Origin of the sequence: Pseudomonas wenzhouensis, from assembly GCF_021029445.1 — a bacterium.
In the GTDB taxonomy this organism is placed as follows: domain Bacteria; phylum Pseudomonadota; class Gammaproteobacteria; order Pseudomonadales; family Pseudomonadaceae; genus Aquipseudomonas; species Aquipseudomonas wenzhouensis.
This window is the reverse complement of record NZ_CP072610.1, coordinates 1258390-1718800: the sequence shown is the minus strand read 5'-3', so window position 1 is coordinate 1718800 and position 460411 is coordinate 1258390. Positions and strand designations below refer to the sequence as shown.

Here is a 460411-nt window from a genome sequence, read left to right as displayed (position 1 = left end):
GCATTGATGTCCGGCCCGATGGAAGCAACCTTGAATGCATTAACGTTGGCGAACTCGCTGCCACGCAAACCGGTCGCCGGGTTGCTGGACAGCAGCCCATACAGCGAGTTGTTACCAAAGCCGGGGTTTGGCGTGAGAATACCGGCCAGAGCACCACTTTCGTTGTAAGCGGTGCTGCCGCCATCGGCAAAGAGGTCGGTTTCAGAGAAATAGGTGCCAACCGGGTCGATAGCGCTTTCTTTCCAGTTGAACTGGTAGAAAGCTTCCATAGAGAGATTGTCTGTAAGGCCCACGTTGAAACTCAAAGCCTCGACTGGCACCAGCACCTCTTTCAGCTCCGAACCCGGGAGACGGAACTTGGCCGCGTCCACCGGGTTGGTGGTGTTGATACCCCCACGGTAGAACAGACCCTCGCCCCAGTTGAATACCTGCTTACCGAAGCGGCCGGTGACCGGCATGTTGGCGATATCCCAGTTGCCATAAACATAGGCATCGAGAATCTGTGCATCACGTCCTGCCTTGTGGCGAGTCTCGCGAGTGAAGCTGTTGTCGCGAGGAAAGCTCTGGCTCGGTTGAGCGGGCGAGTTGGCATCGTAATAGTCGTTGCGCTTGTCCATGATCTGGGTGTCATAGAACGCAGTACCACGCACGAATGCGCCGTAATTCTGATAGGACACCTCTAGATCAGAGGTAACCTTGAACACTTCGGAAACCAGGCCGGTATCGAAGTTGCGATTACCGTCATTGGTGTTGATATCGTTGTTGCTCTTGTCCTGACCCTGTACGCGCCACAATTGGCCGTAGGAAACAGTGGTATCGATGGAGCCGGTGATTTCGTTATCGGCGAAGCTGAACTCCACCGCATGAGCCTGGGCGGCGACCAGCAACGGCAGAACGCCAGCGAACGCAAAGCCGGCCTTGGCCGGGGCAAAACGTAGAACGGGCTTGCGGGACTTAATTTCCATCGAGACTCACTCCGTGGACAGATCATTCTTTTGGGCGATCCCGTAGCCGGGCCGCGAATTGCCGTACTGACGACGGCTTATGTTTTTATTTGCTGCAAAAGTGCCAACGACCACGAGCGTTCGCACGCGGTCCAATCCAGTGCGACGCTGCAACCATAGTGCCAATTCAAACACTTGTATCAGCGCAAAAGCGCCTTGCAGAGCGATTGGCGGATTTCTTTTCGTGACTGATCAGCCACTGACCAATGCATCAGGAAAACTGGCGCATCTTGTCCTACGATCCGACGCTTTATGCCACTAGCCACGCGCCCTGCAGCGTAGCAGGCCAATGACGGCCACCTCACTTTCAAGTGCGAAGCCGGAAATCAAGCATGAAAAAGCATAAGGGATCGCACATACATTTCATTGGGTAACAAAAAAGTGTTACCAACCAGAGATCGGTAACACTTTTTTGTAGAGCAAAACCTGTTTCAGGCCCAAAGCCAACCCGTCAAGCGTCGACACGCCGAGCCTGTAGGAGCGGCGCCCCGCCGCGAATCTGGGCGAGACGGACTCAAAAAGCTTCGCCCCGGGGCGGGGCTCCTACGAAACAGAGCTTCCGCAGCCTTACCTAGGCGGCATCAGCCTTAGGCCAGGCTCTTGCTCACCACTTCATAGACATCGCTGGACAGCTCACCGGAGGCGAGGATGCGTTCCAGCTCGGCCTTCATCAGCGCCTGGCGAGCCTCGCCATACTTGCGCCAGCGGGTCAGCGGCGCCAGCAGGCGCGAAGCGATCTGCGGGTTGAGCGCATTGAGGGTGATCACCTGGTCGGCGAGAAAGCGGTAGCCCGCCCCGTCTGCGCGGTGAAAGTTGATCAGGTTCTGATTAGCGAAGGCGCCGATCAGCGCGCGCACCTTGTTCGGATTCTTCAGGGTGAAGGCTTCGTGCTGCATCAACGCATGCACGCGCTCCAGCCCCCCTGGCAGCGGGCAGCCAGCCTGCACGCTGAACCACTGATCCATGACCAGCGGGTTGTCCTTGAAAAAGTCGGCGAACATGGCCAATGCCTTGCCCTGCTCTTCCTGGAATGGCGAATTGACCAGTACGGCCAGGGCCGCCAGACGCTCGGTCATGTTGTCGGCGTTGTCGAACTGGTCGACGCAAGCCGCCAGCACTTCAGGTTTCTCGCTGAGCATCAGGTAGGACAGCGCGATGTTCTGCAGGCTACGACGGGCGAAGTGCGCTGCCTCGGCCACGTAAGGCGTGGCCTTGGAGACTTCGCGGTTGGCCTGGTAGCGCGCCCACAGTGGGGCGAACAGCGCATCGGCCAGCGCCTTGCGGGCGAACTCGCGCGCGACGTGGATGGCTTCGACATCCGCCACCTCACTGATTTCGGTGAGGTAGGCCTCACCCGGCAGCGAAAGCATTTCCGCGACCATGGCCTGATCCAGCGACTCGTCTTCAAGCAATGTGCGCAGCGCAGCGACCAGGCGCTGATCCAGCACCAGGGCTTCGCCACGCTGGTGCTGGCCAATCAGTTCCTGCAGCACTTGTACACAAAGCTGCTGGCCGGCCTCCCAGCGGTTGAAGCCGTCGCTGTCGTGCTGCATGAGGAACATCAGTTGGTCACGGCTGTAGGGGAAGTGCAGCTTGACCGGCGCACTGAAGCCGCGCAGCAAGGAGGGCAGCGGCTTCTCGGCGACGTCTTCAAAGGTAAAGGTCTGCTCGGCTTCGATCACCGACAGTACGCGACTGGTGGCCTGTGCGGCGCTTTCGTCCAGCAGGCGCAGCGGCAGCTCGTTGCCTTGCGCATCGAGCAGGCCGAGCGCCACGGGGATCACGAACGGTAGCTTCTCGCTCTGTCCCGGTGTGGCCGGGCAGCTCTGGCGGAAGGTCAGGCTGTAGGTCTGGGAGGCGGCGTCATAAGCCTCGCTGACCTCCAGGCGCGGCGTGCCGGCCTGGGTGTACCAGCGCTTGAACTGGGTCAGGTCGATGCCACTGGCATCTTCCATGGCCTTGACGAAATCGTCGCAGGTCACGGCCTGGCCGTCGTGACGCTCGAAGTACAGGTCCGAGCCCTTGCGGAATAGCTCCGGCCCGAGCAGGGTGTGGATCATGCGCAGCACTTCGGCACCCTTCTCGTAGATGGTCAGGGTGTAAAAGTTGGAGATTTCCATATACGCGTCCGGGCGCACCGGATGGGCCATGGGCCCAGCGTCCTCGGCGAACTGGTGGGTGCGCAGGTAGGCCACGTCTTCGATGCGCTTGACGGTGCGCGAGTGGGTATCGGCGGAGAACTCGCTGTCGCGGAACACGGTGAAGCCTTCCTTGAGCGACAGCTGGAACCAGTCGCGGCAGGTCACGCGGTTGCCCGACCAGTTATGGAAGTACTCGTGCGCCACCACGGCTTCAACGCGCTGGTGGGCTGCGTCGGTGGCGGTCTCGGCCTTGGCCAGCACGCAGCTGGAGTTGAAGATGTTGAGGCCCTTGTTCTCCATGGCGCCCATGTTGAAGTCGTTGACCGCGACGATCATGAAGATGTCCAGGTCGTACTCACGGCCGTAGACCTCCTCGTCCCACTTCATCGAGCGCTTGAGGCTGTCCATGGCGTGCTGCACCTTGTCGATGTTCTCCGGCTCGACGTAGATGCGCAGCGCCACTTCGCGGTTGCTCATGGTGGTGAAGCTGTCTTCCACGCACCAGAGATCACCGGCAACCAGGGCGAACAGGTAGGCCGGTTTCTTGAACGGGTCTTCCCAGGTGGCCCAATGACGACCGCCCTCTTCGCTGCCGCTGGCAATCGGGTTGCCGTTGGACAGCAGCACCGGATAGGCATGCTGCTCGGCGCTGACCGTGGTGGTGAATTTGCTCATCACATCCGGGCGGTCGAGGTAGAAAGTGATCTTACGGAAACCCTCGGCCTCGCACTGGGTGCAGAACATGCTGCCGGACTTGTACAGACCTTCCAGCGCGGTGTTGCTCTCCGGATGGATGCGCACGCTGCTGTCGACCACGAAGCGTTCCTGCGTCGGTTGCAGGGTCAGGTGGCTGTCGGTGAGGCTGTAATCGCCCTCGCCCAGCTCACGGTCGTCGAGCTTGAGGTGCAGCAGTTCAAGCTGCTGACCGTCGAGCACCAGCTTCGGCAAGCCGGCACCAGCCTCCGGGTTGCGCCGCATGACCAGTTGCGCATGCACCAGACTGTGATCCTCGAACAGCTCGAAGGTCAGGTGGGTCTCGTCGATCAGGTAATCGGGAACCTGATAGTCCTTCAGATAGATGGTCTTGGATTGTTCGGTGCGCATGGCTCTTGGCCTCTCGTCTGCGGCGCCTCGGGCGCCGGTGGCAATGGGGTGTCAGGCGGCGATCTCGTGGATGGCCAGCTGATAGGCGGTGTACTTGCGGATATTGATCACGCCAGTGTCGAACATCAGGTACTGGCCCTTGATACCGAGCAGGGTACCTTCGGCCAGCGGCTGCTTGTCCAGGTTGAAGCTGGTGATCTTGGCCGGATAAGCCTCGATGGGATAGCGAATTTCCAGCACCTCGGCAGCGGACAGCGGCTGAATGGCCTGCAGGCCGAAGCGCTGCTGCAGCTCGGTGATGCCCGCGCCACAGCTATCGAACAACTGCTCGCGAATAGCCAGCAGATCGACCGGCGCCGCATCGCCCTTGAGCAGCGCGCGCCAGTTGGTCTTGTCCGCCACCTGGGTACGCAGCAAGTCTTCGACGAAGCCGGACTGCTGCCGGGTAGCCACGCGCAGGATGGGCAAGGCCTGGGTCGCGCCCTGGTCGATCCAGCGCGTCGGCACCTGAGTCGCGCGGGTGATGCCGACCTTCACGCCGCTGGAGTTGGCCAGGTAGACGATATGGTCGGTCATGCAGAACTGCTCGCCCCAGCTCGGCTCGCGGCAGGTGCCGGCGTCGTAGTGACACTTCTCTGGGCTCATGATGCAGATGTCGCACTGCGCCAGTTTCTGCATGCAGGGGTAGCAATAACCCTGGCTGAAGCTGGTCTTGGTCTTGCGCCCGCAGTGGCTGCAATGGATGGCGCCGAGGTATTCGAGGCGCAGGTGCTTACCCACCAGCGGGTTGACCGGCACCTCCTCGTCACCGAGGCGAAAGGCGTACTGCACCGGCGCATCCAGATGCGCCTTCATCTTGCTCAGCGAGCCACGTCCCAACTCGCTCATCAGTGCAGGGTATCCGAGGACTTGAACAACAGATTGGGGACCGGCTCGGATTTGCTGCTGCATTCCTGCGGGCCCATGTAACCGGTGCGCTGCTCTTCCGGCAGGTTCTGCATTTCCCAGGCGATCATTGCCTGCAGGCTCAGCTCTTTCTGCTCCTGAGTCAGCTTGCGGCCGTCCGGCCATTTGCCGATTTCCACGGCCAGCTTGAGGCTCTCGTAGATTTCCGGGGTGATGTTTTCAATCGCATCGAGAAAGGACGACATACAGGTCTCCAAATAAATCGTAGGGCCGGCCGGGCGGCGTTCCGCTTCAGCCCGGCAAATACATCAGCGCCTTGCCAGCATACCGCCAAGCAGCCCGGTCAGGCAGCCGATGAGCAGGCCACCCACATGTGCCGCATTGGCAATGGCGCCAATACCCAGCGTTTCGAAGATGCCGGTCATGCAGACCACCAGCCAGATCAACATCATCACCAGCACGCCAGGTGGCAGGCGATAAACCGGGTTCGGCACCAGACGCTGGTAAATCCAGCAATGCCCGAGCAGGCCGTAGAGCACACCGGACAAGCCGCCAAACAGTGACGGCCCAGCCCACCAGTATTGAGCGAAATTGGAAGCGAAGCCGAACAGCAGCGTCAGCCCCAGGAGGCCGATGGCCCCTTGGCGAAATTCGATGCGCCGCCCCAGCTCCCAGTACCACAGGCTGTTCATCGCCAGGTGCAGCCAGCCGAAGTGGATCAGCATGGGCGTGATCAGGCGCCACCACTGGCCGCTATCGAGCGTGGCCTCAAGATAAGTCAGATAGATGCGCTCGCCGTCGATTCGAAAATCAACGAAGCTCAGCCAGCGGATTGCCGAGAAATTCTCGCCCGCCCAGGTCACGGCGAAGACGATAAAGGTCGCCAGCAGCATCAGGGCCGTCACCGGGCTGCGCCGCAGCTGGGCAACAAAACCCTCGCGCACCGGCGCCGGCCTGGTGGGCAATTCGGCACCCGCGTCGCCCTGCGGATGGCGCACGTAAAGCTCGCGCACCTGCTCGGCAAGCGCCTCACCGGGCACCCAGAGCACCTGCTCACCGCCCTCTTCGGCTACCCGGTGCGGCACGTTCAAACGCTGCAGCAACCCCACAAAACCGCTCAGGTCGGTATCCAGTGGCAAGCGCAGCACTTCTACTGCCGTCATCGCGGCGCCTCCTGCGGGTCGACATCGACCCAGACGAATTTATCGGCATCCAGGCGCATTTCCTGGTCCAGACGATAAGCCACCAGGCGGCCACCGACCACGGCGCTGTAATCCAGGCAGGCCAGGTTGGGCCGAATCGGCGCCGGCTTGCCACGCCGCCAGTAGTGCCCAACGAACAGCAGCGGCTCGTGCGCGCCATAGCGCAGCAGTTCGTCCTTCTGCAGCTCGCTCAGTGGCGTCTGCGCCGCCAGCTCCGGCAGAGCATCAGGCTGGAAGACGATATCGCCATAGGTCTGCGGATTTTCTTCCCAGAACTTGGTACGGAAATAGGAACGGGTAAAACCGTCACCACCGGTCAGGGTCAGGCCATGCGGCAGGCGCATGTCGGTGCCACGCAGCAGGCGGTCGAGCGCCATGTTGGCGAAACTGCCCGGTACGGCTGCGGCCTGGAGGAAATGCTCGTCGATGCAGCCATCGGGGAACTGTGCCTTGAGCGGAGTGATCAGGTCGTCGTCCCAGCAGGCATGCACCACGCGGAAGCGCCCGGCGTCGATGAACAGTGGCATCTCGTAGAACCAGCGCAGAAATTCGCGCCACTCCTGCGGATGATCCTCGAACTGCGCCAGGGTTTCGCGCATCAGGCGCTGATGCCGTGGGCTGTGATCACGCACGTACTGTCGGCCACTGCCTGGCGGTGCCGGCGTGCTCCAGCCCAGCGCGTTGAACTCGTGATTGCCCATGATGCACAGCGCCTGACCGGCACGCACCATGTCATGCACCAGATGCAGGGTTTCACGAATACCCGGGCCACGGTCGACCAGATCACCGAGGAAGATCGCCATGCGCGTCGGATGGCGCCACACGCCGCTCTGCTGGCTGTAACCCAGGCGTTCGAGCAGACGTTCGAGGGTACGCGCACAACCGTGGATATCACCGATCAGGTCATAGCCACGATGGGGGTCGAGGGACATTCAGTCCTGCCCTCCCAGGCGGCTGCCCCAACCCAGTTTGGTCCGGCAGACCTCGTAGTAGTTGTGATCCAGCGGATGGATCAGGCGCAGCTTCTGCGCCTTCTTGGCCACATGCAGGGTATCGCCCGGCGCGCAGGTGAAATGATTCTGGCCGTCACAGGAGACCTGCGGATAAATGGTCATATCCGGCGACACCACCACCTTCAGCTCACTGTGCCCGTCAACCACGATGGGCCGGCTGGACAGGGTATGCGGGTACATCGGCACGACCACGATGGCATCGAGTTTGGGATGCATGATCGGCCCGCCAGCTGACAGCGCGTAAGCGGTAGACCCCGTGGGCGTGGCGACGATCAGGCCGTCGGCCTTCTGGCTGCAGACGAACTGGCCATCGATGTACAGCTCGAACTCGATCATCCGCGTCGACTTGCCGGGGTGCAGCACCACGTCATTGAGCGCATCGCCCTGGCCGATGGCCTCGCCCTGGCGGCGCACTTCGGCCTCGAGCAGAAAGCGGTTCTCGGTCAGGTACTGCCCTTCGAGCACCTGCGCCACTTTCAGCTCCAGCTCATCGGGGCGGATATCGGTGAGAAAGCCCAGGCTGCCACGGTTGATCCCCAGCACCGGAACCTTGTGTCGCGCCAGGGCACGTGCCGCGCCGAGCATGCTGCCGTCACCGCCGACCACGATCACCAGGTCGCAGACCTCACCCAGCATCTTGCGCGAGGAGGTCTGCAGACCGTGCCCAGGCAGCACATCGGCGATGGTGTCTTCGAGAATCACATGCAGGTGGCGGTCGAGCAGAAAGCGCTTGAGCCGACGCACGGTCTCCAGCACCCGTGTACTGCCCAGGCGCCCGATGATGCCAACATTGCGAAATTGCTCCATGGGACTCCCGCCAGACAGATAAGAAACGATGAGGGATTATCGGCCAAAGCTCTGGCCGGCAGCAAACCGCCTCTGTTACTGCGCTATGCTCGGGGCCATGAGCAATCCCGAACTGCTGCATGACCTGCTGCTCGAGCTGCGCACCCCGGCGGTGCGCGATCTGGCCTGGGCACTGCTCTCGCCCGCCTTGCTGGCCAACACCACACCAGCCCAGCGTCATCCGCTGCAGGCCAGTTGCTGGATGCAGCAACCACCACAACTGGCCGACTGGCTTGCGCAGCATGACCAGGATGCCGGCCCCCTGCACGCCTGGCTGACGGCAAAACCGCTGCGCCGTCTCGGCCTCTATTACGAGCGCCTGTGGCAATACGCTTTGCACGCCGCACCGGACATAGACGTAGTCGCGGCCAATCTGCCGATTCGCCAGAACGGTCAGACCCTGGGCGAACTGGATCTGTTGCTGCGCGATGACGAAGGCGAGCACCACCTGGAGCTGGCGGTGAAATTCTATCTGGGTACGGGTGGCGGCGACGCCGCTGACTGGCTGGGCCCGGGCAGCCAGGATCGGCTCGATCTGAAACTGGGCCACCTCACGCAACACCAATTGCCCCTGTCTGCGCGCCGCGAGGCACGGGGAGCCCTGAACGACCTGCAACTGGGCGAACCCCGATCCGCCTTCTGGCTCGGCGGCTATCTGTTCTATCCCTGGCCCGACGACTGCACACCGCCGCGAGGCGCCAACCGCGAACACTGCCGGGGGCGCTGGCTGCATCGACGTCACTGGCATGACTTCGCCGCGACGGCGCCTGGCGCGCACTGGCAGCCACTGCCGAGACTGGCCTGGCTGGCGCCTGCGCGGCTAAGTGCCGATGAATGCGGGTCGGCCGACATGTTCCAGCAATGGCTGAACAGCCTGCGCCCCGATGCCCAGGCGCAGCTACTGGTACGTCTGGAGGACGATCACACCGGGGACTGGCGGGAAGTGGAACGGATCTTTCTGGTCAACGACCAATGGCCGGTGCACTCGTAGCCCGGATGCAATCAGCGACGCATGCGTCAACGACCCCCGGATTTCATCCGGGCTACGGCCTTCGATGAGCTGCGGCAGCGTCGGTGCCGCTCAGCGGCTGCGCTCGGTACGACCACCGGAACGGGCCAGATAGCCGGCGCCGTTTTCACACAGCAACGCATCGCGCTGCACCGCTGGCAAGGCCTCCAGCCCCCCACGCAGGGCGTAAACGCTGTAGCCCAGTTGCGAGAGCAGAAACACCGCACTGCTGCTGCGCTTGCCGCTGTCGCAGTAACACAGATAGGTACGCGAGCGATCCAGCAGGCGCGCCTTGAGGCGTAATAGCTGCAACGGCATATGCAGCGCCTGCAGCGCATGCGCCTGCTCGTATTCTTCCTGCAGCCGTACATCCAGCCATTGCGCGCCCTGAGTCAACAGTCTGGCCGCCTCACCCAGGGAAACTTCCGCCACCACCGGCGCCTTGAGCAGGGCGAAGAAATCCTGACGATCCAGGCGCAGCACGCTGCCAGCCTCGACCATGGTTACCGTGGCATTGCGCGGCCGGTCGGCCAGCAGCGCTTCTTCACCGAAGCAGGCGCCGACTTCCAGCTCGGCCAGCACCTGACGGTCGCTGCCGGCACTGCGAATCACCTCGGCGCGGCCACTTTCCAGGAAATAACAACAATCGCCAGTGGCACCCTCTTCGATAATCTGGCTGCCGGCTGCCAGCTCGACCTTGTGCAGCCGGCCCAGCATGCTCTGCACGTTGGCCGGCGGCACCTTGGCGAACAGCGGATTCTCCAGCAGGCGCTCCAGCCACTCGATATCGGCGCCGCCCTGTTGCAGCGCCAGCAACAGATCCTGATGCGCCAGGCGCCAGGTCAGCAGGCGATCGAGCGTGGCACTGTCGATCATCAGCACGCTGACATCACTCAGGGCACGGGCATCATGCAAACGCGGCAAACCCGGCGACAACGGGTGACAACTGATCTCGCTGCCGGCCTGCACCCTCTGCGTACGCCCGCTGGCATCCTGCAATTGCAGCTCGCCGGCCAGCAGGTAGCAGGTCAGTCGCGCCTGGTCGCCCTGGCGAAACAGCAACTGCCCGGCCAACAGCGGTTGTGGCACCAACTGGCTGCGCAACTCGCGCCACTGCTGCGCGGAAAGCGCATTGAGCGGCGTCAGGCTGCGCAGTTGTTCCGGGGTTAGGGGTTCGCTCATGAGGGTTCCAGGCTCCGCTGGTCAAACCTGAGTGTAGTCGGCATCTGCGCCCATCAGCGCCCGCCGCCCTTGCAAGCCGCCAGTATGAATGAAGATCAGCCGGCTGCCGCGTGCCAGTTGCGCACTTTCGCAGAAATCACACAGCGCCATCAGTGCCTTGCCGGTATACACAGGCTCCAGTGGTACAGCGCAGGCCTGCTCGGTGTCGCGAATGAACTGGTGTAGAGATGCGTCGAGACGCGCAAAACCGCCACGCGCCGCTTCGATCAACTGGTAACGCCGCCCTGCCACCCCGGCCTCATCGAGCAGCGCGGCGACCTGAGTAGCGACACCGTGGCTGCCCGGCACGGCCATGGCGCCAAACAGCATGCGCCGTTGCTCGGCCAGGGCCACGCCGGCCAACGTCGTGCCCGTACCGGCCGCCAGCCACCAGGCATCGAAATCCGGCCAGCCGATATCGGCCAATTGCGCTTCAGCCATCGCCACCAGAGCACTGCAGCCCTGAGCGCCCATAAGCCCCAGACCACCCTCGCCGACCACCTGGAAATTCGGGTAACGCGCCAGCCAGGGCATCCAGAAATCCGCCTGATGACGCGCACGATAACCGCCATAACCCAACCAGTGCAGGTGCATGCCCATGCGCTGCAGATCATCGATAGTCGGAGTCTGCTGTGGCTCACCGCGCAACAGCCCAACGCAGGCGAAGCCGAAACGCTGCCCCGCCGCCGCCAGGGCATGAAGGTGATTGGAATGCGCACCACCCAGACTGATCACGCCCGGTGCGCCAGCAGCCATGGCCTGCTGAAGATGGGGTTCGAGCTTGAACCATTTGTTGCCGGACAGCAGCGGATCGACAAGATCGAGCCGCAGGCAGGCGAGCTCGACACCCGCGGCCTCGAGCCAGGGCAGACTCACGCGCTGCAGCGGCGCCGTCGGGCGCCAGTGGGGAATACGTAACGCCAACGTCAGCTGACAGTACGCAGGCGGCTACTGGCCTTGTGCCGCGAGCAGCAGTTGGACTCACCCAGACTGAAGCGACTGGGCGTATCGACGCGATCGATGGGAATGGCGCAGCGCTCGCCACTGGGCAGGGTCGCGTCACAGCTGGGCTGCTGATAGTGCGCCAGCCAATGGCGGTACTGCTCTTCGGATACGAAGCATTTGCTAGCGGCGTAGGCCATGGGATTGTCCTGATAACGGGCGATATCCTGCAAGGCAATGGTCAGGTGCCCGGCACCGGGATGGTACACCACGAATACGACGCCCAACTTGGCCAGGCGTTCGAGTATCTGCTCGCTGCCCTGGCTGGCAAAGGCGTCGCGCTCTCGCTTGAGGCGCTCAATGTCGGCCTGCAACTGGGCATCGAGTTCATTGCGATAGGCCAGCTCGACGTCACGCACGGCGATCTGCTCCTTGTACTGCGCCACGGCTGCCGCGACTTTCGCCCGCATTTCGTGATCGAACTGCTCGCGCAGGATATCGCCCTCGGTACGGCCATGACGCTCGAGGGCGCGCAACTGCTGCGTCATCTCCTCACGGCTGCTCTGGAAGCTTTCCGCCTGCGCCGCCAGTTGCGCCTTGAGGCTGGCGTTGAGTTCTTCCTGTTGACGCAGCGCCTGATGCAGCCCATGAATCTGCGCCTGCAGATGCTTGTTCTGCTCTTCGCTGGCCAGCTTGAGCTTGGCCAGTTCCTCTTCGTGCTGCTGGGTCAGGCTGGTGATGCGCAGACGCTGCTGCTGAATCAGTTGCGCGGTCTTGGCGCGGTGTTCCTGATCCATTTTCTGCGCCAACTGATCGGCCACTTCCTTGGCCGGATCCGGTGCATACCATTTGTCTTCGGAGGCCACCTGCAAGCGCTCGGCGACCACCACCTGGGCGCTGTCGTCCTCGATCAGCAAGCCGAGCTGATTGCGCTTGACCGCATCACGCAGCAAGACCAGATCGTTTTGTCCCGGTGCCAAGCTGGGATCCCACAGGTGCATCTGGTGCCATGACACCGGGCACTGACTGCGACAGGCCAGACGAATCGGCCCGGCGCCGAGATCCGGGCCACGCCCGGCACGCTCGGCCAGGTGCTGCAGAGGGATGTTCCAGCCCTTGTCCGGGCGGCCATCCTCATCGAAATCCAGAAAGAAGAACACCGCCGCCCTGACCAGCAGACGCGGGTTGATCACCACGAACACCGCGCGCATCTGCTCGTCGGCGAATTCGGGCATGTTCACCACACCGTCGAGCAAGGCTTCGAACTCAGGGAACATCATCTGTTTGCAGATACCGCGTTCACTGAAGAACAGCACGGCTTCCACCATCTGCGGCTTGTTCTGCATGCTCATTGAAGACCCTCTGGACCAACCGGGGAATATACGCGCACGGCGTCGGCAACCAGAGCGGCGGCCGCTCCGGCACACAATCTTCCCTGACAGGTCAGCCAAGTCTAGGGGAAAACCGCCCCCCGGCAATGTGACTGGGTTGGCACTGGGCCTGTGCACCGACGCGGAAAGACAGGCGCTGGCGCGAAAATGTGACGAGAGCGGAAACTAACGAAGCGTTGATCGGCCAACAATCGCCGCAAACGTTTTGTCTGCCGGCGGGACAGTGGTGCCGCACCTCGCCAGCGCGGTCTGGCCGTCAAACACCCTGTGCAGCCGGCAAATCAGCCCCTGGCAGCGGCGAGCAAGGGGGCCAGGCGCTGCGCCATTTCGGCACCCAGCGCCTGCAGGCCACTCATTGGCCGCACCATGACCTCGAACTCGAGGATGCGCCCCGACTCGTCAAAGCGAATCAGGTCGATGCCCTTCAACTCGCGTCCAGCGACCTTCGCGGAAAACTCCAGTACCACACTGAGGCCGTCGGCACTGACCAACTCGCGGTGATAGGTGAAATCCTCGAAGACCTTGATCACGGTATTGAGAATCAGATTGACCGCCTGCGCCCCCGGATATGGGCTGTGCGCCATGGGCGAGCGAAACACCGCCTGCGGGTGCAGCAGCTCGGGCAGAGCGCTCAGATCCCTGGCGGCAACGAACTGGTGCCAGCGCGCGAGGCTGGCTGCAACGAGCGGATGCAACTGGGCATCGAGCGACATCGGTTTCTCCTTTTTCAGGCCTGAAAGCAAACGCCCCGCTCAAGGCGGGGCGTCGGTTCGATCAGAGCCCGGCGGCCAGGCGCGAACCCTGATCGATTGCGCGCTTGGCGTCGAGTTCGGCAGCAACATCCGCACCACCGACCAGGTGTACGCGCTGGCCGGCACTCTCCAGGCCTTGCTGCAACTCGCGCAGCGGATCCTGACCGGCGCAGACGATCACCGTATCGACCGGCAACACCTGCTCCTCGCCGCCAGCGATGCGGATATGCAGGCCGGCATCGTCGACCTTCACGTACTCGACCGAGTTGAGCATCTGCACATTCTTGTTCTTCAGCCCGGTACGGTGAATCCAGCCGGTGGTCTTGCCCAGGCCGTCGCCGACCTTGGTTTTCTTGCGCTGCAGCAGGAATACCTGACGCGCCGCCGGATGTGGCTGCGCCTGCACGCCGGCCACACCACCACGGGCCTCCAGCGCAGTATCGATACCCCACTCCTGCCAGAACGCCTCACGGTCGAGGCTGGTGGCCTTGCCCTGGTGCGTGATGAACTCCGATACATCGAAGCCGATACCGCCAGCGCCGATCACCGCCACTTTCTGCCCAACCGGCTTGCGCTCGAGAATCGCATCCAGATAGCTGATCACCTTGGCATGCTCGATACCGGGAATCTCCGGCGTACGCGGAGCGATGCCGGTGGCCAGGATGATCTCGTCGAAACCGCCCTTGACCAGATCGTCCACCGATACACGGGTATTGAGGCGCACATCGACGCCAGTCGTTTCCAGCTTGCGCTTGAAGTAGCGCAGGGTCTCGTAGAACTCTTCCTTGCCCGGCACCCGCTTGGCCACGTTGAACTGGCCGCCGATCTCGCTGGCTGCATCGAACAGGGTCACGCTGTGGCCACGCTCGGCGGAGACGGTGGAAGCGGCCAACCCGGCAGGGCCGGCACCGACCACGGCGATCTTCTTCACCTGAGTAGTAGGGATGTAGTTCAGCTCGGTTTCATGGCAGGCACGCGGGTTGACCAGGCAACTGGTCAGCTTGCCGCCAAAGGTGTGATCCAGGCAGGCCTGGTTGCAGCCGATGCAGGTGTTGATCTCGTCCGCACGGCCCTGGGCCGCCTTGTTGACGAACTCCGGGTCGGCGAGGAACGGGCGCGCCATCGACACCATGTCGGCATCGCCCTCGGCCAGCACCTGCTCGGCCACTTCCGGGGTGTTGATGCGGTTGGTGGTGATCAGCGGAATCGACACCTCGCCCTTGAGCTTGGCGGTGACCTTGGTGAAGGCCGCGCGCGGCACCTTGGTGGCGATGGTGGGGATGCGCGCCTCATGCCAGCCGATGCCGGTGTTGATGATCGTCGCACCAGCCTTTTCGATGGCCTTGGCCAGCAGCACGATCTCGTCCCAGCTGCTGCCGCCTTCGACCAGATCGAGCATCGACAGGCGATAGATGATGATGAAGTTCGGCCCCACTGCCTCACGCACGCGACGGACGATCTCCACCGGCAGGCGCATGCGGTTCTCAAAGCTGCCGCCCCAGCGGTCGGTACGATGGTTGGTGTGGGTCACCAGGAACTGGTTGATGAAGTAACCTTCCGAACCCATCACCTCGACGCCGTCGTAGCCGGCCTGCTGCGCCAGCGCGGCGCAATTGACGAAATCGGCGATCTGCTTCTCGATGCCCTCCTCGTCCAGCTCACGCGGCTTGAACGGGTTGATCGGCGCCTGGATGGCGCTCGGCGCCACGGACTTCGGGCTATAGGCATAGCGGCCAGCATGCAGGATCTGCATGCAGATCTTGCCGCCGGCCTCATGTACGGCACGGGTGACGATCTTGTGCTTCTCGGCCTCTTCCACCGTACTCAGCTTGGCCGCACCGGAATAGACGCCACCCTCTTCGTTCGGGCCAATACCGCCAGTCACCATCAGGCCAACACCGCCTCGGGCGCGCTCGGCAAAATAGGCGGCCATGCGCTCGAAGCCGCCCGACCTCTCTTCCAGGCCAGTGTGCATGGAGCCCATCAGGGTACGGTTCTTCAGCGTGGTGAAGCCCAGATCGAGCGGGGCCAGCAGGTGTGGGTAACGAGCAGTCATGAAAATCTCCACATCACGGTGCAGTTCACGGATTGCCGCGCTCTCATGGGCACGCGGTCGGTTATGGAGCCAGACGATAAAGAGCCTGCCAGCCAGGCTCAATGATCAAAACTGACAAGATAATGATCAAAAATTGCAACCTCGCTTGGCAGCACGACTCCATCGTCCTACCCTGCAACGCAATCAAGCCGAAAATCTGACATGCGCCTACTGATCACCCTCGTGCTATCGCTCGTCCTGCTGACCGCCCTCGGCAGCTACGCCCACTGGATCGAGCAACGCCCCGGCAGCCATTACCTGTCCGACCTGCGTAGCCAGGTGGCGCTGAATATTGGTCAGCCCGGCACGCGCGGCAACCTGCTGGGCATCCAGCCGGAGCTGTTCGCCGCCGACTACCAGAGCCTGGCGCGCCTGCGCCTGAAACTGGCGGCCTATCTGGATCACGCCCGCGAACAAGGCCTGCTCAGCGAACGCACCGTCGTCGTGCTGCCCGAACATATCGGCACCTGGCTGCTGGCTGTTGATGAGAAGGATGCGCTGTACCGCGCCGACGAGCGCCACCAGGCGCTGCGTTGGCTGGCGGCGCGCAACCCGGTGGATTTTCTCGGCGCCTGGCTCAACGCTGACGGCGACGCACGCCTGGACGATGCTCTGCTGCGCACCAAGGCCAAGCGCATGGCGCATGACTATCAGCCACTGTTCGGCGACCTGGCCCGCGATTACCGGATCACCCTGGTGGCCGGCTCCATCGTCCTGCCCGAGCCTCGCCTGCATCAGGGTCGCCTCGATGTCGGCCGTGGGCCGCTGTACAACGTCAGCCTGGTATTCGACCGCACCGGCCAACCACTGGGACAACCGCAGCGCCATGCCTTCGAGGCCGGCACACTGACCACCGCAGCAGCCGACACCCTGCAGGTGCTGGAGACTCCGGCCGGTCGACTTGGCGTGCTCCTCGGCAGCGACACCCGCCACCTTGCCCGGGCTCAGACGCCGCACGATGAAGCCATCGAGCTGCTGGCCATACCCAGCGACCTCGACGGCCATACGGACGACACGCCGCTCATCGCACACCTGCAGGCCCACGGCATTCGCGCCGGGCTGAAAGTCCATCTGCGCGGCAGATTGTGGGAGCGCAGCGGCCAGCCCACCGCGCTCGCCTTCGACGCTGGCCGCAGCACTCACAGCGCCAGCGACCGGGGCGCACAACTGGTCAATATCTGGCTATGAAGAGCTCTCGCGTTCGCCTTGGCGACCTCTCCGTCGGTTTCACCCAACCACTGGCCGCCGCACTGCGCGCCAAGGGGCACGATCCACAGCCCCTGCTGCAACAATTCGGCCTCGACACCGCCCGCCTGAGCGAGCCACGCGCGCGCCTGTCGATCCCTCGTTTCATGCGCCTGGGCCACAGCGCCATCGCCCTCTGCGCTGATCCTGCACTCGGGCTGGAGATGGGCAGGCACAGCCACCCAAGCCAGGTTGGCCTGGCCGGCATCTGCGCCGCGCAGGCACCGAACCTGCGCGAGGCAGCGCGCACCCTGACGCGCTTCGAGCCACTGTATGCCGCCAACTATCGCGGCCGCTCGAGCTTCGATGAAGACCCGCGCGGCGCCTGGCTGCAGTTCTATTCCATCAGCCCCTACAACGCCTACAACCGCTTCGTGGTGGATTCGGTGCTGGCCGGCTGGCAGGCCAACCTGGCCCAGGTGGTCGGCCATGACATCAGCCCGGAAAGAGTCGAGATCGAATTTCCCGAACCGGAGTACGCCGAGCGCTATGCAGCGCTGTTCGGCTGCCCGCTGGAGTTTTCCGCCAACGCCAACCGCTTGCGCCTGAGCAACGACAGCCTGGCCCTGCGCAACCCGCAGCACTGCCCCGGCACCTGGCGCCATCTCGTGGAGTTGTGCGAGCGCGAGCTGGAGCAGCTGACCCGCACGCGCAGCCTGCGTGAACGGGTGATCCAGCTACTCGGGCCGCTGCTGCACGGCCACGAACCGGATCTGGAGGAAGTAGCCAGGCGCCTGCACCTGCCGAGCTGGACACTGCGGCGCAAACTGGCCGAAGAAGGCACGCAGTTCCGCGCCATTCTCAACGATACCCGCCGTGACCTGGCCACGGCCTATATCCGCGATACCGAGCTGGCCTTCGGTGAGATCGCCTACCTGCTCGGCTTCGCCTCGGCCGAGGCTTTTCAGCGCGCTTTCAAGCGCTGGCTCGGACAGACGCCCGGCGACTATCGACGCGCACAACGCCGGGCCGACAGCGCATCTCAGAGCTCGGTGGCGTCGTCGGCCTCGGTTACGTCCTGATCGAAGGCATCGCGCTCGAGCAATTCTTCCTGGTAATCGTCCATCTGCTGCTCTCCCGTCATTTCAACTGATCGATAGCAAGCTACGCTGGCAACATGAAGACAAGATGACTGAAAGTCGCAGGAATCGGGTAGGAGGCGGGGTCACCCCCGCCGTCCTCCCACACCACCGTACGTACGGTTCCGTATACGGCGGTTCCTGCCTACTGACCAACAGCGTCAGCGAGCTTGGTTCCGTTGATGTGTCGCCCGTGGTAACTAAGCGCCCAGACCGGCCCTCGGAGTTTCCGACTCCTACCTCCTGATGGTCTCGACCGCCGCTGTTCACGACGCTTCTGCTTTACGCTCCAACAGAGAGCACACCTGACTATCCACTCATGACAGGTTCAGCCCTTCATTGCTCCGGTTGCGAGCAACTACTACGGCCTCTGCTGACTTCTGTTCGCCCATCCCGTCACCTCGCGGCTCCGGTAGCACATGGCAGGTCAAACAGATCTCCCAGGGTAATTCGCGCGACTTTCCTGCTTATGCCTGTCGGATCTACGTCACAGCGTTCCGTGCAAGTATTGGGCTTTGGCAATTTTGGCTACCTTACCCCGCTGCACCGCCTAATCCGCTTCCTGTTCGTCAGGCCAGCATTTTGCCTCGGGCTTCCTTCAGATTCGCAGTCACCCACGACACCCTTGCCTCTGGCTAACACTTCCCCTTGCCGGGTGTGTAGAGGACTTTCACCTCCTAGTCGTCCAGCTCACCACCACAGTGAACCGAACAGCGCCAGTCACGGCGCTACGCGCCATGCCTGGCGCACCAATAAAAAACCCGCTGATCTTGCGATCAGCGGGTTTCCTATATGGCGCAGCGGACGGGACTCGAACCCGCGACCCCCGGCGTGACAGGCCGGTATTCTAACCGACTGAACTACCGCTGCGTGTCGGTTGGACTTTCGTCCAGAGAACTCTTTAAAACGTCTTGCATCGGATGGCGCCCTTGCGGGCTTTGCCATCTCAAACCGACTAATCGTCGATCTGGGAAATAATGGCGCAGCGGACGGGACTCGAACCCGCGACCCCCGGCGTGACAGGCCGGTATTCTAACCGACTGAACTACCGCTGCGCGTCGGTGGACTTTCGTCCTTCTCACTAGGGCTATGGTGGGTGATGACGGGATCGAACCGCCGACCCTCTGCTTGTAAGGCAGATGCTCTCCCGGCTGAGCTAATCACCCATGTGCCTTAGCGAGGCGCGCACTTTATGCAGGTGGCGATGCTAAGTCAACACCCTGCTTGAATTTTTTCTGAAAAGGCGGGGTCACCGCCTGATGCCTGGCAGTTACACGTCGCCGCTGCGAATGCGTAGGAGCGGCGCCCCGCCGCGAACCGGGGCGCTGCGCCATTGACAAGCTTCGCCCCGGGGCGGGAGTCCTACGAAAGGCCGGTTTGGCAACCTAGGGTCATCGCCCAGCTCATTCCATCTCGCCGCACAGCTCGGCCGCTCTCAATAGCGCCGCCGTCAGGCTGTGGCGCTCCCAGTCGGCCAGCGCAGCGAAACGCTGGTTGAATTCCGGAGGCATCAACGAAGGTGCCTGCTGGATCAGCTCACGGCCGGCAGCGCTGATCAACAGCCACTGGCGCCGGCGATCCTGATCATCGCGCTGGCGCTGCAACAGGCCACGCTCTTCCAGGCGATCGAGCATGCCGGACAGCGTCGCCGCCGTCAGGCTGACGCGGCTGCTGAGCACGCTGGCGGTCAGGCGCGCTTCACTGGCCAGCACCTGCAGGATCATCAACTGCATGGGGGTCAGCCCACCGAAGCGGGCCAGGCGCTTGGCGTGCACCTCCCCCGCCTGCTGCAAGCGCCGCAGCGCCTGAAACAGGGGCATCTCGAAGGCCATGACAGATGACAAATCTATTTCAACAGGAACTTTTTTATCGCTCATAAGCACCAATCAATGACAACCAAAACTTTGACATGAAAGCATTATTTTGTTTTGGTGTAAAAGGCTCGACCACGAGCCACTCCCCAACGGCAACACCGGTAAGGAACTATGTGCGGAATAGCTGGAGAACTTCGTTTTGATCGACGCCCCGCGGACCTGGCGGCAGTCGAACGCATCACCCACCACCTCGCCCCTCGCGGCCCCGATGCCCACGGCTTCCACAGCCAGGGCCCCATCGCCCTCGGCCATCGCCGCCTGAAGATCATGGATCTGGCCGAAGCCTCGGGCCAGCCGATGATCGACAGTGATCTCGGCCTGTCGATGGTGTTCAACGGCGCCATCTACAACTACCCCGAATTGCGCGCCGAGCTGGAAACGCTGGGTTATCGCTTCTTCTCCGGCGGCGACACCGAGGTGCTGCTCAAGGGCTACCACGCCTGGGGCGAAAAGCTGCTGCCCAAGCTCAACGGCATGTTCGCCTTCGCCGTCTGGGAGCGTGACACGCAAAACCTGTTCATCGCCCGCGACCGTCTCGGCGTCAAACCCCTTTACCTGTCGCGCACTGGCGAGCGCCTGCGCTTCGCCTCGTCGCTGCCGGCCCTGCTGCAGGGCGGCGATATCGCCAAGACGCTGGATGCCGTCGCCCTCAACCACTATCTGAATTTCCATGCCGTGGTGCCGGCGCCGCGCACCCTCCTGGCGGGCGTGGAGAAGCTGCCGCCTGCCACCTGGATGCGCGTCGACGCCGACGGCAAGGTCGAACAGAAAACCTGGTGGACGCTGCAGTTCGGCCCGCAGGGCGAGGAAGTGAATTACGGCTTTGAAGAATGGCGCGACCGCACGCTGCACGCCATGCGCGAGGCGGTGGAGATTCGTCAGCGCGCTGCCGTGGATGTTGGCGTGCTGCTCTCCGGTGGCGTCGATTCGAGCATGCTGGTCGGCCTGCTGCGCGAAGCCGGGGTGGACAACCTGCTGACCTTCTCCATCGGCTTTCAGGACGCCGGTGGCGAGCGCGGTGACGAATTCCAGTATTCGGATCTGATCGCCCAGCGCTTTGCCACCCAGCACCACCAGTTGCGCATCGGCGAGCACGAGATTCTAGAGCAACTGCCGCAGGCCTTCCGCGCCATGAGCGAGCCGATGGTCAGCCACGACTGCATCGCCTTCTACCTGCTCTCGCGGGAAGTGGCCAAGCACTGCAAGGTGGTGCAGAGCGGCCAGGGCGCCGATGAACTGTTCGCCGGCTACCACTGGTACCCGCAGGTCGATGGCGCCAAGGATGCTTTCGCCGCCTACCGCGCGGCTTTCTTCGACCGCGAGCACGACGAATACGCGGCCTGCGTGCAGCCCGCCTGGCTGACCGGCGACATGGCCGGCGAGTTCGTTCGCGAGCATTTCGCCATGCCTGGCGCAGACGCCGCCGTGGACAAGGCGCTGCGCCTGGACAGCACGGTGATGCTGGTCGACGACCCGGTCAAGCGCGTGGACAACATGACCATGGCCTGGGGCCTGGAGGCGCGCACGCCGTTCCTCGACTACCGCGTGGCCGAACTGTCGGCGCGCATTCCGGCGCAGTTCAAGCTGCCTGAGGGCGGCAAGTACGTGCTCAAGGAAGCGGCGCGCAAGGTCATCCCCAGCGAGGTGATCGACCGACCCAAGGGCTACTTCCCGGTGCCAGGCCTCAAGCATCTGGAAGGCGCCACCCTGGGTTGGGTGCGCGATCTGCTGCTCGACCCCAGCCAGGATCGCGGCCTGTTCAACCCGAGCATGCTCGATCAGTTGCTGACTAACCCGCAGGGCCAGCTCACGCCGCTGCGCGGCTCCAAGCTGTGGCAGTTGGCAGCGCTCAACCTGTGGCTGAGCGAACAGGGTCTGTAACGACGCAGGAGCGGCTGCAGCGCCATGTCGCCCAGCCGCTCCTGTGAGCTGCCAAGGAACGGTCGTAGCCCGGATGCCATTCGGGATCGACACGACTCAACATTCGATCCGGCTCAGACCGGCGAAGGACAACTCATGCGCTCCCCTGCCTTCAAACAACGCCTGATCCGTGGCCAAACGCCCTCCTACGAACGCCTGCAGGCGCGCCTGGCCGAAGATCACAGCAGCCAACCCAGCCAGCCGCAGGCCATCCACTGCGGCTGGGGGCGCCTGCTGATCGGCCATACCTACCCGGACGCCTCAACGCTGGCCGAATCCCTGCTCGATGAACAACCCGGCGAGCGCGATATCGCCCTGTATGTCGCCGCGCCGCATCAGGTGCTGGCGCATGCGCCGCAGCAACTGTTCCTCGACCCCTCCGACACCCTGCGCCTGTGGTTCACCGACTACCGTCCGGCGCGCCGCAGCTTTCGCGGCTTTCGCATTCGCAGGGCGCAGAACGAGGCGGACTGGCAGGCCATCAACTGCCTGTACCAGACCCGCAACATGCTGCCCATCGATCCGGCCAGGCTCACGCCCTACCACGACGGTGGGCCGACCTACTGGCTGGCCGAGGACGAAGACAGCGGCGCGGTGATCGGCAGCGTCATGGGCCTCAACCACCAGCGCGCCTTCCGCGATCCGGAAAACGGCAGCAGCCTCTGGTGCCTGGCGGTCGACCCGCAGTGCAGCCGCCCGGGTGTCGGCGAAGTGCTGGTGCGCCATCTGATCGAACACGGCATGAGCCGAGGGTTGAGCTACCTCGACCTGTCGGTGCTGCACGACAACCAGCAGGCCAAGAAGCTCTACGCCAAGCTCGGTTTTCGCGAGCTGCAGACCTTCAGCCTCAAGCGCAAGAACGGCATCAACCAACCGCTGTTCCTCGGCCCCGGGCCACAGGCCGAACTCAACCCCTACGCCCGCATCATCGTCGACGAGGCGCTGCGCCGGGGTATCGAAGTGACGGTGGACGATGCCGAAGCCGGGCTGTTCACCCTCAGCCACGGCGGCCGGCGCATCCGCTGTCGCGAGTCGCTGTGCGACCTGACCAGCGCGGTGAGCATGACCCTGTGCCAGGACAAGCGCCTGACCCATCGCACCCTGTCGCGGGCCGGTCTCGGCGTGCCGGCACAATGCCTGGCCGGCAGCGCCGAGGACAACGCCGCCTTCCTGGCCGAACACGGTTCGGTGGTGGTCAAACCGGTGGATGGCGAACAGGGCCAGGGCGTGGCGGTGGATTTGCGCACACCGGGCGAGGTGCAGGAGGCCATCGAACGCGCCCGTGTTTTCGACCAGCGCGTGCTGCTGGAGAGCTATCACGCCGGCCATGACCTGCGCGTGCTGGTGATTGGCTATGAAGTGGTGGCTGCAGCCATCCGCCGCCCAGCCGAGATCATCGGCGACGGCCGCCACAGCATCGGTGAGCTGATCGACGCACAGAGCCGCCGTCGCCAGGCCGCCACCGGTGGTGAAAGCCGCATCCCCAAGGACGCCGAAACCCTGCGCACCCTGCACGGCGCCGGCCTCGACTACGACAGCGTACTGCCTGCCGGGCAGCGTCTGGCCGTGCGCAAGACCGCCAACCTGCACACCGGCGGCACCCTGGAGGACGTCACCGCGATCCTCCACCCGACCCTGCGCGACGCCGCGATCAAGGCCGCACGCGCGTTGGAAATCCCGTTGGTCGGCCTCGACCTGCTGGTGCCTGCCGCCGATCAAGCCGAGTACGTATTCATCGAAGCCAACGAACGCGCCGGCCTGGCCAACCACGAACCGCAGCCAACCGCCGAACGCTTCGTCGACCTGCTCTTTCCGCTAAGCCAGGCGACTATCTGATCGCTGCGGGCGACGAACCAGACAGCCCCAGGAGACTCCATGCAGACACTCCCCGAACCCGACCTCGACTATATGCAGAAAGTGCTGCTGGAGATGCTTGCCATCCCCAGCCCCACCGGTTTTACCGACACCATCGTGCGCTACGTCGCCGAGCGTCTCGAAGAGCTGGAAATCCCCTTCGAGCTGACCCGCCGTGGCACCATCCGCGCCACCCTACGCGGGCGTCAGAGCGAGTACGAACGTTTCGATCGCGCCGTATCCGTGCATCTGGACACCATTGGCGCCATCGTCCGCGAAATCAAGGACAACGGCCGCCTGGGCCTGGCGCCGGTGGGTTGCTGGTCGAGCCGCTTCGCCGAGGGCAGCCGCGTCAGCCTGTTCACCGACAACGGCGTGATTCGCGGCAGCGTGCTGCCACTGCTGGCATCGGGGCACGCCTTCAACACCGCCGTCGACAGCATGCCGGTGAGCTGGGATCACGTCGAACTGCGCCTGGACGCCTACTGCGCCACGCGCGCCGACTGCGACATGCTGGGCATTGCGGTGGGTGACTTCGTCGCCTTCGACCCGTTGCCGGAGTTCTCCGAAAGCGGCCATATCAGCGCCCGTCACCTCGATGACAAGGCCGGCGCAGCGGCGCTGCTGGCCTCGCTCAAGGCCATTCGCGATCAAGGTCTGCAACCGATGATCGACTGCCATCCGCTGTTCACCATCACCGAGGAGGTGGGTTCCGGCGCCGCCGCCGCCCTGCCCTGGGACGTCAGCGAGTTTGTCGGTATCGACATCGCCCCAGTCGCGCCGGGCCAACAGTCCAGCGAGCATGCGGTCAGCGTGGCCATGCAGGATTCCGGCGGTCCCTACGACTATCACCTGTCGCGCCAGTTGCTGCGCCTGGCAGCCGAACATGAGGTACCGGTTCGCCGCGACCTGTTCCGTTACTACCACAGCGATGCGCAATCGGCGGTCACCGCCGGCCATGACATCCGCACCGCGCTGCTGGCCTTCGGCTGCGACGCCACCCATGGCTACGAGCGTACCCATATCGACAGCCTCAAGGCCTTAAGCCGCCTGCTCACCGCCTACATGATGAGCCCGCCGGTATTCGCCAGCGATGCACAACCGGCGCAGGGTTCTCTGGAGCGCTTCAGCCATCAACTGGAGCACGATGCGCAAATGGAAAGCGACACCCGTGTACCACCAGTGGATAGCCTGCTCGGGCAACGCGAACAGGACGCTTGAAGGCCATCGGCCATAAAGGCAAAGTGACACACAGGACAGGGGGGAACACAGGTTCCCCCCTGACGTGTTCTGCCCCTTGCGGCAGCCACCCGGCACGCTAAAAGCACCCGCCCACGCGCAGGGTCACCAGAGGTTCACGGATGCCTCGTTTCTGTCTGGCTTTTCTGCTTTTCTGCCTGATCGGCCCAAGCTGGGCGTTACAGCCCGTGGCGCTGGACAGTCAGGAGCGGCGCCTGTCGCTGACACCCTACCTGGGCTACTACGAAGACCAGAGCGGGCAGATGAACCCTGACCAGGTGCGCGCGCTGGATGCTGCGGCCTTCCGGCCGATCCAGGCCGCACACCCCAACCTGGGCAAGAATGCCTCGGTCTGGTGGTTCAGAATCGACCTGGACAATCTTCTCGAGCAGCCACAGGGCGGTTATCTGGAAGTCAACTACCCGCTACTCGACCATGTGCAGGTGCATCTGTTCGACCCGCAAGGCCAGCACCTGCAACAGGAAAGCGGCGACCGCTTCGCCTTCGCCCAACGCCCGTTGCAGGTGCGCAATTTCTGGTTTCCGCTGCAGCTGGAACCCGGCAACAGCACGTTGCTGGTCAGGGTGGAAACCACCAGCACGGTATTCGTGCCGATGTTCTTCGCCACCTACGGCGCCAGTGCGGCGGCGCAGGAAAACCTCATGGGCTTCAACGGCGCGTTCTACGGCGTGCTGTTCGCCATGTTCTGCTACAACCTGTTCCTCTACCTGTCGCTGCGTGAATCAGCTTATCTCTGGTACCTGGCCTACAACCTCAACGTCGGCCTGCTGGCCGCCTGCTTCGATGGCATGCTGTTCAAGCTGCTGCCCGAACACGTAGCCCTGCAGTCGGTGGCGATCTACGTGCTGATGTACCTGCACTGCCTCACGGCCATCCAGTTCAGCCGCCATTTCCTGCATGCACCGCAGTATTTCCCGGGCCTGGACACTGCCCTGCGCCTGCTCATGCTGGCCTGTGCCGGCTGTCTGTTGTCGATGCCACTGATCGGCTTCGCCGCCTGGAACATCCTCGCCAGCCTGACCGTTTCGCTGGTGTCGCTGATCCTCCTGCTGACCGGTCTTTACGTCTGGCGCCAAGGCGTACGTTATGGCTCCTACTACACCCTGGCCTGGGCCGTGCTGCTGTTCGCCTTCATCCAGGCCACGACCGGTTCGCTGGGGCTGGAGCTGTTCGGCGTATTCGGCGGCACGGCCGTGAAGATCGGCGTGACCATCGAGCTGATCACCCTGTCCATCGGCCTGGCCGACCGCATCAACCTGCTCAAGGAAGAAGGCTTCCAGTCGCGCCGTGCCGCCGAGCAGGCGGAGTTCGAGAATCAGGCCAAGAGCCGCTTCCTGGCCAAGATGAGCCACGAGATCCGCACGCCCCTCAATGGCGTACTGGGTATGCTGCAACTGCTGCGCGAGACGCCACTGGACCGCAGCCAGCGCTTCTATGTCGACACCATTTCCAGTTCCGGCAGCTCGCTGATGGCGGTGATCAACGACATCCTCGATTACGCCCGCATCGAATCGGGCAAGCTCAGCCTGGAGCAGATCGAGTTCGATCTCGAAGATATGCTTTCCGACACCCTCAGTCTGTTCACCGGCCAGGCCCTGGAAAAACGCCTGCGCCTCTATGTCAGCCTGGAAAATGGCGTGCCCCGGCGCGTTCAGGGTGATCCGACACGCCTCAAGCAGGTACTGATGAACCTGCTCAGCAACGCCCTGAAGTTCACCGCCGAGGGCCATGTGGCCCTCAGCATCAGCCGTCGCAGTGACAGCCAGGGCCGCGCGCACCTGATATTTGCCGTCAGCGACAGCGGTATCGGCATCACCGAGCAGGCGCTGGCGCAATTGTTCGAATCCTTCGCCCAGGGCGACTCCAGCACCACCCGCCGTTATGGCGGCAGCGGCCTGGGGCTGGCCATCAGCAAGGAACTGGTTGAGATGATGGGCGGGCGTATCGAGGTGCAGAGCACGCCGGGCCAGGGCACGCGCTTCGCCTTCGACATACCGCTGCAGGATGAAACGGATATCCCCGACGACCTCAGCCGCCTGCTGGCCGGCCGCACCGCCCTGCTCGCCTCGCTCGACGGGCTTGGCCTGGATGCCATGAGTCGCCTGCTTGGCCGCTGGGGCATGCGCACCGAACGCTGCCAGACACCAGAGCGCCTGCAGGATTATCTGGAAGACTTCACCACGCCGCCGTTGCTGCTGTTGATGGCGCCCTGGCCAGGAAGTGTCAGGCACTGGCTCGACTCGCTCAGCCCCAAGCTGCAACCGCAACAACGCATACTGCTGATCTGCCCGCCCGAAGCGTGCCAGCAACTGCCCATCAGCCATGGCCTGCGTCTGCAACACCTGTCACAGCCGGTGGCGATCAACGCGCTGCGCCAGGCGCTCACCGGGCTCTACGAGGACCCTCAGGCACAGGTACATCCGTTGATCCGAGAACGACCCGGCGACACCCTCGAGGCGCCCTGCATTCTGGTGGCAGAAGACAACCCGGTGAACCAGTTGGTGGTGCAGGGCTTTCTGAAAAAACGCGGCTATCGCGTGCGCCTGGTCACCGATGGCCAGGCCGCTGTGGCTGAATACGAGCGCGACCCGACAGCCGTGCACCTGATCCTGATGGATTGTGAAATGCCGGTGATGGACGGTTTCGAAGCCACACGACAGATCCGGCGCCTGGAGCGTAACCGGCAACTGGCCGCCGTACCGGTGATCGCATTGACCGCGCATATCCTCGAAGAGCACCGCCAGCATGGCCTGGACGCTGGCATGGACGATTTCCTTGGCAAGCCGCTCGACAGCGGGCTGCTGTATCGGACCCTGGAACGCTACCTGAAGCCTGCCGAACCCTGAGCAAGCTCGCCGTGCGACGGCTCCGGCTCTATCATGAGCGCCTGTTACCGGAGTCTTAGCCGTGCTGATCCCTGCTCACCTGCTGCAAGCCGACACCCTGACCGCCCTGATCGAAGACTTCGTCACCCGCGACGGCACCGATAACGGTGACGAAACCCCGCTGGAGACCCGCGTGCAACGCGTACGCCGCGCCCTGGACAAGGGCGAGGCGGTGATCGTGTTCGACCCGGACAGCCAGCAGTGCCAACTGGCGATGAAGCGCGATGTGCCCAGGGAGTGGCTGGATGCCCTGAACGACAGCCTCAGTGATTGACCGTATGGGCCAGCATCACCGATAGCTGACACAGCGGCCGGCCACTTTCGGCCTGCCATTGGTTGAACACAGCCTGCACGGCAGCCAGGTCTTTCAGGCTGGTCGGCGCCTTGTCGATCACGCCCTGCGCCTTGAGCGCAGCCACCACGTCATCGGTGGGGACGAAGGTGTCCTTGCCCACCATGCGCAGAAAACGTGGCGCCGACAGACCGCCAAGCTGGTTGCCGTGCTTGGCCAGGTATTTCCATAGACCGACGATGTCGGTCACCGGCCAGTCGGCGATCAGGGTGCCAAAACTGCCCTTCTCATGGCGCACATCGAGTATGAACTGAGCGTTACGCGGCACGCTCTTGAGCTTGCCCAGGTGGCGGATCAGCCGCGTGTCCTGCATCAGGTTTTCCAGGCGCTCGGCGCCCATCAGCACTACTTTCTCCGGGTCGAAGCCGAAGAAGGCCTGCTCGAATGCCGGCCACTTGGCATCCACCAGGCTGTGCTTGAGCCCGGCGCGGAAGATGCGCAGGCTGATCAACGACAGGTAGCGGTCATCGCTCAGCGCGCGCAGTTCGGCATCGCTGCGCGGTTGCGGCAGCCTGGCCTCCAGCGCCCTGGCCGAGCCGAAACGGTTGAGGCAGAACGCGTGCAGCCACTTGTAATCACGCATGAATCGAATCCTTCATGAAACGGACGACGAAGCCTGCACGGAGTGAGCGTCACAGTTCAAGTCCTGTGGGAGCCCCGCCCCGGGGCGAAGCGTTTTGCCTCTGCGCCTGGGGCCTGAGCACGTTCGCCGCGAGGTGCGGCGCCTACAGTAAAGCGCCGCCCGCTTACTCTCATCCACGCAACCGCTCGGCAGCCTGGCGCAAAGCTGCCTCGGTGCCACTCCAGCCAAGGCAGCCATCGGTGACTGATACGCCGTAGCGCAACTCGCCGGACAGCGCCTGGCAACCGTCGAACAGGTGACTCTCCAGCATCACCCCGCGCAAGCTGGTATCCCCGGCCAGACGCTGCTCAATCACATTATCCAGCACCGCTGGCTGGCGCAGCGGATCCTTGCCGCTGTTGGCGTGGCTGCAGTCGACCATGATGCGCGGGGCGATGCCCTGACGTTCGAGCGCCTGCCGCGCGGTGGCGACGCTGGCAGCATCATGATTCGGTGCGCCGTGGCCACCACGCAGCACCAGATGGGTGTCCGGGTTGCCGGCGGTGTGCAGCAACGCCGGATGGCCGAGGTCGTCGATGCCGAAGTGCTGGTGCGGATGCGCTGCCGAGCGCATGGCATCACAGGCGATGCCGACGCTGCCATCGGTGCCATTCTTGAACCCCACCGGCAGATCAAGGCCACTGACCATCTCGCGGTGCACCTGCGATTCGCTGGTACGCGCACCGATGGCGGCCCAACCGAGCAGGTCGTCGAAGTAACCGGCGGCCATCGGTTGCAGCAATTCGGTGGCCAGCGGCAGACCACGCTCAAGGATATCCAGCATTAGCTGTCGCGACAGGCGCAGGCCTTCAGCCATGTCGCCACTGCCATCGAGGTGCGGATCGTACAGCAGCCCTTTCCAGCCCACCGTGGTGCGCGGTTTTTCCACGTAGGCGCGCATCACCAGCAGCAGTTGGTCATCGACCTGTGGCGCCAGCTCAGCCAGGCGCTCGGCGTATTCGAGCGCCGAGGCGCGGTCATGCAGGGAGCAGGGGCCAACCACCACCAGCAGGCGCGAATCACGGCCATCGAGCACGGCGCGGATGGCGTCGCGGTCGGCGGCAATACGTTCGGCAAGGGCGTTGGGCAACGGCAGGCGCTGGCGCAATACGGCGGGGCTGGGCAGCGGCTGGGCGCTGCGGCGGGCGATAGCGGTAACGGTAGAAGCGAGTTGAGTGGAGCTGTTCATGATCTGGCGGTTCCTTGGCCGGCGCGGTCGATACCGCGGCGGCGCTAACTGAGTGTTCGTGGCAAAGGTGTCAGGGCGGTGGTGACGCTGCTAAATCGCCAGTCGTAGCGGTAGTTGCGGTAATAACGGTTCATCTGTGAGTCCTCGATCTGTGGCCGTTTTTCGGCCGGAAAAAACAAAACCCCCGGTCGGGTTGCCGACCGGGGGTTTTCTGGAAAACGTCTCTGGTGGCGACCCTGGTGTCTCAGGCCGCCTGTGGGGTATCAGGCGCGCCTGTGGCTAAACCAATACCCAAAGAAGTAATACACCGCCGCCACGACCAACTGCGCACGCGCCAACGCGGCGCGCGAGGCACCGGCTTGCAGCATGGACAGAAGGTTGAGGCTGGCAGACATGAGATTCTCCAAAGCGATGGCCGAACCATACTCCAGGTCTTTGCGGCCTGGCAAGCGGCGCGGCTAAAGCCCCTCCCACGGATTCGAGTCACATGTGGGAGGGGCTTCAGCCGCGATGGCTTACAGGCTCATCACATCAAGAAAGCGCGGCGTGGCGCTGTCGTCGATCTTCAGGCTCTTGAAGTCGAACAGGTTGCGGTCGGCCAGTTGCGAGGGATGCACGTTCTGCAGCGCGCGGAACATGATCTCGACGCGGCCCGGGCTCTTGCGCTCCCACTCCTGCAGCATCTCCTTGACCACCTGGCGCTGCAGGTTCTCCTGCGAGCCGCAGAGGTTGCACGGGATGATGGGAAATTCCTTGAGCTGGCTGTAGGCCTCGATATCGGCCTCGGCGCAATAGGCCAGCGGGCGGATCACTACGTTGCGGCCATCGTCGGAGAGCAGCTTGGGCGGCATGGCCTTGAGCGTGCCGCCGTAGAACATGTTGAGGAAGAAGGTTTCCAGAATGTCGTCGCGGTGGTGCCCCAGCGCCATCTTGGTCGCGCCAATCTCGTCGGCGTAGGTGTACAGGGTGCCGCGACGCAGGCGCGAGCATAGCGAGCAGGTGGTCTTGCCCTCGGGGATCTTCTCTTTCACCACCGAGTAGGTGTCCTTCTCGATGATGTGGTACTGCACACCGATGGATTCCAGATAGGCCGGCAGCACATGCTCGGGGAAGCCGGGCTGCTTCTGATCCATGTTCACCGCGACGATCTCGAACTTGATCGGCGCCACCTTCTGCAGGTACAGCAGCACGTCGAGCATGGTGTAGCTGTCCTTGCCACCGGACAGGCAGACCATCACCTTGTCGCCATCCTCGATCATGTTGAAGTCGGTGATGGCTTCGCCGGCCAGGCGGCGAATGCGCTTCTGCAGTTTGTTCTGGTTGACCGAAAGGGTGCCCATGGTGCGTCGAAATCCGAGGGGTGAGAACGAAAGCGCGACATTTTACGCACAAAGGCGCCGCGCCCCTACCCCATCGGCGGTTAAATGCTAGGCTCGGCCGATGAATGACGACCTCGACCCCAGCCAGGATCTCGCCGACCAGGTACTGCAACTGCTGCAGGCAGCTCCGGACGGGCTGGCCGAATACGCCCTGATCCAGCAGCTCAAGGCCCGCCATAGCGGCCACCTGCCCAACCTGCCGCTGACCGACAAACTGGTGCTGTTTCGCACCCACTTTCTGCTGTTCAACGCCCTTTACCGCCTGCGCGATCAGCTCCGACAAGCGCAGACGCACCTGCTCGAGATCAGCCCGCTGTGCATTCGCCTGCTGCCCTATCAGCCCGGCAGCGTAGCACTGAGCGAACGTGACGAGCTGCGTGATTACTACCTGGATATGAGCCAACTGCGCGACACCGACGAACGCGACGTCGAGCGCCTGCTCACCAGTTTCTGGACACGCATGCAGGGCGGTGACGAAAAACAGGCCGCGCTGGAGCTGTTCGAGCTGAACCACGAACAAACCCTCGACTTACCACGCATCAAGCAGCGCTACCGACAAATGGTCAGCCTGCATCACCCGGACAGAGGCGGCAGCACAGAGCGACTGCAGTCGATCAACCTGGCCATGGAAATTCTAGAGCGCTATTACCGCTGACCGGCACAGAGCAATTTGCTCTAAAGCCAGGCATCACGCCGGCTCCAGGCTCTGCCTATACTGCGACATAAGGTCGCAACGATTTGGCCTGATACCCGGTAACGCTGTCCATGCGCGCCGGGCCTCCGCCGGGGGGCGACTGTCATAAGAAAAGGAGGTGTCTGGCATGATCCACCACGTTTGGGGGCTCTTCACCCATCCCGACCAAGAATGGCAAGAAATTCGTGGCGAGGAAGAAACCATCAGCCACATGTACCTGACCCACGTACTGATTCTCGCGGCGATTCCTGCTGTCTCGGCTTACATCGGCACCACCCAGGTCGGCTGGGCCATCGGCGACCGAGCGCCGGTGATGCTGACCGAAGGCAGTGCGATGGTGATGACCATCATGTCCTACCTGGCGATGCTCGCAGGGGTAGCCGTGATGGGCGCTTTCATCCACTGGATGGCACGCACCTACGATGCCAACCCGAGTCTGACCCAGTGCGTCGTGTTCGCCGCCTACACCGCCACCCCGCTGTTCATCGGAGGTCTTGCAGCGCTGTACCCCCACCTGTGGCTGGGCATGATCGTCGGCACGATCGCCATCTGCTACACGGTTTACCTGCTCTACGTCGGCATACCGACCTTCATGAACATTCCCGAGGACGAAGGCTTCATGTTCTCCAGTTCAGTGCTGGCGGTAGGCCTGGTGGTGCTGGTGGCAATGATTGCCAGCTCGGTGATTCTCTGGGGCATGGGCATCGGCCCGGTCTACACCAGCTAAGTGCTTGAGGCATCGACATGGCCGCCCTCGGGCGGCCTTTTCATTGGCAGCGGCACGGGCTGCCGGCTTACGGCATAATCAGCGCTCAGCCAGCCCCTGCTCTCCCCCGCTTATGCCCGAACAGATTCACGCCCGCGTCGAAGCCTGCTACCAGCAGGCCGAAGCCTTCTTCAAGCAACGCTTTGCCCGCCCCGAGATCAGCTTCAAGCTGCGCGGACAGAAGGCGGGGGTCGCGCATCTGACGGAAAACAAGCTGCGCTTTAATCTGCAGTTGTACCGGGCCAACCAGGAAGACTTCCTGCGCCAGACAGTGCCGCACGAAGTCGCCCACATGGTCGCCCATCAGTTATTCGGCCCACGCATTCAGCCGCATGGCGAGGAATGGCAATTGATCATGCGCGGCGTCTACGAGCTGCAGCCGCATCGCTGCCACAGCTATGAAGTCGAACGCCGCAAGGTCAACCGCTTCATCTACCGCTGCAGTTGCGTGGATGGCGAGTTCCCCTTCTCCGCCCAGCGTCATGCGCTAGTGGCCAAGGGGCGGCGCTACTACTGCCGACGCTGTAAAGCGACGCTGACCTTCAGTGGCGAACAGCGCCGGGAGTGACGGGGCAACGCCATAACGCCTCGGTGCGCGCGGCGCACCCTACGCCCGTATCGAAGCCTCCTAGGATGGCCTGTGCGCAGCGACGTTGCCAGACAGTGAGCCTTGCGACTCAACCCAGCGCCCCAGCCCTCCTCAACGCCGTGATCTGTTCGGCGTCATAACCCAGCTCCGTCAACACTTCGGCGGTATGCGCGCCAACCGCCGCTCCGACATGCCGGGGTGGCGGCAAGCCCTCGGAGAACTTCAGCGGGCAGGCCAGTTGCGGCTGCGCGGGCAAGCCTTCGCGCGGCACCTCGACAACCAGCCCACGCGCCTTGATCTGCGGATGCTCGGCCGCCTCGGACAGTGGCAGCATGGGCTCGACGCAGGCGTCGATGCCGGCGAACACTTCGCACCACTGGGCGAAATCACGCTTCTCGAACTCGATTTCGATCTCGCGCTTGAGCGCTTGCTGATCTTCAGGCTTGAGCGACAGGCCGCGCGCCGCCAGTTCAGGCCGGCCAATGGCGGCGCAGAACTGCTGCATGAACTGCGGCTCCAGACTGCCGACGGAGAACCAGCGCCCATCACGGGTGCGGTAGTAATCATAAAAACTGCCGCCGTTGAGCGCCTGGTTTTCCATGCCCGGCTCGACGCCGGCGCCGAGGTAACCGGCCCCCGCCATGCCGTGCAGGCTGAACGCGCAGTCGGTCATGCTCACGTCGACCTGCTGCCCCTGGCCTGTGACCTGGCGCTGCACCACGGCCGCGAGCAGGCCGATCACGCCATGCAGCGAGCCGCCGGCCAGGTCGGCCAGTTGCACGCCAAGCGGCAATGGCCCGCTGTCGCGCCGCCCGGTGTAGCTGGCGATCCCGGCCAGCGCCAGGTAGTTGATGTCATGCCCGGCGCGGTCACGGTATGGCCCGCTCTGTCCGTAACCCGTGATCGACACATAGATCAGCCGTGGGTTGATCGCCTTGAGCGCGGCATAGCCGACGCCCAGCTTGTCCATCACACCGGGGCGAAACTGTTCGAGCACGATGTCGTACTCACTGACCAGGCGCTTGACCACCTCGACCGCCTCAGGGCGTTTGAGATCGAGGGCGATGCTGCGCTTGTTGCGGTTGAGGTAGGCGTGGCTGGTGGAAGCGCCGCCATCGTGCGGCGGCAGCACGCGCACCAGATCCATGCGCGTGGGCGATTCCACCCGCAACACCTCGGCGCCCATATCGGCCAGCAGCAGCGAGGCGAACGGCCCCGGCAGCAGGGTGGAGAAATCGAGAATCTTCAGCGATGACAACGGGCCAGACATGGTGACTCCCAGATGGCGTGTTCGAGTTGGCCAGGGTGCAAGTGGGCATGACGCTGCCGGCTTGCACCCGGACGATGAATCAATCTTCCCAGACAATGACCTGCTCGCCTGGCAGGCCGGCAATGACCTCGGCATAGCGCATTTCCAGCACGTTGCGGCGAATCTTCATGGTCGGCGTCATGCTGCCGTTATCCACTGTCCAGGCCGCGCTGACCAGATAGAAATGACTGACGCGCTCATGCGCTGCCAGCCGTTGGTTGAGCGCGCACAAGTGCTCGGCAAGTGACTGGGTCAGCAGCTCACGCGGCTGCTGGCGGGCGACTGGCGAGAGTTCGATCAGTGCCAGCGGCTGATCGAGGTTGCTGCCCATCAGGCACACCTGTTCGACCCAGTGACTCTTGGCGATCTCGCCCTCGATGGGAGCCGGCGCCACATATTTACCCTTGCTGGTCTTGAAGATGTCCTTCACCCGCCCGGTAATGCGCAGGTAGCCCGCATCGTCCAACTGGCCGCGATCACCGGTGTGCAGCCAGCCGTCCTTGAGGGTTTGCGCCGTTTTTTCCGGCTCACGGTAATACCCCTGCATCAGCGTTTCGCTGCGCAGCAGAATCTCGCCGCTGGCATCGATACGCACCTCAAGATGCGGCATCGGCCTGCCCACGGTGCCGAAGCGCACCTGCCCCGGTCGATTGAAGCAGCCATAGGCGAAGTGCTCGGTCATGCCGTAGCCCTCGCAAATGGTCATGCCCAGGCGCTGGTACCACTCCAGCAGGCCGGTGGAAATCGCCGCTGCCCCCGACACCAGCACACGCGCACGATCGAGCCCAAGCCCGGCGCGCACCTTGCGTGCCAACAGCCGCCCCAGCAGCGGGATGCGCAGCAGGCGCTCGAGGCGCTGCGCTGGCAGCTTCTCCAACACACCCTGCTGAAAGCGTGTCCACAGCCGTGGCACCGAAAAGAACACGGTCGGACGCACCTGGCGCAGGTCGCTGGCGAAGGTCTCCAGCGACTCGACGAAGGCCACCGGCGCGCCGCAATACAGGCTGTTGAACTCCACCAGAAAACGCTCGGCGGCATGCGACAACGGCAGGTAGGAGAAGAATTGATCCTGCGGCGTCATGTTCAGCTCGGCCGTGGCATTGGCGGCGGAAAATGCCATGGCGTGCGCCGACAGCATCACCCCCTTGGGCTGCCCGGTGGTGCCGGAGGTGTAGAGAATCGACAGCAGATCATCACCACGCTGCAGGTGCCCCCCGGGCAGGGGCTCGTGCGCGGCCAGCAAGGCCTGCCACTGGTAGTCGGCCGGCATGGTCGGGTAAGGCATGGCGATGCGGGTGATATGCGCGGCGATCCCCGTGGCCAGTTTCTCCGGTTCGTCCAGTTTGCCAACCAGGATGACCTTGCAGCCGGCATGTTCGAGCACATAGGCGATCTGCTCCGGCGCCTGCAGCGGATACAGTGGCACGCTGACCAGCCCGGCCTGCTGAATGGCCAGATCGCTGATGAACCACTCGGCGCAGTTCTTCGCCAGCAGGGCGACGCGCTCACCCGGTACGCAGCCCAGCGCCAGCAGCGCACTGGCCAGGCGCCGCGCCTGTTCATCGACCTGACGCCAGGTGAAGTCATGCCACACACCCTCGACGGGCTGACGCAACCAGACGGCATCGGGCTGGCGATCCAGCCAGTGATTGAAGCGTTGCAGTGGCAGTTGCAGGGTCATGGGCGGTTACCTTCTTCTTATCCTGGGGTTCACCTGCTCATCGCACGGCGAGCGCTACTGACGATAGACCACCACCCCTGGCACGGCAGGTACGATCCATCACAGGCCACTCGTGGCGGGTTGTCCCGCCCTACAGCGCTACAGCTTCATACCGCGACTGATGATCTCCTTCATGATCTCCGACGTACCGGCGAAGATGCGCTGGATGCGCGCATTCGCGTACATCTTGCAGATCGGATACTCCCACATGTAGCCCCAGCCGCCGTGAAGTTGCACGCCCTCGTCCACCACCTTGCCGAGCAGTTCGGTGGTGAACAGCTTGGCCTCGGCGGCCACTTCCGGGGTGAGTTTCTTCTGGTTGTGGTCCATCACGCAGCGGTCGGTGAACACCTGCGCCACATCGATCTGCGTGCGCATTTCCGCCAGCTTGAAGCGGGTGTTCTGAAAGTGCGCCACCGGGCGGCCAAAGGCCTGGCGCTCCTTGACGTAGTCGATGGTGGTCTGCAACGCCGCCTCGGCGCCGGCCACCGCGCCACAGGCGTTGGTCAGGCGCTCCTGAGCGAGCATGTTCATCAGGTAGAAGAAGCCGCCCTTGGCATCGCCCAGCAGATTCTCCTTGGGTACCTTGACGTCATTGAAGAACAGCTCGGCGGTGTCCTGGCTGTGCATGCCGAGTTTTTTCAGCTTCTTGCCACGCTCGAAGCCGGGCATGCCGCGCTCCACCAGAAACAGGCCCATGGCGTGCTTGTTGGCCGGGTCGGTCTTGGCCGCGACGATCACCACATCGGCCAGGTAACCGTTGGAGATGAACACCTTGGAGCCGTTGAGCAGCCAGTAGTCGCCCTTGTCCACCGCCGTGGTACGCATGCCGGCCAGATCCGAGCCGGCAGACGGCTCGGTCATCGCCACCGCGAGGATGGTTTCACCGCTGATGATCCCCGGCATCAACCGCGCCTTCTGCTCGGCACTGCCGTACTCGGCGATGTAAGGGCCGCACAACGCCGAGTGCAGCGGGATCATGAAACCGGGCTCGTTGATGCGCGCCAACTCCTCGCACATGATCTGCTCGTAGCGAAAATCCTTGAGCCCGGCACCGCCGTACTCCTCGTCCGCCCAGGGCAGCAGAAAGCCCATCGCGCCGGCTTTGCGCCACACACTGCGATCCACCACGCCCGCCTCTTCCCAGGCCTCCTGATGCGGCAGCACCTCCTTGTCCAGAAATGCCGCGAAGGCGTCGCGGAACAGGTTGTGCTCAGTGTCGAAATGGTTGCGTTGCATGGGGCGGGTCCTCCGCTGTTGTTATGCCCTTGAGGTTAAGGGCCGCCCCGCCCCCCCTCAATGACCCATGCGCTCAGCCTCGGTTGACCCATTCGCTCGGTTGGCTTGCCCTGGCTGGGAGCAACTGCCTACCATCGACCACCCTCGATTTCGGAAACCCAGCATGCGCGAACGCACCATTGCCAGCCACTTCGTCCGCGCCGCCCTGCGCGGTGCGGATCGCCACGGCCTGGCCTGCGAGCTGATACTGCGTCAGGCCGGCATCCAGAGCGCCGTGCTGGTCGAGCCGCGCGCACGCATCGCCCCGGAACAATTCTCCCGGCTGATGCAACTGCTGTGGGAAGCGCTGGACGACGAGTACCTCGGGTTCGGCCGCCAGCCGAGCAAACGCGGCACCTTCGCCATGATGGGCCACGCCATCATCCACTGCCGCAGCCTGGAAAAAGCCCTGAGCCGTGGCGCGATGTTCTACGGCCTGTTTCCCGACGCGCCAGGCATCAGCCTGCAACGCGAAGGTGACTGGGCGCGGCTGAGCGTCGACGACAGCACGCTGTGGGATCCGGATCATTTTCTGGTCGAAAGCCTGCTGGTGATCTGGCATCGCCTGGGTAGCTGGCTGATCGGCCAACGCATCCGCCTGGAAGAAGCCACCTTCGCCTACCCCGAGCCCGCACATGCCGCCGAGTACGAACTGCTGTTCCCCTGCAGCCGGCGCTTTGCCGCCGGACAAACCAGCCTGCTGTTCCACGCCCGCTACCTGGCCATGCCGCTGCTGCAGGACGAACGCACGCTCAAGCAATTCCTCCAGCACTCCCCCGCCGACCTGCTGGCCCGGCCAGACGGCGGCGACAGCCTGATCAGCCAGATCCGCCGCCTGCTCGGCCGCGACTGCCGCACCTGGCCGGACCTGGAACAGGTCGCCCAGCACCTGCACACCAGCCCACAAACCCTGCGCCGCCACCTACGCGAAGAAGGCACCAGCTTCCAGGAACTCAAGGACCACCTGCGCCGCGACCTCGCCATCTACCACCTGGGCCGCGACGAACTGGCGATTCAGGACATCGCCGAACAGCTCGGCTTCTCCGAACCCTCGGCCTTTCACCGCGCGTTCAAGAAATGGACCGGGCTGACACCGGGGGCGTATCGGGCGCAGGAGGGGTAAGGCAGCATGGCTGCCTGTGCATCGGGCTTCGTGGATGGACAGGTCAGGCGGATATGCACTAGCTTCTGACCCAAGCCTGCTGGCAATGCGCCACAGGCGATAGGCTTGCCGTTTTCCCTGTCGCTTTTTCTCCCGAGTGCTGTCGCGTTTTCAGCGAGCATTTTCAGGCCAGAGAAGGACTTGCAAGACGACAAGGAAGGTTATGCGACAGGTGTCGTGTGGAAACGCGACATGTATGTCGTCTAATTAATAGTTAGCAGAAATCAACCATGAGGAAATAGCATGTAAAATAAAATAAGCCTGCCGAACAACTGGGTCTGTAATGGTGCAGAATTGAAGCCAAAAACTGGGGCATCTTCATCTAATACGTGGGTATTTTCTGGAAAAGAAATTAAGCCGAAGGTTAGTGCTTCGTCGTCAAATACCTGGGTTTGGGATGGCAAAGAGCTGAAACCGAAGGTCAGTGCCAGCTCGTCAAACACATGGGTGATTGAAGGAAATAAAGCAAAACCTAAAGTCAGCGCGAGTTCATCTAATACCTATGACACCAACGGACAACCAATATTGGTCATTGCAGCTCAGCTAGTTCTTCGCCTCTGGTAATACCCCCTAAAGTGGGCAGATGAATGCCGGAGATTGATAGATGAGTATTGCAAAGAGATTTGAAAATTGGGCGCTGGGTTATTCTGGGTGTGATGGCGGCGAACTCGGAAATCCATCAAATCCCAGCACTTGGGTATGTGGTATAGAGTGGGGTGGCGGTCACACGCCAGAGGCGTTATTGGCTCACATAGAAGAGGATGTGAGCCACCCGCCAAGAGGTTATACGGATTGGGCAGAAAATCTTGCCTACATCTTTAATTGGCAAGTAATGAAGTTACTTTCAGTCATCAATGGCGGCTCCGTTTCAGACTATAAAAAATTCGCAGAGACAGTTAAGCCATTTGTAGAAGGCAGCTCCGGCTACTTCAAAATGAACCTCTACCCTATAGGCTTTAAAGACACTAGCTATGCTCGGTGGCACGATAACTTTTCAAGTATCACTGGTTTCCAGAGTAAGGCTGATTATCTTCGTTGGTGTTCGGCGTGTCGGTTCCCTGAAATTCGAAAATGGGCAAAGTCGGCGGCTCCGGAATTGATATTGTGCCTCGGAAAGACATACATCCAAGACTTTAGGGCTGCTTTCCATAACGAGAACAGCAGTTTTTCTCACGAAATTATCGATGGCCGTGATCTATTCTGGTGCATCAATGATCAGGGATCAGTCGTTGCGGTAATTCCATTTATGGTTAATCGAAATGGCTTGGTTAAAAATGTTTCAATACAGAAGTTCGGTGAGCGAATATCGCAACTGCTAACAATTCAAAGCACGCGGACGCAGCAAAGATGCGCCGGTGTTTGAAGCGTTAGCGAAATACTCATGCACATCGCACAAAAATATCTCCTCACAGTATCTATTGCCGTATATGCCATTTCACTGGTACTACCAGCATTCAATACTGAATATTTCCACTGGCAAGAATTGGACATACGCCATGCAGAACAAGGGCCAACCTGGTATGGGGCTGAGGTATTAGCTATAGGTTGGTTCGGTGCCTTTTTCTCAACAAAAAGTATGACCTTAGCCTAGTTCGCCAACCCAGCTTTTTTGTTCGCAGCAGTACTATACTACCGTAAAAACGCAATCGCCCTTCCAGTAGCGGCCTTAAGTATTTTCTTAGCAACCACATCTGCCTGAGCAAGAAAGCTATGGAATGACAAAGAGCCTCCAAGTTATCAAATAACAGAATTAGGCATAGGCTTTTACATCTGGCTCTTAGCGATCAGTATATTGTTAGTTGGAGCATGACTGCAAAAAAGGCGTCATCAGTAAGTCAACTCGCTAACAAATGTATATGGACTCTCCCCACAAGCAGTGAGCAAAGCTTTGCTTTTGCACCTGTCGTCAGCGCGGTTGCATTCGTATATCCGGCCTGTTGTGGACGTTCACACCCTGGCCATTCTGTAGTTCGCACAGCGGGGGCCAAGCGTTCAATCGATCACGGGGATCATCATTGTTATCGGCCTTGCTCCGCTGCAGGACTCGCCTGCTCCGACAGTGCTGCTATTCACCACAACCACCAGAAAACCATCACACCGTGCTGATTACACCCGCCGTCAGACGTGCTCTACGCTCTGCCAATTGCCATTGAGTCGCCGCTCGTGGCACCACTCCGCCCAAGTTTGTTGGCCAGGGCCAAAGCGTTTGTGCACTCTCGCGCCGAGCCTGCTTGCCCGCACGAATACTGTGTAATACATTGCATTCAACAGTATGGAGGGCATATCCATGAGCGTCACAACCGTCCGGCTTCAACCGGAACTCGAAGAAAATCTTGGCGCTATGGCCGAGAAGCTTCAGAGAAGTAAAAGTTGGCTTATTAATCAAGCACTTAGAGAGTTCTTTGAGCGCCAGGAGCTAGAGCAGAACCGCTGGCAAGAAACACTGCAAGCGATGGAGTCAGTGGCGCAGGGCCGAGTTGTATCCGGCGAAGCTGTGACTGCCTGGCTGCAAAGCTGGGGCACCGACAATGAGCTATCCCCACCAAAGGCTGGTCAGTGAGACTGGCCTACTCAGAAAACGCGGTGGCAGACCTCGTTCGCCTGCGCGAATTCATAGCAGAGAACGATCCTCTTGCTGCTGCACGCATTGCAGCAGAGCTCCTTTCCCGCATCGAGAATCTTTGCCTATACCCAGAAATGGGCCGCGCTGTTGAGCTTGCTCCAAGCCCAAAAGCCATTCGAGACGCAGTTTTCGGAAAATATATAGTTCGCTATTCAGCCTACACAGAAACTATCGTCATCCTTCGTATATGGCACCACAACGAAGACCGTACACCAAGCACCTAACAGCTGACATGGACTCTCCCCACAAGTAGTGAGCAAAGCTTCGCTTTGGCACCTATCACCAGCGCGATGGCATGCGTATATCCGGCCTGTTCTGGGCCTTTGCGCCCTGGCCATTCCGTAGTTCGCGCCGCGAGGGCGAAGTGTTCAATCGATCAGGGCTCACATTTGGTATCGACCTTGTTCCGCTGCAGGACTCGCCTGGTCCGGCAGCGGATCGGTTCCATACAAGAATCGGAAGAACGTGCCTGACAGCAAGGCTCAGTCGTACAACCGCACCCTGAAACAGGCGCCGCCCAGTTCCGAATCTTCCAGGCTCAGCTCGCCGTCGTAGCTGTCGACGATATCTTCCACCACCGCCAGGCCGATGCCCTGCCCCGGGTTCTGTGCATCCAGTCGTTCACCGCGCTGCAGTACCCGCTCACGCTGGTGCGGGGGCACGCCGGGGCCATCGTCTTCGATGGTCAGCAGGCAGCCGTCGGTCAGGGGTTGCAGCCTCACACGCACCTGTTGCAGGCACAGGCGGTAGGCGTTTTCCAGCAGGTTGCCAAGCAGTTCCATCAGCGCACCACGTTCCATGGTGATCTGGCTGTGCGCGGGCACGTCCAGGGTCGCTTCGACGCGCTTGTCGCGGTAGACCTTGTCCAGCGAGCGGCACAAGCCATCGAGCAGCGGCCAGACCTGTTCGCGATGGCGCACCAGGCCGCTGCGGCGCAGGCTGGCGCGTTGCAGTTGATAGCCGATCTGCTGGCTCATGCGTTCGATCTGCGCCTGCATCAGTTGCGCCTGCTCGCGATTGTCGGGCTGCACAGCCAGGCTTTCGCCAATGCCCTGCAGCACGCTGAGCGGGGTTTTCAGGCTGTGGGCGAGGTCTTCCAGGGAGTCGCGGTAGCGCTCGCGCTGACGCCGTTCGCTGTCGAGCAGGCGGTTGAGGGAGTTGGTCAGGCGCAGCAGTTCGCGCGGGTGTTCGTCACTCAGGCGCTGGCGGGTGCCGGCCTCTACGCCGTCGAGCTCGTCGCTGAGGCCACGCAGGCTGCGAAAGCCCCAGGTCAGGCCGAACCAGAGCAGCCCCAGCAGCACCAGCAGGGCGATGCCCAGCCACAGGCGCAACTGCCAGGCGAAACCATTGAACAGCCCCTGGTATTCGCGGGTCGGTTGCATGGTAACGATGCTCAGGGCGGTGCTGTCGCCACGCAGCAGGTCCACTTCAACGTCATAGACAAAATATTCCTCACCATTTTCGTCATGGATGCGCATGAATTCGTGACCGCGCCCGTCGTAGCGCGGCAGGTAACGCACCTGTTCGTCGGTGGAGGAGCGTGAGCGCCAGAGCATCTGGCCGTCCCGGTCGAAGATGAAGCCCAGCAGGTGGGAATCGAGGTTGTCGAATTCTTCGTCCGGCATCTTCTCCGGCATGCTCAAGCGGCCGCCATCGATGCGCGCGGCGGATATCAGCGCAGCCGCGTCGGAGGCCAGACGCTTTTCGATGGTCTGCTCCAGGGCCATAAGAAACACGCCCTGCAGCACTGGCATCAACAGCAGCATGAACAGCATCGCCAGCGCCGCGCTGGCGAGCATCAGGCGCAGCCGCAGGGATGCGAAGCGCGTGCGCAGTTTGCGCCACACAACGCGCGCGCGCCTCACTTGCAGCGCTCGTTGAACATGTAGCCCTGGCCACGCACGGTTTCTATCGGTTTGCCGTCGAGCACGGACTCCAGCTTGCGCCGCAGACGCCCGACCAGTACCTCGATGACGTTGGGATCGCGCTCGTCATCGCCCGGATAGAGCTGCTCCATCAGGCGCTCCTTGGCCACCACCTGCTGGTGATGCAGCATCAGGTATTCAAGGATGCGGTACTCGTAGGCGGTCAGTTGCAGCGATTGCTCATCCACCGTGGCCTGCTTGCGGTTGAGGTCCAGCACCAGGGAGCCGGCCTCGATGGTCGATTTGGTGAAGCCGGATGAGCGGCGCAGCAGCGCGTTGAGGCGCGCCTCCAGCTCTTCGAACTGGAAGGGTTTGACCACGTAGTCGTCAGCGCCGCAGGACAGCCCTTCGACCTTGTCCTGCCAGTTGCCGCGCGCGGTGAGGATCAGGATCGGAAAGTTCTTGTCCTGGCTGCGCAGCTCGCGGATCAGGTCGATACCGCTCATGCCGGGCAGGCCGAGGTCGACCAGGGCCAGGTCATGATTGAAGGACTCAGCGCGGTACAGGGCTTCTTCGGCGGTGCGCACGGCATCCACCACATGCCCGTTTTCACTGAGGCGAGTGAACAGATGGTGACGTAGCAGCGCCTCATCCTCCACCACCAGCAATTTCATCAGACTTCCCCTTTTTCAGTCATACAAAGGCCGGGCAGATGCCCGGCCCGGTCACGCTAGCCACCTTTAGAAGGCGAAGTTGGCACCCAGGTAGAGCTGCGAACTGCTATGCAGATCCAGCGATCCGGCCTTGCCTGCACCATGCGGCGCCATTTCCGTGCTGGCATTGGTACGCAGGTAACGATAGCCGGCTTCTATCGAGGTGTTGCTGTTCAGTTCCTGCAGAATACCGGTCTGCAGGCCTGCGGCAAAACCGATGTCACTGTCACGGGAGAAGCCACGGCTCTCCTGTTCGAGCTTGACCAGGCCGGCCGTCACACCACCGAACAGCTTGGTGTTGTTGCTGCCCAGCGGTACGAACATGTCGTAGCTGCCGAGCAGATTCTGCTGACGCAGCTTGTAGCCATTGTGACTGTCGGAGACATTCTCGTAGGTCGCGTAGTAGCGGCCGTCAGCGGTCGTCTGGCCGGCACGAATACCCCAGGTGCCTTCGCCATCGATCACTTTGTCCAACTTGGGGTTGCCGAGGTTGGCATTCAGCGCGTTGGATTTCTGGATGTTGTTGTCAGTCTGACCCCAGGTCAGGCCGACGAAATTGTCGTTGGCCTGGGCAGCGGTTGCGCCCAGGGCCAGGCAGGTAGCGAATGCGATACGGTTCAGGGTGATTTTCATTGAATCGTTCCTCTCGTTGCAGTTTTGATCAACTCGGCAACAAGTCTGCGGGAAGACTACTGAATCCCTCCTGAACCCTCCTTGAACCTGCACTGAACGAGCGGCAAACAGCCTAGATACGCCGTACCAGAGCGCTGGCGAGGATAAATAACGAGGCCAGAACGCCGAGTAACGCCAGCCAGCCGGCGTGCTCCCAGACATAACCACCAACGTAGCCCACCAGGCTGGAACCGAGGTAATAGGCACACAGGTACAACGCCGAGGCCTGCGCTTTGGCCCCCTGCGCATGGATACCGACCTGCCCGCTGGCAACCGCATGAGCCGCGAAGAAACCCAAGGTGAACAGTGCCAGCCCCACCACCGCAGCGCTCAGCCAGGGCGCAGCGCACAGGGCTACCCCCAACAGCATCAGGCCGATGCCGCCATGCAACACCTGGCGTGCGCCGAAGCGTGGCACCAGGCGCCCGGCCCAGCCAGCACTGAGAATGCCGAGCAGATAGACGGTGAACAGCAGGCCGATGACCGTCGCAGACAGGTTGAATGGCGCACCCGCCAGGCGAAAGCCAACATAGTTGAACAGCGCAACGAAGCCGCCCATGAGCAGGAAGGCCAGAGCGAACAGCACGCGCAAGCGCGGGTTGCTCAGGTGCAGGGCGAAGTTGCGCAACAGGCCGCGCAAGGACAACGGCTGGGCGGTGAAATGCCGCGACGGCGGCAGCAGCCAGAGAAACAGCCCCAACGCCAACAGGCCGAGCCCGGCAATGCCGCCAAGGGCCCAGGGCCAACCGCCCAGGTCACTGAGCAGGCCGGCCAGCAAGCGCCCGAGCAGACCGCCCAGCGCCGTACCGCCGATATACAGCCCCATCGCCGCCGGTAGCGCTTCAGGGTCGAACTCCTCACCGACATAGGCCATGGCCAGCGCCGGCAAACCGCTCAGCGCCAGCCCCAGCAGCGCACGCAAAATCAGCAGGCTGCTCCACTGCTCCACCAGCGCGCAGGCGATCCCCAGTAGCGCGGCCAGGCCCAGCGCCGCGACCATCACCGGCTTGCGCCCCCAGCTCTCGGCCAGTGCACCGGATACCAGCAGGCACAGGGCCAGGCTCAGGGTAGTCAGCGAAAGCGCCAGGCTGCTGCTGGCCGCAGACACGCGAAAGTGCGCGGCCAACAACGGCAGCAGAGGTTGCACGCAGTAAAGCATGGCGAAGGTGGCGAAACCGGCGCAGAACAGCGCCAGGGTGGCACGCCGATAACCGGCGCTGCCACGGCTCAGATGAGTCACGGACATGGGTGGACTGGCTCACGAAGCTGGATGCAAGCGATAGCCGGAACATGCCGCAAGACCGAACCGGGTGACGCCTGCAGGTGAATGAAACCAGACGAAATATTAGCACGCTATCGATAATCGCGAGCGCGTGCCATTAGCGCTCGTGCAATTCCTTTTCCTTGATCCAGCTCAACAGACTTTGCCCTTACTAACGTTAGGGTCTAGACTCTATTACGAACGCAACGGAGAAGAGCGAATGGCTACCCCGCCCGAGCGCAGCGCCATGAAAGGCAAGGAAACTCGCCTGTTCGTCTTTCTCGTGGTCTGCCTGTTCCCCATCCTTTCGGTCGCGCTGGTCGGCGGCTACGGATTCATCATCTGGTTCATGCAGATGCTGCTGGGCCCACCTGGTCCACCCACCTGATCCTTCCTCACCTACGGAGCCACGGAACATGGCCGCCTCTATGCATATTTCCAGTCTGCTGGTGCACGTACGGCCCGAATGGCTGGCTGCGGTGAAAGCCAACCTGCGCCAGCTGGAAGGCCTCGAACTGCATCAGGAAAGCCCGCAAGGCAAGCTGGTGGTGGTGCTGGAAACCGAACACGAGCGCCACATCCTCGCCCGCCTCGAACAGATCAACGCGTTGCCAGGCGTGCTCAATGCCGCTCTGGTTTACCACGAACTCCTCGACACAGAAGGAGACTCAGAATGAAGCTTTCCCGCCGTGAATTTGCCAAGGCCAACGCTGCTGCCATTGCCGCCGCTGCCGCCGGTCTGCCGTTGGTGACGACCGCCAGCAACCTGATCACCGAAGCGGACATGACCCGCCTGGACTGGAACAAGGCGCCCTGCCGCTTCTGCGGCACCGGCTGCAGCGTGATGGTCGCCACCCGCGACAACCGCGTGGTGGCCACCCACGGCGACGTCAAGGCCGAGGTCAATCGCGGCCTGAACTGCGTCAAGGGCTACTTCCTGTCGAAAATCATGTACGGCGTCGACCGCCTCAACCAACCGCTGCTGCGCATGAAGAATGGCGTGTACGACAAGCAGGGTGAATTCCAGCCGGTGAGCTGGGAGCAGGCCTTCGACATCATGGAACAGAAGACCAAGGAGGCGCTGCGCGAGCATGGCCCCGAGGCCGTCGGCATGTTCGGTTCAGGGCAATGGACGGTGTGGGAAGGCTACGCCGCCAACAAGCTGATGAAGGCCGGTTTCCGCTCCAACAACATCGATCCCAACGCGCGCCACTGCATGGCTTCGGCGGTGATGGGCTTCATGCGCACCTTCGGCATGGACGAGCCAATGGGCTGCTACGACGACATCGAGGCCGCCGACGCCTTCGTGCTGTGGGGCTCGAACATGGCCGAAATGCACCCCATCCTCTGGAGCCGGGTCACTGATCGTCGCCTCAGCCATCCGAACACCAAGGTCGCCGTGCTGTCCACCTTCGAACACCGCAGCTTCGACCTGGCCGATATCCCGCTGGTGTTCAAACCGCAGACCGACCTGCTGATCCTCAACTACATCGCCAACCACATCATCGAAAGCGGCGCGGTGAACAAGGACTTCGTCGGCAAACACACCAAGTTCGCCCGCGGCGCCGACGACATCGGCTACGGCCTGCGCGCCGACAACCCGCTGGAGATGCAGGCCAAGAACGCGGCCAAGGCCAATACCTGGGAGGACATGTCCTTCGAGCAGTTCGCCGCCTTCGTCAAACCCTACACCCTGGAGCGCACCGCCAAGGAAAGCGGCGTGGCGGCCGAGCGCCTCAAGGCCTTGGCCGAGCTGTACGCCGATCCCAAGCGCAAGGTCATGTCGTTCTGGACCATGGGCTTCAACCAGCACACCCGTGGCGTCTGGGCCAACAACCTGATCTACAACCTGCACCTGCTCACCGGCAAGATCAGCGAACCGGGCAACAGCCCCTTCTCCCTCACCGGCCAGCCATCGGCCTGTGGCACCGCGCGCGAGGTGGGTACTTTCTCCCATCGCCTACCGGCCGACATGCTGGTAGCCAACCCCAAGCACCGTGCAACCGCCGAGAAGATCTGGAAACTGCCGGCCGGCACCATCCAGGAAAAGCCCGGCTTTCATGCCGTGGAACAGAGCCGCAAGCTCAAGGACGGCGTGCTCAAGGTCTACTGGACCCAGGTCAGCAACAACATGCAGGCCGGCCCCAACGTGATGCAGGAGATCCTCCCCGGTTGGCGCAATCCGCAGGCCTTCGTCATCGTCTCCGATGTCTACCCCACCGTCTCGGCCCAGGCTGCCGACCTGATCCTGCCCAGCGCCATGTGGGTGGAGAAGGAAGGCGCCTACGGCAATGCTGAGCGCCGCACGCAGTTCTGGCACCAACTGGTCAAGGCACCGGGCGAGGCCAAGTCCGACCTGTGGCAACTGGTGGAATTTTCCAAGCGCTTTACCACCGACGAAGTCTGGCCTGCCGAACTGCTGGCCAAGGCCCCGGAATACAAGGGCAAGACGCTCTACCAGGTGCTGTTCGCCAACGGCCAGGTCGACCAGTTCCCCCGCGAACAGATCGAGGCCGGCTATGCCAACGACGAGGCCGGGGCCTTTGGCTTTTACCTGCAGAAGGGCTTGTTCGAGGAATATGCCCAGTTCGGTCGCGGCCATGCCCATGACCTGGCGCCCTTCGACAGCTATCACGCCGAGCGTGGCCTGCGCTGGCCAGTGGTTGACGGCAAGGAAACGCGCTGGCGCTATCGCGAAGGCCTCGACCCCTACGTGGAAAAAGGCAGCGGCGTGCAGTTCTACGGCTACCCGGACAAACGTGCGCTGATCTTCGCCCTGCCCTATGAGCCGCCAGCGGAGTCACCGGATGACGACTTCCCGTTCTGGCTCAGCACTGGCCGCGTGCTCGAACACTGGCACACCGGCAGCATGACCCAGCGCGTCGAAGAACTGCACGGCGCCGTGCCCGATGCCCTGGTGTACATGCACCCGGACGATGCCAAGGCACTCAAGGCGCGACGCGGCAGCGAGGTCAAGGTGATCAGCCGACGCGGGGAAATCCGCGCGCGCATCGAAACCCGTGGTCGTAACAAGCCGCCGCGTGGCCTGGTGTTCGTGCCCTTCTTCGACGCCAACAAACTGATCAACAAGGTCACCCTGGACGCCACCGACCCGATCTCCAAGCAGACCGACTACAAGAAGTGTGCGGTGAAGATCGAACTGGTCAGCCTGGCCTGAGGAGAACCGTCATGACTCTGCGCTTTCTGCCTCTGTTACTGCTCGCCGCCTTTGGCTTGGCCATCGCCGGCGAGCTCAACTACCCACTCGACGCTCCGGCACCGGACGGTCGCCGCCCTGGCGGCACCCTGAGCCAGAGCCTACCGGCGCCCGTGCTCGGCAATGAAGAGAACAAGGATATCAAGCGCGAGCGCAATTACCCCGAGCAGCCGCCGACCATCCCGCACAGCATTCGCGGCTATCAGGTCGACGCCAACGGCAACAAGTGCCTGACCTGCCACAGCCGCGCCGGCAGCGCCCGCAGCCAGGCGCCGATGATCAGCATCACTCATTACATGGATCGCGACGGTCAGGCCCTGGCGGCTGTTTCACCACGGCGCTACTTCTGTACCCAGTGCCACGTCACCCAGCAGGAGGTCAAACCTCTGGTCGGCAACGCCTTCCACAATATCGACCAGTTGCTCGGCGACGAAGCAGCCGGCACGGCAAAACCCTGAGGAGGCCTTTCATGAAGTCGTTAATGGCCCTGCTCAAGGAGTACTGGGGCATCCTGCGCCGCCCAAGCGTGCATTACAGCCTGGGTTTTCTCACGCTTGGCGGCTTCATCGCCGGGATCATTTTCTGGGGCGGTTTCAACACCGCGCTGGAGGCCACCAATACCGAGCAGTTCTGCATCTCCTGCCATGAAATGCGTGACAACGTGTACGTCGAGCTCCAGGACACCATTCACTACAGCAACCGCTCCGGGGTGCGCGCCACCTGCCCGGACTGCCACGTACCGCACCAGTGGACGGACAAGATCGCGCGCAAGATGCAGGCGTCCAAGGAAGTCTGGGGCAAGATCTTCGGCACCATCAGCACCCGCGAGAAGTTTCTGGAAAAGCGTCGCGAACTGGCCGAACACGAATGGGCACGGCTCAAGGCCAACGATTCGCTGGAATGCCGCAACTGCCACAACTTCGACTACATGGACTTCACCAAACAGAGCCCACGCGCCCGCCAGATGCACTCCAACGCCCTGGCCAGCGGCGCAGCCACCTGCATCGATTGCCACAAGGGCATCGCCCACCAGCTACCGGACATGAGCGGGGTGCCGGGTTGGTGAACGGCTGAAACCCGGGTGCGCAGCAACTCCATTTGGAACGGTGCAGTACGTGCCCGTCCCAAGGTGCATTGCTGGGCACGCTCCCCGTGACACTCACCTCACGCCGTAGACCCGGCGTCCGGCCTACTCCCCGCGCAGCGTTCGAAGATGCGTCAGCAGGCCGGCTGCCGTCTGCTCGCCGACCAGGCGCTCACGCAGTTTGCCCTCGGCATCGACAATGTAAGTGACCGGCAAGACATCGGTGCGTGGCAGTTCGAAGCGTGCCGCCGGATCCAGCGCCAGCACGGTGAAGCGGATGTCGAAACTGTCCGCCGCACGCTTGAGGTCATCGCCCTGCAAGGCGTCGAAGTTGACGCCAATCACCCGCGCCGACTGGTTTTTCAGCGTTTCTTCCAGCGCGTTGAGCTCGGGAATCTCGGTGCGGCACGGCGCGCACCATTCGGCCCAATAATTGATGATCAGCCACTGGCCATCGAGGCTGTCAGCCGTTACCTTTCGTCCATGCTGGTCAGGGCCGAAATCTTCGGCGCAAGCCGTTAGCAGCAAACCGGTGCAGATAACCAAGACAGCCTTGCCGACCTTGCGGAGCCCTAAGCCCATGTACTCGTTCCTCGTCCACTCGGGGTTGATATGACGCCAGATGCCCTGCGCCTGGAGGTTCCGGAAATCCGCGAGGACAACCGCGTAACACCGGCGGAGGTCGCCCAGCAACTCGCGGCGGCCCGCCTGCTGGAACCGGAGCATGGCCTGCAGCACGTACTGAGCCTGTTGTTTTCGCTCAATCGCAGCCATCTGACCTTACTGGAAAGGCAGCGTGCGCTGCAAAGCTTCAGTGACGAGTATCGGCATTACGCCAGCTTCGCCAATCCCCATCCACCCAGCACACTGTTCGTGCGCCTGTGCAGCGAGCTGGCCAGCGGTTTCAAGCGCCTGCTGCTGCAGATCCTGCAGGGCCGCCAGCCATCGCTGCCGCATCTGGCCTGGTGCCTGTACATGGCCCAGCATTTCCTTGCCCAGCAGTTGCTGCGGCACTACCACCTTTATCAGGAACCCCCGCCAGCACTGTGGCGCGAAAGCCATTTGCTGTACTGGATCGGCGAACACCAGCAGTGCCTGGATGAGCCCGTGGCTGCTGCGTTCGAGCCGAAACCGGCGAATGATCTGCGCGGCCTTTACCAGCAGATGCTGCTGATGGCCCTGAGCAATCCCTTTCATCTCGACGCAGGCGAATGCCTGACCCTGTTCAATACGCTCGCCCCCCTGGCGTCGTTGGCCAGGCTGCAACCCTGGGACGAGGAAGACGACAGTGAAGGCCCGCTGGTCGACCTGAGCCAGGCGCAGGCCTGCCTTAACGTCGAACAACGCCCCGAAGGCGAACACGCCTACCTGCGTCGCTTCGAGCTGGGCGCACTGCTGATCGCCCTGCATGAGCCCGCGCCGCTGCAAAGCCAGCAGGAACGCCAGTTGCTCGAGCGAATACGCCAGCACTGGCTGGGACGCCAACAGCGTCGTCATGAACGTGCCGAACTCGCCGGCCAGTGCAGCCTGCTGGTCGGCCTGGCCGCCATCCATGCACAGTTGCTGGATAAACTGCCGCAGCGTACCGAGGCGCAGATTCTCGATGCCAGCCCCGGCGGCGCGCGACTGCTGTGCAACGCCAACGAAAGCGCGCAGCTGCAGGTCGGACAACTGGTGTTGCTGCTCACCACGGGTACGCCGGCGCTGGCGCTGGTGCGCTGGCGCCATCAGGGCGCAGAAGGTCTGCACCTGGGGCTGCGCTATCTCAAGGGTTTGCCACGCCCCGTATGGCTACGTCGCGCACCCAACGCGCAGACCCATCCTGGCGTGCTGCAAAGCACCCCCGACCCCGGCAACGGCTGGCATCACGGCCTGTGGTTGCCCACCGCCCAGTTCAGCCCCGGAGAGCACCTTTGGCTGCAACTGGCCAACGCGCACAATCAGGCCATCGTGGCGCTACCGGAAAGCAACCTGCAGACCTCATCGGTATCCCGTCACCCCTTGCGCCTGGCCTGATGGGCGAAACTGCGATCCGAGTCACGCGGCCTGTCTGCCAAGTGCACAGTTTCACCCACAGCTGGCTGCTTATAATTCCCGGCACACCTGTTTCAACCCGCCAGGAATTTCACCATGTCTCAAGCGCAAGACAAGCTGATCGGCTCTGTGCCAGCGCGCATCGTCGACGGCGCCCGCCTGCTGGTCACCGCCTATGAGGGGCGCGTGGCGGAATACAACGTTGCCACCTGGCTGCATATCCCCGGCCTGGCCAACCTGCCGGTCTCGCTGCTGGTGAGCTATCGCGACGGCGACAAACATCGTGAGGTCAATGTCGACCATGGCAAGGTCAGCGCCACCGGCAAGATTCTGCTGTCCGGCATTGCCCGCCTGCCGGTGCGGCAAAGGATCGAGGAGATGCAGGTGCGCCTGCGTTCGGCAGTGCCGACACCGAGCCTGGTGGTCGAGGAATTTTTCGTACAGGCCGTCGAGCCAGCCAACAGCGATGGCCTTCAGGCCATGGCCTGAACCCCGCTCAAGCAAAGACCCGCACACTGTCGCGGGGTTTTGCTTTCAGGCGGAGGACACCTCCGCACGACGCAGCGGCTGCGCTTCCTGCACGTCAGCCTCGGCATGCGGGTCTTCACTGACCGCGAACTCGAGCAGCGACTCAGGCCAACGGGCAAAGCGCAATCCGGTCACGCGATTGAGCCGCGTCAGCGCCTGCTGCGGATCGCGCCGATGAAGAGGGATGACCTTGTCTTTAGCCGTCATGACTGCCTGTATCCTCGCGATCCCTGCCCTCTCGGCAGTCCGATTACCACTACCCTGATGTTTGCCAGAACCGTGCCAGCCCTGTCGGCACGGAATCACTGACATCCGTGAGCCTGGAACACGAGCGAAGGCTGGCATGACGCTGCAAACTGACATTTTTTGTCACCCCTTGCCCGGCAACCACTGCGCCAGGCTGACACCGAAGCGCTCCTCACGTTCCGCCTGCAGGTGCTCCAGCCCTTCGCGCAATGCCGGATACCAGGGTTCATCGAGCTGGGCAGGCAACTGCGACAGACTCGGCAACGGCCAGGGGCTGCACTCGAGCAACTGGTGCAGGGAAACCTGATGCAGATCGCGGCACAACACCCAGCCGCCGCGACTGGCCTTGCATGCCAGGTGCTCGCGCTCGAGAAAATCCATCACCTGGCTCCACTCGTCTTCGGGCAGACGCCAGCCGGCACGCTGCATGTCGCCATAGTGCAAGGCCTCACCCTGCTGCTGACGTTTGAGCAACAGGCGCAGCACCACCAGCAGAATCAGCCCCCTGGCGATGGGCTCGCGGCGCCAGTGGCGGGGCTGTGACAGACCGTAGACCAGCTCGGCGCCCAGCAGCACGATCAGCCAGGACAGGTAAATCCACAGCAAAAACAGCGGCACCGTGGCAAAGGCGCCATAAATCAGGTGATAGCCCGGAAACAGGCTGACATACAGGCCGAACAGCGCCTTGGCCACCTCGAACAGCACCGCACTGAACAGGCCGCCCAACAGCGCATGACGCAGGGGTACGCGGGTATTGGGCACGGCCGCATAGAGCAGGGTGAACGCGGCGATGCTCGACAGCAGCGGCGCGAAGCCGAGCAGCGTCTTGGCACCGACGACGGCATCGGGCCCGGAAATCAGCGACAGAGAGGCAATGTAGGTACTGACCGCGAACCCGGCCCCCAGCAGCAGCGGCCCGAGACTGAGAATCGCCCAGTACAGCAGAAAGCTGGACATGCCACGCCGCGGCTGGCGTACCCGCCAGATCACGTTGAAGGTCTTCTCGATGGCCACCAGCATGAGAAACGCAGTGACCGCCAGCAGCCCCACACCGAACCAGGTCAGTTGTCGCGCCTGGGTGGTGAACTCACGCAGGTAGCCCTGCACGGCCTCACCGGTCGAGGGGACGAAGTTGTGGAAGATGAAACCCTGAATATCCTCGCCAACGCCCTTGAATGCCGGAATGGCCGAGAGCATGGCAAAAGTCACGGTCATCATCGGCACCACCGCGAACAAGGTGGTATAGGTCAACGCCGCCGCGTTGCCGGCACCTCGGTTCTCGACGAAGCGCTGGTAAAGACTCAGCCAGAATCCCAGCCAGTCCTTGAGACGAACCTGCATGACCACTCCTTAGCCTTCAAACATCGATAGACAGTGCACCGCGTGAAAAGGTCGCACGAAGCAGCCTCTCGCTTCGCGTGCATCCGCGTATCAGGCGGTTAGAATAGCCGCCAATTCAAGCCGGATACGAGCCACCATGACCGACCTGACGCTCTACCACAACCCACGCTGCTCCAAATCCCGAGGCGCGCTGGAGTTGCTCGAAGCACGCGGCCTGCAACCGACAGTCGTGCGCTACCTGGAAACGCCACCCAGCGCCGCCGAACTCGAGCGCCTGCTCGGCAAGCTGGGCATCGGCGCCCGCGAACTGCTGCGCAGCGGTGAAGACGAGTACAAGGCATTGGGCCTGAGTGATAGCAGCCTGAGCGAAGCGCAACTGATCGAGGCCATGGTCGAGCATCCCAAACTGATCGAGCGGCCGATTCTGGTCGCCGGCGACAAGGCCGTGATCGGCCGTCCACCGGAAAAGGTACTGGAGCTATTGGCATGAGCGCGCCCTATATCCTCGTGCTCTACTACAGCCGCCATGGCGCCACCGCCGCAATGGCCAGGCAGATTGCCCGTGGTGTCGAAATGGCCGGCCTGGAGGCACGTCTGCGCACGGTGCCGGCCGTCTCCAGCGAATGCGAGGCCGTCGCGCCGGGCGTGCCGGAAGAAGGCGCCATGTACGCCACTCTGGACGATCTGAAAAACTGCGCAGGCCTGGCCCTGGGCAGCCCGACCCGTTTCGGCAACATGGCCGCGCCACTGAAATACTTCCTCGATGGCACCAGCAACCTGTGGCTGACCGGCGAGCTGGTCGGCAAACCGGCTGGCGTGTTCACCTCCACCGCCAGCCTGCATGGCGGCCAGGAAAGCACGCTGCTGTCGATGATGCTGCCGCTGCTGCACCACGGCATGCTGCTTTGCGGCCTGCCCTACAGCGAGTCGGCCCTGCTCGAAACCCGTGGCGGCGGCACGCCCTACGGCGCCAGTCACCATGCCGGCAGCGACGGCAAGCGCGCGCTGGATGAACATGAAATCGCCCTGTGCCGCGCACTGGGTCAACGCCTGGCGCAGATCGCCGGCAAACTGGAGCAGTGATCGTGGCCCGAGCGAAGAAACCCCTGCCCAGCCTCGAATGGCTGGAGCCGCGCGTCAAACTCAGCCGGGCGCTGAGCCTGTTCAGCTTCATCGCCCTGCTCACCCTGCTGCTGGTATGGAACCTGGCCTTCGCCGACCTGCATGGCGCACGCATCGGCGTGGTACTGACCATTCAGTTGCTGCCGCTGGCCCTGCTCGCCCCCGGCATGCTGATGGGCAACGCCCGCGCCCATGCCTGGACCTGCTTCGTGGTCAACATCTACTTCATCCAGGGGGTACTGGCCGCCATCGATCCGGCGCGCGCCCTGTTCGGCGTTCTGGAGGCAGTGATCAGCTTCGGCCTGTTCTGCACAGCACTGCTCTACACCCGCTGGCGCTTTCAGTACGATCGCAAGCTGGCCGGCGAATAAACGTCCTGATGTAAGAGCGAGTTCTGCTTGCGATGCGCTTGTGCAGCCAAGAGCTCGCCCCCTACACAGGAGTTCCCAAAGCCATTACCAGCCCAGGGTTTCCTTGAGAAAGGGAATGGTCAGCTTGCGCTGGGCCTGTAGTGAGGCCTGATCCAGGCGTTCCAGCAGCTCGAACAGCGCGCTCATGCTGCGTTCGCCACGGGTGAGGATAAAGCGGCCGACCTCGTCGCTCATCTGCAGGCCGCGACGCGAGGCACGAAGCTGCAAGGCGCGCAACTTGTCCTCATCGGACAGTTCATGCAGTTGAAAGACCAGTGCCAGGGTCAACCGCGACTTCAAGTCCGGCAACTGAATCGGCAGCTCACGCGGCGACATGGTGCCGGCCAGCAATAAACGCCGACCACTGTCGCGCAGACGATTGAACAGGTGGAATAGGCCTTCTTCCCAGTCGCTGCGTCCGGCTACGGCATCGAGATCATCGAGGCAGACCAGCTCGCATTGCTCCAGATTGTCGAGCAACTCCGGGCCGTGCTGCACCACTTCGCTGAGCGGCAGATAGACCACTGCCTCGCCACGCTGCTCGAAACGCAGGCAGGCCGCCTGCAGCAAATGGCTGCGCCCGACACCGTCGGCGCCCCACAGGTAGATCAGGCTTTCCGTCCAGCCGGCATCGGCTTCGCACAGACGCTCGACATAGCCGAGCGCAGCGGCATTGGCGCCGGGGTAGTAGTTGGCGAAGGTGGCGTCATCACGCAGACGCACCCCCAGAGGCAGCTGGATTGGTTTCATGCAAGGGGCTCGTCGGAACCGCTGGACTCTCCGTAAAGGCCGGAAAGTTTATACAAATCATGGGCATGGCGCAGCAGAACCATGATCACCGCTGCTACCGGCAAGGCCAACAGCACGCCGGTGAAGCCAAACAGCTGGCCGCCCGCGAGGATGGCGAAGATCACCGCGACCGGGTGCAGACCGATGCGATCGCCCACCAACATGGGCGTCAGCACCATGCCCTCGAGCATCTGGCCGATCATGAACACCACAGCGATGCCGATCAGGGGATAGGGTTCGAGGCCGAACTGGAACAGCGCGGCGGTCAACGCCGCACCGATGCCGACGATAAAGCCCATATAGGGCACGATGCTCGCCAACCCCGCCAGCACGCCAATCAGCAATCCCAGCTCCAGCCCCACCAGCATCAGGCCCGAGGCATAAATGATGCTCAGCGCCAGCATCACCAGTAGCTGGCCACGCAGGAAGGCGCCGAGCACCTCATGGCATTCGCCTGCCAGCTTGACCACCAACCCCTCGCGTTGACGCGGCAGCAGGCGCCGCACCTGCTCGACCAGCACATCCCAGTCGCGCATCAGGTAGAAGCTCACCACCGGAATCAGCAGCAGATTACCCAGCCAGGCCAGCAGCGCCAGGCCCGAAGAGGTCGCCTGAGCCAGCACCGCCTTGAGCACATCGGTGGTCTTGCCGATGTTGTCGGCGAACACCTGCTTGAGCTGGTCGACCTGCAACAGGTCGTCCTGCAAGCCCAGGTGCGATTGCGACCAGGGCAGTGCCGTGCCCTGCAGCCAGTCGATCATCTCCGGCGCCAGTTGATACAAGCGCACCAGTTGCCGTCCCAGCATCGGCACCAGCACCAGCACGAGAACCAGCAGCACCAGCGCAAACAGGGTGAACACCACCACCACACCGCCGGTACGCGACAAGCGATGCCGCTCGAGGCGGTCGACCAGCGGATCGCCCAGGTAGGCCAACAGGATGCCGATCAGGAAGGGGGAAAGTATCGGGTGCAGCAGGTACAGCAACCAGCCGAGCAGAAACAGCCCAGCCATCCATAGCCAGCGGGTGGAATCGGTCATGCTCGCGTCCTCGTTGCGTAACGGCGCCAGGAGGGCGCCGCGTGACTGGGCTGTGATTTATCCGCCGGCAAGCTTACCAGCGAAAACGCAGCTGATCGGTGCGCGGCTTCACCTGTGGCGCCTCGGTGGCCCCCTCCTGGGGATTCTCCGGCGGTGCAGCGGCATCGAGCGGCTCGCTGACTTCCTGCAGTTGCCCCAACGCCAACTGTGCACGCAGTTGCTCCGGGCTGGCGCTGACCTGATAGACCAGGCGCTGGCCGTCGATCTCCTGCAAGCGTGCAGCGAAGGGTTCGAGCAAGCGCTCCAGCGCCGCGAAACGGCCCAGGTCAGCCCCTTCGATCACCAGCGTCAGGCTTTGCGCCGCGCCCGGCTTGACCACGAAGCGCGGCGCCAGGCGCTCGGCCACGGCCAGCAGCACGGCATCGGCCAGCGCAGCCTGGTCGGCGCCCTCGGCCTTGCCCTGCTCGCGCTCATCGCCCAGCCACAGGCGCCAGGTCGCCTGCCAGGTGCCGCCGCTTTCGGCGGCCCGCACGGCCAGCAAAGCATCGGCGCCATAGCGTTCGGAGGCTTCGCGTAACGCCTGCGGATCATTGGCCAGCAGCGCATCGGCACTGCCCAGCGCCTGCTCGCTCAAATCAGCCAGAGGCAAACGTAGCGGCAGGCCGCGGTGCTGAGCCGCCTCGCGCAGCAGCGCCGACGCACTCTGACTCTCGCCGACCAGTTGGCTGCCTTCCGGCGCTTCGTTGAGCCACCAGGTGAGAATCGCCGGTCGATTGGCGCCCCACAGGGCCAGGCCAGCCTGGCGCAGCTGTTGATCCGTGCTGGCCGGGTCGAATTCGACCAGCAACGCATCGCCCTCGAAACCAAACTGGCTGACGATCTGCTGCGGTTCCTTGCGCAGGCCTTCCAGCGCCGGGTTCTGCAACGCCTTGGCGTCGCCGGTCAGGCGCAGCACCAGAGTTTGCAGGGCTTTTTGCATGGCAGCATCGCGACTTTCCGGCTGTTGGTCAGCCACAGGCTCACGCACCTGGTACAGACCGGCCACCGGCGCGGCCAATGCCGGCAGGCTCAGAAGCGACAGACAGACGAACAACAGGCGGATGGAAAAACGCATCGGGGGGACTCTCGCAAGGGATGGCTGCACGGCGGCGGGGCACAAAGACCTATACCTTAAACAGCCGCCCCCGCCCCGGCAACCAGCGCCAGCGACGAAGCGCATGCACGCGAGTGGCCGCTACCGGGCAAGCCTGATAAAATCGCGCGCCTTCGCCAGCCGGTACGCGCGCCAGGTTCCCTGAATGAGCCTGCGCCACGTCGGCGCCTACACGAACTCCCCATTCAAAGGCCCGGATCTATGAGCAAGCAACCCTCCATCAGCTACAAGGACGCAGGCGTCGACATCGATGCCGGCGAAGCCCTGGTCGAACGCATCAAAGGCGTCGCCAAGCGCACTGCGCGTCCGGAAGTCATGGGTGGCCTGGGCGGCTTCGGCGCCCTGTGCGAGATCCCGGCCGGCTACAAGCAACCGGTACTGGTGTCCGGCACCGACGGCGTCGGCACCAAGCTGCGCCTGGCGCTGAACCTGAACAAACACGACAGCATCGGCCAGGACCTGGTCGCCATGTGCGTCAACGACCTGGTGGTCTGTGGCGCCGAGCCGCTGTTCTTCCTCGACTACTACGCCACCGGCAAGCTCAACGTCGACGTCGCTGCCACCGTGGTCACCGGCATCGGCGCCGGCTGTGAGCTGGCTGGCTGCTCCCTGGTCGGCGGCGAAACCGCCGAGATGCCGGGCATGTACGAAGGCGAAGACTACGATCTGGCCGGTTTCTGCGTCGGCGTGGTGGAAAAGAGCGAAATCATCGACAGCTCCAAGGTCGTTACCGGCGACGCGCTGATCGCCCTGCCCTCCTCCGGCCCGCACTCCAACGGCTACTCGCTGATCCGCAAGATCATCGAAGTCTCCGGCGCCGACATCGAGCAGGTGCAACTGGATGGCAAGGCCCTGGCCGACCTGCTGATGGCACCGACCCGTATCTACGTCAAGCCGCTGCTCAAGCTGATCAAGGACACTGGCGCCGTCAAGGCCATGGCCCACATCACCGGCGGCGGCCTGCTGGACAACATCCCGCGCGTGCTGCCACAAGGCGCCCAGGCGGTGATCGACGTGGCCAGCTGGAAGCGTCCGGCGGTATTCGACTGGCTGCAGGCACAAGGCAACGTCGACGAGCATGAAATGCACCGCGTGCTGAACTGCGGCGTCGGCATGGTCATCTGCGTCGCTCAGGATCAGGTCGAAACCGCCCTGGCCAGCCTGCGCGCCAGCGGCGAGCAACCCTGGGTCATCGGCCAGATCACCGAAGCGGCAGAAGGTGCAGCCCAAGTTCAGCTGAACAACCTGAAAGCCCACTGATGCCCTGCAATGTCGTCGTCCTGATCTCCGGGTCAGGCAGCAATCTGCAAGCGCTGATCGACAGCGTCGCCCACGACGGCAATCCGGCCCGCATCGCCGCGGTTATCTGCAACCGCGCCGGTGCCTACGGCCTGGAGCGGGCGAAACAGGCCGGGATCACCACCGAACTGCTTGATCACAAGCAGTTCGACGGCCGTGAGGCATTCGATGCTGCCCTGATCCAGGCCATCGATGCCCACCAGCCTGACCTGGTGGTGCTGGCCGGTTTCATGCGCATCCTCACGCCGGGCTTCGTACAGCACTATGCCGGACGCCTGCTGAATATCCATCCGTCGCTACTGCCCAAACACAAGGGGCTACACACTCACCAGCGCGCGCTGGAAGCCGGGGACAGCGAGCATGGCTGCAGCGTGCACTTCGTCACCGAGGAACTCGATGGTGGCCCCCTGGTCGTACAAGCAGTGCTGCCCGTGATGGCCGATGACACGGCCGAAAGCCTGGCCAGCCGCGTGCACCAGCAGGAACACCTGATTTATCCGCTGGCGGTGCGCTGGTTTGCCGAAGGCCGCTTGCGTCTTGGCGCCCAAGGCGCAATGCTGGATGACCAGCCGCTGCCTGCCAGCGGCCACCTGATTCGAACCTAGGAGACCCTATGCGTCGCGCCCTGCTGTTCGCCCTGACCCTGTTCGCCCTGCCAGCCCTTGCCGAGGATCTGCAGCCTTTCTCCGCCAGCTACACGGCGGACTGGAAGCAACTGCCGGTCAGCGGCAGCGCCGAACGCAGCCTCAAGCGTGAGGACGACGGCCGCTGGGCCCTCAACTTCGAAGCTTCGATGCTGGTTGCCAGCCTTACCGAAGAAAGCACCTTCCGCGTCGACAACGGTGCCCTGCTGCCCTTGACCTACCGCCTCAACCGCAGCGGCCTGGGCAAAGGCAAGAAGGTCGAACAGGACTTCGACTGGGAGCAGAAACAAGTCATCGGCAACGACCGTGGCGATGCCGTGACCTTTCCGCTCAACCGTGGCCTGCTGGACAAGTCGACCTATCAGGTCGCCCTGCAGCAGGATGTCGCGGCGGGCAAAAAGAGCGTGAGTTACCAGGTGGTCGACGGTGACGAAATCGAAACCTACGACTTCCGTGTACTGGGCGAAGAAGTGGTACGCACCAAGGCTGGCCTGATCGATGCGATCAAGGTCGAGCGGGTGCGTGACCCTACGCAAAGCACCCGCAAGACCGTGCTGTGGTTCGCCAAGGACTGGGGCCACTTGCTGGTACGCCTGCATCAGGTGGAAACCGACGGCAAGGAATACCAGATCATGCTCAAGGAAGGCACCGTCGCCGGCAAGCCGGTCGAAGGCCGCCGCGACTGATCCAAACCGGCAAAACAGTTTTTCGTAGGAGCCCCGCCCTGGGGCGAAGCTTTCGAACCAACGCCGCCTGGTTCGCGGCGGGGCGCCGCTCCTACAGTTCGCAGCATCCTTGCCTGCTCCAGGCGCTGCCTGACAGCGCCTGGCATGTATCTCAGTCCTGACTCACCGCGCCGATCTTGTGAATCGACAGATCAGCGCCGTTGTATTCCTCTTCCTGACTCAGGCGAATGCCCAGCGACGCCTTGAGCAGGCCATACACCGCAAAGCCACCGACCAGCGCGACCACCACGCCCAGCACAGTGCCGATCACCTGGCTAGCCAGGCTGACGCCGCCCAGACCACCGAAGGCTTCAAGACCGAAGATGCCGCAGGCGATGCCACCCCAGACGCCACACAACCCGTGCAGCGGCCAGACGCCGAGCACGTCATCGATCTTCCACTTCACCTGTGTTGCGGTGAATGCCCAGACGAACAGCGCACCGGCAATCGCACCCGTGACCAGGGCGCCAATCGGATGCATCAGATCCGAGCCGGCGCAGATCGCCACCAGACCTGCCAGCGGGCCGTTGTGCAGGAAGCCCGGATCGTTTCGGCCGACCAGCAAGGCTGCGACGGTGCCACCAACCATGGCCATCAGCGAGTTGACCGCCACCAGGCCACTGACGCCTTCGAGTGTCTGCGCGCTCATCACATTGAAGCCGAACCAGCCGATGATCAGGATCCATGAGCCCAGCGCCAGGAACGGAATGTTCGACGGTGCCATGGCCACCAGTTTGCCGTCGCGATAACGACCATTGCGACGACCGAGCAGCAACACGGCACCGAACGCCAGCCAGCCGCCCATGGCATGTACCACCACGGAACCGGCGAAATCATGGAAGCCGGCGCCGAAACGCGTTTCGAGCCAGGCCTGCAAGCCGTAGTTGCCGTTCCAGATCATGCCTTCGAAGAAGGGATAGACGAACGCCACGATCAACGCCGTGGCGCATAGCTGCGGGCCGAATTTGGCGCGCTCGGCAATGCCACCGGAGATGATCGCCGGAATCGCCGCGGCAAAGGTCAGCAGGAAGAAGAACTTCACCAGCCCATAACCGTGGTTCTCGGTAAGCACCGCAGCCGGTTCGAGGAAGTTGATGCCGTAGGCGATCCAGTAGCCGATGAAGAAATAGGCCAGGGCCGAGATGGCAAAGTCGGAAAGAATCTTTGACAAGGCGTTGACCTGGTTCTTCTGCCGCACCGTGCCGACCTCGAGAAAGGCGAAGCCCGCGTGCATGGCCAGCACCATGATCGCACCCAGCAGGATGAACAGGGTATTGGAGCCGTGGATCAGCGTGGCCACGGCGCTGTTGATGTTTTCCATCCAGGAAGGAAACTCCGGCAGTGAAGAAAAAGCACCAAACTAAGGCATATCGAAGATCTTCTGCACCGCAATGCAGCAAACTCTTGAAGAGCGCCCTCGAACGCACCGGCCGGAAGCTCCAGAATGGCGCACCCAGAAACCGGAAATCTGGCATTTATTTCTTATAAATTAATGGGTTATTTGTCGTTCATGCCATCCTTGGCCTATCTCGAAAGGCACCACCACAGAGCACCCGACGAGTCTTACGCACCCGCAAAATGCAAGCGCTGTACCACACGCCAACCCAGTCACTTTCAGACTATTCTTGCGGAACCCCTACACAGCAGAGCACTCGTAAACAGTACGTACCCAACGCAGAGGACTGCTCACATGCCCCGCAAAGCCGCCACACCAAGCACCAAGGACGCCCTGCTGGATGAGTTCCAGGCTCTGGTCAGCGACACCGAGAAGCTCCTGCAGCATTCCGCCAGCCTTGCCGGTGAACAGGCCGAAGCGTTGCGCGAGGACATTCGCAGCAGCTTGAGCCGCGCCCGTGAAACCCTGCACAACGCCGAGTCGGGTTTGCGCGAGCAGGGCAAGATGGCCGTCGATGCCACCGAAGACTACGTGCACAAGCACCCCTGGCAGGCGTTGGGTCTGTCGGCCGCCATCGGCCTGGTGCTCGGCCTGCTGATCAGCCGCCGTTGACAGCGCCCATGTCCAACGGACCCTCGCCACGACGTCTGGGCGCAGCTTTTCTGGGCTTGCTCCAGGGTCATGTGGCGTTGCTGGCCCACGAACTGGAAGACCAGCGCAACCAGGCACTGCGCGCGCTGCTGCTCGGCGGCCTGTGCCTGGCCTTCGCCCTGCTTCTGCTGATGGGCCTTTCCGCTGTGCTGCTGATTCTCTACTGGGAGTCGCACCGCCTGACAGTCGCCATAGGCCTGTGCCTGTTCTACGGATCCGGCCTGCTCGCTTGCGGCGCCTGGCTGCTGACCAGCCTGCGCAATGCCGAGCCACCGTTCAGCGCCAGCCTGGAAGAACTGCAACGCGACCGCGAGCAACTGCTGCCATGACGCCCATTCTGCCCCCAGGCGCCTCGCGCCGAGAGCTGCGCAAAGCTGTGCTGCGCATGCGCCTGGAGATGCATCGCCAGGAACTGCGCCATGAAATGCTGCAGATCAGCCAACCACTCAAGCAGGCACGCGAATACGGGCAGCGCCTGCGCCAGGGCAATGCACCTTTTTTGCTCACCGGCGGTGTTCTGGCACTGGCCGGCCTGCTCGGCGGCAAGCGCGGTTGGCGGCGCTGGCTACGCCTGGCCTTGATCATTGCGCCACTGCTGCGCCGTCGACAAGGCAGCCACGACTGAAGCAGACATTGATCCGGGGCTGCACTGGCCGCGTTCTTGCTAGGTTGAGCCTCCCAACCGCCATTTGGCGGCTCAACCGCTGAACGCTAAGGACGCCCCAGGTGATCGACGGACTGCCTTTCGCCGTCTTCCAACCCTTTATCGATACCGCCACCGGCCGCATCGCCGGTGTCGAAGCGCTGGCACGGCTGCGCGATGACGACGGCCTGGCCCATTCGGCCGGGCCACTGTTCGCCGATCCGAAGACTCCGCCCACCGCTCTGCGTCGCCTCGACCGACAGGTCCGCGAAGATGCCCTGCGCCGCTTTCATCAGGCGCCGGCGGACTGGTTCCTCAGCCTCAACATCTCGCCACGCTGGATCAGCCGCCTGCGCCCGGCGCAACCGCTGCCCAGCCTGATCCAGCTGCAGCGCAGCGGTATCGAGCCGACGCGCATCGTCTTCGAGATCACCGAGCTGGGCGGCGCCAGCCAGCGCCTGCCTGACGTGGTCGCGCGCTACCGCGAGGCTGGCGCGCGCATCGCCATCGACGATTTCGGCGCCGGCTACTCGCAGCTCGATCGCGTGCTGGCGCTGCAACCCGACATCCTCAAACTGGACATGCGCCTGTTCCAGGAGGCCGCGCGTGGCGGCCCCAGCGGCGAAGTGGTCAAGGCACTGGCGCAGATGGCCGAGAAAACCGGCTGCTGGATCATCGCCGAAGGGGTGGAAACCGAAGCCGAGCTGAACTTCGCCCTGGAATGCGGCGCGCGCTATGTGCAGGGCTTTCTGTTCGCCAGGCCGGAAGAAGAACTCTTCGCCAGCGACGCCTTCGTCGGCCGCTTCGCCCGCCTGCGCGACAGCTACGTACAGCAGAAACTCGCCGAGCGCGCACGTCTGGTCAATCTGCGTCAGCAACTGGCCGAGTTGATGGCAGAACTCATGTTCTGGGCCGAAAGTGGCGCACCGACCACCAGCCTCAGAGCACCAGACAACTACCCCTGGTTGCTGCGTACCTATCAGTGTGATCGCCATGGCACCCAGCTGACACCTAACCTGGAATGGCGCCATCAGGCCTGGCACACCGATGATCGCTACCTCGGGCACAACTGGTCCTGGCGCCCGTACTTCTATCAACTGCTGGCCGAAGGCTGGGAAGAGCGGCGCCTGACCCTCTCCACCACCTACCGCGATGCCACCACCAACCAGTACTGCCTCACGGCTGGCCAGTTCATCGACAACGGTCGCCGCCTACTGCTGGTGGACATCGACGCTGCCGGTCTGTAACCAAGCCGGGGTTGCAGGCAGCGGCACGAACACCCAAGCTAGGGGCCTGGATCAACCTGGCGAGGATCGGCCTTGGATTGGCACACCCTGCTCACCCGTGAACGTCTCGGCAAACCCGCACCCAGCTCGGCAGAGCTGGGCCGCAGTCCCTTCCACAAGGATCATGACCGCATCATCTTCTCCGGTGCGTTCCGTCGTCTCGGGCGCAAGACGCAAGTGCATCCGGTTTCCAGTAACGACCATATCCATACGCGCCTGACCCACTCACTGGAGGTCAGCTGCGTCGGCCGCTCGCTGGCCATGCGCGTCGGCGAGATCTTGCGTGATGAGTTGCCGGACTGGTGCACACCGAGCGACCTGGGCATGGTCGTGCAGTCCGCCTGTCTGGCTCACGATATCGGCAACCCGCCATTCGGCCACTCCGGTGAAGACGCCATCCGTCACTGGTTCCAGCAAGCCGCCGGGCGCGGCTGGCTGGATGCGATGAGCGATGCCGAGCGCGGCGACTTTCTCAATTTCGAAGGCAATGCCCAGGGTTTTCGTGTGCTCACCCAACTGGAATACCACCAGTTCGATGGTGGCACGCGGCTGACCTACGCCACCCTCGGCACGTACCTGAAGTACCCCTGGACGGCCCGTCACGCCAATGCCCAGGGTTACAAGAAGCACAAGTTCGGCTGCTACCAGAGCGAGCTGCCGCTGCTCGAGCAGATCGCCGCCAAGCTCGAACTGCCGCCACTGGAGAAGCAGCGCTGGGCGCGCCACCCGCTGGTCTATCTGATGGAGGCAGCGGACGATATCTGCTACGGCCTGATCGACCTGGAAGACGGCGTGGAGATGGAGCTGCTCGACTACACCGAGGTCGAGGCGCTGCTGCTCGATCTGGTCGGCGACGACCTGCCGGAGACCTATCGCCAACTCGGCCCCAAGGACTCGCGCCGACGCAAGCTGGCGATTCTGCGCGGCAAGGCCATCGAACACCTGACCAACGCGGCGGCCAGCGCCTTCGTCGAACAGCAACAGACCCTGCTCGGCGGCGGCCTGCAGGGCGATCTGGTGGAACACATGCACGGCGCAGCCAAACGCTGCGTACAGAGTGCAAAGTCCCTGGCGCGCGAGAAGATCTTCCACGACAAGCGCAAGACGCTGCACGAGATAGGCGCCTACACCACGCTGGAAATTCTCCTCAACGCCTTCTGCGGCGCGGCATTGGAGCTGCATAGTGGTCGTCCGCTGTCATTCAAGCACAGGCGTATTCTCGATCTGCTCAGTTACTATGCGCCAGAACCCGGCTGGCCGCTGTATCGCTCGTTCATGCGGGTGATCGACTTCATCGCCGGCATGACGGACAGCTACGCGACGGAAATGGCGCGGGAGATGACTGGCCGTTCGAGCCCGATCTGACGAAAACAGCGCATGAAGAATCTGATTCGCAACAGTTTCACCTGGCATGCCGGCCCGCCGGCCTGGGGCCCTGCCGTGGTCGCGGTGCTGGGCTGCGCTCTGCCGTTGGTGCTGGGCCTGTTCACCGCGCACAGCGGATTTCTCTGGGCCTCTGCCGGTGCCTTTCAGGCCGCCCAGGCCAACCCGCTGCACCGCTTCGGCATGCTGCGCATGCTGCTGCTCACCGGCCTGGGCGCCTGCAGTGCCGGCCTCGGTTTCTGGGCCGGTGGCCACCCACTGGTGAGCCTGGGTATCTTCGCCGCCTTCGGCCTGCTGCTGGCCTGGCTGCAGCGCTTCGGCAGCGAAGCTGGCAAGCTGGGTATCGGCCTGTGCATCTGCCTGTGTCTCGGCCAGGGGCAGTTTGGTATCGGCAACCTGCACAATCCCTATGCAGTGACCATGCTGTTCATTCTCGGCGGGTTGTGGGTGATGCTACTGGCCTTCGGCCTGCGCGGCCTGCATGGTCTGCGCATGTGGCCGTACATGCCGCGTTTTCTCGCGATCCTCAAGGTACTCAGGCGTCATGCGCAGCGCCTTCCCCGTCAGCAATGGCGCCTGCACGCCCTGGCCTGCATGCTGGCGTTCTCCGCGTCAGGGTTGATCGTCAATCTGGCCGGGTTGTCACGCGGTTACTGGCTGACGCTGACGGTCATCAGCACGCTGCAGTTGGAGTTTCAGGGCAGCCTGGTTCGCGCCCTGCAAGCCAGCCTGGCCAGCCTGAGCGCGGCCGGTCTGCTGATTTTCTTCGGCCACAGCCTGCAAAGCCCACCCATGATGGTGATGATCCTGCTGGCACTGGTATTTCTCAGCCGCGCGCTGCAAGCCAATCACTACGGCCTGTTCGTGCTGCAGACCAGCCTGTGCTTCGTGCTCCTGGCCGAGAGCCTGTCGCAGGACTGGCACCTGGCCGAGGTACGCCTGCTCAATGCGCTGATCGGCATCGCCCTGACCCTGACGGTCGCCCTGCTGGTGCATGGTCTGCGCCTGCATCTGAACAAGCCGGCGCAGCCCGAGCGCACCCCGTAACGGCCTTTATAACGTTTCGGCAGATTCGCTCACTCTTCACTATGCTGTTCTAGCCAGCAGCGCTTGCAAGGAGTGATATGCGATGCCCCCCCCCGCACGAACGTCGTTTCCCTCTGCATGTTCATATCAGCGTTCTGTTCACGCTGTTACTGCTGCTGACTGGCGTGGTGCTGGGCCTGTTCAACTATCAGCAAACCAGCCGAATGATCTTCTCCAGCAGCGCGACCCTGTTCGAGCGCATTCAACAGGACGTGCAAAGGGACCTGGACAGCACCTATCGACCCATCCGCCATCTGCTCAGCCTGTTGGCGTTGCAGCCTGCCACACAGGCCGACACACTGGACGAACGCCTGCAGTTGCTGCCGCTATTCGTTCAGGCCCTGCGCGACAACCCCAAGCTGGCGTCGATTTACCTCGGCTACGAGGATGGCGACTTCTTCATGGTCAGGCCGCTGCGCAGCGACATGCTCAAGCAGCGTTTCAATGCCCCCGAGAAAGCCGCTTACCAGGTCTGGAGCATCGACCGCAGCAGCGCTACGACCGACAGCGACTACCTGTTCTTCGACGGTTCACTGAACCCGCTCAGCCGCCGCCAGAAACTCAACGAGCCCTACGATCCCCGCCAGCGCGAGTGGTTCAAGCGTGCCCACAGCGATGGCGGACAGATCACGACTGCGCCTTATCTGTTTTTCTCCAGCCAGGATATCGGCACCACGCTGGCCAGACGCAGTGGCCTGACGACCGTGATCGGCGCCGACCTTACCCTGGCCGATCTCTCGGCCACACTGGCCAACCACCGTGTTACCGCCAACACCCAGATCGTGCTGGCCGATGGTGAAGGCAACGCCGTGGCCTACCCTGACAGCAGCCGCCTGTTCAAGGCGCTCGACGGCAAGGTATCGCTGGTCAAGGTCAGTGAGCTCAACCCTGCCCTGGGTGAGCTGCTGGCCGGACAGTTGAACGAACAGGACGCAGGTGTCATCGAGCTGGCCAAGCAGCGCTGGGCCATGGCCCAGCGGCACATTCAGGAGGGTGGCCCGCAGGGCTTGCATCTGGCCCTGCTGGTACCCGAGCAGGAGTTGCTGGCCGATGCCTATCGCATCCGCTGGCAGGGCGCCCTGATTACCCTCACGACCCTGCTGCTGTGCCTGCCACTGGGCTGGCTGACGTCACGCCTGGTGGTCAAACCGTTACGCAGCCTGGTGCAGGAAGCGCAGGCCATCCGCCGTTTCGACTTCAGCTATCCGGCCAGCGGCCGCTCGCCGATTCTCGAGGTCGACCAGTTGGCGGTGTCAATGAGCCGCATGAAGGACACCCTGTCGAGTTTTCTCGATATTGCTGCCAGCCTCTCGGCAGAAACCCAGTTCGACGCGCTGATCAAGCGCGTAATGGATGCCACCGTCTCCATCAGTGCGGCCCAGGGTGGCCTGTTGTATCTGCTGGACAACGACAGCGGCCGCCTGGAACCACAGGGGCTGGTGCTCGACGGCCAAAGCAGGAGCCTGACCGAACTGGGTATTGAGCCGCTGGCCCATGATGCGCCCAGCCTGCCCGCCTGGCTGCAGGGCCCGGCCAGCGGTGGCGCGAGCATTGCCACGTCCATCGGCTTCGATCAGGCGGGGCAATTCCAGGGGCTGCTGTCGGCCATGGACAGCCCGCGCCTGCATCTGATCGCGGCCGGTCTGCACAACCGCCAGGGTGACACCGTGGGTGTACTGGTACTGCTGCAACGCGATAGCGGTGAGAACAGCGAAAGTATGCTCAATGCCGACCGCGTTGCCTTCGTCGATGCCGTATCGGGCAGCGCCGCCCTATGTATCGAGAGCCAGCACCTGCTGGCCAGGCAGCGGCAATTGCTCGATGCCTTCATCCAGCTGATCGCCGGCGCCATCGATGCCAAGAGCCCTTATACCGGCGGTCATTGTCAGCGCGTGCCGGAAATCACCCTGATGCTGGCCCGCGCCGCTGCCGAGAGCGACGCCCCCGAGTTTCGTGACTACAACCCCAGCGACGAAGAATGGGAAGCGCTGCACATCGCCGCCTGGCTGCACGATTGCGGCAAGGTCACCACCCCCGAGTACGTGGTGGACAAGGCGACCAAGCTGGAAACCCTGTATGACCGCATCCATGAAATACGCATGCGCTTCGAAGTGCTCAAGCGTGATGCCTGGATCGCCTATTGGCGGGGTCGTGCCGAGGGCGGTGACGACACGGCACTGGCCGCCCTGCGTGACCAGTTGCTGAGCGACCTGGACGACGAGTTCGCCTTCATCGCACGTATCAATCTTGGTGGCGAAGCCATGGCCGATGAGGATCAGACCCGTCTCGGACGCATCGCCGAGCGCCGCTGGTTACGCACCCTGGACAATCGCCTGGGGGTTTCCTGGGAAGAAGCCAAGCGCATGGAGCGCACACCGGCGCCGCCACTGCCAGTGGAAGAGCCGCTGCTGGCTGATCGCCCTGAGCACCTGATCGCACGTGCCGAGCAGGACGTGATTGCAGCGGACAATCGCTGGGGCTTCAAACTGGACGTGCCAGCCTACAAGTTCAACCGTGGTGAGCTGCACAACCTGGGCATCGCCCGGGGCACATTGACGGCTGAAGAGCGCTACATCATCAACCACCATATCGTGCAGACCATTCTCATGCTCGACCGTCTGCCCTTCCCCAAACACCTGCAGAACGTTACCGAAATAGCCGGTGGGCACCATGAGAAAATGGACGGCACCGGTTATCCCAAGCGCCTGACGCGCGAGCAGATGAGCCTGCCGGCACGCATGATGGCAATCGCCGATATCTTCGAAGCCCTGACGGCCGTAGATCGTCCCTACAAGAAGGGCAAGAAGCTGTCGGAGGCGCTGAACATCATGGTCGGCATGTGCAAGGGCGCGCACATCGACCCGCAACTGTTCGCCCTGTTCATTCGTGCCGGCATCTACCGGCGTTACGCCGAACGATTCATGCTGGCCGAACAGATCGACGCGGTGGATGAACAGGCGTTGCTGGAAAAGGCGGGAGCGCTGTAGGAGCGCTCCGCACAATCAACGCTGGCATCGGGCAGGCTGCCTGATGACGGGCGCCAGAGAATCCGGCGCCGAGCCGCGATCACGCCTGGTTGATCGGGTTTTCCGGGTACCAGACGTCCTGCAGCGGGCTGAGCTCGAATTTCTCCAGCTCGTTGCGGCCCTTGAGCCAGGCTTCAACGGCAGCACGTTGCTCCTCGTTGACCGAGCCACGCTTGGCCAGGCAGACCAGACCGAAGTCCTCGCCACCCACGTAATCCAGACCATTGCCGGCGATGGCCTGGTCGAGGAACTGATCGACGAAATCGTCGAGGGTCTTGTCGCTCAAGTCGGCCTTGAAGTTCAGGGTCAGCTCGAAGCCCAGCTCCTGAAATTCATCGACACAGAGCTTCTTGCGCAGACGGCGGGAACGGTTGGTCGCCATGAAACAATCCTCAGAGGTGATAACGCGCCGCACTCTAGCAGTTTCCCCGGCAGAGCGCCCGCTTTGTCTCGCCTGATCACCCTGTCCGGGGTCTGCACGGCAGCTGTTGGCCGCATTGTTTTTCACCTGCCAACCCCGACTGCAGAGCGTCTCTTGCGGCATAATGTCGGCAACTTTTACCGGAGTCGGACGGTCGTCTGTCCGACTTCTCATTGCCGCCTAGCTGCGCAAGGTTTCTGCCGATGATCCAGCGGTTTCGCCAACTGGCGCTATGCGCCCTGCTTCTGCCTCTCGCCCTGTCCAGCCATGCCGCCAGCACCACGCTGCCGGCCAAGGTCGAGCAGGCCCTGAAGGCCAACAAGATTTCCAACAACGCGCTGTCGGTGGTGACCGTCCCACTGAACGGCCAGAACGGTGGCCTGCAGTTCAATGCCGATGTCTCGGTCAACCCGGCCTCTACCATGAAACTGGTGACCACCTTTGCAGCCCTGGAACTGCTTGGCCCCAACCATCAGTGGAAGACCGAGTTCTATGCCGACGGCCCGCTGAAGGATGGCGTGCTGCATGGCAACCTCTACCTCAGGGGAGGTGGCGACCCGAAACTGAACATGGAAAGACTCTGGCTGCTGCTGCGCGATTTGCGCATCAACGGCGTGCGTCAGGTACAGGGTGACCTGGTGCTCGATCGCAGCTTCTTCGTCGCCCCGCAATTGCCGGCCTTCAACGACGACGGTGGCGACGCCAACAAACCCTTCCTGGTCAAGCCCGACTCCCTGCTGGTCAACCTCAAGGCGCAGCGCTTCATCACCCGCGCCGAAGGCGGCAAGGTGCAAATTGCCATGGATCCGCCCATCGCCGCCGTGCGCATCGACAATCAGGTGCGCCTGCTCAAGGCAGGCAAATGCCCGGCCTGGCCGGACATCCGCTACAACGCGGTTGAGCAGTACGACGGCACCACCCTGATCGTCAGCGGCCAACTGGCCGAAGGCTGCAGCGCGCAAACCTACCTGTCGCTGCTCGACCACCCCAGCTATGCCGCCGGAGCGGTACGCGGCATCTGGCAGGAGCTGGGCGGCAAGATTCTCGGCAAGGACCGCCAGGGCTCCGTACCGGAAAATGCCCGCATGCTGGTACGCGCCTTCTCCCCCGATGTGGTGGAGATCGTCCGCGACATCAACAAGTACAGCAACAACACCATGGCCCGGCAGTTGTTTCTCAGCATTGGCGCGCAGTTCCGTACCGACGCCGATCAGGACGATGCCATGGCCGCGCAGCGGGTGATCCGCAACTGGCTGGCGCGCAAGGGCATCACCGCGCCGCATCTGGTCATAGAGAATGGCTCCGGACTGTCACGCGCCGAACGCATCAGCGCACGCGAAATGGCGCTGATCCTCCAGGCGGCCTGGCGCAGCCCTTATGCCGCCGAATTCCGCAGCTCGATGCCGCTGGTGGCAATGGACGGCACCATGCGCCGCCGCCTGCAGCGCACCCCGCTGGTGGGTGAAGCGCATATCAAGACCGGCACTCTGAACAACGTACGCGCCATCGCTGGCTACAGCCGCGACAGCAATGGTCAGGACTGGGCCGTGGTCGCCATTCTCAACGACCCGAAACCCTGGGGCGCCACCTCGATTCTCGATCAGGTGTTGCTGGAAACCTACAAACAGCCCAAGCGCTGAACCAATCGTAGCCCGGATGCAGTCCGGGCTCTTTTGAACCTGAGCCCCGGATTGCCTCCGGGCTACGCTGTCAGCGTGCGGTGAAACGCCAGGCGCGGTGGATCTTCGGGTTGCGGGCGAAATCCGCATCCAGGGTCTGCGCACTGATCTCCTCGACCTGATAGCGCGCCATCAGGTTTTCATCCAACTGGAACTTGCGGAAGTTGTTGGAAAAGTACAGCACGCCGCCACGGGCCAGACGCGCCATGGCCAGATCGAGCAGCTCGACGTGGTCACGCTGCACATCGAACACGCCCTCCATGCGCTTGGAATTGGAGAAGGTCGGCGGGTCGATGAAGATCAGGTCGTATTCGCCGCGATCGTCACCCAGCCAAGCCATCACATCGCCCTGCTCCAGGCGATGCTTATCGGAAAAACCGTTGAGCGAGAGATTGCGCCGCGCCCAGTCCAGGTAGGTTTTCGACAGATCGACGCTGGTGGTGCTGCGCGCCCCGCCCTTGGCCGCATGCACGGTGGCCGTGGCGGTGTAGCAGAACAGGTTGAGGAAACGCTTGCCGGCCGCCTCATGCTGAATGCGCAGACGCAGCGGACGATGATCGAGGAACAGGCCGGTATCCAGGTAATCGGTAAGATTGACCAGCAGCTTGACGCCGCCTTCGCTCACCTCCATGAACTCGCCCTGCGCCGCCTGACGCTGATACTGCTTGGTGCCGGTCTGGCGCTCGCGGCGCTTGATCACCACGCGATTCTGCGCCACGCCCAGCGCCTGTGGGATTGCGGCCAAGGCGTCGAGCAGCCGCGCCTGAGCCTTGTCCGGGTCGACCGAACGTGGTGCGGCATATTCCTGTACGTGCACCCAGTCGCGGTACAGATCGACCGCCACGGCATACTCGGGCATATCGGCATCGTACAGACGGTAGCATTCGACCCCCTCACGACGCGCCCATTTGCCCAGTTGCTTGAGGTTCTTCTGCAGGCGGTTGGCGAACATCTGCCCGCCTTCGGACAGACGCGCCTGCTGCGGCGCCTCGTTCGCTGGCTGCTGATCATCCTCGCGCGCACGCCGCTCACTGGTGACGAACTGCTCGACCTGCACCTTGATCAGCAACAACTTGCACGGCAGTGCACCGTTCCAGAACGCGTATTGCTTGTGACTGCGCAGGCCCATGCGTTTGCCCAGTTCCGGCGCGCCGGTGAATACCGCTGCCTCCCAGCCCAGGCAGGCCTGGCGCAGGCGCTCGCCGAGGTTCTGGTAGAGGTACAGCAAGCTGGCTTCGTCGCCCAGGCGTTCTCCGTAGGGCGGATTGCTGATCACCAGACCTTTCTGATTCTGATCCGGGCGCGGCTCGAAACTGCCCAGTTCGCCCTGATAGATCTTCACCCAGTCGGACAACCCGGCGCGCTCGACGTTGTTGCGCCCTGGCTGAATCAGACGCGGGTCGGCCTCATAACCACGAATCCACAGCGGTGGTTTGGCCAGGCCGGCTGCGGCCCGTTGTTCGGCCTCGGCATGCAGTTTTTTCCAGATGGCCGGCACATGGCCGAGCCAGTTGGAAAACCCCCAACGCTCACGCCTGAGATTGGGGGCGATATCGGCAGCCATCAGCGCCGCCTCCACCAGGAACGTGCCTACACCGCACATCGGGTCGGCCAATGCACCGCCCTCGGCAGCGATACGCGGCCAACCGGCGCGAATCAGGATCGCGGCCGCCAGGTTTTCCTTCAGCGGTGCAGCCCCCTGCTGCAGACGGTAACCGCGCTGGTGCAGGCTGTGCCCGGAAAGATCGAGGGAAAGCACCGCCTCACCACGATCCAGACGCAAATGCACGCGCAGGTCCGGGTTGAGCTTGTCGATACTGGGCCGCTCGCCACCAGCCGTACGCAGCCGGTCGACGATCGCATCCTTGACCTTGAGTGCACCGAAGTGGGTGTTATCGATACCCGAGCCGTTACCGCTGAACTCCACCGCCAGACTGCCGGCCGGCAGCAGATGATCCCGCCAGTCCACTGCCTGCACGCCGTCGTACAGCTCGTCGGCGTTGTTCATGGCAAAGCGCGACAGCACCAGCAGCACGCGGTTGGCCAGGCGCGACCACAGACACAGGCGATAAGCCACTTCGATCTCGGCATGACCACGTACTGCAGCAGTCTGCTCGCGCACCTCCTCCAGGCCCAGCGCCTTGGCCTCTTCCAGCAACAGGCCTTCGAGCCCTTTGGGGCAGGTCAGTACGATTTCGTAACGTTCAGACATGGATCTTCCACTGCCTATGGCAATCAGGGAGGTGCAGCAATGCACCTCGACTCAAAATAAGTGACAAAAGGTCACAGCGCGACCCTTCGCCGGAATAAGTAAGCACTCTCATTTGCACTCGCAAAATGACGGCATCGCTGCGCACAGCCAGATATCACGGTGTTTGGCTGTAAGAGACTGGATGTATTTCCAGCCTCCTTATGGCTTCACCTGCATTTAGGTTACGCCCTTATGACAAATCGATCATTCACAGGCCTCGGTGCATTCGTTAGAACACTACCTAGGGCTTTCGCTGCAACGGTGAAGGCACAGAAAGTTCGCCACGCCGGCAGCGAACTTTCGTTGGCAGATAGAACGTCTGCCCGGCCTTGCTACAAGGCCAACGGGACATAACAGTCAACAGTGAGGGCAACACCCTATGAGAAGACTTAAGCGTGATCCGTTAGAAAGAGCTTTTTTGCGCGGCTATCAGTACGGCATCAATGGTAAATCCCGCGAACTCTGCCCCTTTACCCTACCTTCGGTTCGTCAGGCCTGGCTCAATGGCTGGCGTGAGGGCCGTGGTGACAACTGGGATGGGCTGACCGGCACGGCCGGTATTCATCGACTCAACGAACTTCACGCTGTCGGCTGATCAGGATCACACCCGACTTCACCATGCCGACCCCCTCCGGGCGGCGGGCGCAAGCCCAGGGGCTCCTTCGGGAGCCCTATTCATTTAAGCGGCTCATTTACGCAGCGCGGCAATCGCATCCACCGCCTCGCGAATCAGCGCCGGCCCCTTGTAGATGAATCCCGAATAGATCTGCACCAGGCTCGCACCTGCAGCGATTTTCTCCGCTGCGTGTTTGCCCTCGGTAATACCGCCGACCGCGATGATCGGCAAACGACCCGACAGTTCACCGGCCAGCACCTTGACGATATGCGTGCTCTTGTCACGGACCGGCGCCCCCGACAGACCACCGGCTTCATCGCCATGAGCCAGCCCCTCGACACCTTCGCGGCTGAGCGTGGTGTTGGTGGCGATCACCGCGTCCATATCTGCCCCCAGCAGGGCGGCAGCGACCAACGCAGTCTCTTCATCGCTCATGTCCGGGGCGATCTTGATCGCCAGCGGTACGCGCTTGCCGTACTCCTGAGCCAGGTCTTCCTGACGGCGACGCAGTGCCTCGAGCAGCTCCTTCAGCGAGTCACCGAACTGCAGGCTGCGCAGCCCAGGCGTATTGGGCGAGCTGACATTGACCGTGACATAGCTGGCATGGGCGTACACCTTGTCCAGGCAGGTCAGGTAATCATCCACCGCCCGCTCGACCGGCGTATCGAAGTTCTTGCCGATATTGATCCCCAGTACACCCTTGAACTTCGCCGCTTGAACGCGCGCCAGCAGATGGTCGACCCCATGGTTGTTGAAACCCATGCGATTGATCACCGCCTCGGCCTCCGGCAGGCGGAACAGGCGCGGCTTGGGATTGCCGGGCTGCGGGCGCGGGGTCACGGTGCCGATCTCGACGAAACCGAAACCAAGCTGAGCGAAGCCGTCGATGGCATCACCGTTCTTATCCAGGCCTGCCGCCAGACCAACCGGATTGGCGAACTGCAGCCCCATAACATTGACCGGCAGGTTGGCCGGTGCCTTGGTCAGCAGAGCATTGAGCCCCAGCCGGCCACCGGCACCGATCAGATCGATGGACAGCTCGTGAGAGGTTTCCGGGGACAGTTTGAACAGCAGCTCGCGGGCCAGTGAGTACATGGGCAGGCTTAGCTCGATAGATGGTGAAATTGGCAAGTCGTCGATTATAGCCGCGCAGGCACTGCTGGCGCGAGGCAGGCCGCCAGAATCAGTCCAGAGGGCGTAAGCTGAGCAACTCGCCGGTGCTGCTGAACTCCAGCACGAAGGAACCATAGATCCCGGCATGAGTCAGATAGGGCCGCAGGTGATGGGCCGGCAAACTGACGCGACGCCCATCGCGGCTTTGCGCCATAATCCGGTTGGCAGTCCCGCGATAGACGGCCTGCAACCGTTCGGCCGATAACGCAATATCCAGCACCAAGCTGGGCATGGAGGCACCCTCGCAAATGAATGCGGCTATTTTGCCACAGCCCCTCACAGCAGCAGATACATACCTGCCATACCAAGCCGTATGGGCAATAGGCGTGCGTGTCTGCCACACTGCAGCGAATGCCTCGGGAATGATCTGTCGGCTATGAGCCTGTCCGAATCCTCAACGTTGAGTGGCCGCCTGGCAGCCCTGGCGCAACGCCTGGGCCTGCTTGGCCGTGGCTCACGACAGATTTTCGCCAAGGCCAGTGCCTTGCGCCTGCCATTCAAGGCACTGCCTGCACCAGTCGAGAGCATTGGCTGGCATGAAGGCCCACAACTGCAGTTGCTGCTCAACCTGTCTCGCGGCGCACTCTCGGGGCCCGTACAGGAAGACAAGGCCCAGGCCCACCACGCACTGACTCAGGTTGTGGAAGCACAAACGCAGCACCTGCAGTCTTTCGATCTACGCCTGATCGACGGTTTCGCCTGCCCCTGCCCGGCCCCCGGCTACTCAAGTTTCGAAGACTATGCAGCCAGCGAACACTGCAGGCACGTGCGCATCATCAGCTACAGGGATTTCGTCAAAACCATCGGCCAACCTTTGCCACGCTTTTTGGCCGGCGAGCCAGTCGAACTGCGCCAGGCCAACTGGCGAGGCGCGCGTGTCTTCTGGTCAGGGGAAACACAAGGCGAAGCCTTTGCAGGCGCCATTGCCTATGCACGCAGACGCGAACTGGAAGCGCAGCTACCGGCCAATCTGCTGCGCTATCGACTTAATGAAGCCGGCCTGAACAATCTGCAAAATCGCTATCACGTCCTGGCCATGCCGGAAGCAGCCTGGAGTGACCCTGGGTTCATGGGCTTGCTGCTGGACAACGGCATACCCTATGCGCGCCTGTCACTGCTGAAAAAAGCCGATACCCCGGAGTTTCTTCTGCTGCCTAAAGCTCACCCGCAAGCCACTGCCCTGGGCGAAGGGCTGCGCCTGGCGGGCGCACCGGATGTTCCCAACCACCTACGCCAACTTACAGTTCAGCCTGCCTGAGCCGACTTCCGCGCTATTCATCGCAACCGCGCAACAGACGCCCGATCATCTCCAACGAATAACCCCGGTACGCCAGAAACCGGCCCTGCTGGGCCCGCTCGCGGGCATCGACGGGCAGCCGGCCAGCAAACTTGCGTTGCCAGGTTTCACGCAATTGCTCGAACCAGTCGATACCACTGTCACGCAAAGCCTGATCGATATCGCCACGCGCCAGCCCGCGCTGCCCCAGCTCTTCACGGATACGTTGCGGCCCATAACCGGCGCGCGCCTTGTAGGCAACGAAACTTTCCAGATAGCGCGCCTCGGACAGCAAGCCCTCTTCTGCAAGACGCTGCAAAGCAGCCTCGACCAGCGCCTCGGGAGCGCCGCGCTTGCGCAGCTTGCGCATCAACTCGACACGCCCATGCTCACGTCGCGCCAGCAGATCCATGGCCGCTCGCCGAACGGCGAGCGGGTTATCCAGTACAACGCTCATGCGCTGATAACTTAGAAGTCGACTTCTGCGTCAGCCAGATCGTCAGCGGCAGCCTTTGCTGGTGCATTGCTGACCAGCAGTTTCTGACGAATCTGGTCTTCGATCTCACGGGCCACTGCCGGATTGTCTTCCAGGAACTTGGCAGCATTGGCCTTGCCCTGGCCGATCTTGTTGCCCTGATAGCTGTACCAGGCGCCAGATTTCTCGACCAGCCCCTGCTGCACGCCCAGATCGATGATCTCGCCGTTACGGTAGATACCCTTGCCGTAGAGGATCTGGAACTCGGCCTGGCGGAAAGGCGGCGCGACCTTGTTCTTGACGATTTTCACACGGGTTTCACTACCGACCACTTCCTCGCCTTCCTTGACCGCGCCAGTGCGGCGGATATCCAGACGAACCGAGGAGTAGAACTTCAGCGCGTTACCACCGGTGGTGGTTTCCGGGCTGCCGAACATCACGCCGATCTTCATGCGAATCTGGTTGATGAAGATCACCAGGCAGTTGGCGTTCTTGATGTTACCGGTGATCTTGCGCAGTGCCTGACTCATGAGACGCGCCTGCAGACCGACGTGCATGTCACCCATCTCACCTTCGATTTCCGCCTTGGGCACCAGAGCCGCCACGGAGTCGACGATGATCACGTCGATGGCATTGGAGCGCACCAGCATGTCGGTGATTTCCAGCGCCTGCTCGCCGGTATCCGGCTGCGACACCAGCAGGTCATCGACATTGACGCCAAGCTTGCCGGCGTAGTCGGGATCCAGCGCGTGCTCGGCGTCGACGAAGGCACAGGTAGCGCCATGCTTCTGCGCCTCGGCGATCACCGACAGGGTCAGGGTCGTCTTACCAGAGGATTCCGGGCCGTAGATTTCGACGATCCGGCCCTTCGGCAGACCGCCGATACCAAGGGCGATGTCCAAACCCAGCGAACCCGTGGAGATGGCCGGAATGGCCTGACGCTCATGGTCGCCCATGCGCATCACCGCGCCCTTGCCGAACTGCTTCTCGATCTGGCCCAGGGCAGCCGCCAAGGCGCGCTTCTTGTTCTCGTCCATTACCATCCTCACGTATTAACAAGGGCCTTACAGGCCGCCAACAACTGTATAAGTAGCCAGTATTATTCCACAGGGCAAGTCGCCCGCCTACCCCGCAGACGGATTTTCCTCTGCAAGCAGGCGCGAAAGCCCTGCCAGAGCGGCCTCGACCGTTTGTCGGCGCACCTCGTCGCGGTTTCCGGAGAACTGCCTGCGCACGCTGTAAAGACGCTCGCCATCGCCCCAGGCCAGCCAGACGGTTCCGACCGGTTTTTCCTCGGAACCCCCACCGGGGCCGGCCACACCACTGACGGCAACCGCGTAGCGTGCACCGCTATGGGCCTGGGCACCACGCACCATGGCCTCCACCACTTCACGACTGACGGCCCCAACGCTGGCGAACAACTCGGCCGGCACCCCCAGTTGCCTGGTTTTCTGTGCATTGGAGTAAGTGACGTAACCAGCTTCGAACCAGGCCGAACTGCCGGCAATCCGCGTAATCGCCTCGGCGATGCCTCCGCCGGTACAGGACTCGGCCGTGGTGACCTGGGCGCCGGCATCCTGCAGTTGCCGGCCGAGCTGCGCGGCCAGTTGGCTGATGCAATCCATATCTTCTCCGGGGTGAAACGAGTAAGCCCGATACCCTACACTAGGCGCTTTTGCGATTTAAACCGGACAGTCGAGACCATGACGGATCTTTCAGCACACACCCCGATGATGCAGCAGTACTGGAAGCTGAAGAACCAGCACCCGGATCAGCTGATGTTCTATCGCATGGGTGACTTCTACGAGATTTTCTACGAAGACGCGAAGAAAGCCGCAAAACTGCTGGACATCACCCTGACGGCCCGCGGTCAGTCGGCCGGCCAGTCGATCCCCATGTGTGGCATCCCCTTCCATTCGGTGGAAGGCTACCTGGCCAAGCTGGTCAAGCTTGGCGAGTCGGTGGTGATCTGCGAACAGATCGGCGATCCGACCACCAGCAAGGGCCCGGTGGAGCGCCAGGTGGTGCGCATCATCACCCCCGGTACCATCAGCGACGAAGCCCTGCTCGACGAGCACCGCGACAACCTGTTGGCTGCCGTACTCGGTGATGAACGCCTGTTTGGTCTGGCCGTGCTGGACATCACCAGCGGCCGTTTCAGCGTGCAGGAGATCAAGGGCTGGGAGAACCTGCTGGCCGAGCTGGAGCGCCTCAACCCCGCCGAACTGCTGATCCCGGACGACTGGCCGCAGGGCCTGCCGGCGGAAAAGCGCAAGGGTTCGCGCCGCCGCGCGCCCTGGGACTTCGACCGCGACAGTGCCTTCAAGAGCCTGTGCCAGCAGTTCGGCACCCAGGACCTGAAAGGCTTCGGCTGCGAGAACCTGACCCTGGCCATCGGCGCCGCCGGTTGCCTGCTGGCTTATGCCAAGGAAACCCAGCGCACCGCCCTGCCCCACCTGCGCAGCCTGCGTCATGAGCGTCTGGACGACACCGTGATCCTCGATGGCGCCAGTCGCCGTAACCTGGAGCTGGACATCAACCTCGCCGGCGGCCGCGACAACACCCTGCAATCGGTCATGGATCGCTGCCAGACTGCCATGGCCAGCCGCCTGCTCGGTCGCTGGCTGAACCGCCCGCTGCGTGATCGCATGGTGCTCGAGGCGCGCCAGGACGCCATCGCCTGCCTGCTCGACGGTTATCGCTTCGAGTCGCTGCAACCGCAGCTCAAGGAGATCGGCGACCTGGAGCGCATTCTCGCCCGTATCGGCCTGCGCAACGCGCGCCCGCGCGACCTCGCTCGCCTGCGCGATGCCCTGGCCGCCTTGCCCGAACTGCAACGGGCGATGACCACGCTGGACACCCCGCACCTGCAGCAACTAGCCAATAGCATCGCCACCTACCCGGAGCTGGCCGATCTGCTGGCCCGCGCCATCATCGACAACCCGCCGGCGGTGATCCGTGATGGTGGTGTCCTCAAGACCGGCTATGACGCCGAGCTGGACGAGCTGCAGGCCATGAGCGAGAACGCCGGCCAGTTCCTCATGGATCTGGAGGCGCGCGAGAAAGCCCGTACCGGCCTGGCCAACCTCAAGGTCGGCTACAACCGCGTACACGGTTACTTCATCGAACTGCCGACCAAGCAGGCCGAATCGGCACCCGCTGATTACATCCGCCGGCAGACGCTCAAGGGCGCCGAGCGCTTTATCACCCCCGAGCTCAAGGATTTCGAAGACAAGGCGCTGTCGGCCAAGAGCCGCGCCCTGGCGCGTGAGAAGATGCTCTACGACGAACTGCTGGAACGCCTGATCGGCCACCTGGCACCGCTGCAGGACAGTGCGGCGGCACTGGCTGAACTGGACGTACTGAGCAACCTGGCCGAGCGTGCGCTGAACCTCGACCTGAACCGTCCGCGCTTCGTCGATGAGCCGTGCATGCGTATCGATCAGGGCCGTCATCCGGTGGTCGAACAGGTGCTGACCACGCCCTTCGTGGCCAACGACCTGGATCTCGACGACAACCGCCGCATGCTCATCATCACCGGGCCGAACATGGGTGGTAAATCCACCTACATGCGCCAGACCGCGCTGATCGTGCTGCTCGCCCATATCGGCAGCTTCGTCCCGGCGGCGGCCTGCGAGCTGTCGCTGGTGGATCGCATCTTCACTCGCATCGGCTCCTCCGACGATCTGGCCGGCGGTCGTTCGACCTTCATGGTGGAGATGAGCGAAACCGCCAATATCCTGCACAACGCCAGCGAGCGCAGCCTGGTGCTGATGGACGAGGTTGGCCGCGGCACCAGCACCTTCGATGGCTTGTCGCTGGCCTGGTCGGCAGCCGAACACCTGGCGCACCTGCGCGCCTTCACCCTCTTCGCCACCCACTACTTCGAGCTGACCGTCCTGCCGGACAGCGAACCGGTAGTGGCCAACGTGCACCTTTCGGCCACCGAGCACAACGAACGCATCGTCTTCCTCCACCATGTCCAGCCTGGGCCGGCGAGCCAGAGCTACGGCCTGGCGGTGGCGCAACTGGCCGGCGTACCCGGCACGGTCATCAGCCGCGCCCGTGAACACCTGGCGCGCCTGGAAGCCACCAGCCTGGCGCACGATATGCCCCGCCAGCAAGCTGGCCAACCGCAGGTGCCGATGCAGAGCGACCTGTTCGCCAGCGTGCCACACCCGCTGTTGGAGCAATTGGGCAAGATCAATCCGGATGATCTGACCCCACGCAAGGCACTGGAACTGTTATATACATGGAAGACGCAGATCTAACGCTCGATAGAACAAACTGCTAGAATCGCGCGCAATTTTACGACTGCCCGGTTTACAGCCTGAGCCGCGGCCACAGACAGAGCGCCTACAGCCCTTCGCAGAAAGGGCGCAGGCCGCCGCCCGAGGAGAGAATCAGACATGACCTTCGTCGTCACCGACAACTGCGTCAAATGCAAATACACCGACTGCGTGGAAGTCTGCCCGGTTGACTGCTTCTATGAAGGCCCGAATTTCCTGGTCATCCACCCGGACGAGTGCATCGACTGCGCCCTGTGCGAACCCGAGTGTCCGGCTCAGGCGATCTTCTCCGAGGACGAAGTGCCCGAGGACATGCAGGAATATATCGAGCTGAACGCAGACCTGGCCGAAGTCTGGCCGAACATTACCGAGAAGAAGGATTCGCTGCCGGACGCCGAAGAGTGGGATGGCGTGAAGGACAAGCTGCAGTACCTGGAGCGCTAAGCCCAGCCGCTGATGCCAAGACCCGCCAAGTGCGGGTCTTTTCCTTTCTACACTGACGATGCTCAGGGTTGAGCGCAACCTGCAGACAAAAAAAGGGGCGACTCGCGCCGCCCTCTTTCATTCCCTGATCCCTTGATTTCCCAACTCATCATCCTGATGGATCGCGTCTTGCGATAGTCCTGATCATCATCCTGATGACCTGTGCTTATCCCTGTGCACGGTTGCGATAGTACCTGCACCAGACTCACGCACAACCCGGCACAAAGCCCGGCAAGCTTTCTCAAGAAATAAGAAATCGCTTTTAAAACAAAAACTTAAAAAATAATTCTCACAGACGCACAGCCGTTTCTGCATAAAGACTGACAGCATATGTGAGCAATCACTTACATGATCGCGCATAAAAAACCCGGCCGAAGCCGGGTTTACAATCGACGCCAGGCGCTACTGAAACAAAGAGTCGCTGGACAGACCGTTCTTCTCCAGGATTTCGCGCAGGCGCTTGAGCGCCTCGACCTGAATCTGCCTGACCCGCTCACGCGTCAGGCCAATTTCCTGCCCGACCTCTTCCAGCGTACTGCTCTCATGGCCACGCAAACCAAAGCGGCGCACCACCACCTCACGCTGTTTGTCGGTGAGGTCCGATAGCCACTGATCGATGCTCTGCGACAGATCATCGTCCTGCAGCAATTCGCAAGGATCGGTCGGGCGATCATCCGTCAGGGTGTCGAGCAGTGTCTTGTCAGAGTCCGGCCCGAGCGAGACATCCACCGAGGACACCCGCTCGTTGAGACCCAGCATACGCTTGACTTCCCCTACCGGTTTTTCCAGCAGGTTGGCGATTTCTTCCGCAGAGGGCTCGTGGTCGAGCTTCTGGGTCAATTCACGCGCTGCACGCAGGTAAACGTTGAGCTCCTTGACCACATGAATCGGCAGACGGATGGTTCGCGTCTGGTTCATGATGGCACGTTCGATGGTCTGGCGGATCCACCAGGTGGCGTAGGTCGAGAAACGGAACCCCCGCTCCGGATCGAACTTCTCCACGGCGCGGATCAGGCCGAGATTTCCCTCTTCGATCAGATCGAGCAGGGAAAGGCCACGATTGACGTAACGTCGGGCGATCTTCACGACCAGCCGCAGGTTGCTCTCGATCATGCGTTTGCGCCCGGCCGGATCGCCCTTCTGCGCCAGACGCGCGAAGTGCACTTCCTCTTCGGGAGTGAGCAGGGGAGAGAAACCGATTTCGTTGAGGTAAAGCTGAGTGGCGTCGAGCGCCCGGGTGTAGTCGATGTGCTTATGCTGTTTGGAGGGTGTTGCGGCCTTGGTCTTCGTACGTGCGACCGGTGCTTCCACCTCATCGCCTTGGATCTCGCCGAATACGCTGCCCGGCTCCAGGAGGAGCAGTTCATCGTCGACGTCAAACTCCGGCGCTTCTTTTTTTATGAGAGCCATGGTTGTTGCCCCTAGCTGAGTTCGACAACAGGCTCTGGCAGAAACGTCCTGGCCACCCCCGAGCCCGTCCCTCCTACGTGATGGAACGGGTCAGCTAGGGGTCAACGACGTGGCAGGTATTGCAGTGGATCGACAGGCTTACCTTGGCGGCGAATCTCGAAGTGCAGCTTCACCCGGTCGGCCCCTGTGGACCCCATTTCAGCAATGCTTTGCCCGGCTTTGACCTGCTGCCCCTCCCGTACCAACAACCTGCGGTTATGACCGTAAGCACTTACGTAGGTGTCGCTGTGCTTGATGATGATCAACTCGCCGTAGCCCCGCAAACCACTCCCGGCATATACAACCGACCCATCAGACGCAGCTAAAACAGGCTGTCCTAATTCCCCTGCGATATCAATGCCTTTATTCAAACTACCGTTTGAGGAGAAGCGACTGATCACAGTGCCCTGCGTCGGCCAGGACCAGCCACTGGCAGAACGGCTTACCGGAGTCACCGGTGTGGTGGCAGGCGTATTGGCCACAGGCGGGCGGGCAGGCTGTGCGGCAGGCGGTGCCGTGACAGCCGGCGGACGGCTCTGCGCAGGCGGAGTAACGACGGTGGCTGCAGGCGCCCGCGCAACGACCGGCTGACTGCTGCCTACAGGGCGGTTATCGAAGCGAATAGTCTGGCCAACACGGATCAGGTACGGATCACGCAGACCATTGTGTGCGGCCAGCGCCTTCCAGTCCCAACCGAAGCGAAACGCAATGGAATACAAGGTATCGCCGCGCTGCACGACATAGTGCCCATTGCGTACGGGCTGACGCTGCACTACCGGAGCCGCCCCCTGGTTATGCCCGCGATCGACAACCTGCACGCCACCCGGAGGCGAACTGACACAACCGGCCAACGCTGAGGCGGCAAGCAACGCGAGCGGCAGTCGGAAGACTGCAGCTGCACGCACTGGCACGAGAAGGACGGTCCAACTCACCCAACTACTCCCTGAATGACGGTAAGAACGAAAAACTGTGTCTGGCTTATTGATCACGGGCACTGTCGGCTGACAGACGGCTGGCCAACCACTCCAGCCCCAGCACCAGTGCGATACCGCCGACAGCCAGTACCACGGCCAACAAAAGCTGCGGATCCTGGCCACTGATGTCGGCAAACTGGCCCGGCAACAGATTACTCTCCAGAAGCGGCACCTGTTCGCCCTTGCTGTCGAGACGCCAGCTCACGACCTCCTTCCAGGGCCAGACCTTGTTCAGAGAACCCAACATCAGCCCCGTCAGAAACGCCAGGCTCAGATCACGCCAGCGCGACAACAGCCAACTGAGCAGACGTGCGAAGCTGAGAATACCAACCAGACAGCCACTGGCAAAAACCGCCAGAACCAGTAGATCGAGCTCCTTCACCGCCCCAAGCACCACCGAATAGAGGCCGAGCAGCAGCAGGATGAAACTGCCCGAGATACCCGGCAGGATCATGGCACAGATGGCGATGGCCCCGGCCAGGAACAGGGTTGGCAGGTCACTGCCCCACTGCATGGGCGCTGCTACGGTTATCCAGTAGGCGAATGCCAGCCCAAGGACAAAGCTCAGCACCCGGGTCCAGTTCCAGCGACCGATTTCCCGCCCTACCACGTAAGTGGACACCAGAATCAAGCCGAAGAAGAACGACCACAGGGGGATCGGATGCTGCGCCATCAGGTAGGTAATCAGGCGTGCAAACGAAAGAATGCTGGTCATGATGCCGCAGAGCAGCACCAGCAGGAAGGTTGCATTGGCCATCTGCCAGGCATCCTTGATACGCCCCTGCAGCAATGACAGCGTCGCCTCAGGAACACGGGCAATGGAACGCAACAACTCGTCGTAGATACCGCTGATGAAAGCGATGGTACCGCCGGAGACACCCGGCACGACATCAGCAGCGCCCATGGCCAGGCCCTTGGCATAGAGCAGGAAATATTTCTTCATGGATCCTTCCGGAGCGAAACAGCGGTCAGGCCAATGGCCCATTGAGTAAGGGTACGAAGCGCACCGCATCGAGCACATGACGGGAGAAACCGTCGTCCTCACGCACGATCAGCAACAACTGCTGTACATCACCACTGCCGACCGGGATGACCAGGCGCCCGCCAGGCGCCAGTTGATCGAGCAAGGCCTGCGGTACCTGCGCGGCAGCAGCGGTGACGATGATGCCGTTGTACGGACCGAGCGCATTCCAGCCCTCCCAGCCATCACCCCAGCGAAAGACCACGTTGCGCAGATTGAGTTCGGCCAAACGCTCCTTGGCACGCTCCTGCAGCACCTGAATGCGCTCGACCGAGAACACCCGCTCCACCAGTTGTGCCAGCACGGCCGTCTGGTAGCCGGAGCCGGTGCCGATTTCCAGTACCTTGTCCAGCGGGCCGGCTGCCAGCAGCAGCTCGGTCATGCGCCCGACCATATAAGGCTGGGAGATGGTCTGGTTATGGCCGATGGGCAGCGCGGTGTCTTCATAGGCCCGGTGCGCCAGCGCCTCATCGACGAACAGATGGCGCGGCGTACGGCGGATCACTTCCAGTACCCGCGCGTTGGACAGCCCTTCCTCATAGAGGCGCTGGATCAAGCGTTCACGGGTGCGCTGCGAGGTCATACCGATCCCGCTGCGCTGCATGTCGTCCTGGCCACGCATCAGAAGATGCCCTCCAACCAGCCATCCATAGTGTCGAGCGCCTCATTGAACGTGCGATCGAGCCGTAATGGCGTGATCGATACATAACCTTGCATCACGGCATGAAAATCGGTGCCCTGGCTGCCATCCTCGACATCACCGGCTGCTGCGATCCAGTAGCCTTCCTTGCCACGCGGGTTGACCACCTTGACCGGCGCCGCCGCGCGCGCGCGGTGACCGAGACGGGTCAGCTGCACGCCACGGATATGCTCCAGCGGCAGATTCGGTACGTTGACATTGAGCACGGTACGCGGCGGCAGTTCGAGGCGCTCATGTGCCTCCACCAACTTGCGGGCGAAATAGGCCGCAGTCGGCAGATTGTCGGGCAGACGCGAGAGCAGCGAAAAGGCGAACGCCGGCTTGCTCAGAAAACGCCCTTCCAGCGCGGCGGCAACGGTGCCGGAATAGAGCACGTCATCGCCGAGGTTGGCGCCCAGGTTGATACCGGAGACGACCATGTCCGGCGTTTGCTCGAACAGACCGTTTAGCCCCAGGTGCACGCAATCGGTTGGCGTGCCATTGAGGCTGATATAGCCATTGGCCAGGACCATGGGATGCAGCGGACGATCGAGCGTCAGCGCACTGCTGGCACCGCTCTTGTCTTCGCCAGGGGCGATCACCACGCACTCGGCATAGTCAGCCAGCGCCTGGTGCAACGCAGCGATGCCGGGTGCGTTCACCCCGTCATCGTTGGAAATCAGAATTCGCATGGAGTATCCGTCTGCCCTGCTGGCACCAGATCGAGCACTTCGCGCACCACTACGGTGGCGAAACACCCGGCCGGCAGGACGAATGCAAGTTGCAGAATATCGGGCTCGGGATAATGCCACGTAAGGCTCTGAATGGGGAGGCGCAGAATGCGCCGTTCGTGCGCCATGTCCGCCCTGATCAGCCATTGCACCAGTTGCGCGGCCTCATCGGCTACTTCCTGCTCCAGCTGTCGGGTCACACCAGCAGTCGGCAAAGGCCCGTCACCCCACAGCGGGCCGGTTGGATGCAGGTCAAGAATGGCCAGGCGCGGGTCAATGCACTCGGCCTCGCCAGCCATGAAGAAACTGCGGCTGCTGGTGAAGGCCAGCAAGTCACCGATCTGCGCCTGGTTCCAGGTGCCCGCCGCCACGCGCTTGGCCAGCACCTGATTGAACAGGTAGCTGCGTGCCGAAGAGAGCAGGCGCGAACGCAGGTTGCGCTGTACCGGCAACTCCAGGCGCGAGGCGAAATCGCACGCCTGCAGCACGTTACCGCCGTCGAAGCCGAAACGCTGCAAGCCGAAGTAATTGGGCACGCCTTGCCCGGCGATACGCTGCAGGCGCTGTTCCAGAGCATCGCGCTCTGCTTCCAGAGCGGTCAGGCGCAGGGTGAAACCATTGGCCGAATGCGCACCGCGCTGCAGCTTGCGGTTGTGCCGCTGGCTGCGCAGGATGAGCAGATCATCACTCTGCGCGGCTGCCAGGTCGGGATCGGCCTTGCCCGGCAAGTGCAGGCTGAACCACTGACGAGTCAGCGCCTGGCGATCCTTGAGCCCCGCATAACTGACCGCCTTGAGCGGCAAGCCGGCAGCACGGGCAATACGTCGTGCCGCCTCTTCGGTATTCAGGCCACGTTTCTCCACCCACAGCCAGAGGTGCTCGCCCTGCCCCGTGAGTGGAATATCGAGCACCTCATCGACCTGGAAATCTTCGGCCGTGGCCTTGAGCACGGCGCGTCCACAGGCTTCGCCATGGGCACGCGGCCCCAGCAGTTGCAGCTCGTTCATGCCTTGACCAGCAAGGCGACGGCGTGCACCGCGATACCTTCCTCACGCCCGGTGAAGCCGAGCTTCTCGGTGGTGGTGGCCTTGACGTTGACCTGATCCAGTTCAACACCGAGATCCTCGGCGATGCGCTCGCGCATCGTGTCGATATGCGGCGCCATCTTCGGCGCCTGAGCGATGATGGTGGCGTCGACATTGCCCACCGCGTAGCCCTTGCCCCGCACCAGGCCCATCACATGGCGCAGCAGCGCACGACTGTCAGCGCCCTTGAAGGTCGGATCGGTATCAGGAAAGTGCTTGCCGATATCACCCAGCGCCACCGCGCCGAGCAGGGCATCGCTCAGCGCGTGCAACAGCACGTCACCGTCGGAGTGAGCAACAAGACCGAATTTATGGGAAATACGCACGCCGCCGAGGATGATGAAATCGCCTTCGCCGAAGCGGTGTACGTCATAGCCATGACCGATACGCATAAAGAACAACGCCCTGAAAAAGTCAGGGCGTGATTCTAACCGCATTGCCCGTAGCCCGGACGAAATCCGGGAAAATCACGCCCCGGATTCAATCCGCTTTACGCCGGGCGCAAAGCGGCAGCGTGATGCCGCAGGTGATCATCGATGAAGCTGGCGATGAAGTAGTAGCTGTGGTCATAGCCCGGCTGCATGCGCAGCGTCAGCGGATGAGCGGCCGCCTTGGCTGCTGCCTGCAACGCCTGCGGCTTGAGCTGGCCTTCGAGGAAGTCGTCACGATCGCCCTGATCGACCAGGATCGGCAACTTCTCCTCAGCCTCGGCGATCAGCACGCTGGCATCCCACTCACGCCAGCGCGAACGCTCCTCACCCAGGTACAGCGAAAACGCCTTCTCGCCCCAGGGACAGTTCATCGGGTTGCTGATCGGCGAGAACGCCGATACCGACTGGTAACGCCCCGGATTCTTCAACGCACAGATCAGCGCACCGTGGCCGCCCATGGAATGGCCGGCGATACCGCGCCTGTCCGAAACCGGGAAATTGGCCTCGATCAGCCCCGGCAGCTCCTGCACCACGTAGTCGTACATGCGGTAGTGACGAGCGAACGGCTCTTGAGTGGCATTGACGTAGAAGCCGGCGCCGAGGCCGAAGTCATAGGCGCCATTGGCATCGTCGGCCACGCCCTCGCCGCGCGGGCTGGTGTCCGGGGCGACGATGATCAACCCCAGTTCAGCCGCCATGCGCTGCGCGCCGGCTTTCTGCATGAAGTTCTCGTCGGTACAGGTCAGCCCGCTCAACCAGTACAGCACGGGCAACCTGGCGCCCTGCTCGGCCTGCGGCGGCAGGTAGACGGCGAACACCATGTCGCAATTGAGGCTGCTGGAGCGATGGCGGTAGCGCTTGTGCCAGCCGCCAAAGCTCTTGTTGCTGGAAACGATTTCGAGGGTCATGGGCCGCTCCGTAGGGTGCGCCATGCGCACCAGGGGGTTGCGGTGCGCACGGCGCACCCCGCGAGAATCCGTGCAGCCATGAGGCCGCACGGCGTGTCATCAGAAATGGATGACGGTACGGATGCTCTTGCCTTCATGCATCAGCTCGAACGCCTCGTTGATCTCGTCCAGCCCCATGTTGTGGGTGATGAAGGTGTCCAGCGGGATTTCGCCCTTCTGCGACTTCTCGACGTAGCTCGGCAGCTCGGTACGGCCCTTGACGCCTCCGAAGGCGCTGCCGCGCCAGACGCGGCCGGTGACCAGCTGGAACGGACGGGTGCTGATCTCGGTACCGGCGGGCGCCACGCCGATGATGGTCGACTCGCCCCAGCCCTTGTGGCAGCACTCCAGCGCGGCACGCATCAACTGCACGTTGCCGACGCACTCGAAGCTGTAGTCCACGCCGCCATCGGTCATCTCGACGATAACGTCCTGGATCGGCTTGTCATGCTCCTTCGGATTGACGAAATCGGTCGCACCCAGCTCACGGGCCACATCGAACTTGGCCGGGTTGATGTCGATGGCGATGATGCGCGAGGCCTTGGCCATCTTGGCGCCGATGATCGCCGCCAGGCCGATGCCACCCAGGCCGAAGATGGCCACAGTGGAGCCTTCACTGACCTTGGCGGTATTGAGCACGGCACCGATACCAGTGGTCACACCACACCCGAGCAGGCACACCTTGTCCAGCGGCGCTTCCTTGGGGATCACCGCCACCGAGACTTCCGGCAACACGGTGTATTCGGAGAAGGTCGAGCAGCCCATGTAGTGATAGACCGGCTCACCGTTGTAGCTGAAACGCGTGGTGCCGTCCGGCATCAGGCCCTTGCCCTGGGTGGCACGTACCGAGCTGCACAGGTTGGTCTTGCCGGATTTGCAGAATTTGCACTCACGGCATTCAGCGGTGTACAGCGGAATCACATGATCACCGACCTTCACCGAGGTCACCCCCTCGCCCACTGCTTCGACGATGCCACCGCCCTCGTGACCCAGTACACAGGGAAACACGCCCTCTGAATCCTGAGCGGACAGGGTGTAGGCGTCAGTATGGCAAACACCGGTGGCAACGATGCGCACCAGCACCTCGCCGGCCTTCGGCGGCTCGACATCGATCTCGACGATCTTCAGCGGCTCATTGGGCGCAAAGGCGACGGCAGCACGGGACTTGATCATGGAAGCTCTCCTGAGCGTTGCGAAAGTGCCGGGCAGTCTAGAACAACGCACTGAAGAGATAATTCGCTGATCATCAAAACATTATTGCTGTACAGGGATAATATGCTCGGTCATCACCGACACAGGGGGGGGCACGCCATGAATCGCTGGGAAGGGCTCGACGAGTTCGTCGCCGTGGCTGAATGCGGCCAGTTCGTTGCGGCCGCCGAACGCCTGGGCCTGTCTACCTCACAAGTCAGTCGCCAGGTGGCGCGCCTGGAGGATCGCCTGCAAAGTCGCCTGTTCTACCGCAGTACCCGGCGCGTGGCGCTGACTGAGGCCGGGCAGTTGTTTCTGCAGCATTGCCAGCGCCTGCAGGATGCGCGCGAAGAGGCACTGCGCGCAGTCGGCGACCTCGGCGCGGAGCCCAAGGGGCTGCTGCGCATGACCTGCGCGGTGGCCTACGGTGAACGCTTCATCGTGCCACTGGTGAATGACTTCATGGCCCGACACCCGCAGTTGCGGGTCGAGATCGAGCTGAGCAACCGTCAACTGGACCTGCTGCACGATGGCCTGGATCTGGCCATTCGCCTCGGCCGCCTGCAGGACTCGCGATTGATGGCGGCACGCCTGGCGCCCCGGGAAATGTACCTGTGCGCCGCGCCTGACTACCTGCAGCGCTATGGCCGCCCACATTCGCTGTCGGAGCTGGCCCGTCACAACTGCCTGATCGGCAGCAGCGATCACTGGAGCTTCGCCGAAAACGGCCGGGAAACCCAGGTGCGCGTGCAAGGCAACTGGCGCTGCAACAGCGGCCAGGCCGTACTCGATGCCGCGCTGCGTGGTTTTGGCCTGTGCCAGCTACCGGACTACTACGTCCTCGAACACTTGCGCAGTGGGCGGCTGATTTCCCTGCTGGAACAGCATCGGCCACCCAACACCGCAGTCTGGGCGTTGTATCCGCAGCAGCGCCATCTCTCGCCCAAGGTGCGTCAGTTGATCGACTGGCTACGCCTGGGATTGAGCCAGCGCCGCGAGTACAGCGAGCCAGCCTGACGCGCGGCAACCACGCTGTCGCTCCGCTGAACCGCAATGCATTGTCACAAGCCAGTTTGAAACTTGCACCCTGGCTGCCGCGTCACACGTGATGCTCCCATAGACACGCGGGGCTCACCCACTCAGCAGCATGAGGACATGGTTATGCAGGTTCTGGTCAATAGCGGTAAACACGTTACCTCGTCGATGGCCTTCACGGACGACATCAGTAATCGCGTGCGCAGCAAACTGCAACGCTACGAGGACCACCTCACCCGGATCGAAGTCCACCTCTCCGACGAGAACGCGCTAAAGAGCGGCCCGCAGGATAAACGCTGCAAGGTCGAGGCGCGGATGAAAGGTCGCGACCCGCTGACGGTATCCCACGATGCCGAAGAACTGCAGCAAGCCATCGATGGCGCCATGAACAAGCTGACCAATGCGCTGGATCGCAACCTGGGCAAAGAAGCCAAGCCCTGGACCCACTGACATGTCACCTGCCGTTCAACGCTCCGGCGACCATATGCACTGCAGGTAATGCAAATCTTCCGGGCGGGTGACCTTGAGGTTATCTGCCCGGCCTTCGATCAGACGCGGGGCTTGCCCTGACCACTCCATGGCCGAGGCCTCATCGGTCACTGCGACGCCTTCGGCCAGCGCCTGCGCCAGAGCCCCTTGCAGCGCCCCCAGGCGGAACATCTGCGGTGTGTAGGCCTGCCAGATCACGCTGCGATCGACCGTCTGCGCCACCCGACCTTCGGCACTGGCACGCTTGAGCGTATCGCGCGCCGGCACGGCCAGCAGGCCGCCCACCGGATCATCGGCCAGGCTTACCAAAAGACGATCCAGGTCCTGCCTGGCGAGATTGGGCCGCGCGGCGTCATGCACCAGCACCCAGTCCTCGGCGCCTGCGCCCTCAGCAAGCAGCGCCTGCAACCCGGCCAGTACTGAATCGGCCCGCTCGCGCCCACCGGGCGCGCGGCGTAGACGCGGGTCTCTGGCAACCGGGAGCTGCGGCCAGAACGGATCGTCCGCCGCCACGCAGACCATGGCGCCCAATAAGCCGGGATGATCGAGAAAGCAATGCAGGCTGTGTTCGAGGATGCAGCGACCGGCGATCTGCAGGTACTGCTTGGGGCGGTCAGCGGCCATCCGCGCCCCAACGCCCGCCGCCGGGATCACCAGCCAGAACTGGACGCTCATTCGGTCAGCAGGTAGAGGGTTTCACCCTCTTTGAGCATGCCCAGCTCCTGTCGCGCACGCTCTTCGACGGTCTCCATGCCGCGCTTGAGCTCCATCACCTCGGCCTCGAGGATACGGTTGCGCTCCAGCAGGCGCTCGTTCTCGCCTTGCTGCTCGGCGATCTGCTGCTGCAGACGGCTGACCTGGGCAAGACTGCCCTCGCCAACCCACAGACGATACTGCAGACCGGCAAGCAGCAGGATCAGCACGATGAACAGCCAGTACGGACTACGCATGGAGCGGCTCGCAGATTGAGTCATCGGCATGGTAGGGGCTGCGTTCATGCTTGAAAAGAAGCCGACTGATGAGTGACATGGGGTTTAAGGTTCTGCATCCGTGCAAGGGTTCCCGGAAATCGACGAAACGCCGACGAAAAAGGTCATATCAGCAATGGCACAGCCCTTGTAGGAGCGGCTTCAGCCGCGAAAATTCGCGGATAAATCCGCTCCTACATGCCGCACCAGCGCTAGGCCGCCACAAAAAAGGGCGACTTGCGTCGCCCTTTTCTACCACGCAGTAATCAGCCGCGGAACTCGGCACGGCCTTTGTAGGGTGCCTTGGCGCCGAGCTGCTCTTCGATGCGCAGCAGCTGGTTGTACTTGGATACACGGTCGGAACGGCACAGCGAACCGGTCTTGATCTGACCAGCAGCAGTACCCACGGCCAGGTCGGCGATGGTGCTGTCTTCGGTTTCGCCGCTGCGGTGCGAGATCACTGCGGTGAAGCCGGCGGCCTTGGCCATCTGGATGGCTTCCAGGGTTTCGGTCAGCGAGCCGATCTGGTTGAACTTGATCAGGATCGAGTTGCCGATCTTCTCGTCGATGCCGCGCTTGAGGATCTTGGTATTGGTGACGAACAGATCGTCGCCAACCAGCTGTACCTTCTCGCCGATCTTGTCGGTCAGCACCTTCCAACCCGCCCAGTCGGACTCGTCCATGCCGTCTTCGATGGAGATGATCGGGTAGCGCTGGGTCAGGCCTGCCAGATAGTCGGCGAAACCTTCGGCGCTGAACACCTTGCCTTCGCCAGCCAGATCGTACTGACCGTCCTTGAAGAACTCGCTGGAGGCGCAGTCCAGAGCCAGGGTCACGTCGTCACCCAGTTTGTAGCCAGCGTTGGCCACGGCTTCGGCGATGGCAGCCAGAGCGTCTTCGTTGGAGGCCAGGTTCGGCGCAAAACCGCCTTCGTCACCGACAGCAGTGCTCAGGCCACGAGCCTTCAGTACAGCCTTGAGGTGGTGGAAGATCTCGGCGCCCATGCGCAGTGCATCAGCGAAGTTCTTGGCGCCAACCGGCTGCACCATGAATTCCTGGATGTCGACGTTGTTATCGGCGTGCTCGCCGCCGTTGATGATGTTCATCATCGGCACGGGCATGGAGTAGACGCCCGGGGTGCCATTGAGGTCGGCGATGTGCGCGTACAGCGGCACACCCTTGGCCTGGGCAGCCGCCTTGGCGGCAGCCAGGGATACAGCGAGGATGGCGTTGGCGCCGAGCTTGGCCTTGTTCTCGGTAGCGTCGAGTTCGATCATCGCGCGGTCCAGCGCCTGCTGATCGGTCGCATCCTTGCCCAGCAGCAGATCACGGATCGGGCCGTTGATATTGGCGACGGCTTTCAGCACGCCCTTGCCCAGGTAACGGCTCTTGTCGCCGTCACGCAGCTCCAGCGCTTCGCGCGAGCCGGTGGAGGCACCGGACGGCGCACAGGCGCTACCGACAATGCCCCCTTCCAGAATTACATCCGCTTCCACAGTGGGGTTGCCACGGGAGTCGAGAACCTCACGACCCTTGATGTCGACGATCTTTGCCATTCTTGATAACGCTCCAAAGGTTGACGATAAGACGGCAGCAGCAGGCTGCACTGGGCCGTCGCTGCCCAAGGGCAGATCGACGGCTCGCACTGACTCACGGGTCAGGGTGATTTTGCTCGGGCGGCACTTTACCGGATTGCGTCCGGTTCAGGCAGTCTCGATGGGCGGAAAACTCTTGATCAAGTCATCCAACTGCTTGAGCTGAGTGAGGAAAGGCTCCAGCTTGTTCAGGCGCAGGGCGCACGGGCCGTCGCACTTGGCGTTATCCGGATCCGGATGCGCCTCCAGGAACAGGCCAGCCAGCCCCTGGCTCATACCGGCCTTGGCCAGGTCGGTCACCTGGGCTCGGCGGCCGCCAGCGGAGTCGGCACGGCCTCCCGGCATTTGCAGGGCATGGGTCACATCGAAGAATACCGGGTACTCGAACTGCTTCATGATGCCGAAGCCGAGCATGTCCACCACCAGGTTGTTGTAACCGAAGCTGGAACCACGCTCGCAGAGGATCAACTGATCGTTACCGGCCTCTTCGCACTTGGTCAGGATGTGCTTCATTTCCTGCGGAGCGAGGAACTGCGCCTTCTTGATGTTGATCACCGCACCGGTCTTGGCCATGGCCACCACCAGGTCAGTCTGCCGCGAGAGGAAGGCCGGTAACTGAATGATGTCGCACACTTCGGCCACGGCGGCGGCCTGATGCGGCTCATGAACATCGGTGATCACCGGCACGCCGAAAGTCTTCTTCACTTCCTCGAAGATCTTCATGCCCTCTTCCAGGCCGGGGCCGCGGAAGGAGGTGACGGAGGAACGGTTGGCCTTGTCGAAGCTGGCCTTGAACACGTAAGGAATGCCGAGCTTCTCGGTCACCCGCACGTATTCTTCGCAGGCCTGCATGGCCAGGTCGCGCGACTCGAGCACGTTGATGCCACCGAACAGCACGAACGGCTTGTCGTTGGCGATCTCGATATCGCGAACTTTGATGATTTTCTGCGCCATGCCTTAAGCCTTCTTCGCTTTCTGAGCCAATGCAGCGTTGACGAAACCGCTGAACAGCGGGTGGCCGTCACGCGGCGTGGAGGTGAATTCCGGGTGGAACTGGCAGGCGACGAACCACGGATGATCAGGTGCCTCGACCACTTCCACCAAGGCGCCGTCGCCGGAACGGCCGGTGACCTTCAGGCCCGCCTCGGTCAGCTTCGGCAGCAGGTTGTTGTTCACTTCATAACGGTGACGATGACGCTCGACGATCACATCCTTGCCATAGCAGTCATGTACCTTGGAGCCGCTCTGCAGTTGGCAATCCTGTGCACCCAGACGCATGGTGCCGCCCAGGTCGGAGTTCTCGCTGCGCTGCTCGACGCTGCCTGCAGCGTCCTGCCATTCGGTGATCAGACCGACCACCGGATGCTGGCTGGCCATGTCGAACTCGGTGGAGTTGGCATCGGCCCAGCCCACCACATTGCGGGCGTACTCGATCACCGCGACCTGCATGCCGAGGCAGATGCCCAGGTAAGGAATCTTGTTCTCACGGGCGTACTGCACGGTCTTGATCTTGCCTTCCACGCCACGCAGACCGAAGCCGCCCGGCACCAGAATGGCATCGACACCTTCGAGCAGACCGGTGCCCTGGTTCTCGATATCTTCGGAGTCGATGTAACGCAGGTTGACCTTGGTACGGTTCTGGATGCCGGCGTGGCTCATCGCTTCGATCAGCGACTTGTACGCATCGAGCAGCTCCATGTACTTGCCGACCATGGCGATGGTGACTTCTTTTTCCGGGTTGAGCTTGGCATCGACCACGCGATCCCACTCGGACAGATCGGCGCCGCCGCACTCCAGACCGAAACGCTCGACGACGAAATCATCCAGACCCTGGGCATGCAGCACGCCCGGGATCTTGTAGATGGTGTCGACGTCTTCCAGGCTGATCACCGCACGCTCTTCGACGTTGGTGAACAGGGCGATCTTGCGACGCGAGGACACGTCGATCGGGTGGTCGGAACGGCACACCAGCACGTCAGGCTGCAGGCCGATGGAACGCAGCTCCTTGACCGAATGCTGGGTCGGCTTGGTCTTGGTCTCGCCAGCGGTGGCGATGTACGGCACCAGGGTCAGGTGCATCAGCATGGCGCGCTTGGCACCCACTTCCACACGCAGTTGGCGGATGGCTTCGAGGAACGGCTGCGACTCGATATCGCCCACGGTGCCGCCGATTTCCACCAGGGCCACGTCGGCATCGCCGGCGCCCTTGATGATGCGGCGCTTGATCTCGTCGGTGATATGCGGAATCACCTGAATGGTCGCGCCCAGGTAGTCACCACGGCGCTCCTTACGCAGTACGTCTTCGTACACACGGCCGGTGGTGAAGTTGTTGCTCTTGCTCATCGTGGTGCGGATGAACCGCTCGTAATGACCAAGATCGAGGTCGGTCTCGGCGCCATCGTGGGTGACGAACACCTCACCGTGCTGGAACGGGCTCATGGTACCCGGATCGACGTTGATGTAAGGGTCCAGCTTGAGCATGGTGACCTTCAGGCCCCGCGCCTCCAGGATGGCCGCCAGTGAAGCCGAGGCGATGCCTTTCCCCAATGAAGAAACAACACCACCCGTGACGAAGATGTAGCGCGTCATGAAAAACCCTAGAAGTCTGCGTTTAAGCGGTCAGTGCCGCCGGGGAAAGCAAAGGATCGCCATCAGTACGAACAATGGCATGCCCGCCAAGCTCCCTGAGGGAGTCGGCAAAAGCTGTATTAAGACGGGAGCGTAGTCTACCCGAAAGGCCTTACCAGCTCAAACCTTGCGCGCCGATAGGCGGCGACCAGTGCAGAGTCGCCCCGCCAGCCTGGATTTCTGACGATTGCGACAGGTTCGCCACCGCCATCAGCTCATCGCCATCGAACAGCAGCGGCAGGCGTGGGCGCACGAATGCCGGCACGCGCAGCTCATTGAGCAGACGCTTGAGATCACGCCGGCCACGCCCCGGCAGCTGCAGCGACTCACCGCCCTGGCGGTAACGCAAATGCCAGTGACCTTGCGGCAACTCGCCCTGTAGATGCACATGACCATTGCCGGGAAGTTCGACCGATTCGGAAAACGAGTCACAGGGTAGATCGAGTGAATCGAGCGGCCGCAGCCACTCACCACTGAGCCACCAAAGCCGCCCATCGGCACGGTGCAACTCGCCATCGGCCAGTTTCCAGATCGGCGCCGCATCCGTGGCCGCATCACGCAGGTCACACCAACCGCCCCAGTGATCGCTATCGGGCATGCGGCTCAAGGGCGCCAGCCAATGCCGCAGCAAATTGCGCTGACGCGCATCGCTCAGCGCGGTAACGGCCGACAAATCCAGAGAAGGCAAAGGCAACCAGGGAAATGCGCAAACGCCACGCGCAGCCAACAGGTCCATCTCGGCAAGCTCTTCCAGCAGTTGCTGGGCCTCGCCCAGATGGCCGGCGCTGCGTGCAAGGCTTGCCGTCACCTGCGGCCAGCGCTCGGCCAGCAGCGGCATCACCTGCCTACGCAGGAAATTGCGACTGAAACGCTCGTCGGCGTTGCTCGGATCCTCGACCCAGGCAAGCCCACGCCTCTGCGCATAGGCCTGCAACTCAGCCCGTGAGCATTCGAGCAGCGGCCGAACCAGGCTGCCCTGCCCCAACGGCCGACTGACCGGCATCGCCGCCAGCCCGCGCACGCCAGCGCCCCGCAACAGACGAAACAACAGGGTTTCGGCCTGGTCATCACGATGCTGGGCGCCAAGCAATACCTCGCCAGAGCCCAGTCGCTCAGCGAACGCTGCATAACGCACCCGCCGCGCGGCCTGCTCCAGACTTGCCCCGGGCGCCACCTGCACCCTGACGACCTCCAAGGGAATATCCAGGCGGGCACAAAACTGCGCGCAATGCTCCGGCCAGGCATCGGCCGCCGGCTGCAGGCCATGATGGACATGAATGGCGGAGAGAGGCGGCAGATCCTCGTGCCGCGCCCAATCGGCGAGCAGATGCAGCAGCACGCTGGAGTCCAGGCCACCGGAGAAGGCAATACGCCAGGCAGGAGCCGTGTGCCACGGCTGCATGGCCTGGCGCAGGCGAATGCTGAGATCGGTCATCGGCCAAGCTTAAACAACAACGGGCCCGAAGGCCCGTGGTGGTGTGCGATAGATATCGTCGGGTGCGCGGTGCGCACCAGGATACCGACGACTACAGCCATTGGTGCGCACAGCGCACCCTACAACAGCCGCTGAGAGCCTCAGGCGATGCCGTAGCTCATCAGGCGATCGTAACGACGCTTGAGCAGCGCGTCGGTATCGTGCTTCTGCAGGCTGGCGAGCTGCTTGGTCAGCTCCTGACGGATAGACTCGGATGCCGCGACCGGATCACGGTGCGCGCCGCCGAGAGGCTCGGCGATCACCTGATCGACGATACCCAGATCCTTCAGGCGTTCGGCGGTGATGCCCATGGCTTCGGCAGCATCCGGCGCCTTCTCGGCAGTGCGCCAGAGGATCGAGGCGCAACCTTCCGGCGAGATCACCGAGTAGGTGGAGTATTGCAGCATGTTCAGCTGGTCGCAGACACCGATGGCCAGCGCACCGCCGGAGCCACCTTCACCGATAACGGTGGCGATGATCGGGGTTTTCAGGCGCGCCATCACCCGCAGGTTCCAGGCGATGGCCTCGCTCTGGCCACGCTCTTCGGCATCAATACCCGGGTAGGCGCCAGGGGTGTCGATGAAGGTGAGGATCGGCATCTTGAAGCGCTCGGCCATTTCCATCAGGCGGCAGGCCTTGCGGTAGCCCTCCGGGCGCGGCATGCCGAAGTTTCGGCGCACCTTCTCGCGTACTTCGCGGCCTTTCTGGTGACCGATGATCATCACCGGCTGATCACCCAGACGCGCCACACCACCGACGATGGCGGCGTCGTCGGAGAAGTGACGATCACCATGCAGCTCGTCGAACTCGGTGAAGATGTGCTGGATGTAATCCAGGGTGTAGGGGCGGCGTGGGTGACGCGCCAGCTGCGCGATCTGCCAGCTGGTCAGGTTGCCGAAGATGCTTTCGGTCAGGGCGCTGCTCTTGTCCTGCAGGCGGGCAATCTCGTCGCCGATATTCAGCGAATTGTCATTACCAACCAGGCGTAGCTCTTCGATCTTGGCTTGCAGGTCGGCGATCGGCTGTTCGAAATCGAGGAAATTCGGGTTCATAGTCATCCGTCTTGCGTCGACGGCCAAGTGGCCGGGGAGCTGTATCCATTAGGCGCCCTACCTTAAGGGATAGGGCGCAGCGGGTCGACACCCTCGGGTGCCTTTGCTGTCACGAAGAGGAATTTTCCTCTCGCATATCAGCGGTAGTGCAAAAAGACGTTGTCGCGCCCGAACTGGTCACGCAATGCCTGTATCAAAGTGTCGGCCGGGTCGATTCGCCAAGCATCGCCAAATTGAAGCAAGGCGCGCGCCTCCTCGCCACTGTAGTCGACGGTCACCGGGCAAGCGCCCTTGTGCTTGCTGCACAGCTCGGCCAGCCAACGCAGACGATCGCCCTTCAATGCCTCACCGGCGACCTTCAGCCGCAGGCTGTCGGCCAGGCCAGTGCGCGCCTCCTCCAGGCTCATCACGCGCTTGGCACGCAGACGCAAACCGCCGGAGAAGTCGTCGTTGCTGACTTCACCTTCGACCACCACCAGTGCATCGTTCTGCAGCAGCGCCTGGTTGCTGGCGAAGGCATCGGCAAACAGTGAGGCCTCGATACGCCCGGAGCGGTCGTCGAGGGTGATGAAACCCATCTTGTCGCCCTTCTTGTTCTTCATCACCCGCAGATTGACGATCATCCCGGCGATGGCCTGGGTGTCGCGCGCCGGCTTGAGTTCGACGATGCGCTGACGGGCGAAGCGGCGAATCTCGCCTTCGTATTCGTCGATGGGGTGGCCGGACAGGTAGATGCCCAGGGTGTCCTTCTCTCCTTTCAGGCGTTCCTTGATCGGCAGCTCGCGGGCCTTGCGGTGGTTGGCGTAGACGTCCGCCTCGGGCTCGGCGAACAGCCCGCCGAACAGATCCATGTGGCCGCTCTCGGCGCTGCGCGCGGTCTGCTCGGCGGACTGCACGGCCTCTTCCATGGACGCCAGCAGCACGGCGCGGTTCTTGTCCACGCTGGCCTGATAAGCCTTGAGCTCGTCCTGATAATAGGGGCCGAGGCGATCCAGTGCGCCGCTGCGGATCAACGCCTCCAGGGTGCGTTTGTTGATGCGTTTGAGGTCGACGCGGTTGCAGAAGTCGAACAGATCCTTGAACGGCCCACCTTCGGCACGGCATTCGACGATGGCCTCCACGGGCCCTTCACCCACACCTTTGACCGCACCGAGACCGTAGACGATACGGCCGTCATCGTTGACCGTGAACTTGAACTCGGAAACGTTCACATCCGGCGGGTCGATGCGCAACTTCATGTTGCGGCACTCTTCGACCAGGATAACCACCTTGTCGGTGTTGTGCATATCCGCCGAGAGCACCGCGGCCATGAACGGCGCCGGGTAATGCGCCTTGAGCCAGGCAGTCTGGTAGGACACCAGACCGTAAGCGGCCGAGTGCGACTTGTTGAAGCCGTAACCGGCGAACTTTTCCACCAGGTCGAAGATGTTACCGGCCAACTCGGCATCGATGCCATTGTTGGCGCAACCTTCGATGAAGCCACCGCGCTGCTTGGCCATCTCCTCGGGCTTCTTCTTACCCATGGCACGACGCAGCATGTCCGCGCCGCCGAGGGTGTAGCCGGCCATCACCTGGGCGATCTGCATCACCTGTTCCTGGTACAGGATGATGCCGTAGGTGGGCTTGAGCACCGGCTCCAGGCCAGCGTACTGGTAGTCCGGGTGCGGGTAGGACAGCTCGGCACGACCGTGCTTACGGTTGATGAAGTCGTCCACCATGCCCGATTGCAGCGGGCCAGGGCGGAACAGCGCCACCAGTGCGATCATGTCTTCCAGGCAGTCGGGCTTGAGCTTCTTGATCAGCTCCTTCATGCCGCGCGATTCAAGCTGGAAGACCGCAGTGGTCTCCGCCTTCTGCAGCATGTCGTAGGTTTTCTTGTCATCCAGCGGGATGAAGTCGATGTTGACCAGATCCTCATCCAGCGCGCCGTCGCGCTTCTGGATACGGTGGATGGTCTCCATCGCCCATTTGATGATGGTCAGCGTACGCAAACCTAGGAAGTCGAACTTGACCAGGCCGGCCTGCTCGACGTCATCCTTGTCGAACTGGGTCACCAGGCCGCCGCCCTCTTCGTCACAGGCGATCGGCGAAAAATCGGTGAGTTTGGTCGGTGCGATAACCACACCACCAGCGTGCTTGCCGGTGCCGCGCACCACGCCTTCGAGCTTGAGCGACATGTCCCAGATTTCCTGGGCTTCCTCGTCGCTCTTGAGGAAGTCGCGCAGCGGCTCCTCCATCTCGTAGGCTTTCTCCAGGGTCATGCCCACTTCGAAGGGGATCATCTTCGACAGACGGTCAGCCAGGCCGTAGGACTTGCCCTGCGCCCGCGCCACATCGCGCACCACCGCCTTGGCCGCCATCGAGCCGAAGGTGATGATCTGACTCACCGCATTACGCCCGTACTTCTCGGCCACGTAGTCGATCACCCGGTCGCGGCCATCCATGCAGAAGTCGACGTCAAAGTCAGGCATGGAAATCCGTTCCGGGTTGAGGAAACGCTCGAACAGCAGGTCATAGGCCAACGGGTCAAGGTCGGTGATCTTCAGCACGTAGGCCACCAGCGAACCGGCACCCGAGCCCCGGCCAGGGCCGACCGGCACGCCGTTGTTCTTGGCCCACTGGATGAAGTCCATAACGATCAGGAAGTAACCGGGGAAACCCATCTGGATGATGATGTCGAGCTCGAAGTTGAGGCGGTCGATGTAGACCTGCCTCTTGGCCTCGTAATCCGGCGTGTCCTTGGGCAGCAATACCTGGAGACGCTCTTCCAGCCCCTCGAAGGAGGCGTGGCGCAGGTAGTCGTCGATGCCCATGCCATTGGGCGTGGGGAAGTCCGGCAGAAAGTATTTGCCAAGCTGCACATCGATGTTGCAGCGCTTGGCGATCTCGACGGTGTTCTCCAGTGCTTCTGGCAGATCGGAGAACAGCTCCCACATTTCTTCGGTGCTTTTCAGGTACTGCTGATCGGAGTAATTGCGCGGCCTACGCGGGTCATCAAGCGTACGACCCTCGCCGATGCAGACGCGTGTTTCGTGCGCCTCGAAGTCGTCCTGCTTGATGAACCGCACGTCGTTGGTGGCCACCAGTGGCGCCTCGACACGATCAGCCAGCGCCACGGCGGCATGCAGGTATTCTTCGTCGCCGACGCGACTGGTGCGTTGCACTTCCAGGTAGAAGCGCTCAGGGAAGGCCGCCATCCACTCGCGCAGGCGCATCTCGGCCAAGGCTTCGTCACCGGCCAGCAACGCCATGCCGACTTCACCCTCACGCGCGCCGGACAGGGCAATCAGGCCTTCGGCGGCCTCCTTGACCCAGTCACGCTGAATGATCACCAGGTCGTTGCTCTGCCCTTCGGCCCAGCCACGAGAGATCAGTTCGGTAAGGTTGCGGTAGCCCTTGGCGTTCATCGCCAACAGGGTCAGGCGCGTCAGCGGGCCGTCTTCCTCGGCGCTGGCCATCCAGATATCGGCGCCGCAGATCGGCTTGACCCCGGCGCCCATGGCCGTCTTGTAGAACTTCACCAGTGAGCACATGTTGCTCATGTCGGTGACCGCCACCGCCGGCATGCCGGCCCCGGCAACGGCCTTGATCAGCGGCTTGACCCGCACCAGGCCATCGACCAGGGAGTATTCGGTGTGCAGACGCAGATGGACGAACGCTTGGGTCATGAGGCGGCCTTGCAAGTGAAAACGACAAAGCGCGAATTGTAGCCTAAGCGGGTCTGGCTGAGGGCCAGTGGCTCAGACTTCGAGCAGTGCGCGCACCGGGCCGAACGAACGCCGATGAATCGGCGTCGGCCCCAGGCGCTTGAGCGCTTCGAGATGAACTGGTGTGGGGTAGCCCTTGTGGCCGGCAATGCCGTAACCGGGATAGAGGCGATCCATCTCCACCATCTCGCGGTCACGGCTGACCTTGGCCAGGATCGAGGCCGCTGCGATGGCCGGCACGCGACTGTCGCCCTTGACCACCGGGGCGCTGGGCACTGCCAGTTTCGGGCAACGGTTGCCGTCGATCAGTGCCAGTTTCGGCGTGACGCTCAAGCCTTCGACGGCACGTTGCATCGCCAGCATGGTGGCGTGCAGGATATTCAGGCGGTCGATCTCCTCGACCTCGGCGCGGGCGATGCACCAGGCCAGAGCCTTCTCGCGAATCTCATCGAACAACACCGTGCGACGCGCCTCGGTGAGCTTCTTCGAATCGTTCAGGCCAAGAATCGGCCGCGCCGGGTCGAGGATCACCGCCGCCGTGACCACCGCCCCACAGAGCGGGCCACGCCCGACTTCATCAACGCCGGCGACCAGTTCCTCAACCAGGGTGAAATCGAGCCCCAGCTGCATCAGTCGCGCCCGGCCAGCTTGAGCACCGCGTCAGCCGCCGATAACGAGGCATCACGGCGCAGCGCACGGTGGATCAGATCAAAGCCCTCGGTCTGCACCTGACCACCATCGATCAGCGGCGCCACGGCCTGAGCCAGCGCCTCGGGCGTGGCCGCATCCTGAATCAGCTCGGGCACCAGCAGACGCTCGGCCAGCAAATTGGGCAGCGAGATATAGGGGCTTTTGACCAGGCGCTTGAGAATCCGGTAGGTCAGCGGCGCCACACGGTAGGCCACCACCATCGGACGCTTGTACAGCAATGCCTCCAGAGTGGCGGTGCCCGAAGCAATCAACACCGCATCACAGGCAGCCAGGGCTTCGTGGGAACGGCCGTTGAGCAGTGTCAGCGGCAAATCGCGCCCAGCCAGCATCTGTTCCAGCTGCTCGCGGCGCTCGAGCGTGGCGCAAGGCAGCAGGAAATGAATCCCCGGACGCAGCGCACGCAGGCGAATCGCGGCATCAAGAAACAGCTCACCGAGGCGCGCAACCTCACCGCCACGGCTCCCCGGCATCAAGGCCACCACCGGCTCGTCCAGCGGCAGGTCCAGCGTCGCCCGCGCAGCAGCACGATCGGCCTGCAACGGAATCGCATCGGCCAGCGGATGACCGACGAAATGCACCGGCACCTGATGTTCGTCGTAGAACTGCGCCTCGAACGGGAACAGGGTCAGCATCAGGTCGCAGGCTTCGCGAATTTTCAGCACGCGCTTCTGCCGCCAGGCCCATACGGACGGGCTAACATAGTGCACGGTCTTGATTCCGGCGCGGCGCAGCTTGAGCTCGAGGCCAAGGTTGAAATCAGGCGCATCGATGCCGATGAACACATCCGGCTGTGCGGCGATCAGGTCACGCGCCAATTGCCGACGACGCCCAAGCAGCTCGAACAGCCGGCCGAGCACCTCGACCAGGCCCATCACGGCCAGGCGCTCCATGGGGAAATAGGAGTTCAGGCCTTCGGCTTCCATGCGCGCGCCACCGACGCCAATGAATTCGGCATTCGGGTGGCGCTGCTTGATGGCCTGCATCAAGCCGCAGCCGAGGATGTCACCGGACGCCTCACCGGCGACCAGTGCGACGCGAAGAGGTCTGCTCATAGGTATCAGCGCGTGATGCCGCGCGTGGAGGCTTGAATCGAATCGCGGAAGATCGCCACTTCCGGGAACTGCGCAGCAGACTCGGCCAGCTCGGCCAGTGCCTGCTCGACGGTCAGACCCTGGCGATAAACAAGCTTGTAGCCCTTGCGCAGCGCGGCGATGGCCTCGGTAGAGAAACCCCGCCGACGCATGCCCTCGAAGTTCATGCTGCGTGCCTCGGCCGGATTACCGAACACGGTAACGAAAGCTGGAACATCCTTGCCAATGGCGGTGCCCATGCCGGAAAAGCTGTGCGCACCGATGCGGCAGAACTGATGCACCAGGGTGTAACCGGACAAGATCGCCCAGTCATCGACCCAGACATGGCCAGCCAGGGCGGTGTTGTTGACCAGAATGCAATGATTGCCGATCACACTGTCATGGCCGATGTGGGCATAGGCCATGATCAGGTTATGGTCACCGATGGTCGTTTCACTGCGATCCTGCACCGTGCCACGGTGAATGGTGACGCCTTCGCGGATAGTGTTGTGATCGCCGATCACCAGGCGCGTCGGCTCACCCTTGTACTTCAGGTCGGGCGTATCTTCACCCACAGAGGAAAACTGGTAGATGCGGTTGTGCTTGCCAATTACGGTCGGCCCCTTGAGTACAACGTGCGGGCCGATGACTGTACCCTCGCCGATTTCCACATCGGGCCCGACAATGCTCCACGGGCCGACGACGACGTCGTCGGCCAGTCTGGCACTGGGGTCGATGATGGCGCGAGGGTCAATCGAACTCATAGTTTGCGTTCCGCACAGATGATTTCAGCGGAGCAGACCTCTTTGCCATCGACAGTGGCACGGCACTCGAATTTCCAGATGCTGCGGCGGTCGCTCAGGTACTTCGCCTCCAGTACAAGCTGATCACCAGGCGTAACGGGAGAGCGGAAGCGCAGCTTGTCAGAGCCGACGAAGTAGTACAGGGTGCCATCGGCGGGTTTAACGCCCATCATCTTGAAGCCGAGAATCCCGGCGGCCTGAGCCATGGCTTCGATGATCAACACGCCCGGCATGATCGGATGCTCGGGAAAATGGCCATTGAAGAACGGCTCGTTGATGCTGACATTCTTGTAGGCGCGAACAGTCTTGCCTTCGACGTCCAGGTCCACGACGCGATCCACCAGCAGGAACGGATAGCGGTGCGGCAAATATTCACGAATTTCGTTGATGTCCATCATGTCCGGTTAAGCCTGTAAGAAAAGAAAAGAGCACGGTCATGCCGTGCTCAGGCATCAGATGAGACGTTCGCCGTCTGGGTCACGGCGGCCAGCTGTTTTTCCAGCTCGCGCAGGCGCTTGGCCATCTCGTCCAACTGACGAATACGGGCCGCGCTCTTCTTCCACTCGCCCGCCGGTTGCATGGCAGTACCCGAAGAATAGGCGCCCGGCTCGGTGATCGAACGGGTCACCATGGTCATCCCGGTGACGAACACGTTGTCGCACACCTCGATATGGCCAACCATGCCGACGCCACCGGCGATCATGCAGTTCTTGCCGATCTTGGTGCTGCCGGAAATACCGCAGCAGCCAGCCATGGCGGTGTTATCACCGATCTGCACGTTGTGCGCGATCATGATCTGGTTATCCAGCTTCACGCCATTGCCGATCAGCGTATCGGACAACGCACCGCGATCCACCGTGGTGTTGGCGCCGATCTCGACGTCATCGCCGATGGTTACGCCGCCAATCTGGGCGATCTTCTGCCAGACGCCCTTCTCGTTGGCGAAACCGAAGCCCTCGCCACCAATCACGGCACCGGACTGGATCACCACACGCTTGCCGATTTTTACGTCGTGATACAGCGTCACACGTGGCGCCAGCCAGCCGCCCTCACCGATCTCGCTACGCGCACCGACCACGCAATGGGCGCCGATACTGACATCGGCAGCGATACGGGCACCGCTCTCGATCACTGCATAAGGGCCGATACTGGCACTCGGATCGACCTGAGCATCACCGGCGACCTGAGCGGTCGCATGGATGCCGGCAGCAGCCCTGGGCTTGGGATCGAACAGGTGCGAAAGCTGGGCGTAAGCCAGATAGGGATTGGCCACGATCAGGGCATCACCGGCGTAGCCTTCGGCATCGTCGGCAGTCAGCAACACGGCACCAGCCTGAGTCTGCGCCAGGTACTTGCGGTACTGGGCATTGGCCAGGAAGCTCAACTGTTCGGGCCTGGCCTCCTGCAAGGTGGCCAGGCCCGTGATGACCTTGCCTTCGGCGCCACGCAGGGTAGCGCCGAGGCGCTCGGCCAACTGGCCGAGGGTAACTGTCAGCGTCATGCTCAGCGCATCTGATTCATGCGCTCGATGACCTGGCGAGTGATGTCGTACTGAGGTTTGACATCAATCACCGCACCGCGCTCGAGCACCAGGTCGAAGTTACCGTTCTTGATCACTTCTTCAACGGCCTTGTCCAGGTTCGGCTTGAGCTTGGCGAGCATCTCACGATCAGCGATGGCCTTGGCTTCGTTCAGCTCCTTGGACTGGAACTGGAAATCACGGGCTTTCTGCTTGAATTCGAGTTCGAGGCGCTCGCGCTCGGCCTGCTGCATCTTCTCGCCATCCTTGACCATACGATCCTGAATGCGCTTGGCGTCGCTTTCAAGGGTCTTGAGCTTGTTCAGCTGCGGGCCGAACTTTTTCTCGGCATCCACGGCGTAACGCTTGGCGGCATCGGATTCGAGCAGCGCCATCTGATAGTTCAGCACGGCCACCTTCATCTCGGCGAACGCCGGAGTGGCGATCAGGGCGGCGGTGAACAGAACCAGTTGAGTCAACTTACGCACAATGCACTCCTGCAACAAAACTGTTGGCTTGCTATGAAACGAAATTAGAAGGTTTGACCCAGGGAGAACTGGAAGACCTGAGTATCGGCTTCATCCGGCTTCTTGATCGGCATGGCCAGGCTGAAACTCAGTGGGCCCAGCGCGGTGATCCAGGTCAGACCAACACCCACGGAGCTGGCCAGGTTGCTGAAATCGATGTCGCAGCTGTCACTGAGTCTCTTCTGGCTGGACGAGCAATTGGTGTCGAAGACGTTACCCACGTCCCAGAACAATGCGGTACGCAGCGAACGCTGATCCTTGACGAACGGCAGCGGGAAGAGCATCTCGACGCCACCCTGCACCAGCACGTTACCACCGAACGGCAGCGCATCCTGATCCGGATCGCGGAGCGTGCCGGGTTTGTTACCGGAGCTCGGCGTACTACGCGGGCCCAGGCTGCTGTCCTCGAAGCCACGTACCGAGTTGAAACCACCGGCATAGTAGTGCTCGTAGAACGGCAGCTCGGCGGTGCTGCCGTAGCTGTCGCCATAACCCAGCTGGGTATGGAAGCGCAGGGTGTAGTTGTCACTGAGCGGGGTGAAGACCTGACCACGGTAGTCGAGCTTGTAGAACGACAGGTCACTACCTGGAATGGTGGTTTCCAGCACCAGGCTCTGCGAATGACCACGATTGGCCAGCACGCCACGGTTCAGGGTCGATTCGGACCAGCCGATGGAACCCTTGAAGTTCAGGTAGCTGTCGCCTTCGGCTTCGATGAAGTCGAAGATTTCGTCGACGGTGTAACGACCTGTATCGATCGTATCCTGCTGCACGGTCAGGCCATAGGTCAGGCGCGAAGTCTCGCTGATCGGATAACCGATATTGACGCCTGCGCCCAGACTGTCTACCGAGTAGCTGGACACATCGACATCGAGCTCGTCGTAGTCGGTGGTGCGGTAGAAGGCGTTGTAACCCAGGCTGACGCCGTCGACGGTCCAGTAGGGGTCAACGAAGCCGAAACTGTAGCGGGTCTGGTATTCACTGCGGGTCAGACCGATGCTGACGCGGTTACCGGTACCCAGGAAGTTGTTCTGGCTGATCGAACCACCGAGAATCAGACCGGCGTTCTGGGCGAAACCGACGCTGGCAGTGATGGAGCCTGACGGCTGCTCTTCGACGCTGTAGTTGACGTCGATCTGGTCATCGGTGCCCGGCACCTGCGGGGTTTCGACGTTGACTTCCTTGAAGAAGCCCAGACGCTCGAGGCGGGTCTTGGACTGATCGATCAGGTAGGTCGAGGCCCAGCCACCTTCCATCTGGCGCATTTCGCGGCGCAGCACTTCGTCTTCGGATTTGGTATTGCCACGGAAGTTGATGCGGTTGACGTAGGCACGCTTGCCCGGATCGACGAAGAAGGTGATCGAAACGGTGTTGTCCTCGTCGTGCGCTTCCGGCACGCCGTTGACGTTGGCGAAGGTGTAACCCTCATTACCCAGACGACGGGTGATCAGCTCGCTGGTGGTGGTCATGATCTTGCGCGAGAACACCTGCCCTTCCTGAACCAGCAGCAGTGCACGCACGTCTTCTTCCGGCACCTTGAGGTCACCGGACAGTTTCACTTCGCGCACGCTGTATTTCTCACCCTCTTCGACGTTGACGGTGATATAGACGTGCTTCTTGTCCGGGGTGATGGATACCTGGGTGGAACTGATATCCATGTTGATGTAGCCGCGATCCAGGTAGTAGGAACGCAGACGCTCAAGGTCACCGGACAGCTTTTCGCGGGCGTACTTGTCGTCGTTGCGGAAGAAGGACAGCCAGTTGGTGGTCTTCAACTCGAACAGATCGGAGAGTTCTTCATCCGTGAAAACCGTGTTGCCGACCACGTTGATGTGAGAGATAGCGGCGACGGTGCCTTCGTTGATGGTGATCTTCAGCGCAACGCGGTTACGCGGCTGCGGAATCACTTCGGCTTCGATCTCGGCCGAATAGCGGCCCTGAGCCACGTATTGGCGCTGCAGTTCGTTACGCACACCTTCGAGGGTGGCGCGCTGGAAGATCTCGCCTTCGGCCAGGCCGGACTGGTTCAGCCCCTTGAGCAGATCTTCGGTACTGATGGCCTTGTTGCCTTCGATCTCGATACCGGAGATGGAGGGACGCTCGACCACGGTAACCACCAGCACGTCGCCATCGCGCCCGAGCTGAATGTCCTGGAAGAAGCCGGTGCGGAACAGCGAGCGAGTAGCGTCGACCAACTGGCGATCATCGACCTGCTCGCCGACATTGAGCGGCAGCGCGCCGAATACGCTGCCGGCGGAAACCCGCTGCAGGCCATTGACGCGTATATCGGAGATGGTGAAGGACTCGGCGTGAACTTCGGCGATCATCAATGCGGACAGTACCGCAGGTAGCAGCAGACGTTTCATGAAGTCCTTTCTTATTCCAACTGACGATAAAAACTGCCGCTTAGGCGACACTTCTTTTAAAACTCAAGAACGTGATTCAGCAATGCTCACAGGCGGCTGAGGTCGTTGACCAGGGCCAGTAGCATGACCCCGATGACCAGACTGATGCCGATCTGCATCCCCCAACCCTGAACCCGCTCAGACAAGGGGCGACCACGCACCCACTCGACCAGATAAAACAGCAGATGCCCACCATCCAGTACAGGAATTGGCAGCAGATTGAGAACCCCCAGGCTAATACTCAGATAGGCAAGGAATTTCAGGAAATCCCCCAGCCCTGACTCAGCTGAAGCGCCAGCCACTTTAGCAATGGTTATCGGCCCACTCAAGTTTTTTACCGAGAGCTCACCGAACAGCATTTTCTTCAGCGAATCGAGGGTCAGCACGCTCATCGCCCAGGTCTGGCGCATACCTTCGACCACACCCTCAAGTGGGCCGTAACGCACCTCGCGAAGCATCTGCGGCGGCCATTCGACACCCTGTACCCCCGCCCCCAGATAACCTGTGCGCGCCTCGCCGTCACCGCGCGAGGCCAGGGTCAGCTGCACGTCCTGCGCCTGCCCGTCGCGCTCGACACGCAAGGTAATCGCCTCGCCCGGCATGGCCCGCACGCGGTCGACCAGTTCCTGCCAGTCGGCCAGTGGCTCATCGTCAAGCGCGAGCAGACGGTCGCCCTCGCGCAAACCTGCCGCATGGGCCGGCCCCTTGGAATCGACTTCAGCCAACACCGGCTCCAGCACGGGACGCCAGGGACGAATACCCAACGAGCCAATCGGATCCGGCTCATCGACGCCGCGCAACCAGTTGTCCAGTTGCACCTGCTTGGCCGTCTCAACCGTCGAGCCGGGCTCGAGCACACGCAGGTCGAGCGCACCACTCTCGCCCAGGCGCCTGACCAGCTGCAGATTGACCGCCGCCCAACCACTGGTGGCCTCACCATTGACCGCGACGATCTCCTGCCCGGCACGCAAGCCGGCCATCTCGGCCAGGCTGTCCGCCTGCACTGCACCAATGACGGGGCGCACCTGCTGACTGCCGAGCATGGCGACGAACCAGAAGAACAGCAGCGCCAACAGGAAATTGGCCAGCGGGCCGGCAGCGACGATAGCGATGCGCTGGCGCACGCTCTTGCGATTGAACGATTGCTCGGCGAGCTCGGCCGGCACATCGCCCTCGCGCTCATCGAGCATCTTCACGTAGCCGCCCAGAGGAATGGCCGCTATGACGAACTCGGTACCCTGGCGGTCATGCCAACGCACCAGTGGCGTACCGAAGCCAACGGAGAAACGCAGTACCTTGACGCCGCAGCGGCGGGCTACCCAGAAGTGCCCGTACTCGTGAAAGGTCACCAGGACACCCAAGGCAATCAGGGTGCCAACCAGCATGTACAACCCACTCATTTCACTTCTCCAGATGCTCAGGCACCGATACGCAACGGCCCTGCATAGCCGCGATCAACGGCGCGCGAGCCACTGCCCGGCCAACTCACGCGCACGCCGGTCAGCGTCGAAAACAGCGTCGAGCGCTTCGACAGCCTGGACAGGCTGCGCGTTCAGTACGGACTCGATCATACCCGCGATATCGCTGAAACGGATGCGCCGCTGCAGGAACGCCTCGACTGCCACCTCATTGGCCGCATTGAGCATCGCCGGTGCACTGCCGCCAGCCTGCGCCGCCTCGCGCGCCAGGCGCAGGCAGGGGAAGCGCTGCTCGTCGGGACGCTCGAAATCCAGGCGACCGACGGTGAACAGATCCAGCGGCGATACGCCTGAGTCGATACGCTCCGGCCAGGCCAAGGCGTGGGCAATCGGCGTGCGCATATCCGGATTGCCCAGCTGGGCCAGCACCGAACCGTCGACGTAATCGACCAGCGAGTGAATCACGCTCTGCCGGTGGATGACCACCTCGATCTGCTCGGGGCGGGCATCGAACAGCCAGCAGGCCTCGATCATCTCCAGCCCCTTGTTCATCATGCTGGCCGAATCGACCGAAATCTTGCGCCCCATCGACCAGTTGGGATGTGCGCAGGCCTGTTCCGGCGTGACATGCTCCAGCTCGGCCAGAGGCGTCTCGCGGAATGGCCCGCCGGAAGCCGTCAACAGCACACGGCGCACGCCGACTGCCTGCAAACCGCGTGCATAGTCGCCGGGCAGACACTGGAAAATGGCGTTGTGCTCGCTGTCGATGGGCAGCAGCACCGCCCCGCTCTGCCTGACGGCCTGCATGAACAGGGCGCCAGACATCACCAACGCTTCCTTGTTGGCCAGCAGCACTTTCTTGCCGGTCTGCACCGCAGCCAGCGTCGGCCTGAGCCCGGCAGCGCCAACAATGGCAGCCATCACGCAGTCGACGGCGGGATCAGCGGACACGGCGCACAGCCCTGCCTCCCCCGCCAGCACTTCGGTCACCAGACCGGCAGCACGCAGAGCGCCCTGCAGTTCACGCGCCGCCTCAGCATCAGGCACCACGGCATAGCGCGGGCGATGTTGCACACACAGCGCCTGCAGTTGCGCCAGCCGGGAAAAACCGCTCAGGGCGAACACCTGATAACGCCCGGGATGACGTGCGATCACATCCAGCGTGCTGAGGCCGATGGAGCCGGTCGCCCCCAGCACCGTGACCTGCTGCACGGCGCTCACAGCGAGCCCCAGCCAGCCAGCCAGAGCAGTGCGGCGAATACCGGAATGGCGGCGGTAAGGCTGTCAATTCGGTCCAGCACACCACCATGGCCCGGCAGCAGATTACTGCTGTCCTTGATGCCCGACTGACGCTTGAACATGCTCTCGGTCAGGTCGCCCACGACGGAGATCAGCACCACTACAGCCGCGCCAAGCAGGGCCAGCACCAACCCGGAGGCCGACCAACCCTGCTGCAGGCCGACCACCAAGGTGATCGACAGACTGGCAGCCAGACCACCATACACGCCTTCCCAGCTCTTGCCCGGGCTGACCCTGGGTGCCAGCTTGCGCTTGCCGAAGGCCTTGCCGGAGAAGTAGGCACCAATATCCGCCCCCCAGACCAGCACCATCACCGCAATGATCAGCGCATTGGCCTGAGGCCATTGCTTCAGCAGCACCAGCCCCTGCCAGGCCGGCAACAGAATCAGCAAGCCGATCAGCAAGCGCCCCGGCATTGCCCCCCAGTAGCGGCTGCTATCTGGATAGGTCAGCACCAGGAAGGTCGCCGCCAGCCACCACAGCACCGCCACCGCCAACAGCACGGGCGCGAACAGCGGAAACATGTACAGCGCCGCGAGCAACACGACCACTGCAACGGCATAGGCCACCCGCAGCGGCTGCGCCTGGAGCCCCGCCAAACGCGCCCACTCCCAGGCGCCCAGCGTTACCACCAGACCAATGAACCAGGCAAAGGCAGCGCCATCGAGCAGGAAAAAGCCGCCCAGAGCGATAGGCAGCAATACCAGCGCCGTGATGATTCGTTGTTTCAACATTAAGAGCGCGCCTCAGCTTCCACCTGCTCGCTGGTCTTGCCGAAGCGACGCTGGCGGGTAGCGAAATCGGCCAGCGCCTTGCGCATGGCCTCGTGCTTGAAGTCCGGCCAATAGAGGTCGGAAAAGTACAGCTCGCTGTACGCGAGCTGCCACAGCAGGAAATTGCTGATGCGATGCTCGCCACCCGTGCGAATGCACAGGTCGGGCAAAGGCAGATCGCCAGTGGCCAGACAGCCCTGCAGCAGCTGCGGACTGATGTCCTCAGGCTGCAGATGACCTGCCTGTACCTCACGCGCCAGGCGCTGAGCAGCCTGGGCGATATCCCACTGCCCGCCGTAGTTGGCCGCGATCTGCAAGGTGAAACGCCGGTTGCCGGCAGTCAGCTGCTCGGCTTCGCGCATGGCCGCCTGCAGCTCGGGATGAAAGCGCGAACGATCACCGATGATGCGCAGGCTGATGTCGTTGTCCAGCAGCCGCCTGGCTTCGCGCCGCAGCGCACCCAGGAACAGCTCCATCAGCGCACCGACCTCTTCGGCGGGGCGCTGCCAGTTCTCACTGGAGAACGCGAACAGGGTCAGCACCTCGACGCCCGACTCGGCACAGACCTCGATCACCGCGCGAACCGCGCTGACTCCAGCCTTGTGCCCTGCCACACCCGGCAACAGGCGTTTCTTCGCCCAGCGGTTGTTGCCATCCATGATGATGGCGACATGCCGTGGCACCGCCCCCTGCTTGTTCTTGTCCATGTATGGGCGTCCAGCCGTCAAACGGCCATCAGATCCGCTTCTTTCACCTCGAGCGCCTTGTCGACATCAGCGATGAACTTGTCGGTGATCTTCTGCAGCTCGTCTGCGGCACGACGCTCTTCGTCTTCACTGATTTCCTTGGCCTTGGACAGTTTCTTCAGCTCGGCCAGGGCATCACGACGCACGTTGCGCACGGCCACCTTGGCATCTTCGGCCACGCCACGCGCCTGCTTGGTATAGCCCTTGCGGGTTTCCTCGGTCAGCGCCGGCATCGGTACACGAATGGTGGTACCGGCGCTGCTCGGGTTGAGGCCCAGGTCGGACGTCATGATGGCCTTCTCGATGGCAGCACTGAGGTTCTTGTCGTGCGCAACGATCTTCAGAGTACGGGCATCTTCGACAGACACCGCAGCCACCTGATTGAGCGGCATGTCACTGCCCCAGGCCGGCACCTTGACGCTATCGAGAATACTCGGGTGGGCACGACCGGTACGAATGGCAGCCAGGTTGCGGCCCAGCGCTTCCAGGGACTTGCTCATGCGCTCCTGGGCGTCTTTCTTGATGTCGTTGATCATTGTGCATCCTCCTCGATCAGAGTTCCTTCGGCGCCACCTACTACAACGTTCAGCAGGGCACCGGGCTTGTTCATGTTGAAGACCCGCAGCGGCATGTTGTGATCGCGGCACAGGCAGATGGCCGTCAGATCCATCACACCCAGCTTGCGATCAAGCACCTCGTCATAGGTCAGGCGCTCGAATTTCTCGGCATGCGGATCCTTGAACGGGTCGGCAGTGTACACGCCATCGACCTTGGTCGCCTTCAGAACCACGTCGGCATCGATCTCGATGGCGCGCAGGCAGGCAGCCGAATCCGTGGTGAAGAAGGGGTTGCCAGTGCCGGCAGCGAAAATCACCACCTCACCGGTCTTGAGGTGACGCATGGCCTTGCGGCGGTCGTAGTGATCGGTCACACCGACCATGGAAATCGCCGACATGACGATGGCCGGGATGTTCGAGCGCTCCAGCGCATCACGCATGGCCAGCGCGTTCATCACCGTGGCCAGCATCCCCATATGGTCGCCGGTTACACGATCCATGCCCGCTGCGGACAGCGCCGCGCCACGGAACAGGTTGCCACCACCGATCACCAGACCGACCTGCACGCCGATGCCGACCAACTGGCCGACTTCCAGCGCCATGCGATCGAGCACCTTGGGATCGATACCGAAATCTTCCGAGCCCATCAGGGCCTCGCCGCTGAGTTTGAGCAGAATGCGTTTGTAACGAGGTTGGCGACCCGTAGTCTGCTGAGCCATGGCAAGTCTCTCCTGCGGCGATTTGAAATTCTTTAGCAACGCTTAAGCGCTGCAATTATCCGGCACTTCGAACGCACCGACGACCTCGGGTTGCAAGGCCGCTTGAATATTTGTCGCCCCTTATTCGGCAAAGAGGCTGCACGCGCAAGCGGGCAGCCTCTCGGGACAACTGGCCTAACTGCCGATTACTGCTTGCTGGCAGCAACCTGGGCAGCCACTTCGGCAGCGAAGTCGGTCTCGGCCTTCTCGATGCCTTCGCCCACTTCGTAACGCACGAAGGACACGACTTCGGCACCGGCTTTCTTCACCAGGTCACCGACCTTGACTTCCGGATCCATGATGAAGGCTTGCTCGACCAGGCTGGCTTCGGCCAGGAACTTGGCGATACGGCCCTTGACCATGTTCTCGACGATATTTTCCGGCTTGCCGGCGATCTTCTCGGCGTTCAGCTGCAGGAAGATTTCCTTTTCCTTGGCAACCAGCTCTTCGGAAACCTGATCCGGGGAAACCACGGCCGGGTTCGAAGCAGCAACGTGCATGGCAACGTGCTTGGCCAGCTCGTCGTTACCGCCTTTCAGGACGACCAGAACACCGATGCGGTGACCGTGCAGGTAAGCACCTACGGTGTCACCGGAAACAGCGGTCAGGCGACGGATGTTGACGTTCTCGCCACACTTGGCCACCAGGGCTTCACGGGCGGATTCGCGCGAGGCGATCAGCGGAGCGGCTTCGGTCAGGTTCTGTTCGAAGGCTTCGTCGAGGCTTTCCTTGACGAAGGCCTTGAAGTCGTCCTGCAGAGCCAGGAAGTCGGTCTGCGAGTTGACTTCGATGATCAGACCACGGCCGCCTTCGACGCGAACGGCGATGGAACCTTCGGCGGCGATGTTGCCAGCCTTCTTGGCAGCCTTGATGGCGCCGGAAGCACGCATGTCATCAATGGCTTTCTCGATGTCGCCACCGGCGGCAACCAGTGCCTTCTTGCATTCCATCATGCCTTGGCCGGTACGCTCGCGCAGTTCTTTAACCAGGGCTGCAGTAATCTCTGCCATCTTGAAAATCCTCTCGGTAGGTCTTCAACCAAATCAAAATCTGTGAGTGGCAAAAAGGGGGCCTAGCCCCCTTTTGCACAGCGCATAACGCTAAATGCTTGGCGTTACCGCTTAGCCTGCAGCGCTCTCGGCCGCGACTTCTTCGACGAACTCTTCGGTGGCGCCGCCAGCGTTGCTGCGACCACGGATCACGGCATCAGCCATGGCACCCATGTACAGCTGGATGGCACGGATGGCGTCATCGTTACCCGGGATGATGTAGTCAACGCCTTCCGGGCTGCTGTTGGTATCGACGATGCCGATGACCGGGATACCCAGCTTGTTGGCTTCGGTGATAGCAATGCGCTCATGATCAACGTCGATCACGAACAGCGCGTCCGGCAGACCGCCCATGTCCTTGATACCACCCAGGCTGCGATCCAGTTTTTCCAGATCACGAGTACGCATCAGCGCTTCTTTCTTGGTCAGTTTGTCGAAAGTACCGTCCTGGGACTGGGTTTCCAGCTCGCGCAGGCGCTTGATCGAAGCACGGATGGTTTTGAAGTTGGTCAGCATGCCGCCCAACCAGCGATGATCGACGAACGGCGAGCCGCAACGAGCCGCTTCTTCGCGAACGATCTTGCCAGCGGAACGCTTGGTGCCGACGAACAGGATCTTGTTCTTGCCAGCAGCCAGCTTTTCAACGAACGACAGGGCGTCGTTGAACATCGGCAGGGTTTTTTCCAGGTTGATGATATGAACTTTATTACGCGCGCCGAAAATGAACGGTTTCATTTTTGGGTTCCAGTAACGAGTCTGGTGGCCGAAGTGCACACCGGCCTTCAGCATATCGCGCATATTGACTTGGGACATGATAGTTCCTTGATAAGTCGGGTTAGGCCTCCACGTATCCCAGCTTCCAACCCTCGAACTTGTCGTAAGGCACCCAGGAAACCGTGTCGATACGTGTGTGGGTTTAGGCTTTCGGGCGCAGTACCCGTAAAGCGGCGCATTTTATACCACACAAAGCGGCCACACGCTACAGCCCCCGAGCTGCAAGCGGAGGCAAAGCCAACCGCGCCCAGGCACATGCGCTTCATCTTGCGGCTTGTAGCTTGAGGCTCGCAGCTACCTTTGGGGCTTGCGCCGCGCAGCTGTTAATATAGGCGCCTTTTCCGCGTGCATCCGAGAGCCCGATATGACCGTCACCATCAAATCCGCCGAAGAAATCGAGAAAATGCGCGTCGCCGGCCGCCTGGCCGCCGAAGTGCTGGAGATGATCGGCGAACACGTCAAGCCCGGGGTCACCACCGATGAACTGGATCGCATCTGCCATGACTATATCGTCAATGTGCAGCAGGCCATTCCAGCCCCGCTCAACTACAAGGGCTTTCCCAAGTCGATCTGCACCTCGATCAACCATGTGGTCTGCCACGGCATCCCCAATGACAAGCCACTGAAAGACGGCGACGTGCTGAATATCGACGTGACCGTGATCAAGGACGGCTACCACGGCGACACCAGCAAGATGTTCATGGTCGGCAAGGTGGCCGAGTGGGCCGAGCGCCTGGCCAAGGTCACCCAGGAATGCATGTACAAAGGTATCGAGCTGGTCAAACCTGGCACGCGCCTGGGCGATATTGGCGAGGTGATCCAGAAGCATGCCGAGAAGAACGGTTTCTCCGTGGTGCGCGAATACTGTGGGCACGGCATCGGCGCCGTATTCCATGAAGAGCCGCAGGTGCTGCACTACGGTAAGGCCGGCACCGGCATGGAGCTCAAGGAAGGCATGACCTTCACCATCGAACCGATGATCAACCAGGGTCGCCCGGAAACCCGCCTGCTCGGCGATGGCTGGACCGCGATCACCAAGGACCGCAAGCTTTCCGCGCAATGGGAGCACACCGTGCTGGTCACCGCTGACGGCTACGAGATCCTCACCCTGCGCAGCGACGATACCTTGCCGCGCACATCAGCCTGAGTGCGATCCGTGCACGGCATTGAAACGTGCGCAGCGCAGCACACGCTCCACTTCATATAAGGAAGGCGACCGCATGCCGCAGATGGACCCCGAACTGTTTGACCGTGGTCAGTTCCAGGCCGAGCTGGCCCTTAAATCCAGCCCCATCGCCGCATTCAAGAAGGCCATTCGCCACGCGCATGAGGTACTGGACTCACGCTTTCGCGACGGACGCGACATTCGCCGCCTGGTCGAAGATCGCGCCTGGTTCGTCGATCAGATCCTGCAGGAAGCCTGGAAGCGCTTCACCTGGAACGCGGGAGGCGATATCGCCCTGCTCGCCGTAGGCGGCTACGGCCGCGGCGAGCTGCACCCCTACTCGGACATCGACCTGCTGATCCTGCTGGGTAGCAATGACCACGAAACCTTCCGCGAACCCATCGAAGGTTTTCTCACCCTGCTCTGGGATATCGGCCTGGAAGTCGGCCAGAGCGTGCGCTCGGTGAATGAGTGCGCGGAAGAAGCCCGCGCCGATCTGACGGTCATCACCAACCTGATGGAAAGCCGCACCATCGCCGGCCCGGAGCACCTGCGCCAGCGCATGCAGCAGGTGACCAGCACCGACGTCATGTGGCCGAGCAAGCACTTCTATCTGGCCAAGCGCGAGGAGCGCAAGGCGCGCCACGGCAAGTACAACGACACCGAGTACAACCTCGAACCCAACGTCAAGGGCTCGCCAGGTGGGCTGCGTGACATCCAGACCGTGCTCTGGGTCGCCCGCCGCCAGTTCGGCACGCTCAATCTGCAGGCGCTGGTCGGCCAGGGCTTTTTGCTGGAAAGTGAATACGCCCTGCTCTCCTCCAGCCAGGAATTCCTGTGGAAGGTGCGCTACGCCCTGCACATGCTCGCCGGCCGCGCCGAAGACCGCCTGCTGTTCGATCACCAGGCCAGGATCGCCGCCCTGTTCGGTTACAAGGATGGCGACGGCAAACGCAGCATCGAACACTTCATGCAGAAGTACTACCGCGTGGTGATGGGGATTTCCGAGCTGTCGGACCTGATCAACCAGCACTTCGAGGAAGTGATCCTGCGCGCTGGCGAGAGTGGCCCGGCGACACCGCTCAACAGCCGCTTCCAGATGCGTGACGGCTACATCGAAGTGACCCACCCGAACGTCTTCAAGCGTACGCCCTTCGCCATCATCGAGGTGTTCGTGCTGATGGCGCAGAACCCCGAAATCAAGGGCGTGCGCGCCGACAGCATTCGCCTGCTGCGGGAAAACCGCCACCTGATCGACGATGAGTTCCGCAAGGACATTCGCAACACCAGCCTGTTCATCGAGCTGTTCAAGTGCAAGGAGGGCATTCACCGCAACCTGCGGCGGATGAACCGTTACGGCATTCTCGGCCGCTACCTCCCGGAGTTCGGCCATATCGTCGGGCAGATGCAGCATGACCTGTTCCACATCTATACGGTCGATGCGCACACGCTCAACCTGATCAAGCACCTGCGCAAGTTTCGCTGGCCGGAGCTGGCGGAGAAATTCCCGCTGGCCAGCAAGCTGATCGACAAGCTGCCCAAACCGGAGCTGATCTACCTCGCCGGCCTGTATCACGATATCGGTAAGGGCCGTGGCGGCGATCACTCGGAGCTGGGCGCGGTGGACGCCGACGCCTTCGCCCGCCGTCATCATCTGCCGGCCTGGGACAGCGCGCTGATCGTCTGGCTGGTACAGCACCACCTGGTGATGTCCACCACCGCGCAGCGCAAGGATCTTTCCGACCCGCAGGTGATTCACGATTTCGCCCAGTTCGTCGGTGACCAGACCCACCTGGACTACCTCTACGTGCTGACCGTGGCCGATATCAACGCCACCAACCCCAGCCTGTGGAACTCCTGGCGCGCCAGCCTGCTGCGCCAGCTCTACACCGAGACCAAGCGTGCCCTGCGTCGTGGCCTGGAAAATCCGCTGGACCGCGAAGAGCAGATTCGGCAGACGCAGAGTGCCGCCCTGGACACCCTGGTACGCGGCGGCACCGACCCGGACGATGCCGAACAGCTATGGAGCCAACTGGGCGACGACTACTTCCTGCGCCACACGGCCACCGACGTGGCCTGGCATACCGACGCCATTCTCCAGCACCCGGACGATGGCGGCCCGCTGGTACTGGTGAAGGAAACCACCCAGCGCGAATTCGAGGGTGGCACGCAGATCTTCATCTACGCACCGGATCAGCATGACTTCTTCGCCGTGACCGTAGCGGCGATGAGCCAGCTCAACCTGAACATTCACGACGCGCGGATCATCACCTCCACCAGCCAGTTCACCCTCGACACCTACGTGGTGCTGGATGCCGATGGCGGCTCGATCGGCGATAACCCGGCGCGTATCAAACAGATTCGCCAAGGCCTGATCGAAGCCCTGAAGAACCCGGACGACTACCCGACCATCATCCAGCGCCGGGTACCGCGCCAGCTCAAGCACTTCGCCTTCGCCCCGCAGGTGACCATCCACAACGACGCGCAGCGCCCGGTGACCATCCTCGAACTGACCGCACCGGACCGCCCCGGCCTGCTGGCGCGGATCGGACGCATTTTCCTCGAATACGACCTGTCGCTGCAGAACGCCAAGATCGCCACCCTTGGCGAGCGGGTCGAGGACGTGTTCTTCATCACCGACGCCAACAACCAGCCGCTGTCGGACCCGGAGTTCTGCATGCGCCTGCAGCAAGCCATCATCAGCAAGCTGTCCGAGCCGAGCACGCCACCGCCGCAGAGCATCACCATCTGAGGCCACAGCCGATGAGCCGGCCCACTGGCCGGCTCATTTCCTTCAGATCCTGAAGCTGTCCACCAGCTGCTTGAGTCGCCCAACCTGCTGATCCAGCTCGGTACAGGCGCTCAAGCTGGCCTGCAGGTTGCGCACGCCATCCTGGTTCAGCGTGTTGATCTCGGTGATGTCCATGTTCAGGCTTTCGATCACCGAGGTCTGCTCCTCGGTCGCGGTCGCCACGGACTGGTTCATGCCATCGATCTCACCGATGCGCCGCGTCACATCACGCAGGTTTTCTCCGGCCTGACCACCGATGCGTACGCTGTCATCGCTGAAACGACGGCTTTCGCCCATGGTCTCGACCGCGTCACGGGCACCACTTTGCAGTTGCTCGATCATCTGCTGGATTTCCTGCGCCGAACTCTGCGTGCGCTGCGCCAGGTTACGCACCTCATCCGCCACCACGGCGAAACCACGCCCAGCCTCGCCCGCACGCGCGGCCTCGATCGCGGCATTGAGTGCCAGCAGGTTGGTCTGCTCGGAAATGCCCTTGATCACATCGAGAATCTGGCCGATATCGTTGCTCTTGTCGCTGAGCAGTTCGATATGGCTACCGGAGGCCTGAATCTTCTCCGACAGCTCGCCCATCGAACCCAGCGTACGCTCGACCATACTCTGCCCTTGCTCGGCATTGCGCCGCGCCTCGCTGGCCTGTTGCGAGGCATCGGCAGCATTGCGCGCAATCTCCTGAGCCGCAGCGCCCAGCTCGTTGATGGCCGCCGCGACACTGTCGGTACGCGCCGCCTGCTCGCTGGAATTACCCATCGAGGCATTGGACGCCTGCACCACGGTGCTGACCCGCGCATGCACCTCGCGGGTTGCCGAAGCCACCTCACGGATCGACTCATGAATGCGCTCGACGAAGCGGTTGAACGCCCCGGCCAACTGACCGAACTCGTCGCCGGAAGCGATGTTCAGGCGCTGGGTCAAATCCCCCTCGCCATCGGCGATACCGCTCATGGCATGTCCCATGACATGCAGCGGGCGCAGCAGGATGCGAATCAGCACGCCCAGCAACAAGAGAGTGGTCACGACCCCGATGGTGGTCGCCATCAACGCGGAAAGGCGTGTCTCACGCAGCGCCGCGAACGCCTTGCTCTCGTCCACCGACAGGCCGACATACCAGCGCACCCCGGCCAACCCCTGAACGGGCAGGAAGGTGACGATGCGGGCGCTGCCATCGACAGCCATGGCATTCTGCAGGTCAGACTCCAGGCGCGGAGTTGAGCCGGGGTAGAGATCCGCCAGCGTCTTCAGCACCAGGCTCTTGTCCGGGTGCACCAGCACCGAACCCTGATCATCGACCAGGAAGGCGTAGCCCATGCCTCCCAGATCGAAGGAATTGAGAATATCGTCGACCGTCTGCAACTTGAGGTCGCCACCGACCACCCCACGCAAGGTGCCGCCGACACTGACCGGACGGGTAATGGTGATCAGCAGGCCATCACGCGGGTCTGCCGCCAGATAAGGCGCGGTCAGACCCGGCCCGCTGCTGCCCACGGCACTCTTGTACCAGGGACGCTGGCGTGGGTCATAGCCCGCCGGCAGCTCGCTCGGCGGAAACTGGGTGAACGTGCCATCAGCCTGGCCGTAATAGGCATAGAGGAAGGCCGAAGCAATGCTGCGATGCTGCAGATTGCGCGCCAACGGTTCGGGCGAGCTGTCGTCCTGCACCGACTCGGCAAGGTTATCCAGCAACTGCATGCGCCCATCGAGCCAATGCTGGATGTTGCCGGTGGAAACCAGGCCAACATCCAGCAGGTAGTTGGCCAGGCTGTTACGAATCGAGGTGCGCTGCAGGTAGTCGTTGAACAGCGAAAATGAGGCAAACGCCGCAATGACCACCAGAGATGCAGCCAACATGATCTTGTGGCTGAACTTGAGCGTACGCATAGAAAGGGAATCTCTTCGAAGGATTACTCTCAGTCTATTGGCCTCCTGACAGGCCCCTTGAGCCCCATTTGGGTCAGGAGTGCGACCTTAATAAATGGAAAACGGACAGCCTCGGGAATTTTCCTCCACGCCCGTCACATGCTAGTGTCGGCAGCTTTGTCGCCGCCCTACAAAGGACCCGTCGGATCACGATGAACCACGCCCTCGCCCAGTTGCAGCCCTACCCGTTCGAGAAACTCCGCGCTCTGCTCGCAGGTGCCCAGCCAGCTGCCGACCGCTCGCACATCGCCCTGTCCATTGGTGAACCCAAGCACCGCTCGCCAGACTTCGTCGGCCAGGCGCTGACCGCCAATCTCGACAAGCTGGCGGTGTATCCGACGACGCTCGGCCTGCCGGAGCTGCGCCAGAGCATCGTCAACTGGTGCGAACGCCGCTTTGGCGTACCGAATGGCTGGCTGGATGCCGCACGCCATGTACTACCGGTCAATGGCACGCGCGAAGCGCTGTTCGCCTTCACCCAGGCGGTGGTGGATCGCAACGCCAAGGGCCTGGTGGTCAGCCCTAACCCCTTCTATCAGATCTACGAAGGCGCGGCCTTTCTCGCCGGCGCCGAGCCGCACTATCTGCCGTGCCTGGAAGCCCATGGCTTCAACCCGGACTTCGACGCAGTGCCGAGCGAAATCTGGCAGCGCTGCCAGATTCTCTTCCTCTGCTCGCCAGGCAACCCCACCGGCGCGCTGATCCCGCTGGACACCCTGAAGAAGCTGATCGCCCTGGCTGACGAGCATGACTTCGTCATCGCCGCCGACGAGTGCTACAGCGAGCTGTACTTCGACGAAAACGCACCGCCGCCGGGCCTGCTCAGCGCCTGCGCCGAGCTGGGGCGCAACGATTTCAAACGCTGCGTGGTGTTCCACAGCCTGTCCAAGCGCTCCAACCTGCCGGGCCTGCGTTCGGGCTTCGTCGCCGGCGACGCCGAAATCCTCAAGCACTTTCTGCTCTATCGCACCTACCACGGCTGCGCCATGCCGGTACAAACCCAGCTGGCCAGCGTCGCCGCCTGGAACGACGAAACGCACGTCCGCACCAACCGCGACCTGTATCGCGAGAAATTCGACGCGGTACTGAAAATCCTCGCCCCGGTGATGGACGTGCAACGCCCAGACGGCGGCTTTTACCTGTGGGCACGCACGCCCGGTGACGACACCGTCTTCACCCGCGAACTGTTCACCGCCGAGCACGTAACCGTGGTACCGGGCTCGTACCTGTCGCGTGAGGTCAATGGCGTCAATCCGGGCGCCGGGCGCGTGCGCATGGCGCTGGTAGCACCCCTTGCCGAATGCATCGAAGCCGCAGAGCGCATTGCCCGCTTCATCCGCAGCGCCTGAAGCCCGACCCGGGCTGGAGGCTTTGGCCACCAGCTCACCGTAGCCCGGATGCAACCCGGGGATAGCCGTTCATGGCGTCCCGGATTGCATCCGGGCTACACGCCGGCGCTGTAACACATAGCAGCGACAGCCGCCGCCACCTCGGGATACGACGTGGCATAATGGCCCGCTGTGTTTCCCGGACCTTCCGGCACGCCACTCATCAGAGGAAGATCAATGAGTTACGTCCTGTATGGCATCAAGGCCTGTGACACCATGAAAAAGGCCAGAACCTGGCTCGATGAACACCAGGTCGACTATGCCTTTCACGACTACAAGAGCGTCGGAATCGACCGGGCAAACCTGGAAAAGTGGTGCAACGAGCATGGCTGGCAGACCATCCTGAATCGCGCCGGCACCACCTTCCGCAAGCTCGATGATGCGCAGAAAGCCGATCTCGACCAGGCCAAGGCCATCGACCTGATGCTGGCCCAACCGTCGATGATCAAGCGCCCGGTACTCGACCTGGGCGACAAGACCCTGGTCGGCTTCAAACCGGACAATTACCAAGCCGCGCTGGCCTGATCACTCTCCTCCGATTTCGTTGCAAGGAACCCTGTTATGAGCACCTCCCTCTTCAGCATCGCCTTTGGCGTCGGCACCCAGAACCGCCAGGGCAACTGGCTGGAAGTCTTCTACGCCCAACCGCTGCTCAACCCTGCCGCCGAGCTGGTGGCCAAGGCTGCCGACATCCTCGGTTATCAGGGTGGCAACCAGGCCATCGCCTTCACCACCGCGCAAGCAGGTGACCTGGCCGAAGCCCTGAAAGGCGTGGACGCCGCGCAAGCCGCGCTGCTGACCCGTCTGGCCGAAAGCCACAACCCGCTGGTCGCCACCTTCCTCGCTGAGGATGCCGCGCTGACCAGCACCCCCGAGGCCTACCTCAAGCTGCACCTGCTGTCGCACCGCCTGGTCAAACCGCATGGTCTGAGCCTGGCTGGCATCTTCCCGCTGCTACCCAACGTGGCCTGGACCAGCCAGGGCGCCGTCGACCTCGGCGAACTGGCCGAGCGCCAGCTGGAAGCGCGCCTGAAGGGCGAGCTGCTGGAAGTATTCTCGGTGGACAAGTTCCCGAAAATGACCGACTACGTGGTGCCGGCCGGCGTGCGTATCGCCGACAGCGCCCGTGTGCGCCTGGGTGCCTATATCGGCGAAGGCACCACGGTGATGCACGAAGGTTTCGTCAACTTCAACGGCGGCACCGAAGGCCCGGGCATGATCGAAGGCCGCGTTTCCGCTGGCGTATTCGTCGGCAAGGGTTCGGACCTGGGCGGCGGCTGCTCGACCATGGGCACCCTGTCCGGTGGCGGCAACATCATCATCAGCGTCGGTGAAGGCTGCCTGATCGGCGCCAACGCCGGTATCGGCATCCCGCTGGGCGACCGCAACACCGTCGAAGCCGGCCTGTACATCACCGCCGGTACCAAGGTGAACCTGCTCGACGAAAAGGGTGCCCTGGTTAAGGTGATCAAGGCGCGCGAACTGGCCGGCCAGCCTGACCTGCTGTTCCGTCGCAACTCGCTGACCGGCGCCGTGGAGTGCAAGACCCACAAGTCGGCGATTGAGCTGAACGAAGCCCTGCACGCCCACAATTGATCGTCATGCCTCCCCTCTCCCTCCGGGAGAGGGGTCGGGGGTGAGGGCAAACCCACGCGGATCTGACACAGCATGTCACTGACTTCCCCCTGGCGCGCCGATTTCCCCGGCATGCTCGCTCTCGAAGCCGAAGGCCAGACCTATCTGGACAGCGCCGCCACCGCACAGAAACCGCAGGCGGTGCTCGATGCCCTGCTCGGCTACCTCAGCGGCGGCGTAGCCAATGTGCACCGCGCCCAGCACCTGCCGGGCGAGCGCGCCACCCGCGCCTTCGAGGCGACACGCAGCAAGGCCGCGCAATGGCTCAATGCAGCCAGCAGCGAAGAGATCATCTTCACCCGTGGCAGTACCGAATCGCTCAACCTGCTGGCCTATGGCCTGGAGCACTTGCTGCAGCCGGGCGAGCAGATCGTCATCAGTGCGCTGGAGCACCACGCCAACCTGCTGCCCTGGCAGCAACTGGCCAAACGGCGCAATCTCGAGTTGCGGGTAGTGCCACTGGATAGCAGCGGCAGCATCGATCTGGATGCCGCCACCCGCCTGATCGGCCCGCGCACGCGCCTGCTGGCGCTGTCGCAGCTGTCCAATGTCCTCGGCCGCTGGCAGCCGCTCGCCGAGCTGCTGGCCATGGCCCGCGTGCACGGCGCCATCAGCGTGATCGACGGGGCGCAGGGCGCGGTGCATGCACGCCCTGATCTGCAGGCGCTGGGCTGCGACTTCTACGTCTGCTCAGCGCACAAGCTCTACGGCCCGGATGGTGTCGGTCTGCTGTATGGCCGCCGCGAAGCACTGAGCCAATTGCAGCACTGGCAATTCGGCGGCGAGATGGTGCTCGATGCCGACTACCACGAGGCGCGTTTTCGCCCTGCACCGCTGGGTTTCGAGGCCGGCACACCGGCTGTTTCTGCGGTTATCGGGCTGGGCGCGGCGCTGGATTGGCTAAGCGGGCTGGATCAAGCCGCAGTGGCACGCCATGAAGCAGCGCTGCATGCCGAATTGCTGGCAGGCCTGCAAAGCCGCAAGGGCGTGCGCCTGCTCGGCGAACCACAACTGGCGCTGGCCTGTTTTCATGTCGAAGCTGTGCACAACGCCGACCTGGCCCACCTGCTCAGCGAACAGGGCATCGCCGTGCGTGCCGGACACCACTGCGCCATGCCGCTGATGAAAAGCCTGGGCCTCAGTGGCGCGACTCGTGTTTCGCTCGGCCTCTACAATAACGGCGCAGACCTGCAGCGCTTCTTCGCCGCCCTGGATAACGCCCTGGAACTGTTGCGATGACGATGTGCCTGCCCACCTCCGCTGAAGAGGCTCTGAGCGCATTCAGTGCCTGCCCTGGCTGGGAACAACGCGCGCGCCTGCTGATGCAATGGGGCGAACGCCTGCAGCCACTAAGCGATGCCGAACGCGTCGACGCGCACCGCGTGCATGGCTGTGAGAGCCTGGTCTGGCTGATCGCCGAACACCACGGCGAACATCTGCACTTTCGCGCCAGCAGCGACGCTCGTCTGCTGCGCGGCTTGCTGGCTGTGTTGCTGGCACGGGTCGAAGGCCTGTCTCGCGCCGAGCTGGCCCGTGTCGATCTGGTCGACTGGTTCAACCAGTTGGGGCTGCAGCGGCAGCTATCGCCCTCGCGCAGCAATGGTCTCAACGCGGTGCTGCAGCGTATGCGCGAGTTGGCGGGGCGCTCCACCTAAAAACCATTCGTCGCAGGGCGCTTGCCGCCACTCCATCGCGTAGGAGCCCCCCCCCTGGGGCGAAGCTTTCAGTCGCTCTTGCCCCGCTCGCGAATCGTCAGCCCACGCAGGAAATTGCGCAGCACCTGATCACCACACTCACGGTAGTGCTTGTGCTCCGGCGCGCGGAACAATGCACTGAGCTCGCTCTTGGTCATCGGCAGGTCAGCCGCCTGCAGGATCGCCTGGAGGTCGTCATCGCGCAGTTCGAAGGCCACACGCAGCTTCTTCAGCACGATGTTGTTGGTCAGCCGTTTGGGCACCGGCAGAGGGGCGCGGCTGTCATCCTTGCCGCGCTTGTGAAACACCAGGCCTTCGAGCACGTGAGCCAGCAGTACATCGCTGCAGGCGCGATAACCGGGCTCGTCCTCACGCAGCAGGCAGGCCGAAATCAGCCCCGGCTCCACCGGGTAATCCGCCAACTGGCAGAGTGCCTCCAGCTTGGCGTCGCTGACATCCAGCAGATAGCGCAGGCTGCGCAGTACATCGTTATTGAGCATGTTCATGACTCCAGATAAGGCTTAGGCAGCTCAATCACGCAGCGCCTGAGAAGGGATAGTGGGCTGCCAGTCATCGGCATTGCCGGTATTGAGCGCCTGCTGCAGGCGCTCAAGGTCGCCGTTCTCGACGAAGCGGCGCAGCCCCGCATTGAACTGACGTAACAGCTGCGCGTTTTGCCGATCATCCTTGCGAAACAGCAAACGCAGCGGCTCCCGGTTTAGGCGGCGAGGGTGATGAGTGATCTCGCCACCGGGAAACTGGCGACGCAGCATGGCATAACCGACGGCACGATCCTGCGGGTGCAGATCGATTCGTTTCAACTCCAGCAGGCGGAAGCTGACGTCCTCCCGGCTGCTTTGCTCGACCTGCAAACGCTCCAACTGCATGGCTTCATCGAACACCGAGCCGTAGGAATAGCCCAGCGTCGTACCGATTCGGTACGGCTGCAGGTCATCGATGTCCTGCCAGTCGAAGGCCAGGTCACGGTGATGGAAAAACACCACCTCACCGCGTACCAGCGGGTCGCTGCACACCCCATAGTCGAGCCGGCTGGGGCTACAGTTGTACGGCATGATCGCGTGCAGAGCGCCGCGCTGCAGCATCAGCACATTGCGATCCCAGGGGTAGAAAACGAACTCGACCGCATAACCTGATTCGGCGAACACCGCGCGCACCAGACGCGCCAACGCCCCGCCATCAGTACGCCCCTGTTCGACGTAAGGCGCCCAGTCCCCCGTACCGATACGCAGCGTTTTGAGCTCGGCCTGCGCAGGCGGCCAACACAAGGCCAGAAACAGCGCAACAACAGCGCTGCATAGTCCCCTGGCATGACGGGCCCGGCCAGAACGCAACAAACAGTACGGCACCGCTCACCTCGACGCGTGCAATGGTCGATCTTCTCCAGACCATCGATACATCAGTGCATACCGTTGCACTGAACCGGCTGGCATTGCCGCCAGCCGTGACTCACTCACCGCGCTGACGTTCGGCAGGCCGGCGTGCTCCGGCCACCAGCTTGTCCACCATCTTGGCGGTGGCAGCCATGGCGAAGGTGGCGGTGACCATCATCACCGCACCGAAACCACCGGCACAATCGAGACGTACCCCCTCACCGACGAAGCCCTTGGCCTGGCACACGCTGCCATCGGGCTTGGGGTAACGCAATTGCTCGGTGGAAAACACGCAGGGCACGCTGTAGTTGCGCCCCGGCGTGCGGGAAAAACCATAGTCGCGGCGCAGCAGGGAGCGTACCTTGGCGGCCAATGGGTCGTTGACGGTCTTGTTCAGATCGGCGACCTGCACCTGGGTCGGATCGATCTGCCCACCTGCACCGCCGGTGGTGACGATCTGGATCTTGCGCCGCTTGCACCAGGCGATCAGCGCCGCCTTGGCCGGCACGCTGTCGATGCAGTCGATCACCCCGTCGAGCTGTTCGGTGATGTACTCGGCCATGGTCTCGCGGGTGACGAAATCGGCCACCGCATGCACCACGCAGGCCGGGTTGATGGCGCGGATACGTTCGGCCATGACCTCGACCTTGGCCTTGCCCACGGCGCCGTCGAGCGCCTGGATCTGCCGGTTGGTGTTGGTGATGCAGACGTCATCGAGGTCGAACATGGAAATCTCGCCAACCCCGGAACGCGCCAGCGCCTCGGCCACCCAGGAACCGACACCGCCGATACCGACCACCGCCACATGCGCAGCCGCCAGGTGCTGATAGCCCTCCTGGCCGTAGAGCCGGGCAATGCCGCCGAAACGCTGATCGTCTGTGTTCATCTAACCACCTTCAGGAAGGCGCGCATTATAGGGACAGCGCCCCGCCCACCCAAGCCCGCCGTGCAGGTCAGCCGTCGGCCTGCCCTGTCACGCGGCATTGACCGCGGATACGCCGTGCGGCCGTCCCTCATCCGGCGCTTCGCGCCACCTTCTCCCAGAGGGAGAAGGGCATCAAGGATGGCGTCGCCACGCGACTTTCACGGTAATATGGCCAGCTTTCACGCCAGCCGCTGTACCGGAGCCGCCATGACCGTCCCCCTCACCCCGACCCTGGAACTCGCCTTCGACCTGATTCGCCGCCCGTCCGTGACCCCGGTGGACGAAGGTTGCCAGGAACTGATGATGCGTCGCCTGGCTGCCTGCGGCTTCGAGATCGAACGCATGCGCATCGAAGAGGTGGAGAACTTCTGGGCCAAACGCGGTGGCGACGGCCCCGTGCTGTGCTTCGCCGGCCACACCGACGTGGTGCCCACCGGCCCGTTGGACGCCTGGCAATACCAGCCATTCGACGTGCGCGTCGATGAAGACGGCATGCTCTGCGGCCGTGGCGCAGCGGACATGAAGGGCAGCCTGGCGAGCATGATCATCGCCGTGGAGCGCTTCGTCGCCGATTACCCGCAGCACAAGGGCGCCATCAGCTTCCTCATCACCAGCGACGAGGAAGGCCCGGCCCAGCACGGTACCAAGGCAGTGGTCGAGCGCCTGCGCGAGCGCAACGAGCGCCTGGACTGGTGCATCGTCGGCGAACCGTCGAGCACCACCCTGCTCGGCGACGTAGTCAAGAACGGCCGTCGTGGCTCGCTCGGCTGCACCCTGACCGTGTACGGCAAGCAGGGCCACGTCGCCTACCCGCACCTGGCGAAGAACCCGATTCATCTCGCGGCCCCGGCGCTGGCCGAGCTGGCCGCCGAGCATTGGGATCACGGCAACGACTACTTCCCGCCGACCAGCTTCCAGGTGTCCAACCTCAACTCCGGCACCGGCGCCACCAACGTCATCCCCGGTGAGCTGAAGGCGGTGTTCAACTTCCGCTTCTCCACCGAATCCACCGTCGAGGGCCTGCAGCAGCGCGTCACCGCCATCCTCGACAAACACGGCCTGGACTATCACCTGGAGTGGGCGCTGTCCGGTCTGCCCTTCCTCACCCAGCCGGGCGACCTGCTCGACGCCGTGGCCGCCAGCATCAAAAACGTCACCGGTCGCGACACCACACCGTCGACCAGCGGCGGCACCTCGGACGGGCGCTTTATCGCCACGCTGGGTACTCAGGTAGTCGAACTCGGCCCGGTCAACGCCACCATCCACCAGATCAACGAGCGCGTACTGGCCAGCGATCTGGACCTGCTCACCGAGGTGTATTACCAGACCATGGTCAAGCTACTCGCATGATGGGCGAAGCATATCCAATGTCAGCGATCCGCCCATTGCCCTCATCCGCCGCTGCGCGCCACCTTCTCCCCGAGGGAGAAGGGCTCAGGGAGAACGTCGCTGAGCGACGTGCATGCCCATGCTGATCTGCCCCATCTGCCAGACGCCGCTTGAGCCCAGTGACAGCGGCCTGGCCTGCGAAAACCGCCACAGCTTCGACCGCGCGCGGCAGGGTTACTACAACCTGCTGCCGGTACAGCACAAGAACAGCCGCGACCCTGGCGACAACGCCGCCATGGTCGAGGCACGGCGGCGCTTTCTCGACGGTGGCCATTACGCCCCCCTGGCCGCACGCCTGGCCGCACTGGCGGCCGAGTACGCACCCGCACGCTGGCTGGATATCGGCTGCGGCGAGGGCTATTACACCGAACAAATCGCCCGTGCCCTGCCGCACGCTGACGGCTACGCCCTGGACATCTCCCGCGAAGCAGTCAAGCGTGCGTGCAAGCGCGCGCCACAGCTGAGCTGGCTAGTGGCGAGCATGGCCCGTGTGCCCCTGGCCGATGCCAGTTGTAATCTGCTGGCCAGCGTCTTCAGCCCGCTCGACTGGGCCGAGGCCAAGCGCCTGCTTGCCCCCGGCGGCGGCCTGCTGCGCATGGGCCCGACTCGCGTGCACCTGATGGAACTGCGGCAGAAGCTGTACGACGAAGTACGCGACTATGACGACGAAAAGCACCTGGCGCTGATCCCAACCGGCATGCACCTGGCGCACAGTGAAACCCTGGAGTTCACCCTGCATCTGGCCGACGCCCAGGCCCGCGCCGACCTGCTGGCCATGACCCCACACGGCTGGCGCGCCAGTGCCGAACGCCGTGAAGCGGTGATCGCCGCGCCCTTCGATGTCACCGTTTCCATCCGCTACGATTGGATCGTCAACACTCAGGAATGAACCCAATGCGCCAACCCGACATCGAAATCTACCTCAAAGACGCCGAACGCGACGCCGTGGCGCAGTGGCTGGGTGAGGCACTCGGCCCGTGCAGCGACTGGCAACAGAAAGGCCAGACCTTCAAGTGCAGGGCCGGCGACGTGCCGGTGACCTGGCTGCCGAAAGCCGTGGGCAAATGGCACAGCCTGTATCTGGAAAGCGACACCACGCCCTGGGCCGACGACCTCGCCTGCGCCCGCGCCGCCTATGCCGCGCTCGGCGTGCAGGTACGCTGCGCACCGGGTACCTGGGTAGAAGACGAGAGCGATGAAGAAGCCGACCGCTGGATCAAGGTCGATGCCGATGGCGAAACCGAGATCATCTGGCGTACAGAATAAAAGCGGCCGCTTGGCGCAAGCGCCAAATCTGTAGGAGCGGCGCTCCGCCGCGAATCAGGACGGCACCGCCTTACAAAGCTTCGCCCCGAGGCGGGGCTCCTACGCCAAGCTGCGTGGGGTCATTACCTTCGCCCGTAGCCCGGATGAAATCCGGGGATCAGCGCATGTTCCGGATTTCATCCGCGCTACAGTGTTCTTCACCTTCACGGCCCAAACGCCAGAAACAACAAGGCCCGTCATCGACGGGCCTTGTGGCATTACGAGCGTGGCGGTCAGAACGCGGAGACGTCTTCCGCCTGCAGGCCTTTCTGGCCCTGGGTCACGCCGAACTCGACCTTCTGGCCTTCGACCAGGGTGCGGTGCCCTTCGCCACGGATGGCGCGAAAGTGAACGAACACATCCGGGCCGCTTTCGCGCTGGATAAACCCGTAGCCCTTGGAATCATTGAACCATTTGACGGTTCCGGTCTCACGATCTGCCATTACCCACTTCTCCAAACTCGCTGTGTTTTTATTGTCACGAAGGCACATTACGGCTCGGTAAAAACGTTCTTCCCAGTGCTCGTCTACCCCGGCAACCGCGCCGGGAACAGGCAAGCAGTTCGCGTTCTTGCTGCAGCCGAAGGGCGAGTATAAAGCATGAATTGTGACTGAAAAGCACTTTTTAAAAACCGCAGAGAACTCGGAAGATATGCGGCTTACAGCTTTTTTTATGGGTTTTTGGCCAATAGATCGCGTAACTTCTTCGCCAGCCGCTGAACCTGTTCAGACTCCAGCCGATAGGCCCAGTCACTGCGCGCTGTCACCTCTGCGGCCTCGAAACCTTCAGCTTCGCCAAGCACCAGCCAATAGTGCTCGGCTTGTTTGTATAACGCACCCTCAAGCCTCTGTTCGTTGAAACCGGTGAGGCTGAATTGCAGCACCGGCGCCTGCTTGAAGCTGATCTGCGCAAGCGGAGCGGCATCGGCGAACTGCAGGTTGGAGAACACCAGGGCAACACTGTTGGCCGCGCCCTCGAAGCTGAGCGTCTGCTCCTTGCGCAGTTCGGCGATAGCAAAGTTGTATTGCTGGGCATCGTCTCGCGTCAGCGTAAGTACCTCGCCGTCGGCATAGCGCAACTGTAGACGCGCGATGCTGGTGAAGGGAATATCGCTGACACGTCGATCCAGCCAGTCCAGCTCACGCGTCGGTACCTGCAGTTGCCGATCGATCAGCCACACCTGATCTTCACCGGCACGGCGCACCAGTTGCCCGCGGCCTTGCTGAGAGAGATTACCCAGGCGCAGGCCCAGCTCGGGATGGCCGTCGAAGTGCAGCTTCAGACGCAGCGCCTGCTCATCAGGCGCGCCCTCCTCGGCCAACCCCAGACGGGCATGCCATTGCGGGTTGGCGGTTTTGGCCTCCAGCGTGCGCGCCTCACGCAAGGCCCGCAGCAACTCGGCCAGCGCTTGCGGCGCAGCCGGATAATCCGCCTTGGCCGGCACCACCCAGGTGTCCCCACGTCGCTCGATACGCACCGGCGGCTGCCCTGCCTGCTCGATCTCCATTGCCTGCAGCGTATTCAGATAGCCCTGCTCGGCTGCCAGCCAGGGCGCTGACTCGATTTGCGCCGTGCTCTGCTGCTGGCCGCGCTGCACGGCCAAGTAGCCCAGCACGCACAGCAGCACGATGACGATCAATGCGATCAGACCTTTACGCCCCATGATCTCCTCACTATTGAGAATGACTAACCTCGTGGATGTCGCTTTACATCCACTGCCGCGGCGCAGGGTGGATCACGCTTCAGCGATCCAGCGTTGCGGTGGGTACAAAAGCGACAGCCACCCTACGCCCGGTTCGTGGGAGACGCTTTAGCCGCGACTGTCGCCGCTGACGCGCCTTCCACAGCTGATAAACGTCACCCGCGGCGACGGCGCCGCCACAGCCACAACGCCAATACGCCCAGGGTCAGCAACGCCGGCATCAGGGCAATGTTGATCACCTTCAGCGTGCGACCCAACGCCTCGATTTCCGCGTTGAGCTGGTAACGCACGTCGCGCAGCTCCTTGCGAATCTCCAGCTTCTGCTGGATGAAGCGCTGCAGCGCGCCCTGCTGCTCCGGCGTCAGCTCAAGATTCGGATCGTCGCTTTGCTGCAGCGCCGCCAGTTGCTGCTCGGTCTCGGCCAGCCGTGCCTGCAAGGCCTGCTCCTTGTCACGGAAGCGCTGTTCGGCAGCACGTTGCAGTTCCTCGACCACCACGAACGGGCGGCTGAAGCGGCCACGCGAACGCACGCTAATCAGCGCCTCGGAGCCGGTCAGGTTGTCCAGCGCGTTGATAGTGAAGCTGCCGTTGTCGGCCCAGGGCTGTGGCATGCGCTGGCCGAAAAACTCCTGCACCTGCACCCACATGCGGTCGGTGAGCATGTCGGTATCGGCCACGGCGATGACGTTAATGGTGTCCGCCTGCTTGAGGCCGTCCTTGCGCCCTTCGATACCGTCGGGGAAGGCCGTCTGCGCCGGGCCGTCGATGCGTGCAGCGATGGTGTAGCGCTCGCCGGTCGGCTCCAGTTCACGGATCAGCTCTTCGGGATTGCTGAGCATGGCGAAACGCTGGGCGTCGAAGGGCATGGCGTATTCGGAACTCTGCATCAGCGGCGTGAAGCGCGTTTTCGCGCCTTCCAGCGGCTCGAGGATGCCGGCGGTGGCGACGGTGACGCTCTCCAGCCCGGTGGTGGCGATATCGGTCTGATCCAGCGCCTTGCGCGGCAAGCTCAGCCAGGCGGCGTGGCGGACCGGACGCTGGCCCTGCCCCATGTTCACCGACATGGCGTAGGAGCCATCGCCCAGCACCTTGTCCGGCACCAGGCGCAGCCCCCAGGCCTTGAACAGCGACTCGATGTTCGAGGCCTTGTCCACCGCCACTTCACCCGGCATATCACCGGTATCGGCCTCGGCATAGGGATCGACGAACACCATCAGCTTGCCGCCGCGCAGCACGAACTGGTCGATGGCGTACAGAGTCTGCTCGGGCAGATTCTTCGGATGCACCAGCCAGAGCACCGAGACGCTATCGGGAATCTGGTCGACATCGGCCTTGAGCTGCTTGATCTGGAACAACTGGCGCACCTGCTCCAGCACCATCCACGGCGGTGTCGGCTGCCGCGCCATCATGTCGAAACCGCCGGTCATCGACAGCCCGGAGAGCACGCCAACCACGGGCAGCTCCGGCTTGGCCAGGGTCTGCACCAGGCGGCTCAGCTCGTATTCCAGGTGCTCCTCCTGATCCAGGGCGAAGAACGGGATCACCTGGGTGTCATCCAGGCCATTGGTGCCGGCCAGGCCGAAGTAGATCGCGTCGCCGCCCTGCTGCAGCGGGATGCCCTGCAGGCCAAACTCGGCGGCCTTGTCCTCGTCCTCGGAGAACGGCTCGGGGTCGATGATGTGCAGGCGGATCTTATCGTTCGCCTGCGCCTGGTAGGCCTTGAGCATCTCCTCCACGCGCTGGGCGTAGGTGCGCAACGCCGGCAAGTCCTTGGCCACCTTGTCCGAGTAGAAGAAGTACAGGTTGATCGGCTCGTCCAGCTCAGAAAGGATCTGCTTGGTGCCGTCGGAGATGGTGTAGAGCTTCTGCTCGGTCAGATCCAGGCGCGCACCGCCCAGGCCCAGGCCAGCCAGCAGGTTGAAGGCGAGAAAGGCCACCGCAATCAGCAGCAGCCCGGCGCCGGAATAAATCAGCTTTTTCATGGGCGCATTCCTTCAGTCGGCTTTCTTCAGGTCGATGACCACGGCGGTGGCGGTCAGCCAGGCGGCGATCAGCGAGAGGAAATACAGCAGGTCGCGCAGATCGATCACGCCCTTACTGATGGCATCGAAGCGCACCAGAAAGCTCAGCGAGGCGATGGCGTCCACCAGCCACTGCGGCGCCCAGGCGAAGGCGTCGAGCACCATCGGAAAGCCGCTGACGATAAACAAAAAGCAGGCGCTGACCGCGAGGATGAAGGCGATCACCTGATTCTTGCTCAGAGCCGACATGCACGAGCCGATGGCCAGATAAGCACCCGCCAGCAGCCAGCTGCCGATATAGCCGGTGACGATGGCGCCGTTGTCCGGCTCGCCCAGGTAGTTGACGGTGATGATCATCGGGAAGGTCAGCAGCAGCGCGATGCCGGCGAACACCCAGGCCGCCAGGAACTTGCCGGTGACCGCTTCGAAGCGGGTGATCGGCAGGGTCATCAGCAGCTCGATGGAACCGGACTTGCGCTCCTCCGCCCACAGTCGCATGGCAATCGCCGGCACCAGGAACAGATAGAGCCAGGGGTGGAAATTGAAAAAGGCCGAGAGATTGGCCTGGCCGCCTTCGAAGAAGCCGCCCAGGTAGAAGGTGAACACCCCGGACAGCACCAGAAAGATGACGATGAACACATAAGCCAGCGGCGTGGCGAAATAGCTCGCCAGCTCGCGTTTGAAGATCACGGGCAACTGGATCATGGCTGCTCTCCCCGGGTCAGCGTGCGGAACACTTCATCGAGCCGACCGCGTTCCACGTTGAGTTCGCGCACCTTCCAGCCGCGCTCGGCGATCAGTGCATTGACCTGCGGGAAGATCACCTCGCCCGGCTGCGCCAGCACGCTCAGGCTGTGCTCACGGGCGTTTTCCTCGACACCGGCAACACCCGGCAGCGCCGCGAGGGCCGCCTGATCCAACGCCTCATCAGCCAGCAGCGTCACCGCCTGGTGATAGCGCGAGCGGCTTTCCAGCTCCAGCGGCGTGCCATCGGCCAGCAGCCGGCCCTGGGCGATCACCACCGCACGAGTACACAGCGCCGTGACCTCTTCGAGGATATGGGTAGAAATGATCACGATCTTGTCGCGCGCCAGCCCCTGAATGAGCTGACGCACCTGATGTTTCTGGTTGGGGTCGAGGCCGTCGGTGGGCTCGTCGAGGATCAGCACACGCGGATCATGCAAAATCGCCTGGGCCAGACCAACGCGGCGCTTGAAGCCCTTGGAGAGCGTCTCGATGCTCTGCTCCAGCACCTTTTCCAGCTCCACCTGCTCCACAGCGCGCTGCACGCGCTGCTTCTTCTCGGTACCGCGAAAGCCACGCACCTCGGCGATAAATTCGAGAAAACCACGCACCGTCATGTCGCCGTAGCACGGCGCGCCTTCGGGCAGATAACCGATCTGCCGCTGGGCCTTGAGCGTCTGGGTCTGGATATCGAAACCGAGGATGCTCGCCGTACCGGAAGTCGGCGCAAGAAAGCCGGTGAGCATCTTCATGGTGGTGGATTTACCGGCCCCGTTGGGACCGAGAAAGCCCAGCACTTCCCCCGGCTGGACCTGGAACGACAAGTCATCGACTGCCGTGTGCTGTGCAAAACGCTTGGTCAGGTTTCTTATTTCGATCATGGCCTCTCACCAGTGCGGTCAAAGCCTGGCGCGCCGCTCGTGGGCACGAGCCAAGCCTGCAAAAATGCCGACGGAACTATAAGAACAGCGCCCCAACGAATGCAATCGTCCCCAGGCCGAACAAGGGTAACCAGACGTAAATCGGCCGCTTGCAGGTGCCGCCTTGACGCTCAGGCCGACGCCCGCCGCGCCAGGGTCTCCGGCTGATGGATCACCAGCCGGCGCTGTACCACGCTGAGCACGCCTTCGGCGGCATACCGATTGAGCACGCGGTTCACCGTTTGCCGCGACGAGCCGACCATCTGTGCCAGCTCCTGATGCGTCAGGCGCAGCTCGAACGCCAGTCCTTCCGGCTTCTGCGTGGCGCACTGACAGGCCAGGCGCAGCAGCATGCGCGCCAGGCGCTGCTCGGGGTTGCAGGAAATGCTTTCCACCAGCGCGTCGGTTGCCAGGCGCATACGTCCACTGACCAGGCGGATGGTGTTCAGTGCCAGCTCCGGGTACGCCTTGAGAACCTGTTCGAAATCGCTGCGTTTCATCGACCAGATGACGCAGTGCCCCACGGCCTGGGCGAAGACCGACTGCGGCCCGACCCCGGCGATCCCACCGGCACCGAACGGCTCCTGCGCCCCGCAAAACCACAGGGTCACCATTTCCCCCTGCGGGGTCAGGCTGAACACCTTGATCAGCCCCTGCTCCACCAGATACACGCGCTCCGGCGGGTCGTCGGCGCGAAACACCATCTGCTTGGCATGCAGCACCTGCTGCTCGGCGATGGCCAGCAGCGCCTGGCGCGCCGCCGCCTCGCAATTGTCGAACAGGGTCAAGCGCTGCCAATACCAGGGTTGATTAGTCATAACGCTTTGTTAGGCCATTGAGTTATAAAAATCTAAAAAGTGTCGCCACCGCGACAGAAGTGTGGCTCGCGGCCACCGCACAATGCCCCCCAGCCCGGTGACCTGCTCGGTAATCCGTTCCAGCCCCTGACCTGCTCCAGACCGCGTCCTGTATGCGAAGGCAGCGTTACGCCTGGATACGCTTATTACCCAAAAACGTCAAACGTAATATTTATATAACTTTTAACAATTAGAGAGCCTTCCATGTCCCAAGCCCACGAGCAACCAGTCGTCGCCCCCGCGGCAGCGGCGCGCCGCCCAGGTGCCGGCGTGCCCTGGCTCAAACCACTGCTCTGGCGCGTACTGCCCTGGCTGCTGCTACTGACGATCTGGAGCGGCGTGCGCCTGCTCAGCGACAAGTACGCAAGCCTGGTGCCGGCGCCCTCGGCGGTTCTGGCGCAGGCGCAGGCGCTGATGCTCGACGGCAGCCTGCCGGCGCACTGGCTGGCCTCCACCCTGCGCGTCAGCCTCGGCGTGCTGATTGGCGTGGCGCTGGCCATTCCGGTGGGCTTTGCCCTGGGCTGGTTCGCCGCCGCGCGCAAAACCCTGACCCCGGTGCTCAATTTCTTCCGCGCCCTGCCGCCGATTGCCCTGATTCCGCTGATGATCATCTACGTCGGCATTGGCGATCCGGCCAAGCTGCTGGTGCTGGTGTACGCCTCTTTCTTCACCGCCGTGGTGGTGATGTACGAAGGCATCTCGCGCACCCCGCCGATCTACATCCAGGTCGCCCGCACCCTGGGCGCCAGCGAAGTCGAGCTGTTTCGCAAGGTGATCCTGCCGCTGGCGCTGCCGCACGCCCTGACCGCCACCCGCGTGGCCCTGGGCGTGGGCTGGATGACCCTGGTGGCCTCGGAGCTGATCTCGGCGGAAAACGGCCTGGGCTCGATGATCCAGATCGCCTCCTCGTATTTCCAGCTGGACGTGATCTATCTCGGTCTGATCTGCATCGGCGCCACCGCCATGCTGATGGATTTTCTTCTGGTGACCCTGAGCGGTCGCCTGGTGGGCTGGCAGGAGAAGGTAAAAGCATGAGCACGGCACGCGAACTGGAATTCAACAACGTCTCGGTGCACTACGCCAACGCTCCCGGCGATGGCTGGGTGGTCAGGGACGCTTCGCTGAAGATCGAGGCCGGCGACTTCGTCTCGCTGGTCGGCCCTTCCGGCTGCGGCAAAACCACCCTGCTGAAACTGGCCGCCGGCATGTCCAGGCCGACCCGTGGCGAGGTGCTGTTCGGCGGCGCGCCGATCACCGGCCCGGATCGGGAGCGCGGCGTGGTGTTTCAGGAATACGGCGTGTTCCCGTGGCTGAGCGTGCGCGAGAACGTCGAGTTCGGCCTGACCCTCAATGCCAACAAGGCTCTGGCGGCGCAGCGCCATGAAATCGCCGAGCGTTACCTGCAGATCATGGGCCTGAGCGACTTTGCCGGCAGCCTGCCGTCGGTGCTGTCCGGCGGCATGCGCCAGCGCCTGGCCCTGGCCCGCGCCTATGCGGTGGATCCGGCCTGCCTGCTGATGGATGAGCCGTTCGCCGCCCTCGATGCGCAGACCCGCCAGGTGATGCACGACCTGCTGCTCAAGCTGCAACAGGAAGAAGCCAAGACCGCCCTGCTGATCACCCACTCGGTGGAAGAGGCGCTGTACCTGTCGAACAAGATCGTGCTGGTCAGCGCGCGCCCGGCGCGCATTACCGAAGTGATCGAAGTGCCCTTCGGCTACCCACGTAACCAGGCGCTGATGTCGCGCCCGGATTTCGTCGAACTGCGCGCCTACCTGCGCGAGAAAGTGATGCAAGCCTACCAACAGCAACAACAAATCAGCCGTGCCACGGCCTGACGAGGATCGAACATGCAACGTCGTGACTTCTTGAAATCGGCCGCCCTCTTCGGCGCCGTCGCCGCCCTTCCCGGCAGCGTGTTTGCCAGCAAGCGCGAGACCCTGCGCGTGGGTTACCTGCCGACGCTGTCCTGCGATAGCCACCTGTGGCTCGGCCTTGAGCACAAGGCCTGGGAAGCCCAGGGCATCGACATCAAGCCGACCAAGTTCATCACCGGCCTCGAGGCCTATCAGGCCCTGGCCGGCGGCAGCATCGACCTGGTCAGCACCGGCGCGGTGATCGCCAACTTCCCGGCGCGGGGCCAGGGCAAGGTATTTCTGGTCAATGCGCTGGAAACCGCTATGACGCAGATCTATGTCAGCGCCGAATCGGGCATCAAAACCCTGGCCGACCTCAAAGGCCAGCGCATCGCCACCACCCGCGGCACCAGCGCCCACTACCTGCTGCACGAGGCCCTGAAAAGCGTCGGCCTGGACAGCAGCCGCGACGTCGAAATCATCCACCAGCGCATGGATCAGGCGGTGACCAGCTTCGTCGCCGGCTCGGTGCCGGTGGTGGCGCTGTGGACGCCGTTCGACAGCATCGTGCGGCAACACCGCGCCAGCGCCGTACGCCTGACCTCCGCGGCCGATCACCCCAACGCGGTGGTGGTGGATGGCTGGTCGGCGCGCAACGAATTGCATGCCGGCAATCCGGAACTGCTGCAACGCTTCATCAAAGGCTGGGAAGTGGCCAACGACCAGTTGCTCAACCACACCAGCGATGCCCTGGCACTGCTGGCCGCCGGCCCTTACAAGCAGTTCAGCGTCGACGAACTCAGAGAACAGTACGAAGTGGTGCGCTGGGACACGCCACAAGGCTGGCTGCCCGACTACCAGAGCGGCAAGGTCACCGAGTACCTCAACGCCATCACCCGTTTCAACCAGGAAGTCGGCGCGCTCGACAACCCCATCTGGGCAGACGACTACTTCGACCCCAGCCTGTACATCAAAACCTTCGGCTAAGGACTCTTCCCATGAGCGACTACAAAAAGGCTAAATCGGTGGCCCAGGCCATCGACATCGAATCGCGTTACCAGCACATCCGCCCGCGCCCGCAGATGCCGGACTTCGCCGCGGTGATCGACGGCGTCGACCTGACCAAGCCGATCTCCTCGGCCGTGCAGGAAGAGCTGTACCGCGCCCTGCTGGATTTCGAAGTGCTGTTCTTCGAACCGCAGCAGATCAGCGAAGAGCAGCATCTGGCCCTGGCCAGCGCCTTTGGTGAAGTGGCGCAGGGTGCCTATTTCCCGCGCAAGGACGGCCACCCGCAGATCGAAGTGCTGGCCAACGACGAAGCGCGGCCGGCCTCGGTCGACCATTGGCACACCGACCTGTCCTGGCTGGAAACGCCGCCGACCGGTACCGTGATCCAGATCACCGAACTGCCGGAGGTCGGCGGCAATACCGCCTGGATGAGCCTGTCCAAGGCCTTCAAGGCGCTGTCGCCAGGCCTGCAGGAATACCTGCGCGGCCTGACCGCCAGCCATACCTGGGAAGTCAGCCAGTGGCGCAACTACCTGGCCAATCTGGGCGAAGACGTGCTGATCAACTCGATCAGGCAGTACAAACCGGTGCAACACCCGGTCGTGCTCACCCACCCGGAATCGGGCAAGGAGATCCTCTTCGTCAACGAGACCTTCACCCGCAACATCGAAGGCGTTTCCGGCTTTGAAAGCCGCCAGGTGCTGCAACTGCTGGCCAACTGGATCAAGCAGCCGGAATTCACCTACAGCCACAAATGGCAGAAGAACGGCCTGGCCGTGTGGGATAACCGCAGCACCCAGCACTATGCCCTGGCCGATTACTGGCCGCGGCGCCGGGTCAACCAGCGCGTGACCTTCAACGCCCGTGGCACGCAAAGCGCGCAAGCCAATACCCTGGACGCCGTAGGCGCCCTGGGTCGCACCTCGAAAGTAGCTTACGGACTATGACCTGGAGCCGTTTCGACGCCCGCGAGCTGCGCCTGCATTACCTCGATGAAGGCCATGCCGGGCAGCCGGCGGTCATTGCCCTGCACGGCTGGCCCGATGCGCCGCAGACCTGGCGGCACCTGCTGCCGGCGCTGCGCGCAGCCGGTTACCGGGTAATCACCCCTTACCTGCGCGGCTTCGGCCCCAACCGTTTTCACGACCCGGCACGGCGCAGCGGGCAACTGAGCGCCATCGCCGATGACATCCGCCAGTTGGCCGACCACCTGGGGCTTGAGCGCTTCTCGGTAGTCGGCCACGACTGGGGCGCGCGCTGCGCCTACATCCTCAGCGCCCTGTACCCGCAGCGCGTGGTGCGCGCCGTGGCCATGTCGGCGCCCTATGCACCGGGCGTGCCCTTGAGCTGGGAGCAGACGCAGGCGTACTGGTACCAGTGGTACATGAGTACGCGCCAAGGGCGTCAGGCCGTGGAAGCCCAGCGCGAGGTTTTCTGCCGGGAACTGTGGCGGCGCTGGTCGCCGCAATGGGCGTTTGCCGACGAAGACTTCGCCCCGGCTCTGGCGGCCATGGACAATCCGGACTGGGCGCAGGTCACCCTGCACTCCTATACCCAGCGCTGGGGCAATGCCGAGGCCGACCCGGGCTGCGCCGAGCTGGAAACGCGGCTCGCCGCCTCGCCGCAGGTGAAAGTGCCCTGCCTGATCATCCACGGCCAGGCCGACCGCTGTAACCTGGCCGAAGGCTTCCACGACCTGCACGCCTTCACCGGCGGCGTGGAGCGCCTGGAGTTGCCAGGCGTGGGGCACTTTCCCCAGCACGAGGCGCGCGAGACGGTAAACCAGGCGATTGAACGGTGGCTGGGCCAAGCCTGACGGTCGCGGCACCATGATAGAAGCGGCTACCGGCGCCTTTCGACCGACCACTTGGACAAGCCTTCGTCCTCGACCTGAACGCCTCCAGCAAACGCAAGCCCGAGCCATACAGCAGATTGGCGACGACCCACTGCACACCCTGCAGATGCGTCAGCAGCTCCGCCACCTCGTCACGGCTCAACACCAAAAGCCCGGGTTTCTTCGCCCTCACGATGCCCTGCAACTAGGGCAGGTTCAGCTTGAGCACCTCCTTATAAAGGGCGGTTGCAGGAGCTGAGTGCAACACGGTCATTGAATTGAAGCTGGAGCATCATGCCGCATAGCCATGGCCTTCTGCATCACCTCACCCATAACTTCGATGGGGCACTTGAAGTCGAAGCGCTTACGCGGTCGCATATTCAGTTGCAGCGCAATGGCGTCGAGTTCTTCTTGGCTATATACCGACAAGTCCGTGCCCTTGGGCAGATACTGGCGGATCAGGCCATTTATGTTTTCGTTGCTGCCGCGTTGCCAAGGGCTATGCGGGTCGCAAAAGTAAATTGCCACCCCGGTCTGCTGGGTGATTTCAGCATGCCGCGCCATTTCTCGGCCCTGGTCGTAGGTCATGCTCTTGCGCATCGCCAGCGGCATGCCATTGAGCGCTGCACTGAAGCCTTCCATCGCCGAGGTCGCCGTCGCGTCGTTCATCCTTACCAGCATCAGGTAGCCACTGGTGCGCTCCACCAGCGTGCCTACAGACGAGGCGTTGGCCTTGCCCTTGATCAGATCGCCTTCCCAATGCCCTGGCATCAGCCGGTCTTCGATCTCCGGTGGGCGCACATGAATGCTGACCATCTCGGGGATCTGTCCGCGTCGATCCACGCCGCCAGAACGCGGTCTGCGTGTCGTCTTGCTTTGGCGCAGGCAGATGATCAGCTCCTTACGCAGCTCGCCGACCGGCAAGGCATAGATCGCGTTATAGATCGTCTCGCGACAGACGTAGGCATCTCTGAGGCTTGGAATGTTCATGCTGCGCAGCTTGCCGGCAATCTGCTCGGGAGACAAACGCTCGCGCAGCATATGGACCACCAGCTGGAAGCGCTCACTACCTGGCAACAGCTTTCGTTTCGGTCGACAGCGTTGGCGGCGGGCCTGCATCTGCTGCTGGGCCATGCGGGCCGAGTAGCCACCACTGGCAGCTCGATTGCGGCGCAGCTCCCGGCTGATGGTCGAAGGGGATCGGGTGATCAAGCAAGCAATCTTGCGCAGGCTGAGCCCTTGGGCACGGCCGATTTGAATGGTGGCACGTTCTTCAACGCTGAGTTCGGAATAAGACATAGGGGCAGCACCGTACCGGAAAGGTCAGGTGTTGCACTCAGTTTTTGCCGCCGCCCTTTGCAATAATCTTTCCGTGCCAACCAAAAAGCAGTTGCAAAATTACGGCCACAACATTTCAGAGCTTTATGATAGCTGCGAGAAAATTGCCATCAAAAGGGGAGCCACACTACCGAGTCGTTTACAGTTAGGTGAAATAGATCAAGAGTTAATATCTCTACTCAGTGATTTCGCTCGCTCAACGCGATACCACAATCTTGACACATTGAGCTCATCGCAAAGTGGCAATGACCCCCTAACCCATTGGGGGCAAATTATAATTTCCATTCTCGCCAAAGATGTAAGCCCTAGCCAGAAGCAAAAAATATTCACTCGGGCAAACATTGTAGCTTCTGCAATTGATGACATTACTATCACGCTAATGCACGGCCTAGATCAGCGCCCATTAACCACACTCGAAGCCCTTTCTTTGCCTGGGCTTCATGATCAAGCTGTTAAATTCGCAGTTCTTCGCATTGTTAATATACTTAGCCCAATTCGGGAATTAATCTCCCTCATCAGCCACGAGGCTTATCACCTCGGGTTATCAGCCCCGCCATTTCCGCAAATGCAAGAATTTCTAGAGTAGCTTTGGAATGACCGCCAATATGTACTTAGAAAAAAGAAATGGCCTTAATAAAAAGCAGCCATATTTTTTCAACCCTGGCCTCTGCGTTATGGCCTAACAAATGTATATGGACTCTCCCCACAAGTAGTGAGTAAAGCTTTGCTTTTGCACCTGTCGTCAGCGCGGTTGCATTCGTATATCCGGCCTGTGATGGGCGCTTGGCCCTGGCCATTCTGTAGTTCGCGCAGCGGGGGCCAAGCGTTCAATCGATCACGGGGATCATCATTGTTATCGGCCTTGCTCCGCTGCAGGACTCGCCTGTTCCGACAGCGCTGCTGCTCACCACAACCACAAGAAAACCATCACGCCTTGCTGATTACCCACGCCGTCAGACGAGTCTTGGGCTGGTGGATAGTTAAGTAGCGCTTCCCGATTCGCAAAGGGCTGCGCTGGCTACCGACATGGTTACTGGGTAGCCATGAATTCCCAATCTTGACTACGCCCGACGCCTTCGCTTTGACGCTATGCTCTCCCCCGCTCATATCAACAAGGACGTAAACATTGATGGACTTCATTGCACGCAATTTCAGATGGCTGATGCTGCTATCCGGCGTTCTCACGGCGACCATGTTCTACGGCCTGTTCGCCCCGCAGGAGGCGCTGCAGTCGATGTTTGGCGCATCCTTCGATGGGCAGTTGCAATCCTTGGTCGTGCGCAGTTGGTCGGCGCTGGTCGGGTTGATGGGCGTGCTGCTGATCTATGGCGCGTTGAGCCCGAGGCATCGGGTTCTCTGCGCCGTCATTGCCGCGCTGAGCAAGGCCATCTTCGTGTCGCTGCTGCTGATCCATGGCCAGGATTACCTGAGCAAGGCCGCGCCCGCCATCGCCCTGGATCTGCTGGTGATCGCCTTTACCCTGCTGTTCCTGCTGGCCGTGCAAAAGCGGCGTAGCGCTTGAGGCGAAACTCATGGGAATGATCAGGCATATCCTCTGGCTGGACTGCATGGCCGCTGCGAGCGCGGGCGTTGTGGTTCTGTTGCTGGCCCCCTGGTTGAGCGGCTGGTATGCCCTGCCCCGCGAGCTGCTGAGCTTCATCGGCGCGGTCAATATCGCCTATGCCTGCTTCTCCTTTTCGCTGGCGATTCGTGTGCGGCGCGCCGAAGCGCTGATCAAGCTGCTGGCAGTGGCCAACGGATTCTGGGCGCTGGCATGCCTTGGTATCGCTGCGACCTTTGCCCCGGTGATGACGCTACCGGGGCTTTGCCATGTGCTCGGCGAGGCTGCGTTCGTGGGAGGTCTGGGCATGCTGGAGTGGAAATGGCGCAGGCAGCTGCTGGTGGCTGGCGAACAGGGCGTTTCGACTCAGCCTGTCGCGGACCAGTAGCCGTCACAGGTATTCAGGCGAAGATCCGGCGATGGCTGCTCAGGCCATCATCAGCCCTATCCGTCAGCGCGGTGAAAACGGTTCTTGCCCGCGTGCTTGGCCGCGTACATGGCCTGGTCCGCACGTTTCAGCAGGTCCTGGCCGCCTTCAGCGTGCAGCGGAAACAGAGCGGCGCCCACGCTCGCCGATATCCGCACCATGCAGCCGTCCAGATCGAACGGCTTGGCCAGCACATCCAGCACCTTGAGCGCCACCGTCTCGCAATCCTGACTGCCGTGCAGATTGCCGAGGACGATGCCGAACTCATCACCGCCGAAGCGTGCGACCGTGTCCGTGCTGCGCACACATCCTTCCAGCCGCCTGGCGGCCATCTGCAGCAGGCTATCGCCAGCCGTATGGCCGTGGCGGTCGTTGATTTCCTTGAATCCATCCAGGTCGATATAGAGCACGGCGCACAGCTGTTGCTGGTCGCGCACGGACTCCAGCGCCTGGTCGAGGCGCTGGTGGAACCTGACGCGGTTGGCCAGCCCGGTGAGGGCGTCATGCTCGGCGTCATGACAAAGGCGCGCTTCCAGGTGCTTGCGCTCGGTGATGTCCTGCGTAACCAGCACCAGAAACTCCGGGTGACCATGGCGATTGCGGACGACGCTCGAGGCCTCGCATACCCAGATCAGCGAGCCATCCTCACGCCGATAGGTTTTCTCGATTTCCGGGGAAAGCGCACGTGCCTCGCTGAGCAGTTGCTCGCTCAGGAAGCTGCGGGCGGCGGCAGCTACTTCAGCGTCGCTCAGGTCGAAAATGTTGGCGCCTTGCAGCGCCTCGGGCGGGCGCCCCAGCATGCGCGCGAACTTCTCGTTGACCCGCAGTATCCGACCCTCGGGGCTGATGTGGGCGATACCCATGGCCGCCTGGTGAAAGGTGGCGCGAAACAGCGCTTCGCTGCCTTGCAGGGCATCGGTGGCCGCACGTTGGCGAACCAGCATCAGCGCCAGCAGGCCAACGAACAGCATGACCACCAGGGTGACGCCGACTGCGGCCATCAGGTAGGTAGAGCGCCGCTGCAAGGTCGTCGCCATCTCCTCGTCGTAGGCGGTGGCCACGGTAATCATCAGGGGATAACCGCTCATGGTGCGGTAACTGACGATACGGGCGACGCCATCGAGCCCCTCGCCACTGTCGTGGAAATCATCGGCGTCATGCAGCTTTTGCCGCTGGAACCAGGCCAGCGACTCGGCACCCAGGCCAAATTCGCTGCGTGCGCCGATCTTGCGCGCACGTATCACGCCGTCGAGGCCGGCGAGCTCCAATAGCCCCTGTGGGCCCAGATCGACCTGCTGGAAGAAACGCGTGACGTCCTCTGGACGCACGGCCATCACCACGACGCCGGCGAAGCTACCATCATCGCGCTCGATACGCAGCGACATGGGGATCAGCCAACGCCCGGAAACCCGCCCGAGTACCGGCTGATTGATGAACAGGTGATCGATACGGGCATCGCGCTGCGCCGTGAAGAACTCGCGGTCGGCGTAGTTGACCGGGCCGGTGTTCTGGCTGCTGCTGACGATATCGCCCTGCTCGTCCACCACGCTGACGATGGTGAACATCTCCTCGCGGATCACGCCCTCCTCGACCCAGCGGCGCAGGTCGATGGCCTTGCCCTGCCGGCGGTACTGCTCGCGCACGAAAGCCGCCACCTGCTCGGCCGCCTTCAGCGCGCGGAACACCTGCTGCTCGAAAGCGATGGCCAGGCTGGAGTTGGCTTCCATTTCCGCAGCCAGCGCCTGCTCACGTTCGAAGGCGATGCGTTGCAGGGTGATCAGCCAGACAATGGCAACGAACACGCTCGCCAGAACGATCAGCAGGTTCAAGGGTGTTGCGATTCGAGGGCGTCGAGCGACGGCGTCATGCGCGTCAATCGGCGTGCTGGGCGGGGTCATCGCCTTGTTCTCCAAGCCTTTCACGGGCGGGCTGTTTTCTAGCTGTTGGGGCCAGGGTCTGTTGCCCTTGGGTTCAGCGTCGCGGGGCGTGATCCATCGCCTTGCGTTGAATCATAGGCATTGTTGCGCCACTGTGCTGCCATCATGCGGTAATGGGTTTTGCCCGAAAATCGAGCTTGCGGCAGACTGACGACCGACGCTGCACCTCAGCCACATCACTTCGAGCCGAGCGGTACCTGCACTGCTCCTGCTCAATTTCTTCGACAACCGCCTGCCTTCGAGGCCTGCCTTGGAAACCACGGTCTTTCTCGCCGTCATCGCCGCCGCTGCCCTGCATGCCGGCTGGAACGCCCTGCTCAAGATTGGTCTGGATCGCTTCCTTACCGCCACGCTGATCCAGATTGGTGCCGGCCTGGTAGCGCTTTGCGCCCTGCCGCTGGTGGCGCTACCACAAGCCTCGGCCTGGCCGTGGATCGCGTTGTCGGCGTTGCTGCATATTGGCTACAACTTTTTCCTCGCCCGCGCCTACCAGTACGGCGACCTGGGCCAGGTCTACCCCATTGCGCGGGGCAGCTCGCCGCTGATGGTCGCCCTGCTCTCGCTGCTGCTGTTGCATGACGGGCTCGGTGCCCTGCAGTTGCTGGGTTTGCTGGTTCTGGTACTGGGCATCTGGCTGATGGCGCTGCGCGGCGGCCATCACAAGGCGCCACAGGGGGCGATGCTGGGCTGTGCATTGATGACGGCGCTGTTCATCGCCGGCTACACCCTCAGCGATGCCATTGGTGCGCGTAGCAATGGCGATGCGCTGAGTTATTCGCTGTGGCTGTTCACCGTCAACGGCGTGGTGATGGCGGCGGTATTGGCCATCAGCCGCGGGCCGCGCGCCTTCCTGCAGTTGGGCCCGCACTGGCGTGGCGGGCTGGCTGGCGGGGCGATGTCGATGGCGGCCTACACCATCGTCATCTGGGCCATGACCCAGGCGCCGGTAGCATTGGTTTCGGCCCTGCGTGAGACCAGCGTGGTGTTCGCCGTGCTGCTGGGAGTGGTGTTGCTCAAGGAAAGGTTGCGACCGATTCGTCTGCTGGCGTGCGCGGTGATCGCGGCTGGCGTGGTGGTGATGAAGCTGGCGTAGGGGGTTCGCGGTGCAGCAAGTGGATTGCAAAATCACAACTTGGTGGGCTGAAGCCCACCCTACAACGCTGAAGCGGATCGCCGCCCGGCCACCCTACAAGGACATCTGTAGGAGCGAGCTCTGCTCGCGAATCCTCAAGCACAAAAGCTTCGCGAGCAGAGCTCGCTCCTACCCAGGACCCGGGCGCAACCAGCGTCAGGAGGCGAGCCGCACCATCGGGTCGAGCTGACTCAGCATTCTGATCGGGAACCCGAGACCCGCTTTGCAGTTCTGTTGATCAACGGGTGCTGAGTCATCGACCGTTTTTTCGTCATACGCTGCCTGCATGCTGGCCGGGCTGACTGCCTGGACGCACGAGTTTTTTGTGTCCTGCCATCCATGGCGGCCACCTCAAGGGCCGTAGCGGAGCGACGTCAAAAACTTCTCCCGGAAGTTTTTTGCCGGCCAGGCGGGCTTGCGGCACACTAGCGCCCTTCCCGAGCCACCGCTCGTTTTGCCATACAAGCAGAGTCCGTATGACCCGTTCCCCCTTCCGCCGCCTCGTCTTCGGATCGTTGCGCCGCCTGCTGTACCTCTGGGTACGCTCGGAAACCATCAACCAGTCCGCCTTCACCCTCAAGCTAGACCGCAGCAAGCCGGTGTTCTACGTGCTGCAGCAGCCGTCGGTGAGCGACCTGGCGGTGGTCGACCGCGAGTGCACCAAGGCCGGCCTGCCGCGCCCGGTGTTGCCGGTAGCGGTCGGGGAACACATCGAGCCCGCCGCCTTCTTTTACCTGACACCGGAGCCGGACTGGTTCGGTCGCCAGGACAAGCGCGGCATCTCGCCGACCCTGGATCGCGTGGTCACCGCCCTCAGCCAGCATGCCGTGGACGACGCACAGATCGTCCCGGTCAGCGTGTTCTGGGGGCAGTCGCCGGACCGCGAAACCAGCCCATGGAAACTGCTGTTCGCCGACAGCTGGGCGGTGACCGGGCGCTTGCGCCGGCTGGTCAGCATCCTGATTCTCGGGCGCAAGACCCGCGTGCAGTTCTCCACGCCGATTCACCTGCGCGAGCTGGTTGAGCAGGACAAGGGCAAGGAGCGCACCCTGCGCATGGTGCACCGCATCCTGCGTGTGCACTTCCGCAACCAGAAGGCCGCGGTGATCGGCCCGGACGTGTCGCACCGACGCAACCTGGTCAAGGGCCTGGCGCACGACCCGATGGTGCGCCAGGCGATTGCCGAGGAAGCCGAACGCGAGAAGATCAGCCTGGAAAAGGCCGAAGCTCAGGCGCTGCGCTACGGCAACGAGATCGCCTCGGACTACACCTACACGGTGATCCGCTTCCTCGAACTGGTGCTTTCCTGGTTCTGGAACAAGATCTACGACGGTATCAAGGTGCACAACGTCGAAGGCGTGCGCGACATCGCCCAGGGCCACGAGGTGATCTACGTGCCCTGCCACCGCAGCCACATCGACTACCTGCTACTGTCCTACCTGCTGTTCCGCAATGGCCTGACGCCGCCGCACATCGCCGCCGGCATCAACCTCAACATGCCGGTGATCGGCGGCCTGCTGCGCCGTGGCGGCGCCTTCTTCATGCGCCGCACCTTCAAGGGCAACCCGCTGTATACGGCGGTGTTCAACGAATACCTGCACACCCTGTTCAGCAAGGGTTTCCCGGTCGAATACTTCGTCGAGGGCGGCCGCTCGCGCACCGGACGCATGCTGCGGCCGAAGACCGGCATGCTGGCCATCACCCTGCGCAGCTTCCTGCGCAGCAATCGCCTGCCGATCGTCTTCGTGCCGGTGTACATCGGCTACGAGCGCGTGCTGGAAGGCCGCACCTACCTGGGCGAACTGCGTGGCGCGAGCAAGAAGAAGGAGTCGATCTTCGACCTGTTCAAGGTGCTCGGCGCGCTCAAGCAGCGTTTCGGCCAGGTCTCGGTGAACTTCGGCGAGCCGATCAAGCTGGCCGAGTTCCTCGACCAGCAGCAGCCCGGCTGGCGTGAGCAGGAGCTGGGCCCGCAGTACCGCCCGGCCTGGCTCAACGACACCACCAACCGCCTCGGCGAGCGCGTGGCGCGCCACCTCAACGAGGCGGCGTCGATCAATCCGGTCAACCTGGTGGCGCTGGCACTGTTGTCCACCAGCAAGCTGGCCCTGGATGACCGCGCCCTGGCCCGCGTGCTCGACCTGTACCTGGCCCTGCTGCGCGCGGTGCCCTACTCGCCGCACACCACCCTGCCTGAGGGTGACGGCGCGGCGCTGATCGAGCACGTCAAGGGCATGGACCTGCTGGCCGAGCAGAAGGATGCACTGGGCAAGATTCTCTATCTGGACGAGCAGAACGCCGTCCTGATGACCTACTACCGTAACAACGTGCTGCACATCTTCGCCTTGCCGGCGCTGCTGGCCAGTTTCTTCCAGAGCAGTGCGCGGATCAGCCGCGAGCAGATCCTGCGCTACGCCGGCGCGCTGTATCCGTATCTGCAATCCGAGCTGTTCATCCGCTGGGAGCAGAGCGAGCTGGAGGGCGTGATCGACCAGTGGCTGACGGCCTTCGTCGAGCAGGGCCTGCTGAAGACCGAAGGCGACGTGTACGTACGCCCGGCGCCCAGCTCGCGCCAGTTCGTGCTGCTGACGCTGCTGTCGCGTTCGGTGGCGCAGACCCTGCAACGCTTCTACATGGCCATCGCCCTGCTGCTCAACGCCGGGCAGAACGCGATCAGCGCCGAAGAGCTGGAAGACCTGTGCACAGTGATGGCCCAGCGCCTGTCGATCCTGCATGGTCTGAATGCGCCGGAGTTCTTCGACAAGAGCCTGTTCCGTCACTTCATCCAGAGCCTGCTGGACCAGGGCGTGCTGCGCCAGGACGAGGCCGGCAAGCTCAGCCATCATCCGCTGCTCAGCGAACTGGCGGAAGGCGCCGCCAAGCGCGTGTTGCCGGCCGAGATTCGCCTGTCGATTCGTCAGGTGGCGCTGGATCGCAATGAGGACGAGCCGGCAAGCCCATGACGTGCATGCGCAAGGTGACGGCCTCGTAGGGTGGATCGGGGCGCGTAGCTGTCGCTTTTTACATCCACCGTGGCGCAGGCTCGATGCAACCAGACGAACCTGTCACGGTTTTGGCAGTCAGTCGATAAGCCACACACCGGCAGGAGGCCCTGGCAATGATCGATTCCCTGATGTTGAGTGCTGCACGCATCACCACGCTGGCGACTGGGCAGATACTGACCAATGCCAGTGGCTTCTTCTTCCGCCGGGATCAACGGCTGTTCCTCGTCACCAGCCGTCACGTGATGCTCGACGAGCCGAGCGGCCATCAGCCGGACAGCCTGCAGATCGAGCTGCATACCGACGCAGACAACCTGGCCAGTACCGTCAGCTTTTCCATTCCGCTGTATGACGGCGACCAGCACCTGTGGCGGCAAGGCATGGATGGCGCGGGCGAGATCGACGTAGCGGTGATCGAGCTGGATCAGACTGCCCTGCCCGACAACGGCGCTTACCAGGCCTTCACCCCGCAGCACCTGCTGCAAGCCGACGAGCATGTGGAAATCGGCTCGACACTGCTGGTGGTGGGCTTCCCGCTGGGTTTTCAGGACACCCTGCACCGCATGCCGGTGGCGCGCCATGCCGGGCTGGCATCGTCCTTCGGTCTGCGTTTCCACGGGCTGGGCTACTTTCTCACCGACGGGCGCACCCATCGCGGCCTGAGCGGCGCGCCAGTGGTCAAACGCGCCAGCGTCGAGGGTGAACTGCCCTGGCATCTGCTCGGCATCCATTCCACGCGCCTGTTGGGCAATCGCGACGAGGATCAGGACGAGGCCCTGGGTCTGAACTGCACCTGGTATGCCGATATATTGATGACGCTGACCGAATAATCGCCCGGCGTCATCGCCAGAGATGACTGCCAGGCTCGCCGGCAAGCCGGCTCCTACAGAACAAACCACGCCCCGTAGGAGCCCGCTTGCGGGCGATAATCAATGAGTAGCCCGGATGAAATCCGGGGAACCACTCAATGTCCAGTCGCGGCTAAAGCCCCTCCCACAGAACGCATCGTACCGGTGGGAGGGGCTTTAGCCGCGACAGCTTTTTCTGGTGCGCGAACTGCCCCCGGATTTCATCCGGGCTACGAAACTGATGACGCTGACGGAGTGAACGTAACCGGATGCAACCCGGGAAAGCCGGCGTAGGGCGGACTCAGGAGCGAAGCGAACAGTCCGCCGGGCCATGCCCTCGTTCGACACCACGGCTCATCATCGGAACGCCAACGGCGTACTGCTTCCGAGCGGCCGGCGTCCCGGTACGCCCTACTCGCTACGAAACGTGGATGCAGGGGCGGACCAGAACATCGCGGCTGAAGCCGCTCCTACAGGTATTCACCCTTCCCGTAATTACATGGACTCGCCCACGCCGAGGCGTCAATGCGCCACGGTGGCAGTCTAAGAAGCCAACGGCAGCGAGGGCGAGTCAATGAAAAAGCATACAGCAACTAATCAATCCCAGGCCTTAAACGATCTATCGGCCTGCACGACAGTGGCAGTCGATCTTGCCAAGCGGGTCTTTCAGGTGGCGGGAGAAGACGTTCTTGGTCAGGTGCGTTACGAGGCGCGGATCAAGTCGCGTGAGGCATTCTACGAGTTTCTGTGCAAGTTGCCGCCGAGTGTCGTCGTGCTGGTTGAAACTGGCCCAGGTGCTCAGGCGTGGGCACGGCAGCTACAGGGGCAAGGCAACCTGGCGCGGATTCTTCCGGCTCGTCTCGTCGAGGGTCACCGCAGCGGTGCGAAGAATGATCGTAACGATGCCCTGTCGATCTTGCGCGCCGGTCGCGATAGCAAGATTTCAGCCGTGCCCATCAAAAGCGCTGCCTCGCTGGCCATGCAGGCGCTGCATCGCGCTCGGCAGGGTTATGTGCGTCGGCGTACGGCGATGAGTAATCAGATGCGCGGTTTGCTGCTGGAGCACGGCGTGGCTCTGGCGCAAGGCGATGCGGCTATCAGCCACGTGATACCGAGGGTGCTGGAAGATGCAACGCAGCCACTGCCGGAGATACTGCGGGAGTTGATCGACGAATTGCTGGGTGAATGGCGGCAATTGGGCGAACGCATCAATGTCTTGAGCGGGCGCTTGGAAGCTGCTGCGAACGCGGACAAGACCGCGAAACGACTGATGACGGTGCGCGGAGTCGGCCCGATCATCGCCACCGCGCTGCTGGCCAAGCAAACCGAACCTGAACGTTTCGCCAATGCCCGCTTATATGCGGCTTACTTCGGCATGGTGCCTGATCAGCACAGCAGCGGAGAAAAGATCCGCCTGGGCAAGATGAGCAAGCGAGGCGATGGCTACATGCGCAGCCTGATGATCCAGGGCGCGCATGCGGTCCTCCGACAACTACGGCCTGATTCGCAGCAACCGGATGATCGCCGCTTGCTGGGCTGGCTGAGTCGCCTGGGGCGCAAAGAGGCGGCGGTGAGGTTAGCCAACCGCAACCTACGGATCGCCTGGGTGCTGCTACAGAATGAACAGACTTATCAACGCCAGCCAGTTAATGACAGGCAGGCGGAAATGAGTCACTGATCCACCGAGTTCTGCCACCGGGGCGCGAAGTCGCTCCAACCTCTGCTAGAAAACATTGACCCCAGGTAAGACCGTTGCGGATTGATGCCTTGGCTCCTACTGGCCTTCGAGGTCTGAATGTAATAGGCATACCGCAAGCTCACACAATGTTGGCCAGAAGCTGATGACAGCTTCCTCGAATAGGCCTGATACATAGATGCAGCCGGGTAGCAGTGTTGAAAAGCAGGTTTGACAGTGGGGGCGAGTCCATACATAGGAGCCCGCTTGCGGGCGATGGCCAGTAGCCGGGTGTAATCCGGGCCCAAGAAAAAACCCGCCCTGCGCATCACGCAGAGCGGGTTCTTTTACAGCGGTTAAAGCCTTACAGAGCCACAGCAGCCGGCTCGGGCTCGGCGGCCATTTCCACGTCCGGGGCGACTTCGATGTGCTGCAGCTCGAGACGCTCGCTGCTCCACTGGCGGATGCGGTTGGTCAGTGCCAGGTCGTCGTTCAGCTTCTGGCCATAGGACGGGATGATCTCCTTCAGGCGCTCCTGCCACTCAGGGGTGGCGACCTTGTCGGCGAAGGCCTTCTCGATCAGGTGCAGCATGATCGGTGCAGCGGTGGAAGCACCCGGCGAGGCGCCCAGCAGTGCGCTGATGCTGCCGTCGGCCGAGGTCACCACTTCGGTGCCGAACTGCAGCACGCCGCCCTTCTCGGCATCCTTCTTGATGATCTGCACGCGCTGGCCGGCATTGATCAGCTCCCAATCGGCGTCCTGCGCCTCCGGGAAGTACTCGCGCAGCGAGGCCATGCGGTCTTCCTGGCTGAGCATCAGCTGGCCCATCAGGTAGGTGCTTAGCGACCAGTTGTCCATGCCGGCGTTGACCATCGGCATGAAGTTGTCTGTGGTCATGCTGCTGAACATATCGAGCAGCGAGCCGTTCTTCAGGTACTTGGTGGAGAAGGTGGCGAACGGGCCGAACAGCAGCACGTTCTCGCCATCGATCACGCGAGTGTCCAGGTGCGGCACGGACATGGGCGGCGAGCCGACCGAAGCCTTGCCGTAGACCTTGGCCAGGTGCTGGGCAACCACGTCCTGATTACGCGTCATCAGGAACTGGCCGCCGACCGGGAAACCGGCGTAGCCCTTGGCTTCTTCGATACCGGATTTCTGCAACAGCTTGAGCGCGCCACCACCGGCGCCGATGAAGACGAAGCGGGCATTGATGGCCTGCTCGGCGCCGTCCTTGGCCAGGTCGGCGACGATCACCTGCCAGGTGCCGTCATCGTTGCGCTTGAGGTCACGGACTTCGTGCTCCAGGTGCAGGCTGGCCTGCTCCTTGCCGATCAGCGAGTCGATCAGTTGACGGGTGATCTCGCCGAAATTGACGTCGGTGCCGATGGCCATACGGGTGGCGGCGACCTTCTGCTGCGGATCGCGACCTTGCATGACCAGCGGTACCCACTGGGCGATCTGCGCGTGATCTTCGGTGAACTCCATGCCACGGAACAGGTTGCTGTGCTGCAGCGCAGCATGGCGCTTGCGCAGGTATTCGACGTTGTCGTCGCCCCAGACGAAGCTCATGTGCGGGGTGATGTTGATGAAGCTCTTGGGCTTGCTCAGCACCTCGCGCTCGACCTGGGTGGCCCAGAATTGCTTGGAGATCTCGAACGACTCGTTGATGGCGATGGCCTTGCTGATGTCGATGCCACCGTCGGCGGTTTCCGGGGTGTAGTTCAGCTCGCAGAAGGCCGAGTGGCCGGTGCCGGCATTGTTCCAGCCGTTGGAGCTTTCGGCGGCTACCTGGTCGAGGCGCTCGTAGATTTCGATGCTCCAGTCCGGCTGCAGCTCGTGGAGGTAAGTGCCGAGGGTGGCGCTCATCACGCCAGCGCCGATCAGCAGCACGTCGACGGTTTTCTCGGGCTCGCGGGGCTTGGAGCAACCGATCACGCTGAGACAAAGCAGCGTCAGCAGGATTTTCTTCATGGGACAGTCCAGTTCATCGCACGACGACAACAGCCGTGCAGGCAAGGTTTCGGGCAGCGGCCGTTTGGGCCGCACATGGGCGATAGCCGCAGATCTGCGGCGCGGCGGGAGGAAGGGTGTTTCCAGGCCTCTTGGCGGGCGTATTCCGATCGCGCCGCGTTATGGAGCAATATGCGTGCCGCTGAAAGGATTCAGCAGTCCCTGTGCGGCTTTCTGCCACACAGCCGGCACGGGGCTGGCGGGAACTCGCCAGATGCTCTCAGGCAAGCCCGCCAGGGTGGCGGGATTCCGCCCGAATCACCCCAGCAGCAATGGCAACAGCAAGGCAGTGGCAATACCCAGCAGGCTCATGGCCAGAGCGGCGAAGGCACCGCACTCCTCGCCCTCCTGCAAGGCATGCGCGGTGCCAATGGCGTGCGCATTGATGCCATAGCTCAGGCCACGGGCCGCCGGGTGATCCACCCCGGCCCAGCGCAGCAGCGCCGGCCCCATGGCCGTGCCGATCACGCCGGTGAGCATCACCATCACCGCAGCCAGCGACGCCACGCCGCCGATCTGCTCGGCCACCGGCATGGCAATCGGCATGGTCACGAACTTCGGCGCCAGGCTCATCACCACGCTCCAGTCGGCGCCCAGCACCCAGCCGATGGCCAGGGTCAGCGCCACCGACAGGACGCCGCCGGCCGTCAGGGTGATCATCACCGGCCAGAACAACTGGCGGATGCGCTTGATGTTGTGCTGCAGCGGCACCGCCAGCGCCACGGTGGCCGGCCCCAGCAGCCAGGCGACGGGCTCGGCGCCAGCGCGGTAGGTGGCGTAGTCCACGCCGCACAGCAGCAAGGTGGTGACGATCAGCGTCACCGATACCAGCACCGGCTGCAGCAGCAGCCAGCCGCTGCGGCGATAGAGCCAGGCGGCGATCAGAAAGGCAGCCAGGGTCAGGGCGATGGCGAACAGTGGGTGGTGAGTCAGCAGCGTCATCCCTTGCGCTCCTGACGGCGGATCAGCGTCTGCAACAGCCAGCCGCAAAACGGCACGGTGACCAGCAGCGACAGCACCAGCGCGGTGGCGATCACCGGCAGTTCACCGAGCAGCAGATCGCTGCTGGTCATGATCCCCGAGGCCGGCACGGCCAGCAGCAGCGGCAGATACGGCAGCAAACCACCGGCAGCCTGCTGCAGCGGCTCGGGCACCGCGCCGCGCCACATCAGCCAGACCGAGAGCAGCAGCAGGCCAATGATCGAGGCTGGCAGCATCGGCAACAGCCAGTGATTGAGCGCCACGCCGAACAACTGCAGTAATACCAGCCAGAACAGGCCACGCACCATCATGATCTCGACTCCTCCTTATGGCGCCCCCGACGAAACAGCGGACGCGGCTCGATAACCGAGCGACCATACAACACACTGAGCCCTTGCAGGCCCTTGAGTGCATCTTCCAGCGATTTGTCAGCGCGCACGGCGAAGGCATCGAAGCCGCACTGGCGCATGTGCGCCAACTGGTCGCGCAGCACATCGCCCACCGCACGCAACTCACCGCGCCAGCCCAGTCGGGTACGCAGCAGGTAGGCCTGGCTGTAGCCACGGCCATCGCGAAAGCTGGGGAAGTCGATGGCGATCAGCGGCAGGCTGGCGAGAAACGGCTGCAGCGCCTCCGGCTCGTCATCCACCTGCAACAGCAGGCCGTCGGCACTCATCGCCCTGCCCTCCAGCACCGCAGCAGGCTGCCGCTCGCGCCAGGCCGTCAGTGGCAGGATCAGTGGCGCGTCCCCTTCAGCGTCGAGCTGCCAGGGATCATCACTGACGATGCAGGCCTGGCCCTCGACCAGGCGAATCAGGTTGTTCATGCCACCTCCTCGCGGCTGTACACGCTCGCCTTGAATGGCTCCAGGCCGATGCGCTGAAAGGTGTCGAGAAAGCCTTCATTGACCTCCCGCTGATCGACATAGGTGCGCACGATGCGCTCGATCACCTCGGGCACCTGCTCGGCAGCGAACGACGGGCCGATCACCTTGCCCAGCGCCGCCTGTTGGCCCTGGCTGCCGCCGAGGGTGAGCTGGTACCACTCACTGCCGTTCTTGTCGACGCCGAGGATGCCGATGTTGCCGATATGGTGGTGGCCGCAGGCGTTCATGCAGCCAGAGATGTTCAGGCTCAGCTCGCCCAGATCATGCAGATAGTCGAGGTCGTCGAAACGCTGCTGGATGGCCTGGGCGATGGGGATCGACTTGGCGTTGGCCAACGAGCAGAAATCACCACCGGGGCAGGCGATGATGTCGGTGAGCAAACCGGCGTTGGCCGTGCCCAACCCCGCCGCTTCGGCTTCCCGCCATAGCGCGAAGAGGTCGGCCTTGCGTACATCGGGTAGCACCAGGTTCTGTTCGTGAGCGACGCGAATCTCGCCGAAGCCGTAGCGCTCGCTCCAGTCCGCCAGCATCTCCATCTGCTCGGCGGTGACGTCGCCGGGCGGTGCACTGATGCCCGGCTTGGTCGACAGCACTACGCTGAGGTAGCCAGGCACCTGATGCGCCATGACGTTGCGCGACACCCAGCGGGCGAAGGCCTCGTCGCGCGCCAGGTGGGTGCCGAAGTCGAGGTCGAGGGCGTCCTGCGGCACGTAGGCCGGTTTGTGGAAGGAGGCGGCGACGCGCTGGTACTCGTCCTCGGTCAGGCGCGCCGGGCCATCCTTGATCGGCTGCCACTCGCGCTCCACCTCGGCCGCGAAGGCGTCGATGCCGAGGGCCTTGACCAGTATCTTGATGCGCGCCTTGTACTTGTTGTCGCGCCGGCCATGGCGGTTGTACACGCGCAGGATGGCCTCGACGTAGGACAGGCAGTCCTGCCAGTGCAGGCCCTCGCGCAGGGTCTGGGCGATGATCGGCGTGCGCCCCAGGCCGCCGCCGACCAGCACACGCAGGCGCAACTCGCCTGCTTCGTCACGGTACAGCTGCAGGCCGATGTCATGCACCTGCACCGCAGCGCGATCCTGCTCGGCGGCGCACAGGGCGATTTTGAACTTGCGCGGCAGGAAGAGGAATTCCGGGTTGACCGTCGACCACTGACGGAGGATCTCGGCCAGCGGACGCGGATCGAGGTACTCGTCGGCGGCGACACCGGCGAAAGCCTCGGTGGTGATGTTGCGCACGCAATTGCCCGAAGTCTGGATAGCATGCATGTCGTGGTCGGCCAGCCAGTCGAGGATGTCCGGCACGCGTTCGAGCTCGACCCAGTTGAACTGGATGTTCTGCCGCGTGGTGAAGTGCCCGTAACCGCGGTCGTACTCGCGGGCGATATGCGCCAGTGCGCGCATCTGCTTGGCCGACAGGGTGCCGTAGGGGATCGCCACGCGCAGCATGTAGGCGTGCTTCTGCAGGTACAGGCCGTTCTGCAGGCGCAGCGGCAGGAACTCCTCTTCGCTCAGCTCGTCGGCCAGGCGCCGCTGTACCTGGTCGCGGAACTGGGCCACGCGCTCGCGCACCAGCGCGCGGTCATAATCGTCGTATTGGTACATGCCGGCAGGCCTCCTGATCACGGGGCGTCGACTATGCCTGCCGGGCGTGCACCGAAAACAGCGCCAGAAAAGCCTTAAAAAACCGGATCAGATAGGTACGACAGTGTCCTGCACAGGACACTGATTGGCGTGGCGCGATGTCGCAGGGCGGTATCTGGATCGCTCGACATGAAGGCTCATGACCTCAGAAATGGCGCGGCCTGGCGGCCTGCGTGGCATTTTTCCCTGCGTTCGACGTAATCATCTGATCCGCTTTTTTATCGAAAACCTGAGTCTGTTTTGTAAACAGCCCCACTCGGATCATGGCGCCAGCCTGAATAAACGCCTGATGAGGGCAACGACATGACCGATCTGATCCCCTTGCGCGCCGTCGAGAGCATCGACCCGGCCAAGCCCATTCGCCTGACCCCGGCCCAGGCCGGCGGCCCGATCCACACACGCAGCTTCACCGGGCGCTTTCGTAACCTGCGCCTGCTCGGTGCCGGCCTGCTGTTCCTGCTGTTCTTCGGCACCGCCTGGATCGATTGGAACGGCCGCCAGGCGGTGCTTTGGGACCTGGAGAATCGCCAGTTCCATATCTTCGGCGCGACCTTCTGGCCACAGGATTTCATCCTGCTCTCGGCGATCCTGATCATCGCCGCCTTCGGCCTGTTCTTCATCACCGTGCTGGCCGGTCGCGTCTGGTGCGGCTACGCCTGCCCGCAGAGCGTGTGGACCTGGGTGTTCATGCGTGTCGAGCAGATCACCGAAGGCGACCGCGGCCAGCGCATCAAACTCGACGCCGCGCCATGGTCGCTGCAGAAACTGGCCCGGCGCAGCGCCAAGCACGGCCTTTGGCTGGCGGTGAGCCTGGTCACCGCACTGGCCTTCGTCGGCTACTTCACCCCGGTGCGCCAGTTGACGGTGGACCTGGCGACCTTTGAAGTCGGCGCCACCACCGCGTTCTGGGTGCTGTTCTTCACTGCCGCCACCTATATCAACGCCGGCTGGCTGCGCGAGAAGGTGTGCCGCGACATGTGTCCCTACTCGCGCTTCCAGAGCGTGATGTTCGACAGCGATACCCTGGTCATCTCCTACGACGCCGCCCGTGGCGAAACCCGTGGCCCGCGGCGCAAGGACGCCGACTATAAGGCCGAGGGCCTGGGCGATTGCATCGACTGCACCATGTGCGTACAGGTCTGCCCCACGGGGATCGACATCCGCGATGGCCTGCAACTGGAATGCATCGGCTGCGGCGCCTGCATCGACGCCTGCGACAGCGTGATGGACAAGCTCGGCTATGCCCGCGGCCTGGTGCGCTACAGCTCGGAAAACGAGCTGGCCGGCGGCAAGACCCACTGGCTGCGCCCGCGTCTGGTTGGCTATGCGGCGATGCTCGCAGTGATGATCGGCGCCTTTGTCTGGGCGCTGGCCGAGCGCCCGCTGATCTCGCTGGACGTGACCCGCGACCGCGGCCTGTTCCGCGAGAACGCTCTGGGCCAGATCGAGAACATCTACAGCCTGAAGATCATCAACAAGACCCAGCAGCCGCGCAGCTATGCCATCAGCCTGGTCGAGCCCGGCGACTTCGAGCTGCATGGCCCACGCACGCTGAACCTGGCGCCGGGTGAGATTCGTGATCTGCCGGTCAGCGTCGCGCTAACGGCCACGCACAACGCTGCCGGCCCGCAAACCCTGCATTTCGAGGTACGCGACCAGGCCGATTCGCAGAGCCATGTGAGCACCAAGAGCACCTTCCTCGCGCCGCTGCGCTAGCGCTTCGCCCCGAGGCGGGGCTCCTACAGTTGCTCTCAAATCCGTGTAGGAGCCGCGCCCCGCGGCGAATGGGCCACCAGAGCCGTAGCCCGGATGCAATCCGGGGCGGTTCGAGGTCCTTCCCCGGATTGCATCCGGGCTACGGGCTCCACGAGCCTTGTAGGAGCGGCTGGGCGGCATTCCGTTTCAGCCGCGAAACCACCGCACTGCATCGATCGCGGATAAATCCGCTCCTACATCCGAAGCCTGCCCACTATTAACGAGGCACTGCCATGTCTGCCGCTCACCCCGTAAAGTGTTCACCCGTACCCTTTGCGGCGGTGAACCAGGACAGGATGAAACGCTACGAAAAATTTGCCGACGAGATCGCCGAGCTGATCCGTACCGGCGTGCTCGGCCCCGGCGAGAAGGTGCCCTCGGTGCGCCATGCCAGCCGCACCTATGGCGTCAGCCCCTCCACCGTGTTCCAGGCCTACTACCTGCTGGAAGATCGCGGCCTGATCCAGGCACGCGCGCGTTCCGGCTACTTCGTGCGCGAACACGCCAAACGCCCGCTGCACGAGCCTGAGCTGACCGCCCACGCCGCGCAGACCACCGAGGTCGACGTCAGCGAGCTGGTGTTCTCGGTACTCGCCTCGCTGAAGGACCCGCACACCGTGCCCTTCGGCTCGGCGTTCCCCAGCCCCGACCTGTTCCCGCTGCCGCGTCTGGCCAAGAGCATGGCGCACGCGCTGCGCATGCTCTCGCCGCACGAGATCATCGCCGACATGACCGCCGGTAACGCCGACCTGCGCCGGCAGATTGCCCTGCGCTACATGGTCAGCGGCGTGATGCTGCCGATGGAGGAACTTGTGATCAGCAACGGCGCCATGGAGGCGCTCAACCTCTGCCTGCAGTGCGTGACTCAACCAGGTGACCTGGTGGCCATCGAGTCGCCGACCTTCTACGCCTGCCTGCAGGTGCTGGAGCGCCTGCAGCTCAAGGCCGTGGAAATCCCCGTGCACCCGCGCGAAGGCATCGACCTGGGCGCCCTGTCGGAGAGTCTGAAGCAACTGCCGATCAAGGCCTGCTGGTTCATGAGCAGCCTGCAGAACCCGCTGGGCGCGAGCATGAGCGAGGAGAAGAAGCAGGCGCTGTATGAGTTGCTGGTCGAACACCAGGTACCGCTGATCGAAGACGACGTGTACGCCGAGCTGTACTTCGGCAGCCACCCGCCCAAGCCGGTGAAGAGCTTCGACCGTGAGGGGCTGGTGATGCATTGCAGCTCCTTCTCCAAGAGCCTGGCGCCGGGCTATCGCATCGGCTGGGTGGCAGGCGGGCGCTATGCCGAGCAGATCGCCCGGCTCAAGCTGATGACCACCATCTCGCCGTCGGTGCCAGCCCAGGCAGCGCTGGCCGACTACCTGCAGCACGGCGGCTACGACCGTCACCTGCGCAAGCTGCGCCATGCCCTGGAGATGCAGCAGAGCGCCATGCTCGCCTCCGCCGCCCGACACTTCCCCGCCAGCACGCGGGTCACGCGACCTTCGGGTGGCTACTTCCTCTGGTTCGAATTTCCCGAGCGTCTGGATTCGCTGCAACTGCTGCGCCTGGCGCTGGCCCAGGGCATAAGCCTGGCGCCGGGGCCGATCTTCTCCGCCAGCCAAGGCTTTCGCCACTGCGCGCGACTGAACTACGGCCATCCGTGGAACCCGCGCAGCGAGCAGGCCATGGAAGTGTTCGGGCGCCTGGTTGCGGGATTGCTCTGACGCCCGGTGCGCACAGCGCACCTTACGCGCTGTTGTAGCCCGGATGAAATCCGGGGCAGGTGCAGCAATCGCCCCGGATTGCATCCGGGCTACGGTCTTGGTGCGCACGGCGACGCACCCTACCTTCAGACTACTTCCACCAATACTCCACCTGCACGCCGAAGTTCGAGCCGTTGCGTGCGCTGCCGAAGGCGCCGTTCTCGGATAAGGCCGAGCCGTCGGCCAGCAGGTTGGCGGCCTGCTGCGCGGCTCGGTTCCAGCTGGCGTAGGTGTAGTACAGGCGGATTTCCGGGCGCTCCCAGAAGCCGGGGCCGGCGGGCGACCAGGTCGGGGCAACGGTGAACTTGGTCAGCTTACGTGTACCGCCGGGCGCCTCGACCTGATCGCGGCCGATCTCGCCGACCAGCTTGAACTGCTCGGTAAAGGCGTAGCTGGTGCGGCCACCGATGGACAGCCAGTTCTGGTCCGCACCGTCCGGGCGCTTGTCCTTCTGGTAGACCAGCTGCACCTGGCCGCCAAGACGCGGAGTCATCTGGAAGTCGAAGAACTCCACCAGACGCCAGCTGCTACTGCTGCTGTCCAGGGTCGGATCACCGGTGTAACCCAGCGCGGTGCCCGGCCCGCGCCCGTATTGCAGAGCGATGGTATTGACGCCGCCGAGGAAGCCCTGCTGTTTGTGCTGCGCAGTCACCGCCCAGCCGCTGTTGGCGTCGGTGCTGTCCGGCTTGTCGATGTAACTGACGCCCACTTCCAGCTCGCCGCCGGGGTTGACCTGGAAGCCGCCGACGTTGAAATCGTGGCGGTTGATGTAGGGCTCCTGGTCGTAGTTGTCCTTGCGCGAGAACACGTAGCTGTACTTGAGGTCGCCGATCTTCATCTCGTCGATACCGAAACCGGTAGCGCTCTGGTTCCAGTAGTAGAAGTCGGAGATATGGATGTCGTTACGTTTGTAGAAACGCCGCCCGGCCCACAGCGAACCGCCATTGAGCGCCGGCATGTTGCTCCACTCGGCGTACATCTGGTTCATCCGCGCGAAGCCGTAGTCGCCGGTGAACTTGGGCGTATGGCCGTACTGGTTGTAGAGCTGGGCCATGCCCTCGACGCTGATTACCGAGCCGTCGTCCAGGCGAAACAAGTCCTGGCGCAAATCCAGCTCGACGTACTGTTCGCACTCGTTACCCAGGCGATATTTGGACTGTGCGCCCGGCAACTGGAAACACTGCTGCGTGCCGCCGGTATCCGCGCCGCCGATACCGCTGCGCACATAGCCGCTGAACTCGACAGCCTGTGCCTGCGGCGTGGCCAACGCCAGTGCCAGCAGGCAGGGAACGCCGACAGAACAGGTGAGGGTTTGCTGTGTGGTCTTCATCGTTGCTCCTGATTGTTTTTATTGAGCGATGCTGCGGATCACCGCCGCAGCGACGGTTTTTTCGTTGCCTTGATGCACCCTGTAGCCCGGATGCAATCCGGGGAGGTTGGTTGGGCAGACCCCGGATTTCATCCGGGCTACATGGCTAACCGAGCTTGAACTGGGCCACCTTGTTGTCAGTGGCCTGGCGCTTTCCCGGGCGCAGGCGCTCGCCGCTGGTGGCGTCGAACAGCAGCACGCGCGCCGGATCGAACTGCAGGTCGAGGCTGCTGCCAGCCTGCGGCGCGGCGTCCGGGGCCAGGCGGCAGCACACCTTGGTCTGGTTGAGGCTGACGAACACCAGGGTGTCCGGGCCGGTGGGCTCGACCACCTCGACCTCGGCACGCAGGCTCGGCAGCGTCAAGCCGGCGCCGGCCAGCTGGATCTGCTCGGGACGCACGCCGAGGATCAGCTCACGCCCTTCCAGCTCCGCCGCCGCGCCAAGCGGCAGCTCGCAGCGCGCCTGCCCGGAGTCGAGCAAACCGAAGCACTGGCCATCGCGTACCTGCGTGCGCAGCGGGATGAAGTTCATCGGTGGCGAACCGATGAAGCTGGCGACGAACTGGTTGGCCGGGTCGTTGTAGATCTCTTGCGGGGTGCCGAACTGCTGAATGATGCCGTCCTTCATCACCGCCACCTTGTCGCCCAGGGTCATGGCCTCGATCTGGTCGTGGGTGACGTACACCGTGGTGGTCTTCAGGCGCTGGTGCATCAGCTTGATTTCGGTGCGCATCTCCACGCGCAGCTTGGCGTCGAGGTTCGACAGCGGCTCGTCGAACAGGTAGATCTTCGGTCGCCGCGCCAACGCCCGGCCCATGGCCACGCGCTGCTGCTGGCCGCCGGAGAGCTGGCCGGGCTTGCGCGTCAGCAGATGCTCGATCTGCAGCAGCTTGGCCACCCGCGCCACTTCGGCTTCGATCTCGGCCGGCGGCAACTTGCGCATCTTCAGGCCGAAGGCGATGTTGTCCTTCACCGTCATGGTCGGGTACAGCGCGTAGGACTGAAACACCATGGCGATGTCGCGATCCTTCGGGCTCATGCCGCTGATGTCGGCGCCGTCCACCAGAATCGCTCCGCCGCTGATGTCCTCCAGGCCGGCGATGCAGTTCATCAAAGTGGATTTGCCACAGCCGGAGGGGCCGACCAGGATCAGAAACTCGCCGGAGTCGATGGCCAGTTCGATGTTCTTCAGGGTATCCGCCAGGCCGCTGCCGTAGGATTTGTTGACGTTGCGCAGTTCGAGGGTAGCCATGTCATTTCTCCAATCTTGAAGGCATCAGCCTTTCACCGAGCCGGCAGTGAGACCGCGCAGGAAGTATTTGCCGGCCAGGATGTAGACCAGCAGCGTGGGCAGCCCGGCGATCATCGCGGCGGCCATGTCGACGTTGTATTCCTTGGCTCCGGTGCTGGTATTGACCAGGTTGTTCAGCGCCACGGTGATCGGCTGGGTGTCGCCGCTGGCGAACACCACGCCGAAGAGGAAGTCGTTCCAGATCTGGGTGAACTGCCAGATCAGGCAGACCATGATGATCGGCACCGACATCGGCAGCAGGATGCGTCCGAAGATGGTGAAGAACCCTGCGCCATCCAGACGCGCGGCGCGCACCAGCGCCTCGGGAATGCTCACGTAGAAGTTGCGGAAGAACAGCGTGGTGAAAGCCAGGCCGTAGACCACGTGCACCAGCACCAGGCCCTCGGTGGTATTGGCCAGGCCGAGCTGGCCGAGGGTGAAGGACGCCGGCAACAGGATCACCTGGAACGGCAGGAAGCAGCCGAACAGCAGCAGGCCGAAGAACAGCTGCGAACCGCGAAAGCGCCACATGGCCAGCACGTAGCCGTTCAGCGCGCCGAGCAGCGTGGAGATCAGCACCGCCGGGATGGTGATCTTTACCGAGTTCCAGAAGTAGCCGCCGACACCGTCCCAGGCCTTGACCCAGCCGATGACGGTGAACACGTCCGGGATCGACAGCAGGTTGCCGCTGCGGATGTCGTCGGGGGTCTTGAAGCTGGTCAGCAGCATCACCAGCAGCGGCACCAGGTATACCGCGCAGGCCAGGATCAGAGTGGTGTGGATGGCTATACGGCTGAAGCTGAATGCCCTTATCCGGCGCTTCGCGCCACCTTCTCCCGGGGGGAGAAGGACATCAGAAGATCGTCGCTGCGCGACGCTCACATCATTCATGGCGTTTGCCTCGCAATTCGGAATACAGATACGGCACCAAAATCGCCAGCACCGCGCCGAGCATCAGCATCGCGCTGGCGGCGCCGAGGCCCATCTGGCCGCGGGTGAAGGTGTGGGCGTACATGAACATCGCCGGCAGGTCGGAGGCGTAGCCGGGGCCGCCAGCGGTCATCGAGGCGACCAGGTCGAAGCTCTTGATGGCGATATGGGCGAGGATCATCAGCGCGCTGAAGAACACCGGGCCCAGGCTCGGCAGGACGATGCGCAGGTAGACGCTCGGCAGGCTGGCGCCGTCGACCTGGGCGGCGCGGATGATCGATTGATCGACGCTGCGCAGTCCGGCGAGAAACAGCGCCATGACGAACCCCGAGGACTGCCACACCGCGGCCATCACCAGGCAGTAGACGACGCGATCCGGGTCCACCAGCCAATCGAAGCGAAAGCCCTCCCAGCCCCAGTCACGCAGCAGCTTGTCCAGGCCCAGGCCGGGGTTGAGCAGCCACTTCCAGGCGGTGCCGGTGACGATCATCGACAGTGCCATGGGGTAGAGAAAGATGGTGCGGATAAAGCCTTCGCGGCGGATGCGCTGATCCAGCAGCACCGCCAGGAACACGCCAATGATCAGGCTGATGGCGATGAACAGGCCGCCGAAGACCAGCAGGTTCTGGCTCGCCACCCACCAGCGATCGTTGTCCCACAGCCGCGCGTACTGCTGCAGCCCGACGAAGTTGTAGCTGGGCATGAAGCGCGAGTTGGTGAACGACAGCAGGAAGGTCCAGCCGATGTAGCCGTAGAAGCCCACCAGCACGATGACCATGCTCGGCGCCAGCACCAGCTTGGGCAGCCAGCGCTGCAGGACGTCCAGCGGTGAGGCTTTGGTGATGACTGCGTTTGAACTCATGGTTGACTCCGTTGCGTGCTGCGTTGATGCGTAAAACATCCGTAGCGAACCCGTAGGGCGTACTCGCGAAGCAGTACGCCGGCGATTACAGACAGCGCGCATAGCCGGCGGACTGTTTGCTGCGCTCCTGAGTCCGCCCTACCGACTGCGAGCTGCCCTGCCCCGACACCTGAATCTCGGCACGGCCGATCCCGTGACGCGTGCCTGTGGGCATGCGCCAGGGATAGAAGGCTTGAAACAGGCGGGTTACACCCGCCCTACGGCAAGGGCCGGCTACGCGGCCCCGTCACTCACTGCACCGCCTGGATCGCCGCCGCCAGTTGCTGGGCGGCGCGCTTCGGGTCGGCCTTGGGGTCGTTGAAGAAGTTGGTCACCACATCGAATACCGCGCCCTGCACGTAGCTGGAGGCGGCCATGCCGTGGGCCAGGCTCGGCTGCAGACCGCCATCGGCGGCGGCCTCCTTGAAGTCGGCCATGGACTTCTGCGCGCAGGCGTCGAAGCTGCTCATGTCCTGGTCCATGCGCACCGGGATCGAGCCCTTGTTCTGGTTGAAGAATTCCTGGAACTCGTTGCCCATCACCGTACGCGCCAGGTCTTCCTGGGCCTTGCGGTTGTCGGCGTTGTTCAGCTTGAACATCGCCAGCGAGTCGATATTGAAGGCGAAGCTGCCCTGGGTGCCAGGGAAGGCCAGGCATTCGTAGTCCTTGCCAGCGACCTTGCCGGCGGCGGTCCACTCGCTCTTGGCCCAGTCACCCATGATCTGCATGCCGGCCTTGCCGTCGATCACCAGGCCAGTGGCGCTGTTCCAGTCGCGCCCTGCGGCATCGGCATCGATGTAGCCACGCAGCTTCTGCAGAGCAGCGAAGACTTCGACCATCTTGTCGCCGGTCAGGGTGGCGCGGTCCTGCTCGACGAAGGCCTTGCGAAAGCCCTCGGGGCCAAGAATGCTGAAAGCCAGATCCTCGAACACGGTGCCGTCCTGCCAGGGCTGCCCGCCATGGGCGATGGCGATGAAGCCAGCGGCCTTGAGCTTGTCGGCAGCAGCGAAAAATTCGTCGAGGGTGGTCGGCGGCGTGGCGCCAGCCTTTTCGAACACTTGCGGGTTGATCCACAACCAGTTGACCCGATGCACGTTGACCGGCACCGCCACGTAGTCGCCCTGGTACTTCATCACCTCGATCACCTGCGGTGGCAGCAGCTCGTCCCACTTCTGCTCGGCAGCGACATCGTTGAGGTCAGCAAGCAGGCCCAGCTCGCCCCACTCCTGGATATCCGGGCCCTTGATCTGCGCCGCGGCGGGCGGGTTGCCGGATACGGCGCGGGTCTTCAGCACGGTCATGGCCGCTTCACCACCACCACCGGCCACGGCGAAATCCTTCCATTTGTGGCCCTGGGCTTCGACCAGTTTCTGCAGGGTATCGGCGGCGCGCTTTTCGCCACCGGAGGTCCACCAGTGCAGCACTTCGACTTCACCGGCAGTGGCAGACAGGGGCAGCAGAACAGCGAGGGAGATGGCACGGGACAAGCGAGAGATCGCTTTCATGGGATAAGACACCTTGTTGTTGTTATTCGCGAGCAAGTCGTGGTGCTTGCATTACGAACGAGTCTACCCAGCCCACAGAGCCCTTGGGGTAACAAAGGGTATTGGATAGTCACCAGGTCGTTACAAAGCGCCGCGAGCCGGTGACATGCAGCGCAGCGGCGCGCGCGCTGCAGTTGTGCGGCGCGGCTCACGGCTGCGCTCAACGGCTCTGGCGCGGCAACCAGAGGGTGACGCGCAGCCCTCCATCGCGCAGGTTGCGCAGGCTCAGCTCGCCGCCATGGCTATGTGCCAGGTTGCGCGCAATACCGAGCCCCATGCCGTAGCCCTGTTGCTGGCTGGCCAGACGGAAATGCGGTTCGAACACCTGCTCAAGCTTCTGCTCGGGCACGCCCGGCCCCTCGTCATCGACATGCAGGACGAACGCCTCGGCGTCATCCTCGATGTGCAGGTGCGCGCGCTCGCCGTACTTCAGGGCGTTGTCCAGCAGGTTGCCGATACAGCGGCGCAGCGCCAGCGGCTTGCCGGGATACAGATCACGCGCTGCGCCATCGAGGGTCACCCGGCCCGAGCCGAGGTAGGGTTCGGTCAACCCATGCAGCAGGTGGTTGAGGTCCACCGGCTCGATGTTCTCGTGGATGTCGGTGTCCTTCACGCATTGCAGCGCGCCTTTGACCAGCAGCTCCAGATCGTCCAAGTCGCGGCCGAACTTACTTTGCAGGCTTTCGTCGTCGAGCAGTTCGACACGCAGGCGCAAGCGCGTGATGGGTGTGCGCAGGTCATGGGAAATGGCGCTGAACAACTGGCTGCGCTCGGTCAGGTAGCGGCTGATGCGTTCGCGCATGGCGTTGAACGCGCGGGCCACCTCTACCACCTCGCGACCGCCGCCCTCGGCCACCGGCTCCACCTCGGCGCCCAGCGACAGGTGCCGCGCGGTGCGTGCCAGGCGCTTGAGCGGGCGACTCTGCAGGTGCACCAGCAAGCCGATGAACAGCAGCAGGAAGGCCGTGGTCAGGAGAATGAACCACAGCTGCTGGGTCGGCAGTATGGGTTCCTCCAGGCTGGTGTAGGGCTCAGGCAGCAACGAGGCGATGTACAGCCACTCCCCTGGTGCCAGTTGGATCTGCGTCACCAGCACCGGAGGATTGACCGGCTCCAGGGTCAGCGCGTAATGCGCCCAGGAACGCGGCAGTTCGTCGAGTTTCAGGCCGCCGTTGAAGATGCGCAGATCATCCGGGCTGACGAAGGTCACCGAAATGTCGGCGGCATTGCCCAGCGCCTGGCGCAGCACTTCAGTCACCGATTCGGTCACCGCCTGCTTGCGCGGTGTGGTCGGCAGCACCTTCATCTGCAGCGGCCGGTCGTTGAGGCTGACCACGAAGCGCGTGCCGCCCATGCTGCGCAACTGGTCGAGCACCAGCGGCCGATAATTCACCGGCAGCGAACGGAAGTAACGCACGCTGGCCGACATCGAATGCGCCAGGCTGCGCGCGGTGGTGACCAGGCCTTCGAGCTGGGTGGCACGCAGTTGCGACAGCCAGATGGCGCTGGACAGCGTTTGCGCCGCGAGAATCGCCAGCAGGGTGAGCAGCAGCATGCGCCCGAGCAGCGAGCGCGGCAGCCAGCGCCGCGGATTAACGCCCATCGCCGGCCTGCAGGCTGACCGTGGTCGCCAGTTGGTAGCCGCTGCCACGCACGGTGCGGATCAGCCGTGGCGGCTTGTCGGTGTCACGCAGGCGCTGACGCAGGCGGCTGACAGCCATGTCGACGATGCGCTCCAGCGGCATCACCTCGCGGCCACGGGTGGCATTACCGATGGTGTCGCGGTCGAGAATCTGCTGCGGGTGGTCGAGAAATAATTTGAGCAGGGCGAAGTCGGCGCCGGACAGAATCACCTCCTCGCCGTCGCGGTGGAACAGGCGGTGGCTGACCATATCCAGGCGCCAGTCATCGAAGGCCAGCACCTCGCCGCTGCGCTCCTGAGTGAATTGCGCGCGGCGCAGCAAGGCCTTGATTCGCGCCAGCAATTCGCGCGGGCTGAACGGCTTGCCGAGGTAGTCATCGGCGCCCAGCTCCAGGCCGATCACGCGGTCGGCTTCGTCGGAGCTGGCGGTGAGCATGATCACCGGCACCTGGGCGAAGCGTTGGTGTTCACGCACCCAGCGACACAGGCTGAAACCGTCCTCGTCGGGCAGCATCACGTCGAGGATGACCAGGTCGGCCGACTCCGCACACAAGCTCTGGCGGAAGGCGGCGCCGTCGGCCACGGCGCGCACCTGAAAGCCGACGCGGCTCAGGTAGGTATCGAGCAGTTCGCGAATTTCCTGGTCGTCATCGACCAGCAGAATCGATTTGCCGGGCTGGCTCATGGTCCGCCACCTTTGTTGTTATGGCTGTGTAAATCCGGGGGTCTATCAAGGGTTGTCCCGGATTGCATCCGGGCTACGCTCCGACGCCTGTTGCAAAGCCACGCCGGCGCCGATCAGGCCGGGGTACTCGGCCGTCACCAGCCACACCGGAATGCCGTCAAGGTAATGGCTCATGCAACCCTTGTCGCGGAAACTCTTGGCAAAACCGCTGGCAAGAAAACGCTCGGCGAAACGCGGCACCACGCCGCCGACGATATACACCCCACCGCGCGCGCCCAGGGTCAGCACGTTGTTGCCAGCAGCGCGGCCGAGCCAGCAACTGAACTGCTCCAGCACCGCAGCGGCGACGGGCTCGCCCGCCAGGCCTGCGCTAGTGATGGCCGCTGGCGTCGCGTGCTGCAAGGGCTGACCGTCCAGCTCACAGATGGCCCGATACAGCACCAGCAGGCCATTGCCACTGAGCACGTCTTCGGCGCGCACGTGGCCCAGTTGCCGATAAAGAATTTGCCAGAGTTCGGCCTCACGCGGGCTGCCGATGGGTAGATCAACGTGACCACCCTCGCCCGGCAGCACCAGCCAGCGGCCATCGGCCTGCTCCAGCAGCGTCCCGACGCCCAGACCGGTGCCGGCGCCGATCACCAAGGCCGGACGGTCTGCCTGCGGCTCGCCCGGGCACACCTGCACACGCTCATGCTCGGCGATGCGGGTCATACCCAGGGCCATGGCGGAGAAGTCGTTGATCATCAGCAAGCGGTCGATCTGCAACGCCTCGCAGAACGCCGTACGGTCGATACGCCAGTGATTGTTGGTGAAGCGGAACAGGTTGCCGCTGACCGGTCCGGCGCAGGCCAGGCACACCGAGCCGATAGCCCCCAGCGGCAGCCCCTGGGCGTGCAGATAGGCGACGATGGCCTGTTCCGGCCCTGCGAAATCGGCGGTCGGCAGAACCTGCACCGCCTCCAGTTGCTCGTCACGCCACAGGGCAAAGCGTGCGTTGGTACCACCGATATCGCCGACCAGAGCCAGTTTCACGAGAATGTCTCCTGAGCGAAGGCCGTTCGCTGATCGGCAACTGCAGAAAAGTGAGGATGCATGGCATCGACTCCAAACCCGAATTATTTTTGTAGTTCAGACAACGCGCACCACAATAAACCCGAAAATAACGCCTATCAAGCCAGCCAAAGTTGTAATAACAACAATATTTTGTACCCCACCGCCGCCATCATCCAGCCCCTCGCATTCAGCTTCAGGCATGACCCCGGACAATATCTGCGTCTTTGCTGCGACCTAGACTGGCATTTTGCATCGGCGCATGGCGGGTTGCACCCGCCCTACTGGCCATCCGCTTGGAGAGCTGCAGCATGTCACCCGATATCGTCATCGTTGGCGCCGGCCCGGCCGGTCTTTGCCTGGCCCGCGCCCTGTCAGGGCATGGTCTGTCCATCATCGTACTGGAACGCCAGGCCGAGCAGGCGCTGGCCGAACCGGCCTTCGACGGCCGTGAGATCGCGCTTACCCATGGCTCGCAGGCGCTGCTCGAACGCCTCGGCCTGTGGGCACGCCTGCCCGACGAAGACATCGCCGTGCTGCGCGACGCCCAGGTGTTCAACGGCCCCTCGCTGTTCGCCCTGAAGATTCGCGCCGAACAGGCCGGTGCCGAGCGCCTCGGCCATCTGGTGGCCAACCAGGCCATTCGCCGCGCCGCCTATCAGGCGGTCAGCGACTGCGCCGATGTGCAATTGCTGTGCGAAACCAGCGTGCGCGCCATCGAGCAACGCCAGAACGAGGTGAAACTGGTGCTGCAGGACGGTCAGGTGCTGCAACCACGCCTGCTGGTCGCTGCCGACAGCCGCTTCTCGGAGACGCGCCGCCAGCTCGGCATCGGCGCGCAACTCAAGGACTTCGGCAAGACCATGCTGGTGTGCCGCATGCAGCACGAACAGGATCATCAACAGATAGCCTGGGAATGGTTCGGCTATGGCCAGACGCTGGCCCTGCTACCGCTCAATGGTAGGCAATCGTCGATGGTGCTGACCCTGCCGCCGCGCGAAATAGAACGCCTGCAGAAACTCGACGAAGCGATCTTCACCCGCGAAATGGAAAAGCGCTTCGACCGCCGCCTGGGCGCCATGCAACTGGTCAGCAGCCGCCACGCCTATCCGCTGGTGGGCGCCTACGCACGACGCATGGTCGGCAACCGCTGCGCCCTGCTCGGCGATGCCGCCGTGGGCATGCACCCGGTCACCGCACACGGCTTCAACTTCGGCCTGATCGGCGTGCAATTGCTCAGCGATGCGCTACTCACCGCTCATGGCAAACGCCAGGACATCGGTGCGCCTGCGCCATTGGCGCGCTACGAGCGCCAGTTGCGCCTAGCCACCTGGCCGCTGTATCAGTCCACCAACCTGCTGGTGGAGCTGTACACCAACGACCGCCTGCCCGCCCGCCTGCTACGCGGCGCCGGTCTGCGCGTGGCACAGGGTCTGCTGCCGCTGAAGAAAGGCATTGCCCGGCATCTGACGGCACGCACCGGATGAATCACACCCACTGATCGTTACGCTTGCGCTTGACCCGCAGCATGGTCGGCAGAATCAACCCAAGCAGCAACCCGGCACCGGCGATGCTGCCGCCATAGGCCATGTAGCGCATCAGCACCTGCTGCTGTTCTTCACCCAGTTGCGCCTGGGCATCGCGCAGCTGCGAGCGGGTCGTGGTCAGTTCGGCATCCAGCGCGCCACGCGCGGCCTGCAGTTCATCGATAAGCTTCTTGCGGGTTTCGAGGGTTTCCTGCATGCCTTGCACACGCGCCTTCCAGGCATCGTCGATGCCTTTGAGTTCAGCCGTGAGGTCGGCGACCTTCTGCTCCAGTTGCGGCAGTCGCTCGGCCTGGCCGGGTACCGATTGCAGGTCGCGACTGGGAATCCATACCGTACTGCCGCTGGCGCTGCGTACCTGGCTGTAGTCGCCCTGGGTGCGCAACAGCTCGACTTTTTCCCCGGACACCAGAGTGCCGACAATCCGGTATCCATCGGTAGGGCCGCTGCGCACGTAGGTATTGAGGCTGTCACTGACCCAGCGCTGGTTGCTGGCAGCCTCTACAGCAAGGGTCGGTTGTGCGCCGCCGAGCAGGCCACCGAGCAGCAGGCAGGCGCCGAGAAAGCGGGATTGAAGTGGAGCGTAAGGAGATAAGAACATGGGGCGATCTTCACATGGCAGTCAGACGAACCCGGCGAACGGGATGAACGATGACGGCCCCATGCACGAGCATGATCCAGACAGGTTCAGCGACGAAGGCGCCACTGTAGCGGCCAATAGCCATCTATTCCTGTCGGTACGGGCCGACAGCAGACAGACATTGCGCCATTGTCCGGAGTTCACTCGAAGCAATGGCGCTGGATGGACGGAGGATCGATTCAGCCGTTGTGGCGCTGCACGAAGGCGCAGAAATCCGTCACCGGCATCGGCCGACCGAGCAGGTAACCCTGAAACTGGCTGCAGCCGTTGTTCGCCAGAAAGCGCCGTTGCGCCTCGGTTTCCACGCCTTCGGCGATCACCGTCATGCCCATGCTCTGACCCAGAGCGATGACCGTACGCACGATGGTTTCACTGTTGGCATCGCTGAGTACGTCACAGATGAACGAGCGGTCGATCTTCAACTTGCTCAATGGCAGGCGCTTGAGGTGACTGAGGGAAGAAAAGCCTGTGCCGAAGTCATCCAGCGAGAAACGCACACCCTGCTCGACCAGGGCACTCATCTTGCGCGTCAGGTCTTCCATATCGCGCACGATCAGCGTCTCGGTCAGCTCCAGCTCCAGCCGCCGCGCATCGATGCCGTGGCGCGCGATCAGCCCAAGAATCTCGGCGACGAAACTGCCTTGTGAAAACTGCCGCTGACTGATGTTCACCGCCAGCCCCAGCTGGCCGAGGAGCGGATCACCCTGCCACTGGCGCAACCGCGCGGCTGTCTGCTCCAGCACCCATTGACCAATGGCAATGATCAGCCCGGTGTTCTCGGCATGGTCAATGAACTCGCCTGGCGCCAGCAGCCCACGCTGCGGGTGCTGCCAGCGAATCAGCACCTCGGCTCCCACCACTCGCCCTGCATCGTTGAGTTGCGGCTGGTAGTGCAGCACGAACTGCCCCTCGCGGATGGCCGCGCGCAGGTCGCGATCCAGTTCGGAGCGCTCGGCGGTATCGGTCTGCAGAATGTGCAGGAGCAAGAAGAACAGCAGCATGGCCACGCCTGCCTGCAGCCAGGAGCCGACACGCCGCACATCGTCGGGCAGTGCGTAGAGGTCGGTGGGTCGCCAGTTGGATGCCGCCAGGGCGACGAACAGCAGCAAACAGAACAGCGAGACGCCATAACGCAGCCACAGTGGATCGTCACGAAAGGCCATCAGGGCACCGACAGCCATCGGCAGCAGATACAGATGCGTGGCACGCGGCGCCACGCGCGTCGATGGATCGAGCAGCAGGGTCGAGGCGACGACAACGACAATCAGCGCGCTGAACAGAATCAGGTTGGCACTGCGTGCCCTGTCGCGCAGGGTCAGGACGAAGACCGCAAGACCACTGAAGATGATCGCCACATCCATGATGACGATGGCCCAGTAACCACGAGTGCTGAAGAATACCCCCCACAACACGCCCATCGCGATCATCACCAGACTGGCCAGCATGCGCATGCGCCGCTCCCGGCGCTGGCCGACCAGGGCCAGATCCGCCCCCTGCCAAAGTTGGCGAAAGCGTCTGCCGAAGCTCGAAAGTGATGGCATGCTGAAATCCTGATCCGATCACTTCATTCTTGAAGCTGCTCAGCCGAATGCAAGTTTCTAGCAATGTTTAATCCTGCCAGTGCGCCTCACTGGCCAGTCGTTCGGCAAGGAAATCGAGCAGCAGCCGCATTGCCGGCAACATTTGCCGACGCGTGCCGTACAGCGCATGAATGCCCAGCTGCGGCGGTCGGTAATCGGCCAGCAGTTGCACCAGGCGCCCTTCGCGCAGCAACGCCTCCACCGAATAGCGCGGCTGCAGACTGATGCCGGCACCCGCCAGCGCCGCTTCCAGCAGCACCATCGACTCGTTGGCGCTGAGGCTGCCGGACACCGAAACGGCGCTGACTTCGCCCCCGTGTTCGAACTCCCACAGACTGCGGCCGAAGTAGGCATAGGCCAAGCAGTTGTGCCGGGGCAGATCCTCCGGGCGCTGCGGAGTGCCATGCCGCGCCAGATAATCCGGACTGGCGCAAACCACCGAGCGGCACACCGCCAGGCGCCGGGCGATCAGATTCGGATCGAGCTGATTGGTGATGCGCAGTGCCAGGTCGATGCGTGTCTCGACCAGATTGACCGCCTCGCTGCCCACCAGCAAATCGATGCTTACCTGCGGATAACGTGCGGTGAAATCCTGCAGCGCATGCACCAGCCAGGCCTGGGCGAAGGACTGACTGCAGGTGATACGCAGGGTGCCACGCGGCGCGTCATTCGCCCCCTGACCGATGGCCTGCATGCGCTCGGCCAACACCAGCATCTCGCGGCACTGCGGCAGCATCTGCTCGCCTGCCGCCGTCAGGCTCAAGCGCCGCGTGCTGCGGTGCAGCAAGCGCACACCGGCCCAACCCTCCAGCTCGGCGAGATAACGCGAAACCATCGCCCGCGACATGCCCAAGGCCTCGGCAGCGGCGGTCTGGCTACCACGCTCGAGCACCTCGACGAAGACCTGCGCAGCAGTCAGTCGATCCATTATTCGCTCACTCTACGCAACAAAGAAGCCCAGCTTACGGGACTTTTCGCTTGATCGATAGTGCATAAGATGCGCCACACTTTCATTCATGCGGAGTTCGCCATGCACCTCCTTACCCGTCTCATCAGCAGCGTTGGCCTGTTCGCCAGCGCCTTAAGCGCCCTCGCTCAGCCACTGACGCTGGATACCTATAACCCACGCGAAGCGGCAGTCTTTCCGGTCAGCTCAACGCTGATCAGCGGTGAAAGGGACGCCATCCTGGTGGATGCGCAGTTCTCCAACACGGAGGCGCAGGCACTGGTCGAGCGCATCCGCGCCAGCGGCAAGCGCCTGACCAGCATTTTCATCAGCCATGGCGACCCGGACTTCTATTTCGGCCTCGATGTACTCACCCGTGCCTACCCTGAAGCCAGGGTGCTGGCCACACCGGCCACCGTCGCCTACATCGAGAAGACCCGCGCGCCCAAGCTCGATTACTGGGGGCCGATTCTCAAGGACAACGCGCCGGCACGCACCCTGGTGCCCAAGGCGCTGCCGGGCAATGTGCTGGAGCTGGAAGGCCAGCGCATCGAGGTAATCGGCCATGACCCGCAACACACCAGCCTGTGGATTCCGGCCAACAAGGCCGTGGTCGGCGGCGTGCTGACCAGCGCCAACATCCACCTGTGGGTCGCCGACGCGCAGAGCGCTGAGGCCCGCCAGCGCTGGCTGAAGTCGCTGGACGAACTCGAAGCCCTGCAGCCGGCCACCCTGGTACCGGGCCACTACCTCGGTGAGCCGGCGATGAACCTGGCCGATCTGCGCTGCACCCGTGATTACCTGCTGGCGCTGGAGCTGGAACTGCCGCAAACCAGGGACAGCCAGGCGTTGATTGCGGCGATGACGGCGCGCTTTCCTGAACTGCAGGATGACAGCAGCCTGGAGCTGAGCGCCAAGGTACTCAAGGGCGAGATGCAGTGGCCATGACACTGCGCCGCCGGGGTCGCCCCCGTCACGATCAGCGCCCCCGAGGATCGTCCCGGTGATATGCATGCCCGACAGCGTCTGCGACCTGTCGGGCATTGTCGTTTCAGGGCCGACAAAACCTGTACAGCCCGCACAACCCAGGCGTGACGCAGCAGTCATTGCACGAACGTGCTCGAAAGGGCTTGCAAAGGAAGCCAAACAGCTATACAAAAACTGTACACGACAAATCCTTGTACAGCTTTAGGTATACCGCCATGCCGTCCTACCGTGCTCCGCTGCGTGACATGCGCTTCGTGTTCGAAGAACTGCTCGACGCCTACACCCTGCTGCAAAACCTGCCCGAACACCGCGAGTTCAGTGCCGATCTTGGTGGTGCGATTCTCGAAGAAGCCGCCAAGTTGGCCGAGAATGTGCTGGCGCCGCTCAACGGTCCGGGTGACAAGCAAGGCTGCCAGTACGACCCGCAGAGCCGCAGCGTACGCACCCCGGATGGCTTCAAGGCCGCCTATAAGCAGTTCGCCGAAGGTGGCTGGACGGCCCTGGCCTGCACACCCGAGTTTGGTGGCCAGGGGTTGCCGCATGTGCTGAACATGCTGGTCGAGGAAATGACCTGTTCGGCCAACCTGTCACTGGGCATGTACCCGGGCCTGACCCACGGCGCCATCAACGCACTGACCAGCCACGGCACCCCTGAACAGCAGGCGCAATACCTGCCGCGCCTGATCAGCGGCGAGTGGACCGGCACCATGTGCCTGACCGAACCGCAATGCGGTACCGATCTCGGCCTGATCCGCACCCGCGCCGTGCCGCAGGCCGACGGCAGCTACGCCATCACCGGCACCAAGATCTGGATCACCGGCGGTGAACACGACCTGGTCGACAACATCGTCCACCTGGTGCTGGCCAAGCTGCCGGACGCACCGGACAGCGTCAAAGGTATCTCCCTGTTCCTCGTGCCCAAGGTGCTGGAGGACGGCAGCCGCAACCTGGCCTTTTGTGGCGGCCTGGAACACAAGATGGGCATCAAGGGCTCGGCCACCTGCGTGATGAATTTCGAAGGTGCCAAGGGCTGGCTGATCGGCGAGCCGAACAAGGGCCTGAGCTGCATGTTCACCATGATGAACTCGGCGCGCCTGATGGTCGGCATGCAGGGCCTGGGCGTGGCCGAAAGCGCCTACCAGATCGCCCTGGGCTTCGCTCGCGAGCGCCTGCAGAGTCGCTCCATCTCCGGCCCGAAGGCGGCCGACAAGCCGGCTGATCCGATCATGGTGCACCCGGACGTACGGCGCATGTTGCTGCGGCAGAAGGTGATGATCGAAGGCTGCCGCGCCCTAGCCTACTTCGCCGGTCTGCAACAGGACATCGCCCACGGCGCCGAGGATGCCGAGGCCCGCACCCGTGCTGACGATCTGGTGCAACTGCTCACGCCGGTGGTCAAGGCCTTCCTTACCGACGAGGGCTTCACCTGCGCCAACGAAGGTCTGCAGGTGCTGGGCGGCTCGGGCTTCACCGAAGACTGGGGTATCGAGCAACTGGTGCGCGACAGCCGCATTACCCGTATCTACGAAGGCACCAACGGCATCCAGGCGCTGGACCTGGTGGGCCGCAAACTGGCCTTGGGGGGCGGCCGCGCCGTGCGCGCCTATTTCGCCCTGGTCGAAGGCTGGCTCAAGGACAACCCGGCGGCGCCGCATGCAGCGGCCGTCACCCAGGCCTTCAAGCAACTGCAACAAGCCACCCTCTGGCTGGCCAGCGAAGGCAGCAAGGACCCGGAACAAGCTGCCGCCGCCGCAACCCCCTACCTGCGCCTGTTCGGCCTGACCAGCCTGGCCTGGCTGTGGTCGCGGCAGGCGCAACTGGCTCAGCGCCAACTGGATGCCGGCACGTCGGAAACGCATTTCTATGCGGCCAAGGTCAAGTCGGCTGACTTCTTCATGGCGCGCATCCTGCCGGAAAGTGACGCTCTGCTCAGCGAGATCAAAGCCGGCAAGACCACATTGATGGCCTTTACTGATGAGGAGTTCGCTGCCTGATCGCAGGCAGCCGTGACCAGCTGCGCAATCCGGCAACCCACTTCTCCCCTTTTGGTTGTCGGATTTTTTTATTCTTCACCTGCGGCCAATCACTGGCCGCAGTCAACCTCAACTGCGGAGCGATGAGCCATGGCAACCCCGAGATCACGCCTCTGTACAGTCCTGCTGCTGACCCTGACACTGGCCACTGGTGCGGCATACGCCAATACCCCGAGCGGATGGCGCGAGCACATGCCGCAAGCCGAGCTGGTCGGCAGCGGCGACTTCAGCTGGTTCGGTTTTTCCGTATACGACGCCAAGCTGTGGAGCCCGGCGCAGCAGGTGGACTTCTCCCAGCCCTTCGCCCTGGAGCTGACCTACCGCCGCACCATCACCCGGGAAACCCTGGTCGACACCAGCCTCGATGAGATTCGCCGGATCAACGGCGAGCCGCTCGATAGCGCCCAGCAGGTCGAGTGGACGCGGCAGATGAGCCAGGCCTTCGTCGACGTCAAGGACGGCACGCGCATCACCGGCGTGTTCCTGCCGGACGAAGGCTGCCGCTTCTATGTCGATGGCAAGCTGCAGCACGTCATCGATGATCCGGCATTCGCCAGCGCCTTCTTTTCCATCTGGCTCGACCCGCAGACCCGCAGCCCGAAACTGCGCTCGGCATTGCTCGGCCTTAACCCCTGAGGCATCGCATGAAAATCCTCTTGATTGTACTGACCAGCCTGCTGCTGATCAGTTGTGGCCAGGTTCCGGTCGAGCGCTATGCCAACGAGAAACCGGTGCTGGACCTGCCCACCTATTTCTCCGGGCCGGTGCAGGCCTGGGGCATGTTCCAGGATCGCTCCGGTGAAGTGATCAAGCGTTTTCATGTCGATATCCAGCCCCACCGCGAGGGCGAGAAGCTGATACTCGACGAGCGCTTCCTGTACAGCGACGGCACCCGCCAGCGCCGAGTCTGGACGCTGACCCCGGACGGCGAAGGACGCTGGATCGGTACCGCCGATGACGTGGTAGGCGAAGCCATCGGCGAAGTGGCGGGCAACGCCCTGCGCTGGCGCTACCACCTCAACCTGCCGGTGGACGATACGACTTATGTCGTTTACTTCGATGACTGGATGTACCTGATGGATGACGACACCCTGATCAATCGCTCGGTGATGAGCAAGTTCGGCATCGAGCTGGGTCAGGTCACCCTGTTCTTCCGTCGCGGCGCCGCCACACCATGACCCTGAGCAGCCTCGGTAGCGGTTACAAGGCACTGGTCATCGGCGCCAGCGGCACCCTGGGTCAGGCGTTCAGTACATTACTGCGTGCTGACCGCAACTGTGCCAGCGTGCGCGAGCTCAGCCGTAGCAGCTCACCGGCACTCGACCTGGAGGCTCCGGCCAGCATCGTCGAGGCCGCAGCTGCACTGACTGATGAAGGGCCATATCAGTTGATCCTGCACACCGCCGGGCTATTGCACCGCGATGGTATAGCACCGGAGAAAAGCCTGGCCGCCATAGAGGCCGATGCCCTGCAGGCGGTATTCCAGGTCAACGCGTTGGGGCCAGCGCTGGTGCTGCGCCATTTCCTGCCACTGCTCGACAAACAGGGCGCCATGGCCATGCTCTCGGCCAAGGTCGGTAGCATCGGCGACAACCGCCTGGGCGGCTGGTATGCCTACCGCTCCTCCAAGGCGGCGCTGAACATGCTGATCAAGACCGCCGCTATCGAATTGGCACGCAGCAAGCCCAAGGCACGGCTGCTCAGCCTGCATCCCGGTACGGTGATCTCGCCGCTGTCGCAACCCTTTCGCGGTGCCAATGCGGCGCGTCCGGCCGAACAGGCGGCGGCTGACATGCTGCAGGTGATCGACAGCCTGGGGCCGGAGCACAGTGGCAGCTTCCACGCCTACGACGGCCAACCACTGCCCTGGTAGCGCCTACAGGCCGCCGAACAGGTCGAAGGAATCCAGCAGGCGCCAGGCGATTTCCGGCTTTTTCTCCATGGCTCGTCGAATTGCCGCCGGAATGCTCTGCCGGGTCTTGCGGCACAACCCCGGGTGCGCCTCGAAACGCATGTGAATGCCGCGCATGCTGCGCACCTCGCCATGGGCCGGCTCGATGTGCAGGCGAATACCCAGGTTGTCGAACATGCGCTGTTGCATGCGCTCGAGGTCTTCCAGGCTCTGCAGGTTTTCCAGGCGTTCGAGCAGGCGCTGCTCCTCCTGCCGGGTCAACAGCAGCACGCGGGTATCGGCACCCGGCCTGTCCAGCAGCTCATCACGCTGGCAGTCGCAGGCGCCTGGTGGGCAAGGATTTCGGAGCAGCAGCGGCGAATTCATGGCCCTGATCATAGCCATAGCAATGCGCGCTGCCCATCCACGGCTATCGGCCGGCTTGCCAGTGGCGCAGACTCCGTTAAGCTCAGGGCATTTCCCCCCGATGCAAGGATGAACACCATGCTGCGCCTCACCACGTTCGCCGCTGGCCTGCTGCTTTCGGCCAACGTCTTCGCCCTGTCCCTCTCCGACCTCAGCCAGCAGGACGCCAGTGGCGGCCTCAAGGATGCGCTGATCCAGGGTGCACAAGTCGCCGTCAGGCAACTGGGCACGCCCGGTGGCTTCAGCAACAACCCGGACGTGCGTATCGAGCTGCCTGGCAAACTCGGCAAGGCCGCCAAGACCATGAAGATGATGGGCATGGGCGCCCAGGTCGATCAGCTCGAAGCGAGCATGAACAAGGCCGCCGAAGCGGCGGTACCGCAAGCCCAGGCGCTGCTGGTCGACGCCGTGAAAAAGATGACCGTGGCCGATGCCAAGGCGATTCTCAGTGGCCCGCAGGATTCGGCCACGCAGTACCTGAACAAGAGCAGCCGCGAACAGATCCGCGCCAAGTTCCTGCCCATCGTCAAGCAGGCCACCGACCAGGTCGGTCTGGCCCAGCAGTACAACGCCTTCGCCGGCCAGGCAGCCAGCTTTGGCGTGGTCGACGCCAAGAGCAGCACGGTGGAAAGCTACGTGACCGAGCAGGCGCTCGAAGGCCTGTTCGAGATGATCGCCAAGCAGGAAGCCGGCATCCGCCAGAATCCGGCCGGTGCTGCCACCAGCCTGGCGAAGAAGGTCTTCGGGGCGCTCTGAGAAAAATCCCGGACGCAGCCTGAGTAGGAGCCCCTCCGCGGGGCGAAGCCTTTGGCCTTGCGCGGATCTCTCGATTCGCCGCCAGGCGCGGCTTCTACGGGGTGATGTGGCCTGTGGGTTATCCGGTTTCGGCCATTGCACGCCGCCCTGATTCGCGGCAGGGCGCCGCTCACATTCGCGACGTGCGCTTAACGGCCCCCAACAGTGGTGCGTTGGCGTTCAGGGCAGGCAGAGCCTGTCCAGCGCCGGGCGGGCGAAGAAAAAGCCCTGCATATAGCGAATGCCAAGCTCCTTCAGCGCATCGCGCTCACCTGCGCTTTCGATGCCCTCGGCAATGATGCGGATACCCAGACGCTGGGACACCAGGACAATACCGGCAACGATGGCCTGGCGTACCGGGTCCTGGTCGATACCCCGGGTCAGGGCCATATCCAGCTTGAGCACGTGCGGCTGGAATTCAGCCAGCAGATTGAGCCCGGAGTAACCGGCGCCAAAATCATCGATGGCCGTGGTAAAACCCTGCTTGCCGTATTCGGTAAAGATTCGCTTGAGGTGCTCGGCATCGTGAATCTGCTCGCCCTCGGTCACCTCGAACATCAAGCGCTCACGTGGAAAATCGAAGCGATGCGCCGCCTCCAGCGTGGCGCGGATACAGGTTTCGGCGCGATACACCGCATTGGGCAGGAAGTTGATGCTTAGCAGACAGTCCGGGATATCGAGCAAACCGAGTTTGGATGCCTGCTCGATGGCCTTGACCCGGCAGGCCTGGTCGAACCGGTAGCGATTGTTGTCGTTGACCCGGCCCAGCACCTCACCCGCCGACTCACCATTGATGCCCCGCACCAGAGCCTCATAGGCAAACGGCCGTTGCGCCTCGATATCGACGATCAACTGAAACGCCATGGTGAAGTCGAAACCCAGGGCTTCGGCATTTCGACACTCGGCACAGCCCACAGCCCGGAATGGCTGAGGAAAGATGCTCTGGCTGGCAATACCCATCGTGCTTCCTTATAGAACAAGACTTGGTGACACCCTATTGTCAGCCTAGTCAAAAATGGAAGGAAGCCACCTGTTTTTCCAGTGACAGCGCCAATTGTTGCAAACCTTGCGCAGTACGCGAGGTATCGGCTACTGCCTCACTGTTTTCCATGGACATCTGTGCGATGCGCTCGACATTGCGCGCGACATCCTGGCTGGCGACGGTCTGTTCGCGCAGCGCCAGGGAAATCTGATCGACCACGCCAACCACACTGGCAGAGGCCTGACGAATTGCAACGATGGCCTCGCCGGCCTGGCTGGCCTGCTCCACCCCACTGCTGACCTGCTGCACGCCAATTTCCATATTGCTGACCGCGCTGCGCGTGCCCAGCTGAATTTTCTTGATCATCTCGGTGATCTCCTGGGTCGAGTTGGCCGTGCGCTGCGCCAGCAGACGTACCTCGTCGGCCACCACCGCGAAACCACGGCCCTGCTCGCCGGCGCGCGCCGCCTCGATGGCGGCATTGAGCGCCAGCAGGTTGGTCTGGTCAGCGATTTCCTTGATCACGTTGACGATCGAGGAAATCTGGTCCGAGTGCTGGCCCAGTTCGGCGATCTGCACCGCGGCGCCCTGCACGGTATCGGCGATGCGCTGCATGCTGACCAGGGTTTCCTGAATCACGGAACCGCCTTCCGCTGATTGCCGGCCTGAATCGCTGGACAGGCCGTGCGCTTCATTGGCGTTATCGGCCACGTGATTGATGATCACGGTCAGTTGCTCAACCGTCGCCGCCATGCTTGATGCGGCCTGCGACTGCTCCTGGGTGGACACCGACAACTGGGTCGAGGCACTGGAGATGTTCTGCGCAGCGCCGACCAACTGCACGGCTCCAGCGCGGATCTGCCCGATCATCTCGCGCAGCCGCTCCTGCATGGTGGCGAAGGCATCGAGCAGCGTGCCGATCTCGTCACCACCGGCCCGTTCGATGGTCGAATCGAGACGCCCCTGGGCAACATTGCGCGCCACTTCGACCACCTGTTGCAAACGCCCGGCGATACTGCGCGAGAGCATGAAGGCCACACTGATGGCGAGTACCGTAGCGATAAGGCCACCCACCAGCAGGATCGTCAGTGACAAGGATTTGGCTGCGTTCATGGAGGCCGTGCGCTGCTCCAGCAACGCCCGCTCTTCGTTCAGGAGATCGTTGAGGATACGGCGCATGGCATCCATCTTGACCTTGGCGCCGCCTGCCGAAATGCGCTCGATCACGGCATCGAAAGGCTGTGTACCGGCACTGACCTGACGGCGCAGCGCCATGTAGCCATTGATGTCCTCGCTCAACCACTGGTCATGCAATGCCTGTATTTCGGCAAGACGGCGCTGCTGCACGGGATTGTCGCGGGTGAGCTAACGCAGCTGTGCCAGTATCGACTGAAATTCGCGCTCGCCAGCCTCGAAAGGGCCGAGAAACTGGTCGCGCCCGGTGATGACGAACCCCCGCGCCCCGGTTTCGATATTCAGCAGACTGCCCAGTAACTCGGATGATTCGTTGATCACTTCATAGGTGTGGATGTTCAGGCGCACCGAACTGTCGACCTGATCGAAGCCGCGCCAGGTGGAGAGCACCAGCACCAGAATGATCAGCAGAATGACAGCGAACCCCGCATACAACTTTTGCGAAATACTGAGATTGGCAAGCATGGGGAAAACCTCTGATTCGTCAGAAATGAACGGACAGAGGGGCGTCATCCAACCGCACCGACTGGCAGTACGCCATTATGCGCAGCGATACAATAATTGTACAAATAAAATATTATGTACAAACACACCATGCCTGGCAGCCGTGAAAAAGCCCCGCCGGGCTTGTGGCCGGGCGGGGCTTCGGTGGCCTTTGCCGATCAGGCGCAGGCGGCTTGCATCTGACGATGCGTGTCGATGAGGTGCTGCACCACGCCAGGATCGGCCAGCGTGGAGATGTCGCCGAGGGAATCGTATTCGGCGGTAGCGATCTTGCGCAGGATACGGCGCATGATCTTGCCCGAGCGGGTCTTCGGCAGGCCAGGCGCCCACTGAATAACGTCCGGCGTGGCGATCGGGCCGATCTCCTTGCGCACCCAGTTACGCAGTTCCTGACGCAGTTGCTCCGATGCTTCCTCGCCCGCATTCAGGGTGACGTAGACGTAGATGCCCTGCCCTTTGATGTCGTGCGGTACACCGACCACTGCAGCCTCGGCCACTTTCGGGTGGGCGACCATGGCGCTCTCGATCTCGGCGGTGCCCATGCGGTGGCCGGATACGTTGAGCACGTCGTCGACGCGGCCGGTGATCCACCAGTAACCGTCTTCGTCGCGGCGCGCACCGTCACCGGTGAAGTACATGCCACGGAAGGTCTTGAAGTAGGTGTCGACGAAGCGGTCATGGTCGCCGTACAGGGTACGTGCCTGACCCGGCCAGGAATCGATGATCACCAGGTTGCCTTCGGCAGCTCCTTCGATGATGTTGCCCAGGTTGTCCACCAGCGCCGGCTGTACGCCGAAGAACGGACGTGCAGCGGAGCCAGGCTTGAGGCCATGGGCACCCGGCAGCGGGGTCATCAGGCAGGCACCGGTTTCGGTCTGCCACCAGGTGTCGACGATCGGGCAACGGCTCTGACCGACGTTCTCGTAGTACCACTGCCAGGCTTCCGGGTTGATCGGCTCACCGACCGAACCGAGCAGACGCAGGCTGGAACCATCGGCGCCTTCGACTGCAGCCTTGCCCTCGGCCATCATGGCGCGAATGGCAGTCGGTGCGGTGTAGAGGATGTTGACCTTGTGCTTGTCGACGATCTTCGCCACACGGGTAACGTCCGGGTAGTTCGGCACGCCTTCGAACATCACGGTGGTGGCACCGTTGGCCAGCGGCCCGTAGACCAGATAGGTGTGACCGGTGACCCAGCCGATGTCGGCGGTGCACCAGAAGACTTCGCCCGGACGGTAGTCGAACACGCGCTCATGGGTCAGCGAGGCATAGGTCAGGTAGCCGCCGGTGGTGTGCAGCACACCCTTGGGCTTGCCGGTGGAACCGGAGGTGTAGAGGATGAACAGCGCTTCTTCAGCACCCATTTCCTTCGGTGCGCAAACGCTGCCAGCCACTTTCATCAGGTCTTCGTACCAGATGTCGCGATGCTGGTTCCATTTGATGCTGCCACCGGTGCGATTGACCACGATGATCTTCTGCACGCTGTGGGTTTCCGGGTTGGTCAGCGCGTCATCGACGTTGGCTTTGAGCGGCACCTTCTTGCCACCGCGCACGCCTTCGTCGGCGGTGATCACCACCTTGGACTTGCAGTCGATGATGCGGCCGGCCAGCGCCTCGGGGGAGAAGCCGCCGAATACCACGGAATGGATGGCGCCGATGCGTGCACAGGCGAGCATGGCCACCACGGCTTCCGGGATCATCGGCATGTAGATGGTCACCACGTCGCCACGGTGAATGTCCTGGCCGCGCAGGGCGTTGGCGAACTTGCACACTTGCTCGTGCAGCTCGCGGTAGGTGATTTCCTTGTGCTCGGACGGATCGTCACCTTCCCAGATGATCGCAATCTGGTCACCGCGCGTTTCCAGGTGACGGTCGAGGCAGTTGTAGGAGACGTTCAGGGTACCGTCGGCGTACCACTTGATATCGACGTGGTGATCGTCGAACGAGGTTTGCTTGACCTTGGTGTAGGGCTTGATCCAGTCGATCCGCTTGCCCTGCTCGCGCCAGAAACCCTCGGGGTTGACCACGGACTGTTGGTACATGGCCTTGTAGGTGGCCTCGTCAGTGAGGGTCCGCGCGGCCACTTCGGGACGCACGGGGTAAAGAGACGCAGCACTCATGAAATCACCTCGGCGGGTAGTTGTTTTTGTATGGTGCCTTTTGTATCCCCCGACCCTTCGTAAGGCCATTCGACCATGGTCTTACCAGGCTAAGACCTTGGTCGACGCAGCCATTCCCGCTGCATGCGAAGAGCTGCAACGATTGCCGCAGAGGCCGCGCTGCGCCATGCTCGCAGGCTTCACAGTGCAGGGAGAGGGTTCAATGACAGCGTTAAACGCCATGGCACTCGAGGGCCTCAAGGTCATCGAGATGGGCCAGCTCATCGCCGGCCCCTTCGCCAGCAAACTGCTCGGCGAATTTGGCGCCGACGTGATCAAGATCGAGCCGCCAGGCGTCGGTGACCCGCTGCGCAAATGGCGCAAGATCAAGGACGGCACTTCGCTCTGGTGGCACGTGCAGTCACGCAACAAACGCTCGCTGACCCTCGACCTAAAACAGGCCGAAGCGCAGGACATCGTGCGCAAGCTGGTGAGTGAGGCCGACGTGCTGGTGGAGAACTTCCGCCCAGGCACGCTCGAAGGCTGGGGCCTAGGTTATGACGCCCTGAAGGCGATCAACCCGCGCCTGATCATGCTGCGCATCTCCGGTTACGGGCAGACCGGGCCCTACCGCGACCTGCCCGGTTTCGGCGTGATCGGCGAAGCCATGGGCGGCCTGCGCCACCTCTCCGGCTACCCCGGCCAGGCGCCGGTACGGGTCGGTGTGAGCATCGGTGATTCGCTGTCCTCGCTGTACGGTGTGATCGGCGTGCTGCTGGCGCTGCACGAACGCACTCGCAGCGGCGCAGGCCAGGAAATCGACGTGGCGCTGTACGAGTCGGTGTTCGCCATGATGGAAAGCCTGATACCCGAATACGATGCCTTCGGCTACATTCGCGAGCCAGCCGGCAGCGCCCTGCCCGGCATCACCCCGTCCAATTCTTACCCGTGCAAGGACGGCAGCTACGTGCTGATCGCCGGCAATGGCGACAGCATCTACAAACGCCTGATGAGCCTGATCGGCCGCGACGATCTGGGCAACGACCCGCGCCTGGCGCACAACGACGGGCGCAGCCAGCACGCCGAGCTGATCGACGGTGCCATCGCCGCATGGAGCGCCCAGCGCAGCCGCGATGACGTGATCGAAGCGCTCAAGGGCGCGCGCGTGCCGGCGGGCTACCCCTACACCGCCGCCGATATCGTGCAGGACCCGCACTACCTGGCGCGGCAGATGATCGAGCAGGTGCAAACCAGCGTCGGCCCGCTCAAGGTGCCGGGCGTGCTGCCCAAACTCAGCCGCACGCCGGGCCGCATCGGCACGGGTGGCCCGCAACTGGGCGAGCACAACGACGACATCCTCGCCGGCCTTGGCCTGAGCGAGGAACAGGTCGCCGGCCTGCGCGAACGCGGGATCATTTGAAAGAGGCAGCAGGCCAGGGGATCGGCAAGCGAGCGATACGCCGGGGATAAACGCGAACAAAAAAAGGGCGACCAAATTGGTCGCCCGCCCATTCAAGGCATTCCCCGAGAGGAATGCGGAAACGCTTGCACCCAAATCACGCAGGATGATCGGGACGGCTTCAGTGTCGCCGCCGGTGCCTAACCTGCCTATTGTACCAAGGTCGTAGAACGCTACCCCCATCGCAACAAGCCATACTCCGTGATCAATTGCAGGCTCAGGAGACGCACATGCACCCGGAGCACCTCGCCCTATTGCAGCAGGCACCCGCCAGCACCCATGCCGATGACACCTGGGCCAGGCTCTGTTGCGAACAGGCCCTGCTGGCAATCGAAGAAGGCTGTTACGCGGTCGGTGCCTTGTTGGTGGATGAGGCAGGTGAACTGCTGTGCAGCGCTCGTAACCAGGTGTTCGCCTCGACTTACAGCAGCGCCGCTCACGCCGAGATGCAGGTGTTCGACCAACTCGAAGCCGAGTATGCGCAAGTCGACCGCCGAGGTCTGACCCTCTACGTCAGTCTCGAACCCTGCCTGATGTGCTACGGCCGTATCCTGCTCGCCGGCATTACCCGCGTACGCTATCTGGCGCGTGACCGTGACGGCGGCTTTGCCCTGCGCCACGGCCGCCTGCCTCCGGCATGGGCCAATCTCGCTTCCGGCATTGCAGTGATTCAGGCCAAGGCCGATCCCTATTGGCTGGATCTCGCCGAACGGATGATCGATCGCCTGCAGGATCGCCGCGCCATGCGCGAGCGCGTAGTCGCGGCCTGGCACGGCGGTCGTTGAAAACCGTAGGGTGCGCACCAAAAATCGCAGACATCAGCCAGGGCCAGCGGAGCGTGGGTGCGCGCGGCGCACCCTACGTCTACTCCTTGCCCAACCCGTGCTGCCGTAGCTTGTTGGCGATGGTGGTATGGGAAACACCGAGGCGCTTGCCCAACTGGCGGCTGCTCGGATGATCGCGGAACAGCCGCTCCAGCACCGCCTTCTCGAAGCGCCCGAGAATATCGTCGAGGTCGCCTTCCACCGAAAATTCGCCCAACGGCTGTGGCGCACCGTAGTCGGGCAGGCGGATATGCTCGGCCTTCACCGTACCGCCCTCGCACAGCGAAACGGCCTGGAACAGCACGTTCTCCAACTGCCGCACGTTGCCCGGCCAATGATAATGGGCCATGCGCTCGAAGGCCTGTGGCGCCAGCCTGGGCAACGCACAACCGATCTGCCGGCTGGCCGAATCGAGAAAGTGCTCGACCAGCGGCGCCAGCCCGTCGAGGCATTCACGCAGCGGCGGAATGTGCAGGCTGAGTACGTTGAGGCGGTGATAGAGATCCTGACGAAACTCGCCGCGGGCACACAGCTCGGACAGGTCGACCTGGGTGGCGCAGATCACCCGCACATCCAGGTATACCTCCTCGTCGCTGCCGACGCGGCGAAAGCAGCCATCCTGCAGAAAACGCAGCAGCTTGGCCTGCAGGCGCTGGCTCATCTCACCGACGCCATCGAGAAACAGCGTGCCGCCAGCGGTCAACTCCAGCAGGCCGAGCTTGCCTTCCGGGCGTGCGCCCTCGAAGGCGCCGGGGCCGTAGCCGAACAACTCGGTCTCGGCCATGGATTCGGGCAAGCCGGCGCAGTTCAGTGCCATGAACGGCGACTGCCCACGCGGGCTGGCCAGGTGGCAGGCACGCGCCAGCAACTCCTTGCCGGTGCCGGTTTCGCCCTCGATCAGCAGCGGCGCATCCAGCGGCGCCATGCGCCGCGCTTCCCGGACCACCGCCGCCATCACCCTGGAGCTCTGGAAGATCGAGTCGAAACCGCGCAGCTCCTGCTTGCGCACATGGTAGATGCGCTCACCGACGCGGTCGGCGCGGTGCAAGGTCAGCACGGCGCCGGCCAGCGCCTCGCTGTCATCATGTTCGTTCTGCAGCGGGGCGATATCGGCAAGGAACACATCACCCTTGATCTTTACCCGCAGGCCGTTGATCCGCGCCTTGTTGGCACGTACCAGCTCGGGCAGGTCGAAATCCTCGGCATAGCGTGACAGCGCCATGCCCGGCACCTCATCCACACGCACGCCGAGCAACTGCGCAGCACTGCGGTTGGCCGCGACGATGCTGCCGCCCATGTCGATGGACAGCACCGGAAAATCCAGCGCACCGAGCAGGGCATTGAGCTCCAGGTGACGCCGCTCGCTGGGCATCAGGCCCACGCGCTTGACGCCGAATACGCCGGGAATGGCCTCGAACTTCGGCCGCAGCGACTGGAACTGCAGGTTGATCAGATTCGGGCAATGCAGGTAGATGGCATTGCCCTGCTCGCCCCCGACTTCACCACGGGCGACGTTGATGCCGTAGTCGACCAGCAGGTTGAGGATGTCACGCAGGATGCCAACACGGTTTTGGCAGTGGACCTTGATACGCACGGCTCAGGCTCTTGTTGTTGTGGCCACCGGCTCAGAGAAATCGGCGATGGCAGCATAATTGTCGTCAAGAATATGTGACAGTCAGACGCAGCAGCAAGCCGATAAATCGCCATATCGGCCATATCGTAATCAAAATTTTACAGTTTCCCCGGGTAATCCTGGACTGCCCTGCTTATGAGCACCGTTTCAACCCGAGCGATCAGCGGCATGCTCGGGTCAGGACAAGAACAACAGCCCCCTGAAGGAGGCAGCGATGAAGAGTACGCAGTACCTGGCCCGGGAACCGGACGAGAGTGGCTTTATCCATTACCCGGAAAGCGAGCATCAGGTGTGGAATACCCTGATCACCCGCCAGCTGGAGGTGATTCAGAACCGCGCCTGCCAGGAATACCTGGACGGTATCGAGCAACTTGGTCTGCCGCTGGAGCGCATTCCGCAGCTCGACGAGATCAATCGTGTGCTCGAAGCCAACACTGGCTGGCGCGTGGCACGAGTGCCGGCGCTGATCCCTTTTCAGACCTTCTTCGAACTGCTGGCCAGCAAGCAGTTTCCGGTGGCCACCTTCATCCGCACACCCGAGGAGCTGGACTACCTGCAGGAACCGGATATCTTCCACGAGATCTTCGGCCACTGCCCGCTGCTGACCAACCCCTGGTTCGCCGAATTCACCCACACCTACGGCAAGCTCGGCCTCAAGGCCACGAAAGAGCAGCGCGTCTACCTGGCACGGCTGTACTGGCTGACCATCGAGTTTGGTCTGGTCGACACCCCGGCTGGCCGTCGGATCTACGGCGGCGGCATCCTCTCCTCGCCGAAGGAAACCCTCTACGCCCTGTCCGAGGCGCCCGAGCACCAGGCGTTCGATGCGCTGGAGGCGATGCGCACGCCATATCGCATCGATATCCTGCAGCCGGTGTACTTCGTCCTGCCCGAGCTCAAGCGCCTGTTCGAGCTGGCTCAGGAAGACATCATGGCGCTGGTGCAGCAGGCCATGCAGTTGGGTCTGCACGCACCGAAATTTCCGCCGAAAGCCGCGTAGCCCTTCAACTCCCCTCGCCCATTTATGGGAGAGGGGTCGGGGGAGAGGGTAAGTGGTTCAGCTATCTTCCCTTTGACCATTGCGGTGGAAAACGCTTCGCGGTTTTCCACCCTACGAAAATCTATTCAGGGAGTAGACCGGATGAAATCCGGGATCGCTCGCAGACATTGCCCCGGATTTCATCCGGGCTACAAAAAACAGGAGAACCCCATGAGCCTTGCCCAAGCCCAATGCGAAGCCTGCCGCGCCGATGCGCCGAAAGTGTCCGATGAAGAACTGGCCGAGCTGATCCGCGAGATTCCCGACTGGAACATCGAGGTGCGTGGCGACCATATGGAGCTGGAGCGCGTGTACCTGTTCAGGAACTTCCGCCATGCCCTGGCCTTTACCAATGCCGTGGGCGCCATCGCCGAGGAAGTCGGCCACCATCCGGCCCTGCTCACCGAATGGGGCAAGGTCACCGTCACCTGGTGGAGCCACGAGATGCGCGGCCTGCATCGCAACGACTTCATCATGGCCGCACGTACCGATGTGCTGGCCGCCAGCGCCGAGGGTCGCAAGTGAAGCATTTCGCCCAGATCGCCCGCGTCCCGGGTGATCCCATCCTCAGCCTGATGGAAGCCTATCGCCTCGACAGCAACCCGGCGCGCCTGGACCTTGGCGTCGGCGTCTACAAGGACGCCCAGGGGCTGACGCCAATCCCCCACGCGGTGAAGCTGGCCGAGCAGCGCCTGATCGACGTCGAGCAAACCAAGACCTACATCGGCGGCCACGGCGACGCCGCGTTCGGCACGCTCCTGAGCCAGTTGGTGCTGGGCGCTGACTCGGCACTGCTCGCCGAGCAGCGCGCCGGCGCAACGCAAACACCGGGCGGCACCGGCGCCCTGCGTCTGGCGGGTGATTTCATTCGTCACTGCCTGCCGGGGCGTGGTATCTGGCTGAGCGATCCGACCTGGCCGATCCATGAAACCCTGTTCGCCGAAGCCGGGCTCAAGGTCGGTCACTACCCCTACGTCGGCGCCGACAATCGCCTCGACGTGGAAGCCATGATTGCCACCCTCATCCACCTGCCCAAGGGTGACGTGGTGCTGCTGCATGCCTGCTGCCACAACCCCACCGGCTTCGACCTCACTCCGCGCGATTGGAAGCGCGTGCTGGAGGTGGTCAAGGCGCGTGAGCTGCTGCCACTGATCGACTTCGCCTACCAGGGCTTTGGCGATGGCCTGGAAGAGGACGCCTGGGCCGTGCGCCTGTTCGCCGCCGAGCTGCCGGAGCTGCTGATCACCAGTTCCTGCTCGAAGCACTTCGGCCTGTATCGCGAGCGCACCGGTGCCCTGATCGTCTGCGCCGGCGACGCCGAAAAGCTCGTCGACATCCGCAGTCAGCTGGCCTCCATCGCCCGCAACCTGTGGTCGACGCCGCCGGCCCATGGCGCCGCCGTGGTGGCGCAGATTCTCGGCGACGAAGAACTCAAGGCGCTGTGGCTGGACGAGCTGGAAAGCATGCGCCTGCGCGTCACCAGCCTGCGTCACGGCCTGGTCGAGGCGCTGGCACCGCACGGTCTGAGCGAGCGCTTCGCGCATATCGCCGAACAGCGCGGCATGTTCTCCTACACCGGCTTGTCGCCGCTGCAGGTGCAACGCCTGCGTGAGGAGTTCAGCGTGTACATGGTCGGCAGCGGCCGCGCCAACGTCGCCGGGCTGGATGCCAGCCGTCTGGACCAGTTGGCCGACGCCATCGCTCGGGTCAGCCTTTGATGCAACCAACGCGACGGGCCGGAATCGGTGCACGCACAGGTTCCGGCGCACCGGCAGCGCGCAGCGTAGCGACTCAGAAAATACTCAACTACCGTTTATCGATAAAAATAAATCTTATAAATCAATAACTTAAACAAACAACCCGGCAGGCGCTGGCCTGTTTCATGCTTGCCATCAGCGGCATAGTTCCCTAGGGTAGTTTGCATGTTGTCTCTCATTGCCCCCATCAGCTCGTTGCTGAGCGGCGTGGCTCTGCTCCTGCTCGGCAATGGTCTACTCAACACCCTCCTGACCCTGCGTGGCGTCGCCGAAGGCTACTCCACCACGATGCTCGGACTGATCATGTCCGGGTACTTCGTTGGGTTCCTCCTCGGTACCTGGCTGGCGACTCCGCTGGTCAAGCGCATCGGGCATATTCGCGCGTTCGCCTGTTGTGCCGCACTGGCTGCCATCGCTGCCCTGCTCCATCTGCTGCTGATAAATCCCTGGGTCTGGCTGGGCCTGCGGGTGCTCTATGGTCTGGGACTGGTGACGCTGTACATGGTCATCGAAAGCTGGCTCAACGCCAAAGCGCCCAACGAGAAACGCGGCCAGGTGTTCGCCCTGTACATGGCGGTCAACCTCGGCGCCCTGGCCCTGGCTCAGCAACTGCTGCACCTGGCCGACCCGGTGCAATTCACCCTGTTCGCCATCGCTGCCATCCTGATCAGCGCCGCGCTGATGCCCATCACCCTTACCCGTCAGGCACAACCGACGCTGCCCGAATCGCCGCCGACCAACCTGCGCCACCTGTGGAGCATCGCGCCGCTGGCCATCGTCGCTGCCGGTTTGTCCGGCCTCGCGCTCGGCGCCTTCTGGGGCATGGCGCCGGTCTATGCCAGCCTGGCCGGTTTCGATACGCCGGGCGTCGGCCTGCTGATGACCGCGACCATTCTCGGCGGCGCCCTGCTGCAATGGCCCATCGGTATCTATTCGGATCGTCACGACCGCCGCCAGGTACTGCTCTGGGTGGTGATACTGGCGGTCGCCCTGGCGCTGATCATGAGCCTGCTGCCGGCAGGCCCCTGGCTGCTCGGCGCCATCTTCATCTGGGGCGGCCTGGCCTTTGCCATCTACCCCATCGCCGTGGCGCAACTGATCGACCAGTTGCACAGCGACGAGATTCTCTCCGGCTCCGCCAGCCTGCTGATGGTCAACGGCATCGGCTCGGTGTGCGGGCCGCTGCTCGCTGGCGTGCTGATGGAACAACTGGGCGCCAGCGCACTGCCGCTGTATTTCGCCTGCACCCTCGGCCTGCTGGCTGCCTACACCCTCTACCGGCTGCGCCATGTCAGCGACCTGGTCAGCGGCGACGCCGCACATTTCGTGCCGATGCTGCGCACCAGCCCCACGGTGCTGGAGCTGATGCCCGATGCACCAACGCAAGACCACGAACAGATGGAGGACGACCTGAAGCCAGCGTCCTGAAGATGTGAACCGGCTGTTTCGGCAAGGCCCCGAGCCTACCCCAAGCAGCCAGAAACCCGGCCCGTCGGCCGCTCGCAACCGAGCAACGCCGCACCGGCCACTTCTGGAGAAACAACGATGCTATTAGCCACCGACCTGGATGGAACCTTTCTCGCTGGCGATCCCGAAGATCGCCTGAGCCTCTACCAGACCATCGCCGCCCACCCCGAGATCAAGCTCGCCTATGTCACCGGGCGCAGCCTGGAAGCGGTGCTGCCGCTGCTGGCCGACCCGACGCTGCCGCAGCCGGACTACATCATCGCCGACGTCGGCGCGACCCTGGTGCATGGCGACAGCCTGCAGCCGATCCAGCCGCTGCAAAGCACGGTGGATGCCCGCTGGCCCGGCGAAAGCCAGGTGGCCAGCGCCATCGAGGCGTTCGGTCTGGAACGCCAGGACGTGCCGCAGGCGCGGCGCTGCTCCTACTTCTGCACACCCGAGCAGGCGGCCAACCCGGCGCTGCGCGAGATCGCCAACGAGCTGGGCTGCGACCTGCTGTATTCCGCAGAGCTGTACCTGGACTTTCTGCCCAGGGGCGTGAACAAGGGCAGCAGCCTGCAAGCGCTGGCCGACTGGCTCGAACTGGATCACGACCAGGTGCTGGCCGCCGGCGATACGCTCAATGACCTGTCCATGCTCAGCGCCAGCTTCCACGGCGTCTGCGTCGGCCAGTCGGAAAGCGCGCTGCTGGAGGCCACCCGCAGCCATTCGCGCACCCTGCACGCCAACCGTCCGGGCTGCGGCGGCATCCTCGAAGCCTTCGCCCATTTCGGCTTCCTTGGCGAGCACGGTATCGCCGCCGAACGCCGCCAGGCCGCGCAGCCGGGCAAGGCCGAGCTGGTGATGGTCTATCACCGCCTGCCCTATGAGGAATACCGCAACGCCGCCGGCAAGCTGCAGCGTCGCCGCCCCACTTCTCCCAACGGCATCATCCCCACCCTGCTGAGTTTCTTCGGCGATGGTCGCCCCGGCTCCTGGGTGGCCTGGGCTGTGCACGAAGATGACGACGAGCCATTCGACAGCCACACCACGGTGGATGCCGAGCGCTATCCCAAGCTCACCGCCGCACGGGTCAAACTGAGCAAAGAAGAGGTCGACGTCTTCTACAAGCGCTTCTCCAAGGAAGCCTTCTGGCCCACGCTGCACACCTTCTGGGAGCGCGCTACTTTTAACGAGGACGACTGGCAGGTGTTCTGCAAGGTCAACCGCGCCTTCGCCGAACGCACCGCGCTGGAAGCGGCCGAAGGCGCCATCGTCTGGCTGCACGACTACAACCTGTGGATGGTGCCGGCCTACCTGCGCGAGCTGCGTCCTGACTTGCGCATCGCCTTCTTCCACCACACCTACTTCCCCTCGGCCGACGTATTCAACGTGCTGCCCTGGCGCCGGCAGATCGTCGGCAGCCTGCTGCAATGCGACTACATCGGCTTTCACATCCCACGCCAGGTGGAGAACTTCGTCGACGTTGCCCGTGGTGTGTTCCCACTCAAGACCCTGGATCGACAGAACTGTGCGCCGCGCTTCATCACCTACGGTTGCGCCGTGGGCCTGGAGCGCATGACCACCGCGCTGGATACCGGCACGCGCCAGGTCAAGCTCGGCGCGCACCCCGTAGGGCTGGATATCGACCGTGTGCGCAATGCATTGGAGGCATCGAAGATCAAGGAGCTGATGGCGCAGCTACGCGAAGAGATGAAAGGCGTGAAGCTTATCCTCTCAGTGGAACGCCTCGACTACACCAAGGGCATCCTGGAAAAACTCAACGCCTACGAACGCCTGCTGGCCGACAACCCCGAATTGCTTGGCAAGGTCACCCTGGTGACGGTCTGCGTACCAGCCGCGCGCGAGATGACCGTCTACAACGAACTGCAAACGCAGATCGAGCAGGCGGTCGGCCGTATCAACGGCCGCTTCGCACGCATTGGCTGGACACCGCTGCAGTTCTTCTTCCGCAGCCTGCCCTTCGAGGAAGTCAGCGCCTGGTACGCCATGGCTGACGTCATGTGGATCACCCCGCTACGTGACGGCCTCAACCTGGTAGCCAAGGAGTTCGTCGCAGCGCAAGGCCTGCTCGGCGGACGTGGCGTGCTGGTGCTGTCGGAGTTCGCCGGTGCCGCCGCCGAGCTCAAGGGCGCGCTGCTGACCAACCCGCATGATCCGGCCGACCTGGCGCAGACCTGCTACCTGGCGCTGAACCTGCCGAAAAGCGAGGCCCAGGCGCGCCTGCGCGAGCTGTTCGATATCGTCTGCTTCAACGACATTCGCCGCTGGGGCGAGGACGTCCTCGCCGGCGTACACGTGCAGGAAGAGCCAGAACCGCTGACCTTGGCCAGCTAAGTTAAGGCAGGCGGTGCGCGCCGCGCACCCTACGTGACTGATGTAGGGTGCGCGGGTCTGGGTCAGACGCGGAAGCGGCTGACCATGGCCTGCAACTGACCGCCCAGACGGGCCAGTTCGGCACTGGAGGCAGCGGTTTCTTCGCTGGCGCTGGCGGTTTGTTCGGAGATGTCACGCACGCTGATCACGCTGCGGCTGATCTCCTCGGCCACGGCGCTTTGCTCTTCGGCAGCCGCCGCGATCTGCTGGTTCATCGACTGGATGTTGGACACCGCCTGGGTGATGCTGGCCAGCGACACACCGGCCTTGCGGCTCAGCTCGACGCTGCTGTCGGTGATGTCGCGACTGGTGCGCATCGCCGCTGCCACCTGCTGAGTACCACTCTGCAAGCCGGCGATCAGCGCTTCGATTTCCTCAGTGGACTTCTGCGTACGCTGGGCCAGGCCGCGCACTTCATCGGCCACCACGGCAAACCCACGACCGGCCTCACCGGCCCGCGCCGCCTCGATGGCAGCGTTGAGCGCCAGCAGGTTGGTCTGCTCGGCCACCGACTTGATCACGTCCATCACGCTGCCGATCTTGTCGCTTTCCTGCTGCAGGCCAGTCATGGCTTCGGAGGAACGCCCCACTTCGGCAGCCAGACGCTCGATCTGCGACACCACCTGAGCCACCACCTGATCACCCTGACGCGCTTCGGCATCGGCGGCGGTCGCGGCATCGGAGGCCTGCTCGGCATTGCGCGCCACTTCCTGCACGGTGGCGGACATTTCATGCATGGCCGTGGCCACCTGATCGGTTTCCTGGCGCTGATGATTGGCACCCGCGCTGGTCTGCTCGGTCACGGCGGAAAGCTGCTCGGCAGCGCTGGCGATCTGCGCCACGCCATCGCGAATGCCACTGATCAGCTCTCGCAGGGTGCCGGCCATCTGCGCGATGCCCTGCTGCAACATGCCCAGCTCGTCACAACGCGTGATGCGCGCCGACTCGGTCAGGTCGCCATCGGCAATACGCTGCACGGCGCCCAGGGTGTCCTGCAGCGGACGCGTGATCTGGCGCGTGATCAGCCAGGCTGCCAGCACACCAAAGAGCAGCGCCAGCAGCACGGCAACGATCTGCCAGGTACGCGCTTCGGCGCTCTCGATGGCCATACGCTCGATCTGAAACTTGTACAGGGTATCGCTGATGCGAACGATCTCGCCCTGCTGGTCGGTCATTTCCTGACGGGTGCGGGCGATATCGGCCGTGGCGCCCTTGAACGCCTGCACGGTCTGCTCGAACTGCGCCAGGGCCGCCTCGATACGGCGTACGGCTTCTTGCTGGGCGCTACCAAAAATCTGCTCCAGGGTATCCAGGCTGGCACGGGCCATGGCGATACGCTCGGACAGCACCTGTTCGATTTGGGCATCGGGGGCGCTGTCATAACGTTCGAGCAGATAGCGCAGGCGCAACAATTCGCCATGCGTAGCGGTCAGCGCCTGCAGTTGCGGGAAGGGATTGGCGTCGTATTCCGGCAGTAGTTCGATACTGCGCCGCATCGTGGCCAGCAGCTCACTCAATTGCTGGTCTTCGACAGCGACCTGATCACGCACCTTGGCCGCTACTGCGTAGGCGGCGCGCATGCCGGCCAGAGAGCGCTGGTAGTCCTGGTTATAGCGGTCCTGCTCCTGCAGCAGCTTGACGTTCACTGGATTGGTGAAGGTGCCGAGCAATTTTTTCTACTGCTGCAGATAGATGTCGAGGTTGGTCAGCAAACGCTCGGTGCTGGGGGCATCGCCCTTGGCCAGCATGAACTGCAGACGGGCGATCCGCAGATTGGTCAGCGTGGCGTTCAGTTGCGTGATTTCGCTCATCCAGCTGCTGCGCTGGATAACGCTGCCCAGGCCGCTCCAGGCAGTCCAGGCCAGCGCCAGGGTCAACGCCAGCACCAGGCCGAAGCCGAGAGCAAGCTTGCGGGTCACGCTGAGATTAGCGAACCAGGTGTTCATAAAAATTCTCCAACTGCGGATGTTTCGGGTTTAGCTGGAGAATTGTTGTTGTTCACGCCAGCACAATGACATTAACTGACGTAGCAGGCGACCTACGCGGCACAGATTTTAAGTCGATCCGACAATCGGCAGCGACGCGTTTCAGTCCAACAGCTGCAGTGCCTCGGCGCTGCATTGCTGGATGCGCGCCCAATCACTGTTTTGCACCCATTCACGCTGGAACATCCAGGTACCGCCGACACACATGACGTTGGGCTGCGCCATGTAGCGCTGCAGGTTGTCCGGGGTAATACCACCGGTCGGGCAGAAACGCGCACCGCCGAAAGGCCCGGCCAGCGCCTTGAGCGCCGCCACCCCGCCGCAGACTTCAGCCGGGAACAGCTTGAAACGGCGATAACCCAGGGCGTAGCCGATCATGACCTCCGACGCACTACTGATGCCCGGCAGCAATGGCAGCGGATTGTCCAGCGCGGCCAGCAGCAGCTCGCGGGTACTGCCCGGGGTGACGATGAACTGCGCCCCAGCATCCGTGGCGGCGGCCAGCATGTCCTCGTCCAGCACGGTGCCGGCACCGACGCATAGTTCAGGACGCTCGGCGCGCAGACGACGAATCGCCTCCAGGCCGTGCTCCGAGCGCAGGGTCACCTCCAGCACACGCAGGCCGCCGGCGGCCAGGGCGTCGGCCAGCGGCAGGATGTCCGCCTCACGGGCAATGGTGATCACCGGCATGATGCGCGCTTGCGCGCAGATGCGGTCGATCTCGGCGATTTTGTCAGCCATGCGCACGCGCTGGCTCTGGTCGAGGCGGGTCATGTCAGAGGCACCAGTGGATTTCGAGGGGGGAATGCAGGAACGCACGAATCGGCAGTTCGGTGATTTCACCAGGCTGCAAAGCTGCGTTGAGTATGTTCAGTTTTACCTGCCCCTGGATCGCCAGCAGCGGCAGGCGTGCGCTGGCCAGCACGGGCAGGGTCAGGCTCAGGCGTTGCGCCGGCTCACTGGGGGCGAGCATCGGCAGCACGCGACGTGCGCAGCCAGGTTGCAGCGCCTGGCTCAGATTAGGGCTATTGGGGAACAGCGAGGCAGTATGCCCATCGTAGCCCATGCCCAAGACCAGCACGTCGATCGGCGCCAGCTCGGCGACCGCCGCATCGGCCAGCTCGGCCGCCTGTTCGAGATTGCCAGCGACCTGGTAAAGGCTGAGAAAACGCGCTTCAGCGGCTGGGCCACGCAACAGATGACGGCGCACCAGCGCCTCGTTGCTGGCGGCGTGGTTGACCGGCACCCAACGCTCGTCGGCCAGGCTGACCCGCACCTGCGCCCAGGGCAGATCCTGCTGCGCCAGCGCTTCGAAGAACGGCACCGGACTGCGCCCACCGGACACCACCAGGGTCACCTGACCGCGATTGGCGATGGCCTCACGCAAGGCATCAGCCACACGCACGGCCAGCGCCTGAGCCATTGGTCCGGCAGCGTCATGCGGACAGGCCCGGACGCCTGGCGGCAGTTGCAGTTCAGAGATCGCCATACCAGCTCCTGCCATCACGGGTGATCAAGGCAACCGACGCCATGGGGCCCCAACTGCCGGCGGTATAGGGTTTCGGCGCTTCGCCGAGGCGCTGCCAGCCGTCGATCAACTGGTCGCACCACTGCCAGGCGTATTCGATTTCGTCCTTGCGCACGAACAGGTTCTGGTTGCCGCGCATCACTTCCAGCAGCAGACGCTCGTAGGCATCGGGGATGCGCGCACTGCGGTAGGTGTCGGAAAAGCTCAGTTGCAGCGGGCCGCTGCGCAGCTGCATGCCCTTGTCCAGGCCCTGATCCTTGGTCAGCACCTGTAGGGCGATACCCTCGTCCGGCTGCAGGCGGATGATCAGCTTGTTGCCGATCAGTTGGCGCTGCTCCGGAGCGAAGATGTAGTGCGGCGGCGCCTTGAAGTGGATGACGATCTGCGACAGCTTTTGTGGCATGCGCTTGCCAGTGCGCAGGTAGAACGGCACGCCGGCCCAGCGCCAGTTGCGGATATCAGCACGCAGGGCGACGAAGGTTTCGGTGTCGCTCTGGGTATTGGAGTTTTCTTCCTCCAGATAACCCGGCACCGGCCGCCCATCGCTGCTGCCGGCGACATACTGGCCGCGCACCACACGCTGGCCGAGCTGCTCGACGCTGATCGGCTCCAGCGCCTTGAGCACCTTGACCTTCTCGTCGCGGATGCTGTCGGCGGACAGGTCGCTGGGCGGGTCCATGGCGATCAGGCAAAGCAGTTGCAGCAGGTGGTTCTGGATCATGTCGCGCAGTTGCCCGGCCTGATCGAAGTAGCCCCAGCGCCCCTCGATGCCGACCTTCTCGGCCACGGTGATTTCCACGTGGGAGATGTGGTTCTGGTTCCACTGGGTTTCGAACAGGCTGTTGGCGAAACGCAGGGCAATCAGGTTCTGCACCGTCTCTTTGCCCAGGTAATGGTCGATGCGATAGACGCGGTTCTCCGGGAACACCTGGGCCACGGCATCGTTGACCGCCCGCGAGGATGCCAGGTCGTGGCCGATCGGTTTCTCCAGCACCACCCGCGTGCCCGCGGCCAGCCCCACGGCTGCCAGATTGGCGCAGATGCCGCCATACACCGATGCCGGGGTGGCGAAATAGGCGATCAACTGATCCTGCGGGCTGACGTGCTCGAGCAGCGCCGAATAATCCTCGCCCCTGAGAAAGTCCATGCTCAGGTAGCTCAGGCGCGCCATAAAACGCGCCATGTCACTGCCCGTCAGCTCCTTGGCCGGCACATGCACGCGCAGCGTCTGTTCGATGGCGTGCAGGTAACCATCCGGCTCACCCGCTTCACGGGCCAGAGCAAGGATGCGTGTGCCATCGTGCAATAAACCGGCGCGATCGAGCTGGTAAAGCGCGGGAAACAGCTTGCGCAAGGCCAGATCGCCCAGCGCGCCGAACAGGGCGAAGGTGCAGGATTCAAGTTTCATCGCGGGCATGTGTTTGTTCTTTTATCAAGATGCACTAGAAATACCGGGTGATTGTGCTTTTATCAAGAAAAAAATGTTGTCATAGCAACAACATTTTTTAAGAATCCCGATAAGCCAGTGGTGAGCCACAGGCGGCATCAGTAGGATAGGCCGGCTGTATGACCACCCATTGCCCGTCGCCAAGCCCGTTCAACCGCCTGTTAGGAGCCCCTATGGACCGCGTGCGCAACCTGCTGGAACAGATCCAGAGCCGCCTTGACGACCTGAACAAGGCCGAGCGCAAGGTCGCCGAAGTGATCCTGCATGACCCGCAGCAGGCCACACGCTTCAGCATCGCGGCACTGGCGCAGGCGGCGGGTGTCAGCGAGCCGACGGTCAACCGTTTCTGCCGCTCGTTCGGTGCCAACGGTTACCCGGAACTGAAGATGCAACTGGCGCAGAGCCTGGCCAGCGGCGCCGCCTACGTCAGTCGCGCGGTGTCCGCCGACGACGGCCCCGAGGCCTACACGCGGAAGATTTTCGGCAGCACCATCGCCTCGCTGGACAGCGCCTGCCAGAGCCTCGACCCGCAGCATGTCAGCCGCGCCGTCGATCTGCTGATCCAGGCGCGGCAGATCCACTTCTTCGGCCTCGGCGCTTCGGCCTCGGTGGCGCTGGATGCGCAGCACAAGTTCTTTCGCTTCAACCTGGCGGTGTCGGCGCATTCCGATGTGCTGATGCAACGCATGATTGCCTCGGTGGCGCACACCGGCGACCTGTTCGTGATCATTTCCTACACCGGGCGCACCCGCGAGCTGGTGGAAGTGGCGCGCCTGGCCCGCGAGAACGGTGCATCGGTACTTGGCCTCACCGCTGCCGGCTCGCCGCTGGCCAGGGCCAGCACCCTGAGCCTGGATATCCCGCTGCCGGAGGACACCGACATCTACATGCCGATGACCTCGCGCATCATCCAGCTCACCGTACTCGACGTACTCGCCACCGGCGTTACCCTGCGCCGTGGCGTGGACTTCCAGCCGCACCTGCGCAGGATCAAGGAGAGCCTCGGCGCCAGCCGTTATCCGGCGGATGAAGAGCCGCTGTAAGACCATCCTCACGCAGCCCGGCAGCTGCAGTCGCGAACGGCCTGGGCCAGATGCCCCGGTGACGCATACAAGGCCTCGAGCAATCCGGCGCGTCTTGCCCCGAACGCAACAACATGCACAATAATGGCGCACGCGAGGACGACCTCCACACCCTGAGCCCAGGGTGGCGCATCCGGGGACGGCCCCTTCAATTGATGGAGCTGAGCATGTCCTGGATCATTCTGTTTCTCGCCGGCCTGTTCGAGGTCGGCTGGGCCATCGGCCTGAAGTACACCGAAGGCTTCACCCGCCCACTCCCCACGGCGCTGACCGTCTGCGCCATGCTGGTCAGCCTCGGCCTGCTCGGCCTGGCCATGAAGGAGCTACCGTTGGGCACCGCCTACGCCATCTGGACCGGCGTAGGGGCCGTGGGCACGGTGATCGCCGGCATCATCCTGTTCGGCGAATCGATGGCGCTGCTGCGCCTGGCCAGCGTGGCGCTGATCGTCACCGGGCTGATCGGGCTGAAGATAAGTCACTAAAGTTGGTGCGCATGGCGCCCCCTACAGAGCAGCATCATCGCCTTACTGTAGGGTATCGCGGGGCCTACTAGGTCGTGCGCACCTTAATCAACGCCAATCCCCACGCAGTTCGGCCACCTGCGCCTGCAGCGCCTCACGCTTGGCCTGCTCCGGCGCAATCGGCGTTCCCGCCACCAGACACACTCGCGACCACAACCGCCGAAAGAAGCCCTTGTTCGGATCGCGACTGAAGAAGCTGCCCCACAAGCCCTGCAACGCCATGGGAATGACCGGCACCGGGTTTTCTTCGAGAATGCGTTCGACCCCTGCCTTAAACGCATCGATCTCGCCATCCGTGGTCAGCTTGCCCTCGGGAAAAATGCACACCAACTCGCCATTGCGCAGGTATTCGGCGATCTTCCTGAACGCCGCGTCGTAGATCAGCAGATCCTCGTTGCGCCCGGCAATCGGCACGGTGCCGGCGGTGCGGAAGATGAAATTGAGCACCGGCAGGTCGTAGATCCTGTAATACATGACGAAGCGCACCGGCCGGCGAATGGCGCCGCCGATCAACAGCGCATCGACGAACGACACGTGATTGCACACCAGAACCGCCGCGCCCTCGTCGGGAATCGCGTCCAGCCCCTTGTGCTCGACCCGGTACATCGAATGCCCCAGCAGCCAGATGAGAAAGCGCATGCTGAATTCGGGGACGATCTTGAAGATGTAGCTGTTGACCGCGATGTTCATCAGCGAGATGGCCAGGAACAACTGCGGAATCGACAGACCGGCGACGCTCAGGAACAGGATCGCGACGATGGCCGAGGCGACCATGAACAGCGCATTGAGGATGTTGTTGGCGGCGATCACCCGCGCCCGCTCATGCTCGGCGGTGCGCGACTGGATCAGCGCATACAGCGGCACGATATAGAAGCCGCCGAACAGGCCGATGCCGAGAATGCAGCCGAGAATCCACCAGGCCTGGCCGTAGCTCAGCAGCGCCAGCCAGTCATGCGGCGCAGCGCCCTGCGGGAAGCCACCGGAGAACCACCACAGCAGCATGCCGAACAGGGTCAGGCCGATGGAGCCGAATGGCACCAGACCAATCTCCACTTTATGCCCGCTCATGCGCTCGCAGAGCATCGACCCCAGGCCGATACCCAGCGAGAACACCGTGAGAATCAGCGTCACCACACTCTCGTCGCCGTACAGCCACTCCTTGGCGTAGGCAGGAATCTGCGTCAGGTAGATCGCGCCGAGAAACCAGAACCAGGAGTTGCCCACCAGCGAGCGCGACACCGCCGGACGCTGGCCCAGGCCAAGCCTCATGATGGCCCAGGACTGACGGAAGATGTTCCAGTCCAGCGGCAACTCAGGCATCGCCGCCGACGCCCTGGGAATACCCAGACTGGCCAGGTAGCCAAGCAGCGCCACAGCCACCACCGAACCGGCGACGATGGGTGCATAACTGCTGCTGGCCATGATGATCCCGGCGCCGATGGTGCCAGCCAGAATCGCCAGGAAGGTGCCCATCTCCACCAGGGCGTTGCCACCCACCAGCTCCTCTTCCTTCAGGTGCTGCGGCAGAATCGAATACTTCACCGGGCCGAACAGCGCCGACTGCGTGCCAATGGCGAACAACACGACAAGCATCAACGGCAGGTTGTCCAGCAGCACCCCGACGGCACCGGCGAGCATGATCAGGATCTCGGCAAACTTGATCTTGCGAATCAGCGAGTCCTTGGCGAATTTCTCACCGAACTGGCCACCGAGGGCGGAGAACAGAAAGAACGGCAGGATGAACAGCAAGGCGCAGAGGTTGACCAGCAGATCGCGGTCGGCGCCGGTGTTGAGCTTGAAGAGGATGGCGAGAATCAGCGACTGCTTGAAGATGTTGTCGTTGAAGGCGCCGAGCAATTGCGTCAGAAAAAACGGCAAGAAGCGCTTCTTGCCGAGCAAGGCGAATTGCGATTGTTGGGTCATCGTCCATGGTCCTCGCGGGAGTCGGTTTTTGCCCGCACAGGCATTTGACTGCAAATCCCCCCACGAAAGCCACAGGGCAAATGCGAACGCCTTGGCGATCACACGAAGGGCCGCGAGCGTCGCGCAGGGTGCGCCGTGCGCATCACGATGCCGCCGCGTCCTCGGCGTACCGCGTTGCCAAACAAAGGCTGCAGCAGGAGCCGACGACACCTCAGGCGCCGTCCGCTCACCAGCCCCATTGCCACAGCAGCCAATAAAAGACGAAAAAAAACGGCAGCCCAATCGGGCTACCGTTCTCGAACTCGGAGAAAACGTCAGCACTCTCGCGCTGACTACAACCTCACCTGCATTCCCTGGGGAATGCAGGCGCAGTCTGGCAAAAGCCAGAGCCAGCGTCCGTTTAGCTTTGTTACCTGCCTGCAAAGAAATGTAAACGGTGGATGACTGCACAGTCCGCCGCGCGGCACAATCCCGCTCATGAATGCCTATCACCCTGCCTGCTGCAGCCCTCTGGATACGCACAATCCGCTGCCAAACGCGCCTGCCGGTGCGCAGTTGATCAGCACCCGCTTCACCCCCACCCTGCTCGCCGATGAGGATTTCACGCGCTGCGATATCGACCCGGTGCGCGGCGTGGCCAAGCGGCAGGCCGAATACCTGGCCGGGCGGCTCTGCGCGCGCGAGGCGCTGCGCCGGTTGACCGGCCAGGCCAGCGTACCGGCCGTCGGCGAAGACCGTGCACCGCAGTGGCCACGCGGCGTGGTGGGCTCCATCACCCATGGCGACAACTGGGCCGCGGCACTGGTCGCACCGGATCATCAATGGCGCACACTGGGCCTGGATGTGGAGCGCCTGCTGCCTGTCGAACGCGCCCAACGCCTGCAGGGCGAAATTCTCACCCCCGCCGAACTGCAGCGTTTGTCAGGCCTGGATGATGCGGCCCGCGCCGCGCGCATCAGCCTGACTTTCTCGCTCAAGGAAAGCCTGTTCAAGGCACTCTATCCCCTGACGCTGACGCGCTTCTACTTCCATGATGCCGAACTGCTGGAGATCGACCACGCCAGTGCGCGCCTGCGCCTGCTGATCGACCTGCACGCGCACTGGCGCACGGGCGCCGAACTGGATGGCCAGTTCGTGCTGTTCGAGAACAAGGTACTGAGCCTGGTGACCGTGGCGGCATGACCCTGCACCACACCGGCATAGGTGGATAACCCGGTGCGCGCGGCGCACCCTACAAAGCAGGCGGCGGTCGCGGCGTAGCCCGGATTAAATCCGGGAACAGCTGGCCGGCCAGCCCCGGATTGCATCCGGGCTACAGAGCTGAGCCTGGTGGCCGTGGCGATGTGATCAAGCGCCCCGACGTACATGGATAAGCCGGTGCGCGCGGCGCACCCTACAAAGCCGCGATATCCCACGCTTCGCCGGTAGGGTGCGCCGTGCGCACCGGGCCCAACACGCAATAGCGCCCTACTCTCGCTGCTGTCGCGGCCACACCAGACTGAAACGCGCACCGCCCAGGCTGTCGCTGCGGCTGATCTGCGCCCGCCCGCCATGCCAGTAAATGATGCGGCGCACGATGGACAGTCCCAGGCCATGCCCACCAGAGGCCCGCGTGCGGCTGTCATCAAGGCGCAGGAAAGGGCTGAACAGACGCTCCCAGGCCTCCTCCGGCACTCCAGGCCCATCATCTTCGACATCGATACGGCAGCGCTTGTAGCCCACCTCACAACTGATCAGCACCTTGCCCTCGGCGTAGCGCATGGCGTTGCTCACCAGATTCTGCAACGCGCGGTGCAGGTAGCGCGGCTCGGCCTCGACCCAGCAGGCGCCATCCCCCTGCACACTGAGCACCGCGCCACATTCCACGCGCACCTTGTTGCTCAGAGGCGCCAGCTCGTCGATCACCTGATCGATCAGCGCCTTGAGTTCCACCTGCTGGAAGTTCAGCGCCGGCGAACCCTGCTCCAGGCGCGCGTAGGTCAGCATCTCGTCGACCAACTTGTCGAGGTCCTGAATATCGCTGTCCATGCCGTCCATGTACTTGCGCCGGGCACTTTCGTTCGGCGCGTCGGCAATCATCTCCAGGCCGAAACGCAGGCGCGCCACCGGCGTGCGCAGTTCATGGGACACCGCACGCACCAGCTCGCGCTGCGTGCTCAGGGACGTCTGCAGGTGCTCAGCCATGGCATTGAAGCTGCTGGCCAGGCGCCCGACCGAGTCCGCGCCGCGCGTCGGCACGCGGGCATCCAGACGACCGCTGGCGATATGCGTGGCGGCGCTTTCCAGGGCACGCAGGCGCTGCTCCAGCGAACGCACCAGCAGGTAGACGATCAGGCCGATCAGGCTCAACCCCAACGCGCCGATCAGCACCAGCAGTTGCGTCGGATAGGGGTTCATCTGGTACAGCGGGCCGATTTCCAGCACCCAGGGCGTATCGACGATGCCGGAGAACACGTAAATGGAGTCGCCACCCTTGCCCAGCGCCATCACCGTATCGCCCTCGTCGATGCGCCGACGCTGGTCGAGGTCGAGGGTGGCGTCTTCCAGCCGCAGCAGTTGCAGGTTGAAGCCGAACTGCTTGGCCGCCTTCAGCTCAGCCAGGCGTTGTGGCTGCTCATGCACCGGGTAACGCACCAGCTCATCGATCAGCAGGTAGTTGGTCGCCCGCGCCAACTGCTCGCTGATCTGCTGAATCTCGCCGGTCAACAGCAACGGCTGCTTGCCGGCGAGCAGCGCGTAGACCTTGGCCGAATGCGGGCCGGTCTGCTGTACCAGCACATGACCACGCTGCAAGCTGTTGCGCTCGCTGCTGTCCAGTGGCACATCGTTCAGCGCCTGCAGGTCCAGAGGGATGCCGAGCAGGCGCGACCACACCACCAGGGCACGCTTGCGCTCCACCTCGGTCATTGGCAGCAGGTTGTCGGCCATCAGGCGGAAGGTGCCGCGCGCCAGGCCTTCGCGGTATTGATCACCGCGCACCTCGTTGACCAGGTGCAAGGTACCGACGCCCAGCAACGCCACCAGCACCAGCGCGGCGAGCATGCCGCCATAGATACGCAGGAAGATCGAGTTCATGGCCGCCGCATCAACCGCCCAGGCTCGGCGCTGCATCACCCGCCGGCAAGGCTTCGGCGGCTTCGGCGACGAACAGATAGCCCTTGCTGCGCACCGTCTTGATCAGCCGTGGATGCATCGGGTCATCACCGATCTTCGGGCGGATACGCGAGATGCGCACATCGATGGAGCGGTCCTGACCGTCGTATTCGATGCCGCGCAGGGAATTGAAGATCTCCTCGCGCGAGAGGATGCGCCCGGCATTGGCCGCCAGCAGCCACAGCAGGTCGAATTCGGCACTGGTCAGTTCGATGCCCTGCTCACCCAGCCAGGCCTCACGCATGGCGCTGTCGATGACCAGCGGGCCAAATTGCAAGCGACGCGGCTGACCTTCATCGCGCTCGCTTTCGCTGCCCTCACGCCGGCGCAACAATGCACGAATACGCGCCAGCAGCACACGCGGGCGCACCGGCTTGCACACGTAATCATCAGCGCCCATCTCCAGGCCCAGCACCTGATCCATGTCGTCGGTACGCGCGGTGAGCATGAGAATCGGCCCCTTGTAACCGCTGCGCACCTTGCGGCAAATGCTCAGGCCATCCTCGCCCGGCAGCATCAGGTCGAGTATCACCAGATCCGGCTGCTCGGCGAGAATCCGCGCCGCCGCACGGGCACCGTCGGCCTCGATGGCCACACGCAGGCCATTGCCTTCAAGATACTCGCGGGTCAACTGCGCCAGGCGCTGGTCATCCTCGACGATCAGAATCTGCCACCCTTCTTGTTCCACGCCCTCTCCTCTCTGCCTACCGGCAAGCACCGCAAACACGGCCGTCATTCTAGGGGGGACAGGCGCTTGGCGCGAGCAGCAAACCCGTAGCTGCAGCGCACCCGCGGGTCAAGCACAGCACATGCCAAAAGCACTATATATAGTGGTAGTCTGTGCACCGCCAAACAGCTTCGCCAACTCGCGGAAATCCTTCCTCCAGGGGCGACGAACGGTCATTAGCCGCCAGAGCCAGAGACCATGCGGGCTACGCTGTTCACACCCACAAGACGCCCACACCTTATCCACAGGTTGTTCTTCTTCCGGCGCCTTGCAATGCCTCCAACAGCGCACTATCTTGTACCCCCATCGCACGGCACCCACCAGATATTGGGTCAAAGCTAAAAACCGGACACTACCAGAGCCAATCGTGCAAGTCCTTTCCACAGGGTCTTTCAGAGGCTCCGGCCAAAGGTTTCGACCTGATCCAGGCCTGCCTTGGGTCACAACCACGCGGCAACGCCCGACGTTGCGCGTAAGCCGGTCAGACAGCGGTCTTATCCGCCAGTCGACCACTATATGTAGTAGGCGGGGTGTGGTAATGCCCCGCTGTGACTGATGCGCCAGGACGGCACTTGAAGTCGTGCCCACCCTGCCCGCTCTTGCAACACCCCGTACCCGGCGTCGCTGCCGCGCACGGCCCGAGTTGTTGATGGAATGAATGGCGGACAGAGCACGACAAGCACGCGTGTCGTCCCACCTAAAATTACAGAACACGGAGATCTCCATGCACACCGACACTACTCGCGAGAACCCGCAGGCCGTGGCACCGCAGGCCGCTGAATCCGCCCAGGATCTAGCTGCCACCGCCCCCGGCCAACTGCGAGTGATCAAGCGCAACGGCACTGTCGTCCCCTATACCGATGACAAGATCACCGTCGCCATCACCAAGGCCTTCCTCGCAGTAGAAGGCGGCACCGCCGCCGCTTCGTCGCGCATCCACGACACCGTCGCGCGCCTGACCGAGCAGGTCACCGCCACCTTCAAGCGTCGCATGCCGTCCGGCGGCACCATTCATATCGAAGAGATCCAGGACCAGGTCGAACTGGCCCTGATGCGTGCCGGCGAGCAGAAGGTTGCCCGCGACTACGTGATCTACCGTGAAGCCCAGGCCAACAAGCGCAAGGCCAGTGCCGGCAGCGACATCGCCCAGCCGCACCCGAGCATCCGCATCACCACCGCTGGCGGTGAACTGCAGCCGCTGGACATGGGCCGCCTGCAGACCATCATCAAGGAAGCCTGCGAAGGCCTGGCCGAGGTCGACAGCGCCCTGATCGAGCGCGAAACCCTGAAGAACCTCTACGACGGCGTGGCCGAGAAGGACGTCAACACCGCCCTGGTGATGACCGCCCGTACCCTGGTCGAGCGTGAGCCGAACTACAGCTACGTCACCGCCCGCCTGCTGATGGACAACATCCGCGCCGAGGCCCTGAGCTTCCTCAACATCACCGCCAGCGCCACCCACCACGAGATGGCCGAGCTGTACGCCAAGGCCCTGCCCGCCTATGTCGAAAAAGGCGTGGAGTTCGAGCTGCTGGACGCCAAGCTGAAGACCTTCGACCTGGAGAAACTGGGCGCCGCGATCAACCACGAGCGCGACCAGCAGTTCACCTACCTGGGCCTGCAGACCCTGTACGACCGCTACTTCATCCACAAGGACGGCATCCGCTTCGAACTGCCGCAGGTGTTCTTCATGCGCGTGGCCATGGGCCTGGCCATCGAAGAGCCGAAGAACCGCGAAGAGCGCGCCATCGAGTTCTACAACCTGCTGTCCTCGTTCGACTACATGGCGTCCACCCCGACCCTGTTCAACGCCGGCACCCTGCGTCCGCAGCTATCCTCCTGCTACCTGACCACCGTGCCGGACGACCTGTCGGGCATCTACGGCGCCATCCACGACAACGCCATGCTGAGCAAATTCGCCGGCGGTCTGGGCAATGACTGGACCCCGGTGCGCGCGCTGGGCTCCTACATCAAGGGCACCAACGGCAAATCCCAGGGCGTCGTCCCCTTCCTCAAGGTGGTCAACGACACCGCCGTGGCGGTCAACCAGGGCGGCAAGCGCAAGGGCGCGGTCTGCGCCTACCTGGAAACCTGGCACATGGACATCGAGGAATTCCTCGAGCTGCGCAAGAACACCGGTGACGACCGTCGTCGTACCCACGATATGAACACCGCCAACTGGATTCCGGACCTGTTCATGAAGCGCGTCTTCGAAGACGGCAAGTGGACCCTGTTCAGCCCGAGCGAAGTGCCGGATCTGCACGACCTGACCGGCAAGGCCTTCGAAGAGCGCTACGAGTACTACGAAGCCCTGATCGAGTACGGCAAGATCAAGCTGTACAAGACCATCCAGGCCAAAGACCTGTGGCGCAAGATGCTCTCGATGCTGTTCGAGACCGGCCACCCGTGGCTGACCTTCAAGGACCCGTGCAACCTGCGCAGCCCGCAGCAGCACGTGGGCGTGGTTCACAGCTCCAACCTGTGCACCGAGATCACCCTGAACACCAACAAGGACGAGATCGCTGTCTGCAACCTGGGTTCGGTCAACCTAGTCAACCACATCGTCGACGGCAAGCTGGACATCGAGAAACTCGGCCGCACCGTGAAGACCGCTGTGCGCATGCTCGATAACGTCATCGACATCAACTACTACAGCGTGGATCAGGCGCGTAACTCCAACCTCAAGCACCGTCCGGTCGGCCTCGGCCTGATGGGCTTCCAGGACGCCCTGTACCTGCAACACATCGCCTACGGCTCCGACGCCGCCGTCGAGTTCGCCGACAAGTCGATGGAAGCCATCAGCTACTACGCCATCCAGGCCTCCTGTGACCTGGCCGAAGAGCGCGGCAGCTACAGCACCTTCGAAGGCTCGCTGTGGAGCAAGGGCATCCTGCCGCTGGACTCGCAGCAACTGCTGATCGAAGCCCGTGGCCAGAAGTACATCGACGTCGACCTGTCCGAATCGCTGGACTGGGCACCGATCCGCGAGCGCGTGAAAAAAGGTATTCGTAACTCGAACATCATGGCCATCGCGCCAACCGCGACCATCTCCAACATCATTGGCGTGTCGCAGTCCATCGAGCCGACCTACCAGAACCTGTACGTGAAATCGAACCTTTCCGGCGAATTCACCGTGATCAACCCCTACCTGGTGCGCGACCTGAAAAACCGCGGCCTGTGGGACCCGGTCATGGTCAACGACCTGAAGTACTACGACGGTTCCGTGCAGCAGATCGAGCGCATCCCGCAGGACCTGAAAGACCTGTACGCCACCGCGTTCGAAGTGGAAACCAAGTGGATCGTCGACGCCGCCAGCCGTCGCCAGAAGTGGATCGACCAGGCTCAGTCGCTGAACCTGTACATCGCCGGCGCCTCGGGCAAGAAGCTGGACGTGACTTACCGCATGGCCTGGTACCGTGGCCTGAAAACCACCTACTACCTCCGTGCCCTGGCCGCTACCAGCACCGAGAAGTCCACCATCAACACCGGCAAGCTCAATGCTGTATCCGCCGGTGGCGACGAAGGCTTCTCGGCCAAGGCCCAGGCTCCTGCCCAGCAGGCAGCTCCGGTCCCGGCGCCAGTACCAAAGGCCTGTGCAATCGACGAACCCGACTGCGAGGCTTGCCAATAAGGCTTTCGCGTGGATCTGAGCGGCGCCCGCGTCGTTGCCCGGTAGGCCGGCCCCCATCACGTACTGAAGTACGCTCAGGGCCTCCGACCTACCAGGCGCCTAGCGCTCACTCGCTCAGCTGCACGCTCGAAAGTTGGATGAAAAGCTAGAGCAACACGCAGATCAGTCCCCTCTCCCGCTTGCGGGAGACGACTGCAGGGATGCAGGAGGTAGGGTGAAGCAGGAAACCCGAACCGAGGGCTAGGGAGAGGGCAAGGCTTTTCGTAGGAGCGGCTTCAGCCGTGAAATTCGTGGATAAATCCGCTCCTACAGGGCCACCCCTCCCCACCAAATTCCCGCCCCTCCTCCTCCGGGTCGAAGGGCAACGGTCAACCGGCAAACCACCGCCTACTGACCAGCGGTACCCGTTTTACCCTTGCGCGCATTACGCAACGGAACATAATTACTCAAATTATCTGTATATCCATACAGGCCGGTTTATTCACCGGCCCTCACGCAGGAGCCAAGCCATGCTGAGCTGGGATGAATTCGATAAGGAAGACGGTGCAGAAGCAGCCGTCGCACAAAACGCCAACGTACAAAACGCCGGCACCCACTTCGACAAGCTCGACAGCGAAGCTGCCGGCTCGGTCGAGCAGGCGCGCGCCGTCGACGCCAACGACTCCGACGCCGTCGCCCGCGCCAAGAAAGCCCTGAACGACCTCGACATCCAGGAAGGCCTGGACGACCTCGAAGGCGCCGCTGCGCGCGTACAGGTCGGCGACAAGCAGATGATCAACGCCCGCGCCGACCTCAACCAGCTCGTCCCCTTCAAGTACGACTGGGCCTGGCAGAAGTATCTGGATGGTTGCGCCAACCACTGGATGCCGCAGGAAGTGAACATGAACGCCGACATCGCCCTGTGGAAGAGCGCTGACGGCCTCACCGAAGACGAGCGCCGCATCGTCATGCGCAACCTCGGCTTCTTCTCCACCGCCGACAGCCTGGTGGCCAACAACCTGGTGCTGGCCGTGTACCGCCTGATCACCAACCCCGAGTGCCGCCAGTACATCCTGCGCCAGGCCTTCGAGGAAGCGATCCACACCCACGCCTATCAGTACTGCATCGAATCGCTGGGCATGGATGAAGGCGAGATCTTCAACATGTACCACGAGATCCCGAGCGTCGCGAAGAAGGCCTCCTGGGGCCTGAAGTACACCCGCTCGATCTCCGACCCCAAGTTCCAGACCGGCACCCCGGAAACCGACCGCCAGTTCCTGCGCAACCTGATCGCCTACTACTGCGTACTAGAAGGCATCTTCTTCTATTGCGGCTTCACCCAGATCCTCTCCATGGGCCGCCGCAACAAGATGACCGGCACCGCCGAGCAGTTCCAGTACATCCTGCGTGACGAGTCCATGCACCTGAACTTCGGCATCGACGTGATCAACCAGATCAAGATCGAGAACCCGCACCTGTGGGACGCCCAGATGAAGGACGAAGCGACCCAGATGATCCTGCAGGGCACCCAGCTGGAGATCGAATACGCGCGTGACACCATGCCGCGCGGCGTACTGGGCATGAACGCCGCGATGATGGAGGACTACCTCAAATTCATCGCCAACCGCCGCCTGACCCAGATCGGCCTGAAGGAAGAGTACCCGGGCACCACCAACCCCTTCCCATGGATGAGCGAGATCATGGACCTGAAGAAGGAGAAGAACTTCTTCGAGACCCGAGTGATCGAGTATCAGACTGGTGGGGCGTTGAGCTGGGATTGAGTTGGGTTCAACACATTAAAACGTCCACGATGTAGCTGCTCCTCAGAAGGGGGAGCAGCTTGGAGACAGGATGATTGAGTTTCTTGGTCAGGACACTGGCCCATACACTGTCCACAATGTATTTACCCCAACCCAACCAGCCAAGCTTACGTTCATTGACCGGGACATTGTCAATAACGACCTAGTCGATGCTCTAGAGACGCCAGGAACACAGGTAGTTGTGTATGGGCATACTGGTAGCGGAAAAACTACGCTACTCACCAACAAGTTAGGACAGATTTACTCCCACCACATTACAACCAGATGCATGAAGGGAATGACCTTCGAGCAAATCCTTACAGAGGCATTTGATCAATTAGCACCCTTTTATGAGTCTGATCGCTCAAATTCAACAAGCGAAAGCGTGAAGGCAAATATTGCTGCCTCATACTCATCCATTAAATCCTCGCTTGAAGCAGCTAAAACCAAGGCCATCAGCGCTACAGAAAAGAGAGTTCTACCTCCACAACTTACCCCTCAGGCGCTGGGTAGGCTAATCGGAAACTCGGGGCAATGCTGGGTAATAGAAGACTTCCACAAAATCGAAGCAGCAGAAAAGGAAAAGCTTTCTCAGCTTCTGAAAGTATTCATGGATCTAGCATACGAGTATCCAACCGTAAAAATCGTTTGCCTCGGAGCCGTGGACACTGCACGTCAAGTCGTTGACTACGACAAGGAAATGAAAGAGAGAGTGGCAGAAATTGCTGTCCCACTGATGACCGAAGAAGAACTCTTCTCCATCATCACTAAAGGCGAGCAACTTCTTAATATAAGATTCACCCCAAGCGCAAAACGGAAGGTGGTTAAGTACGCATGCGGCATAGCATCAATATGCCACAGACTCTGCCTTAACATGTGCATTAGTGCAAACATAAAATACAAACAAAGCACCCAAACCGCAATAGATGATGAAAACTTCGACAACGCAGTCGAAAAATACATTAGAAGCGCATCAGACTCCTTAAAAAACTCTTTTGACAAAGCATTGAAAATCAGAAGAAGCACAAAGTTTGATAGCTCTACACTTATCATCAAAGCGCTATCACTGGCACCAGAAAGAGGCCTTGCCAGGTTCAACTTACTCAAAAGAATCAAAGAAAATGAACCGACTTACACAGATCAAATCTTAAAGTCTCACCTAGCCAAATTGGTAGACCCAGAGTACGGCTCAATCCTGAGACACGACAGCAACTCCGGACTATATGCATTTACAGACCAATTCCATCGCGCATACGCTCAATCTCTCCAACACACAGATGACAAACAAACTCAGCCACAGTTAATCAGACAAATCTTTATCACTCTCAAGGAAGACTACGCAGTAATCGAGTACGAGAGCTCTGCTGAAAATTAACTGATATTGGAAGCGAGTAGCTCGGACAACCGCCGCAAACGGTGGATGAAAAAGCGTCATCCACCCTACGACGAAATAACCGCCGCCGGGTGGACAACGCGAAGCTTGTCCACCATGGTTCAGGCACCGCCACCGCTCAAGGATGAGCCGCCATGTCCAATTACCGACGCGCCCGGAAGGTAAAGGGAACAAATTTATTTTCTGGACGGTAATCGGGGACACGGAAATCGGGGACAGACCACGATTTACCGGCGTCACTCATGCACCTTTTCGCCCTTACGGCGAGTCACTTGACTCGCTTCGCTCGCCCTTCGGGCCAGCCTGCGGCTGTTACTGCGCTTCGCTCCGTTTCTCTTTACTCGGTAACCGCTCCACAAACCACACCTTCAAGTGAAGTGAAGGCCCACAGATGCTGTGCTCCCGATTTTCCTGGAGCCCAGCCCATGATGCGTCCCGACCCCAAGGTCAAAGCCGTTTACCTTTACCCCAAGCCGGTCGATTTCCGCAAATCCATCAACGGTCTGGCCGCCTTGGTCGAGTTGGATATCAAGGTGGCGGTGTTCGACCCGGCGTTGTTCGTTTTTCTCAACGTAACCGCTCCATAAACCCCACCTTCAACTGACCTGTCCGTTCCCGGATGCTGGGCTCCCCATTTTTTCCCGTGGAGCTCCGTCATGATGCGTCCCGACGCCAAGGTGCAGAAGGTCTATCTCTACCCAAAGCCCGTCGATTTCCGCAAATCCATCAACGGCCTGGCCGCTCTGGTCGAGCTGGACATCAAGGTGGAAGTGTTCAACCCCGTGCTGTTCGTGTTCCTCAACCGCACCCGCAGTCAGGTCAAGATCCTCTACTGGGAGCGCAATGGCTTCTGCCTGTGGCTCAAGCGTTTGGAAGCCGAACGCTTCAAGACCAAGCCCGATGCCGGCGACGAGGCCATCGAGCTGACGGTCGATGAGTTGAACTGGCTGCTCGACGGCATCGACCTGTGGCGCAACCGTCCGCACCAGATACTGACGCCGCGTTTCGTGACCTGAGCCGGTATAATCCACGGCTATGATCGCCGTGCCCGCCCCCCTTCCTGACGACCCAATCCTGCTCAAGCATTTACTGCTGCTGGCCAGTGAACAGGCGGCTGCGAAAGATGCTCGCATAGAACAACTTCAGGAACAGGTCGCCCTGCTGCGCCACAAGTTGTTCTCGCCCAAGTCCGAGCGCAGCCCTGAAGATACCGACTCGCCGCAGTTGGCCATGTTCAACGAGGCCGAAGAGCTGATCGAAGCGCTGTCCGCCGCGCCAAGCGAAGCCGAAGCCGAAGCCGAAGCCGAAGAAATCGTTGCGCCGGTCAAGCGCCGTGGCAAGCGCAAGCCGTTGCCGGCCAACCTGCCGCGTGTCGAGGTCATCCACGACCTGCCCGAGCACGAGCTGACTTGCGCCTGTGGCGCCTGCAAACAAGTCATCGGCGAGGAGACCAGCGAGCAGCTGGAGATCATCCCGATGCAGGTGCGGGTCATCCGCCATATCCGCAAGACCTACGCCTGCAAGGCCTGCGAAGCGGCGCCGATCACTGCCGACAAGCCGGCCCAACTGATCGAGAAGAGCCTGGCCAGCCCCAGTGTGCTGGCGATGCTGCTGACCACCAAATACGCCGACGGCATCCCGCTGTACCGCTTCGAGAAGATGCTCAGCCGCCACGGCGTCGAGATCCCGCGCCAGACCCTGGCGCGCTGGGTGATCCAGAGCGGCGAGCAACTGCAACCGCTGCTCAACCTGCTGCGCGACAAGTTGCTCGAATACCCCGTTTTGCACTGCGACGAAACGCGCTTGCAGGTACTGCATGAACCGGGACGCGATCCCACCGCGCAGTCCTGGATGTGGGTACAAAGCGGTGGACCACCGGATAAGCCGGTGATCCTCTTCGACTACACCGCCAGCCGCGCGCAGGAGGTGCCGCTGCGCTTGCTCGACGGCTATCGCGGCTACCTGATGACCGACGACTACGCCGGCTACAACGCCGTGGCCGCGCAAGAAGGCATCGAACGCCTCGGCTGCTGGGCGCATGCGCGGCGCAAGTTCGTCGAGGCGCAGAAAGTGCAACCCAAGGGCAAAACCGGCCGTGCCGACATGGCGTTGAACCTGATCAACAAGCTCTACGGCATCGAGCGGGACCTGAAGGACGCTTGCGATACCGAGCGCCTGGTCGCCCGTCAGCAACGCAGCCAGCCGCTGCTCGATCAACTCAAGACCTGGCTGGACAAGACCCAGCCGCAGGTCGTCGGGCAGACGGCGCTGGGCAGGGCGATGAACTACCTGGCCAGCAACTGGAGAAAGCTGGTGCGCTACGTCGAAGGTGGACATCTGCCGATCGACAACAACCGCGCGGAGAACGCCATCCGCCCGTTCGTTATCGGGCGCAAGAACTGGCTGTTCAGCGACACGCCCAAGGGGGCCACGGCCAGCGCGCAGATCTACAGCCTGATCGAAACCGCCAAGGCCAATGGCCAGGAGCCTTACGCCTGGCTGCGCCACATCCTCGAACGCCTGCCGGCCGCCAATAGCGTCGAGGATTACGAAGCGCTGCTGCCGTGGAATTGCTCGCCAGTGAGCGCATCCTGACAGACCCGCTCCATCAGCAGTAGGTGGGGTTTATGGAGCGGTTACTTCTCAACCGCACGCGCAACCAAGTGAAAATTCTGTATTGGCATCGTAACGGTTTCTGTTTGTGGCTCAAGCGCTTGGAGGCCGAGCGGTTCAAGACCAAACCGGATGCCGGTGACGAAGCGATCGAGCTGACGGTGCGGGAATTGAATCAGTTGCTGGAGGGCATCGACCTCTGGGGCAATCAACCGCACAAGGTGCTGACACCACGTTTCGTGACTTGAGCCGGTATAATCGTAACCGCTCCATAAACCCCACCTTCAACTGACCTGTCCGTTCCCGGATGCTGGGCTCCCCATTTTTTCCCGTGGAGCTCCGTCATGATGCGTCCCGACGCCAAGGTGCAGAAGGTCTATCTCTACCCAAAGCCCGTCGATTTCCGCAAATCCATCAACGGCCTGGCCGCTCTGGTCGAGCTGGACATCAAGGTGGAAGTGTTCAACCCCGTGCTGTTCGTGTTCCTCAACCGCACCCGCAGTCAGGTCAAGATCCTCTACTGGGAGCGCAATGGCTTCTGCCTGTGGCTCAAGCGTTTGGAAGCCGAACGCTTCAAGACCAAGCCCGATGCCGGCGACGAGGCCATCGAGCTGACGGTCGATGAGTTGAACTGGCTGCTCGACGGCATCGACCTGTGGCGCAACCGTCCGCACCAGATACTGACGCCGCGTTTCGTGACCTGAGCCGGTATAATCCACGGCCATGATCGCCGTGCCCGCCCCCCTTCCTGACGACCCAATCCTGCTCAAGCATTTACTGCTGCTGGCCAGTGAACAGGCGGCTGCGAAAGATGCTCGCATAGAACAACTTCAGGAACAGGTCGCCCTGCTGCGCCACAAGTTGTTCTCGCCCAAGTCCGAGCGCAGCCCTGAAGATACCGACTCGCCGCAGTTGGCCATGTTCAACGAGGCCGAAGAGCTGATCGAAGCGCTGTCCGCCGCGCCAAGCGAAGCCGAAGCCGAAGCCGAAGCCGAAGCCGAAGCCGAAGCCGAAGCCGAAGAAATCGTTGCGCCGGTCAAGCGCCGTGGCAAGCGCAAGCCGTTGCCGGCCAACCTGCCGCGTGTCGAGGTCATCCACGACCTGCCCGAGCACGAGCTGACTTGCGCCTGTGGCGCCTGCAAACAAGTCATCGGCGAGGAGACCAGCGAGCAGCTGGAGATCATCCCGATGCAGGTGCGGGTCATCCGCCATATCCGCAAGACCTACGCCTGCAAGGCCTGCGAAGCGGCGCCGATCACTGCCGACAAGCCGGCCCAACTGATCGAGAAGAGCCTGGCCAGCCCCAGTGTGCTGGCGATGCTGCTGACCACCAAATACGCCGACGGCATCCCGCTGTACCGCTTCGAGAAGATGCTCAGCCGCCACGGCGTCGAGATCCCGCGCCAGACCCTGGCGCGCTGGGTGATCCAGAGAGGCGAGCAACTGCAACCGCTGCTCAACCTGCTGCGCGACAAGTTGCTCGAATACCCCGTTTTGCACTGCGACGAAACGCGCTTGCAGGTACTGCATGAACCGGGACGCGATCCCACCGCGCAGTCCTGGATGTGGGTACAAAGCGGTGGACCACCGGATAAGCCGGTGATCCTCTTCGACTACACCGCCAGCCGCGCGCAGGAGGTGCCGCTGCGCTTGCTCGACGGCTATCGCGGCTACCTGATGACCGACGACTACGCCGGCTACAACGCCGTGGCCGCGCAAGAAGGCATCGAACGCCTCGGCTGCTGGGCGCATGCGCGGCGCAAGTTCGTCGAGGCGCAGAAAGTGCAACCCAAGGGCAAAACCGGCCGTGCCGACATGGCGTTGAACCTGATCAACAAGCTCTACGGCATCGAGCGTGACCTGAAGGACGCTTGCGATACCGAGCGCCTGGTCGCCCGTCAGCAACGCAGCCAGCCGCTGCTCGATCAACTCAAGACCTGGCTGGACAAGACCCAGCCGCAGGTCGTCGGGCAGACGGCGCTGGGCAGGGCGATGAACTACCTGGCCAGCAACTGGAGAAAGCTGGTGCGCTACGTCGAAGGTGGACATCTGCCGATCGACAACAACCGCGCGGAGAACGCCATCCGCCCGTTCGTTATCGGGCGCAAGAACTGGCTGTTCAGCGACACGCCCAAGGGGGCCACGGCCAGCGCGCAGATCTACAGCCTGATCGAAACCGCCAAGGCCAATGGCCAGGAGCCTTACGCCTGGCTGCGCCACATCCTCGAACGCCTGCCGGCCGCCAATAGCGTCGAGGATTACGAAGCGCTGCTGCCGTGGAATTGCTCGCCAGTGAGCGCATCCTGACAGACCCGCTCCATCAGCAGTAGGTGGGGTTTATGGAGCGGTTACGTATAATCCATGGCATGATTTCCGTGCCTGAAACCCTTCCTGACGACCCCGCAGTGCTCAAGCAATTGCTCGCTGAGGTGCTGTCTTCTGCACAGAAATTGGCCAAGGACAAGGACGGGCAGATCGAGCACCTGCGCGAACAAAACGCACTGCTGATCCAACGCCTGTTCGGTCGAAAATCCGAGCAGACGGCCGATCCTGACTCGCCGCAGTTGGAGATTTTCAACGAAGCCGAAAGCCTCACCGAAGCCGCGCCCGAAACTACTGCCGAAGAGATCGAGGAAGACGTCGTCGCGCCGGTCAAACGTCGTGGCAAGCGTAAGCCACTGCCGGCTGAGTTGCCGCGCGTTGAGGTTATCCATGAGCTGCCCGAGCACGAGCTGACCTGTGCCTGCGGTGCTTGCAAGCAAGTGATCGGTGAGGAAACCAGCGAACAGCTGGAAATCATCCCGATGCAGGTGCGGGTCATCCGCCATATCCGTAAGACCTACGCCTGCAAAGCCTGCGAAGCCGCCCCGATCACCGCGGACAAGCCCGCGTAACTGATCGAGAAAAGCCTGGCTACGCCCAGCGTGTTGGCGATGTTGCTGAGCACCAAGTATGTTGACGGCACGCCGCTGTATCGCTTCGAGAAAGTCCTCCATCGCCATGGCATCGACATCCCACGGCAGACCCTGGCTCGCTGGGTGATCCAATGCGGTGACTATCTGCAACCCTTGCTCAACTTGATGCGCGACACGCTGCTGGATTATCCGGTGTTGCACTGCGACGAAACCCGGGTGCAGGTGCTCAAAGAACCGGGGCGCGACCCGAGCAGCCAATCCTGGATGTGGGTGCAAACCGGCGGCCCGCCAGACAGGCCGGTGGTCCTCTTCGACTACACAACCAGTCGTGCGCAGGACGTACCCTTGCGCCTGCTCACCGGCTATTGCGGTTATTTAATGACCGACGACTACTCCGGCTACAACGCCGTGGCCGCGCAAGCGGGCATCGAGCGGCTGGCCTGCTGGGCCCATGCGAGGCGCAAATTTATCGAGGCGCAGAAGGTGCAGCCTAAAGGCAAAACTGGGCGAGCCGACATGGCCCTGAACCTGATCAACAAACTCTACGGTATCGAGCGCGAGCTGAAAGACGCCAGCGACGCTGAACGCCTGAGCGCCCGCCAACAGCGCAGTCAACCCGTGCTCGACCAGCTCAAAGCCTGGCTCGACAAAGCTCAGCCGCAGGTCGCCGGACAGACCTCCCTGGGCAAGGCGGTGAACTACTTGGCCAACAACTGGAGCCGCCTGGAGCGCTACATCGAAGGCGGAAACCTGCCCATCGACAACAACCGCGCCGAGAACGCCATCCGCCCGTTCGTCATCGGCCGCAAAAACTGGCTGTTCAGCGACACACCCAAAGGCGCCACGGCCAGCGCACAGATCTATAGTCTGATCGAAACCGCCAAAGCCAATGGCCAGGAGCCCTACGCCTACCTGCGCCACATCCTTGAGCGCCTGCCTCAGGTCAACAGCGTCGAAGGCTACGAAGCGCTGTTGCCGTGGAACTGCTCGCCAGCGCCAGCTGCTTCCTGAAAACAACCCCGTCCGCTAGGACGGGGTTTATGGAGCGCTTACTTTACTCGCGCAGAAAGTAACCAAAGAGAAAGCGCGCCCGGCATCCGGGTTTCGCTGCGCTCAACTCCCCTCGCTCCGGCGCTGCTCCGAGGGTCGTCACGGTGGGCCATCCCTACCTAGGCGGCCCCGGCCATCGTTCCTCGTTTGGCATCCATGCCAAACGCCCCTCTCCACAGCACCTCCACTACTCGCTGCGCTCGCCCTACGGGCCAGCCTTCGGCTGTTACTCCGCTTCGCTACGTTTCGGCCTCCTGACGGGATTCGGAAACCGAGTCGCCTGGTCTGACTGTGTAGGTAAATCAAAAGAAAAAGCAGAGCCAAGGAAACCCTGAAAAAGTCGTCATTCCCGCGAAGGCGGGAATCCAGAACTTGCGAGCGTCCTGGGCTCCCGCCTTCGCGGGAGTGACGATAAATGACATTTTCAGAACATCCCGAAAGCATCGTGGCGCTGCCGCCATGCTCTAGCTCTTTAGTGCTGGAGCACCAATCTCGCAGACGACGCCAAACGCCCCCGTCAGGAGGCCGAGTAGAATCGTTGTGCAAGGGGTTGAGCGGCATGGATGCCGCGAGAGCCGCGATGGGCCAGGGATGGCCCTTCGCGGCGTGCCCCTGGAGCAATGATGGAGCGAGGGGACCCGACGAAGTCGGGCCGGATGCCAGGGGCAAGCCCTCTTGGTTACTTCTGGGGCGTTTGCCAGAAGTGACCCGCCGTAAGGGCGGAACCGGTATCAGCAACAACGTAGAAGCGGCGGGTTCACGCCGAAGGGAAGTGAGCCGGCTACCATCGCAATGGCGGATGAAAAAGCGTCATCCACACTACTGACCTTTACCTTTCTTCTTGGCAATCGCCTTCATCCGCGCTGCGGCCTTCTGCACGGTTGCCATCTTCTCGGGCCGTTTCATGCCCCGCCATTTGCGGATTTCCTCACGCGTGCGCCCGCAACTGACGCACAGCTCACTGTTGAGCTGGCACAGCGACACGCAGGGGTTCTCAATATCCTTGGCCACGCTTGTCCCTTGCCGGTCGTTCGACCGAGAACGCTACGTGGTCGGCGATGCTGGAAACGCTGATGCCCACCTCATCGAAAGCGGCCTGCGTCAGTTCCAGCATTCGCGCCTTGTCCGAACTGGCGAGTGTGCGTGCCCTGCTCGCCTCGCTGTCGAACATCCAGGTCACGCGCAGGCTCTGCGGAAACCGCTCGTAGTCCACGTCATGGGTCAGCCACTGGAAGCCGACGATTTCGCTTTTCGCCGTTTCACAGGCAAGGGTCAGGGTACGGATCAGCTCGCGCTCCACAGCTGAGTATTTTCGTTTTGGCGACGGCATAAGGTTCTTCTGGGTCTGAGTTCGCTGCGCCGCCATCTTACCCGAGGCGCTCAACGGCCAGAGGCAGCAGATGGCTCGAGGTCGAACAATGCCGCCGCAGGTTACAATCCACGGCCCACGCATTTTCCAGCGGACCCCATATACCGATGTTCACCCTTGCCCACCTCAGCAGCCCGCCGCCCGAGTCACTGAAGAGCCAAGTGCAGCAGATGGTGGTGGACTACTTCGCCGATGTCAGCGCAGTACCGCTGCTGCCAAGCAATCCGCTGTATCAGTTGTACCAGTACGTGATCGGCTATGAGCTGCATCTGCACCTGCAGACCATGAACGGCGAGGCCGATGGCCCGGTGCAGTTGCTACTGGCGCTGGACGCTGAAGACCCGGCCCGCGTGCTGGGGTTTGCCCTGTATCTGCCCAGCCCGGACGATGCTGCCGCCTGCACCCTCGCCTATCTGGCAGTCGATGCCGCACACCGCCGTCAGGGCATCGGCCGCGCACTGCTGCAACGCGTGCTGGAGCTACGCCCGCACCTGGAGCTGGCCTGCGTGGCAGCCAAGGTGCCGCTGTTTGAAGCATTGGGGTTGGGGGTGCTGGCCGCGCAAGGTGCGCTGGTGGTGATGAGCAGCCGTGACTATCGCTCCAGTGGCATGGTCGCGGTCGCCGACCTGGCACCGGTGTTTGCCTCCACGGAGGTCAGGCAGATTCACGCCTACCTGCTCAAGCAGCACGGCCAGCGCGCCATGCAACAGGCGGAAAAACAGCGTGACGCGCACCTCGACGCGCTCGCCCTGCAGGCACAGCAACTGGTCGACGAGCGTCTGCCTTCACGCGCGCTGCATTGAGGCGATGCCCCACACCAGGCGCGGGGCTTCACGAAACGCCGAGCGCCATCACCTGTTGCGGTCAACCGACATCGCGCCTGCACACGCGCAGTGGGCGGACGTTGAACGCCCGCCAACGCTGATAGAGCATTACGACAGGGGCTCTGGCCCGGTCAGAACGAGTAGCTGGCGCTGACCACCAGATTACGCGGGTCTCCCAGGCGGATTTGCCCGGCGCTGGTGGCGGAGCTGTAGTAGGTGCGGTCGGTGATGTTGTTCAGCGCCGCGCGCACGTCCCAGTCCTTGTGGCGGTAGCCGGCCAGCGCGTCCCAGGCGCCATAGCCAGGCAGTACGGTGGTGTTCTGGTTGTCGGCAAAGCGCTGGCCAACCAGGGTCACGCCGGTTTCGGCGTACCAGCCCAGCTCGGGCTTCCAGGTGATGAACAGGCTGCCATTACGCTTGGCAACGTTGCTGACGCGGTTGCCTTCCAGGCCGTTTTTGTCCTTGACGATGCTGGGGTCCTGCAGGCCGATGCCGCCACGCACGTACCAGTTGCCGACCAGTCGGCCGGTGGCAGTCAATTCGATGCCGCGCGAGCGCTGCAGGCCGGTGAGGATGGTCAGGGTCGGGTCGTTCGGGTCAGTGGTGCGGCGGTTGTACAGTTCCAGCTCGTAGATGGCCAGGGTGGTGCTCAGGCGCTCGTCCAGCCAGTCGCTCTTGATACCGACTTCCTTCTGCCGGGTCTGTTCGGGCTCGAGTTCGTTGCCATTGCCCGAGGCGCCCGGGGTGATGCCGATCAGGCCACCGCCGACCGGGGAAAAGGTCTTGCTCCAGGAGGCGTAGAAGGCGTGATGCTGCAGCGGCGTCCAGACGATACCGGCGCGGGGGCTGAGGCCGTAGCTGCTGCGGTCTTCCTTGAGGTTGCGCAGCTTGTTGGTGGTGGCCACCTCGAATTCGTCGTAACGCAGGCCGGCCAGCAGTTGCCATTGGTCATTGATACGCAGTTGATCCTGCACGTAGAGGCCACGGCTTTCGACTTCGGTGTGGTTGTTGCTGGAAAGGGTCATGGCGCCCCGGTGGCTCTGGCTGCGATCCGGGTTGTACAGGTCGAGCGTGGGTACGGCCTGGCCCCCCTGGTTGACGGCGAGCGCGCTGTAAAGTTTCGGGTCACGACGCTGGCTGCCGATTTCCACACCGGTCAGCAGACGATGCTCGAAGCCGAAGGTGTCGACGGTGCCTTCGGCCACTAGGTTGTTGAACAGGTTCTGGGTACGCAGATCTTGCTGCCAGCGCTGCCGGGTCACGCGCTGAGTAGCGGCGTTGAAGCCGGTTAGGTAGGTGTTGTCGAAGTCGCTGTCGAGCTTGAACAGGCTGGCGGTATGGCGTAGTTGCCAGTTGTCACTCAGTTCGTAGGTGAGTCTGGAGCGCAGTGATTGCGTGGTGTCGTCGATGTAGTCGCGGTCATCGCCGTAGGTGGTGCCGCGCTTGACGTCCGCCGGGCGCCCGCCAACACCGGGAATGCCGCGATCCGGGGTGCGGTCGAAGCGGCTGTATTCGTACTGCACAAGCCAGTTCAGCTCAGGCGTCAGTTGCCAGCTCATGTACGGCGCGAACAGTTGGCGATGGCTGGAGACGCCATCACGGAAGCTGTTGCTGTCCTCGTTGCCCATGTTCAGGCGCAGGCTGATGGTGTCGGTGGGGTCGGCGCTGAGGTCGGCATACAGGCTGCGCAGGTCTTCACTGCTGCCTTGCGCCTCGAGCGTGGAGCGGCGCCCGGCTTCGGGCGCCTTGCTGATACGGTTGACGATACCGCCCTGGCTGCCACGCCCGTAGAGCACGGCTGCCGGCCCCTTGAGCACTTCGATGCGCTCGATGTTGTGCAGGTCGCGCACGTACTGGCTGTCGTCACGCACGCCGTCCAGGTAGAAGTCGTTGCTGGCATCGAAGCCACGGATGCGCAGACTGTCGAAACGGGTATCCGCCCCGCTGCTGACGTTGGGCAGGCCGCTGAGCGCCTTGCCCAGATCATTGGTGCCATAGTTCAGCACATTGCTGGTCTTCAGTGCGTCGATGGCCTGCGGCACGTCACGCACCGGGGTAGCCGTGCGGGTGGCGGTACTGACTTCCTTGACCCGTGGACTGTCGGCCTCCTCGTCGGCCTCACCGTAGACCACGGTCTCAGGCAGGTTGGCCGGTGCAGCGCAGGCAAAGCCGGTTGTCAGTAGAACGGAAAAGCCCAGCGTAATAGGGGTCAGTCGCGAAAGGAAGAACATCTCGGCACGCATCCAGTCATTAGCGAGTTATTAGCGGGCGCGCATGATAATTTTTTTCATTTAATATTTAGAAGTATTTATTTGCCCTGCATCGAGGCTCTGCCGGGACGCATGCAAAATGCGAAATATCAGTGCTTGCTGGGTACTGATGCCGACAACCTTGGCCGGCCTAGCGCTTGACGCAGGCCCACAATGCATTGCCCGATTGACCATCCCAGGGCAGTAGCCGCTGGTAGTCGTGCTCCAGCACCTGCACCTCAAAGTACGGCGCCAGCAGGCTTTGCAGCTCGGCGAAGCTCACCGCCACCATCGGGTGCTCGTCGTGCCAAACCTCGGTCTGCTCCGCCACGCTGCGCTCGATACGCAAACGCAGCGCCTGCTGCTCACCCTCCCCCTGGTAGTACCAGCCGGAGCTGAAGCGAAACTGCGCGTGCTCATGTCGTGCGCTGTGAGAGACGAATAAGGCGTTGTCGATGCGCCGCTTGTCCACGGCGTTGAAGCAGAACACCCCGCCAGCGGCCAGGGCGCCGTGCACGCTGGCGATGCAGGCCTTGAGCCGTTCGATGCTGGCGCTGTAGTGGATGGAGTAGAGAAAGCAGGTGATCAGATCCAGCGGTGCGTCGACCTCAAAGGCGCACATGTCCTGCAGGGCAAAATGCGCCTCGGGGCAGCGCTGGGCGGCGCGGTCGAGCATTGGCTGGTTGATGTCCAGGCCGCTGCTGGCATAGCCGGCATCGAGAAAGTGACGCACATGTGGGCCGGTACCGCAGGCCAGGTCGAGATGACGCCTGCCGCCATTGCCGAACAACTGCTGCACACGCTGCACGCAATGGCTTTGCGCGGCGTAGTCGATGTCCGCGCACATCAGGTCGTAATAGCCTGACAGGTCGGTGTAGAGCGCATTGCCAGGCATGTTGAACCGCCGCTGAATCGTGAGGTGCGCATCATATCCCAAGCGCCGCCAAAACGACGCGCAGCCGATGCAGACGCGCACCGGCATGCATGTACAGCGGGTCACGACTCAGCGCATGCAGCACTGCTTGTACTTCTTGCCACTGCCGCAGGTGCAGGGGTCGTTACGCCCGACTTTAGCCTCCTCGCGGCGCACCGGCAGCAGCGGGTCCAGGTTTTCCTGCCAATACTGGAAAAGCTCGACGGCGGCGGGTTCGAGCAGCGCCGTGCTGGCGTCGTATTCGGCATCGGACATGGCCTTGAGCGTCGCGCTGCCGCTTTCATCGCCATGCAGGGTGATCAGCTTCAGCGCTGCCGCCACCGACTCCGGCAGCGATGCATCGAGCCAGCCGGCCACTGCAGCGCCGCGCAGGTAACCCGCGCACCACTCCGAGACGATCAGCTTCTCGCCCTTGCCGTTGTTGTCGGCCAGGAAGATCGCTTCGTAGTCGTCCGGCTCTTCGGCGAGCATGTAGGCGGCCTCGCTCATCAGCTCGACGGCCAGCTTCATAAAACGTTCGCCATCCTTGTCGCTCGGCCATTGTGGCGGCTGATCGGCCCAGATCGCCGAGTACCACACGGCCGGCGCGACCTGGCGCGGCGCGGAGACGATAGCGGCGAAGAAGCCGTCCAGCTCGCTGGCCGAGAGGATCGAGTCATCGTTGCCGTACTTGAGCAGCCACTGATCGAGCTTCTCCAACCCTCTGTTGTCCATCGCCACGCCTCCGCCTGAAAAAGGCCGCTACTGTACCTGCATCGGCGCGTATTGCCAGCCGTCCGGCATCTGGCGAGTGCCCAGCGGGCCACAGCCCGGTACAATGCGCGCCTTGCCCGTGTGCCAGCCTGATAAAAGAAACCACCATGTCCCTGCCCAAACACCACCTGGAACTGCTCAGCCCTGCGCGTGACGTCGAAATCGCCCGCGAGGCCATCCTGCATGGCGCCGACGCCGTCTACATTGGCGGCCCGAGCTTCGGCGCGCGGCACAATGCCTGCAACGACGTGAGCGATATCGCCAGGCTGGTGGAGTTCGCCCGCCACTATCACGCGCGGGTGTTCACCACGATCAACACCATCCTGCACGACGATGAACTGGAGCCGGCGCGCGCGCTGATCCACCAGCTCTACGACGCCGGTGTGGATGCGCTGATCGTGCAGGACATGGGGGTGATGGAGCTGGATATTCCGCCGATCGAGCTGCACGCCAGCACCCAGACCGATATCCGTACGCTGGAGCGCGCCAGGTTTCTCGACCAGGCCGGCTTCTCCCAACTGGTACTGGCGCGCGAGCTGAACCTGCAGGAAATTCGCCAGATTGCCGATGCCACCGACGCGGCCATCGAGTTCTTCATCCACGGCGCGCTGTGCGTGGCCTTCTCCGGCCAGTGCAACATCTCCCACGCGCAGACCGGGCGCAGCGCCAACCGTGGCGACTGCTCGCAGGCCTGCCGCCTGCCCTACACCCTCAAGGATGAAAAAGGCGGCGTGATCGCCTACGAGAAACACCTGCTGTCGATGAAGGACAACAACCAGAGCGCCAACCTGCGTGCCTTGGTCGAGGCCGGCGTGCGCTCGTTCAAGATCGAGGGCCGCTACAAAGATGTGGCCTACGTGAAGAACATCACCGCCCATTACCGCCGCGAACTCGATGCCATTCTCGAAGACCGCCCGGATCTGGCCCGCGCCTCCAGCGGCCGTACCGCGCACTTCTTCGTGCCCGACCCGGACAAGACCTTCCACCGTGGCAGCACCGACTACTTCGTCACCGAGCGCAAGGTGGACATCGGCGCCTTCGACTCGCCGACCTTCACCGGCCTGCCGGTCGGCCATGTCGAGAAGGTCAACAAGCGCGACCTGATCGCCGTCACCGACACTCCGCTGTCCAACGGCGACGGCCTCAACGTGCTGGTCAAGCGCGAGGTGGTGGGTTTCCGCGCCAACATCTGCGAACTCAAGGGCGAGTTCGAAGAGGACGGCGAGAAGCGCTATCGCTACCGCGTAGAACCCAACGAGATGCCTGAAGGCCTGTTCCGCCTGCGCCCAAACCACCCGCTGAGCCGCAACCTCGACCACAACTGGCAACAGGCCCTGCAGCGCACCAGCGCCGAACGCCGTATCGGTGTGAGCTGGAAGGCCGTGCTGCGCGAGGATGCCCTGACGCTCACCGCCACCAGCGAAGAAGGCATCAGTGTCGAGATCGCCCTGCCCGGCCCGTTCGGCGTCGCCAACAAACCGGAACAGGCGCTCGACGGCCTGCGCGACCTGCTCACCCAGCTCGGCACCACCATCTACCACGCCCAGGGCGTGACACTGGATGCGCCGCAGGCGTTCTTCGTGCCCAACTCGCAGCTCAAGGCGCTACGCCGCGACGCCATCGAGTCGCTGACCGCAGCGCGAGTCGCTGCTCACCCACGCGGCAGCCGCAAGGCCGAAACCGATCCGGCGCCGGTGTATCCGGAGTCGCACCTGTCGTTCCTCTACAACGTCTATAACCAGAAGGCCCGCGACTTCTACCATCGCCATGGCGTGCAGCTGATCGACGCCGCCTACGAGGCCCACGAGGAAACCGGCGAAGTGCCGGTGATGATCACCAAGCACTGCCTGCGTTTCTCCTTCAACCTGTGCCCCAAGCAGGCCAAGGGCGTGACCGGCGTGCGCACCAAGGTGGCGCCGATGCAGCTGGTGCATGGCGATGAAGTGCTGACCCTGAAGTTCGACTGCAAGCCGTGCGAGATGCACGTGATCGGCAAGATGAAGGGGCACATCCTCGACCTGCCGCAGCCGGGCAGTGCCGCCACTCAGGTGGTCGGCCACATCAGCCCGGACGACCTGCTCAAGACCATTCGCCAGAAGCCGGGTTACAGCCACTGAGCCGCTGCCGCCCCACCGTGGGGCGGCGCCTGCAGCGCTGTTTGGCACAAACGGTTCGGCCGCAGCTGCCGGGCTGTGACGCGCAGCGGTGGCAAGGCCTGACCGAGCGTCAGATGTCAGCCCGTGGCCTGGCCCATATCGTCATTGCCCACCAAACAGCGCCGTCCAATAAATGCCGGCATCGCTTTGCGGATCGTTGGCATAGGCTGCGCCCAGCTCGCTGAACTCGGGGTTCATGATATTGGCGCAATGCCCGGCGCTGGCCAGCCAACCTTCGACCACCTTGGCGGTGCTATCCAGTGCAGCGGCGATGTTCTCGCCCACCTTGCCGCCCTCATAGCCGGCCAGTTCGGCGCGATCCCCAGGCGTGAGCCCATCTGGCCCCTGGTGGGCGAAGAAATTGCCGTTGGCCATGGCCCGGCTGTGGCTCTCGGCGGCACTGCCCAACTCGGCACTCCACACCAGCGGTGCGGCAGCGGCAAAGGCCTGGCCACCGCACTGACGCGCCTGTGCGCGGGCCGCATTGATCTGTTGCAGAAGACTCTCGCCCTCGGTCTGCCAGGTTTGCAGGCGCCCACTGAGCAGCGGCCGGGCCAGGACGATGCGCCAGTCACGATCCTGCTGGCTGACACCGATGTCGATGAACTGCGGATCGAGCAGCACACGACAGAAGCTCTCGCTCAACGCCTGCATGGCCGCCTCTGCGTTGCGTGGGCCAGAGAGGGTGATGGCCTGCACATTGACCAGGGGATAGCCGGCAGCGCTGAGCGAGTCCTGCAGATCGCCAGTGCCATTGGCCGGCAATATCAGGCGCGGATCGTTGCTCAGTGGCGGCAGCGGCTCGGATACCTGCACGCCACAGCGCTGCATGTCACCCCGATAGGCATTGATCGTTTCGATCAAGGCGAGATCCTCGGATGCCCGAGCAATACCCTGCCCGGCCATCATCATCAGCAGCACCAGCACCAGCACCAGCACCAGCACCAGCAGGCAACGGTAGCCGCCGCGCTTGTTCATCGTTGTCATACCGCCCTCTCCCTTTCCTTACTACCGTCGTCAATCTGACGTAATCTCCGGCACTCGATCATGCCCGGCTTATCACCCTGTCGCAGGCGCGCATGCACGGGCAGTAGCGCCGCCCGGCAGGCTTCCTGCCTGGTTTCATCCATCGCCATCCATGCCCTGCACTTGGCTCAAGCCTCATTCGAGAACACTGATGCCTGGTTACTTCGCAAAGAACGAGCAACACCGTCGCCTGGTCCTCAGGGCCCTGCTTTGGATCACCCTGGGCGGTGGTTTGTTCTTCTCGGCGGTCAATCTGTTGCACGAAAACTGGCTGCTGGCTGGCCTGGAGATCGCCTACGCCGGCGTCTCACTCTATCTGCTGAGCATTCTCGAGCGAACGCGCAACCTGCAGCTATTGACCGCCATTTACCTACTGCCGTTCTTCAGCATCATGATCGTGGCGCTGGCTCAGACCCACACCACCTTTGCCGTGTTCGCCTGGATACAGACAATTCCGATCATTTGATATCTGTTATTGGGGCTGCGCCTGGGCCTGTATGTCTCGGTTTTGTTCGTCAGCATCGGCTTGTTCGCCTTTAGCCGGCGCTACTCTTCCGAGGCGCTGCTGCAGCACGTCGAGATCATCGCCAATATCGGCCTGGCCAGTCTGGCCGTCATGATCTTCGCGCACATCTATGAACACAGCCACCTGCGCAACGAGCAGCGCCTGACCGCACAGGCCACCAGCGATGCCCTGACAGGTTTACCGAACAGACTGAAGCTCGCCGACGTCTTCGAACGTGAGCGCGCCCATGCGTTGCGCAATGGCACGCCGCTAGCGCTGGTCTTCATCGATATCGACCACTTAAAGCAGATCAATGACCGTTTCGGTCACGACGTCGGCGACCACGCCCTGGCGCACTTCGCCACGGTGCTGGCGCAGCGCTTGCGCAGCAATGACCTGTTCTGCCGCCTAGGGGGTGAGGAATTTGCCATCTTGCTGCCCGGCAGCACGGCTGCGCAGGCCTACGCGATTGCCGACAGTTTGCGCGAGCGTCTGGCCGCAGCGCCGCTGCCAGTCGAGGGCGATGCTCTGTGCATGACACTGAGTGCGGGGGTGGCGGGCTTCGGAGCGGACGGCCAGTCGCTGCATGAGCTGATGCAGGCGGCTGACCGGCGCACCTACGCGGCGAAACGGGCCAGACGCAATCAGGTCATCGCCCGGGACGATAAGCCCCAGGCCACTGCTCAGGCGTAAACGCTCAGCCCGCCCTTTTCCTGCAGCCACTGGCGGTAGGTTTCCAGCGAGTCGGTCTGCCTGTCGCCATTGTGGCCAGCGATGCGCATGCTGCCATCGAGCCCGGCGTCGACCATCTTCTGCACCTGCTGCAGCAGCGTGGCGGCATCGTCACGATCGAGCTGTGCCACGTCCGGCAGCTGGATCACCGAAGGCATGGCAGCCGGATCGCTACTGCTGCGCTGCACGGCATTGCTGCTCGCCGTCGCGCCGCCATTCATCGCACGCAACAGCCCGCCCTCACTGCGCGCGACCACCTGCTGGGCAAAACGCCGCAAATCGGCCAGCGGGTCCTGGCTCGCCTGGCTGTCGGCTTCGCCACTGGCGGCGCTGGTGCGATTGTTGAGCTGGCTGCCGTAGTAGCTGAGCATGGCGGGCATGCTGTTGTTAATGTTGGTCATGGCAATCTCCCTGTGCACCTGTACGGCCGTCAATGCAGGTTCCAGGCCAGTTGCCGCAGGCCACCGCACAGGCTCACCTAGCAGGCCGGCATTTGTACCTCTCCCGAACATGCCCGAGCCCAGGCAAGCCTCAGCGTCCGGATCATCTGCCGGCAGAGCGGCGCAAGCGTTGTGCAGCGCTGAAGCAGGTGACCGTCACGCGCCCATGACATCGTTCAGCCCTGTGCTGATAGCAATCACCGGCCCACACAGGCAAAACCTTGCCGCAACGCATCAGTTTGTCTACCGTGTTTTGCATGTCGAGACGATTGCGCTAGGCTCTGCACCTCAATTCGATAGGAGATACTCCCATGGCCCGCGCCACTGCCCGCCACATCCTGGTTGCCAGCGAAGACAAGTGCAACGAACTGAAAGCCGCCATCGAGGGCGGTGCCGATTTCGCCCAACTGGCCCGCGACAACTCCTCCTGCCCGTCCGGCCGTAGCGGCGGTGATCTGGGTTCCTTCGGCCCGGGCCAGATGGTCAAGGAATTCGACACCGTGGTGTTCAGCGCACCGGTCGGCGTGGTGCAAGGCCCGGTCAAGACTCAGTTCGGTTATCACCTGCTGGAAGTCACCAGCCGTCAGGACTGATTCTCTCGCAATGGAAGCCACCCGCCGGTGGTTTTTCCGTTGCACACGCTGTTCAGTCCCACGGCAGGGCTCTGGGTTTATGAAACGCGGTACCCGGCTCACCTTCATCCTGCTGGTATTCATATGCCTGTCGCTGGCATTGCTGACGGCCTGGCAGATCTGGTTTTCCCGCGAGCGTGCCCTGCATGAGCTGAACGTGGCCAATCTCAACCTGGCGCGTGCCCTAGACAATTACAGCGAAGGGGTGATTCGCCAATCCGAGCTGGTATTGGTGGAGCTGGCAGAACGCCTGGAGCAGGAAGGCAAGGGTCGGGCACATCTTGATCGCCTGCAGCAGGTCGTGCAGGAACAGAGCCGGGTGCTCAAACTGGCCAGCACCATCATCATCTACAACGCCAAGGGTGATCGCCTGCTGGTATCGCGGGGCGATATCAATGCGCGCCCGAACGCCGCCGATCGTGCGTTCTTCATCCATCATCGCGACAATCCCTCGCCCGAGACATTCATCGGCCCGACCATCAAGAGCCGCCTGGCGCACGGGTGGATATTCACCGTCAGCCGGCGCCTGAACGATACCGACGGCAATTTCTCCGGCGTGGTGGCCATCACGTTGAGCGTGGAGCATTTCCTCCACCTGTTCGGCAGCCTCGATCTGGGCCAGCAAGGCACGATGAACCTCTCAACCAGCGATGGCACCCTGCTGGTTCGCCAACCTTTCCGTGAACAGGATGTGGGCCTGGATTGGTCGAGCTCGCCGATCTTTCAGACATTACGCGCACAGCAACAGGCCACGACCACACAGGTCTCCCGCATCGATGGCATCGAGCGCCTGTACGCGTTCCGTCATAACAGCAACCTCCCCCTGATCACCGTGGTCGCGCTGGGCCGCGATGAGGCGCTAACGGCCTGGCGCCGTGATGCACGACTGTTCGCCACGGTGGTTCTGATTCTGCTGCTCGCCGTCGCCATCATCGGCCAGCGGCTACTTGTCGACATTCACCGTCGGTCGCGCGCCGAGCGCCAACTGCTCAGCGCCCGGGAAGAACTGCTCGACGCCAATGCCCGCCTGGAAATACTGGCTTCGCAGGACGCCCTGACGGGCCTGGCCAACCGTCGCAGCTTCGACCAGGCGCTGGAAGTGGAAATTCGCCGTGCACAGCGCCAGGGTTCAGACCTTACCCTGATGCTGCTCGATATCGACCTGTTCAAGCGCTACAACGATCACTACGGCCACCTGGCGGGTAACGAATGCCTGCGCAGCGTCGCCGACCTGCTCCAGCGCCACATGCGTCGCCCCGGCGACCTGGCGGCACGCTACGGCGGCGAAGAGCTGGCAGTGATTCTGCCGAACACCAGTAGCGAGGGCGCCGAAGCCATCGCTCTCGCGTTCATGGCAAACCTGCAGCACAGCGCACTGCCGCACGAGAACAGTCCATTCCAGAGAATTACGGTGAGCATCGGCCTGGCCAGCCTGAGCCCCGCTACCCAGGACAGCGCCACAAGCGCCCTGAGCCTGATCGACGCAGCGGACCAGGCGCTGTATCGGGCCAAGGCCAATGGTCGCAACCGCCTGGAAAGTGCAACACGCCAGGATGCAGCGGACAGGTGACAAGTCGGCCGGAGCGATTCAGCATCCCTGCTACTGTCAGCCATAAATGAGCAGTCACGATGAGCAACGACACCTCGCACCCGCTGCAAAAACTCGCCCAGACCCTGCTCGGCAAAGCCCCCCACGAACTGGAGCCGGAAGAAAGCCATGTGCTCGAACGAATCCGCCAGCGCCGCCCCATCAGCCGCGACGCTGCCGATGCGTCGGATGAGCAGTCGAGCTTCGGCGAACGGCTTTCGGACAGGGTCGCTGCCGTCGGCGGTTCTTGGACCTTCATCATCTGTTTTTCGCTGACCATGCTCGGCTGGATGCTGATCAACACCGACGTGCTCTCGCACTTCGGCATGGCCTTCGACCCTTACCCCTACATCTTTCTCAACCTGATGCTGTCGACCCTGGCCGCCATCCAGGCGCCGATCATCATGATGAGCCAGAACCGCCAGGCGGCGAAGGATCGCCTGGCCGCACGCCTGGACTTCGAGGTGAACCTGCGCGCCGAACTGGAAATCATGCGCCTGCACGAAAAGATCGATCAGCGCATCCAGCAACGCCTGGACCAGATCCTCGAACGCCTGCCGCAACAGCCCACGCGAGGCTAATGTTGCCGCCCTCAGCGCCATAAATCCGTAGGAGCCTGCTTGCCGCTGACCGGATCGCCAGCACGCTGGCGCCTACCCACGCCTCAACTCACCGGCAAGCGACAGAATCCGCAACAAGCAGGTCAAACAGCGCCTGTAGCCCGCTGCCGCCAACCATCGAGCAGGCGCCCGCCCCAGACGTTGATCAGCAGACCCACCATGACCAGCGCCGCGCCAGCCATCTCCAGGCTGCCGAGGCGCTCGCCCAGCAGCAGGGCCGAGGAGCTGATACCCACCACCGGCACCAACAGCGAGAACGGTGCCACCTGGCTGGCCGGGTAACGCGACAGCAGGCGGCTCCACAGACCGTAGCCGAGAATCGTGGCGCCGAATGCGAGGTAGGCCAGCACCAGCAGCGAGTCCAGGCCGAGGCTACGAAGCGACTGACTGATCAGCTCCGGCCCTTCCAGCCACAGTGATAACGCCAGAAATGGCAGCGGCGGTATCAGGCTGCCCCAGACCACCAGCCCAACCAGATTGACCTTGCCCAGCTTGCGCGTGACCACGTTGCCCAGCGCCCACATCGACGCCGCCGCGATGGTCAGGGCAAAACCGGCCAGGGTCATCGCCTGCCCGCCCTGCAGTCCGATCAACAGCAGGCCGCTGGCTGCCACCAGCAGGCCAAACAGGTTGCTGCCGCGCAGCCGCTCGCCGAGAAACAGCGCGGCGAAGAACAGGGTGAAGAACGCCTGCGACTGCAGCACCAGCGACGCCAGGCCAGCCGGCATGCCGACATACATGGCGTAGAAGAGAAAGGCGAACTGCCCCACTGAAATGGTCATGCCATAAGCCAGCATCCAGCGCAGCGGCACCTGCGGCCGACGCACGAAGAGAATCGCCGGAAAGGCCGCGAGCATAAAGCGCAACGCGCCCATCAGCATCGGCGGCATACCCTGTAGGCCGACCTTGATCACCACGAAGTTCAGCCCCCAGACGACGATTACCAGCAGCGCCAGCAGCAGATCCTTGGGTGTCATGGACGCAAACCTCAGGTTGAGTGAGCCGGCATTAGAGCAGCCTTCCCCTGACAGCCGACAGACACAGAGGCCGAGGAAAAAAACCACACAGCCACTGGCGGCTGCTAACCTGCGCGCCTTCGTAGCGTTACGCCAAGCCCATGACTCTGCACGATTTCCTTCTGTTCGCCTTGCCGGCAGTGTTTCTCACCGGGCTGTCCAAGGGCGGCTTCGGCGGCGCCCTGGGCGGCATTGCCGTGCCGTTACTGGCACTGGCCACGTCGCCGAAACAGGCCGTGGCGGTGATGCTGCCGATTCTCTGCCTGGCCGACGTGGTCGGGCTGAAGGCCTACTGGGGCAAGTGGGATATAGCCAACCTCAAGGTCATGCTGCCGGGCGCGGTGATCGGTATCGGCATCGGTTCGCTGACCTTCGGCTTCTTCGACGAGCGTGCCATTGGCCTGCTGATCGGCGCCATCGCCATCGTTTTCGTCGGTCTTGGGTTTCTGGCTGGCAACCAGGCACCACGTCCACTGCACAAAGGCCGTGGCACATTGCTGTCGAGCCTGGCCGGCTTCACCAGCTTCGTCGCCCACGCCGGTGGCCCACCGGTGATGATGCACCTGCTGCCGCAGCAACTGGACAAGGTGCGCTTCGTCGCCACCATCAACCTGTTCTTCCTGCTCACCAATGCCGCCAAGCTGCTGCCCTACGCAGCGCTGGGCCAGTTCACCGAGGAGAATCTGCTACTGAGCCTGATGCTCGCGCCCATCGTCCCGCTGGGCGTCTGGAGCGGCTTGTGGCTGCAATCACGCGTCAACCACCTGTGGTTCTACCGCATCGCCCGGCTGGGCATTCTGCTGGCGGGCGTGCAATTGATCTGGCGCTACCTCTGAGCCCACCGGCTGAAATTGCAGGTGCCGATAGCCGCGCAAGGCACTAGAATCCGCAGCCTATCCGATCGTCAGGCGTACCAGAGCCTGACGCCGACTCACTTCTCGGCCAGGAGACCCCAGATGGGCGCCCAGTGGAAAGCCAAACCCAAAGAAGCCGCCGCCAATGCCCGAGGCAAGATCTTCGGCAAGCTGGTGAAGGAAATCATGATCGCCGCGCGCAACGGCGCCGACCCGGACATGAACCCCAAGCTGCGCCTGGCCGTGCACCAGGCCAAGAAAGCCTCGATGCCCAAGGACACCCTCGAGCGCGCCATCAAGAAAGGCGCAGGCCTGTCCGGTGAAGTGATCAACTACGAGCGCACCCTCTACGAAGGCTTTGCCCCGCATCAGGTGCCGGTGATCGTCGAGTGCCTGACCGACAACGTCAACCGCACCGTGGCCGAGATCCGCGTGCTGTTCCGCAAGGGCCAGCTCGGTGCCTCCGGTTCGGTCAGCTGGGATTTCGACCATGTCGGCCTGATCGAGGCCAGCACCGACAGCGATGCCGACCCGGAACTGGCCGCCATCGAAGCCGGCGCCCAGGACTTCGTGCCCGATGACGAAGGCGCCACCCTGTTCATCACCGACCCGACCGACCTCGACGCCGTGTGCAAGGCGCTGCCGGAACAGGGCTTCACCGTCAACTCGGCCAAGCTCGGCTACCGTCCGAAGAATCCGGTGACCAGCCTGACGCCGGAGCAGATGGAAGAAGTCGAAGCCTTCCTCGAAGCCATCGACGGCCACGATGACGTGCAGAACGTTTACGTCGGCCTCGCTGGCTGATGTTCGCTGGGCGCCCTGATCGGGCGCCCGCTGCTTATCCCATGAACAACACCCTACAGATCGCGGCCGCCTGCCTGTTCGACGAACGCGGCCGCCTGCTGCTCGTGCGCAAGCGCAATACCCGTTTCTTCATGCTGCCTGGCGGCAAGCGCGAGCCGGGCGAAGATGCGCTGTCTGCGCTTCAGCGTGAGCTGCTCGAAGAGTTGGAGCTGCAACTGCCAGCCGGCGCACTGCAACCACTCGGCCAGTTCCAGGCGCCCGCCGCCAACGAGGCCGACACCTGGGTGCAGGCAGACATCTTTCACGCCGCCCTGCCCCACGCCGTACAACCGGCTGCCGAGCTGGAGGAACTGCGCTGGATCGATACTTCCCTGCCCCTTCCTGACGACCTGGCGCCACTTCTGCGCGATCAGGTGCTGCCGGCCCTGAAACGGCTGCCGTCTGTGTAAGAGCGTCGCTCACGGCATCAAAACCGCTCGCGGCAGTTTCTTGATCCACGACAACGCGGGTGACAGCACCAGCGATTAGGCTGCGCCGATAAACAAAACCATTCGCCTTGCCTGCAAACCCCACAGGAAACGAGGTTTGCCATGAGTATCACGTCCGCCCAGATCTGCCAGGCCGCCGACCAGTTGCAAGGTTTCGTCGGCTTCAACGCCAAGACCGGCCACTACCTGCTGCGCTTTTCAGAGGACAGCTTCGGCCTCGATGTACCGGCCGAGACCATCACGCCCACCTGCGAATATGTCTGGCAGGCCGATGACGCCGGCCTGATGCGTCTGGATCGCCAGCGCCTGGCCTGGCTGCAGGAGCAGCGCATCGATGACCGGGTCAATCTCAGCGAGCCGCTGCGCGTTTATCTGCGCCGCAGCGACCTGCCGGAAATCCGCGCCGAACGCCGCCAACTGACGCCAGCCTGAGCTGGCGTCAGCGCTGATAACCGCGCGAGAAGCGCCGCTCCAGGCGCGCCTGGATCAGTTCGAGGATGATCGACAGCACCCAGTAGATCACCGCCGCAGTGGTCAGCATCTCCAGGTAGCGATAACTGGAGCGGCCATAGGACTGAGCGAGGAACATCACCTCCCAGACGCCCATCACCGAGATCAGGGACGAGTCCTTGAGCATCGAGATGAACTGGTTGGCCGTGGGCGGGATGATGGTGCGCATGGCCTGCGGCAGGACGATGAAGAGGAAAATCTGCGCCGGTCGCATGCCCATGGCCACGGCGGCCTCGCGCTGCCCGGCCGGCACAGCGAGGATGCCGGCACGGAAAATTTCACTGAGGTAGGCACCGTAATTGAGCGACAGGGCGATGATGCCGGCGCTGATCGCCCCGGGCACCAGACCGATCTGCGGCAGGCCGAGGTAGATCAGCAGAATCTGGATCATCAACGGCGTGCCACGGAAGAACGAGGTGTAGAAGCTGGCAACGCCCACCAGCACCGCGCTGTTCGACAGGCGCGCCAACGCCGCGGCGAAGCCCAGCAGCAGCGACACCACCATCGAGCACAGGCACAGGAACAGCGTCAGCGCCGCGCCCTGCAAGAAGCCATTCGGGCCGAGCTTGAAGCCGGCCAGATAGGGAAACTTCTCCGCGATGATGGCGAACTGCAGATCGAAGCTGAGGAAAAAGCCGACGAACAGGGCGAACAACGCCAGCCAGGTCAGATACAGGCGCGAACGAAAACCGAACAGGCCAAAGCCAGCCCCGTTCTGGGTCTGGCCTTGGGTAACGTGCTGATCACTCATTTACTGATATCAGCACCGATCCACTTCTGCGACAGGCGCGTCAGGGTGCCGTCAGCTTTCAGCTCGGCGAACACTTCGCGCACCTTGGCGTTCCACTCGGCATCGCCCTTCTCGATGGCCACCGAGTTCGGCTCTTCATACAGTGGCGCACCGGCCAACTTGAAGCGGGCATCCTGCTGCAGGCGTGGCTGTGCAGTCACCAGGTTGGTCAGCACGGCATCCAGGCGTACACCGGCGCCCAGAGCCAGATCCTGGAAGGCGACGTTGTCGGTGTCATAGGGGGCAATCTGGACGAAGTCGAACGGATACTCGATCTTGCGCGACTCATCACCCTCGATCACCAGGTTCTTGTTCAGGTAGCTCTCGTAACTGGAAGCACTGGTCAGGCCAACTTTCAGGCCGTTGAGATCCTTGGCCGACTGAATGCGCTGATCCTTGGCATTGACCACGATCACCGCCGGCGAGGCGTAGTATTCCACCGGGAAGTCGAACACCTCGGCGCGCGCCTTGCTCGGCGTCATCGAGCAGATGCAGATGTCGTAACGGCCATTCCAGCGACCCGCCGCGATCACGTCCCAGGACGGCGTCTCGAAACGCACCTTGACCCCAAGCTTTTCGGCTACGGCCTTGGCCACGTCGACATCGAAGCCATCGAGCTGATTCTGCTCATTGAGGAAGGAGAACGGCGGGTAGCTCTCCATCAGGACGTTGACCATTTCCTGCTTCGACTGCACACGATCGAGAATGGCACCCGCGAAGGCTTGAGTGGTGAAGGTGGCGGCAAGCAGGCTGGCGCCGAGCAAGGTTGGCAAACGCATTGAAATACCTGAACAATAGAGAGACGAAAGGATGGCGTATTAAATAGTTATAAACGGCATCCAAGAAGTGAATTCTATTCATATTGATATAAGCGGAACGCATATGCACGACAAGCCTTTGGTTATTCTCGACGGCGGCATGGGCCGGGAACTGCAGCGCCGTGGCGCGCCCTTTCGCCAGCCGGAATGGTCGGCCCTGGCACTGACCGAAGCACCGGAGGCCGTGATTGCTGCTCATACGGCGTTCATCGAGGCTGGTGCACAGGTCATCACCAGTAACAGCTATGCCGTGGTGCCTTTTCATATCGGTGAACAGCGCTTCGCGGCCGAAGGCCAACGCCTGGCTGACACCGCTGGTCGCCTGGCTCGCCAGGCAGCCGATGCCAGCGCTCATCCGGTTCGCGTAGCCGGTTCGCTGCCGCCGCTGTTCGGCTCCTACCGGCCGGATCTGTTCCAACCGCAGCGCGTCAGTGAAATCCTCACACCGCTGCTGCAAGGCCTGGCCCCGCATGTCGACCTGTGGCTGGCCGAGACGCAGAGCTCGATCGCCGAGGTGCGCGCCACCCATGCGCTGCTGCCGCAGGACGGCAAGCCGTTCTGGGTGTCTTTCACCCTGCAGGATGATGGCGTCGACGATACGCCGCGCCTACGCTCCGGCGAGCCGCTGAGCGAAGCCGTAGAAGCCATGGCCAGCCTCGGCGTGCAGCACCTGCTGTTCAACTGCAGCCAGCCGGAAGTCATCGGTGCGGCCATCGACGTGGCACACGACACCTTCGCCCGCCTGGGCGTGGACGCCACCCTCGGCGCCTATGCCAATGCCTTCCCGCCGCAACCCAAGGACGCCAAAGCCAACGATGGCCTGGATGAGCTGCGCGAAGATCTCGATCCACCCGGCTATCTGGCCTGGGCCAGGGATTGGCGCCAGCGTGGCGCCAGCATGCTCGGTGGCTGCTGCGGCATCGGCCCGGAGCATATCGCCGAGCTGAAGCGCCATCTGCAATAGCGGAAAAACTCAGGGCACGCTGACCGCGTGCCCTGCATGCCCCTGAGTATGCCTGCCTACCGCCAACTGCCCAGTGCTTTGCGCCCCCTGGTGGACAAGTTCTACCGCGAGCATCGCTCGTCCATGCGCAGCCAGGCCGGCGATGAACTCTGGGTCGCCCAGCAAGGCAGCACAATCGTCGCCGCATTGTGCCTGCGCCCGGTCGCTGACGGGCAGTGGCTCACCGGCCTTTTCGTGGCCCCGGCGCAGCGCCGCCAGGGGCTGGCCAACGCCCTGCTGGCACACAGTCTGAAGAGCCATCCGCAGCCGATATGGCTGTTCTGTCATCCCGATCTCAGCGTCTTCTATCAACGCCAGGGCTTTCATCCCTGCACGCAGTTACCCGTTGAATTGCAACAACGCCTGGCTCGCTATCAACGCACAAAAAACCTGTTGACACTGCGCGCGCACTGAGCATTCAGACAGCACGACAAATACTGGCCATTTGCTCAAGAATGCGCTTGCCATTAGCAGTCCAAGCTCTGCATGCTTGCGTCACAACAACGAAAAGTAATGCCATGCCGACCCAGACCGCTCGCCTGCTCAAGCGCCTGCGCAATGACTTCCAGCTGTCGATCATCACCCTGATGGGCCTGTTCGGCGTCATCGGCATTTCCCCCTATGCCGTCTACCGTCTGTTGGAAGGCAATTACCTGGTCGGCATCGCCGACAGCATCATCGTCCTGTCCACGCTCTTTGCCGTGCGCTATGCCTGGCTCACCCGGGATACGGTCAAGCCTGGCATTTTCCTGGCAGCCGTGTTCTCTATCGCCGCCACGCTGATCGTCATCAATCTGGGGGTCAATGGCCTGTTCTGGATCTATCCGCTGATCCTGTTCAACTTCTTCATGGTCACCCCTGGCAAGGCCTTGCTCGCCAGCTCGCTGGTTCTGGGCAGCCTGACCAGCCATGCTTTGCTGATACCCGGCAGCGTGTTCGAAAGCCATTACCAGATGGTGTCGTTCCTGGTCACCTGCTCGATGGCAAGCGTGCTCAGCTTCATTTTCGCCTTTCGCACGCGCAACCAGCGCGACCGTCTGCAGGAGATGGTTCTGCATGATCCGCTCACCGGCGCCCGCAACCGCAGGGCCATGAACGAAGAACTGAAGATCGCCATGGCCAGCCACCGCCGCCACAGCGACAGCTACGGATTGCTGGTGATGGACCTGGATCACTTCAAACAGATCAACGACCGCTTTGGCCATCATATCGGCGACCAGGTACTGGTGGCCTTCGTCGAACTGATCATGCGCTGCTCGCGCAAGGAAGACCGCCTGTTTCGCTTCGGTGGTGAAGAATTTCTGCTTTTGCTGCCCAACACCGACACAGAGGGCCTGCGCACGGCCGCGCGGCATCTGCTGGACAGGGTCGCCAGTGAACTGCAGAGCCCGGGCGGCGCGGTCACCGTCTCCATCGGCGGCGCCATTCTGCATAGCGGCGAACATTGGGAAAGCTGGCTGCAGCGCGCCGATGAATGCCTCTACCGAGCCAAAAGCGAAGGACGTAACCGCGCCGTGATCGCCGCCAGCCTGAACCAGGCTGGCGCTGCGTCATGAGGTCTCAGCGGCTGCGTTGTTGCTGATAACTGCCACTGCCTGGCTGACGCTCGATGATCAACCCGCCCGGATACTCGATGCTCTGCCGAATCCCACCGCGCGACTCGACAGACTGGCTGCCATAGCGGCTCTCCTGACGCACAGTACCCTGCGGTAGACGCTGTCCGCCATAAAGGTTGTGCTGCTGGTAGCTCGACGACCCCGAAACGCTGCCACTGGCGCCAGGGCTGACGTACGGCTTGGGAATGACGCGAATGGTCTGCGGCTGATCGGCGAAGGCCGCAGCGGCCAATGCCGTGGCCAGAAACAACACGAGCGAGCGAACGAACATGAGCGACTCCCATCTGGGTCATGATCAGGGATCATTACACCTGCTTCGACAACACTGCGAAAGAATGTTCGGAACAGAAACGACAAAGGGTCAGCCGAAGCTGACCCTTTGATATGCATGGTGCCGGAGACAGGAATCGAACCTGCGACCTTCGCGTTACGAGTGCGCTGCTCTACCGACTGAGCTACACCGGCGGAAAACGCCGGCATTATGCGAGTTACCGCGCTCGCGCTCAAGTCGCTGCGGCGTCAGTCGCCGAGCAGCTCGATGCGGTCGTCGTGAATGCGGATCAACCCCTGCTTGTAGAGGCCGCCGATGGCTTTCTTGAAGTTGCCCTTGCTGACCCGGAAATGCTCGGCGACCAGCTCGGGCGGGCTCTTGTCGCCCAGGGCCAGTACGCCGCCGTGGGCGCGCAGGCGTTCGATGATCTGCTCGGCCAGGCCGCTGGCGGCCTCGTGGCCGATAGGCTGCAGGCTCAGGCTGATCTTGCCGTCGGCGCGCAGCTCTTTGATGTAGCCCTTCTCACGCATGCCGCTGCGGATGAACTTGAACAGCTCGTTCTTGTGGATCAGGCCCCAGTGCTTGCCATCGATGATGGCCTTGAAACCGAGGTCGGTACGCTCGACCACCAGCAGATCGACCTCCTGACCGACCTGGTAGTTGGCCGGCACCTTGTCCAGGTGGCGATCCAGGCGCGCGGTGGCCGTCAGGCGGCGGGTGCGTTTATCCAGATAGAGGTAGACCACGCAGTAATCACCGATCTGCAGCGGTCGCTTCTCTTCGGAGTGCGGCAGCAACAGATCCTTGGGCAGGCCCCAGTCGAAGAACAGGCCAACGCGGTTGATATCCACCACCTTGAGGCTGGCGAACTCGCCGAGCTGGATCTTCGGCTTGAGCGTAGTGGCGATCAGCTTGTCTTCGCTGTCGAGGTAGATGAACACATTGAGCCAGTCCTCGACCTCACTCGGCGTATCCTTGGGGATGTAGCGCTTGGGCAGAAGGATTTCACCGTCGGCACCACCGTCCAGGTACAGACCGAAGTCGGTGTGTTTGACCACCTGCAAAGAATTCATCCGTCCAATAACGGCCATCGTGTTTCACCTCGCCAAAACAGCCGGCCATTCTACCCGAGTTCAGAGGCCACCGGGCCGGCTGACGGGTGAATCGACGACCGGTCGGAAAATGCCTTAAGTATCTGGGAAACCAGGGTTAAATGGCTGCGAAAAGACCTCGGCATGCGGCCAGATCACTGATGACAGCGCGATTAGCCAAGCAGAGCGGGCCTGTTTGAGGCATAATGTCCGGCCGCCCATATGAAAGAGATCATGGTCATGGCCACCCTGCGCGTGAAGTCCTCCTCCAGCAAAGCCAGCAAGCCCGCTCCTGCCGTGGAAACCCGCGAGTCCATCGAGGCGCAGATTGCAGCCTTCCTGCAGAGCGGCGGTGAGATCCAGCAAATCGCCAAGGGCGTCAGCGGCCAGACTTACGGCGGCACTCGCCAGATCACCATCAGCAAGAAGTGATCGTTGCGGGTGCGCCATGCGCACCCGGCCCCCTCAGATGTTATTCGCTGCTCAGCCCCAGACGCAGCAACTGCCCTTTCGGCGTCTCCGTCAGCACGTAAAGATAACCGTCCGGCCCTTGCCGCACATCGCGGATGCGCGCCCGGAGTGATTCCAGCAAACGCTCCTCATGCACGATCTTGTCGCCATCGAGCTGCAGGCGAATCAGCGCCTGGCCGGCCAGCGCGCCAATGAACAGGTTGTGCTGCCAGGCCGGGAAACGCTCGCCATCATAGAACGCCATGCCGCTGATGGCCGGTGACCTCTCCCAGACGTGATAAGGCGCCTCGGTGCCTTCGAGCGTTTTACCCTTGGCCTCGGGGATGGCCAGCATCGAGTAGTTGACGCCATGCGTGGCCAGCGGCCAGCCATAGTTCTTGCCGGCTTCGGGAATGTTGATTTCATCGCCACCGCGAGGGCCATGCTCGTGAGTCCACAAACGGCCGCTCCAGGGATTGAGCGCCGCACCCTGCTGGTTGCGATGGCCGTAGGACCAGATTTCCTCGCGCGCACCGTCGCGGCTGATAAAGGGATTGTCCTCGGGGATGCGCCCGTCCGGGAAGATGCGCACCACCTTGCCCTGTAGCTTGTCGAGATCCTGCGCTGTGGGTCGGTTGTTGTTGTCGCCCAGGGCGATGAACAGGTGGCCCTCGCGGTCGAACACCAGGCGCGAACCGAAGTGCGTACCACTGGACAACTTGGGCTGCTGACGGAAGATCACCTCGAAATCCTCCAGCGCCGTGGTATCGGCCGACAGTTTGCCGCGCCCGACTGCCGTCCCGGCGCCGCCGTCGCCCTCTTCGGAGTAGGACAGATAGACCAGACGATCCTCGGCGAAATCCGGCGACAGCGCGATATCGAGCAGGCCGCCCTGCCCCACGGCGAAAACCTCAGGCACGCCGCTTATTGGCGCGGAGACCTGGCCATCGGCACTCACCCGGCGCAACGTGCCCGGGCGCTCGGTCACCAGATAGCCCTGAGCATCCGGCAAAAAGGCCACGGCCCAGGGGCTGGTCAGCCCGTCGGCGATGGTTTGCAGAGTCACCGGCCCCAACTCGGAGGTCAACTGGCGGTCTTCGGCGAAGCTGTGCTGATAACCGAACAGGGCGATCAGACCAAGGGCTGCGAGAGGTTTCAGGCGCGGCATCGTGGCATCTCCATGGATCAGACAAGCCGCCATGGTGCAATAACGGCCGGGCGCTGACAGCCCTGCAACAGTTTCCTCAGGTTTCAGTCTGAGCGATAACGCTGTTGGATACGCTGGTACTCGCCACTTTCTCTGAGCATGCGCAGCCCTTCATCGAAACGCTGACGCTGGTCGTCGCGCCGAAAGCCTACGCGGTAAGACGTTGGTGCAAAGAGTTCGAACCAGGCCAGCGGCTGGCTGACGTCGACCTGATCGTCCACATCACGATTGAGGTATTGAATGATCCTCTTGTCACCCACCACCAAATCGATGCGCCCGCTATACAGCAGGCGGTTACGGTTGATCTGCAACGCCTCTTCGCGATAACGCGGATTGTTCATGGCCATCTGCTCGAACTCCGGGCCGAGCAGGAAACGGGCACGCTGGAAAGCACTCACGGAGTACTGGCCAAGGTCGGCGACACGCTCGATGCGATAGCCACGCCCGGCCAGTGCCACGACCGCATTGTGGTAGTGGATATAGACGTCGGAGTAAAAGGCCTCTACCCCGCTGCGCTCATGGGTGGTGGCAATCGCATCGATGTCGCCACGCCGCAACATCAGGTGCAGCCGTTCCAGTGGGGCGTAATAGGCAGTCACGGCGAAACCGGCATTACGCGCAGCGCGCTCGACGATGTCGTATTCCAGGCCACGCGGTTCGCCCTCGAACACATAAGGTGGCTTGTGCGTACCGAAACCGACATGCAGCACCTCTGCCACTGCGGTCGCGCTCAAGCATGCCACCATGCATCCCAGCCACCATCTGACCATTGTTTACTCCATTATCGAACCCAGCAGAGCATAGACGCCTGTACGCCTTCATCACCAGAGTGGATGCCGGTCGATTCATTCCGCTTTGCCCTATCGCGGCTAGACTGGCTGCACGCATTTTGCGCCCGACTTCAGGAGATCAGAGCATGCTCAAAGCCGAATATCAGCAACGTGGCCCGGTGCCACAGGACGTGATCAGCGCAGTGCCCCTGCACCTGCCCGAGCCTGCCGCCGGACAGGTACGGGTCAAGGTTCTGGCTGCGCCGATCAACCCCTCCGACGTGCTGACCCTGACCGGCGCCTACGGCATGCTGCCACCGCTACCGGCGGTGGGTGGCAATGAAGGTGTCGGCAAGGTCGAGGCACTCGGCGAAGGTGTCGGCAACTTCAAGGTCGGCCAAACCGTGCTACTGCCAGTCGGCTGCGGCACCTGGGTAAGCGCCATGAACGCGCCGGCAGACAAGCTCATCCCGCTGCCGGACGCCGATCCACAACAGTTGGCCATGCTCACCGTCAACCCGCCGACCGCTTCGCTGCTGCTCAGTGAATTCGTCGACCTCAAGCCGGGCGACTGGGTGATCCAGAACGCCGCCAACTCAGGCGTTGGCAGCTACCTGATCCAACTGGCCAAGCTGCGCGGTTTCAAGACCATCAACGTGGTACGCCGCGAGTCGGCTGTCGCTGCAGTTGAAGCCGAAGGTGGCGACGTGGTGCTGGTGGACGGCCCGGATCTGGCCAAGCGCGTGCGTGCAGCCATTGGCGGCGCCGAAGTGCGCCTGGGTATCGATGCGGTCGGCGGCGTCAGTACCGACAACCTGGCGGCTGTACTGGCCAACGGCGGTGTACTGGTGAACTACGGCATGATGAGCGGCCAGGCCTGCCAGGTGTCGCCGGCCTCCTTCGTGTTCCGTGACGTGACCCTGCGCGGCTTCTGGCTGGCCAAGTGGTTCCAGCAGGCCAGCCCGGCGCAACAGATGAAGGTGTTCGGCGAGCTGGTGCAACTGATCGCCAGTGGCAAGCTCAAGACCCGTGTTGCGGCCACCTATGACCTGGCACACATCAAGGACGCTGTCGCCGCGGCGGCCAGCGGCGAGCGCGACGGCAAGATCCTCCTGGTGCCCTGATCGTCTGCCGCTCACCTTCGCCATCACGCAACCAGCAGGCCTCAACGAGCAAAGCCGAGGCAAGCCGAGAACGTCACTCAATCCATTGGCTCTGGTACCTTCGAGCAATTGCCGTCGGACAGCCACAAAACAAGGCAATTTGCATCATTCCGTGCTAGAACCAGTGGTATTGGCCATCTTATGGCCAGTGGCCAATACCCACTGACTCGCCGGACTGTCGCACATGAAAACTAGAAAAAACGCCGCAGCAACTGCAAAGGAAGCAACCCTGGCAGATATCGCCGACAACCTGCTGGCGCCGCCCGCGCTGCCGGTATTGAGCGAAAGCGGCGAGCAGTATCTGTACTTCACCGAGCGCGATATCGAACGCATCCTCGATAACCTCGATGGCTTGCGCAATATGGTGTTCCCGCTCAGCGATCCACTGGACGAAGGCGAATCGAGCCACATCCAGCAATTCCCTTCGGTGTGCCTGATCGGCCTCGGCCGCTGCGGCTCGAACATCGCTCTGGACGTCGCCTCGCTGGTCTACAACGCACGCCAGTTCTACCTGGAAGAGTTTCACAGCGAAGCCACCGCTGCCATCGAGCAAACCTCGCGCCCCAGCCGCTGGATACGCAGCAATCTGCTACGCACCCCGAGCAAGCGCAGCAAACCGGTATTCCTGATCGAGCCACTGGTGATGCTCGGCGACCTGGACAAGGACATCGCCGGGCGCATCCGCTTCTCGCGCAAGGGCGAGACGAGCGGTTTTCTCGACGACTACAGCAAGATGAAGATCATGGACCTGTCCGAGGTGCATGCCGGTGGCGCCGGCAATGCGCCGATTCTCGGTCAGTACCTGGCCAAGATCATCCTCAACAAGGACACCCAACGCTTCTCCAACGAAGACTGGAAGTTCATCCATAGCTACCTGATCGACTCCTGCGGCATCAAGGCCAACCAGTCACGCCTGTACTTCTATATCTTCAGTGCCGGTGGCGGCACCGGCTCGGGCATGGCCTCCGAATTCGGCCTGGCGCAGCAGTTCGCCTACATGAGCAAGACCTTCGACGACAAGACGCCGGAGGATGGCGAAGCCGAGCGTGGAGGTTTCGTCTTCGAGCCGATCTTCACCAGCGGCATCTGCATTCTGCCGAACATCTCCGACCAGCGCAGCGAGATGTCCGAGGCGCTGCACATCAACGCCGGGCGCCTGCTGTGCAAGTACCTGGCCGAGGAATGGGACTTCTCCTACAACTTCGACAACGAGCAGAACAGCGCCGAAAGCGTGATGCGCCGCATCCGTCCCTGGAACGCGATGATGCTGATCTCCAACGACATCATGCGCTACGCCGAGGAAAGCGGTGACGGCAGCATCCACAACATCGACGTGACCGCCATGGAGCGCCACGCCAACCAGTACATCTCGCAGCAGATCTTCAACATCCTCACCGCCCAGGCGGTGACCAGCGACTACGACCAGAATTACTTCCGCCGCGCCGGCATCGACATCGGCGAGACGATCCGCCTCGACGCCAACGACCTGTTCATGAGCCTGGCCGGCCCGGTGGCCGTGGCCTATGCCGAATCCGTGGTGCCCGACCAGCAGGCCCAGCTTTCGGAGAAATTCCGTGTGCTGGACAAGGAGCAGAGCCAACCACGGCTGAACATCGACGACCTGTTCTTCCGCTCCATCGACCTGCCGCATTTCAACAAGGTCACCCAGGCCATCGAAGGCATCAGCCTGCTGCCGATAGAATCCAAGCGCTATCGCCAGGCGCTGGAACAGTACAAATCCAGTGGCTACGATGCTACGGAGCTGAGCGAACTGCATTTCTTCAAGAACTGCTCATCGGTGGTTTCCATCGTCTCGCTGCCCAAGGACTACAAGCTGTCCTACATGGATCTGAACCGCCTCAAGACCCACCTCAACAACCTGTTCCCCAACACCACGCTGAAACGCTACGCGCTGGTGATTGGCGCTTCGGCCAACCTCTCGCTGACCACCCTGATCGTCAAGAGCCCGTGCCTGTCGGATGATTTCCTGACCCTGATCGTCGCCTACATCAAACGCTGCTTCGCCCGCGACCAGTACCGCTTCGACGAAAGCCTGGATGACGCCATGCTCGAATTCATCGTCTCCGAGCGCTTCAACGAGGCACAACTCGACGCCATGCTCAATGAATACGAAGACCCGGCGAAGATCCTCGACACCAACTGGTACGCGATCAAGCCGATGTACGAGAAGAAGTACCGCGAGCTGATCCACGACACGGAGAAATTCGTGTCGATCAACGACATCCGTCTGTCGCGCGAAAGCGTCAAGCAAGCGATCAAGTACCTGCGCGAAATCTACCGCCACCGTATCGGCAAGACGCGGGTTATCTCGCTCAACGACTACGGAAAGTAGCCGCCCCGCGTGGGCAAGAGCCCGGCACAGCGCCGGCAGGCAGGGCGGGCATAAGCATGCCCGCCCCTGCACGAATGAATCAGGTGCGCTGCTGCCACTGCGCCAACCAGCCTAGGCTGGCCAGCGTGCCCTCCTCTCCAGGCCTGTATTCGGCGCCCAGCCAGCCGCCATAACCGCTATCGCGCAGGATGCCCAGCAACGGCGCGAAAACCAGCTCGCCGCTGCCTGGTGCGCCACGCCCCGGCACATCGGCGAACTGCACATGGCCAATGCGTCCGGCCAGCAGGCGCAGGCCGGCAGCCACGTCCAATCCCTGACGGGCCATGTGGTAGAGGTCGTACTGCGCGGCCAGATTCGGGTGATCCACTGCGCGCAGCAGCGCATCCAGATCCTCCGGCGTATTGATCAGAAAGCCCGGCATGTCGATCGGGTTGATCGCCTCCACCAACACGCGGATGCCCAACGTCGCGAAGGCCTCGGCGCTCTTGCGCAGGTTGGCGGCCAGGCAATCCAGCGCCTGCTCGCGGCTCACGCCTTCGGCCAGGCGGCCGGGCAGCACATTGATGCAGGCCGGGCGCGCCATGGCGGCGTAGGTCAGCGCCTCCTGCAGGGCGGCGTCGAACTCGGCCTGGCGCGCCGGCACGCTGGCCAGGCCGGGGCCGCCGTTCATCAGATCGCCTACCGGCACATTGATCAGCACCAGCGGCAAAGCGGTCAACTCCAGCACTTCTTTCAGGGCTACCGCTGGCAACTCATAGGGGAACTGAATTTCCACGCCATCGAAACCCGCCGTCATCGCCGCCAGCACGCGCTCGCGCAGCGGCAACTCGGTAAACAGCATGGACAGGTTGGCCGCGATCTTCATGGGCATTGCTCCCGCAGCATTTCCACCAGGGTGGCAGGGTCGCGTTCCAGGTTGCCCTGGCTGCCGTGCAGGCGCATCAGCTGCGCGGCCAGGCCGCTCATGGGCGTGGCGCTGCCCTGCTCGCGCGACAGCTTCACTGCCGTATCGAGGTCCTTGAGCAGCGTGCGCACGTGCCACTTGATCGGCTCGAACTGGCTGGCGGCCATCTGCGGCGCGAGAATCTGCAGCGGCTTGGAATCGGCGAAACCGCCGGCCAGCGCCGGGGCGATCAAGCTGGCGTCGACGCCGGAGCGCTCGGCCAGCGCCACCACTTCGGCGATCACCAGCGCGTTGCAGGCCACGAACATCTGGTTGCACACCTTGGTCACCTGCCCGGCGCCCACCTCGCCCATGCGCGTCAGGCGCTGGCCCAGATGCGCCAGCACCGGGCGCACACGCTCCACGTCCTCTTCCCGGCCGCCAGCCATGATCGCCAGCGTGCCGGCCTCGGCACCCGGCGTACCACCGGAAACCGGCGCATCCACCCAGCGCATGCCAGTACGTGACTCCAACTCGGCGGCCATCTCACGGGTGGCCGCCGGCTCCAGGCTGGAAAAGTCCACCAGCAACTGCCCCGGCCGCGCACCCTCGACGATCCCGCCCGGGCCGAACACCACCTCACGCACCACCTCGGTATTGGCCAGGCAGAGCATCACCACATTGGCATCGCGACACAGTTCGGCAGGGTTCTCCACGCGATGCGCGCCCTGCGCCAACAGCGGCGCACACTTGTCCGGCGTGCGGTTCCACAGGGTCAACGGGTAGCCTGCTGCGAGCAGGCGGCGGGTCATCGGCAGGCCCATCAAACCAATCCCGGCGAAGGCCAGGGCGGGAAGCGTTGCGGTCATCGATCAACTCCAGGCAGTTCGTATCCAGCGCGCATCTTAACCCCGGCGTCAGTTGCGTGCTGCCGAGGCTGCATCGGCAGCGTCGGGCCACTATACTCCGCGCGCCTTCACCGCTATTGAACCGGAGAATCCGACATGTTCAAGAACACCCTGGCGCTCGCCGCCGGTATCGCCCTGTCCGTATCTGCTGTATTCGCGCAAGCTGCCGACGTCCTCAAGGTCTCGGCCATCCCTGACGAAGCCCCCACCGAGCTGCTGCGCAAGTTCAAGCCGCTGGGAGCCTACCTGGAGCAGGAACTGGGCATGAAGGTGGAGTTCGTGCCGGTGGCCGACTACTCCGCCGTGGTCGAAGCCCTGGCTGCCGATCGTATCGACATGGCCTGGCTCGGCGGCTTCACCTTCGTCCAGGCACGCCTGAAGACCGGCAATGCCGTGCCGCTGGTGCAGCGCGAGCAGGACGCCGAGTTCACCAGCAAGTTCATCACCTCCGACCCGGCGGTGAAATCGCTGCAGGATCTGCAAGGCAAGACTTTCGCCTTCGGCTCGGTGTCCTCCACCTCCGGCAGCCTGATGCCGCGCTACTTCATGCTGCAGGACGGCATCAAGCCGGAAGACTTCTTCAGCCGCGTGGCCTATTCCGGCGCCCACGACGCCACCGCTGCCTGGGTACAGGCCGGCAAGGCCGACGCCGGTGTGCTCAACGCCTCGGTGTGGCAGAAGCTGGTCGATGGCGGCAAGGTCGACACCGACAAGGTCAAGGTCTTCGCCACCACCCCGACCTACTACGACTACAACTGGACCGTGCGCGGCAACCTCGACGCCGATCTGCAGGCGAAGATCAAGAGCGCCTTCCTCGTCCTCGACCCGGCCAAGCCGGAACAGAAGGCGATTCTCGACCTCCAGGCCGCCAGCCGCTTCATCGAAACCACGCCCGAGAACTACGAAGGCATCGAGGAAGCCGCTCGCGCCGCCGGTCTGTTGAAGTGAGCATCGCCCTGCGTGGCGTGGGCCTGGCCCACGCCAACGGCAAGGTCGCGCTGGAGAACATCGACCTTGAGGTCAGCCCCGGCGAACGGGTAGCCATCATCGGCCCCTCGGGCGCCGGCAAGACCACCCTGCTGCGTCTGCTGGCCACCGGCCTGCAACCTACGCGCGGCGAGATCGACCTGCTGCAGCACAACCCCTGGCGTCTGGCTGCCCGCCAGCGCCAGCGTCTGCGTGCGCGTATCGGGCTGATCCACCAGGCGCCGCCTTTACCGCCGCGTCAGCGCGTGGTCACCGCCGTGCTGGCAGGCAAGCTTGGCCAGTGGTCAGTGGCCAAGGGCCTGCTCAACCTGCTGTATCCGCTGGATGCCAGCGGCGCCCAGGCCGCGCTTGCGCGGCTGGACATCGCCGACAAGCTCTACCAGCGCTGCGACCAGCTCTCAGGTGGCCAGTTGCAGCGCGTCGGCATCGCCCGCGTGCTGTACCAGGCGCCGGAGCTGATCCTCGCCGATGAACCGGTCTCGGCTATGGACCCGGTGCTGGCCGGCCATACCCTGGCCGTGCTCAACCGCGAAGCCGCCGCACGCGGCATGACCCTGCTGGCCAGCCTGCACGCCGTTGACCTGGCGCTGGCGCACTTCCCGCGGGTGATCGGTATTCGCGACGGGCGCATCGCTTTCGACCTGCCGACCGAACAGGTGCAGCCCGAACAGTTGCAGGCGCTGTATGCCAACGAACAGCTGCAGGCCACGCCCAGCTCGCCCGTGCCACCGCAACCGACGCATATCCCGCGATGCTGACCACCGCCCCACGCGACCCCGCCGCCCTGCCGCGCCTGCTGATCAGCGTACTGGCGCTGCTGTTGTTGTGGCCGGGCCTGCGCCTGAGCGAGCTGGATCTGGCCGTGCTGATCGATGGCGACAACACCCGCGCCATGGGCAACTTTCTCGCCGGCTTCTGGCCGCCCGCGCATGACGGCGAGTTCCTCGCCCTGCTCGGCCGCGCCACCCTGGAAACCCTGGCCATCGCCACCGCCGGCATGAGCCTGGCACTGCTCATCGCCATACCCGCCGCACTGCTGGCCAGCCGTGCGCTGTCGCTGTCGGCCGTGCACCGGGGTGGCCGCCCGGCCTGGTGGGCGAACCTGGCGCGCTGGCCGGTGCGCGGCTTGCTGATCTTCCTGCGCAGCGTGCCGGAAATCGTCTGGGCGCTGCTGTTCGTCCGCGCTGTCGGCCTCGGCCCCACCGCCGGAGTACTGGCCATCGCCATCACCTACGCCGGCATGCTCGGCAAGGTGTATGCGGAAATCTTCGAATCGGTCGACGCCCGCCACACCCGCGCATTATTGGGTGCCGGTAGCAGCCGCCTGAGCGCCTTCGCCTACGGCGTGCTGCCCAATGCCGCCGGGGAAATGCTCTCCTACACCGTGTACCGCTGGGAATGCGCCATTCGCGCCTCGGTGGTGATGGGCTTCGTCGGCGCCGGCGGTCTAGGACAGCAGATCGACCTGTCGCTGCGCATGTTCGCCGGCGGTGAAGTGGCGAGCATGCTGCTCACCTTCCTGTTACTGGTACTGCTGGCCGACCAGTTCAGCCGTCTGCTGCGCGCGAGGCTGACATGAGAGCCGGCAACCTGATCCTGCTCGCTGCCATTCTCGCTGCGGTGATCGCCTCGTTCCTCTATCTGGGCATCGACCTAGGCGCTCTGGTCGCCGGCGACAGCCTGGCGCAGATGGGCCAATACGCCAGCGGCTTCCTGCAGCCGGACTTCTCCAGCGCACACCTGCAGGCCATTGGCCGTGGCGCCCTGGAAACCCTGGCCATGTCCGCCCTCGGCACATTGCTCGCCGCCCTGCTCGGCCTGGCCCTGGCACTGCCCGCTGCCGGACGCTTCGGCGGCGCCGCCCTGCACGTCACACGCCTGCTGCTCAACGCCCTGCGTGCCATTCCCGAACTGGTGTGGGCGGCGCTGATGGTGCTGGCCGCAGGGTTAGGCCCCAACGCCGGCACCCTGGCCCTGGCGCTGCACACTGCCGGCGTGCTCGGCCGCCTGTTCGCCGAAGCGCTGGAAAACACCCCGCGCGAACCAGCCGATGCCATCCGCAAAAGCGGCGGTGGCCGTATCGTCGCCTTCTGCTACGGCACCCTGCCCGGCGTCTGGCCGCAACTGCTGGCCTACAGCCTGTACCGCTGGGAGAACAATATCCGCATGGCCAGCGTGCTCGGTTTCGTCGGTGCCGGCGGTCTGGGGCAGATGCTCTACATGAGCCTCAGTCTGTTTCAGGAAGCGCAGGCGGCCACGGTGATCCTGGCCATGCTCCTGCTGGTGCTGGCGGTGGATGCCTTGAGTGGCTGGGCCCGGCAGCGCTGGGTCAGCGGCTGAGCGCAGACGCGCCTGCCAATACGACAGTCAGCACACACCACCCCACTAAACAGGCCCGCAAGCAGCAGCGCGGACACAGCAAGGCAAGCGCAACGACAAACGTATCGGTTCAGCGTTCGTTGCATCGAGGCAACAGTTCTTTGCCCAAACCCCGGTTTAATCAGCTTGCTGACGAGGCGTATAAACGAATAGCGACATATCGCCGCATCGATTATTCGAGGAGATTCGTCATGAACGTGACCGTACATGAGCGTGACAACCAACATCTTTCCCGGGAAGCCCGTGCCATGGGCATCGTGGTCTGGGATGTGATTCAGAATGGCGAACTGGTCGGTATTTTCCCGAGCCGGGATGCAGCCGACGCCTATCGCAAAGAGCTGGAAACCTCGAAACAGCAAGGGTGAGCAGAGGCTGTTGCCGTTTCAGCCGAAACGGCAACAGCTTCGCGGCAATGTTCACCCTGCCAGCCAGCACAGGCCAAGGCTCGCCATCCAGGTTTCCGGGCAACTTACGCCGACCAGGCGCAGCGAAACGCTCACAGATCCAGTACCAACGGCTGCAGGCCATCTGCGCTCCGCGCAGGTACGGCGCAGCAGATCAGCACATCACCCGCATCCGGCAGCTCGAGTGGTGGCTGCGGATAATGCACCTGACCGCTGACCAGGCGTGTCCGGCAGGTGCCGCAGGTGCCGCCCCGGCAACTGAATTCGGGCGTCAGGCCACAACTTTCCGCCAGATGCAGAAGGCTACCGCTACCCGGTTTCCAGCTCGCCTCCTTGCTCGATGCACTGAAATGCACCGCCACCGCCTCGTTCGCGGCAGGCGGCTGCGTCAAGACAGCGCTCTGGCTATCACGGCGACGCGTCAGCGTCGAAGGGCCGAACGCCTCGGCATGGATGCGTTCATCAGCGATATTGAGAGCACGCAGGCCATCGTAGATCGCCTGGGTAAAGGCTGCGGGGCCGCACAGATAGAAGTCGTAATCGTCGAACGGCAGCGCCGCCTTGATCTGAGCCAACTCGATACGCCCGTGATGTTCATAGTCGAGTCTCAACAGCGCGTCCGCTTCCGGGGCGCTGAGAGCGCGGTGAATCTTCAGTAAACCACCTGCACGCTGCACCAACTCGCGCAGCTCGGCCTGGAACGGCAGATCAGCGAGCGTCCGCGCGCCCTGGAAAAAATGCATGCGCTTGCCCTGCCCCAGCGCTACCTGCTCGCGCAGCATCGACAACAACGGCGTAATACCGACACCAGCGCCGATCAGCACCAATGGCCTGTCGCTGTCGCAGTTCAGGGTGAAGCGGCCCAACGGCGCACGCACCTCCAGTACGTCACCGACCCTGACCTGCGCATGCAGATATCGCGAAGCCACACCCTGCGCCTTGACGCTGATGCGCAGATAGCCGTCTGACGGTGCGCTGGAGAGGCTATAGCTGCGCAGCAGGGGTTCACCGGCAGCGCCGCTGATGCGAATGGGCAGATGCTGGCCGGCGGCGAAACTCGGTGCAGCGCCCGTTTCCGGGGCCAGCACGAAGGAGCGGATATCGGCGCTTTCCTGCTGTAAGCTCTGCACACGCCAGCGCTGCCAGGCATTGTGCGGCTCAGGCTCACGCAGGCGGGCATCGGCTTGTGTCCAGGTGCCGGTCATCAGGCTGGTCGGCGCATAGGCCTCGAAGTCCCAGCGCAGCGCAACCGCCGCCGAACGCAGCACCACCTGCTCAACGTCGAAGGTCCTTAGCCGCTCGGCGCCGGCAAAGGCCTCGATGAGCGGGCTGTCGAGGATCACCTCGGCACGGCCGCCCAGTTGCAGCACATCGCCCGTGGCGAAGTCGATGAACAACAGGCCGGCGCGTGGATTGACGCTGAGGTTGCCCAGGGTATTGAAGGCCAGATTGCCGGCGTAGTCGGGAATGGTCAGACGATTGCCCTCCACCCGCACGAAACCAGCACGGCCACCACGGTGGGAAACGTCCACCGCGCGGCGGCCATCGTCATGCTCGACGTAACTGGCGACGAAGAAGGTATCGGCGCGGCGGATCATCTTCGCACTGCGCACATCCAGTTCGCTCGCATCCAGGCGCTCGCCCCCCCGCGCCTGCACGCGGCGGTAGTGGCGCAGCTGGATGTACTGCGGGCAGTTGCCGAAGGAATGCTCCACGGCGATCTCCAGGCGCTGCGCCGAAGCCTGGCGAATCTGCCCATTGATGCGATTGCGCCGCCGCGTGTGCAACTCGATGCCGAGCAGGCCGACGGCATCCCCCGCGCCAAGGCCGGCGATAGCCTGGTCAAGCGGATCGAGGGCCATGGCGGCGAGATCGAATGACAGCTGACGCGGGTCCGGCGAGGTGACGAAGCCTTCTTCGCCTTCGATCAGAGTGGCCCAGGGCTGGCCCGCGCGATCCACGGCCCCAGCGATCATGAACGGCAGGCGCTGAAAGAATTCGCGGTGCTGCTCCGGCATATGGTCACGGATCATCTTCTGTCCAAGTGCTTCCATACGCTCGGCGACGCCGACCTTTTCCTGCAGCTGTCTTTCACCGGCGTGCCAGGGCGAATGCCGGCTGGGGAGCTGTTGCATGCTGCGCCTCCTTCCGAGGGGCTGCCGGTTCACCCGGCAGCGGCTGTGTATCAGGCTTGCAGACCGGCGGCGGTACGCGGCATCGGCACGAAGCCCGGCAACGCTTCGATGCGGGCCAGCTAGGCGCGGATGTTCGGATAGGGCTCCAGCGAAACGTTGCCCTCCGGCGCATGGGCGGTGTAGGAGTAGTTGGCGACATCGGCGATGCTCGGCTTGGCGCCGGCGAGGAACGGGGTGTCGTTCAGCCCCCCCTCCATCACGCTGAACATCGCATGGGCGCGATTGATCACTTCGTCGCTGTTGAACGAGTAACCGAACACCGTAACCAGCCGTGCAGCACAGGCACCAAAGGCCAATGGCCCTGCAGCCGCCGATAGCCAGCGCTGTACCTTGGCCGCGGCGGCTGGCTCCTCAGGCAGCCAGTCCTGATTGCCGTAACGCTTGGCCAGGTAGACCAGAATGGCGTTGGAGTCGGCAACGATGGTGCCGCCATCATCAATTACCGGCACCTGGCCAAAGGGGTTGAGGGCGAGGAACTGCGGTGTCTTGTGCGCGCCCTGGGCTAGATCGACAAAGATCAACTCAGTGGGCAGTTGCAGCAGTGAGAGCATCAGCTCGGCGCGATGGGCATGGCCGGAACGGGGAAAGTTGTACAGCTTGATGGCGGGACGGGACATGGCGATGACTCCTTGGGAGGGGGGTTGGCCAGCGCGAGACGGCTTGTTTTCGCGACGATGGCGCCATGGTCTACCCATTCAAACCAGAGAAGAATCACCACGCAGAGCAATCCACTATTTCACTTTTCGCAATTACTCCTGCGCAAATGCCGGATGGGTACGCAGCCGCGGCACGGCGAAGTCGAGAAAGCTGCGCACCCGCGCCGCCGCCCGGCGCCCTTCGCGGTAGTACAGCTGCACCGGCAAGGGGGGCGGCGCAATGCTCGAGCACGGTCAGCAGTTGCCCTGTCTGCAGCTCGTGATGGGCCTCGTAACTCAGGCAGCGGGTCAGCCCGAAACCGGCGAGTGCTGCACGAATGGACGCCTGCGGTGTGCTGCAGGTCAGCCGTGGCGTGACCTTCACTGTTTCCTGTGCAAAGCGCCACTCACCCACGTGGCCGGTCGACGAGGTGGCGATGGTGCGGTGTTCGAGCAAGGCTTGCGGCATGGCCGGTCGGCCCCAGCGCTGCAGATAGGCCGGCGCCGCGCAGATCAGCGGGCGCACCTGCCCCAGCGGCACGGCGAAACCGGAGGAACTGGGCAGGTGGCCGACCACCACAGCCAGGTCGATCCCCTCCTCCAGCAACCTCGGCAGCTCTTCGCGCACCCGGGTAGTCAGGCTGACCTCAGGAAATGCCGCCAGGTAGGCGACGGCGATAGGCGTCAGCACCTGATGCATCATCAACCGCGGCAGGGCCAGGTTCAGCTCTCCGGCCGGACGGGCATGCAGGCCCGTCACCGATCGCTCGGCCTCGTCCAGCCGCTGCAGAATGCGCTGGCAGCTATCGGCAAAGCGCGCGCCAGCCGGGCTCAGGCTCACGCCACGAGGCCCGCGCAGCAGCAGGGTGCTGTCCAGACGCTGCTCCAGGCGGGTCACGCTGCGCGTCACCGTGGCCTGCGACAGTTGCAGCGCCCTGGAAGCCGCTGCCAAACTGCCCGCCTGCGCCACGGCAAGGAACACCTGCATTTCACGGTGCTGGCTCATGCCGTGGATGGCGTCCCAGCCGCGCGCAGTGCCGGGTCGAGACGAAAGCTCTCGACGCAAAAGTCGACGAAGGTGCGCACCTTGGCCGAAACCTGGCGCCCCCCCTGATAAATGATGTGCACCGGCACAGCCGGTGGCTCGAAAGCTTCGAGCAGCAGTTCAAGCTCGCCGCGCGCCACAGCCTCGGCCACCTGGTAGGACAGCGCGCGGGTGTAGCCCCAGCCCAGGCGTGCGGCGCAGATCGCCGCCTGGTTGGAGCTGACGATGAGGCGTGACGCGGGCATGAAGCCGAAGACACCCTCGGCGCCGACGAACTGCCACTGGCTGAGCAGACCGTTGGCGCTGGACAGGATGATGGGCGCATCGCGCAGCTCATGCGGATGCTGCGGCCGCCCGACGCGGTCGAGGAAGGCCGGTGCAGCACAGACCACCGGACGAATCTGCCCGACCTGCATTGCCTGATGATCACCAGCAGGCAGCGTGCCGATGCGCACGGCCACGTCGACGCCCTCCTCCATCATGTTCACCACGCGGTCGACCAGCAACGCGTTGATCTCCACGTCCGGGTAGCTGTCGAGGTACTGGGTGATGCGCGGAATCAGGAACAACTCGCCGAACATCACCGGCGCCGTCACGCTAAGCCGGCCCCGTGGCCGGACGCTGCCACCAGCGGCCAGTTCCTCGGCCTCTTCCAGTTCCAGCAGGATGCGCCGGCAATCCTCGACATAGCGCTGGCCGGCTTCGGTCAGGCGCAGGCTGCGGGTATTGCGCGCCAGCAGCAGCGTGCCGAGGCGCGCCTCCAGCGCTGCGACGGCGCGGGTCACGCTGGGCGGCGAGATGCCCAGCAGCTTGGCGCCGCCGGCGAAGCTCTCGGCCTCGGTCACGGCCAGCAGCACCTTCATTTCCTGAAACCGATCCATCGTCACCGCCCGTTTCGTTGCCGCGAGGGCACAGGATAACGCCTCAGCGCCTGCTCAATGCCAGGCGCGCGGCGAACAGCAGGAAGATCAGCCCCGTGCTGCGATCCATCCACCTGATCACCGCCTCGCGCCGCAACCAGCGACCGAGCGGCTGGGTGGCGCCGATCAGCAGCGCCGCCCAGACCAGGCTGAGCGTCACGTGGATGCCTACCAGGCCGAAGGTCCAGGCGATCAGCGGCTGCCCCTGCGGGATGAACTGCGGCAGAAAGGACAGGTAGAAAATCCCCACCTTGGGGTTGAGCACGTTGCCCAGCAGGCCGCGCAGGAACCAGTTGGCATCAGGTGTGCCGCTCACCTGCGCGGGCGCCAGCGAGGTACGCGGACGCAGCAGCATATTCAGCCCGAGCCAGGCCAGATAAGCCGCGCCGCAGTACTTGAGCAGGTTGTAGCCGAACTCGGACACCGCCAGCAGCGCGCCCAGGCCGAAGGCCACGGCAGCGCCCCAGATCAGGCAGCCGGCATTGATGCCCAGCGCCGCGCGAAACGCCTGTCGCCGGCCTTCGACCGCTGCGGTGCGCAGTACCAGCGCCGTATCGATGCCAGGCGTGAGGGTCAGCAAGGTGGCGGCCAGGGTGAAGGCGATCAGGTTTTCGGCAAAGGGCATGGATTGGCGCTCCGGACAGGGCAGAGCGCGAGTATAAACAGCGCATCGCTGGCCGTCGTGGGGCCAGCGATGTCGTAGGGTGCGCCATGCGGTGCGTGTTGCCGGTGGCGCCAGCGGTGTTTATCCGCGATACGCCTCGAACAGCCCAGTGGCCCCCATGCCGCCACCGACACACATGGTGACGATGCCGTAGCGCAGCTCGCGGCGCTGCAGCTCACGCACCAGATGGCCGACCTGGCGCGAGCCGGTCATACCGAATGGGTGGCCGATGGAAATGGAGCCGCCGTTGACGTTGTACTTGTCGTTGTCGATCTCGAGTTTGTCGCGGCAGTACAGGCACTGCGAGGCGAATGCTTCGTTGAGCTCCCACAGGTCGATGTCGTCGACGCTCAGGCCCCTGGCCTTGAGCAGCCTGGGTACCGAGAACACCGGGCCGATGCCCATTTCGTCCGGCTCGCAGCCGGCCACGGTAAAGCCACGGAAGTAGGCCTTGGGCTTGAGGCCCTGCGCCAGCGCCTTTTCCAGACTCATCACCAGGGTCATGGAGGCGCCATCGGACAATTGCGAAGCATTGCCGGCGGTGACGCTACCGGCCGGGTCGAACGCCGGCTGCAGCTTGGCCAGCGATTCCAGGGTGGTGTCCGGGCGGTTGCAGTCATCGGCCTCGACCACACCGTCGAGAATCTTCTTCTCGCCGCTGGCCTTGTCTTCGACCTGGTACTTCACCGCCATCGGCACGATCTCGTCGGTGAACAGGCCTTCGGCCTGGGCGCGCGCGGTGCGCTGCTGGCTCTGCAGGGCATAGGCGTCCTGGGCTTCGCGGCTGAGGCCATAGCGGTTGGCGACGATCTCGGCAGTCTTGCCCATAGGGTAATAGATGCCGGGGTTGTCCTGTTGCAGCAGCGGGTTGAACAGGTTGTCCATGTTCATGCTTTTCAGGGTCATGGTGATGGACTCGACGCCGCCGGCGACGATGATGTCGCTGCAACCAGACGCCACCTGGTTGGCGGCGATGGCAATGGCCTGCAGGCCCGAGGAGCAGAAGCGATTGAGGGTCATGCCCGCCACCGGGTTGCCCAAACGCGAGAGCACCGCGACGTTGCGCCCGATGTTCATGCCCTGCGCGCCCTCGTTGGAGCCGGCACCGACGATGCAGTCATCGACCAGCTTCGGGTCGATGCCGTTGCGCACCAGCAGCGCATCGACGCAATGCGCGGCCATGTCGTCTGGCCGGGTCATATTGAACTTGCCGCGGAAGGACTTGGCCAGGCCAGTCCGCACGCTGTCGACGACCACCACTTCACGCATGACGCACCTCGTTGTTATTGGATGGCGAATGGCGTGAAGATAAATCCAGCCGATCCCAGGGTGCGACCATCATTGATCTGGCGTATACGCGGCGATGCTGGGGCAGTGCACGGATGCAATCCGGGGCGAAACAAAAGCATCGCGGCTAAAGCCCCTCCCACGGCTCCCCTGTAACCTGTGGGAGCGGCTTGGCGGCATTCCGCTTTAGCCGCGACAAGACATCAATCCCTGGCGAATGCCGCCTCGATGGCCTCGTTGATGGTGCGCAGCACCTTGACCCGGGCGAAGCGCTTGTCGTTGGCCTCGATCAGCGTCCAGGGCGCGATCTCGGTGCTGGTACGGTCGACCATATCGCCTACCGCATCGGCGTAGTCGTCCCACTTTTCACGGTTGCGCCAATCCTCTTCGGTGATCTTGAAGCGCTTGAACGGGATCTGCTCACGCTCCTTGAAACGCTTCAGCTGGGTCTGCTGATCGATGGCCAGCCAGAACTTCACCAGGATCACTCCGGCATTGGTCAACTGCTCTTCGAAGTCGTTGATCTCGCCATAGGCGCGCAGCCAGTCGGCCTGGCTGCAGAAGCCTTCGACACGCTCGACCAATACGCGGCCGTACCAGCTACGGTCGAAGATGGTGAAATGCCCGCGCGCCGGGATATGCCGCCAGAAGCGCCACAGATAAGGCTGAGCGCGCTCCTCCTCGGAGGGTGCCGCCACCGGCACGATGCGGTACTGGCGCGGATCGAGCGCGCCGGTCACGCGGCGGATGGCACCGCCCTTGCCGGCGGCATCGTTGCCCTCGAATGCAGCGATCAGGGCGTGCTTGCGCATGCGCTTGTCACGCATCAGCCCGGACAGGCGCGCCTGCTCGGTGGCCAGTTGCTCCTTGTAGTCGTCCTTGCTCAGCGCCTGGGTCATGTCCAGGCTGGCCAACAGGCCGCTGCTCTGTCCGGAAACCGGTGCAGCATGTGGTCGCCCCACTGTGCCTTGCTGCCGCGCCAGCGCCGCCTGCAAGCCTTCGAGCAGAATGCGCCCGACGGTGAGGCTGCGGTAATAGTGATCGACGCCCTCGACCACGTACCAGGGCGCGTAGTCGCGGCTGGTGCGGCGCAGGATGCGCTCGCCGTAACGCACGAATTTGTCGTAGGTCTTCGACTGCTGCCAGTCCAGCGGGCTGATGCGCCAACTGTGCAGCGGGTCATCCTTGAGCGCTTCGAGGCGCGTCTTCATCTGTTGCTTGGACAGGTGGAACCAGAACTTGAAGATCAGCGCCCCCTCATCGCAGAGCATGCGCTCCAGATGCTCGGCAGCATCGATGGCCTGATCCAGCACTGCATCCTTGAACTGGCCATGCACCCGCCCCTGCAGCATCTGGCTGTACCAGTTGCCGAAGAAGATGCCCATGCGCCCCTTCGGCGGCAGTTGTCGCCAGTAGCGCCAGGCCGGCGGCCGCGCCAGCTCTTCATCGGTCTGCACATCGAAGGTGCTGACCTGGATCAGCCGCGGATCCATCCACTCGTTGAGCAGCTTCACCGTCTCGCCCTTGCCGGCGCCCTCGACACCGTTGATCAGTACGATCACCGGGAAACGCGCCTGTTGCTTGAGTTCGTACTGCGCCTCCAGCAAGGCCTCGCGCAGCGCCGGCTCTTCGGCTTCGAACGTGGCCTTGTCGATACTGCGGCCGATTTCGGCGGATTCGAACATGCAATGACCTCCCTGGAATGGTCATCAGAGCCTAACGGATAGAACGCGACTTTGCCTGACGGCGGCCAGCAGCGGATTGATCTGCGCCGGGAAAAGCGCCTGCACAGCGGGTAGAATCGCCGCCTGTTATATCTGGAACCGCACCATGTCCGACGCCCACAACGCCCAGCTCGACTGGGACGAACACGGCCAACCACTGTCGCGCAGCTATGGCGACGTGTACTTCTCCCGCGCCAACGGTCTGGAGGAAACCCGTCACGTCTTCCTCGCCCACAACCAGATCATCGAGCGCTGCCAGGCTCTCCCAGCGGGCGGACGACTGGTCATCGGCGAAACCGGCTTCGGCACCGGGCTCAACTTCCTCTGCGCCTGGCAGGCCTTTGCCGAGCATGCCCCGCGCGACGCGCGGCTGCACTTCGTCAGCGTGGAAAAATTCCCGCTGACCCAGGCAGACTTGCAGCGCGCCCTGGCCCTCTGGCCGGAGCTGAAGCCCTACGCCGAGCAACTGCTGGCGCAGTACCGCGCCATCCATCCCGGCTTCCAGCGCCTGCTGCTCGACGGCGGGCGCGTGGTGCTGACGCTGATGATCGGCGATGTGCTCGAGTGCCTGCCGCAGCTGGATGCCCAGGTCGATGCCTGGTTCCTCGACGGTTTCGCCCCCTCGAAGAACCCGGAGATGTGGACGGACGCGCTGTTCGCCGAACTGGCGCGGCTGTCGGCGCCAGGTGCAACCCTGGCCACCTTCACCAGTGCCGGTTTCGTCCGGCGCGGGCTGATCGCGGCGGGCTTTGCCGTGGTGCGGGTCAAAGGCTTCGGCCACAAGCGCGAGATGCTCGCCGGCCCGTTCCAGGCTGAGCCGGCACAGCGCCCGGCGCCCTGGTTCGTCCGCCCGCAGTTGCCACCCGGCGAACGCCAGGCCGTGGTGATCGGCGCCGGCCTGGCCGGTTGCGCCACGGCTGCCAGCCTGGCCGCACGCGGCTGGCGCGTGACCCTGCTGGAACGTCATGACGATGTTGCGCGCGAGGCATCCGGTAATCCCCAGGGCGTGCTCTACCTGAAACTCTCGGCCCACGGCACGGCGCTGTCGCGGCTGATCGTCGCCGGTTTCGGCCATACCCGCCGCTTGCTGGAGCGCCTGCAGCGTGGCGTCGATTGGGATGCCTGCGGCGTGCTGCAACTGGCCTTCGACGCCAAGGAAGCCGAGCGCCAGGCCAAACTAGCCGCAGCCTTCCCCAACGACCTGCTGCACGCGCTGAGCCAGGATGAGGCCGAGCAACGCGCCGGCATCCGCCTGCCAGCCGGCGGCCTGTTCTATCCGGATGCCGGCTGGGTACACCCACCAGCGCTATGCCGGCAACTGCTGCAACACCCACTGATCGAACTGCGCCCCTATCACGAGGCGCTGCGCCTGGGCCGACAGGACGAACGCTGGCGCGTCGAAGGACAGAACGGCGTGCTGGCCGAAGCCCCGGTGCTGGTATTGGCCTGCGCCGCAGAAATTTCCCGCCTGCTGCCGGAGGCGAACCTGCCACTGAAGCGCATTCGCGGGCAAATCAGCCGCCTGCCGGCCAGCGAGTCCAGCCGCGCACTGAACACCGTGGTCTGCGCCGAAGGTTATGTCGCACCACCACGCGCAGGTGAACACACCCTGGGCGCCAGCTTCGACTTCCATAGCGATGACCTCACGCCCAGCGTCGCCGAACATGCCGGCAACCTCGAACTGCTGCGGGAAATTTCCCTCGATCTGGCCGAGCGCCTGGATGCACAAGCACTCGACCCGAGCACACTGCAAGGCCGCGCGGCATTTCGCTGCACCAGCCCGGACTATCTGCCGCTGGTAGGTCCACTGGCCGAGCAGCAGGCCTTCAACGACGCCTACGCCGTGCTGGCCAAGGACGCCCGCCAAGTGCCGGATACGCCCTGCCCCTGGCTGGATGGCCTGTATATCAACAGCGGCCATGGCTCGCGCGGGCTGATCACCGCGCCGCTGTCGGGCGAGCTGATCGCCGCCTGGCTGGATGACGAACCACTGCCAGTGCCACGCGAAGTGGCCGAAGCCTGCCACCCCAATCGCTTTATGCTGCGCAGGTTGATTCGCGGGAGCTGATCTGCACGGTAGAAGGCCGGTACGCACGGCGCACCCTACCGAATTGGCCGCGCAGGGGCAGCAAAAAAGAGCCACCGCACGTGTAATGCTGTTCACATAAGAAATGGTCGAGCGCGATCAGTCCCCTCGTCCCTCTGGGGAGAGGGAAAACTACCAGTTTTGCAGTGCTGTCAGCCCTCTCCCCCAGCCCCTCTCCCATAAATGGGAGAGGGGAGCCAAACGCATGCAACCTTAAGCGAACAGCATTACCGTCGTACGTGGCACTTTCGTAGGGTGCGCCGTGCGCACCGCAGCCAACCAGCGCTTAAGCTCTGGCCTCGGCAGGCACTGGCTTGGGCTTGCGAAACACCAGCACGTTGCCCAGCATCACCAGGCCCAGGCCGAGCAAGGCCGGGGCCGTCCACTGGTAACCCTCGAGGAACACCGAGATATTCAGCGCCACCACCGGGAACAGCACCGTGCAGTAGGCGGCGCGCTCCGGGCCCATGCGCCCGACCAGGGTCAGGTAGGCGGTAAAACCAATCACCGAACCGGGAATCGCCAGGTACAGCAGCGAGCCGACGTAACGCGTGCTCCAGTCGAAGGTGAATGGCGTGCCGCTGACCAGGCAGATGCCCACCAGCATCAGCGCGCCGTAAAGCATGCCCCAGGCGTTGGTGGTCAGCGGCTTGAGCCCGGCCTTCTGCTGCAGGCTGGAGAGCATGTTGCCGGCCGAGAAGCACAGCGTGCCGCACAGCGCCAGGCCAATGCCCAGCAGGCTTTCACGGCTGGCCTCGTGCCCGGCCAGCTCCGGCCAGAACAGCAGACCCAGACCGGCCAACCCCAAGGCGCCGCCGAGCAGCACGTTGGCGGCGATGCGCTGCCTGAAGAACAGCCGCGCATTGATTGCATTCCATAGAGTGGCGGTGGAGAAGATCACCGCGATCAGACCACTGTGGATCCACTGGCTGGCGGTGTAGAAGCACAGGAAATTGAGGCAGAACAGGCACAGCCCCTGCACCAAACAAACGCCCTGAGCACGGCGATCCAGCGGCTGCAGACGGCCACTGAGCCAGAGCATGACGAACAGCACGGCCGAAGCCAGGGCAAAGCGATAGGCGATGGACGCGGCGACGGCCACCTCGCCCATCTGAAATTTAATGGCGATCCAGGTGGTGCCCCAGATCAGTACGGTGAGCAGGTAAAGCGCAAGGTTCATCGACTCTCTCCCAGGACTGATCACAGTCTGGAACCCGTTCGCCTCTCGCGCTTGCACAAAGTTGCGCATTTATCGCTGCGCCATCACTGCCTGCCATCGCGCCGCAGGCTTTATCATGCGGGCTTTATCCGTCAGGTCATTCTCACCGCATGCTTTCCGCCGTCGCGCGCTACAAACAACTGCTGTCCAGCGCCCTCGCCCGCTACTTCCCCCGCACCACCGCCTACCTGCGCGCCGAGCGCGAAGCGGCGCAGCCGCGCAAGCCCGTACGCAAGCAGAGCAAGAAGAAATCCACCGCCAGCAAGAAAGCCAGCGCTCGCAAGAGCGCCAGCGGCAAGCCTGGCCCCGCCGGCATCTACCCTGCCACCCGGCTGAAGATCGACGATGCTCAGGTACAGGCCATGCGCGAGCGCGTGGCGCAGGCGGTGGGCGCCGGGTTGATCGGTGCGCCGTCGGACGAACAGTGGGCGATGATCCTCTGCCGTGCGCCGCTGGCACGCATCTTCGCCGGCGCCGGCTCGGGCAAGTCGAGCACTCTGGTGCTGCGTGTGGTGTTCCTGCTCTGCCACCTGGAGGTCGACCCCAAGCGACTGACGGTGATTTCCTTCACCAACGCCTCCTGCACCGAGTTGCGTGAGCGCCTGCAGCGCCTGCTCGACTTCTGGCACTACCCGCACGATGCGCGCCAGTGCGTACGCACCTTCCACGCGGCCATGGCCACGCTGGCCAAGGAGAGCCTGGGCAATCCGCGCTGGTTCGAGCAACTGGACGAACCCGGCACAGAGCCGGATAACCCGCTGACTGGCGGGCGCCTGCGCCCCGCACAGCAGCGCCTGCTCAAGCAGGCCTACCAAAATGCCTATGCAGGCGATGCGCGCTTTCGCGCCCTGACCCATCGCCTGCTCAAGCTGCCGGCCCCCGAGGAACCGCCACAGGGTAAAGCCAAGGCGCCACTGGATGCCTGCAAGCTACCCGGTGAATTCGCCGCCCTGCCGCTATTCGAGCTGCTGCACGGGCAGATCGACTTCGCCGAGAGCCTGGGCATTCGCCTCGACCGTCTGGAGGTGAAAACTCTGGACTGCGCAGCCCGCGAGCGCGATTTAATCGAGGCCATGCAGCGTTTCCACCAGCACTTCAGCGCTTTGCTAAAGAGTCAGGGGCTGATCAGCTTCAACGGTGCGTTCGCGCAACTCAGCGAGCGCCTGAGCAGCGACGCCGGCAAACCCGGCCCGGCCCTGCTCGCGCTTAGTCATCTGCTGATCGATGAATTTCAGGACATTTCGCCGCAGATCGTGCTGTGGCTGCAGGCTGTGCATCGCCGCCTGCACGCGGCGGGCGAGCGCATCAGCCTGATGGCCATCGGCGATGACTGGCAGTCGATCTACGGCTGGCGCGGCAGTTCGCCGGAGCTGTTCATCGATTTCGACCGGCACTTCCCCAGCCGCGGACGCGGCAAGAGCACCACCCTGCTGCTGGGCACCAACTACCGCAGCATCGAGCCGGTGATCCGCGATGGGGAAAAGGTGCTGGCAGACGTCAGCAACAAGCAGGCCAAGACCTGCATTGCGGCCAAGGCGATGCAACCGGGCGACCATGGCGTGAAACTGATTCAGCACTTCGAGCTGACCAGCGGCCTGCCGCGTCTGCTGGAGGAAATACGCGCGCAGTGCACTCATGTCGCCAGCCGCACGAACGCCGACCGCACCGCCGTAATGCTGCTCAGCCGACGCAACGAGCCGCTGCAACAGGTGCGAGCGCAGCTCGATAAATCGCTGCCGGTGCGCACTATGACCATCCACCGCGCCAAGGGCCTGCAGGCCGAAGTCGCGATCATCCTCGACGACTGCCTGCCGGCAGAGAAACACCCGCTGCGCAACGCACTCTACGCCCAGTGCGGTTTCTTCGCCGGCAGCTACGACCAGGCCATGCAGGATGAAGCCCGGCGCCTGGCCTACGTGGCCATCACCCGAGGCGTGAGTCGGGTGCTGTGGTACACGCGCAAGGCGCAGGGTGCGACGCAGTGCCTGGCCAGCTAGAACGCCCGGCGAATACTCTGCGCCCAGGAGGCTCACAAAGCAGCCTTGTGTAGGAGCCCCGCCCCGGGGCGAAGCTCTTGGCGTCAGCGCCGCGCAGATTCGCGGCGGGGCGCCGCTCCTACGGGTTCGCGGCATGACGTCGGGCTTCGTCCAGTTGACGCACCAAAAGCAGTCTGGCGTAGGAACCCCGCCTCGAGGCGAAGCTTTTCAGGTCAGCGCCACGCCTAAAACGCTGGAGCTAGGCGATTGATCAGGCTCTCGTTATGACCTGGCACTTTTTACAGGATCGAGTAGGGTGAGGGATTACTCCCTCAGCCCTCTCACACCACCGTACGTGCGGTTCCGCATACGGCGGTTCAACCCATACACTGGAGTCGCTGCACAGTGCTGCGCAGCGAGACCAGCCCCATTTGGGCGAAATACAGTGTTGGCACGGCCTGATTCATGTGTTTAGAGGCAGAGTTCCACCAAGGCCCACGCCCGTTGACGCTCGATTTCCATGCTCGCTCAGGCTTGAGCCCAAGCGAAATGAGTCGGCGTTCACGGGTTTTCGGGGTTTTCCACTGCCGCCAAAGCAGGCAACGCAGTCTTCGACGCAGCCACCAGTCGAGTTCGTCCAGCGCTCGCATGTTCGCGGTCAGCCGGAAGTAGTTAGCCCAACCCCGCAGGACGGGATTCAGCGTCTCGATGGTACGCGGCAAGGATCGTCCTCGCCCTTTGCGCAGCAACTCGCGAACTCGATCCATCAGCCTACGCAGGCTTTGCGGTGCAGCTCGCACCCGTGCCTCGTTGCGGTAGATGGTGATCGCGTAACCCAGAAACTTCCGCTTCCAGGGCCGTGCCACTGCACTTTTCTGCTCGTTGATACGCAGTTTCAGATGACCTTCCAGGAAGGCTCTGATGTTCGCCATCGCCCGTTGCCCTGCGCTTTCACTGCCGACGTAGATGTTGCAGTCGTCAGCGTAGCGGCAGAACTTCAACTGCCTCCTTTCCAGCTCCCGATCCAGATCGGTCAGCAGAATGTTCGACAGTAATGGGGACAGCGGCCCACCCTGAGGCGTGCCTTCGTTGCGAGGTTGGATCACACCATCAGCCATCATCCCCGCTTCCAAGAAGCGCCTAATCAGCTTCAGGACGCGACTGTCCTTCACTCGATAGGCGAGTCGAGCCATCAGCACGTCGTGGTTGACCCGGTCGAAGAATTTCTCCAGATCGATGTCCACCACCCAGTGCTTTGCGTCAGCTACGTACTCTTTCGCCTTGGCCACCGCATTGAGTGCACTTCTCTGTGGACGGAAGCCGTAGCTGCCATCGGAGAACGTGGGCTCGAAGATCGGTTGCAGTACTTGATGAAGTGCCTGCTGGATGAGTCGGTCCACCACCGTGGGAACGCCAAGTGTTCTAACCCCGCCATTCGACTTGGGAATGTCCACTCGACGTACTGCCCGTGGCAAATAACGACCTTCCAGCAGTGTCGTCTTCACGCTTGACCAGTGCACCAACAGCCAGTCCTTCAGTTCCTCGACCGTCAGGCGATCAACGCCCGCTGCGCCTCGGTTCTTCAGGACACGTTTGTACGCTCGTCGCATGTTGCTGGGCTCGACCACCTGCTCCATGAGCCGATAGTCCTCCGATTTCGTTCGCCCAGCCGTCGCCGCAACCCCCTCAGCACCTAGCGGGCTTCTGTCCGGATTCCGTCCGGCACTGGCAGGCAGGCCTCCCGTGCCGGGAGCTTCTGCATCATCGTGGGTTGTCGAGATCGGTTGTCCTACTCTCGGTATTGATCGTTCGGGCCTTCAGTCTTGCGACCTACTATGCCTTCTGCTGACTTCTGCGCGGTCATCCCGGCACCTCACGGTGCCGGTGGCCCTGACGGGCAACCGTGCAGATCTCCCCGGGTATTGCGCACCCACTTTCACGCTTATGCCTGTCGGATCTACGTCATGGCGTTCTGTGCAAGTATTGGGCTTCGTAGATTATGGACTGCTTACCCCGCCATGCCGCCTCGTATCCGCTTCCTGTTCGTCAGGCCAGCGCTTTGCCTCGGGCTTCCTTCAGACTCGCAGTCGCCCGCGAAACCCTTGCCTCTAGCTAGCACTTCCCCTTGCCGGGTGTGCGGGGGACTTTCACCCCTGAGTGAGTGCGCCCTGCCGGGCGCACCAACAAAAAACCCGCCGAAGCGGGTTTCTTCTCAACCATCCAACATCCTGTCGGCAGCCTTCCTGGCATGGTCATCTTCCGTAATCCTCAGCGATCCGTCGCTGCAGGGGATGGGTGTAGATTAGTGATCGGCCCGCACAGGCAACAGTGGCGGTTGCCGTCATCGCCTGTAAGACATTCGCCATAGACGGCTGCTTCAGCGACCGATCATTCGCGCCAATACATCCTCACCGCCCTGGCGGCGATGGACAAAGGCCATGGCGGCATGGCCAATCACCATGAACAGCAACAGCCAGCCCAGGTTGCCATGCAGCAGACCGGCTGGAGCGATCATCCACTCGATCTTGCCGTCAAAACCGGGCATGACGGTCATGCCGAATGCCACGAACTCACGGCCCGAGCCGTACTGACGCAGCAGCGCGACAAAAGGAATCACGAACAGCAGTGCATACAGGGCCAGATGCCCAAGGCGCGCCGGGATGCTGACTGCGGCGGGACGGCGGTTGCGTTTGTAAAACGCCCAAAGCAGACGAATCACCACCAGCACCATCAGCAGCAGTCCTGTTGCCTTGTGCGTGCCCCAGGCGAACTTGTCCAGCGCGCTGTCTTCCAGCAGGACATGGGCCAGAACGGTGACGAACTGCCACCCCAGCACAATGGCCATCCCCCAATGCAGCAGGCGTGTAACCGAGCCATAGCGCTGCGCGCAATCATGCAGATTCGACATCGTGCATCCTCTTCAATGTCATCAACGAACACGGTGTTCAGGCCACCAATCGGTGGCAAAGACCCGTTCCAGACGCAATGGTGCCGTGCAGCAGCACGAGACTGCGCCTGCAGATGTTAGCGGATATGTCAGAAAGGCATCACGCCACGCCCCCGACGACTGCGGGCGTGGCGTGCTGATCAGGCATCGCGCAGCGCTTCGCGCCAGGCGTGATATTGCGGTTCTTGCCAGATGCGCGCATGCAGGCGCGCCATGCCGTCGGGGTCGTTGAGCAGGCGCCAACGGGTCGCCTCGACCTTGCCTTGCGGCCCGGCATTGAGGATTTCCTCGATACGCTCATCACGCAGCGCCTCGGCAGCCGGCACCACCTTGGCGTGGCGCGCCCGGGCCATAGCGCAGACCAGGGCGTTGTAAAGCGGGTCGACCACGGCACGCAAAAAGCCCTGGCGCAGCGCCCGCGAGCTGTTCAGTTGCTCATACTCGGCGGTGTTGCTCAGCTCCACGGGCACCTTGTGCTCTTCGGGAATCAGGAACAGCTTGCTACGCCGTGCCGCCAGCCCCGGTGCCGTGCGGCTGGTCAGCACCGAGACCACCGGCGACAGCACCAGCGACACCACGATGGGCGCCAGCCACCAGAGGAAGTCCGGGTTGAGCCAGGCCACCAGTGCCGTCCAGCTGATCCCGATCAGCACCTGGGTGCCGTGACGACGGAAGGCTTCGCTCCATGGCGTCGAATCATCCACACGCTGCGGCGAGTTCCACTGCACCGACCAACCGAGGAAGGCAGCGGTGACGAACAGGCTGTGGAACAGCATGCGCACCGGCGCCAGCAGCACCGAGCAGGACGCCTCCAGCACCATCGACAACAGCACCCGCGTGCGCCCACCGTAGGCCTCGGCGCCCTTGATCCAGATCAGCAGCACGCTGAGCAGCTTGGGCAGGAACAGCAGGGTCATGGTCGCCGAGAACAGCGCCACCGCCTCTTCTGGTTGCCAGCGTGGCCACAGCGGATAGAGCTGGTTGGGCTGCAGGAAATACTCCGGCACCATCAGCGTATGAATCGCCAGCAAACTGGTCGAAAGCAGCAGAAACAGCAGCCACAAAGGAGCCGACAGGTAAGACATGACGCCGGTGAGGAACACCACGCGGTGTACCGCATGCATGCCGCGCACCAGGAACAGGCGGAAGTTCATCAGGTTGCCGTGGCACCAGCGGCGGTCGCGTTTGAGCTCATCGAGCAGGTTCGGCGGCAACTCTTCATAGCTGCCCGGCAGGTCGTAGGCGATCCACACACCCCAGCCAGCGCGGCGCATCAGCGCGGCTTCGACGAAGTCGTGGGAGAGGATCGCGCCAGCGAAGGAACCGGTGCCCGGCAGCGGCGCCAGGGCGCAGTGCTCGATGAAGGGTTTGACCCGGATGATCGCGTTGTGACCCCAGTAGTGCGACTCACCCAGCTGCCAGAAGTTGAGGCCAGCCGTGAACAGCGGCCCATAGACGCTGGTGGCGAACTGTTGCAGGCGCGCATAGAGGGTATCCATCCCGGATGCCTTGGGCGCGGTCTGGATGATGCCAGCACCCGGGTTGGCCTCCATCAGGCGCACCAGGCGGGTCAGGCATTCGCCGCTCATCACGCTGTCGGCGTCGAGCACCACCATGTAGCGGTAGTTGCTGCCCCAGCGCCGGCAGAAGTCATCGATGTTGCCGCTCTTGCGCTTCACCCGGCGCCGGCGGCGGCGGTAGAAAATATGGCCGAAGCCTTCCACCTCGCGGCATAGCTCCATCCAGGCCTGTTGTTCGGCGACGCAGATGTCCGGGTCGTTGCTGTCACTGAGGATGAAGAAATCGAAATGCTCGAGTTGCCCGGTGGCCTTGAGCGATTCGAAGGTCGCGCGCAGACCGGCAAACACCCGAGGGACATGCTCGTTGGCAATCGGCATGAGCAGCGCAGTGCGCGCCCGGGGTGAAATGGGTTCATCACCGCAGCTGCTGGCCGAGATGCTGTAACGATCACGGCCCTTGAGCAACTGGAAGAAGCCCATCAGCGCGGTCCAGAAGCCCATCGACACCCAGCAGAACAACAGGGCGAACAGCGCCAGAATGCTGGTCTGCACCACATAAGGCAGAATCTGCCGCGCCGACTCGTGCAACGGCTGCTCGAATACCAGGCCCAGATCAACCAGCGACCAACCCTGATAGGGCAGTACCGATTTCATGTACCAGGTGGCGACCACGGTCTGCGCGATCATCAGCACCAACAGTGCCGTGCGGCGCACCGCAGCGACATGCCGCCAGCGCTCCTCGGTAAAGTCCTCGCTCTCGCGCGTGCGGGGTCGTGGTGCCGGCTTTTCGCCTTTCAAGCGACGCCAGCCACGATCGAGGATGTTGATCTGCCAGGGCTCCGGCACCATGCGCGTGCGCTTGATCGGCGGCGTCGAATCGATGGTGGGCCGGCCCTGATGATCCCGGACGATGCGGCAGCCACGCTCAAGTGCATCCGGCCAGCCCAGCGCCAGGCGGGCTGGCACCGACTCGAGCATCTCGCGGGTTTCGTCCTGAGGCTCGGCGGCCGCAAGGTCGTCTTCGTGCAGGGCACGATGCAGGGTGGCAAAATCGCCGCCCTGCTCTTCCAGGCGATGAGCCAGTGCTTGCCGGCGCTCATGATCGAGCGGTAGTTCGCCCAGGTAATCCTGGATCTGAGTAGCGTCTAGGCTGTTATTCATGAGAAGGCAGCTGATAGCTCCAGGTTTCCGACACAGGCTTGCCGTCATCGACCAGCGCGGCACGCATCTCCACCGGCTGCGCCGGGTCCTTGATCTTGACCCGCAGCAACAGACGCCAGCCTTTGCTCACCGGGTTGTAACGCAGGTTCTCTTCCAGCAACTCGGCGTTGTCATCGACACTGACCTGTACCTGCGGTGCCGCATCAGGCGGGCGCTTGGCCAGTTCCTTACCGACAAAATCGATCACCAGCGCGGTGCTGCCATCGGCCTGGCGAATCAGGTTGGCCTGCTTGATATCACCCTCCGACAGACGGGTCTGACTGACCATGGCCAGTTGCGGGTCGTGCAGTTTGGCCTCGTCACGACTGAAGTGCAGACGATAGGCCACGTCCAGCGCCTCACCCGGCGCCGGCAGCTTTTCCGGGCGCCACAGGGCGACGATGTTGTCGTTGGTTTCATCCGGGGTGGGAATTTCCACCAGCTCGACATGGCCGGCACCCCAATCACCGACGGTCTCCACCCAGCCGCTCGGCCGCAGCTCGTAGCGATCATCGAGATCCTGATACTGGCTGAAATCACGACTGCGCTGCATCAGGCCGAAACCACGCGGGTTATCGATACGGTAGCTGCTGACATTCAGGCGCTGCGGGTTGTTCAGCGGACGCCAGATCCACTCGCCGTTGCCGGCATGAATCCCCAGGCCCTCGGAATCATGCAGTTGCGGACGGTAGTTGGGGCGTGGCCAGGGTTGGTTGGCACCGAACAGGTACATGCTGGTCAGCGGCGCGATGCCGAGTTTCTCGACGTTTTCGCGCAGGTAGACCTTCGATTGCACGTCGAGCACGCTGTCGCGGCCCGGTTTTATTTCCATGCGGTAGGCGCCGGTGGCCCGTGGCGAGTCAAGCAATGCGTAGATCACCAGGCTGCGGCGGTCGGGCTGCGGCTTTTCGATCCAGAATTCGGTGAAACGCGGAAATTCCTCACCCGATGGCAGCGCCGTGTCGATGGCCAGACCGCGTGCGGAAAGACCGAACACCTGCCCCTTGCCGACGATGCGGAAGTAGCTGGCGCCGAGCACGCTCATCACTTCGTCGTGCGTACCTTTGGCATTGATCTCGTTGATGACCTTGAAGCCGGCAAAACCGAGATCCTTGAGGTCGTCCGGGTTCAGATTGAGGTCGCCGAAGTCGAACATCGACGGGTCGTACTTGATCTCGCGAGTGCCCTCGGCGGTCACCTCATTGATCTTCACCCGCACATCGAAGTGCATGCCCTGGTGAAAGAAGTACAGCCGAAACGGCGTCTTGCCATCCGCCCAGTGTGCCTTCTCTTCGAGGAAGCGCACCTTTTGATAGCCGGCGAACGGCAGCTCACGCAGCGAAGCGGGCAACTGGCTTTGCGGGGCACTGTAGCCTTCTGCAGCCAAAGCCTTGGCCTTGACCGCCACATCATCCAGATCGAAGGCCCAGCTCTGGGCAGCGAACAACAGCGGGAGCACGCAGAGGGCCAGCTTGCCGGCCTTGCCCATACGGGTTCCAGAACAACGACTCATCGACACACAACCTCCAGGGCAACACGTACTGACGGCCAGCGGCCAGCCCATCAGGCGGTCGCTGCGCGAGTTGAAATCAGGTGAATGATGCAAAGACAACGCGAGCGCGATACAGGTAGTCAGCCGGACGGCGACATCCCCGCATGCGAGGATTCTTTCTGCGCATTATTACCAGATCGTGAAGTCCGGCACAGGTACCCACACAAGTAAATTTTCCGCCACCTTGGACCACGCCCTCATTGGCGTGATAACAGTTCGAAACGCGCCTCCTGCACGCTCTGCGAATCCAGCCCGAGCTGAACACGGAAGGCGCCTGGCTCACTGACATGCTGCAGGTTGGCGTTGTAGAAACGCAGCATGGCTTCGTCGATCTCGAAACTCAGCTCACGCGTTTCGCCTGCCTCAAGCTTGACCCTGCGAAAATCCTTGAGTTCCTTCACCGGACGGATCACCGACGCGGCCTCGTCGTGCAGATACAGCTGCACCACGGTGGCGCCAGCCCGTGGCCCGGCGTTCTTCAGGGTGACGCTGACACGGATCTTCTCGCCCGCATGCATGCGTTCGGCAGACAGTTTCGGTGCCGACAGCTGGAAGTCGCTGTAACTCAAACCGTAGCCAAACGGATACAGCGGGCCGTTGGACTCCTCGAAATACTGCGAGGTGTAGTTGCCCGGCGTGCCGGGTGTATACGGACGGCCCAGGCGCAGATGATTGTAGTAGGTGGGAATCTGCCCGACCGAGCGCGGGAAGGTGATCGGCAGCTTACCCGACGGGTTGTGCTCGCCGAACAGTACATCGGCGATGGCATGGCCACCTTCGATACCGCTGTACCAGGTTTCCAGGATCGCGTCGGCGTTGTCCTTCTCCCAGCTCAATGCCAGCGGCCGGCCGTTCATCAGCACCAGCACCAGCGGTTTGCCGGTGGCTTTGAGCGCACGCAGCAGGGCCTGCTGGCTGTCCGGCAGATCCAGACGAGTACGGCTGGACGACTCATGGGACATGCCGCGCGCTTCCCCCACGGCGACAACGATGACGTCGGCCTGGGAAGCCACACGCACGGCCTCGTCCAGAATCGCCTGCGGCGTGCGCTTGTCCAGCACCACTTCCGGGCGATCCCAGTTGAGCTGGTTGAGGTAATTGATCACATGGGCATCGTCGGTGACGTTGGCGCCCAGGGCATAGAGCAGCTTGCCCTGGCCTTCGAGCGCGGCCTGCATGCCCTGGCGCAACGTTACCGCCTGCTCAGCTACACCGACCGCCGACCAACTGCCGAGCATGTCCACCGGCGAATCGGCCAGCGGCCCGATCAGCGCGACGGTGGTGTTCTTGCTCAGCGGCAGGGTGTCGCCATGGTTTTCCAGCAGCACCAGGGAATCACGCGCCATGGCCCGTGCGTCGGCGCGGTGCAGGCGGCTTTCGGCATTGACGTCGACCGGGTCGTCCTCGGCGCGGCCGATGCGGCGGAACGGATCATGGAACAGCCCCAGGTCGTACTTAGTATTCAGCACATGGGTAACGGCTTCATCCAGCACGCGCTGCGGCACCGCGCCGCTGCGCACCAGCGCCGGCAGCTCCTGATCGTAGAGCGTATCGGCCATGCTCATGCCGACACCTGCGGTAACGGCCAGTTTGGCCGCCTCGCGACCATCGGCGGCCACACCATGGCGCAGCAGTTCGGTGATCGCGCCATGGTCGCTGAGCGCCACGCCCTTGAAGCCCCAGTCGCGGCGCAGCAGACCACGCAGCAGCCAGGTATTGGCCGAGGCCGGCACGCCGTTGATTGCGTTGAGCGCGACCATCACCCCGCCGGCGCCGGCATCGATGGCAGCGCGATAGGGCGGCAGGTAATCCTGGTACATGCGCATCGGGCTCATGTCGACCACGTTGTAGTCGCGCCCGCCCTCCACCGCGCCGTACAGGGCGAAGTGCTTGACGCTGGCCATGATGCGCTGCGGGTCGCTGGGGTCTTTCCCCTGGTAACCCCGCACCATGGCTGCGGCGATGCGCGACACCAGGTAGGGATCTTCACCGAAGCCTTCGGACGTGCGCCCCCAGCGCGGATCGCGGGAAATGTCCACCGTCGGCGCGAAGGTCATGTCCAGACCATCGGCACTGGCCTCGAAAGCCGCGACCCGGGCACTGTTTTCGATGGCGGCAATGTCCCAGCTCGAGGCCAACCCCAGCCCGATGGGAAAGGTGGTGCGATGACCATGGATGATGTCGTAAGCGAAGAACACCGGTATGCCCAGGCGGCTGCGCAAGGCAGCCTCCTGCATCGGACGGTTCTCCGGGCGCACCACCGAATTGAAGGTGGCGCCGATGCGCCCCGCGGCCATCTCTTCGCGAATGCGTTCGCGCGGCATGTCGCCGCCGATACTGATCAGGCGCAGTTGGCCGACCTTTTCCTCAAGAGTCATACGCCCTACCAGGTCGGCGATGAAAGCCGACTTGTCATCCATCGATGGCGCAGCGACCAGCAAGTTGGGGGCGAACAGGGCAGAAACGAGAGCGAACTGGCGCAGGTATTTCATCGGGTGCGGCATCCTGGATACAGGTCATTGTCTGAATGGTCGCCACGATACTCCGAGTCCTTGCACCGCGCCTTGGCTCCATGCAAAAAAACGCTGCCATTCAACGGCGTGCCAGGTATTACGACGCCCGCCTTGCGCAAAATTGCGCTTTTTATGGGGCATCACTGGTTTTGCCTGCCAGCAGGCGTAGCATGGCCACATCAGGGAGAAGGTGATGGCGCAATTCGAACGTCTGCAGGTATTCCAGAGCATGAGTCGCTCGCCCAACGCGTGCCTGCACGCCATGGCCGAGCTAGGTAATGGCATGGCCGTGGCGCGCTGGAGCAATGCCCATGATGCGCGCGACTACCTGGCGCCCAGTCATCACACGCTGTCCTGCTACCTGGCCGGCGGCACCGGCACCTTTCGCCGCGAGCAGCCGGGCAACAAGGGCGCACCGGACAAACTGTGCATCCTGCCGGCCGAACACCAGTCGGCCTGGGTCATCAACGGCGAGATTCAACTCGCCCACCTTTACATCGAGCAGGAACAGTTCGCCCTCGGTGCGGTGGCCCTGCTCGACCGCGAACCACGCAGCCTGCAACTGGCAGAAGCGACCTTTCTCGAGGATGCCGAGCAGTCCGCGCGTTTCCGCCAGCTCTGTACCCTCGACTGGCAGGAGCCGGGCGAACGCCTGCTGGCCAGCAGCCTGGCTCAGCAGTTGCTCGACCATGCCCTGCTCAACCAGGTCGGCCTGCGCCAGGGGCTGAACCTGAAAGGAGGCCTGGCTCCGCTGCAACGCAGACGGGTGCGCGAGTTCATCGAACAGCATCTGGAGACGCCACTGCCGCTGAGCCAACTGGCCGCGCTCTGCGCCCTGTCGCAATACCATTTCGCGCGCATGTTCCAGAGCAGTTTCGGCCTGCCGCCGCATCGCTACGTGCTGGCCCGGCGACTGGCTCGCGCCTGTCAGTTGTTGCGCCAACCCCAGCCTTCGCTGAGCGACGTGGCGCTGGCTTGCGGCTTCGCCAGCGCCAGCCATTTCAGTAACCGCTTTCGCCAGGCGCTGGGTGCCACACCCGGGCAGTACCGCGCGGCATTCCGCTAGCCGTGCTGGCGGGTTGTACCCGCCCTGCTGTCGGCAATCTGCTGGCAACGCCTGCTAATCGCCACGCGGCTATGCGAAAATCTGCGGCTTTGCATTGCTACGGCCCAGTCATGCGCCCATTCATTTCTGCCTCGGGGCTTCGTTGATGCCCCTGGATATCCACCAACTCCGCCAGGAAGACTGGCGCTCGGAATTCGGTGCCGGTGACCTGCGTCGCGGTATCGGCTACGCCGAAGAGAAACGCAGCAAGCTGCTCAGCATCAAGGACAACAGCCTGCTCGCCAACTGCCGTGGCTCCGGTGGGCAGACCTACCAGCAGCGCATTACCCTGCACCCCTATGGGCGCAAATGGAGCGTGACCGGGCACTGCACCTGCCCGGTGGGTTTCAACTGCAAGCATGTGGCCGCCGCCCTGCTCACCCTGGAAGCGCAACAGCGCGCAGGCAGCGACCTGTCGGACATCATCGTGGTCAACAAGGAACTGGCGGAAACGCGCCTGGAAGGTATCGCGCCTACCGCCATCCTCAGCCTGGGCAGCCAGGTGCGCGTGCATTTCGATGCGCGCAAGGGGCGCATGCAGGAGCAGACCCAACACCGCGCGGCGCTGGCCTTCGACTATGCCGGACACAAGGTCTTCGGTAAGCCGGCCAAGGACCTGGTCAAGCGCCTGGATGCAGAGACCAACCTGCGCCTGATCCGCGACGGTGCTGCCGAAGCCACCCTGCGCAAGCGCCTGGAAAGCCTCGGCCTGCAGGTTGCCCTGCGCCAGAGCGAAGCGCTGCCGGCCGATGCCGGCGAGGCGTTCGAGTTGGAGCGCGAGCGCGACTGGCTGGATTTCGTCCAGCAGCAGTTGCCGCAGTTGCGCGCCGAAGGCTGGCAGATCCACATGCGCCCGGACTTCCAGTACAACCTCGCCGAGGTCGACGACTGGTACGCCGAGGTCGAGGAAGACCCGCAACAAAACTGGTTCGACCTGGAGCTGGGCATCGAAGTCGAAGGCCAACGCCTGAGCCTGCTGCCGATCCTGCTCCAGGCCATTCGCCGCACGCCCTGGCTGCTGGCGCCCGAAGCGCTGGCCCAGCGCGCCGACGAAGATCGCCTGCTGGTCAGCCTGCCGCAGGGCGGCAAACGCATCGCCCTGCCCTTCGCCCGATTGAAGCCGCTGCTGGCCACGCTCGGCGAGCTGTACTTCCGCGACCCTGGCGACGACCATCTGCCGCTGCGCCTGGGCCGCGCCGACGCCGCACGCCTGGCTGAGCTGGCACAGGGCCCTGAACTGAGCTGGCAAGGCGGCGATGAGCTGCGCGGTTTCGCCCAGCGCCTGCAGAGTCTGGCCGTGCGCGAGATTGCGCCACCCGAGGGTTTGCAGGCCGAACTGCGCAGCTACCAGTTGCAGGGGCTGAACTGGATGCAGACCCTGGCCGAACTGCGCGTCGGCGGCGTGCTGGCCGACGACATGGGCCTGGGCAAGACCCTGCAGACCCTGGCGCATATCCTCTGCGAGAAACAGGCCGGGCGCCTCGACAAGCCCGCGCTGATCGTCATGCCCACCAGCCTGATCCCCAACTGGCAGGACGAGGCGGCGCGCTTCACCCCGCAGTTGCGTGTGCTGGCCCTGCATGGCAACAAGCGCAAGGCACTGTTCGAGGAGATCGCCGAGCACGACCTGATCCTCACCACCTACGCCCTGCTGCCGCGCGACCTCAAGGCGCTGAACCAGCAGCGCTATCGCCTGCTGATTCTCGACGAAGCGCAGAACATCAAGAACCCGCGCAGCAAGGCGGCCACCGCCGCCGCACAAGTGCAGGCCGACCTGCGCCTATGCCTGACCGGCACCCCGCTGGAAAACCACCTGGGCGAGCTGTGGTCGCTGTTCCACTTCCTCATGCCCGGCTGGCTGGGCGATGCCAAGGCCTTCACCCGTGACTACCGCACGCCCATCGAGAAACGTGGCGACGCCCAGCGCCTCGATCACCTGAATGGGCGCATCCGCCCCTTCCTGTTGCGTCGCACCAAGGAGCAGGTGGCCAGCGAGCTGCCGCCGAAGACCGAGATCACCCACTGGGTCGAGCTGACCCAGCTGCAGCGCGACCGCTACGAAACCCTGCGCCTGGCCATGGACCAGAAGGTGCGCGAGGAAATCACCCGTCAGGGACTGGCGCGCAGCCATATCGTCATCCTTGAAGCCCTGCTGCGCCTGCGTCAGAGCTGCTGCGACCTGCGCCTGCTGGGTGACGACAACGGCGAGCTGAGCGCCAGTGATTCGGGCAAGCTCAGCGCCTTGCTGGACATGCTTCAGGAGCTGGTCGACGAAGGCCGTCGCGTGCTGCTGTTCTCCCAGTTCACCTCGATGCTGGCGCTGATCGAGGCAGAACTACAGGCGCGCAAGATCGCCTACGCCAAGCTCACCGGCAGCACCCAGGACCGCCGCACGCCGGTCGCACGCTTCCAGGCCGGCGAATTTCCGGTGTTCCTGATCAGCCTCAAGGCCGGCGGCAGCGGCCTCAACCTGACCGCCGCCGATACCGTGATCCACTTCGATCCCTGGTGGAACCCGGCCGCCGAAGCCCAGGCCAGCGACCGCGCCTACCGCATCGGCCAGGACAAGCCGGTATTCGTCTACAAACTGATCACCCGTGGCAGCGTCGAAGAGAAGATCCAGCAACTGCAGCAGACCAAGGCCAACCTGGCCAAGGGCGTACTCGACGGCGGCAGCCAGGGCCAGTGGCAACTGGATGAAGCCGACCTGGCAGCGCTGTTCGCGCCGCTGGATTGACAGCGCGACGGCGACTCAATCCGAGGTATCGTCGCGCTCGGCCTCGGCATCCTCACGGTTACGCGCCTTGCTGCGGGGGTGCGGGCCGGCCACGGCCGGAAAGCGCGACGAGGCGTAGCGCACCACCAGAATCGCCAGCGCCAGCAGCAGGATCGCCCCGGAAACCATCACCACGCCCCAGCTCGGCTTATGGGTATGGGAGATGTCGGAAATCAGCAAGCGGGTCAGCGCGGTGATCGCCACGTAGATCATGAAGCGGATCGGCATGTGGTTGGTCTTGAAATAGATGCCCACCATCGCTGCCAATTCCAGGTAGATGAACAGCAGCAGAATGTCATCGACCGTGATGTGGCCCTTCTCCAGCATGCCGATGAAGGTCATCACCCCCGCCCAGGCCGTGATCGCCCCGATGGCGAACAGCGCCAGGTAATGGAAGGCCTCCATCAACAGATTGCCCAGCGACTCCGCCAGGCCATGCATGCCCTCACGCAGACGTTCCGCCCAATTCATCGTTCACTTCTCCCCAAACAAGCATGATGCCCGAGCATCCGACATGGATACCCGCTAACGAGCATGCAGGAAAAACACCCACTTGAGGATGATGCAGGGATGTGACGCAAAGACACAGACGCGGATTGCCGCAGGCCTTTCAGATCCACCAAGCAAGCATCCCGCTCGTCAGCAGCGGCACTGCGACCGGTACAACCCAAAGATGGCGCCAGGCCAGCACGACGACCAGCAGCACTGCAGCGAGCATCAGTTGGCACAGCCACAGCACCGCGCCGATCTCGCTACCCAAGCTTAGGCTGCACACCCACAGGGCAAACGCGAAGCAGATCGCCGCAGCCCAGCGCAGCATGCGTTGGCGCAAAAATCCCGGCTCGCCGCCAAGCAAGGCTTTGTGATGACGCGACATGGCCAGGCACAGGGTCAGCATGCCGAGATAGGCCAAGGCGAAAGCGAGCAGCATCAGCGCACCTCCCCGGCTGGCCCGCGCGATACCTGCGCCGAGCTGACCTGCACGGCCGACGGCACCCCCAGACGCCAAACGCACAAGACGCAGAGCAGGCCCGTCAGCAACAGGAACAGATCGATACCGGCCAACGCCCAGTCACCGCGTTCCAGGCTGGCCAGCAGATGGCCGTGCGGCGCCAGCAGCCCGGACAGTAGCGGCAGGCCCAGAGCCAGCAACGCGCCGAGGGTCAGTTGCTGACGCAGCAGGCGCGAGCTGTGCCGACGCAGCACGGCCCACAGCGCCAGCAGCAACCAACTGGCAACGAACACCCAGGCCTCCCAACTGGCCCGCGCAGGCAGGTTCTCTGGCAGCAGGCGATTGCCCCACAGCAGAGCCAGGCTGGCCAGTGGCAGGCCAACGAATACCGCGCCATTGAGCGCACGCACCACACCGATACCACGCCCGCAACGAGTCGCACGCTTGCTCAACCAGACTCGGCTGCCGGCCTCCAGCATGGCGCAGCCGGCCAGCCCCAAAAGCAGATAGATCGCCCGCACCAGCGCACCGCCGAACTGCGCCATATGCAGGCCAGCCAACCACAGGTAAGCGCTGTAGCCGGCTGGTGCACGCTGCTCATGCAGCAACTCGCCGGTACCCGCATCGAAGGTCAGCGTATCGGCCGGGTTGGCGATGCGCGAGCTATCCGCGCGGTGGATCTCCACCACCGCCGAGGCATCGTCCGGGTGATGCACGCTGATCCACCCCGGCTCGCCGCCCTGCCAGTGCGTGCGCGCCTGCTCGACCAGCGTATCGAGGGAAACCGCTGCAGTCGCCGGACGATGCAGCTCCTCGCGGTGATACCCACCCATCACCTCGCTGAAGAAGTGAGTGAGATCGCTCTTGTAAGCCACCTGAACGCCAGCCGGCATGTAGGAGGCGACGAAGATCGCCACGCCGGTGTAGGCCATCAGCAGATGAAAGGGCAAGCCAGCCACGCCGAACAGGTTGTGCGCGTCCAGCCAGGCGCGCTGGCCGTTGGCTGTCGGACGCAGGGTGAAGAAATCCTTGAAGATGCGCCGGTGGATGATCACCCCCGAGATGAGCGCCACCAGCATGAACATCCCGGCCAGCCCCACCAGATAGCGCCCGAGCATGCCGCCGTGCAGTTCATAGTGCAGCGTGAAGAAGAACTCGCCGCCCAGGGTTTCAGCCAAGGGCTGCAGGATGTGCAGAGCGAAGGTGCGACGCTCGATATGTTCACTGCCGTCGACCTCCCAGGCCAGTAACCAGAACGGAGTACGCTCGCTCGGTGGACGCAACCAGAACGCATGCAATTCATCCGCGACATTGGTCTGCAGCCAGCCACGCAACTGCTCGGCGCTCAGCGTCAACGTGGCCTGCTGCGACAGGTGCAGCGCCGGACGCATCCAGCGCTCCAGCTCCTTGTCGAAGCAGGCCACGGTGCCACTGAACAGAATGACGAACAGCAGCCAACTGGGCAGCAGGCCGCCCCAGGTGTGCAAACCGGCCATGGATTGACGCAGGCTCATGGGCGCGCTCCGAATTCGGCGGGCAGGAAGGCTGCCAGGCACGCCAGGACTGTCAGCCCCACCAGCAGCAGCCAGGCACGCAGAGCGCTGCGCGCGGCGAACGCATAGATCGCTGCAGCACTCCATACGGCAAAGCACAGCAGGCTGGCGAACACCACCCGGTCAGCGCGCGCCAGCGGCAGGTAGACGGAGAAGAACGCGGTAAACCCGTAGGCCAGGGCATAGCCACCGAACAGGGCGGCCAGGATCCGCGAAGCGATGCTCCAGGGGGTCAGGGAAGATTGTTTGCTCACGGTTGGCTCGTTGTTCGCTGATCGGGCTTAGATCGGTACCCGCATGGCGGGCGGCGGCCTGGCGCGCCAGGTCTAGAAGCTATAACCCACGGTACCCACCACGGTGCGGCGGCTACCGATGAAACAGTCGCCACGGGACAGGCAGGTGGTGTAGTAGGTTTCGTCCTCGAGGTTGCTGGCGTTGAGGGTGAAATTCCAGTTCTGGTACTGGTAGCCGAGCATGGCATCGAACAGCGTGGTGGACGGTGTTTTCAACTGGTCGAGACCGTCCCAGCTGGCGCCCACGTAGCGCACCCCGGCACCGGCGCTGAAGCCGGGAATGCCGGCGATGCTGAAACGATGCTGGCTCCACAGCGAGGCCATGTCCTCCGGCACGCTGGCCAGGCGCTTGCCCTCTTCGGCTGGCGCCCCCTTGAGCACTTCGGTGTCGGTCTTGCTGTAGGTGGCAATGAGGTTCCAGTTCGGATTGATCTCCACCAGCGCTTCCAGCTCCAGGCCACGGGCACGGGTTTCGCCATTTTGCAGAGTGTTCAGCGGATCGTTCGGGTCAGGCATGCGCCGGTTCTGTTCACGCAGGTCGTAGACCGCCGCAGTGAACAGGCTGTTGCTGCCCAGCGGCTGATACTTGACACCCAGCTCCCACTGCTTGCCCTCGATCGGCTTGTACGGGTCGAGGGTGCGGCTGTTGAGGCCGATGATCGGCTGGAACGACTCGCTATAGCTGATGTAGGGCGCCACGCCGTTGTCAAACAGGTAGGTCAGACCGACCCGCCCGGTGACGTCATCGTCCTTCTGCCCCATGCGCCCCTGGGTCTTGCTCTCGGCCCAGTCCTTGCGCATGCCAAGCGTCAGCAGCCAGTTCTCGTAGCGGATCTGGTCCTGAGCGTAGAGGCCCTTCTGCACCGCCCGTTGCTCCGGGTCTTCTATCAGGGCGATTGCGGAAGGATCGAAGGAGCCGTACACCGGGTCATACAGATCCAGCGGCGTAGCGGCGCCGCTGGCACGTTTGCGCTCGGTCACGGCGTGCTGGTAGTCGCTGCCAAGCAGAAGAGTATGCTGCAGCGGGCCAGTGTCGAAGCGCGCCTCGCCCTGATGGTCAGCCACCCAGACCTTCACTTCGGGTTTGGAGATGGAAAACACCCGATTGACCGTGCGGTTATCGGCCTGCAGCACCGGCGGCCATCCGTACATCGTCTGGTAGCTGACCTTGCTCTTCTGCCAGCGCAGGTTCTGTCGCAACGTCCAGGTGTCATCCAGACGCCAGGCGAACTGCGAGGTCAGCGCCACCTGCTCACTGTCGTACTCATCGAAGCCCGGCTCGCTGACGAAGGTATTGCTGCCAACCTTGCCGTACGGCGCGCCCAGCACAGTGCCACGGTGTGGAAGGAACTGGCTGGTTGAGCCGCTATCGTCCTTCTGTATGTTGGCCAACAGAGTCCACTCGATATCCTCGCTGGGCTTCCAGGTCAACGAAGGCATCAGCACCAGGCGGTTGTCCTTGACGTGGTCGACCTGGGTCTGACTATCGCGCTGCACCGCTATCACGCGATACAGCAAGGTGCACTCCTCATTCAACGGCCCGGTACTGTCCACTGCCAGTTGCTTACGATCGAAGCTGCCGTACTGCGCCTGCAGCTCGGTGCGTTGCTCAGCCTGCGGACGCTTGCTCACAAGGTTGACCAGACCGCCGACCGGTGTCTGCCCATAGAGCATCGAAGACGGCCCCTTGAGCACCTCGATGCGCTCCAGGGTAAATGGATCGGTACGGATATTGGTGTAGCTGCCAAAAGTCTGCTGCAAGCCGTCGAGGAAGATGCTCGGCGCACTGCCGCGGATCATCGACCAGTCACCGCGGCTGTCCAGCCCATAGGTTTCTCCTCGCATGCCGGCGGTATAACGCAGCGCGTCCTGCACGGTCAGTGAGCCCAGATCGCGGATACGGTCGGCTGTAATCACGCTGACCGACTGCGGTGTCTCCAGCAGTGGCGTATCGGTCTTGGTACCGGTGGCACTTCGGCTCGCCACATAGCCGGCCACCGGACCGTTGGCACGCTCGGCTTGCGGAGTCGCTACAACGCTCTGAGCCTCAAGCTCAATGGCCTCTTCGGCCAGTAGTAGCAGCGGGTTCAACGCCAACCCCAAAGTCGCCAGGCGGACTGAGCGAGTCAGGTAACGATGGACAGCAGAGGTAGGCATTACGGCTCCTTGAATAACATGAGGACAGTGTACGGCGGCTGCGTATTAGTGAGAATTGCTTAGATTTGAAATATTAATTATCAAACTTATCCCCCTGCCGGCTGCCTCCGCTCACCAGTTGTAGCTGGCGCTGGCTGTGAGGGTGCGACCGTAGCCGTAGTAGCAGGTCACTTCGCTGCAGGAGGTGTCGTACTCCTTGTCCAGCAGGTTGCTGGCGTTAAGTGCCAGGCGCATGCCATCGAGTTGATAGTGCAGGCTGGCGTCGACCAGGGTGTAGGCCTCGGACTCGACGTTGACGATGGGTTCCAGCGTCGGGTTGAACGCCAGCGCGGCGTTGCGCCCGGTATATCGGCTCTCGCCGACGTAGCGCACGCCGATACCGCCGCCGAAGCCCTTGAGTGCCCCACTGAGCTGGGTGTAGTCGAGCCAGACGCCGGCCGAATCACGTGGGGTACGTGGCAGGCGACTGTCCTTTTCCCAGGCGTTGGGGCTCTTGCTGACGAAAGCGTCGGTGTAGCTGTAGAAGGCACTCAGATCCAGGCCTTCGGCCAGGCTGGCCAAGGCTTCCAGTTCGATGCCGCGCGAGCTGACCTCCCCCACTTGGCGGCGCAGGGTGCGCCCCGGATCACTGCTGCTGTCATTGAGCACGTAGTCCTGCTTGGTCAGGTCGAACAGTGCCAGGCTGACGAAACTGCGCGCGCCCTCAAGCTGGTACTTCACGCCGATTTCGTACTGCTTGCCACGCTCCGGGTCGAACGGCTTGCCCGTGAGGGTATCGCTGCCGCTGACCGGGTTGAACGATTCGCTGTAGCTGACATAGGGCGCCAGGCCGTTGTCGAACACATAGACCAGCCCTGCGCGACCGCTGAAGGCTTCGCTGGTTGTCTTGCTGTCGGCCTGCAGAGCGTCGTCGATCTGGTTCTGCGCCCAGTCGTAGCGACCACCAAGCAACAGCCGCCAGTGGTCGCCGAGCTTGAGTTGGTCCTGCAGGTAGAGGCCGGTCTGGCGAGTCAGCAGGCTCTGCTTGCGATCGATGGCAGGCGATACGAGTGGCCGACCGTACTGCGGTTCGAGCAGATCCAGCGGCGGCACCGTGGCGCCATAATAGGCCGCTTCGTTGGAACGGCTGCGGCGCCAGTCGAGGCCGAGCAACAGGTTGTGCTCGACGCTGCCGGTGGCGAAACTGGCTTCGGCCTGGTTGTCCACGCCCCAACCACTCATGTGTTCGTCCTGCACGCCGGCGCTGCGCAGCAGGGTGCGGCCATCGAACGGCAACACGGCATAGGCGTTGATGTAGCTGTATTCCAGGTTGGTCTCGTCGTAGCGCAGATTCTGCCGCAGGGTCCAGGTGTCATTGAGACGGTGTGACAACTGATAGCCGACGGAATAATAGCTGCGCTGGAAGTCGTTGAAATCCGGCTCGCCATCGAAGAAGTCAGGATCGCGGTCGTAGGGCAGGTTGAAGGTGTCACGCAGGTACGGCGAAAAGTGAGTACTGAAGCCGTAACGCCCGTCATCCTTCTGGTAGGCGGCCTGGACTGTCAGCTCGGTGTCGGCGTTCGGCCGCCAGGTCAGGCTGGGCGCCAGCATCTGCCGCTGCATGCCGGTCTTGTCGACCTGGGCGTTGGCGTCGTTACCGAGCATCACCACCCGATAGAGCAGCGAACCGTCGTCGCTCAACGCCCCGCCGAAGTCGCCGGCCAGCTCCGCCAGATCGTCGCTACCGGCGCGTAAACGCACTTCATTGCGCGCCGTTTCGCTGGGCCGCTTGCTCACCTGGTTGACGATGCCGCCAGGCTCGGCCTGGCCATAGAGCACCGACGCCGGACCACGCAGCACCTCGATGCGCTCCATCGCCCAGCTGTCCAGACGCGGCAGGCCGTAGGTGCTGGTCGGTTGCACCAGGCCGTCGCGAAATACCCGGGTCTTGGCATCGAAACCACGGATGCTGAACCAGTCGTAACGGGTGTCGAAGCCGTAGGGCACGCTGATGCTCGGGGTGTAGCGCAGCGCCTCTTCCAGGGTGGTGACGCCGCGTGCATCCATCTGCTCGCGACTGATCACGCTTATCGCCTGCGGGGTTTCCAGCAGCGGCGTATCGGTCTTGGTAGCGGTAGCGCTGCGGCTAGCGACATAGCTGCCGACCGGGCCGTTGGTGCGCTCAGCCGGCTGGGCAGTCACGGTCTGGCTCTGCAACTCGAGGCGGTCGGCTGCCGCTTGCGGCGCCGGCTCGAGGCGATAGTCGCCCTGCCCGTCCAGCACCACGCGCAGGCCGCTGCCGGCCAGCAAGTGGGCGAAGCCCTGCTCCAGCGAGTAGTGCCCTTGCAGACCGGGGCTGCTGCGCCCACGGGTCAGCGCCGGGTCGAAGCTGAGCAACACACCGGACTGCCGGGCAAATTCGGTGAGTGCCGACTCCAGCGCGCCGGCACTGATCTGGTAAGGCTGCGCGGCCCAGGCCGAGGTCGCCACGGGCAACAACGCCAGTGGCAGGCTGAGGCTCAGCAGTGCGGCGCGTACGGCACGTGCCAGGGGCTGGGAACGACGGACAACGCGAGGCATGACGACTCCTTCGGCATAGCGTTAGGTAACGATTGCCTGGGAAGCCGGACGAACGAGAAAAACCTGCAAAAGAATTTGCGAATTATTTTCATGCAGCCTGCAGACTGACCCAATGGCGGGTGCGATAGACCACCCGCACCGGCATGGTACGTGCCAGCATCGCCAGCACGCGGTCGCTGTCGTCCAGCGGGAAGACCCCGGAAATACGCAACCCGGCCACCTCCGGCGCACAGCGCAGCACGCCCGGTCGCTGACGCCCCAGCTCGGCGAGAAACTCCACCAACGGCATGTCGTGGGCCACCAGCAGGCCATCGACCCAGCGCCCGCGATTAACATCGGCAGTGCCCAACTCGTGCAACGCGCCAGCGCTCAGATGCACCCGCTGGCCAGCCTCGATGCGCTGCGCCACACCGTCTCTGGGCCGTGCCTCGACCGCCCCCTGATAGACCGCCAGCTCACAGCCATGCGCCTGCTGGCGCACCTGGAAACGGGTGCCGAGGGCGCGCAGCAAGCCTTGCTCGGCACTCACCAGAAACGGCCGACCGAGCGGGTCGGCGGCGGTCTGCACGAGAATCTCGCCCTGATACAGCTGGATCAAACGGCGCTCGTTGCTGTAATGGATATCCAGCGCGGTATCGCTGTTGAGGTACAAAGTGCCGCCATCGGCCAACTGCAGGCGGCGCCGCTCACCGGTGCCGGTACGTTGTTGTGCCAGCAACGGCTGCCAGGGCTGCAGGTGCTGGCCCAGCACCCCGGCGACCACCAGGCTGCCGAACAGGCCCAGTTGCTTGAGCGCGCGGCGCCGCTGACGATCCACTTGAGCGCCAGCCAACGCCTGCCTGGCCAGCGGCGCCGAGAGCCCTGCAAACTGCTGGCCCAGGTGCTCCAGGCGCTGCCAGGCCTGTTCGTGCTGCGGATCGGCCGCCCGCCAGTCGGCGCACAAGCGCAACTCGTGCGCCGTGGCAGTACCCGAGGCGAGACGCACGCGCCAGGTAATCGCCTGCTGCACCACTTCATCGAGCGCACTCATGCTTAGGCCACCCGGTAGCAATGGGTGAAGGTCTGTGTCATGTACTGCTGGATGGAGCTGACCGACCGTCCCAGCCGCTCAGCGATCTGCGGGTAGGTCAGGCCATCGAGCTGCGACAGCAGGAAGGCTTCGCGTACCACCGGTTTGAGACCATCGAGCAGGCGGTCGATGGCCACCAGGGTTTCCATGACCAGCGCCTGGCTCTCAGGCGAGGGCACCTCTGGCTCGGGCAACTGCGCCAGAGCCTCCAGGTAGGCACGCTCCAGACTGGCGCGGCGGTAGTGATCGATCAGCAGGCCGCGAGCGACCGTGGCGAGAAAAGCCCGTGGCTCACGCGGAGCCGGCACCTCGCGCTGCACCAGCAGACGCACGAAGGTATCCTGCGCCAGATCGGCCGCCTGCTGCGGACAGGCCAGACGCTGGCGCAACCAACCGATCAGCCAGCCGTGATGACCGCGATAGAGCGTTGCGAGGGAATCGCCTGGAAGAGGTTGGGCCATCGCCGAGAGTGTTCCATGGGACAGAAAAGAAACTAATGCGAATATATTGCATATGCAAAATACTATCACTACGACTCGCCACGCGACCCGCACTTCTGCCAAGCCATACGAAAACCGGGAACTGACGCTCAACCCATCACGGCGAAGGCCGATGAATGCACTACTGGCCAAACGGCAGCGAGTCCTTTATTCTCGCCACCACTGTACAAACAACCAGTTAATTACTGACCGACACGCATGAAGGCAGAAGAGGTGATGAATGGCCGTCGAAGTGGTGTACCGCAGCAGTCGCGACCCGGAGCGCTTGTTTATGGATAAGGCCGAAGCCGATCGTTACGACAAGATGCTGGAGTTGGCCGAGCGCCTCAGCGAAGTGCTGCACAAGGCGGTACCTTCCCTGAGCGAGGAACAGGGCGAGGAGCTGGGTATCTTCATGGCCAAGAACCGCGATGTCTTCGCTAAGGCGTTCAAGAGCCAGCCGGATGCACTCGACGAACTGGACGTCGCAGTCGCCAGTGAATGACCGAGATCGTGGCCCCGCGCCTCCAACGGGGCCACGACCTATGGGTTACTGACGGAATACTGCGCCGCAGCCTGCTCCAGCCAGACCGGCAGTTCCCGCCGTTTTACCCCTTCACGCCGGGCACGCGCCAGTTGCTCCAGCATGTACTGGCGCTTGTGTGCGTCACCTTCAGCGAAGGACAGCGCCAGGTCACGATCGGTCCACTGACGAATACGGCGAAACAGCCACCAGTGAAAGTACAGGCCGGCGGCCGTGGTGACGAAAATGATGAAATAGTCCATGGTGAATCCTCCTTTCACCACGCTAATCGAGCCCGCGGGCGGCGCCAAGTGCGGCATTGCCGCAGGCGATGGAGGCAGGCCCATGATCCAGTGCAAGCGAGTTTATCTCGAGGCCGAGACCAGCGACGGTATACGCGCTCTGGTCGACCGCCTGTGGCCTCGCGGCATCTCCAAAGATGCCCTGGCGCTCGATGAATGGCTACCCGATGTCGCGCCCTCCACTGAACTGCGCAAGTCCTATGCCCATCGCGCCGAGGTCTTCGACGAGTTCCGCACGGCCTACCGTCGAGAACTATGCGCCCACCCCGAGCACTGGCAGCGCCTTTTGCACTGGGCAACGAAAGGCACAGTGACGCTGCTCTACGCCGCGCGCGACGAGGAACACAACAATGCGCGCGTGCTGGCCGAATTTCTCGAAGAGGAACTGCAGCGCCATGACTCGCCCAGCTCGCCGGTGTGCTACCAGGGCAAATTCGATGCTCATTGACCGCGCAAGCCTCGGCTAGCGACTACGCGTCGTACAGCAGGCGCTCGGCGAGGTAGTCGGCAACGCGTGCCGGGGAGCGTTTTTCAGCCTGGGCGTGGGCGTAGATTTCCATGAGCCGCTGACTGATTTGCGCCAGGTGCGCCGTGATCGCCGCCAGCGCCTCACCGCGATGACGCAGCGCCACGTAGATCAGCCCGCCCGCATTGAGCACGTAATCCGGCGCGTAGAGAATACCCCGCGCTTCCAACTGATCGGCCACATCGGGACTGGCCAGCTGATTGTTGGCAGCCCCTGCCACCGCTGCGCAGCGCAGGTGGGCGACCGTCTGCGCATTCAGCACGCCACCCAGACCGCAAGGCGCGAGGATGTCGCATGGCGTGCTGAGCAGTGCATCGCAGGCAACCGGATGTGCTCCCAGTTGCTCGACAGCCAGTTGCATACGCGCGGCATCAAGATCGCTGACCAGCAGTTCGGCCCCGGCAGCATGCAGCGCTTCGGCCAGGGCGAAGCCGACATTGCCCAGCCCCTGTATGGCCACCCGCAACCCTTGCAGATCGTCACTGCCCAAACGTGCCTGAGCCGTGGTGCGAATCCCGGCAAAAACACCCAGCGCCGTGTGCGGCGACGGGTCACCTTCCCGGGTCGTGCTGGTGACATGATTGGTGTACTGGGCGATGCAGTCCATGTCGGCACTGGAGGTGCCGCTGTCGATGGCGGTGATGTAACGTCCATTGAGGGTTTCGATAAAGCGTCCGAAAGCTTCGAACAAAGCGGCACGGCTGGGTACATGCGCAGGACGGATGATCACCGCCTTGCCGCCGCCATGATCGATGCCGGCCAGCGCCGCCTTGTAGCTCATGCCCTGAGCCAGGCGAATGGCATCGGCAATGGCGCTCTGTTCATCGGCATAGGCCAGGTAGCGGCAACCGCCGAGCGCTGGCCCGAAGCGGGTATTGTGAATGGCGATAACGGCCCTGAGGCCGCTGGCCGAATCCTCGGCCAGGTGCAGAGCTTCGAGGTGGGCGGCTTGCATCATGCTGAACATGGCTGCGCTCCGGGTCGGATGTCACGCCTCAGTATAGGAGAGGCCCACTGGACGGCGATCCTGCCAGCGGCTAAAAACAGCACAAGTCAGCGGAGAATGCGATGACCCCACGCCAAGCCTGCCTGCAGTGCCTGCAACGCGATCCACCCGCCCTGTTCGAGGCGGCGCTGTGGATCGCCGCCGAACACGATCCCGAGCTTCAGCCCGCACAGGCGCTGAACGACCTGCAGGGTTTGCAACTGCAGGTCAGCGCTGGCTTGCCCACCCTGCCCGCTCGAGAACTGGCCCAGCCGCTGCTACGCCGGCTGGCCGAACTGGATTTTCAGGAAGACGACGCAGGCATCACCCGCCCACGCCACGCCCTGCTGCATGAAGTGCTGCGCCGCCGACGTGGCCAGCCGCTGACGCTGGCGCTGATCGCCCTGGAGTTGGCACGACGCCTGGAGATCCCTTTGCAGGGGGTGAACTTCCCCGGTCATTTCATGCTGCGCGTCCCCGGCGCCGACCACCTGCTCGACCCCTGCGGCGGGCGCCGTCTGTATACGCGCGATTGCCGTGATCAGCTCTATCGCCAGCTGGGTCCGGGCGTCGAACTCAGTGCCGAGCATCTGCAAACGGCCGACGCCCAGGCCATGCTGCGCCGCCTGTCACGTAATCTACGCATGTTGCACATGCAGCACGATGCCCCGGATGCGGCACTCAAGGACGCCGAGCGCGTCCTGCTGCTTGGCCCAGCGACGCTGGCCGACCATCTGGCCCGCGCCGACGTGTATCGGCAACTCGACTGCCCGCAAGGCGAGCGCTACGACCTGGAGCACGCACTGTTGTTCTGCGACGAAGACGGCCTGCGCCTGAAACTGAGCGAGCGCCTGCGCAAGCTGGCACGCACGCCGGCGGTGCATTGAATCGCAGGGAAGGTCAGGCCGAAGCCGGCAGGCCGTGAAAACTGAAGTAGTAACGCAGGGCGTCGATCATCTCGACGTAATCGGCAGGCGGTGCCACCAGCGCGAAGCCGGAATCGTAGACACCGGGCGTAAGGTCTTCACGGCACCACTGGCAGTTGGCAGAAAAATCGATGAAGTGTATGCCAGGCTGGCCCGGAATCTTCAGACGCATGTCGAAACGCGCCCCCACCAGCATCGGCAACTGGCTGATGAGCATCAGGCCGTCGAGCGAGACGTTGCCGATGAAGCCCATCGGCTTGTCGGTGATGCGGTTGAACACCTTCAGGTAGTAGGGCAACTGGTGGCGTTCGATTCGGCGCTGGCTACGCATGATGGCACATCGCTACAAAGGGATTCGAGTATGGCCCCACTCCGGCCACTAAACCACCCTCAAGCACAGCGTTGGGCTATCCGCTCGCGCAGTTGGCGACGAGCGGCGTCGGTTTCCTCATCACTGTAGTAGATACGCTCGCCGTTGGCGTCCGTGCGGTAATAACTGTACCCCTCGGGTATCTGCGCCAGGCGCCGACGCAGATCACGGCATTCGCTGGCGCGCGCCTCACGTTGCTCAGTCGCGGCTGCTGCCGCCTGCTGCGCCTCTTCACGACGGGCTTCATAGAAACGCTGGCTGCGCGCCTCTCGCTCGAGCGTATGCGCATCGCGCTCGACCACCTGAGGTCTGACCTGTACGGTTTGCGCCCCGGCCACGGGGCGCTGGCCGAAATGCACACGGCCTTGTTCATCCGTCCAGCGATAGATTTCCGCTGCGGCCAGAGTCGGCAGCAGCATCACGATCAACAACCCGTAACGCATGTTCATCCTCCGTGAGAGACACACGCCAGCTTATACCCCGCCGCACTGGCGAGAAATATCCGCGACAAAAGGTTCAGAGCGCGGCCGGGCTGACTTTGACCGCAGGCGCGGGGCTGTGGTGACCCAACTGTTCCAGGGTCTGCAGGCGGGCACGGGCGCGATAGGCATACTCGCTGGCCGGATAGCGCGTGATGATGAACTGATAGGTCTGCGCGGCATCGACGAACAGGCTCTCACGCTCCAGGCACTGGCCACGCAACAGGGAAATCTCCGGCTGCAGATAACTGCGCGAACGGCTCTTGCGTTCGGCCTGCGACAGCTCCAGCGCAACCTGGGCACAATCGCCTTCGTTGTAGGCGCGATAGGCGTTGTTCAGGTGATGGTCGAGCGAGACGCGGGTGCAACCCGTGGCAGCCAGGGCCACGGCCAGAATGATCAGGGTACGCATGGGCAAGTCCTCCAATGAGCAGTGTATCGACAGCACCGGGCAAAACTGAACCCGCTGTTGTGGCCTCGGCAGCAAGGCGGCATGCGCTGACCCATATCAATGACGCCAGGCGCAACAGGGGCTGTAATACGAATACAGATTTCAGACGAGGACGCAGCCATGAGCCTGCAACGACTGCTGGTCGTCATCGACGCCGAGCATCCGCAACAGCCTGCCCTGCACCGTGCAGCCGACGTGGCGCGCAAGACCGGCGCCGAACTGCACCTGCTGCAGATCGACTATCACCCGAGCCTGGACGGCGGCTTGCTGGACAGCCACATGCTCAAGCGTGCCCGTGAAAGCATCCTGCGGCAAAACCACGAAGCGCTGCGCGCCAGCGTCGCTCATCTGAGCGATGAGGGCTTCAGGATCGAGGTGGATGTGCGCTGGGGCAAACGGCGCCACGAAGAGATCCTGGCCCGCGTCGCCGTGCTGCAACCCGACATCCTCTTCACCTCGACGCAGCCCAGCAGTGCCCTGCGCCGCCTGTTGCTGAGCGATACCAGCTGGCAATTGATTCGTCGCTGCCCGGTACCGCTGTGGCTGGTACAGGATGCCGAGCCTCTGGGCCAGAACCTGTGCGCGGCACTCGACCCACTGCACAGTGCCGACAAACCCGCCGCCCTCGATCATCAACTGATACGCACCAGCCAGGTGCTGGAAGCTGCCCTGGACATGCAGGCGCATTATCTGCACGCACAAGCGCCGCTGCCGCGTTCGTTGTTGTTCAGTGCCGAGGTAGCGCAGGAATATGAAGACTACGTGAGCCAATGCAGCCGCGAACATCGCCAGGCTTTCGACCAGTTGATCGCCCAGCACAGCATCGGCCCTGCACAGGCCCACCTGCTGGACGGTTTTGCTGAAGAAGTCATCCCGCGCTTCGTGCGTCAGCACAAAATCGGCCTGTTGCTGATGGGCGTCATCGCCCGTGGCCATCTGGACAGCCTGCTGATCGGTCATACCGCAGAGCGCGTACTGGAACGTATCGAATGCGACCTGCTGGTGATCAAACCCGATGGCAAAGGGTAGTGCACGGGAACAATGACTACAGCGAAAGGCCGTAGTAGCCTGCTCTCCATCGTTGAATAGGGAGTTCGTGCATGACCTTTCGCCGCACCAAAATCGTCGCCACCCTCGGCCCGGCCAGCAGCTCACCGGAAGTGCTGGAGCAACTGATTCTCGCCGGCCTGGATGTGGCCCGTCTGAACTTCTCCCACGGCACGCCGGACGATCACAAGGCGCGTGCCGCCCTGGTTCGTGAGCTGGCCGCAAAGCATGGCCGCCATGTCGCCCTGCTCGGCGACTTGCAAGGCCCGAAGATCCGCATCGCCAAGTTCGAGAACAAGCGCATCGAGCTCAAGGAAGGTGACATGTTCCGCCTCTCCTCCAGCCACTCGCGCACGGCCGGCACCCAGGAGGTGGTCGGCATCGACTACCCGGCACTGATCCAGGACTGCGACGTCGGTGATGAACTGCTGCTCGACGATGGCCGCGTGGTCATGCGCGTCGAACTCAAGGGCGCCGACGAACTGCACTGCCGTGTGATCATTGGCGGCCCGCTGTCGGACAACAAGGGCATCAACCGCCGTGGCGGTGGCCTGACCGCACCGGCACTGACCGAGAAAGACAAGGCCGACATCAAGGTCGCCGCCGAGATGGATCTGGACTACCTGGCCGTGTCCTTCCCGCGCGATGCTGCCGACATGGACTACGCCCGTCGCCTGCTCACCGAGGCCGGCGGCACTGCCTGGCTGGTGGCCAAGATCGAACGCGCCGAAGCCGTGGCCGATGATGAAACCCTCGACGGCCTGATCCGCGCCAGTGACGCGGTGATGGTCGCCCGTGGCGACCTGGCCGTGGAAATCGGCGATGCCGAACTAGTCGGCATCCAGAAGAAGATCATCGCCCACGCCCGTCGCCTGAACAAAGCGGTGATCACCGCCACGCAGATGATGGAATCGATGATCCACAGCCCGATGCCGACCCGCGCCGAAGTCTCCGACGTGGCCAACGCCGCGCTGGACTACACCGACGCGGTGATGCTCTCGGCCGAAAGCGCCGCTGGCGAATACCCGGTCGAAGCCGTGCAGGCCATGGCCCGCGTGTGCCTGGGCGCCGAGAAGCACCCGACCAGCAAGCAGTCCAGCCACCGTCTGGGCCGCACCTTCGAGCGTTGCGACGAAAGCATCGCCCTGGCCACCATGTACACCGCCAACCACTTCCCGGGCGTCAAGGCCATCATCAGTCTTACCGAGAGTGGCTACAGCCCACTGATCATGTCGCGCATCCGCTCGTCGATCCCGATCTTCGCCTTCACCCCGCACCGCGAAGCCCAGGCCCGTGTGGCGCTGTTCCGTGGCGTCTACACCGTGCCGTTCGACCCGGCCTCGCTGCCGGCGAACAAGGTCAGCCAGGCGGCGGTGGACGAGTTGCTCAAGCGTGGCATCGTGGAACCTGGCGACTGGGTCATCCTGACCAAGGGCGACAGCTACCACGGCACCGGCGGCACCAACACCATGAAGATCCTCCACGTCGGCGATCAGATGGTGTGATCCACCCTTGAATGCACAAGGCCGCTCGATGAGCGGCCTTGTGTTTTAGTAGAGTGCGCTGTGCGCACCGACTTTTCACTTACCTGGCAGCCAGCCCCGATATACACGGCCAGGCGGCCCCGCGAGACCCTACGCGAATTTGGAAAAATCCGGCTTTCTGCGCTGCATGAATGCGGTCAACGCCTCGATGGCCTCGGGCGAGCGCAGGCGTTGGCCGAACAGCGCGCCCTCCTCCTCGATCACCTTGCGCAACTCCTCGCGCCCCGGCGCGCGCATCAGACGCTTGCTGTCGACAATTGCCGAGGGCGCCAGGTCGAGAAAACGCTGCGCCATCTCACGCGCCCTGGCCAAGGTCGCCGCACCGTCGTCCAGCGCCTGGTTGGCGATGCCCCAGGCTGCGGCCTGCTCGCCCGTGAACGCCTGCCCCAGCAACAGCAACTCGGCAGCGCGCACGTGCCCGAGCAAGCGCGGCAGGATCAGGCTGGAGCCGTACTCGGGGCACAAGCCGAGGTTGACGAAAGGCATCTTCAACTGCGCATCACGGCTGACGTAGACCAGATCGCAATGCAGCAACAAGGTGGTGCCAATGCCCACCGCCGGGCCAGCCACGGCGGCGATCACCGGTTTACTGAAGTCGAACAGCGCGCGCATGAACTGGAACACTTCGCTGTTCAGCCCGGTCGGCGGTGCCTGGATGAAGTCGGCTACGTCGTTGCCACTGGTGAAGCAGTCTTCGCCACCGGTCAGCAGCACCACACGCACGCTGGAGTCACGCTCGGCCTCGTCGAGTCTGTCGGCCATAGCAGCGTACATGGCGCGGGTCAGTGCATTCTTCTTGTCCGGGCGCTGCATGCGCAGGGTCAACAGACCGCCGTCGCGTTGGCTGTGTATGTGTTCGCTCATGCCTGGGCTCCACTGGGTGCGTCGCATGCACCGTCATCGAGCCTGACCGGCACAGCCTACGCGCGGGTGAGAAAGACGTCGGCCAGCATCTGGCTGCGCGGCAGCCCGGCCATGTACAGACGCCGGGCGAAGCTGTCGACCGTGGAAGAATGGCCGCAGAGTAAGGCGAAGGTCTGCCGGGAAACAAGGCGTAGTTCGGCCAAAGCAGCCGGCAACTGCGCCGCCGTCAGCAGCTCGACCTGCAGGTTGGCGTGCTGCGCCGCCAGGGCCTGAAGCTCGCCGGCCAAGTAGTGCTCGGCAGCTTCAGGCGCCACATGCAGCAGGCGGATAGTGCCCTGGTGCTCCTGTCGCAAGGCTTCACGCAACACTCCGTAGAGCGGCGCCAGCCCGGTGCCGGCAGCCAGCAGCCAGAGTGGCCGAGCCTGCCAGTCCGGGTCGTAGTGCAGAGCGCCACCGCGCAGCTCGCCGAGGCGCAGCGTGTCGCCGACCTGCAGGCGCCGCGCGGCATCGCAGAATGCGCCGGGCTGGCGACAATCGATATGAAACTCCAGGCAGTCATCCACCCCTGGTACGCTGGCCAGCGAATAAGGCCGGGCAACGCCGTGTTCATGCCACAACAGCAGATGCTGGCCGGGGCGATAGCGCAACGACTTGGCCGGCTGCAAACGCAAACGCAGAACCTGCTGGCTGGGCCAACTCACCGCGATCACTCGGGCGGCCAGGCCATCGCGCTGCGGATCAAAGGGTTCGACCCGCAGATCGCCGACCACCTGACACTGACAGGCCAGGCGCCAGCCCTCGGCACGCTTGTCTGCCGCCAGAGCCTCGGGCTGCACCTCCAGCGGCTCGCCAGCGACGCAGCGCACCAGGCAGGCATGACAGCTACCGGCACGACAGCTGTAGGGAATGGCCACGCCGCCATCAAGCAACGCATCGAGCAGGTTGGTGTGCCGGGCGACCTGCAACAGCTGATCGCCGACGCGCAACTCAGGCACCGGCACGCTCCCAACTGGCATCGCAGCGATTACGCCCGCCGCGCTTGGCCTGATAGAGCGCCTGATCGGCACGCTGCAGCGCTTCATCGAGATCGTCCCCGGCGACCAACAGTGTCATGCCGGCGGAGAGGCTCAGATTATCGACCTTTACGCCCACTGGCTCGGCCCTGGCGAAGGCTTCGCGCAAGCGCTCGCAGCAAGCAGTGAACTGATCGGCATCGGTATTGGGCAGTAGCAACACGAACTCCTCACCGCCGTAGCGGGCAATGATGTCGCCGTCGCGCAGACAGGCACGGGCCACGGCAGCGAAGGTCTGCAATACCCGGTCCCCCGCCGCATGGCCATGAGCATCGTTGATTCGCTTGAAATGATCCAGATCGATCAGCGCCAGGCCGTGCTGCCCTCCGGGCGCCGTATGTTCCAGCTCACGCGTGGCCACACGCAGGAAATGACGACGGTTGAATAACCCGGTCAGCTCATCGGTGGCCACCAGATCCTCGAGTTGGCGCATCATCCCGCGCAGCGTGTCCTGATGCGCCTGCAGGGCAAAACGGCGCTGGCGCATGCGTTTGCGCATGGCCTGCACATAACTGGAAAACAGACACGACCAGACCAGCAGGATGAACAGCACCCACACCTGCAGCCAGGCCATGCTCGAGTCCAGCATCGGCATGCGATAAGCCTCGAACAGGAGCATGGCTGCAAAACCGAAGAAAGCGAAAATGGCACAGCGCACGAACACCTTCGGCGTCAGCTGGAAGACGCCGAACAGCAGGATCAGCATGTAGAAGATCATCATCACGCCGCGCGCGCTGTCGAACTGCGCCAGCACCGGTGGCTGCCAGGCCAATGCCACCAGTACCTGGGCTTCGGTCAGGCTGGGGTCGTCATAACGCAGGTTGCGGCCGGACAAGAACAGCCAAAGAAACACCAGTTGGCTGCCAAATACGCCAAGACTGAGCCAGGCAGCGGTGCTGACCGTCCCCAGGGAATGACCGTTGATTACGGCAAACCAGCAGACGAGCGCCATCATCACGTAGGTCGCGACGGCCATGGCGAAGCGTTTGAGCAGAAGGTTCTGCAGACTGCGTTGCGTTCCCCGGCGAGTCATTGAACTCATGGGCTCCGTCCCATACTGGCATCTTGCCGTACTCTACCCGCATGCCCACAAAAAACCTAGGGTATCGATAACCGCCCACTGCCTCTGCCATCGACTTTCGGCTGCTGTGCCCGCTGCGGGCGGGTGCGCTATACTGCCGCGCCTTTTTGGGCGGCTGCGGGAAATATCGCCAAGATGGTTTTGCGCAGACGTCCCAATCGTCATTGCGCCGGGTCGTTGTCCGGCGCTTCCTTGTAGATGTTCCCTGATAGAGGAGCGCGCCAATGACCGTGATCAAGCAGGACGACCTGATTCAGAGCGTCGCCGACGCCCTGCAGTTCATCTCCTATTACCACCCCGTCGACTTCATCCAGGCCATGCACGAGGCCTACCTGAAGGAAGAGTCGCCGGCCGCCAAGGACTCCATGGCGCAGATCCTGATCAACTCGCGCATGTGTGCCACCGGCCACCGCCCGATCTGCCAGGACACCGGCATCGTTACCGTGTTCATCAAGGTCGGCATGGACGTGCGCTGGGACGGCGCCACCATGAGCGTCGACGACATGATCAACGAGGGCGTACGCCGCGCCTACAACCTGCCGGAGAACGTCCTGCGCGCTTCGATCCTGGCCGACCCGGCCGGTGCCCGCAAGAACACCAAGGACAACACCCCGGCGGTGATCCACTATTCCATCGTCCCCGGTGACAAGGTGGAAGTGGACGTCGCAGCCAAGGGCGGCGGCTCCGAGAACAAGTCGAAGATGGCCATGCTCAACCCGTCCGACTCCATCGTCGACTGGGTGCTGAAGACCGTACCGACCATGGGCGCCGGCTGGTGCCCGCCGGGCATGCTCGGCATCGGTATCGGCGGTACTGCCGAGAAGGCGGCCGTGATGGCCAAGGAAGTGCTGATGGAGCACATCGACATCCACGAACTGCAGGCGCGCGGCCCGCAGAACCGCATCGAAGAGCTGCGCCTGGAGCTGTTCGAGAAGGTCAACCAGCTGGGCATCGGCGCCCAGGGTCTGGGCGGCCTGACCACCGTGCTCGACGTGAAGATCATGGATTACCCGACCCACGCGGCTTCGCTGCCGGTGTGCATGATCCCCAACTGCGCCGCCACCCGTCACGCCCACTTCGTACTCGACGGCTCCGGCCCGGCCTCGCTGGAAGCGCCGGATCTGGACGCCTACCCGGAAATCGTCTGGGAAGCCGGCCCGAGCGCGCGCCGCGTCAACCTCGACACCCTCACTCCGGAAGAGGTGCAGAGCTGGAAGCCGGGCGAGACCGTTCTGCTCAACGGCAAGATGCTCACCGGCCGCGACGCTGCGCACAAGCGCATGGTCGACATGCTCAACAAGGGCGAGCAACTGCCGGTGGACCTCAAGGGTCGCTTCATCTATTACGTCGGCCCGGTCGATCCGGTCGGTGACGAAGTGGTAGGTCCAGCCGGCCCGACCACCGCCACCCGTATGGACAAGTTCACCCGGCAGATCCTCGAACAAACCGGCCTGCTGGGCATGATCGGCAAGTCCGAGCGCGGCCCCATCGCCATCGACGCGATCAAGGACAACAAGGCCGTGTACCTGATGGCCGTCGGCGGCGCTGCCTACCTGGTGGCCCAGGCGATCAAGAAGTCCAAGGTGCTGGCCTTCGAAGAACTCGGTATGGAAGCCATCTACGAGTTCGAAGTCAAAGACATGCCGGTGACCGTCGCGGTCGACACCAACGGTGAGTCGGTACACATCACCGGACCTGCGATCTGGAACAAGAAGATCGCCGAAAGCCTGGCGGTGGAAGTGAAGTAAGCGCCCACGTTGTAAAACAGAAGCCTGGCCCAGCGCCGGGCTTCTGCATTTTCAGCCTCCGGCATTGTGCAGGCGCGCGGTTCAGCCAGGCGGAACGATACCTGCCATGCGCGGCCTAACCTGGAAATCGTCAAGGAATTGCCATGACCTTTTCCATCATCGCCCGCTGCCCACGCAGCGGTCAGTTTGGCGTTGCCGCCACCACCGCCATGCCGGCAGTCGGCAAGCTGCTCAGCCATGCCGCAGCCGGTGTAGGGGCGGTTGCCACGCAGGCGCAGGTCAATCCCTATCTCGGCCTGGATGGCCTGGCATTGCTGCGTCAGGGTTTGTCCGCGCACGAAGCGCTGCAGCGACTCAAAAGCACCGATCCCTGCATGGAGCTGCGCCAGTGCGCGCTGATCGACGCGCAGGGCGATAGCCTGTGCTGGACTGGGGCCAAATGCCTGCCCTGGGCCGGCTCGCTGCGTGGCGAGCAGTTTTCCGTGCAGGGTAATCGCCTGGTTGGCCCGCAGGTGCTCGATGCAGTGGCCGAAACCTTCCGCTACACCGAGAAGAAACCGCTGATCGAGCGCCTGATCGAAGCCCTGGCAGCCGGCGACCGCTGCGGCGGCGACCGGCATGGCGAATCCTCGGCAGTGATCTATGTGGTCGATCAGGAGGAGTACCCGCTGTGGGATATCCGCGTCGACCATCACCTCGACCCGATGGCCGAACTGCGCCGTTTGCACAGGGTCTTTGCACGCGCCGTGCTGCCCGAGGTTCTCGCCATGCCGACTCGCGCCAATCCCGCTGGCAAGGCAGCGGAAGACTCGATCTAACGTGCAGCGGTGCCGAAACGCCGCCGATAATCGCCGGGCGACAGCCCTACCAAACGGGTGAATACCTTGCGAAACGCCCCGCTGTCGGCGTAACCCACCTGCCAGGCCACCTGCTCGATACTCTGGCGGCTGAACTCAAGCAGTTCGCGCGCCTTGCTCACACGTAACTGCTGGCAGTATTCAGTGGGCTTCAGCCCGGTGGCGGCGCGAAAGCGGCGCAAAAAGGTGCGCTCGCCCAAGCCGGCGCGGGTGGCCATGTCCGTCAGGCTCGCCTCGACACCACCCTCACCCTGCAACCAGCGCTGCACGCCGAGCACTGCGGCATCGCCATGATCGAGGCTGGGCGCAAAACTGCTGAAATGGCGCTGCGATTCACGGTTCAGATCCACCACCAGAAAGCGCGCGGTCTCGGCAGCGATGGTCGGCCCCAGCAGGCGTGTTACCAGGGCCAGGCCGAGATCGGTCCAGGCCATCAGACCACCTGCGGTGATCAGATCACCGTCGTCGATCACCATACGTTCTGGCTGTACCTGTACTTGCGGAAAACGTGCGGCCATCTGCGCCGCCAGCGCCCAGTGGGTGGTCACGGTGCGGCCATCGAGTAGACCGGCCTCGGCCAGGGCGAAGGCGCCAGCACAGACCGACGCCAGCAACACCCCGGCAGCGTGCTGTTCACGCAGCCAGTCACGGTAGCAGGCCGCAAGCGGCTGCTCGGCAGCATCGTCCAGACAAGGCGGCAGAATCACCACCTGCGGCGCACCGTCAGTCTGCGGCAGGCTGTCGAACGTGCGCTGCAACTGCCCCGCCTCATCGGCCTGCCAGTGACTGACACGCAGCCGGGGCAAGCCTTCACGCCCCTGCCCGGCAGCCATGCGATTGGCCACCTCGAACAGGTCACCCAGGCCATGCACGGCAGCCAACTGGGCGCCGGGATAACGCAACAGACCGATTTCCAGACCGCGCACGCTCATTGTCAGTTTTTCCCCGCAGATTGTCGGCTGCGCCCATCCTCGCAGGCGCGCCAGGGCGATAAGGTTGGCCGCACATCATCCCACGGAGAACACCATGAGCAAACGCGCCCTGATCCTGATCGATATCCAGAACGACTATTTCGCAGACGGCAAGTGGCCGCTCGCCGGCATGCACACTGCCGCCGCCAATGCCGCGCGGGTACTGGCTGCCGCGCGTGCAGCCGGTGACACAGTGATCCATGTGCGTCATGAGTTCGAGGCCGAGGATGCGCCCTTCTTCGCGCCGGGAAGCGACGGCGCGCGCACTCATGCCAGCGTGCTGCCGCAGGCCGATGAAGCCGTGGTGCTCAAGCATCAGGTCAACGCCTTTCTTGGCACCGACCTAAAGGCGCAGCTCGATGCAGCCGGCATCGAGCAGGTCACCCTGGTCGGCGCCATGAGCCACATGTGCATCGCCGCTGCGGCCCGCGCCAGTGCAGATTTCGGTTACGCGACCACGGTCGTTCACGATGCCTGCGCCACTCACGATCAGACGTTCGACGGCATCACCGTCGCCGCTGCTCAGGTGCACGCCGCCAACATGGCCGCCCTGGCCTTCGCCTATGCCCAGGTCGTTTCCACCGAGCAGTATCTGGCAGGTTGAATCAGTTGGCGCCGAAGCGCTGCAGCTGCATCTCGTGCAAACGGCTGAGCGTGCGGCGAAAGGCAAACGCGAGGTAGCCCTGGGTGTACAGCTCATCCAGCGCCACCTCGGCCTCGATATACAGCGGCACGCGGCGGTCGTAGCACTCGTCGACCAGGGCGATGAAGCGCCGCACCGCATCGTCTTTGCGCGCCAGCGCCGGCAGTTGCCGATCCCCGGCATCGACCCGCGCGGCGCCATCTTCAGTACCACGGGCGATGCGCCCCTCGCGTTGCTCGCCACCCAGGCGCGGCACTTCGCCAAGGAGGATGGCCGGGAAGCGCTCGCACAGCTCGATGAAATCCGGCGCAGCCAGCGGCTGCTCGCATAGATCCTTGAAGCGGCACCACAGCGCCGCCTGGCTATGGCCAAGATTGGCGATATGCCGGTGGCTCAGCGCGACCGGCTCACGGCTGACCGACTGGCCCTCGCTCAAGCGGGCGAACAACTCGACCAGCGCCTGCGGCTGCTGCACCCAATAGCGCTGCATTTCGGCGCCAGGATGCAAGCGATGATCCTGCTCACCGTCCACCGCCACCACCTGCATATGCGCTTCGAGCGCAGCGATGGCCGGCAAAAAACGCTCGCGGTTGAAACCATCGGCATACAGCTGATCCGGCGGCTGGTTGGAAGTAGCCACCAGCACCACGCCCTGCTCCACCACCAGGCTGAGTAGACGACCGAGCAACATGGCATCGCCGATGTCGCTGACGAACAGCTCGTCGAAACACAGCACGCGCAGCTCTCGCCCCAGCTCCTCGGCCAGCAGACGCAACGGGTCGGCATTGCCGGTCAACTCGAACTGGCGGCGATGCACCCACTGCATGAAGTGATGAAAATGCTGTCGTCGCGCCGGCACACGCAGGCTGTTGTAGAAGCTGTCCATCAGCCAGGTCTTGCCACGCCCCACTGGCCCCCAGAGGTATACGCCGAACGGGCGCTCACCACGATGCACAGCCTCGAAGCAACTCTGCAACGCCTGCACCGCGCGGCGCTGCGCGGCATCGACGACGAAGCCACCCGCCAGCGCCCGTTCATAAGCCGCCAGCGGCGAATCCGGCAATGCCGCTGGCGCGTTCAACGCAGCACCAGCCGGTTGCCTTCGAACTGCTTTGGCCAGTCGCGCCGGGTGAATACCTGGCCCTGCTCGCGCACGCGGCGCACCTCGGCCAGATCCAGCTCGGCAAACAGCCAGTGGCTGCGTGTGGGGCACAGCTCCGCGCTCTCGGCGATCACACCAGTGGCCGGCATGCCGTAGTCCGATGGCACGTACAGCGCGGCGCGGCCAATGTTCTCGTCCAGCGCTGGCGACCAGGGTGCCAGGCCAACCGTGGGCGACTGCAGCACGGCGATCTGGTTCTCCAGCGCTCGCGCCTGAGCGCCGATGCGCACGCGATAGAAGCCCGCCTCGGTATCGGTGCAACTGGGCGCCAGAATCAGGTCGACCCCGGCCTCGGCCAGGGTGCGCGCCAGCAGCGGAAACTCATTGTCATAGCAGATCAGGATGCCCAGCTTGCCCAGCGCCGTATCGAACACCTTAAGCCCGCTGCCGGCCGCAATCTGCCATTGCTCCAGCTCGAAGCGGGTCATCATCAGCTTGTCCTGGCTGCCCAGGCAGCCGTCCGGGCCGAACAGCCAGGCGCGGTTGCGGTAGAGGCCATCATCATCCAGCACGGCCAGCGAACCGGGCTGCAGGTAGATATTCAACCGCCGCGCCAGGCTCTCGCACAGTTCCAGCCAGCGCGGCAGCAGCGCCTGAATAGCCGCGATAGAAGCGTGCAAATCGCTGCGTTCAGCCTCCGGCAGCTGCCCTGTCAGCACCAGCCCGGCGTATTCCGGCAGCAACAGCAGCTCGGCGCCCTGCCCGGCGGCCTCCTCGCACAGCTCGGTCAGGTGCGCGACATAGGCATCCCAACTCGTCAGCAGGTCGATGTGATATTGGCAGGCGGCAATCTTGATCATGAGGTGAGTTCCTTGAGCCAGAACGACATGGGCTTGGCCGACTCCTCGGCTTCGTCCAGATCGCGCCAATGATACTGGGTGCGCAGTTCGGGATGATGGCGATAGCCCCGGCGCGCCCAGAAGGCGTCCAGCGGCTGGTAGTCGGCGGGCCGGCGCGGGTGATTAGCCGGGCGCTGCACGGCGCAGAAGGCGCACCAGTCAAAGCGACCCAGCCTGCGCGCATGGGCCTCGCGCTCGGCAAAAAAGCGCACGCCCAGGCCATGCCCGCGCCAGGCCGGTAAAACCACCGACTCGGCGCAGTAGAAAATGCGCGCGGCATCCCAGCCAGCCGAAAGGAACGGCTGCTGGAACTCCAGGGTTTCATCGGCCAGCGGCAGCGCCGTCGAGGCACCGACCACTCGCCCCTCATCACGCACCAGCACGCACAGGCTATCGGCGCTGCGCACATAGGTGTCGAGGTACTCGGCCTCGTAATCGAGGCTGCCGTCGTAGAGGTAGGGAAATTCGTGGAAGACCGTGATCCGCAAATGCGCCAGGTCTTCGATATGGGGGGCTATCTGCGGCCCCCGGAGCAATTCGATGTCCATCTGGAGTCGTTCGCCAGCAGCAGGGTGACGCCGGCGGCTATGCCGGCTCGAAGGCGCGAACTTATCATGCGTGCCAACCCACCACTAACCACGCTACGAAAGGAACTTAGCCATGACCGCCACCGAACTGGTACAGGCCTATTACGCCGCCTTCAATGCCGGTGACATGCCCACCTTCCTCGACCTGCTGGCCGAAGACGTGGTGCACGACATCAACCAGGGCGAGCGCCAGGTGGGCAAGGCCACCTTCGCCGCTTTCATGGACAAGATGAACCGCTGCTACCGCGAGCGCCTGGCCGACATCGTGGTCATGCAGAACGCCGCAGGTGACCGCGCCGCCGCCGAATTCGTGGTGCATGGCGAGTACCTGGCCGACGACGAAGGCCTGCCACCGGCCAACGGCCAGACCTACGTCCTGCCGGCCGGCGCCTTCTTCGAGATCAAGAACGGCAAGGTCGCGCGCATCAGCAACTATTACAACCTGAATGACTGGATCGCTCAGGTCGGCTGAGTCACTGCCGCGCAGCCCCTAGTAACTGCGCCCCCACATCATGCTTGAGCAGTTCGTAGAGCACGGTGACGAAGAACTCGCGGCTGGGCTCATCGCTCAGCAAGCGAGTCGCCATGCTGTTATGGCTGCTCATGGCACCGACTATGGCCTCGACGGCACGGATCGGCAGGTCAGCCTTCAGCGCCTGTTCGAGATCATTGTTGTGAATCTGTGCCATCACCACCGGATCGCTGCGCAGCGTCTCGGACACCTGTAGCGCCAACATCACCTGATCGGTGTCGGAAACATCCTTGCCGAAGGCGGCGTTGAGGCGCTCGATCAGCTCGGTCAGATACTTCTTCTCACGGTCGCGAGCTTCGCGCAGGCCGTTGTCGGTGATGCCATACAGGCCGGGGCTTTCCCCCTGAACCGCCACGCCATCCAGGCGCTCGCCAGCTTTGACCCGATAATGGCTGAGCTTGAGATCACCCAGATCCACCTGCTCGGCACCAATGCCCTTGAGGCGTTTGCGCAGCAGGCGGGCGAAACTGGCGAAGGCCTCAAGACTCGGATCGCCCAGGTCCACTAGCTGTGCGATGTACTCGTAGCAACGCACGAACTTGGACAGGCTCTCGCTGAAGATCAGCAACTCATCACGCTGTTTGCAGTATTCCGCGCGCTGCGCATCGGCATAGGCTGCGCCTGCTTCGTCGCCAGCTTCCTCGGCCTTGAGCAAAGCCCGTTCCCACTGTTCGATGGCATCGGTGAGGGTCTTGAGCTTGCCGTTGAATCGGTCTGTAGCCGGCTGGGTCAGCGCATAGAGTTTCTGGTGAGTGACCTTGGGATCGACGATGGCATCACCGAACGCTTCCACCTCGGCGCGCTCGTACAGGTGCATGCCATCCAGGCGCTGACGGATGTCGAAGACGATGTTCGGGTCTTGAATATCGGCCATCCGCGCATCGCGGTAGAAGGTCTGGAAGGCTTCAAGTATCTCCTTGGCCTCGTTGGCGAAGTCGATGACGTAGGTCTTGTCCTTGCCTGGATAGGTACGGTTCAGCCGTGACAGCGTCTGCACCGCCTCCACGCCGGAAATCTTCTTGTCCAGGTACATGGCCACCAGCTTGGGCTGGTCGAAGCCGGTCTGGTATTTGTTGGCAACGATCATCACCTGGTAATGCGGCGTATCGAACAGCGTACGCATGTCCTGGTTGCCCAGTTTGGCGTTGAGGTTCTGCTCGTTGAAGGCATGCTCGTCCGGCAGGCTGGCAGCCAGCGGCGCTTTCAGATCGGGGTCAAGGTAGGGCACATCGCTGGAGAACGCCACCATTGCCCGCACATTGGCATAGCCACGCCGCTGGCAGTAATCCTCCAGCGCCAGGTGGTACTTCACCGCTGCCGCGCGCGAGCTGGTCACCACCATGGCCTTGGCCTGGCCGCCGAGTAGGTGGGCGACGTTCTTGCGAAAGTGCTCGACGATCAGTTCGACTTTCTGCCCGACGTTCACCGGGTTGAGCGACAGCCATTTGGCCAACTTGCGCCGCGCGCTCTTCTCATCCACGCGCTTGTCATCCGGCCAGCCGTTGTATGACGGCCCGCAGCAACTACTCGCGCAAATAGCCTCGCTGGGCTGAGCCAGGGCGCGGCAAGAGGCCATTATCAAAGGCCTGCTGCCATCATATAAGCCACTGAAAAACATGAAGTTTTAACTTCACAAGGCAATCCGTGACGGCTACTCTGCCGCCCCATGATTCGACGCCTATTGCCCCTGCTCTGCTGTTTCATAGCCCTTTCCCTGCACGCCGCACCCGCCACCTTCGCCGAGGCAAAGCGCCTGGCGTGGCCGCTGTATGCCCAGCAAGCCACCGAGTTCTACTGCGGCTGCAAGTACAGCGGCAATCGGGTCGATCTGCGCTCATGCGGCTACACGCCGCGCAAGAACGCCAATCGCGCCCAGCGTATCGAGTGGGAACACATCGTTCCGGCCTGGGTGATCGGCCATCAGCGCCAGTGCTGGCAGAAAGGCGGCCGCAAGAACTGCGCAGCCAACGATGCGCAATTCCGCAAGGCTGAGGCTGACCTGCACAACCTGGTGCCGAGTAGGTGAGGTGAACGGCGACCGCAGCAACTACAGCTTCGCCTGGCTGCCACAGAAGCCGCATCAATATGGTCAGTGCCAGACGGTGGTGGATTTCAAGGCACGCAAGGTGATGCCACGCACCGCCATTCGCGGGATGATCGCGCGCACCTACTTCTATATGGCCGACCGCTACAAACTGCGCCTGTCGAAACAGGATCGCCAGTTGTTCGAGGCCTGGAGCAAGACCTACCCGGCCGAACCCTGGGAGCGCCAGCGTAACCAGCAGGTTGCCTGCGTGATGGGCTGGGGCAACCCCTATGTGGGCAAAGTGGATATGAGCCGCTGTATGCGCAAGCGCGCGTAGGACGTAGTTCGGCAGAGCGGGTCGAAAGTACCTAAAGCTTCTGTAGGAGCCCCGCCCCGGGGCGAAGCTTTTGAGTTCTCTGTCGCCTGAATGATCGCATTCGCTGCGTGGCGCAGCTCCTACAGTTGGTATGCGGCTCGCCGTTCACGCCAGGCGCTGCAACTCGCGGCACACCATGTTGGCGAACTCCGGCGGGCTGAGCAAGTACAGCTCCTGCGCTACCCAGGGCAGCCAGTGCCCCTGCAACTCGGTCTTGCGCGCCAGCAGACGCTGGGCCTCGGCTTCGGCGCGGGCCTGGTGCTCACGGTGGTAGTCGGCGCGGCTCGGTTTTTCTGTGCTCACGGCACTGCCCTTTTCCTCATATCGGGCAGAGCAGGCATAATTGCCGCCTGTTCGCCCATTTCGACCGTCATCAATGCGCATCCACGTCAGTTTCATCGACCGCGTCGGCATCACCCAGGAAGTCCTGGCGCTGCTCGGCGGGCGTAATCTGAACCTCGATGCGGTGGAGATGGTACCGCCAAACGTCTATATCGACGCACCGACCCTGAGCGCCGAGGTGCTCGAAGAGCTGCGCGGCGCCCTGTTGCAGGTTCATGGCGTGCAGAGCGTCGAGGTGGTGGATATTCTGCCCGGTCAACGCCGCCGCCTGCAGCTCGATGCCCTGCTGGCTGCCATGCCCGACCCGGTGCTGGCAGTGGATGATCACGCCATGGTGTTGCTGGCCAACCCGGCGCTGATCGATCTGTATGGCCGCGCCCCGGAAGGGCTGAGCATCGCCGCGCTGTTCGCCGATGAGGCGCTGCAGCAATCGCTGCTCACCGCCGGTTTTCATCAGCCGCTGCGCGAGGTGCATTTCGCCGGCCAGCCGCTGTTGCTCGATGCCCAGCCGATCACCGAAGACGGTCGCCTGACCGGTGGTCTGCTGACGCTCTATGCGCCGAGCCGCATGGGCCAGCGCCTGGCAGCGCTGCACCACGACCATGCCGAGGGTTTCGACTCGCTGCTCGGTGAGTCGGACGCCATCCGTGCACTCAAAGCCCGTGCCTTGCGCGTAGCCTCGCTCGATGCGCCGCTGTTGATCCACGGCGAAACCGGCACCGGCAAGGAGCTGGTGGCGCGCGCCTGCCATACCGCCAGCGTGCGCCGCACCGCGCCCTTCCTGGCGCTTAACTGCGCCGCCCTGCCGGAAAACCTGGCCGAGAGCGAGCTGTTCGGCTACGCCCCCGGCGCCTTCACCGGCGCCCAGCGTGGCGGTAAGCCGGGGCTGCTGGAGTTGGCCAACCAGGGTACGGTGTTTCTCGACGAGATCGGCGAGATGTCGCCCTACCTGCAGGCCAAGCTGCTGCGTTTTTTGAGCGATGGCAGCTTCCGCCGCGTCGGGGGCGACCGTGAGGTGAAGGTGGACGTGCGTATCCTCAGCGCCACCCACCGTGATCTGGAAAAGATGGTCGCCGAAGGCAGCTTCCGCGAGGATCTGTTCTACCGCCTCAACGTGCTCAACCTGGCCGTGCCGCCGCTGCGCGAGCGCGGCCAGGACATTCTGCTGCTGGCCCAGCATTTCATGGCCCAGGCCTGCGCACAGATCCAGCGCCTGCCCTGCCGCCTGGCGCCAGCCACCTTCCCGGCGCTGCTGGCCGGGCGCTGGCCGGGCAACGTGCGCCAGTTGCAGAACGTGATCTTCCGCGCCGCCGCCATCTGCGACAGCAACTGGGTGGAGATGGACGACCTGGACATCGCCGTGACCGAGGTGGCGCCACGGGTACAGGGCGAGGTCGGCAGCCTCGAACAGGCCATGGACGAGTACGAAAAAGCGCTGCTGGAAAAGCTCTACGCCAGCCACCCCTCCAGCCGCCTGCTCGCCACCCGCCTCGGCACCTCGCACACCGCCATCGCCAAGCGCCTGCGCAAATACGGTATCGGCAAGCTCTAATGCCTGCCGCCGCGTAGGGTGGGTTAGGCGCCTGTCATACATCCCAATGAACATAATGGGTTCGCCGCGCCGAAACCCACCATTGGCTCAACACGGAAGATCGCCCGGTGGGTTACGCGGCGCACCACCACCGAGTTGTCAGCACGCCCGCTGCCCAGCGCCACTAACCCACCCGCGCTAGGCACCTCGTTCCTAGGGTGGGCCGGGCGGCGATCCGCTTTAGCCCACCAGCACAGCCACAGAACGTTGGCACAACCTGCAGGATCATCCGGCGGATATCAAAAGCGTCATCCACCCGCTGTGGGAGGGGTTTTAGCCGCAACAGCCTCGACAAATCGCCGCTGAAGCGCCTCCCACACGCCACCCTGCCGAATCCCGGGGCTGCCGGCATGATCTTCCCGGATTACATCCGGGCTACAAGCTAACCCACGCGCCAGGCACCTCGTTCGTAGGGTGGGCCGGGCGGCGATCCGCTTTAGCCCACCAGTTCGTAGGGTGGGCTCTAGCCCACCAGCACAGCCACAGAACGTTGACACAACCTGCAGGATCATCCGGCGGATATCAAAAGCGTCATCCACCCGCTGTGGGAGGGGCTTTAGCCGCGACAGCCTCGACAAAATCGCCGCTGAAGCGCCTCCCACACACCACCCTGCCGAATCCCGGGGCTGCCGGCACGATCTTCCCGGATTACATCCGGGCTACACACCAGGCAGAGCGTGGCTTACAGCCCACCTGTAGCCAAATCATTCCGCCGTAACGATTTCGTAACGACATGAGCAAAGCCCCATTCCCGCTGGTGCGACCTCGACTTTGCCAGAAACGACGCTGACTTTCGGAACGATATCGTTCCACAGAGCTTTTATCATTCACCGATAAAACATATAAGTAATTGATTTTATTGAACTTAATGGCGATGGCACCAAGCTTGCTCTAGCACCTGCAGTCGACCCGCCACGTTGCGGGTTACCCGTTGCCTGCCGCAGAAGCAGGCCACCTTTGCCCTTGAGGAGTTCATATGAGCGAGTTGCGTTTCACCGCCGATCACGAATGGCTGCGTCTGGACAACGATGGTCTGGTTACCGTCGGCATCACCCATTACGCCCAGGACGCGCTCGGCGACGTGGTGTACGTGCAACTGCCGGAAGTGAAGGCCTATGCCCAGGGCGAGGAAGTGGCCGTGCTGGAGTCGGTGAAGGCCGCCAGCAATATCGTCATGCCGCTCGATGGCGAAATCGTCGAGATCAACGGTGATCTGGAAGGCAGCCCGGAGCTGGTCAACGAGTCGCCGCTGGACAAGGCCTGGTTCTTCCGCATGCGCCTGGCCGACAACGCCGTGCTGGCCGACCTGCTGGACAAAGCCGGCTATGACCGCCTGCTGAACGCCAACGCCGACGCCTGAGTGATCGCCATGACCAAGCTCGATACCCAGAACGAATTTATCGCCCGCCACATCGGCCCGCGCGATGCCGACACCGCCGCCATACTCGAACTGCTGGGCTATGACTCGGTCGACGCGCTGACCAACGCGGTGATTCCCGAGAGCATCAAGGGCACCAGCATCCTCGGCGAGCAGCCGGGCCTGTCGGAAGCCGACGCCCTGGCCAAGATCAAGGCCATCGCCGCGAAGAACCAGCAGTTCAAGAACTACATCGGCCAGGGTTACTACGGCACCCACACGCCGAGCCCGATCCTGCGCAACCTGCTGGAAAACCCGGCCTGGTACACCGCCTACACCCCGTACCAGCCGGAGATTTCCCAGGGTCGCCTGGAGTCGCTGCTGAACTTCCAGACGCTGATCAGCGACCTCACCGGCATGCAGATCGCCAACGCATCCTTGCTGGATGAGGCCACTGCTGCCGCCGAAGCCATGACCTTCTGCAAGCGTCTGTCGAAGAACAAGGCCGCCAACACCTTCTTCGTTTCCCAGCACTGCCACCCGCAGACCCTCGACGTGCTGCGCACCCGTGCCGAACCGCTGGGCATCGATATCGAAGTCGGCGACGAAGCCGCCATCACTGACGCCAGCGCCTACTTCGGCGCGCTGCTGCAGTACCCGGCGAGCAACGGTGACATCTTCGACTACCGCGCCCTGGTCGAACGTTTCCACGCCGCCAACGCCCTGGTGGCTGTCGCCGCCGACCTGCTGGCCCTGACCCTGCTCACCCCGCCGGGCGAGTTCGGCGCCGACGTCGCCCTGGGCAGCGCCCAGCGCTTCGGTGTACCGCTGGGCTTCGGTGGCCCGCACGCTGCTTACTTCGCCACCCGCGACGCGTTCAAGCGCGACATGCCGGGCCGCCTGGTCGGCATGTCGGTGGACCGTTTCGGCAAGCCGGCCCTGCGCCTGGCCATGCAGACCCGCGAGCAGCACATCCGCCGCGAGAAGGCCACCAGTAACATCTGTACCGCCCAGGTGCTGCTGGCCAACATCGCCAGCATGTACGCTGTGTACCACGGCCCGAAAGGCCTGACCGAGATCGCGCAGCGCATCCACAGCTTCACCGCCATCCTCGCCCTGGGCCTGACCAAGCTGGGCCACAGCGTCGAGCAGCAGCACTTCTTCGACACCCTGAGTATGAAGACCGGCGCCAAGACCGCCGAACTGCATGCCAAGGCCCGCGCTGCCGGCATCAACCTGCGCGAGATCGACGCCGAGCGTCTGGGCCTGTCGCTGGACGAAACCACTGACGAAGCAGCTGTGACAGCCCTGCTGAACCTGTTCGCCGGTGATCAGGCCGCCCCTGCCGTCAGCGACCTGGCCGCACAAGTCGCCAGCCGCCTGCCTGAGGGGCTGCTGCGCCAATCGGCGATCCTGCAGCACGAAGTGTTCAACCGCTACCACAGCGAAACCGAGCTGATGCGCTACCTGCGCAAGCTGGCCGACAAGGACCTGGCCCTGGATCGCAGCATGATCCCGCTGGGCTCCTGCACCATGAAGCTCAACGCTGCCAGCGAAATGATCCCGGTCACCTGGCCGGAATTCGGCAACCTGCATCCCTTCGCTCCAGTTGAGCAGGTTGCCGGTTACACCCAGCTGACCACTGAGCTGGAAGCCATGCTCTGCGCCGCCACCGGCTACGACGCCGTGTCGCTGCAGCCCAACGCCGGTTCCCAGGGCGAGTACGCCGGCTTGCTGGCCATCCGCGCCTATCACCTGAGCCGTGGCGACGATCAGCGCGACATTTGCCTGATCCCGCAATCGGCCCACGGCACCAACCCGGCGACCGCCTCCATGGCCGGTATGCGCGTGGTGGTGACTGCCTGTGATGCGCGCGGCAACGTCGACATCGCCGATCTGAAGGCCAAGGCCGAAGAGCACAAGGATCGCCTGGCCGCGATCATGATCACCTACCCGTCCACCCACGGTGTGTTCGAGGAAGGCATCCGCGAGATCTGCCAGATCATCCACGACAACGGCGGCCAGGTGTACATCGACGGCGCCAACATGAACGCCATGGTCGGTCTGTGCGCCCCGGGTCAGTTCGGCGGCGACGTCTCCCACCTGAACCTGCACAAGACCTTCTGCATCCCGCACGGCGGTGGCGGCCCGGGCGTCGGCCCGATCGGCGTCAAGTCGCACCTGGCGCCGTTCCTGCCGGGCCACGCCAACATGGCCCGCAAGGAAGGTGCAGTCAGCGCCGCGCCGTTCGGCAGCGCCAGCATCCTGCCGATCACCTGGATGTACATCACCATGATGGGCGGCAACGGCCTCAAGCGCGCGTCGCAGATGGCCATTCTTAACGCCAACTACATCGCCCGTCGTCTGGAAGAGCACTACCCGGTGCTGTACTCCGGCGAAGGCGGCCTGGTGGCGCACGAGTGCATCCTCGACATCCGCCCGCTCAAGGACAGCAGCGGCATCAGTGTCGACGACGTGGCCAAGCGCCTGATCGACTTCGGCTTCCATGCCCCGACCATGTCCTTCCCAGTGGCCGGCACCCTGATGATCGAGCCGACCGAGAGCGAATCCAAGGAAGAGCTGGATCGCTTCTGCGACGCCATGATCGCCATCCGCGAGGAAATTCGCGCGGTCGAGCAGGGCCGTCTGGATAAAGACGACAACCCGCTGAAGAACGCCCCGCACACCGCCCTGGAGCTGGTTGGCGAGTGGCACCACGCCTACAGCCGCGAGCAGGCGGTGTACCCGCTGGCGAGCCTGATCGAGGCCAAGTACTGGCCGCCGGTGGGCCGCGTGGACAACGTCTACGGCGACCGCAACCTGATCTGCGCCTGCCCGTCCATCGAGGCGTATCAGGACGCGTAAGCGCCCCCGTAGCCCGGATGCAATCCAGGGAAGCTGTCAAAAGCTCCCGGATTGCATCCGGGCTACATCCAACCCGTTTCTTTCGGCTCCCCCTTCATCGGGGCGGGCTGACTTCATCCCGAGAAAAACGATAAAGAGGGCCTCACCATGTTCAGCAAGCACGACCAACTCCAGGGTTATGACGATGCCCTGCTCGCGGCGATCCAGGCCGAAGAACAGCGCCAGGAAGACCACATCGAGCTGATCGCCTCGGAGAACTACTGCAGCCAGCGCGTCATGCAGGCGCAGGGCAGCGGCCTGACCAACAAGTACGCCGAAGGCTATCCGGGCAAGCGCTACTACGGTGGCTGCGAGCATGTGGACAAGGTCGAGGCACTGGCCATCGAGCGCGCCAAGCAGCTGTTCGGCGCCGACTACGCCAACGTCCAGCCGCACTCGGGCTCTTCCGCTAACAGTGCCGTGTACCTGGCGCTGCTCAACGCCGGTGACACCATCCTCGGCATGAGCCTGGCCCATGGCGGCCACCTGACTCACGGCGCCAAGGTGTCGTCCTCGGGCAAGCTGTACAACGCCGTGCAGTACGGCATCGACGAGAACGGCCTGATCGACTACGACGAAGTCGAGCGCCTGGCCGTCGAGCACAAGCCGAAGATGATCGTCGCCGGTTTCTCGGCCTACTCGCGCGTGCTGGACTTCCCGCGTTTCCGCGCCATTGCCGACAAGGTTGGTGCCCTGCTGTTCGTCGACATGGCTCACGTTGCCGGCCTGGTCGCGGCCGGTCTGTACCCCAACCCGGTGCCGTTCGCCGATGTCGTCACCACCACCACCCACAAGACCCTGCGCGGCCCACGTGGCGGCCTGATCCTGGCGCGCAAGAACGAGGAGATCGAGAAGAAGCTCAACTCCGCCGTCTTCCCCGGCGCCCAGGGCGGCCCGCTGATGCACGTCATCGCGGCCAAGGCGGTGTGCTTTAAGGAAGCGCTGGAGCCAGGCTTCAAGACCTACCAGCAGCAAGTGATCGACAACGCCCGCGCCATGGCCGCGGTGTTCGTCGAACGCGGCTATGACGTGGTCTCCGGCGGTACCGACAACCACCTGATGCTGATCAGCCTGGTCAAGCAGGGCCTGACCGGCAAGGCGGCCGACGCGGCGCTGGGCGATGCCCACATCACGGTGAACAAGAACGCCGTGCCGAACGATCCGCAATCGCCGTTCGTCACTTCCGGCATCCGTATCGGCACCCCGGCGGTGACCACTCGCGGCTTCAAGGAAGGCGAGTGCCGCACCCTGGCCGGCTGGATCTGCGACATCCTCGATGACCTGGAAAACCCGGCCGTGATCGAGCGCGTGCGCGGCCAGGTTGCCGACCTGTGCGCCACCTTCCCGGTCTACGCTGACTGATACCCAACGTACAACGGGCCGCACAGCGGCCCCAACCGGTGCGCGCGGCGCACCCAACAGGAAACCGACATGACCACTGAAACTCTCGCCAAGACGCCCCTGCACGCCCTGCACATCGAACTCGGTGCACGCATGGTGCCCTTCGCCGGCTATGACATGCCCGTGCAATATCCGCTGGGCGTAATGAAGGAACACCTGCACACCCGTGAGGCCGCCGGCCTGTTCGACGTCTCGCACATGGGCCAGATCCTGCTGCGTGGCGAAAACGCCGCGCGCGCCCTGGAAACCCTGGTGCCGGTGGACATCATCGACCTGCCGCTGGGCATGCAGCGCTACGCCATGTTCACCGATGCCCATGGCGGCATCCTCGACGACCTGATGGTCGCCAATCTGGGTGACGACACCCTGTACCTGGTGGTCAACGCCGCCTGCAAGGATCAGGACCTGGCCCACCTGCAGAAGCACATCGGCGAGCAGTGCCAGATCGAGTGCCTGTTCGAGGAGCGCGCCCTGCTCGCCCTGCAAGGCCCGAAAGCGGCCGACGTACTGGCCCGCCTGGCCCCGGAAGTGAGCAAGATGACCTTCATGCAGGTGGCCCGCGTGCGCCTGCTGGGCAGCGAGTGCATCGTCAGCCGCAGCGGCTACACCGGCGAAGACGGTTTCGAGATTTCCGTCGCCGTGGATCAGGCCGAAGCCCTGGCGCGCAGCCTGCTGGCCGAAGCGGAAGTCGAAGCCATCGGCCTCGGCGCGCGTGACTCGCTGCGCCTGGAAGCCGGCCTGTGCCTCTATGGCCACGACATGAGCAGCGCCACCACACCGATCGAAGCCAGCCTGCTGTGGGCCATCTCCAAGGTGCGCCGCGCCGATGGCGAGCGTGCCGGCAACTTCCCGGGCGCCGAGCGCGTGTTCGAGCAGCAGCAGAAAGGCGTGGCGCGCAAGCGCGTCGGCCTCCTGCCGCAGGAGCGTGTACCGGTGCGTGAAGGCGCGGAAATCGTCGATGCCGACGGCAGCGTGATTGGCCAGGTAAGCAGCGGCGGCTTCGGCCCGACTCTTGGCGCGCCAGTGGCCATGGGTTACGTCAATGCCAGCCATACCGCTATCGACAGCGACGTCTGGGCCGTGGTGCGCGGCAAGCGTATTGCCATGAAGGTCGCCAAGACCCCGTTCGTGCCGCAGCGTTATTATCGCGGCTGATCCTCGGCATGGCGCGGCTACAGCCGCGCCATGCGGCGCATCACTTCAAAGCCAGCCGCCACGGCCACATGAGGCTGGCGGCTTCCACCCGCCTACAGGTTCGCCCCCCGCAACCTGAGTGAAATCCGCGGCGCTGGCCAAAGCGCCCGGATTGCATCCGCTCCGTGGCTCCATGCCCGCAGTCGGATAAACCTGCCCAAGCGCCCGCCTAACGCCCGGCCAATCGTTGAGCGCTGCGCCCTTGGTACACGGGCACCGCAGCCCCACCTTCCGACCGATCCCTCTCAGGCAATGCGCCATGAACATGCCCATGATCGACCTGAAAAGTCATACGTTGTCGCACAACAACAATTACCGATAACGGCCGTACAAGCCCCATGTCGCACCCTCCGCTCTCACTTCAAGCCCCTAAAAGCACGATCATAGGCTCAGACTTTCGTCTAGCCATGCGTTGACAAGCGATAAAAAGGCTGTTGATAATCCACACAGTTGTATGACGACATATGACAACAATAACAACAAGAATCAGGGCCAGAACATGACTACCCTCGCCTCTCCCTCAGCGCAGCAGCCCCTTGCCTGCCAGGCAGCCATCGCCGCCACACGCCACAGAACCGGATTCGCCGGCGGCTGATACCAGCCAACGGCAATGACCGGTCGCGTCTGGCCGGCCTGCCCCACGGGGCAACCAACAGCCTCTCCATGATGCCGGTCGACAAACGATCGGCAGGGGATGGTTCGTTCAAAAACTGGGAGCACAACAACAATGACCGCACGCAACATCGTTCCATTGGCCCTGCTCGGCAGCACGGCTCTGGCCCTGGTTATGCCAACAGCCACGCACGCCGCCGGCTTCGTCGAAGACGCCAAGGTCACCCTCGGCCTGCGCAACTACTACTTCAACCGTAACTACCTCAATGGCACCGACCCGATGATCGGCCCGGCAAACAATCGTGAGCGCCAGGGCCAGGCCGAAGGCTGGACGCAGAACTTCATTCTCGATGCACGCTCCGGCTTCACCGAAGGCACCGTCGGCTTTGGCCTCGATGTGCTCGGCCTGTACAGCCTCAAGCTGGACGGCAACCGCGGCGCCGCCAATACCCAACTGATGCCGATCCACAATGACGGCCAGGCGGCTGATCAGTTCGGCCGCACCGCCGTAGCCGCCAAAGCCAAGCTCTCCAAGACCGAACTAAAGGTCGGCGAGTGGTTCGCCGTGCTGCCGATCCTGCGGGCCGACGATGGCCGTTCGCTGCCGCAAACCTTCCAGGGTGCCCAGCTGACCTCCAACGAGATCGACGGTCTGACCCTGTACGGTGGCCAGTTCTGGAAGAACAGCCAGCGCAACGATGCCAGCCGTGAGGAGATGTCTTTCGGTGGTGTAGAGGGTGATGACTTCAACTTCGGCGGTGGTGAATACCGCTTCAACGGCAACAACACCATGGTCGGCGTCTGGCACGCACGCCTGGAAGACGTCTATCAGCAGAGCTACGTGCAACTGACCCACAGCCAAGCGGTCGGTGACTGGGTACTGGGCGCCAACCTCGGCTACGTCACCGGCAAGGAAGAAGGTGCGGCCAAGGCCGGCAACCTGGACAACAAGGTCTATCAAGGCGCGCTCACGGCCAAGACCGGCAACAACAGCTTCATGGTTGCCTACCAAAAGCTCAGCGGCGACACCAAGTTCATGCGTATCGACGGCGCCAGCGGCGGCACCCTGGTCAACGACGGTTTCACCAACAGCTATGACAACCCGGAAGAGCGCTCCTGGCAGATCCGCCATGACTACAACTTCGCCGGCCTCGGCATTCCGGGCCTGACCCTGATGAACCGTTACGTCAGCGGTAGCAACATCGACGTCTACACCAATGGCGTGAAAACCCGCGAGAACGCCGAGGAATGGGGCCGCGAATCCGAGCTGGCCTACACCATCCAGGAAGGCACGCTGAAGAACCTGAGCATCCGCTGGCGCAACTCCGATGTGCGTCGCGACGCGGGCCAGGATCTGCACGAGAACCGCCTGATCATCAACTACCCGCTGTCGCTTCTGTAATAGCGGACGCATCACTGCGTCCTATTGACTCCTGTGTGTTTACGGCACTTTACGCCCGTCCTCGTGACGGGCTTTTTTTGTCTGTCTCCCCCGCTGCCTTCGCGGGATGGGCGCTGTACCACTGCATGGCTCGCAAGGTGCGACTTGTTGCGTGACGAAGCGGTACTGCCTACCTCAGGGTCGCGACCATCTGCGCCAGCACGCTCAACACATCCTGTCCCAGCTTCTGTGAACGCGCACCGTTCCAGCCCGTACGTGGCTGCGGGTTGTCGTCGTGATCCTTGAACGGCATTTCGATGGTGAACGACAGGCAGTCGAAGGCCTCACCCACAGCGTTGCAAGCCAGGGTCATATTGGCCTGGCCGGGCTCGTCACGCGGGTAGCCGAAGCGGGTCTGGAACTCCGCGCCGATACCGACCAGGCAGCGGCGAAAGTCCTCTTCCAACGCTGCCAGTCGCGGGCTGTACCCGGGGTTGCCCTCGCAGCCGGCAGTGAACACATGGGGAATTTCCTCGTCACCGTGGATATCGAGGAACAGGTCAACGCCGATGCGCTGCATGTGTTGCAGCACGAACAGCACTTCCGGGCTGCGCTCGGAGCTGGCCGACTGCCAGGCACGATTGAGGTCCTGCCCGGCATGATTGGTGCGCAGGTGGCCGCGATAGGCACCGTCCGGGTTCATGTTCGGCACCAGATAGAACTCGGCGTGCTTCAATAACGCGGTCATCTCGGCATCCTGCGGATTCTGCAGACGTTCGATCAGCCCCTCCATGAACCATTCGGCCATGTGTTCGCCGGGATGCTGCTGGGCGATGATCCACAGTTTGCGTGCAGCGCCGGGCTGGCCACCAATGCGCAGGAGCTGGATATCGCGGCCCTCCAGGCTTCTGCCGCTGGCCACCAGCTCGGCGCCGCGCTCCAGCGCCGTGGCGATCAGGCGTTCATGGCGCGCTCGCGGGTAGGGCTCGAAATAGGCGAAGCGCACGCTCGCCTGCTCGGCCTGCAACTGGAAATGCAACTGACCGTCCTCGAAACGGGTCGGCACGCGAAACCAGTCCCGCTGATCGTAACTGGCCACGGCCTGGTAACCGTCCCAGGCGCGGTTGTAGGCCGACTGCCCGGCATTGCTCAGACAGAAGCCATAACGCTGGCCAGGCTGCAGCTCATCGACCTGAAAGTGAAACCACTGGAAATGATGGCTGTTGAGGTCCGGGCGCATGGCCAGCAGCACGCGCTGCGGGTCACTGGCATCGATGACCTGGATGTTGCCACTGTCGAAATCCGCACTGATCTTCATGACTGCCCCATAAGCGAAATCAGCACTCAGGATTGCAGCTCATGGCGCGCCTGTGAAGCCGCCAACGACAGACTGATCGGCCAGAACGAACTAAGGTGGTCAAGGTGAGCCTAATAGCGACTTACCTGTTTATCGCCTACGGAGCCCTCTGCCATGCCCAGCCCATTCAACCTGCGTCATGCCACCACTGCCCTGCTCGCCCTGGCGTTGCTGGCAGGCTGTGCCGGGCGTGAACCCGATACCGCCGCGCCGGACACACAAACACAGGTCGAACAACCCGTCACCCAGAGCGAACAGGAGCAACTGCGCCAGCAGGCGCAACGCGGCGATCTGGACAGCCAGTTCCAGCTGGGTAGCAGTTATTTCGTCGGCCAGCCGGAAAAGAACCTCAGGCAGGCCGAGTACTGGTGGAAGCAGGCTGCCGACAAGGGTCACGCCATGGCGGCCGTCAGCCTGGCCTACCTCTACACCGGCCGTGATGCGCCGGAACTGGCCAACCAGCAGAACATGCTCAAGTACCTCAACCAGTCTGCCGCTGCCGGCAACCCGATGGCCCAGCATGTGCTGGGTAACCTCTACCGTCGCGGCGAAGGCGGCGTACCACGCGACCCCGACCAGGCCAAACGCCTGTACCAGAGTGCCTGCCAGCAGAACTACGAGCCGTCCTGCCTGGCACTGGGTCGCCAATAATCTGCTGCTGACAACGGCACGGACACAACCCGCTACTCCGGCACCTCGACGCTGACGTGAATGGCGTCGTGGCGCCAGAACTCCAGATCACAGTCGATGATGCGCCCATGCTGGTCACGATTGACCCGGGTGATGCGCAGCGCCGGGCTGCCCGCCGCCACCTTGAGGCAGGCCGCGGCCTCGGCGTGCAACGCGGTGGGCACCATCTCGAAGCGCACCCGACCATAACGAATAGCGTATTCACTGGCATACAGGTCGGTCAGCGAGCGCGTCAGGTTGAACTCGAGAATGCCGGGAAAGTAGGCCGGGTTGAGGTAGTGCTCGACATACAGCACCAAACGCCCGTCGATACGCCGCGCACGGCACACCTGATAGACGCTCGACAGTGCCGGCAGCTCCAGCACCTGACAGATATGCGCACTGGCCGGCAGCAGGCGCGCACTCAGCACCTCGGTCGCCGGCACACGCCCCTGCTCGGCAACCATGGCATGAAAGTGAGTACGCACCAGCGGGTTGTAGACCACCCGCTGCGGCGAAACGAACCAGCCCCGACGCTCCTCGCGATAGATCAGCCCCTGCGCCTCCAGTTGGCCCAGCGCCTCGCGCAGGGTGATGCGCGTGGTATCGAACAACTCACTGAGTTTGCGCTCGGCCGGCAACTTGCTGCCGGCAGGCAACAAACCACGGTCGATCTGCTCCTGCAAGGCGCTACAGATGAGGGTGACGGCCCGCGGCGCTGCTTCGCGCATCAACACTTCCCCTTTTGGACTAGTCCAGCCCCATTACAGGGCAACAATCACTCGCTCAGATGGGCTACAAGACTAGGCAGTCTAGATGACTGACAGATGACAGTCGTGCTGCAAGCACACCACATGCCACCGTCACATTTGTTCACAGCCCATCAAATCAGCCACTTATCCATGGTCTACGCTTGATGAGCGCGCCAACTGACTGCAACTGGACATCCATCAACCTTGCTCGGACATAAAACTGTCATCGAAGGTGCTTAGATTGGCTCGGGTATTGCTGATCTAGACCAACACTCTCACCGCAAAGGAGTTTCCAATGAAACAACTGCTGCTGGCTTCACTGATGGGCTCGGCCATCGCCCTGGCGACCTCTGCCATGGCCGAAGGCACCGACTTGCAGGCGCTGGAACAGACCGCACGCGCCGAAGGCGCGGTGAATAGCGTGGGGATGCCCGACAGCTGGGCCAACTGGAAAGACACCTGGGCCGACCTGACCAGGCTCTATGGCCTCAAGCACCAGGACACCGACATGAGCTCGGCGCAGGAAATCGCCAAGTTCGCCGCCGAGAAGGAAAACGCCACTGCCGATATTGGTGACGTCGGCGCCGCCTTCGGCCCCATCGCCGTACAACAAGGTGTGACTCAGCCTTACAAACCGAGCACCTGGGCGCAGATTCCGGATTGGGCCAAGGATGAAGATGGCCACTGGATGCTGGCCTATACCGGCTCCATCGCCTTCATCGTCAACAAGCAGCTGGTCAAGGATATTCCGCGTTCCTGGGCTGACCTCAAGACCGGCACCTACAAGGTCTCTGCCGGGGACGTGAGCACCGCCGCGCAAGCCGTGAACGGCGTACTGGCCGCAGCCATCGCCATGGGTGGCAACGAGAGCAATATCCAGCCGGCGCTGGACTTCTACGGCGAACTGGCCAAGCAGCGCCGCCTGTCGCTGGCCAACCCGACCATCCAGACCCTGGAAAAGGGTGAAGTGGAAGTGGGTATCGTCTGGGACTTCAACGGCCTGAGCTACCGCGACCAGATCGACCCCGAGCGCTTCGAGGTGCTGATCCCGTCCGACGGTTCGGTGATCTCCGGCTACAGCACCATCATCAACAAGTGGGCGAAGAACCCCAATGCCGCCAAGCTGACCCGCGAGTACATCCTGAGCGATGCCGGGCAGATCAACCTGGCCAAGGGCAATGCCCGCCCGATCCGCGCCGAACATATCGACATGCCGCCTGAAGTGCAGGCCAAGCTGCTGCCGCAGGAGCAGTACGCCAATGTTCAGCCGATCAAGGATGCTGCTGCCTGGGAGAATACCTCCAAGATGCTGCCGCGCCTGTGGCAGGAGCACGTGATCATCAATATGAATTGATGCGGCCGCGCCACCATTGATCCTTAGCCCGGATGAAATCCGGGGCAATCGTCAAGTAAGCCCCCGGATTGCATCCGGGCTACGACCGAACGAGAGAAGTAGATGAAACACAACGTCATCCTGGTGGTACTGGATGGCCTGAGCTATCAGGTGGCCCAGCATGCGCTGGGGCACCTGTTGGCTTACTGCCAGGCCGGGCGTGCCGCACTATATAAGCTCGATTGCGCATTGCCGGCACTGTCCCGTCCGCTCTACGAATGCATCCTCACCGGCGTGGCGCCCATCGACAGCGGCATCGTCAACAACGATGTGGTGCGTCTGTCGAATCAGCGCAGCGTCTTTCACTACGCCCGTGATGCCGGTCTGAGCACTGCCGCTGCGGCTTATCACTGGGTCAGCGAGCTGTACAACCGCGCGCCCTTCCAGGCTGCGCGCGACCGTCACACCAGCGATGAATCGCTGCCGATTCAGCAGGGCCACTTCTATTACGCCGACCATTACCCGGATTCGCACCTGTTCGCCGATGCCGACAGCCTGCGTCAGCGCCATAGCCCCAACCTGCTGCTGGTACACCCGATGAACATCGACGACGCCGGCCACAAGCACGGCCTCGACAGCTCGCAGTACCGCAATGCCGCGCGCATGGCCGACGTGCTGCTGGCCGAATACATCCAGACCTGGCTCGACGCCGGTTACCAGATTCTGGTGACCGCCGACCACGGCATGAACAACGACCGTAGCCATAACGGCGTGCTGCCGGAAGAGCGCGAAGTGCCGCTGATCGTCCTCGGCAGCGCGTTCAGCCTCGACCCAGCGGCCCGCCCGCAACAGACCGAACTGTGCGGCACCCTCTGTCAGTTGCTCGGCGTGGCTCACGACAAACCCTGGTGCAGGGAGCTGCTTGCATGAAGTCCACCATTTCCAGCAAGGGCTGGGCATTGCTGTGCCTGGTACCCTTCGCCCTGTTCTTCTTCGCCTTCCAGATCGCACCGCTGGCCTGGGTGGCGAGCAACAGCCTGAACACCACCGAAGGCTGGGGGCTGGGCAATTTCCAGCAGGCGTTTTCCTCGGCGTTCTATCGTCAGGCCATGCGCCACAGCCTGGAGGTGGCCTTCTGGTCGAGCCTGTTCGGCATCGTCATCGCCATCATCGGCAGCTATTCGCTGCGCCAGGTCAGCAGCCGCCTGCGTGATTTCGTCATGGCCTTTTCCAACATGACCAGCAACTTCTCCGGCGTGCCGCTGGCCTTCGCCTTCATCATCCTGCTCGGTTTCAACGGCGCGCTGACCATCCTGCTCAAGCAGATGGGCGTGATCGAGGACTTCAACCTCTACTCCAAGACCGGCCTGATCGTGCTCTACACCTACTTCCAGATTCCCCTGGGGGTGCTGCTGCTCTATCCGGCCTTCGACGCCCTGCGTGAAGACTGGCGCGAATCGGCCGAGCTATTGGGCGCGAGCAACTGGCAGTTCTGGCGGCATATCGGCCTGCCGGTACTGACCCCGGCGCTGCTCGGCACCTTCGTCATCCTCCTGGCCAACGCCCTGGGCGCCTATGCCACGGTGTATGCGCTGACCACCGGCAACTTCAACATCCTGCCGATCCGTATCGCGGCGATGGTCTCCGGCGACATCTTCCTCGACCCGAACATGGCCAGCGCCCTGGCCATGGTGCTGGTCGGCCTGATGACCCTTATCACCATCGTCCACCAATGGCTGCTGCGCCGGAGCTACCATGTCGCCCGCTGAAAAACGCTCGCCGCTGTTCCACCAACTGGTGGTCTACCTGCTGTTTCTGATCCTGCTGCTTCCGCTGCTCGGCACCCTGGTGTATTCGCTGTCCACGAGTTGGTCGGCGACCGTCCTGCCCAGCGGCTTCACCTTCAAGTGGTACGTGGCGCTGTGGAGCGATGCGCGCTTTCTCGCCGCCTTCGGTCGCTCGCTGCTGGTGTGCTTTGGCGCCCTGGCGCTGTCCCTGCTGCTGATCCTGCCGCTGCTGTTCGTGGTCAACTACCACTTCCCCAAGCTCGACGCGGTGATGAACGTGCTGATTCTGCTGCCGTTCGCCATTCCGCCGGTGGTGTCTTCGGTGGGGCTGATGCAGCTGTTCGCCGCCGGCCCGCTGCCGATTCTCGGTACGCCATGGATTCTGATCGGCTGCTTCTTCACCATCGCCCTGCCCTTCATGTACCGCGCTATCAGCAACAACCTGCAGGCAATCAACCTGCGCGACCTGATGGACGCCGCCCACCTGCTCGGCGCCAGCACCTGGCGTGCGGCCTTTATGGTGGTGCTGCCGAACCTGCGCAAGGGGTTGATGGTGTCGGTGTTTCTGTCCTTCAGCTTCCTGTTCGGCGAATTCGTCTTCGCCAACCTGCTGGTGGGCAGCCGCTACGAGACGCTACAGGTGTACCTGTACAACATGCGCAACGACAGCGGCCATTTCACCAGCGCCCTGGTGATCTCCTATTTCATGTTCGTGCTGCTGATGACCTGGGCAGCCAACCGTCTGAACAAGGACAAATCATGAGTTTTCTGCACATCCAGAACCTGCACAAAAGCTACGGCCCAACGCGGATCTTCACCGACATCAATATCGAGATCGGCCAGGGCCAGTTCATCACCCTGCTCGGCCCCTCCGGCTGTGGCAAGTCCACCCTGCTGCGCTGCATCGCCGGCCTGACTGCGGTCGATGGCGGGCAGATCCTGCTGGGTGGCGAGGATCTGGTCCCGATGCCGCCGCAGAAACGCGGTATCGGCATGGTGTTCCAGAGCTACGCGCTGTTCCCCAACATGACCGTGGCGCAGAACGTCGCCTTCGGCCTGCGCATGCAGAAGGTGCCGCCTGCCGAGGCCAGCAAGCGCGTCGCCGAGGCGCTGGAGCTGGTGGAGCTGAACGACTATGCCGGGCGCTATCCGCACCAGCTTTCCGGCGGCCAGTGCCAGCGCGTGGCCCTGGCCCGCTCGCTGGTCACACGCCCACGCCTGCTGCTGCTCGACGAACCGCTGTCGGCGCTGGATGCGCGCATCCGCAAACACCTGCGCGAGCAGATTCGTGCCATCCAGCGCGAGCTGGGCCTGACCACCATTTTCGTCACCCACGATCAGGAAGAGGCGCTGGTCTTGAGCGACCGCATCGTGCTGATGAACGGCGGTAACATCGTCCAGAGCGGCGATGCCGAAACCCTCTACACCGCACCGGCCGATGCCTTCGCCGCTGGCTTTATCGGCAACTACAACCTGCTCGACGCCGATGCTGCCAGCCGCCTGCTGCTGCGCCCGGTGAACAGCCGCGTGGCGATTCGCCCGGAAGCCATCCAAATCGCGGCTCAGGGGATCGAGGGCACCATTGTCAGTCACAGCCTGCTCGGCAACGTCATCCGCTACCGCGTCGAGGCCCGTGGCGTGGAGCTGCTGGTGGATGTACTCAACCGCTCGGCTGCAGACCTGCACGCGGCTGGCCAGCGCGTCAGCCTGAACATCGATGCCGACGCGATCCGGGAGGTGGCGTGATGGCCCTGGCGATTTTCGATCTTGACGAAACGCTGATTCACGGCGATTGCGCCAGCCTGTGGACGCAGGAAATGGTGAAAATCGGCTGGGCCGATGGCGACTCCTTCATCGCCCACGAACAGGAGCTGATGCGCCAGTACGCTGCCGGCACCCTGGCCATGGAGGACTACATGGCCTTCACCCTGTCGCCGCTGGTCGGTCGCACGCCCGAGGAGGTCGCCCGTGTGGTCGAGCCCTTCGTCGAGGACGTGATCGAGCCGATCTTCTACAGCGACGCCAGCCGCACCCTGGCTGCGCACCGCGCCGCTGGCGATCGCCTGCTGGTGATCTCCGCCTCGGCGCACTTTCTGGTCAGCGCCATTGCCGAACGCTTCGGCATCGATGAAGTGCTGGCCATCGATCTGGAACAGCAACACGGTTTCTACACCGGCCGCACCCAGGGCGTGCTGACCTATCGCGAAGGCAAGGTCACCCGCCTCGAAGCCTGGCTGGCTGAACAGGGCGAAAGCCTGGCCGGTGCCAGCTTCTACTCCGACTCGCGCAATGACTTGCCGCTGCTGCAACGGGTGGACAAGCCCTTCACCGTCAATCCCGACCCGACCCTGCGCGCCCACGCCGAACAGGCCGGCTGGCCGATACTCAGCTGGCGCTGATCCGGGCCTGTAGGGTGCGCTGTGCGCACCAGCCCTATCTGACGCGCCAGGTAAACAAAGCGAAGCCCTGGGGTTCCAAGGTGCGCACAGCGCACCCTACCCGACTACGGGCTCATGATCCCTTCGCAGGCCTCGATCAACGCCGCCGCCAATTCGCGCGCGTAACCGGGCAACTGGTTGCGCGCGTGCAGGGCCACCTCCACCGGCGCCACCGGGGCGAAGCCTTCGGCCTCACCCAGTTCACGGTGCTCGGCAGTGATCAAGCGACGCGGCAACAGGGTCAGACCCAGCCCGCCTTCGGCAGCGGCGCTGACGCCGGGCAAACTGCTGCTGACATAGGCGATGCGCCAGGGCTTGCCCATGGCGTCCAGCGCGTGAGTCATCTCCAGGCGGTACAGCCCATTGGGCGGGAACACCGCCAGCGGTACCGGATTGCGCGCCAGCACCGGGCGCGCGCGGCTATCCAACCAGGCCAGCGGTTCGGCCCAACTGGCCAGGCCCTTGGCACTGCCGGCACGCTGCTTGATCAACGCCAGGTCCAGTTCGCCGGCATTGAACGCGCGCCACACGTCATGACTGAGGCCGCTGGTGATCTCCAGGCGAATGCCCGGATGCGCGTCGGCGAAATCGGCCAGATAGGGCGTCAGGCTGTTGGCGGCGAAATCGTCCGGCACGCCAAGGCGCACCTCGCCCTCCACCGCGCTCTGCCCCAGCGCCAGCATGGCTTCATCCATCAGTGCGACGATGCGGTTGGCGTAACCGAGCAGGCGTTCGCCCTCGGTGGTGGTCACCACATAGCGACCACTACGGTCGAGCAGCTCGGCGCCGAGCTGCTCTTCCAGACGGCGCACCTGCTGGCTGACGGTGGACTGCGTCAGGTGCAGGCTGGCCGCCGCGCGGGTAAAACCACCGGTCTGCACCACGGTGAGAAAACTGCGTAACAGCACCGGATCGAGCATATTGCCACCCATCACGAAACCCACTGACAGGCATTCTACTATTTAATTTCCGAATCGAGCTGCGACTTTCTATAGTGCACGGGAGTCAAATTTCCGCGCAGGGACAGCACCCTGCGCCATTCACCCGCCGAGGCACCTTCTCGATGAGCAAAACGCCCTACTACTACGCCCCGCATGGCGGCCATCCCGGTCAGGAACAACTGCTGACCGACCGCGCCATGTTCACCGAAGCCTATGCCGTGATCCCCAAAGGCGTGATGCGTGACATCGTCACCAGCCACCTGCCGTTCTGGGACAACATGCGCATGTGGGTCATCGCCCGCCCGCTGACCGGCTTCGCCGAAACCTTCTCGCAATACATCGTCGAAGTCGGCCCGAACGGCGGCAGCGACAAGCCTGAGCTGGACCCGACCGCCGAAGGCGTGATCTTCGTCGTCGAAGGTACCTGCGACCTGACCCTCAACGGCGCCCAGCACGCCCTGCGCCCGGGCAGCTACGCTTTCATTCCGCCAGAAAGCGATTGGTCGCTGCGCAACAACGGCAGCGAAGCCGTGCGCTTCCACTGGCTGCGCAAGGCCTACCAACCGGTCGAAGGCGTGCCGTATCCGGAAGCCTTCGTCACCCACGAGCAGGACATCGAGCCCATCGTCATGCCCGGCACCGAAGGCCGCTGGAGCACCACGCGCTTCGTCGAGATCAGCGACATGCGCCATGACATGCAAGTCAACATCGTCAACTTCGAACCGGGCGGCGTAATCCCCTTCGCCGAAACCCACGTCATGGAACACGGCCTGTACGTGCTCGAAGGCAAGGCGGTGTACCGCCTGAACCAGGACTGGGTCGAAGTCGAAGCCGGCGACTTCATGTGGCTGCGCGCCTTCTGCCCGCAGGCCTGCTACGCCGGCGGCCCGAGCCGCTTCCGCTACCTGCTGTACAAGGATGTGAACCGCCAGATGCCGCTGACCCTGGGTGGCCTGAAGCGCTGAGGGGCCCTCCTGTAGGGTGCGCCGTGCGCACCTATGCCGCGGTATCTAAGTATTGGTGCGCGCGGCGCACCCTACGCAAGCCGCTCACCGTAGATGGATGAGCAGCGGATCGAGTAGGAGGCGGGGTCGCCCCTGCCGTCCTCTCACACCACCGTACGTACGGTTCCGTATACGGCGGTTCAGGCCATACGGCTAAGCCGAGTGATCGTATCCAGTATTGACACCAGTCCAAGCGCATACCAGCGTTTCTTCGGCAGCGCCTGCCGCAGGTGCAAGGCGCCGGCGTTCCACCAGGGGCCGCGCCCGTTGGTGGCCGACTTCCAGGCCCGCTCCTCCGGTAAGCCCAGCCGCATCAGATTGCGTGCCCGGGTAACCGGTCGTTTCCAGTGCCGCCACAGCACATTGCGCAGCAACCGCCGCACCCAGCCATCCAGCTCTTCCACAGGCCGCTTGCTCTGGCTCAGCTTGAAGTAGCTGCTCCAGCCACGCAGAACCGGGTTGAGCCGCTCGATCAGCCAGGTCAGCTGACTACCCCGCCTAGCACGTAGCAGGCTTTTCACCCGTTCGCGACACCCTTGCCTTCCGCTAGCACTTCCCCTTGCCGGGCGTGCAGAGGACTTTCACCTCCAAGTCGTCCGGTTCACCACCACAGTGAACCGAACAGCGCCAGTCACGGCGCTACGCGCCATGCCTGGCGCACCCACAAAAAAGGCCACCCTGAGGGGTGGCCTTTCGTTTCTAGCGCAGCCGATCAGCTATGACGGATCAGGTGATCGAAGGCACTCAGCGAAGCCTTCGAGCCCTCGCCAATGGCGATGACGATCTGCTTGTACGGCACAGTGGTCACGTCGCCCGCTGCAAAGACGCCAGGAATGTTGGTTGCGCCCTTGCTGTCGACGATGATCTCGCCGAAGCGGTTGAGTTCGAGCGTACCCTTGAGCCAGTCGCTGTTGGGCAGCAGGCCGATCTGCACGAAGATGCCTTCCAGCTCGACGGTGTGCAGTTCTTCGGTGGTGCGATCCTTGTACACCAGACCGGTGACCTTCTGACCGTCGCCCTTGACCTCAGTAGTCTGCGCGCTCTTGATCACGGTGACGTTGGCCAGGCTGGCCAGCTTCTTCTGCAGCACGGCGTCGGCACGCAGGGTGTCGGCGAACTCCAGCAGAGTCACATGGCTGACGATACCGGCCAGGTCAATCGCGGCTTCAACGCCGGAGTTACCACCGCCGATCACCGCCACGCGCTTGCCCTTGAACAGCGGGCCGTCGCAGTGCGGGCAGAAGCACACGCCCTTGGCCTTGTATTCCTGCTCGCCAGGTACACCCATCTCGCGCCAGCGCGCGCCGGTGGAGAGAATCACGGTCTTGGCCTTGAGCGACGCGCCGTTGTCGAACTTCACCTCATGCAGGCCACCTTCGCTGCTGGCCGGCACCAGGGCCGAAGCACGCTGCAGGTTCATCACGTCAACTTCGTATTCCTTGACGTGTTCTTCCAGGGCGCGCACCAGTTTCGGGCCTTCGGTTTCCTTCACCGAGATAAAGTTCTCGATGGCCATGGTGTCCAGCACCTGACCACCGAAGCGCTCGGCGGCGAGGCCGGTACGAATGCCCTTGCGTGCGGCATAGATCGCGGCCGCAGCACCGGCCGGGCCACCACCGACTACCAGCACGTCGAAGGCGTCCTTGGCGCTCATCTTATCGGCATCGCGGCTGGCCGCGCCGGTGTCGATCTTGGCGAGGATTTCCTTCACTTCCATGCGACCGGAAGCGAAGACCTCACCGTTCAGGTAGATGCTCGGCACAGCCATGATCTGGCGGCGCTCGACCTCTTCCTGGAACAGCGCACCGTCGATGGAGACGTTGCGGATATTGGGGTTGAGCACGGCCATCAGGTTCAGCGCCTGGACCACGTCCGGGCAGTTCTGGCAGGACAGCGAGAAGTAGGTCTCGAACTCGAACTTGCCTTCGATGCTCTTGATCTGCGCGATGGTGTCGGCATCGAGCTTCGACGGATGGCCACCGACCTGCAGCAGGGCCAGCACCAGCGAGGTGAACTCGTGGCCCATGGGGATACCGGCAAAGGCAACACCGGTGTCTTCGCCCGGACGATTCAGGGCGAAGGACGGACGGCGGGCATCGTTGCCGTCGGTCTTCAGGGTAATCTTGTCGGTCAGGCCGACGATGTCTTGCAGCAGGCCCTGCAACTCCTGAGATTTCGCGCTGTCATCGAGGGACGCGACGATCTCGAACGGCAGGGTGACCTTCTCCAGATAGGCCTTCAACTGGGCTTTCAGATTGGCGTCCAACATGGCGGAAATTCCTCAAATACGAAAATTCGGGCAATAAAATGACCGAACGGATCGCGCCCGGGCATCGGGCACCACAAGGGCCGGTTAATGGCCCAAACAGCGCAAAAGGGTCCTTTCCGACCTGAGACAGGCCGGAAAGGAAGTTGGCAGATTTAGATTTTGCCAACCAGATCCAGCGACGGCGCCAGAGTGGCTTCGCCTTCTTTCCACTTGGCCGGGCAAACCTGACCCGGGTTAGCGGCGGTGTACTGAGCAGCCTTCAGCTTGCGCAGGGTCTCGGACACGTCACGAGCGATTTCGTTGGAGTGGATTTCCAGGGTCTTGATCTGGCCTTCCGGGTTGATGATGAAGGTGCCGCGCAGCGCCAGGCCTTCTTCCGGAATGTGCACGCCGAACGCGTTGGTCAGCTGGTGAGTCGGGTCACCGATCAGCGGGAACTGAGCCTTGCCAACGGCCGGCGAAGTTTCGTGCCATACCTTGTGCGAGAAGTGGGTGTCGGTGGTCACGATGTAGACCTCGGCACCAGCCTTCTGGAACTCGGCGTAGTTGTTGGCAGCGTCTTCGATTTCGGTCGGGCAGTTGAAGGTGAAGGCAGCCGGCATGAAGATCAGTACGGACCACTTGCCCTTCAGGGACTGCTCGGTGACTTCGATGAACTCGCCAGCGTGGAAAGCGTTGACCTTGAACGGCTGAACCTGAGTGTTGATGAGGGACATCTCTGACTCCTAGTGAAGTTGCTGTGAGGGTTAGGACTTTGCGGTCGCTATATTAGCCACCTAACGAAAAAAAGCTTATTGATTACAGCCATGATATCGATTGAATGCACCAATCGATAGCACAGCCCACGTCAGGCGCGGGCTGCAGCACTGGCTCAGGCCAGGCTGGGGTCAATCAGCAGCGCCAGTTTACCCGCGACCTGGTTACCGGCGAGTGTCTGGAACGCCGTTTCACTGTCTTCGATGGCAAAACTGCGCTCAAGTTGCGGCTTCAGACGCCCTTCGGCGAACAACGGCCAGACCTGTTGCTGCAGATCGCGCAAGAGGTCAGCCTTGAACTGATCGTCGCGATTGCGCAAGGTCGAACCGGTCAGCTGAATGCGCTTGCCCAGCACCTGTGCCAGGTCCAGCGAGGCCTCGCGCCCGCCCATCAGGCCAATGTTGATCCAGCGTCCGTCCAGCGCCAACAAGGCCAGATTGAGCGCCGCATACTGCCCGCCGACCGGATCGAGAATCACATCGAACGGCGCGAAGTCACGCAGCGCCTGCAAGTCTTCGCCACGCAGAACACCGCCCTGCGCGCCCAGTGTCTCGCAGTAAGCCAGGCGCTCGGCGGAGCCGACACTGACCCAGCACGGGCTGCCGAACGCCTTGCACAGCTGGATGGCCGCCGAACCGACACCACTGGCGCCGGCATGCAGCAGCACCTTCTCGCCGGGGCGCAGGGCGCCAAGCTGAAACAGGTTGAGCCAGGCTGTCGCATAGACCTCCGGCACCACCGCCGCCTCGACCAGGCTCAGCCCCTCGGGCACCGGCATCGCGTGGCGCGCATCGAGCACCACCTCCTCGGCCATGCCGCCCCCCGCCAGCAGGCAGCACACACGATCACCCACCTGCCAGGCACTGCCGGCGCCCACTTCGACCACCACCCCGGAACATTCCAGGCCCAGTGCCTGGCTGGCACCAGGCGGTGGCGGATAGAGCCCGGCGCGCTGCAACAGGTCAGCCCGATTGAGTCCGGCAGCCGCGACCTTCACCCGAATCTGCCCCGCGTCACAGACCTGTGCCGGTTGCTCCAGCCACTGCGCATGACCTCCGACGCCTTGCAATGCCTTCATGCTGCCTCCATAGTGCAAGTGAACCGAGCCCGGCGCTGACCGCCGGGCTTTCGCCTAGCGCCAACGGAACCTGGCGCCCTCAAATACGGCCTAATATGCGTTATCACCTGCCACTACGTCGAATCAGCATGAAGCGCTCTCTAGCAAGCACCGCCCTCGCCCTCGTACTCGGCCTCAGTGCCCTGCCGCTGGCGGCCAAGACCACCACAGCGACCAGCTGGGACTATCTGCAGCCGGATCGCGAGCAGGTGATTGCCAGCCTCAACGTAGTGGAGCTGCTGCGCCGCCATCACTACAACAAGCCGCCGCTCAATGATGAGCGCTCGATTCAGATCTATGACAACTACCTGAAGTTGCTCGATCCATCGCGCAGCTATTTCACTGCGGCTGACATTGCCGAATTCAACCAGTGGCGCACCCGCTTCGATGACCTGCTGAAAAGCGGCGACCTCGAACCCGGCTTCACCATCTACCGCCGCCACCTGAGCCGCATGGAAGAGCGCCTGAACTATGCGCTGGCCGAGCTGGACAAGGGCGTCGACAAGATCGATTTCAGCATCGATGAAGAGCTGCAGATCGACCGCGAGAAAGCGCCCTGGGCCAAGGATCGTGCCGAGCTGGACGACCTTTGGCGCAAACGCGTCAAGGACGAAGTGCTGCGCCTGAAGATTGCCGGCAAGGAAACCAAGGACATCCAGGAACTGCTCACCAAGCGCTACAAGAACCAGTTGGCGCGCCTCAAGCAGACCCGTGGCGAGGATGTGTTCCAGGCCTACATCAACGCCTTCGCCACCACCTACGATCCGCACACCACCTATCTGTCACCGGACAATGCGGAAAACTTCGACATCAACATGAGCCTGTCGCTCGAAGGCATCGGTGCCGTCCTGCAAAGCGACAACGAGCATGTCAAGGTGGTGCGTCTGGTGCCTGCCGGCCCGGCCGAAAAGAGCAAGCAGATCGCACCGGCCGACAAGATCGTCGGTGTGGCTCAGGGCAATGACGAGATGGTCGATGTGATCGGCTGGCGCCTGGACGAAGTGGTCAAGCTGATCCGTGGCCCGAAAGGCTCCACCGTGCGTCTGGAAGTGATTCCGGCCAGCAATCCGCCCAGCGACCAGACCAGCAAGGTGGTCACCATCACCCGTGAAGCGGTGAAACTGGAAGAGCAAGCCGCCAAGAAGAAGGTACTGCAACTCAAGCACGAAGGCCGTGATTACAAGCTCGGCGTCATCGAGCTGCCGGCCTTCTACCTCGATTTCAAGGCCTTCCGCGCGGGCGACCCGAACTACAAGAGCACCACCCGTGACGTCAAACGCCTGCTCGACGAGTTGCAGGCCGAGAAGGTCGACGGCGTGGTCATCGATCTGCGCAACAACGGTGGTGGCTCGCTGCAGGAAGCCACCGAACTGACCAGCCTGTTCATCGAACAAGGCCCCACCGTGCTGGTACGCAATGCCGACGGCCGTGTCGACGTGCTCGCCGACGAGAACAAGAGCGTTTACTACAGCGGCCCACTGGCCGTGCTGGTCAACCGCCTGTCCGCCTCGGCCTCGGAAATTTTCGCCGGCGCCATGCAGGATTATCACCGCGCGCTGATTCTCGGCGGCCAGACCTTCGGCAAGGGCACGGTGCAAACCATCCAGCCGCTCAACCATGGCGAGCTGAAACTGACCCTGGCCAAGTTCTATCGCGTCTCCGGCCAGAGCACTCAGCATCAAGGCGTGATCCCGGATATCACCTACCCGGACGTGATGGACACCAAGGACATCGGCGAAAGCGCACTGCCCGCTGCTCTGCCCTGGGACAGCATCCGCCCGGCGATCAAACCCGAGCTGGACCCGATCAAGCCGTTCCTGAGCGAGCTCAAGGCCCGCCATGAGCAGCGCACCGCCCAGGATCCGGACTTCGTCTTCACCCGTGATCGCCTGACCCTGGCCAAGAAGCTGATGGCCGAAACCACCGTCAGCCTCAACGAGCAGACCCGCCGGGCACGTCAGGCCGAAGTCGAGGCCAAGCAACTGGCGCTGGAGAACAACCGCCGCCAGGCCAAGGGCGAAGAGCCGCTCAAGGAACTGGAAAAGGAAGACGAAGACGCGCTGCCCCTTGCCGATGACAAGAGCACGCCGGAAGACGACGCCTACCTGGCAGAGAGCGGACGCATCCTGCTCGACTACCTGGGCCTGAACCCCTCGTTGGCGCTGCATTGAGACGCTTCAACCAACGTCATCAAAACGTCATCGAACTGTCGTGAAATGCAAGGGCCGGTCAAGCACCGGCCCTTTCGTTTCCGCCAGATCGAGACCACCATGACCGTCACCGAGCAGTTGAGCGCACTGGGCAACATCCTCGCTCACGGCGACCTCAGCAGCCTGTTCCAGCCTATCGTCTCGCTGTCCGAACAGCGCATTCTCGGCTACGAGGCACTGACTCGCGGCCCGTCCAACAGCCCGCTGCACTCGCCGTTGACGCTGTTCGCCGTGGCGCGTCATGTCGGCCGCCTCAGCGAACTGGAAATGGCCTGCCGCAAGAGCGCCTGCAGAGGCTTCAGTGATCTGGGCCTGGAGGGCAAGCTGTTTCTCAACGTCTCGCCGGAGTCACTGCTCGACCCCAGCCACCAGCCCGGACGCACCCTGAAGCTGCTGCAAACCTTCGGCATTCCGCCCAGCCAGGTGGTGATCGAGCTCACCGAACAATCGCCCACCGAAGACTTCGCCCTGCTCGACAACGCGCTGCATCACTATCGCGCCATGGGCTTCTCCATCGCCCTGGATGATCTGGGTGCCGGCTACTCCAGCCTGCGCCTGTGGTCGGAACTGCGCCCGGACTACGTGAAGATCGATCGTCATTTCATCGACGGCATCCACCAGGATGCGGTCAAACGCGAGTTCGTCGGCTCCATCCTGAAAATGGCCGAAGCCTCGCGCGCCCAGGTAATCGCCGAAGGCATCGAGCTGCCCGAAGAGCTGGCGGTGCTGGCGGAGATGGGCGTCGATCTGGTGCAGGGCTACCTGCTCAGTCGGCCGCAGGAAAAGCCGCCGCGCGACGCCCGTCAGTTGCTGCCTCGGATACCAGGTAACCAGACCACCCTCAACGAAGACAGCCATGACCTGAGCCCTCTGCTCAACGAACAGATCGCCGTCGACCAGCACACGGCCATCGCCGAGGTGCTGGAAGTCTTTCGCGCCCAGGCCAATCTCAATTCACTGGCCGTACTGGACAACCAGCACCAGCCGGTCGGTATCGTTCATCGCCACTCGCTGTCCGAGGCGCTGCTCAAACCCTTCGCCACTGACCTGTTCGCGCGCAAGCCGATCAGCCGCCTGATGAGCCAGGACTTTCTCGCCGTAGAGCTGACGCAGTCACTGCAAAAGGTCAGCCGCCTGCTTACCAGCCGTGCACGCCAACGTATCGAGGAAGACTTCATCATCATCCAGCACGGCCGCTACCTGGGCCTGGGCCGGGTGATCGACGTACTCAAGCTGATCACCGAGCAGAAGCTGCAGCAGGCACGCCACGCCAACCCACTGACTCTGCTGCCAGGTAACGTACCGATTCAGCAGTGCCTGAGCCGCTTGCTGCAGCAGCAACGTGAAGCGGCAGTGTGTTACGTCGACATCGACAGCTTCAAGCCCTTCAACGATCTCTACGGCTACGCCAAGGGCGACGAGGTACTGCTGTGCCTGGCGCAATGCCTGAACGAGCGGATCGACCCGGCGCGCGACTTCGTCGGGCATATCGGCGGTGACGATTTCATGCTGGTACTAGGCTCGAACGACTGGCGTGACAAGCTTGGCAGGCTGTTCGAGGATTTCCAGAATCAGTGTCGGCGCTTCTATCGCGATGAGCACCTGCAAGCCGGCTGTTTCATTGCCCACAACCGCAACGGGCAACGTCAGGAATATGCGCTGCTGTCACTGTCGATCGGCGTGGTGCATGTGAACGCTGAAGATTGCGCGCAGCTCGATGCCTCACGCCTGGCCGAAATGGCTTCCGAAGCCAAGCGTCAGGCCAAGGCCGTGCCCGGTTACAGCCTGCATATCCTCGCAGGCTCAGCGGCCTGAATCGGCCATGCCGGCATAGCGTTCGGCAGCCTGCGCATCAGCCTCCAGACCGGGCGCGCCCTCACGATATAGCTGGCTGAGGCGACGAGCGGCCAGCGGATGGCCAGCCGCCAGCGCCATCTCCCACCAGCGCACGGCATGCATGGCATCCGCCGCCTGGCGGGTATCAGCCTGCAGCGCCTGCACGCCCAACTGATAGGCAGCCTTGCCATCGCCGCCGTTGGCGGCCAGGCGCAACAGCCTCAGCCCTTCCTCACGCGCGCCAAGCCCCTGGCCGCGAAACAGCAGAATATGGCCATAGAAACTCTGCGCCGGCACATCCCCCAGGTTGGCCATACGTCCGTACTGACCCTGCATCCACTGCCACAGACGCGGCTGACGCAATGCCGCAGGCCAGTGGAAAAGACGCCGTGCCAGCCAGTAGCCAAGGCGTGCGCGCAACGGCCAGAGCCATCTAGACATCGACGGGATAGTCGAACTCGAACACGCGAGCGACCTCCGAGGCATGCCATGATGCCGCTGCCACACCATCGCAGGCCCCGCTAAAGCGCCCGAGATGGGTCACGCAGTCGAAGAATCCCGTACGCGGCAGGCGACTGGCGCCCTGGCTGATGACCAGTGCGCTGCGCAGCGGACGCTCGGCACGCGCATCCAGCGCAGCCAAATGCTCCAGAGCAGCGGTGAGGATTTGCATGGCTGGTGTTGGCAGGTCGAGCCGCTCGATCAACGCCCGGTAGGTGAGCAGGTGGCGCTGACGGCGCGCGTCGTCCAGCTCGGTCAATAAGGCCTGCCAATGCTGGCGGCTGATACGCACGCTCAAGACCAGCCCTCCAACCCCAGTTGCCACGCCAGCGAACGCATGATCGCGGCATCGGGCTGGCGTTCGCCGCTCTCGATCATCGCGAGGTAATGCGGGCTGATGCCGACGCTGCGCGCCAGGCTCTCTGCCGTCAGGCCCTTGGCCTCACGCAGCCTGCGCAACTGATCGAGTCCGGGCCGCTGCTGCTCTGCCACTGGCTCAGCAGCGCTGGCTTGCGCGACCACCGGTTCGCGCCCGGCATCGCGCAACAGAGCCTGATAATCGGCCCAGGGCAACACCGCGTACTCTGGCTCGCCATCACGGGCAATGATTTGCACAGTCATGAATCTCTCCGTTGGAAAGCAGGGCCGACGACCTCGACCCCCTCCTTGCAAACGGCCATCTTAACAGGCACCTGACGACTGAGGCGCAAACCTGCGACCAAGATATCAGCGCCAGGCTGGTGCTGCGTGCGCCATCCTGCCTGCTTGAGAGGCGATTCGCAGAGGCGCTGGCATCAGTTGCGTTGCGCCTCCACCCTTTGCGCCACAGGCAACTGCTCGATCAGCGCCAGGCGCTCGGGGCTCTGTGCCTCGCGCCAGGCCCTGAAGGCCTCCAGCTCGCCATGCCAGGTGCGCATGACCCAGGCCAGCACAGCCAGATCGTCGATGAAGCCAAGGCCAACCAGCCAGTCGGGAATGGCGTCGAGCGGCGCGATGACATAGAGCAACGCCGCCACGATGGTCAGTAACGCCTGCCGGCTGATCTGCCGGTACTCGCCCTTGAACCAGGCCAGGCTAAGGGCGCGAAGCAGTTGCAGGTCATCCCTGAATACAGCGAAGCGCTGTCCTTGAGGGGTACGCTTGTCACGCAGCGCATGCAACAGCTCCGGCAGCCGACCTTCACGCAGAAAACGAGCAGCCTGCGGCAGGTAGCGGAACAATTTCCAGGGTGTTTTCATTCGCTCTCCTCGGCAAGCCAGGCGTTTTCTGGGCTTGCCTCGCTTACCCACAGAACCTGTGGATAACTCTGTGCAAAGACTTTCGACAAGCCTACCAAAGCCCCGTGGCATGGGGCCTTGGGTTAGATCGGATATTTTTTATACAACATATAAAATTCAATAAAATCAACAATTTGCATATTGCGAACAAGAGACTTGCAAGTTTTGCACGGGCTTGTTAGGAACCCTTTGCATGATGTGCATAAGCGTAACACTCAGGGCGCCTCGTAGCGGCTGAGCGCCCCCAGAAACGACAACGCCCCGTCAAGACGGGGCGTTGTCAGCGGGCAGCGTGTGTTACTGTTCGGACGGCTCGGCGGCCTGATCCTTGATACTGATCAGCTCCAGGTCGAACACCAGCACCGAGTTGGCCGGAATGGCCGGGGACGGGCTCTGCTCGCCGTAAGCCAGTTCACTGGGGATGTACAGTTTATACTTCTCGCCAACGTGCATCAGTTGCAGACCCTCGACCCAACCCGGGATCACACCACCAACCGGCAGATCGATGGGGCTGCCGCGAGCGACGGAGCTGTCGAACACACTACCGTCGGTCAGCTTGCCTTCGTAGTGCACGGTTACCACGTCGCTTTCCGTGGGCTGAGGGCCATCGGCCTTCTTGATCACTTCGTATTGCAGGCCGGAGTCGGTGGTAACGACGCCTTCACGCTTCCCGTTCTCTTCGAGGAATTTCTTGCCGGCTTCGGCCGCTTCCTTGTTCAGCGCCGTCATGCGCTCTTCGGCACGGTTCTGCAGGAAGGAGAAAGCCTCGACCATCTCTTCATCCTTGATGCGCGGCTCCGTCTTCGCCAGTGCATCTTCGATGCCCTGAGCGACGGCCTTGGAGTCCAGATCGTCCATGCCCTCTTCAGACAGGCTACGCCCCATGTTCAGGCCAATACCGTAGGAGGCTTTCTGCGCCGGGCTCTTGAGTTCGACTTCGCTGGTTTGCGAGTCGCAACCGGCAAGCACCAGGCCCACCAGGGCAACCGCTGCCGCCAAACGATGCTGTTTCATGCTTGTTCCTTGTAGATGCGCCCGAAGGCCGTCGTGTGAAAGCGCGAGCTTAGCAGTACGCCGCGATAACTGGCTACGGCATAGGAGCCGAGCAATGCGCATAAGTTCAAGCAAACAAAGAATTTTTTCGAATATTTCAGCGGATGCTGAGGCGTTGTCACAGGAGGGGATGCAGCGAGGATAAGAATGGCGCAGCGGACGGGACTCGAACCCGCGACCCCCGGCGTGACAGGCCGGTATTCTAACCGACTGAACTACCGCTGCGCGTAACTGCGAGATTGGTGGGTGATGACGGGATCGAACCGCCGACCCTCTGCTTGTAAGGCAGATGCTCTCCCGGCTGAGCTAATCACCCTTCACTCTCGAAGTGGGGCGCATTCTAGAGAGCGATGCAGGCCTTGGCAAGCCCTCTTCACAAAAAAATTTACCGCCGCAGCAAGAACTTAGCTGCGACCGGCGAATTTCCTCACAGACTCGTTGTCAGGGTTGGCCTGAACACGCCAGCGGAGAATAATGCGTGTTCTGTGCCGGCGGTCAGCGTTATTGGCCCGCCACCTTCATCCGTCGCTGCGCGCCAGCTTTCCCCAACGGGAGAGTTCAAGGATGGCGCCAACCCGCGACCTCATCATCAATGGAGAATCACCCGCTCATGTGGTTTCGTAACCTGCTGGTCTACCGCCTCACCCAGGACATCCCTTTCGACGCCGAAGCGCTGGAGACCGCACTGGCCAGCAAACCGGCCCGTCCCTGCGCCAGCCAGGAACTGACCACCTACGGTTTCACCGCCCCCTTCGGCAAGGGCGCCGATGCGCCACTGGTGCATGTCAGCGGCGACTTCCTGCTGATTGGCGCACGCAAGGAAGAACGCATTCTGCCGGGCTCGGTGGTGCGTGATGCGCTGAAGGAGAAGGTCGACGAAATCGAAAACACGCAGATGCGCAAGGTGTACAAGAAGGAACGCGACCAGATCAAGGATGAGATCGTCCAGGCCTTCCTGCCGCGCGCCTTTATCCGCAAATCCGGCACCTTCGCCGCCATCGCACCGAAACAGGGCCTTATCCTGGTCGACAGCGCCAGCGCCAAAAAAGCCGAGGATCTTCTCTCCACCCTGCGTGAAGCCATCGGCTCGCTACCGGTGCGCCCGCTGTCGGTGAAAATCGCGCCGACCGCCACTCTCACCGACTGGCTGAAGAACCAGAGCGCTGCCGAAGGTTTCTTCGTCCTCGACGAATGCGAACTGCGCGACACCCACGAGGACGGCGGCGTGGTGCGCTGCAAGCGCCAGGATCTGACCAGCGAGGAAATCCAGCTGCACCTGTCCACCGGCAAACAGGTTACTCAACTGTCGCTGGCCTGGCAGGACAAGCTGTCGTTCGTGCTCGATGACAAGCTGACCATCAAGCGCCTGCGCTTCGAGGATGTGCTGCAGGAGCAGGCCGAACAGGACGGCGGTGACGACGCCCTGGCCCAGCAGGACGCCAGCTTCATCCTGATGATGATGACCCTGGTGGAATTTCTGCCGGAGCTGTTCAGCGCACTGGGCGACGAAGAGATTCCGCAGGGGATCTGAAGCAGGACGCAGGTCTGTAGGAGCGGCGCCCCGCCGCAAATCAGGGCGGGGCACGCTTGGATAAAGCTTCGCCCCGAAGCGGGGCTCCTACGAAGAGCGGCTTTGCAGGCCTTGCCGGCGCCTGGCAAGTAGCCCGGATGCAATCCGGGCAACAGGCGCCTGCCTCAGACCAGCGACTCGAGGCTCTCGGTAAAGGCACTGGCGCCCTGCTCCGCCGTGCTGAAGTTGTGGCGCATGAAGGCGAACAACTCGCGCCCGCAGCCACTGGCTGGTGCAGGTCGCCCGGCCGGCTCGCGCGCGGCGAATTCCGCCTCGTCGATCTGCAGCAGCAATGCTCCCGTCGTACCATCGAGGCGTATCAGATCGCCGTCACGCACCCGCGCCAGCGGCCCGCCATCGAAAGCCTCCGGGCAGACATGAATGGCTGCCGGGATCTTGCCCGAAGCGCCGGACATGCGCCCATCGGTAACCAGTGCCACCTTGAAGCCGCGATCCTGCAGCACACCCAGGTAAGGCGTCATCTTGTGCAGCTCCGGCATGCCGTTGCTGCGCGGCCCCTGAAAACGCACCACGGCGACGAAATCGCGCTCCAGCTTGCCGGCCTTGAAGGCTTCGACCAGCTCCAACTGATCCTCGAACACCAGCGCTGGTGCTTCCACCACCTGATGCTCGGGTGCCACCGCGGACACCTTCATCACCCCACGCCCCAGGTTGCCCTGCATCAGGCGCAGGCCGCCTTCTGCCGAGAACGGCCGCGCCACGGGGCGCAGCACGCTTTCCTCCAGACTTTCGCTCGGACCGTCGCGCCAGACCAGCTTGCCATCCTCGAGGAAGGGTTCACGGGTGTAGCGCGACAGACCGCGCCCGGCCACGGTGTTGACTTCTTCATGCAGCAAGCCGGCGTCGAGTAGCTCACGAATCAGGAAAGCCATGCCGCCAGCGGCCTGGAAGTGATTGATGTCGGCCTTACCATTTGGGTAGACGTGCGCCAGGGTCGGCACCACTTCGGAGAGGTCGGCCATGTCCTGCCAGGTCAGCAGAATGCCGGCGGCGCGGGCGATGGCCGGCATATGCAGGGTATGGTTGGTGGAACCACCGGTGGCATGCAGGGCGACGATGGAATTGACCAGGCAACGCTCGTCGACGATCTCGCCGATGGGCATGAAACTCCCGCTCTGCTTGGTCAGGCGGGTGACCTGCTGCGCAGCTTCACGGGTCAGCGCATCACGCAGCGGCGTGCCCGGATTGATGAAGGAAGCGCCTGGCAGGTGCAGGCCCATCACCTCCATCAGTAGCTGGTTGGTATTGGCGGTGCCATAGAAGGTGCAGGTACCTGGCCCGTGGTAAGCGGCCATTTCCGCCGCCAGCAGCTCGTCGCGGGTCGCCTTGCCCTCGGCGTAACGCTGACGCACGTCGGCCTTCTCCTTGTTGGACAGCCCCGAGGTCATCGGCCCTGCCGGCACGAACAGCGATGGCAGATGACCGAAACGCAGCGCGCCCATCATCAGCCCTGGCACGATCTTGTCGCACACGCCCAGATACAGCGCCGCATCGAACATGTTGTGCGACAGCGCCACGGCGGTGGACATGGCGATCACCTCGCGACTGGCGATCCCAATCTCCATGCCCGGCTCACCCTGGGTCACACCATCGCACATGGCCGGCACACCACCGGCGAACTGCCCCACCGAACCCCGCTCACGCAGCGCCTGCTTGATCTGCTCGGGAAAGGTCTCGTAGGGCTGATGGGCCGACAACATGTCGTTGTAGGCAGACACGATGGCCACGTTGGCCGCATCCATCAGGCGCAGGGTCTGCTTGTCGTGACCGCTGCAGCCAGCCACGCCATGGGCGAAGTTGGCGCACTGCAGCTTGCCCCGCTGCGGGCCTTCGCTGGCGGCGGCACGGATCATCTCCAGGTAGCGCTGGCGCGTGGCGCGGCTGCGCTGGACAAGACGTTCGGTCACTTCAACAACGCGGGGATGCATGGGGAATCTCCAGGCTAGCGACTAGCGCTTATTTGTATTTACAACAAAATACTGCCACTCAATGGGCTTGATTTCTAGAGCAATGGGAATAATCTTGTAATTACAACAACAAATTGACGAGACCCTCACCATGACACTACGCATCGCCATCAATGGCTTCGGCCGCATCGGCCGCAACGTGCTACGCGCACTCTATACCCAGCAATATCGCCAGCACCTGCAGGTCGTGGCGATCAACGATCTGGGCGACAGCACGATCAATGCCCACCTGTTGCAATATGACAGCGTCCACGGCCATTTCCCTGAAGAAGTTAAAGTGGACGGCGAAAGCCTGTGGATCAGGGGTGACCGCATCGCCGTCAGCGCCATTCGCAATCCGGCCGAGCTGCCCTGGAAAACTCATCAGGTCGATGTGGTGCTGGAATGCACCGGGCTGTTCACCGAGCGCGACAAGGCCGCCGCGCACCTCACCGCCGGCGCGCGCAAGGTGCTGATCTCGGCGCCCGCCAAGGGTGCCGACGCCACCGTGGTGTATGGCGTCAACGAGCAGGTACTGACGCCTGACATGCAGATCATTTCCAACGCCTCCTGCACCACCAACTGCCTGGCGCCGGTGGCGCAGGTGCTGCAGCGCGAACTGGGCATCGAACAGGGGCTGATGACCACCATTCACGCCTATACCAACGACCAGAACCTGTCCGACGTTTATCACAGCGATTTGTACCGTGCACGCTCGGCAACGCAATCGATGATCCCGACCAAGACCGGCGCCGCCGAAGCGGTCGGCCTGGTGCTGCCGGAGCTGGCCGGCAAACTTACCGGCATGGCCGTGCGGGTGCCGGTGATCAATGTGTCGCTGGTCGATCTGACCGTGCAGGTCAAGCGCGAGACCACTGCCGAGGACGTCAACGCCCTGCTCAAGGCGGCCAGCGAGCAGTCCCCGGTACTGGGTTACAACGCGCTGCCGCTGGTGTCCTGCGATTTCAACCACAACCCGCTGTCATCGATTTTCGACTCCAACCACACCAAGGTCAGCGGCAGACTGCTCAAGGTGATGGCCTGGTACGACAACGAATGGGGCTTCTCCAACCGCATGCTGGACAACTGCCTGGTGCTGGCCCGGCTGCACTAAACAAGGAGGCTCGATGAGCCGTATCAGCTTCACCCACGCCCAGTTGCCGGCACGCAAACGCATCGCCCTGGTCGCGCACGACCATTGCAAAGGCTTTCTGCTCGATTGGTGCGCACGTCAGCGCGGGCGGCTGGCCGGGCATCACCTACTGGCCACTGGTACCACCGGCCTGCTGCTGAGCAAACGTCTGGATTTGCCGGTGGAAAGCATGATCAGCGGCCCACTGGGCGGCGATCAGCAGATCGGTGCGCGCATCGCCGAACAGCGCGTGGACATGCTGGTGTTCTTCTGGGACCCCTTCGAGCCACAGCCACACGACCCGGATATCAAGGCACTGCTGCGTGTAGCGGCGGTGTGGAACATCCCGGTAGCCTGCAACGAGAGCAGCGCCGACTACATGCTCAGCAGCAGCCTGCTGGAGCAGCAGCACGAGTACCGTATTCCTGACTATCAGGCGTACCTGGCGGCACGCGGCTAGCAGGCCATTGAAAAACTACCTGCGTTGGCAATACTGCGTTAAAAACGGCCTCGCGTGCGAGCCCAGTCAAAATGCTCATTTACAACTCGTAAACCCGAGTGCGGGCCCAGTGCTTTTTTCGGCCGTTTTTGCGGGGCCGCCATCGGTATTGCCGTGCCTGCCTCGCCGACGTTTTTCAACGGCCTGCTAGAAATCCACCTTGCCCCGCCCCGCCTTGATCGCTCCGCGCTTGCTCTTGCCATCCAGGCGACGCTTTTTCGAGCCGAGAGTCGGTTTGGTCGGGCGGCGTTTCTTTTCCACCTTGCCGGCACTGCGGATCAACTCGGCAAGACGCTCGAGGGCGTCGGCACGATTCTGCTCCTGGGTGCGATACTGCTGCGCCTTGATGATCACCACGCCATCTGCGGTGATGCGACTGTCGGCAAGCGCCAGCAGGCGCTCCTTGTAGAACGGCGGCAGCGACGAGGCCTGGCTGTCGAAACGCAGGTGCACGGCACTGGACACCTTGTTGACGTTCTGCCCGCCCGCGCCCTGGGCACGGATGGCAGTCAACTCGATTTCCTCATCGGGCAGGTGAACACTGTTGGAGACGATCAGCATGGCCATGCTTTCTGAATAGGTATAACCATCAGCATACCTGCCGCAGCTGTAATCTTTGCTTGAAATTTCCCCACGGCATTCGCCCGGCAGCTCGGCTAACTTAGCGGCCTGCCTTTTTCGGAAGCATTCGATGGACTCCATAACCCAAGCCGTACTTGGCGCCAGCATCCAGGGCGCCTTGCTCAGCCGCTGGCAGGGTCGCAAAGCCCTGCTTTACGGCGCTGCGCTTGCCACCCTGCCCGATCTGGACGTGGTCATGGAATACGGCGATGCCGTGGCCAACATGACCTACCACCGTGGCTTCAGTCATTCATTGTTCGTCCTCAGCGGCTTCGCCCTGCTGCTGACCTGGCTGATCAGGCGCTTTCGACCGCATCCCGGTTACTCGACCAGCCGCCTGTTACTCACACTGTGGCTGATACTGGTCACCCATACCCTGCTTGACGCCTTCACCAGTTATGGCACCCAGCTGTTCTGGCCATTGATGCCAACGCCGACGGCCTGGTCCAGCCTGTTCATCATCGACCCGCTGTACACCGTGCCGCTGATCGCAGCAGTGCTGATCAGCCTGTTTACCGGCCTGCGCGAGCAGAGCTGGCGCGTACCGGCCGTAGCACTGACGGTTTCGACGCTGTACATAGGCTTCAGTCTGGCTGGCAAATTCATGGCCGAGCAACGTGTGGAGCGCGAACTGGCGCGTCAGGGCATCCAGGCCGAACGGCTGTTCACCACACCGACACCGCTCAACACGCTGTTGTGGCGCGTCATCGTGCTCGATGGCGAGCACTATCACGAAGCCCTGGTTGGCTGGTTCGATGACGAGCCACCGCAACTGCAACGCTTGCCGCGCGGCACTCATCTGCGTGAGCACCTGGCTGACGCCCCCATGCATCAACGCCTGGAGTGGTTCAGCGGCGGTGTGCTGCGCTATGACCAGATCGGTGATCGCCTGGTGGTCACCGACCTGCGCCTGGGCATGACCGGTTTTCATCCCTTCCGCTTCGATTTCGCGCAGAGGAAAGAGGGTCAGTGGCAGGTGCATGAGCGCATCGACCGCCTGCCCTTCAGTCGCGGCGAGTCCGAACACCTGGCCTTGCTATTCAAGCGTATCTGGCAGCCTGAGGTGCACGTGCCGCTGCTGGCCTGGGCCAGCGAATTGCAAAAGCCGCTGCTGACCGAGATCCGCTCACACTAAAGCACTGGCAGCGTCGTCAGCTCAGCAAAGGCTGCTGGACGGCCGGAAGGTCATCGATCATACGGCTCGCGGGTGACGCCCTGCATGCACGCCCAGGGCCGCGTCAGCCAAGGCGGGTTCGCGGGGGTAGATACAGGGCGGGAGACTCCCGCCCTGCATTGGACAACCGCACAGGTTTGTTGCACTGAAACGTGCAGGTGGCTCGCACGCGTAGCCGATGTGCTTGCCCCCCAGGGATGGCAGCGCGGTGGACGAATGAAGCGTCGTCCACCCTACCCCTTACTCCGCCACCGGCTTCTTGCGCTTGAGTGGCGCGCTGCCATCGGCGCTGACCAGCACTGAAGACTTGCCAGCCGGGCGTGGGCCGGTCTTGCGCTTGGCGGCGGTGGCTTTCTTCGGATCTTTCTTCTCGGTCTTTTTCTTCTTGCTGCCAGCGGCCTTGCCGGACGCCTTGAGGTTCTTCGGCCCCTGGTAGACGCCTTTCAGCTCCTTGATGGTGCGACGTTCGAAACGCTGCTTGAGGTAGCGTTCGATGCTCGACATCAGGTTCCAGTCGGTGTGACAGATCAGCGATACCGCCAGGCCTTCGCCACCGGCACGACCGGTACGACCGATACGGTGCACGTATTCGTCGCCGGAACGCGGCATGTCGAAGTTGATCACCAGATCCAGCCCTTCCACATCCAGGCCACGCGCGGCCACATCGGTGGCCACCAGCACCTTGACCGCGCCCTGGCGCAGGCGGTCGATGGCCAGCTTGCGGTCCTTCTGGTCCTTCTCGCCATGCAGCACGAAGGTCTTGACCCCGGCGGCGACCAATTTGCCGTAGAGACGGTCGGCCTGTACCCGGGTGTTGGTGAAGACGATGGCCTTGTCATAGGTTTCATTGGCCAGCAGCCAGTCAACCAGCTGTTCCTTGTGGTAGCTGTGGTCAGCCGTGATGATCTGCTGACGGGTACCTTCATTGAGCTGGCTGACGCTGTTGAGCATCAGGTGTTGCGGATCCTTGAGCACCTTGGCGACCATCTCACGCAGGCCGTTACCGCCGGTGGTGGCGGAGAACAGCAGGGTCTGGTGCGTGCCGCAGGCCTCGGCCAGACGCTGGGCGTCTTCGGCAAAGCCCATGTCGAGCATGCGGTCGGCCTCATCGAACACCAGCACCTCAACCTCCTCCAGAGGCAGGTTGCCGGCATTGGCGTGCTCGATCAGACGGCCGGGCGTGCCGATGAGGATGTCGATCTTGCGCATCATCGCCACCTGCACCTTGAAATCCTCGCCACCGGTCACCAGGCCGGCCTTGAGGAAGGTGAACTGGGCAAAGCGCTCGACTTCCTTGAGCGTCTGCTGGGCCAGCTCACGGGTCGGCAGCAGGATCAACGCTCGAATGCTCAGGCGCTGTTTGGAATTGCCGTCGCCGAGCAGGCGATTGAGTAGCGGCAGGACGAACGCGGCAGTCTTGCCGCTGCCGGTCTGGGCGATCACCCGCAAGTCCTTGCCTTCCAGCGCGGGCGGAATCGCTGCCGCCTGCACCGGGGTGGGCTCGACGAAATTAAGCTCGGCCACGGCTTTGAGCAGACGTTCATGCAGGGCGAATTGGGCAAACACGGGGCACTACCTCGGAGAAATCGACAAAACGGTGCATAGCCTAACGGTTTCCGGCGCCGGGGCCGAATTTCTTTGCATCCAAGGCATATTCAGCGGCCGACGAACGGCCATCTGCAGGTGCCATCCGGCAGCAGCAGGCAGGAACCGCACCGGCACTTCTGATATCCAAGACGCATCGGCAAATCAGGAGTCGAGCCATGCTCAACAAAAACCAAGCGACCCTCTGCATCAGCCTGTGCATTCTGCTGGCCTCGGCGCCAGTGCTGGCCAACCCGCCGCCCGGCAAGGGCAAGCCGGGTCACCCGCATGATGGCGTACAGATCGACCTGCGCGGCCCGCGCGTGGATATCGGCCAGGTGCGTATCATCCTTGGCGACAATCGCCAGTTGATCGGCCCGAGCGCTTCTCTGCCACCGGGCATCGCCAAGAACCTGGCACGCGGCAAACCGCTACCGCCGGGTATCGCCAAGAATTTCGACAGCCGCCTGGTATCACGCCTGCCTTACTACGAAGGCTACGAATGGAAGCAGATCGGCCGTGACGTGGTGCTGGTCGCCATCGCGACCGGGATCGTCTACGAAATACTGCGTAATGTCCTGGACTGAGCGCCTGCCAACAGGCGGTAAGGCGCATGACGAACTCGTAGCGTCGGCGCCACTCCAACGTGGAGATGGCCCGCCGACAGGTGCAGACATGAACCCATCACTGATCTACCACGTCACTTGCAGCCTTGATGGTTACATCGCTCGCCCGGATGGCCGGCTCGACTGGTTCGATGCATCACGCCAGGCCGATGAAGCGTACGCTTTCGAGTATTTCTATTGCGCTATCGATGCCCTGCTGATGGGCAGAGGCACCTACGAGGCACTGCGGGCACGGGGTGGCCCCTGGCCCTACTCGGGCAAGCCTTGCGTGGTGCTGACACGCCTTGCCCTGACACGCGCAGCAGAGGAAGTGCAACTCACCCATAGCACTCCCGCCCAGGCTGTAGCGGCTCTGCACGAAGCCGGTTTTCAGCGTATCTGGCTGGTCGGTGGCAGCCTGCTAGCCGGCAATTGCTACACCGCCGGGCTGATCGACGAAGTGATGATCAACCTGGTACCACACCTGTTGGGCGCCGGCATTCCACTGCTGGCCAAAGGCATGGAACGCCACCTGACCCTCAACCAAGAGCGGCGCTTCAGCAGCGGCACCCTGCAGTTGCATTACCAGGTACTGAAGCATGCCAGTCTGCCGGTCGTTGGCATCAACGCGGCCTGATACGCTCACGCTGCTGCTTGCGTAGTAGCCGGGCGCTGTCCCAGCCGACCAGCAGTACCGCCAGCCAGATCGGCAGATAGGTCAGCCATTGCCCGGTATCGAAGTGTTCTCCGAGCAGCAGTAATGCCACGATGAACAGCAAGACAGGCTCGAGATAACTGAGAATGCCGAACAGGCCCATCGGCAACAGCCGGCTCGAGGCCATGTAGGCAGCAAAAGCCAGGGTACCGATCAGCGCCATGAACGGCACCAACAGCCACAGCACTGGCCGCTCGCCAAACGCGTCTGCAGGCCCGTACATGACGATCAGCCCGATCGCCAAGGGCGCCAGAATCAGCATTTCCAGAACGAAACCGGATAACGCATCCAGGCGCATCCAGCGACGCAGCATCATATAAGGCGGGTAGCCCAAGGCAGTCGCCAGCGTCAGCCAGGAAAATGCCTGAGTCCGCCACAGCTCATGCAGTACACCCAGCACGGCGCAGGCCACCGCCAACCGCTGCAGTGGGCGCAAACGCTCGCCGTAGAACACCCGACCACTGAGCACCAGGGCTAGCGGCAGCAGAAAGTAGCCCATGGACACTTCCAGCATGCGCCCCACCAGCGGTGCCCAGAGAAACAGAAACCACTGCACGCCGATCAGCGCTGCCGCCAGTGGACAGGCCGCCAAAAGCAGCGGCTCATGCCGCAAGCGCACGAATGTCTCACGCAGCAGGTGGGTCTGGCGTGCCGCCACCACCAGCAGCAGAATCAGCGGGACCGACCAGAGCACGCGCTGGGCGAATACCTGCACCCCATCGAGCGGGGTCAGCCATTGCACATAACCCGGCAATACGGCGAACAGCAGCGAGGCGCCAATCGATAACGCCAGTCCACGTCCGGAGAGATGCATCAGTGCACCTCGGCCGGCATGCGGCGCTCACGCCCCAGACGAACCAGCGGCAGCGAAGCTGCGATCACCGCACCGCCAAGTGCCAGACGCAGCCAGTCGGCATCGTGATTCCAGATCAGCAGGTTGACCAGCAGGCCAGCCGGCACCAATGCATTGTTCATCACCGCCAGGGTGCCACCATCGACCAGGCTGGCGCCCTTGTTCCACCAGTACAGCCCCAGCCCCGAAGCCACCACGCCAAGCCAGAGCAGCACCCCCCACTGCAACGGAGTGCCAGGCAGGCGTTCACCATTGCCCAGCAACAGGAACGCAGGCAGGGCAATCAGCAGCGCCCCCAGATAGAAGAAGCCGAAACGCCGGTACTGCGGCTCGCTCGAGGGATGCTTGAGCAACAGGTGCTTGTACAGCACCTGACCGGCGGCGAAGGTGAAGTTGGCCACCTGCAGCAGCAGGAAGCCGAATAAAAAGCCGCTGCTGATACCGTCATAGCGGATGATCCCGGCGCCCAGCACCGCCACCGCTGCAGCCACCAGCGCCCAGGGATTGAACCTGCGGTTCAGCGCATCCTCGATCAGCGTCACGTGCAGCGGCGTGAGAATGGTGAACAACAGCACCTCCGGCACGGTCAGCACCGAGAAGCTCAGGTACAGGCACACGTAAGTGATGCCGAACTGCAGGGCGCCGATCAGCAGCATGCCGCGCACGAATGCCGGGGCATGGCCACGCCAGCGGGTCAGCGGAATGAACAACAGGCCGGCGATGACGATCCGCGTCAGCACCGCAAAATAGCTGTCGACATGACCGGCCAGGTACTCGCCGATCAGACTGAAGGAGAAAGCCCACAGCAGGGTCACTATCAGCAGATATCGCACAGCCACCTCCGAAGGAAGGCGGCGACCTTAGCGCGTTCCCCTGCGCCGGACAATCCATACGCCAGGGTAGGCGCTGTCCAGCCCCATAAAAAAACCGGCCGCTCCCTCACGGAACGACCGGTATAGCACGCCCGCTAGCGGGCGCTCAGGAGCGTCGGGGGAGCTTCAGGCCACTTCAGCCAGCTTGGCCTTGGCCTGGGCCAGGCCTTTTTCACTGAACTCGGCGCCCAGGTTCAGGCCTTCGGCATGGATGAACTGCACGTCATGGATACCAATGAAAGCCAGCGCCTGACGCAGGTAGGGTTCCTGATGATCCAGACCGCTGCCGGCGTAGATGCCGCCACGCGCGGTCAGCACGAAGGCACGCTTGCCGGTCAGCAGGCCCTGCGGGCCGGTTTCGGTGTACTTGAAGGTGACGCCGGCGCGCAGCACATGATCCAGCCAGGCCTTCAGCGTGCTGGGGATGGCGAAGTTGTACATCGGCGCAGCCAGCACCAGCACGTCGGCGGCCAGCAGTTCATCAGTCAGTTGGTTGGAGCGCGCCAGCGCGGCCTTTTCCGCCTCGCTCTGCTGCTCGCTCGGGGTCATCCAGCCACCCAGCAGGGTGGCATCGAGGTGCGGGACCGGCTCGACTGCCAGATCGCGAATATGGATCTGGTCTGCCGGGTGTGCGGCTTGCCAATTACCGATGAACTGCCGGGTCAGCTCGCGGGAAACCGAACCTTGCTGACGGGCGCTGCTTTCGATAACGAGAACACGGGACATGTCTGAGGCTCCATCGAGAGAGTTGAGAGTCGATGGAGCACAGAGTAGAGACTCACATTTCGATTAAAAAGCGCAAATATCCGCTTACATATATCGATTAAATTGATTTATAGGCCTGCCGCGTCTAGGCTTTCATCACCTCAGGTTGCAGGTCAGGTTGACCCGCAGGCGAATCACGCTCCGGGTGAACTTGACCGTCATGTTGTTGCTGGCGCCAGGCGCCAACACGGTACGCCGGGTACGTGGTGCTTCGGGGCCATTGCGAAACACCGCCGTGCATTCGGCCTCACTCTGTCCGTAGTTGTAGAGCATCAGCGCCGACATGTTGTGGTCGATTACCTGTGTGCTGGCCGAGACCTCGGCACCATTGAACTGTTTTTCTACCTCGATGGGGTAGGCATGGGCAGCCAGCGGCAGACAGGCGAACAGCAAGCAGATTATTTTTTTCATCGGTGCTCTCCAACGTGGGATCGCCAGTGTAGGTGGAGATCGTCGGCGATAACAGCCGACTCAGGCAGGATGATGCAATGAAAGCTCCTCGCGTAACCCTGGATCAATGGCGCACGCTGCAAGCTGTCGTGGATCAGGGCGGTTTCGCCCAGGCCGCCGACGTGTTGCACCGTTCGCAGTCCTCGGTCAGCTATACCGTCGCGCGCATGCAGGAACAGCTCGGCGTACCGCTGTTGCGTATCGACGGTCGCAAGGCCGTGCTCACCGAGGCCGGCGACGTGCTGCTGCGCCGTTCGCGGCAACTGGTCAAGCAGGCCAGCCAGCTGGAGGACCTTGCGCACCACATGGAGCAGGGCTGGGAAGCCGAGGTACGCCTGGTGGTGGATGCAGCCTATCCCACCGCAACCATCGTCCGCGCCCTCACCGCCTTCATGCCGCAAAGCCGGGGTTGCCGCGTACGCCTGCGTGAAGAAGTGTTGTCCGGGGTCGAGGAGGTGCTGCTCGAAGGCACTGCCGATCTGGCCATCAGTGCGCTGAACATCACCGGCCATTTGGGTATCGAGCTGGGCGAAGTGGAGTTCGTTGCCGTCGCCAACCCGGAACACCCACTGCACCGCTTGCAACGCGAATTGAGCTTTCAGGACCTGGAAGGCCAGATGCAGGTGGTCACCCGTGACAGTGGCCGCCTGCAGCCGCGTGATGCCGGCTGGCTGGGCGCCGAGCAGCGCTGGACGGTTGGCAGCCTGCCAACCGCACGCACCTTCGTCAGCAGCGGCCTGGGCTTTGCCTGGCTGCCGCGCCACCTGATCGTCCGCGAACTGCAGGAAGGTCTGCTCAAACCTCTGCCGCTGGCACAGGGTGGCATCCGCAAGCCACGCTTCTTCCTCTACAGCAACAAGGACCGTGTCCTCGGCCCGGCCACGCAGATTCTCATCGAGCTGATCAAGAATTTCGACGCGACGCCTCTGGATGCAGCCTTTGCGGCACCCTCGCCAAACCATTGAGACCCCGCGCATGCCCTACTTCGACAACGATGGCTGTCAGCTGCACTACGAGGATTACGGCCACGGCGCCCCCCTGCTACTGGTGCATGGCCTGGGCTCGAGCACGCGCGACTGGGAATACCAGATTCCGCTGCTGGCCCGGCATTACCGGGTGCTGGCGCTGGACGTTCGTGGCCACGGCCGTTCGGACAAACCGCGCGGATCTTACCGCATCGCCGACTTCGCCGATGACGTGGTCGCACTGATCGAACACCTGCAACTACCACCGGTGCATCTGGTGGGCATCTCCATGGGCGGCATGATTGGCTTCCAGCTTGGCGTCGACCGCCCCGAACTGTTGCGCAGCCTGACCATCGTCAACAGCAGCCCCGAAGTGAAAGCCAGAAACGCGCGCGAATGGCTGGAAATCGGCAAGCGCTGGACGCTGTCGCGCCTGCTCAGCCTGGACACCATCGGCAAGGCGCTGGGCAAGCTGCTGTTCCCCAAACCGGAACAGGCCGAGCTGCGGCGCAAGATCGCAGAACGCTGGCCACAGAACGACAAGCACGCTTATCTGGCCAGCCTTGACGCGATCATCGGCTGGGGCGTGCGCGAACGACTTGGGCGCATCACCTGTCCTACCCTGGTGATCAGCGCCGACCACGACTACACACCGGTTGAACGCAAACGTGAATACGTGGCAGAAATGCCCAACGCGCACCTGCTGGTGATCGAAAACTCGCGCCATGCCACACCGCTGGATCAACCGGAACGCTTTAATAACGCCCTGCTCGCCTTTCTCGGCGAGATTGCCAACAAGGAAAACTGACCATCATGCTCAAGCAACTCGTTCTCGCCACCGGCGCCCTGCTGCTGTCCTCCAGCCTACTGGCCGCCGACAACCCCAAGGTACTGCTGACCACAAGCCTGGGCGAAGTGGAAGTGGAGCTGGCCGCCGACAAGGCACCGATCAGCACGCAAAACTTCCTCAAATACGTCGACAACGGCTTTTACAACGGCACCCAGTTCCATCGGGTGATTCCGGGCTTCATGGTTCAGGGTGGTGGCTTCGATGCCGACATGCGCCAGAAGGATACCGAGGCGCCGATCAAGAACGAGGCCGACAACGGCCTGCACAACGTCCGTGGCACCCTGGCCATGGCCCGTACCCAGGCCCGTGATTCGGCCACCAGCCAGTTCTTCATCAACCACAAGGACAACGCCTTCCTCGACCATGGCTCGCGTGACTTCGGTTACGCCGTGTTCGGCAAGGTCACCCGTGGTATGGATGTGGTGGACAAGATTGCCCAGGTGCCGACCGGCAACCGTGGCATGCACCAGAACGTACCGCGCGAGCCGGTGCTGATCATCGAGGCCAAGCGTCTGTAAGGTAAAGATGTAGCCCGTAGTTCGGATGCAATCCGGGGGATTGCAACACATCCTCCCCGGATTGCATCCGGGCTACGAGAGCGCCATGAACGACAAAGCCGCCCATCGGGCGGCTTTGTCGTTGAACGGTGACGCTTATTTTTCCACGAAGGCGCGCTCGATCAGGTAATCCCCCGGCTCACGCATGCGCGGGGAGATCTTCAGACCGAAGCTGTCGAGCACTGCGCTGGTCTCATCGAGCATGCTTGGGCTGCCGCAGATCATGGCGCGGTCGTCCTGCGGATTGATCGGCGGCAGGCCGATGTCGGCGAACAGCTTGCCGCTGCGCATCAGGTCCGTCAGGCGGCCCTGGTTCTCGAACGGCTCGCGGGTCACGGTGGGGTAGTAGATCAGCTTCTCTTTCAGCGCATCGCCAAAGAACTCGTTGCGCGGCAGGTGCTCGGTGATGAACTCGCGATAGGCCACTTCGTTCACATAACGCACGCCGTGAACCAGAATCACCTTCTCGAAACGCTCGTAGGTTTCCGGGTCCTGAATCACGCTCATGAACGGTGCCAGGCCGGTACCAGTGGACAGCAGATAGAGGTGCTTGCCCGGATTGAGGTCATCGAGCACCAGGGTGCCGGTGGGCTTCTTGCTGATGATGATCTCGTCGCCTTCCTTGAGGTGCTGCAGCTGCGAGGTCAGCGGACCGTCCGGCACCTTGATGCTGAAGAACTCCAGATGCTCTTCCCAGTTCGGGCTGGCGATGGAATAGGCGCGCATCAGCGGGCGACCGTTTTCCTGCTGCAGGCCGATCATCACGAACTGGCCATTCTCGAAGCGCAGGCCCGGATCACGGGTGCACTTGAAGCTGAACAGCGTATCGTTCCAGTGGTGGACGCTGAGCACACGCTCGACGTTCATATTGCTCATGATGATTTCCTCGAAAAACGACAGCGCCAAAGGCGCGATTGCGCAGGATTTTATTCGCGGCAACAATATCTGTTAAGTGGATTATCAAGATATAGGTTATCGGTTATATCGATATGCGATTTACCCTCAGACAACTTCAGGTATTCGTCGCCGTGGCGCAGCATGAGAGCGTTTCCCGCGCCGCGCAATCGCTCGCATTGTCGCAGTCGGCGACCAGCACCTCGCTGACCGAACTGGAACGGCAATCCGATTGCCAGCTGTTCGATCGCGCGGGCAAACGCCTGGCGCTCAACGCCCTGGGCCGGCAGTTGCTGCCCGAGGCCGTGGCGCTGATCGATCAGGCCCGCGAGATCGAGCGCCTGCTCGGCGGCAAGAGCGGCTATGGCTCACTGAACGTTGGCGCCACCCTGACCGTGGGCAACTACCTGGCCACCCTGCTGATCGGGAGCTTCATGCAGCGCCATCCCGAATGCCGGGTGAAGCTGCAGGTGCACAACACCGCCCATGTGGTGCAACAGATCGCCCATTATGAGCTGGACCTGGGCTTGATCGAAGGCGACTGCCAGCACCCGGATATCGAGGTGCAGCCCTGGGTCGAGGACGAACTGGTGGTGTTCTGTGCGCCACAGCATCCGCTGGCCAAGCGCGGCAGTGCCAGTCTGGAGGAGTTGACGCACGAAGCCTGGATTCTGCGTGAACAGGGCTCGGGCACGCGGCTGACCTTCGACCAGGCCATGCGCCATCACCCGCGCAACCTCAACATCCGTCTGGAGCTGGAACACACCGAGGCGATCAAGCGTGCGGTGGAATCCGGCCTGGGCATCGGCTGCATCTCGCGTCTGGCGCTGCGCGACGCCTTCCGCCGGGGCAGCCTGATGCCGGTGGAAACCCCGCAACTGGATCTGCGCCGGCAGTTCTACTTCATCTGGCACAAGCAGAAGTACCGCACGGCAGCGATGCGCGAGTTTCTCGAGCAATGTCGCGCGCTGACCGCAGGCGTCAGCCGTAGCGACCAGATCGTCCTGCCGCCAATCGTCTGAGCCTCACCCCAGCAGAATGATCGCCCAGACCGAGGCGATCATGCCCAGTGCCAGCAATTGCGCAGCGCTGCCCATGTCCTTGGCATTTTTCGACAGCGGATGGCGCTCGAGGGAAATGCGGTCGACGGCGGCCTCGATGGCCGAGTTGAGCAGTTCGACGATCAGCGCCAGCAGACAAACCGCGACCATCAAGGCCCGCTCGGCGCGACTGACCTCGAACACAAAAGCCGAGGGGATCAGCAGCAGATTGAGCAGCACCAGCTGACGAAACGCCGCCTCGCCAAGGAATGCGGCGCGCAAGCCATCGAGCGAATAGCCCGCTGCATTGAGGATGCGTTTCAGGCCCGTCTGGCCCTTGAATTCGGACATGCGCCCTACCCCTGCGAAAGAGGCGCGCAGCTTACTGCATCCGCCGTCGGAGAGCCTATACAGGAGAGGACAAGCTGAGCCCGATCATGCGGCTGCGCTTGCGTAGACCCTGGCGCAGCAGGTCGCGCCTGGCTATGCGGGGATCGATTCCATCTGCTGCAACAGCAACGCCGCCTGAGTGCGGGTGCGCACGCCCAGCTTGCGGAAGATCGCCGTCACATGCGCCTTGACGGTGGCTTCGGATACGCTCAGCTCGTAGGCGATCTGCTTGTTCAGCAACCCTTCGCAGACCATGGTCAGCACCCGGAACTGCTGTGGCGTGAGGCTCGCCAGGCCGGCACTCGCGGCCTTGGCCTCATCGGAAACCGGCGCACCTTCTTCAGCCAGTGCGGGCCACCAGGTATCACCATCGAGCACATGGCGCACGGCCTGCTGCAGGGTTTCCAACGGGCTGGATTTGGGAATGAAACCGCTGGCGCCGAACTCGCGGGAGCGGTTGACCACCGAGGCCTCTTCCTGGGCGGAGATCATCACCACGGGGATCTGCGGGTACTGCCCGCGCAACAGCACCAGCCCGGAAAAACCATAGGCACCCGGCATATTGAGATCGAGCAGAACCAGATCCCAGTCACTCTTGGCGGCCAGATGGCCCTCGAGTTCGGCAATGCTGGCAGCCTCGACCAGATGCACCTGCGGCCCCAGCCCCAGGGTCAGTGCTTGCTGCAGCGCGCTGCGAAACAGTGGGTGATCGTCGGCAATCAGGATTTCGTAGGCGGCCATGGGCAGATCCTGTTGTTGTTATGAATGGCACGGAGGTGAGTATGGCTGTGCTTTTCGCCTGAAGATCCGTTCAAGGCTGCACATCCAGCAGCACAGACTCACCCACTCGAACCGACGGCGGCGCTCAGCATGCCGAGCTGTGACGGGGTGGTCAAGCGCAATGCTTTGCGGCAGGATGCGCAGCTTTGCTGCCGAGATCCCCGAATGCGAAGCCAAGCCCTGCGCGCTGACCTGTTGATGCTGATCACCGCGATGATCTGGGGCAGTGCCTTCGTCGCCCAGCGCCTGGGCATGGATAACATCGGCCCCTTCCTTTATACCGGCCTGCGCTTTGCCCTGGCCTGCGTGGTGCTGCTGCCCGTGCTGGCCCTGCTGCAACGTCGCCAGCAGCATCGCCCCGCCCCAGTGAATCGCAACCTGCTGGTCGGCGGGGTGATCATGGGGCTGGCCCTGTCGCTGGGAATCAACCTGCAGCAGGTCGGCCTGCTGTTCACCACGGTGACCAACTCCGGCTTCATCACCGGCCTGTACGTGATCGTAGTGCCGCTTCTCGGCCTGCTGATCGGCCAGCGCAGCAGCGCCGGCATCTGGCTGGGCGCCAGTCTGGCGGTGGTCGGCATGTTCCTGCTCAGCGTCGGCGAAGGCTTTACCGTGGCCTCCGGCGACTGGCTGCAACTGGCCGGCGCCTTCGTCTGGGGCGTGCATGTGTTGCTGGTAGGCTTCTTCGCCAGCCGTCACGACCCGCTGCGTCTGGCCTTCATCCAGTTCGCCACCTGCGCGCTGATCAGCCTGTTGCTGGCGCTGCTATTCGAGACCGCGACACTGGACGGCATCATTGCCGCCGGCCCGGCCATTCTCTACGGCGGCCTGTTCGGCGTGGCGGTGGGCTTCACCCTGCAGGTGGTGGCGCAGCAGCATGCCATCGCCTCGCACGCGGCGATCATCCTCTCGCTTGAGGCCGTATTCGCCGCCATCGCCGGCGCCCTGCTGCTGGGTGAAATACTGGCACTGCGCGGCTATCTGGGTTGCGCCCTGATGTTCGGCGGCATGCTGCTGGCGCAGCTGTGGCCCAAGCCACTGCCAGGTGAACTCAGCGGTACGTCTGCAAACGCTGATGCAGCGCGTCGTTGAGATCCAGCGGCAGACGCCGTTTGGCCGCCAGGTAATGCTGACTGAAGGCATCCAGATAGTCGTCCAGTGCCTCGCCGGCACGCTGATCACCGGCCAGCTCCAGGCACAGGGCAGCCACCTCGGCCGTGCACAGGTGCTCACCACGGGTAGAGCGGCGCAGGCGATAGCGCGATAGTTGCGCCGGCGTCAGACTCAACACCGGCAGCGCGTCCAGATAGGGGCTCTTGCGAAACATCTTGCGCGCCTCGGTCCAGGTGGCATCGAGCAGCACGAACAGCGGCCGCTTGCCGGGCGCCAATGTCACCTCCTCGACCACGCGCGACGGCGCCACGTACTCACCGGGAAAGACCAGATAGGGCTGCCACTGCGGATCGGCCAACAGCTCCAGCAGCGCCGGCTCGACAGCGGTTCGTGCCCAACCGAAGGCATGGGTCTCGGGTACCACGTCAGCGATCAGCCAGCCGGTATTGCTCGGCTTCAGCGCCTCGATGTCGTGCATCACCAGGCACATGCCGGCATTGGCCCGGACCTGCGGACGCCAGGCGCACAAGCAGTGCGTCGGCTGCACCCGACAGTGCGGGCAGCGCTCGGCACGCGAGCCACGCGCGACGAAAGGCTTGATACTGCGCGCCAGGCGCTCTGCGCGCAGGCGGGCGACGGCATGTGGGGCTGGATCAGTCATGAAAGGCGCAACGGCGATTGGGCGCGCGATTCTAACACCTCGCCCGCACCGCTGGCGGGCCAGAACCAGTAGACTGCAGCCGTCACAGGCCAATGGCCACCGCCGCGAACATTCACGACCGTGGTCTGTCCAAGGCTGTCCACGCCTTCAGGAGTTACATCACATGCTGCGTTACATCCTTCCTGCCCTCGCACTCAGCCTGATGCTTGCCACCGCCCAGGCCGCCTCGCTGAAGGAAATGGAGCTGACTCGCACCCTGGAGCAGGTCGCCCGACAGAGCAGCGAGGGCACGCCACGGGCGATCAACGAGGACATTCTCGATCAGGGTTACACCGTGGATGGCCACACGCTGATCAACCACCTCAGCGTACGCCCGGCGCATGCGGCAAACATGCGCGGCAACCCGGACATCGTGCGCAGCCAACTGGCAGCCAGCGTCTGCCGCAATCCGGGCTATCGCAGCCTGCTGGCCCAGGGCGCGCAGTTGCGCTACCAGTTCAGCGAATACCGCAGCAACCGCCCGGTCACCGTCGAAACCTTCGACAAGGGTGATTGCGGCCTGTAAGTGCTGGCCAGGTTTAGCCTCGCTGTGCCCGGCGCTGGGCGTCATCGGCGCGCAACTCGGCGAGCAGGGCCTCCATGTAGCGTGAGCGTCGCCCACCCCCTTCGAGGCGACGCACGCACTCCTCCTGCAGACTCAACTGGTTGATCCGTGCCGCCTCCTGCAGCATGCGATAGAGGTCGGTGTCGAGTTCCACAATCAGCCTGGGCATACCTGCCCCTCCCTTGCAATTGCCCCAACCCGGTCATTCAGCGCAGGATGTTGGGATCTCCCGTGCCGGCCAGCGCGGCCCGTTCCTCGGCCGTCAGCCAGGCATCGACCGCTGTGCCCAGCACCTCGGCGACACTCTGCAACACATGCGCCCAGGTACAGCCGTTGGCGAACAGCATGCCGGCTTCGTCGAAGGTACCGCCGCGGTTGCGATAACCCAGCGTCCGACAGAACGCGCCCTCGCCCAGCACCGTGGACAAATGCCCCCGTGCCACCTCCGGGCGCATATGGCTGAGCAATACGCGCCGCCGGTACGCAGCGGGGAACAACGCTTCATGCTCTGCAGGCGTAGCCAGCGCCGGTGTTTCCCAGGCATCACGCGGCGCCCGAAAACGTCCCGGCTCCTGCAAGTAAATCAGACGCCAGGCCACCGCATGCTGACTCAGACGAACAGCAGCACGGCGCATCGCGTGTAACTGGTAACTGCCGCTGGCGATCAGCAGCACCGGCTCGCCCTCGCCCTCGGCAGCCACCAGCAAGGCACCATCACGGGCCAGTTGTTGTGCCTGCGCGGCCGTGAAGCTGCAGGGCTGCTCGCGCTTGGCCACCACCAGGCAAGCCAACCTGCCGCGCGCCTGATAAATGCCTGGCAGCAGCGCCAGCAGCGAATTGTGGTCGGCCGGCAGCAGCACGCGCATGACATCGTGCATCTCGCCCAGCAGCGCCTCACAGAAGGTGGTGTCCTGGTGCGATTGCTGGTTCTTGCCGTTCTCCCAGGTGTGCGAAGTCGCCACCAGCGGCCAACCCAGCCAGCCAGCCGGGCGCCCGGCCTCTTTCTGCTGGCGGGCGAAGATCAGGCTCTGACGCACCGCGCCGAGCATCTTCACGCAGAACGCCTCATAACTGGCCACCAGATTCAGTCCGCCCTGGTTGGCCAGGCAGGCGGAAACCACGGCCTCCTCGTTGAGCGCCGTGATCACCGCGCCATGCACTGACTCCAGCTCGCTTTCCGGCTGGCTGACACGGTGCTTGAGCGCCTTCAGCACGCCACCCAGGCGGTTGCTGGCCAGTTCGTCCGGGTTGCCAACACGGGCGCGTAACTGCGGATTGGCCCGTACCAGATCGACAAAGTAGCGATCCAGCGCGCTCATGGGCGAACAGGCCGCGTCGTGAAAATGCAGCGCTGGCTGTGCCGGCTGCGCGGGTTGACGACGGGCCAGTGGATTGTCTCGTTCAGGCTCACGCCCCTTGCCGGCAGCGAACAGGCTGCAGGCCTCAGCCAATGCCTGCGGCTGCACCCACAACGCCGCCGCATGCTGGTTGAACAGTTCGCGTGCGTGCGCATCGAGCGCCGGGCTGGCCGGTAGCGGCAGGTTGTGCGCGGCATTGCTGCCAGCGCCATAGAAGCCATAGCCCTTGGTGGTTTCGGCAATACCGTAGGGCATGGGCAGGGGATAGTCGATCAGTTCGCGATTGCGCTCATCGACCCGGTGCGCCAGACGCTGCTCCATTTCCCACAGCGCACAGACGAAGGCTGCCGGGTCACACCCATCGAAGCTCAGCGGATCGAAACCACAGCCGCGCAGGTGCCGGCGAAAGCCCTCCAGCCCCTCCAACGTACCGAGTTCGGTACGCTGCTCGATACGCCGGCCGTTGGCGATCATCACCGGCAGCGCCACACCACAATCCTCGGCACGCCACCAACGCGGCATCCAGTCACTGCCGCGCTGCTCCTCGGCAGCACCGTCGGAGAGGAAGGCCACCAGTTTTTCGCCCGGCAATGGCAGATGCGCGTACTGCAATTCGGCAAAGCCCAGGTAACCGCCTTCGGCGATACCACCAGCGGTATGCGGATTGACATGGCTGCCCAGCGGCACGCCAGGGCGGCCGTCCGCTGCCTGCGCATAGCTGTAGAAGTCTGCCACCAGGCGGCTCATGCCCGTTTCATCACAGGCATAGCGCTTAGCCTGCTCGGGATGCTGGTTGCCGGTCAGCAGGTTCAGCGCCTCGATGGCTGCCACGCAATGCCCCTGCCCCATCAGCCAGCCACGCGTCTCACCGGTCAGCGTGTTGAGGGCCAGGTAACCGGCGTAGGCCGGCACCATGTTCAGCGCGCCACCGGTATGGCCTTCCGGCACCGGCTTGAAGTCATCGGCCTGCAGCGGCTGACCATCGAGCCGGACACGCCGGGCGTAGGTCATGTGCACCACCAGCCAGAGGCCGGCTGCGGTCAGCGCATCCAGCGCGCGAAACAGGCGGTAGACGCTTGGCAGGTCGGGCTGCAAACCGCTTTGCACCAGCTGATGGGCGAGACGAAAGACCGCAGCGCTGGTCTGCGGGCTATGCTGAACAGGTCCATGGCCCGCCTTCCAGTGGGCGAAGTCAGGGTATTGCTGGGCGTGCTGAGCCAGAGTCGCGGCATCGGGCAATAGCTGAAACATGGGTCATCTCCTGAAAATTCACTTGCAGTTTAGGCACCCGGAGCCATATATCGAGTGACCTGCATCAAACCACGCGGCGCTTCAAACCGGCAGACTCGCTACATCATCACAACAAGGACAGAACCATGGCCCTGCTCACTTTTCTCGGTGCAATCCAACAAGTTACCGGCTCCTGCTACCTGGTGGAGAGTCGCGACGGCGCCAAGGTACTGCTCGAATGCGGCATGCACCAGGGGCGCCGCCAGGAGGAGGATCAGAACCGCAGCGCCTTTCCCTTCGACCCGCGGGAGCTGGATGCGGTGGTGATCTCCCACGCCCACCTCGATCACAGCGGGCTGCTGCCACGCCTGGTCGCCGAGGGCTATCGCGGCCCGATCCACGCCACCGAGGCCAGCAGCGAACTGCTCGAACTGATGCTGCTGGATTCGGCCTTCCTCCAGGAGAAGGACGCTGAATGGGAAAACCGCTGGCGTGCGCGCCAGGGCAAGCCGGCGGTCAAACCCCTCTACACCATCGCCCATGCCGAGCAGGCGCTCAGCCAGCGCCGCGCGCATGCCTATGGCACAACGATCGAGGTGGCCAAGGGCGTGCAGGTCACCTTCCACAATGCCGGCCACATTCTCGGCTCGGCCATCGTCGAAATGCAGGTGCAGGATCACCACCTGCAGCGTCATCTGGTGTTCTCCGGCGACCTGGGCAACACCTGCTCGCCACTGATGCAGGCGCCGACGCAACTGAACAAGGCCGACGTACTGCTGATGGAGTCGACCTACGGCGACCGTGATCATCGCCCCAGTGACGAAACCCTGGAGGAGCTGGCCGAGATTCTGCAGCAGGCGCACAAGGAAGGTGGCAATGTGCTGATCCCCTCGTTCGCCGTCGGCCGCACCCAGGATCTGATCTACTACCTCGGCCGCTTCTATCAGGAAGGCCGCCTGCCGCAGCAGGCGGTGTTTCTCGACAGCCCCATGGCCATCCGCGCCAATGCCATCTACAGCCGCTTCCATGATCAGTTCGCCGCCGAAGACCGCGCCGCACTGGCCGCCAAGGGTGTCACCCGGGTAGAGGACTGGCTACCGATCCTGCGCTGCACGCCAACGGCAGAAGAGTCGATGGCGATCAACCGGATCAAGAGCGGCGCGATCATCATTGCCGGCGCCGGGATGTGCAACGGCGGGCGTATCGTCCACCACTTCAAGCACAATCTGTGGCGCGAGAACTGCCATCTGGTGTTCCCCGGTTTCCAGGCCAAGGGCACGCTCGGCCGCCTGATCGTCGACGGCGCAGAAACGGTCAAGGTGCTGCACCAGCGCATTGCCGTGAAGGCCAGGGTGCATACGCTGGGCGGTTTTTCTGCACACGCCGGCCAGTCACAGCTGATCGACTGGGCCAGCCAGTTCGAGCATCACCCCGAGCTGTACCTGGTGCACGGCGAACTGGAGAAGATGCAAACCCTGCAACAAGCACTGCGCCAGCGCCTGAACTGGATCGCCAACATCCCCGAACCCGGTGAACAGATCGCCCTGTAACCGGCGCTTACGAAAAGCAGGCAGCGAAACGGCAACCTGGCTGTGGCAAGCGTCATGAAACGCCATAATCACGGAACCGGTACGGGCGCGAGCCGCATCAGCCTCGCGCCCGGCTCAGAACAGGAGAGCCTTCATGCCTTACGAAGCGGACGACTATCTGTCGCGCCACGTGCAAACCAGCGAAGTCGACCTGACCCGCAAGGTCGACGAACTGGTGGCACTGGCAGCCCCCGGCAACAGCCCGAACCTGCAGCTGTACCGGGAAATGCTCAGTACCGTGATCCATATGGCCCAGGCGGATCGCAACCGCTGGGACGCCAAAATCATGCTGCAGACCCTGCGCGAGATGGAAAATGCCTTCGGTGTACTGGAGCAGCTCAAGCGTCGGCGCAAGGTCACCGTCTTCGGCTCGGCCCGGACGCCAGCCGATCATCCGCTGTACCTGCAGGCTCGTGAACTGGGCGCACGGTTGGTGCAGCGTGACCTGATGGTGATCACCGGCGCAGGCGGCGGCATCATGGCCGCCGCCCATGAAGGCGCCGGCGTGGACAACAGCCTAGGGTTCAACATCACCCTGCCCTTCGAACAAACGGCCAACTCGACGATACGCGGCAGCAACCACCTGCTGTCATTCCATTTCTTCTTCCTGCGCAAGCTGTTCTTCGTCAAGGAGGCCGACGGTCTGGTGCTTTGCCCCGGCGGTTTCGGCACGCTCGACGAGGCGCTGGAAGTGCTGACCCTGATCCAGACCGGCAAAAGCCCGCTGGTACCGGTGGTATTGCTCGATCAGCCGGGTGGCAGCTACTGGAAGGACGCCCTGGGCTTCATGCGCCGTCAGCTTGAAGACAATGGCTACATCCTGCCCAGCGATCTGAACCTGATGCACCTGGTGTACAGCGCCGAAGAAGCGGTGGATGAAATCGTCCACTTCTATCGCAACTTCCACTCCAGCCGCTGGCTCAAGGATCGCTTCGTGATTCGTCTCAAGCACCCGCTCAACGAGCAGACACTCGCGCGACTCGACGAGGAATTCAGCGGACTGTGCAAGAGCGGTGGTTTCACTCAGCAGCCCCATTGCGAACTGGAAAACGACGAGCCCGAGCTGTGCCACCTGACGCGCCTGGCCTTTGCCTTCAACGGTCGTGACTATGGCCGCCTGCGTGCGCTGCTCGACGTGGTCAACGAGCCGGAGAACTGGGCAAGCTGAACTGACGACTTGCCGTAGCCCGGATGCAATCCGGGCTACGTGTTTGCCTCCCCTCTCCCACTTGCGGGAGAGGGCGCAGACCGTGCAAGAACAAGGCAAGTCGCTTGCCTAAGCAAGCGCTACAGCTTGTGAGTTGAAGCTGGTCGCTGCTCCGCTCAGGCGTTGCCGGCGACCTTCATGCGCGCCGCCTGGGTGAAATCGAGCATGCGCTTGAGCGGCTTGATCGCCTTGGGAATCAGTGCCGGATCGACATGAATCTCGCCGGAGCCCTGACGCAGACCGGTGAGCACACGTTCCAGCGTATTCATCGCCATCCACGGACAGTGCGCGCAGCTGCGGCAGGCGGCACCGTTACCCGCCGTCGGCGCCTCGATGAAGGTCTTGTCCGGGCACAGCTGCTGCATCTTGTAGAAGATGCCGCGATCAGTGGCGACGATGAATGTCGAGTTGGGCAGAGTCTGCGCGGCCTTGATCAGCTGACTGGTGGAACCCACGGCATCGGCCAGCTCGACCACGTTCTGCGGCGACTCCGGGTGCACCAGAATGGCGGCATCAGGGTACAGCGCCTTCATGTCCAGCAACTGCTTGGATTTGAACTCCTCATGGACGATACAGGCACCGTCCCACAGCAGCATATCGGCACCGGTCTCGCGCTGGATGTAGTTGCCCAGGTGCTTGTCCGGCGCCCAGATGATGGTCTCGCCGTTGTCCATCAGGCTCTCGACGATCTCCAGCGCGCAACTGGAGGTCACCACCCAGTCGGCACGCGCCTTCACCGCCGCCGAGGTGTTGGCATACACCACCACGGTGCGCTCCGGGTGCTGATCGCAGAAGGCCGAGAACTCCTCCACCGGGCACCCCAGATCGAGCGAACAGGTGGCCTCCAGAGTCGGCATCAACACGCGTTTTTCCGGGTTGAGGATCTTCGCCGTCTCGCCCATGAACTTGACCCCGGCCACCACCACGGTCTGCGCCGGGTGCTGATTACCAAAGCGGGCCATTTCCAGGGAGTCGGAAACGCAACCACCGGTTTCCTCGGCCAATGCCTGAATCACCGGATCGCAGTAATAGTGTGCCACCAGCACCGCGTTCTGCTTTTTCAGCTCGGCGGCGATTTCGCGGCGATAGAAAGCCTCTTCCTCGGCTGTCAGCGGTTTGGGCTGTTTGGCATCGAGGTGGGCCTGAACCAGAAGGCGTTCGGAAATCTGCGTCATGTCATCGAACCTGCGGCGCTCTTTAGCGAGCTACGAGTATAGCCCCTGACTCCACATCACCACAGGCGATGCAGCATCAGCCAGAGGACTTTTCCGAGAGCAAAAAAAAGCCAGTCTGACGACTGGCTTTTGCGATCTGGTGGGTCGTGTAGGATTCGAACCTACGACCAATTGGTTAAAAGCCAACTGCTCTACCAACTGAGCTAACGACCCAACGCGAGGCGCATGATACTGATTTAATTCAGGAAATCAACTCTTCACGAAATTATTTTCAATAGTAGCGCGTGACATCGGGTACGCCGGCAGCAGCGAAACCGGCGGCACGCAGGCGGCAGCTGTCGCATTTGCCACAGGCGCGGCCCTCGTCATCGGCCTGGTAGCAGGAGACCGTCAGCGCATAGTCCACGCCCAGGCGCATGCCCGTCTGGATGATCTCACCCTTGCTAATCTGCTGCAGCGGTGCGCGAATGCTGAAACCCTGCCCCTCGATACCCGCCCTGGTCGCCAGGTTGGCCATGCGCTCGAACGCCTCGACGAACTCAGGACGACAATCGGGATAGCCCGAATAGTCCACCGCGTTGACGCCAATGAAGATGTCGCGCGCCTCGAGCACCTCGGCCCAGCCCAAGGCAAGCGCCAGGAATACCGTATTACGCGCCGGCACGTAGGTGGCGGGAATCCCGTCAGTGGGCAATTCAGGCACAGCGATGCTGCTGTCGGTGAGCGCGGAACCACCGATGCCATTGAGGTTCAGGCCGATCACCTTGTGCTCGACCACACCGAGCTGCCGCGCCACCCGCTCGGCCGCCTGCAACTCGGCACGATGGCGCTGGCCATAGTCGAAACTCATGCTGTAACAGGCGTACCCCTCGGCCTTGGCCATGGCGATGACCGTGGCCGAATCCAGGCCACCGGAAAGGAGGATGACCGCTTTCTTGTCGTTCATGTTCAGTGTCCCGGCTCGTCGTTCCAGAGAATCTTGTGCAACTGCAGTTGCAGGCGTACCGGCAGGTTGTCCGCCACGATCCAGTCAGCCAGCGCCCGCACATCGACCTGTTTGTGGCTGGGCGAAAACAGTACTTCGCCGGCCTTGGCAGCCAGGTCATATTCGATCAGCTTGGACACGGACCAGTCGTAGTCCTCGCGCGAGCAGATGACGAACTTGACCTGATCGTTGCGCGTCAGCCACTGGACATTCTCGTAGCGATTACGCTGCACCTCAGCAGAGCCCGGGGTCTTCAGGTCGAGCACCTTGCTGACGCGCGGATCGACTGGCGATACATCGAGCGCGCCACTGGTTTCCAGTGACACCTCGTAACCGGCATCGCACAGACGTGTGAGCAAGGGGATGCAGTTCGGCTGGGCCAGCGGCTCGCCGCCCGTCACGCAGACGTAGCGCGGCCGATAGGCGGCCACCTGCTCGAGGATACTGTCCAGGGTGACGATCTCGCCGCCGCTGAAGGCATAGGCGGTATCACAGTACTGACAGCGCAGGGGGCAGCCGGTCAGGCGCACGAATACCGTCGGCAAGCCGGCGGTACGTGTCTCCCCCTGCAACGAGTGGAAAATCTCGGTAATACGCAGGGTTTCTTGCATGGTAGCCACGGGCGTGATGACGAAACAGGCCATCCGCCTCCGTTGCGTGAAAAGACAGGAATGCCGACAGCAGCCGCCATTCGACGATGCCTGGTGACAAGGACATCAGCCGAGCTGAAACCCTGTCATCAGGCGAGGGGCATTCTAATGGAAGCCGGCAAACTACGGATAAGAAAAACCCGCGACTGGCGCGGGTTTGTTCATCGAATCTCGAACCTACAGTCGCTGCAGATCACGCTGCGCCAGCTGCGCTGCTGAGCTGCCCGGGTACTGCGCAATCACCTGCTGCAGAATACCACGGGCCTTGTCATTGTTACCCAGACGGCGCTCGACATCGGCCAGCTTGAACAACGAATCCGGCACCTTGGCATGACTCGGGTAGGCTTGAGTGACCTTGGCAAAGGCCTGACCGGCAGCCTGCAGGTCGCCCTTAGCCAGGTTCACTTCGCCCAGCCAGTACTGTGCATTACCCGCGTACTGGCTATTGGGATAACGATTGAGGAAGGCGCCGAACGCCTGCGATGCCTTGTCGAAATCCTTGGCCTTGATCAGGTCGAAGGCGGCATCGTAATAGAGTTTTTCCTTGGCCGGGTCACCCGGCTCGGCGCTGGCCTGCTGCTGTGCGGCAGGTGGCGTCGGGGTGCCAGTGGCGTTGATCGCGCCAGTGGCTGAATTTTGTGCAGGAGCTCCACCGGCAGCTGCGCCGGAAGAAATGCGTTGATCCAGATCCTGATAACGCTCCAGGCCTTCCTGCTTGAGGCGCTGGATTTCATTCTGCTGCTCTTCGACCATGCCGCGCAGCTGGGCAATTTCCTGCTGCATCTGCTCGAGCTGGTTGAACAACATGCCCTGTGCAGAGGCGGGCGCTTGCGCACCCGCTCCGACAGAGGCGCCGGCCGTACCATAACCCGCCGGTGGATAGCTGCTGCCCTGTTGCATGGAGCTGCTTTCCAGTACGGGAACTTCCGCCATCGCCGCGAGCGGCAAGGCGAGCGTCAGAAGGGTCAGAATACGGCGGCAATCACGCATGGCAGCTTACTTACGCAGCTCTACGCGACGGTTCTGAGCCCAGGACTGCTCGTCGTTGCCAGTGGCAACCGGACGCTCTTCGCCGTAGGAAACGACTTCCAGCTGAGCCGGGGAGACGCCCTGCAGAACCAGGTAACGCTGAACGGCCTTGGCACGACGCTCGCCCAGAGCCATGTTGTACTCACGGGTACCGCGCTCGTCAGCGTGGCCTTCCAGAACGACGCGAGCGCCGTTGCCTTTCAGGTCCTTGGCGTGTACGTCCAGAGCGCGCATGGCTTCGGCTTTCAGGTCGGAGCTGTCGTACTCGAAGTAGAAAGTGGTGATAGCGCGCAGAGCCGCTTCTTCGCTCAGGCTGCCATCGACAGCGCCAGTGTTGGCACCGTAGCCAGCGTTCGGGTCAACTGCGCCTTCGCCAGCAGCGTCGCCGCCTTTGGAGGAGCAACCTACGGCAACGGCGAGAGCCAGGGACAGTGCAGCGAACTTACCGAATTTCAGCATTTCCATCATGTAACTCCTAATGAACCCCAGTTGTGTTAAGCAAAAGGTGTAGCACCGCATCAGTTCAGGTAAGGGGACCAAGAAGGCTCTCGAACTTCGCCTTGAGCGGTAGGAAGAGGGAGCCTCACGCGTCCATTGGTGGACGCCAACATCAAGACTCCCCGGCCCTGCTGGCGGGTGGCGTAGATTAGCATGGTGCCATTGGGCGCAACAGTGGGCGACTCATCCAAACTTGTGTCGGAAAGTATGCGCAGACGGTTGGTTTCCAGGTCCTGGGCAGCCACCTTGAACACGGTGAAACCTTCCTGGCGATGGATCATCACCAGGGTCTTTTCATCAGCCGACAATTTCGGGTTGGCGTTGTAGTTCCCGACGAAGGTCACTCGCTCCACGGCCCCGCTATTGATGTTGGTCTTGTAGATCTGCGGACGCCCCGCACGATCCGAGGTGAAGTACAGGGTCTGACCATCCTTGCCCCAGAAGGGTTCGGTATCGATGGCGTAATGGTTGGTGACGCGACGCATCTGCCGGCTGCCCATGTCCATCACGTAGATTTCCGGGTTGCCGTCCTTGGACAGCACGAAGGCCAGGCGATTGCCATCCGGCGACCAGGCAGGCGCGCCGTTGAGGCCTTCGAAGTTGGTGATCTGCTCGCGGCGACCGGTATCGATGTGCTGTACGAAGATTCGCGGACGACGCTGCTCGAACGAAACATAGGCAATACGACGGCCATCCGGCGCGAACGAAGGCGACAGGATCGGCTCGCGCGACTGCAGCAGGGTCACCGCGCGGGCACCGTCGTAATCGGAGCGCTGCAGGGTATAACGGGTGTTGTTGGCCCCCATGCGCTCGGCCGTAACGTAGAGCAGACGCGTGGAGAACGCGCCCTTGACGCCGGTGAGCTTCTCGAACGACTGATCAGCGATATGGTGCGCCATGTCGCGCAACTGCTCGGTGCCGCCACCGACATTGCCGGTCATGACCTGCTGTTCGGTGTTGACGTTGAACAGCGCGTACTGCACCTGCAGCCGACCACCATTGGGCACGATGTTGCCGACCAGCACGTACTGGGCGCCCAGTGCCTTCCAGTCGCGGTAGATGACCTCGCTGGCCTGGGTCGGCAGACTGATCATATTCTGCCGAGGGATCGGCTCGAAATAGCCGGAGTTGCGCAGGTCGTTGCCGATGATCTGCGACATGTCTTCGGGCAATACCGAACCGCCCTGCCAGCCAAAGGGCACGACAGCGATGGGCGTGGCGCGGTCGGCGCCCTGGGAGATCACCAGCGGGTCGGCCGCCTGGACGCTACCGACCAGCATGACCAGCCCCAGCAGGGCGATACGAATCAGGTTGTTCACAGCGCTCAATCCTCCGGTTTGAAAATGACGCGACGCTGCCTGTACCGACTGTCGAAGGTAGCGCGATCCAATTGTTGCATCTCGGGAATACGCCCGACGTTACGTACAGCTGCCACGGCCGAACTATCGAACGGCGCATCGCCACTGGAGCGCGATACGCTGGCGTTGGTGATGGTGCCATCGGGCAACATCTGGATCACCAGCTCGACACTCATGCCACGACGGGCCGACATCGGCCGCTGCCAGTTCTCGGTGATCAGCTTGATGATCAGATCATCGAGGTTGCCGGCCACCTGATCGCCATGGGTTTCGGCCAGCGCCTGCTGGTTCTGCACATTGTCCGAGAGCAACTCAGCCAGCGCTGCAGCCTTCTGATCCTCGGCGGCCTTGCGCCGTGCATCTTCAGCCTTGCGTTTGGCATCCTCGGCCGCTTTCTTTTTCGCGACTTCGGCGGCTGCCTTTTTCTTCGCCTCTTCTGCAGCGGCCTTTTTCTTGGCCTCTTCAGCGGCTTTTTTCTTCGCTTCTTCCTCAGCGCGCTTCTTGGCGATATCGGCCTGGCGCTTCTGTTCGGCAGCCTTCTCGGCCTCGGCCTTCTTCGCTGCCTCAGCCTTGGCAGCTTCGGCTTTGGCCTGCTCAGCCTGTTTTTGTTCCTCGGCACGTTTGGCGGCTGCGACCTTCTGCTCCTCGGCCTTCTTCTGCTCCAGCCTTTCGGCCTCGAACTGCGGTGCGGAGGTTTTCTGTGCTTCGCCGGCGACCTTTTGCGTGGTCTGTGTAGTGGCCTGACTCTGCGACTGCAACTGGTACAGCGTAGCCTGAACCACCGGGCGCGCCGGTGGCAGCTCCGGGGTGAAGGCGACACTGACGAACAGCATGGCAAAGATGAGTACGTGCAGGCCCACTGCCCAGACTACAGGCCAGAAGTAGCTTTCCGACTGCGTGCGCTCGTGCTGCATCAAGGCGCCTCGGTTATCAGTCCGACATTGCCGACATCGGCCTGCTGCAAGCCGCCCATGGCCGCCATGACCGTGCCGTAATCAACCGATTTATCACCGCGCACGAACACCTGCACCTGCTTACCCTGACGGCGATTCTCACTGATGATGGCCGACACAGCCTGGGTCATCTGCTCGAGATTGACGGCACGTTCCTGCTCGGTATCGACATCGACCTCGCTGCCCATGTTCCAGTAATAGGTCTTGTCGGCCTTGATGGAGATGGTCAGCACCAGGGCGTCGTTGTCCTGCGGCAACACCTCGCTGCTGACTTTGGGCAAGTCGACCTTGACCCCCTGATTGAGCATCGGCGCGGTGACCATGAAGATGACCAGCAGCACCAGCATCACGTCGATGTAGGGCACCACGTTCATCTCGGCGACCGGCTTGCGTCTGTTGCGAATTCTCGCCATGGTAAAAACCTGTCCTCTTCGCTCGCCTTATTCTTCCGAGGTGTGCACTTTGCGGTGCAGGATGGCCTGGAACTCGTCAGCGAAGGTGTAATAACGACCGATCAGCATTTCGCCACGGGCAGAGAAGCGGTTGTAGGCGATGACTGCCGGAATCGCCGCGAACAGGCCGATGGCGGTCGCGATCAGCGCCTCGGCAATGCCCGGGGCAACGGTAGCCAGCGTGGCTTGCTGCACCTGGGACAGGCCCAGGAAGGAATTCATGATGCCCCATACGGTGCCGAACAGACCGATATACGGGCTGGTGGAACCGACGGTTGCCAGGAACGGCAGAGCGGTCTCCAATTTCTCCTCTTCACGGGAGATGGCAACGCGCATGGCACGCGACACACCATCCATCACGGCATCCGGGTCAACGCCCGGCTGCTGACGCAGGCGCGAAAACTCCTTGAAGCCGGCGCGAAAAATCTGCTCCAGGCCGGAGTCCGGATCCGGGTTGCTGCCGGCCTGGCGATACAGCTTGGACAGGTCGATGCCGGACCAGAAACGGTCCTCGAAGTTGTCCAGCGCACGCTTGGCAGCACGAATGGCGGTGCTGCGCTGGAAGATCATCACCCAGGATATGACGGACGCCGCCACCAGGGTGAGCATGACCAGCTGCACCACCAGGCTGGCATGACTGATCAGGCTCCAGACCGACATATTGTCTACGTTGGCTTCCACGCTTACTCTCCTGCTGCAATTGGACCCGGCGCCTGCGTCCCGGCGAACGCATGTCGCAGAGGCTCGGGAATGGCCCGGGGTTTCAAGTTGTCGGCGCGCACACAGGCCACCAGAAACTGCCCTTCGCAGAGCAGCACATCATCCGCAGCCCGCCTTACCTGTTGACGAAAGCGCAGGCTGGCACGGTTCAATTCGATTACATCGGCGCTGATCACCAGTTGGTCATCCAGACGTGCCGGCGCGTGATAACGCGCTTCAGCCGAATGCACGACGAACAACAGGCCCTCACCGGCAAGCGTCGACTGGGAATAACCCAGCTCACGCAGGCGCTCGGTGCGAGCCCGCTCCATGAATTTGAGGTAGTTGACGTAGTAGACGATGCCGCCCGCGTCGGTATCTTCGTAATAGACCCGGCAATGGTGGCTGAACGGCTGGACTCCGTTTTGCGCGCGCATACTCTAGTCCTCGGCCTGCGGCTTGCCAATCCGGCCTGGTAAGAATTTTTTCGTCATTCGTCACCTGCACTGAACAGATCGCCAGCGGCCTGCTCGCCAGCGCGCTTGGGAATGTTCAGCCCGAAGTGCAGATAGGCATGCCGGGTGACCACACGCCCGCGCGGGGTGCGCATCATGTAGCCCTGTTGAATCAGATAGGGCTCGAGCACGTCCTCGATGGTGTGGCGTTCCTCGCCGATGGCCGCCGCCAGGCTGTCCAGCCCTACCGGGCCGCCGTCGAACTTCTCGATCATGGCCAGCAGCAAGCGGCGGTCGGAGTGATCGAAACCGCGTTCGTCGACATCGAGCAGATTCAGTGCCTGGTCGGCAATCGATGGGGTGATGTGGCCCGTGCCACGCACTTCGGCAAAATCGCGCACCCGGCGCAGCAGGCGATTGGCGATACGCGGCGTGCCGCGCGCGCGACGGGCAATCTCGAAGGCGCCCTTGGCCTCGATGGGCAAGCCGAGAATCCCGGCCGAGCGCGCGACGATGGTGGCCAGGTCATCAACGCCATAGAACTCCAGGCGCTGAACGATACCGAAACGGTCACGCAGAGGATTGGTCAGCATGCCGGCACGGGTGGTGGCACCGACCAGGGTGAAGGGCGGCAGGTCGAGCTTGATCGACCGCGCCGCCGGGCCTTCGCCGATCATGATGTCGAGCTGGAAGTCTTCCATGGCCGGATACAGCACTTCCTCAACCACCGGCGACAGGCGATGAATTTCGTCGATGAACAATACATCGCCGCTTTCCAGGTTGGTCAGCAGCGCAGCCAGATCTCCCGGACGCTCGAGCACCGGGCCGGAAGTGCTCTTGATCGAGCTGCCCATTTCCTCGGCAATGATATTGGCCAGCGTGGTCTTGCCCAGGCCCGGCGGGCCGAAGATCAGCGTATGGTCGAGCGCTTCCGCCCTGCCCCGCGCCGCTTGGATGAACAGCGCCATCTGCTCGCGCACCACGGGCTGGCCGATGTAGTCAGCCAGACGCAGCGGACGAATGGCCCTATCCTGCTGCTCTTCGCGCTCGCGGGGGCCGGCGGTAATCAGGCGATCAGCTTCGATCATCGAGGCATTCCACTAAAAGTCCATTGAATTGCCCTGCCGGGCGGCAAACCATGCAGCGTTTCCCAGCAGAAGGCCGGTGGATGAAAAGGCGTCACCCACCCTACGCCATGCCGCGCAGCGCGCGCCGGATCAAATCTTCACTGCTCATGCCATCCTCCTTGACAGCGGCCACAGCCCGACTGGCTTCCTGCGGCTTGTAGCCAAGAGAGATCAACGCGCTGACCGCGTCGTTCTCCGCGCTTGAGACTGCCTGAGCCAGTTGAGGTTCAACCACCAGAGGCGCGATGGACGGTATCGACTCCCAGGCCTTGAAACGATCCTTGAGCTCGACCAGCAGTCGCTCGGCGGTTTTCTTGCCGACTCCCGGCACCTTGACCAGCGCTGCGGTGTCCTGTGCCTGCACGCAGCGCACCAGTTCATCGACTTCGAGCCCCGACATCAACGCCAGCGCCAGCTTGGGGCCGACGCCATTGAGACGAATCAGCTCACGGAACAGCTCACGCTCACGCTTCTCGAAAAAGCCATAGAGCAGGTGCGCATCCTCACGCACGACCAGATGAGTGTGCAGGGTCAGCGGCTCACCCACTGCAGGCAGACGATAAAGGGTCGTCATCGGCACTTCCAGCTCATAACCGACGCCATTCACATCCAGAAGCAAATGTGGCGGCTGGTTCTCCGCCAGGGTGCCGCGCAAACGTCCGATCACCACTGTGTTCCTTTGATCCGATTACAAACGAAGACGACCGCCACGCCGCTTGGCGCCGGCCAGCCCATGGGGGATGAGACTCTGTCGATGGTGGGCATGGCACAGGGCGATGCCCAGGGCATCGGAGGCGTCGATCTGCGGCTTTTGCACCAGCTTGAGCAGGTGCATGACCATCATCTGCACCTGTTGCTTGTCCGCCGCGCCGGTGCCGACTACCGCCTGCTTGACCTGGGTGGCTGTGTATTCGCTGACTTCCAGCCCCGCCTCCACCGCTGCGACGATGGCCGCACCGCGCGCCTGCCCCAACTTGAGCGCCGAGTCAGCATTACGCGCCATGAACACCTGCTCGATGCCCATGGTCACCGGACCATGGGTGCGAATCACCTCGCTGACGCCGCGAAAGACGATCTGCAGGCGCTCGGCCAACGGCCCATTACCCGTGCGAATGCAGCCCGAGGCCACGTACTCGCAACCACGCCCGGTATCGCGAACCACGCCATAGCCGGTAATGCGCGAACCGGGATCGATTCCTAGGATGAGGGTCATGTCGGCAACTGTCTATTTATCCAGTTGGCGAGTATACGGGCGTGCTCATGCGCCGTCACTCGTGACGCACCTGAGGAACCAGAGAAAACCGCAGAAGGAGCGCCGGGCGGCCGCAAGGTGGACGCAGGGTGGGCGTAGGGTGGGCTTCAGCCCACCAGGGCTGCTTACCCATGGCAGGCACACACGGATCGCAGCCCGCCCCATCCCACGCATCCCTTCAGCCAAGCTGCTCCATGATCTCGTCAGCGACTTCGGCGTTGTGGTAGACGTTCTGCACGTCATCCAAGTCTTCGAGCATGTCGATCAGCTTGAAGACCTTCTGCGCGGTTTCCAGATCGGCAATCGGCGCATTGATCGAAGGGATCATCGCGATTTCCGCTTCCTCGCCCTTGAATCCGGCCGCACTCAGCGCCTCGTTGACGGCATGAAACTCGGTGAAGCTGGTCGACACCAGGGCCGAGCCATCTTCCCCCATCTCCACATCATCGGCACCGGCTTCCAGGGCAGCTTCCATCAGGGCATCTTCATCGACACCCGGCGCGAAGCTGATCTGGCCCTTGCGCTCGAACATGTAGGCCACCGAACCGTCGGTGCCCAAGTTGCCGCCGCACTTGGTGAAGGCATGGCGTACTTCGGCAGCGGTACGGTTGCGGTTGTCGGTCATCACTTCGACGATGATCGCCACACCGCTGGGTGCGTAGCCCTCGTAGCTGAACTCGACGACGTTGTCGGCTTCGTTGTTGCCGGCGCCGCGGGCGATGGCGCGGTCGATCACGTCACGCGACATGTTGTTGGTCAGCGCCTTGTCCACGGCCAGGCGCAGACGCGGGTTATCCGCCGGAATCGGCCCGCCGTGCTTGGCGGCGACCGTCAACTCACGAATCAGCTTGGTGAAGATCTTGCCCCGCTTGGCGTCCTGACGTCCCTTGCGGTGCTTGATATTGGCCCATTTGGAATGACCAGCCATAACTCACTCCATCTATAAGGTTTCACGATTACCGGGGCGTAAGAGTTCGAGTCTCTCCACCCAATAACGAAGAAGCCTGGAATCTCCAGGCTTCTTTGGCAGGCTTATTCGGCCTTGGGTTGCTCGCGCAGGCGAATGTGCAGCTCGCGCAGCGACTTGTTGTCGACGATACCCGGCGCCTGAGTCATGACGCAGGCCGCACTCTGGGTTTTCGGGAAGGCAATCACTTCGCGGATCGACTGTGCGCCAGTCATCAGCATCACCAGGCGATCCAGGCCGAAGGCCAGACCACCATGGGGCGGCGCGCCGTACTTGAGGGCATCGAGGAGGAAGCCGAACTTCTCTTCCTGCTCTTCCTCGCTGATGCCGAGCACCCGGAACACGGTCTGCTGCATGGCCTTGTCGTGGATACGGATAGAACCGCCACCCAGCTCGGTACCGTTGAGCACCATGTCGTAGGCACGCGACAGCGCGGCAGCCGGATTGGCCTCCAACTCTTCCGGGCTGCAGCTCGGTGCGGTGAACGGGTGGTGCATGGCGGTCAGGCTGCCGTCGTCGTTCTCCTCGAACATCGGGAAATCGACGACCCACAGCGGCGCCCACTCGCAGGTGAACAGATTGAGGTCATGACCCAACTTGATGCGCAGCGCGCCCAGGGCTTCGCTGACGATCTTGGCCTTGTCGGCACCGAAGAACACGATATCGCCATCGACCGCGCCAACGCGGTCGAGGATGACGTTGATGTTATCCAGCGGGATGTTCTTGACGATCGGCGACTGCAGACCGTCAACACCGGCTGCGCGCTCGTTGACCTTGATATAGGCCAGGCCCTTGGCACCGTAGATGCCGACGAACTTGGTGTAATCGTCGATCTGCTTGCGCGGCATGCTCGCCCCGCCCGGTACGCGCAGCGCGGTAACGCGGCATTTCGGGTCGTTGGCCGGGCCGGCGAAGACCTTGAATTCGACGTCCTTGAGCTGATCTTCCACATCCACCAGCTCCAGCGGAATGCGCAGGTCCGGCTTGTCCGAGCCAAAGCGGCGCATGGCTTCGGCCAGGGTCATGTGTGGCAGCTCGCCGAACTCGACGTCCAGCACTTCCTTGAACAGGTTGCGCACCATGGTCTCGGTGATGCCCATGATGTCTTTTTCATCGAGGAAGCTGGTCTCGATGTCGATCTGGGTAAATTCCGGCTGGCGGTCGGCGCGCAGGTCTTCGTCGCGGAAGCACTTGGCGATCTGATAGTAGCGGTCGAAGCCAGCGACCATCAGCAGTTGCTTGAACAACTGCGGCGACTGCGGCAGGGCGAAGAAGCTGCCAGCGTGGGTGCGGCTCGGCACCAGGTAGTCGCGCGCGCCTTCCGGCGTGGCGCGGGTCAGGATCGGCGTCTCGACATCGAGGAAACCGTTGTCATCCAGGTAACGGCGGATGCTCGAGGTGATGCGCGAACGCAGCTTGAGCTTCTCGGCCATTTCCGGACGGCGCAAATCGATGAAACGGTAGCGCAGACGGGTTTCCTCGCCAACGTCACTGTATTCGTTGAGCGGGAACGGTGGGGTTTCCGCCTCGTTCAAAACTTCCAGCTCGTAGCCCAGCACCTCGATGGCGCCGCTGGCCATGTTCGGGTTGACCGCACCGGCCGGACGCAGACGCACCTTGCCGGTGATCTTGACCACGTACTCGCTGCGCACGCGGTCGGCCTTGGCGAAGGTCTCGGCACGATCAGGATCGAACACCACCTGAGCCAGGCCTTCACGATCACGGATATCGAGGAAGATCACCCCGCCATGGTCACGGCGACGGTGTACCCAGCCGCAAAGGGTGATTTCCTGGCCATCCAGGCTCTCGTTCAACTGGCCGCAATAGTGGCTGCGCATCATGATCGTGTTTCGCTTCTCTAAGGTCTTGGATAGGTCAGGCAGCCCCCAGCGCCCTGGGCAGGAGCCACACCGCAGCAAACGTCCAACTGTACGTCGCACGCCGATAAAGAGCGGGATTATATAGCGTAAATCGCCATGACGCAGCCGCCCGGCAGATGGCTTCTATAATTGATGAAGCCTCCCGTCAGGAGAACGACCATGCGCAGTGACCTGCCCAGCGACTTACTGGAAGACTTTCGCCTCGAAGCCGCCGAGCAGCTACCACGCTGCGAACAACTGCTGATCGAGCTTGAACGAGCGCCCAAAAGCGCGGAAAGACTGCGCGAGCTGTTTCGCCTGATCCATACGCTCAAGGGCAACCTGGGTTACGTCGAGCTCAACGCACTGATGCCGCTACCACAAGCCATCGAGGACGTACTCGACGCCCTGCGTTGCGGCGCCATGACCTTCGACAGCCTGCTGGGCGATATCCTGCTGCTTAGCCTCGACCAGTTACGCACCCTGCTGGATAAGGCCCTGAAAGGCAGCGATCATGAGCCTGACAGCGGACAGATCCGGCAACTGTGTAGCGCCCTGCACGCATTGGCCACAGCCCCAACCGAGCAACAGGACGAGCGGCGGCGTGAACTGCTGCTGCGACTGGATCCCGAGACCCGCCTGCCTCCCCGGCAAGCCCTGCAACCCAGCCACAGTGAAGCCCTGCTCGCTCGCCACGGCATCGACAGCACACCCGACCTGCAACTGTTCTGCGCACTGGCCGAGGCAGCGCAGCAGCGCTCACCCTATTGGCAGGGGCGCCACCTGCGCCAACTCGAACTGGCACTGAGCATCAATGCTGCAGGTGGCTTCGCCGAACAGCCGGCGCAACTGGCTGCAGCAGTCTGTCTGCACGATCTCGGCATGGCCTTTTTGCCCCTGCCGTTACTGCACAAGCAAAGCCCACTGAGCCGCGACGAGCGACGCATGATGCAGGGCCACCCACGCCTGGCCAGTGAACTGCTCAAACGCATGCCGGACTGGTCAGGCGCCATGGAGATCATCCTCCAGCACCAGGAACACGCCGACGGCAGCGGCTACCCGAAAGGGCTGCGCGAGGCGGAAATCACGCCCGGCGCACTGATACTGCATATCGTCGATACCTTCGACGCACGCACCCACGAACGCGCCCACCAGACCCTGAGCAAGCGCCCTCTGTTGCGCGCCATTCTGGAAATCAACAACCTGGCCGGCCAACAGTTCAGCGCCCACTGGGTAGAGGTGTTCAATCGAACCTTGCAACAGCAGCCAACCCTGGCTCATCGCTGAATGCTGCCACGACGAGCGTATGCGACCCATTGAAAATGAACCGTTCGTTATCGATAACATCCAAACATCGTATTCATTGATGTAAGCCAGGCTCATCCTGGCAGCCCGCGTGTTAGCCTTCACTCATCATGCGGGCCACGCCCGGACCAACTGAAAGGAGAAATCATGGAAATCAATATCGGAATCGCCGAACAGGATCGCGCCTCCATTGCCGAAGGCCTCTCCCGCCTGCTGGCCGACACCTACACCCTGTATCTGAAGACCCACAACTTTCACTGGAACGTCACCGGCCCGATGTTCAACACCCTGCACCTGATGTTCGAAGGGCAGTACACCGAACTGGCCCTGGCCGTCGACGCCATCGCCGAACGCATCCGCGCCCTGGGCTTCCCGGCGCCGGGCACCTACGCCGCTTATGCTCGCCTGTCGTCGATCAAGGAAGAAGAAGGCGTGCCCACGGCAGAAGACATGATCAAACAACTGGTTCAGGGCCAGGAAGCCGTGGTGCGTACTGCTCGCGATATCTTCCCGCTGCTCGACAAGGTCAGTGACGAACCGACGGCTGACCTGCTGACCCAGCGCATGCAGGTACACGAGAAAACCGCCTGGATGCTGCGCAGCCTGCTCGCAGCCTGACCCCAAAGGCCCGGTCATCCGGGCCTTTTCATTTGGCACACAGCCATGCCCTGTTCTATGCTCTGGCCATTAGCCAGCGAGTTCCTGCCGCAATGAGTCAAGCAACCAAACCGCCCAGCATCATCAACCTCTACCCGGAAGATACCCGCGAGGCGGCGGAACTACTGAAACAAGCGGTGCCGCTGATGATGCGCCACGCCATACCGCCCAACCCGGTGCACTATGCACTGTGGTACACCTACAGCAGAGGCAGCGAACCCGAACTCAACCGACGCCTGGACAAGGTGGTCGAGGACTTCGACGTATTCCCCCCGGAAACCGCCAGCCGCCTGTTTCGCGACTACATCATCCGCGGCGAACTGGAAGAAGCACGCGCCGGCCAGCAACAAGTCATCGAGCTGGTCGACGATATCGAAGGGGACGTCTCCAGCAGCGTGATCGGTAGCCAGCACTACCAGCAGAGCCTGAGCCAGGGTCTCAGCGCCTTGCAGGAGCCGATCATCGACGATCTGCCCGGCGTGCTCAGCGAGTTACAGGAAAGCACGCAACTGATGCAGGATCAGCAGGAAAAATTCCTCTATCGCCTGCGCGCCGCACAGCAGGAGATAACCCATCTGCGCAGCCAACTGGAGCGCGCCCACCTGGCTGCAACGCTCGACAGCCTGACCCGCGTATTCAATCGTCACGCCTTTACCCGCCTGCTGGAGCGCGCCCTGAGCGAATCAACAGACGGACTGGCGCTGCTGATGCTGGATATCGATCATTTCAAGCAGTTCAACGACCAGTACGGCCATCCTCTGGGCGACCGCGTGCTCCAGCATGTCGGTCAACTGCTGCGCGACCTGTTGCCACCCGAGGCTTTCGCAGCGCGCTATGGGGGCGAGGAGTTCTGCGTCGTGCTGCGCAATTGCGCCAGCCTTGGTGAGGTACTGACCTTCGCCGAACAATTGCGCAACAAGATTCAGTCCCTGCGGGTCAAGGTCAGACGCACCGACCAGGTTCTGGACAGCATCACCGCGTCCTTCGGCTGCGCCATGGCCGAAAACGGCGACACGTTCGAATCCCTCCTGACCCGCGCCGATGATGCGCTCTATCGAGCCAAGCGTGCAGGCCGCAATCAGGTACACCCCGCGATCAGCGAAGCGATAGTAAGCGCTTGATTTGAGAAGCCATCTTCTTTGCTGTTAAATAGGCCGGCCTGCCATATCACCTTCCTGTGGCATGGCCAACCTTGCATACCGGTGCGCACCTGCCGTTCAGTTGGCAGGCGGTTAGCGCGCTCTCTCCGCAACACCTTGAGTCATCATCAATTAGTGAGTTCATCGAAGATGTTGAAGATTGCCCATCTCGTTACAGGGTTTGCTGCCCTGCTGCTTTGCGCCGTACCCGGTTTTTCCACTTCATTGCTGACCACCCCTGATGCCGTCTACCTGGCACTGACTGGCCTGCTCAACCTGCTGGCCGCCTCGCAACAACAGAGCGCTCCGGCTGCGCGGCAGCAACTGCTCGGCCTGTCTTCTGCACTGCTGATACTGGCCTCGGTGATACAAAGCCTGATCCTGCTTGCTCCACTGCCCAACATTGGCGGTCAACCAGCCATCTGGCTGCCACTGCTGACCCTGCTCGTCGCCGTGGCGCTGAACCTGGCCGCACACCTGAAGACCGCCCCTCGCAGCCCAGAACAACGCGCACCCTCGCAGCCTACCAGCGTCAGCACCAGCTTCAGCGATGACGATCGCGAGACTGGCACGGTCAAGTGGTTCAATACCTCCAAGGGCTTTGGCTTCATTTCCCGCGACTCGGGCGAGGATATCTTCGTGCACTTTCGTGCCATTCGCGGCGAAGGCCACCGCGTACTGGTCGAAGGTCAACGTGTGGAGTTCTCGGTCATGCAGCGTGACAAAGGCCTGCAAGCCGAAGACGTGATCGCAGCGCCCCCCGCGCGGCGCTGAGCGGCACACCAAGCAAAGCCCGGGAAACCGGGCTTTTTCACATCAGTAGTGCGGAGGCGGCGCTTCGTCTTCGGCAATCCCCGCCTGCCCACTCAAGTCCTCCTGACGACGTGCCAGAACCTTTAGCTGTAACTGCATGCGCTCGATACGCTTGTTCTGCTCCACCAGCTCGTCGCTCAGTGCCTGAATGGTGTCATCCTGAAAGGCCAGGCGGCTTTCCAGCTCCATGATCCGCGACTCAAGGCTCATGCAGACTCTCCGGCAAACTGAAAATCCCTGGTCAGCACCAACCGCAACCTGGCGATGATCTGCTCGACCTGATGCGCCTCGTAAGGCTGCGCCGGGTGCCGCCCCCAGACCGGCGCGGGCCAGGCGATGTCATCACGCCGGCGCACGATCACATGCATGTGCAACTGACTCACCACATTGCCGAGCGTGGCGACATTCATCTTGTCGGCGGCAAAAGTATCCTTGAGGGTCTCGGCCAGCAGCGTGGTTTCCTGCCACAACTGACGCTGATCGGCCGCATCGAGCTGGAACAGCTCGCTCACTTCCTCGCGACGCGGCACGAGGATGAACCAGGGGTAGTGGGCATCGTTCATCAACAGCAGACGACTCAATGCAAAGTCCCCGACCAGCAGACAATCCTGCTGAAGACGTGAATCCAGAGCGAACATGGCGATTCTTCTCCTTTGAACAGATCACTCAAGCGTAGCGCCTGAGCCACGCGATGGCGCGCAGCATACGCGGGCCCCTCGGACAATTCATCCGCAGCCCCTGCACCAGCGCAAGGCACTCGATACAGAGACGCACCGCAGGCGTGCAACATGATGTTTCTTCTCGTAATGCATGCCCCCAGGCGTTACCCCATGCGAGCCCTGGCCAGGCCCGAAACAGGCCCCTGACTGCGAACTGCCGACAGCACACCCAGTCGCGATAAACCCGCGCCACCCTTGAGTCCACTGACCTGCCATGAGGCGCCACACAGCGTAAAAACAAGGTTTTACAGAGCACATCCGGTTTTGAGCACGACTCTTGCTAATGTCCAGCACAATGCCCGGCAAGCCGTGCAGTCGATCAATAACAGCGGTACCCGGCACAGCAGAACCGCGAAAACGTCGGCCAGCCGTAGCACGCCTGCAGAGCTACACATTTGCGACATTCCCTCAACTCCATGCGACACGGAGCCGCAGAAGTCGCAACGAATAGACTGTAACTATCGCCAACCTTGGCCGTGTGCTATAAGTTAGCGCCGACACAAAAAGAAAGAGCCGCCCATATAACAAAACAATGGGCAGCGCAACTCTTCCAAACCAAAGGAGCAATCACGATGCAAGTGATGAAGTGGAGCGTAATCGCCCTGGCAGTCGCCGCGGGCACCAGCCAACTGGCTTTCGCCAGCGCACAATCTGAGTCCAACGGCTTTGTTGAGGACAGCAGCTTCAACGTACTGAACCGTAACCTGTACTTCTCCCGCGATTTCCGCAACGCAGGTCCAGACCTAAATGATGACCCTCAGGAATGGGGTCATGGCATCATTGGCACCTTTGAATCTGGCTTCACTCAGGGCACTATCGGCTTTGGTGTAGATGCTATCGGCATGCTTGGGATCAAACTGGATAGCGGTAAAGGCCGCACCGGTACCGGCCTGTTTCCGACAGGCAGTGATGGCCGCTCCCAAGACGATTACTCCGAAGCAGGCGGCGCCGTAAAACTGCGCCTGTCCAGTACAGTACTGAAATACGGTACTCAGTTCACTGCCCTGCCTGTTCTGAGCACTGACGACAGTCGTCTGCTGCCAGAAACTGCAGAAGGCTTCCTGGTAACCAGCAACGAAATCGAAGGCCTGGAGCTGCACGCCGGTCACTTCACCGGCATCAATGCCCAAGATCAAACCAATCGCGACAGCATTGGCTTGAAAAGCGCTGACGTACTCGGTGGCACCTACAGCTTTAGTGATGACCTGTCAGCCGCACTCTACCTTTCCGATGTAGAAGACGCTTTCAAGAAGTACTACGGCAACGTCAACTATACCTTCGGCATTAGCGAAGATCAGTCCCTTAACTTTGATTTCAATATATACAAGACTGATTACGATAAAGAATATACAAATACCGGAAAGAGCGAAGACAATACTATCTGGAGTCTTGCCGCAGCCTATAACTTTGGAGCTCATACGCTCACTGCAGCCTACCAGAAGTCTCATGGCGGTTACACCGCACTTGACGACAATGGCAATCCCTTCACGGTTGGTTACGATTACGGTGTAGACGGCGGCGGCACTGTCTGGCTCGCCAACTCCGTACAACGCTCCGACTTCAATGCCAAGGATGAGAAATCTTGGCAACTGCGCTATGACTTGGACTTCGCTGAATACGGTGTACCCGGTCTTACATTCATGGCCCGTTACATCAGTGGTTCCGATGCAGATACAGGTGTAACTAATAACGGCAAAGAGTGGGAGCGTGACATTCAGGTTGGTTACACCATCCAGGATGGCCCGGCGAAAGACCTCAACATGCGCGTTCGTCAAGCCACTTACCGCAGCAGTGATGGCGTCTACTACGGGTCGCCATCGATTGATGAAGTCCGCGTAATCCTCGAATACCCGCTGAGCATTCTGTAACTTCAGCGCTACTCGATAGCGGTATAAAAGAAACCCGGCCTTGGCCGGGTTTCTTTATTTAGACCCCAGTGATTTAAATCGGCAACGCGTATGTCCCCGTTACATGCGCAACCAGTTCCTCCTCGTTACCTGCCGAATATAACGAAACTTCGCAAACCGCCTGGCGCCGACTCAAGCGCAATATGCGCGCCTCGGCCAACAGGTCCACCGGCCTGGGTTTGACCAGAAAGTTGATATTGAGATTGGAGGTGACCGCCATCTCTACTCGACCGAGCCTCCCTAGCACCACGGCATACATGGCCGCATCCCCCAGCGCCATGATGGTCGGCCCTGACAACGTGCCGCCCGGGCGCACCAGCTTGGCGTGAAATGGCACACGCGCCAGCACGCCACTCTCATCGAGGCGATCGATACGTAGGTCGATATCCTCGGCCATCGGCAATCCAGCCCGAATCAGTGCCTGAACCTCAAGCGCGGTCAATCCCACGGTTTATTCCTCCCGGTAAACGCGGTAGCACTTTCGCCACTGCAGCCGTCCTGTACGCCACTGTATAGGCACCGTACAATGCCAGCCTATTCCAAGCCCTAGCAACCGACAGAACGGCCAAACATGCGTACCAGTCAGTTCCTGCTCTCGACCCTGAAAGAAACCCCTTCCGATGCCGTGGTGATCAGCCACCAGCTAATGCTGCGTGCCGGCATGATCCGCAAACTGGCCTCCGGCCTGTATACCTGGCTGCCGATGGGCCTGCGCGTACTGCGCAAGGTCGAGAACGTGGTGCGCGAGGAAATGAACGCCGCCGGCGCCCTGGAGGTGCTGATGCCCGCCATTCAGCCGGCCGAGCTGTGGCAGGAGTCCGGGCGCTGGGTGCAGTACGGCCCCGAGTTGCTGCGCGTCAAGGATCGCCATGACCGCGAATTTTGCGTCGGCCCGACCCACGAAGAAGTGATCACCGATCTGGCCCGCAACGAGCTGAACAGCTACAAGCAGTTGCCGATCAACCTGTATCAGATCCAGACCAAGTTCCGTGACGAGATCCGTCCGCGCTTCGGCCTGATGCGCGGCCGCGAGTTCATCATGAAGGACGCCTATTCCTTCCATGCAGACCAGGCGTCGCTGCAGGAAACCTATGACCGCATGCACCAGGCCTACTGCAACGTGTTCAGCCGCCTGGGCCTGAACTTCCGCCCGGTGCAGGCCGATACCGGCTCCATCGGCGGCACCGGCTCGCACGAATTCCACGTGCTGGCCGACTCGGGTGAAGACGATATCGCTTTCAGCAATGTCTCCGACTACGCCGCGAATATCGAAAAGGCCGAGGCCATCCCGCGTGAAAAAGCGCGCGGTGCTGCGACCGAAGCGATGCGCCTGGTCGATACCCCCGATACCAAGACCATCGATGCACTGGTTCAAGGTTTTGGCCTGGCCATCGAGAAGACCATCAAGACCCTGGTGGTGCATGCCGCCGAGGAAGGCAAGCTGATCGCCCTGATCGTGCGTGGCGACCACGAACTGAACGAGATCAAGGCCGCCAACCTGGAGCAGGTGGCCAGCCCGCTACAGATGGCCAGCGAAGCCGAGATTCGCGCAGCCATCGGCGCAGGCCCTGGCTCGCTCGGCCCGGTTAACCTGCCGATTCCGTGCATCATCGACCGCAGCGTAGCGCTGATGAGCGATTTCGCCGCCGGTGCCAACATCGAAGACAAGCACTACTTTGGCGTCAACTGGGAACGCGACCTGCCACTGCCCGAAGTTGCCGACCTGCGCAATGTCGTTGCCGGCGACCCCAGCCCGGACGGCCAGGGCACCCTGGAAATCAAGCGCGGCATCGAAGTCGGCCACATCTTCCAGCTCGGCACCAAGTACAGCGAGGCGATGAACTGCCAGGTGCTCGGCGAGAACGGCAAGCCGGTCACCCTGACCATGGGCTGCTACGGCATCGGCGTATCGCGCGTGGTGGCGGCCGCCATCGAGCAGAACTTCGACGAGCGCGGTATTCGCTGGAACGATGCCCTGGCGCCGTTCCAGATCGCCCTGGTGCCGCTGCGCTACGAAACCGAGCAGGTGCGCGAAGCCACCGACAAGCTGTATGCCGAGTTGACCGCCGCCGGCTATGAAGTGCTACTGGATGATCGCGACAAGAAAACCAGCCCCGGCATCAAGTTTGCCGACATGGAGCTGATCGGCATTCCGCATCGCGTCGTGGTCAGCGACCGTGGCCTGGCCGAGGGCAACCTCGAGTACAAGAGCCGCGCCGAAACTGACGCACAAGCCGTACCGCTGGCCGAGATCCTGCCTTTCCTGCAAGCCCGTATCCGCCGCTGATCACGCCCAACCGAGACATCATGCACACGAGCAACAAACTTCGCCTGACCGGCGCCGCCTTGTGCGGCGCCCTCTTCCTCAGCGGTTGCGCCAATCAGTTGCCGCAACGCAGCGAACATGAGGAGCGCGTCGAACGCAAACTGCTGGATCACCAGTTGCAGATTGATGCCGGCGAACCCAAGGTGCTGGAGCTGCCGCAGCGCCGGGTGCGTGTGCATGACCAGAAGAGCTACGAGGTCACGGCCTTCGAGGTGACCCGTCGCTACGACCGTTACACCCCCTACCAACCCTGGCGCGAACTCTATGAAGTGCCAATGGGCGCAGTAGCCGTGGTAGCCGGTGTGGGCGCCAACATCCTGAATGTCGTATTGCTCGGCAGCCTGCCGGAAACCGCGACCCGCGACTGGATCAGTTACGGCATGGCCGGGCTCAACCCGTTCATGAACGTCGAGTCCAATGGGCGCGCCGAGCAGAACCTGGCGAGCATCAACGAGGTGCAACGCGACAGGCGCATGGAATACACCAACCTGCCCTGGAGTGAGCGCCCGGTGCAGGTCAAGGCGGGTGACCAGCAGTTCGAGCTACTCACCGACAACAGCGGCGTGCTGCGTCTCAACCTGCTGGACAGCCCATTCACCGAACAGGACATCGGCCGCCTGAACATGCTGCAACTGAGCGTTGAAGACCAGCTTGGCGACGATGTCGCACGGGCGCAAACGACGCTCATGGTCAGCCATACGCTGCGCGGAAAACTGCGTGAAGCGCATGACCTGATCTTCGATGATCTCGAAGGTGACGACGTCGAACAGTGGGTGCATCGAGTCAAACGGCTGTCCGACCTGGGTCTGGAAGAGGAGGCCAGTGAGCTGGAGCAGAGCCTGATCGAGCTGACGCGCAATGACCCCGAACTGCAGGAAGCGTTCCTCAAGGCCTTGCTTCAGGACGCCGGCCGCCTAGCGGCGGATCCGGCAACCAACTGATGATCAACTGGCTGCCTGCCGGTCTTCAGTTCACAGTGGCTTGAGCAATAACAGCAGGGAGACTGGCTGAACACTTTCGGGGTGGAGCGGCTCCTGCAGCCACTCCAGGCGCCAGCCGGTTTCGCCCATCAGCGCCAGCCAGGATTGCAGCGTCCGAAAGAACCAGGGCATGGGCGCCTGGAATCCCTCACCGAAGCCAACGAAATCCTCTACCCGCCAACCGTCCTGATAAGGCTCACCATGACTGGCACGCCACGGATGCAGAGTCTGAATCAGCAGGCTGCCGCCTGGTGCGAGCAGCCCATGTAAGCTGCGCAAAATCGGCTGCAGTGGGTCTTCGAGCAGGGCGAAATTACACACCAGCACCTCGAAACGCCCAAGCTCATCGGCATGCGCGTCCAGCTCGGCATAGCCACAGACACGATATTGACTGCGCCCATCGCACGCCGCGCGCGCCGCGTCGATCAGCGGTGCAGAGGCATCGACCCCGACCGGTTCGATGCCGTGCTCAGCCAGACCACGGCACAACCAGCCCTCACCGCAGCCAATGTCCAGCACACGCCTGGGTTGCAATGCCAGCACGGCCTGAATGATGGCGGCATCGGTAACCAGCCGCCGGCTCTCGATGCGTTGCTCACGCACCGCAGCCGCCCAGGCATCGGCATTGGCCTGCCAGCTTTGCTGAAGTTGTTCCCGGTGGTCGCGTTGCATGGTGCTGCCCTGCATCGATGCGCTCTGGCGAGTCTAGCAGGCCTGCCCGCTGCGGCGTACAGCTCGGTTAATCGATAAAACCGCCGGCCAGACGCCCCGTCAGCGTCTAAGCTGTTATCAGGACAAAAGAAAGAACGCAGCCCTGGCGAGCTGAGGTCAGCAGCCGGCCAGGCGCCTCGCAACAATGCTGACAAGCCAGGCCGGTGATTTATGGGTGCAGCATGGCAAGGCAAACCACGGCAGAGTGACCTGGTTGCGAAAACAGGGCGTTACTGGCGCCTGACGTTCTACCTTGTGCTGGCGGTTCTGGTACTGGCCACTACTGCCCTGCTGGTATTCGAATCGCGCAGCGCACATTTTCAATCACGCGAGCTGAGCCGTTATGCCGCAAGCCTCAGCTACCAAGTCGAACCTGGCCCCAGCGAACGGATCGTTTACCCAAGCGACGGCCCTTTCGACAAGCGCCAGGGTTACGCGTACCTGCCGCTACTGCTGGAACGCCTGCAGCAGCGCGATTATCAGATTACCGAGCAGTCGCGCTTCTCCGACGAACTGATGACCTACAGCAGCCGCGGGTTATTCCCACCCTTTCTCGAGAAGAGCCAGAGCGGCCTGAGCATCAGCGACTGCCGGGGTACGCCCTTCTACGAATTTCGTTACCCGCAGCAGGGCTACGCCGACTTCGCCAGTATCGCGCCGCTGGTGGTCGATAGCCTGTTGTTCATCGAGAACCGACACCTGCTCGATGCGTCGCAACCGCTGGCCAACCCGGCGGTAGACTGGCCACGCTTCGCCATGGCAGCGCTGTCGCAGCTGGGCAAAATGCTCGACGTGCAGGACCAGTCCGCTGGCGGCAGCACCCTGGCGACTCAGCTGGAGAAGTACCGTCATTCTCCCGATGGCTTGACGCTGTCTGCCGGAGAGAAGCTGCGGCAGATGATTTCCGCCAGCGTGCGCGCCTACCAGCAAGGGCCACAGACACTGGAAGCACGGCAGCGCATCGTGCGCGACTACCTCAACAGCGTGCCTCTCTCCGCCGCCCCCGGCCATGGCGAAGTACACGGCCTGGCTGATGGGCTGCGCATCTGGTACGGCGCCGACTTCGAGCGCACCAATGCCCTGCTCGACCCGCGTCACTCACCTGACGCCAGCCTGGCCGAGCGCGGCCTGGCGCTGCGCCAGGTGCTGTCGCTGATGATCGCCCAGCGCCGCCCCTCCTATTACCTCGCGCAAGGGCGCCGCGACATGGAGGCACTGACCGAAAGCCATATCCGCCTGCTCGCCAACGCCGGGCTGATCACCGCCGACCTGCGCGACGCCGCGCTCTCGCAGAAACTGCAGTATCGCGACTGGCAGCAGGAGCCCAATCTGCGCGCCGTGGAAAGTGACAAAGGCATCAGCGTGGCGCGCTCACGCCTTTCCAATCTGCTGGGCATGCCACTGTACGACCTGGATCGTCTCGACCTCTCCACACGCAGCACGCTGCAGCGCGACCTGCAGCAACAGGCCAGCACTTACCTGCAGAACCTCGCCAATCCGGACTTCGCCGGCAAGATCGGTCTGTTCGGCGAGCGCCTGCTATCGCCTGAGAAAACCGCGGAAGTACGCTACAGCTTCACCCTGTTCGAGCGCACACCGACCGGCAGCCGGGTACGCGTGCAGACCGACAGCACCGACCAGCCTTTCGACATCAACGAGGGCAGCAAGCTGGAGCTCGGTTCCACCGCCAAACTGCGGGTGCTGGCCACCTACCTGGAAATCATCGCCGAACTGCATCAGCGCCATGCCGGCAAGAGCCCGGCCGAGCTGCGCCAGGTGGATATCGCCGAGCAGGACTACCTCAGCCGCTGGGCCGTGGGCTACCTGCAAGCCAACCCCGAAGCCGACCTGGCCAGCATGCTGGAAGATGCGCTGGAGCGGCGCTACTCCGCCAGCCCGAATGAGCGCTTCTTCACCGGCGGCGGATTGCACACCTTCGGCAACTTCCGCCGCGAGGACAATGGCCGCAACCCGACCCTGCGCGAGTCGCTGCGCGAATCGATCAATCTGCCGTTCGTGCGTCTGATGCGCGACCTGGTGCGCTACAGCACCTACCAGAACAGCGCCGAGCTGCTCAAGGACGACAAGGATCCGCGCCGCCAGGAATACCTGCAGCGCTTCGCCGACCAGGAAGGGCGCACGTTCCTCCTGCGCTTCTGGCGCAAGTACCAGGGCCAGCCGCCGCAGCAGCGTCTGGAGACCTTCATCAATGGTCTGCGTCAGACGCCGGTACGCCTGGGTGCCGTGCACCGTTACCTGCTGCCGCAGGCCGACGAAGCGACCTTCGCCGCCTTCCTGCGGGCGCAACTGCCGCAGGAAAACCTCAGTGAGCAACTCATCGCCCGCCTGTACAAGGAGTACGCCCCCGGTGCCTACAGCCTGCCGGATCAGGGCTATATCGCCCGCGTGCATCCGCTGGAACTGTGGCTGCTGGGTTATTTGACCGATAACCCGCAGGCGAGCTTCAGCGACGCCGTGGCGGCCAGTGTCGACGAGCGTCAGGAGGTCTACGGCTGGCTGCTGCGCACCCGGCACAAGAGTGCCCGTGACAGTCGCATTCGCATCATGCTGGAAGTCGAAGCCTTCTCCGACATTCACCGGCGCTGGCAGAACCTCGGTTATCCCTTCCAGCATCTGGTGCCATCACTGGCCACCGCCCTGGGCAGCTCCGGTGACCGGCCGGCAGCGCTGGCGGAACTGATGGGCATCATCCAGAACGACGGTATCCGGCAGCCGGTACTGCGCATCGACGAACTGCATTTCGCCGCTGGCACGCCTTACGAAACACGGGTCGAGCGCGATACTCATGGCGGCATGCGGGTGATGCAGTCCGAGGTCGCGGCGGCGCTGCGCAATGCCCTTTCTCAGGTCGTCGAGGGTGGCACCGCCCGGCGCCTGCAAGGCACCTTTCAACTGCAGGACGGCCAAAGCCTGACGCTTGGCGGCAAAACCGGAACCGGTGACAACCGCATCGAAAGCGTGGGCGCGGGCGGACGGGTGATCAGCTCGCGAGCCATGAACCGCACAGCCACCTTCGTGTTCTTCCTCGGCCCGCGCCACTACGGCACCCTCACCGCATTCGTACCGGGGCGTGATGCCGAGCGATTCACCTTCACCTCGGCGCTGCCGGTACAGGTGCTCAAGGGCATGGCGCCGATCCTCGCGCCTTATCTCGAACCGGGCAGCGCGACCCTGTGTACCACGCCCGCAAGTCCGGCGCAGATCAGCAGGCGGTAATACCCGGTAACCACAGCGGCCGGCGCCTGGGGAAACCCGGCATTGGATATGCAGTCCATGGCAGCATCATCCGTCGCTGTTCGTGAGTCTCATCCATGTCTTCGTCCTGGTTTCCTCTGCGCCGTCGTCGCCTGAGCCTGATCGTTCTGGCCAGCCTGCTGGTCCTCCTGCCCATCGGCTGCGCCAAACTGGAGCAGACCGAGCGCGAACTGGTGTTTCGTATCGAGCCAGGCACCGCGCGCTGGTTCAGCGGCTTGCCCGCTGGCGTCGAGGACGTGCAATTGCAATCACCCACGCTCGCTGCCGATGAAAGCCTGCACGCCTGGTGGTGGCCCGCGCCGCGCAAGGACGCCCCGGCGCTGCTCTACCTGCATGGCTCGCGCTGGAACCTGACCGGCCAGTTGTTTCGCATCGAGCAGTTGCACGCCATGGGCTTCTCGGTGCTGGCAGTGGACTACCGGGGCTTCGGTCAGAGCCGTGGCCCCCTGCCCTCCGAAGCCAGCGTCTACCAGGATGCGCTGATCGCCTGGGAGCATCTGGTGCGCCTGCAACCAGAGGCGAGCAAACGCTTCATCTATGGCCATTCCCTCGGCGGCGCGGTGGCCGTCAACCTGGCCCATGAACTGGCCGACGACAAGCAGTCGCCGCAAGCGGCGGGGCTGATCGTCGAATCCAGCTTCACCAACCTGGGCGATGTGGCCACCGCAGTGAGCAATACCTCGCTACCGGTGCGCTGGCTGCTGTCGCAGGAGTTCGACTCACTGAGCAAGATCGGCGCGGTCGGCGTCCCCGTGCTGATTGCCCACGGGCGTGATGACCGCTACGTGCCCGCCCGTTTCAGCGAAGCCCTGTTCGATGCGGCCCGTGAGCCCAAGCAATTGCTGCTGATCGACGGCGCCAACCACAACAACGGCCTGCGCATGGCCGGCAACAGTTACCGCCAGGCTTTACAGGCGCTGGGGCTGCAGATCAACTGAACGTTCAGGGCTTGAACTGCTGCAGATAGAGTTGCTCGACCTTGGCCCGCGCCCAGGGCGTCTTGCGCAGAAAGGTCAGGCTCGATTTGATGCTCGGCTCATGCTTGAAGCAGCGCACATCGACATGCACGGCAAGGCCATCCCAACCGATACGCTCGACCAGAGCGGTGAGTATCGCCTGCAGGGTCAGGCCGTGAAGCGGGTCATTGCTGCTCATACCGACATCCATCGAATTAACGTGCGCCTATCTTAGTGCCATAAACGAAAAAGGCGATGACTGCCGGGCAGTCATCGCCTTGTATTCAAGCCAGCTGGATCAGACCGACTTGTACTCGCTCTCGGCCTGGTCGAAGCGGCTCAGCATCGACTGGCTCGGCGCCTTACCGATGCGGCTGAAGATGACGATGGCCAGGGTGGCGAGGATGAAGCCCGGGATGATTTCGTACAGCCCCAGACCGATCCAGTTCTTCCACACGATCACGGTGGCCGCGCCGACCAGCATGCCAGCCAGGGCGCCGTTACGGGTCATGCCCTTCCACACCAGCGACAGGATAACCACCGGACCGAACGCAGCGCCGAAGCCGGCCCAGGCGTAGGACACCAGGCCCAGTACACGGTTTTCCGGGTTGGCAGCCAGGGCGATGGCAATCAGCGCCACCAGCAGCACCATGGCACGGCCGACCCAGACCAGTTCAGTTTGCGAGGCGCCCTTTCGCAGGAAGGCCTTGTAGAAGTCCTCGGTCAGGGCACTGGAGCACACCAGCAACTGGCAGCTCAGGGTGCTCATCACCGCGGCCAGGATGGCGGACAGCAGGATGCCGGCGATCCACGGGTTGAACAGCAGTTTGGCCAACTCGATGAATACACGCTCCGGGTTTTCGCTGACCGGGCCGGCCAGATCCGGGTTGGCCGAGAAGTAGGCAATACCGAAGAAGCCCACGGCGACCGCGCCACCGAGGCAGAGGATCATCCAGGTCATGGAAATGCGACGGGCTGCCGGGATCGATTTGACCGAGTCGGCCGCCATGAAGCGCGCCAGGATGTGCGGCTGGCCAAAGTAGCCCAGGCCCCATGCCAGCAGGGAAATCACGCCAACGAAGGTCGCGCCCTTGAGCATGTCGAAGTTGGTTGCATCCTGCATTTCGATGGCGATGAAGGTCGGCTCTACACCACCGGTGGCAATCATCACCACGATCGGGGTGAGGATCAGTGCGAAGATCATCAGCGTGGCCTGCACGGTATCGGTCCAGCTAACCGCCAGGAAACCACCGATGAAGGTGTAGGCGATGGTCGCCGCAGCGCCGGCCCACAGGGCGGTGCCGTAAGACATGCCGAAGGTACTCTCGAACAGGCGGGCGCCGGCCACCACACCCGAGGCGCAGTAGATGGTGAAGAACACCAGGATCACCAGCGCCGAGAAGATTCGCAGCAGGCGGCTGTTGTCCTCGAAACGGTTGGTGAAGTAATCCGGCAGGGTCAGGGCATTGCCGTTGTGCTCGGTCTGCACGCGCAAACGGCCGGCGACGAACAACCAGTTGAGATAGGCGCCGGCAATCAAGCCGATGGCGATCCAGCTTTCCGACAGACCGGCGACGAAGATCGCACCCGGCAAGCCCATCAGCAGCCAGCCACTCATATCGGAGGCACCAGCGGACAGCGCGGTCACGAAGCTACCGAGGCTGCGGCCACCGAGAATGTAGTCGGAAAGGTTCTTGGTACGCAGATAGGCGATCAGGCCGATCAGTACCATGGCTGCGATGTACACCACGAAGGTGACGAGCATTGGAGTACTAGCTGTCATTGGGGGGCTCCCCTCTCGTTTGTTGTTCTTGGGCACCGTGCCCGGTTTGGCAAAGCGCATCCGCCTGAGCGGATACGGGGCTCCGGTTTCTGTTCCTCGTCACGCCGATGACCGCCGGACATGATCAGGGTAGATTCCGGCGCAATACAATCACCACGCACTGCATCGGCAAGTGCTTGCGCACTGTCTCTGGCCTGACTGGCTTGCGCCTGCGGCCAGCAAATCGCGTTACCACCCTTTCGACTGCGCAACCGTTGTCATCGCTACAGCTCAACCAGACCAATCAGACCGGTCCGTGCAGACAAAACGCTTGTCGCGAAAGTAAGGGCGGAATTTAGTGGCAGAGGTGAGCGAGCTTCTTGCTGAAAGCTATGGAGTTTTTGCAAAAATCTCCGACGCAGGGAACTTGTGACAAACAGCCATTGCGCGTCTTGCGCGATAACCTGATCGCTCGATCAGGCTTCGCCAGACTGACGAAAGGGCAGATAACTGCGCGCCTGTTCAGCGTAAACCCGCACGCCAGAGCGCTCCTGCTCGAGAAACCCGGCGACCGCTGCCTGCAACCCCGGGTGGGCCAAATGATGCCACGAACGGGTAATTACTGGTTCGAAACCACGAATCAGCTTGTGTTCGCCCTGCGCCCCGGCATCGAAGCGTTCGAGCCCTTCGGCGATGGCCCACTCCATGCCCTGATAGAAGCAGGTTTCGAAATGCAGGCGGTCGAATTCGGCCAGGCAGCCCCAGTAGCGACCGTAAAAGGTATCGCCATCGACCAGGCTGAACGCCATGGCCAGCGGCCGTCCATGCTGCCGGGCGAATACCACACGAATCATCTCCGCCATGCGCTCGGCCAGCAGACTGAAGAAGTCCCGCGCCAGATAGGGCGCCTGGCCGCGCACATGATAGGTGTTGGCGTAGCACTGGTAGACGAAATCCCAGTCGGCCTCAGTCAACTCATGGCCAGCGCGCCGCTCGAAATCGATGCCCTGCCCCGCGACCTGTTCACGCTCCTTGCGCATCTGCTTGCGTTTGCGCGAAGCGAGCGTGTCGAGGAAATCCTGAAAATCACGATAGCCCCGGTTGTGCCAGTGGAACTGACAACCCAGTCGCTCAAGCCACCCCTCGCACGCCCCGATCACTGCATCGCAGGCCGGGCTGGTGAAGTTCACATGCAGGCCCGACAACCCCTCGGTGCTCAAACCGGCCGTCAGTGCCGCCAGCAACTGCCCGGCTGCCTGGGCATCGCCGAGCAAGCGCGCGCCGGTTACCGGCGAGAACGGCACGGCGCCCAGTAGCTTGGGGTAATAGGCGATACCCGCACGCCTGCAGGCATCGGCCCAGGCGTGATCGAACACGTATTCGCCGTAGGAATGCTGCTTCAGGTAGGCCGGCATGGCCGCCTGCAGCGCGCCTTGCGCATCGCACCAGAGCCGGTGCGATGGCTGCCAGCCGCTGTGACCACCCACGCTGCCGCTGTCCTCGAGCGCGGACAGAAAGGCATGACGCAGAAACGGCTGTCGTTGTGGCAACAAGGCATCCCAGGCAGCCGCTGACACGTCGTCCAGAGAGTCGATAGTGATAATGGGCATGAGCTGAATCCCGCCAGTCAGGCTGCAATATATCTCTAACAATGCACCGGCACTATGAGCGGGCCAACCTTATTATTTTCAGCGCTGTGAAGGAGTTACGCATGCAACGATCCATTCTCGCCACCACCCTCGCCCTGCTGCTCGGCAGCGGCACAGCCATCGCACAGCAGTCGATCACCCATCCCTTTCACGCCTCTCAGGCAGAGGATGCACCGAATAACGTGCACATGGCGGTGGAAATCCCGGCGGGCAGCTTCACCAAATATGAGATCAACGAAGAAGGCCTGGTTTTCGTCGACCGCTTCCAGTCCATGCCTGTGGTTTACCCGGCCAACTACGGCTCGCTTTCTCGCACCCTGGGTGGCGACAACGATCCGCTCGACGGCCTGGTGCTGACGCGCGAACCACTTCACCCTGGAGTTCTGATCAAGTTCCGCCCGATCGGTTATCTGAAGATGATCGATGGCGGTGAAGCGGACGAAAAGATCATCGGTGTGCCCAGCAGCGATATCGACCCGAGCTACGACAACATCAAGGACATCGATGACCTGCCGCTGATCGAACGTCAGCGCATCGAGGCGTTCTTCCGCGTTTACAAGCAACTGCCCGAAGGCCGCAAGAAAGTCGAACTCAATGGCTACGGCAATGCCGCCGAAGCACGCCAGATGATTAAGACCGCGCTGGAAAACTACACAAGCAACAACTGATCACTCACCAGACAAGCCTGACCGAGCGTCGGGCTTGTCTGCAGTCGTGATCAATGCGTATCGGCCAACGCCTTCTTGTAGCGGGTGACATAGTTCAGCTTGCGGCCGGCCACCTTGTTCAGCTCCTTGCGATCCATCGACGAATAGCCGCCCAGCTCACGGGCCTTGAAGCCACTGTTGCCGACTTCATCTTCTGGCGCGAGTGCCACCATCTTCTTCGCCGCCGCTTCGACCGCGTCGCGGTAATCGCCACGCTCGCTCAGGTCATAGCCATCCAGCGCCATCACCGAGCGCAACCAGTTGCCCCAGTAGAACTCCAGGAACTCCGGGGCCACTTCGCCGGAGCGCGGTTTGTCGTAACCCACCTCGCGGGTGAAGTACACCAACGCCCGATAGGGGTCGTTGGCCAGGTGCTGCAAGCCCAGTTGGCCGGGTATCTGCTGAGGGTCGATGACCTGACCGCTACCGTCCCTGAGCCAGGCCTTGCCTGCCTGCGCCATGCGCTGCCAGAAACTGGCCATGTCCGGGCTGTCACTGAAGTTGTCGGTCACCTTGACCCACATGTTCAGACTCTCCCCACCCCTGGGGTGCTCCAGCAGCACGGTGAAGGTGTGATGGCCATCGGTCAGGAACAGCTTGCCCTGGGGGCCGACGACCACCGTTTTCATCTCGCCGCTGCGGGCACCGACCTGGTTCTGACAGGTGAAGCTGTCTGGTTTGTGCAGGTCGGCATCCCCCGGCACACTGGCACTTTCGCCCTGCCCGTTGGCCTCGCAGTATTCGTCGAACAGCTTGTTGCGCTCTTGTGCAAAGCGGCCGAGCTTGTAGTAGATCTGGTCGTAACCGACCACAGCCTGGGTCGGATGCAAGGCCCGCAGCGGCACCTGAAGCAGCTCGCCAGGCTTGGCTGCCCTGTAATCCTGAGCCAGGGCGGCTGAGCTCACCCCCAACGCAAGCAGTAGCAGGATGATTGGACGCATCGAGGCATCTCCAAAGAATTTATCGATAAAAAAGCCCCGCCAGTGGCGGGGCTCAATCAGGAGCAACGGTTGAAGGTGTTACTTAGAAGACGTACTGCAGGCGACCTACGATGGCCTTGCCATCGTCCTGCACGCTCTTGCCACCAACCTGGTTGGAGGTATTGATGTTGTCCACCTGATAGTCGACGTAGTTCAGGCTGGTGCGTACGGACGGGGTCACGAAGTAGTTCACACCGACCACCATGGCCTTGGTCTCGAACTCGTCGTTGACGTCGTCAGCGACGATACCGGCCAGCCCCAGGTTGCCCGGAATGGCACCGGCATCGGAGTCGATGGTGGTGCTCTCGTAACGAGCGAAGATTTCCCAGGAGCCTTTCATGTTGTCCGGCTTGTCCCACTTGCCATCGGCAGCCTTGTACTGGCGCACGCCGTTGAACATGTAGGAAACCTGAGCGTAATAGCCATTGAGGTCGACGTCGGACTTGGCGCCGGCCAGCGTTTCGCCGCTGATCTGACGCTGGAAATACTCGGCCTGAGCACGGAAAGAACCGAACTGAGCACCGGATTCCAGCACCCATTCAACGTCCTTGTCGGCCACGCGCACATCGCCGAAGGTCAGGCGGAAGTCGTTGTCGCTGCGAATCCCCATGCGGGTGCGCGCGCGGGCACGGTTATCGTCGGACTCGCTGTTGTGGTAGTTGGCCGCGAGGTGAATGACGTCGGTGCCATTGAGATACGGAGCCCAGTGGGCGCGCAGGGTGTAGCCGTACAGTTCGTCGTTGTCTTCGTTCTTGTAGTTGTTGTCGCCTTCGTAGGTGGCAACCTGGGCCATCAGGCCGTAGTTGTCGCCCGAATGCTTGAAGTTGACACCGAACTGGGTGTCCTCATCACCATTGAGGAAGTCGTACATGAACGGACGTTCGATGGCGGTGATCCAGGAGGAGCTGGTGGAGTTCTCCAGGCCGTAATCGACCCCGAAACGACCGACGGTGAAGGTTCCGATGTCCAGGCCGGTGTAGGCGATGAAGGCACGGTCGACACTGGTGTCATCGGCTTCGTCGTAGCTCAGACGCAGCCCCCAGTCCCAATCGCTGTAGGCCGTGCCTTCCAGGCCGAACTCACCGCGACGGATAAAGGTGTTGAAGGTATCGTCGAACGGCTTGTTCTGGTCGGCAGCCATCAGGCCATCGAACTGAGTGGCATCCCACTGCAGCTTGCCGCTCAGCTTGAAGCTGAATGCCTTGTCAGTGGTGGCGACTTCCAGGCCACCTTTGGTCTTGATCACGAGGTCGGCGCCGTCAGTGGTGACGGTGCCGGCGAAAGCCTGGGCGGAAACGGCCAGAGCCAGAGCGCTGGCTGCGAAACCGGCGAAGTGCTTACGGATCATCGAGGATTCCCCTGTTGGACTTTAAGTGTTGAAAACACCCGAGCGATGGGCTCGTTCGTGTTGGGGGGAATCTTGGCGAGGGGTTATTTCAGCGCAGTTGCCGATATATAAATATTTGATGACAGCGGAACTTTTTACATCCGCTACTTATAAGCAGCTCAGGAAGACTGCAGTCGCGGGCCCAGCAGAATGAGGGTGGCGCCCGCCAGGCACAGCGCTGCGCCCAACCAATCGCTGAGCATGGGCCGGGTCTTCTCGATCAGCGCCAGCCACAGCAGCGATGCGACGATGTACACACCGCCATAGGCGGCATAGGCACGACCGGCGAAGGCGGCCTCGACACGCGTCAGAATCAGCGCAAACAGCGCCAGGCTGAGCAGCCCCGGGACAATCCACCAGACACTGCGATCAAGCCGCAGCCACATCCAGAAGGCGTAGCAACCGGCAATCTCGAACAACGCGGCCAGCAGGAACCAGAGATAGTTGATCATGCGCCTAACCTAACCACGCAAGCTGCCTTCACGCTCCCAGGCACAGCGCACGCGTAACGCACCTTCCTGCGGGCTGTGAAAGCCGTTGTCGGACTCCCAGCGGAAGGTGTGCAGACCACCCAGCTCGGTATCCAGGTGCACCACTGCGCTGGCCCAATACAGCCGCTTGAGCAACGCCTCGAAAGCCTCGATCCACAGGTTCCACTCGTACTCGATCGCGCCATAGCTGGCGCCGAAGTGGATCACCTGGGTCTGGTACAACCCCGCCCCCGGCGTCTCGCAGAAGGAAAACATCTCGCGCCCGAGAAAAGGCCACAACTCGCCAGCCGGCAATTCCGCCAGCACGCCATGATTGGTTTCACGGCGCAGGCGACGCAGCTCGGGGTCATCCGAGGGCCAGTCGCGGATGCAGCCATAGACGATGGATTCGGACTCCACACCGGCACTCCTGAAAAAGCAGAACGCCTTCTAACACAGCCCGCCTGGGCAGGAAAGGAACTGCGGCCAATTGTTCAATGCCGCTGCTGGCGATGACGCCCCAGTAACCAGGCTACCAGCGTCATCACCAGGGCCAGCCCGGTGAGCACCGCGAACGGCAAACGGTAGCTGCCGGACAGATCGCGGGCCAGCCCGGTGAGAATCGGTGTCAGGCTGCCAAGGCTGTAACCGGTGAACAGCATCATCGCCGTCCAGCGGCTGACTGCCAGCGGTGAACCGGCTTCGTACAGCGGCAGCACCAGTGACAGGGCGAAGGAGCCGCCCATCGAGAAGCCCATGACCACCGCCCACAATTCGGGAACGAAACGCGGCATGAAGGTCACCATCGCCAGGCAGCCACAGGTGACCAGCCCGCACGCCAGCAACAGCGGGTAACGGGCGTTGTAGCGCTGAGCCAGCCAGGGCAACAGGAATGAACTGGGCAAGCCCATGAGCATGGCCAGGCTGAGCAGCGAGTTGCTGCGCAACATGCTCAGCCCGGCTTCGTGGTAGCGTGCCACGGCCCAGGTGGCGATGGCATAGAACAGTCCGGCCTGAATGGCGAAGAAACAACTGATCAGCCAGGCGCGCGGCTGCCGCCAGGGCAATCCAGCACTCTCCTGGCCTTCGGCTGCGCCGGCCTGGTTGGGCAGCCACAGCCAGAGCATCACCCCGAGCAACGCCGGCGTAGCCCACACGGCCAGGCCCAGGTGCCAGGCATCGCCGAACAGCGCCGTGGCCGGCGCAGTCAGCACTGCACCACCGGCACCACCAATGGCCATGCCCAGCGAATACCAGCCGACCACACGCCCCATCTGGCTGGCGAAATGGCGCTTGATAAAGCCCGACAGCAACGGTCCGGCCACCGCGATGGCAGCGCCCAGCGCGATGGCACTGCCGATCAGCACCGCACTCTGATACGCGGCCAGACGCGACAACAGCGCCAGGCCAATTACTCCGAGACAGACCAGGATGGTGCGCTCCAGCCCCCAGCGCATGGCCAGGCGCGGTGCCAGGGGCGCGAGCAGGCCCATGCACAATACCGGCAAGGCCGTGGTCAGGCTGATGAAGCTGCGGCTTAGCGACAGCTCCATGGCGATGCGCTCGATCAGCGGCGCGAGAGACGTGATGCCGGGGCGCAAATTGATCGCCGCCAACACCAGGGCCACTAGCAACAGGGCCCGAGGGACTGGTTTCACAAGTTATCCGAGGTCATGACGGCAGGCAGGCCGGGGCGGCCACCCTACCCCTGCAGGCCGCGCCAGGCAAGCCTGCAGGAGGAAATAACTGACCTCATGGTCAGCTGGCGGACTTGGCCTTGCCGCGCATTTTCTCGGCCATATTGGCCATCTCGTCATACAGCGCCTGCGGGTTCTTCTGCTTCAGCGCCCAGGCCATGCGCCCCATTTCATGCGGCAGGATCATGAAACTGCCCTTGGCCACTTCAGCGTGGATGTAATCGGCGATATCCGCTGCGCTGATCGGCGAACTCTCCAGCAGCTTGCCGACCTGAGCCTTCATCGCCGGGGTCGGGCCGCGGAAGGAGTCCAGCAGGTTGGTCTGGAAGAAGGACGGACAGACCACATGCACGCCGATCTCCAGCTGGCGCAGCTCCACCAGCAGGCTTTCCGACAGGGCCACCACGCCGGCCTTGGCCACGTTGTAGTTGCTCATGCCCGGCCCCTGCATCAGGGCGGCCATGGAGGCGATATTGACGATCTTGCCCTTGCTCTTTTCCAGCAGCGGCAGAAATGCCTTGCAGCCCTTGACCACGCCCATCAGGTTGATCGCGATCTGCCAGTCCCAGTCCTCCAGCGACAGCTCGCTGAAGAAGCCACCAGAGGCCACACCGGCGTTGTTGACGATCACATCGATACCGCCGAACTGCTCTTCGCAGGCTTGCGCCAGGGCGGTCAGCTGGCTGTAGTCACGCACGTCGCAGCGACGGGTGAAGCCATCACCACCGGCCTCACGCACCAGCTTAAGGGTTTGCGCCAGCCCGGCCTCGTTGACATCGGCCAGCGCCAGGCGCCAGCCCTCACGCGCCCAGCGCAGGGCCATTTCGCGGCCCAGACCGGAACCGGCGCCCGTGATCATCATGCGGTTTTGCATAGCAGCCCTGCCTTTATTGATTGGTTGCGATGGCTGCCAGTGTAGCGAAGGCGATAAAGCCACCATGCCTTCATCAGATTTATGAATAGGCAGGGCAAATCACGATCACGTTTTCCTGCGCCAGCGCCCGATCAGCCAGGCATATACGGCAGCGTTGGCCAGCACGACGATGGCCCCCAGCCACAGCTGAATAGCCGGAGTGAGCCCGGCCGGATAGATCAGCGGTATCAGATAATGCTCGATGAAGCCGCCCTCGTAGCCGGCCTGCCCGGCCATACGACGCAACTGGTTTTCCCAGGGCGTCAGCGGGCAGCCCAGGTGCAGGCATTCGACGATTACACCCCAGGCCACCGCCGGCACATGCAGCCAGATCAGCCTTGGCCAGCGCAGCAGCAACAGGCCGCCGAGCATGACGAAGAGGATGAAACCGAGGTGGACCACCACCAGCGCGTCGGCAGCCATACGCCAAAACATTGCGCCTCCTTTGAGCGGCGAAGATAAATAGATAAAAACGGCCTCAAAACCAAAACCTCATTGAGTAGAGCTATTGCAACCATGCAAACGCCGCATTTCCCGACTCGAGGGCGTGCGACTAGCCTTACCTACGTAGGAAATGATTCTCAACGAGGTGCATCATGCTCAAGACCCTGACCTTCACCATCATGCACTTCTGCATCGCCTTCGGCGTCACCTACGCGCTGACCGGCAGCGTTGCCGCCAGTGGCCTGGTGGCCGCCATCGAACCGCTGTGCAACTCGGTGGGTTTCTACTTCCACGAAAAAATCTGGCAGTGTTTCGAGCGCAATCGTCCGCCTGCACCGGAGCGTCCCAAGCACGCCTGGTTGCACCATCAGGCCTGACTGAACAAGCCAGCCCCCGGCTGACACGCTTGACCACATGGCCCTGCTACTCAAGATCCCCGCGATAGGTCAGGATAGTCTGGCACTTTGCCCTGCTTGCTGCTGTCGAAAGCCAGCTGTTCAATCCAGACGTTCTCTTATTCAAAGGGACTTACACACATGCACAGCCTTGCCCGACTCGCCGCCTTGTTCGGTGGCCTGGTCTTCTGTGCCTCGGCGCTGGCCGCCGATGTGGATGCCGAAAGCTACGGTTATCCGCTGGCCAACCCGTTCGAGGCGACCATCGCCACCACGCCGCCCGAGCTGCGCCCGGCGCTGCCGGCTGATGACGACATCAGGCAGCGCGACTACTCGGTACGCCTACGCCCGGATCGACAATTCGAGTTGCTGGAGAACTTCTGGCCAGTGACCCGGCTGCGTTATCGCCTGGCCGAGCAGAAAGGCCGCGCGCCGCTGATCTTCATCATCGCCGGCACCGGCGCCCACTACGCCAGCGGCACCACCGAGTACCTGAAGAAGCTGTTCTACGGAGCCGGCTTCCACGTCGTGCAGCTATCATCGCCGACCAGCTACGACTTCATGGCCGCCGCCTCACGCTCTGCCACACCCGGTTACAACCCGGAAGATGCCGACGACCTGTACCGCGTGATGCAGGCTGTGCGCGCCCAGCACCCGAAGCTCAATGTCAGTGAGTTCATGCTCACCGGCTACAGCCTCGGCGCCCTGCACGCCGCGTTCGTCAGCCAACTCGATGAAACCCGTCGCGCCTTCGACTTCAAGCGTGTGCTGCTGCTCAACCCGCCGGTCAACCTCTACACCTCCATCACCAACCTGGACAAGCTGGTGCAGACCAGGGTGCAGGGCATCGACAACAGCACCAACTTCTATGATCTGGTGCTGGGCAAGCTGACCCGCTATTTCAACGACAAGGGCTACCTGGATATCAACGAGGCCATGCTCTATGACTTCCAGCAGTCAAAAGAGCGGCTATCGGACGAACAGATGGCCATGCTCATCGGCACCTCGTTCCGCTTCTCCTCCGCCGATATCGTCTTCACCTCGGACCTGCTCAATCGTCGCGGCCTGATCACCCCGCGTGACTACCGCATCACCGAGGGCACCAGCCTCACGCCCTTCTTCCAGATGGCCCTGCGCTGTGACTTCGATTGCTATATCGCCGAGCAACTGATGCCCATGTGGCGCGCCCGCTATGACGGCGGCAGCCTCAATCAGCTGATTGACAAGACCAGCCTGTATGCCCTCGAGGACTACCTCAAAGGCAGCGACAAGATCGCCGTGATGCACAACGCCGATGACCTGATCCTCGGCCAGGGCGATATAGGCTTTCTGCGCCGCACCTTCGGCGACCGCCTGACCCTTTACCCGCGTGGCGGGCACTGCGGCAACCTCAACTATCGCGTCAATGCCGACGCCATGCTGGAGTTCTTCCGTGGTTAAGCACAGCACCCTGATCATCGCCCTGCTGCTGGCCGGCGGGCAGGCTCTGGCCGCAAACCAGGTCGACCCTGACGGTTTCACCAACCCGCTGCAGCACCTGCAGTTCAACCCGGGGCTGGACCAGCAGGAATTCGAGCGCGCCTCCAGTGACGCCCTGCAGGTCTATGACCCCCTGGAGTCATGGAACCGCCGCGTCTACCACTTCAACTACCGTTTCGATCAGTGGGTCTTCCTGCCCGTGGTCGACGGTTACCGCTACGTCACGCCGAGCCTGGTGCAGAGTGGCGTGCACAACTTCTTCAACAATCTGGGGGAAATTCCCACGCTGGCCAACAGCCTGTTGCAACTCAAGGGCCAGCGGGCGATGAACAGCACTGCACGGCTGCTCTTCAATACCATCATCGGGGTTGGTGGCCTGTGGGACCCGGCCACCAAGATGGGCCTGCCACGCTTGAGCGAGGACTTCGGCCAGACCCTGGGGTACTACGGCGTACCGGCCGGGCCTTACCTGATGCTGCCGCTGCTCGGCCCGTCGAACCTGCGCGACACCGGCGGCCTGGTGGCGGATTACAGCCTGGAGAGCGCGGTCAACTACCTCGATGTGGCCGATGCCAGCGCCGACAATCCCGGAATCACGGCGCTGCGTATCGTCGACACCCGTGCCAATACCGGCTTCCGCTATGGCCAACTGAATTCGCCGTTCGAGTACGAGAAGATTCGTTACTTCTACCACGAGTCGCGCAAGCTGAAGATTGCCGACTGAAGCCTGGGCCATGCATCGAATTAATCGATGCATGGCCGGCAAATTTTCCACCCAAATATCGATTCGATGCGACTAGCATGGCGCCATTCCTACCTCCCAAGGAGCTCGCCATGACTTCGCCACGCCGCGTCATCAGCATCCAGCCTGGCCAACCCGCCTCGGACGGCGCGGGTGTGCGCCTCAACCGTGTAATCGGCGGGCCGGGTCTGGAGCGCTTCGATCCCTTCCTGATGCTCGACGAGTTTTCCACCGATAACCCCGACGATTACATCGCCGGTTTCCCGCCGCATCCGCATCGCGGCTTCGAGACCATCACTTACATGCTTGAAGGGCGCATGCGCCATGAGGATCACCTGGGCAACGTCGGCCTGCTCGGCAGCGGCGGCGTGCAGTGGATGACCGCAGCACGCGGCATCATTCACAGCGAAATGCCCGAGCAGGAGTCCGGTGCCATGCGCGGCTTCCAGCTCTGGCTCAACCTGCCGGCCAAGGACAAACTGGGCCAGGCGGGTTATCGCGACATCCCGGCCAGCGAGATCCCGCGCATCAACACGGCATCCGGCGTCGAGGTGGTGGTGATCGCCGGCGAGTTCGACGATGGAGAGATTCGTCAGGCCGGCGCCGTGCAGCGTCCGCATACCGAGCCGCAACTGTTCGACCTGCATCTGCCGGCCGGCAGCCAGGTGGCACCACGTCTGGCCGACGGGCAGCGGGTGATGCTCTACGTCTACCAGGGTTTGCTCGAATTACCCGAGGCCAGCGCACAACCGGTCAGCGCCGGGCGCCTGGTACGCCTGTCTGACGCGGGCGCACTGCACCTGTCCAGCGCTCATGGCGCACGGGTGCTGCTGATCGCCGGCACGCCACTGAACGAGCCCATCGTCCAGTACGGGCCGTTCGTGATGAACAGCCGTGAGGAAATCGAGCAGGCTCTGCGTGACTTTCGCGATGGTGTGCTGGCCTGAGGTGCAGAAACCGGACGCTGTGCAGGATGCGCCGCTCGACCTGACCTCCAGGGCTGCGACTCAGGCAGGCTGCGCCACATCGACCAGCCCGAGAAAACGGCAGAGGTCGGCCTTGCGTGTCATCGCATCCTGATAACCCAGTTCGATCAACTCGCTGCAGTAACCGGGCTCGAACAGCAGGTAACTGAGCACCCCCGCTCCACCGGCTTTGGTCGCCCCCGGACCACGCAGAAACAGGCGCAGCGCCCTGGGCAGCTCGCGCTGATGACGCGCGGCAATCTGATCCAGCGGCTGGCTCGGGGCGATCACCAGCACATCCACCGGGTTCAAGCCCAAACCACGCGGTCGCCGTTCAGGCGGTACCAGCGCACTCATCTGGTTGAGTCGTTCGAGCAGTTCGATGTCGGTTTCCAGATTATCGATGAAGGTACTGTTGAGCATGTGCCCACCAATCTGCGCCAGACTCGGCGGGCGGTTGGCCGGGGTGACCGGCACAGGGGCCGAGGCATTGCTCTGCGCATTGCCACTCACACCAATCACCAGCACGCGACTGGCCCCCAGATGCAAGGCAGGGCTGATCGGCGCCGCCTGGCGTACCGCGCCGTCGCCGAAGTATTCGCGGTTGATCTTCACCGGCGGGAATATCAGAGGGATCGACGCACTGGCGAGCAGATGGTGAAGTTGCAGACGTGTCGGCACGCCCACCCTGCGATGACGAAACCAGGGGTCGATGGTCGCGCGACCCTGATAAAAGGTCATCGCCTGACCGCTTTCATAGCCGAAGGCCGTCACCGCCACGGCCCGCAACTGTCGATGACGCACGGCAGCCGCGATACCGGAGAAATCCAGCTCGCGCTCCAGCAACTCGCGCAATGGCGAGCTGTCGAGCAGCGCCACCGGCACCTCGCGCCCCAGGCCGAGCAGGCTGTGACCGACGAAACGCGCCGCCTGACGCAGCACGCCCGGCCAGTCGCTGCGGTACACCATATGGGTGTGAAAGCCCTGCCAGACCGAGGTCAGGCGCCGCACCGCCTCGCCGAACTGCAGCGCGCCACAGGCCAGGCCAACGGCATTGATTGCACCGGCCGAGGTGCCGACGATCACCGGAAAGGGATTGCGCGAGGCATCCGGCAGCAGATCGGCAATGGCCGCCAGCACCCCGACCTGATAGGCCGCCCGCGCCCCGCCACCGGAGAGGATCAGCCCGGTCACGGGCGCATCGGGGCGGGCAATCACGGTCATCGGGCGATCCTGTTTTTCGTTGCAGTATAGATGCGCTACTTGCGCTTACCGTAAAGCTTCGGCTCCCCCTCGGGGCGCGTCTTGAACCGCCGATGCGCCCACAGATACTGCTGCGGGCAGGCACTGACCACGTGCTCGACCCACTGATTGATGCGCAGGCAATCAGCCTCCTCGCTCTCGCCGGGGAAGTCTTCGAGCGGCGCATGCACCACCAGGCGATAACCGCTGCCGTCAGCCAGACGCTGCTGAGTGAAGGGCACCACGCGCGCCTTGCCCAGGCGGGCGAACTTGGTGGTGGCGGTAACCGTCGCCGCCTGGATGCCGAACAAGGGCACGAAGATGCTCTGCTTGCGCCCGTAGTCCTGGTCCGGCGCGTACCAGATGGCGCGACCGGCACGCAGCACCTTGAGCATCGCGCGAATGTCCTCACGCTCGATGGCAGTGGCATCGAGGTTATGACGCTCGCGGCCACGGCGCTGGATGAAGTCGAACAACGGGTTGTCGTGCTCGCGGTACATGCCATCGATGGTGTGCAATTGGCCAAGCAGCGCGGCACCGATTTCCAGGGTGGTGAAATGCACCGCCATGAGAATCACGCCCTGCCCCTCGGCCTGTGCCTGCTGCAGATGCTCGAGGCCTTCGACGTGCGCCAGGCGCGCCAGACGCGCCTTGGGCCACCACCAGCTCATGGCCATCTCGAAGAAGGCGATGCCGGTGGAGGCGAAGTTTTCCCTGAGCAGACGCTCACGCTCGGCAGCGCTCTTGTCGGGGAAACACAGCTCCAGGTTGCGTGCGGCGATCTGCCGGCGCGAGCTGGCCGTGCGGTACATCAGCCAGCCCAGCGCCCGCCCCAGCTTCAGTTGCAGGCCATAAGGCAGTTGCACCACCAGCCACAGTAGCGAGAACCCCAGCCACAGCGGCCAGAAGCGCGGATGAAGAAAATAGGCGCGAAAGCGGGGGCGATCCATGAGGCGTTTCCGATCACTTGCAAAGCCGCGCATTCTAACCCAGTTTTCCCGGCCAGCTCGGCGACATCCATGCCACCTGAGTCATTCGCCACAGCGCAGCGACAGACAAACACCCCCAACCTGCGCCCTCGGCTCTGGCCTCACTGACGTGCGCGGCTTGCGGCATGCGGTCTATGCCGTTATAAGTCCGGCATCTTTCGACTCGCCACAAGGCCCATCGCCCCACCATGAGCCAAGCCGACCTCCTCGCCCAAGACCCCGTATTCCAGCTCAAGGGCAGCATGCTCGCCATCACCGTGATGGAACTGGCGCACAACGACCTCGAACGCCTCGACGCACAACTGACGGAAAAAGTCGCCCAGGCCCCGGCCTTTTTCAGCAATACGCCGCTGGTACTGGCCCTGGACAAACTACCGGCAGGCGAAGGTGAGCTGGATCTGGCCGAGCTGATGGCCGTCTGCCGCCGCCATGGCCTGCGCACCCTGGCCATACGCGCCTCTCGCGAAAGCGACGTCGCTGCCGCCGAAGCCATGGACCTGCCCGTGCTGCCGCCGTCCGGAGCGCGCGAACGGCCTATCGACCCGGCGCCGCCGAAGAAGGTCGAGGTAAAACCCGCCGAGCCCGAGCACAAGCCCGCACGGGTCGTCACCACACCAGTGCGCGGCGGCCAGCAGATCTATGCCCAGGGCGGCGATCTGATCGTGTTGGCGCCGGTCAGCGCCGGGGCGGAACTTCTCGCCGATGGCAACATCCATGTTTACGCGCCCATGCGTGGCCGCGCCCTGGCCGGGATCAAGGGCAACACCCAGGCACGGATTTTCTGTCAGCAAATGGGCGCCGAAATGCTGTCGATTGCCGGCCATTACAAGGTCGCCGAAGACCTGCGCCGTGACCCGCTATGGGGTGACGCGGTGCAAGTCAGCCTGTCGGGTGACGTGTTGAACATCACCCGCCTTTAACGGATACTGCGGCCACTTTTTTACGGACACAAAAAGGCATCTGGAAGCCTCGAATGGCTGACGGATTCCCGCGTTTTATTCATTTTTAGGGTGAATCACCTTGGCCAAGATCCTCGTAGTCACTTCCGGCAAGGGTGGCGTCGGTAAAACCACCACCAGCGCCGCCATCGGTACCGGCCTCGCCCTGCGCGGGCACAAGACCGTCATCGTCGACTTCGACGTCGGTCTGCGTAACCTCGACCTGATCATGGGCTGCGAACGTCGCGTGGTGTACGACTTCGTCAACGTCGTCAACGGCGAGGCCACGCTGACCCAGGCCCTGATCAAGGACAAGCGCCTCGAGAACCTGTACGTGCTGGCCGCCAGCCAGACCCGTGACAAGGACGCCCTGACCCTGGAAGGCGTCGAGAAAGTCATCACCGAGCTGTCGCAGAATTTCGAATACGTGGTCTGCGATTCGCCGGCCGGCATCGAGAAAGGCGCGCACCTGGCGATGTACTTCGCCGACGAAGCCATCGTCGTGACCAACCCGGAAGTGTCCTCGGTACGTGACTCCGACCGCATGCTCGGCCTGCTGGCGAGTAAATCGCGCCGCGCCGAGAAAGGCGAAGAGCCGATCAAGGAGCACCTGCTGCTGACCCGTTACAACCCCGAGCGCGTCACCAAGGGCGAAATGCTCGGCGTCGAAGACGTCGAGGAAATCCTCGCCATCCGCCTGCTCGGCGTGATCCCCGAATCCCAGGCCGTGCTCAAGGCATCCAACCAGGGCATACCGGTCATCCTCGATGACCAGAGCGACGCCGGCCAGGCCTACAGCGATGCCGTCGAGCGCCTGCTGGGCAAGGACGTGCCGCACCGCTTCCTGGATGTGAAGAAGCAGGGCTTCCTGCAGCGCCTGTTTGGAGGTCGAGAATGAATATTTTTGACTTCTTGCGTTCGCGCAAGAAGGAAACCACCGCCTCCATCGCCAAGGAGCGCCTGCAGATCATCGTCGCCCACGAACGTGGCCAGCGCAGCCAACCGGACTACCTGCCGGCCCTGCAGCAGGAACTAGTGGAAGTGATCCGCAAGTACGTCAACATCGATTCGGATCAGGTGCAGGTCGCCCTGGAGAACCAGGGCAGTTGCTCGATCCTGGAGTTGAACATTACCCTGCCGGACCGTTAATCGAGACCGGTTGCGCTCACGGCGGCTTCGGCCGCCGTGTTCATTTCTAGCCAAACGCACCTGTAGGCGCGGATTCATCCGCGAAGCGTCTACAGGCCAACAGCATCGCGGATAAATCCGCTCCTACACCAGCCCACACACCATGCCGCTAAGCCAGATCGAAATTCTCCACCAGGACGCCGCCCTGCTGGTGATCAACAAGCCCACCCTGCTGCTGTCGGTGCCCGGCCGCGCCGATGACAACAAGGATTGCCTGGTCACCCGCCTGCAGGAAAATGGCTACCCCGAGGCGCGCATCGTGCATCGGCTGGACTGGGAAACCTCCGGCATCATCGTTCTGGCCCGCGACGCCGACAGCCACCGCGAGCTGTCCCGGCAGTTCCATGACCGCGAAACGGAAAAGGCCTACACCGCCCTGTGCTGGGGCCAGCCGCAGGCCGACAGCGGCAGCATCGACCTGCCGCTGCGCTACGATCCGCCGACAAAACCACGCCATGTCGTCGATCACGAACTGGGCAAGCATGCGCTGACCCACTGGCGCATCGTCGAGCGCTGCGGCGACTGGTGCAGGGTCGAACTCACGCCCATCACCGGCCGTTCGCACCAGTTGCGCGTGCACATGCTCTCCATCGGCCACCCGCTGCTGGGCGACCGCCTCTACGCCCATGAACAGGCGCTGGCCGCCCATGAGCGCCTGTGCCTGCACGCCAGCATGCTCGCCCTCACCCATCCGCAAACGGGCGAACGCATGCGCTTCGAGTGCCCGGCGCCGTTCTGAGGCAGCGACGAATGAGCGACAGACTCTATTACGACCGCACCCAGGGTGCTCCGGCCTGGCCAGCGCTGTTGATGGCGCTGGAAGCGGCCCCACGAACAGCAGGTTTTGCCATAGACCTGGGCTGCGGTGCCGGACGCGACACGCTAGAACTGCTGCGCCGTGGGTGGGAAGTTCTGGCCGTGGATCGCGAGGAGCAAGCCATTGCTCGTTTGCGTCAGCAGTTGCAGGGGGATCAAGCGTCACGTCTGACTACCCTCTGCGAGCACTTCGAGCATTGCGAACTACCGCCGGCCGACCTGATCAATAGCGCCTTCGCCCTGCCTTTCTGCCGCCCCATGGAGTTTCCCCATTTTTGGCAACGCATAAGTCACGCCCTAAGGCCTGACGGGCTGTTTTGCGGTAATTTCTTCGGCCCTAACGACGACTGGGCAAACGGAGATCTGAGCATTCTCGACAGACAGTCCGTAGAAAACCTCTTTGCCGGTTGGGAGCTGCTCCATTTTGAAGAAATTGACCGACAGGGGAGCACAGCTCGTGGCCACACCAAACACTGGCATCTCTTCTCGGTCGTAGCGCGACGGCATCACACTTGAGATAGTCGCTGCATAGAAGCTCACTATCGCTGCAAACGAGTGCGCGAGCGGCACAGCGCGATGCAAATTGGTTACACTCGCGCCATCGTTGCCCGGAGTCCCTATGCGCGAAGAACTGATCCAAGGCCTGCTCGATTTTCTCAACGCCTCGCCGACCCCCTTTCATGCCACCACCAGCCTGGCCATGCGCCTGGAAGCCGCCGGTTATCGTCACCTCGACGAACGCGCGCCCTGGCATACCGAAGCCGGTGGTCGCTATTACGTGACCCGCAACGACTCCTCGATCATCGCTTTCAAACTGGGCAAACGTCCGGCCGTCGACGGCGGCATTCGCCTGGTCGGTGCGCATACCGACAGCCCCTGCCTGCGCGTCAAGCCAAGCCCGGAGCTGCAGCGCCAGGGCTTCTTCCAGCTCGGCGTGGAAGTCTACGGCGGCGCCCTGCTCGCCCCCTGGTTCGACCGTGACCTGTCTCTGGCCGGCCGCGTGACCTACCGCCGCGACGGCAAGGTCGAGAGCCAGCTGATCGACTTCTACCAGCCCATCGCGGTAATCCCCAGCCTGGCCATCCACCTCAACCGCGAGGCCAACCAGGGCTGGGCGATCAACCCGCAGAACGAGTTGCCGCCGATCCTCGCCCAACTGGCCAGCAGCGAAACCGCCGACTTCCGTGCCCTGCTCGCCGAGCAACTGGCGATGGAGCATGACTTCAATCCGGACGCGGTACTGGATTACGAGCTGAGCTTCTACGACACCCAGAGCGCCGCCATCGTCGGCCTCAACCAGGATTTCATCGCCAGTGCGCGCCTGGACAACCTGCTGTCGTGCTACGCCGGCCTGCAGGCACTGATCGATTCGGACGACGAAGAAACCTGCGTGCTGGTCTGCACCGACCATGAAGAAGTCGGCTCCTGCTCCGCCTGCGGCGCCGACGGCCCCTTCCTCGAGCAGGTACTGCGCCGCGTGCTGCCGGGCGGCGATGATTTCGTCCGCATCATTCAGCGCTCGCTGCTGGTATCGGCCGACAACGCCCATGGCGTGCACCCCAACTATGCCGACAAGCACGACGGCAACCACGGGCCCAAGCTCAACGCCGGACCGGTGATCAAGATCAACAGCAACCAGCGCTACGCCACCAACAGCGAAACCGCCGGCTTCTTCCGCCACCTGTGCCTGGAGAACGAAGTGCCGGTGCAGAGCTTCGTGGTGCGCAGCGACATGGGCTGCGGCTCCACCATCGGCCCGATCACCGCCAGCCAATTGGGCGTACGCACGGTCGACATCGGCCTGCCCACCTTCGCCATGCACTCGATCCGTGAACTGGCTGGCAGCCACGATCTGGAGCATCTGGTGAAAGTGTTGACCGCCTTCTATTCCAGCAGCGACCTGCCTTGAGGCCCGAGATGATCGAACATATCCGCAACAGCCTGCAGGAAGCCCAGCGTGCGCTGGAGGCCTTCCTCGCCAACGAACAGACCCTGGGCAATATCCAGAAGGCCGCCGAACTGCTGGTCGAGAGCTTTGAGCACAAGGGCAAGGCCTTTTCCTGCGGCAATGGCGGCTCGATGTGCGACGCCATGCACTTCGCCGAGGAGCTGACCGGGCGCTACCGCAAGAACCGTCCTGGTATCGCCGCCGTGTCGATCAGCGACCCCAGCCACATCAGCTGTGTGGCCAATGACTTCGGCTATGACTTCATCTTCTCGCGCTACATCGAGTCGCACGGCCGCGAAGGTGACGTGCTGATCGCCATCAGCACCAGCGGCAAGAGCCCCAATGTGGTCAAGGCCGCCGAAGCTGCCAAGGCGCTGGGTGTGAAGGTGATCGCTCTGACCGGCAAGCACGGCTCGCTGCTGGAAAGCCTGGCCGACGTGTGCATCTGCGCCCCGGGCGGCGATTTCGCCGACCGCGTGCAGGAGCTGCACATCAAGACCCTGCATATTCTGATCGAGCTGATCGAGCGCAAGCTGAGCCCGCAGAACTACGCTTGAGAATCAGTAGGGTGGGCCGGGCGGCGATCCGCTTTAGCCCGCCGTTGGCTGGCATGGTAAGTCGACTGGCTGGTGGGCTGAAGCCCACCCTACTTAACGCTATGCGGCGCGCAGGCGCTTCGGGGTCAGGCCCGTATAGCGGCGCATGGCCGTGGTCAGGGCACTCTGGCTGGAAAAGCCGCATTCCTCGGCGATGCGCACCAACGGCAGGTTGCTCTCGCGCAGCATGCGTGCGGCGCGATCGAGACGGGTCTGCAGCAGGTACTGGTGCGGCGTAAGGCCGACACTGTCCTTGAACTGGGCGTGGAAGTGGCTGGGGCTCAGGCACATTTCCTGCGCCAGCTCGGCAACACTGATGCGCCGCGCCAGATGCTCGTCGATGTAGTCATCCAGGCGCTGCAGATCCAGCACGCCTTGTGGCTGCCGGCGCTGTTCGCCGAACAGACGCAGGTGCAACGCTCGCAGCAGCACGCCGCCGAGCGAGCGCGCCAGGATCGAATCGCTGCCATAGCGCTCCAGCTCGGCGCCGGCATAGGTCAGCAGATGCTGGAAATCGACATCGAGGGCGGGATAGCGGGGCTTTTCGAACAGCCGATGGAGCAGCTCCAGGTCTTCGCTGGGCGTGTCCTGTTCGTCCAGGTCGAGAATCAGCATGCGATTCTCGCCCATGCCGGCGAACTGGTGAGGCGCATCGCCCGGCACCAGGCAGGCACGCATACGGCAAACTTCCCCGCCACGGCCACCGACCTCGAATTCGGCGCGACCGACCAGGGACATCACCAACTGATGATGATCATGGGCATGTTCATGGGCCTGTTCATCCAGGCGGATCACACGGGCTTGCAACATCGCGAAAGACTGGCGGCATGGAACAAGGGTTGCACTTTACTCCTTTCCAGAGAAAAACGCCGCAACCGAACATCAGAAGAGGTTGCACCTTTAGCAACCAGGCATTAAGCCTTCTCCCCGCACCAACACGCCAGACAACTATGTGCAGAGATGCGTCCGGCCTCGACAACGTTGAAAAACGCCGCAGCTCGCCCCATGTAGCACTCAACGTACACGCAAAGGTGCTCCATGAACGATCAGGACAACACCCCCGAAGCTGTCGAAGTTCACGTCAAGGCCGATAGCACTGGCCTGGTACTGCCCGCGCAGCAGTTCCCGGACAAGCTCTACATCATCCCCATCCACAACCGCCCGTTCTTCCCGGCGCAGGTGTTGCCGGTAATCGTCAACCAGCAGCCCTGGGGGCGCACCCTGACGCGCGTCGGCAACACCGAGCACAAGTGCATGGCGGTGTTCTTCGTCGACACGCCACCGGACGAGCACGGCGAATTCGATCTCGACAGCCTGCCCGAGCACGGCACCCTAGTGCGTGTGCATCATGTCAGCGAGGAAGGCGGCAAGCTGCAGTTTGTTGCCCAGGGACTGACCCGCGTGCGCATTCGCGGCTGGCTCAGCCGCCGTGGCCCATACCTGGCCGAAGTCGAATATCCGCAGGCGCCCAACGACCCGCGCGACGAGGTCAAGGCCTATGGCATGGCGCTGATCAACGCGATCAAGGAGCTGCTGCCGCTCAACCCGCTGTACAGCGAAGAGCTGAAGAACTACCTGAACCGCTTCAGCCCCAACGATCCGTCGCCGCTCACCGACTTCGCCGCCGCACTGACCACCGCCCCGGGGCGCGAGCTGCAGGAAGTGCTCGACACCGTACCCATGCTCAAACGCATGGAAAAGGTGCTGCCGCTGCTGCGCAAGGAGGTCGAAGTAGGCCGCCTGCAGAAAGAATTGTCGGCCGAGGTGAACAAACAGATCGGCGAGCGGCAGCGCGAGTTCTTCCTCAAGGAACAGCTCAAGCTGATCCAGCAGGAACTGGGTATCAGCAAGGACGACAGGAGCGCCGATCGCGAGGAATTTCTCGCCCGCCTCGAAGGCAAGACCCTGCCGGCACAAGCGCAGAAGCGTATCGACGAGGAACTGAACAAGCTGTCGATCCTCGAGACCGGCTCGCCGGAGTACGCCGTTACGCGCAACTACCTGGACTGGGCCACTGCCCTGCCCTGGGGTATCCACGGCCAGGACAAGCTCGACCTCGGCCGCGCGCGCAAGGTGCTGGACAAGCATCACGCCGGCATGGACGACATCAAGCAGCGCATCACCGAGTTCCTGGCCGTCGGCGCCTTCAAAGGTGAAATCGCCGGCTCCATCGTGCTGCTGGTCGGCCCACCCGGCGTGGGCAAGACCAGCATTGGCAAGTCCATCGCCGAATCCCTCGGCCGGCCGTTCTACCGTTTCTCGGTGGGCGGCATGCGTGACGAGGCGGAGATCAAGGGCCACCGCCGCACCTACATCGGCGCCATGCCCGGCAAGCTGGTGCAGGCGCTGAAGGAAGCCGAGGTGATGAACCCGGTGATCATGCTCGACGAGATCGACAAGATGGGCAGCAGCTACCAGGGCGACCCGGCCTCGGCGCTGCTGGAGACCCTCGACCCGGAGCAGAACGTCGAATTCCTCGACCACTACCTGGATCTGCGCCTGGATCTGTCCAAGGTGCTGTTCGTCTGCACCGCCAACACCCTCGACTCCATCCCCGGCCCCCTGCTCGACCGCATGGAAGTGATCCGCCTGTCCGGCTATATCACCGAGGAAAAACTGGCCATCGCCAAGCGCCACCTGTGGCCCAAGCAGTTGGAGAAAGCCGGCGTGCCGAAGGCGCGCCTGTCCATCAGCGATGCGGCGCTGCGTGCAGTCATCGAAGGCTATGCCCGCGAGGCCGGCGTACGTCAGCTGGAGAAACAGCTGGGCAAGCTGGTGCGCAAGTCGGTGGTGAAACTGCTGGAGGATCCCGAGGCGAAAATCTGCATCGGCGCCAAGGATCTCGAGGAAGCCCTCGGCATGCCGGTGTTCCGCAACGAGCGGGTGCTGGCCGGCGTCGGCGTCATCACCGGCCTGGCCTGGACCAGCATGGGCGGTGCCACCCTGCCGATCGAGGCGACGCGTATCCATACGCTCAACCGTGGTTTCAAACTTACTGGCCAGCTCGGCGAGGTGATGAAGGAATCGGCGGAGATCGCCTACAGCTACGTCAGCTCGCGTCTGAAGCAGTTCGGCGGCGACCCGACCTTCTTCGACCAGGCCTTCGTCCACCTGCACGTGCCGGAAGGTGCGACGCCCAAGGACGGCCCCAGCGCCGGCATCACCATGGCCAGCGCCCTGCTCTCCCTGGCGCGCAACCAGGCGCCGAAAAAGGGCGTGGCCATGACTGGCGAACTGACCCTCACCGGCCAGGTGCTGCCCATCGGCGGCGTGCGCGAGAAGGTGATCGCGGCGCGGCGGCAGAAAATCTTCGAGCTGATCCTGCCGGAGGCCAACCGCGGCAGCTACGAGGAGTTGCCGGACTATCTCAAGGAAGGCCTGACCGTGCACTTCGCCAAGCGCTATGGCGACGTGGCCAAGGTACTCTTCGAGTAGCCGCAGGCTTCAGGCTGCAGGCAAGCACCTGTAGCTTGTAGCCTGTAGCTTACCGGTACGGCTATGCTGGGCCAGGTTTCGTCGACTGGAGTTCGTCATGCACGCCACCTTGCGCCTGCTTACCCTGCCCGCCCTGGCCCTGCTCAGCGCCTGTGCTCATCAATCCGGCACGCTGGAGCTGAAGAAGGATCGGCAGTGCCCGCTGACGCTGAACAAGGGCCAGCAACTAATCCTCAGCCTGCCCAGCAACCCCACGACCGGTTTTCGCTGGGAAGTCCGTGATGGTGCGGCGAACGTGCTGCAAAGCCTCGGCCCGGAGGTGTACAGCAACCCGGAAGACAGCGGAGTGGTCGGTGCCGGCGGAATCTCCACCTGGCGTTTCACGGCGCGCGAGCCCGGCGAAGGCCGCCTGCTGCTGACCTACCAGCAGCCGTGGGAGCAGAATGTGCCGCCAGCGCAAACCTTCGAGTGTGAGATACGGGTCAAATGAAACAGGGGCGCATCAGGCGCCCCTTCTCATATGGCCTCAGCCAAGGCATGGCGAAGAACCATACCGTAGGAGCCCGCTTGCGGGCGATCCATGATGCGCCCGCATGATCGCCCGCAAGCGGGCTCCTACGAAAAGCGACACTGCGCAATGTGTGTGCGCTTCCCCCTAAACAGCCTCAGCTCTTGAGCCGGTAGCCGGTCTTGAAGATCCAGCCCACCAGCAAGATGCACAGACCGAGAAAGCCGAGAATCATCGCCAGGCTGACACCAACGTTGACGTCCGACACACCATAGAAGCTCCAACGGAAGGCGCTGATCAGGTACACCACGGGGTTGAACAGGGTTACCGTCTGCCAGGCCGGCGGCAGCATGCTGATGGAATAGAAGGCGCCGCCGAGGAAAGTCAGCGGCGTGACGATCAGCGCCGGGACGATCTGCAATTTCTCCCAGCCATCGGCCCACACACCAATGATGAAGCCGAACAGGCTGAAGGTCAGCGCGGTGAGCACTAGGAAAGACGCCATCCACAGCGGATGCTGAATCTCGAAATCGACGAACAGCCTGGCGGTGAGCAGGATGATGATGCCGAGGATCACCGACTTGGTCGCCGCCGCGCCGACATAGCCGATGAGAATTTCCAGGTAAGAGACCGGCGCCGACAGAATCTCGTAGATGCTCCCCGAATACTTGGGCATGTAGATGCCGAACGAGGCGTTGGAAATGCTCTCGGTCAGCAGTGCCAGCATGATCAGCCCCGGAATGATGAAGGCGCCGTAGCTCACGCCCTGTACCTGGGTCATGCTCGAACCGATGGCCGAGCCGAACACCACGAAGTACAGCGAGGTGCTGATCACCGGGGTGGCGATGCTCTGCAGCAGGGTGCGCCAGGTGCGCGCCAGCTCGAACAGGTAGATGGCCTTGATGGCATACAGGTTCATGCGCGCGACTCCTCCAGCAGTGAAACGAAAATCTCCTCTAGCGAACTCTGGCTCGACTGCAGATCCTTGAAGTCGATGCCGTGCTGGGCCAGGTCACGCAGCAACTCGGCGATGCCGGTGTTCTCGTGCTGGGCGTCGAAGGTGAACACCAGAGCATGGCCCTGATCGGCCAGCTCCAGGCCGTAGCGCGACAGCTCGGCCGGCACGCAGGACAACGGCTGCTGCAGGTGCAGGGTCAGCTGCTTCTTGCCCAGCTTGTGCATCAGCACCTGCTTGTCTTCCACCAGAATGATCCGCCCCTTGCTGATCACCCCGATGCGATCGGCCATCTCCTCGGCTTCTTCGATGTAGTGGGTGGTGAGGATAATGGTCACGCCGCGCTCACGCAGGCGCCGCACCATGTTCCACATGTCGCGGCGCAGCTCCACATCGACACCAGCGGTGGGTTCGTCAAGGAAGAGAATCTGCGGCTCGTGCGACAGCGCCTTGGCGATCATCACCCGGCGCTTCATGCCGCCGGACAGTTCCATGATCTTGGCGTTGCGTTTGTCCCATAGCGACAGATCCTTGAGCAGCTGCTCGAGGTAGGCCGGGTCGGGCTTCTTGCCGAACAGGCCACGGCTGAACTTGACCGTCGCCCAGACGGTTTCGAACACGTCGCTGACCAGCTCCTGCGGCACCAGGCCGATCTGCGAGCGGGCCGCGCGGTAATCACGGACGATGTCCTTGCCGCCGACCAGCACCCTGCCCTCGCCCGGATTGACGATGCCGCAGATAATGCTGATCAGGGTGGTCTTGCCGGCGCCATTGGAGCCGAGTAGGGCGAAGATCTCGCCCTTTCGAATGTCCAGGTCAATGCCCTGCAGCGCCGGATGCCCGGACGCATAGGTCTTGTTCAGTTGCTGGATGGAGATGACCGACTGCACGGTGGATGGCCCCTTGCCTGCGGAAAACGCCACAGTTTACAGGGCATGAGCCGCCGACATCAGCGTGCGGAAGAAAAAACGGCGCACTTGTGGTGCGCCGGGGATGCTGCAGGTGAGGTAGAAACGATTACAGCGCTTGTGGCGATGTAACGATAGGCCAGGCGGCAGCGCCGTCCGGCGTATTCAGTGGCGGGCCCAATCAGAGCGGCGTCAGCAGCTTGCCGGTGGCGATGAAGGCACGCAGGTTGTCCAGCACCAGATCAGCCATCTGCTGGCGGGTCTCGACACTGCCGCTGCCGATATGCGGTAGCAGCACCACGTTGCCCAACTCACGTAGCGCGCCTGGAACCTGGGGTTCATGTTCGTAGACGTCCAGCCCGGCACCGGCGACCACACCCGTTTGCAGAGCCTTGATCAACGCCGCCTCATCGACCACCGAGCCGCGCGCGACATTGACCAGGAAGCCATCCGGCCCCAGCGCCTCGAGCACCTCGGCGTTGATCAGATGATGGGTGGCCTTGCCGCCCGGGCAGGTCAGCACCAGGAAGTCTGCCCAACGCGCCAGCGCCAGCAGATCCGGCTCATGCTGGTAAGGGCTGCCTGTGACGGCACGGCGATTGTGGTAACGCACCGGCATGGCGAACCCTGCGGCGCGCTGGGCAACCGCCTCGCCGATACGGCCAAGGCCGACGATACCCAGGCGCTTGCCGCTCACACGCCGTCCCAAGGGGAAACTCGCACCGCTGCCCCAATCGCCACTGCGCACGAAGCGATCCGACGCGGACATGCACCGAGCGCTGTCGATCATCAGGCCCATGGCCAGGTCGGCCACGCAGTCGTTGAGCACGTCCGGCGTGGTGCTGAGCACGATACCCCGCTCGCGCAGCAAGTCCAGCGGATAGGGGTCGTAGCCGACACCGAAACTGCAGATGGCGCGCAGATTCGGCAGCAGCGCCAGCTGGTCGGCCGTACAGCCGAAACGCGCCGAGGACACCATGTAGATGAACTGCTCGCCGTGCTCATGCAGGAACGCCAGCGGCTCGGTCTGTTGCCACAGCGCGCTGACCTCGTATTGCGCGGCCAGCTCGCGGTTGAAGCGCTCGCTCAGCGGGCCGATCTGTAACACCTTGGCTTTGCTCATGACGATCCCCCGTTCAGGTCACCGGCGCCGGGTTGAACAGTACCAGATCGTTATGCAGACGCAGGCGTTCGGCGCAGGTCTGCTGACGACCGCTGGCCACGTCCAGGTAGAGCTGAAAGATATGCCAACCCATTTCCTCCAGCGTCATGCGCCCGGAAACGATCTGCCCGGCGTCGACGTCGATCAGATCCGGCCAGCGCTCGGCCAGTTGGGTGCGTGTGGCCACCTTGATCACCGGCACCATGGACAGGCCATAAGGCGTGCCACGACCGGTGGTGAAGATATGCAGGTTCATGCCCGCCGCCAGTTGCAGGGTGCCGCAGATGAAGTCGCTGGCCGGCGTGGCGCAGAACCACAGGCCCTTGCCACGAATGCGCTCGCCCGGTGCGACGACGCCGGCAATCGGGCTGTTGCCGGACTTGGCGATCGAACCCATGGCCTTCTCGACGATGTTGTTCAGCCCGCCCTTCTTGTTGCCCGGCGTGGTGTTGGCGCTGCGGTCGGCCATGCCGCGCGCAAGGTAGCGGTCGTACCAGTCCATCTCGCGGATCAATGCATCGGCGACTTCCACGCTGGCCGCACGCGGGGTCAGCAGGTGAATGCCGTCACGCACTTCGGTGTTCTCGGAGAACATCACTGTGGCACCGGCGCGCACCAGCAGGTCGGCAGCCACGCCGAGCGCCGGGTTGGCGGTGATTCCGGAGAAGGCATCGCTGCCGCCGCACTGCATGCCAACCACCAGCTCGGAAGCCGGTACGGTCTCACGGCGACGCTGATCGAGCACCTTCAGGCGATCTTCGATCATGCCCATGATCTGCTCGACCATGCCGGTGAAACCGGTGCCGGAATCCTGCAGGCGGAACAGCCAATCTTCCTCGTCCATGCCGTTGGTGAGCGGGTCACCATCCATCAACTGGTTGGCTTGCAGCTTCTCGCAGCCGAGGCTGATCACCAGCGCCTGGCCACCCAGGTTGGGGTTGCGGCTGATGTTGTAAAGCGTACGGATCGGCACCACCGCGTCCGGCGCGTTGATCGCCACGCCGCAGCCGTAGCTGTGCGACAGCGCCACGACGTCGTCGACGTTGGGGTATTTGGGCAGGACTTCCTTGCGCACGCGCTCGACCACGTGATCGAGCACGCCGACCACGCACTGCACGGTGGTGGTCACGCCGAGGATGTTACGGGTGCCGACGCTGCCGTCCGGGTTGCGGAAGCCTTCGAAGGCGTAGCCCTCCAGCGGCTCGCCGGGCGTGGCCTTGATGGTCGCCTTGGGCAGGTTGTCCAGAACCGGCGGCTCAGGCATGCGCAGCACCTGCTCGGTGACCCAGCTGCCGGCAGCGATGGGCTTGAGGGCGTAACCGATGACCTCGCCATAGCGCACCACCTCGCCACCTTCGGCGATATCCAGCAGCGCCACCTTGTGGCTCTGCGGAATGCCTTCAATAGCCGTCAGGCCATCGTCGAACTGGCCGCCCGCGGCAACGCCCTGGTCATTGACCACCACGCCGACGTTGTCGGCCGGGTGCAGGCGGATGTAACGAGGCGAATCCTGATGGGGAATCAACTGCATGACGCTTGCTCCTGTTGTGCGTTCAGGATGTCGAGCCAGACGTGGCGTCCAGCTCGACCCTGTGAATTTGGCCGACGATCAGGCCGAAGCTGACGACCGCCAGCAGGGCATTGAGACCGACATAGACCAATGCCCCATCGAAAGAACCGGTATGACTGACCAGGTAGCCGATGACGATGGGTGTGGTGATCGCTGCCAGGTTGCCGAAGGTGTTGAACAGCCCGCCGGACAAGCCAAGGATCTGCCGTGGCGAGGTGTCCGCCACCAGCGTCCAGCCCAGCGAGCCGAGGCCCTTGCCGAAGAAGGCCAGGGCCATCAGCGCCACCACGGCCGTGTCGCTCTCGACATAGATGCACAGCACCACGGCGCTCGACAGCAACAGACCGAGCACCATCGGCAGTTTGCGCGCCAGAGTCAGAGAGTGGCCGCGGCGCAGCATGCCGTCGGACAGCAGCCCGCCGAGCACGCCACCGACGCAACCGCTGATGGCCGGCAAGGCGGCGGCGAAACCGGCGCCGAGAATGCTCATGCCGCGCGCCTGCACCAGGTAGACCGGAAACCAGGTGAGAAAGAAGTAGGTAATGGCGTTGTTGCAATACTGGCCAAGGTAGATGCCAATCATCGTGCGCTGGCGCAGCAGCAGGCCTAGGTAGCGCCACTGCGAACCGCCGCTACCGCCGCGCTGCCCTTCCAGATCGATCAGCGCCCCGCCCTGCTCCAGGTGGGCCAGCTCGGCTGCGCCGATGCGCGGATGCTGACGCGGGCCGTGCAGCTGTTTGAGCCAAACGAACGACAGCGCCAGGCCCAGGCAGCCGAGCACAATGAACACCGCTTGCCAGCCCATGGTTTGCACCACCCAGCCCATCAACGGTGCGAACAACGCCGTGGCGGCGTACTGCGCCGAACTGGAGATGGCCGTGGCAGTAGCGCGCTCGGCGGTGGGAAACCAGGAGGCGATGATCCGCGCGTTGCCGGGAAAGCACGGCGCGCTGGCAAAGCCCACCAGCAGCCGCAGCAGGAACATCGAGGTCACCGCCCAGGTGCCCGGCAGCCAGCCGACGAAGCCCTGCAGCAGAGTCAGCGCCGACCAGATGAACAGCGCCAAGGTGTACACCGGCTTGGTGCCGAAGCGGTCGAACAGCCAACCGCCGGGAATCTGCCCGATCACGTAGGCCCAACCGAATGCCGAAAAGATGTAGCCGAGCGTCACCGCGTCGATGCCCAGGCCAGCCTGCATCGCCGAACCGGCGACCGACAGACTGGAGCGATCGGCAAAGGTGATGGTGGTGACCAGAAACAGCATCAGCAAGATGCTGTAGCGCACACGACCCGGTTTGGCATCTGGCATCGGCAAGGCTCGCGAGACAGCAGGAAAGGCTAAGCCCGAAGGTGAGCAGGACACCCGTAGGGTGGGCTTCAGCCCACCAGTTGTAGTCAAGGTGGGCTGAAGCCCACCCTACGGGACAGTAGGATCACGGAACGGTGTCAGGCCTGACTCAACGCACCAGGCAGGGCTTCTTGTTATTGAAGGTCCAACCCGGGATCAGGTACTGCATGGCGATGGCGTCATCGCGCGAACCCAGGCCCTTGGCCTTGTACAGCTCATGCGCCTTGGCCAGTGCATCCCAATCCAGCTCGACGCCGAGGCCCGGCGTTTTCGGCACCTGAACCAGGCCACCTTCGATGCGCAACGGGTTGCGCGTCAGATACTGGCCGTCCTGCCAGATCCAGTGGGTATCGATGGCGGTAACTCGGCCCGGCGCCGCCGCGGCGACGTGGGTGAACATGGCCAGGGAGATGTCGAAGTGGTTGTTCGAATGCGAGCCCCAGGTCAAGCCCCAGTCGTTGCACATCTGTGCCACGCGCACGGAACCGGCCATGGTCCAGAAGTGCGGGTCGGCCAATGGGATATCCACCGATTGCAGGGAGATGGTGTGACCCATCTGCCGCCAGTCGGTGGCGATCATGTTGGTCGCGGTCGGCAGGCCGGTGGCACGACGGAACTCGGCCATCACTTCACGACCGGAGTAACCGTTCTCGGCGCCACACGGGTCTTCGGCATAGGCCAGCACGCCATGCAGGTCGCGGCACAGGGCAATGGCCTCGTCCAGCGACCAGCCGCCATTCGGGTCGAGCGTCACACGGGCATTGGGGAAACGCGCGGCCAGGGCACGAATGGCCTCGACCTCGGCCTCGCCATGCAGCACACCGCCCTTGAGCTTGAAGTCGTTGAAGCCATAGCGCGCATGCGCGGCCTCGGCCTGGCGAACGATAGCCTCGGGGGTCAGCGCGGTCTGGTTGCGCACGCGCTCCCAGTTGTCATCGGCGTCGCGCTCATCGCGGTAGCCGAGATCGGTCTTGTCCTTGTCACCGACGAAGAACAGATAACCGAGCATTTCCACCGCATCGCGCTGCTGGCCTTCGCCGAGCAGTGCAGCCACCGGCACACCGAGATGCTGGCCGAGCAGGTCGAGCAACGCCGACTCCAGCGCGGTGACGGCATGGATGGTGATGCGCAGGTCGAAGGTCTGCAGGCCACGGCCACCGGAATCACGATCAGCGAAGGCGCGGCGCACCTGATTGAGCAAGGCGTTGTAGTTACCGACTGGCTGGCCAACGAGGATCGAGCGGGCGTCTTCGAGGGTCTGGCGAATGCCCTCGCCGCCGGGGACTTCGCCGACACCGACATGGCCGGCGCTGTCCTTGAGAATGAGGATGTTGCGGGTGAAGTAAGGACCGTGGGCACCGCTCAGATTGAGCAGCATGCTGTCGTAACCTGCGACCGGTACGACTTGCAGCTCGGTGATCAGCGGAGTGCCGACGGCGGCAGGAATCTGTGAAGTCATGAGCGTTACCCTGTTGTTCTTATGCGGGTTCGACAATGGTTCAGCAAAGCGCCCGGCTTGCCGGAACGCGACTGGGCCGCTCGCCGCAGCAAGCGGCCCTCTGCGCTATTACTGCGCGCCCTGCGCTTCGATCAGCTTGGCCAGCGCTTCGTACTCGTCCGGCAGCAGATCGGTCAGCGGCGCACGTACCGGGCCGGCGTCGTAACCGACGATCCTGGCGCCAGCCTTGACGATGCTCACGGCATAGCCGGCCTTGCGGTTGCGGATGTCCAGGTACGGCAGGAAGAAATCGTCGATCAGCTTGCCAACGGTGGCGTGATCTTCGGCGGCGATGGCGCGGTAGAAGTCCATGGCGGTTTTCGGGATGAAGTTGAACACGGCCGAGGAATACACCGGAACACCCAGCGCTCGGTAAGCCGCCGCGTAGACTTCAGCGGTCGGCAGGCCGCCGAGGTAAGTCAGGCGCTCGCCCAGGCGACGACGGATCGACACCATCAGTTCGATGTCGCCCAGGCCGTCCTTGTAGCCGATCAGGTTCGGGCAACGCTCGGCCAGTTGCTCCAGCAGAGTGGCATTGAGGCGGCAGACGTTACGGTTGTAGATCACCACGCCGATCTTCACCGACTTGCACACTTGTTCGACGTGAGCGGCAACACCGTCCTGGGATGCTTCGGTCAGGTAGTGCGGCAGCAGCAGCAGGCCCTTGGCGCCCAGGCGCTCGGCTTCCTGCGCCATCTGGATGGCCACGCGAGTCGGGCCGCCGACACCCGCCAGGATCGGTACGGAATTCTCGCAGGTATCTACGGCAGTCTTGATCACGGCGCTGTATTCGTCCGGCGCCAGGGAGAAGAACTCGCCCGTACCGCCAGCAGCGAACAATGCAGACGCACCGTAAGGCGCCAGCCACTCGAGGCGGCGGATATAGCCTGCCTGGTTGAAATCACCAGCGGCATCGAAGTCGGTCACCGGGAAAGACAGCAGACCAGAGGAGAGGATGGACTTCAGTTCTTGTGGATTCATTATGCGAACACCCTGTAAAGCGAGTTGTGAGGAATAGCGTCAGCCGCAGCTGTAGAGATACGTTATCGTACAACAATAAAAAAAACACTACTTTTTATATCGCCCGTTCGTCGAACGATTCAGCCACCCTCGCCCGCCTCGCCGGAAACCGCGACACAAGCGCAAAGCTCAGACTAGAGCAGGCTCCATGATCACACCAGAAGAAATGGCAGCGCAATCATCAGTAGTCATGAGTGGCGTTGACAGGTCAGGAACGGGCTGGTACTAATTCCACCAAGTCATACGACAACCTATGACATCCCAATAAAAACAAACGAGATCAGGTCATGTCACAGACCTTCACCGCCGCCCTGCCCTGTCATCGATCTGGTCATTGCACCGATGCCAGCAGCCGCCCGAACAGCGTAATCCGCACGGGCTTCGTTGCCGTCTTTGCCCAGGCTCCTGCTTGCTGCTGTGAGGATCGCACGATGATCCCCGTGCACGACTGAACCCTACCTTCGCCATTGCGGCCGAGGGCCGCGCCAGTTTCGGAGCCCCAGCCAAGATGTACGAAGCCACCCGCAGCAGCACACCCCAGATCGTCGAAATGCAGGTCATTCCGGTCGCAGGTTACGACAGCATGCTGCTCAACCTGTGCGGCGCCCACGCCCCCTACTTCACCCGCAATCTGGTACTGCTCAAGGACAATGCCGGCAACACTGGTTGCGGCGAAGTGCCGGGGGGTGAAGGGATCCGCCAGGCGCTGGAGCGCTGTCGCGAACGGGTGATCGGTCACCCCATTGGCCGCTACAACCGCATTCTCAATAGCCTACGCCAAATCATCGCCGGCCCGACCAAGGGGCCGCAGACCACCCAGCACCAGGTCACCTCGGAATCCGAAGCGCGCGTGCTCAAGCAACCGCACGAGATCAACCTGCGCCTGGACAACGTGATCACCGCGGTCGAAGCCGCGCTGCTCGATCTGCTCGGCCAGCACCTGGGCGTGCCTGCCTGCGAACTGCTTGGCAGCGGCCAGCAGCGCGATCAGGTACCGATGCTCGCCTACCTCTTTTATATCGGTGATCGTCAGCGCACCGACCTGCCCTACCTTGCCGGCAAAGGCTCGGCGGACGACTGGTACCACCTGCGCCATCAGGCCGCACTGACGCCAGAGGCCATCACCCGTCTGGCCGAAGCGGCGCATGCGCGCTACGGCTTCAACGACTTCAAGCTCAAGGGCGGCGTGATGCGCGGCACCGAGGAGATGGACGCGATCCGCGCAATCAAGGCGCGCTTCCCCGATGCGCGCGTCACCCTCGATCCCAATGGCGCCTGGTCGCTAGATGAAGCCATCGCCCTGTGCCAAGGCCAGAACCATGTGCTGGCCTACGCCGAAGATCCTTGCGGCCCGGAGAATGGCTACTCGGGGCGCGAGATCATGGCCGAGTTCAAGCGCGCCACCGGCATTCCCACCGCCACCAACATGGTCGCCACCGACTGGCGGCAGATGGGCCACTCGTTGCGCCTGGAAGCCGTCGACATCCCCCTGGCCGACCCGCACTTCTGGACCATGCAGGGCGCCGTACGCCTCGGCCAAGTGTGCGAGGAATTCGGCCTGACCTGGGGCTCGCATTCCAATAACCACTTCGACATTTCCCTGGCCATGTTCACCCATGCCGCTGCGGCGGTACCGGGTCGCGTCACCGCCATCGACACCCACTGGATCTGGCAGGAAGGCGAAGAGCGTCTGACTCGCGAGCCGCTGCAGATCATCGGCGGCCAGGTGCAGGTGCCCGACAAGCCCGGCCTGGGTATCGAGCCGGACATGCAGCGGATCATGGCCGCTCACGCGCTTTACAAGAAAGTGGCCAATGGCGCGCGTGACGACGCCATGGCCATGCAGTACCTGGTTCCGGGTTGGCAATACCACCCGAAACGTCCCAGCCTCGGCCGCGACTGACTCGCGCGGCTGTCATCCCAACCCGGAGTATTCCAATGAAAAAAACATTCCGCGCCTCCCTCCTTGCTGCCCTGGTCGGAATGGGTGCCCTGGCCACTCATTCCGCCACCTTCGCCGATGAGGTCAAATGGCCGACTCGTCCGGTGCAAGTGGTGGTGATCGCCAACCCTGGCGGCGACACCGACTTCAACGCCCGCATGATGGCCAAATACTTCAACGAGATCACCGGCAAGACCATGGTGGTGACCAACGTCGCCGGCGGCGGTGGCACCCTGGCGGCTGAGCAGGTCAAGGGCGCTGCGCCGGATGGCAACACCATCCTCTTCACCCACCCGGGCCAGTTGATCGTCAACGAAGTGGCCGGGCTGACCGAAGACAGCTATGAAGTCTTCGACGTTGCCTGCATCGCCGGCGTCGACAAGAGCACCGTATTCGTCGCTTCCAAACAGTCCGGTGTGACCAGCATGCAGGATCTGGTCGACAAGTCGAAAACCAACCCGGGCAGCATCACCTACGGCACCGAGATGGGCAGCTTCTCCCACCTGCAGGGCCTGATGCTGGAAAAACTCACTGGCGCCAAGCTGAAGATGGTCGACGGCGGCACCGTGGCCGACCGCGTGGTTGGCATGCTTGGCGGTCGTCTGGACATGGGCGCCATCACCTATGGCTCGGTACAGGACTACGTGCAGGGCGGGCAGATGGTCGCACTGGGCCAACCCAACGCCGAGCGCAACGCCATGCTCGGCGAGGTTCCGACCCTCAAGGAGCAGGGCCTCGACATCACCATGGACAAGCCCTACGTGGTGGCCTTCCCGAAAGGCACCGATCCGGCGATCGTGAAGAAGATGTCCGACATCATGCAGCAGATCACCGAGCTGCCTGCCTACGCTGAAGACCTGAAGAAGTTCAAGCAGCCGGTCGCGTTCTATGGCACCGAAGAGGCCAGGCAGATCCTGGCCAAGACCCGCGAAGACTTCATGCAGTTCAAGGATGAACTGCGCACGGCCAAGTAAGCCATAACGCAGCGCTGGCCCAACCGATTCGGGCCGGCGCTGCGCCTCAGAACATCGAGGTACGCGATGAACACCCTGAACAAGAAAGAACTGATCATCGGCCTTGCCATGCTCGGCGCCAGCCTTACCTATCTGGTACTGGCACAACAGCTGCCTGGGCATGATGGCGTCGATGCGGCCACCGTGCCGAAACTGCTGGCCGGTTTCCTGTGCTTACTGGGCCTGATGCAACTGGTTAGCGCCTTCGCCAAACCCAAGGACGCCGCCGAACCTGCCAGCTCGCAGCCGGCAGAAACCGAAGAGCCGGCGGCTGAAATCGTCGAACCCAAGACCGTCATCAAGACACTCGGCCTGATCCTTGGCTACATGGCCCTGCTCGGCCCGGTGGGCTTCCCGATCATGACCGTGGTTTACCTGTATCTGCAGTTCCTCGTGCTGACCCCGATAAACCAGAAAGCCAGGCACCTGACCTATCTGCTGATCGCCGTTATCTGCTCTGCGCTCATTTTCCTGCTGTTCCGCGAGGCCTTCGATCTGTTGCTGCCCGCTGGCCTGCTGAACGACTACCTCTGAGGATCGACCATGCTCGAATTACTGCAGCAAGGCTTCGGTGCCGTCTTTTCACTGAACATCATGATGCTGATGGCCGTCGGTGTGGCCATGGGCATCGTCTTCGGCGCCGTGCCCGGCCTGTCCGCCACCATGGCCGTGGCGCTGTGCCTGCCGCTGACCTTCACCATGGGCCCGCAAGCGGGTCTGTCACTGCTGGTCGCATTGTTCATCGGCGCCACATCCGGTGGTTTGATCTCGGCGATCCTGCTGAAGATTCCGGGAACACCCTCTTCGATCGCCACGGTGTTCGATGGCGGTCCGCTGATGGAACAGGGCCACGGCGTCAAGGCGCTGGGCGTCGGCATCGTGTTCTCCTTTCTCGGTACCATCTTCAGTATCGTCGCGCTGATGTTCATCGCCCCGCAGTTGGCCAAGGTCGCCCTGAGCTTCGGCCCGCATGAATACTTCGCCATCGCCGTATTCTCCCTGACCCTGATCGCCACCCTGTCGGCCGGTTCCATGGTCAAGGGCCTGTTCGCCGGTGCGCTGGGTATCGCGGTATCCACCGTCGGCATCGCACCAGTGGAAGCGGTGCGCCGCTTCACCTTCGGCTTCAGCGAGCTCAATGGCGGTTTCTCCATGCTCACCGTGATGATCGGCATGTTCGCCGTCGCCGAGATCATCAAGCTCGCGGAAACCGGCCGCCATGCCGTGCAGGGCAAGGCCAAGTCGGTGAGCATGAAGAACATCAAGGGCTTCGGCTTCTCGCTCAAGGAATTTCGCGAGCAACTACCCAACGCCGGTCGCTCCGGCCTGATCGGCCTGGGTATCGGCATCCTGCCGGGCATCGGTGCGGGCACCTCGAACCTGGTGTCCTACATCATCGCCAAGAAACGCGCGAAAGACGGTCACACCTATGGCAAGGGCAACATCGGCGGCGTGGTCGCCAGTGAAACGGCCAACAACGCCGGTATCGGCGGCGCCATGATGCCGCTGATGACCCTGGGCATTCCCGGCGACACCGTCACCGCGATCATGCTCGGCGGCTTCCTGATCCACGGCATCCAGCCCGGCCCACTGCTGTTCATCAGCCAGGGACCGCTGGTGTACACCATCTTCGCCGCGCTGATCGTCGCCACCTTCATGATGCTGTTCATGGAGTTCTACGGCCTGCGCCTGTTCGTCAAGCTGCTCGATGTGCCCAAGCACATCCTGCTGCCGATCATTCTCGTGCTGTGCGTGGTCGGTGCCTTCGGCCTGTCCAGCCGCCTGTTCGACGTCTGGTCGATCCTGCTGTTCGGCCTGCTCGGCTACGCCTTCGTCAAGGCCGGCATGCCGGCGGCGCCGTTCATCATCGGCTTCATCCTCGGGCCGATGGCCGAGACCAACCTGCGTCGCGGCCTGATGCTGTCGGACGGCAGCTTTGCCGAGTTCTTCACCAATCCGATTGCCGGCACCTTCCTCGGTCTGGCCCTGGCCTTCGTGCTCTGGCAGGTATTCAGCGCGCTACGTCCCAAACCCAGCGCGATCAACGAAATCCTGCGTACCTGATCCACACCGCCGCCCCTCAGCCCAGGGGCGGCTTCCTTTCCCTCGCGTCGTCGCGGCAAGCGTGCCGCTGCTACTCGGCACGAAGCGATGCTCGCCCAGGCACCACTGAAGCTGCCCTCCCGGCTACGAGCTCACTACCTGAGCAACGTAACCTGTCTAGACATGTCACAAATCTGCAATATTCATCTTCTACGCTGAGCATGTCCCGCTACGCCTGACTTCCGAGGCATACCATCATGCTCCTGCAAAAATCCCTGCGCGCGCAGATTCTCGCTCTGCTCGGCGGCAGCCTGACGCTGATTCTGGTCACCGCCCTGGCCTGTTTCAGCTTCCTTTCCAGTGGTATGCAGTCCTATCGCAGCCTGCTCGACGGCCCAGTGGAGTCGTCACGACTGATCGACGCGGCCAACGTCGAGTTCAAGATTCAGGTGCAGGAATGGAAGAACGTCCTGCTGCGCGGCCAGGACAGCGCCAATCTGCAGCGCTACTGGAGCCAGTTCGAAGCGCAGGAACGCAAGGTGCAGGACATCCTCGGCCAGTTGATTCAGCTTGCCGCGACCGATGCGACGCTGAAAACCCAGGTCGAACGCCTGCGTAGCGAGCATCAGGCGCTGGGCAGTAACTACCGCAAGGGCCGTGACGCCTTCGTCGCAGCAGGTGCCGATGCACAGGCGGGTGATACAGCGGTCAAGGGTATCGACCGCGCGACCAGCGAGCAGATGACGACCCTGGTCGAGCAGTTGCGCCGGGACAGCCTGAACCAGGCCGAACAGATCAATGCCAGCGCCGCTCGCACCATTCTCAGCGGCACCCTCGTGATGCTGGCTGCCGCCTTGATCATCACCCTGTTCAGCCTGTGGCTGATAAACCGCAATCTGATCACGCCTATCCGCCACCTGATCGGTCATGTCGACCAGCTCAGCCAAGGCCGCTTCGGCCTACGCGTGGAGAGCAACCGCCAGGATGAACTGGGCCTGCTGGCCCGCGCTGCGAATACCCTGCGCGACTTTCTCGCCAGCACCAGCGAGCGCCTGCGGCAGAGCTCGCAGAACCTCGACAGCGCCAGCCATGAGTTGAACGCCATCGCCTCGCGCATGACCGAAGGTGTCAGTGAGCAGTTCGAACGCACCGATCAGGTCGCCACGGCCATGCACGAAATGTCCGCCACGGCCCAGGAAGTAGCACGGCATGCTGCAGATGCCGCGCACGCGGCCAACGATGCCGACGACGCGGCCCGCCAGGGCAGCACGGTGATGCAGTCGACCATCGCCACCATGACCGACATTCGTGGCGAGATCGCCAATACCGCCGAGGTGATCCGTCGCCTGGAAAGCGATAGCGGGCGCATCGGCAAGGTGCTGGAGGTGATCCGTGGCATCGCCGAGCAGACCAACCTGCTGGCGCTCAACGCCGCCATCGAGGCAGCCCGTGCCGGCGAACAGGGCCGGGGCTTTGCCGTGGTCGCCGACGAGGTGCGTCATCTGGCTCAGCGCACAGCCGAGTCCACTGCCGAAATCCATCAGATCATCGACACCGTACAGAGTGGCGCGCTGAATGCCGTACGGGCCATCGACAGTGGTCAGCAACGCAGCGAACAGGGCGTGGCCCAGGTCACCGAGGCCGGCGCCATGCTGCTGCGCATCACCGAGGCGGTGGAAGCCATCCGCGACATGAACCGGCAGATCGCCACGGCAGCCGAGGAACAGACCTCGGTGGCCGAGGACATCTCGCGCAACCTCACCGAGCTGACCGCCATTGCCAGTGCCAATCAGGACAACGTCGAAGGCACGCAGAGGGCCAGCCGCAACCTGCACGACATGTCCGGACAACTGGGCGAAGTGACCCGCCGCCTGGGCTCCTAAGGTTATTGCCGAGGCGGTACAGGGACGTACCGGGCAGGTTCTGCGACAGAGGCGAGCGAGGCGCTTTGACAGCGCTACGAACTGGCACTAATGTGCTTCTCTTGCCTATTCCCAGGCTCCTCTCCCGCTTGCCAAGGAAACGGAATATGTTGCTCCGTCGCATGTTCATCATGCTCGGCGTGGTACTCGTCGTGGTACTCGCGCTCGCCGCCTACAAAGGTTTCTCCATCTACCAGCAGATCCAGATGTTCTCGGCGCCGCAGCCGGCCATCAGCGTGTCTGCCGCCCACGCCGAAGAGCAGCCATGGCAGGGCCGCCTGCCGGCCATCGGTACGCTCAAGGCATTTCAGGGGGTGGACCTGGCCGCCGAGGTGGACGGTATCGTCCGCGAGGTGATGTTCGAGTCCGGGCAGAAGGTCGCCCAGGGCCAACCGCTGATCCAGCTCGACAGCGAAGTGGAACGCGCCAGCCTGGCCACCGCCGAAGCCGAGCGCAGCCTGGCGCAGGTCGAGTTCGAGCGCGGGCGCAGCCTGGTCAGCCGGCAGAACATCTCCAAGAGCGAGTTCGACCGCCTGTCCTCGACCCTGCAGAAGGCCAGCGCCAGCGTTGCCCAGTTCAAGGCGCAGTTGGACAAGAAACGCATCAGCGCACCGTTCGCCGGCACCATCGGCATTCGCCAGGTCGACACTGGCGACTACCTCTCGCCGGGCGCCACCATCGCCACCCTGCAAGACCTGTCGCGCCTGCACGTCGACTTCTTCCTGCCCGAGCAGCGCGCGCCACAGTTGCAGGTCGGCCAGCCGGTTCGCCTGAGCGTCGCCGCCTACCCTGACGAGCAGTTCGAGGGGCGCATCGCCGCGATCAACCCCAAGGTGGAGAACGAGACCCGCAACCTGCAGGTGCGCGCCACCCTGAGCAACCCGGACGAGAAGCTGCTACCGGGTATGTTCGCCAACCTCGAAGTGCTGCTGGCGGATGACCAGCCACGCATCGTCGTGCCGGAAACCGCCGTCACCTACACCCTCTACGGCAACTCGGTGTACGTGGTGAAGGAAAAACAGGACGACGACGGCAAGGCGGTCAAAGATGCAGATGGCGCGACCGCGTTGGTCGTCGAGCGGCGCTTCGTCGAGACCGGCGAGCGCCGCGCGGGCCGAGTAGTGATCAGCAAGGGGCTGACAGCCGGCGAGCAGGTGGTCACCTCCGGCCAGCTCAAGCTGGACAACGGTGCGCACGTCGTCATCGTCGATGATCCGGCGCTGCCACTGAAGGCAGACACCGAACGCTAAAACCTGCCGGAGCGAGCGCTGCGCTCAAGAGTTGCGCCAGTAAAGCTCGCGCCTACGCCCAGGCCGCCACAGCCAAGGAAATCATCATGGCTTTTACCGATCCCTTCATTCGCCGTCCGGTGCTGGCCACCGTGGTCAGTCTGCTGATCGTCCTGCTCGGGTTCCAGGCATTCAGCAAGCTGACCATCCGCCAGTACCCGCAGATGGAGAACGCCCTGATCACGGTGACCACCGCCTACCCCGGTGCCAATGCCGAAACCATTCAGGGCTACATCACCCAGCCGCTGCAGCAGAGCCTGGCCAGCGCCGAAGGCATCGACTACATGACCTCGTCGAGCCAGCAGAACCTGTCGACCATCTCCATCTACGCGCGCATCGGCGCCAACAGCGATCGTCTATTCACCGAGCTGCTGGCCAAGGCCAACGAGGTGAAGAACCAGCTGCCGCAGGACGCCGAAGACCCGGTGCTGTCCAAGGAGGCAGCCGACGCCTCGGCGCTGATGTACGTCAGCTTCTACAGCGACGAGCTGTCCAACCCGCAGATCACCGACTACCTGTCGCGCGTCATCCAGCCCAAGCTGGCCACCCTGCCCGGCATGGCCGAGGCGCAGATTCTCGGCAACCAGGTGTTCGCCATGCGCCTGTGGCTGGACCCGGTGAAGATGGCGGCCTACGGCGTCACCGCTGGCGACCTCAACAGCGCGGTGCGCAAGTACAACTTCCTCTCCGCCGCTGGCGAGGTGAAGGGCCAGTACGTGGTCACCAGCATCAACGCCAGCACCGACCTGAAATCGGTGGAGGCCTTCGGCGCGATTCCGCTGAAGACCGTCGGCGATACCCGCGTGCTGGTGCGTGACATCGCCCGTGTGGAAATGGGCGCGGCCAACTACGACTCGATCAGCTCCTTCGACGGCATTCCCTCGGTGTACATCGCCATCAAGGGCACACCCAGCGCCAACCCACTGGACGTGATCAAGGAAGTGCGCGGCGCCCTGCCGGAGCTGGAGGCGCAACTGCCGCCGAACCTCAAGGTGGCCATCGCCTACGACGCCACCCTGTTCATCCAGGCGTCCATCGACGAAGTGGTGAAGACCCTGGCCGAAGCCGTGCTGATCGTCATCGTCGTGGTCTTCCTGTTCCTCGGCGCCTTCCGCTCGGTGCTGATCCCGGTGATCACCATTCCGCTGTCGATGATCGGTGTGCTGTTCTTCATGCAGCTGATGGGCTACTCCATCAACCTGCTCACCCTGCTGGCGATGGTATTGGCCATCGGCCTGGTGGTGGACGACGCCATCGTCGTGGTGGAGAACATCCACCGCCATATCGAAGAGGGCAAGACCCCGTTCGATGCCGCCATCGAAGGCGCCCGCGAGATCGCCGTGCCGGTGATCTCGATGACCATCACCCTGGCCGCGGTCTATGCCCCCATCGGCTTCCTCGAAGGCCTGACCGGCGCCCTGTTCAGGGAGTTCGCCCTGACCCTGGCCGGAGCGGTGATCATCTCCGGCATCGTCGCCCTGACCCTATCGCCGATGATGTGCGCCAAACTGCTGCGCCACGAGGAAAACCCGTCGGGCCTGGCCCACCGCCTGGACATGATTTTCGACCGGCTCAAGCGGCGCTACCAGAAGATGCTGCATGGCACGCTCAACACCCGTCCGGTGGTGGTGGTGTTCGCCCTCATCGTCATGGCGCTGATCCCGGTGCTGCTCAGCTTCACCCAGAGCGAACTGGCGCCCGAGGAAGACCAGGGCATCGTGTTCCTCTTTGCCAACGCGCCGCAGCCGACCAACCTCGATTACGTCAACGCCTACACCAACCAGTTCGTGGAGATCTTCAAGACCTTCCCCGAATACTACTCGTCGTTCCAGATCAATGGCTTCGATGGGGTGCAGTCGGGCATCGGTGGCTTCCTGCTGACGCCCTGGAACGAGCGCGAACGCACGCAGATGGAAATCCTTCCCGAGGTGCAGGCCAAGCTCAACCACATCCCCGGCCTGCAGATCTTCGGCTTCAACCTGCCGTCGCTGCCGGGTACCGGCGAGGGCCTGCCGTTCCAGTTCGTGATCAACACGCCGAACGACTACGAATCACTGCTGCAGGTGGCCGAGCGGGTCAAGGCGCGCGCGCAGGAGTCGGGCAAGTTCGCCTTCCTCAATATCGACCTGGCCTTCGACAAGCCGGAAATCGTCGTCGACATCGACCGCGAGAAGGCGGCGCAGATGGGCGTGTCCATGGAAGACCTCGGCACCACCCTGGCCAGCCTGCTCGGCGAAGGCGAGATCAACCGTTTCACCATCGACGGGCGCAGCTACAAGGTGATCGCCCAGGTCGAGCGTGCCTATCGCGAGAACCCAAGCTGGCTGGACAATTACTATGTGCGCAGCGAAAGCGGCAGCATGGTGCCGCTGGGCACCCTGATCAGCATCAGCGACCGAGCGCGACCGACCAAGCTCAAGCAGTTCCAGCAGCTCAACTCGGCGATCATCGAAGGCGTGGCCATCGTCAGCCAGGGTGAGGCGATCGACACAATCACCGCCATCGCCCGCGAGGAAGCGCCCAGCGGCTACAGCTTCGACTACGCAGGCGCTTCGCGGCAGTACATCCAGGAAGGCAGTGCGCTGTTCGTCACCTTCGCCCTGGCCCTGGCGATCATCTTCCTGGTGCTGGCGGCGCAGTTCGAGAGTTTCCGCGACCCGCTGGTGATCCTGGTCACCGTGCCGCTGTCGATCTGCGGGGCGCTGGTGCCGATCTTCCTCGGCTTCTCGAGCATGAACATCTACACCCAGGTGGGCCTGGTGACGCTGATCGGCCTGATCAGCAAGCACGGCATCCTCATCGTCGAGTTCGCCAATCAGCTGCGGCGTGAAGGCATGCCATTGCGCGAAGCCATCGAAGAAGCGGCTGCCATCCGCCTGCGTCCGGTGCTGATGACCACCGCAGCGATGGTGTTCGGCATGGTGCCGCTGATCTTCGCCACCGGTGCAGGCGCGGTGAGCCGCTTCGACATTGGCCTGGTGATTGCCACCGGCATGAGCGTTGGCACGGCTTTCACCCTGTTCGTCCTGCCGTGCGTGTACAGCCTGCTGGCCAAACCCGATGGCGAAGCGCAGCAAGCGGCAGAGAGCCTGCCCGCGCACTGATGGCTTCAGACGGAGGGGCTTCAGCGGCGACTGTCGCGGCTGAAGCCCTGCTGATGCGCAGCAACTCATTCGCGGAACGACAGAAGGTCGCAATTAACCCTTGCTTTTTATGTAATAGTAATTATTCTCATTTGCGTAATGACGGCCAAGGAGACCTGCCATGACCTACCTGATCGATGCCTGGCTGGACCGCCCGCATCCCTACCTGCGCATTCTCAATCGCCAGACCGGTGAAGTCTGCGCTGTACTCGAAGAAGATGCGCTGGACGAACTGCGCGACCAGGGCGACCTGGACTTGTACGAACTCAACTCCAGTGAACCCGGCGTACTCAAGGAGCTGGTGCGCAGCCTGTTTCTCTACTGCTACGCGCGGGCCTTGCGGCCCTGAAATGCTCACGCTGAGCATGGCCGGGTATTCGCCATTGCCCGGTGCGCACAGCGTACCCTGCCTGGAGAAACGCAAACGGGGCGCCCTGTCACCAGGGCGCCCCGTTCTATTGGCCGCTCCCGCTATTTAGGGCGCGCCGTGCGCACCGATACCGCGGAATGCCAAAACGCTCTAACAGTCGAGACCGTAAACAGTTATTACAGGATGTCGAGCAGCTCGACATCGAACACCAGCACGCTGTGCGGCGGGATGCTACCGACGCCCTGGGCGCCGTAGGCCAGCTCGCTCGGCACGTGCAGGCGCCATTTGCTGCCGGTGCCCATCAGTTGCAGCGCCTCGACCCAGCCCGGAATCACGCCACCGACCGGAAACTCAGCCGGCTGGCCACGCTCGTAGGAGCTGTCGAACACGGTGCCGTCGATCAGGGTGCCATGGTAGTGAGTACGTACCTGGTCTTCGGCAGACGGCTTGGCGCCCTCGCCGGCTACCAGCACTTCGTACTGCAGGCCGGAAGCCAGTACGGTCACGCCCTCACGCTTGGCGTTCTCGGCCAGATAGGCGCGACCTTCGCCGGCAGCGGCTTCAGCCTTGGCGGCCGCTTCGGCCTGCATGATTTCGCGGATGACCTTGAAGCTGGCGCCCAGCTCGGCCTCGGAAACGCGGCTGGCCTGGCCGGTGAAGGCGTCGGTCAGACCGGCGAGAATGGCGTTCAGATCGACCCCGGGCGGCGGGTTGTCACGCAGCTGACCACCGAGTTGACGACCGATGCCGTAACTGACGCGGCCTTCATCGGAGGACAGGTCGGGGCTGAAGTTGAATTCGGACATGAAGGGCTCCGCTTGGGGCTATGAAAAAGGTCGGCCAGCCTAGCACAGAACCGCACGCCCCCCACCCCCGCCATTGATCTGCCGGCTCAAGGCAGCGACGGCTCCCTTGACCTGCAGCAATTGCTACTTCCTTTAGCTAAGCCACCCTTAAGGGAAACAGAGATATCATATTGATATTACACTGTTCGCACTTACATCACGCAGGAGCGTGCGTCATGCAAAACGGCTCTCGAGTCAGTCTTCGGACATGGATATGGCGCGCATTCGTACAAACTGCATTGATTCCGCTGATCCTGGTCGAGGCTGTCCTGATCAGCGTCTACCTGTTCACCAATGTGTCCATCCGTGACGCGCAGATATCACACCTGCGTGAGACCGTCCTCAATGACCTGCAGGCCGCAGCGAGCCAGGAGGCGCATCTGATCGAGAGCGAACTCGGTCATATCGCTCGCCTTACCAGCACCTACGCAGCCCTTAACCAGCAGACCCTCAACGACCGTCAGCCCATCGCCCCGGCAACCCTGGCGACGACAGCCAGCGGCGTGCGCTACAGCCCGAGCGATGAAGGTGGCGCGGCGTCCTTCTACTCCAATGCCACGCCACTGGACAAACAGGATCTGTACAAGGTGGCGCGCCTGACCCGTCTCGATCCGCTGATGCGCGAAACCGTGCAGCAGAACCCGCTGGTGACCAGCATCTATTTCAACAGCTGGGACAGCTACAACCACATCTACCCCTGGTTCGATACGCCCGCGCAGTATCCCCATGACATGGTGATACCGGACTACAACTTCTATTACCTGGCCGACACCAGGCACAACCCGCAGCGCAAGGTCGCCTGGACCGACGTCTACCTCGACCCCGCCGGTCAGGGCTGGATGCTGTCGGCCGTGGCACCGGTGATGCACGGCGACTTCCTCGAAGGCGTCGCGGGTCTGGACATCACCGTTGGCAAACTGCTCGAACATATCGAGCGCCTCGAGGTGCCCTGGGACGGCTATGCCATGATCATCAGCAAGGACATGAACATCATGGCGCTGCCACCGGCCGGCGAGGATGATTTCGGACTGGATGAACTGACCGAGCACTCCTACGACGAAGCCATCAGTTCGGAGCTGTTCAAGCCCGAAGACTTCAACCTGCGCAAACGCATTGACACCAGCGGCCTCGCCCAGGCCATCGAGAATCGCCGCAGCGGCGTACTGTCCATGCCGCTCAATGGCCGACAGCACCTGATCGCCTGGGCGACGATCCCGGCTACGGAGTGGCACCTGCTTACCGTGGTCGATGAAGCGATGGTGTTCAGCCAGACCAACCAACTGGCCAGCCACTACCGCAATATCGGCTACCTGCTGATCGGCGGCCTGATCGTGTTCTACCTGGTGTTCTTCGCCTTCATGTGGGGCCGCGCCCGTGAGTTGACCGAGCGGTTGCGCAAGCCTATCGGCGGCATCGTCGCCATGCTCCGCGAGATTGGCGAGGGCAACTGGCAGCCCCGGCGCCCGGCCACCACCATCGATGAGCTGGAGGCCATCATCGATAACGTCGAGTCCATGGGCCAGCGCCTGGAGCACAGCGCCACGCAGTTGCAGCGCGCCAGCCAGGAAGCCCAGGAAGCCAGCCGTGCCAAGAGCCAGTTCATTTCCAGCATGAGCCATGAGCTGCGCACGCCGCTCAACGCCATCCAGGGCTTCGCCCAGTTGATGCGTATGCAGCAACGCGCGCAAGACCAACACGACCCCGACTATCTGGAAGAGATTCTGCTCGCCAGCCGCCATCTCAATCAGTTGGTGGGAGACATTCTGGACTGGTCGAGTCTGCAGAGTGACCTGCCGCGCCTGGAAATGGCCAGGGTCGACGCCGTTGCCCTGCTGCAAGAGTGCGCCGACCTGGTCGCACCGGAAATCGAAGCCCAGGGTCTGACTCTGGAGGTTTCGCTACCCGCACACGCGCTGCCGGTACTGGCCGATCAGCGCCGCCTGCGCCAGGTGCTGCTCAACCTGCTGTCCAACGCCATCAAATATACCCCTGCAGGCAGCGTGCGCCTCAGTTGCGAGGCGCAGGGCGAACGCGTGCGCCTGATGGTCAGCGACACCGGCATTGGTATCGCCAGTGAGCTGCAGCCTCTTGTCTTCGACCCCTTCCAGCGCCTCGGCCAGGAAAATGGCGCCATCCAGGGCACCGGCATTGGCCTGTCGCTGTGCAAGGAATATGCAGCCTTGATGAATGGCGAAATGGGGCTGCGCAGCCAGCCCAATGCAGGCAGTCAGTTCTGGATCGACCTGCCCCGCTACACCGAACCCGAACGGCCCGCGTCCGCAATACAGGCACAGCATTCAGCCTGCGTGTATCACGCCGACCTCGACAGCGTGAATCGTGCAGTCGTCGGCCAAGCCCTGGCAGGTATCGAACTGCTGCAGTTCGATGATGGCAACCAGGTGTTGGCGGCCGTGCTGAAAAAACGGCCCGACCTGCTGCTGCTCAGCGTCGAACTGCACGGTCTCGGCGGCCGCGATTTGCTCCGCACCCTGCGTCAGAATCGAGCATTGGCAGACCTGCCGGTGGTACTGCTCAGTCGCGAGGATCAACTCGAGGAACTGGTAGGCCTGGGCGGGAGTGCCCTGCTGGGTGTGCCCATCGACCCCAATGAACTTCGTCAACTGGTCACAGACCTGACCGGTTGGGAGAAACACCATGCTGTCTAAAGACTTCAGCCAGTCACGCGTCGTCATCGTAGATGACGTGGTGGCCAACAGCCGCCTGCTGGAATCCAGCCTCAAGGCCTTTGGCATGCGCAACACCGTCAGCTTCTCCGACTCGGCCGCCGCGCTGGACTGGCTGCAGCACAACCCCTGGAACCTGCTGCTGCTGGATTTGGACATGCCGGCGCCGAATGGCTTCGACATCCTCCGCGCCCTGTCTGAGCGTGATCGCAGCAGCAACCCGATCATCATCATCACCGCGCTGAACGATAGCGTCAGCCGCCGTACCGGCCTGGAGCTGGGGGCAAACGACTACCTGAGCAAACCGGTCGATCTGCCCGAGGCAATCCTGCGGGTGCGCAGCAATCTGCAGCTGAGCCAGGCCAGCCAGGCCCTGCAGGAAACCAACATGGCCCTGGAGCAGCGCGTACGCGAACGCACAGCCCAGCTGAACCAGAGCTATGGTGCGCTGGTGCGTACCCTGTGCCGGGCATCGGCCTACAGAGACAGCGAGACCGGTAACCACATCGTCCGTATCGGCGAGTCCGCCGCGCTGATTGCCGAGGCTCACGGCATGAGCCCGGAGTGGGTCGAACTGATGCGCCAGGCTGCACCGATGCACGATGTCGGCAAGATCGGCATCGCTGACCATATCCTGCTCAAGCCCGGCCCACTGAACGAGGAGGAGCGTCAGCTGATGCAGCAGCATCCGGCAATCGGCCACTCCATCCTCACCGACCAGCACGCCTCTGCGCTCACCGACCTGGCAGCCGAAATTGCCCTGAGCCACCACGAGAAATGGGACGGCAGTGGTTATCCCAATGGCCTGAAGGGGGAACAGATCCCTCTGTCAGGCCGCATCGTCGCCATTTGCGACGTTTACGATGCTTTGCGCATGCCGCGCCCCTACAAGGAGCCGTGGCCCATCGAAAAGGCTCAGGCCTACATCCGCGAACAAGCCGGCAAGCATTTCGATCCGCAACTGGTCGCCCTGGCCGAAAGCCTCTACGAGAAAATCGAAGCACTCCAGCACGGTCTCAGCGACTGCGTGCAAGGAGACTGATCGACCTTGATAACGACAAGAATCCTCTGCCCGTGAGTCGCCTTCTCAATTTCCGAGTACTGCCATCATGAGTTTCAGATCCATCTCCATAGCTCCACGCGCCGCCATCGGGTTTGGCTTGATCGCCTTGCTGGTCTTCGCCCTCGGCGGCTTCGCCCTGATGCAGATGAACAGCATGCACGACCGCTCCGGCGAGGTCGAAAACAACTGGATTCCCAGCCTCAATACCCTCGGTGATGTCACACAGGATATTTTGCGTCTGCGCGCGGCGACCCTGCGCATGTTGCTCAGCGAAGATGCGCAGCAATTGCAGGAGAGCACGCGGCTTGCAGAGCACCTTCTGGCTGACCTGGGACGCATGCTGCAACGCTACGAAGGGATGATCAGCTCGGCCGAAGAGCAGGCCCATTACGATGATTTCAAGCGTTACGAAAGTACCTACCTGAGCACCCGCTCCCAGCTCGTCCACCACCTCGAGACCGGTAACCGCCCTGCCGCACTGGAACTGCTCTATGGCAGCCTGAACCCTCAGGCCGACGCCATGATCAAGTCACTCAATGAGTTGATCACGCACAACCGCGAGGGTGCCTCGGAGGCAGCCACAGCCGCAGAGCGCGTTTACATTCAGGCCACCCGTGGCACGCTGCTGGTGATGGCGCTTGCCGCCATCGCGACGGTCATGCTCGCCACGCTGCTGACCCGCAGCATCGTCAAGCCGCTGGCCGAGGCCGTACAGGTGGCCGATTCGGTAGCCAGTGGCAACCTGACCCTGAGCATCGACACCCGTGGCAGCGACGAACCTGCCAAGCTGCTGCAGGCACTCAAGAGCATGCAAGGCAACCTTCGCGACACCATTGAACAGATCGCAGATGCCTCCAACCAACTGGCCTCGGCGGCCGAGCAATTGAGCGCCGTCACCGACAGCAGCGCGCAGAACCTGCACCGGCAAAGCCTGGAAGTCGACCAGGCTGCCACCGCTGTCACCGAAATGAGCAGCGCAGTGGAGGAAGTGGCACGCAACGCCGCCAGCGCCTCGGAAAGCTCCAGCGAGTCCGGGCGCATCGCCCGCCAGGGTAGCGAGCGCATTACCCAGACGCTGTCGTCGATCAACCAGTTGGCCAAGAACGTCGACGCCACCTCGAACAACTTCGGCCAACTGGCGGGCAAGATCCGGGGCATCAGCCAGGTACTCGATGTGATTCGCAGCATCGCCGAACAAACCAACCTGCTGGCCCTCAACGCCGCCATCGAGGCTGCACGCGCTGGCGAAGCAGGTCGCGGCTTCGCCGTGGTCGCCGATGAAGTGCGCGCCCTGGCGCACAAGACCGGGCAGTCGACCCGTGAGATCGAGACCATGATCAGCACCGTGCAGCACGATACCGAACAGGCCGTGCGTGCGATGGAGTCGAGCAATGGCCTGGCCAAGCAGACGCTGGATATCGCCGAAGGTGCAGGATCAGCACTGGATCAGATCATCCAGTCGATTGCCGAGATCGGCGACCGCAACCTGGTGATCGCCAGTGCCACCGAACAGCAGGCCCATGTCGCCCGCGAAGTGGATCGCAACCTGATCAATATTCGCGACCTGTCGTTGCAGAACTCGGCCGGTTCGGAACAGACCAGCACTGCCAGCCGAGCGCTGTCTGGCCTGGCCGCCAACATGCAGGGCATGGTCGCGCGCTTTCAGGTCTGAGCCTGTGCAGCGGGTGTCCGGCGCCAGCTCCGGTCACCCGCTCAGCGCGAACGCCGGCAACGCTCGGAGCAGTAGCGCACCTCGTCCCAGCACCGCGCCCATTTCTTGCGCCAGGTGAACGGCAGGCCGCACACCGCGCAGGTCTTCACCGGCAGCTCGCTCTTTTTCACAGCATCTCTCCGGCATCGAGTTTTGCCAGCAGTCGCTCGCCCCAGTCCCACAGTGCCTGCTGCTTGGCTTCGGGCATGCGCGCCAGATTGCGATAGACCATGCCGATACGCGGGTTGCGCTCCAGCGGCTCGCGATGACGCATGAGAAAGTGCCAGTACAGCGAATTGAACGGGCAAGCCGACTCGCCCGTGCTCTCGCTGACCTTGTAGCTGCAGCCCTGGCAATGGTTGGACATGCGCTTGATGTACTGGCCGCTGGCGCAGTAGGGCTTGGAGCCGAGGTAGCCGCCATCGGCGTGCATCACCATACCCAGGGTATTGGGCAGCTCGACCCAGTCGAAGGCGTCCATGTACACGGCCAGGTACCAGTCGCAGATGGCCTTGGGCCCAATGCCGGCGAGCAGGGCGAAGTTGCCGGTGACCATCAGCCGCTGGATATGGTGCGCGTAGGCATGCTCCAGCGTCTGGCCGATGGCCTGACGCATGCAGTTCATACGCGTCTTGCCGGTCCAGTAGAACGCCGGCAGCGCCCGTGAATTGCCGAAGCGGTTGCCCTCGGCGTACTCCGGCATGCGCAGCCAGTAGATGCCGCGCACATACTCGCGCCAGCCGATCAACTGGCGAATGAAGCCTTCGGCAGCGTTCAGCGGCACGTCACCGGCGCGATAGGCCGCCTCGACATCGGCACAGAGCTGGCGCATGTCGAGCAGGCCAATGTTCAGTGCGGCGCTGATGCGCGAGTGAAACAGGAAGGGTTCGTCATCGGCCATGGCGTCCTGATAATCGCCAAAATCCGCCAGGCCACGGGCGAGAAAATGCTGCCAGAGACGCTCGGCCTGCTCGGCAGTCACCGGATAGTCGAAACCGTCCAGACGGCCGTAGTGATGGGTAAATCGCCGTGCCACCAGCGCCAGCACCTCGGTCGTGATGGCATCCGGCTCAATGCGCAGGGGTGCCGGCGGATGTACACCTTTAGGCAATGCCTTGCGGTTATCGGCATCGAAGTTCCACGCGCCACCCTCGGGCGTGCCATCGGGGTTGAGCAGCAGACCGCTGGCGCGGCGCATCTCACGGTAGAAGAACTCCATGCGCAACTGCTTGCGCCCCTTGGCCCAGTCGGCGAAAGCCTCGCGGCTGCAGAGAAAGCGACTGTCCGGGTGCCAGTGAATCGGGACGCCACAATGACGCAGCGCCTGCTCCAGGCGCCAGTCGCCGCATTCGGTCAGGTGCACCTCGGCCGGGTTGAGTCGCTGCGTCCAGCGCAGCAGTTCGCCCGGCAGGGAGCCGCTGTTGTCAGGGTCATCCAGGGCCACGTAATGCACCCTGATGCCCTGCTGACGCAGCGCCTCGGCAAAGTGGCGCATGGCGCTGAAGATCAACGCGATCTTCTTCGGGTGATGCGGCACATGTATGGCCTCTTCCATCACCTCGGCCAGCAGTACGTGATCCCGTAACGGGTCGATATCTGCCAGGCCTCCGAGGCCTGGGGTGAGCTGATCCCCCAGGATCAGAATCAGACGGCGTGCACTCACAGCGGCACGATCTCCATGGTGGGGTGACGGCGCAGATGGCCGAGCAGGATGTGATACGTATCGAGATTGAAGCCGCCCTGCCGCTCGGCCAGTAACGGCGCCGCCAGTTCGGGACGATCGACCGTGCCGAGGTGACGCCACTGATCGAGCACATGCCACTGGCAGAGCCCATGGCGCTCGTCGCGCTCGACCAGCGCAACCGGCCCGGCCCAGGGCCAGGCCTGGGTCTGCAGGCGCTCGGCACCAGCCAGCAGTCGCGCATCGTGACGCCGGCGCGACTCTGCGCCACAGCAGGCGCCCGCGCAGCGCCCAAGCTGGTAGGCGAAACAGGCACCGTCGCCCTCTTCCAGGCCGAGGACACGCAGGCACAACTGCCGCTCGCGGGCCTGTTCCAGCAACCATTGCCGGGCATGATGGCGCGAACGAAACAGCCCGGCATGGCGCACCCCAGGCGTCAGCGCCTGATGCTGCAGCAAATCGAGCTGCAGAGCGCCCGGCTCGCCCAGCAGCGCCCAGGTCAGCAATTCGCGCTGCTTGCGCAGACGGCGGTTGTACAGGGGCTGCAGGCGCTTGATTTCGTTCGACTCGAGCAACAACGCGCCCAGCTCGCCGGCAGTCGGGATGACCCGCACATCACGGATCTGCTGGATCATCTGCAGGCTGCGGCGGTCGCGGTGGTCGTTATTGAAGTGCGACATCACCCGACGACGCAGGTTGCGGCTCTTGCCCACGTACAGCTGCGCATCACCATCGCCGAGAAAGTAGTACACGCCTGGACGCTCCGGTAAGGCCGCAAAACGCTCTGCCGGCAGTAACGGAGGCCGTGCCGCGCTGCGTAGCTGGCTCGCCAGCGCAGTCGGCGCAACGCACTGCAGCAAATGCCGGAGCACACTCAGCACGGCCTCGGCGTCAGGCACGGCACGATCACGGAAGAAGCGCTTAATCGCGAAATGCGCGCAAAGCGCATCGAAGCCGGCACTGGCCAAGTCCGGCAGGGCCACCCTGGCCAGGCGCAGTATGCAGAGTTGCGGCGGGCGCAGCGTCTTCCAGTCGGGCAGTACCCGACGCAAAAAAGCCTGGGCAAAACGCAGGTTGTAGCCAACCAATACCCGCCCCCTAATGGCCTCGGTGATCGCCTGTGCCTGGCTCTCGATACGCGGCTGGCCGCACAGTTCAAGTGGATGCAGGCCACTCAGGCGCAGTAGCTGCGGTGGCAGGGCGATATCGGGCTCGAACAACCAGTGCAAACGTGCGCTGACGTTACCGTCGCTCTCAACCTGGATGATCGCCAGCTCCCAGATGA

Annotated in this window: 419 protein-coding genes, 7 tRNA genes and 12 pseudogenes (2 of these 438 running past the window's edge); 197 read left to right on the top strand and 241 right to left on the bottom strand. The window is 62.9% G+C overall.

Annotated features, from left to right (window positions below):
* From J7655_RS07875 to J7655_RS07845, 7 genes are all read right to left on the bottom strand, one after another.
* Positions 1–965: the beginning of a DUF1302 domain-containing protein gene (locus tag J7655_RS07875; RefSeq protein ID WP_230927290.1), read on the bottom strand. The gene continues 1003 nt to the left of window position 1, outside the view; only the first 965 of its 1968 coding nucleotides appear in the window; it begins with the start codon at positions 963–965; its stop codon lies beyond the left edge, outside the window.
* Positions 966–1591: 626 nt separating this feature from the next.
* Positions 1592–4249, bottom strand: coding sequence for an aminopeptidase N (gene pepN / locus J7655_RS07870; RefSeq protein ID WP_230927289.1), 2658 nt, complete (start codon positions 4247–4249; stop codon positions 1592–1594).
* Positions 4250–4300: 51 nt separating this feature from the next.
* A complete protein-coding gene (locus tag J7655_RS07865) occupies positions 4301–5137 on the bottom strand; it encodes a DUF2797 domain-containing protein (RefSeq protein ID WP_230927288.1) in 837 nt (278 codons plus the stop codon).
* The gene (locus tag J7655_RS07860; RefSeq protein ID WP_116619235.1) at positions 5137–5400 is read right to left on the bottom strand and encodes a YeaC family protein; all 264 of its coding nucleotides are present in this window, start codon (positions 5398–5400) and stop codon (positions 5137–5139) included. Before J7655_RS07860 ends, J7655_RS07865 begins: the two co-directional genes overlap by 1 nt.
* Before the next feature lie 63 nt (positions 5401–5463).
* Positions 5464–6318, bottom strand: a complete 855-nt coding sequence (locus tag J7655_RS07855; RefSeq protein ID WP_230927287.1) for a rhomboid family intramembrane serine protease — start codon at positions 6316–6318, stop codon at positions 5464–5466.
* The gene (locus J7655_RS07850) at positions 6315–7289 is read right to left on the bottom strand and encodes a metallophosphoesterase (RefSeq protein WP_230927286.1); all 975 of its coding nucleotides are present in this window, start codon (positions 7287–7289) and stop codon (positions 6315–6317) included. The genes J7655_RS07855 and J7655_RS07850 overlap by 4 nt, the downstream gene beginning before the upstream one ends.
* On the bottom strand, positions 7290–8177 hold the full coding sequence (locus tag J7655_RS07845) for an NAD(+) kinase (protein ID WP_074860116.1): 888 nt from the start codon (positions 8175–8177) through the stop codon (positions 7290–7292).
* Positions 8178–8274: 97 nt separating this feature from the next.
* Here J7655_RS07845 and J7655_RS07840 point away from each other — a divergent pair, with 97 nt between their 5' ends.
* A complete protein-coding gene (locus J7655_RS07840) occupies positions 8275–9207 on the top strand; it encodes a DUF1853 family protein (protein ID WP_230927285.1) in 933 nt (310 codons plus the stop codon).
* A 90-nt stretch (positions 9208–9297) separates the two neighbouring features.
* On the opposite strand, the gene J7655_RS07835 is transcribed toward J7655_RS07840, so the two are convergent.
* From J7655_RS07835 to J7655_RS07815, 5 genes are all read right to left on the bottom strand, one after another.
* Positions 9298–10407, bottom strand: coding sequence for a cyclic nucleotide-binding domain-containing protein (locus tag J7655_RS07835; RefSeq protein WP_230927284.1), 1110 nt, complete (start codon positions 10405–10407; stop codon positions 9298–9300).
* Positions 10408–10428: 21 nt separating this feature from the next.
* Positions 10429–11370, bottom strand: coding sequence for a 1-aminocyclopropane-1-carboxylate deaminase/D-cysteine desulfhydrase (locus tag J7655_RS07830; protein WP_230927283.1), 942 nt, complete (start codon positions 11368–11370; stop codon positions 10429–10431).
* 2 nt (positions 11371–11372) lie between these two features.
* A complete protein-coding gene (locus J7655_RS07825) occupies positions 11373–12740 on the bottom strand; it encodes a coiled-coil domain-containing protein (protein WP_230927282.1) in 1368 nt (455 codons plus the stop codon).
* A 320-nt stretch (positions 12741–13060) separates the two neighbouring features.
* Positions 13061–13492, bottom strand: coding sequence for a nuclear transport factor 2 family protein (locus J7655_RS07820; RefSeq protein ID WP_230927281.1), 432 nt, complete (start codon positions 13490–13492; stop codon positions 13061–13063).
* Between the two features lie 61 nt (positions 13493–13553).
* Complete coding sequence (locus tag J7655_RS07815; protein WP_230927280.1) at positions 13554–15587, bottom strand: NADPH-dependent 2,4-dienoyl-CoA reductase; 2034 nt, start codon at positions 15585–15587, stop codon at positions 13554–13556.
* A 201-nt stretch (positions 15588–15788) separates the two neighbouring features.
* Between J7655_RS07815 and J7655_RS07810 the strand changes: the two genes are divergently transcribed.
* Together J7655_RS07810 and J7655_RS07805 are read left to right on the top strand one after the other, a co-directional pair.
* Positions 15789–16814, top strand: a complete 1026-nt coding sequence (locus J7655_RS07810; RefSeq protein WP_230927279.1) for a carbon-nitrogen hydrolase family protein — start codon at positions 15789–15791, stop codon at positions 16812–16814.
* Positions 16811–17893, top strand: coding sequence for an AraC family transcriptional regulator (locus tag J7655_RS07805; protein ID WP_230927278.1), 1083 nt, complete (start codon positions 16811–16813; stop codon positions 17891–17893). The genes J7655_RS07810 and J7655_RS07805 overlap by 4 nt, the downstream gene beginning before the upstream one ends.
* 850 nt (positions 17894–18743) lie before the next feature.
* Here J7655_RS07805 and J7655_RS07800 read toward each other — a convergent pair.
* From J7655_RS07800 to J7655_RS07785, 4 genes are all read right to left on the bottom strand, one after another.
* Positions 18744–18820, bottom strand: a tRNA-Asp gene (locus J7655_RS07800).
* A gap of 108 nt (positions 18821–18928) precedes the next feature.
* Positions 18929–19005, bottom strand: a tRNA-Asp gene (locus tag J7655_RS07795).
* Positions 19006–19040: 35 nt separating this feature from the next.
* Positions 19041–19116, bottom strand: a tRNA-Val gene (locus tag J7655_RS07790).
* A 237-nt stretch (positions 19117–19353) separates the two neighbouring features.
* A complete protein-coding gene (locus J7655_RS07785) occupies positions 19354–19827 on the bottom strand; it encodes a MarR family winged helix-turn-helix transcriptional regulator (protein ID WP_075748626.1) in 474 nt (157 codons plus the stop codon).
* Between the two features lie 108 nt (positions 19828–19935).
* Here J7655_RS07785 and J7655_RS07780 point away from each other — a divergent pair, with 108 nt between their 5' ends.
* From J7655_RS07780 to J7655_RS07760, 5 genes are all read left to right on the top strand, one after another.
* Entirely contained in the window at positions 19936–21705 is a 1770-nt protein-coding gene (locus J7655_RS07780) for an N-acetylglutaminylglutamine amidotransferase (protein ID WP_230927277.1), read from the top strand.
* Between the two features lie 135 nt (positions 21706–21840).
* Positions 21841–23580 carry an N-acetylglutaminylglutamine synthetase gene (gene ngg, locus J7655_RS07775; RefSeq protein ID WP_230927276.1) on the top strand — a complete coding sequence of 580 codons (1740 nt, stop codon included), beginning with the start codon at positions 21841–21843 and terminating at the stop codon, positions 23578–23580.
* A 39-nt stretch (positions 23581–23619) separates the two neighbouring features.
* Positions 23620–24819, top strand: a complete 1200-nt coding sequence (locus J7655_RS07770) for an osmoprotectant NAGGN system M42 family peptidase (RefSeq protein ID WP_230927275.1) — start codon at positions 23620–23622, stop codon at positions 24817–24819.
* 140 nt (positions 24820–24959) lie between these two features.
* Complete coding sequence (locus J7655_RS07765; RefSeq protein WP_230927274.1) at positions 24960–27704, top strand: hybrid sensor histidine kinase/response regulator; 2745 nt, start codon at positions 24960–24962, stop codon at positions 27702–27704.
* Positions 27705–27765: 61 nt separating this feature from the next.
* Positions 27766–28017, top strand: a complete 252-nt coding sequence (locus J7655_RS07760; protein ID WP_125875084.1) for a YheU family protein — start codon at positions 27766–27768, stop codon at positions 28015–28017.
* Here the strand turns inward: J7655_RS07760 and J7655_RS07755 are convergent.
* The 4 genes from J7655_RS07755 to ttcA all read right to left on the bottom strand — a co-directional run bounded on the left by J7655_RS07755 (position 28007) and on the right by ttcA (position 31246).
* Positions 28007–28678: a DNA-3-methyladenine glycosylase I gene (locus J7655_RS07755; protein WP_230927273.1), complete on the bottom strand. Its 672-nt coding sequence runs from the start codon at positions 28676–28678 to the stop codon at positions 28007–28009. The two genes, J7655_RS07760 and J7655_RS07755, sit on opposite strands and share 11 nt — an antisense overlap.
* A gap of 169 nt (positions 28679–28847) precedes the next feature.
* The gene (locus J7655_RS07750) at positions 28848–29906 is read right to left on the bottom strand and encodes a 3-deoxy-7-phosphoheptulonate synthase (RefSeq protein ID WP_230927272.1); all 1059 of its coding nucleotides are present in this window, start codon (positions 29904–29906) and stop codon (positions 28848–28850) included.
* Positions 29907–30169: 263 nt separating this feature from the next.
* Positions 30170–30301: a hypothetical protein gene (locus J7655_RS20785; protein WP_267914158.1), complete on the bottom strand. Its 132-nt coding sequence runs from the start codon at positions 30299–30301 to the stop codon at positions 30170–30172.
* Positions 30302–30421: 120 nt separating this feature from the next.
* Positions 30422–31246 carry a tRNA 2-thiocytidine(32) synthetase TtcA gene (gene ttcA / locus J7655_RS07745; RefSeq protein WP_013716338.1) on the bottom strand — a complete coding sequence of 275 codons (825 nt, stop codon included), beginning with the start codon at positions 31244–31246 and terminating at the stop codon, positions 30422–30424.
* Positions 31247–31346: 100 nt separating this feature from the next.
* Here ttcA and J7655_RS07740 point away from each other — a divergent pair, with 100 nt between their 5' ends.
* The 3 genes from J7655_RS07740 to J7655_RS07730 all read left to right on the top strand — a co-directional run bounded on the left by J7655_RS07740 (position 31347) and on the right by J7655_RS07730 (position 33313).
* Positions 31347–31940 (top strand): DNA-J related domain-containing protein, encoded by a 594-nt coding sequence (locus J7655_RS07740; RefSeq protein WP_230927271.1) that lies wholly within the window; start codon positions 31347–31349, stop codon positions 31938–31940.
* A 166-nt stretch (positions 31941–32106) separates the two neighbouring features.
* On the top strand, positions 32107–32706 hold the full coding sequence (locus tag J7655_RS07735; RefSeq protein ID WP_230927270.1) for a Yip1 family protein: 600 nt from the start codon (positions 32107–32109) through the stop codon (positions 32704–32706).
* A 112-nt stretch (positions 32707–32818) separates the two neighbouring features.
* On the top strand, positions 32819–33313 hold the full coding sequence (locus tag J7655_RS07730; protein ID WP_230927269.1) for a SprT family zinc-dependent metalloprotease: 495 nt from the start codon (positions 32819–32821) through the stop codon (positions 33311–33313).
* Between the two features lie 109 nt (positions 33314–33422).
* Here the strand turns inward: J7655_RS07730 and J7655_RS07725 are convergent, their stop codons facing one another.
* The 3 genes from J7655_RS07725 to J7655_RS07715 form a co-directional block, all read right to left on the bottom strand.
* Complete coding sequence (locus J7655_RS07725) at positions 33423–34604, bottom strand: CaiB/BaiF CoA transferase family protein (protein WP_230927268.1); 1182 nt, start codon at positions 34602–34604, stop codon at positions 33423–33425.
* Between the two features lie 79 nt (positions 34605–34683).
* On the bottom strand, positions 34684–36324 hold the full coding sequence (locus tag J7655_RS07720; protein ID WP_230927267.1) for an AMP-binding protein: 1641 nt from the start codon (positions 36322–36324) through the stop codon (positions 34684–34686).
* Positions 36325–36462: 138 nt separating this feature from the next.
* The gene (locus tag J7655_RS07715) at positions 36463–37602 is read right to left on the bottom strand and encodes an acyl-CoA dehydrogenase family protein (protein WP_230927266.1); all 1140 of its coding nucleotides are present in this window, start codon (positions 37600–37602) and stop codon (positions 36463–36465) included.
* A 163-nt stretch (positions 37603–37765) separates the two neighbouring features.
* Here J7655_RS07715 and J7655_RS07710 point away from each other — a divergent pair, with 163 nt between their 5' ends.
* Entirely contained in the window at positions 37766–38764 is a 999-nt protein-coding gene (locus J7655_RS07710; protein WP_230927265.1) for an AraC family transcriptional regulator, read from the top strand.
* Positions 38765–39027: 263 nt separating this feature from the next.
* Here the strand turns inward: J7655_RS07710 and J7655_RS07705 are convergent, their stop codons facing one another.
* A complete protein-coding gene (locus J7655_RS07705) occupies positions 39028–39246 on the bottom strand; it encodes a hypothetical protein (RefSeq protein ID WP_230927264.1) in 219 nt (72 codons plus the stop codon).
* 161 nt (positions 39247–39407) lie between these two features.
* Here J7655_RS07705 and J7655_RS07700 point away from each other — a divergent pair, with 161 nt between their 5' ends.
* The 4 genes from J7655_RS07700 to J7655_RS07685 all read left to right on the top strand — a co-directional run bounded on the left by J7655_RS07700 (position 39408) and on the right by J7655_RS07685 (position 41650).
* Positions 39408–40166: a hypothetical protein gene (locus tag J7655_RS07700; protein ID WP_230927263.1), complete on the top strand. Its 759-nt coding sequence runs from the start codon at positions 39408–39410 to the stop codon at positions 40164–40166.
* 18 nt (positions 40167–40184) lie between these two features.
* A complete protein-coding gene (locus J7655_RS07695) occupies positions 40185–40394 on the top strand; it encodes a hypothetical protein (protein WP_230927262.1) in 210 nt (69 codons plus the stop codon).
* A gap of 696 nt (positions 40395–41090) precedes the next feature.
* Entirely contained in the window at positions 41091–41363 is a 273-nt protein-coding gene (locus tag J7655_RS07690) for a CopG family ribbon-helix-helix protein (RefSeq protein ID WP_108235142.1), read from the top strand.
* Positions 41360–41650, top strand: a complete 291-nt coding sequence (locus J7655_RS07685; RefSeq protein WP_338052723.1) for a type II toxin-antitoxin system RelE/ParE family toxin — start codon at positions 41360–41362, stop codon at positions 41648–41650. Before J7655_RS07690 ends, J7655_RS07685 begins: the two co-directional genes overlap by 4 nt.
* 258 nt (positions 41651–41908) lie before the next feature.
* Here J7655_RS07685 and J7655_RS07680 read toward each other — a convergent pair whose 3' ends face one another.
* The 4 genes from J7655_RS07680 to J7655_RS07665 form a co-directional block, all read right to left on the bottom strand.
* The gene (locus tag J7655_RS07680; protein WP_275948858.1) at positions 41909–43291 is read right to left on the bottom strand and encodes an ATP-binding protein; all 1383 of its coding nucleotides are present in this window, start codon (positions 43289–43291) and stop codon (positions 41909–41911) included.
* A complete protein-coding gene (locus tag J7655_RS07675; RefSeq protein WP_116619266.1) occupies positions 43288–43965 on the bottom strand; it encodes a response regulator transcription factor in 678 nt (225 codons plus the stop codon). Before J7655_RS07675 ends, J7655_RS07680 begins: the two co-directional genes overlap by 4 nt.
* Before the next feature lie 66 nt (positions 43966–44031).
* Positions 44032–44637, bottom strand: coding sequence for a porin family protein (locus J7655_RS07670; protein WP_230927261.1), 606 nt, complete (start codon positions 44635–44637; stop codon positions 44032–44034).
* Between the two features lie 112 nt (positions 44638–44749).
* Positions 44750–45922, bottom strand: a complete 1173-nt coding sequence (locus J7655_RS07665; RefSeq protein ID WP_125835701.1) for an MFS transporter — start codon at positions 45920–45922, stop codon at positions 44750–44752.
* Between the two features lie 235 nt (positions 45923–46157).
* On the opposite strand from J7655_RS07665, the gene napE reads away from it, so the two are divergent.
* From napE to J7655_RS07640, 5 genes are read left to right on the top strand one after another with little or no spacing between them, the layout of a single operon-like run.
* The gene (napE, locus tag J7655_RS07660) at positions 46158–46325 is read left to right on the top strand and encodes a periplasmic nitrate reductase, NapE protein (protein ID WP_039964770.1); all 168 of its coding nucleotides are present in this window, start codon (positions 46158–46160) and stop codon (positions 46323–46325) included.
* 28 nt (positions 46326–46353) lie between these two features.
* Complete coding sequence (locus tag J7655_RS07655; protein ID WP_003461524.1) at positions 46354–46614, top strand: chaperone NapD; 261 nt, start codon at positions 46354–46356, stop codon at positions 46612–46614.
* Complete coding sequence (gene napA, locus J7655_RS07650; protein ID WP_230927260.1) at positions 46611–49115, top strand: nitrate reductase catalytic subunit NapA; 2505 nt, start codon at positions 46611–46613, stop codon at positions 49113–49115. Before J7655_RS07655 ends, napA begins: the two co-directional genes overlap by 4 nt.
* Before the next feature lie 11 nt (positions 49116–49126).
* The gene (locus tag J7655_RS07645; RefSeq protein ID WP_230927259.1) at positions 49127–49612 is read left to right on the top strand and encodes a nitrate reductase cytochrome c-type subunit; all 486 of its coding nucleotides are present in this window, start codon (positions 49127–49129) and stop codon (positions 49610–49612) included.
* A gap of 11 nt (positions 49613–49623) precedes the next feature.
* On the top strand, positions 49624–50220 hold the full coding sequence (locus tag J7655_RS07640) for a cytochrome c3 family protein (protein ID WP_230927258.1): 597 nt from the start codon (positions 49624–49626) through the stop codon (positions 50218–50220).
* Positions 50221–50343: 123 nt separating this feature from the next.
* Here J7655_RS07640 and J7655_RS07635 read toward each other — a convergent pair whose 3' ends face one another.
* Positions 50344–50820, bottom strand: a complete 477-nt coding sequence (locus J7655_RS07635; protein WP_230927257.1) for a TlpA disulfide reductase family protein — start codon at positions 50818–50820, stop codon at positions 50344–50346.
* A gap of 30 nt (positions 50821–50850) precedes the next feature.
* Between J7655_RS07635 and J7655_RS07630 the strand changes: the two genes are divergently transcribed.
* Entirely contained in the window at positions 50851–52254 is a 1404-nt protein-coding gene (locus J7655_RS07630; protein ID WP_230927256.1) for a PilZ domain-containing protein, read from the top strand.
* Positions 52255–52368: 114 nt separating this feature from the next.
* The gene (locus J7655_RS07625; protein WP_230927255.1) at positions 52369–52761 is read left to right on the top strand and encodes a hypothetical protein; all 393 of its coding nucleotides are present in this window, start codon (positions 52369–52371) and stop codon (positions 52759–52761) included.
* 45 nt (positions 52762–52806) lie between these two features.
* Here the strand turns inward: J7655_RS07625 and J7655_RS07620 are convergent, their stop codons facing one another.
* Both J7655_RS07620 and J7655_RS07615 read right to left on the bottom strand, forming a co-directional pair.
* Entirely contained in the window at positions 52807–53007 is a 201-nt protein-coding gene (locus J7655_RS07620) for a hypothetical protein (RefSeq protein ID WP_230927254.1), read from the bottom strand.
* 162 nt (positions 53008–53169) lie between these two features.
* Positions 53170–54387, bottom strand: a complete 1218-nt coding sequence (locus J7655_RS07615; protein ID WP_230927253.1) for a YihY family inner membrane protein — start codon at positions 54385–54387, stop codon at positions 53170–53172.
* Between the two features lie 136 nt (positions 54388–54523).
* On the opposite strand from J7655_RS07615, the gene arsC reads away from it, so the two are divergent.
* Genes arsC through J7655_RS07600 form a run of 3 tightly spaced genes read left to right on the top strand, consistent with a single transcriptional unit; the run spans position 54524 to position 55880 of the window.
* Complete coding sequence (gene arsC / locus J7655_RS07610; protein WP_230927252.1) at positions 54524–54877, top strand: arsenate reductase (glutaredoxin); 354 nt, start codon at positions 54524–54526, stop codon at positions 54875–54877.
* On the top strand, positions 54874–55470 hold the full coding sequence (gene wrbA / locus J7655_RS07605; protein ID WP_230927251.1) for an NAD(P)H:quinone oxidoreductase: 597 nt from the start codon (positions 54874–54876) through the stop codon (positions 55468–55470). Before arsC ends, wrbA begins: the two co-directional genes overlap by 4 nt.
* Before the next feature lie 2 nt (positions 55471–55472).
* On the top strand, positions 55473–55880 hold the full coding sequence (locus J7655_RS07600) for a DUF2069 domain-containing protein (RefSeq protein WP_230927250.1): 408 nt from the start codon (positions 55473–55475) through the stop codon (positions 55878–55880).
* 84 nt (positions 55881–55964) lie between these two features.
* On the opposite strand, the gene hda is transcribed toward J7655_RS07600, so the two are convergent.
* From hda to J7655_RS07585, 3 genes are all read right to left on the bottom strand, one after another.
* Positions 55965–56669, bottom strand: a complete 705-nt coding sequence (gene hda / locus J7655_RS07595; protein ID WP_230927249.1) for a DnaA regulatory inactivator Hda — start codon at positions 56667–56669, stop codon at positions 55965–55967.
* Complete coding sequence (locus J7655_RS07590) at positions 56666–57748, bottom strand: AI-2E family transporter (protein WP_230927248.1); 1083 nt, start codon at positions 57746–57748, stop codon at positions 56666–56668. Before J7655_RS07590 ends, hda begins: the two co-directional genes overlap by 4 nt.
* A gap of 73 nt (positions 57749–57821) precedes the next feature.
* On the bottom strand, positions 57822–58862 hold the full coding sequence (locus J7655_RS07585; protein ID WP_230927247.1) for a DUF2066 domain-containing protein: 1041 nt from the start codon (positions 58860–58862) through the stop codon (positions 57822–57824).
* Between the two features lie 240 nt (positions 58863–59102).
* Between J7655_RS07585 and purM the strand changes: the two genes are divergently transcribed.
* The 3 genes from purM to J7655_RS07570 are packed head-to-tail and all read left to right on the top strand — an operon-like array spanning position 59103 to position 61530.
* On the top strand, positions 59103–60161 hold the full coding sequence (purM, locus tag J7655_RS07580; RefSeq protein ID WP_230927246.1) for a phosphoribosylformylglycinamidine cyclo-ligase: 1059 nt from the start codon (positions 59103–59105) through the stop codon (positions 60159–60161).
* Positions 60161–60805, top strand: a complete 645-nt coding sequence (gene purN / locus J7655_RS07575; RefSeq protein WP_230927245.1) for a phosphoribosylglycinamide formyltransferase — start codon at positions 60161–60163, stop codon at positions 60803–60805. Before purM ends, purN begins: the two co-directional genes overlap by 1 nt.
* A gap of 8 nt (positions 60806–60813) precedes the next feature.
* Positions 60814–61530: a DUF3108 domain-containing protein gene (locus tag J7655_RS07570; RefSeq protein ID WP_230927244.1), complete on the top strand. Its 717-nt coding sequence runs from the start codon at positions 60814–60816 to the stop codon at positions 61528–61530.
* A 151-nt stretch (positions 61531–61681) separates the two neighbouring features.
* Here J7655_RS07570 and J7655_RS07565 read toward each other — a convergent pair whose 3' ends face one another.
* Positions 61682–62890, bottom strand: coding sequence for an ammonium transporter (locus tag J7655_RS07565; RefSeq protein ID WP_230927243.1), 1209 nt, complete (start codon positions 62888–62890; stop codon positions 61682–61684).
* A 369-nt stretch (positions 62891–63259) separates the two neighbouring features.
* On the opposite strand from J7655_RS07565, the gene J7655_RS07560 reads away from it, so the two are divergent.
* From J7655_RS07560 to J7655_RS07530, 7 genes are all read left to right on the top strand, one after another.
* Positions 63260–63577 (top strand): ElaB/YgaM/YqjD family protein, encoded by a 318-nt coding sequence (locus J7655_RS07560; RefSeq protein WP_230927242.1) that lies wholly within the window; start codon positions 63260–63262, stop codon positions 63575–63577.
* 8 nt (positions 63578–63585) lie between these two features.
* Complete coding sequence (locus tag J7655_RS07555) at positions 63586–63945, top strand: phage holin family protein (RefSeq protein WP_147811122.1); 360 nt, start codon at positions 63586–63588, stop codon at positions 63943–63945.
* Positions 63942–64241 carry a hypothetical protein gene (locus J7655_RS07550; protein ID WP_230927241.1) on the top strand — a complete coding sequence of 100 codons (300 nt, stop codon included), beginning with the start codon at positions 63942–63944 and terminating at the stop codon, positions 64239–64241. The genes J7655_RS07555 and J7655_RS07550 overlap by 4 nt, the downstream gene beginning before the upstream one ends.
* A gap of 101 nt (positions 64242–64342) precedes the next feature.
* Positions 64343–65506 carry an EAL domain-containing protein gene (locus J7655_RS07545; RefSeq protein ID WP_230927240.1) on the top strand — a complete coding sequence of 388 codons (1164 nt, stop codon included), beginning with the start codon at positions 64343–64345 and terminating at the stop codon, positions 65504–65506.
* 72 nt (positions 65507–65578) lie between these two features.
* Positions 65579–66910: a deoxyguanosinetriphosphate triphosphohydrolase gene (locus J7655_RS07540; protein ID WP_230927239.1), complete on the top strand. Its 1332-nt coding sequence runs from the start codon at positions 65579–65581 to the stop codon at positions 66908–66910.
* Between the two features lie 12 nt (positions 66911–66922).
* Positions 66923–67975 (top strand): FUSC family protein, encoded by a 1053-nt coding sequence (locus J7655_RS07535; protein ID WP_230927238.1) that lies wholly within the window; start codon positions 66923–66925, stop codon positions 67973–67975.
* A 77-nt stretch (positions 67976–68052) separates the two neighbouring features.
* Positions 68053–71001 (top strand): HD domain-containing phosphohydrolase, encoded by a 2949-nt coding sequence (locus J7655_RS07530; RefSeq protein ID WP_230927237.1) that lies wholly within the window; start codon positions 68053–68055, stop codon positions 70999–71001.
* A gap of 79 nt (positions 71002–71080) precedes the next feature.
* Here J7655_RS07530 and J7655_RS07525 read toward each other — a convergent pair whose 3' ends face one another.
* Positions 71081–71422, bottom strand: coding sequence for a YggL family protein (locus J7655_RS07525; protein ID WP_147811116.1), 342 nt, complete (start codon positions 71420–71422; stop codon positions 71081–71083).
* Between the two features lie 242 nt (positions 71423–71664).
* Here J7655_RS07525 and dacB point away from each other — a divergent pair, with 242 nt between their 5' ends.
* Positions 71665–73101, top strand: coding sequence for a D-alanyl-D-alanine carboxypeptidase/D-alanyl-D-alanine endopeptidase (gene dacB, locus J7655_RS07520; RefSeq protein ID WP_230927236.1), 1437 nt, complete (start codon positions 71665–71667; stop codon positions 73099–73101).
* Between the two features lie 70 nt (positions 73102–73171).
* On the opposite strand, the gene rlmKL is transcribed toward dacB, so the two are convergent.
* Entirely contained in the window at positions 73172–75352 is a 2181-nt protein-coding gene (rlmKL, locus tag J7655_RS07515; RefSeq protein WP_230927235.1) for a bifunctional 23S rRNA (guanine(2069)-N(7))-methyltransferase RlmK/23S rRNA (guanine(2445)-N(2))-methyltransferase RlmL, read from the bottom strand.
* Between the two features lie 418 nt (positions 75353–75770).
* Between rlmKL and rmf the strand changes: the two genes are divergently transcribed.
* Positions 75771–75986 (top strand): ribosome modulation factor, encoded by a 216-nt coding sequence (rmf, locus tag J7655_RS07510; RefSeq protein WP_003244273.1) that lies wholly within the window; start codon positions 75771–75773, stop codon positions 75984–75986.
* Positions 75987–76079: 93 nt separating this feature from the next.
* Here the strand turns inward: rmf and J7655_RS07505 are convergent, their stop codons facing one another.
* Positions 76080–77102 carry a quinone-dependent dihydroorotate dehydrogenase gene (locus J7655_RS07505; protein ID WP_230927234.1) on the bottom strand — a complete coding sequence of 341 codons (1023 nt, stop codon included), beginning with the start codon at positions 77100–77102 and terminating at the stop codon, positions 76080–76082.
* Between the two features lie 88 nt (positions 77103–77190).
* A complete protein-coding gene (locus J7655_RS07500; protein WP_230927233.1) occupies positions 77191–77412 on the bottom strand; it encodes a DUF2835 domain-containing protein in 222 nt (73 codons plus the stop codon).
* 144 nt (positions 77413–77556) lie between these two features.
* Between J7655_RS07500 and J7655_RS07495 the strand changes: the two genes are divergently transcribed.
* Complete coding sequence (locus J7655_RS07495; protein WP_230927232.1) at positions 77557–78438, top strand: DUF6685 family protein; 882 nt, start codon at positions 77557–77559, stop codon at positions 78436–78438.
* Positions 78439–78451: 13 nt separating this feature from the next.
* Here J7655_RS07495 and recX read toward each other — a convergent pair whose 3' ends face one another.
* From recX to J7655_RS07480, 3 genes are all read right to left on the bottom strand, one after another.
* Positions 78452–78913 carry a recombination regulator RecX gene (gene recX / locus J7655_RS07490; protein ID WP_230927231.1) on the bottom strand — a complete coding sequence of 154 codons (462 nt, stop codon included), beginning with the start codon at positions 78911–78913 and terminating at the stop codon, positions 78452–78454.
* An 11-nt stretch (positions 78914–78924) separates the two neighbouring features.
* Positions 78925–79968, bottom strand: coding sequence for a recombinase RecA (recA, locus tag J7655_RS07485; RefSeq protein ID WP_230927230.1), 1044 nt, complete (start codon positions 79966–79968; stop codon positions 78925–78927).
* Between the two features lie 87 nt (positions 79969–80055).
* Entirely contained in the window at positions 80056–80556 is a 501-nt protein-coding gene (locus tag J7655_RS07480) for a CinA family protein (RefSeq protein WP_230927229.1), read from the bottom strand.
* Positions 80557–80634: 78 nt separating this feature from the next.
* Between J7655_RS07480 and mutS the strand changes: the two genes are divergently transcribed.
* Together mutS and fdxA are read left to right on the top strand one after the other, a co-directional pair.
* Positions 80635–83202: a DNA mismatch repair protein MutS gene (gene mutS, locus J7655_RS07475; RefSeq protein ID WP_230927228.1), complete on the top strand. Its 2568-nt coding sequence runs from the start codon at positions 80635–80637 to the stop codon at positions 83200–83202.
* Between the two features lie 138 nt (positions 83203–83340).
* Positions 83341–83664 carry a ferredoxin FdxA gene (gene fdxA, locus J7655_RS07470; protein WP_003244255.1) on the top strand — a complete coding sequence of 108 codons (324 nt, stop codon included), beginning with the start codon at positions 83341–83343 and terminating at the stop codon, positions 83662–83664.
* A 441-nt stretch (positions 83665–84105) separates the two neighbouring features.
* On the opposite strand, the gene rpoS is transcribed toward fdxA, so the two are convergent.
* From rpoS to J7655_RS07425, 9 genes are all read right to left on the bottom strand, one after another.
* Complete coding sequence (gene rpoS, locus J7655_RS07465) at positions 84106–85113, bottom strand: RNA polymerase sigma factor RpoS (RefSeq protein ID WP_230927227.1); 1008 nt, start codon at positions 85111–85113, stop codon at positions 84106–84108.
* 101 nt (positions 85114–85214) lie between these two features.
* Complete coding sequence (locus J7655_RS07460; RefSeq protein ID WP_420850916.1) at positions 85215–86084, bottom strand: peptidoglycan DD-metalloendopeptidase family protein; 870 nt, start codon at positions 86082–86084, stop codon at positions 85215–85217.
* Positions 86085–86130: 46 nt separating this feature from the next.
* Positions 86131–87069 (bottom strand): polyprenyl-phosphate transporter, encoded by a 939-nt coding sequence (locus J7655_RS07455; RefSeq protein ID WP_230927226.1) that lies wholly within the window; start codon positions 87067–87069, stop codon positions 86131–86133.
* Positions 87070–87094: 25 nt separating this feature from the next.
* Positions 87095–87730, bottom strand: a complete 636-nt coding sequence (locus J7655_RS07450; RefSeq protein ID WP_230927691.1) for a protein-L-isoaspartate(D-aspartate) O-methyltransferase — start codon at positions 87728–87730, stop codon at positions 87095–87097.
* A gap of 38 nt (positions 87731–87768) precedes the next feature.
* Positions 87769–88518 (bottom strand): 5'/3'-nucleotidase SurE, encoded by a 750-nt coding sequence (surE, locus tag J7655_RS07445; RefSeq protein WP_230927225.1) that lies wholly within the window; start codon positions 88516–88518, stop codon positions 87769–87771.
* Positions 88506–89564: a tRNA pseudouridine(13) synthase TruD gene (gene truD, locus J7655_RS07440; protein WP_230927224.1), complete on the bottom strand. Its 1059-nt coding sequence runs from the start codon at positions 89562–89564 to the stop codon at positions 88506–88508. Before truD ends, surE begins: the two co-directional genes overlap by 13 nt.
* Entirely contained in the window at positions 89561–90034 is a 474-nt protein-coding gene (gene ispF, locus J7655_RS07435) for a 2-C-methyl-D-erythritol 2,4-cyclodiphosphate synthase (protein WP_230927223.1), read from the bottom strand. The genes truD and ispF overlap by 4 nt, the downstream gene beginning before the upstream one ends.
* A gap of 98 nt (positions 90035–90132) precedes the next feature.
* A complete protein-coding gene (gene fghA / locus J7655_RS07430; protein WP_230927222.1) occupies positions 90133–90981 on the bottom strand; it encodes an S-formylglutathione hydrolase in 849 nt (282 codons plus the stop codon).
* 99 nt (positions 90982–91080) lie between these two features.
* Positions 91081–92193: an S-(hydroxymethyl)glutathione dehydrogenase/class III alcohol dehydrogenase gene (locus J7655_RS07425; protein WP_230927221.1), complete on the bottom strand. Its 1113-nt coding sequence runs from the start codon at positions 92191–92193 to the stop codon at positions 91081–91083.
* A 138-nt stretch (positions 92194–92331) separates the two neighbouring features.
* Between J7655_RS07425 and J7655_RS07420 the strand changes: the two genes are divergently transcribed.
* On the top strand, positions 92332–93228 hold the full coding sequence (locus J7655_RS07420; RefSeq protein ID WP_230927220.1) for a LysR family transcriptional regulator: 897 nt from the start codon (positions 92332–92334) through the stop codon (positions 93226–93228).
* A gap of 144 nt (positions 93229–93372) precedes the next feature.
* Positions 93373–93696, top strand: a complete 324-nt coding sequence (locus J7655_RS07415) for an HPF/RaiA family ribosome-associated protein (RefSeq protein WP_230927219.1) — start codon at positions 93373–93375, stop codon at positions 93694–93696.
* A gap of 15 nt (positions 93697–93711) precedes the next feature.
* Here J7655_RS07415 and ispD read toward each other — a convergent pair whose 3' ends face one another.
* The 23 genes from ispD to rpsB form a co-directional block, all read right to left on the bottom strand.
* Complete coding sequence (ispD, locus tag J7655_RS07410) at positions 93712–94410, bottom strand: 2-C-methyl-D-erythritol 4-phosphate cytidylyltransferase (protein ID WP_230927218.1); 699 nt, start codon at positions 94408–94410, stop codon at positions 93712–93714.
* Positions 94407–94685, bottom strand: coding sequence for a cell division protein FtsB (gene ftsB, locus J7655_RS07405; RefSeq protein ID WP_017363771.1), 279 nt, complete (start codon positions 94683–94685; stop codon positions 94407–94409). Before ftsB ends, ispD begins: the two co-directional genes overlap by 4 nt.
* Before the next feature lie 284 nt (positions 94686–94969).
* Positions 94970–96259, bottom strand: a complete 1290-nt coding sequence (gene eno / locus J7655_RS07400) for a phosphopyruvate hydratase (protein WP_230927217.1) — start codon at positions 96257–96259, stop codon at positions 94970–94972.
* A 147-nt stretch (positions 96260–96406) separates the two neighbouring features.
* Complete coding sequence (gene kdsA / locus J7655_RS07395) at positions 96407–97252, bottom strand: 3-deoxy-8-phosphooctulonate synthase (RefSeq protein WP_230927216.1); 846 nt, start codon at positions 97250–97252, stop codon at positions 96407–96409.
* Between the two features lie 3 nt (positions 97253–97255).
* A complete protein-coding gene (locus J7655_RS07390) occupies positions 97256–98887 on the bottom strand; it encodes a CTP synthase (RefSeq protein ID WP_230927215.1) in 1632 nt (543 codons plus the stop codon).
* A 151-nt stretch (positions 98888–99038) separates the two neighbouring features.
* The gene (gene tilS, locus J7655_RS07385; RefSeq protein WP_230927214.1) at positions 99039–100361 is read right to left on the bottom strand and encodes a tRNA lysidine(34) synthetase TilS; all 1323 of its coding nucleotides are present in this window, start codon (positions 100359–100361) and stop codon (positions 99039–99041) included.
* Between the two features lie 140 nt (positions 100362–100501).
* Positions 100502–101452 (bottom strand): acetyl-CoA carboxylase carboxyltransferase subunit alpha, encoded by a 951-nt coding sequence (locus tag J7655_RS07380; RefSeq protein WP_230927213.1) that lies wholly within the window; start codon positions 101450–101452, stop codon positions 100502–100504.
* Positions 101453–101589: 137 nt separating this feature from the next.
* On the bottom strand, positions 101590–105120 hold the full coding sequence (gene dnaE / locus J7655_RS07375; protein WP_230927212.1) for a DNA polymerase III subunit alpha: 3531 nt from the start codon (positions 105118–105120) through the stop codon (positions 101590–101592).
* Positions 105121–105192: 72 nt separating this feature from the next.
* Positions 105193–105789 carry a ribonuclease HII gene (gene rnhB, locus J7655_RS07370; protein WP_230927211.1) on the bottom strand — a complete coding sequence of 199 codons (597 nt, stop codon included), beginning with the start codon at positions 105787–105789 and terminating at the stop codon, positions 105193–105195.
* A complete protein-coding gene (gene lpxB, locus J7655_RS07365) occupies positions 105789–106922 on the bottom strand; it encodes a lipid-A-disaccharide synthase (RefSeq protein WP_230927210.1) in 1134 nt (377 codons plus the stop codon). The genes rnhB and lpxB overlap by 1 nt, the downstream gene beginning before the upstream one ends.
* A 5-nt stretch (positions 106923–106927) precedes the next feature.
* Complete coding sequence (gene lpxA, locus J7655_RS07360) at positions 106928–107704, bottom strand: acyl-ACP--UDP-N-acetylglucosamine O-acyltransferase (protein WP_230927209.1); 777 nt, start codon at positions 107702–107704, stop codon at positions 106928–106930.
* Positions 107701–108141: a 3-hydroxyacyl-ACP dehydratase FabZ gene (gene fabZ / locus J7655_RS07355; RefSeq protein WP_017363778.1), complete on the bottom strand. Its 441-nt coding sequence runs from the start codon at positions 108139–108141 to the stop codon at positions 107701–107703. The genes lpxA and fabZ overlap by 4 nt, the downstream gene beginning before the upstream one ends.
* Positions 108142–108188: 47 nt before the next feature.
* Positions 108189–109250, bottom strand: coding sequence for a UDP-3-O-(3-hydroxymyristoyl)glucosamine N-acyltransferase (gene lpxD, locus J7655_RS07350; protein WP_230927690.1), 1062 nt, complete (start codon positions 109248–109250; stop codon positions 108189–108191).
* Positions 109247–109750: an OmpH/Skp family outer membrane protein gene (locus J7655_RS07345; RefSeq protein ID WP_013716416.1), complete on the bottom strand. Its 504-nt coding sequence runs from the start codon at positions 109748–109750 to the stop codon at positions 109247–109249. Before J7655_RS07345 ends, lpxD begins: the two co-directional genes overlap by 4 nt.
* Positions 109751–109794: 44 nt before the next feature.
* Entirely contained in the window at positions 109795–112155 is a 2361-nt protein-coding gene (gene bamA, locus J7655_RS07340; RefSeq protein WP_230927208.1) for an outer membrane protein assembly factor BamA, read from the bottom strand.
* Positions 112156–112241: 86 nt separating this feature from the next.
* Positions 112242–113594 (bottom strand): sigma E protease regulator RseP, encoded by a 1353-nt coding sequence (gene rseP, locus J7655_RS07335; RefSeq protein ID WP_230927207.1) that lies wholly within the window; start codon positions 113592–113594, stop codon positions 112242–112244.
* 54 nt (positions 113595–113648) lie between these two features.
* A complete protein-coding gene (ispC, locus tag J7655_RS07330; RefSeq protein WP_230927206.1) occupies positions 113649–114833 on the bottom strand; it encodes a 1-deoxy-D-xylulose-5-phosphate reductoisomerase in 1185 nt (394 codons plus the stop codon).
* Complete coding sequence (locus tag J7655_RS07325; protein ID WP_230927205.1) at positions 114830–115645, bottom strand: phosphatidate cytidylyltransferase; 816 nt, start codon at positions 115643–115645, stop codon at positions 114830–114832. The genes ispC and J7655_RS07325 overlap by 4 nt, the downstream gene beginning before the upstream one ends.
* Positions 115645–116391, bottom strand: coding sequence for a polyprenyl diphosphate synthase (uppS, locus tag J7655_RS07320; RefSeq protein WP_230927204.1), 747 nt, complete (start codon positions 116389–116391; stop codon positions 115645–115647). Before uppS ends, J7655_RS07325 begins: the two co-directional genes overlap by 1 nt.
* A gap of 17 nt (positions 116392–116408) precedes the next feature.
* Positions 116409–116966, bottom strand: a complete 558-nt coding sequence (gene frr, locus J7655_RS07315) for a ribosome recycling factor (RefSeq protein WP_230927203.1) — start codon at positions 116964–116966, stop codon at positions 116409–116411.
* On the bottom strand, positions 116963–117706 hold the full coding sequence (gene pyrH / locus J7655_RS07310; protein ID WP_004424012.1) for a UMP kinase: 744 nt from the start codon (positions 117704–117706) through the stop codon (positions 116963–116965). The genes frr and pyrH overlap by 4 nt, the downstream gene beginning before the upstream one ends.
* 185 nt (positions 117707–117891) lie before the next feature.
* Positions 117892–118755 (bottom strand): translation elongation factor Ts, encoded by an 864-nt coding sequence (gene tsf, locus J7655_RS07305; RefSeq protein ID WP_230927202.1) that lies wholly within the window; start codon positions 118753–118755, stop codon positions 117892–117894.
* Between the two features lie 111 nt (positions 118756–118866).
* Positions 118867–119607: a 30S ribosomal protein S2 gene (gene rpsB / locus J7655_RS07300; protein WP_230927201.1), complete on the bottom strand. Its 741-nt coding sequence runs from the start codon at positions 119605–119607 to the stop codon at positions 118867–118869.
* Between the two features lie 325 nt (positions 119608–119932).
* Between rpsB and map the strand changes: the two genes are divergently transcribed.
* The gene (gene map / locus J7655_RS07295) at positions 119933–120715 is read left to right on the top strand and encodes a type I methionyl aminopeptidase (RefSeq protein WP_230927200.1); all 783 of its coding nucleotides are present in this window, start codon (positions 119933–119935) and stop codon (positions 120713–120715) included.
* A 73-nt stretch (positions 120716–120788) separates the two neighbouring features.
* A complete protein-coding gene (locus J7655_RS07290) occupies positions 120789–123485 on the top strand; it encodes a [protein-PII] uridylyltransferase (protein ID WP_230927199.1) in 2697 nt (898 codons plus the stop codon).
* 42 nt (positions 123486–123527) lie between these two features.
* Here J7655_RS07290 and J7655_RS20970 read toward each other — a convergent pair whose 3' ends face one another.
* Together J7655_RS20970 and J7655_RS20965 are read right to left on the bottom strand one after the other, a co-directional pair.
* A complete protein-coding gene (locus J7655_RS20970) occupies positions 123528–124292 on the bottom strand; it encodes a methyl-accepting chemotaxis protein (protein ID WP_420850938.1) in 765 nt (254 codons plus the stop codon).
* Positions 124293–124382: 90 nt separating this feature from the next.
* Positions 124383–125390, bottom strand: a pseudogene (locus J7655_RS20965) (HAMP domain-containing protein); the annotation flags it as partial.
* Between the two features lie 221 nt (positions 125391–125611).
* Between J7655_RS20965 and dapC the strand changes: the two are divergent.
* From dapC to J7655_RS07260, 5 genes are all read left to right on the top strand, one after another.
* Complete coding sequence (gene dapC / locus J7655_RS07280; RefSeq protein ID WP_230927197.1) at positions 125612–126808, top strand: succinyldiaminopimelate transaminase; 1197 nt, start codon at positions 125612–125614, stop codon at positions 126806–126808.
* A 216-nt stretch (positions 126809–127024) separates the two neighbouring features.
* Positions 127025–127372, top strand: coding sequence for an ArsC family reductase (locus J7655_RS07275; protein WP_024308915.1), 348 nt, complete (start codon positions 127025–127027; stop codon positions 127370–127372).
* A 36-nt stretch (positions 127373–127408) separates the two neighbouring features.
* On the top strand, positions 127409–128443 hold the full coding sequence (dapD, locus tag J7655_RS07270; protein ID WP_230927196.1) for a 2,3,4,5-tetrahydropyridine-2,6-dicarboxylate N-succinyltransferase: 1035 nt from the start codon (positions 127409–127411) through the stop codon (positions 128441–128443).
* Positions 128444–128515: 72 nt separating this feature from the next.
* Positions 128516–129721, top strand: coding sequence for an aminotransferase class V-fold PLP-dependent enzyme (locus J7655_RS07265; RefSeq protein ID WP_230927195.1), 1206 nt, complete (start codon positions 128516–128518; stop codon positions 129719–129721).
* Between the two features lie 2 nt (positions 129722–129723).
* Positions 129724–130137, top strand: a complete 414-nt coding sequence (locus J7655_RS07260) for a SufE family protein (RefSeq protein ID WP_230927689.1) — start codon at positions 129724–129726, stop codon at positions 130135–130137.
* Between the two features lie 68 nt (positions 130138–130205).
* Here the strand turns inward: J7655_RS07260 and J7655_RS07255 are convergent, their stop codons facing one another.
* The 3 genes from J7655_RS07255 to tcdA form a co-directional block, all read right to left on the bottom strand.
* On the bottom strand, positions 130206–130676 hold the full coding sequence (locus J7655_RS07255; RefSeq protein ID WP_230927194.1) for a YehS family protein: 471 nt from the start codon (positions 130674–130676) through the stop codon (positions 130206–130208).
* A 30-nt stretch (positions 130677–130706) separates the two neighbouring features.
* Positions 130707–131462, bottom strand: coding sequence for a substrate-binding periplasmic protein (locus J7655_RS07250; protein WP_230927193.1), 756 nt, complete (start codon positions 131460–131462; stop codon positions 130707–130709).
* Positions 131463–131643: 181 nt separating this feature from the next.
* The gene (gene tcdA / locus J7655_RS07245; RefSeq protein ID WP_230927192.1) at positions 131644–132453 is read right to left on the bottom strand and encodes a tRNA cyclic N6-threonylcarbamoyladenosine(37) synthase TcdA; all 810 of its coding nucleotides are present in this window, start codon (positions 132451–132453) and stop codon (positions 131644–131646) included.
* A 246-nt stretch (positions 132454–132699) separates the two neighbouring features.
* Between tcdA and dapE the strand changes: the two genes are divergently transcribed.
* The 3 genes from dapE (at position 132700) to J7655_RS07230 (ending at position 135147) form a co-directional block, all read left to right on the top strand.
* On the top strand, positions 132700–133842 hold the full coding sequence (gene dapE, locus J7655_RS07240; RefSeq protein WP_230927191.1) for a succinyl-diaminopimelate desuccinylase: 1143 nt from the start codon (positions 132700–132702) through the stop codon (positions 133840–133842).
* Between the two features lie 118 nt (positions 133843–133960).
* A complete protein-coding gene (locus J7655_RS07235; RefSeq protein ID WP_230927190.1) occupies positions 133961–134770 on the top strand; it encodes a putative RNA methyltransferase in 810 nt (269 codons plus the stop codon).
* 5 nt (positions 134771–134775) lie between these two features.
* Positions 134776–135147 (top strand): hypothetical protein, encoded by a 372-nt coding sequence (locus J7655_RS07230; protein ID WP_147809570.1) that lies wholly within the window; start codon positions 134776–134778, stop codon positions 135145–135147.
* Between the two features lie 272 nt (positions 135148–135419).
* On the opposite strand, the gene J7655_RS07225 is transcribed toward J7655_RS07230, so the two are convergent.
* The 6 genes from J7655_RS07225 to J7655_RS07200 all read right to left on the bottom strand — a co-directional run bounded on the left by J7655_RS07225 (position 135420) and on the right by J7655_RS07200 (position 141391).
* Complete coding sequence (locus J7655_RS07225; protein WP_230927189.1) at positions 135420–135629, bottom strand: cold-shock protein; 210 nt, start codon at positions 135627–135629, stop codon at positions 135420–135422.
* 227 nt (positions 135630–135856) lie between these two features.
* Entirely contained in the window at positions 135857–136849 is a 993-nt protein-coding gene (locus J7655_RS07220; protein ID WP_230927188.1) for a DUF4340 domain-containing protein, read from the bottom strand.
* Positions 136850–137043: 194 nt separating this feature from the next.
* On the bottom strand, positions 137044–138870 hold the full coding sequence (locus J7655_RS07215) for a GldG family protein (RefSeq protein WP_230927187.1): 1827 nt from the start codon (positions 138868–138870) through the stop codon (positions 137044–137046).
* Between the two features lie 12 nt (positions 138871–138882).
* Positions 138883–139614, bottom strand: coding sequence for an ABC transporter permease subunit (locus J7655_RS07210; protein ID WP_230927186.1), 732 nt, complete (start codon positions 139612–139614; stop codon positions 138883–138885).
* Positions 139611–140534, bottom strand: a complete 924-nt coding sequence (locus tag J7655_RS07205) for an ABC transporter ATP-binding protein (protein WP_230927185.1) — start codon at positions 140532–140534, stop codon at positions 139611–139613. Before J7655_RS07205 ends, J7655_RS07210 begins: the two co-directional genes overlap by 4 nt.
* A 170-nt stretch (positions 140535–140704) precedes the next feature.
* Positions 140705–141391, bottom strand: a complete 687-nt coding sequence (locus J7655_RS07200) for a Crp/Fnr family transcriptional regulator (protein ID WP_230927184.1) — start codon at positions 141389–141391, stop codon at positions 140705–140707.
* Positions 141392–141634: 243 nt separating this feature from the next.
* On the opposite strand from J7655_RS07200, the gene J7655_RS07195 reads away from it, so the two are divergent.
* Genes J7655_RS07195 through J7655_RS07175 form a run of 5 tightly spaced genes read left to right on the top strand, consistent with a single transcriptional unit; the run spans position 141635 to position 146110 of the window.
* Positions 141635–142465: an ABC transporter permease gene (locus tag J7655_RS07195; RefSeq protein WP_230927183.1), complete on the top strand. Its 831-nt coding sequence runs from the start codon at positions 141635–141637 to the stop codon at positions 142463–142465.
* Complete coding sequence (locus J7655_RS07190) at positions 142462–143268, top strand: ABC transporter ATP-binding protein (RefSeq protein WP_230927182.1); 807 nt, start codon at positions 142462–142464, stop codon at positions 143266–143268. The genes J7655_RS07195 and J7655_RS07190 overlap by 4 nt, the downstream gene beginning before the upstream one ends.
* A 12-nt stretch (positions 143269–143280) precedes the next feature.
* Positions 143281–144273: an ABC transporter substrate-binding protein gene (locus tag J7655_RS07185; RefSeq protein WP_230927181.1), complete on the top strand. Its 993-nt coding sequence runs from the start codon at positions 143281–143283 to the stop codon at positions 144271–144273.
* 11 nt (positions 144274–144284) lie between these two features.
* A complete protein-coding gene (locus J7655_RS07180; RefSeq protein WP_230927180.1) occupies positions 144285–145241 on the top strand; it encodes a TauD/TfdA dioxygenase family protein in 957 nt (318 codons plus the stop codon).
* The gene (locus tag J7655_RS07175; protein WP_230927179.1) at positions 145238–146110 is read left to right on the top strand and encodes an alpha/beta fold hydrolase; all 873 of its coding nucleotides are present in this window, start codon (positions 145238–145240) and stop codon (positions 146108–146110) included. Before J7655_RS07180 ends, J7655_RS07175 begins: the two co-directional genes overlap by 4 nt.
* A 288-nt stretch (positions 146111–146398) precedes the next feature.
* On the opposite strand, the gene J7655_RS07170 is transcribed toward J7655_RS07175, so the two are convergent.
* On the bottom strand, positions 146399–147427 hold the full coding sequence (locus J7655_RS07170) for an IS30 family transposase (protein WP_230927178.1): 1029 nt from the start codon (positions 147425–147427) through the stop codon (positions 146399–146401).
* Positions 147428–147455: 28 nt separating this feature from the next.
* On the opposite strand from J7655_RS07170, the gene J7655_RS07165 reads away from it, so the two are divergent.
* From J7655_RS07165 to J7655_RS07155, 3 genes are all read left to right on the top strand, one after another.
* Positions 147456–148052 (top strand): hypothetical protein, encoded by a 597-nt coding sequence (locus J7655_RS07165; protein WP_230927177.1) that lies wholly within the window; start codon positions 147456–147458, stop codon positions 148050–148052.
* A 543-nt stretch (positions 148053–148595) separates the two neighbouring features.
* On the top strand, positions 148596–148988 hold the full coding sequence (locus tag J7655_RS07160) for a hypothetical protein (RefSeq protein WP_230927176.1): 393 nt from the start codon (positions 148596–148598) through the stop codon (positions 148986–148988).
* Between the two features lie 10 nt (positions 148989–148998).
* Positions 148999–149415 carry a hypothetical protein gene (locus J7655_RS07155; protein WP_230927175.1) on the top strand — a complete coding sequence of 139 codons (417 nt, stop codon included), beginning with the start codon at positions 148999–149001 and terminating at the stop codon, positions 149413–149415.
* Positions 149416–149471: 56 nt separating this feature from the next.
* On the opposite strand, the gene J7655_RS07150 is transcribed toward J7655_RS07155, so the two are convergent.
* The gene (locus J7655_RS07150; RefSeq protein WP_230927174.1) at positions 149472–151283 is read right to left on the bottom strand and encodes a sensor domain-containing diguanylate cyclase; all 1812 of its coding nucleotides are present in this window, start codon (positions 151281–151283) and stop codon (positions 149472–149474) included.
* A gap of 358 nt (positions 151284–151641) precedes the next feature.
* Between J7655_RS07150 and J7655_RS07145 the strand changes: the two genes are divergently transcribed.
* From J7655_RS07145 to J7655_RS07130, 4 genes are all read left to right on the top strand, one after another.
* Positions 151642–152484 (top strand): EamA family transporter, encoded by an 843-nt coding sequence (locus J7655_RS07145; protein WP_230927173.1) that lies wholly within the window; start codon positions 151642–151644, stop codon positions 152482–152484.
* Between the two features lie 515 nt (positions 152485–152999).
* Positions 153000–155483, top strand: coding sequence for a glycerol-3-phosphate 1-O-acyltransferase PlsB (gene plsB / locus J7655_RS07140; protein ID WP_230927172.1), 2484 nt, complete (start codon positions 153000–153002; stop codon positions 155481–155483).
* 155 nt (positions 155484–155638) lie between these two features.
* On the top strand, positions 155639–156352 hold the full coding sequence (locus tag J7655_RS07135; RefSeq protein ID WP_059391317.1) for a trypsin-like peptidase domain-containing protein: 714 nt from the start codon (positions 155639–155641) through the stop codon (positions 156350–156352).
* Positions 156353–156944: 592 nt separating this feature from the next.
* The gene (locus J7655_RS07130; RefSeq protein ID WP_230924828.1) at positions 156945–158048 is read left to right on the top strand and encodes an IS110 family RNA-guided transposase; all 1104 of its coding nucleotides are present in this window, start codon (positions 156945–156947) and stop codon (positions 158046–158048) included.
* A gap of 361 nt (positions 158049–158409) precedes the next feature.
* On the opposite strand, the gene J7655_RS07125 is transcribed toward J7655_RS07130, so the two are convergent.
* The 5 genes from J7655_RS07125 to J7655_RS07105 all read right to left on the bottom strand — a co-directional run bounded on the left by J7655_RS07125 (position 158410) and on the right by J7655_RS07105 (position 163527).
* A complete protein-coding gene (locus J7655_RS07125) occupies positions 158410–160017 on the bottom strand; it encodes a malate:quinone oxidoreductase (protein WP_230927171.1) in 1608 nt (535 codons plus the stop codon).
* A gap of 297 nt (positions 160018–160314) precedes the next feature.
* Positions 160315–160998 (bottom strand): LrgB family protein, encoded by a 684-nt coding sequence (locus J7655_RS07120; protein ID WP_230927170.1) that lies wholly within the window; start codon positions 160996–160998, stop codon positions 160315–160317.
* The gene (locus tag J7655_RS07115; protein ID WP_017674822.1) at positions 160995–161348 is read right to left on the bottom strand and encodes a CidA/LrgA family protein; all 354 of its coding nucleotides are present in this window, start codon (positions 161346–161348) and stop codon (positions 160995–160997) included. The genes J7655_RS07120 and J7655_RS07115 overlap by 4 nt, the downstream gene beginning before the upstream one ends.
* Positions 161345–161863, bottom strand: a complete 519-nt coding sequence (locus J7655_RS07110) for a DUF934 domain-containing protein (protein WP_230927169.1) — start codon at positions 161861–161863, stop codon at positions 161345–161347. The genes J7655_RS07115 and J7655_RS07110 overlap by 4 nt, the downstream gene beginning before the upstream one ends.
* Positions 161860–163527, bottom strand: coding sequence for a nitrite/sulfite reductase (locus tag J7655_RS07105; protein WP_230927168.1), 1668 nt, complete (start codon positions 163525–163527; stop codon positions 161860–161862). The genes J7655_RS07110 and J7655_RS07105 overlap by 4 nt, the downstream gene beginning before the upstream one ends.
* 342 nt (positions 163528–163869) lie before the next feature.
* Here J7655_RS07105 and ccoG point away from each other — a divergent pair, with 342 nt between their 5' ends.
* Together ccoG and mapR are read left to right on the top strand one after the other, a co-directional pair.
* Positions 163870–165282, top strand: coding sequence for a cytochrome c oxidase accessory protein CcoG (gene ccoG, locus J7655_RS07100; protein WP_230927167.1), 1413 nt, complete (start codon positions 163870–163872; stop codon positions 165280–165282).
* 335 nt (positions 165283–165617) lie between these two features.
* Positions 165618–167030: a GntR family transcriptional regulator MpaR gene (gene mapR, locus J7655_RS07095; RefSeq protein WP_230927166.1), complete on the top strand. Its 1413-nt coding sequence runs from the start codon at positions 165618–165620 to the stop codon at positions 167028–167030.
* A 130-nt stretch (positions 167031–167160) separates the two neighbouring features.
* On the opposite strand, the gene J7655_RS07090 is transcribed toward mapR, so the two are convergent.
* From J7655_RS07090 to J7655_RS20780, 9 genes are all read right to left on the bottom strand, one after another.
* Entirely contained in the window at positions 167161–168399 is a 1239-nt protein-coding gene (locus J7655_RS07090) for a maltoporin (protein ID WP_230927165.1), read from the bottom strand.
* Between the two features lie 145 nt (positions 168400–168544).
* On the bottom strand, positions 168545–169690 hold the full coding sequence (locus tag J7655_RS07085) for an ABC transporter ATP-binding protein (protein WP_230927164.1): 1146 nt from the start codon (positions 169688–169690) through the stop codon (positions 168545–168547).
* Positions 169691–169714: 24 nt separating this feature from the next.
* Positions 169715–170620, bottom strand: coding sequence for a carbohydrate ABC transporter permease (locus tag J7655_RS07080; protein ID WP_230927163.1), 906 nt, complete (start codon positions 170618–170620; stop codon positions 169715–169717).
* Positions 170613–171521, bottom strand: coding sequence for a carbohydrate ABC transporter permease (locus J7655_RS07075; RefSeq protein ID WP_230927162.1), 909 nt, complete (start codon positions 171519–171521; stop codon positions 170613–170615). Before J7655_RS07075 ends, J7655_RS07080 begins: the two co-directional genes overlap by 8 nt.
* A gap of 290 nt (positions 171522–171811) precedes the next feature.
* On the bottom strand, positions 171812–173065 hold the full coding sequence (locus J7655_RS07070) for an ABC transporter substrate-binding protein (RefSeq protein WP_147811747.1): 1254 nt from the start codon (positions 173063–173065) through the stop codon (positions 171812–171814).
* 199 nt (positions 173066–173264) lie between these two features.
* Complete coding sequence (locus J7655_RS07065) at positions 173265–174707, bottom strand: ATP-binding protein (protein WP_275948857.1); 1443 nt, start codon at positions 174705–174707, stop codon at positions 173265–173267.
* Positions 174697–175431, bottom strand: a complete 735-nt coding sequence (locus J7655_RS07060) for a response regulator (RefSeq protein ID WP_230927161.1) — start codon at positions 175429–175431, stop codon at positions 174697–174699. The genes J7655_RS07065 and J7655_RS07060 overlap by 11 nt, the downstream gene beginning before the upstream one ends.
* A gap of 45 nt (positions 175432–175476) precedes the next feature.
* Positions 175477–176463, bottom strand: a complete 987-nt coding sequence (locus J7655_RS07055) for a glucokinase (protein ID WP_230927160.1) — start codon at positions 176461–176463, stop codon at positions 175477–175479.
* A gap of 96 nt (positions 176464–176559) precedes the next feature.
* Positions 176560–176685: a hypothetical protein gene (locus J7655_RS20780; protein ID WP_267914156.1), complete on the bottom strand. Its 126-nt coding sequence runs from the start codon at positions 176683–176685 to the stop codon at positions 176560–176562.
* A 107-nt stretch (positions 176686–176792) separates the two neighbouring features.
* Between J7655_RS20780 and ubiM the strand changes: the two genes are divergently transcribed.
* Positions 176793–177968 carry a 5-demethoxyubiquinol-8 5-hydroxylase UbiM gene (gene ubiM / locus J7655_RS07050; RefSeq protein ID WP_230927159.1) on the top strand — a complete coding sequence of 392 codons (1176 nt, stop codon included), beginning with the start codon at positions 176793–176795 and terminating at the stop codon, positions 177966–177968.
* Between the two features lies 1 nt (position 177969).
* Here ubiM and J7655_RS07045 read toward each other — a convergent pair whose 3' ends face one another.
* The 3 genes from J7655_RS07045 to J7655_RS07035 all read right to left on the bottom strand — a co-directional run bounded on the left by J7655_RS07045 (position 177970) and on the right by J7655_RS07035 (position 181173).
* Positions 177970–178626: a TIGR04211 family SH3 domain-containing protein gene (locus J7655_RS07045; protein WP_230927158.1), complete on the bottom strand. Its 657-nt coding sequence runs from the start codon at positions 178624–178626 to the stop codon at positions 177970–177972.
* 218 nt (positions 178627–178844) lie between these two features.
* Positions 178845–180206: a putative bifunctional diguanylate cyclase/phosphodiesterase gene (locus J7655_RS07040; protein WP_230927157.1), complete on the bottom strand. Its 1362-nt coding sequence runs from the start codon at positions 180204–180206 to the stop codon at positions 178845–178847.
* A 67-nt stretch (positions 180207–180273) separates the two neighbouring features.
* Complete coding sequence (locus J7655_RS07035; RefSeq protein WP_230927156.1) at positions 180274–181173, bottom strand: LysR family transcriptional regulator; 900 nt, start codon at positions 181171–181173, stop codon at positions 180274–180276.
* A 102-nt stretch (positions 181174–181275) separates the two neighbouring features.
* On the opposite strand from J7655_RS07035, the gene J7655_RS07030 reads away from it, so the two are divergent.
* From J7655_RS07030 to J7655_RS07010, 5 genes are all read left to right on the top strand, one after another.
* Complete coding sequence (locus J7655_RS07030; protein ID WP_230927155.1) at positions 181276–182139, top strand: MBL fold metallo-hydrolase; 864 nt, start codon at positions 181276–181278, stop codon at positions 182137–182139.
* Between the two features lie 254 nt (positions 182140–182393).
* Positions 182394–184172, top strand: coding sequence for an acyl-CoA dehydrogenase C-terminal domain-containing protein (locus tag J7655_RS07025; RefSeq protein ID WP_230927154.1), 1779 nt, complete (start codon positions 182394–182396; stop codon positions 184170–184172).
* 129 nt (positions 184173–184301) lie between these two features.
* Complete coding sequence (locus J7655_RS07020; protein WP_230927153.1) at positions 184302–184847, top strand: chalcone isomerase family protein; 546 nt, start codon at positions 184302–184304, stop codon at positions 184845–184847.
* A gap of 8 nt (positions 184848–184855) precedes the next feature.
* Entirely contained in the window at positions 184856–185389 is a 534-nt protein-coding gene (locus J7655_RS07015) for a DUF3833 domain-containing protein (protein WP_230927152.1), read from the top strand.
* Entirely contained in the window at positions 185386–186084 is a 699-nt protein-coding gene (locus J7655_RS07010) for an SDR family oxidoreductase (RefSeq protein WP_230927151.1), read from the top strand. The genes J7655_RS07015 and J7655_RS07010 overlap by 4 nt, the downstream gene beginning before the upstream one ends.
* A 3-nt stretch (positions 186085–186087) precedes the next feature.
* Here the strand turns inward: J7655_RS07010 and J7655_RS07005 are convergent, their stop codons facing one another.
* On the bottom strand, positions 186088–186489 hold the full coding sequence (locus J7655_RS07005) for a hypothetical protein (RefSeq protein WP_230927150.1): 402 nt from the start codon (positions 186487–186489) through the stop codon (positions 186088–186090).
* Positions 186490–186606: 117 nt separating this feature from the next.
* Between J7655_RS07005 and J7655_RS07000 the strand changes: the two genes are divergently transcribed.
* On the top strand, positions 186607–187284 hold the full coding sequence (locus J7655_RS07000; RefSeq protein ID WP_230927149.1) for a DUF4197 domain-containing protein: 678 nt from the start codon (positions 186607–186609) through the stop codon (positions 187282–187284).
* Between the two features lie 219 nt (positions 187285–187503).
* Here J7655_RS07000 and J7655_RS06995 read toward each other — a convergent pair whose 3' ends face one another.
* The 4 genes and pseudogenes from J7655_RS06995 to acs all read right to left on the bottom strand — a co-directional run bounded on the left by J7655_RS06995 (position 187504) and on the right by acs (position 192123).
* Positions 187504–188283: an EAL domain-containing protein gene (locus J7655_RS06995; protein WP_230927148.1), complete on the bottom strand. Its 780-nt coding sequence runs from the start codon at positions 188281–188283 to the stop codon at positions 187504–187506.
* A 49-nt stretch (positions 188284–188332) separates the two neighbouring features.
* Positions 188333–189334: a methyl-accepting chemotaxis protein gene (locus J7655_RS20960; RefSeq protein ID WP_420850937.1), complete on the bottom strand. Its 1002-nt coding sequence runs from the start codon at positions 189332–189334 to the stop codon at positions 188333–188335.
* Between the two features lie 99 nt (positions 189335–189433).
* Positions 189434–189964: pseudogene (locus J7655_RS20955) on the bottom strand (CHASE3 domain-containing protein); the annotation flags it as partial.
* A 197-nt stretch (positions 189965–190161) separates the two neighbouring features.
* Complete coding sequence (gene acs, locus J7655_RS06985) at positions 190162–192123, bottom strand: acetate--CoA ligase (RefSeq protein ID WP_230927147.1); 1962 nt, start codon at positions 192121–192123, stop codon at positions 190162–190164.
* Between the two features lie 202 nt (positions 192124–192325).
* Between acs and J7655_RS06980 the strand changes: the two genes are divergently transcribed.
* The gene (locus tag J7655_RS06980) at positions 192326–193522 is read left to right on the top strand and encodes a CaiB/BaiF CoA transferase family protein (protein ID WP_230927146.1); all 1197 of its coding nucleotides are present in this window, start codon (positions 192326–192328) and stop codon (positions 193520–193522) included.
* A gap of 269 nt (positions 193523–193791) precedes the next feature.
* Entirely contained in the window at positions 193792–194346 is a 555-nt protein-coding gene (locus J7655_RS06975; protein ID WP_230927145.1) for a nucleoside deaminase, read from the top strand.
* 79 nt (positions 194347–194425) lie between these two features.
* On the opposite strand, the gene J7655_RS06970 is transcribed toward J7655_RS06975, so the two are convergent.
* Entirely contained in the window at positions 194426–195979 is a 1554-nt protein-coding gene (locus J7655_RS06970) for a sigma-54-dependent transcriptional regulator (RefSeq protein ID WP_230927144.1), read from the bottom strand.
* Positions 195980–196232: 253 nt separating this feature from the next.
* On the opposite strand from J7655_RS06970, the gene phhA reads away from it, so the two are divergent.
* The 5 genes from phhA to ggpS all read left to right on the top strand — a co-directional run bounded on the left by phhA (position 196233) and on the right by ggpS (position 202618).
* Complete coding sequence (gene phhA, locus J7655_RS06965) at positions 196233–197018, top strand: phenylalanine 4-monooxygenase (RefSeq protein ID WP_230927143.1); 786 nt, start codon at positions 196233–196235, stop codon at positions 197016–197018.
* 210 nt (positions 197019–197228) lie between these two features.
* Positions 197229–197582, top strand: a complete 354-nt coding sequence (locus tag J7655_RS06960) for a 4a-hydroxytetrahydrobiopterin dehydratase (protein ID WP_037056381.1) — start codon at positions 197229–197231, stop codon at positions 197580–197582.
* Positions 197579–198775 (top strand): amino acid aminotransferase, encoded by a 1197-nt coding sequence (locus J7655_RS06955; protein WP_230927142.1) that lies wholly within the window; start codon positions 197579–197581, stop codon positions 198773–198775. The genes J7655_RS06960 and J7655_RS06955 overlap by 4 nt, the downstream gene beginning before the upstream one ends.
* A gap of 204 nt (positions 198776–198979) precedes the next feature.
* Positions 198980–200242: an MFS transporter gene (locus tag J7655_RS06950; RefSeq protein WP_230927141.1), complete on the top strand. Its 1263-nt coding sequence runs from the start codon at positions 198980–198982 to the stop codon at positions 200240–200242.
* Between the two features lie 117 nt (positions 200243–200359).
* Positions 200360–202618: a glucosylglycerol-phosphate synthase gene (gene ggpS / locus J7655_RS06945; protein ID WP_230927140.1), complete on the top strand. Its 2259-nt coding sequence runs from the start codon at positions 200360–200362 to the stop codon at positions 202616–202618.
* Between the two features lie 62 nt (positions 202619–202680).
* On the opposite strand, the gene J7655_RS20950 is transcribed toward ggpS, so the two are convergent.
* The 5 genes and pseudogenes from J7655_RS20950 to zwf form a co-directional block, all read right to left on the bottom strand.
* Positions 202681–203766 carry a methyl-accepting chemotaxis protein gene (locus tag J7655_RS20950; protein ID WP_420850936.1) on the bottom strand — a complete coding sequence of 362 codons (1086 nt, stop codon included), beginning with the start codon at positions 203764–203766 and terminating at the stop codon, positions 202681–202683.
* Between the two features lie 36 nt (positions 203767–203802).
* Positions 203803–204468, bottom strand: a pseudogene (locus J7655_RS20945) (methyl-accepting chemotaxis protein); the annotation flags it as partial.
* 276 nt (positions 204469–204744) lie between these two features.
* Positions 204745–205416: a bifunctional 4-hydroxy-2-oxoglutarate aldolase/2-dehydro-3-deoxy-phosphogluconate aldolase gene (locus J7655_RS06935; protein ID WP_230927139.1), complete on the bottom strand. Its 672-nt coding sequence runs from the start codon at positions 205414–205416 to the stop codon at positions 204745–204747.
* Position 205417: 1 nt separating this feature from the next.
* Entirely contained in the window at positions 205418–206131 is a 714-nt protein-coding gene (gene pgl, locus J7655_RS06930) for a 6-phosphogluconolactonase (protein ID WP_230927138.1), read from the bottom strand.
* Positions 206118–207587 (bottom strand): glucose-6-phosphate dehydrogenase, encoded by a 1470-nt coding sequence (gene zwf, locus J7655_RS06925; protein ID WP_230927137.1) that lies wholly within the window; start codon positions 207585–207587, stop codon positions 206118–206120. Before zwf ends, pgl begins: the two co-directional genes overlap by 14 nt.
* 212 nt (positions 207588–207799) lie before the next feature.
* Between zwf and J7655_RS06920 the strand changes: the two genes are divergently transcribed.
* Positions 207800–208660 (top strand): MurR/RpiR family transcriptional regulator, encoded by an 861-nt coding sequence (locus tag J7655_RS06920; RefSeq protein ID WP_230927687.1) that lies wholly within the window; start codon positions 207800–207802, stop codon positions 208658–208660.
* 206 nt (positions 208661–208866) lie between these two features.
* Complete coding sequence (gene sugE, locus J7655_RS06915; RefSeq protein WP_230927136.1) at positions 208867–209181, top strand: quaternary ammonium compound efflux SMR transporter SugE; 315 nt, start codon at positions 208867–208869, stop codon at positions 209179–209181.
* Positions 209182–209268: 87 nt separating this feature from the next.
* Here sugE and J7655_RS06910 read toward each other — a convergent pair whose 3' ends face one another.
* Complete coding sequence (locus J7655_RS06910) at positions 209269–211143, bottom strand: MFS transporter (RefSeq protein WP_230927135.1); 1875 nt, start codon at positions 211141–211143, stop codon at positions 209269–209271.
* Positions 211144–211620: 477 nt separating this feature from the next.
* Between J7655_RS06910 and J7655_RS06905 the strand changes: the two genes are divergently transcribed.
* Complete coding sequence (locus J7655_RS06905) at positions 211621–212325, top strand: 4'-phosphopantetheinyl transferase family protein (RefSeq protein WP_230927134.1); 705 nt, start codon at positions 211621–211623, stop codon at positions 212323–212325.
* Positions 212326–212610: 285 nt separating this feature from the next.
* Here J7655_RS06905 and J7655_RS06900 read toward each other — a convergent pair whose 3' ends face one another.
* Both J7655_RS06900 and J7655_RS06895 read right to left on the bottom strand, forming a co-directional pair.
* Positions 212611–214218 carry an ATP-binding protein gene (locus J7655_RS06900; protein WP_230927133.1) on the bottom strand — a complete coding sequence of 536 codons (1608 nt, stop codon included), beginning with the start codon at positions 214216–214218 and terminating at the stop codon, positions 212611–212613.
* A 10-nt stretch (positions 214219–214228) separates the two neighbouring features.
* The gene (locus tag J7655_RS06895; protein WP_230927132.1) at positions 214229–214984 is read right to left on the bottom strand and encodes a response regulator; all 756 of its coding nucleotides are present in this window, start codon (positions 214982–214984) and stop codon (positions 214229–214231) included.
* A gap of 763 nt (positions 214985–215747) precedes the next feature.
* Between J7655_RS06895 and J7655_RS06890 the strand changes: the two genes are divergently transcribed.
* From J7655_RS06890 to tnpC (J7655_RS06845), 10 genes and pseudogenes are all read left to right on the top strand, one after another.
* Positions 215748–218654: a ribonucleoside-diphosphate reductase subunit alpha gene (locus tag J7655_RS06890; RefSeq protein ID WP_230927131.1), complete on the top strand. Its 2907-nt coding sequence runs from the start codon at positions 215748–215750 to the stop codon at positions 218652–218654.
* A gap of 509 nt (positions 218655–219163) precedes the next feature.
* The gene (locus J7655_RS06885) at positions 219164–220414 is read left to right on the top strand and encodes a ribonucleotide-diphosphate reductase subunit beta (RefSeq protein ID WP_230927130.1); all 1251 of its coding nucleotides are present in this window, start codon (positions 219164–219166) and stop codon (positions 220412–220414) included.
* Positions 220415–220484: 70 nt separating this feature from the next.
* Positions 220485–221807 (top strand): P-loop NTPase family protein, encoded by a 1323-nt coding sequence (locus J7655_RS06880; protein ID WP_230927129.1) that lies wholly within the window; start codon positions 220485–220487, stop codon positions 221805–221807.
* Positions 221808–222250: 443 nt separating this feature from the next.
* Positions 222251–222412 carry an IS66 family insertion sequence element accessory protein TnpB gene (gene tnpB / locus J7655_RS06875; protein ID WP_230927128.1) on the top strand — a complete coding sequence of 54 codons (162 nt, stop codon included), beginning with the start codon at positions 222251–222253 and terminating at the stop codon, positions 222410–222412.
* Between the two features lie 69 nt (positions 222413–222481).
* Positions 222482–222841: an IS66 family insertion sequence element accessory protein TnpB gene (tnpB, locus tag J7655_RS06870; protein WP_003460146.1), complete on the top strand. Its 360-nt coding sequence runs from the start codon at positions 222482–222484 to the stop codon at positions 222839–222841.
* Between the two features lie 19 nt (positions 222842–222860).
* The gene (gene tnpC, locus J7655_RS06865) at positions 222861–224420 is read left to right on the top strand and encodes an IS66 family transposase (RefSeq protein ID WP_230927127.1); all 1560 of its coding nucleotides are present in this window, start codon (positions 222861–222863) and stop codon (positions 224418–224420) included.
* Positions 224421–224452: 32 nt separating this feature from the next.
* Positions 224453–224686 carry an IS66 family insertion sequence element accessory protein TnpB gene (tnpB, locus tag J7655_RS06860; protein ID WP_230927126.1) on the top strand — a complete coding sequence of 78 codons (234 nt, stop codon included), beginning with the start codon at positions 224453–224455 and terminating at the stop codon, positions 224684–224686.
* A gap of 96 nt (positions 224687–224782) precedes the next feature.
* A complete protein-coding gene (gene tnpB, locus J7655_RS06855) occupies positions 224783–225142 on the top strand; it encodes an IS66 family insertion sequence element accessory protein TnpB (RefSeq protein WP_003460146.1) in 360 nt (119 codons plus the stop codon).
* A 19-nt stretch (positions 225143–225161) separates the two neighbouring features.
* Positions 225162–226745: an IS66 family transposase gene (tnpC, locus tag J7655_RS06850; RefSeq protein ID WP_230927125.1), complete on the top strand. Its 1584-nt coding sequence runs from the start codon at positions 225162–225164 to the stop codon at positions 226743–226745.
* 59 nt (positions 226746–226804) lie between these two features.
* Positions 226805–228364, top strand: a pseudogene (tnpC, locus tag J7655_RS06845) (IS66 family transposase).
* A gap of 858 nt (positions 228365–229222) precedes the next feature.
* Here the strand turns inward: tnpC (J7655_RS06845) and J7655_RS06840 are convergent.
* Together J7655_RS06840 and J7655_RS06835 are read right to left on the bottom strand one after the other, a co-directional pair.
* Positions 229223–229414, bottom strand: coding sequence for a DUF1289 domain-containing protein (locus J7655_RS06840; RefSeq protein WP_064495220.1), 192 nt, complete (start codon positions 229412–229414; stop codon positions 229223–229225).
* On the bottom strand, positions 229398–229733 hold the full coding sequence (locus tag J7655_RS06835; RefSeq protein ID WP_420850935.1) for a hypothetical protein: 336 nt from the start codon (positions 229731–229733) through the stop codon (positions 229398–229400). Before J7655_RS06835 ends, J7655_RS06840 begins: the two co-directional genes overlap by 17 nt.
* Positions 229734–229879: 146 nt before the next feature.
* Between J7655_RS06835 and J7655_RS06830 the strand changes: the two genes are divergently transcribed.
* Positions 229880–230575, top strand: coding sequence for a GNAT family N-acetyltransferase (locus tag J7655_RS06830; RefSeq protein ID WP_230927123.1), 696 nt, complete (start codon positions 229880–229882; stop codon positions 230573–230575).
* A 152-nt stretch (positions 230576–230727) separates the two neighbouring features.
* Here J7655_RS06830 and J7655_RS06825 read toward each other — a convergent pair whose 3' ends face one another.
* The 3 genes from J7655_RS06825 to J7655_RS06815 all read right to left on the bottom strand — a co-directional run bounded on the left by J7655_RS06825 (position 230728) and on the right by J7655_RS06815 (position 234493).
* Positions 230728–232827, bottom strand: a complete 2100-nt coding sequence (locus tag J7655_RS06825; RefSeq protein WP_230927122.1) for a TonB-dependent receptor — start codon at positions 232825–232827, stop codon at positions 230728–230730.
* Positions 232828–232996: 169 nt separating this feature from the next.
* On the bottom strand, positions 232997–233740 hold the full coding sequence (locus tag J7655_RS06820) for a class I SAM-dependent DNA methyltransferase (RefSeq protein ID WP_230927121.1): 744 nt from the start codon (positions 233738–233740) through the stop codon (positions 232997–232999).
* 108 nt (positions 233741–233848) lie between these two features.
* Positions 233849–234493: a YecA/YgfB family protein gene (locus tag J7655_RS06815; RefSeq protein ID WP_230927120.1), complete on the bottom strand. Its 645-nt coding sequence runs from the start codon at positions 234491–234493 to the stop codon at positions 233849–233851.
* A gap of 146 nt (positions 234494–234639) precedes the next feature.
* Between J7655_RS06815 and J7655_RS06810 the strand changes: the two genes are divergently transcribed.
* Positions 234640–236649, top strand: a complete 2010-nt coding sequence (locus tag J7655_RS06810; RefSeq protein WP_230927119.1) for a peptidase U32 family protein — start codon at positions 234640–234642, stop codon at positions 236647–236649.
* A gap of 141 nt (positions 236650–236790) precedes the next feature.
* On the opposite strand, the gene J7655_RS06805 is transcribed toward J7655_RS06810, so the two are convergent.
* Positions 236791–237600 (bottom strand): CAP domain-containing protein, encoded by an 810-nt coding sequence (locus tag J7655_RS06805; protein WP_230927686.1) that lies wholly within the window; start codon positions 237598–237600, stop codon positions 236791–236793.
* A gap of 226 nt (positions 237601–237826) precedes the next feature.
* Between J7655_RS06805 and J7655_RS20845 the strand changes: the two are divergent.
* Positions 237827–238372: pseudogene (locus tag J7655_RS20845) on the top strand (GGDEF domain-containing protein); the annotation flags it as partial.
* Positions 238346–238912 (top strand): GGDEF domain-containing protein, encoded by a 567-nt coding sequence (locus tag J7655_RS06795; RefSeq protein WP_420850934.1) that lies wholly within the window; start codon positions 238346–238348, stop codon positions 238910–238912. The pseudogene J7655_RS20845 and the gene J7655_RS06795, both read left to right, overlap by 27 nt.
* Here J7655_RS06795 and J7655_RS06790 read toward each other — a convergent pair.
* Positions 238903–239352, bottom strand: coding sequence for a hypothetical protein (locus J7655_RS06790; protein WP_230927116.1), 450 nt, complete (start codon positions 239350–239352; stop codon positions 238903–238905). The genes J7655_RS06795 and J7655_RS06790 overlap by 10 nt on opposite strands.
* Before the next feature lie 350 nt (positions 239353–239702).
* On the opposite strand from J7655_RS06790, the gene J7655_RS06785 reads away from it, so the two are divergent.
* From J7655_RS06785 to J7655_RS06775, 3 genes are all read left to right on the top strand, one after another.
* Positions 239703–239984: a peptidylprolyl isomerase gene (locus J7655_RS06785; protein ID WP_024309017.1), complete on the top strand. Its 282-nt coding sequence runs from the start codon at positions 239703–239705 to the stop codon at positions 239982–239984.
* A gap of 79 nt (positions 239985–240063) precedes the next feature.
* Complete coding sequence (locus J7655_RS06780) at positions 240064–241593, top strand: GGDEF domain-containing protein (RefSeq protein ID WP_230927115.1); 1530 nt, start codon at positions 240064–240066, stop codon at positions 241591–241593.
* 59 nt (positions 241594–241652) lie between these two features.
* The gene (locus J7655_RS06775; RefSeq protein ID WP_230927114.1) at positions 241653–242192 is read left to right on the top strand and encodes a DUF1003 domain-containing protein; all 540 of its coding nucleotides are present in this window, start codon (positions 241653–241655) and stop codon (positions 242190–242192) included.
* Positions 242193–242314: 122 nt separating this feature from the next.
* Here J7655_RS06775 and J7655_RS06770 read toward each other — a convergent pair whose 3' ends face one another.
* Entirely contained in the window at positions 242315–243208 is an 894-nt protein-coding gene (locus J7655_RS06770; RefSeq protein WP_230927113.1) for an EamA family transporter, read from the bottom strand.
* A gap of 140 nt (positions 243209–243348) precedes the next feature.
* On the opposite strand from J7655_RS06770, the gene J7655_RS06765 reads away from it, so the two are divergent.
* The 4 genes from J7655_RS06765 (at position 243349) to J7655_RS06750 (ending at position 245825) form a co-directional block, all read left to right on the top strand.
* Positions 243349–244083 (top strand): sulfite exporter TauE/SafE family protein, encoded by a 735-nt coding sequence (locus J7655_RS06765; protein WP_230927112.1) that lies wholly within the window; start codon positions 243349–243351, stop codon positions 244081–244083.
* A 120-nt stretch (positions 244084–244203) separates the two neighbouring features.
* The gene (locus J7655_RS06760; protein WP_230927111.1) at positions 244204–244905 is read left to right on the top strand and encodes a YebC/PmpR family DNA-binding transcriptional regulator; all 702 of its coding nucleotides are present in this window, start codon (positions 244204–244206) and stop codon (positions 244903–244905) included.
* A gap of 41 nt (positions 244906–244946) precedes the next feature.
* On the top strand, positions 244947–245354 hold the full coding sequence (locus J7655_RS06755) for an NUDIX hydrolase (protein ID WP_230927110.1): 408 nt from the start codon (positions 244947–244949) through the stop codon (positions 245352–245354).
* Between the two features lie 141 nt (positions 245355–245495).
* Positions 245496–245825 (top strand): DUF2025 family protein, encoded by a 330-nt coding sequence (locus J7655_RS06750; protein ID WP_230927109.1) that lies wholly within the window; start codon positions 245496–245498, stop codon positions 245823–245825.
* Positions 245826–245832: 7 nt separating this feature from the next.
* Here J7655_RS06750 and J7655_RS06745 read toward each other — a convergent pair whose 3' ends face one another.
* Positions 245833–246654, bottom strand: a complete 822-nt coding sequence (locus tag J7655_RS06745; RefSeq protein ID WP_230927108.1) for an amino acid ABC transporter permease — start codon at positions 246652–246654, stop codon at positions 245833–245835.
* Positions 246651–247472, bottom strand: a complete 822-nt coding sequence (locus J7655_RS06740) for an ABC transporter substrate-binding protein (RefSeq protein ID WP_230927107.1) — start codon at positions 247470–247472, stop codon at positions 246651–246653. Before J7655_RS06740 ends, J7655_RS06745 begins: the two co-directional genes overlap by 4 nt.
* A 103-nt stretch (positions 247473–247575) precedes the next feature.
* On the opposite strand from J7655_RS06740, the gene J7655_RS06735 reads away from it, so the two are divergent.
* The 3 genes from J7655_RS06735 (at position 247576) to J7655_RS06725 (ending at position 250070) form a co-directional block, all read left to right on the top strand.
* Positions 247576–248475 carry a homocysteine S-methyltransferase family protein gene (locus J7655_RS06735; protein WP_230927106.1) on the top strand — a complete coding sequence of 300 codons (900 nt, stop codon included), beginning with the start codon at positions 247576–247578 and terminating at the stop codon, positions 248473–248475.
* A gap of 36 nt (positions 248476–248511) precedes the next feature.
* Entirely contained in the window at positions 248512–248928 is a 417-nt protein-coding gene (locus J7655_RS06730) for a GNAT family N-acetyltransferase (protein WP_420850915.1), read from the top strand.
* Positions 248929–249032: 104 nt separating this feature from the next.
* Positions 249033–250070, top strand: a complete 1038-nt coding sequence (locus J7655_RS06725) for a GGDEF domain-containing protein (protein ID WP_230927105.1) — start codon at positions 249033–249035, stop codon at positions 250068–250070.
* Between the two features lie 4 nt (positions 250071–250074).
* Here the strand turns inward: J7655_RS06725 and J7655_RS06720 are convergent, their stop codons facing one another.
* The 3 genes from J7655_RS06720 to J7655_RS06710 all read right to left on the bottom strand — a co-directional run bounded on the left by J7655_RS06720 (position 250075) and on the right by J7655_RS06710 (position 251492).
* On the bottom strand, positions 250075–250401 hold the full coding sequence (locus J7655_RS06720; protein WP_230927104.1) for a hypothetical protein: 327 nt from the start codon (positions 250399–250401) through the stop codon (positions 250075–250077).
* Positions 250402–250519: 118 nt separating this feature from the next.
* Positions 250520–250595, bottom strand: a tRNA-Thr gene (locus tag J7655_RS06715).
* Between the two features lie 54 nt (positions 250596–250649).
* Positions 250650–251492: a CvfB family protein gene (locus J7655_RS06710; protein WP_230927103.1), complete on the bottom strand. Its 843-nt coding sequence runs from the start codon at positions 251490–251492 to the stop codon at positions 250650–250652.
* A 240-nt stretch (positions 251493–251732) separates the two neighbouring features.
* On the opposite strand from J7655_RS06710, the gene J7655_RS06705 reads away from it, so the two are divergent.
* Positions 251733–251924: a hypothetical protein gene (locus J7655_RS06705; RefSeq protein ID WP_230927684.1), complete on the top strand. Its 192-nt coding sequence runs from the start codon at positions 251733–251735 to the stop codon at positions 251922–251924.
* A 40-nt stretch (positions 251925–251964) separates the two neighbouring features.
* Here J7655_RS06705 and J7655_RS06700 read toward each other — a convergent pair whose 3' ends face one another.
* Both J7655_RS06700 and J7655_RS06695 read right to left on the bottom strand, forming a co-directional pair.
* Positions 251965–253110, bottom strand: coding sequence for a PQQ-dependent sugar dehydrogenase (locus J7655_RS06700; protein WP_230927102.1), 1146 nt, complete (start codon positions 253108–253110; stop codon positions 251965–251967).
* Between the two features lie 83 nt (positions 253111–253193).
* A complete protein-coding gene (locus tag J7655_RS06695; protein WP_338052717.1) occupies positions 253194–253895 on the bottom strand; it encodes a substrate-binding periplasmic protein in 702 nt (233 codons plus the stop codon).
* A gap of 170 nt (positions 253896–254065) precedes the next feature.
* On the opposite strand from J7655_RS06695, the gene J7655_RS06690 reads away from it, so the two are divergent.
* Both J7655_RS06690 and J7655_RS06685 read left to right on the top strand, forming a co-directional pair.
* Positions 254066–255043, top strand: a complete 978-nt coding sequence (locus tag J7655_RS06690) for a zinc-dependent alcohol dehydrogenase family protein (protein WP_230927101.1) — start codon at positions 254066–254068, stop codon at positions 255041–255043.
* Positions 255044–255266: 223 nt separating this feature from the next.
* Positions 255267–257435: a hypothetical protein gene (locus J7655_RS06685; protein WP_230927100.1), complete on the top strand. Its 2169-nt coding sequence runs from the start codon at positions 255267–255269 to the stop codon at positions 257433–257435.
* A gap of 79 nt (positions 257436–257514) precedes the next feature.
* On the opposite strand, the gene J7655_RS06680 is transcribed toward J7655_RS06685, so the two are convergent.
* Together J7655_RS06680 and J7655_RS06675 are read right to left on the bottom strand one after the other, a co-directional pair.
* Positions 257515–258300 carry a hydroxypyruvate isomerase family protein gene (locus J7655_RS06680; RefSeq protein ID WP_230927099.1) on the bottom strand — a complete coding sequence of 262 codons (786 nt, stop codon included), beginning with the start codon at positions 258298–258300 and terminating at the stop codon, positions 257515–257517.
* On the bottom strand, positions 258297–259187 hold the full coding sequence (locus tag J7655_RS06675; RefSeq protein ID WP_230927098.1) for an NAD(P)-dependent oxidoreductase: 891 nt from the start codon (positions 259185–259187) through the stop codon (positions 258297–258299). Before J7655_RS06675 ends, J7655_RS06680 begins: the two co-directional genes overlap by 4 nt.
* A gap of 135 nt (positions 259188–259322) precedes the next feature.
* Between J7655_RS06675 and J7655_RS06670 the strand changes: the two genes are divergently transcribed.
* The 5 genes from J7655_RS06670 to J7655_RS06650 all read left to right on the top strand — a co-directional run bounded on the left by J7655_RS06670 (position 259323) and on the right by J7655_RS06650 (position 262957).
* Positions 259323–260174, top strand: coding sequence for a putative selenate ABC transporter substrate-binding protein (locus J7655_RS06670; RefSeq protein WP_230927097.1), 852 nt, complete (start codon positions 259323–259325; stop codon positions 260172–260174).
* Positions 260171–260971, top strand: a complete 801-nt coding sequence (locus J7655_RS06665) for a phosphonate ABC transporter ATP-binding protein (protein WP_230927096.1) — start codon at positions 260171–260173, stop codon at positions 260969–260971. The genes J7655_RS06670 and J7655_RS06665 overlap by 4 nt, the downstream gene beginning before the upstream one ends.
* Entirely contained in the window at positions 260965–261792 is an 828-nt protein-coding gene (locus J7655_RS06660; RefSeq protein WP_230927095.1) for a PhnE/PtxC family ABC transporter permease, read from the top strand. The genes J7655_RS06665 and J7655_RS06660 overlap by 7 nt, the downstream gene beginning before the upstream one ends.
* On the top strand, positions 261789–262553 hold the full coding sequence (gene phnE / locus J7655_RS06655) for a phosphonate ABC transporter, permease protein PhnE (protein ID WP_230927094.1): 765 nt from the start codon (positions 261789–261791) through the stop codon (positions 262551–262553). The genes J7655_RS06660 and phnE overlap by 4 nt, the downstream gene beginning before the upstream one ends.
* A gap of 230 nt (positions 262554–262783) precedes the next feature.
* A complete protein-coding gene (locus tag J7655_RS06650) occupies positions 262784–262957 on the top strand; it encodes a hypothetical protein (protein ID WP_187272846.1) in 174 nt (57 codons plus the stop codon).
* 131 nt (positions 262958–263088) lie between these two features.
* Here the strand turns inward: J7655_RS06650 and J7655_RS06645 are convergent, their stop codons facing one another.
* The 7 genes and pseudogenes from J7655_RS06645 to pap all read right to left on the bottom strand — a co-directional run bounded on the left by J7655_RS06645 (position 263089) and on the right by pap (position 271427).
* Positions 263089–265131: a pyridoxamine 5'-phosphate oxidase family protein gene (locus J7655_RS06645; protein ID WP_230927093.1), complete on the bottom strand. Its 2043-nt coding sequence runs from the start codon at positions 265129–265131 to the stop codon at positions 263089–263091.
* A 50-nt stretch (positions 265132–265181) separates the two neighbouring features.
* Positions 265182–265808: pseudogene (locus J7655_RS06640) on the bottom strand (glutathione S-transferase family protein).
* A 132-nt stretch (positions 265809–265940) separates the two neighbouring features.
* Positions 265941–266832: pseudogene (locus tag J7655_RS06635) on the bottom strand (LysR family transcriptional regulator).
* Complete coding sequence (locus tag J7655_RS06630; RefSeq protein ID WP_230927092.1) at positions 266829–267752, bottom strand: LysR family transcriptional regulator; 924 nt, start codon at positions 267750–267752, stop codon at positions 266829–266831. Before J7655_RS06630 ends, J7655_RS06635 begins: the two are co-directional and overlap by 4 nt.
* 43 nt (positions 267753–267795) lie before the next feature.
* The gene (locus J7655_RS06625; protein ID WP_230927091.1) at positions 267796–268416 is read right to left on the bottom strand and encodes a LysE family translocator; all 621 of its coding nucleotides are present in this window, start codon (positions 268414–268416) and stop codon (positions 267796–267798) included.
* A gap of 120 nt (positions 268417–268536) precedes the next feature.
* Complete coding sequence (locus J7655_RS06620) at positions 268537–269724, bottom strand: thiolase family protein (RefSeq protein WP_230927090.1); 1188 nt, start codon at positions 269722–269724, stop codon at positions 268537–268539.
* A 221-nt stretch (positions 269725–269945) separates the two neighbouring features.
* Positions 269946–271427, bottom strand: a complete 1482-nt coding sequence (gene pap / locus J7655_RS06615; protein ID WP_230927089.1) for a polyphosphate:AMP phosphotransferase — start codon at positions 271425–271427, stop codon at positions 269946–269948.
* Between the two features lie 145 nt (positions 271428–271572).
* Between pap and mnmC the strand changes: the two genes are divergently transcribed.
* Complete coding sequence (gene mnmC / locus J7655_RS06610; RefSeq protein ID WP_230927088.1) at positions 271573–273534, top strand: bifunctional tRNA (5-methylaminomethyl-2-thiouridine)(34)-methyltransferase MnmC2/FAD-dependent 5-carboxymethylaminomethyl-2-thiouridine(34) oxidoreductase MnmC1; 1962 nt, start codon at positions 271573–271575, stop codon at positions 273532–273534.
* 304 nt (positions 273535–273838) lie between these two features.
* Here the strand turns inward: mnmC and J7655_RS06605 are convergent, their stop codons facing one another.
* Positions 273839–274732 carry a DMT family transporter gene (locus J7655_RS06605; RefSeq protein ID WP_230927087.1) on the bottom strand — a complete coding sequence of 298 codons (894 nt, stop codon included), beginning with the start codon at positions 274730–274732 and terminating at the stop codon, positions 273839–273841.
* 149 nt (positions 274733–274881) lie between these two features.
* Between J7655_RS06605 and J7655_RS06600 the strand changes: the two genes are divergently transcribed.
* Complete coding sequence (locus J7655_RS06600; RefSeq protein ID WP_230927086.1) at positions 274882–276768, top strand: DEAD/DEAH box helicase; 1887 nt, start codon at positions 274882–274884, stop codon at positions 276766–276768.
* A gap of 356 nt (positions 276769–277124) precedes the next feature.
* On the opposite strand, the gene ltrA is transcribed toward J7655_RS06600, so the two are convergent.
* The 5 genes from ltrA to bglX form a co-directional block, all read right to left on the bottom strand.
* Positions 277125–278384, bottom strand: coding sequence for a group II intron reverse transcriptase/maturase (gene ltrA, locus J7655_RS06595; RefSeq protein WP_230927085.1), 1260 nt, complete (start codon positions 278382–278384; stop codon positions 277125–277127).
* A 740-nt stretch (positions 278385–279124) separates the two neighbouring features.
* The gene (locus J7655_RS06590; protein ID WP_230927084.1) at positions 279125–279655 is read right to left on the bottom strand and encodes a cytochrome b; all 531 of its coding nucleotides are present in this window, start codon (positions 279653–279655) and stop codon (positions 279125–279127) included.
* A 179-nt stretch (positions 279656–279834) separates the two neighbouring features.
* The gene (gene mdoH / locus J7655_RS06585; protein ID WP_230927083.1) at positions 279835–282375 is read right to left on the bottom strand and encodes a glucans biosynthesis glucosyltransferase MdoH; all 2541 of its coding nucleotides are present in this window, start codon (positions 282373–282375) and stop codon (positions 279835–279837) included.
* Positions 282368–283903 (bottom strand): glucan biosynthesis protein G, encoded by a 1536-nt coding sequence (locus tag J7655_RS06580; protein WP_230927682.1) that lies wholly within the window; start codon positions 283901–283903, stop codon positions 282368–282370. The genes mdoH and J7655_RS06580 overlap by 8 nt, the downstream gene beginning before the upstream one ends.
* A 260-nt stretch (positions 283904–284163) precedes the next feature.
* Positions 284164–286458 carry a beta-glucosidase BglX gene (bglX, locus tag J7655_RS06575; RefSeq protein WP_230927082.1) on the bottom strand — a complete coding sequence of 765 codons (2295 nt, stop codon included), beginning with the start codon at positions 286456–286458 and terminating at the stop codon, positions 284164–284166.
* A 214-nt stretch (positions 286459–286672) separates the two neighbouring features.
* Between bglX and J7655_RS06570 the strand changes: the two genes are divergently transcribed.
* Complete coding sequence (locus J7655_RS06570; RefSeq protein WP_230927081.1) at positions 286673–287545, top strand: helix-turn-helix domain-containing protein; 873 nt, start codon at positions 286673–286675, stop codon at positions 287543–287545.
* Between the two features lie 145 nt (positions 287546–287690).
* Positions 287691–290321 carry a DEAD/DEAH box helicase gene (locus tag J7655_RS06565; protein ID WP_230927080.1) on the top strand — a complete coding sequence of 877 codons (2631 nt, stop codon included), beginning with the start codon at positions 287691–287693 and terminating at the stop codon, positions 290319–290321.
* Between the two features lie 15 nt (positions 290322–290336).
* Here J7655_RS06565 and J7655_RS06560 read toward each other — a convergent pair whose 3' ends face one another.
* The 8 genes from J7655_RS06560 to J7655_RS06525 all read right to left on the bottom strand — a co-directional run bounded on the left by J7655_RS06560 (position 290337) and on the right by J7655_RS06525 (position 299404).
* On the bottom strand, positions 290337–290831 hold the full coding sequence (locus J7655_RS06560) for a phosphate-starvation-inducible protein PsiE (RefSeq protein WP_024309068.1): 495 nt from the start codon (positions 290829–290831) through the stop codon (positions 290337–290339).
* Positions 290832–290970: 139 nt separating this feature from the next.
* Positions 290971–291291 carry a DUF3325 domain-containing protein gene (locus J7655_RS06555; protein WP_338052712.1) on the bottom strand — a complete coding sequence of 107 codons (321 nt, stop codon included), beginning with the start codon at positions 291289–291291 and terminating at the stop codon, positions 290971–290973.
* Positions 291291–292826, bottom strand: a complete 1536-nt coding sequence (locus J7655_RS06550; protein WP_230927079.1) for a PepSY-associated TM helix domain-containing protein — start codon at positions 292824–292826, stop codon at positions 291291–291293. The genes J7655_RS06555 and J7655_RS06550 overlap by 1 nt, the downstream gene beginning before the upstream one ends.
* Positions 292823–293119 carry a DUF3649 domain-containing protein gene (locus J7655_RS06545; protein WP_230927078.1) on the bottom strand — a complete coding sequence of 99 codons (297 nt, stop codon included), beginning with the start codon at positions 293117–293119 and terminating at the stop codon, positions 292823–292825. Before J7655_RS06545 ends, J7655_RS06550 begins: the two co-directional genes overlap by 4 nt.
* A gap of 72 nt (positions 293120–293191) precedes the next feature.
* The gene (locus J7655_RS06540) at positions 293192–295315 is read right to left on the bottom strand and encodes a TonB-dependent siderophore receptor (protein ID WP_230927077.1); all 2124 of its coding nucleotides are present in this window, start codon (positions 295313–295315) and stop codon (positions 293192–293194) included.
* Between the two features lie 111 nt (positions 295316–295426).
* Positions 295427–297874, bottom strand: coding sequence for a TonB-dependent siderophore receptor (locus J7655_RS06535; RefSeq protein ID WP_230927076.1), 2448 nt, complete (start codon positions 297872–297874; stop codon positions 295427–295429).
* An 88-nt stretch (positions 297875–297962) separates the two neighbouring features.
* On the bottom strand, positions 297963–298904 hold the full coding sequence (locus tag J7655_RS06530) for a FecR domain-containing protein (protein ID WP_230927075.1): 942 nt from the start codon (positions 298902–298904) through the stop codon (positions 297963–297965).
* Positions 298905–298906: 2 nt separating this feature from the next.
* Positions 298907–299404: a sigma-70 family RNA polymerase sigma factor gene (locus J7655_RS06525; RefSeq protein ID WP_230927074.1), complete on the bottom strand. Its 498-nt coding sequence runs from the start codon at positions 299402–299404 to the stop codon at positions 298907–298909.
* Between the two features lie 259 nt (positions 299405–299663).
* Here J7655_RS06525 and J7655_RS06520 point away from each other — a divergent pair, with 259 nt between their 5' ends.
* Positions 299664–299927, top strand: a complete 264-nt coding sequence (locus J7655_RS06520) for a YebG family protein (protein WP_230927073.1) — start codon at positions 299664–299666, stop codon at positions 299925–299927.
* Positions 299928–299965: 38 nt separating this feature from the next.
* Here J7655_RS06520 and J7655_RS06515 read toward each other — a convergent pair whose 3' ends face one another.
* On the bottom strand, positions 299966–300208 hold the full coding sequence (locus J7655_RS06515; RefSeq protein WP_230927072.1) for a hypothetical protein: 243 nt from the start codon (positions 300206–300208) through the stop codon (positions 299966–299968).
* An 82-nt stretch (positions 300209–300290) separates the two neighbouring features.
* Here J7655_RS06515 and J7655_RS06510 point away from each other — a divergent pair, with 82 nt between their 5' ends.
* Positions 300291–300695, top strand: coding sequence for a DUF488 domain-containing protein (locus tag J7655_RS06510; RefSeq protein ID WP_230927071.1), 405 nt, complete (start codon positions 300291–300293; stop codon positions 300693–300695).
* A 22-nt stretch (positions 300696–300717) separates the two neighbouring features.
* Here J7655_RS06510 and J7655_RS06505 read toward each other — a convergent pair whose 3' ends face one another.
* Positions 300718–301740, bottom strand: coding sequence for a Leu/Phe/Val dehydrogenase (locus J7655_RS06505; RefSeq protein WP_230927070.1), 1023 nt, complete (start codon positions 301738–301740; stop codon positions 300718–300720).
* A gap of 101 nt (positions 301741–301841) precedes the next feature.
* On the opposite strand from J7655_RS06505, the gene J7655_RS06500 reads away from it, so the two are divergent.
* The gene (locus tag J7655_RS06500) at positions 301842–302645 is read left to right on the top strand and encodes a SirB1 family protein (RefSeq protein WP_230927069.1); all 804 of its coding nucleotides are present in this window, start codon (positions 301842–301844) and stop codon (positions 302643–302645) included.
* A 13-nt stretch (positions 302646–302658) separates the two neighbouring features.
* On the opposite strand, the gene J7655_RS06495 is transcribed toward J7655_RS06500, so the two are convergent.
* The 3 genes from J7655_RS06495 to J7655_RS06485 form a co-directional block, all read right to left on the bottom strand.
* Positions 302659–303015, bottom strand: a complete 357-nt coding sequence (locus J7655_RS06495; RefSeq protein ID WP_230927068.1) for a PilZ domain-containing protein — start codon at positions 303013–303015, stop codon at positions 302659–302661.
* Positions 303016–303074: 59 nt separating this feature from the next.
* Complete coding sequence (locus tag J7655_RS06490) at positions 303075–303497, bottom strand: DUF4124 domain-containing protein (protein ID WP_230927067.1); 423 nt, start codon at positions 303495–303497, stop codon at positions 303075–303077.
* A 73-nt stretch (positions 303498–303570) separates the two neighbouring features.
* Positions 303571–303945 (bottom strand): tetratricopeptide repeat protein, encoded by a 375-nt coding sequence (locus J7655_RS06485; protein WP_230927066.1) that lies wholly within the window; start codon positions 303943–303945, stop codon positions 303571–303573.
* A 159-nt stretch (positions 303946–304104) separates the two neighbouring features.
* Between J7655_RS06485 and J7655_RS06480 the strand changes: the two genes are divergently transcribed.
* Both J7655_RS06480 and pyk read left to right on the top strand, forming a co-directional pair.
* A complete protein-coding gene (locus J7655_RS06480; RefSeq protein WP_230927065.1) occupies positions 304105–305013 on the top strand; it encodes a universal stress protein in 909 nt (302 codons plus the stop codon).
* Positions 305014–305084: 71 nt separating this feature from the next.
* A complete protein-coding gene (gene pyk, locus J7655_RS06475; RefSeq protein ID WP_230927064.1) occupies positions 305085–306536 on the top strand; it encodes a pyruvate kinase in 1452 nt (483 codons plus the stop codon).
* Between the two features lie 129 nt (positions 306537–306665).
* Here pyk and J7655_RS06470 read toward each other — a convergent pair whose 3' ends face one another.
* The 3 genes from J7655_RS06470 to J7655_RS06460 are packed head-to-tail and all read right to left on the bottom strand — an operon-like array spanning position 306666 to position 309554.
* A complete protein-coding gene (locus J7655_RS06470) occupies positions 306666–307439 on the bottom strand; it encodes an enoyl-CoA hydratase (RefSeq protein ID WP_230927063.1) in 774 nt (257 codons plus the stop codon).
* A 56-nt stretch (positions 307440–307495) separates the two neighbouring features.
* Positions 307496–308434: an iron-sulfur-binding ferredoxin reductase gene (locus J7655_RS06465; protein ID WP_230927062.1), complete on the bottom strand. Its 939-nt coding sequence runs from the start codon at positions 308432–308434 to the stop codon at positions 307496–307498.
* Complete coding sequence (locus J7655_RS06460) at positions 308427–309554, bottom strand: GGDEF domain-containing protein (protein WP_230927061.1); 1128 nt, start codon at positions 309552–309554, stop codon at positions 308427–308429. The genes J7655_RS06465 and J7655_RS06460 overlap by 8 nt, the downstream gene beginning before the upstream one ends.
* A gap of 263 nt (positions 309555–309817) precedes the next feature.
* On the opposite strand from J7655_RS06460, the gene J7655_RS06455 reads away from it, so the two are divergent.
* Together J7655_RS06455 and J7655_RS06450 are read left to right on the top strand one after the other, a co-directional pair.
* Positions 309818–311341: a fumarate hydratase gene (locus tag J7655_RS06455; protein WP_230927060.1), complete on the top strand. Its 1524-nt coding sequence runs from the start codon at positions 309818–309820 to the stop codon at positions 311339–311341.
* Positions 311342–311484: 143 nt separating this feature from the next.
* A complete protein-coding gene (locus J7655_RS06450; protein ID WP_230927059.1) occupies positions 311485–312159 on the top strand; it encodes a DUF1028 domain-containing protein in 675 nt (224 codons plus the stop codon).
* Here J7655_RS06450 and J7655_RS06445 read toward each other — a convergent pair.
* Entirely contained in the window at positions 312156–313130 is a 975-nt protein-coding gene (locus J7655_RS06445) for a GlxA family transcriptional regulator (RefSeq protein ID WP_230927058.1), read from the bottom strand. The genes J7655_RS06450 and J7655_RS06445 overlap by 4 nt on opposite strands.
* A gap of 94 nt (positions 313131–313224) precedes the next feature.
* Between J7655_RS06445 and J7655_RS06440 the strand changes: the two genes are divergently transcribed.
* Positions 313225–313773 carry an isochorismatase family protein gene (locus J7655_RS06440; RefSeq protein WP_230927057.1) on the top strand — a complete coding sequence of 183 codons (549 nt, stop codon included), beginning with the start codon at positions 313225–313227 and terminating at the stop codon, positions 313771–313773.
* Between the two features lies 1 nt (position 313774).
* Here J7655_RS06440 and zapE read toward each other — a convergent pair whose 3' ends face one another.
* From zapE to J7655_RS06425, 3 genes are read right to left on the bottom strand one after another with little or no spacing between them, the layout of a single operon-like run.
* A complete protein-coding gene (zapE, locus tag J7655_RS06435; RefSeq protein WP_230927056.1) occupies positions 313775–314893 on the bottom strand; it encodes a cell division protein ZapE in 1119 nt (372 codons plus the stop codon).
* Positions 314890–315774 (bottom strand): carbon-nitrogen hydrolase family protein, encoded by an 885-nt coding sequence (locus J7655_RS06430; protein ID WP_230927055.1) that lies wholly within the window; start codon positions 315772–315774, stop codon positions 314890–314892. The genes zapE and J7655_RS06430 overlap by 4 nt, the downstream gene beginning before the upstream one ends.
* On the bottom strand, positions 315771–316361 hold the full coding sequence (locus J7655_RS06425; RefSeq protein ID WP_230927054.1) for a GNAT family N-acetyltransferase: 591 nt from the start codon (positions 316359–316361) through the stop codon (positions 315771–315773). The genes J7655_RS06430 and J7655_RS06425 overlap by 4 nt, the downstream gene beginning before the upstream one ends.
* Before the next feature lie 112 nt (positions 316362–316473).
* Between J7655_RS06425 and J7655_RS06420 the strand changes: the two genes are divergently transcribed.
* Positions 316474–316872, top strand: coding sequence for a nuclear transport factor 2 family protein (locus J7655_RS06420; protein ID WP_230927053.1), 399 nt, complete (start codon positions 316474–316476; stop codon positions 316870–316872).
* A gap of 1 nt (position 316873) precedes the next feature.
* On the opposite strand, the gene J7655_RS06415 is transcribed toward J7655_RS06420, so the two are convergent.
* Positions 316874–318412, bottom strand: a complete 1539-nt coding sequence (locus J7655_RS06415; RefSeq protein WP_230927052.1) for a type I restriction enzyme subunit R domain-containing protein — start codon at positions 318410–318412, stop codon at positions 316874–316876.
* Between the two features lie 186 nt (positions 318413–318598).
* Here J7655_RS06415 and J7655_RS06410 point away from each other — a divergent pair.
* Positions 318599–319295, top strand: a pseudogene (locus J7655_RS06410) (endonuclease).
* Positions 319296–319439: 144 nt separating this feature from the next.
* Here the strand turns inward: J7655_RS06410 and J7655_RS06405 are convergent.
* Positions 319440–319637, bottom strand: a complete 198-nt coding sequence (locus tag J7655_RS06405) for a hypothetical protein (protein WP_230927051.1) — start codon at positions 319635–319637, stop codon at positions 319440–319442.
* Between the two features lie 73 nt (positions 319638–319710).
* Here J7655_RS06405 and J7655_RS06400 point away from each other — a divergent pair, with 73 nt between their 5' ends.
* The 6 genes from J7655_RS06400 (at position 319711) to J7655_RS06375 (ending at position 330137) form a co-directional block, all read left to right on the top strand.
* On the top strand, positions 319711–321228 hold the full coding sequence (locus tag J7655_RS06400; RefSeq protein ID WP_230927050.1) for a sigma-54-dependent transcriptional regulator: 1518 nt from the start codon (positions 319711–319713) through the stop codon (positions 321226–321228).
* Between the two features lie 1015 nt (positions 321229–322243).
* Positions 322244–322627: a glycine cleavage system protein GcvH gene (gene gcvH / locus J7655_RS06395; RefSeq protein ID WP_230927049.1), complete on the top strand. Its 384-nt coding sequence runs from the start codon at positions 322244–322246 to the stop codon at positions 322625–322627.
* Positions 322628–322636: 9 nt separating this feature from the next.
* Positions 322637–325489: an aminomethyl-transferring glycine dehydrogenase gene (gene gcvP, locus J7655_RS06390; RefSeq protein WP_230927048.1), complete on the top strand. Its 2853-nt coding sequence runs from the start codon at positions 322637–322639 to the stop codon at positions 325487–325489.
* Positions 325490–325636: 147 nt separating this feature from the next.
* Positions 325637–326890: a serine hydroxymethyltransferase gene (glyA, locus tag J7655_RS06385; RefSeq protein WP_125875167.1), complete on the top strand. Its 1254-nt coding sequence runs from the start codon at positions 325637–325639 to the stop codon at positions 326888–326890.
* Between the two features lie 69 nt (positions 326891–326959).
* The gene (gcvT, locus tag J7655_RS06380; protein ID WP_230927047.1) at positions 326960–328084 is read left to right on the top strand and encodes a glycine cleavage system aminomethyltransferase GcvT; all 1125 of its coding nucleotides are present in this window, start codon (positions 326960–326962) and stop codon (positions 328082–328084) included.
* A gap of 766 nt (positions 328085–328850) precedes the next feature.
* Complete coding sequence (locus J7655_RS06375) at positions 328851–330137, top strand: OprD family porin (protein WP_230927046.1); 1287 nt, start codon at positions 328851–328853, stop codon at positions 330135–330137.
* Positions 330138–330306: 169 nt separating this feature from the next.
* On the opposite strand, the gene J7655_RS06370 is transcribed toward J7655_RS06375, so the two are convergent.
* A complete protein-coding gene (locus tag J7655_RS06370; protein ID WP_230927045.1) occupies positions 330307–331434 on the bottom strand; it encodes a M14 family metallopeptidase in 1128 nt (375 codons plus the stop codon).
* 153 nt (positions 331435–331587) lie between these two features.
* On the opposite strand from J7655_RS06370, the gene J7655_RS06365 reads away from it, so the two are divergent.
* Positions 331588–332124, top strand: coding sequence for a tetratricopeptide repeat protein (locus tag J7655_RS06365; protein WP_230927044.1), 537 nt, complete (start codon positions 331588–331590; stop codon positions 332122–332124).
* A gap of 32 nt (positions 332125–332156) precedes the next feature.
* Here the strand turns inward: J7655_RS06365 and J7655_RS06360 are convergent, their stop codons facing one another.
* Positions 332157–332873, bottom strand: a complete 717-nt coding sequence (locus tag J7655_RS06360; RefSeq protein WP_230927043.1) for a UTRA domain-containing protein — start codon at positions 332871–332873, stop codon at positions 332157–332159.
* Between the two features lie 316 nt (positions 332874–333189).
* Here J7655_RS06360 and J7655_RS06355 point away from each other — a divergent pair, with 316 nt between their 5' ends.
* The 6 genes from J7655_RS06355 to J7655_RS06330 all read left to right on the top strand — a co-directional run bounded on the left by J7655_RS06355 (position 333190) and on the right by J7655_RS06330 (position 338413).
* On the top strand, positions 333190–334248 hold the full coding sequence (locus J7655_RS06355) for an ABC transporter substrate-binding protein (RefSeq protein ID WP_230927042.1): 1059 nt from the start codon (positions 333190–333192) through the stop codon (positions 334246–334248).
* Positions 334249–334350: 102 nt separating this feature from the next.
* Positions 334351–335157, top strand: a complete 807-nt coding sequence (locus J7655_RS06350) for an alkaline phosphatase family protein (protein ID WP_230927041.1) — start codon at positions 334351–334353, stop codon at positions 335155–335157.
* On the top strand, positions 335154–335996 hold the full coding sequence (locus tag J7655_RS06345; protein ID WP_230927040.1) for an ABC transporter permease: 843 nt from the start codon (positions 335154–335156) through the stop codon (positions 335994–335996). The genes J7655_RS06350 and J7655_RS06345 overlap by 4 nt, the downstream gene beginning before the upstream one ends.
* A complete protein-coding gene (locus tag J7655_RS06340; protein ID WP_230927039.1) occupies positions 335983–336777 on the top strand; it encodes an ABC transporter permease in 795 nt (264 codons plus the stop codon). Before J7655_RS06345 ends, J7655_RS06340 begins: the two co-directional genes overlap by 14 nt.
* Complete coding sequence (locus J7655_RS06335; RefSeq protein ID WP_230927038.1) at positions 336774–337760, top strand: ABC transporter ATP-binding protein; 987 nt, start codon at positions 336774–336776, stop codon at positions 337758–337760. Before J7655_RS06340 ends, J7655_RS06335 begins: the two co-directional genes overlap by 4 nt.
* Positions 337760–338413 carry an HAD family hydrolase gene (locus J7655_RS06330; RefSeq protein ID WP_230927037.1) on the top strand — a complete coding sequence of 218 codons (654 nt, stop codon included), beginning with the start codon at positions 337760–337762 and terminating at the stop codon, positions 338411–338413. The genes J7655_RS06335 and J7655_RS06330 overlap by 1 nt, the downstream gene beginning before the upstream one ends.
* Before the next feature lie 104 nt (positions 338414–338517).
* Here the strand turns inward: J7655_RS06330 and J7655_RS06325 are convergent, their stop codons facing one another.
* Complete coding sequence (locus tag J7655_RS06325) at positions 338518–339372, bottom strand: LysR substrate-binding domain-containing protein (RefSeq protein ID WP_338052738.1); 855 nt, start codon at positions 339370–339372, stop codon at positions 338518–338520.
* A 143-nt stretch (positions 339373–339515) separates the two neighbouring features.
* Between J7655_RS06325 and J7655_RS06320 the strand changes: the two genes are divergently transcribed.
* A complete protein-coding gene (locus J7655_RS06320) occupies positions 339516–340358 on the top strand; it encodes a bifunctional allantoicase/(S)-ureidoglycine aminohydrolase (RefSeq protein ID WP_230927035.1) in 843 nt (280 codons plus the stop codon).
* A gap of 179 nt (positions 340359–340537) precedes the next feature.
* On the opposite strand, the pseudogene J7655_RS06315 reads toward J7655_RS06320, so the two are convergent.
* The 4 genes and pseudogenes from J7655_RS06315 to J7655_RS06300 all read right to left on the bottom strand — a co-directional run.
* A pseudogene (locus J7655_RS06315) lies at positions 340538–340927 on the bottom strand (group II intron maturase-specific domain-containing protein); the annotation flags it as partial.
* A gap of 182 nt (positions 340928–341109) precedes the next feature.
* Positions 341110–342666, bottom strand: coding sequence for an alkyl hydroperoxide reductase subunit F (gene ahpF, locus J7655_RS06310; protein ID WP_230927034.1), 1557 nt, complete (start codon positions 342664–342666; stop codon positions 341110–341112).
* A gap of 152 nt (positions 342667–342818) precedes the next feature.
* Positions 342819–343382: an alkyl hydroperoxide reductase subunit C gene (gene ahpC, locus J7655_RS06305; protein ID WP_230927033.1), complete on the bottom strand. Its 564-nt coding sequence runs from the start codon at positions 343380–343382 to the stop codon at positions 342819–342821.
* Between the two features lie 155 nt (positions 343383–343537).
* Positions 343538–344500 carry a zinc-binding dehydrogenase gene (locus tag J7655_RS06300; RefSeq protein ID WP_230927032.1) on the bottom strand — a complete coding sequence of 321 codons (963 nt, stop codon included), beginning with the start codon at positions 344498–344500 and terminating at the stop codon, positions 343538–343540.
* Between the two features lie 128 nt (positions 344501–344628).
* Here J7655_RS06300 and J7655_RS06295 point away from each other — a divergent pair, with 128 nt between their 5' ends.
* Together J7655_RS06295 and J7655_RS06290 are read left to right on the top strand one after the other, a co-directional pair.
* Entirely contained in the window at positions 344629–346710 is a 2082-nt protein-coding gene (locus J7655_RS06295; RefSeq protein WP_230927031.1) for a carboxy terminal-processing peptidase, read from the top strand.
* Positions 346711–346809: 99 nt separating this feature from the next.
* Entirely contained in the window at positions 346810–348564 is a 1755-nt protein-coding gene (locus J7655_RS06290) for a bifunctional diguanylate cyclase/phosphodiesterase (protein WP_230927030.1), read from the top strand.
* Here J7655_RS06290 and J7655_RS06285 read toward each other — a convergent pair.
* From J7655_RS06285 to J7655_RS06255, 7 genes are all read right to left on the bottom strand, one after another.
* Positions 348553–349026: an SEL1-like repeat protein gene (locus tag J7655_RS06285; protein WP_230927029.1), complete on the bottom strand. Its 474-nt coding sequence runs from the start codon at positions 349024–349026 to the stop codon at positions 348553–348555. The two genes, J7655_RS06290 and J7655_RS06285, sit on opposite strands and share 12 nt — an antisense overlap.
* The gene (locus J7655_RS06280; RefSeq protein ID WP_230927028.1) at positions 349019–349384 is read right to left on the bottom strand and encodes a hypothetical protein; all 366 of its coding nucleotides are present in this window, start codon (positions 349382–349384) and stop codon (positions 349019–349021) included. Before J7655_RS06280 ends, J7655_RS06285 begins: the two co-directional genes overlap by 8 nt.
* Positions 349381–349707: a helix-turn-helix transcriptional regulator gene (locus J7655_RS06275; RefSeq protein ID WP_230927027.1), complete on the bottom strand. Its 327-nt coding sequence runs from the start codon at positions 349705–349707 to the stop codon at positions 349381–349383. The genes J7655_RS06280 and J7655_RS06275 overlap by 4 nt, the downstream gene beginning before the upstream one ends.
* Positions 349708–349880: 173 nt before the next feature.
* A complete protein-coding gene (locus tag J7655_RS06270) occupies positions 349881–350324 on the bottom strand; it encodes a YkvA family protein (RefSeq protein ID WP_230927026.1) in 444 nt (147 codons plus the stop codon).
* Positions 350325–350660: 336 nt separating this feature from the next.
* Complete coding sequence (locus J7655_RS06265) at positions 350661–351377, bottom strand: BamJ family beta-barrel-assembly machinery protein (RefSeq protein ID WP_230927025.1); 717 nt, start codon at positions 351375–351377, stop codon at positions 350661–350663.
* 187 nt (positions 351378–351564) lie between these two features.
* Positions 351565–351641: transfer RNA gene (locus J7655_RS06260), tRNA-Asp, on the bottom strand.
* A gap of 15 nt (positions 351642–351656) precedes the next feature.
* Positions 351657–351732 (bottom strand) — tRNA-Val (locus tag J7655_RS06255).
* A gap of 294 nt (positions 351733–352026) precedes the next feature.
* On the opposite strand from J7655_RS06255, the gene rdgC reads away from it, so the two are divergent.
* Complete coding sequence (gene rdgC / locus J7655_RS06250) at positions 352027–352947, top strand: recombination-associated protein RdgC (protein ID WP_230927024.1); 921 nt, start codon at positions 352027–352029, stop codon at positions 352945–352947.
* Between the two features lie 164 nt (positions 352948–353111).
* Here the strand turns inward: rdgC and edd are convergent, their stop codons facing one another.
* The gene (gene edd, locus J7655_RS06245; protein ID WP_230927023.1) at positions 353112–354935 is read right to left on the bottom strand and encodes a phosphogluconate dehydratase; all 1824 of its coding nucleotides are present in this window, start codon (positions 354933–354935) and stop codon (positions 353112–353114) included.
* Positions 354936–355065: 130 nt separating this feature from the next.
* Between edd and gap the strand changes: the two genes are divergently transcribed.
* Both gap and J7655_RS06235 read left to right on the top strand, forming a co-directional pair.
* Positions 355066–356067 carry a type I glyceraldehyde-3-phosphate dehydrogenase gene (gene gap, locus J7655_RS06240; RefSeq protein ID WP_230927022.1) on the top strand — a complete coding sequence of 334 codons (1002 nt, stop codon included), beginning with the start codon at positions 355066–355068 and terminating at the stop codon, positions 356065–356067.
* A gap of 13 nt (positions 356068–356080) precedes the next feature.
* A complete protein-coding gene (locus tag J7655_RS06235) occupies positions 356081–356545 on the top strand; it encodes a methylglyoxal synthase (protein ID WP_230927021.1) in 465 nt (154 codons plus the stop codon).
* Positions 356546–356731: 186 nt separating this feature from the next.
* Here J7655_RS06235 and arfB read toward each other — a convergent pair whose 3' ends face one another.
* Positions 356732–357145 (bottom strand): alternative ribosome rescue aminoacyl-tRNA hydrolase ArfB, encoded by a 414-nt coding sequence (arfB, locus tag J7655_RS06230; RefSeq protein ID WP_230927020.1) that lies wholly within the window; start codon positions 357143–357145, stop codon positions 356732–356734.
* A gap of 130 nt (positions 357146–357275) precedes the next feature.
* Here arfB and J7655_RS06225 point away from each other — a divergent pair, with 130 nt between their 5' ends.
* The gene (locus J7655_RS06225) at positions 357276–358340 is read left to right on the top strand and encodes a metal-dependent hydrolase (protein ID WP_230927019.1); all 1065 of its coding nucleotides are present in this window, start codon (positions 357276–357278) and stop codon (positions 358338–358340) included.
* Positions 358341–358619: 279 nt separating this feature from the next.
* On the opposite strand, the gene J7655_RS06220 is transcribed toward J7655_RS06225, so the two are convergent.
* Positions 358620–359945, bottom strand: a complete 1326-nt coding sequence (locus J7655_RS06220; protein WP_230927018.1) for a DEAD/DEAH box helicase — start codon at positions 359943–359945, stop codon at positions 358620–358622.
* 197 nt (positions 359946–360142) lie between these two features.
* Between J7655_RS06220 and J7655_RS06215 the strand changes: the two genes are divergently transcribed.
* A complete protein-coding gene (locus tag J7655_RS06215; RefSeq protein ID WP_230927017.1) occupies positions 360143–360550 on the top strand; it encodes an anti-virulence regulator CigR family protein in 408 nt (135 codons plus the stop codon).
* 88 nt (positions 360551–360638) lie between these two features.
* On the top strand, positions 360639–361205 hold the full coding sequence (locus J7655_RS06210) for a dihydrofolate reductase family protein (RefSeq protein ID WP_230927016.1): 567 nt from the start codon (positions 360639–360641) through the stop codon (positions 361203–361205).
* Here J7655_RS06210 and rarD read toward each other — a convergent pair.
* The 4 genes from rarD to J7655_RS06190 all read right to left on the bottom strand — a co-directional run bounded on the left by rarD (position 361192) and on the right by J7655_RS06190 (position 364184).
* Complete coding sequence (rarD, locus tag J7655_RS06205; RefSeq protein WP_230927015.1) at positions 361192–362097, bottom strand: EamA family transporter RarD; 906 nt, start codon at positions 362095–362097, stop codon at positions 361192–361194. The two genes, J7655_RS06210 and rarD, sit on opposite strands and share 14 nt — an antisense overlap.
* On the bottom strand, positions 362097–362969 hold the full coding sequence (locus tag J7655_RS06200) for a carboxylate/amino acid/amine transporter (protein WP_230927014.1): 873 nt from the start codon (positions 362967–362969) through the stop codon (positions 362097–362099). The genes rarD and J7655_RS06200 overlap by 1 nt, the downstream gene beginning before the upstream one ends.
* A 165-nt stretch (positions 362970–363134) precedes the next feature.
* The gene (locus J7655_RS06195; RefSeq protein WP_230927013.1) at positions 363135–363734 is read right to left on the bottom strand and encodes an FMN-dependent NADH-azoreductase; all 600 of its coding nucleotides are present in this window, start codon (positions 363732–363734) and stop codon (positions 363135–363137) included.
* Between the two features lie 135 nt (positions 363735–363869).
* The gene (locus J7655_RS06190; protein ID WP_074859953.1) at positions 363870–364184 is read right to left on the bottom strand and encodes a 3-phosphoglycerate kinase; all 315 of its coding nucleotides are present in this window, start codon (positions 364182–364184) and stop codon (positions 363870–363872) included.
* A gap of 77 nt (positions 364185–364261) precedes the next feature.
* Between J7655_RS06190 and J7655_RS06185 the strand changes: the two genes are divergently transcribed.
* From J7655_RS06185 to J7655_RS06175, 3 genes are read left to right on the top strand one after another with little or no spacing between them, the layout of a single operon-like run.
* Positions 364262–365188, top strand: coding sequence for a PA3225 family LysR-type transcriptional regulator (locus J7655_RS06185; RefSeq protein WP_230927012.1), 927 nt, complete (start codon positions 364262–364264; stop codon positions 365186–365188).
* Between the two features lie 10 nt (positions 365189–365198).
* On the top strand, positions 365199–365996 hold the full coding sequence (locus J7655_RS06180; RefSeq protein WP_230927011.1) for an alpha/beta fold hydrolase: 798 nt from the start codon (positions 365199–365201) through the stop codon (positions 365994–365996).
* A gap of 5 nt (positions 365997–366001) precedes the next feature.
* The gene (locus J7655_RS06175) at positions 366002–366556 is read left to right on the top strand and encodes a peptidylprolyl isomerase (RefSeq protein ID WP_230927010.1); all 555 of its coding nucleotides are present in this window, start codon (positions 366002–366004) and stop codon (positions 366554–366556) included.
* 135 nt (positions 366557–366691) lie between these two features.
* On the opposite strand, the gene fpr is transcribed toward J7655_RS06175, so the two are convergent.
* Positions 366692–367471, bottom strand: a complete 780-nt coding sequence (fpr, locus tag J7655_RS06170) for a ferredoxin-NADP reductase (protein ID WP_004423513.1) — start codon at positions 367469–367471, stop codon at positions 366692–366694.
* A 113-nt stretch (positions 367472–367584) separates the two neighbouring features.
* Between fpr and J7655_RS06165 the strand changes: the two genes are divergently transcribed.
* A complete protein-coding gene (locus J7655_RS06165; RefSeq protein WP_230927009.1) occupies positions 367585–368511 on the top strand; it encodes a LysR family transcriptional regulator in 927 nt (308 codons plus the stop codon).
* Between the two features lie 3 nt (positions 368512–368514).
* On the opposite strand, the gene J7655_RS06160 is transcribed toward J7655_RS06165, so the two are convergent.
* Positions 368515–368880 carry a diacylglycerol kinase gene (locus J7655_RS06160; RefSeq protein WP_230927008.1) on the bottom strand — a complete coding sequence of 122 codons (366 nt, stop codon included), beginning with the start codon at positions 368878–368880 and terminating at the stop codon, positions 368515–368517.
* A gap of 132 nt (positions 368881–369012) precedes the next feature.
* Positions 369013–369660 carry a response regulator transcription factor ErdR gene (gene erdR / locus J7655_RS06155; RefSeq protein ID WP_230927007.1) on the bottom strand — a complete coding sequence of 216 codons (648 nt, stop codon included), beginning with the start codon at positions 369658–369660 and terminating at the stop codon, positions 369013–369015.
* Between the two features lie 204 nt (positions 369661–369864).
* Here erdR and J7655_RS06150 point away from each other — a divergent pair, with 204 nt between their 5' ends.
* Positions 369865–370791 carry a DMT family transporter gene (locus J7655_RS06150; RefSeq protein WP_230927006.1) on the top strand — a complete coding sequence of 309 codons (927 nt, stop codon included), beginning with the start codon at positions 369865–369867 and terminating at the stop codon, positions 370789–370791.
* On the opposite strand, the gene J7655_RS06145 is transcribed toward J7655_RS06150, so the two are convergent.
* Entirely contained in the window at positions 370751–371473 is a 723-nt protein-coding gene (locus J7655_RS06145) for a tRNA-uridine aminocarboxypropyltransferase (protein ID WP_230927005.1), read from the bottom strand. The genes J7655_RS06150 and J7655_RS06145 overlap by 41 nt on opposite strands.
* 163 nt (positions 371474–371636) lie before the next feature.
* Between J7655_RS06145 and J7655_RS06140 the strand changes: the two genes are divergently transcribed.
* Positions 371637–372038 carry a quorum-sensing-regulated virulence factor family protein gene (locus tag J7655_RS06140; RefSeq protein WP_116619546.1) on the top strand — a complete coding sequence of 134 codons (402 nt, stop codon included), beginning with the start codon at positions 371637–371639 and terminating at the stop codon, positions 372036–372038.
* Positions 372039–372051: 13 nt separating this feature from the next.
* Here the strand turns inward: J7655_RS06140 and J7655_RS06135 are convergent, their stop codons facing one another.
* Entirely contained in the window at positions 372052–372246 is a 195-nt protein-coding gene (locus tag J7655_RS06135; RefSeq protein WP_230927004.1) for a hypothetical protein, read from the bottom strand.
* Positions 372247–372283: 37 nt separating this feature from the next.
* Complete coding sequence (locus J7655_RS06130) at positions 372284–374686, bottom strand: phosphoketolase family protein (protein WP_230927003.1); 2403 nt, start codon at positions 374684–374686, stop codon at positions 372284–372286.
* 125 nt (positions 374687–374811) lie between these two features.
* On the opposite strand from J7655_RS06130, the gene J7655_RS06125 reads away from it, so the two are divergent.
* Together J7655_RS06125 and J7655_RS06120 are read left to right on the top strand one after the other, a co-directional pair.
* A complete protein-coding gene (locus J7655_RS06125; protein WP_230927002.1) occupies positions 374812–376215 on the top strand; it encodes an MBL fold metallo-hydrolase RNA specificity domain-containing protein in 1404 nt (467 codons plus the stop codon).
* A gap of 133 nt (positions 376216–376348) precedes the next feature.
* Positions 376349–377422, top strand: a complete 1074-nt coding sequence (locus tag J7655_RS06120; protein ID WP_230927001.1) for an LOG family protein — start codon at positions 376349–376351, stop codon at positions 377420–377422.
* Between the two features lie 155 nt (positions 377423–377577).
* Here J7655_RS06120 and nadA read toward each other — a convergent pair whose 3' ends face one another.
* The 16 genes from nadA to aspS form a co-directional block, all read right to left on the bottom strand.
* Positions 377578–378636: a quinolinate synthase NadA gene (nadA, locus tag J7655_RS06115; RefSeq protein WP_230927000.1), complete on the bottom strand. Its 1059-nt coding sequence runs from the start codon at positions 378634–378636 to the stop codon at positions 377578–377580.
* 137 nt (positions 378637–378773) lie between these two features.
* Positions 378774–378849: transfer RNA gene (locus J7655_RS06110), tRNA-Lys, on the bottom strand.
* Positions 378850–378907: 58 nt separating this feature from the next.
* A complete protein-coding gene (gene queC, locus J7655_RS06105; RefSeq protein ID WP_230926999.1) occupies positions 378908–379582 on the bottom strand; it encodes a 7-cyano-7-deazaguanine synthase QueC in 675 nt (224 codons plus the stop codon).
* A gap of 2 nt (positions 379583–379584) precedes the next feature.
* Complete coding sequence (gene queE, locus J7655_RS06100; RefSeq protein ID WP_230926998.1) at positions 379585–380232, bottom strand: 7-carboxy-7-deazaguanine synthase QueE; 648 nt, start codon at positions 380230–380232, stop codon at positions 379585–379587.
* A 216-nt stretch (positions 380233–380448) separates the two neighbouring features.
* Positions 380449–381261, bottom strand: coding sequence for a tol-pal system protein YbgF (ybgF, locus tag J7655_RS06095; RefSeq protein ID WP_230926997.1), 813 nt, complete (start codon positions 381259–381261; stop codon positions 380449–380451).
* Positions 381262–381267: 6 nt separating this feature from the next.
* Positions 381268–381765: a peptidoglycan-associated lipoprotein Pal gene (pal, locus tag J7655_RS06090; RefSeq protein WP_230926996.1), complete on the bottom strand. Its 498-nt coding sequence runs from the start codon at positions 381763–381765 to the stop codon at positions 381268–381270.
* Between the two features lie 53 nt (positions 381766–381818).
* Positions 381819–383117, bottom strand: coding sequence for a Tol-Pal system beta propeller repeat protein TolB (gene tolB / locus J7655_RS06085; protein ID WP_230926995.1), 1299 nt, complete (start codon positions 383115–383117; stop codon positions 381819–381821).
* Positions 383118–383122: 5 nt separating this feature from the next.
* Positions 383123–384070, bottom strand: a complete 948-nt coding sequence (gene tolA / locus J7655_RS06080) for a cell envelope integrity protein TolA (RefSeq protein WP_230926994.1) — start codon at positions 384068–384070, stop codon at positions 383123–383125.
* Positions 384070–384522, bottom strand: coding sequence for a protein TolR (gene tolR / locus J7655_RS06075; protein ID WP_074860291.1), 453 nt, complete (start codon positions 384520–384522; stop codon positions 384070–384072). Before tolR ends, tolA begins: the two co-directional genes overlap by 1 nt.
* Before the next feature lie 27 nt (positions 384523–384549).
* Positions 384550–385242 (bottom strand): protein TolQ, encoded by a 693-nt coding sequence (gene tolQ, locus J7655_RS06070; protein WP_004423476.1) that lies wholly within the window; start codon positions 385240–385242, stop codon positions 384550–384552.
* A gap of 2 nt (positions 385243–385244) precedes the next feature.
* Entirely contained in the window at positions 385245–385697 is a 453-nt protein-coding gene (gene ybgC / locus J7655_RS06065) for a tol-pal system-associated acyl-CoA thioesterase (protein ID WP_230926993.1), read from the bottom strand.
* A gap of 53 nt (positions 385698–385750) precedes the next feature.
* Positions 385751–386803 carry a Holliday junction branch migration DNA helicase RuvB gene (gene ruvB / locus J7655_RS06060; RefSeq protein ID WP_230926992.1) on the bottom strand — a complete coding sequence of 351 codons (1053 nt, stop codon included), beginning with the start codon at positions 386801–386803 and terminating at the stop codon, positions 385751–385753.
* A gap of 100 nt (positions 386804–386903) precedes the next feature.
* Complete coding sequence (ruvA, locus tag J7655_RS06055) at positions 386904–387509, bottom strand: Holliday junction branch migration protein RuvA (RefSeq protein ID WP_230926991.1); 606 nt, start codon at positions 387507–387509, stop codon at positions 386904–386906.
* Between the two features lie 21 nt (positions 387510–387530).
* The gene (ruvC, locus tag J7655_RS06050) at positions 387531–388055 is read right to left on the bottom strand and encodes a crossover junction endodeoxyribonuclease RuvC (protein WP_017361755.1); all 525 of its coding nucleotides are present in this window, start codon (positions 388053–388055) and stop codon (positions 387531–387533) included.
* Between the two features lie 217 nt (positions 388056–388272).
* The gene (locus J7655_RS06045) at positions 388273–389022 is read right to left on the bottom strand and encodes a YebC/PmpR family DNA-binding transcriptional regulator (protein WP_230926990.1); all 750 of its coding nucleotides are present in this window, start codon (positions 389020–389022) and stop codon (positions 388273–388275) included.
* A gap of 104 nt (positions 389023–389126) precedes the next feature.
* Positions 389127–390902, bottom strand: coding sequence for an aspartate--tRNA ligase (aspS, locus tag J7655_RS06040; protein WP_230926989.1), 1776 nt, complete (start codon positions 390900–390902; stop codon positions 389127–389129).
* A 198-nt stretch (positions 390903–391100) separates the two neighbouring features.
* On the opposite strand from aspS, the gene J7655_RS06035 reads away from it, so the two are divergent.
* The 5 genes and pseudogenes from J7655_RS06035 to J7655_RS06020 all read left to right on the top strand — a co-directional run.
* Positions 391101–392207 (top strand): HD domain-containing phosphohydrolase, encoded by a 1107-nt coding sequence (locus J7655_RS06035; RefSeq protein ID WP_230926988.1) that lies wholly within the window; start codon positions 391101–391103, stop codon positions 392205–392207.
* A 165-nt stretch (positions 392208–392372) separates the two neighbouring features.
* Complete coding sequence (locus J7655_RS06030; protein WP_230926987.1) at positions 392373–392843, top strand: Dps family protein; 471 nt, start codon at positions 392373–392375, stop codon at positions 392841–392843.
* A gap of 92 nt (positions 392844–392935) precedes the next feature.
* Entirely contained in the window at positions 392936–394003 is a 1068-nt protein-coding gene (locus tag J7655_RS06025; protein ID WP_230926986.1) for a GGDEF domain-containing protein, read from the top strand.
* A 168-nt stretch (positions 394004–394171) separates the two neighbouring features.
* A pseudogene (locus J7655_RS20840) lies at positions 394172–394432 on the top strand (cold shock domain-containing protein membrane protein); the annotation flags it as partial.
* Positions 394433–394576: 144 nt separating this feature from the next.
* Positions 394577–394795: pseudogene (locus J7655_RS06020) on the top strand (cold-shock protein); the annotation flags it as partial.
* Positions 394796–394837: 42 nt separating this feature from the next.
* Here the strand turns inward: J7655_RS06020 and J7655_RS06015 are convergent.
* Both J7655_RS06015 and J7655_RS06010 read right to left on the bottom strand, forming a co-directional pair.
* Entirely contained in the window at positions 394838–395044 is a 207-nt protein-coding gene (locus tag J7655_RS06015) for a SlyX family protein (RefSeq protein ID WP_230926985.1), read from the bottom strand.
* On the bottom strand, positions 395041–395472 hold the full coding sequence (locus tag J7655_RS06010) for an HIT family protein (protein WP_230926984.1): 432 nt from the start codon (positions 395470–395472) through the stop codon (positions 395041–395043). Before J7655_RS06010 ends, J7655_RS06015 begins: the two co-directional genes overlap by 4 nt.
* Before the next feature lie 653 nt (positions 395473–396125).
* Here J7655_RS06010 and J7655_RS06005 point away from each other — a divergent pair.
* A complete protein-coding gene (locus J7655_RS06005; RefSeq protein WP_230926983.1) occupies positions 396126–397421 on the top strand; it encodes an OprD family porin in 1296 nt (431 codons plus the stop codon).
* 73 nt (positions 397422–397494) lie between these two features.
* On the opposite strand, the gene J7655_RS06000 is transcribed toward J7655_RS06005, so the two are convergent.
* Positions 397495–397902: a PaaI family thioesterase gene (locus J7655_RS06000; RefSeq protein WP_230927679.1), complete on the bottom strand. Its 408-nt coding sequence runs from the start codon at positions 397900–397902 to the stop codon at positions 397495–397497.
* Positions 397903–398031: 129 nt separating this feature from the next.
* On the opposite strand from J7655_RS06000, the gene J7655_RS05995 reads away from it, so the two are divergent.
* Together J7655_RS05995 and J7655_RS05990 are read left to right on the top strand one after the other, a co-directional pair.
* Positions 398032–399747, top strand: a complete 1716-nt coding sequence (locus J7655_RS05995) for a proline--tRNA ligase (protein WP_230926982.1) — start codon at positions 398032–398034, stop codon at positions 399745–399747.
* 20 nt (positions 399748–399767) lie between these two features.
* A complete protein-coding gene (locus tag J7655_RS05990) occupies positions 399768–400727 on the top strand; it encodes a hypothetical protein (protein WP_230926981.1) in 960 nt (319 codons plus the stop codon).
* Positions 400728–400757: 30 nt separating this feature from the next.
* Here J7655_RS05990 and J7655_RS05985 read toward each other — a convergent pair whose 3' ends face one another.
* Positions 400758–401438 (bottom strand): class I SAM-dependent methyltransferase, encoded by a 681-nt coding sequence (locus J7655_RS05985; protein WP_230926980.1) that lies wholly within the window; start codon positions 401436–401438, stop codon positions 400758–400760.
* 210 nt (positions 401439–401648) lie between these two features.
* Between J7655_RS05985 and J7655_RS05980 the strand changes: the two genes are divergently transcribed.
* Positions 401649–404714, top strand: a complete 3066-nt coding sequence (locus J7655_RS05980) for a transglycosylase domain-containing protein (protein ID WP_230926979.1) — start codon at positions 401649–401651, stop codon at positions 404712–404714.
* Between the two features lie 95 nt (positions 404715–404809).
* Positions 404810–405691 carry an alpha/beta hydrolase gene (locus J7655_RS05975; RefSeq protein ID WP_230926978.1) on the top strand — a complete coding sequence of 294 codons (882 nt, stop codon included), beginning with the start codon at positions 404810–404812 and terminating at the stop codon, positions 405689–405691.
* 4 nt (positions 405692–405695) lie between these two features.
* Here the strand turns inward: J7655_RS05975 and J7655_RS05970 are convergent, their stop codons facing one another.
* The 3 genes from J7655_RS05970 to J7655_RS05960 all read right to left on the bottom strand — a co-directional run bounded on the left by J7655_RS05970 (position 405696) and on the right by J7655_RS05960 (position 409081).
* Positions 405696–405908, bottom strand: a complete 213-nt coding sequence (locus tag J7655_RS05970; protein WP_230926977.1) for a VF530 family protein — start codon at positions 405906–405908, stop codon at positions 405696–405698.
* Between the two features lie 99 nt (positions 405909–406007).
* Positions 406008–407492 (bottom strand): sodium/proline symporter PutP, encoded by a 1485-nt coding sequence (putP, locus tag J7655_RS05965; RefSeq protein WP_074860241.1) that lies wholly within the window; start codon positions 407490–407492, stop codon positions 406008–406010.
* Positions 407493–407947: 455 nt separating this feature from the next.
* Positions 407948–409081: a GNAT family N-acetyltransferase gene (locus tag J7655_RS05960; RefSeq protein WP_230926976.1), complete on the bottom strand. Its 1134-nt coding sequence runs from the start codon at positions 409079–409081 to the stop codon at positions 407948–407950.
* A 101-nt stretch (positions 409082–409182) separates the two neighbouring features.
* Here J7655_RS05960 and J7655_RS05955 point away from each other — a divergent pair, with 101 nt between their 5' ends.
* Complete coding sequence (locus J7655_RS05955) at positions 409183–409788, top strand: inorganic diphosphatase (protein ID WP_230926975.1); 606 nt, start codon at positions 409183–409185, stop codon at positions 409786–409788.
* A 50-nt stretch (positions 409789–409838) separates the two neighbouring features.
* On the opposite strand, the gene J7655_RS05950 is transcribed toward J7655_RS05955, so the two are convergent.
* The 7 genes from J7655_RS05950 to J7655_RS05920 all read right to left on the bottom strand — a co-directional run bounded on the left by J7655_RS05950 (position 409839) and on the right by J7655_RS05920 (position 415709).
* A complete protein-coding gene (locus tag J7655_RS05950) occupies positions 409839–410768 on the bottom strand; it encodes a ParB/Srx family N-terminal domain-containing protein (protein WP_230926974.1) in 930 nt (309 codons plus the stop codon).
* An 82-nt stretch (positions 410769–410850) separates the two neighbouring features.
* Positions 410851–412155 carry an OprO/OprP family phosphate-selective porin gene (locus tag J7655_RS05945; protein WP_230926973.1) on the bottom strand — a complete coding sequence of 435 codons (1305 nt, stop codon included), beginning with the start codon at positions 412153–412155 and terminating at the stop codon, positions 410851–410853.
* Positions 412156–412313: 158 nt separating this feature from the next.
* Positions 412314–412646, bottom strand: a complete 333-nt coding sequence (locus J7655_RS05940; RefSeq protein ID WP_230926972.1) for a YnfA family protein — start codon at positions 412644–412646, stop codon at positions 412314–412316.
* A gap of 9 nt (positions 412647–412655) precedes the next feature.
* Positions 412656–413084 carry a hypothetical protein gene (locus tag J7655_RS05935; RefSeq protein ID WP_230926971.1) on the bottom strand — a complete coding sequence of 143 codons (429 nt, stop codon included), beginning with the start codon at positions 413082–413084 and terminating at the stop codon, positions 412656–412658.
* 74 nt (positions 413085–413158) lie between these two features.
* On the bottom strand, positions 413159–414322 hold the full coding sequence (locus J7655_RS05930) for an MFS transporter (RefSeq protein ID WP_230926970.1): 1164 nt from the start codon (positions 414320–414322) through the stop codon (positions 413159–413161).
* 100 nt (positions 414323–414422) lie between these two features.
* The gene (locus J7655_RS05925) at positions 414423–415235 is read right to left on the bottom strand and encodes an SDR family oxidoreductase (protein ID WP_004423430.1); all 813 of its coding nucleotides are present in this window, start codon (positions 415233–415235) and stop codon (positions 414423–414425) included.
* Positions 415236–415340: 105 nt separating this feature from the next.
* Positions 415341–415709: a DUF2784 domain-containing protein gene (locus tag J7655_RS05920; RefSeq protein ID WP_230926969.1), complete on the bottom strand. Its 369-nt coding sequence runs from the start codon at positions 415707–415709 to the stop codon at positions 415341–415343.
* Between the two features lie 161 nt (positions 415710–415870).
* Between J7655_RS05920 and J7655_RS05915 the strand changes: the two genes are divergently transcribed.
* The 4 genes from J7655_RS05915 (at position 415871) to J7655_RS05900 (ending at position 419281) form a co-directional block, all read left to right on the top strand.
* Entirely contained in the window at positions 415871–416095 is a 225-nt protein-coding gene (locus J7655_RS05915) for a DUF2061 domain-containing protein (RefSeq protein ID WP_230926968.1), read from the top strand.
* A gap of 159 nt (positions 416096–416254) precedes the next feature.
* A complete protein-coding gene (locus tag J7655_RS05910; protein WP_230926967.1) occupies positions 416255–417553 on the top strand; it encodes an alpha/beta fold hydrolase family protein in 1299 nt (432 codons plus the stop codon).
* On the top strand, positions 417546–418316 hold the full coding sequence (locus tag J7655_RS05905; protein WP_230926966.1) for an MlaA family lipoprotein: 771 nt from the start codon (positions 417546–417548) through the stop codon (positions 418314–418316). Before J7655_RS05910 ends, J7655_RS05905 begins: the two co-directional genes overlap by 8 nt.
* Positions 418317–418426: 110 nt before the next feature.
* Positions 418427–419281 carry a pirin family protein gene (locus J7655_RS05900; protein WP_230926965.1) on the top strand — a complete coding sequence of 285 codons (855 nt, stop codon included), beginning with the start codon at positions 418427–418429 and terminating at the stop codon, positions 419279–419281.
* Between the two features lie 60 nt (positions 419282–419341).
* On the opposite strand, the gene J7655_RS05895 is transcribed toward J7655_RS05900, so the two are convergent.
* Positions 419342–420523: a patatin-like phospholipase family protein gene (locus J7655_RS05895; protein WP_230926964.1), complete on the bottom strand. Its 1182-nt coding sequence runs from the start codon at positions 420521–420523 to the stop codon at positions 419342–419344.
* 35 nt (positions 420524–420558) lie between these two features.
* A complete protein-coding gene (locus J7655_RS05890) occupies positions 420559–421491 on the bottom strand; it encodes a lipid A biosynthesis lauroyl acyltransferase (protein WP_230926963.1) in 933 nt (310 codons plus the stop codon).
* A 227-nt stretch (positions 421492–421718) separates the two neighbouring features.
* Here J7655_RS05890 and minC point away from each other — a divergent pair, with 227 nt between their 5' ends.
* The 7 genes from minC (at position 421719) to lpcA (ending at position 426977) form a co-directional block, all read left to right on the top strand.
* Entirely contained in the window at positions 421719–422450 is a 732-nt protein-coding gene (gene minC, locus J7655_RS05885) for a septum site-determining protein MinC (protein ID WP_230926962.1), read from the top strand.
* A 100-nt stretch (positions 422451–422550) separates the two neighbouring features.
* Entirely contained in the window at positions 422551–423366 is an 816-nt protein-coding gene (gene minD, locus J7655_RS05880) for a septum site-determining protein MinD (protein ID WP_230926961.1), read from the top strand.
* The gene (minE, locus tag J7655_RS05875) at positions 423363–423617 is read left to right on the top strand and encodes a cell division topological specificity factor MinE (protein ID WP_069517044.1); all 255 of its coding nucleotides are present in this window, start codon (positions 423363–423365) and stop codon (positions 423615–423617) included. Before minD ends, minE begins: the two co-directional genes overlap by 4 nt.
* Before the next feature lie 142 nt (positions 423618–423759).
* Positions 423760–424395 carry an RluA family pseudouridine synthase gene (locus tag J7655_RS05870; RefSeq protein WP_061241862.1) on the top strand — a complete coding sequence of 212 codons (636 nt, stop codon included), beginning with the start codon at positions 423760–423762 and terminating at the stop codon, positions 424393–424395.
* Between the two features lie 11 nt (positions 424396–424406).
* A complete protein-coding gene (locus tag J7655_RS05865; RefSeq protein ID WP_230926960.1) occupies positions 424407–424988 on the top strand; it encodes a class I SAM-dependent methyltransferase in 582 nt (193 codons plus the stop codon).
* A 103-nt stretch (positions 424989–425091) separates the two neighbouring features.
* Entirely contained in the window at positions 425092–426381 is a 1290-nt protein-coding gene (locus J7655_RS05860; protein ID WP_230926959.1) for a M18 family aminopeptidase, read from the top strand.
* 8 nt (positions 426382–426389) lie between these two features.
* Entirely contained in the window at positions 426390–426977 is a 588-nt protein-coding gene (gene lpcA, locus J7655_RS05855; protein ID WP_230926958.1) for a D-sedoheptulose 7-phosphate isomerase, read from the top strand.
* Between the two features lie 99 nt (positions 426978–427076).
* On the opposite strand, the gene J7655_RS05850 is transcribed toward lpcA, so the two are convergent.
* Entirely contained in the window at positions 427077–427826 is a 750-nt protein-coding gene (locus J7655_RS05850) for a helix-turn-helix domain-containing protein (protein WP_230926957.1), read from the bottom strand.
* Positions 427827–428054: 228 nt separating this feature from the next.
* Here J7655_RS05850 and lon point away from each other — a divergent pair, with 228 nt between their 5' ends.
* Positions 428055–430451, top strand: coding sequence for an endopeptidase La (lon, locus tag J7655_RS05845; RefSeq protein ID WP_230926956.1), 2397 nt, complete (start codon positions 428055–428057; stop codon positions 430449–430451).
* A gap of 97 nt (positions 430452–430548) precedes the next feature.
* Complete coding sequence (locus tag J7655_RS05840) at positions 430549–430941, top strand: protease inhibitor I42 family protein (protein ID WP_230926955.1); 393 nt, start codon at positions 430549–430551, stop codon at positions 430939–430941.
* 175 nt (positions 430942–431116) lie between these two features.
* Here J7655_RS05840 and J7655_RS05835 read toward each other — a convergent pair whose 3' ends face one another.
* The 7 genes from J7655_RS05835 to kdgD all read right to left on the bottom strand — a co-directional run bounded on the left by J7655_RS05835 (position 431117) and on the right by kdgD (position 439381).
* Complete coding sequence (locus J7655_RS05835; RefSeq protein ID WP_147810962.1) at positions 431117–431878, bottom strand: ABC transporter permease; 762 nt, start codon at positions 431876–431878, stop codon at positions 431117–431119.
* Complete coding sequence (locus J7655_RS05830) at positions 431875–432804, bottom strand: ABC transporter ATP-binding protein (RefSeq protein ID WP_230926954.1); 930 nt, start codon at positions 432802–432804, stop codon at positions 431875–431877. Before J7655_RS05830 ends, J7655_RS05835 begins: the two co-directional genes overlap by 4 nt.
* 199 nt (positions 432805–433003) lie before the next feature.
* Entirely contained in the window at positions 433004–433945 is a 942-nt protein-coding gene (locus J7655_RS05825) for a 2-hydroxyacid dehydrogenase (protein ID WP_230926953.1), read from the bottom strand.
* Between the two features lie 13 nt (positions 433946–433958).
* Complete coding sequence (gene garD, locus J7655_RS05820; RefSeq protein WP_230926952.1) at positions 433959–435515, bottom strand: galactarate dehydratase; 1557 nt, start codon at positions 435513–435515, stop codon at positions 433959–433961.
* Between the two features lie 22 nt (positions 435516–435537).
* The gene (locus tag J7655_RS05815; RefSeq protein WP_230926951.1) at positions 435538–436863 is read right to left on the bottom strand and encodes an MFS transporter; all 1326 of its coding nucleotides are present in this window, start codon (positions 436861–436863) and stop codon (positions 435538–435540) included.
* Between the two features lie 148 nt (positions 436864–437011).
* Complete coding sequence (gene gudD / locus J7655_RS05810) at positions 437012–438361, bottom strand: glucarate dehydratase (RefSeq protein WP_230926950.1); 1350 nt, start codon at positions 438359–438361, stop codon at positions 437012–437014.
* Between the two features lie 108 nt (positions 438362–438469).
* A complete protein-coding gene (gene kdgD / locus J7655_RS05805; protein ID WP_230926949.1) occupies positions 438470–439381 on the bottom strand; it encodes a 5-dehydro-4-deoxyglucarate dehydratase in 912 nt (303 codons plus the stop codon).
* Positions 439382–439707: 326 nt separating this feature from the next.
* Here kdgD and J7655_RS05800 point away from each other — a divergent pair, with 326 nt between their 5' ends.
* From J7655_RS05800 to J7655_RS05760, 9 genes are all read left to right on the top strand, one after another.
* Positions 439708–439872 carry a hypothetical protein gene (locus J7655_RS05800; RefSeq protein ID WP_230926948.1) on the top strand — a complete coding sequence of 55 codons (165 nt, stop codon included), beginning with the start codon at positions 439708–439710 and terminating at the stop codon, positions 439870–439872.
* A 56-nt stretch (positions 439873–439928) separates the two neighbouring features.
* On the top strand, positions 439929–441323 hold the full coding sequence (locus J7655_RS05795) for an enolase C-terminal domain-like protein (RefSeq protein ID WP_230926947.1): 1395 nt from the start codon (positions 439929–439931) through the stop codon (positions 441321–441323).
* A 35-nt stretch (positions 441324–441358) separates the two neighbouring features.
* Positions 441359–442336: a tripartite tricarboxylate transporter substrate binding protein gene (locus tag J7655_RS05790; RefSeq protein ID WP_230926946.1), complete on the top strand. Its 978-nt coding sequence runs from the start codon at positions 441359–441361 to the stop codon at positions 442334–442336.
* Between the two features lie 66 nt (positions 442337–442402).
* On the top strand, positions 442403–442909 hold the full coding sequence (locus J7655_RS05785; RefSeq protein WP_230926945.1) for a tripartite tricarboxylate transporter TctB family protein: 507 nt from the start codon (positions 442403–442405) through the stop codon (positions 442907–442909).
* Between the two features lie 9 nt (positions 442910–442918).
* On the top strand, positions 442919–444439 hold the full coding sequence (locus J7655_RS05780; RefSeq protein ID WP_230926944.1) for a tripartite tricarboxylate transporter permease: 1521 nt from the start codon (positions 442919–442921) through the stop codon (positions 444437–444439).
* A gap of 236 nt (positions 444440–444675) precedes the next feature.
* A complete protein-coding gene (locus J7655_RS05775) occupies positions 444676–446301 on the top strand; it encodes a methyl-accepting chemotaxis protein (protein WP_230926943.1) in 1626 nt (541 codons plus the stop codon).
* A 146-nt stretch (positions 446302–446447) separates the two neighbouring features.
* Positions 446448–447590 (top strand): efflux RND transporter periplasmic adaptor subunit, encoded by a 1143-nt coding sequence (locus J7655_RS05770; protein ID WP_230926942.1) that lies wholly within the window; start codon positions 446448–446450, stop codon positions 447588–447590.
* Positions 447591–447676: 86 nt separating this feature from the next.
* Positions 447677–450733 carry a multidrug efflux RND transporter permease subunit gene (locus J7655_RS05765; protein ID WP_230926941.1) on the top strand — a complete coding sequence of 1019 codons (3057 nt, stop codon included), beginning with the start codon at positions 447677–447679 and terminating at the stop codon, positions 450731–450733.
* A 160-nt stretch (positions 450734–450893) separates the two neighbouring features.
* A complete protein-coding gene (locus J7655_RS05760; protein WP_230926940.1) occupies positions 450894–451121 on the top strand; it encodes a PA4570 family protein in 228 nt (75 codons plus the stop codon).
* Between the two features lie 197 nt (positions 451122–451318).
* Here the strand turns inward: J7655_RS05760 and J7655_RS05755 are convergent, their stop codons facing one another.
* Positions 451319–451948: a BamJ family beta-barrel-assembly machinery protein gene (locus J7655_RS05755; protein WP_092380275.1), complete on the bottom strand. Its 630-nt coding sequence runs from the start codon at positions 451946–451948 to the stop codon at positions 451319–451321.
* A 215-nt stretch (positions 451949–452163) separates the two neighbouring features.
* On the opposite strand from J7655_RS05755, the gene J7655_RS05750 reads away from it, so the two are divergent.
* From J7655_RS05750 to J7655_RS20935, 4 genes and pseudogenes are all read left to right on the top strand, one after another.
* Complete coding sequence (locus J7655_RS05750; protein WP_230926939.1) at positions 452164–454653, top strand: ATP-binding protein; 2490 nt, start codon at positions 452164–452166, stop codon at positions 454651–454653.
* Positions 454643–455713 (top strand): HD domain-containing phosphohydrolase, encoded by a 1071-nt coding sequence (locus J7655_RS05745; RefSeq protein ID WP_230926938.1) that lies wholly within the window; start codon positions 454643–454645, stop codon positions 455711–455713. The genes J7655_RS05750 and J7655_RS05745 overlap by 11 nt, the downstream gene beginning before the upstream one ends.
* Positions 455714–455780: 67 nt before the next feature.
* A pseudogene (locus J7655_RS20940) lies at positions 455781–456551 on the top strand (MCP four helix bundle domain-containing protein); the annotation flags it as partial.
* Positions 456543–457406: a methyl-accepting chemotaxis protein gene (locus tag J7655_RS20935; RefSeq protein ID WP_420850933.1), complete on the top strand. Its 864-nt coding sequence runs from the start codon at positions 456543–456545 to the stop codon at positions 457404–457406. The pseudogene J7655_RS20940 and the gene J7655_RS20935, both read left to right, overlap by 9 nt.
* A 41-nt stretch (positions 457407–457447) precedes the next feature.
* Here J7655_RS20935 and J7655_RS05735 read toward each other — a convergent pair whose 3' ends face one another.
* The 3 genes in view from J7655_RS05735 to J7655_RS05725 are tightly spaced (each overlapping or abutting the next) and all read right to left on the bottom strand, a layout consistent with a single transcriptional unit that may run on beyond the window.
* Positions 457448–457576, bottom strand: coding sequence for a DUF2256 domain-containing protein (locus tag J7655_RS05735; RefSeq protein ID WP_081811710.1), 129 nt, complete (start codon positions 457574–457576; stop codon positions 457448–457450).
* Positions 457573–459108: a cryptochrome/photolyase family protein gene (locus tag J7655_RS05730; RefSeq protein WP_230926936.1), complete on the bottom strand. Its 1536-nt coding sequence runs from the start codon at positions 459106–459108 to the stop codon at positions 457573–457575. Before J7655_RS05730 ends, J7655_RS05735 begins: the two co-directional genes overlap by 4 nt.
* A protein-coding gene (locus J7655_RS05725) for a 3'-5' exonuclease family protein (protein WP_230926935.1) crosses the window boundary here: on the bottom strand, positions 459105–460411 show its 3' portion. 40 nt of this gene lie beyond the right edge of the window; 1307 of the gene's 1347 nt are visible here — the last part of the coding sequence; its start codon lies off the right edge, out of view — the gene reads right to left on this strand; its stop codon occupies positions 459105–459107. The genes J7655_RS05730 and J7655_RS05725 overlap by 4 nt, the downstream gene beginning before the upstream one ends.

Coding starts and splice junctions, on each gene's coding strand:
- J7655_RS06680 (WP_230927099.1), bottom strand. CDS start 258,300: ATGAAGATCGCGGCCAACCTGTCCATGCTGTTTACCGAGTTGCCGCTG.
- J7655_RS07120 (WP_230927170.1), bottom strand. CDS start 160,998: ATGACGCTGCTGACTCACCACCCACTGTTCGCCATCGCCCTGACCCTG.
- J7655_RS05895 (WP_230926964.1), bottom strand. CDS start 420,523: ATGACCGTGATTGCCCGCCCCGATGCGCCCGTGACCGGGCTGATCCTC.
- J7655_RS07025 (WP_230927154.1), top strand. CDS start 182,394: ATGCCGTCCTACCGTGCTCCGCTGCGTGACATGCGCTTCGTGTTCGAA.
- J7655_RS06365 (WP_230927044.1), top strand. CDS start 331,588: ATGCCCAGCCCATTCAACCTGCGTCATGCCACCACTGCCCTGCTCGCC.
- J7655_RS07205 (WP_230927185.1), bottom strand. CDS start 140,534: ATGATCGAAATAAGAAACCTGACCAAGCGTTTTGCACAGCACACGGCA.
- J7655_RS07170 (WP_230927178.1), bottom strand. CDS start 147,427: ATGTCTTATTCCGAACTCAGCGTTGAAGAACGTGCCACCATTCAAATC.
- frr (WP_230927203.1), bottom strand. CDS start 116,966: ATGATCAACGACATCAAGAAAGACGCCCAGGAGCGCATGAGCAAGTCC.
- J7655_RS06560 (WP_024309068.1), bottom strand. CDS start 290,831: ATGAATTGGGCGGAACGTCTGCGTGAGGGCATGCATGGCCTGGCGGAG.
- J7655_RS07175 (WP_230927179.1), top strand. CDS start 145,238: ATGACCTGGAGCCGTTTCGACGCCCGCGAGCTGCGCCTGCATTACCTC.
- J7655_RS05865 (WP_230926960.1), top strand. CDS start 424,407: ATGAGCGACAGACTCTATTACGACCGCACCCAGGGTGCTCCGGCCTGG.
- J7655_RS07675 (WP_116619266.1), bottom strand. CDS start 43,965: ATGAAATTGCTGGTGGTGGAGGATGAGGCGCTGCTACGTCACCATCTG.
- J7655_RS07190 (WP_230927182.1), top strand. CDS start 142,462: ATGAGCACGGCACGCGAACTGGAATTCAACAACGTCTCGGTGCACTAC.
- J7655_RS07130 (WP_230924828.1), top strand. CDS start 156,945: ATGAAAAAGCATACAGCAACTAATCAATCCCAGGCCTTAAACGATCTA.
- J7655_RS07700 (WP_230927263.1), top strand. CDS start 39,408: ATGAGTATTGCAAAGAGATTTGAAAATTGGGCGCTGGGTTATTCTGGG.
- J7655_RS07840 (WP_230927285.1), top strand. CDS start 8,275: ATGAGCAATCCCGAACTGCTGCATGACCTGCTGCTCGAGCTGCGCACC.
- J7655_RS06735 (WP_230927106.1), top strand. CDS start 247,576: ATGCACGACAAGCCTTTGGTTATTCTCGACGGCGGCATGGGCCGGGAA.
- tnpC (WP_230927127.1), top strand. CDS start 222,861: ATGATCGCCGTGCCCGCCCCCCTTCCTGACGACCCAATCCTGCTCAAG.
- J7655_RS06180 (WP_230927011.1), top strand. CDS start 365,199: ATGCCCTACTTCGACAACGATGGCTGTCAGCTGCACTACGAGGATTAC.
- J7655_RS06335 (WP_230927038.1), top strand. CDS start 336,774: ATGAGTTTTCTGCACATCCAGAACCTGCACAAAAGCTACGGCCCAACG.
- J7655_RS05860 (WP_230926959.1), top strand. CDS start 425,092: ATGCGCGAAGAACTGATCCAAGGCCTGCTCGATTTTCTCAACGCCTCG.
- uppS (WP_230927204.1), bottom strand. CDS start 116,391: ATGGACAAGAACAAGCAGGGGGCGGTGCCACGGCATGTCGCCATCATC.
- lpcA (WP_230926958.1), top strand. CDS start 426,390: ATGATCGAACATATCCGCAACAGCCTGCAGGAAGCCCAGCGTGCGCTG.
- truD (WP_230927224.1), bottom strand. CDS start 89,564: ATGAACGAGCTGCAACTGCTGGGGCCGCGTGCCCATGGCGAAGCCTGT.
- J7655_RS06430 (WP_230927055.1), bottom strand. CDS start 315,774: ATGATCAAGATTGCCGCCTGCCAATATCACATCGACCTGCTGACGAGT.
- sugE (WP_230927136.1), top strand. CDS start 208,867: ATGTCCTGGATCATTCTGTTTCTCGCCGGCCTGTTCGAGGTCGGCTGG.
- J7655_RS06775 (WP_230927114.1), top strand. CDS start 241,653: ATGAGCAACGACACCTCGCACCCGCTGCAAAAACTCGCCCAGACCCTG.
- J7655_RS06420 (WP_230927053.1), top strand. CDS start 316,474: ATGACCGCCACCGAACTGGTACAGGCCTATTACGCCGCCTTCAATGCC.
- ggpS (WP_230927140.1), top strand. CDS start 200,360: ATGCTATTAGCCACCGACCTGGATGGAACCTTTCTCGCTGGCGATCCC.
- J7655_RS06660 (WP_230927095.1), top strand. CDS start 260,965: ATGCTGACCACCGCCCCACGCGACCCCGCCGCCCTGCCGCGCCTGCTG.
- J7655_RS06535 (WP_230927076.1), bottom strand. CDS start 297,874: ATGCCTCGCGTTGTCCGTCGTTCCCAGCCCCTGGCACGTGCCGTACGC.
- J7655_RS07380 (WP_230927213.1), bottom strand. CDS start 101,452: ATGAACCCGAATTTCCTCGATTTCGAACAGCCGATCGCCGACCTGCAA.
- hda (WP_230927249.1), bottom strand. CDS start 56,669: ATGAAACCAATCCAGCTGCCTCTGGGGGTGCGTCTGCGTGATGACGCC.
- garD (WP_230926952.1), bottom strand. CDS start 435,515: ATGCAGTTGATTCCCCATCAGGATTCGCCTCGTTACATCCGCCTGCAC.
- J7655_RS07805 (WP_230927278.1), top strand. CDS start 16,811: ATGAAGAGCTCTCGCGTTCGCCTTGGCGACCTCTCCGTCGGTTTCACC.
- kdsA (WP_230927216.1), bottom strand. CDS start 97,252: ATGGCGCAGAAAATCATCAAAGTTCGCGATATCGAGATCGCCAACGAC.
- plsB (WP_230927172.1), top strand. CDS start 153,000: ATGACCCGTTCCCCCTTCCGCCGCCTCGTCTTCGGATCGTTGCGCCGC.
- J7655_RS07715 (WP_230927266.1), bottom strand. CDS start 37,602: ATGCAACGCAACCATTTCGACACTGAGCACAACCTGTTCCGCGACGCC.
- J7655_RS07860 (WP_116619235.1), bottom strand. CDS start 5,400: ATGTCGTCCTTTCTCGATGCGATTGAAAACATCACCCCGGAAATCTAC.
- J7655_RS07185 (WP_230927181.1), top strand. CDS start 143,281: ATGCAACGTCGTGACTTCTTGAAATCGGCCGCCCTCTTCGGCGCCGTC.
- J7655_RS07065 (WP_275948857.1), bottom strand. CDS start 174,707: ATGGGCGTTAATCCGCGGCGCTGGCTGCCGCGCTCGCTGCTCGGGCGC.
- J7655_RS07135 (WP_059391317.1), top strand. CDS start 155,639: ATGATCGATTCCCTGATGTTGAGTGCTGCACGCATCACCACGCTGGCG.
- J7655_RS06495 (WP_230927068.1), bottom strand. CDS start 303,015: ATGCGTAGCCAGCGCCGAATCGAACGCCACCAGTTGCCCTACTACCTG.
- rnhB (WP_230927211.1), bottom strand. CDS start 105,789: ATGCAGCTGGGGCTCGATTTCACCCTGGTTGAGGAACTGGTCGCCGGC.
- J7655_RS06810 (WP_230927119.1), top strand. CDS start 234,640: ATGTCCCTGCCCAAACACCACCTGGAACTGCTCAGCCCTGCGCGTGAC.
- J7655_RS07480 (WP_230927229.1), bottom strand. CDS start 80,556: ATGGATTGCATCAGCCAACTGGCCGCGCAGCTCGGCCGGCAACTGCAG.
- tolA (WP_230926994.1), bottom strand. CDS start 384,070: ATGCAGCACGAGCGCACGCAGTCGGAAAGCTACTTCTGGCCTGTAGTC.
- J7655_RS05995 (WP_230926982.1), top strand. CDS start 398,032: ATGCGTACCAGTCAGTTCCTGCTCTCGACCCTGAAAGAAACCCCTTCC.
- J7655_RS07495 (WP_230927232.1), top strand. CDS start 77,557: ATGAGCCTGTCCGAATCCTCAACGTTGAGTGGCCGCCTGGCAGCCCTG.
- J7655_RS06590 (WP_230927084.1), bottom strand. CDS start 279,655: ATGTCGAATCTGCATGATTGCGCGCAGCGCTATGGCTCGGTTACACGC.
- J7655_RS06740 (WP_230927107.1), bottom strand. CDS start 247,472: ATGCGTTTGCCAACCTTGCTCGGCGCCAGCCTGCTTGCCGCCACCTTC.
- J7655_RS06370 (WP_230927045.1), bottom strand. CDS start 331,434: ATGAAGATCAGTGCGGATTTCGACAGTGGCAACATCCAGGTCATCGAT.
- J7655_RS06480 (WP_230927065.1), top strand. CDS start 304,105: ATGAGCCTGCAACGACTGCTGGTCGTCATCGACGCCGAGCATCCGCAA.
- J7655_RS07155 (WP_230927175.1), top strand. CDS start 148,999: ATGGGAATGATCAGGCATATCCTCTGGCTGGACTGCATGGCCGCTGCG.
- kdgD (WP_230926949.1), bottom strand. CDS start 439,381: ATGAATCCACAAGAACTGAAGTCCATCCTCTCCTCTGGTCTGCTGTCT.
- J7655_RS06450 (WP_230927059.1), top strand. CDS start 311,485: ATGACCTTTTCCATCATCGCCCGCTGCCCACGCAGCGGTCAGTTTGGC.
- J7655_RS07670 (WP_230927261.1), bottom strand. CDS start 44,637: ATGAAAATCACCCTGAACCGTATCGCATTCGCTACCTGCCTGGCCCTG.
- J7655_RS06570 (WP_230927081.1), top strand. CDS start 286,673: ATGGCGCAATTCGAACGTCTGCAGGTATTCCAGAGCATGAGTCGCTCG.
- J7655_RS07525 (WP_147811116.1), bottom strand. CDS start 71,422: ATGGCGACCAACCGTTCCCGCCGTCTGCGCAAGAAGCTCTGTGTCGAT.
- J7655_RS06185 (WP_230927012.1), top strand. CDS start 364,262: ATGAAAGCTCCTCGCGTAACCCTGGATCAATGGCGCACGCTGCAAGCT.
- J7655_RS06815 (WP_230927120.1), bottom strand. CDS start 234,493: ATGGACAACAGAGGGTTGGAGAAGCTCGATCAGTGGCTGCTCAAGTAC.
- J7655_RS06175 (WP_230927010.1), top strand. CDS start 366,002: ATGCTCAAGCAACTCGTTCTCGCCACCGGCGCCCTGCTGCTGTCCTCC.
- J7655_RS05790 (WP_230926946.1), top strand. CDS start 441,359: ATGAAAAAAACATTCCGCGCCTCCCTCCTTGCTGCCCTGGTCGGAATG.
- mnmC (WP_230927088.1), top strand. CDS start 271,573: ATGTCCGACGCCCACAACGCCCAGCTCGACTGGGACGAACACGGCCAA.
- fabZ (WP_017363778.1), bottom strand. CDS start 108,141: ATGATGGACATCAACGAAATTCGTGAATATTTGCCGCACCGCTATCCG.
- J7655_RS06455 (WP_230927060.1), top strand. CDS start 309,818: ATGACCGTGATCAAGCAGGACGACCTGATTCAGAGCGTCGCCGACGCC.
- J7655_RS07695 (WP_230927262.1), top strand. CDS start 40,185: ATGCACATCGCACAAAAATATCTCCTCACAGTATCTATTGCCGTATAT.
- recA (WP_230927230.1), bottom strand. CDS start 79,968: ATGGACGAGAACAAGAAGCGCGCCTTGGCGGCTGCCCTGGGCCAGATC.
- ispF (WP_230927223.1), bottom strand. CDS start 90,034: ATGCGTATCGGTCATGGCTATGACGTACACCGCTTCGGCGAAGGCGAT.
- J7655_RS05940 (WP_230926972.1), bottom strand. CDS start 412,646: ATGATCAACTATCTCTGGTTCCTGCTGGCCGCGTTGTTCGAGATTGCC.
- J7655_RS07110 (WP_230927169.1), bottom strand. CDS start 161,863: ATGAACAACCTGATTCGCCTGGTCGAGGGCCAGGCCTGCATCGTCAGT.
- J7655_RS07215 (WP_230927187.1), bottom strand. CDS start 138,870: ATGAAAAAGCTGATTTATTCCGGCGCCGGGCTGCTGCTGATTGCGGTG.
- J7655_RS07255 (WP_230927194.1), bottom strand. CDS start 130,676: ATGCTCAATAACGATGTACTGCGCAGCCTGCGCTATCTGCTGGATGTC.
- J7655_RS06650 (WP_187272846.1), top strand. CDS start 262,784: ATGAACGTGACCGTACATGAGCGTGACAACCAACATCTTTCCCGGGAA.
- J7655_RS06355 (WP_230927042.1), top strand. CDS start 333,190: ATGAAACAACTGCTGCTGGCTTCACTGATGGGCTCGGCCATCGCCCTG.
- J7655_RS07090 (WP_230927165.1), bottom strand. CDS start 168,399: ATGAAGACCACACAGCAAACCCTCACCTGTTCTGTCGGCGTTCCCTGC.
- pepN (WP_230927289.1), bottom strand. CDS start 4,249: ATGCGCACCGAACAATCCAAGACCATCTATCTGAAGGACTATCAGGTT.
- J7655_RS06620 (WP_230927090.1), bottom strand. CDS start 269,724: ATGCGTGAAGTGGTGGTCGTCGACAGCGTGCGGACTGGCCTGGCCAAG.
- J7655_RS05760 (WP_230926940.1), top strand. CDS start 450,894: ATGACCTACCTGATCGATGCCTGGCTGGACCGCCCGCATCCCTACCTG.
- lon (WP_230926956.1), top strand. CDS start 428,055: ATGAACGATCAGGACAACACCCCCGAAGCTGTCGAAGTTCACGTCAAG.
- glyA (WP_125875167.1), top strand. CDS start 325,637: ATGTTCAGCAAGCACGACCAACTCCAGGGTTATGACGATGCCCTGCTC.
- J7655_RS05975 (WP_230926978.1), top strand. CDS start 404,810: ATGTCTTCGTCCTGGTTTCCTCTGCGCCGTCGTCGCCTGAGCCTGATC.
- J7655_RS05980 (WP_230926979.1), top strand. CDS start 401,649: ATGGGTGCAGCATGGCAAGGCAAACCACGGCAGAGTGACCTGGTTGCG.
- J7655_RS07260 (WP_230927689.1), top strand. CDS start 129,724: ATGTGCCTGCCCACCTCCGCTGAAGAGGCTCTGAGCGCATTCAGTGCC.
- J7655_RS06125 (WP_230927002.1), top strand. CDS start 374,812: ATGGCCCTGCTCACTTTTCTCGGTGCAATCCAACAAGTTACCGGCTCC.
- J7655_RS06135 (WP_230927004.1), bottom strand. CDS start 372,246: ATGCCCAGGCTGATTGTGGAACTCGACACCGACCTCTATCGCATGCTG.
- J7655_RS06145 (WP_230927005.1), bottom strand. CDS start 371,473: ATGACTGATCCAGCCCCACATGCCGTCGCCCGCCTGCGCGCAGAGCGC.
- J7655_RS20785 (WP_267914158.1), bottom strand. CDS start 30,301: ATGTCTGCCAGCCTCAACCTTCTGTCCATGCTGCAAGCCGGTGCCTCG.
- minE (WP_069517044.1), top strand. CDS start 423,363: ATGAATATTTTTGACTTCTTGCGTTCGCGCAAGAAGGAAACCACCGCC.
- J7655_RS06600 (WP_230927086.1), top strand. CDS start 274,882: ATGCTTTCCGCCGTCGCGCGCTACAAACAACTGCTGTCCAGCGCCCTC.
- J7655_RS07390 (WP_230927215.1), bottom strand. CDS start 98,887: ATGACGCGCTACATCTTCGTCACGGGTGGTGTTGTTTCTTCATTGGGG.
- J7655_RS07550 (WP_230927241.1), top strand. CDS start 63,942: ATGACGCCCATTCTGCCCCCAGGCGCCTCGCGCCGAGAGCTGCGCAAA.
- J7655_RS07560 (WP_230927242.1), top strand. CDS start 63,260: ATGCCCCGCAAAGCCGCCACACCAAGCACCAAGGACGCCCTGCTGGAT.
- J7655_RS20970 (WP_420850938.1), bottom strand. CDS start 124,292: ATGGGTAATTCCAGCGAGCAGGCGGCGCGTACCGACAGTGTCGCGGCG.
- J7655_RS06830 (WP_230927123.1), top strand. CDS start 229,880: ATGTTCACCCTTGCCCACCTCAGCAGCCCGCCGCCCGAGTCACTGAAG.
- J7655_RS06540 (WP_230927077.1), bottom strand. CDS start 295,315: ATGCCTACCTCTGCTGTCCATCGTTACCTGACTCGCTCAGTCCGCCTG.
- J7655_RS05990 (WP_230926981.1), top strand. CDS start 399,768: ATGCACACGAGCAACAAACTTCGCCTGACCGGCGCCGCCTTGTGCGGC.
- J7655_RS07020 (WP_230927153.1), top strand. CDS start 184,302: ATGGCAACCCCGAGATCACGCCTCTGTACAGTCCTGCTGCTGACCCTG.
- J7655_RS07710 (WP_230927265.1), top strand. CDS start 37,766: ATGCGCGAACGCACCATTGCCAGCCACTTCGTCCGCGCCGCCCTGCGC.
- J7655_RS06580 (WP_230927682.1), bottom strand. CDS start 283,903: ATGGGCAAGGCCGGCAAGCTGGCCCTCTGCGTGCTCCCGCTGTTGTTC.
- J7655_RS06325 (WP_338052738.1), bottom strand. CDS start 339,372: ATGCTCGATCCGGTGCTGTTACGCAGTTTTCTCACCGTGGTGCAGACC.
- J7655_RS06485 (WP_230927066.1), bottom strand. CDS start 303,945: ATGCGTACCCTGATCATTCTGGCCGTGGCCCTGGCTGCCACGGGTTGC.
- J7655_RS05950 (WP_230926974.1), bottom strand. CDS start 410,768: ATGCGTCCAATCATCCTGCTACTGCTTGCGTTGGGGGTGAGCTCAGCC.
- J7655_RS06500 (WP_230927069.1), top strand. CDS start 301,842: ATGACCCCACGCCAAGCCTGCCTGCAGTGCCTGCAACGCGATCCACCC.
- mutS (WP_230927228.1), top strand. CDS start 80,635: ATGACGGATCTTTCAGCACACACCCCGATGATGCAGCAGTACTGGAAG.
- J7655_RS06935 (WP_230927139.1), bottom strand. CDS start 205,416: ATGACCCGCCTCGACCAGAGCCAGCGCGTGCGCATGGCTGACAAAATC.
- tcdA (WP_230927192.1), bottom strand. CDS start 132,453: ATGAACACAGACGATCAGCGTTTCGGCGGCATTGCCCGGCTCTACGGC.
- J7655_RS05825 (WP_230926953.1), bottom strand. CDS start 433,945: ATGAGCAAAGCCAAGGTGTTACAGATCGGCCCGCTGAGCGAGCGCTTC.
- ruvC (WP_017361755.1), bottom strand. CDS start 388,055: ATGACCCTCATCCTAGGAATCGATCCCGGTTCGCGCATTACCGGCTAT.
- J7655_RS06510 (WP_230927071.1), top strand. CDS start 300,291: ATGATCCAGTGCAAGCGAGTTTATCTCGAGGCCGAGACCAGCGACGGT.
- J7655_RS07015 (WP_230927152.1), top strand. CDS start 184,856: ATGAAAATCCTCTTGATTGTACTGACCAGCCTGCTGCTGATCAGTTGT.
- tnpB (WP_003460146.1), top strand. CDS start 222,482: ATGATGCGTCCCGACGCCAAGGTGCAGAAGGTCTATCTCTACCCAAAG.
- pyrH (WP_004424012.1), bottom strand. CDS start 117,706: ATGGCTCAGCAGACTACGGGTCGCCAACCTCGTTACAAACGCATTCTG.
- J7655_RS06035 (WP_230926988.1), top strand. CDS start 391,101: ATGCGCAGTGACCTGCCCAGCGACTTACTGGAAGACTTTCGCCTCGAA.
- J7655_RS07645 (WP_230927259.1), top strand. CDS start 49,127: ATGACTCTGCGCTTTCTGCCTCTGTTACTGCTCGCCGCCTTTGGCTTG.
- J7655_RS06210 (WP_230927016.1), top strand. CDS start 360,639: ATGAACCCATCACTGATCTACCACGTCACTTGCAGCCTTGATGGTTAC.
- J7655_RS06550 (WP_230927079.1), bottom strand. CDS start 292,826: ATGAGCCTGCGTCAATCCATGGCCGGTTTGCACACCTGGGGCGGCCTG.
- J7655_RS06440 (WP_230927057.1), top strand. CDS start 313,225: ATGAGCAAACGCGCCCTGATCCTGATCGATATCCAGAACGACTATTTC.
- J7655_RS06695 (WP_338052717.1), bottom strand. CDS start 253,895: ATGGTGGCATGCTTGAGCGCGACCGCAGTGGCAGAGGTGCTGCATGTC.
- J7655_RS06425 (WP_230927054.1), bottom strand. CDS start 316,361: ATGGACATCGAATTGCTCCGGGGGCCGCAGATAGCCCCCCATATCGAA.
- rseP (WP_230927207.1), bottom strand. CDS start 113,594: ATGAGTGGGTTGTACATGCTGGTTGGCACCCTGATTGCCTTGGGTGTC.
- J7655_RS06515 (WP_230927072.1), bottom strand. CDS start 300,208: ATGGACTATTTCATCATTTTCGTCACCACGGCCGCCGGCCTGTACTTT.
- J7655_RS07770 (WP_230927275.1), top strand. CDS start 23,620: ATGCAGACACTCCCCGAACCCGACCTCGACTATATGCAGAAAGTGCTG.
- map (WP_230927200.1), top strand. CDS start 119,933: ATGACCGTCACCATCAAATCCGCCGAAGAAATCGAGAAAATGCGCGTC.
- J7655_RS07820 (WP_230927281.1), bottom strand. CDS start 13,492: ATGTCGCTCGATGCCCAGTTGCATCCGCTCGTTGCAGCCAGCCTCGCG.
- tnpB (WP_230927126.1), top strand. CDS start 224,453: ATGGAGCGGTTACTTCTCAACCGCACGCGCAACCAAGTGAAAATTCTG.
- dapD (WP_230927196.1), top strand. CDS start 127,409: ATGAGCACCTCCCTCTTCAGCATCGCCTTTGGCGTCGGCACCCAGAAC.
- J7655_RS05775 (WP_230926943.1), top strand. CDS start 444,676: ATGCTCCTGCAAAAATCCCTGCGCGCGCAGATTCTCGCTCTGCTCGGC.
- purN (WP_230927245.1), top strand. CDS start 60,161: ATGCCCTGCAATGTCGTCGTCCTGATCTCCGGGTCAGGCAGCAATCTG.
- J7655_RS06675 (WP_230927098.1), bottom strand. CDS start 259,187: ATGACCGCAACGCTTCCCGCCCTGGCCTTCGCCGGGATTGGTTTGATG.
- gap (WP_230927022.1), top strand. CDS start 355,066: ATGACACTACGCATCGCCATCAATGGCTTCGGCCGCATCGGCCGCAAC.
- J7655_RS07640 (WP_230927258.1), top strand. CDS start 49,624: ATGAAGTCGTTAATGGCCCTGCTCAAGGAGTACTGGGGCATCCTGCGC.
- ftsB (WP_017363771.1), bottom strand. CDS start 94,685: ATGCGTAGTCCGTACTGGCTGTTCATCGTGCTGATCCTGCTGCTTGCC.
- J7655_RS06290 (WP_230927030.1), top strand. CDS start 346,810: ATGACCGTCACCGAGCAGTTGAGCGCACTGGGCAACATCCTCGCTCAC.
- J7655_RS06130 (WP_230927003.1), bottom strand. CDS start 374,686: ATGTTTCAGCTATTGCCCGATGCCGCGACTCTGGCTCAGCACGCCCAG.
- J7655_RS06730 (WP_420850915.1), top strand. CDS start 248,512: ATGCCCCTGAGTATGCCTGCCTACCGCCAACTGCCCAGTGCTTTGCGC.
- J7655_RS07570 (WP_230927244.1), top strand. CDS start 60,814: ATGCGTCGCGCCCTGCTGTTCGCCCTGACCCTGTTCGCCCTGCCAGCC.
- J7655_RS06770 (WP_230927113.1), bottom strand. CDS start 243,208: ATGACACCCAAGGATCTGCTGCTGGCGCTGCTGGTAATCGTCGTCTGG.
- J7655_RS06805 (WP_230927686.1), bottom strand. CDS start 237,600: ATGATGATGGCCGGGCAGGGTATTGCTCGGGCATCCGAGGATCTCGCC.
- J7655_RS07615 (WP_230927253.1), bottom strand. CDS start 54,387: ATGCAGGTTCGTCTCAAGGACTGGCTGGGATTCTGGCTGAGTCTTTAC.
- J7655_RS06460 (WP_230927061.1), bottom strand. CDS start 309,554: ATGAGTTCAATGACTCGCCGGGGAACGCAACGCAGTCTGCAGAACCTT.
- J7655_RS06880 (WP_230927129.1), top strand. CDS start 220,485: ATGATTGAGTTTCTTGGTCAGGACACTGGCCCATACACTGTCCACAAT.
- J7655_RS06960 (WP_037056381.1), top strand. CDS start 197,229: ATGAGCCTTGCCCAAGCCCAATGCGAAGCCTGCCGCGCCGATGCGCCG.
- erdR (WP_230927007.1), bottom strand. CDS start 369,660: ATGGCCGCCTACGAAATCCTGATTGCCGACGATCACCCACTGTTTCGC.
- J7655_RS07030 (WP_230927155.1), top strand. CDS start 181,276: ATGCACCTCCTTACCCGTCTCATCAGCAGCGTTGGCCTGTTCGCCAGC.
- acs (WP_230927147.1), bottom strand. CDS start 192,123: ATGAGTGCTGCGTCTCTTTACCCCGTGCGTCCCGAAGTGGCCGCGCGG.
- J7655_RS07555 (WP_147811122.1), top strand. CDS start 63,586: ATGTCCAACGGACCCTCGCCACGACGTCTGGGCGCAGCTTTTCTGGGC.
- J7655_RS05960 (WP_230926976.1), bottom strand. CDS start 409,081: ATGCCCATTATCACTATCGACTCTCTGGACGACGTGTCAGCGGCTGCC.
- rpsB (WP_230927201.1), bottom strand. CDS start 119,607: ATGTCCCAAGTCAATATGCGCGATATGCTGAAGGCCGGTGTGCACTTC.
- ybgF (WP_230926997.1), bottom strand. CDS start 381,261: ATGCGTGATTGCCGCCGTATTCTGACCCTTCTGACGCTCGCCTTGCCG.
- J7655_RS06705 (WP_230927684.1), top strand. CDS start 251,733: ATGGCCACCCTGCGCGTGAAGTCCTCCTCCAGCAAAGCCAGCAAGCCC.
- J7655_RS07850 (WP_230927286.1), bottom strand. CDS start 7,289: ATGTCCCTCGACCCCCATCGTGGCTATGACCTGATCGGTGATATCCAC.
- putP (WP_074860241.1), bottom strand. CDS start 407,492: ATGACAGCTAGTACTCCAATGCTCGTCACCTTCGTGGTGTACATCGCA.
- J7655_RS06165 (WP_230927009.1), top strand. CDS start 367,585: ATGCGATTTACCCTCAGACAACTTCAGGTATTCGTCGCCGTGGCGCAG.
- J7655_RS07785 (WP_075748626.1), bottom strand. CDS start 19,827: ATGAGCGATAAAAAAGTTCCTGTTGAAATAGATTTGTCATCTGTCATG.
- J7655_RS07265 (WP_230927195.1), top strand. CDS start 128,516: ATGTCACTGACTTCCCCCTGGCGCGCCGATTTCCCCGGCATGCTCGCT.
- rlmKL (WP_230927235.1), bottom strand. CDS start 75,352: ATGTCTGAACGTTACGAAATCGTACTGACCTGCCCCAAAGGGCTCGAA.
- J7655_RS07325 (WP_230927205.1), bottom strand. CDS start 115,645: ATGTTGAAACAACGAATCATCACGGCGCTGGTATTGCTGCCTATCGCT.
- recX (WP_230927231.1), bottom strand. CDS start 78,913: ATGAGCGTTGTACTGGATAACCCGCTCGCCGTTCGGCGAGCGGCCATG.
- J7655_RS07815 (WP_230927280.1), bottom strand. CDS start 15,587: ATGACTGCTCGTTACCCACACCTGCTGGCCCCGCTCGATCTGGGCTTC.
- tnpB (WP_230927128.1), top strand. CDS start 222,251: ATGATGCGTCCCGACCCCAAGGTCAAAGCCGTTTACCTTTACCCCAAG.
- eno (WP_230927217.1), bottom strand. CDS start 96,259: ATGGCAAAGATCGTCGACATCAAGGGTCGTGAGGTTCTCGACTCCCGT.
- J7655_RS06645 (WP_230927093.1), bottom strand. CDS start 265,131: ATGCAACAGCTCCCCAGCCGGCATTCGCCCTGGCACGCCGGTGAAAGA.
- purM (WP_230927246.1), top strand. CDS start 59,103: ATGAGCAAGCAACCCTCCATCAGCTACAAGGACGCAGGCGTCGACATC.
- J7655_RS06275 (WP_230927027.1), bottom strand. CDS start 349,707: ATGACTGTGCAAATCATTGCCCGTGATGGCGAGCCAGAGTACGCGGTG.
- pap (WP_230927089.1), bottom strand. CDS start 271,427: ATGTTCGAATCCGCCGAAATCGGCCGCAGTATCGACAAGGCCACGTTC.
- fghA (WP_230927222.1), bottom strand. CDS start 90,981: ATGACCCTCGAAATCGTTTCCAGCAACAAGAGCTTTGGCGGCTGGCAC.
- J7655_RS07530 (WP_230927237.1), top strand. CDS start 68,053: ATGCGATGCCCCCCCCCGCACGAACGTCGTTTCCCTCTGCATGTTCAT.
- tilS (WP_230927214.1), bottom strand. CDS start 100,361: ATGACCGATCTCAGCATTCGCCTGCGCCAGGCCATGCAGCCGTGGCAC.
- J7655_RS07060 (WP_230927161.1), bottom strand. CDS start 175,431: ATGAGCCAGCCCGGCAAATCGATTCTGCTGGTCGATGACGACCAGGAA.
- napA (WP_230927260.1), top strand. CDS start 46,611: ATGAAGCTTTCCCGCCGTGAATTTGCCAAGGCCAACGCTGCTGCCATT.
- J7655_RS06765 (WP_230927112.1), top strand. CDS start 243,349: ATGACTCTGCACGATTTCCTTCTGTTCGCCTTGCCGGCAGTGTTTCTC.
- J7655_RS05815 (WP_230926951.1), bottom strand. CDS start 436,863: ATGCCAGATGCCAAACCGGGTCGTGTGCGCTACAGCATCTTGCTGATG.
- J7655_RS06750 (WP_230927109.1), top strand. CDS start 245,496: ATGAGTATCACGTCCGCCCAGATCTGCCAGGCCGCCGACCAGTTGCAA.
- J7655_RS06825 (WP_230927122.1), bottom strand. CDS start 232,827: ATGTTCTTCCTTTCGCGACTGACCCCTATTACGCTGGGCTTTTCCGTT.
- J7655_RS06975 (WP_230927145.1), top strand. CDS start 193,792: ATGCACCCGGAGCACCTCGCCCTATTGCAGCAGGCACCCGCCAGCACC.
- J7655_RS06285 (WP_230927029.1), bottom strand. CDS start 349,026: ATGTCTAGATGGCTCTGGCCGTTGCGCGCACGCCTTGGCTACTGGCTG.
- fdxA (WP_003244255.1), top strand. CDS start 83,341: ATGACCTTCGTCGTCACCGACAACTGCGTCAAATGCAAATACACCGAC.
- J7655_RS06215 (WP_230927017.1), top strand. CDS start 360,143: ATGCTCAACAAAAACCAAGCGACCCTCTGCATCAGCCTGTGCATTCTG.
- tnpB (WP_003460146.1), top strand. CDS start 224,783: ATGATGCGTCCCGACGCCAAGGTGCAGAAGGTCTATCTCTACCCAAAG.
- J7655_RS07845 (WP_074860116.1), bottom strand. CDS start 8,177: ATGGAGCAATTTCGCAATGTTGGCATCATCGGGCGCCTGGGCAGTACA.
- J7655_RS07565 (WP_230927243.1), bottom strand. CDS start 62,890: ATGGAAAACATCAACAGCGCCGTGGCCACGCTGATCCACGGCTCCAAT.
- J7655_RS06190 (WP_074859953.1), bottom strand. CDS start 364,184: ATGAAAAAAATAATCTGCTTGCTGTTCGCCTGTCTGCCGCTGGCTGCC.
- J7655_RS07125 (WP_230927171.1), bottom strand. CDS start 160,017: ATGAAGAAAATCCTGCTGACGCTGCTTTGTCTCAGCGTGATCGGTTGC.
- J7655_RS06835 (WP_420850935.1), bottom strand. CDS start 229,733: ATGCCGTCGCCAAAACGAAAATACTCAGCTGTGGAGCGCGAGCTGATC.
- J7655_RS06725 (WP_230927105.1), top strand. CDS start 249,033: ATGCCGACCCAGACCGCTCGCCTGCTCAAGCGCCTGCGCAATGACTTC.
- J7655_RS07425 (WP_230927221.1), bottom strand. CDS start 92,193: ATGATCAAGTCCCGTGCTGCCGTCGCCTTTGCGCCCAATGAGCCGCTG.
- aspS (WP_230926989.1), bottom strand. CDS start 390,902: ATGATGCGCAGCCACTATTGCGGCCAGTTGAACGAGAGCCTGGATGGC.
- J7655_RS06785 (WP_024309017.1), top strand. CDS start 239,703: ATGGCCCGCGCCACTGCCCGCCACATCCTGGTTGCCAGCGAAGACAAG.
- J7655_RS06195 (WP_230927013.1), bottom strand. CDS start 363,734: ATGTCCCGTGTTCTCGTTATCGAAAGCAGCGCCCGTCAGCAAGGTTCG.
- J7655_RS06685 (WP_230927100.1), top strand. CDS start 255,267: ATGAAAACTAGAAAAAACGCCGCAGCAACTGCAAAGGAAGCAACCCTG.
- J7655_RS07725 (WP_230927268.1), bottom strand. CDS start 34,604: ATGTCTGGCCCGTTGTCATCGCTGAAGATTCTCGATTTCTCCACCCTG.
- J7655_RS07505 (WP_230927234.1), bottom strand. CDS start 77,102: ATGTACTCACTGGCCCGCGAGCTGCTGTTCAAACTGTCCCCGGAAACC.
- J7655_RS06320 (WP_230927035.1), top strand. CDS start 339,516: ATGAGCAAAACGCCCTACTACTACGCCCCGCATGGCGGCCATCCCGGT.
- J7655_RS06525 (WP_230927074.1), bottom strand. CDS start 299,404: ATGGCCCAACCTCTTCCAGGCGATTCCCTCGCAACGCTCTATCGCGGT.
- J7655_RS07115 (WP_017674822.1), bottom strand. CDS start 161,348: ATGATGGTGCGTGGCCTGTTCTGGCTGGTATTACTGCAGTTGTTCGGC.
- J7655_RS07220 (WP_230927188.1), bottom strand. CDS start 136,849: ATGGGGCGTAAAGGTCTGATCGCATTGATCGTCATCGTGCTGCTGTGC.
- J7655_RS05955 (WP_230926975.1), top strand. CDS start 409,183: ATGCAACGATCCATTCTCGCCACCACCCTCGCCCTGCTGCTCGGCAGC.
- ahpF (WP_230927034.1), bottom strand. CDS start 342,666: ATGTTGGACGCCAATCTGAAAGCCCAGTTGAAGGCCTATCTGGAGAAG.
- J7655_RS07085 (WP_230927164.1), bottom strand. CDS start 169,690: ATGGCTACCCTCGAACTGCGCAACGTCAACAAATCCTACGGCAGCGGC.
- J7655_RS06270 (WP_230927026.1), bottom strand. CDS start 350,324: ATGAAAACACCCTGGAAATTGTTCCGCTACCTGCCGCAGGCTGCTCGT.
- J7655_RS07690 (WP_108235142.1), top strand. CDS start 41,091: ATGAGCGTCACAACCGTCCGGCTTCAACCGGAACTCGAAGAAAATCTT.
- surE (WP_230927225.1), bottom strand. CDS start 88,518: ATGCGAATTCTGATTTCCAACGATGACGGGGTGAACGCACCCGGCATC.
- tolR (WP_074860291.1), bottom strand. CDS start 384,522: ATGGCGAGAATTCGCAACAGACGCAAGCCGGTCGCCGAGATGAACGTG.
- J7655_RS06745 (WP_230927108.1), bottom strand. CDS start 246,654: ATGAGTGATCAGCACGTTACCCAAGGCCAGACCCAGAACGGGGCTGGC.
- J7655_RS06565 (WP_230927080.1), top strand. CDS start 287,691: ATGCCCCTGGATATCCACCAACTCCGCCAGGAAGACTGGCGCTCGGAA.
- lpxA (WP_230927209.1), bottom strand. CDS start 107,704: ATGAGTTCGATTGACCCTCGCGCCATCATCGACCCCAGTGCCAGACTG.
- tnpC (WP_230927125.1), top strand. CDS start 225,162: ATGATCGCCGTGCCCGCCCCCCTTCCTGACGACCCAATCCTGCTCAAG.
- J7655_RS05925 (WP_004423430.1), bottom strand. CDS start 415,235: ATGCAAAACCGCATGATGATCACGGGCGCCGGTTCCGGTCTGGGCCGC.
- J7655_RS06505 (WP_230927070.1), bottom strand. CDS start 301,740: ATGTTCAGCATGATGCAAGCCGCCCACCTCGAAGCTCTGCACCTGGCC.
- J7655_RS06025 (WP_230926986.1), top strand. CDS start 392,936: ATGAGTCAAGCAACCAAACCGCCCAGCATCATCAACCTCTACCCGGAA.
- J7655_RS06225 (WP_230927019.1), top strand. CDS start 357,276: ATGGACTCCATAACCCAAGCCGTACTTGGCGCCAGCATCCAGGGCGCC.
- J7655_RS05985 (WP_230926980.1), bottom strand. CDS start 401,438: ATGCAACGCGACCACCGGGAACAACTTCAGCAAAGCTGGCAGGCCAAT.
- J7655_RS05795 (WP_230926947.1), top strand. CDS start 439,929: ATGTACGAAGCCACCCGCAGCAGCACACCCCAGATCGTCGAAATGCAG.
- J7655_RS07865 (WP_230927288.1), bottom strand. CDS start 5,137: ATGAGCGAGTTGGGACGTGGCTCGCTGAGCAAGATGAAGGCGCATCTG.
- fpr (WP_004423513.1), bottom strand. CDS start 367,471: ATGAGCAATATGAACGTCGAGCGTGTGCTCAGCGTCCACCACTGGAAC.
- pyk (WP_230927064.1), top strand. CDS start 305,085: ATGACCTTTCGCCGCACCAAAATCGTCGCCACCCTCGGCCCGGCCAGC.
- J7655_RS07180 (WP_230927180.1), top strand. CDS start 144,285: ATGAGCGACTACAAAAAGGCTAAATCGGTGGCCCAGGCCATCGACATC.
- J7655_RS06780 (WP_230927115.1), top strand. CDS start 240,064: ATGAAACGCGGTACCCGGCTCACCTTCATCCTGCTGGTATTCATATGC.
- J7655_RS07045 (WP_230927158.1), bottom strand. CDS start 178,626: ATGTTCTTATCTCCTTACGCTCCACTTCAATCCCGCTTTCTCGGCGCC.
- J7655_RS07000 (WP_230927149.1), top strand. CDS start 186,607: ATGCTGCGCCTCACCACGTTCGCCGCTGGCCTGCTGCTTTCGGCCAAC.
- J7655_RS07420 (WP_230927220.1), top strand. CDS start 92,332: ATGAATCGCTGGGAAGGGCTCGACGAGTTCGTCGCCGTGGCTGAATGC.
- J7655_RS06890 (WP_230927131.1), top strand. CDS start 215,748: ATGCACACCGACACTACTCGCGAGAACCCGCAGGCCGTGGCACCGCAG.
- J7655_RS05770 (WP_230926942.1), top strand. CDS start 446,448: ATGTTGCTCCGTCGCATGTTCATCATGCTCGGCGTGGTACTCGTCGTG.
- J7655_RS20950 (WP_420850936.1), bottom strand. CDS start 203,766: ATGGCCATCGAGAGCGCCGAAGCGCGTACCTGGCAGATCGTTGCCGTG.
- J7655_RS06045 (WP_230926990.1), bottom strand. CDS start 389,022: ATGGCTGGTCATTCCAAATGGGCCAATATCAAGCACCGCAAGGGACGT.
- J7655_RS07635 (WP_230927257.1), bottom strand. CDS start 50,820: ATGGGCTTAGGGCTCCGCAAGGTCGGCAAGGCTGTCTTGGTTATCTGC.
- J7655_RS06555 (WP_338052712.1), bottom strand. CDS start 291,291: ATGCTGCTCGCTTTCGCCTTGGCCTATCTCGGCATGCTGACCCTGTGC.
- phnE (WP_230927094.1), top strand. CDS start 261,789: ATGAGAGCCGGCAACCTGATCCTGCTCGCTGCCATTCTCGCTGCGGTG.
- queE (WP_230926998.1), bottom strand. CDS start 380,232: ATGCAAGAAACCCTGCGTATTACCGAGATTTTCCACTCGTTGCAGGGG.
- J7655_RS20780 (WP_267914156.1), bottom strand. CDS start 176,685: ATGCCTGAAGCTGAATGCGAGGGGCTGGATGATGGCGGCGGTGGGGTA.
- J7655_RS06360 (WP_230927043.1), bottom strand. CDS start 332,873: ATGCGCGAAGCAGCGCCGCGGGCCGTCACCCTCATCTGTAGCGCCTTG.
- dapE (WP_230927191.1), top strand. CDS start 132,700: ATGACCGTCCCCCTCACCCCGACCCTGGAACTCGCCTTCGACCTGATT.
- J7655_RS06625 (WP_230927091.1), bottom strand. CDS start 268,416: ATGCCCTTTGCCGAAAACCTGATCGCCTTCACCCTGGCCGCCACCTTG.
- J7655_RS06015 (WP_230926985.1), bottom strand. CDS start 395,044: ATGAGCCTTGAGTCGCGGATCATGGAGCTGGAAAGCCGCCTGGCCTTT.
- J7655_RS07625 (WP_230927255.1), top strand. CDS start 52,369: ATGTCTCAAGCGCAAGACAAGCTGATCGGCTCTGTGCCAGCGCGCATC.
- J7655_RS06530 (WP_230927075.1), bottom strand. CDS start 298,904: ATGAGTGCGCTCGATGAAGTGGTGCAGCAGGCGATTACCTGGCGCGTG.
- J7655_RS06700 (WP_230927102.1), bottom strand. CDS start 253,110: ATGCCGCGCCTGAAACCTCTCGCAGCCCTTGGTCTGATCGCCCTGTTC.
- J7655_RS07455 (WP_230927226.1), bottom strand. CDS start 87,069: ATGAAGAAATATTTCCTGCTCTATGCCAAGGGCCTGGCCATGGGCGCT.
- J7655_RS07620 (WP_230927254.1), bottom strand. CDS start 53,007: ATGACGGCTAAAGACAAGGTCATCCCTCTTCATCGGCGCGATCCGCAG.
- J7655_RS07750 (WP_230927272.1), bottom strand. CDS start 29,906: ATGAACAGCTCCACTCAACTCGCTTCTACCGTTACCGCTATCGCCCGC.
- J7655_RS06010 (WP_230926984.1), bottom strand. CDS start 395,472: ATGTTCGCTCTGGATTCACGTCTTCAGCAGGATTGTCTGCTGGTCGGG.
- J7655_RS06760 (WP_230927111.1), top strand. CDS start 244,204: ATGGGCGCCCAGTGGAAAGCCAAACCCAAAGAAGCCGCCGCCAATGCC.
- J7655_RS07275 (WP_024308915.1), top strand. CDS start 127,025: ATGAGTTACGTCCTGTATGGCATCAAGGCCTGTGACACCATGAAAAAG.
- J7655_RS06720 (WP_230927104.1), bottom strand. CDS start 250,401: ATGTTCGTTCGCTCGCTCGTGTTGTTTCTGGCCACGGCATTGGCCGCT.
- J7655_RS06350 (WP_230927041.1), top strand. CDS start 334,351: ATGAAACACAACGTCATCCTGGTGGTACTGGATGGCCTGAGCTATCAG.
- J7655_RS06295 (WP_230927031.1), top strand. CDS start 344,629: ATGAAGCGCTCTCTAGCAAGCACCGCCCTCGCCCTCGTACTCGGCCTC.
- phhA (WP_230927143.1), top strand. CDS start 196,233: ATGAAGAGTACGCAGTACCTGGCCCGGGAACCGGACGAGAGTGGCTTT.
- J7655_RS07590 (WP_230927248.1), bottom strand. CDS start 57,748: ATGACCGATTCCACCCGCTGGCTATGGATGGCTGGGCTGTTTCTGCTC.
- J7655_RS07810 (WP_230927279.1), top strand. CDS start 15,789: ATGCGCCTACTGATCACCCTCGTGCTATCGCTCGTCCTGCTGACCGCC.
- J7655_RS06265 (WP_230927025.1), bottom strand. CDS start 351,377: ATGAAACAGCATCGTTTGGCGGCAGCGGTTGCCCTGGTGGGCCTGGTG.
- J7655_RS07105 (WP_230927168.1), bottom strand. CDS start 163,527: ATGTACCAATACGACGATTATGACCGCGCGCTGGTGCGCGAGCGCGTG.
- rmf (WP_003244273.1), top strand. CDS start 75,771: ATGAGAAGACTTAAGCGTGATCCGTTAGAAAGAGCTTTTTTGCGCGGC.
- minC (WP_230926962.1), top strand. CDS start 421,719: ATGAGCCAAGCCGACCTCCTCGCCCAAGACCCCGTATTCCAGCTCAAG.
- J7655_RS06340 (WP_230927039.1), top strand. CDS start 335,983: ATGTCGCCCGCTGAAAAACGCTCGCCGCTGTTCCACCAACTGGTGGTC.
- J7655_RS05800 (WP_230926948.1), top strand. CDS start 439,708: ATGTCACAGACCTTCACCGCCGCCCTGCCCTGTCATCGATCTGGTCAT.
- ispD (WP_230927218.1), bottom strand. CDS start 94,410: ATGAGCGTCCAGTTCTGGCTGGTGATCCCGGCGGCGGGCGTTGGGGCG.
- J7655_RS06905 (WP_230927134.1), top strand. CDS start 211,621: ATGAATGCCTATCACCCTGCCTGCTGCAGCCCTCTGGATACGCACAAT.
- bglX (WP_230927082.1), bottom strand. CDS start 286,458: ATGAAATACCTGCGCCAGTTCGCTCTCGTTTCTGCCCTGTTCGCCCCC.
- J7655_RS07630 (WP_230927256.1), top strand. CDS start 50,851: ATGACGCCAGATGCCCTGCGCCTGGAGGTTCCGGAAATCCGCGAGGAC.
- bamA (WP_230927208.1), bottom strand. CDS start 112,155: ATGAAACGTCTGCTGCTACCTGCGGTACTGTCCGCATTGATGATCGCC.
- nadA (WP_230927000.1), bottom strand. CDS start 378,636: ATGACGCAGATTTCCGAACGCCTTCTGGTTCAGGCCCACCTCGATGCC.
- J7655_RS06120 (WP_230927001.1), top strand. CDS start 376,349: ATGCCTTACGAAGCGGACGACTATCTGTCGCGCCACGTGCAAACCAGC.
- J7655_RS05970 (WP_230926977.1), bottom strand. CDS start 405,908: ATGAGCAGCAATGACCCGCTTCACGGCCTGACCCTGCAGGCGATACTC.
- J7655_RS05755 (WP_092380275.1), bottom strand. CDS start 451,948: ATGTCCGAATTCAACTTCAGCCCCGACCTGTCCTCCGATGAAGGCCGC.
- lpxB (WP_230927210.1), bottom strand. CDS start 106,922: ATGAGCAGACCTCTTCGCGTCGCACTGGTCGCCGGTGAGGCGTCCGGT.
- J7655_RS06445 (WP_230927058.1), bottom strand. CDS start 313,130: ATGAGCGTGCGCGGTCTGGAAATCGGTCTGTTGCGTTATCCCGGCGCC.
- J7655_RS07450 (WP_230927691.1), bottom strand. CDS start 87,730: ATGACCTCGCAGCGCACCCGTGAACGCTTGATCCAGCGCCTCTATGAG.
- J7655_RS06755 (WP_230927110.1), top strand. CDS start 244,947: ATGAACAACACCCTACAGATCGCGGCCGCCTGCCTGTTCGACGAACGC.
- J7655_RS06900 (WP_230927133.1), bottom strand. CDS start 214,218: ATGAACTCGATCTTCCTGCGTATCTATGGCGGCATGCTCGCCGCGCTG.
- J7655_RS06820 (WP_230927121.1), bottom strand. CDS start 233,740: ATGCCTGGCAATGCGCTCTACACCGACCTGTCAGGCTATTACGACCTG.
- J7655_RS07235 (WP_230927190.1), top strand. CDS start 133,961: ATGCTGATCTGCCCCATCTGCCAGACGCCGCTTGAGCCCAGTGACAGC.
- J7655_RS05835 (WP_147810962.1), bottom strand. CDS start 431,878: ATGAACCTGTATGCCATCAAGGCCATCTACCTGTTCGAGCTGGCGCGC.
- J7655_RS06710 (WP_230927103.1), bottom strand. CDS start 251,492: ATGGCCGTTATTGGACGGATGAATTCTTTGCAGGTGGTCAAACACACC.
- J7655_RS06690 (WP_230927101.1), top strand. CDS start 254,066: ATGCTCAAAGCCGAATATCAGCAACGTGGCCCGGTGCCACAGGACGTG.
- J7655_RS06630 (WP_230927092.1), bottom strand. CDS start 267,752: ATGGATCGGTTTCAGGAAATGAAGGTGCTGCTGGCCGTGACCGAGGCC.
- J7655_RS06150 (WP_230927006.1), top strand. CDS start 369,865: ATGCGAAGCCAAGCCCTGCGCGCTGACCTGTTGATGCTGATCACCGCG.
- J7655_RS20960 (WP_420850937.1), bottom strand. CDS start 189,334: ATGCTCTCGCGCAGTATCGCCGGGCGTTTGCAACAGGTGGTCGAAGTG.
- J7655_RS06910 (WP_230927135.1), bottom strand. CDS start 211,143: ATGACCCAACAATCGCAATTCGCCTTGCTCGGCAAGAAGCGCTTCTTG.
- J7655_RS07210 (WP_230927186.1), bottom strand. CDS start 139,614: ATGATCCAGTTGCCCGTGATCTTCAAACGCGAGCTGGCGAGCTATTTC.
- J7655_RS05745 (WP_230926938.1), top strand. CDS start 454,643: ATGCTGTCTAAAGACTTCAGCCAGTCACGCGTCGTCATCGTAGATGAC.
- J7655_RS06980 (WP_230927146.1), top strand. CDS start 192,326: ATGACAGCGTTAAACGCCATGGCACTCGAGGGCCTCAAGGTCATCGAG.
- J7655_RS06375 (WP_230927046.1), top strand. CDS start 328,851: ATGACCGCACGCAACATCGTTCCATTGGCCCTGCTCGGCAGCACGGCT.
- J7655_RS06885 (WP_230927130.1), top strand. CDS start 219,164: ATGCTGAGCTGGGATGAATTCGATAAGGAAGACGGTGCAGAAGCAGCC.
- J7655_RS05890 (WP_230926963.1), bottom strand. CDS start 421,491: ATGGATCGCCCCCGCTTTCGCGCCTATTTTCTTCATCCGCGCTTCTGG.
- J7655_RS06005 (WP_230926983.1), top strand. CDS start 396,126: ATGCAAGTGATGAAGTGGAGCGTAATCGCCCTGGCAGTCGCCGCGGGC.
- J7655_RS07730 (WP_230927269.1), top strand. CDS start 32,819: ATGCCCGAACAGATTCACGCCCGCGTCGAAGCCTGCTACCAGCAGGCC.
- J7655_RS06400 (WP_230927050.1), top strand. CDS start 319,711: ATGCGCATCCACGTCAGTTTCATCGACCGCGTCGGCATCACCCAGGAA.
- J7655_RS05765 (WP_230926941.1), top strand. CDS start 447,677: ATGGCTTTTACCGATCCCTTCATTCGCCGTCCGGTGCTGGCCACCGTG.
- J7655_RS06995 (WP_230927148.1), bottom strand. CDS start 188,283: ATGGGTATTGCCAGCCAGAGCATCTTTCCTCAGCCATTCCGGGCTGTG.
- ltrA (WP_230927085.1), bottom strand. CDS start 278,384: ATGGAGCAGGTGGTCGAGCCCAGCAACATGCGACGAGCGTACAAACGT.
- J7655_RS05750 (WP_230926939.1), top strand. CDS start 452,164: ATGCAAAACGGCTCTCGAGTCAGTCTTCGGACATGGATATGGCGCGCA.
- J7655_RS07005 (WP_230927150.1), bottom strand. CDS start 186,489: ATGAATTCGCCGCTGCTGCTCCGAAATCCTTGCCCACCAGGCGCCTGC.
- dnaE (WP_230927212.1), bottom strand. CDS start 105,120: ATGACCCAAGCGTTCGTCCATCTGCGTCTGCACACCGAATACTCCCTG.
- J7655_RS07035 (WP_230927156.1), bottom strand. CDS start 181,173: ATGGATCGACTGACTGCTGCGCAGGTCTTCGTCGAGGTGCTCGAGCGT.
- J7655_RS05850 (WP_230926957.1), bottom strand. CDS start 427,826: ATGTTGCAAGCCCGTGTGATCCGCCTGGATGAACAGGCCCATGAACAT.
- mapR (WP_230927166.1), top strand. CDS start 165,618: ATGAAACGCTACGAAAAATTTGCCGACGAGATCGCCGAGCTGATCCGT.
- J7655_RS06030 (WP_230926987.1), top strand. CDS start 392,373: ATGGAAATCAATATCGGAATCGCCGAACAGGATCGCGCCTCCATTGCC.
- J7655_RS07070 (WP_147811747.1), bottom strand. CDS start 173,065: ATGAAAGCGATCTCTCGCTTGTCCCGTGCCATCTCCCTCGCTGTTCTG.
- J7655_RS05780 (WP_230926944.1), top strand. CDS start 442,919: ATGCTCGAATTACTGCAGCAAGGCTTCGGTGCCGTCTTTTCACTGAAC.
- J7655_RS07720 (WP_230927267.1), bottom strand. CDS start 36,324: ATGACCCTGCAACTGCCACTGCAACGCTTCAATCACTGGCTGGATCGC.
- J7655_RS07040 (WP_230927157.1), bottom strand. CDS start 180,206: ATGCCATCACTTTCGAGCTTCGGCAGACGCTTTCGCCAACTTTGGCAG.
- rdgC (WP_230927024.1), top strand. CDS start 352,027: ATGTGGTTTCGTAACCTGCTGGTCTACCGCCTCACCCAGGACATCCCT.
- J7655_RS07735 (WP_230927270.1), top strand. CDS start 32,107: ATGATCCACCACGTTTGGGGGCTCTTCACCCATCCCGACCAAGAATGG.
- J7655_RS06605 (WP_230927087.1), bottom strand. CDS start 274,732: ATGAACCTTGCGCTTTACCTGCTCACCGTACTGATCTGGGGCACCACC.
- J7655_RS07585 (WP_230927247.1), bottom strand. CDS start 58,862: ATGCGTTTTTCCATCCGCCTGTTGTTCGTCTGTCTGTCGCTTCTGAGC.
- J7655_RS07225 (WP_230927189.1), bottom strand. CDS start 135,629: ATGGCAGATCGTGAGACCGGAACCGTCAAATGGTTCAATGATTCCAAG.
- J7655_RS20935 (WP_420850933.1), top strand. CDS start 456,543: ATGCAAGGCAACCTTCGCGACACCATTGAACAGATCGCAGATGCCTCC.
- tsf (WP_230927202.1), bottom strand. CDS start 118,755: ATGGCAGAGATTACTGCAGCCCTGGTTAAAGAACTGCGCGAGCGTACC.
- J7655_RS06520 (WP_230927073.1), top strand. CDS start 299,664: ATGGCCGTCGAAGTGGTGTACCGCAGCAGTCGCGACCCGGAGCGCTTG.
- edd (WP_230927023.1), bottom strand. CDS start 354,935: ATGCATCCCCGCGTTGTTGAAGTGACCGAACGTCTTGTCCAGCGCAGC.
- ccoG (WP_230927167.1), top strand. CDS start 163,870: ATGACCGATCTGATCCCCTTGCGCGCCGTCGAGAGCATCGACCCGGCC.
- napE (WP_039964770.1), top strand. CDS start 46,158: ATGGCTACCCCGCCCGAGCGCAGCGCCATGAAAGGCAAGGAAACTCGC.
- J7655_RS05915 (WP_230926968.1), top strand. CDS start 415,871: ATGCTCAAGACCCTGACCTTCACCATCATGCACTTCTGCATCGCCTTC.
- J7655_RS06790 (WP_230927116.1), bottom strand. CDS start 239,352: ATGACCAACATTAACAACAGCATGCCCGCCATGCTCAGCTACTACGGC.
- ngg (WP_230927276.1), top strand. CDS start 21,841: ATGCGCTCCCCTGCCTTCAAACAACGCCTGATCCGTGGCCAAACGCCC.
- J7655_RS07535 (WP_230927238.1), top strand. CDS start 66,923: ATGAAGAATCTGATTCGCAACAGTTTCACCTGGCATGCCGGCCCGCCG.
- J7655_RS07010 (WP_230927151.1), top strand. CDS start 185,386: ATGACCCTGAGCAGCCTCGGTAGCGGTTACAAGGCACTGGTCATCGGC.
- rpoS (WP_230927227.1), bottom strand. CDS start 85,113: ATGGCTCTCATAAAAAAAGAAGCGCCGGAGTTTGACGTCGACGATGAA.
- gcvH (WP_230927049.1), top strand. CDS start 322,244: ATGAGCGAGTTGCGTTTCACCGCCGATCACGAATGGCTGCGTCTGGAC.
- ubiM (WP_230927159.1), top strand. CDS start 176,793: ATGTCACCCGATATCGTCATCGTTGGCGCCGGCCCGGCCGGTCTTTGC.
- J7655_RS07500 (WP_230927233.1), bottom strand. CDS start 77,412: ATGCCCAGCTTGGTGCTGGATATTGCGTTATCGGCCGAACGGTTGCAG.
- J7655_RS05945 (WP_230926973.1), bottom strand. CDS start 412,155: ATGATCCGTAAGCACTTCGCCGGTTTCGCAGCCAGCGCTCTGGCTCTG.
- gcvP (WP_230927048.1), top strand. CDS start 322,637: ATGACCAAGCTCGATACCCAGAACGAATTTATCGCCCGCCACATCGGC.
- gudD (WP_230926950.1), bottom strand. CDS start 438,361: ATGACTTCACAGATTCCTGCCGCCGTCGGCACTCCGCTGATCACCGAG.
- J7655_RS06950 (WP_230927141.1), top strand. CDS start 198,980: ATGTTGTCTCTCATTGCCCCCATCAGCTCGTTGCTGAGCGGCGTGGCT.
- J7655_RS06140 (WP_116619546.1), top strand. CDS start 371,637: ATGCTGCGTTACATCCTTCCTGCCCTCGCACTCAGCCTGATGCTTGCC.
- J7655_RS06345 (WP_230927040.1), top strand. CDS start 335,154: ATGAAGTCCACCATTTCCAGCAAGGGCTGGGCATTGCTGTGCCTGGTA.
- J7655_RS07075 (WP_230927162.1), bottom strand. CDS start 171,521: ATGAGTTCAAACGCAGTCATCACCAAAGCCTCACCGCTGGACGTCCTG.
- J7655_RS07195 (WP_230927183.1), top strand. CDS start 141,635: ATGTCCCAAGCCCACGAGCAACCAGTCGTCGCCCCCGCGGCAGCGGCG.
- dapC (WP_230927197.1), top strand. CDS start 125,612: ATGAACCACGCCCTCGCCCAGTTGCAGCCCTACCCGTTCGAGAAACTC.
- gcvT (WP_230927047.1), top strand. CDS start 326,960: ATGACCACTGAAACTCTCGCCAAGACGCCCCTGCACGCCCTGCACATC.
- dacB (WP_230927236.1), top strand. CDS start 71,665: ATGATCCAGCGGTTTCGCCAACTGGCGCTATGCGCCCTGCTTCTGCCT.
- J7655_RS06470 (WP_230927063.1), bottom strand. CDS start 307,439: ATGAGCGAACACATACACAGCCAACGCGACGGCGGTCTGTTGACCCTG.
- J7655_RS06490 (WP_230927067.1), bottom strand. CDS start 303,497: ATGCGTTACGGGTTGTTGATCGTGATGCTGCTGCCGACTCTGGCCGCA.
- J7655_RS05900 (WP_230926965.1), top strand. CDS start 418,427: ATGACTTCGCCACGCCGCGTCATCAGCATCCAGCCTGGCCAACCCGCC.
- J7655_RS06160 (WP_230927008.1), bottom strand. CDS start 368,880: ATGTCCGAATTCAAGGGCCAGACGGGCCTGAAACGCATCCTCAATGCA.
- J7655_RS07655 (WP_003461524.1), top strand. CDS start 46,354: ATGGCCGCCTCTATGCATATTTCCAGTCTGCTGGTGCACGTACGGCCC.
- ttcA (WP_013716338.1), bottom strand. CDS start 31,246: ATGGGCACCCTTTCGGTCAACCAGAACAAACTGCAGAAGCGCATTCGC.
- arsC (WP_230927252.1), top strand. CDS start 54,524: ATGACCGACCTGACGCTCTACCACAACCCACGCTGCTCCAAATCCCGA.
- pal (WP_230926996.1), bottom strand. CDS start 381,765: ATGGAAATGCTGAAATTCGGTAAGTTCGCTGCACTGTCCCTGGCTCTC.
- J7655_RS05870 (WP_061241862.1), top strand. CDS start 423,760: ATGCCGCTAAGCCAGATCGAAATTCTCCACCAGGACGCCGCCCTGCTG.
- J7655_RS05910 (WP_230926967.1), top strand. CDS start 416,255: ATGCACAGCCTTGCCCGACTCGCCGCCTTGTTCGGTGGCCTGGTCTTC.
- J7655_RS06330 (WP_230927037.1), top strand. CDS start 337,760: ATGGCCCTGGCGATTTTCGATCTTGACGAAACGCTGATTCACGGCGAT.
- J7655_RS07415 (WP_230927219.1), top strand. CDS start 93,373: ATGCAGGTTCTGGTCAATAGCGGTAAACACGTTACCTCGTCGATGGCC.
- ruvB (WP_230926992.1), bottom strand. CDS start 386,803: ATGATCGAAGCTGATCGCCTGATTACCGCCGGCCCCCGCGAGCGCGAA.
- J7655_RS06670 (WP_230927097.1), top strand. CDS start 259,323: ATGTTCAAGAACACCCTGGCGCTCGCCGCCGGTATCGCCCTGTCCGTA.
- J7655_RS06235 (WP_230927021.1), top strand. CDS start 356,081: ATGAGCCGTATCAGCTTCACCCACGCCCAGTTGCCGGCACGCAAACGC.
- ahpC (WP_230927033.1), bottom strand. CDS start 343,382: ATGTCCCTCATCAACACTCAGGTTCAGCCGTTCAAGGTCAACGCTTTC.
- J7655_RS07200 (WP_230927184.1), bottom strand. CDS start 141,391: ATGACTAATCAACCCTGGTATTGGCAGCGCTTGACCCTGTTCGACAAT.
- mdoH (WP_230927083.1), bottom strand. CDS start 282,375: ATGAATAACAGCCTAGACGCTACTCAGATCCAGGATTACCTGGGCGAA.
- J7655_RS07740 (WP_230927271.1), top strand. CDS start 31,347: ATGAATGACGACCTCGACCCCAGCCAGGATCTCGCCGACCAGGTACTG.
- J7655_RS07825 (WP_230927282.1), bottom strand. CDS start 12,740: ATGAGCATGCAGAACAAGCCGCAGATGGTGGAAGCCGTGCTGTTCTTC.
- J7655_RS07665 (WP_125835701.1), bottom strand. CDS start 45,922: ATGTCCGTGACTCATCTGAGCCGTGGCAGCGCCGGTTATCGGCGTGCC.
- J7655_RS07780 (WP_230927277.1), top strand. CDS start 19,936: ATGTGCGGAATAGCTGGAGAACTTCGTTTTGATCGACGCCCCGCGGAC.
- J7655_RS05840 (WP_230926955.1), top strand. CDS start 430,549: ATGCACGCCACCTTGCGCCTGCTTACCCTGCCCGCCCTGGCCCTGCTC.
- arfB (WP_230927020.1), bottom strand. CDS start 357,145: ATGCTGATCGTCTCCAACAGTGTTCACCTGCCCGATGAGGAAATCGAG.
- queC (WP_230926999.1), bottom strand. CDS start 379,582: ATGAACGACAAGAAAGCGGTCATCCTCCTTTCCGGTGGCCTGGATTCG.
- rarD (WP_230927015.1), bottom strand. CDS start 362,097: ATGCATCTCTCCGGACGTGGACTGGCGTTATCGATTGGCGCCTCGCTG.
- J7655_RS07230 (WP_147809570.1), top strand. CDS start 134,776: ATGCGCCAACCCGACATCGAAATCTACCTCAAAGACGCCGAACGCGAC.
- J7655_RS05785 (WP_230926945.1), top strand. CDS start 442,403: ATGAACACCCTGAACAAGAAAGAACTGATCATCGGCCTTGCCATGCTC.
- J7655_RS07290 (WP_230927199.1), top strand. CDS start 120,789: ATGCCGCAGATGGACCCCGAACTGTTTGACCGTGGTCAGTTCCAGGCC.
- zwf (WP_230927137.1), bottom strand. CDS start 207,587: ATGCCCGCGATGAAACTTGAATCCTGCACCTTCGCCCTGTTCGGCGCG.
- J7655_RS05920 (WP_230926969.1), bottom strand. CDS start 415,709: ATGTTTTGGCGTATGGCTGCCGACGCGCTGGTGGTGGTCCACCTCGGT.
- J7655_RS07835 (WP_230927284.1), bottom strand. CDS start 10,407: ATGAGCGAACCCCTAACCCCGGAACAACTGCGCAGCCTGACGCCGCTC.
- J7655_RS07080 (WP_230927163.1), bottom strand. CDS start 170,620: ATGAATGATGTGAGCGTCGCGCAGCGACGATCTTCTGATGTCCTTCTC.
- J7655_RS07855 (WP_230927287.1), bottom strand. CDS start 6,318: ATGACGGCAGTAGAAGTGCTGCGCTTGCCACTGGATACCGACCTGAGC.
- ybgC (WP_230926993.1), bottom strand. CDS start 385,697: ATGCGCGCGCAAAACGGAGTCCAGCCGTTCAGCCACCATTGCCGGGTC.
- J7655_RS07755 (WP_230927273.1), bottom strand. CDS start 28,678: ATGCGTGATTACAAGTGGCTGCACGCGTTCTGCCTCAACCGTTTCGGC.
- J7655_RS06300 (WP_230927032.1), bottom strand. CDS start 344,500: ATGAAGGCATTGCAAGGCGTCGGAGGTCATGCGCAGTGGCTGGAGCAA.
- J7655_RS07765 (WP_230927274.1), top strand. CDS start 24,960: ATGCCTCGTTTCTGTCTGGCTTTTCTGCTTTTCTGCCTGATCGGCCCA.
- wrbA (WP_230927251.1), top strand. CDS start 54,874: ATGAGCGCGCCCTATATCCTCGTGCTCTACTACAGCCGCCATGGCGCC.
- J7655_RS07160 (WP_230927176.1), top strand. CDS start 148,596: ATGGACTTCATTGCACGCAATTTCAGATGGCTGATGCTGCTATCCGGC.
- pgl (WP_230927138.1), bottom strand. CDS start 206,131: ATGGCGATCTCTGAACTGCAACTGCCGCCAGGCGTCCGGGCCTGTCCG.